We start from the raw sequence: 461,373 nt of genomic DNA on the forward strand, positions 1-461,373 counted from the left end.
GAATCTCTAGTCCTATTAAAAAATGATAAAGTGAATGGTAAACCGATTCTTTCTCAATTAAAGAAAATGGACAAAATATTTGTGGCAGGCAGAAGCGCTGATGATATCGGAAAGCAGTCGGGTGGCTGGACGATATCATGGCAAGGGAAATCAGGTGATACGACTGAAGGTACGACTATTCTAGAAGGATTAAAAGAAGTTGGTGGAAAACAAAAGAAAATCACTTATAACAAACATGGAAGAGGAGCAAAAGGAAATGATGCTGCTATCGTTGTTGTAGGTGAAGAACCATATGCAGAAACTGATGGTGATGCCACTGATCTTCATTTAAATCGGATGGATCTATTAACATTGGAGAATGTCCGCAAGGCAGATCCGAATATTCCGATCGTTGTCGTATTAGTATCTGGCCGGCCGATGATCATTACGGATGAAATGAAGGATTGGTCAGGTCTGGTTGCAGCGTGGCTTCCTGGTACTGAGGGTGCAGGAGTTGCTGATGTCTTGCTCGGTGTTGAGGAATTTTCAGGTAAATTGCCAGTCAGTTGGCCTTTCTATTTGGAAGCCTATGGAAATAGGGAGGACAAAAAGGATTATTTTATGTTTAATTATGGATATGGTCTGACGAAGAAGCAGGCTACGCCAAAGCTGCCTGAAAAACCAGAGCTCCCTGAAAAGTCTGGCTTAAAAGTACCAGGGAAAATTGAAGCAGAGGATTTTGCCGCCCAATACGGATTGCAAACGGAAAATTCATCTGAAGGGTCATTAAATATGGGGTATGCGGATGGAAGAGATTGGTTGGAGTACGAAATAAATGTAGAACAGGATGGCCTTTATCAAGCCGATTTTCGTTATGCGGCGAATCTAAGTGGTCAAACCGGGATTAATATCGTTAGCGAAGAAAAGAAGCTGCTTGGTAAGTTACGAGTCGGATCCACTGGGGGATGGCAAAATTGGGACACATCTACAGTTGACGGCGTCATCTTGAAGAAGGGTAAACAAAAGATCAAATTTGAATATATCGAGGGATCATTGAACTTAAACTGGTTCGAATTCAAGCGGGTTGGCAATATTCCGGCAATACCTCCTCCGACTGAGGATGTACCCGCAGAAGTGATTAAGGCAAAGGCAGTTGAATCATGGATTACGAATGAACGGGAACCAAGTGATGTTGCTTGGTACTTTGATTCCAGGTATCAACGAGGTGATAAGAAGTTGTCTAAGCAGGAAAAAATGGATATCACCAAACCGGATGCATCAAATCTTACTACCATAAACATTGATCCGACCAAACAATACCAAAGCATATTGGGGATCGGTTCTTCAATGGATGAGTCGACCGTTCATAATTTGACGAAAATGTCTTCTGATAAGAGACAGGAAGTTCTCGATAAATTGATAGATCCGAATAAAGGCATAGGAATGAGCCTTATTCGAACAACGATAGGCACATCTGACTTCACGGCACAGAAATTTTATACGTATGACGACATGCCGCCAGGGAAAACGGATGTTAATCTGAAGCATTTTTCAATCCAAAAGGATATCGATTATAAGATTATTGAAACGTTAAAACAAATTAAGGAAATTAATCCGAATGTTACATTCTTTGCCTCACCATGGAGTCCTCCAGGCTGGATGAAAACGTCTGACAGCATGATCAAAGGACAGGTGAAAGACGAATACCTGCCAATCCTGGCCAAATATTATTTGAAATACTTTCAAGCATATAAGAAACAGGGAATCGATATAAGTGCAATGACCTTGCAAAATGAACCGATGCTGGAGATTGAGTACCCGAGTACCAATATGCCTTACAGTCAGGCAGCGGAATTAGCGACACTCCTAAGAAAAGAGCTCGATAACAACGGTTTCAAGCATGTAAAACTTTGGGGATTTGATCATAACCCAAGTGATACAGGAACATACGCGGAACAATTGTTAAAAGATAAGGGAGCATATGATGCTTTAGATGGTACGGCTTTCCACGATTACGGCGGATCCTTGTCTGAAATGACTAGATTACACAACTTATTTCCAGAGAAAAACGTGTATTTAACGGAGCGTGCAGTTTGGGGAACGTATGGTGCGGATCGAATTGCACAATATATGAGAAACTGGGCGAGGAGTTATAATTCCTGGGTGGTCATGCTGGATAGCGACATTCAAACGCATCAATGGGTGGGTCAGCCGGATCCTACACTATTGATTCAAGATTCAGCTGATAGGGATAATTACTGGTTGACTCCGGAATATTATTTAACTGGGCATTTCTCCAAGTTTGTTAAGCCAGGGTTCATCCGTGTTGAAAGTGATTATGGTTCTTCGGATACGGTTACAAATGTAACATTCTTAAGTCCTGACCAAAAGACACTTGTATCTATAGTTATCAATCAATCCTATGAACCTCAAAAATTCAAGTTCATTAGCGAGGATGAACAAATCAAGGGTGAGCTGCCGGCCAAATCCGTGGCTACTTACCAATGGCAAAGATAATGAACACCAAAATTGAAGGAAGGGGCCAATCAAAAAGATTGGCTTCTTTTGTTGCTGAATAAAAACGCATGAAATTATTTGAATAGATGGAATATAAGCGTTTACATTTATGAGTGTACGTTTTATACTATATTCATACCAATGAATTTGTACCAATAAATATAAATCATTCTTATGAAATGGAGGGGTATTTTAGATGCCTTATACTTCTGAAGAAGATGTACAGATGATCATATTTGGCTTGATTGCTGGAGCGGGAGATGCCAAATCCAACTTTTATCAAGCGATTTCCCTTGTGCGGGACCATAAATATGAAGAAGCAGAGGATTTGATACATCAAGGGGAAACAGCCTTACTAGAAGCACATAAAGCCCAAACTAGATTAATAACAAATGAGGCAAATGGAAACAAAACGGATATTGGCATCTTAATGATTCATGCTCAGGATCATTTAATGAATGCCATTCTAGTGAAAGAACTATTAAACAATCTAATTTCGATGCAAAAAGATATAAATGCATTAAAAGAAAAATTGGAGGGAAATGACAATGGTTAAAATCGGTTTGTTCTGTTCGGCAGGAATGTCAACAAGTATGTTAGTGACAAAAATGAAAAAAGAAGTTCAAGCAAATAGTTTGGAAGTAGAAATCAATGCATATCCAGAATCTGAATTGGAACAGATCGCAGATTCAATTGATGTGGCTCTATTAGGACCCCAAGTTAAGTTCCTTCTGTCTAAAGCAAAAGCCGTTTGCGAACCGAAATCGGTTCCTGTCGAGGTGATAAATACAATGGACTATGGCATGATGAACGGCAAGAAGGTTTTAGAAACAGCATTGAATCTAGTGAAAAAGCAATAGTGGGAGGTACAACATGAAATTTCCAAAAGACTTTTTATTCGGAGCTGCATCTGCATCATATCAAGTGGAGGGTGCCTGGAATGAAGATGGAAAAGGGCTGAGTAATTGGGACGTCTTTTCAAAGATTCCAGGTAAAACATTCGAAAATACAAATGGTGATGTAGCGATTGATCATTACCATAGATATAAAGAAGATATAAAACTAATGGCAGAAATGGGATTGGAGTCTTATAGATTTTCAGTTTCCTGGGCGCGCATCATCCCGGACGGTGACGGTGAAATAAACGAAAAAGGAATCGGATTTTACAATAATGTCATAGACGAATGTTTGAAATATGGAATCGTCCCGTTCGTTACACTATACCATTGGGATTTACCACAAAGTTTAGAAGCGGACGGGGGCTGGGTGAATAAAAGAACGATACGGGCATTCGCTAAATACGCCGAGGTTTGTTTCAGGGCTTTCGGTGACAGGGTGAAACATTGGATCACTTTTAATGAAACCGTTGTATTCTGCACATTAGGATATTTGAATGGAGCCCATCCACCAGGCCTTGTAAACGATCAAAAAAAATACTTTCAAGCTACTCATAATGTATTCGTGGCTCATGCTGAAGCCGTTCAAATCTATAAAAGCTTAAAGTACTACGGAGAAATTGGCATAACACATGTTTTTAACCCTGCTTTTAGCATTGATGGCAAAGAAGAAAATATTTTTGCCTCGATGCATGCGAATCACTATCAAACATTTTGGTATTATGATCCGATTTTAAAAGGGGAATATCCAAGTTATGTAGTGGATGCCTTAAAGGAAAAAGGCCTGACACCTGATTGGACAGAAGCAGAGTTGACTTTGTTGAAGGATACGGCTGATTACAATGATTTCATGGGCTTGAATTATTATCAGCCAGCAAGGGTGGCCAAAATTGATGGAGCGATTGAAAGCACGAAAATTGATCGTGATAAGTCGACCGGGAAACCTGGCAACCCATCATTCGACGGTGTATACAGAACGGTCATGATGGAGGATAAAGTATATACAAAATGGGGCTGGGAAATTTCTTCCGAGGGCTTCTTGGATGGCTTAAGGATGCTGAAGGAACGTTATGGCGATGTAAAACTTTATATCACTGAAAATGGTCTGGGCGACGAAGATCCGATCATAGATGGTGAAATTGTCGATGTCCCAAGAATCAAGTATATTGAGGAGCATTTAAAAGTGATTAAAAGTGCAATAAGTGAAGGAATTAACTTAAAAGGCTATTATGCTTGGTCAGTCATTGACTTATTAAGCTGGTTAAACGGCTATAAAAAACAATATGGTTTTATTTATGTGGATCATAAAAATAATTTGGAAAGAAAGAAGAAGTTATCGTTCCATTGGTATAAGCACATTATTGAAACAAGAGGAGAAGAGCTGTAACGCTTTCAGACATCATGAAAAAGACTGACCTAATCCATTTCCAGGATAAGGTCAGTCTTACTTAGTAAGTATCATTCACTTTTGACTAGGAGGGGTAGTTATGTCGCGTATTGAAAAACTATTCGAGAAAATGATGCCTGCATTCATGAAATTTTCAAATGCAAAAGCAACCGTAGCACTTAAGGATGGTTTCGTACTTACGATGCCGTTGACACTTATTGGCTCCATTTTCTTATTAATAGCAAATCTGCCGATCAAGAATTGGAATAAAATCATGGCTAATTTATTTGGTGCAGATTGGATGGTGCCATTGAATCAAGTTACAGGAGCCACCTTTGACATTCTTGCTCTCATAGCCGTTTTTGGAATCGCTTACTCCTATGTGAAAGCAAGCAATATTGAAGCCGTTCCAGCAGGGATAATCGGTATCATTTCATTTTTGATTCTCAGCAATTCATTTGTTGAAAGTCCTTCTGGGGAAGTGGTTGGCGGAGTCATTCCTAAAGCCTGGACAGGCGGACAAGGGATGATAACATCCATATTGGTAGGGTTGGCTGTCGGTGCGATTTACACATGGTTCATCAAAAAAAATATCAGGATCAAAATGCCGGAAAGCGTGCCATCTGGTGTTTCAAATGCCTTCTCGGCATTAGTTCCTGGATTTGTGATCATGTTATTATCGATGTTCATTTTCCTCATTTGTGATAAGATTCAAGGCGTATCAATGACTGAAATCATTTATAAAGTATTACAGATCCCCATGCAAAATCTATCAGATACATTACCTGGAATCATCATTATCATGGCACTAATATCCATTTTCTGGTGGTTTGGATTACACGGTCCGAATATCGTGATGGGAATCATGGCACCTATTTTAACTTCAAATGCCTTGGCGAATCAAGCTGTCATAGATGCCGGTAACACGCTGGCCGTAGGCGGAAATGCAAAAATCGTTACGGTTCAGCTAGTGGATATTTACGCGAAATTCGGTGGTGCGGGCATAACATTAGGTTTAATTGCAGCAGCGCTGCTTGTCGCTAAATCACAGCAAGTGAATCAGTTATCTAAAATGTCCCTGGTTCCAGGTTTATTCAATATTAATGAACCAATCATTTTCGGGCTTCCCATCATATTTAACCCTTTAATGATCGTTCCATTTGTTTTGGTTCCTGTCATTGCCGTATTGATGACGTATTTTTCAATTATTTTAGGGTTTATCCATCCATTTACAGCGGTACAGGTCCCGTGGACAACCCCGCCAATCATTTCAGGCTTTTTATTATCGGGATGGCAAGGGGCAGTCGTCCAACTAGCTATATTGGGTATGGCTACCGTGGTATATTTCCCATTCGTTAAAATGCTTGATAAAGTAGCACTGGAACAAGAAACCCCAATTGAAAAAGTTAGTTGATTTAAAAAGAAACAGTGGTTTCTTTACAATCGTTATGAAATAAACTATTGTAAAGAAAACCTCTCTTTTAGTCTAAACTATTGTTCGAAAACGTTCGAAATCATTATGTATAGAGGAAGGTATATGGAAATATGGGTGTAAAGTATAGAATGGTCGTAGAACAAATGGAGAAAGAAATATTAGATGGAAAATATACATTAAATACTAAGTTACCTACTGAAGAAGAGTTGATGAAGAAGTTCGATGTCAGCAGGAATACCATAAGAAAAGCAATCAATATATTGGTTGAACAGGGTTATATATATCAAGTTCAAGGTAGCGGCATATTCCTAAGGGAATTTTCCAGACCCGGCTGTATTTCTATGAAGGATATGAATGGCTTAACCAAAGAGTTTGCAAAGGATGAAATGACAAGTAAAGTGCTGAAGTTGGAATTAATAGAAGCTGATGAAAAATTGGCCGAACAAATGAAATGTAATGTGAATACCAAAATCTATAACCTCAAACGGGTTAGGTACTTAAATGGTGAACCCATTGTAATAGAAGAGTCCTTTTTCAATAAAGACATCATTCCCATTTTAAATAAAGAAATTGCAAATGGTTCCATTTATGAATATATAGTCGAGGATTTAAAGTTGAATATTGGTTTTGCAGATAAAATCATTTCGTGTGAGAAACTAAATGACGATGATGCAAAGCTTTTGGACTTGCAACCAGGAGATCCGACTTTAATTGTTGAAAATACGGTCTTCTTAAAAGCGGGAGTCGTTTTCGATTTTTCAATTGAGAAATATAATTATACTTCCGCCAAATTATTAACATTGACCACGAATTAATGGGCTTTCGGGATCTGAATGGAAGAGTCGAAACAAAAAAAGAGCGACTGCATTTCTTAGCAATTGCTCTTTTTTTTTATTTCTCGTTCTATAATGATTTTCAGCTGTGGAAATAGGGAGCTCAAAATGCTTCACGTTTTTGCAATAGGTCTAAGAAGATTCTAAAATAAATTAAGCATGAAAGTCAGGAAGATAAAAGTTTGGGTTGCTCCCTGGTATTTCGCATAGTTTGCTGCGCCTACCTCTGCAAATTCCCCAGCAATGACCACCAGCTTCGCGTGTAACATCTCTTTGTCGTACTGATAGATATGGATCCAGCTTCTACACGGTCACCGTTATAGGTACGGTTTTGGCAATGTCCCTGTCTTTGGTGGATTTGTTTAACTTTTTTCCTCTACTGAAATCACTCTCTTGTTTTTCTTAGATAAAGAATCCTGGCTCATAATGGGAAACAAAAATTATAAACAATAAGAGCGAAAAAACTAAGGATTCTGGAATGTTGAACTCAAAAAAACATATTAGGACTATTTAGGGAATAAAATGAATGGAATATTTTGAAGGAAAGTGGGGCAGTGCATGTGAAAATCCATGTGGTGAATAGGGGGGATTCGTTGTGGGGAATTTCCCAGCAATATGGTGTCAGTACCAACCGAATTGTTCGGATCAATGGCCTTGAAAATCCAGATAAGCTAGTGATTGGTCTAGCACTTTTGATTCCTGAACCTTATCTTCGATACAGGGTTCAGCAAGGGGATACTCTAAATAAAATCGCAAATAAGTTTGGAATTACGGTACAGGAAATCATGCAATCGAATCGCATCACAAATCCTTCTGCTATCTATCCAGGGCAGAGACTAACCATCCCGGTTATTTATCATACCGTAAGGGAACGAGATACCCTTTATGATATAGCAAGACGTTATGGAACGACAGTTCAAGCCATAATGCAGATGAACCGGATTACAGATCCGTCCAATATTTATATCGGACAGATAATAAGGATTCCCCAGAAACCAAAACCCATCATTGATGTAAATGGTTTTACAAACGTTTACGGGCAAGCCGGTGCGGAACAGGTACGTGAAGTGGCCTACGATTTGACCTACGTAAGTCCATTTGGTTATAGAATGAGGCAAGATGGCAGCTTAGAAGCCATAGATGACACCCCGACGATACGGGCGGCACAGTCAACTGGCGTAATACCCATGATGTGCATAACGAATTTTTCCGCGACGGAAGCGGGAACTCAGCTTGCACATACGATACTTTCCGATTTAAGTTTAGTGGAAAAATTATTAACGAACGTCATAAAAACGATGAAAGATAAAGGGTACCGTGGGTTGAATATCGATTTTGAAAGTGTAGCACCAGATGACCGTGATTTCTATAATCGCTTTCTCCAAAGAGCAGTGGATCGATTGCATCCTGAGGGCTACTTTGTGTCATCCTCCCTTGCCCCAAAAACTAGTGCCAATCAAAAGGGACCATTAGTTGAGGCACATGATTATCCAGTTCACGGACGGCTGCTAGACTTCGTGGTGCTGATGACATATGAATGGGGTTACCGAAAAGGGCCGCCACAGGCAATCTCTCCCATTAATGAAATAAAGCGTGTCCTTGACTATGCCGTAACGGCTATACCAACAAATAAAATCTTCATAGGATTTCAAATTTATGCACGGGACTGGCTTATTCCTCATGAAGAGGGGCAGGAAGCAGAGACTTTCGACATGCAGGAAGCCATCAGACGCGCCGTCCAATATAATGTAGAAATAAAATATGACGAGACAGCCCAATCACCTTATTATAGGTACAAAGATAATCAGGGACGCACACATGAAGTTTGGTTTGAGGACGCACGCAGTGCTAAAGCCAAATTCGACCTGGTGAAGATTTACAGGTCAAGGGGTCTCAGTTATTGGGTACTTGGTTATCCTTTTCCCCAGAATTGGGAACTGCTTGGGGATACATTTATTGTAAGGAAACGGTAGGGTGTTTTGTTACAGCAAGGTGGATGGGCAGCTTTTTTTATAAAGCTGTCTATTTTAGTGAAAACCCTTTAGGTTTCGAAATGGACTACAAGAATTCCGGATTTTTATAACAACGTTAACAATCGTTTGGAATCCGAGTCCATAAAGGGGCTTAATCGAGGACGCCATATTGAAACTGAAAAATATAGAATTCGAAAAGACCGCTATATGGTGATCTTTTTCATTTTATGAGATAAAGAGAACTCCTTAAAAACAGGTAAGGGTGATTACCATAAAGGAAATGTGTTCTTCATTGTGGAAATGTATTACGGACAATCCCATTTAAGGAGGCATTTTTTTGGAATTAACCATCATTAATACGTTTACAGATCAACCTTTTAAAGGAAATCCTGCGGCTGTCTGCCTGCTTACCGGGGAAAGTGGTAGCGAGTGGATGCAGCGAATAGCTAAAGAGATTAATATGCCTGTTACTGCGTTTATTCACCTTCATAAAGGCGAATGGCAGCTGCGTTGGTTCACACCTTCCGTTGAAATCCCGATTTGTGGACATGGGACGCTGGCAAGCTCTTTCTTTTTGTGGGGTAAAGGATACGTGCCAAGGGATAAACCAATTGCCTATCAGACGAAAAGCGGGATTCTCACTGCAAAATTCGTTGATGGAATGGTTCAGTTGGAATTTCCGTCATTAATCGAACAGGAGACCGCTGCACCTGAATTACTGATAAAAGCTCTAGGTGTTGTGCCTGTGTATGTTGGACAAAACAAATGGGATTATCTAGTCGAAGTTCAATCAGAAGAAATCGTAAGGAATTTAAAGCCGGATTTCAATTCCATTGCCCGAATGCAGATTCGGGGCGTCATTGTAACTAGTCTATCGGATAGCGGTGAATATGATTTCGTTTCCCGTTTCTTTTCCCCTGCCCAAGGCCTTGACGAAGATTATGTAACGGGCTCAGCCCATTGTTGTCTCGGACCCTATTGGAAAAACAAGCTGGACAAAAGTATCACCATAGCCTATCAGGCATCGGAAAGAGGAGGACTATTGAAGGTTGAAGTATCGGAAGACACAGTTAAACTTTCTGGCCATGCCGTGACAATATACGAAGGGAACTTAACCATTTAATGCAGGAGCCGTTTTTGATTTATCAATCGAGAAATATCATTACACTTCAGCCAAATTATTAACATTGACTTAAAGAGTGCAGGAAATTCTTAAATAAGATTTATTCGGTGTGAATGGGAGATATCGATTCACACCGTTTTTTCTTAAATCATTTCTCTTTTTCCCCAACGATCCCATAAAACAAAATCTTCATAATATCCTCAGTCAAAGGAAGGATGCTTTGATAAACCTCTTCCCGTTGGATATATTCATTCATCGCTTTTATATAAAATAAAATCGCTTCATTAGATAAGTCCGGATCAACATATCCTTGTTCCTTGCCCTGGTTAAACAGATCAATAAAGCGGGGCAGGGCCTTTTCTGTATATATTTTTTCCATATAATTGATTCCGGAAGTATATTCCCTCATTAAATATTGATAAAAATCTTCATGAATTTGTTTCGCAGTTTCGTTCTTCGTGAACATGAGTTGCTTTATTTTTTCAGGGAAAGCAATGTTGCTGGCAAGTATTTGTTCAAATTCATCCAATGCCTTATCTGTATAATAAACAAAAACCTCATGAATTAGATTATGTTTGCTTTCGAAGTAATTATATATCGTTACTTGAGATACATTTGCTTTTTTGGCTATTTCTCCAATCGAAATCTTTTGGACACCATACTCCATGAACAAAGCTAAGGCAGCCTCTAGTATATTCAATTTTTTTTGTTCCCTGCGTCGTTGAAATCCGTCCATTTGTTTCACCTCAATCTTAGTTTAATTAAAAATATGTAATAGAACAATAAAATAAGTTCATAAACTATTGTCAGGAATTATTATTTTATATATTATGAACTAAATCGATAAAAATATTTCATAATTTCTTTTCAGAGGAAGAGGTGGATGAGGAATGTCAGTATTGAAAACAACGAATTTAACGAAAAAGTTTGGAAAGTTTACCGCTTTAAATGGTGTGAACATTGAAGTGAATAAAGGTGAGGTATTTGGATTCATCGGTCCTAATGGTGCTGGAAAATCAACAACGATCCGTGTGCTGCTCGGGATTTTAAAAGCGACGGATGGAGAAGCGAAGATTTTTGGCATGGATGCATGGAAAGATGCCGTTGAAATTCACAAGCGGATCGCGTATGTTCCAGGAGATGTGAACCTATGGCCCAACTTAACAGGCGGGGAAGTTATTGATCTATTTGTTGAATTACGCGGGGCAAACAATAAAAGCAGACGCGAAGAACTTATAAAAAAATTCGATTTGGACCCTTCCAAGAAATGCGGGACATATTCAAAAGGGAACCGGCAAAAGGTTGCTTTGATTGCTGCTTTCTCATCTGATGCCGACCTTTATATATTGGATGAACCAACATCAGGTTTAGATCCATTGATGGAAAGAGTTTTCCAGGAGTGTGTGATGGATGCGAAAAATGAAGGAAAAAGCATATTACTTTCCAGTCACATTCTTTCTGAAGTGGAAAGGTTATGCGATAAAGTGGGCATCATTCGGCAAGGACAAATAATTGAAACGGGAACATTGGATGAGTTACGTCATTTAACGAGAACAAGCTTGCTTGTCGAAACGAAGCAGCCTATTCCTGCTTTAGGGAGTGTAAACGGAGTTCGGGATATCGTAATGAAAGACCAAGCACTTTCATTCCAAGTGGATACAGATGAATTGGATAATGTTATGAGGTATATAAGCCAATTTGGAAATGTGAAATTGGAAAGCGCGCCGCCTACATTGGAAGATTTATTCATGAGCCATTATGAAGGTGAAAGGAAGACTTCTGATTCTCGGGCGGGAGGTGCGTTATAATGGCGAATCAGTCCTACCAGAATACAGGAAGACTCTCCCGATTCATCGTACGGCAAGATCGGATTCGGATACCTGTTTGGATAATTTCCCTATCTGTCCTTACCTTTATGGTTGCAATGGCATTCACCGATCTGTACCCGACTGGGCTAGAAAGGCAAACTATTGCAGAAACGATGAAGAACCCTGCAATGACAGCGATGGTGGGGAAAGGTTACGGCCTGGATGACTATACAAACGGAGCGATGATGGCGCATCAAATGTTACTTTTAACCGCTATGGCAGTTGGGATAATGAGTATTTTACTTGTTACGCGCCATACACGCGCAGATGAAGAGGACGGCCGTATCGAAATGATCCGTTCTTTGCCGGCTGGCCGGTTGGCTAATTTATATGCAACCATTTCCGTATCGTTTGGTACGAATGCATTGATCGCGTTAATAACGGGTTTCGGATTATATGCTCTGGGAATTGAAAGCATGGATTTGGAAGGTTCCCTTATGTATGGAGCTGCGTTAGGGGCAACCGGTATTTTCTTCTCGGCGATAACGGCATTATTTGCCCAGATTACGGAGAGTGCGCGAGGTACGATTGGTTATTCCATCACTGTTTTGCTTCTTTCCTATCTTATTCGGGCGATAGGGGATGTCAGCAATGAAACACTTTCCTGGTTTTCACCATTGGGTTGGGTTTTAGGTTCAGAGGTATATGTGAATAATTATTGGTGGCCAATCATCATTACGATCAGTGCGGCAATCATTTTGGTTGTACTATCACTATATTTGAATGCCATCCGTGATTTGGAAGCTGGATTCATACCGGCTAAGCCTGGCAGAGAATATGCTTCATTGTTTTTAAAAAGTCCGCTTGGTCTCGCGCTAAGGCTTCAGCGTACAGGATTAATTGCGTGGGCAGCCGGGATGTTCATTTTAGGAGCTTCTTACGGTTCCGTTTTAGGTGATTTAGAATCCTTTTTTGCAAAAAATGAAATGATGGCCGAACTATTGACGCCAGTTGAAGGCTATTCGCTGACGGAACAATTCTTGACAATGTTGATGTCAGTCATCTCCATGATATGCACCATTCCGCCTTTAATGGCGATGTTAAAGCTTAAAGGGGAAGAAAAAAAGAATCTTACTGAACATTTACTGAGTCGCGCTGTATCCCGTACAAGGCTTATGGGCAGCTATCTTATCATCTCCGTTATTGGCGGTTTTCTTATGATTACGCTTGCTGCAATCGGTCTTTGGGCAGTCGGGAATTCAGTGATGGATGAAGGGATTGCTTTCGGCACTTTATACAGTGCAGCAATGGTCTACCTGCCTGCGATGTGGATCATGATTGGCATTGCCGTGCTGTTTATTGGCTTTGCACCAAAATTATCCGGCTTGACTTGGCTTTACTTGACATACTCAATCTTAGTCGTTTATTTAGGAGGAATGCTTCAATTCCCGGAATGGATGAATAAACTAACACCATTTGGCCATATTCCGAAACTTCCTGTTGAAGATATCGACTTCATGAAAGTATCCATGCTTACCATCATAGCCATAGTATTACTGGCTGTTGGTTTTATCGGATATAACAAACGGGATATCCGAGGTTGACGATTCAACTATGATTCTATTAGTCCTGAAAAAAGCCTGATTCCTCGTTGTTTCAATGAGAAATCAGGCTTTTGGTTATCAGTCATGGGTAATTAATAATAGTACACCTAGCGCAATGATGATAAAGAATAAATAGCTTTCGAATTTCTTCGCAGGAATTCGCTTATTCATGAAGATTCCAAGACCTGTCGCAAGTAATATGGCTGGAATGGAATAAGCGTAAAGAATAAGTGAATCGACGGTCCACAGTCCGCCAAGCGCATGACCCGTCACGACCAGGGTTCCGGATATAAGAAAATGGGCTTGCAATGTTCCGCGAAATCGATCTGGATTCCATCTTCGTAACGTTCCATAGACGACGACCGGCACTCCGTTAAAGTTATAGGCGCTGCCAAGGACTCCCGACGCAAAACCGAAAGGCCATACCCAGCCCTTCGAGTTGAGTAAGGGTTTATCCACAGCCTGAAAAAGTTTTTGCTTTACAAGAGAATATCCCCCATATGCAATCAAAAAAACACCGAGTGCAGAAGTGATGATCATAGAAGGTGCGTAATGCAGCAATGCGAGGCCGGCTGGTATGCCGATGAATGTTGAAGTCGCCAACCTGATTAAAACCGAGCGTTCGATATGCCGCCATCCGCTAACGACGGTAAGTGAAGCAACGGTAAGACCAGCCAATCCAATCAGGGAAACCGAAGTATTAAGCGGAATGTGAAGTAAGGCAAGCAGCGGCATGCTGACAATCGCTTCACCGAACCCGAACATCGTCCGCATCAAGGCGCCGATAAAGACTGCCGCCACCACCAATATGATGCTGCTGATCGTCATTTTTTTACCTCCTGAAGCAAAAATTAACCCTTCTGTAATTATACCATACCAAACTGGTATTTGATCGAGGTAACCATGATTTAAAACAGGTGATTTAAGGCCTTTATTACTCTTTATAATGCGTTTAGTTCACCTTTTAATGGAGAGGTACACGATGTAATTTCCGTCGCTTAGGAGTCTGGAATGAAGATGAAATGTGGGTGTGCATCTTGTGGTGTTGTGTGGTGATAAAGACTTAATTGAATTTGATGTGAAGGTTGTTTTGAAGATTAATAAAGATAACGAAGGGTGGTTTGTGGAAAATATGTTACGGCAATACTTTTTAGGGAGGCTTTTTCCATACAAGCAGATTTAAAGAAAGAGTCATAGCCTTTCATTGGATTTCTCACCAGGAAAGGCTATGAATGCGTTCACCTTTTATCAAGCTTAGCAGAAAGGTAATTTCCGGCGAATTGGACGGATTGAACAATGATGATAAGAAGGAATACGGTTGTTATCATGATGTCAGTCTGAAAACGGTAGTATCCATAACGAATGGCCAAGTCGCCAATTCCCCCGCCGCCCACGACCCCGGCAATAGCCGAGTAGGATATGAAAGAAACGGCAGTAACAGTGAGTCCCAACAGGAGACCGGAACGCGCTTCTAATAATAGTACTTTGAAAATGATCTGGAAGGGGGATCCACCCATAGCAACAGCTGCCTCAATTGTTCCCTTTGGCACCTCACGTAAAGATTGTTCAACAAGCCGAGCTAAAAAAGGAATGGCAGCTATCGATAATGGGATGGAGGCGGCCAGCGGACCTACAGATGTTCCCAATATCGTTCTTGTAAATGGGATAAGAGCAATGAGTAAAATGATGAATGGGAAGGAACGGACCGTGTTGATCATTGCGTTTAAAACGTTATTTAAGATAGTCTGTTCGAGTAATTGCTCCTTTGAAGTTAAAAATGTAATGAAACCAAGTGGGAGGCCCAATAAGATAGCTGCAAATATCGCTATTCCCACCATTAAAAATGTTTGGCCTGCACCTAAGTAAATTTCAGGAAGTAAGGAAATGATATTATCAAACACTTACCTTCACCTCCTCTTCAGATTCATGTTTTAATAGAATTTTACCGATTTTCGTTGTGGGTACGGTTCTATTATCCGCTAAGTTCAATTCCTCCATGATTCTCCCATTTTCCATGACCGCCACCCTATTTGCTAACCTTCGAATTACATCCATTTCATGAGTCACGATCAGGATGGTCACACCATAGGTTTCGTTTATTTTTTTTAGATAGGCCAGGATGGATTGAGTGGTTTGCGGATCAAGTGAAGAGGTTGGCTCGTCACATAGCAATACATTAGGTCTTGTGCTTATGGCACGGGCGATCGCGACTCTTTGCTTTTGTCCGCCAGAGAGCTGCGCTGGATAATGATTGGCTTTATCAGATAAATCGACGATTTGCAGGGATTCAGCTATAATTTTGGCTCGCTCATGTTTTGGTACATTGGCAAGTTCCAATGCCAGACTAACATTTCCTTGTACCGTTCGATTTGCCAAGAGGTTGAAATGCTGAAAAACCATCCCGATTTTGTTGCGTGCTTCTCGAAGCTGTTTGCCAGATAAATCACTAAGGATAGAATCATTTATTGCTATCGTACCTTCAGTAGGCTTTTCTAATAGGTTACCCATGCGCAGTAAAGTCGATTTACCTGCACCGCTAAAACCGATGATCCCATATATTTCATTCTCCTTAATATCCAGATTTACATTGGAAACGGCAGTGAATAATTCATTTTTTACAGTAAATGTCTTACCTACATTTTTAAATGTTATCATTCTGGAACCTCCCAATCTTAAAGCGTTTATATCCATTCATTTAAAATAATCAGGCCGGTGAAATCCTTCAAATTCTGTATTGCTTTCAATCGCTTTTTGAAATTCAGGGGATTGGTAGGCGTTAATGATTTCCTTCACGAATCGTTTTTTCTTATCTTCGGTTCTTACTGCTACAAAATTTTGATATTCAAATGGGGGATCCTCTAAATAAAGGGCAGAAGAAAGTTTCCGGTCGGATACCAAGATGGTATACCCATTGGCTACCGCATAATCTACATCAGGCAAGATTCGGGGAACTTGAGCCTGTTCCACCTCAACAAATGAAAAGTTCACTTTTTGATCGACGATATCTTTTTTGGAGACAGTCAAGGGATCGTATCCTTTTTTTAATTGAAGCCACCCTATTTGTTCAAGCATTCTTAATGCTCTTGCCACGTTAGCGGGATCATTCGGGATTGCCACTTTTTGCCCATCCTTCAATTCATCCTTGCTGCCATGCTTATCGGAATATAAGCCCATAGGTGCTGTGGGGACTTTGATGGTTTCGGTAAGCTCCAGTTTGTTTTCATTGATGAAATTCTTGAAAAAAGCAGTATGCTGAAATACATTTACATCGATGGAGCCTTCGGCCAAGGCAAAGTTTGGTTGGTTTGGGTCACTGATTTCCACGTATTTAACGGAGTATCCTTTATTTTTCAAATAAGGTTCTATGCCTTTTTTCACTTGGTCACTATAAGGACCTGGAGTGAAGCCGAAAATAATTTCTTTCTTAGCTTCACTCGCTGCTTTATCACTGCCGTTGCTGTTGCAAGCTGAAAGCAAAATGACGAATAATAGAGACATGATGATGAACAGAAATGAATTTCTCATGGTATTCCTCTTTTCTTTTTTTGTATAGGGTTCATTCTTTTTTTAGGAATAAAAAAAAGCATGAACAAGGTTTGTTCATGCCGCCGGTTATCCGGTAGGCTTGCATAGTATAGTTTTCCAATTGGAATAATTAAACTATAACAAGAGTATGGATAATTTATCAAGTGTTAATTTTTCTGGATATTTATGGGTTAAAATCAAAAACGCACTTGACCAATTGATTTTATCGGATTATGATAGTGAACATAAAAAAATAGCTTATCGGACAACCGAGAGCCCTTGTTAGGAGTCAGTTCCATACTCCTTCAAGGGCTTTTGTGTTATCCAGGGAGGAGTTGGGAACTTAATGAATAAGAGAAGCCGGCTTGCCGAAAGTTTGAAAGACGGAAGAAATGTTTGGCTTGATGGAAAGAAAATAGACGATCTATATGCCCATCAGGCTTTCACAGGCACTTTAAAGACTTTAACAAATTTGTTGGATATGCTGGATTCACCTGAAGAACAAAAGATTGTCGGATATGAAAGTCCAAAAACAAAGGAATATGTTCATAAATCTTTTCTCATTCCTAAAGATTTGGAAGAACTGATTTCAAGAAGAAAGGCTTTTGAGTTATGGTCGCGGAAAACTTACGGAGTGATGAGCCGATTATCCGACTATGCGAATTCGATGGTCACAGCATATTTCATTGATAGGGATTTCTTTAACCAGTATGATTCAGGATTTTCCGAAAAAATCACTGCATACTATGAACAGGCTAGGGATGAACGGCGTATTGTGATCCAGGCGATTCTTGATCCTCAGATAGATCGGTCAAAGCCGAGTGATGAACAGGAAGATGCTTTATTGAAAGTCATAAGGGAAACGGAAGAAGGAATCGTTGTTAGAGGTGCGAAAATGATTGCTACCGCTTCCCCGTATGCACATGATGTCATCATCATGCCGCATCAGAAGCTGACACCTGATAAAACGGAGCATGCCAATATGTGCATTATCCCTTTGAATCTTCCTGGCCTGCAAATTGTCTGTCGTGAATCATTCGCTTCAAAGGACCAAAAGAAACATCCCTTAAGTGCACAATTTGATGAAATGGACGCTGTATTAATTTTTGATGATGTGTTGATTCCGTGGGAACGTGTATTGATTAGGGGATCCGTAGAAGGAGTGTTTGAAGCTCAGCGGCACCAGCAATTGAACTGTCTCGCCCATCATCAGACGGTCGTCCGCTTGCTGACGAAACTTCAATTCGTTACAGGTGTGGCTACTGCCATCGCTCAATCGATCGGTGTTGATCAATTCTTACAAGTGAAGGAAAAGCTTGGTGAACTATATACCCAAATCGATAGTATAGAAGCGTTGCTTATTGCTTCAGAGGTTCAAGGTTCACTTAACGAAAAGGGCGTTTATCTGCCTGCTCTCGTACCTTTGCAAACGGCCCGAAATCTTGGAACCCGCCATTATCCAAGAGCGATCGAGATTTTAAAACAAATCGGGGCGGGCGGTTTTATCCAGCTCCCTTCTACAACGATAGAGGACAGCAACGACCTCATTCCACTATTGGAAAAGTATTTTAGAGGAGCGAATGTTGATGCCGTCACTAAAACTTCTTTATTTCAAATAGGATGGGAACTGATTGGAAGCACACTGGGATCGAGGCATGATCTGTATGAAAGGCTGTATACCGGGGATCCCATTCGAACCTTCGCTTTTCAGTATGAAACCTATGATAAAGAGCCATTAAAACGAAAACTCCACCGTTTTTTGGAGGGGGTAAATGGAAAGGGGAATCGTGATGATCGAAAACAATCGGTATCTTCAACGACTTAATGATGGCAGAAACATTTGGCTAGATGGGGATATCGTCAAAAACTTAGACGAACACCCTGCATTTAAGGGAACGGTCCATACGATACAATCATTGTTGGATTTACAAACAAAAGCAGACAGTAAATCGTTGCTGACATACAAAACGGAGGAAGGGCTTGATGCGAACCTGTCATTTCTCGTTCCAAGGACGCATAAGGATCTGGAAAAAAAACGTTTGGCGTATCAGCATTGGGCCGATCAGACTTTTGGAGTCATGAGCCGTCTATCTGAATATTCGCGTTCCATATTTACTGGTTGGTTTGCAAACCGTTCAGAGTATGAAGCTGCACATCCAGGTTTTTCTGAAAAAATAGAAAGCTATTACTATCAATCCCGTAATCTTAATTTATTGTCAACAGTTGCAGGGCATGATCCACAAAAGGATCGTTCAAAAACATTAGTGGAAAAGAAACCGGGGATTTTACATATCAGCCGTAAAGATAGCGAAGGGATCTATGTTCGCGGTGCGAAAATGATTGCGACAGCGGCTCCGTATGTCGATGAAATTTTAATCTTTTCCTATCACAAGAGAGGAGAAAATGAACGTGAATTTGCAAATGTTTTCTTTGTGCCTGTCAATGCGAATGGATTGCATATCGTTTGCAGGGAGTCATTTGCCGATAAACGGGAGGAGGATCACCCGTTAAGTGCACGTTTTGACGAAATGGATGCAGTCCTAATTTTTGATGATGTATTCATCCCTTGGGAGCGAGTACTGGTTCATGAGGATCCGGAATTTGCTTGGAAGCTTCGTTGTGATGCCCCTTCATCACTGCTTAGCCAGCATCAAACAGTAGTGAGACTTGTCAGCAAACTGGAAAGTGTCGTAGCAATCGGGAACGAATTAGCGGAAACGGCTGGGGCAACACAATTTCTGCATGTGAAAGAGAAGCTTGCAGAATTGATCATACAGTTAGAAACCATTAAAGCATTACTGCTCGCTTCGGAATATAAAGCAAAAATGTATAACGGCATACTGCTTCCTAATCAAGATTTCTTAGCGACAGCAAGGAATCTGGGAACTAGATTCTACCCAAGAGCGTTGGAAATCCTCCAGCAGATTGGGGCAGGGGGGCTATTGCAGGTCCCATCCAGCATAAAAGAATTGGAAGGTCCCATAGGTCCTTTGTTAAAAGAATATTACCAGGGTACAGAGACATCTGCAGAAGATAGGACACGATTAATTAAATTAACGTGGGATTTATTGGGGAGTCCTCTTGCATCAAGACATGAATTATATGAGAGATTTTATTCCGGCGATCCTGTCAGAACGTATGCAGCACAGTACAATAATTATAAAAATAAGCAGAAACTCGTTGATTATGCTTATGAGGTTTTAAAATAAGGGGGTCCTATAATGTCTGTGCATTTTTACTGGTATGTACCTACAAATGGTGATGGTGAATACTTAGGCCTAAACGAGCCGCAGAGGAAGCCTACCTTGGATTATATAATAAGTGTTGCAAAAGCAGCTGAAAAGGCCGGTTTTGAAGGGATATTAATTCCTACGGGCATACCTTACCTAGACTCATGGATAGTGGGTTCGGCCATCATTCATCATACGAGAACAATTAAGCCGTTAATCGCTTTTCGCCCAGGATTCATTGCTCCGACGGTTGCGGCTAAAATGGCCGCGACCCTTGATCAATTCTCAGAAGGGAGAATGCTTGTCAATGTAGTGACTGGAGGATCGGCAAAAGAATTGGGTCAGGATGGTGACTTCGTTGAGCACAATGAGCGATATGCCAGAACAGGTGAATTCCTTGAAGTCGTACAAAAATCATGGACTGAACAGAAGGTTAATCATATAGGAGAATATTTTACGATCAGTGATGGAGTATTGAATCCAAGCATTCATCAAAGTCCAAATATTCCGATTTATTTTGGAGGTTCATCTGATGCAGCAAAGGAAATTGCAGCGAAATCCGCCGATGTATATTTGCAATGGGGAGAACCAGCCCAGCAAATTGAACAACAAATCAATGACGTCAAACAAAGAGCGAAGAAGTATGGAAGGCAATTGGAATATGGTGTCAGGATTCATGTGGTCGTTCGGGATGAGGAGAGTGAAGCATGGGAGGCAGCCGCAAAAATAATAAGTAAGGCTGACAGGGAAACTCTGAGTAATATGAATCATTACTATGAAACGACGGATTCAGTGGCCCAAAAACGGATGAATGAATTAACGAGGAACAATGAGCGTTTTGGAAGATATGGCTGGTCGGGAATCGGGAAAATCAGGAAAGGAGCGGGTACAGCCATTGTAGGCACCCCTGAACAAGTAAGGGAAGGCCTGCAAGAATATAACGATATTGGCGTCAAGCATTTTATCCTATCCGGTTTTCCTCATTTAGAGGAGGCAGAAAGATTTGGCCAAGCAGTACGACCATTATTTGGAGAAAAGGTTTTATGAGCAGGAAGGTCCATAAAAATAAGGAGGGAAGGATATGAAATTTTCAATCTGGGGGGCTAATTTATCAGGTGGTTTCTTGCGGGCAAACGTAGAACAAAATACGGATGGAAGTATGGAGTATAATCGGAAACTCGCTAAAATTGCAGACCAGCTACAAGTGGATTCCATCCTTTATGCCATTCGCTATGTTGGCAGTATCGGAGGTAGCTCGACGGATAGAGGTCAACTTGATCCCTTATCAGTAATTACCGCTTTGGCAGGGTATACCGAAAGAGTTCATTTTATTGCTGCGGTTTTACCAGGCTTCATTCACCCTGCAACCCTCGCAAAAGTAAGTTCAAGCATCGACATTATCTCAAATGGGAGATTCCACATAAATTTGGTCAGCGGTTGGTTTAAAGAAGAGCAAGAAATGTTTGGGATAGAATGGATTAAGCATGAAGAGCGGTATAAACGTTCAAGGGAATACCTAGAAGTTTTAAAAGGATTGTGGACGACCGATAATTTTTCTTTTCAAGGGGACTATTATCAAATAAAGAATGCGATATTGGCACCGAAACCGATTCAAAAACCATATCCAGCAATCTATCAAGGCGGTAATTCCCAAGATTCCCAAGAGATGGCCGGGGAATTATCCGATTATTACTTTATGAATGGAGCCTCCATAGAAGAGTTGAAAGAACAAATGAATTATGTAAATGCTGTAGCACAAAATCATGGTCGTGAAGTTAAATTTGCCGTTAATGCTTTTGTCATTGCCAGAAAAACGGAAGAGGAGGCAAAAAGCGAATATCGGTATATCATCGAACAGGCAGATGATACGGCGATAGCACAGTTCAAAAACCGTAAAGATACGAAAGGCATGTGGAAAAATGCATCCTCTATTAGTGATTTTGTTGCTAATAATGAAGGATTCAGGACAGGGTTGATCGGCAGTTACGAATCAGTTGCAAGCAAAATTCAGGAACTTCAAGCAATTGGAATCGATAAGATCCTATTAACTTTTCGAAATGCACTTGAGGAATTACCGGATTTTTATAACAACGTTAACAATCGCTTACAATCAGAGTTCATTAAGAAATAAAAATGGACAAAAAATTCAGAAGCTTAATCGAGGATGCCATAATGAAACCTGGATGAATCGGAAAATATAGAATTCAAAAAGACCGCTATAAGTGGTCTTTTTGGGATTGGATTGAAGAAATTTGCGACACTCCTGCCGAATTACTGGCTAGCCGAGACCCCACAGGCACTTACTTTGATGAGGCTTGGCAGACACTCGCTTTCCGCGGGCAATCTTCTTAATGAAGGATCAAACCTTTACCTTTTTTAGTGTACAAGAATCGAAATGGCACTATACACTAATAACAAAGCCATGATTACATTAAACTGACTTCGATACTTTGATAAAAACGTTTGAAAAACAGAACCGAACATACTCCAGCAGAACGTACTCATAAAACCAACAAAAGCCAGAAATAATGAAAAGAATAGTAAGCTGAAATTTGAAGAGTGATAAGGTAGTATGAAGGTCGATATTGCCGTGATGCCATATAGGATGCCTTTTGGATTTATGAATTGTAAAAGCATGCCAGCTATAAAACTGTTGTTCCTGTCATCATTATCGTCCTTATCTTTATTTGAACTGGAAATGATTTTTATGGCCAGATACAGCATATAAATTGCACCTAGGATCGTCATGATAAATTCAATCTTTGGTATGAAATTTTCAAGCAAAACATTAAAATAACTGCACAATAACATTATTACAAAAAAACCGGCACCTACCCCGAAACAAAATTTAATCGTCTTTTTTAACCCGTACTTGTTCGCAAATAACATGGCCATGATGTTATTTGGACCTGGAGTGAAACTCGTAATAAAAACAAATAGCAAAAAAGATAGTAAAGGCATGGTTGACTCCCCTTTGTATGTTATAATGTCCAAAAGTGACATTATAACGACTTCCTTTTTATTGTACAATGCGGACGTTATATTGTAAATAAGGAGCATTTTTATGGAAGAGATAAATTTTATTATTGCTAACAATTTAAAAGCCATCAGGGAAAGTAAAAAATTAAGTCTTGAAAAGGTTGCAGAATTAACTGGAGTAAGCAAAACGATGATCGGACAAATAGAAAGGGGAGGATCGAGCCCTACGATTACAACAATTTGGAAAATAGCCAATGGATTAAAGATTTCATTTTCTTCATTGATAAATAGTCCGCAGCCGGATACAAAAATTGTTTTAAAAAGTGAAATTCAATCATTATCTGAAGATAACGGCAAATATCGAGTTTATCCCCACTTTCCCTTTGAGGATGAGAAGCGCTTTGAAGTATATTCAGTCGAGATAGAAAAAGGTGGATTCCTAAGTTCCGATTCGCATAGGGATGGAACGGAAGAGTACATAACTGTTTTTGAAGGGGAAGTGACTGTACGTGTAAATAACGAAGAATATACAGTAAGGAATGGTGATTCTATCAGGTTCAAGGCTGACAGACCGCATGCCTACCATAATTCAGGGGAAACATTGACTCGATTAAGCATGATCTTATATTATCCAGCTTAAAAAAGGGAGTAATGTAGTTCTGTTAATTATATCTTTGCAAAGTGAATATCCCCTATAGATTGCCTGTTGGTAAGGTCCGCCTGTTGGGGATACTGCTTCAACAAGTCAAAGGCCCAACGATTTGACTTGTTATCAAATTACTAGTAAACTGATGGTGCATCAAAGATGGGAGGTAGGCTTAACATGGATAGACGGGGATTTTCGGATGAGAACAAATTGAGTTTGCTGATTTGGCTGCGAATGGTTCGTTTTTATCAAAGAAGCAATCAGCTTTCGAATGAACACTTACAGCATTTCGGCGTAACCGCTGCACAATTCGATATGTTGGCACAAGTGCTTATCCATCAGCCTGTTTCACAAATCGAATTAGCGGAGCACCTAACGATAAGCCGTGGAGGCGTATCACATATGCTGACAAGGCTGGAAAAAGAGAACTTGATCGTCCGTAATCAACAATGGAAGGTTAAATATATTTCATTAACGGAAAAAGGGAAAGAGTTAATGGAAAAGGTCATGCCTATTCAATCCGATTTCCAAGCTTCATTATTCGATATATTGGATGATGAAGAAAAGAAGCGCATGCATGAGATGATGATAAAGATTCATAGACATAGTTTACAGATGGAAGTGCCTAATCCCAGCCAGGAGGAATCCTAAGACTGGATCAGGCAGCCATAATGATAGCATTCTTATCAGTTTACTAGTAACTTAAGGGAGGAATGGAGTAATGAAAAGTGAAAATCATTTTAAACGGGATATTGTCGAAGTGAAAGATGTGAAGCTTCAAAGGTATAGTCCGATTCATACGGCCGGACCAATCATAGAACCAGGAAACTGGGAAAAGAGTGATCCGTTCCTTTTAATGATGGAGGATAAATTTCAAAAGGGATCATTCGATATTCACCCGCACAGGGGAATCGAAACCGTTACATTCGTCATTGACGGAACGATCGAGCACTATGACAGTCATACCGGGGATGGAGGGATACTTGGACCTGGTGATGTCCAATGGATGACAGCGGGAAGCGGCGTCGTGCATAATGAGGTGCCTTCCGAAGGTGTGACTGCCCATTCCCTTCAACTTTGGGTCAACCTTCCCCGGAGTGAAAAGATGACGACACCAAGATATCAAAACTTAATGGCAAAAGATATGCCGGTCAGAAAAGAAGAAGGAGCACTGATCCGTGTCTTTTCCGGATCATCCAAGGATGTTATCTCGACAACGAAAAACCATGTTCCCGTGACGATGGTGGAGATGGTTCTGGAGCCAGGAGCATCGGTCACACAGAATTTACCAGGAAGCTTCAACGGATTCATCTATCTAATAGAAGGAAGCGGAATCTTCGGTAACAACGAAGTGAGAGCCTCAAAGGGACAGGTCTTATGGCTGGGTGCTTGTAAAGAATCAGGGGAAAGTGAAGTTGATATAACGGCAACTGAACCTTTAAGACTTGTTTTATATGCAGGAGAACCTTTAATGGAGCCTGTTGTTGCCCGCGGACCGTTTGTCATGAATACTGAAGAGGAAATCGATCAGGCATACTTTGAGTATCGGCAAGGGACTTTCTTGAAGCATTGATATGAAAATTTCGACAAGGGCATCGTAACTGATGCTCTTTTTTTTGAATCCTCCCATAAGAATAGGTAAATATTGATGGCAAAAGGGAGTGTATTTAATGCGTGGATCGGAAAAAATGCTCCGGAGTCCGAATAATGAGGTGAAGGTTGAAAAAATTCGTGAACGGTCGAATAAAGTACGGTGAAGGTCGAATAAAGTGCCGGAACGGTCGAATAAATTCGTGGAAGGTCGAATAAAGTGCAAACCTCTGAAATCAACTGGACTTTTTTTAAAAAAACTGGAGGCTAACTAGTCTTCTTCGTCATTGTCTGCAGTCTGGGAGAGATTTAAATCTCTCCCTTTTTTGATTTTTAGCAATTAGGTATAAAGACCAAGGGTTATTCCAAAAAAACTGATTCTATTTTACCACTAATTAATTTTCTTGATATATCATCAATTAGCCACTAGGTATTTTGGGGTGATTATAATGATAATATTCTGTTAATATTCCGTGATGTATTGTAAATTTGTTTTAAAATTGGATTATTTTGTTGTAATATAGGAGATACACGGATCTTTAGAGGAAAAAAGTAGGGTGGATTTGTGTATGGGTAAGTAAATTTGTCGGAATTAAATTTTTGGAAAAGCGTGTCAATTCTATGGATAAGTTAGCAGAATGTTATGTCAGTATAGAACTTATAGGGGGATTAACGATAATGGGGAAAAAGAAAATCGTAAAAATTGCATCCGCTACCATGATGGCTGCGACAGCGGTCGTAGCAGTAGCACCGGCACCTTCGGATGCTGCCACTAGCCTGAATAGTAAAATCAAAACGGCCAAGGCCGCCATCAAAAAACCATTCGACACCTATTTCTACACTTCTAAACTCGCTTCAGTGTCCACTGTTGAAAAACAAATCAAGTCTGCAAAACAAGCAAAAAAAGACATCAACTCTACCATTAAAAAATCAATGCTAAGCAAAAAAGAAAAAGATGCCAAATACAAAGAAATCGAAGCTTATGATAAGTACATCACTCGTTCTGAAGGTTATGTAAAAGGGTATAAAGCGGCTGAAAAAGCAAAAGCTGCCCATGATAAATCGATTAACGCCTTTACGAATTCCATCATCGCCAAAAAATCAAATGATATCAGGGATCAATATAATGCACTGGATAAAGCCGTGAAAAAGACAGACAAAGATATAAAAGATACGGTTTACGGTGCGAAAATCGAAAAGCTTCTATATAATAAATTCACTAAATCGACCAAAACAGCTTTGAACGGTGACCTGAAAGTTCCGTACTACTATGAAAAAGCTGCATACTGGGTGAAGAAGGGTGATTTAAAGACCGCGGACAACCGGATGAATACCGTTTCTTCGCAGTTGAAAAAGGTCAGCAAAACATCCAAACTTGGTAAAGCCATTCATGCTTATGTTAAAGAGGTGAAAGGTAAGTATGATGAAGCGGTATATGCAGAAAAGAAAAAAGAAGTGGCAAAACGGGTCAATGCCTATGTAGCTCTTGCCAATGGGGAACTTAAAACGAAAGAACAGATAAAAGCGGCTAAAAAGGCGAGAGCCGACATCCATTTAAATGGGATCAAGGAGTCGGACCGAAAGGAATTCGAAGCGAAAATAGCATTGGCGGATAAGAAAGTGGCAGCTGCTAAAGAAGCTTTGAAAAATCCGGCGAAGGCAATCACGCTTTCCTTGATGCATACGAATGACACGCATGCCCACTTGGACAATGTAGCCAAAAGGGTGACGGCTGTTAAAGAAGTGCGTAAGAGTAAACCGCAAGCTCTTTTGGTGGATGCTGGTGACGTATTCTCGGGAACGCTCTATTTTAATGAATTCAAAGGGCAAGCTGATCTTCGCTTCATGAATTTAATGAAATATGATGTCATGACATTTGGGAATCATGAGTTTGACTTGGGATCAAGCGCTGAAGGGCATCAAGCTTTGGCTGACTTCATTAAAGGGGCACAGTTCCCATTTGTCAGTTCGAATGTGGACTTCTCCAAAGATGATAAGTTCAAGGGACTATTCTCGGACATGATTTCAAGTAAGCCGGAGCAAGGGAAGATATACAATGGAATCGTAAAACAAGTGGATGGCCAAAAGGTAGGGTTCTTCGGGCTTACAACGGAAGAGACGAAAGATATTTCAAGTCCTGGAAGTATAGAATTCGAAAACTACCTTGAAGAAGCCGAAAAAGCGGTCAAGGCGTTCAAAGGCATGGGTGTCAATAAGATAGTTGCCGTATCCCATATTGGTTATGATGACAATGCAGCTTATGACAATGATTTAACATTAGCTGCCAAGGTCAAAGGCATCGACGTGATTGTGGGCGGACATAGCCATACGCAGTTAAACGCCCCCGTTATTGTTGACAAAGATGATAAAGGGAAAACCAAAGATCCGACAGTCATCGTTCAAGGGTATCAGTATAGCGACTTTTTAGGAACGATCGATGTGAAATTCGATAAGAAAGGCAAGATTGTCGGACAAGCCGGACAGCTGATTAAGCTTTCTGAAAAACAGGATGATCCTGAAGCGGCAAAAGTGCTCGAAACATACTCCTCGAAGATTAAGGAGCTGAAGGAAACGAAGACTGGGGCAACAGCTGTGAAGGCTTTGGACACACCGCGTGATGCAGGGGATGAAACGAAACCGAGTGTTCGTAAAAATGAAACCGAACTGGGTAATTTAATTACAGACGGAATGCTTAGTAAAGCAAAAGAATTCAATAAGGATGCGGTCATTGCTTTCCAAAATGGCGGGGGCATCCGCGCTAGTATTGATCAAGGTGAGATCACTTTAGGGGAAATACTGACTGTTTTACCGTTTGGGAATACGTTAGCGACGATGAAGCTTACGGGTGCAGAAATCAATGAAGCATTAGAGCATAGTGTAAGCCTCGCTCCTAAGGAAAATGGCGGCTTCCTGCATGTTTCCGGAATGAAATTCAGCTACGATAGTTCAAAGGAAGCAGGCAATCGTGTGACAAAGGCTGAAGTCCTTGGACAAGATGGAACATATTCCGAATTGGATGCAGCGAAGGAATATGTCGTGGCGACCAATGCTTTTACAGCCAAGGGCGGAGATGGATTCACCGTTTTCAAGAAAGCTTATGAAGAAGGAAGAGTGACGGATATCGGACTCGCTGATTGGGAGAATTTACGGGATTATGTAAGCGGGCTGAAAACTGTCGATCCAAGCATCGAAGGACGCATCAAGGATGTGGCCGGAAGCAATACAGACCCAACTGTGGTATTGGCCAAAGACTTTGGCGGAACGGCTGATGCGCCAAAAACACATGAAGGTAATGTAGTTGTTGATATTACTGATGTTGCTTCATTGGAAAATGCAGTGGTTAAAGGGAATCTTACATTAACAGGAACTCCTCCGGATGACTTTACTTTTTCACAGGTTACAGTCGAGGGTAATTTGGATTTATCGGGACTTAACGGTAAGACCGTGAGCATGAGCGGTGTCACGGTGAATGGCGAAACCATTCTTTAAGCGGTATTCAAATGATTGCTGAGCCTACGAAAAAAAGTTGGAGGGGTTGAGATTTTGAAGAAGAACGGGATAAGCAAGCTTTTATTTGCCATACTGATCGTGCTGTCAACGGTTTTGCCAAATGCAGCCGCTGCAAAAGCGGAAGGGACAATATCCGTAACAGAAGCGATTAATAATAACAGCGGAACGGCGACGGTGAAGGGATACATCGTGGGTACAGCTAAAAGCGGTACAAGCTATCAGCAAACATCGCCTTTTACGGAAAGTACGAACATAGGTATTGCGGATAGTCCGGATGAAACGGATGTAAAGAAAATCATGCCTGTTCAGCTTCCGGCCGGTAATATCCGTACGGCGTTGAATCTAGTCGAACATCCGGAATTATTTAAAGCGCAGTTGATGATTACGGGAAAGCTGGAAAAGTACTTTTCAGTACCCGGCCTGAAATCCGCAACGGATTACAAAATCATCACTGATGGAGGAACGACTCCTGGACAGCCTGATGTGAAGGTGCTGGACTCCATAGCCGAAGCACGCACGAATACTGAAGATGTCGTGCAGGTCGATGGGGTAGTCACGACGGGGCTTGGTTATTGGGGAGGAAAAGGCTTTTATATCCAAGATGAAACGGCAGGGCTATATGTTTATGGTTCTTCGTGGCCTGCGGAAGTAAAGCAAGGGGATAAGGTTAGATTAATCGGACAAGTATCCGCTTATAATAAGGAATTACAAATCCAACCAACTTCCCTTGAAGTCGTATCTTCTGATAATGAACTTCCTGATATCCAAAAAATTGATGCTTCAGGGGTCAATGAGGAAACACAAGGTGAGCTGGTCACCATTGATAAGGCGACCATTACAGAATTGGCAGCATCGGGAACATACGGAACATTCGAATTCAAGGCGGAAGATACTGAAGGGAAATCTGTTGTCGTTCGCCATGATAACCGGACCGGTTCGAGTTATGAAGATTTCGTGAAGAGCTTTAAAGCAGGGGATGTCATTTCCGTAACCGGAATCGGATCGAGGTTCAATGACACGTATCAGTTGAAGCCGCGTGGTCTTGAAGATTATGAACTCGTGAACAAACCAGCCGTATACACGGATATTTTCCCTGGTACGGTTAGTGAAAATACAAAGGTATCACTTGAATCTGGTTGGGAAGGAGCGAAAATCCATTATACGCTGGATGGATCCACACCGACGTCTTCAAGTGCTTTGTACACAGAACCTATCATTTTAACGAAAGATACTGTCATCAAGGCAATCGCAGTCAATGACAAGACATCGGAAGTTTTCACATTTGCCTATACCGTTAACAAAACCACTGAAGTGAAGATTCGTGACATACAGGGGATGAATCATTTTTCATCTTATGAAACTCAACTCGTCTCGGGTGTGGAAGGTGTCGTCACTTATGTAAAAGATGCGAATAACTTTTACATGCAAGATCCCAACCCGGATAAGGACTTAACGACATCCGAGGGAATACTTGTGTACAACAAAGCACATGGCCTGAAAGCGGGAGATCATGTCAAAGTGGCAGGTAAAGTTGCCGAATGGTATATCGAAGGATACGCTGAAATGAAAACGACGGATCTGCCGACAACTGAATTGACCAATACTACGATTGAAAAGCTTGGCACTGCAGCTATGCCAGAACCGATCATCATTGGAAAGGATGTCATTCCGCCGTCTGAGAACATCGATGATGATAGATTGACAGACTTTAACCCAAGTGAAGACGGCATTGATTTCTACGAGAGTTTGGAAGGAATGCTCGTAGAAGTATATAACCCGAAAGTGGTTGCTCCTCAAGACTATGGTGAATTGGTCGTGATTCCGGGGTATATGGAAACGACGACTGCAGTCGGAGGCGTCAAAATAACGGAAACGGATTTCAATCCTGAAAGAATTACCCTGGATATAAATGATGAATCATATACAGCTAAAACCGGTGATTTCTTTGAAGGCTCGGTTACAGGTGTCATCAGCTATGGATATAGCAACTATAGGGTACTGACGGATAAAGCTCAGCTGCCGGCATTAAAGGATGGCGGTACGGCTCGGGAAGTGACATCCTTAGAGAAGGATGCTGATAAGCTATCGATCGCTTCCTATAATATCGAGAATTTCTCGACTCAAACCGCTAATTCGAAAGTTGAAACGATCGCAACATCCATCATTACAAATCTAAAACAACCCGATATCATCGGCGTAACGGAAATGCAAGATAATGATGGGGCAACAGATAGCGGGACAACTGATTCTGCCCAAAGTGCCAAGAAGTTAACCGACAAAATAAAAGAGCTGGGCGGACCGCAATATCAATACATCGATATCGCACCGGAAGATAAACTTGATGGCGGGGCACCCGGCGGGAATATCCGGGTAGGCTTTTTATATAATGTCGACCGCGTCAAATTGACTGAAGGAACGAAAGGAACGGCAACACAGTCCGTGGCCTTCAAAGATGGAAAACTTACCTTGAACCCTGGACGAATCGAGCCTGCCGATCCCGCCTTCACTTCAAGCAGGAAGCCTCTAGCCGCTCAATTCGAATTTAAAGGTGAAAGCGTAGTGGTGGTAGCCAATCACTTTAATTCCAAGGGCGGTGACCAGCCGTTATTCGGCAAAAACCAGCCTCCTGTCCTTTCAAGTGAAACGCAAAGGCTTCAAATTGCCTCTATCGTCAATCGGTTTGTTAGTGATATCAAGTCACAGGATGCCAAAGCGAATATCGTCCTGCTTGGAGACTTTAATGATTTTGAATTTTCGGCTCCGCTTAAAACATTAAAGGGCAAAGACCTAACCAATATGATCGAGAAAGTTCCATTTGAAAAACGTTATTCTTACACATATCAAGGCAATTCACAAGTACTGGACCATATCCTTGTATCGAATAATATGGCCGCGGCCACAAAAGTCGATATTGTCCATATTAATTCATCCTTCATGGAAGTTCACGGAAGGGCAAGTGATCATGACCCTGTATTGATTTCAACCACTTTATCTGAATCAGGTGGAGTTGAAACGCCTGCTCCAGAAAAAACATATAATCTGACAAACGTTAAAACAAAAAAACTTACGATTGCTTCACCTAGTGCTTTGATCAATCTTGATGAAACATCCAGCATCGAAGAAGGTATCTGGTTAAAAGGTTCATATGCTGTACTCAAAGGCCTTGGGCTTAAGAATGCTGCTGTGTCGATAAAACCGGATAAGGAAGGCGCAATCATTGATTTTGGAGGCATGGCGGTGAAGGAAGTCATCATTGATAATGCCAATGTAAAAGAAATCAGGGGCGCTGAAAATGTTCAGAAATGGTCGGTCACAGAAGGTGTCGACACATCGAATATCAAGTTTGTCGATTCGAAAGGGGAAGCAATTGCTTCCCCTTTCGACCCTAAAGAAAACCATGCGCCCGTCGTAACGAAAAACATGGAAAATCTTGAAGTGAAAGCCGGTTCCAAGGTCACCATCGATTTGAGTGAGCACTTTTCAGATCCAGATGGAGATAAGCTGACCTTTTCATCCACTATCGGTACAGTCACAGACCAGACATTAACCCTTCCTGCAAATGAAGCTGGAACATACCTTGTCGCAGTCAAGGCCGAGGACCAGCTATCGGAAACGGTTGTCCGTTTCACGCTGACCGTTTCGAATGATAAGCCGCTCGAAGCTTATTACGAAACGGCGGCAGGAAAAACGGGAACGGAATTGAAATCGGTTCTGCACTCGATAATTAAGGGCCATACGATGTTATCTTATGATCAAGTGTGGAATGCCCTTAAAGAAACGGATGAAGATCCGGTGAACAAACAGAATGTCATCTTGCTTTACTCTGGAAAATCCATCTCGGAGAACGCGAATGGGGGCAATGCCGGACAATGGAACCGCGAACATGTTTGGGCAAAGTCCCACGGTGATTTTGGGACAAGCAAAGGTCCCGGGACAGACCTTCATCACCTCCGTCCCGCTGATGTGACAGTGAATGGTAAACGGGGCCACCTTGATTTCGACGAGGGAGGTCAAACGTATAGCGGATGTGAATGTAAGTTTGATTCAGATTCATGGGAGCCGCCAAATCATGTTAAAGGCGATATAGCACGGATGCTATTTTACATGGCCGTCCGTTATGAGGGAAGCGGCGAGTTGGATCTTGAATTATCCGATACAGTCAATACGTATCCGAAGCCCCTACATGGAAAGCTATCGACACTTCTGAAATGGAATGAACTCGATCCAGTCGACGATTTCGAGAGCCATCGCAATGATGTCATTTATGACTGGCAAAATAACCGCAATCCTTTCATTGACCATCCGGAATGGGCATCCGAAATTTGGGGTGCCGCTAAATCCATCAATGAGAAAAAAGCGAGTTAAATCGGAGTTGGAATGGGAAAGCAGCCTGATGGCTGCTTTTTAGTTTGTTTACACAAGGGGTTGAAAGTGCAAACATGATGTTAAGATGAGGGTTGGTTTAACTGGCTAGCGGAGACCCTGCTAAAATAACCGCGTGAACGGTCGAATCGAGTGTGTGGTAGGTCGAATAAAGTGAGTGACCGGTCGAATCGAGTGGGCGGTAGGTCGAATAAAGTGCGTGAACGGTCGAATCGAGTGTGTGGTAGGTCGAATAAAGTGCGTAAACGGTCGGAATCGAGTGGGAGGTAGACCGAATAACTGCGTGAACGGTCGAATCGAGTGGTGGTAGGTCGAATAAAGTGCGTGAACGGTCGAATTGAGTGTGTGGTAGGTCGAATAACTGCGTGACCGGTCGAATCGAGTGTGTGGTAGACCGAATAAAGTGCGTGAACGGTCGAATCGAGTGTGTGGTAGGTCGAATAAAGTGCGTGAACGGTCGAATCGAGTGGGAGGTAGGTCGAATAAAGTGCGTGAACGGTCGAATCGAGTGTGTGGTAGGTCGAATAAAGTGCGTGAACGGTCGAATCGAGTGTGTGGTAGGTCGAATAAAGTGCGTGAACGGTCGAATCGAGTGCGTGGTAGACCGAATAAAGTGCGTGAACGGTCGAGGGAATGGCCTTCTTATTCAATAAAGGCACCCTTTAATGGAGGAATTGAATAGCTATTATTAGCTGGTTTGCTTAAAAAGAAAAAATCGTGATCATGCAAGTGCTCACGACTTTTTGTCTACAAACTGAAAGTGCCACCAGGCTGCTTTTTTCATGCTTCACTACAAAGTTAATCATTTATGGTTAATTATCTTTAAATACTGAAAAATCAAACATTGACATCTCGTTAAATAATAAAAATTTTGGTAGGTATGTTATGTAATATATGTTAATATGGGATATGCAATGAAAGGGTTTTCATTGCAGAAAAGATAAAAATATTTTAATATAGTAATTATGCCGCTTTTTGATTTTCATTTACCCTTAAAAGACGGTTAAAAAATATACTGCCAGAAATGGGGCATTACGCGATGAAATACAGATCTGCATTTGATATAATCGGTCCCGTCATGATTGGACCTTCAAGCTCACATACAGCAGGAGCTGCCAGAATTGGCAGAGTAGCACGAACATTATTCGGAAAGCAACCGAAGAAAGCCATTATTTCTTTATATGGTTCTTTTGCAAAAACTTACAGGGGACACGGTACGGATGTTGCTGTCGTAGGTGGGATATTGGATTTCGATACGGATGATGAACGAATTCCTGCCTCTTTAACGATAGCGGAAGAAGCCGGTATGGACGTTTCCTTTACAATCGAGGATACTGTGATGGATCATCCTAATACAGTCAAAATCAGACTGTTCGACGAAGATAAAGAATTGGAACTTGTTGGGATCTCGATTGGTGGCGGAACGATAGAAATAACGGAGCTGAATACGTTCAAGCTTAAATTGTCGGGTGAAAACCCAGCCATTTTAGTTGTGCATAACGATGTGTTTGGAATCATATCTTCCGTTTCGACAGTATTGGCGAATCATGAAATTAACATTGGCCATATGGAAGTTTCACGGAAGGAAAAAGGTCAAATGGCCCTCATGGTGATTGAAGTCGATCAGAAAATCCAGAGCGATGTCATGAAGGAAATTGAAGGATTGGAAAATGTGTCGCAAGTCATAAGGATGGTTGAATGATCATCATTAAAAGTGTTGGCATAGATATGGAGGTACAAACATGTTCCGAAATGTAGCAGAGTTGGTTGAACTTGCTGAAAGTAAAAATGTAAAAATCGCGGAAATCATGATTTTACAAGAAATGGAGTTCTCGGGCCTGTCGAGAGAACAGATTATTGAAAAGATGGACAGGAATTTGACAGTGATGGAACAAGCGGTGGAAAGAGGTCTGAAAGGTGTGCAATCCGTGACAGGCCTAACGGGCGGAGATGCCGTTCTTTTGCAAGATTATATCAAGTCGGGCAAGGCACTGGCCGGTAATTTATTATTGGATGCCGTCAGTAAGGCTGTTGCAACGAATGAAGTGAATGCAGCAATGGGAATGATTTGTGCCACTCCGACTGCAGGTTCTGCTGGTGTTGTTCCCGGTACATTATTTGCCGTGAAAGAAAAATTAAACCCGACCCGGGCAGAGATGATTGAATTCCTTTTCACTTCCGCTGCTTTTGGATTCGTGGTTGCAAACAATGCTTCCATTTCCGGAGCGGCTGGTGGCTGCCAAGCAGAAGTGGGCTCGGCAAGTGGAATGGCCGCAGCTGCGATAGTGGAACTGGCCGGCGGTACACCAAGCCAAGCCGCAGAAGCGATGGCGATCACTTTGAAAAATATGCTTGGATTGGTTTGTGATCCAGTGGCTGGATTGGTTGAAGTTCCTTGCGTGAAACGTAACGCAATGGGTGCATCCAACGCGATAACGGCAGCTGATATGGCACTTGCAGGCATTACGAGCCGCATTCCATGTGACGAAGTTATCGATGCCATGTATAAAATAGGATTGACCATGCCGGTTGCACTTCGTGAAACGGCAGAGGGCGGCCTTGCGGCGACTCCTACTGGGCGTAGATTGGCAAAGGAAATTTTCGGTTCATATAAATAAACATTCAGTCCCATTAACAACAGGTTTGTTAATGGGATTTTTAATTTGTCTTAAAAAAACAACTCCAACTCCTCAATCTGCCCAAAAATAAGATTATTTTTTAGTGAGTGAAAAAAGGAAATTAGAGGAAAATGGAGGGATTTGGCGTTTATGGACACGGAGATGGAAACAGTCGTTAAAAAATCTGAATTATCAGTGAATATGGGGCCGTAGCAACTTTGTGAGTTATCACTTTCAATGATAAGATGAGTACGAAATTCACTATGGGAAGGATTGATTCTTCATTAATTTTCTCGAATTAACGTACACGTCGGCAATGGAAAAAGCGATGTTTCAGGCTCATGGAATCGGCTATGCACTATATGCTCAAAAACTGGAGCAACGCATGATGGTTGAACAAGAACGGGAACAGGATTATCTAAAAAGCAGGCGTATAACAGACGAGATGAGAGCCAATCTTTTTTTGGGGAGTTAATTTCGAAGATATCGAATAACATAAAACGAAAAAAATCATGAACAAGCGAAAGAGCAATCTTAAAGATTGCTCTTTTTGTCCTGCTCTAAAGGGTAATTTTCTATTTTAAAGGAGGAGACAACACTTTTAAATAGAATGTATGTTGATGAAGAGGAGGATTGATCTTAGTGGAGAGAAGAGCATTACTGGTATCTGCATTACCGGGATATGAAGAAGAAATTGGGCGGTGGCTATGGTGTTTGGAGGATGTTCGCCGTACGCTTATAACGAAATTGACTGGAATCAGCCAAAATATACTTGATACGAAAATCGATGAAAGGCAAACGATTGGCTCGATGTTATATCACATAGCTCTGATAGAGGCAGATTGGTTATACGAGGAGGTCCTTGTTTCGGAATGGGATTCGGAAATACGCGCGTTGTTTCCATTAGGATGCCGTGCCGAAGATGGCTCCCTAAACCACATTGAAGGACAAACATTAGAAGAACATTTCTACCGCCTCAATAAGGTGCGTGAAGTATTTCTTTCAAACTTTCGCACAATGGATTTAACGGATTGGCGCAAACCGAGGGTACTTGAACAATATGACGTTACGCCTGAATGGGTCGTTTACCATTTGGTTGAACATGAATCACATCATCGAGGACAGATTTTTCAGTTGTTGAAGAAATTACGGAATGAAATAGAAGTTAAAGAAATGTGATTCTTTAATGGCCAACTATCCATATCAGTTTGTCGACAAATCTGCCGAATAACTGCTTGGCAGGCGATCGGCGGATAGGGAGTGGATTTCTGAAACGTTTGTCAAAGAAAAAAACTGTAGGCAAACTCGCTTTTCTTCGAATTTGTCTACAGTCAATATTCCTGGTCTGATTTATATCATTAATCTATTTGGTGATTGAATTTCGACTTTAAGACGCTGCTGGCATACCCAATGAATCCTCCAACAATGGCAGGGATGACCCATCCTAGTCCTGCCTCATACATAGGAAGTATTGCAGTGAAGAAATCATTGATGAATGAAATGTGTACACCTGCTCCATTTAAACCATCAAATAAACTGACGATGAATGTTAAAAGTAAACTGCCTTGATAAACTTCAGGTCTTCCTTTAAATAAAGAATGAAGAAATGTTAGGAAAATCAAAACAATGGCCAATGGATAAATGGCTGTCATAACAGGTACAGAAATGGCAATTAACTCGGTTAGTCCAATATTGGCAATGATTGCACTGAATATGGATAAACTTATGGCAATCGTTTTGTAAGGCAGATTTGGGAAAAGCTTATGGAAGTATGTCGAGCAAGATGTAATGAGTCCTACGCTTGTCGTTATGCAAGCCACTGTGATCATTAATCCTAATAATAGCCCACCATATGCTCCAAAGTAGTAATCCGAGACTTTCGCCAAGACAATGCCTCCATTATCCAAGCGTCCAAGTTCCCCAACGCTTGAAGCACCCATATAAGAGAGAGCTGTATAAATGGTGGCAAGGATAACAGCCGCAATGGCAGTTGCTTTCCCGCAAACGATCATTATTTGTTTTTTTGTTTTAGCACCTTTTTCTTTGATGGCATTAATGATGATGATGCCAAAAACAAAAGATGCAAGAGTATCCATGGTTAAATAACCTTCTCTGAACCCATTGAAAAATGGTTGAACCATATAATGCTCTGCAGGTGCTTGAAAATCTCCAATTGGATTAACGAAGGCGACTACCACCAGGATTCCAATGAATGTCAACTTGATGGGTGTTAAAACTTTCCCCACAATTTCGACAATTTTCGCAGGATTGAGCGAAAGAAGGCACGAAACTGTAAAAAAGATGATGGTGAAAATAAGTAAAGGCAATGGACCTGAATCTTCAGGCAAAAATGGTTTTACACCGATCTCAAAAGAAACGTTTCCTGTTCTAGGCATTGCGAATAAAGGACCAATGGCTAAATAAAGGACGGTTGTGAATACAATACCAAAGACTGGATGGACACGGCTCGCTAATGATTGTAAGTCATCTTTTCCAGAAAAACCGAGTGCCAGCACACCAAGTAACGGTAATCCTACTCCTGTGACCAAAAACCCTGCATTTGCTGACCAGATATTCATACCTGCTGATTGACCAAGCATTGGCGGAAAAATTAAATTCCCTGCCCCAAAGAAAAGGGCAAACAACATGAACCCAATCACTACTATAAATGAAGATGGAACCTTATTAGACAAAATAAACCCTCCGAAAAAACCAAAATTTGCTATTTTAGAAAATTATTAAATTTTCTAAAAATTATATACACAGTAATACTAAGACCGTATCGTATTATAACTAAATTAAATTGATATTTCAATATATTTTTTGTTTTTTATTATTTAACTTGAATGATCAGTGGTCCGCCCTTACCTTATTTTGAACATCTAAGAGCTGCTCATACTAATGAAATTCATTTGAACAAATGAAATTTAAACGGAAATGAGGGTGCAAAAATTAATAAATTTCTTAGCTTTTTGTTGTTTATCGCAGTGTTTTCATGTATAGGTGCATGTAACAAGGAAGTGGTCAAAGAAAAAGGTGAAATTACAGAGAGGAGCCTTGTTAAAGAGGGAAATGTGGTCAAATTGGGAGAGGCAGAAAAGTTATTTAAAGGCTATTATACTGCACGATATACCATTAATGATCCAGCCAATCCTCCAACCTTTGATGAAATTGCAGGTAATATTAAAGGATATTTATCAGAAGATGAATATAATGCCCAAATTCTTAACCGTTTTTATTCAATGCCTGCACTGGTAGCCAAAGAAATCAATAAAAGCATTGAAGTGCAAAGTGTGAAGCTTGAAGAACAAAGCATAAATGAAGATGGCACAGTAGATTACACATACACAACTGTATTTAAGATTTATGACGAGAATTCATCCAAGACTTATGAGAAAGAAGGAGAGCTCACGATAACCATCATAGATAATGAATTAAAAGTCACCCGTGATTGGAGCAGAGGGATAAAAATTGACGGTTTAGATGGCGGACTTTAATTGAATTTTGCTGTAAATTTGGGGAGGGAACAGTGAAGGAGGTGTTTAAGAATGGGAGTATTTTTTGAAAAAATACTAGGATTGTTTTTTGAAAAACGGAAACAAAGCAAAAAAGATGTTTTGTTACTAATTTCCATATTCGCGCTTTCTATCTTGAATGTGGTGGAGTATATCACGGATATGGACTTATTTTGGTTATCTGGTGTTGTATTAATTGCAATCATTGTTCTATCGGCATCCCTATATTTTGAAGGAAAAAGAAACAGGGAAAATGAACATTAAAATTCGTTTTTTGTGAAGCGGACGTTAGGTTAAATGTTGTTGTTTAATCAAAAAAATAAAATGACGTTAAAATAACAATTATTACTTTTATTAGTGACAGGTACTTCAATAAGGGAGCTGCTTTGGCCGCTTGAGTTTGTAGACAAAAGGGGTTTATCTAAATTTCAAAACAAAGTGGATGGGAACGGAAGGTGCGAGACTCCTGCGGGAAAAGCCGTCGAGGGGAGACCCCGCAGGCGCAAGGCGCCGAGGAGGCTCCCGGACCGCCCGCGGAAAGCGAGTGCCTGGAGTGGAAATCAGCGTTCGGGGTTTTATAAACCAAATAAAAACTGAGAAAAACTTAATTTTCAAAGAGTTTGTCTACAGTCTGGGCTGCTTATGCAGCTCTTTTTTATGGAGCTATTGGGGCAGCTATACTCCCGGAATAAGGTGGAATTATTAGAAAGTAAATCGAAGCTCTAAGGTATCCTATCAACGGGAGTGAAAAATAACATGTACTCAGCAGGGTTTGTATATTCTTCTTCTGTCAATAATGGTTATGGAATCAGAATTTCTGCCGTTTGTATATAACTTACCGTTTTGTCGTGAAAGGAACTTATGAAAATGCTCGAGAAGGGTAAAATCGGAAGCCGTCAACTGACGATATTAGTGATTTTATATACGCTTGGAGATTCTATATTAGTCATTCCCTCCATTGTCGCTTCTGAAGCTAAACAAGATGGTTGGATTTCGGGTATTATAAGCGTGGCAATAGCACCGTTATTGGTTGTTTTTATATATGATGCTTTAAGGAAATGCTATCCTGATTTAACATTAGTGGAATACAGCCAAAAAATTCTGGGTAAGTGGCTGGGAATAGTAATTTCTCTTTTATTTATAAGCTACTTTTTTATAACCACAGCGACTTATTTGAGTGAAATTGGGGATTTTATGATAACTCATATTATGCCTGATACCCCAATTCAAGTGATCATGATTCTTTTTATGAGTGTCGTCCTCATGGCCGCACGTCTCGGTTTGGAACCCTTGGCCCGAAGCGCGGAAATATTTTTTCCTTTTGTTGTATTACTTGTATCAACATTGATGATTCTTCTACTTCCTGAGATTAAATTTCAAAATCTGCACCCCGTATGGGAGGGAGGATTGAAACCGGTTATAAGGGGATCTATACCATTTATTGTCTTTCCGTTTATTGAACCGGTTGCGGTTCTAATGATACTCCCGTTCGTGAGTCAAAAAAACAGAATAAGAAAAAGCCTTTTTGTCGGTCAATTGTTGGCTGGAAGTGTTTTGATCATTATAACCATGTTAGCCATTCTTGTACTTGGTACAGAGTTAACAGCGAGACAAAATTATCCAATCTATATGTTGGCTAAGAAAATAAATATCGCTGATTTCCTGACGCGGCTGGAAGCAATACTAGCCATAATATGGTTCATCACCATTTTTATTAGATTTAGTTTGTTTTTTTATGTGACCGTTTTAGGTCTGGCACAAACGTTAAAATTGCAGGATTATCGTCCTCTGGTTTTTCCGTTTGGTATCCTTTTGATTGCCTTTACATTGATTATGACACCTAATATCGTCCATTATAGTAAATTCATTTCAGAAATCTGGCCGTTTTATGCTATTACATTCGGGTTTCTGCTTCCATTGATATTACTAATAATCGCCAAAGTTAAGAAAAATGATCGACGTAACTAAGGTCGTGTCTTATTTGTTAAGATACCTGTGTATAATTCTATTAGAAACTCAGGTGTTATTCCATTAAAGGGCGCAATTCTTTAATAAAGCATGCCTTCCTTAATGAACTAATGGGTGCTTTTTTACTTCAATAAGGGAGCTGCTTATGCATCTCTCAGTTTGTCGACAAAAGGGGTTTACCTAAAATTTCAAAACAAAGTTGATTGGAACGGAAGGTGCGAGACTCCTGCGGGAAAAGCGAGTCGAGGAGGCTCCCGGACCGCCCGCGGAAAGCGAGTGCCTGTAGTGGAAATCGACGTTCGAGGTTTTATAAACCCACAAACAAACTTGATTTTCATTGAATTTGTCTACAGTCTAGGAGCTGCTTAGCAGCTTTTTTTCTTATGAAGCTATAGGGGCAGGTTGGTGTAACAAGAATAGTTGGCTTTAATTTAATAGAGGCAGGATTGAAAGATAAGGCTACTTTGATCAAAAAGTGGATTTGATAGACAATAAAAAATAGTTTGACTTTTTTAACAACTATGTTTATATTTGGTTTAATACTAACTACCGTTAGTTAATATGGTTCAAAAAGTAGGTGTTAGAAATAAAAAGTAATCTAATGAATTATTAGTTGTAAGCGATTACAATATGTGGTTGTAAAATTTGTATGAAATGATCTTTATTTAAAACCAGGAGATGATACTTATGAAATATCCACTTACACCAGATGTAAAGCCAGAGTTTTGTACAACAGGAACCTTTATGCGTTTACCTTCTCAAAAGCATGATGCAAAGCTGGCAATTGTGGGTATGCCTTTTGATACAGCTGCTTCTTTTAGGGTGGGAGCCAGGTTTGCTCCTCAAGCCATTCGCCAAGCATCCATGACCCTGTTTCCTTATCATCCTATTCATAAGGTATATCCTTTTGAACAATTGAATGCCATTGATATAGGGGATATCCCTGTTATTCCCCATAATATTCATCGAAGTTATGATCTAATGAAGGAATCCATTTTTGAATTGATGTCCAAAGGGGTCATACCTATTGGATTAGGGGGAGATCATTCTGTCACTTTAGCTAGTTTACGAGCTGCGGCAAAGGTATATGGCCCAGTAGCCATGATTCATTTTGATTCTCATACAGATACTTGGGATACATATTATGAGGAAAAATATTGGCATGGATCTCCATTTATTCGTGCACACGAAGAAGGTTTGCTGCAGGCAAATAAAGTATTTCAAGTAGGAATCCGAGGTACGCTAAACCACTCTGGAGATTTACAGGCAAGTCTTGATTTAGGTTATCGTTTGATTACAACTGGTGAACTTTCCAATCGCGGATTTGAAGATGTTTTGAAAGAGATTAGAAAAACCATAGGCAACACACCTTGTTTCTTGACATTTGATATAGATTTCGTTGATCCTTCTTTTGCTCCAGGTACAGGTACACCTGAAATAGGTGGTTTTAGCAGCTTTGAAACACTTAAAATGATTCGTGCCCTAACTGACTTTAACTTTATAGGATATGATGTGGTTGAAGTGCTGCCATCATATGATCCAAGTCAAATCACTTCACTTTTAGCAGCAACACTTGTACATGAGTTTGCCAGCCTTGCAGCATTAAGTACGAAAGAAGTCAATCAATAAAAAGTAGTCATTACATTTGATAAAGGAGGCAGCTCTTTGCGATGAAAGGATTACCCGAGCTTAAGCGTTCACTGAATACAAGATATGTTATTGTATTTGGACTTTCCTTTATGGCGCCTGTGACAGTCTTTAGCACATATGGTATCGCCATTGATCGTACCCAGGGAATGATTCCGACAGCATACATAATTGCTTTAATTGTCATGCTATTCACTTCATATAGTTACGCAAAAATGGTTCAGGTTTATCCCACTACCGGTTCAGCTTATACCTTTGTGCAGAAAGGAATTAATTCACACCTTGGTTTTCTCGTAGGATGGGTAATTTTATTGGATTATCTTTTCAGTCCTATGATCAGTGCATTACTTTTTGGGATTATGGTGAATGCTTACTTCCCTGGTATTCCTATCATTGCCGTTATCATTTCTTTTATTATAGGTGTGACTACCATTAATATTTTTGGGATTAAGGTTGCTGCAAATGTGAATACCTTTTTGGTAATATTTCAATTTCTTTTTATTATTATCTTCAGCCTGCTTTGCATAAATGGGCTTTTAGCAGGAAAAGGTACCGGGGAGTTGTTTTCTAAGGATCCTTTTTTTAGTCCTGACGTAAATTTTAATAATCTGCTCTCGATTGTACCTCTATTATGTTTTAGTTTTCTTGGGTTTGATGCGGTTACTACATTAGCTGAAGAAACCAAAAATCCGAAAAAAACACTTCCTAAAGCTATTTATGCTACGACATTGATCGGGGGGATATTATTTGTTGCATCTACCTATTTTGCACAATCCATTTTCCCGAACTTCAATGCTTTTAAGAAACCGGATACAGCTATAGTCGATATCATGATTTATACCGGGGGTAATTTTCTGAATAGTTTGTTTATTTCAGTTGTAGTGACATCTGCTACTGCTTCTGCAATAGCTTCAGGAGGCAGCGGAGCCAGGATTTTATATGCAATGGGGAGAGATAATGTTCTGCCTAAGAGGATATTCGGATATGTTTCTCCAAAATTTCAAACGCCCATATTCAATATCCTACTCATTGCTTGTGTTGCAATGAGTGCCGTGTTTTTGGATATCGCAACAGCTACTTCTTTCATTAATTTTGGAGCACTGTTTGCTTTTACATTCGTTAATCTTTCAGTGTTTATCCATTATTTTGTGAGGCAGAAGCAGAGATCGCCTAAAAGTATCGTTTTATATTTACTTCTTCCCTTAATAGGCACCGGTATAACCATATTGTTCATGACAAAGTTAGATATCCATTCTTTAGTATTAGGGATTACTTGGATGGCAGTAGGATTCATATATTTATTGTACTTAACAAAAATGTTTAAGGAACGTCCTCCTGAACTGAATTTTGCAGAGCAAAAAGAAGAACTCGATGTAAAACTAGTGCAATGATCAGTTACTGTTTTATTATTTTAAATGAAAAGAGGTAAACTCCATGACTATTAAAAAAGCAGATATTGTTCTTTCCAGTGATGCTATTTTTACAGGGCTTGCACATGAGCCGACATCTGGTGCAATTGCTATCTTAGGTGACAAAATTATGAGTGTAGGATCAAAAGCGGAGATTGAATCTTTTATAGGAAGTGAGACAAAAGTATTTAACTATGGAAATCAATTAATTTTGCCTGGATTTCATGATTTTCATCTCCATATCATGTTTAGTGCACTAAGTTTAAATAGTGTTAATTTATTTGAAGCCAGGTCAGCTCAAGATGTAGCTGCAAAAGTACTGGGATTTTCTAAAGATTGTTCTGAGGAAGAATGGATTATTGGCATGCAATGGGACGCAGGTTATTGGCATGATAAACAAGAGCCCCATTATAAAATTCTTGACGCTGTCATTCCAGATCGTCCTGTCGTTCTTTTTCATGCTGAAGGTCATTATACATGGGTGAACAGTAAGGCCATGGAATTAGCAGGAGTTACTGAGGATATACGTAATCCGGATTTTGGTCGCTATGAAAGAGATAAGAATGGTTTACTTACTGGAATTTTATATGAAGACGCCCAGCAAATCGTCTTAAAAGAGGCATTGCGATTAACACAAAATAAAAAAGAAAAGATATTAAAGGAGTTTTTACGATTATTATCCCGATATGGAATTACTTCTGTAAACGATTTGTTTGCGCCAATAGATTACTTCCTTCAAGACTATGACCTTTTTGAGAAATTGGATAAGCAAGGAGGATTAACGACTAGATTTCATATCACTCCTGAATTGGATGGCAATTTGGACAAAGCTCAAATACTGAGAAATAAATATGAATCAAAGAAACTACAATTCTCAGGATTAAAGCAATTTGTTGATGGAACAGTCACGGGTCATACCGCTTACTTCCTGAAACCTTACTCCGATCAATTGGATATCTGTGGTCATCCAGCTCTAGATCCAGAAGTATTGATTGATCGAGTTGTTAAAGCGGATGAACTTGGATTTAGAATCAGGTTTCACGCTATTGGAGATGCGGCAATTCGTTTAGCTTTAGACGCTTTTGAAGAAGCTGTACGCAAGAATGGAAAAAGAGACTCAAGGCATACAATAGAACATATTGAAGTAATCGATTCGGATGACATTGAACGTTTTTCAAAACTGGGGGTCATTGTCTCCATGCAGCCTGATCACATGGCTGCTTCATCAAGAGAGGTATATTCTTCAATAATAGGTTCTGAAAGGGAAAAAAATGTTTTCCTGACGAAGTCGCTTTTAAATTCAGGTGCGTCTTTAGCTTTAGGAACAGATTTTCCGGTTTCCATCTCATTAAATCCAATGCGGCAAATATATACTGCCATTACAAGAATTGATAGCAGCGGAGATCCACAAAACACATGGCATCCTGAACAAAAGCTCACTTTGGCAGAGGCATTGCAAGCATATACATACGGCTCAGCCTATGGATGTTTCAGGGAGCACGAGCTAGGTACAATAGAAGAGGGGAAACTTGCTGATCTTGTGGTTTTAGACAGAAATCTATTTGATATTCCAGAAAGTGAAGTGCTCAAAACTAAAGTGGTACTTACAATAAACGATGGGGAAGTTGTGTATAAAAGCGAAGAAACTTCTTTATCAAGCATATTCTAATTCTTATCTTTTAGAGAAAAGAACTATGTTCCAAGGTGTCAAATATTTAGTTTAAAAAAGGAAATGAGTTTATAATGAAATTAACTAACGTTGGATAGTTTGGAGGCTCATTATGAAAAAAAATGAAATTAAAAACATTTCCTTAACACTTTTTACTAAGTACGGATACGAGGGAACTGCTTTATCGGAAATTGCCAAGAGGGTAGGTATACAAAAACCCTCAATATATAACCATTTTAAAAATAAGGATGATCTTTTCTTGTGTCTGTTTGAAGAAATTCTGGAAGAGCATATACAACAGGTCGAACAATTTGTCGAAGAAATAAATACACTCTCTTCTGAAGAAAAGTTAAAGCATATCCTTCTTGATACTTGCAACTATTATAAAAACCATGAAGATAAAGCAACTTTTTTAAAGAGGGCCATGATCTTTCCGCCGGAACATTTGAAGCACATCTTAAATGAAAGTTTCCTTAGATCCGAAGAATCATTTTCCGCTATCTTACATGATATCTTTGTCGAAGGAATCGACAAAAAAGAAATACGCCAAGGGAAAATCGAGAACTTAATCATGTCCTACTTTTGTTTGATTGATGGGATATTCATGGAATTTTCTTATTATGGTAAAGAGAATATGGAACCTAGAATTCAGTATATATGGGAAAATTTTTGGTATGGACTAAGTGGATGATACATTCAAACAGTTCATGCTCTAAAAACTATCAAATAGGTGTACTTGCTCATACACAGTCTCCCTTGGATTCGCGTTTCCCGCAGGAGTCTCGCGCCTTCCGTTCCAATCAAATTTGTTTTAAAAGATAGAACTCCTTTTGTCTACAATTTTTTTGAGTCGGTGTAAAAATTAGATTTCCACTCCAGGCACTCGCTTTCCGCGGGCGGTCCGGGAGCCTCCTCGGCGCTTTTGCGCCTGTGGGGTCTCCCTTGGATTCGCGTTTCCCGCAGGAGTCTCGCGCCTAATAATCGAAGTCTCTTCCAATACCCTGAAATTGGTAAATTCCCATCAAACATCTAAAAGATAACTTTACGATTACCAAAATGGTCAGTTGTTCTTTCTCAGTTAACACAACTTATGATAAACTAATATTATCAGAATTTTCCAAATAACAGAACGTTCATTGTTCCGTTAAAGGGCCAGTTTAATTGAACAAGGAATTGGCATGACACCTTGGTTAGTTAGTTATCTAAAACACGTCGAAAATGAATGTTGACCAAAGGGATTATCTATCAAAGGGATTAAATTGGAGGGAATAGAAAATGGAAGTAAAGACCCTTTTGTTACAACAATGGGCAAGCTGCTTAGATGAAGAAGACTGGTTTCCACCACTTGAAAAAGTGCTAGAGGATATTACTTTTGAACAGGCAATTTGGAAACCAGCTGATGGGGCAATGAATTCCATTTGGGAATTAGTTTGTCATTTACTCTTCTATGAAAAGAGATTTCTGATGCGGTTTCTTGGTGAAACAGAGAATGAACCACAGGCAGAAAATAATACATCTACATTTCGATTACCAACTGAGACGTTAGAAAATTGGAAAGAAACAAAACAAGAATACTTTTATGTTCATCGTGAACTTGGAAAAATACTAGCAAAATCAGAACATGAAGATTTGTATAGACAGGTCCCGGGAGAAGATAATTCATTAGTGCTTGAACTGAAGAGTTTAGCCATGCACGACGCATATCATATTGGGCAAATCGTATTCCTTAGTAAAATGCAAGGAGCTTGGCCAGGGAAACGCAGCTTTTAAAAATGCTTCATTAGCTTTACAGTTATTCCATTATAGGGAGCTTTAATGGAATAAGAAAGGGAACGTCCAAATCGGACGTTCCCATATTTTATACCTAAAAAGAAGCCCTCATTGGATGAAGAAATTTGCGACACTCCTGCTGAATAACTGGCTAGTCGAACCCCCACAGACGCTTGGCAGGCAATCGGCGGAAAGGGAGCGGATTTCTGAAATCAACTCGAAATTGTCTACAGAAAAGCTATGTGAATATAAGATTCCACATAGCTTTTATTTTTGGTTATGCGCTTGTGCTAATTTCTGTGCATTCGGCGTAGTACTTCCATCTACTCTTTTAATCTAAAGTTTGGAACGCCTGTCAAAAAGTAAACTCACAATTCCTTTGTCTTAATCCTTTTGATTAACTCTTCAAACCAAGATATTGTGTGATCTGTTCTGGTCGAAAAATAACCAGCCAAAAATTCACGAATATTCTCGTTGCCTTTAGGTTCTGGCTCGAAATTCCCAAGCTGCTCCCAAATAGCCATGATGGACTTTATTTTTCTTTCTAATATATCTACTACTTTATCCCGGTCCACATACTTGATGTTGGCTAAACCTACAATCATATCCTTGATTTCATCCGCATTTTCAAATAATTTATAGATTTTTTTTGGTAGTTCTTCGCGACCCTTATCCGTAATCGCAAATACTTGTTTATCAGGCCGATGTTCTTCTTTTATCACTTCAACTGGCTCGACTAAACCTTGTTTCACCAATGATTCAAAATGGTAGTACAGTTTACTTTCCGTTAATCCGCCCAGGCGATCCAATGGAATGGGTTCTGAAAGCTGCTTTTTTAATTTATAAGGATAATTTTTATCCTCCATCAGCTTGCTCAATATAAAAATTTGAATAGACATTTTCTACGCTCCTTTAAGAAGTATTATCTCCTTATTGTAGCAAAACCTAAGCTGTGATTTCTGCCGCTTTCTTTTCAACTTCTGTTTCAGAAACCTGTTCTGGCATTGGTTTTTGTAAAAACGCGACAATAGCCATATTAATTAACATCGCAACGGCACCAACCGCAGCCATCGACCAAATATACGGACTTGGACTGATGCTGCCAAATAGGTTTGCAAAGTACGCTTGCACCGAGTAATACATCGGTGAAATGTGGCTCATCCATTCATATGGTAAATGCATCATATCACGTGTGATAGTGGCACCATTCGCTATTGTTTGCATTAATAAAATCGGTAAGTTTAAAATCATGCCGCCTTCACCAAATAAGAAGATTAAAATCGCGGTGAAATTAAAACATACCATATAGTTTAGTATTTGTTGACCTACTATACCGAAGAATAGGTCACCGCTCGGCTTGTCAATTAAATATGCTACACCTACAGCGATGATTGATGAAACCACTGCAATCAATAAGGCAGCCATTTGCACATAAGTGAATAACCGTGTTTTGCTTGCTTTTCCCCGGCTGGCTCTAAATGCACCTACTAATTGCATCGCTCCGATCATCGCCCCTACATAACCGGCCATTGTTAAGAACATAGGCAGCATATTATGATTCATGCCATCCGGTATTTCGTTGATTGTAACCACATTTCCTACATAGGATTTCTCAATCTTTTCGGCTAATTCAGCGGCTTGCTTTTCTGGTACATTAAAGTTCATCAATACGCCCTGAGCTGTTTGCTGGGAGAATTGTGTGCTTAACTGACTGTTAATTTCAGTTACGATCGCATTCATGGTAGAAGAAACGACTGTTGCCCCTGCCTCATTGATTGTAAAGTCGATGCTTGATGACGCTTCACCTTTTTGCATATTTTCAGAGAAGGTTTTTGGGATGTGAACGACTAATGCTAAATCATTGTGCTCCAAATCTTTTAAGGCTTGTTTATTTGTTATATCCGTCTTGATTTCTTTAAAGGGTAAATTTTCTTGTAAATTTTCGGCGATCATCGCCCCATTTTTACCAGCATCATCATTGATGATGGCGATAGGTAATTTATCGACATTTCCTGGAATGGCTGTATAACCGGGCAAGAAGATGCCTAGCATGGCAACTGCATAGAAAATCCCCATAAAGATTGCCGCAGTTGCACCTCTTGTTTTTAAGAATGCAGTAAATTTCATATGTTGAATCCATCCTTTTGATTTAATTTCAGTATATCACTCAATTCAAAGTACTCAAATTAGAGTAGTTTAAAGGGAGTACTTTGAATTTTATTTTATTTTTTTCATAAAGTCAATCGAAAAATTTTATGTATATGAAAAAACTCCCAACAAAGCAGAACGTCAAAACATCTGCTTTGTTGGAAGTAACTAATAGGGAGGGGGTTCATTTGGATTCCTTCGGCACTTCTCTGGCTATCAAAATGACCACGATTTAGATACTCATTTTCTCAGTGTCATTAAACCTGTTTAATACAACTTCAACAAAAGCCTCTACTGCTGGAGACAGCCATTTCTTCTTTTTTATCAGCATATAGGAATAAATGGGATCGAGATTTTCTGAATGACTAAGGATTTTAAGCTTGCCGCTCTCCACTTCAGCTTTCACTGTAATATAAGGCAAAACCGAAAACCCAAGTCCGCTCATGACAATCTGTTTGATTGCTTCAATACTCCATAACTCCATTATCCATTTCATGCTTTAATAAATATTTTTCAAACATGGTCCGATAACTGCAGCCTTCTTCATTTGTGATGAAGAAATGGTTGGTGTTCGTGCCGATATTTTTATATGCATCAAAATGATCAGGACCGTCAGGACTGCTCACAAGAACGATTTTCTCCTCAATCAAAGAATAATGAATGCATTTTTTCGGTTTTATTTTCGGATATACCATTAAAGCGACATCAACCCGCCCGCTTATTAAGTCAATTTGGTTTTGGCTACATGGACCGTTGGTTAATATGATTTTGACATCAGGATATTTCAAGGAAAAATCCCTTATTATTGGACCTAACCTGGAGATTGTTAAAGACTCCGGTGCAGCCACTTTTAAAACACCTTTAACTTCGTTCGTGCAACGCATGTTCTTAATCTGTTCGTGAGTGGAAAGTAAATCTTCCGCTAACGGTATTAAGTCTCTGCCTAGAGCAGTAAGCTGCACATTTCTATTTGCATAAGTGAAAATTTCCCCGCCAATCTCATGTTCGAGCGCCTGAATATGTGAAGTTATCGTGGATTGAGTATAGCCCAACTTCGAAGCAGCCCTTGTATAACTTCCTATTTCGACAATAGTCTGAAATGTTTTAAGGTGTCTAATTTCCATATCGTTCTCCTTAAGTTGGATGATGTATCGAAAAAAATGATAATGAATTTTTTATTTTCAATTTTATTTATAGTTATAGTCATCTTACAATAAAGACTGTTCGTTAGGAAATTGTGAATGAAGGTGAGATTATGAGTATAATAGCGTTTCTTTCATATGTGATGATTACATCGATTACACCTGGTCCAAGTAACATCTTATTGATGAATGAAGCAAGGAGGTTTGGCTTTTTTTGGTCATGGAGGTTCACTAGCGGCATTTTGGCAGGATTTGCAGTATTAGGGATCATGAGCGGAGTATTTACAACAAGCCTCTACAGTTGGATTCCTATCGTGGAGCCATATTTTAAAATTGCCGGTGCCGCATATCTTCTTTACTTAGCTTGGCAGATTAGTATGCACAAAGGTTCAAAGAAGGAATCCAGAGATGTGCAGTCTTCTTTTTTATCAGGCTTCATTCTTCAAATCATCAATGTAAAAAGCATTTTGTTCTATTTAACCGTGTTGAGTGCGTTTATTTTACCGTTTAATGAGTCGCTTAAATTCGTTGCTATATATTTAGCTTTAACGATTTTTCTGGGATGGCTGGCATTGCTTCTATGGTCAGGATTCGGCTCGCTTTTCAAAGATTTTTTTGCTAAACATGACAAGTCATTTCGGTTAATTATGTGCCTATTATTGATTTACTCTGCCGGTACAATTTTTCTGTGAGTACTCAAAAAGTAGCTGTCTATAAGTTCTTATCTTACTAAAAACGGTAAGCTTTAAAAATTAAGCAGTCTTAATTTATGAACAATGACATTAATGAAGTCTTTTTTTCATACGATATTTTTGGGGTGAAAAAATGGCAAGAGTAAGTTATCGAAGTTCAGACGTTGACTTAATGGCAAGGATGATGAGAGCAGAAGCCGAAGGTGAAGGAAAACAAGGGATGTTATATGTTGGAAATGTAATTGTTAATCGTCTTAAAGCGAATTGTATAGATTTTATAGATTTAAGAACAATTCCACAGGTCATTTATCAAGTACAAGGAGGAAATTATTCTTTTGAAGCAGTTCAAAAAGGTAATGTATTTTATCAAAGAGCAAGATCTGCTGAAAAAAGATTAGCAAAACAGAATTTGGATTATTGGAGAGAACACCCAGGTAAATATGCCCTTTGGTATTTTAATCCATATGCCCCGTGCCCGCCAACATGGTACGATCAACCTTTTGCTGGTCAATTTAAAAATCATTGTTATTATGAACCAAAACCTGGAACATGTGCAAGTGTTTATACCGGAGGTTGACTGGGAGTTATTATTTCATTTCAAGGAGCTGATCAGCAGCTCCTTTTTTTATATGCAACAATCGGGCATTTCAAAAAGGAGATTTGTGGTAAAATATAGTAAAAAATGGATTGCTTTATGGGGGATTTTTAGTGGAGGTTATTATATTTCTTGTTTATTTTACTATTGGGTCATTCATTCTCTATATAGTTATTGAAACAGCAGTAAGAAAAGGAATTGACAATTCAATTATCGGTCAATTTCTTGAAAAAAAGTATGGAGTTAAAGAAGATAAAAAGTCTTTTCTTGATGATGATTTAGATAATGAAAATAAAACGGATCATTAAAATAAGGGAGGTTGCTGCGGCAACCTTTTTTTAGTGGGGATTTTTTAAAAAATAAATTCAAAGACAACAATTGTCTTAGTCAAACAGGCGCCAGTTTGTGGAACAGCACACCTATTCAGCGTCTTTCCGAGGGCGACGAAATTCTCCGTAGTAGACCTTCCGCTTTTCTGGTTCGGATTCAATATTTTCAATGAAAGCTGTTTTGGCTTCCTCCATTAACATCGCCTTTAAATTCCCAAGCTTTATTGGTCCCACTCCTGGCAACTTATCAGGTATAAGAACTTCGAAATCACCCTGCCGTTTATAAAAACGAATGCTGCCAAGACCCGTTCTTTCGACTTTCCCCAAGGTATATGCGAATTCAAATCGTTGCTGAATGAATGAGGATAACTCAGGCAGCCCTAAACCTTCATAGAGGGGAGGGAATTCATGATAAACTGGAGGTTCTTTGAATGATATTGAAGAGATCTTCAAATGCATACTCCTCCTTTGGTGGAATAAAGTCAGACAGACGTTGCCTATATTATTGTGCTATGGGGCGTTTTTTTAAACATCCTTACAGTGATCGTGCTTTCCTGTAACCAGGAACAGTGTAGTTTTTATTAGGTCCGCATCGGCACTTTCCTTATACTACAATATCAACTATACAATCAATATTCCTAAGCTCGCCGAATATTATATAAATCAAGATAGTTATAAATCTATTAAATTTGGGTGCTAAAGTTCCATATGTAATAGCAATAAATCTTTAGCAAACGTGCGCGATTCTTAATAGGATCGCTTTTTTTATTGAACTAACGGGACACCTCAATAAGAAGTCTATGGTATGGTGAAACTGAAGAAGTGAAAAATGCTCTAGCTGCACAGCATATGCGGGAAAAGCTTATCCAACCGAAGCAAGTAGCTAGCGTAGTTACGTTCTTGTTTAGTGAAGGGGCAAGTGCAATTAATGGTCAAACAATTCCTGTTGACGATGGTTTCCTAAGCTTCAAATCTAAGTAAGAATTCTTAAAAAAAGACTTAACGGTGTGAATTTTTTACACCGTATTTTTATGTGAATGATAGTGAATTAGCTTTCAATTGAGACGCATACCTAAGATTTTTAGATCTTAGAAGAGAAGGTTAATGGTTGTGATTTGATACGAATTCTATTTAGGAATGTAATCTTCCTGCAGTTGTTGTTGAAATCCTAATAATTTTAGAGCAGTCGCGAGATTGTGATTAGTGTACTTAACGTTTATATTTTTTTGAATAAATTAATCCTGTAAAAGCCAGATTATTAACATAGGAAATACGAGTGATGTAAATGAGGGTCCTGTATGAACCAAGCTGGTGTGAATGAAAAGTATAAGGTATCGCCATTTTATGTGTTATTTTTAGTGCACTCCATGCAAATAGGATTAGGCGTGTTGAGCTTTCAAAGAGAATTAGCTAAGGCGACGGGAACGGATGGTTGGATTTCGATAATCCTAGCCGGACTGATCGTTCATATATTAATTTGGGTGATATATAAGATTTTTAGCTTTGTTCCTGGTGATATCATTTCTGCTAATAATCTTGCATTGGGTAAATGGATAGGGAATTTCTTCAGTCTCTTATTCATTCTTTATTTTTTTATCCTTGGAATGACGATCATTATCGGCTATATAAATGTCATTCATGTTTGGATGTTTGAAGAGGTACCTTCTTGGGCGTTAGCTTTGGTTTTCCTGATCCTGATTTATTATATAAATACGGGGGGGTTCCGAACCATTACGGGTATTGCCTTTTTAACTGTAATCGTTTCATACTGGCTTTTATTTGTACCATTATATGGTTTTAAATACGCTGAGTTCACCGGTTTTCTTCCCATTTTCGATCATACGTTAATGGAAATAATGAAAGGAACTAGAAGTACATCATTATCAATGCTAGGTTTTGAAATGATCCTGATGTATTATCCGTTCATCAAAAATCCTGAAACATCACAAAAATATGCTCATGGAGGAGCCTTGGCAACTACGTTATTGATCTTATTGATTTATTTTGTTTCGACAGTCTTTTATTCACAGAAACAGTTGGTCCTTACCCTATGGCCAACACTGACAATGACCAGTACTATTGAATTGCCATTTATTCAACGGTTCGAATACATAACTGTTTCTTGGTGGTACATCGTTATCATACCTAACATGGTCATTCCTTTGTGGGCTGCCAGCAGGGGTGTCAAGCGCTTATTCAATGTCCAGCAAAAGTATCCCTTATGGGCAATGTCCATAATCATACTGCTTGTCAGTATATTTTTTTTCGATATTGATTCCTTATATGTATTAAATAAAATAATCAATCCATACAGCGTGGGCTTCCTTGTTTTATACTTACCTCTTCTTTTTGTTTTATTAAGCATAAAAAAAGCGAGGAAACATTTATGACAAATTATCATTTATATAAATATATTACTCAGACTGTAGACAAACTTGAAGAAAAGAGAGTTTGCCTGCAGTTTTTCATATTAAAAAACGTTCCAGCTGATTTCAGAAATCCGCTCCCTTTCCGCCTACTGTCTGCAAAGCCTCACCAAAGCAAGCGTCTATTTTTAAATGAGCTATTACAGAACTTCAATCATCTTAGTTTAGGTCAAATTCACAATAAGTCTTATGGAGGTAACGGGGCAGGTTAGTTGAATTAGAGGTATAATTTTATAAAAGCTCACAGGTGGTGGGAAGATGACTTTAAAAGAGTTTATTGAGTTCCAAGAAGGTATAGCAATCGGCGAAGAATATTCATTTACATATCAAAATGAAGAATATTGGATAAGCCAAAATCCAGGTGCATATTACCTTACACGAGTCAGAGGTTCCTATACTCAAGTGTTTGGAGCATCTGAGGCTCTTTTTAAAAATGGAACAATCGAAGGAAGACTTCTTTCAGAAATTTATATGGATATTGAGTGGTAATATAAATCGTTAATATGTTCTTGTTGAACTAACGGGTGCGTTAGCTGAAAATCGGAGCTGTCTTTAAGGCAGCTTTTTCTTATGGAACTATCGGGGCAGGTTAGTTGCATAAGATGATACAATGTTATTTAGCAGATGTTGCAGCAAGAGCGATAGTATTTTTCATACTCTAAATAATTTGGAAGTGAGTAAAAGATGTATTTATTTTTTTTGATATTGGTGGTTATTACTGGAATTGTCTCAATTGTTGATATTGTTTTGGGATTAAAAGATATTAACGAAGGAATAAAACTGTTAGTGAATTTGTCTAATGTTTTATTTTTTGTTTCTTTGCTATTTTTTGTGATTAAAAGTGGAAAAAGCTATAAGCATAAAAATAGACCCCTTTGAGGAACGGCAATTAGGTGGGTCTATCTTACTTTTAAGCCAACCTTTAGGGGTTGGCTATTTATAACTTCAATAAGAGAGTTGCTTTGACAGCACTTTTTCTTATGGAACTAAAGGGGCAGGATAGTTCCATAACACAAACTGGAAATATATGTGGTAATATGGGAAGAAATATATTAAAGTAGGTAATTTGTTTTGGAACTCTTAACAGAAAAATTAATTCTTATATCTCTATTTATATTTATTATCCATTCTATCGAAACACTTGCATATGCAGTCAGATTATCTGGTGCAAGAGTAAGATTGTTAGCTTCAGCTCTATCCTTATTTAACTTGATGGTTATGATTTCTCGAATAGCGAATATGATGCAGCAACCATTTACAGGGAGCCTGGTTGATAATGCTCCTAAAGTAAATACACTAGAGTTTGTTGAAAATCAATACAGGATCATTATTGGTTCATCAACATTAGGAACAATAATAGGTATTCTTTTACTTCCTACTTTTATTGCTATTTTTTCAAGGGCTATTGTTCATTTATCTGAAGAAAGAGGCTCTATACCATCTTTGATTAAAAAGGGGTTAACTTTCGAATACATTAAGCGTGGGATAAAACACATTCATTTACCAAAGTTTTCTTACTTAAAGGATATTAGATTTAAAAATATTCCAATAAGATTGTTTTTAATTAATATGGTAATAACTGCAATCTATACAATTGGAGTGTTATCTGCGTTATATGCTGCTTTAATAGCTCCAGAAAGGGCAACAACTGCTATTATGGCATCGGGTCTTATAAATGGAATAGCTACAATTTTACTTATAATTTTTATTGACCCTAAAATATCTATTCTTGCTGATGACGTAATAAATCAAAAGGGAAGTTACCTTAATCTCAAGGGTGTATCTCTTATGATGGTTACTTCTCGGTTATTAGGAACGATTCTAGCCCAAGTGTTTTTTATTCCAGGGGCAGGATATATTGCGTGGTTTACTAAATTTATTGTCTAATAAATATCTGATTTCTAAACAACTAACGGGTGCGTTAGCTAAAGATCGGAGCTGTCTTTAAGGCAGCTTTTTCTTATGGAACTAAAGGGGCAGTTTAGTTCAAGAAGAATTCACACTTATTTCCGGAAATTATTGTTATAATAATACAGTTATGTTAAATAAAGGGGTGTTGAATTGATTGGTTGGTTAATTATTTTCTGTGAGATTGGATTTTGGGTGTTTGTTTTAGCAGGATTATTAGTTAGATATATTTTAAAGAAAAAGAAGCTTGGTACATTGTTGCTTATTTGTACGCCTATCGTCGATATCATTTTACTCATTGCTACTGTTTTAGATTTAAAAAATGGGGAAATTGCAACAACCGTACATGGACTTTCTGCCATTTATATAGGGGTAAGTGTAGCGTTTGGGCATCAGATGATCAAATGGGCGGATGCGCATTTCGCTTATAAATATGGAAATGGTGAAAAACCTATAAAAAAGAAAAGATTCGGAAGGGAACATGCTAGACAGGAGCGTATAGGATGGTTCCGGCATTTTGTTTCTTGGTTAATAGGAGGAGCTGTTTTAGCAGTGATGATCTTTTCGATTAATAATTCTTCTCAGACTCAAGCATTGCTTAATACTTTAAAATTATGGACATTGATCTTGGTTATTGATTTTATTATCAGTTTTAGTTATACCTTGTTTCCAAAAAAAGAAAGGTAAAGTTTTCTTTCCATCTTGAAAATAGTTGAAACGAATATGGTAAGAGGACTAGAAGATAAAAGAGTAAAGTCTCTTTTTTTAAGTAATGGAGGAGGTTAAGTGGAAGATGAAATATTGTCTTTATCCTGTTTCATATACACCTTGATGTAAATACAGTAGAGGAGGAATTGAATTTTAAAAAAGATTAGCATGCTTCCATTATTAATCAATTAAAAAAAAGCCAAAAAGTCACTCCAAAAACTGAAGCTCCTTTTTCAACTAAAAGGTGCTTTACTTCAATAAGTAAGGTTGCTGAGGCAGCCTTTTTCTTTATGGAACTATCGGGGCAGGTTAGTTAATTAAGGAACAACCTGTTTTTTTGAAGGAATACCTTGCATTATAAGGTAATGTAAAATATATTTATACCAAGAGGTGGTAAAATTGGAAATTAATAAGGAAGTCTTGAAAGGCCATATAGACACTCTCATCCTTTCTCTTTTACATAGGAGGGATATGTACGGCTATGAATTAGCCAAAATCGTTCGAGAAAAGAGTGATGACCAATTTGAATTAAAAGAAGGTACGCTTTATCTATCTTTAAAGAGATTAGAAAAGAATGAATGGGTTTCTTCTTACTGGGGGGATGAACAAGGACCAGGAGGAAGAAGAAAATATTACAAGCTTACAGCCATGGGTGAAGAAGAATTTGAAAAAAAGCGTTCGGAATGGAAATTTGTAAAAAAATTAATCGATACGTTTTTGGAAGGGGAAGAAAAGAGTGAAGCAAATTGAAGAGTATGTTAATTCTGTTTATCGAAATGTTGATGGTGATAAAAATGAAATTGACGAATTAAAAGAGGAAATGCAATCGCATTTATTAGAGGCTGCCTATGAGTTAAAAGAAAAGGGAGTATCGGAAGAAGAAGCGAGCAGAATGGCTATTGAAAACTTCGGAGATAAAAAACACATGATTAAAGGATTATCAGAATTTTTTAGTGTACAAAAGAGATTTGCTCGTTATATCTTATTATTTTCATTGGTTTCACTTGTGCTAGGAGCTATCATTTTTGTAAATACCTCCTTAGAAATATATAATTTCAAGGAAGAAAGAAGCATCATCATGAACGATGTGTTAACCATTGTAGGTGATGATGATGTGATTTCTGACTCCAAAAAAGAGGATATTCAAACTCTTTTCGACGAACATAAGGATCATTTGAATTATCTTGCAATATTTAACACAGAAGAGAACGCTCAATTAAAAGATTGGTTGAAAGAATTTAATATAACACAAAAACCTTCTACCACTTACCCCATTGAATATCAGTATGCAACATTTATGATTGAAGATCCGTATGAAATTTTTAATAAAGAAGGAATTGTTAGCGATAATTATGATTTAGGAACAGTGGCGAGTACAAAGGATAATTGGATTGTTCAATATGAATATAAGGATACCTACCAGAATGTTATTGAAGCAAATAATTCATGGGCATTAGGAGATTACATGGATATTTTTCAGCTGCCGATTTTGTTCTTTGTAGTGTTTGGGGTTCTAATTATTGTTTGGGGATTCTTAAAAAAATATCATAAAACATATTTAAAAGGACTTATAAACTGAATTTCTTAATGAACTAACGGGTGGTTTAGTTCAATAAGGGAGGTTGCTGAAGCAACCTTTTTTTATGCAACTAAAGGGGCAGGATAGTTCAATAAGGAAATGGAAACATAACCCAATATATCGGTCTTTATGCTATAGTTAAATAGACATATAGAGTATAGTGATGAAAAAAGCCGTTATTATATTTTATTAATTCAATAATGAAAAGGTGGTGAGACAAATGATGGTTTTTGTACCAGGAGTCTTAACAGTTATAGCTGCTATTATTCTATTTTACAATGGTTTCGTAAACATAAGGGGATTAGAATTTCAATTTGTTTTGCGATTTTATCGTTAATTATGGCAAAAAGGCCATCAAAGGCACGATAAAAAGAGCTTATTATTTCTTGAACTACCAGGTGCTTAGTGCAATAAGGATTATCAAAAATAATCAATACCCATCACATTAAATAAGAGCATGTTTTGATCAATCGTATATTTGGATTACATTAAGCAGAAAGGAATTAAAGGAATTAGATGAAAAATATAAAGAAATTAATAAAATATATCGGAGTAATTATTATAATAGTACTAATCATAGCACTTTTTTCCCCTACATGGACTCCGCATATAAAAGGTGATAACAGTATAAGTGCATTAGAACAAGTAGAGATAAATGGAAGTAGTCATGAAATTATGATACGTGGCAATGATAAGGATAATCCAGTTATTATTTTTGTACATGGAGGACCCGGATGTCCGGAAATACCATATGCCGATAAATACCAAGACTTATTGGAAACCAATTTTACGGTTGTTAATTACGACCAAAGAGCAAGTGGAAAATCATATCATTTTTTGGAGGACTATTCTAATCTTTCATCAGACTTACTGGTAGAGGACTTATTGGCTATGACCGATTATATATCAGAACGTCTTGGCAAAGAAAAGGTAATACTAATTGGTCATTCTTATGGTACATATATTGCAATGCAAGCTGCCTATAAAGCCCATGAAAAATATGAAGCATATATTGGTATTGGACAGATGAGTGATACAACAGAAAGCGAGATTGACAGTTTGAACTACAGTATTAATCAGGCTCAAAATGTTGGTAATACGGATGATGTTTTATATTTACAAGGGTTAACTGAAAAAATCAAAAATGGCGATACGTTTACCCCACGAAATTATGTTATGAAATATGGTGGGGCTTCAAGACTTATTGATAACCCCGATGGTGATAACATAGGTATTTTATTCAGTAGTGAGTATAACTTATTAGATGTAATCCGTTATAACTATGGGTTATCCTATTCTCAAAAGACTTTGTTAAAGGAAGTATTAAAAAATCCATTACCTACTATAGTAACGAAACTTAAATTACCGTGCTATTTTATCATGGGTAAATATGACTACATGACTTCATCTAATGCAGCAAAAAAATATTTTGATATGATTGAAGCAAATAAAAAAGAATTTATTACTTTTGAACAATCAGCTCATTATCCACAATTTGAAGAGAAGGAAAAATTTTATGAATGGATGTGCGATACATTTATAAAATAAATATAAATAAATAGGGTAGCTTTTTACTTACCTTGAAAGAGAGATTGTGAAGGATTGTACTTAAACTAACGGGTGCGTTAGCTGAAGATCGGAGCTGTCTTTAAGACAGCTTTTTCTTATGGAACTATCGGGGCAGGTTAGTTGAAGAACATTATTTCTAATAAATCCATTATTTGTTAATATAGAGGTAACTAATGATTTGCTTTTGAAATAAAAATGAGGGGTAATACAATGAAACGAATGCCATTCGAACAACCAACCGACCATTATGATGAAAAGGTTTTTTCAATAGATGAACAACTTTGTGCATTATTAAAACACCGTAAGGAAATTTCAAATAATGATCCAGGTTTTCCACCTCATAAAAATATCTCAAATTGGGCAAAAAGGTTCGGACTGTACGAGGATTTGTTAAATTCGGTATTCGGTACATTGAGAAATGATGAAGAATTTAGACCACGTGTTGAACCAAAAGATTTTAGACGGCATTTACCCATCTTAAAATCAGTTGATAAAGGTGAATATTTATATACCGTAACTTTTATTCGGCAATACCAGAATGCAAGCGTGGTTCATCTTAATATCGATTGGGATTCGACGAAGGAGTCACCATACGACGGGCATCAACACAATTTTTTCGAATTGTTTTTAGGAGAACAATATGATTGTCGATGGGATACTGGAAGTGGTTCAACAGGACAATTCGTATATAGTTTTATCGTGTCTCCGCCGTTACCTGACGATATTTCAGGACTTGATTTAGTTTTTAGAGAATATAGCGTGCCTTTTGGGGACAAACCCACAGGTCTAGAGATTTCAATGCATTTGTAATAATTTCGCTAAAGAGTGATTTACTTCAAAGATGTTGGAAGCCTCCCTTTCTTAATTGTGCGTTTGCTGAAGATCGGAGCTGTCTTTAAGGCAGCTTTTTTTATAGAACTAAAGGGGGAGGTTAGTTGAATGAGGTAATATTTGGATTAAGATAGATATAAGTAGAAAAGTTAAGAATAAGGGGTGATTTTTTGGAGAAAAATATTGGGGATGTAGATTTTTTTAAACAAGTAGTAAAAAGACTTTGCAAAAAAAAAGAAACCTTAATTGAAATCATCGAGAACGTAATGGTTATTAGCATTAAGAATCATTTAAAAGATGGAGTAGACTTAGATTGTTTTAATATTTTAAACCTTATTTACCGAACAATTGGACCTTTAGAAGAGAGCTGAACAAACAAGAAATAGAATTATTGAGGCTTATGCAGAGTGCATTTTCAATGAAATGAACCATTTGGCGATGAATTATTTACTAAGTTTTTAATGTTTTTACTGATATATGCAAAGTTACCAGTACACTAATAAAGTAATAAGGTTTACTTCAGTAAAATAAGGTATATTATATTTGTTGAATAGATTCTCTTTAAAGACAAGAAAAGTAGGTGAACAAAGTGGGAAAATATCAATTGGATACCAAAGGTAAGGTAGCTGTGACAAAGTTTCATGAAAAACAGAAGCCTGCCAAATTTGATAAAAAGCAGCAACTTGAAAAAATACGTGCGGAGTATTTGAAAAAGAAGCAAAAACAAACAGATAAATAATATGAATGAAAACATAGGAAGACTAAAATCTCCCTATGTTTTTCTTATTCGAAGTTCTTTTAGAGTTTATTATTCCCATGAATTTCAGATTCGGTGACAAAAAACTCGTCATCAGATATCCATTCCTCACTAAAAATTTCAGTAGCAGAATCAATGGACCAGCCGTTATTTTGGATACACCAGTAATCTCCAGCAGAAATTTTTAAAACATTTGGATACTCACTTGGCTTAGGTAGCTGAATAAAAAGATAAGTCTCGATCTCTTCAGCAAGATACTTTCTCAACACCCCACACTCAAAGAAAGTCAGGGAATACCAATGCGCTGAATTTACTTCTAATAACTTAAAGGTAAACCAATGAGTAAACCTATAAAAAACCTACTATATCAACGTTTATAGGTTAAAAGGTTTACAGGTTTATGCAATTGTGGAATTCTTTATATAAAAAAATAGATAGATGATGAGTTAGAGTTAGCCTTAGACAAAATTAGCTTATCAATCATCATTAGAAAGTTTGAAAATCGCTAGAATGGTTTTCTGAACACACAAAGCTGATTAATAAGCATAGATGGAATGTAGCAAGCTACCAGCGTTTAGCTTAATAGCTTTTATATGCTGCTTTAATTCATACTTTCAATTTTACGCTTGACGAGTTTTTTATAAAAATGGCTACGGTTTTGGTTACGTTTCAAAATAGTCGTAAATCAATTCTAGTCAATTACGATAGTTAAGAAACATTGTATTCATCGTAAGAACTAATATAGAATAATTTAAAATAATTGGAAAAAATATACCTCGAATAAATAAACTGCAATCTATTAAATTGTTGATATATCAATGTTTCTAACGTGTTTTTTGATGAATTTATAAACTTAGTTACGTTTTTGATTACGTTTTTCCCAATTTTCTGTATATGGTGCAAACAAACACAAGAAAATAGGTAAGTTATTCATCGTTCAAATATATATAGGCTATTTTTTCAAACCTCTTACTTATGCAACTAACGCATGCTTTACTTCTTTATGGGGCTGGAAACAGCTCCATTTTCTAATGGAACTAACGGGGCAGGTTAGGTCATTAAGAACCTAATGAAATATATGGTATAATATGTAATAAATATACATAAGACCTAACAAGGGAGAGTTAATTAATGTTTCCAATATTAGAGACAGAAAGACTAATACTAAGAGAAATAAAAAAAGAGGATGCAGAAGGTATTTTCGCTTGTTTTTCTAACAACAATGTAACACGTTATTATGGGCAAGAAACATTACGGAGTATAGAACAAGCAGAGAAGTTCGTTGATTTCTTTTCAAAAAACTACGATGAACAAAGAGGCATACGCTGGGGGATTGAAAGAAAAGAGACCAAAGGTATAATTGGAACAATTGGCTTTAATGCTTGGTTGCCTAAACATAAAAGAGCAGAAATAGGGTATGAAATCCATCCAGAGCAGTGGAGAAAAGGATATACTTCAGAAGCAATAGCTAAAGTTCTTTCATATGGCTTTGATGTTATGGATTTAACTCGTATAGGTGCTGTTGTATTTATTGACAATGAAGCATCTAATAATTTACTAATTAAAATTGGTTTTCAAAAAGAGGGAGTTTTGAAGAAATATATGTATCAAAATGGTGAAGCACACGATACCTATGTCTATTCATTACTCGAAAGTAATAATTAATTAAAGTTCTTCAGCCAACAGGTGCGTTCGTTTAACAAAGGGTTGCTGCGGCAGCCTTTTTCTAATGGAACTAAAGGGACAGGTTAGTGGAATAACTGAAAACTAAAGGGACATTTGTTAATGTTATAGAAGTGAAAAGATAAAAATTGAGGTAATATATGGATGAAATTATAAAAACTCTTCGAGACAGAGTAAAGTTTTTAAAAAACGCCACTAAAATTGAAAAACTATCAAAAGGGTACTCTCCCGATAAAAAATATGTGGTTTATGTTGATGATAACAAATTTTTGTTACGGGTATATGATATGGTGGGGCATGAAAAGAAGAAGGCAGAGTTTCAAATATTGAACAAAATGAAACAGTTTAATGTTCAATCATCACAACCGATTGATATAGGTATTATTGAAGCGTTAAACTCCGGTTATAATATTTACTCTTATATAGATGGTATAGATGCAAAAGAGGCAATACATACACTTAAAGAAGAAGAACAATATAAAATTGGAATGGAAGCAGGTATACAACTATCGAGGATGCATTTATATGAAGCTCCTTCAACAGTTAAAAACTGGTATGACCGAGCGATGGATAAGCATTATAGATATCTAAATGCTTACAAATCTTGTGGTATAAAGATTAAAAATGAAGAAAAGATTATTGATTTTATTGAAAAGAATAAACATCATGTAAAAAATCGTTCCAATCACTTGCAGCATGATGATTTTCATCTGGAGAATATTATTGTGAATGATAAGCAGTATGCTGGTGTAATTGATTTTAATAATTTTGATTGGGGGGACCCATATCATGACTTTGTAAAAGTAGCATTATTTCAAAGGGAATTAAGCGTTCCATTTTCAATTGGACAAATTGAAGGATATTTTGTTGGTAGTGTTCCTGAAGATTTTTGGATGCTTTATTCTATCTATACGGGAATGGTTATCTTTTCATCAGTTGTATGGTCTTTACGATTTGCACCAGACAATTTAGATGCAATGATAACACGATTATACGTTGTGTTGGAAGACCACAAAGATTTTGAATTACTAAAACCTACATGGTATGAACCAAATAAGTTATTAAACTAACAGATGCTTTAATAAGGGAGGTTGCTGCGGCAGCCCTTTACTTATGGAACTAAAGGGGCAGTTTAGTTAATCAAGGAAAATAAAAGAGAATAGTAGATTAAGCTTTTACTATTTAATTGGGGGATACTTGTATGATAAAAAAGATTTATGTTGTTAGACATTGTGAAGCACAGGGCCAACCTTCTGAAGCACAATTAACAAAAAAAGGATTGAAACAAGCGAAATATTTATCTGAATTTTTCTCCAATACTAAAATTGACCGAATCATATCAAGTCCATTTTTACGTGCTATTCAATCAGCAGAACCAATAAGTAAGAAAAAAAACTTGAAAATAGAGATTGATGAACGTTTGTCAGAACGCACACTAAGTACAACGGACTTACCTGACTGGTTTGAAAAACTTAAAGCAACGTTCAATGATATGGAGTTGAAATTTGAAGGAGGAGAGTCGAGTCAAGAAGCAATGAACCGAATAGTAAACGTTGTAGGTGAAGTGTTTAAAAGTGAAACTGAAAACACAATAATCGTTACTCACGGAAATTTAATGTCTTTACTGCTAAAGAATTATAATAATAACTTTGATTTTGAATGTTGGAAGAATCTTAGTAATCCTGACGTCTTTCAATTAACTTTTACAAAAAATGATGTAAATATGGAACGTATATGGCAAGAAGAAACAATAATAAATATTTGATTAGGCGTATTATTTTGTTCAACTAACAAGGGCTTTACTCAATAAGGGAGTTGCATGGCAGCTCTTGTTCTTATATTTGTGAAGGCTTGTACTTAAACTAACGGGTGCATTAGCTGAAGATCATAGCTGTCTTTTAGGCAGCTTTTTCTTAGAGAACTAAAGGGCAGGATAGCGCAATATTTTGCTTGCAGTTATAATGTTCAAAAACGGATATTTACTGGCTCCAATTCATATGATGTTTACCAGTGACCTGTGTCGAAATATTCTAAAAAGGGAGGTAAGGTGTGTAATGAAGGATCCTAATAAGATTTACAACACTGCGGTAGAGGGAACTTTGGAGGTGATTGGAGGAAAGTGGAAACCAGTAATTCTCTTTCATCTAACATTTGGAAAGAAACGTAACAATGAATTGAAAAGCTTGATACCCGCAATTACTCAAAAAATGTTAACGCAGCAACTTCGGGAGCTTGAAGAGGAAGGCGTCATCTTGCGCATTTCTTACAATCAGGTTCCACCAAAAGTCGAATATGAGTTAACAGACTACGGCTGGAGTCTAAAGGAGATTCTTCATCTGATGTGTAGGTGGGGGGATTTGCATATAGAGAGAAAGTACGGGGGAAGGGCTACCGTTCTAGCCAATCCACAGCTTGAAGACGTACATGACATATAAGAAGCCGACCTAATTTACAAGGCCGGCTTTTCGTTTATGGGATAACTTTACGTTTGCGGAAGTCGTCGAAGATGTTCATAAACATCGCTTCGGTATCGACGTATTCGTGAAAACCTAAGCGACGGGCCTTAGTTCCGTCGGCGAAGAAATCGTAATCCCAAGAGAACACGAAATCACCGAATCGCCAGGAGGATACGTCTTTATAGGAATGCCGAGCAAGCCCATGATTCTTGACCATTTTGTTCCAAAGTTGCTCCTTGTCCGCCATGACAACGTCCAGTGACATCTGCAGCGGAGGCGCCGTCTCCAAGCCGAAGTAGTGAGCGATCTTCGGCCATAATTCATTCCAACGGAACAGATCGCCGTTCGTGATGTTGAATGCCTGATTAGCACAACGCTCGTCTGTCGCCGCCCATACTGTTGCCTTCGCGAGAAGCCCCGCATCTGTCATCTCCAAGAGGCTGTCATAAGCACCGGGTTTGCCCGGAAACCGTAGCGGAAGTCCAAGCTCCTTCGAAATTGAGGCGTAGATCGCAATAACCATGGCGAGGTTCATCGGATTTCCAAGCGAGAAACCGCAGACTACAGAAGGACGGAGCGCCGACCAAGTCCAAGCCTTACCTTTTTGCCTTTGTTCTAAGAAATCTTGCTGATCGATATTGAACTCGGGTGGCATATGGTTAGCGTCTGTCTCACGAGCAGGGGTCTTGAACGGGCCGAGATGTGCGCCGTATACCTTGTATCCCTGCATCAAACTGACATGTTCTAAACCCGACGCGATTGGTTCTATCGCCTCTACGGTATTCACTAGCATGGCGAGGTTGGGCGGAACAAGTTCGGCCCAAGTTGGACGGTCCTGATAGGCGGCATAGAAGATGTGTGTTACCTCAGTTAAACTGTTTAGCTTCTCGCGGGTGTCGTCTATATTGAGTAGATCTGCAGCCACATACCGGACACGGCCGACAGACTCTCCGCCTCGACGCGATACGCCGATCACGTCCCAGTCAGGGAGAGTAATGAGGTGATCAATAAGGTTGCGTCCGATAACACCATTTGCGCCTACGACCAAGGCGACTTTGCGTGTTGTTTGAGATTCATAATTCATTATGTTTCAGCTCCTTCTGTATTGTGCTTTGTTCACTGTTATTTTGCATCAAGAAACCACACTTGAGAAGTACGCACTTTGAAGTACCATAAGAACTTTTTTGTAATCCAGCAGTGCTCTTAAGACAAATATTTTGTATTAATAACATTAAAAAAGCCATCATTTTAAAATAATGCTAGTTTACTAAATTGTTATATAATCCTCTCACTTCTCTTATTCGTTCTTGCGCTAACGGGTACGTTAGTAGAATAACTTAAGCCATTTTTGAAGCTCTTTCATATTTTTCAATCTTCCGCAATCGGGCCATATAATTGAAAAGCACGTTTTAAAAAATCTTGAATAAGGTGAGATTGTGAAGAAATGTATTTAAACTATCGGGGCAGTTTAGTTCAATAGGCAGGGAAATATTGAAGGTGTAATGAAATAGAAATTAAATGAAATTAAGGAGAAAAGGATGACGAAAAAGAAGAAAACATTAAAAAAAACAAAGGGTAAAATAATACAAGGTAAGACAAATGAAGATAGATTTAAAGAAATACATGGAATGACTATTCAGGAATGGAACGCAAAGCAAGAAGAAGAATTTAAAGCTAAAACAGGAATGACTTACGATGAATGGTATGTAAATCAAGTAAAAACAACGACACCGATTGAATTTATTAAAGAACCCAAAGGTACTATTACAGAAGAAGATGTAAAGTTAATTAAGGATTTGCAAGAATTGGGACTGAAAGATGAAGTAATAATCGTTTTACTGCATTATGTTATAGTGGTCAGTAGAATCGGAATGGTACACTCCTTGGTTAAAGAATTGGGTAAAAGTTGGCACGAAAACAATCTAACTACTGTTGAAGAAGCTTTTGTCTTTGTTAGGGATGAACAGAAAAAATACAAAGAATCACCAGGGAAAAATTACTGATATGGTCGTAATTAGAAATTTATTCTTTAAGTAACGGTGCGTTAGCTTAAGATCGGAGCTGTCTTTAAGGGCAGCTTTTTCTTTATGGAACTATCGGGGTATGTTAGTTCCATAACGATTTGGATTTTTATGGTATAATTTTAAAGGTTGCAACGGATCCTGTATCATTCTCACCCTTCGGTCACCTTGCTCTATATCATTACCGAACAAGATACAAATAACGTATTGAAAATATTAGTGTTTTTCACTGAAGTTTTGTTTCATTCGTAGTGATCGTTATAAATTACAAAAAAGGACGATTTATTATGTCTAAAAAAATAGTAATTATTCTAGGAGCATTTATATTAACTCTACTTACTTTAAATAACCCTTTAACTGTTATGTGGGAAACCTCTGGAGTATTTGAAGTTTGGAGTTTTTGGATTATAGTTCTTGTTCTATTTTTCTATTTATGATTCTGTTCTACATCACCTTTTTGAGATCCGTGGGCTGCCATTTGGCCTTTTTTGCTTTAACGGGTGCGTTAGCTGAAGATCGTAGCTGTCTATAAGGCAGCTTTTTCTTATGGAACTAAAGGGACAGGATAGTTCAAGAGTGTATATGGAGTTGTTCAACAATTGGGCCACTTTATTGAAGATGGGTCTTGTTTAGAATGAGTATATTTGAAATAATTGGAGCTTGATAAAAAGAAAGAGTTTTTTTGTAGGTGGTGATTCGTTCGTGGAGAGTGTTTTCGTAAAGTTAATTTTAATGTTATCTGTTTTTGGACTTTTTCTCTTTTTCATTAATAAAGTTTTGAGAAAATGGCTTAATGTTGAAAAGAAAAAATTGTTTTCCTATGGCCATGTAAATGATAAACACAAAAAAATTGATTGGACAATTAGAATCATTTTTATTGTCTTTTTGTTTTTCGGTTTTTTCACTAACGTCAAACGTGATCCTTTAGAGCATATTTGGTTTTTGGAAACGCATATCCTTTTGTTTGTTTTTATAATTGCATCTGAAACAGTTAGAGTAATTATGGAGAAGAGATATGCAGAAAATAGAAATGATTATATTTTTTCAACTATTCAATTAGTGATAATATCAATATTTTTACTTTCAGTGTTTACGACTGATTTTTTTTGGTTGTTGAAATGGTAAAAAATCTATCTTCAGCAATCGTGCGCGATTCTTGAATAAGGTTCGCTTTTCTTATAGAACTAATGGGTGCGTTAGCTGAAGATCGGAGCTGTCTTTAAGGCAGCTCTTTTCTTATGGAACTATCGGGGCAGGATAGTTGGACAAACAGGAATTGGTTTACGGATATAGAAAGTCATAGTTGGGAGGAATATATAGATGTCAAACCATGAAAACGAAGAGATGCTAACAGGAGGGAATGTTTCTAATGTTTGCCATTCGGGAGATACAGTGCGACGGGAATTAAAGCCAGATAGTCCCAAAATTCATAAGCTATTAAAGCATTTGGAGAACAAAGGTTTCAGTTATGCACCAAAGTTTTTAGGTATTGATGAAAAAAGAAGAGAGATATTATCATTTATTGAAGGAGAAGCGGGTAATTATCCTTTAAAGGAATACATGTGGTCTGATGATGTCTTAATGGATATAGCGAAAATGCTCCGTCTTTATCATGATTCTGTCAGTGATTTTTCATTTGATGGTAGCTGGGAATCGATAGATAACACCCCCCAACAATTTGAGGTACTATGCCATAATGATTTTGCAATGTACAACATTATTTTTAATCATAAAAGACCAATAGGCATTATTGATTTTGATGTTGCTGGACCTGGTCCAAGACTTTGGGACATAGCTTATACTCTTTATACTTGCGTCCCCTTAAGCAGAGTTTATCTTTCTGAAACAGGTGAGAAAGTTTATTATAATTCATTACAGCATGCTAACCGTATAAAACGAAGAGTTAGATTGTTTTTTGAATCTTACGGTGAGGGAATAGAAGAAAATTATTTGGAAATGGTATTGCTGCGATTAGAAGGTTTATGTAAAACCATTACAAGAAGAGCCAGGGAAGGTGATATTGCTTTTCAAAAAATGATTGCTGAAGGGCATCTTAAACATTATCAAAATGATATCAATTTCATTCGACAACATGGAAAAGAGTGGATTTAAGGGTAGGTTTTTGTTGAACTAACCGGTGCTTTACTTCATTGACAGAAGCTGATCAGCAGCTCCTTTTTGCAACAAACGGGGCAGGTTAGCTTGAGGAGGGAAAAGCGAGTATTTGGGATGTTTTGATAATGGACAGTAAAAAAGGGGAGTGGAAAATGGAAAGTGAATCTTCGTTAGAAGAACATTTACGTCAACTGGAAGAGAAGTTGTTAAAACCAGAAATTCGTACATCTAAAAAAGAGCTTAATAATTTACTTGCAGACAATTTTTTTGAATTTGGAAGTTCTGGTAAAGTCTTGTACAAAGATGAGGGGATTGGTGAAGAAGGAATAGGTGAGGTAAAGATGACATTGAGTGATTTTGAAATACATCCATTGTCTGAAGGAATAGTGTTAACTACCTACCGAATATTTAACGAAGGTAAAAAACAACATTCATTGCGAAGTTCAATTTGGAAATTTAGAGATGGAAGGTGGAAAATGTTCTTTCACCAAGGTACAAAAACAACTCCTTCGCTTTAGTTTCTTAATGAACTAACGGGTGCGTAGCTTAAGATCGGAACTGTCTTTTAGGCAGTTTTTTCTTTATGGAGCTATCGTAATTGTACATCCTTCACAAAGTAAGAAAAAAAGCCAACCTCTACTGAAACTATGCTCCATTTTTCGAAAGTATAAAAAAGTGCCTATGCTGCTATTAGGCGGCCCCGGTATTGTACCGGGGCCATTTTCTTTAGTCCCCATTGATAACGACACTCATTGTATTCTTCTATAACTCAATTAACTTCTTCCTTCACATCCGTTAAATTAGTTTTTTACGTTTTCAGCCAATTAACATTAGTATGCCTGAAAATACCCGAATGTTAGATGTTATGAATATAAAACGAATGAATAAAAATATTCCCTTTTAAAAAAAATGGTTTACAACAATTCATTTTGTTGGTAACATTTGTTTTAATAAATAATTTGAAAAATTCAGTTATTTATCGTTTGGAAACAGAAACTATTAAAAACTAAAAAGGAGAGATAAATAAAATGGAGGCAACTGATTACAAATTAAAACCGAAAGTAAAAAAATTCTTGGAAGAATCTATAGGTCTATATATTAATGGAGAATACGTACCAGCGGTTGGTGGAGAAACATTCGATGTCATTAACCCTGCTACTGAAGAGGTAATTGCACAAGTTAGCGAAGCACAAACTGAAGACATCGATATTGCCGTGCGAGCTGCAAGAAAAGCATTCGATGAAGGTGAATGGCCGGAAATGAAAGCGGCTACACGTTCGCACCTTCTTTATAAGTTCGCAGATCTTTTGGAAGAAAACCGTGAAGAGCTTGCGCAACTCGAGTCCCTTGATAACGGTAAGCCATATAAAGTCGCATTAACAGATGATGTTGATGGTTCAATCCAACACTTCAGATATTATTCGGGTTTCGCAACGAAAATACAAGGAAAAACGACACAAGTATCGCCGGAATATGTGAATTACACTGTGCATGAACCTGTCGGGGTTGTAGGCCAGATTATCCCTTGGAACTTTCCTCTTTTGATGGCTGCTTGGAAGCTGGGATCGGCTCTGGCTGTTGGTTGTACAGTGGTTATTAAACCGGCAAGTGAAACACCACTTTCTCTACTCTATATAGCAAAACTGTTCAAAGAAGCTGGTTTTCCGGACGGCGTTGTTAACATCACTCCTGGCTCCGGTAGAGTTGCTGGAGAAGCAATTATCACTCATAAAATGGTGGACAAATTGTCGTTCACTGGATCAACAGCTGTCGGAAAAGAAGTCATGAAGAAAGCTGCAGATCAAATCAAAGGAGTCACGCTTGAGCTAGGTGGTAAATCACCTGCAATCATCCTGGAGGACGCCAACCTAGAAGAAGCGATTGAAGGGGCATTCAATGGCACGATGTACAACCATGGACAAAACTGTAGTGCTTGTACACGTATCTATGTTCATCGTAAACATTACGAACAGGTAGTGCAGGCATTGGCAGAACGTGTGAACATGTTGAAACTGGGCCCAGGAATGGATCCGGAAACAGATATGGGTCCCCTCGTCTCAGCAAAACAGCAACAAGCTGTTCTTGGCTACATCGAGCAAGGAAAAAGAGAAGGCGCACGTCTTGTTACGGGAGACGAAAATGCATTTAATAAAGGCTATTTTGTTCCACCAACGATTTTTGCGGATGTAGAAGATGACATGGCCATTGCGCGTGAAGAAATCTTTGGTCCAGTAATGTCGGTTTTGGTTTTTGATACGGTTGAAGAAGTCATTAAAAGAGCAAATGATAGCGATTATGGTTTAGCAGCTAGTGTTTGGACAGAAAATATAAAAACCGGTCACTATATTTCCCGAAAACTGCAAGCAGGGACAGTTTGGATCAATGACGTTGGTCTTGAGTGGGAGTCAATGCCCTTCGGAGGATACAAACAATCTGGTATTGGACGCGAAATGGGCGGAGAGTATGGCTTAGAGAACTACACGGAAGTGAAAAGTGTATATGTGAATCTTAAACAAAAGTAGACTGGGAAATTTTAAAATCATGCAAGTCCGTAAAAACTATACACCACCTATATAGATAGATGTAGCTTTTCCATGTGTTTTATCAAGGTTCAAGAAATCAATTGCTAGAAAATCTTTTTAACATGTATGAGGAGGAGAAATATATGTATAAACCATTTGGAATGATTCCAGCTTTACCAACACCTATGAATGAGGATAACAGTATTGATTATAAGGGGCTTGAACAAATAATAGAACATTTGATAAATGGAGGAATGAACTGTCTTTTAGTGGGAGGAAGTACTGGAGAATACTCACTAATGAGCATGGAAGAGCGAAAAGAAGTAATTAAATTTGTGTGTGAAACATCAAACGGTAGATTACCAGTTATGGCGGGTACAGGATGCCACCGAACAGAAGATACAATTGAACTTACTCAATACGCAGCTGAAGTTGGTGCAGATTGTGCCTTGGTCATTAATCCTTATTATATGACAACTAGTAGACAGGGAATTATTGATCATTACAAGGCAGTGGCGGAAAACTCCAGCATTGGGATTGTCATCTATCATTATCCAGATGCTACAGCTGTTGAACTTGATCCAGAATTAATTAATGAAATAAGTCAAATAGATGGAATCGTTGGCATTAAAAATACTGCTGATGGACAGCATACTTCTAAACTTATTGCATTGACAAAAGACAATCCTAACTTTGCGGTACTTACTGGATTTGAACATTTAATCTTACCTACATTAGCATTAGGGGGACATGGTGCTGTTGGATTAGTCCACAACCTGGCTCCGAAAAAAATAGCAAAACTATATGATTTGATCGTAAATGAAAACAACTTAAAAGAAGCAACTAAATTAAATCAGCAATTGCTGGATTTATATAATGTTATTGAAGAAGAAACGATTCCAGGAACATTAAAGGCAGGCTTGGAAGCACTAGGATTACCAGGAGGATCAAGTAGATTACCACTAGTGCCTGCTTCCGAAAAGTTCAAATCAAAGATTGAAACAATATTAAATGAATTAGGGGAACTAAGGTTGAAACAACATTAATTGAATTAGGAGAATGATAGACATACAAGGGATGGGAGGAAATCCAATGAAAGATGTAATTATCATAGGCGGCGGACTTGCTGGTTTGTCTGCTGCCTGGCGCCTTAAACACCATGATATTTTACTTTTAGAATCCGATGATCGTATTGGCGGGCGTGTACGATCTGAACGCCGAGGAGATTATTGGTTGAATTGGGGCGGACATCTATATGCTGGAGCTGGTTCAGCTACAGATGAATTATTTCAATCTGTAGGCATAACTGCATTACCTGTACCAGGAATTTTAACGGCAATGTCTTTGAATGGGAAGTTGCTTTTAGATGGTCCGGTTGAACTGTATCCATTTAGGGCCCCTATGGCATGGAAAGCTAGATTTGCTATGATACGTGCAGGTGCTAAAGTGCGTTCAGCTGTTATCAAGTATGGCAAAGTAGCAAAAAAACGTCCGGGAGAGGACTATAGAGTTCGACAACAACGAATTTTAGAATTTATGGGTGATCGAACCTTTGCCGAATTCACTGGTGAATTACCACCAGATGCAGATGCCATTTTTAGACCTACAGTTAGCCGTTCGACTGGCAGTCCTGAGACGATGACTGCAGGATCAGGTGTAGGATATTTCCACACTGTATGGAACAAAGATGATGGGTTAGGGAGAAATATTGTTGGGGGAGCATCAACGCTTACAAACACGATTGCAACAACATTAGGTGAGCGGGCTCAACTAAATGCAAAAGTTTCAGAAGTTCTTCAGAAAGAAGACTCTGTCGTCGTACACTATACTCAAAATGGCGTGAAGCATGTGGTGGAAGCACGTTATGCAGTCCTCGCGACTCCTGCCACAATTACAAAAAATATTGCGAAAAACATTGATCCGGAAATCGCAGACGCTCTTGGTAAGGTTAAATATGGTCCACATGTTAGTGCAGCATTTTTAACAAATGAAACAGGACCTCAAGTTTGGGATAACGTATATTCTTTTGCTACGCCTAAAAGGTCATTTGACATTATTCTTCATCAATCTAATCTAGTCCGTTCAATAGAAACTGAGAGACAGCCAGGTAGTAGTCTTATGACATTTTCACCGGGGGAAAGCGGGCGTCGGCTAATGGATAAATCTGATGAGGAAATTATTCAAATATATTTGAAAGATTTAAATGAAATATTTCCTGGTTTTAGTGATCATGTAGTGGAGGCCCACGTAGAAAAATTTCCATTCGGATCCGCTTATATTTTCCCAGGTCGTGCAGAAATACAACCAGTTTTAACAAAATCTGCGGGTCGATTGTTCTTGGCAGGTGATTATTTAGGCTCCTATTATACGGAAACAGCCATTCAAACAGGATTCACTGCAGCCCAGAGTATTAATAGCTTCCTGGATTTCGAGCTTCCCGCGTCCCAAAAAGAGAAGAAATTCAAGACTGTAGTTTCTAATTGATTACCATGGTTTTGTTGAGAGAATCAGTTAAACTCATGTACTTGTTAAACCGACAGCAAAATTGGTCCTTTTTTACAGTCCATGATGCAACTTTATGAGGGATTTCCCAGTTCCTTCAGTTGAGCAGATGTGCTGGATTCGTCCATTCGCCGGAGTTCCCTTTTCTTGTTCTTGAGACAGAAAAGGAGTCGTCCCGGTGAAGCCCCATCCTGTCTAAATTTTGTGACATACTTAGGAATTGTCAATTGAAGTTAACGCAGGAAGTACAATACTTAAGCAATAACCCTTTCTATAACTTTGATGAAGTATAATACATGCGCAAAATGGAAGCGTTATCTTTATAACCAAGGTGCTACTTCGCTATTAGGAGCAGATGAATCGAAATTAAAATTTTTTTAAAATAATGGGAGGGAATTTATGAATAAAGTCCGTACAATGGATGAGCTGCCTTTAAGTAGATTCCATTATAAAATGTTTGCCTACGCCAGTGGGAGTACATTCATTGATGGTTATATTATCGGAATTATTGCGGTAGCACTTTCTGTCATGCAGTCCCAATTCGATATGTCTTTGACCATTATGGGGTTGATTGGGATGGCAACTCTTGCGGGTATGTTTGTTGGTGGAATAATAGGGGGCTATCTTACAGATATTATCGGCCGGAAGAAGATGTTTCTCATCGATATGCTTATCATGGCTATTGTGTCAATCCTTCAGTTTTTTATCGAAGATCCCATTCAGTTAATAATTTTGCGATTTATTTTAGGTGTTGCAATAGGGGCAGATTACCCAATTGCAGGAGCGTTGATGGCGGAATTTTCTCCGAAAAAAAATCGGGGTTCCTTGCTTGGAGGGCTTAATGGACTCTGGTATGTCGGTTACGCCAGTTCCTATTTAGTCGGTTTCTTTTTGCTATCCATAGGTGATACGAGCTGGAGATGGATGCTTTTAAGCAGTGCGATTCCAGTGATCATCATGCTTGTCGCACGTTTAAATATGCCAGAATCCCCTCTTTGGCTGGCTAGCAAAGGAAGAGAAAAAGAAGCAAACGCCATTGTTCAGAAAATATTCGGGGATCATGTCATCATGTCAGACGAACCAGAGACCAAGGAGAAAACCGCCTTTCTCGATATGTTTCGAAATGGTTATGGAAAATGGATATTTTTCGTGTCTGCATTCTGGTCGCTTCAAGTTATCCCCACCTTTGGAATAGGAACCTATATCCCTGAGATCCTTGCACAATTTGGTTTCGCTAATGGAACGAGGGAATATCTGGGGTCGGCAGTCATTAATATCGTCTATCTTGTCGGCTTGCTTCCTGCTCTTTATTTAATTGAAAAATTTGGGAGAAGACCTACGCTTATTTTTCCGTTTTTGGTATCTGCCATCTCTTTATTCGTACTGGGAGCAACCTCTGGAATGAATACATCGTTTGTTTTTATCCTAGTCCTCTTTATAATATATGGAACGTTTAATACTGCGATGGGAGCTCATGATTGGATCTATCCTAACGAGCTTTTCCCCACTCATATTCGGGGCACGGCAATGGGCTTTATCACAGGAGTAACCCGTATCGCCTCCGCCATCGGAACGTTTTTCTTTCCGTTCATTTTGGAGAATTATGGTTTGGCAGCTACGTTGTATATTTGTGGGGCCTTGTTCTTCATTGGATTTTTAATCTCTCTCTTCATGGCCCCGGAAACAAAGAATATGAGTTTAACGCAAACCAGCTCCATCAACAAATCCAGAAATAAAAGACAAGACAGCTTCGCACCGAAAAAAAACATTAATTAGAAAAGAGAGAGCTTTTAACAAGATTTAGAGAAAAGTATTTTGTCTTCGTTTGGAAGGAACGGTGTTGATAGGAGGTGAAAACGAGGGAGAATTGCTGGAACCAATGAGATGCTGAATGTCTGGAGAGGGTTTGACCCGGCTAGTGGCAAAGTGATTGGCCGGCCTCATTCCCTTTATAGGAAAAGTCATGCCTTTGTGTGAAGGGATCCAGCAAGGGAAGTACCGTACTATTGGATGCAATCGTTACGGGAAATGCCCAGCCGGCTTACCTCTAAAACGAAATCCTAGCCTTGGGAGTGGTCGACTGTTAAAGAACTGAAACGTTTCCCTGGGGTATATTTTATGAGTGATGAACATAACACTTATCATGAACAAAAGGAGGCGGAGGAGCATGACTCATCATGACATTTGACTCTGCTTCCGTTCAAAAAAAATCTCTGCATGTTAATTTTATCAATATTTAGATTTAATAAAACCACTAGTCATCTTCCGCCTAGACGGATAGGTGGCTTTAAATTTGATGTTATAGTTATGGGGATTCATACTTAATGGAAGCTCAATATTTTGAAGATTGAAATTAACGTACAACTGAATAGGGGGTGAATGAAATGAAAAAATCATCGGGCCTGAGAGTTTACTTCATTACAATTGCTGGTGCGGTATGTTGGGGGCTTATTGGTTTATTTATTGCTCCACTGTATGCTCGCGGCTTCACGGCTTGGGATGTAGTTGCCATTCGAGGTATCTTTACCTTTGTAATCTTAATTCTACTTATGGCAGTTTTTTATCGTGATCAGTTACGTACCAGATTAAAAGATCATATTTTTTTCGCTGGTGCGGGAATCTTTAGTATCGCCTTATTTAATTTTTTTTACTTTGAAGTTTTTTCTCAATCGAGTTTATCCCTTGCAGTAACACTTTTATATACAGGTCCCTTGTTTGTAACCATCCTATCTCGGCTCTTTTTTAAAGAGCCCTTGACCATTCGTAAAGGCTGGGCACTTGCTCTTGCTATTACAGGTTGCGCATTTGTTGTAGGTTTACTGCCATTCGGCCAAGAAAGTATACCTTTGAATACCTTGTTAATGGGGATTCTATCTGGATTTTGTTATGCGTTGTACAGTATTTTCAGTAAACCTGTAACGAAACGTTATTCTGCATTGACAATTACCACGTACACATTTTTTTATACGAGTATTTTCATGTTATTGACAAGTGACATAATAAGAAAGACCGATAAATTTCAATATGCAGATGTTTGGATGTCAGCGGTGTTGTTAGCGTTAGTATCAACGGTTGCAGCTTTTGTTTTGTACACTTCAGGACTAAAGTATTTAGAAGCTAGTAAGGCTTCCATTTTAGCAACGATAGAACCAATCGTTGCAGTAGTAACTGGAGTACTTTTTCTTGGGGAGCATCTGCGGGGATGGCAGGTGTTAGGGATCGCATTGGTTTTGTATTCAGCAATTCTTGTCGCAGGCGGACGGTCTAAGAGTAAGAAAGCTGTTGATATACAATGATGGTCTGGATTGGAGCCCGATCTCCTATCACTTGAAGTGAACCCGAAAAGTTAGACACTTTATTTAATTAGCAGCCTTGAGGGAATGAACCCGGTAATCCACCGGGCTCATTCTTTTTAATTCTCTTTGATTCGTCTGTGTGATTATGAATATAATCTTCTAGTTCTTGTTTTAAATGCTCAAGCATCTTGAAGTTAAGGAATAAATAGGACGTGATTCGATATTGTTAGCAATAATCTCCCCATTAAATAAGTCAAGAATGGACATAAATACAATTTCAATAGAAGAAGTATGGACAAGATTCAAACAAGGATCGGGAGAAGACCAAGGAAGAGAATTTATTTAAAGCACGATCCTTTGTTATTACTAATCTAATAAACAAAATGTATCCTCCCCAAACTCCCGTGAGAACCCATTTGATTTTTCCGTATACACACCCATTCCTCCGGCTACCTTAACCTATAAATAATTGGCTAATCAGATGAAAGGATTCACCTTATAATACGAACCGGCGCCATTCAGAAGTGTCCTTTTTGATTCCGGCCATTTTCTTTTAATATAAGATATAATGAACCCAAGGTGGATCAATTTTGACGTATAATCTGCAAATTGAAGGTGAAAAGGGGATTGTAATGAGTTTATATAATCAAACAACAACCATTAATAAAATAGTTGATATTAAAGATTCTTTACCAAAAAAACAAAGACAGTTATGCGATTATATTCTAAAAAATTATCAGTCAATAGGATTAATAACAATTAAAGAGCTTGCCGATAATGCCGAAGTTGGAATTTCAACTGTGGTGCGTACGATAAATGCATTAGGGTATGAAAATTTTAATGACTTACGAAAAGATATCTATGATGAATCGGTGCCTTCTGTCTCAAAATGGACATTGAAGAAGTCTTTTACAGAAATACAAAATGAAGGAGGGAAGGTTCCAACCTTAGTGCAGGTTTGGAAAGAATCAGTTAATTTATTAAACAAATCATTAGATGATAATTTAATGGAAAATTTCGAAAATGCAATTGATTGCATTTTAAAATCAGGTTATATCAATGTTTTAGGTACTAGACCTTATAAAGCAACTGCATTATATTTCGAACTGTTGCTTCAAGAATTCTATCCCAAGATAAGGCAACTAGGCCATGATACGGAAGTGATTTATGACAGGATTTTGCAATTTGAAAAGGATGAAACTTTAGTAGTTTTTGCATTCGAACCCTACACTAATCGAATTATCGAAGCAGTAAAGCTGACCTATGAACTAGGCAATAGCATTATATTGATAACAGATCATATCTCATGTCCAATTATTTCATATGCGTCTGTAACGTTGAAAGTAGAGGTTAGTGAAGAACAATTTTCAGTAATACCTATTATGGCATTAATTGATGCATTGGTAATTGAAATTGGTAAACGGTCATCAGAAGAATCGATTAAAAAGTTGAAAAGACTTGAACAAACACTTATAGAAAAGAATATAACGTTTACTTATTAATACTAGAAAATGGGGATTGGTGTTGAGTTAGTAAGAGAATGAACGATATGGATTAGAAATTGTTCCTTAACGTATGACCATAAACATAAAAACTTTTATGAAACTTGTGGCTTTAATCCCTGTTCAGGAGGGGTGTGAAAAAAATTTTAATGAACTACCATGAAAATAGACTTCTGGAATTTAGGGGAAAAGGCAATACTTAAGAAGACGCAGCTCATTGTTTTTTTAAAAAGGGGAGAGCGCCTAATTTACTGATTTATTGTAGGTAAGTGGACTGAATTTAAGATGCTTCAGGTTCTTGTAACGTAACTGTGTATCCTAAACTTTCAAGTCTTCTTAGTGAGTGCCGAAAAATTGATTGTTGTCTCTGCTTATCAAAGTAGTCTTCGCCTAAGTCTACATACATTTCTTTTCGAGTTAAGAGATAATAGGAGATACGTAACATGGCATGAGCGACTACTATTCCTGCTCGTTTCTTACCTTTTCGTGATGCTGTACGCCTATACAGTGCTCCGAGATAGTTTTTAGATCCTCTTACAGAATGAGCTGCTTCTGTTAATGCTGATCTCAAATACTTGTTTCCTTTTTTTGTTTTAGCCGATTTTCTTTTTCCCGCACTTTCGTTATGCCCAGGAACTAGTCCTGCCCAAGAACACATATGAGCTGCACTTGGAAACTGTTTCTTAATATCAGTCCCAATTTCAGATAAAATTTGCTCAGCCATTCTTGTAGCTATGCCAGGAATAGAGTCTAATCGTTCCACATCTTCTTGATAGGAGCTTACTCTTTCCTCGACCTCTTGGTCGAGCATCTCGATTTGCTCTGTTAAAAAATCAATATGCTTTAAAATGGTTTTTAACATGAGGCGTTGATGCGAATTGATATAACCTTTAAGGGCGAGTTCTAGTTCATCTTTCTTCTTTTTCATTGTGCGTCGAGCAAAGTTTGCTAGTTTTTCAGGGTCTTCTTCACCTTCGGCAATTGCGTTAAGCATGTCACGAGCCGAAACACCCATAACGTCTGAAACCACTGAGCCTAGCTTAATATTTGCGCCCTCTAACACTTTTTGGATGCGATTATGTTGTCTAGCACGTTCTTCAATGATACTTCTACGGTACCGAACTAGTTCACGTAGTTCCCGTTGATTTCGATCTGGAATGTAACTAGCTTTTAGAAGTCCATGACGAAGAAGTTTGGCAATCCATTCTGCATCTTTAACATCTGTTTTACGCCCTGGCACTGCTTTCATATGTTGAGCATTCACAACTAAAAACTCAATCTCTTCAGCTTCTAATAAATTAACAATAGGTTTCCAATATACACTGGTACTCTCCATGGCAACATGAGTACAGTTATTCTGTTTAATCCAATCCACTAACTGAATTAGAAAAACAGTTTTTGTTGAAAACGTTTGAATCTCCTTTCCTTCTGGTGTCATAATACATGCAGTAATATTGTCCTTATGGACATCCATACCACATGCTCTTTCAATGACTACTTCCATTGAAAACATCCTTTCTACGGCTCTCAATATAATTGGAGGCTGGTGCAAAAACCAGAATAGGATTAATCTACCATGTGTGCTTCCCGTAAGGGAGCGACAGTCAGTGGTGCACCTTGGTCGTTGGAGTCAGACTAACGGATGGGCTCTAACGCACCATAGTTCATCGACCTTCCTCTCCCAGCCGTAGAATCAGTATTGACCGTTCTGAACCATTTTCATTCTCTGTGGTGAAGCGCTGATTTTTGCGCTTCATGGATGGCTAACGGGTTCTTTACTTCATTACCAGGATTCGATCAGCATCTTTTTCTTATGGAACTAGGCAGGATAATTCAACAAGGATAATGGTCATTGGTGTTAAAATAGTTCAGGAAGGAATAACTAGGAGTGAGTGGAAATGAGTTTGGCTTCCTATATTGGGTGTAATAAAGAAATTCCGATTAATGATGATGAATATTCAGATGCACTTTTTTATATTGGCTGTTGTTTTGCCAGTGAGTTTGACTTGCTGAATGTAAAGAAATATCAGTTTACTACTCCTTACGTTTATGAGGTATCAAGTCATTGGGGAATTGAGATTTCAGAATATATGAACCCCAAAACGTGTGCCGAATCAAAAATGAAGCTAATCGAATTATGTGAAGTTATGGACAGTTACCTTGGTAAAGGTGATTTTTTTGAATTGTATAGTTGTTGGATAGGAGAAGAAGCTGAAAAGCGAGATGGTGAGATTACCCTCCAAATCAATAACTTTGATATTGACCAAATAGAAATTCCCGAAAAAACATTAGTTAGATTTAAAAAATGAATTTTTCTTCAACTAACAGCTGCTAGTTCAATCAGAAATTAAATTAGGACTACACATTTTAGATATGACTAATATGTGTAGTCCTTTTCATATCTACTGCTATGCTAATCTAACCTAAATATAAAAAAGTGTTTTTTTTTGAAGGTGATTCATTTATTTTGTTGTATTTTTAATAATTGGTAGATCAATTAAAAATATAGAAAAAAATGGAGGTAAAATCACATGTATAACCATTGGAAAAAAGCACTGATGGCTGGTGTGATCAGCTTATCCTTGCTAGGTACTGGTTACGTCGGTCACGACCTGATCTCCTCGCAAAACGTCTCGGCTGAACTGGCATCTGAAAAAGCACCAGGGCATTTGAAAAAAGTTGACTCTTCTCAGCTTGATGAAATAATCAAACGTGGGTACATCCGGGTAGGAATGACCGGGGACTACAAACCATTTACCTATTTGAACCCTGAAACAAATGAGTATGAAGGCTTTGACGTGGACGCTGCCAAAGAGCTTGGCAAAGACCTTGGTGTGGAGGTGAAATTTGTCGCTACCACATGGCCTGCGATGATGAAAGACCTGCAAGCGGACAAATTTGATATCGCTGTGGGAGGTGTGACTCGCAACACAGCCAGACAAAAAAGCGCTTATGTATCCCAAGGTTACCTTTCATTCGGTAAGGTGCCTTTGATTCGCAAGGAAGATAAAGACAAGTATCTTACCATTGAAGATATCAACAAGCCTTCTGTACGCATTGGCGTAAATCCAGGCGGAACAAACGAAGAATTTGTTCGTCAGTATCTAAGCAATGCTAAAGTAACGGTTGTAGAAAACAATCTTGATATCCCACATCTTGTTGCAGAAGGTACGTATGATGTAATGATCACTGACACAGTAGAAGCAATGCTGTATGCAAAAGCTGATTCCAGACTGTATGCGGCTCAAACTGACAAGCCTTTCACAAATAGTGAAAAAGGTTATATGATCCCAAGAGGTGATTTCATTTATGCAAGCTACTTGGAAATGTGGATGGATGAAATGAAGCTTCAAGGGAAATTTGAAGCCCTCTACAAAAAGTGGATGGAATAGAATAAGGAGATGCTCCCAAAAGCTACTCTAAATACTGCCGTGTAGGGAAGCATTTTTTCGCTAACAGGTGCTTTGATAGTATTAGAATGCCACAGTGAATTTAAAAAAAGAATATAGTTTTGAGTTAGATGAAAGCAAAAACCGGGGGTGACAAATGAAACAAAATATATGGGAGAAGGAATATAGAAATGTGGATAGTTTATGGGGTTTCAATCCTAATGGCATCTTATCTCAATACGTTGAAATGCTTCCTGAAAACGGAGAGGTTTTAGACATAGGTATTGGAGAAGGAAGAAATGCCCTTTTTTTCGCTGAACAGGGATTTGCTGTTGAGGGTATTGATATTTCGGAAACAGCAGTAGAGCGATGTTTGGAACTTTCAAAAAAGCACAATTTGAATGTTAACGCTAAAGTTCAAGATATTAATTCTTTTGAGATTGAACCAAATAAATACTCTTTAATCATACTTTCGAATGTACTTAATTTTTTTCCTGATAATGAAATTAAAAATATTATCGACAAGGTGAAAATTGGGTTGCAAAAAAATGGGTTTGTATATATTAATGTCTTTGATGATAAAGAACCAGGTAGAAAGAAAGCACCAGAGAGGTATGAACAGTTAGCAGAGCATACGTTTTATAATGAAAATTCAAATATGTTTCTTCATTATTTTACAAGAAGTGAATTAGAAGGCTTTTTTACGGATTATAAAACCATATGCTTGTCTCAGTCTTACTCTTTGGACATTACGCACGGTCAACCTCATTTCCATAGTACATTAGAAATAATGTCACAAAAGTCTTAAATAGGTTAACATTCTTTATTTAACCACCTGTGTTAGTACCTTAAATTAGGCCATCATTTGATGGCCTATTAAATGTGAAAAAATATCCTTAATTAACTAAAGGGGCAGGCTAGCTAGAAAAATAAAAACCCACTCAGAGTGTTTTTTAATCGCGCATTGCTCCTGCCTCTCGGGAAGTCATTGCACCTTGTCCTTCGCTTACATCTTTTTGAATTTCTTGTTTTACTTTTTGTGCATCAGTTCCGGCAAATTCTGGTTTCATAACAGAACCCAAATTCTCTTTAGCTTGTTGATTCTGTTGCATACAAAGTCCTCCTCAATTCATTGTTTAACAATCTTATTATTTACAAAAAAGTTCAAGAGTACTATTTGAACTTTGTTCAACAATTGGGCCAGAATGTTGAAGAAACAGAAGCAAATTGCTTTTGCAAAAAATAGCCCTAAAACCAGTAACACCTCTCGGAAACTCAAGTGATACTCTACATACTTGATCATATTATTTTGTGGGAATTGAGGGGAATAGATGTGTCGTAAAGAATATATATTGAAAAAAATTATATTGATGAGAGGGAATATATCATGATTAGTGAAAAGAGCAAAGAAATCATTGAAAATTATATTATGACCTACAATTCATTTGATATTTGAAAGTATCGTTAAACTCCTTCATAAAGAAATAATGTTTAGGAATTTCACGAATGGCGAAATGAACACAGAGACCAGAGGAATTTAGAGAACTGGCGGAAAAGTCGTCAAAGATTTTCTCCAGTCGCCGTCGGTACGGTTATTGACTATAGTGCTATAGATGATAAAGCAGAAGTGCAAATTGAATATGAAGCAATACTGGCTGTTGATTTGCCTAACGGATTAAAAAGTGGAGATAAGATTCAATTAAAAGGAAAGTCCATATTTGGACTTACTGAAGGGAAGATATCATTAATTGAGTGCATCTAACATTCTAACGGATTTCTTTATTGCAATAAACGCGTGAACAGGCTTCAAAAGCTTTTAATAATATTGTCGGTATTCAACAAAAGGGAGCGGTTCTTTAATAAGAAATGCTTAATGAATTAACAGATGCTTTACTTCATTATCAGGAGCTGATCAGCAGCTCCTTTTCTTATGCAGCTAACAGCTAAAGGGCCAGGATACTACAAACAATTAATATGCGAGGTTTTATTCAAAAAGGGTATTTTTTGTTGAAAAATAATACTTTTAGTGTAAAATTACACTAAAAAGGAGTATTTAGTATATATGGAAAAAGAAGAATTCATCAATTTAATATCAGAAAAAATGAAACTTGTCCGAACAGAACAAAGCTTTTCTCAAGATAAGATGTCTGAAATTCTAGGGATTTCAAAAAAAACACTAGTTCAAATTGAAAAAAGAAGAACAGAAGCCAATTGGACCACCGTTGTTGCCTTTTGTGCTTTGTTTAATCATAGCCAATTGTTGATATCATCAATTGGTGACAATCCTGTTGATTTTGTTCAGTTAATTGCTAGCAAAAATGGTGGGACGCCTAAAGAAAAAACAATGGGTGGTAAGATATGGTGGAAAGAAATCGAGTATAGAGGGGATTTTCGTTTGCAACAAAATTTGATTAGTAACCATTACCGTATATTGGATCAATATGATTATCGTTGGCATAGTTCTTTTGATAAAGAAGAGAGTTTAAGTCGTTTAAATGAATTACAGGATGTGGGGAATATCGAGATAGACAAAGGTATAGGGATATATGAAGAATAAGATTTTGCTTGTTCTAAGAAAAATAGTAATTGGTATTCTAATAGTCTGTTTATACTGTTTTCCTTTTGTTTATTTTTCAATGCACCAAGATTTTGCTAACCGTTCAATGCTTGGCTATTTAATTATGCTTGTAGTGACTTCACTTCTTGCTTTCTTCGGCAAACTCTTTAATAATTCAATCTCTCTTATTATTGGTAATATATTATCTGTAATAATTTCATTTTATTTTATAAGCGAGATGACAGGGAACGAACGATGGGGTGGCTATTTTAAGCCACTAACTCCATATCAATTATTAATCTTGGTGAGTTTTTTGAATTTGATTCCTCAGTTCTTGCTATGAAGTTAGCAAATAGAACCAAAAATAAAGTTAAAGATTAATTTGATTAAGAAGAGTAACTTCTTTGAAATAAAAATTAGTTCTTTTCTTCTGGAGCTAACAAGGCAGTTTAGGTGTTTTTAATTATCCCAATATATAATTGTTTGAATTTTATATCAAATTAATGCTTTGTTGAATTAAACCTGAAAAGCTACTCCTAAAGATTGGTATCTCTGGAGTAGCTCCTACTTTATAACTTTCTATACTTTTCTGGTACTCTGGAATCGAATATGGGAACATCTTTTCTTATTTGGGGTACTTTTTCTAAATCTAAAGTTGCCTTTAATTCACCAACTTCTTGATCTAATTCTTGAACAATGTCTCCCCATGGATCTACAATTTGTGAGCAACCTGCGAATTCCACTCCTAACTTTGTTCCCGTTACATTTGATGCAACAACATACATTTGGTTCTCAATTGCGCGCGCACGAAGTAACGTATTCCAATGTGTCTCCCTTGCGAGTGGCCATTCTGCTACGATATGTAGCACTTGAATACCTTGTAATGCTAAGTCACGAATAATTTCAGGGAATCGTAAATCGTAACAAATAATAATCCCCATTTTCACACCTTCAAGTTCAAATACTTCCACTTGATTATGACCGCCTGTTAAAAACTTGGGTTCATCTAACATCGGAACAAGGTGCATCTTGTCATATGTATGAACAATATCACCTATTCGATTGACAATAACTGCACGATTAAAGATATCTTTACCTTCTAGTACGGCAACCGAGCCACCCACCAAGTTTACATTAAACTTCTTAGCCAGTGATTGTAAAAATTCAATTGATTGATTACCATCCACTTTGCAGAGTTCTTTCAATTCTTCTAACGCATAACCCGTAGACCACATTTCAGGAAGTACTACAACGTCCAAATCATCACTGTAGTTAGCTTCTAACCAGCGTTCAATGATTTTCCTATTCTCTTCTGGATTCCCAACTTCTAATTCCATTTGAAATACCAAATAATTCACATTATTCACTCCTCAATATTATTTAGTAACGAAGTATCCGGTTTTACAAACAACCATAATATAGCTGCAATAAACACTGGGATTACAGTTACTCCTAATGTGATATTCCAACCAAAATTTTCTGCTAACCATCCACATAATAACGGTGAGACAAATGCTCCTAGATTTCCCCACAAGTTCATCCAACCTGAAACGGACCCTGAAAAGTTTCTGCCTAAGTCTGTAGCAGAAGCCCAAGAACAAACTACTGTGAATCCTAGTGACCCCAAGCATAATGATAACCATAAAACATTCATATAAGGCGATACTGTCATAACAGCCAGGTACATTGAAATAATAAATACTATTAAACCTGATATAGCTAACGAAGTTCTAGATATTTGTTTAGAAAAACCTTTACGTACTAAATAATCAGAAAGAATACCCCCAGTCATTACCGTTATTAGTATTGCTAACCATGGTAGGCTTGCAGCAAATCCCATTTTACTTAATGAGAATCCTCTATCTTCTAGTAGATAAGTAGGTAACCAAACTAAAAAGAAAGTAATAATATATAAAACAACAAAATACTGCATTCCTAACGCCCAAAATCTATAGCTTTTTAGAAAAGTATTCCATGGTGCTCTAACTTTAGCGGTTTCGACAAGTTCTCTGTCTTCAAGTATATATTCTTTTTCTTGTTCATTTACTAACTTGTGAATTTCAGGATAGTCTCTAGCTACAATGTACCATACACCTGCAATGATTATTCCAATTAATCCAAAAATATAAAATACAGCTTGCCAGCCAAAATATTGATATATATAAACTGTAACGATAGGGGCTATAACTGGTCCAAAATATGAACCTGCCAATAGAGCACTAGATGCTCTAGCCTTTTCATCTCTTCTAAACCAGTTTGTATTAAATACGGCGTTAGCTGGGAACATTGGTCCTTCACCGATCCCAAAGAAGAATCTCACCATATACAATAGACCGTGAGATTTAACTACACCCGTCAAACCCGTAAATACTGACCACCATACTAGAGCAAAAGTGATCATTTTTCTTGGGCCAAACTTTTCTGCCATAAGTCCTGCTGGAATTTGAACTAACGCGTAACCTAATGAGAATAATGATGCAAGCATACCAAACTGAACTTTATCTAAGCCTAAATCATCCATCATTGGTTTTGCTATTATTGAAATATTTGACCTATCCATGTAAGCGATTACACCGATGATAAAGAAAAAGAATGCTAGTCCCCATCTAACTTTTGTCGGTTTCTTTTTCAAAACAATCCCCCCTTAATAAACAATGGAATAATGATGTTTAATTTTTCTGTTTAATTTGGGGTGTTCAATTTCGTATTCAAATTTATCACCAAAAACAAATCCATTTTTTGTAGGCACGGTACCTGAAAAAATAACAGTATGTTCTAAATCTTTTTCCCCGAATTTGTCCAGCTTTTCCAATAAAACATCAACCTCTAAAAGAGCTTCTAGTGTGTCTTCTTGATATAAACTTTTTTCTCCATTTGAAGTAACATAAGAACGTAAAATAATATTATCCCAGTCTTCCTTTAAATCTGCTAATCTCCAAAAGTCAGTTGCAAGAGGTTTATCACATATTGATTTAGACTTTAAAATATCTTCTTTTTCTACTTCTCGATCTGTATGATCGCTTCCAAGGGTAACCAACCATTCTTTTCCGTCATGGAATAACACATATTCTGTTTCCCCAGAGGAGAATTTGCTTCCATGACATTCATTAGAAAAATTCAGTTGTTCTATTTTTTGTGGATAAATCATCGGTACATTAGGTGGAGGTGCAATTCCTAATTCTTTTAATTCATCTATGTGTTCTTGGATCTTTTCTATATTTCTTCCACCATACCCAACAACAATTACTTTATTAATATCAATTTCATGTTTTTTAACCTCTCCATTAGAAAGATGTAAATTAATTTCTTTTCTCATTTGAATTCCTCCTCAATTGATTAACAATTTCATTTTTTGTATTTTCGACATGGTTATTTGATGCTATCAGAAGTTGATTTATATCTTGTGATTTTAAAGCCTGTACAATTTCTTTATGTTCAGATATTGTTTCCTCAATACGCGACTTTTCAGTTATTGCTTTTAACCCAAACCATCTAATCTGATCGCCAATTTCCTCAAACCATTTTTCTAATCGCTGGTTTTTAGTTAATAATACAATTTCAGAATGAAACTCCTTATCTAATTCAATAAATCTTTGGTGATCTGTTTTATTTTTTTCTTGCTCCTCAATGAAACCTTCCAAAACTTTTATTTGTTCTTCCGTAATATTTCCACATATTTTCTCTAGTGAGAATCGGTCAAAAATCATTCGTATTTCCATGACTTCAATTACATTTTCTTCTGTAATTTCATTAATAAACGTACCAACTCGTGGCTTTGAAATTATCCATTTTTCTCTTTCTAATAACGATAGGGATTCTCTTACAGGAGTTCTACTTACACCTAATTTTTCACTGAGGTCTCTTTCATATATTGCTTGACCAGGTAGAAGTTCATAATTCAAAATTGATTTCTTAATTGCCTCAAAAGCTATATCTCTTAACGGTATAACTGTCTCTATTTTTTTCATTTTTCCTCCTCTTGGTATGTGGTATACCAACTGTATCACATGCCGAAAATTCAGTCAATTCAAATAATATGTTTTATTCGGTAGCCCTTTTCTTAATGAACTAAAGGGGCAGGATAGTTGCATAAGGAATGGAGAATATAAGCTATAAAAATTATGAATGCGGGTGATGTTTATTGAAATTTCCTAAAGGAGTAACTGGTTTTTATAATGTAAAACATAATAAGCCACCAACAATTGATAGGAAACAATTTAAACAGCAATGTTTTAGTATCATTAAAAGGAATAACGGAAAAGTGTTGGCATTCATCGAACCACAGTTTCCAACTAATTTTTTAAATGTCGAAGTTAAAGTTTTTAATAAACATTTGCATATATTGCTTAATGAACATTATCCTTTTTTAGCTTTTGCTTCTTTTGTTGATTTTGAAAATATTAAATTTATTGATGAACCCGAATTATTGAAACAGTTTAGTCCTTTTTATAGGGTTTTGAGTATGGAGGAACTTAACAAACCATTATACATTAAAGAGAGTACTGGAAAGATTATTTTAGAAAATGATAATGAATTGAACAGTGCTGAATTGGAACAAATAGCGTATTGGAAGCCAAAAAGTTCTGGAGAGGTAATCTTTAACTTTTGGGATTAGATCTAATAACGCTATTGAACAAACAGGTACGTTAGCTTAAGAAGAGCTATCTTTAAGGTAGCTCTTTCTTATGGCACTAAAGGGGCAGAATAGTTCAACAAGGATTTTTGGTAAAAACATAATAATATTTATATTATTCATAAAAAGAACACTTCTTAAGTTAGAATATAGAGATACTGTAAATAAAAATACTTTAAATATAAGTAGGTAAACAAATAAGAAAAAATGAGGGGAAATTATGAAAACTTATCCTTTAACAGAAAATGATTTTAAATTAATTGATGAAGCTAAAAGTAAAATTACTCATCTCTATGAAGATGATAGGCATCATGTAGGAGCAGCGTTAAAAACAAAGTCAGGAAATATTGTTTCTGCGGTACATATAGAAGCATACATTGGACGGATTACAGTATGTGCTGAAGCTATCGCGATTGGAAATGCAATTTCAAACGGAGAAAAATACTTTGATACAATTGTTGCCGTTAGACATCCTTATTCCGATGAAAAAAATAGAGAGTTAAGAGTAGTTAGTCCGTGTGGGATGTGTAGGGAACTAATCTCCGATTATTCACCAGATTGTTTTGTTGTTTTAGATATAGATGGCGAGTTACAGAAAACTAAAATTGGTGAACTAATTCCACTAAAATATAGTCGCGAATCATAAATGAAAAACCTTAATGAACTAACGGGTGCTTTAGCTGAAGATCGGAGCTGTCTTTAAGGCAGCTTTTTCTTATGGAACTAACGTGGCAGTTTAGTTGAATAAGCTTAGTGTATTCACAAAGCGCCATAACAACTGATGGAACCTTGCTAGGATTGGTTTTTTAGGGTGTTTCTATGATTAATCTTTAAAATATTTTACAGAGATTATTCCCTTTTCCGTTTAGGTAAATTTTGGTAATATAGGGGTAGGGGTGATATTTTGGAAAACCAAAAAGTTAATAAACAAGCAGCTATACCAATGATATTGACTGTAGTTTTAGTGATTGCTGCACTACTAGTTTTTTATATCGGCAGATTTTTCCCAAACTCGGATTTAAGGATACCCATTTTTTTATTTTTTATAATTGATATTGGATTTTTAGTAGCTCTGATTTTGGGAATCAAGACAAAGCAATTTGGTATAAGAGTAATCAGTGTTATATCGAATAGCATATTTTTTATCGCTTTAACTCTTTTTACTTTGGCCCTAACTTTAGCCTATGGGATTTCGGAACCATAAAAGGCATTATGAGAATAGGAGACAATAATAATGAGAAGAAATGTACTTAAACTAACGGGTGCGTTAGCTGAAGATCGGGGCTGTCTTTAAGGCAGCTTTTTCTTATGGAACTAAGGGCGCAGGTTAGTTTTATATGAAATATCTACTATAGATGAATCAAACAGAAAAAACTAGAGGCTGTCGAGGGTTTCTCGACAGCCTGAAGAGCTTTTCAGCTCCTTTTTATTTTTGCGATTATACTTCTTTTTTTACATATATTCTGTTAATTAATCCGACTATGCTAATAAAAATCATGGCAGCCACATTAGTAACTATATTAAATTGTTCATTATCACTAAAAACATTAACAACGCAAACTACGAAAAAAATAACTAATAAGATGTTTTTGTAGTTATTTGCAATAGTTTTGATAGTAAACATCCTTTCTTTATTATCATTATTCTATTATACATAGCGAAGATTGTGAAGAAATGCACTTAAACTAACGGGTGCGTTAGCTGAAGATCGGTGCTGTCTTTTAGATAGCTTTTTCTTGTGGAAATAAAGGGCAAAATATTGGGGGGTGTAAATTGTTATATAGTCCAAAATGGAGTAAAGCAAAAAAACGTTTATCGAGTTTTCTATGTGAGCCATTGCGTTCTAGAGTGGATTTTCAAGTTATCAATTACCGTAAAGCTCATGATCAATTAGGCAGAGCTATAATTACCGTTGATAAAGTGGAAATATTAAGTATGTGTACAATTACAGCTGAAAGAGAAGAGTTTTATAGAGAAAGTGACATACGAGCCAAATCTAATCAGTATAACGATGATGATGTAACTGAAAATCTAGCTTTACAAGATCAAGCTCATAAAATGCTTAAAGCAGATGGAATTTATGGTCAATATGATTTTTTCTTTGCAATAGAAAAATACTTTAACTCTCCAATTGAGGAATTAATAAAGTCTTCGGATACTTTGATTAGAATTCTTTGTCTATTAGATCGTCGTATAGGAAAAAGAACACTACTCAAGATGGAAGAAACAATTTTAAAAGAGCATGAACTTATTCAATATTTTTATAAACTACGTTGTGATGTAGAAAATATAAAAGTTATCATATAGTTCACTTATATAGGTGACAAGTACCATCCTTTGGGAAGTAGTTCAAGAATTTATGAGAGTAATAACCAAAAATCATTTTTGAGCTTAGCGATTTTTTATTAAACCAATGGCTTTTCTTAATGAACTATCGGGGCAGTTTAGTTCATTAAGATGATATAATAAAATTACAGGGATTAAATGTAAGTACCTTGTTCCACTAACAGCTTCAAGAGTTGAGGAATATATGATTAAATTGAACTTTATCACTTAAGGAATTATAGTTGAGGAGTCCAAAAGTAAATAGAATTATACCCCAAACGAACCGAAAAATATAAAAGGAAACAGCCTCCAGGTATTTTGTTTTTTTTTGGAAGTTGTTATCTATTAACTGAATTACTTCCTATCCAATATAGGAACATATGGACAACATTGGGTGTATCCCTGGGTATATCTCTTATTGTTATTATTACTCTTTTTGTAGTTATTGATAGAATAAAGGGCTGGTATTATACAAAGTGGATTGTGTTTATTCTTATTTTTATATTGGGTGTAGGTTTATATATCTTCAATGACATAAATGGGAATTGAAATACCACTATTCTAATTTAACTAACGGGTGCTTTAGGTTAGGATCGGAGCTGTCTTTAAAAGGCAGTTTTTTCTTTATGCAACTAACGGGGCAGTTTAGTTGAAGATGGAACCACCCATTTTTTAGCAATTCACTTAAATTCGATGGCCAACCGGGATACCGAAGATGGCGGGTGTAAACCAATTAGAACGTGATCTTATCCGTATGCGGCAGCGTGAAGGGATTGAACTGGCTAAGAAAGAAGGAAAGTTTAAAGGTCGGTTAAAGAAGTACCATAAAAATCATGCAGGAATGAATTATGCAGTAAAGCTTTATAAAGAGGGAGATATGACTGTAAATCAAATTTGTGAAATTACAAATGTGTCTAGGGCCTCATTATATAGAAAGCTATCGGAAAGGAACAGTTGATGAGTTATACCAAAAATCGGAAATATATAATAGAAAATAAATTCCATATAGAGGTGGAATTATATGCCTAAAATTGACAATATGTTAGCAATTCTATGGATGCTTCGTTCAGGTGAAAAAATTACTGCAAAACAAATTTCAGAAAAGTTAGAGATGAATATAAGGACTGTGTATCGTTATATTGATACAATTTCAACAAGTGGCGTACCTATAATTTCAGAACCAGGACATAACGGTGGATACACTTTATTGAACAATTTTATTGAGGCTCCTCTTTTTTTTGATTTTGAGGAGCAAACTTCACTATTTCACGCTGCTGTTTTTGCAGAAGAAGCCGGATATTATGGAAGTGAAGCACTAAATAGGGCCATTTCAAAACTAAGTAAATACTCAAATCAAGAGCAGGAAACAAAGATAAACCAACATTTAACTAGTCTTGAAGTAATAAGTCGATTAAGTTCAATCTCTATGGAACCTTTTTTGAAGGAGTTGGAGCAGGCCGTAGCTGACGGGTACTCAGTAAAAATTCTTTACCATAAAAGTGGCGAAAAGCAATTAAATTATAGATTGGTAGATCCGTACAGAATTATCTATTGGAATAATAAGTGGTATGTGATTGGATTTTGTCATCTTAGGGATGATATCCGTAGTTTTAGAGTAGATCGAATTGAAAGTCTAATGCTAACCGAAAATAAGTTTAACCGGCCAGAAAATTTTTCAGCACGTGACTTTTTTATGAAAAACCTCCTTCCAACTATAGAAGATAAGGGAGGGAATACTTCTTTAGTTATTAATGGGAATACAAGGACGTTGGGAGATATTTGCCAACATTGGTTTTTAGGACATTATTTACAAGAACGGACTTCAAATCAAGCAGTATTTCTTCTTGAAAAGGATATGATACATACATATGTACCTTATTTACTTTTACCGTACGGTAAATCTATTCAAGTTATTGAGCCAATAAGTCTAAAGAAAAGACTTATTGAAGTTCTGTCGGAATTAATAAAATTTCATCAAGTATGATAACTTCCCTGACGTTAGCTGTCAGGGAAGTTATATTATAATTGGCTATATCAATTGTGATTGGGAGTGTTATTGGATGCAAACAAAAAAAGTTTATCTATATGTATTTAACACAATGTCAGACTGGGAATATGGATATTTAATTGCCGAACTAAACACAGGAAGATATTTCAAAAAAGATATAGCACCTTTAAAAGTAGTTACAGTAGGAGCTAATAAAGAAATTATTACTACGATGGGGGGACTGAGCATAAAACCAGATATTCCCCTTGATGAGTGTACTCTTGAGAGTAAAGATCTTTTAGTTTTGCCTGGAGGGAATACTTGGGGAGAAGTTATTCATCAACCAATCATGAAAAAAATTGGCGAAGCTTTAAAGCTTGGCACTATTGTTGCTGCAATTTGTGGCGCAACTGAGGCCCTTGCGAATATGGGATACCTAGATTCTAGAAAGCATACAAGCAATAACTTAGAGTATATTAAAATGGTTTGTCCTAATTATAAAGGAGAAAAATTTTATGAGATGGGACCTGCGGTATCTGGTGAGAATTTGGTTACTGCATCAGGAGTAGCTCCTCTGGAATTTGCGATGGAAGTACTGAAAAAATTAGATGTATTTGCACCAGATACATTACATTCATGGTATAACCTAAATAAGACTCACAAACCTGAATACTTCTTCCAGTTAATGAATTCAATAAATAGATGAGCTAAAAAAATCAACTTAGCAGATTTATATTAGTTTAAATAATTACCATGCTTTAGACAATGTCAAAGCATGGTTTTTGAATATAACTTAAAAATGCTTATGGAGTAATGAAAAAAGCCCAATTTCTCTTAATTAACGATGAAGTTGGGCTTTTTAGTATTGAAAATTCCTTAACGTTGTAAATCCGCATTTTCCTGACGGTACCCCTAATTGTATTCCTTATGGAACTAACGGGTGCGTTAGCGCCATAAGAGTGCCGCCAATTGGCGGCCTTTTGAATGTGCGATCTTTAAAAAAATTATACATTCAGATTCAAAAAAAAATATATAAACAAAATAAAAAAAGTAAAGCCAAATACTCTAGATTTTCGTCTAATATTTGTAATAAGAGAAAAAGAAGGTGATGAAAATTGAAAGGTTAGTTAGAAAAGCACAAAAGGGTGATAAAAACGCTTTTGAAACATTATTTCAAAACTATAAAGAGGAAATATATCGAACTGCTTTTACTTATATGGGAACTCAAGAAGATTCTTTGGATATTGTACAAGAAGTAGCGTATAAAGCTTTTAAATCAATCAAATTCTTAAAAGAACCAAAGTACTTTAAAACATGGTTAATAAAGATTGTAATAACTTGCTCTATTGATATGTTAAGAAAGCATAAAAAAGTTTTTGCCTTAAAACCCGAACACATGGAATTAATAACTATTGATAAAAAAGAAGAAGATACCGCATTATCTTTGTATTTACAGACTTTAATTGGAGAGATTAGCGAAGTCGAAAAAAGTGTTATTCTTTTAAAATATTTTCATGATTACACTTTAAATGAAATCGCAATCACATTGGATATGCCTTTAGGTACAATAAAAACCACTTTGTATAGAGCATTAGAAAAGTTAAGAAAAAGATTAAATAAGGAGGATATCCTATGAAAAATAAGATAAAACAAGAACTCGAAAATATTGAAATACCCAAAGAGTTCGAACTGATGAGTCAAAAAGGAATTAACAAAGCCTATAGTGAAATGAATAACAATAGAAAAAAGTTAAAATGGTTAATTGGGTTTATTGCAAGTGCTGCAATTCTATTGCTTAGTATTGGATCATTGTCAACACCCGTTGTAAAGGCATCCATTCAAAACGCTCTTAACGTAATACTGGCTGATAAATTCGAAAAAATGGATAGTGGTAGCAAAATATCACCCGAAAAAATACTAGTAAGTGTTGAAGAAAACAGCAACGGCGAATTAATCACAACATATATTTCTGGTAATCAAGAACGAACTGAAAATGAAAACGGGGATTATTCTGTATCGGATGGTAAAACCATCGCTTCTTACACAAAAAATGATAATCAATTTTTAATTGAAACAAATGATAATCCAGGGCCATCTATTGAATCAAAGATATTTTCTGAATTTGAAAAAGAAAAAATTCAATCGTTAGGGACGAAAAAAATATTAGATAGGGATGCAGAAGTCTACAAAATAACAATATCAAACGAAGAAACACTTGAGCTTTGGTTTGATAAAAATACTGATGTGTTAGTAAGAGAGATACAGATTATTGATGGTAAAACTTATGAAGAAGGGAAACTAATTTCACTTAAAACAATAGAGAAGAAATCTAATTTGGACCTGTTTAAAGTCAAAGCGCCTAAAGAGGCCAATATAATTGACCATACAAAAAAGTAAGCTAGGAAAAATCCTAGCTTACTTTTTAATTTAATATGCTGCAAATGATAGATAATGATAAGTCTTTTTACCAACTTGTCCATCAACCGTTAATCCTCTTCTCTTTTGAAAAGCTTTAACGGCTGCTTCAGAACCATCACCATATATACCATCAACTGTACCTGTATAGTATCCTAAACATTTTAATGTAACCTGAATACCTTTTACATAACTAGCTTTGTTACCTGCATAACTTTTCTTTACTAAGTGGGAATAGCTAAAATCGATTGTTGTGTCATTTAGAACAACACCTAAAGTAACTCCACCACGGGCCGCATTTTGGACATATCCCTTAGTACCATTTGATTTAATCCAAGTATAACCAGCAGACTCAGTCCAAGGTTCATACGTTGTCGCCGTAGCAGCTTGACAACTAAATGACCTAGCATATTCTTTACCAACACTCAAAATTTGTCCATCATAATTTGCAGAAGGAATATCTTCTACCCCCTCTGCGTTCGCAACAGGGGCCGAAATAACACTAAAAACAAAAATCAAAGTAAATAAAATACCTAGAACCAATTTCCTCATAAAAACCCTCCTATAATTCCTTATATAAATGTAATATTCTACAAAAAAAACATGAAATTACTACCATATTTTACTTTTTTTATTAGTTTTTTGTCCTATCATTCAAATAAGGAGGAGGTACATGATCTTACCGAAGATTATAGCCATAGATAAAAAGGCCCTAACTTGGTGGACTTTTTAATGTACGATTCTTACACTTATCATACATTCAATCTAAAGTGAGAAAGTACCCTTAATTAACTAACGGGGCAGGTTAGTTCAAGAGTGCTGTTAGATCTTTGTTCAACAATTGGGCCAGATTGTGGAATAAGAACACCACTGCCCGCCTCCTTGATCTTCTTCATAAAAGGATTTTATAACGTAACTTATCTGACAATAGATTTATCTCTTCGTCGGTACATGACTCCAGAAAGGCATTGTCTCACTCATCCCCCTAGTTAAATCGCGTTGCTGCGGGAATGGGACTGTACAAGTGTGCAGCAGACTCGGTCATGAACTGTCCGTATCGTGGGAAGTTTGGTACGACGTTTACAATCACTTTACAACCACATGGGATACCCCTCCTTGGCTACAAAGCAGACTAGGACATGCACGATTTGTGACAACTTTGTCATTTCGACGCGTGATTTTGTTATATAAATCGATGGTTTCGGTAATTATTGCGCGCTATACTAAACGTTATTCAGAACATATAGCCTAAAATGGGGGGGACGACGTTGCTTAATCTGCTAGCAGCACGGTCATGCAAACGATTTACTTCCTTGTGGCAGCAATAGCTACATAAAAAACATAAATTTGACCAAGGGGAATGGGTAATGAAACCATCAGTAAGAATTTGTATGTTAATGATTGCTATGATTTTGGCGGTTAGTGGCTTCACACCCAAAATAGCTAACGCCGAATCAAGTAAAAAATTTCAAAAGATCGATAAGTTTGTTGAAAAGCAAAGAAGCATTAGTAAAATTCCAGGGTTATCGGTAGTTATTGTAGAAAAGGGGAAAACGGTATATCAAAAAGGCTTCGGGTACGCTGATGTAAAGGCGAAAACACCTGTGACCTCTAATACATTATTTGAAATCGGATCTACAACGAAAGCATTTACAGGTCTAGCCATTCTGCAATTGGAAAAGGAAGGGCTGTTAAAACGATCAGATGATGTCCGGAAGTATATCCCATGGTTAGAGTTAAAATATAATGGAGAGCCGCAGACGATTACTTTGAATCTGCTACTTTATCATACCAGTGGGATAGCTACTAATTCTATAACTCAAATTCCTGAAAGTAATGCGGATAACGCCCTTGAGTTGAATGTAAGAACATTGCTGAACCAGCAATTAGATCGGAAGCCAGGCAGCTCATATAAATACGCAACACTTAATTACGATGTATTAGGACTCGTTATCGAGAACGTAACGAAGCAGCCCTATGATGTATATATGAAAAAGCAGATATTAGAGCCGATTGGTATGAAAGACTCGTTCGTTGGGCTGCATCAAGTTCAGTCCACTGATATGGCTTCTGGTTATAAAATAGGATTTATGCAAGAGCAGTCTTACACACCGCCCATTTATCGGGGGAACATACCAGCTGGATATCTTATCAGCAATACGAATGACATAGCAAAATGGATGAAATTACAATTAGGAAACGATTCAAGCAATGCGATAGACAAGCAACTCATTCAAGAATCGCATATCCCTGATCAGTCAGTTGAGCCTTTCGATAAGGACACCTACTATGCCAGCGGATGGGGAGTTATGAAAAAAAACGAAAAACAATATATTCTTCATGCTGGACAGAACCCATCATTTAGCTCGTATTTCATCATGCAGCCCGATGAACAATTAGGGGTAGCAATTCTATCAAATATGAACACGAGCTTTACGACAGCCATAGGTAAAGGTGTGATGGATTTATGGGAGGGAAACGATGTTATCAATAATCATTCCGACAGCTATCAAAAGTTGGATAGATTCTTGACCATCCTGTGTATTGTATTCGGCTGTTTGGATTTATTTTTCATCCTATTATCTCTAAGAATAATGAGAAAACTTGTTAGAAAACAACGAATTAGGACATCATTAAACGTAAAGAGGATCTTGCTATTATCCATTCATACGTTGATTGTAGCTGCAATATTGACACTTACAATCATGTTCCCGAAAATTTCGGGATTGCCTTGGGCATTTGTTAAAGTATGGGCCCCAACGACGATTCCGGTATTTATTTATAGTATTATAACGGTAAGTATCGTTTATTATTTGTTTGGATTATTGCTTGTTTTCACCAAAAAAATGAAATTAAAGACGAAATAGATTTCGCCTAAACAGCTTCAGCAATAATGATATAATGAAAAACTCCCAATTTCTCAATGTGTTGCTTTTAAATAAAGTCACGGTGTTTATAAAAAAGACGCGATGTTTTGCTCCTTTGGATCTGTTTATCTAAAGGGGTGTTTTTATAGTGAAAAGAAGATCTGAACTGAAAGGCGGATTAAGGAACTGTTGAATAGCAATAAAGTTACTCCACTAAAGGGCCATATTGTTGAACAACACCTAGATGTCTAGGTTAAAGTTTAGGAGAGATTGTGAAACTTTATACTTAAAGTAACGGAGCAGGTTACTAAAAAAAGGATATGTAGTATAGTGTGGAAGTTAGAAGATGGAACATATCTAATAATAGCATGGGAGTTACGACTAAAGTCTTATATTTTATAAGTCTATCACTGTATTTACGACTTATTAATTCTTTGATACGCTTTTTATGGAAATAATTTCTTATTTAAAGGAGATATCAATGTGAAGAAAATATTATTTGCAGTAGCATCAGTCGTAATTATGGTAAGTATAGTCCTTAATTTTGGAATATCTGATAAATCAGAATATAAAATGTGTTTAGGGGCACAGGGAATTTCGAACACAATTGCCGAAGTATTTGGTGACGAACCAACTAACGCTTGTAATGAATAAAAAGAGGTTGAGAACCATTAACTAATAATAATTTTTCTTTATATGTCAACTATCAAAAATGGAGGTCTTAATATGAACAAAGCTATGGAAGTTGGTCAAAAGTTAGATATAGGTGGGGTAGAGTTATATTACGAATATTTTGGTGAAAGTAACAAAAATCCAACTCTTGTTTTTGATTCAGGATATGGGTTTACTTTAGCCAACTGGGATTCAATTAAAGATGAAGTTTCAAAGTTCACAAAAATGTTTGTATATGATAGAGCAGGTATTGGAGAAAGCGAAAAAGATGAGCGTCCCCGTCATAGTCAGCAAAGCGTTGAAAACCTTCGTCTATTATTAAAAAAAGCAGAAGTGAAACCTCCTTACATATTAGTTGGACACTCATTTGGAGGCGCAAATGTAAGATTATTTGCAAGTCTATATCCAGAAGAAGTAGTAGGTGTACTTCTTTTAGACTCATGCCATGAGGATCAAAATAAGATAATGGCTCCCCTGTTTTCAAAAGAAGTTCGTGAGGATTACTTCAATCAATTTGTTCTTGAAGGATCTTTTAATGAAGTTGAAGAAAGTCTAGAACAAATCCGTACTGCCAAGTCACTTGGAAACATTCCACTTACTGTAATAACGGGAGGTTTACAACCGCACCATACACCAGAGTCTATGGATGTTTGGATGAAATTTCAAAAGGAACTTTCAAGCTTGTCTACAAATAACAAACATATCATTGTTGAAGATGCTGGACATGTAATTCATGTTGACAGTCCACATGCTGTTATTGATGCTATTAAAGATATGTTAGATGTAATGGTGAGGAAATAGTTCTTACATAAAGTTTTTCTGAGACACAAGATACTACTTCATAAAGCAAAAATCCTTAATGAACTAACGGGTGCTTTACTTCAATAAAGTTAGGTTGCTGAGGCAGCCTTTTTCTTATGGCACTAACGGGGCAGGTTAGTTGACTAACAATAATTTACAAATGTATGTTCGGATGATAATCTGTAAATAAATTGAGGGGGAATAAGGTTATGGAAAAAGTTGATTACGTTGAGTTAAAACATTTTTCGAATGAATATTTAGATGTATTAATTTCTTTTGAACTTCCTGAAGAACAAGTGCAGTTCACTGCATTACCAAACAAGATTTTAGAGGCGACAGAAGGACAACATCGGATTGTTATTTTAAGTGAGAATGAACCTGTAGGTTTCTTTTTATTACATTCAACTGAACGAGTAAAGGAGTATTCAGATAATCCGAAAGCTATGTTGTTAACTGCATTATCTGTTAATCATGCGAAGCAAGGAAAAGGTTATGCTAAACAAGGTATGCTCTTACTAAGTGATTTTGTTAAATCTGAATTTCCTAACTGTGATGAAATCGTTTTAGTTGTAAATCATAAAAATCTTCCTGCCCAGCAACTGTATTTGAAAGTGGGTTTTCAAGATACTGGCAAGAGAAAAATAGGTCCAATTGGTGAACAGTTTATAATGAATTTATCGGTGTAAAATACATAGTGCTTAATGAACTAACGGGTGCGTTAGCTGAAAGATCTGAGCTGTCTTTAAGGCAGCTTTTTCTTATGGTACTAACGGGGCAGGTTAGTGGAATGAAAAATTTTCAATTGAAACTTAATAGAAAACCTTTAAATGGTAAAATTGAAAAGAAATGCAATTTTATCATTCGGGAGGAGTTAAAGTGAAGAAAATTTTTACTGTATTATTTTTAATGATGGTTTTAACAGCTTGTGGTTCCAACAGCTCTAACAAAGATTTTAATTCGGATACCACTAACTTGGAAACCACTAAAAAAGATACTAATTCGGAGGAAAAGACTGAACATAATTATCAATTTACAGGAGAAAGCGAACATTGGGAAGCTGTATATTCTTATGAAGTAACTGAATTCTGGGGAGAGAATGACGAACAAACCACTCATTCTAGCAAAGATAGCTATGAACTTGTATTAAAATATAAGGGGTCTTTGAATGAGTTATCTTCCATGAAAAACCTTGAATATACTTATGAAACAACCACTTCAAGCGGAACTAAAACTGAGGCATACAAAGAACCACCTAGCGAAAAAGTATTTACAATTCGAGGTGGATCAGAAAATGGAGCAATAATAGGTGAAGGCGAAGTTATAAAAGTAAATGTAAAATGGGATGGCTCTGAAGAGTCATTTGAACTGCATAATAAGGCTAAGTGATTTTGTTGAACTAACGGGTGCGTAAGCTGAAGATCAGAGCTGTCTTTAAGGCAGCTCTTTTCTTATGGAACTAAAGGGGCAGTTTAGTTGAAGAGAGGTTTTTAACTTGTGTTCAACAATCGGGCCATATTGTGGAGGATATTCCCTAAAGATAATTGGAGATTTTGTTAAAATAGATGGAGATTGTGAAGGAATGTACTTAAACTATAGGGGAAGGTTTGCTGAAGAAGGAAATAAAGAGTGGGAAAGAGAATAATAAATATGTAATCTTTGAAGCAAAAAAAGGATTAGGGATAATGAGGGTGGAAAATGGTAGAGTTATTTGGATTGATTCTTTTATGGGGAATCCCAGCACTATTATTATGGAGCGTTGTTTTAAGTATCATTCATATAGCAAAAGAGCCTATATCAGGACAATTCTTAGGGCGAACACTGACGTTTATTGGCGCCATATATACCTATACTGTCAGTTCGCTGGCTTCCTGGTTTGGTCTTATTTGTATAATTTTAGGAATCGTCGGTTTTGCAGAAGATGCGATTTTTGGCCCGATCATGTTCATATTATTCGGCGCATTTATGGTGTATAACTTTTTCCCGCGTTATAATATGCCAGAATGAATAGAAAAACAATCATCTTTCATTTTCAGCCAATAATAGCAAGGCATACAAGCTAAAGGCAACAATCATAATAATTATCTTGATCTTCAACAAAAGGGCGCTTTTCTTTAATAAGAAGGAGGCGCTTTTTGTATTGCACTAGATTCTGGAACAACACATTTTAGGGATTGGATTATGTTAAAATTTAGAAGAAATTGTGAAGGTTTCTACTTAAACTAAAGGGTGCTTTACTTCATTATCAGGAGCTGATCAGCAGCTCTTTCTTTATGCAACTATCGGGGCAGTTTAGTTTAATAAGAGAGAAGCCTATTTTATGTAGCTTTTAATCATCTAAATACCAGATAGTTCTACAGATAGATAAATATGATAAAGTTAAAAAGGATGTAAAAGAGACAGAATTTTGGACAAGGAGATATAAAGTGAAGAAATTAAAAAAACGTGTTTTTCTAGGGTTAGGTGTGCTCATGGCTGCGTATATACTTTTTGTAGTCTATGATTACTTAGACAATCAGAAAAAGGAAGAACAGAGCCGAGTATTCATGGAAGAAAGCAATAAGGTATTTAATGAATATGATATTATATCGCTCGGAGTCAATCCAAATAACAAAACGATTAAAGTCCATGTGCCGATAGAGGAAGAACAACGGAATGAACTGGCCTATTCTTTGGCTCAAATCGCCCAAAAGCATGGCATGAAGGATTATGAAGTCATAGTTAGAGCTATAAGAGATGGGTACCCAATTTCCAATTGAAAGCCTTGTGAAGGATTGTACTTAAACTAACGGGTGCGTTAGCTCCATAGGATGCACTTTAGAGACCACAATAAGTGGTCTCTTTTATTTGTTCTAAAAAATCAACATTAATGTTTAACAAAGCCAAAAAAAGATACTGCAGGTAGGTTATATAAAACTGGCGGCTATCTATTTAGGTCTCTGAATAATCATAGTGCTTTTCTAGTCCAATTAGATTAAGATGGATTAGTTAATCTTTACTATATGAGAGAAAATGGGGAAATTTTTAATGAAGAAGAATCTTATTTTAGCAGCAGGCGTTATCTCAATTGGATTGCTTGGTGCATGTATGCAAGAAGAAAAATATGTAGAAATAAAAACCTCGGCCGAGGTAGAACCGACAGAAGTTGAAGAACTTTCTTCAGAAGAAGTTACAGAAGAGCCAGAATTTGAAGAAGAAGAAATGTCTGAACTAGAAGCTTCAGGATCATTTGAAGGTCAGATTGGTTATTATGCCGATGCTTTTGGCGGCGGTGTGGAAAGAGACAACGCTGATGTAATAAAAGAAGATGGTCACCCAGCTGAATACTACTACTACGGAGAAGCAACAGCATTTATAAATGAGTTCGAAAATTCTCTTGATGTACGAGATAGTATGAAAGAAGACTTTAATAATCTTATGGCTCTATCTTTCATAATAGAAGTTGAGCAAGAGAAAGTGTTAGATGGCGTTACTTTACCTAAAGGAACAGATAAATGGGAAGCACATAAGTATTGGAATGAACCAACAGACAGACAGAAACAAGCTATCAAGTACATGAGCTTAGTGTTTAACGACCTTGATATTGCAGTAAATGAATTGCCAAAAGAACCGACTGGCTACACATACTTTTCTGAAGGCAAGAAAGTTGAAGAGATTGAAAAATTCATCAGTAGTAGTAGTAACTGAAGGAATACGGATTGTTCGACATCTTGTATAAGATGAATCATAGAAATGAGGAAATCAACATGAAGAAAAGTTTATTATTAGCAGCAGGCGTTATCTCAATAGGATTACTTGGTGCATGTATGCAAGAAGAAAAACCAGAAGGAAAAGTTAAAGCAACAGCATCAGCCGAAATACATAAGCCATCAACAGTTTCAGAACCAGAAGAAGTTTCGGAAGATAAAGTTTTAGAATCAGGAGAGCCTGATTTTTCTGAGGACTTTGAGAATACTGTTTCGCGAGAAGAAGCTATCACACCGGAAATGAAAGCAATGGTAAAAGATCAATTCGAATACTTTTCTAAACTTGTCGTTATATACGAAAATATGCCAGGAGAAATAGAAGATGATGCTTGGTTAACTGAAGAAATTAAATCAGAACTGGCAGAAAAAGCCAAGAGAATTGAAGCTTTTCTACCAACTAAAAACGCTAACCTTGAGAGAGATTTGCTAATGGCTTTGGGAGAAATTCAACAAGGACTCGATTACGAGTCTGGTGGAAGTATCTGGATGCCTTATAGAGTGTTTCTTGGATTGGATGCTGGTATGAATGGAACGAAGACTAAAGAAGAGCAAGCAGCAATTAATGAAGAAGGAAATTGGACAGCAACTTTTACTGATAAAGAAATAGGTTGGGAAGATCCGATGGAAGGTTTTTGATTTTATATAAAACAGATAAAAACCTTTACATATTTTCTATATACGATTTAAAGTTATACAGAGTCCATACAGGGCTCTTTTTTATTTTCTCTTAATATCCTATATGAACCTATCTGACTATTGGTGCGTTAGTTGAGATCCAGGGCTGCAATGTGTGGCCTTTTGCTTAATGAACTAACGGGGCAGGTTAGTTCAATAAGCGATTTTGTAGAATGAAGTGTAAACTCACAACACCTTTGAGTTGCAGAATACACTCAACAAATTCAAAAGCTATCAAAAAAAAAAGCAACAGTTTAAATAAGCAGAAATCGCAAAGTGGTTTCTGTTTATTTTGTTAAACTTAGGTTTTTATTTGCATGTTATGCTTTTTCTAAAAATACTTTAACTTTTTGAAACTTTTTCTGAAGATATATTCCACTAATAGTTGAAAGGAGTTGAGAGAGAGATGGAGTTTGAGAATGATAAGATGGTTAAAAAAGCAATCAGGGGCAATAAAAAAGCTTTTGAACAACTCATAAAGCAGCAGTATGAACGAATCTACCGGACTGCTTATCTTTATGTACATAACGAAGAAGATGCATTGGATGTCGTTCAAGAGACGACATATCAAGCTTATAAGAGTATTCACTCGTTAAAGCAACCAGATTACTTTATGACTTGGCTTACCAGGATCATTATCCGATGTGCTGGTCATATTCTCAAAAGAAGAAATAATATTGTGCCACTAACAGACGAAGTATTGTCTAATTTATCGGTAACCTATCATTCAGGTCATGACGAAGCAATAGATCTATTAAATGCGATCGGACAGTTAAAAGGGAATTATAGATCCGCCATTATTTTGTTTTACTACTATGATTATTCTATTAAAACCATTAGTGAAATCATGGAGATCCCCGAAGGGACTGTAAAAACTTATTTAAGCAGGGGGAAAGCCGAATTAAAAAAGTCCTATAAAGATGAGGAGGGCAAATGCAATGGATAACAAAGAAGTAAAAAGTGCTATTGAAAAAATAGTTGTACCAAAAGAAAAAGTGTTTGGCGCTATTGATAAAGGCTTAAAAATGTCAGGGCAAGGTAGGAAAATAAAGAAAAAGAAAGTTCTTGTAGGTTCAGCTGCTGCAGCTGCTCTTCTTGGAATCACCATTGCTTCTGGATTTGTTAATCCTACAATGAATAAAGTATTGGCTAATACCCCTATAATAGGCGGAATTTTTCAAGAATTCAATGATTCAATGGGCGTTGAACTTGCGAATCAAGATGCAGTTACAGAATTAAATCAATCCTTAACTAAAAATGGAGTGACTGTAAAACTCACTAGCGCTTATTTTGATGGCAATGTGGTATCAATTACAGGATTTGTAGATGAAGATGTTGAAAAAGGGCATAACGAAAAAGGGGAAGTAAGCTTTGATATGAATTTCGAACACAACAAAGGGGATAATGACCCTTGGTTGAATGGAAAGTCGACAGACATTAGAAAGGTCAAGGGGGGATACAATTTCCAATGGAAAATGGAATATCCATATAAATCATTTAAGGAGAATTCTACTCTCCCCATAACTATTCATAATATTAACGGGATAAAAGGTGAATGGAATTTTGATATCCCAATTCAGCAAGAAAAAAACAGTACACTTGTTATTGATCAGGAGCAAGGATACCCGGATGATGAGGTCAAAATCCGTATTAAAGAGATCCTAACCGCAAGGGTGTCATCTTCGCTTATTTATGAGACGGTGGAAAAATATAAAGATGATGAAATTTATATACTAAAAGCAATTGATAATAAAGGAAAGGTATATAGGTTTGGAAACGGAACATCTCTAGAGGGGGCAGCACAAGAGGATGGATATCATAGTACTGTTCGAACAAAAATGACCAAGCTAAAGTCAAATATTACCTCACTTACTTTTTATCCGCAGCTTACTGTGGCGGACCCAAAAGTACAACAGCTATTGGACAAAAAATCGTTTACATTAAAAAGTAAACGATTCAATTTAGGCCTTCAGGTAAATGATATAACTAAAAAGGGCAGTAAACTTGTAATCGATTATCAATTTACAGGGCTCCCCAAGGAATTGAGTAAGCATCAGCTTGAATTGTTTGAAAATAACTTGCAGTATGTATTACTGCTAGTAGATAAAGAATATATTGGTAAAATCGATCCTGAAAATCCAGTACCACCTAAAAATCATAGTATTCATCTGAATAAAGTGAAAACTATCGATAAAAAAGCAGCGCACTTCCAATCTACTTTTGACTTAAACGGAGAAGAAAGGATTGAGAATTTTAAGCTGGAAAATACAATGTTGCTATTTGATTTTTCAAGCTTGGTCCCAGCTAAGGAATTACAACCATTTACTGTTGTACTTCCAGTGGGGAATGAATAAACTATTAAAGTAGCTTATTTTAGGAACTATATAGTTGACGAGTGGGATTCTACTAGTGCATTGAATAATTAGTAATATCGGGGCGATGACTTATGTAAGTCACCGTCTTTTTTTATTAGTTTTAGAAGTTTGTGAAATATTGTACTTAAACTATAGGGTGCGTTAGCTGAAGATCAGAGCTGTCTTTAAGGCAGCTCTTTTCTTATGGCACTATCGAGGCAGGTTAGTTCATTAACCTTAGCGGAGTATAGTCGAACTGTGCGGTAAACATTAATACTCCTATAGAATGATAAAAAGTTAATTAATGTGGTATCCTACTAATTAGTAATATTATCCAGATAAGGAGTGTGTAAAAGAGTATGAGTGACAAACAATGCCCTAAATGTAATTCAAACAACATTAAGAAAGGTGTTCTAGGAACCGGGTTTAAATTTGTTCTAATGTTTTCCCATGATAATCCAAAGAATAAACCTTCGAAGATTATCTCTTATTATTGTTCAAATTGCGGCTACATACTTAGTTCTAATTTGGAAAACCCATCTAATTTAGATTAATAAACTAAATGTATAAAGTGGAGGCTTTTAACATGGGTGAATACACTGGTTTCTTCGTGATGATGGGACTTTTATTTATAGTTGTAATTTCCAATAAGTTTTTATTTTGGTGGGTTAAGCTCACAATAGTAGCTTACTATTTTGTAATTTCTTATATCTTTATCAAAGTTACAGCCAAAATAAATGAAGAATATGAAACTCCTCTTCCTGATGCCTATTGGGATAAAAATACAGGTTGGGTAGATACCATTGCAGGTTACATATTCTTTCCGTTGTCATTTATACTTCTTTTTATCTTTTACAAATGGTATTCAAGCCGGAAAGATCTGCAAGCTAACGGTTATGTTATAGCAATGTCTGTTCCTACAATTGCTATTGTCCTATTTTTCTTTTTGATGTTTAAGTTTGTATACGGGTACAGACCATAAGGGTTGTACTTTTTTATTGCACAGTTTGTGTCAACTCTACACTAATCCTTGATGAACTAATGGGTGTGTTAGCTGAAGAACTGAGCTGTCTTTAAGACAGCTTTTTCTTATGGAACTAAAGGGGCAGTTTGTTGGAGAAGGAACTATTTTGAACGATCTAGAAATAAAGACTATAAAGAAAAGATAATGAGGTGTTTGTATAGAAAAGATACCTGTTAAAACGATTAAGAAGATAGAAGAGGACATTGAAAAAAATGATTTAGGGAAAGCAAGGGATAGGCTACACGGGTTAATTTCGACCTATCCTAATGAGTTAGAACTCCGCAGAAAGTTGGGGGAGATCTATTTTGCATTGAAATACCCTTCAATGGCAGGTCGTTACTGGTATTTAGAAAAGAATAAGACATCAGAGATGGTAAAAGCTTGTATTTTGTTCGAAAAATCTATGGGAAACGATCCTTTCAGAATAGCACGAGCTCTGAAATTTAAAGGTGATAGTGAAATTTTAATAAGACTGGAATTGAATCAGGTAATTTCGCCTATACAAAATAAAGTGAAAGAGAGTCTACTGGAACAACCTGACGATCTATTGAAAGATAATTTGGTTAGTTTGGGTTGCTTCTCAATAATCATATTAACAATTCTCTTTGCATTAATCGGAGTTTACGCTCTTTTCAACTGGATTTTTTGATCCGTAATCTTGCTTTATAAGAGAGTTTTATAGTACTTGTTCTTTACCTAACGGGTGCGTACTTTTAAAATCTGGCTGCCATCGCTGGCAGTCTTTTTAGGGGCAGGTTAGTTGAGCAATAAAGATAAAAACCATTCTATAATGAATGGTTTTTATCTTTATCATAATTTGGTGATGTACTGGAATGTGTTAATATGCGGTCTATTACTTTTTCAGTAACTGGCATAAAGAAATTAAGTATTAGCCCCCCTAAACAAACGGTTAATAAAGTTCCAACGCCAATTGGTCCATTTGAAATCATTGCCAATATCAAGAATAGGAGGTAAATGGATGTTCTCGAAAGGAATATATTTGTTCTAGTTAATTCTTGTATGATTAATGTTAATCGGTCAACTGGAATCGGTGCAAAATTTGTGTGTAAATATGTTGCCGTTCCTAATCCTACAACAACCAAGCCGATTCCAAAACAAATAACTTTGCTGAACCATAGTTCAGGTGTTATCAAATTGTGCAATAAAAAAAGCCACATATCAATCCCGATACCCGTTATAAATGCTGTTAACAACCCCAAAACTTCTGGTCTTTGCCTTTTTAAAAATGAATTAAAACATATCAAGATCAAAGCTATTATTATTTCCCAACTTCCCACAGTAAGCCCCACATTTATGGAAAGTCCCACCAAAAGAGCATCAAAAGGTGAAGTTCCAAGGTCTGATTGTATAGTGAATGAAATACCAAGGGTTAATATTAAAATTCCCAATACATAAAAAACATATTTCACTTTACTTGACCCCTTTATCATATTTTTTGTTGCAAACGCAACAAAGTTGAGTTAAATTAAATATATGTCATTTTTATTGCATTTGCAACAAAAATACGTGCTAAGGAGTTAATTATGAAGGAAATTCTTCGTGAAATTGGAATGATAGCAAGGGCATTAGATTCCATAAGTAATATTGAATTTAAAGAATATGACCTTACAAAAGGGCAGTATTTGTACCTTGTCCGAATATGTGAAAACCCAGGAATCATTCAGGAAAAGTTAGCTGAGATGATAAAAGTAGATCGAACAACAGCAGCTCGTGCTATAAAAAAACTTGAAATCAATGGCTTTGTTGAAAAGAAAGAAGATAAACATAACAAAAAAATTAAAAAACTCTTTCCAACAGAGAAAGGGAATAATGTTTATCCTTTTATAAAAAGCGAAAATGATTATTCCAATATCGTTGCATTAGAGGGATTTTCCAAAAGAGAAGTAGAAACCATTTCCAATCTTCTTCAAAGAGTAAGGGAAAATGTGGAAAATGACTGGGAATTTGTAAAAAAGGGAAACAAGAGAAATTATTGATTATATAAAGGAGCGGCATATTTAAATGACTATTAAAAAGTGTACCCTAGACGATTCACGCATTCTTCAAGAAATTAGTTATGAAACATTTAATGAGACATTTAAGCATCAGAATTCACCCGAAAATATGAATGCCTATTTGGAAAGGGCATTTAACTTAAAACAATTAGAAAAAGAATTATCCAATATTTCTTCGCAATTCTTTTTTGTTTATTTTAATAATGAAGTCGCTGGATATTTAAAGGTCAATACCAATGGTGCTCAGACTGAAGAAATGGGTGATGAATCACTTGAAGTCGAGCGAATTTATATAAAGAACAAATTTCAAAAACATGGGCTTGGTAAATATCTGCTAAATAAAGCTATGGAAATTGCGATGGAACGTAATAAAAAGGAAATTTGGCTAGGCGTATGGGAAAAAAATGAAAATGCCATTGGTTTTTATAAGAAAATTGGGTTTGTTCAAACTGGAGCCCATTCTTTTTATATGGGTGATGAAGAACAAACGGACTTTATAATGACCAAAACACTTCTATAACTTATTTTGAAAGGTGGATCATTATGTAAATTCCAAAATATTTTAAGGTCACTAATGTTGACTGAAATTTGGGATATTGTTCAAAAAAACTCTTTTGGAACGATTGTCACAACAGAACAAGGAAAACCAATTGCGACTCATTTGCCTTTGGGGTTAAATAAAAAAGGTGATGATTACTATATTACTGGGCATCTGGCAAATGGAAATCCTCAGTGGAGAACATATGAAACCTGTGAAGATGTGCTAGTAATGTTTCAGGGACCGAACGCTTACATTTCTTCTTCTTGGTATGGGCATGAAGGAGTTCCAACATGGATTTATCAAGCCGTCCATGTATATGGTAAAGCAAGCGTTTTAGAGAAAGATGAATTAATCGAGGAATTAACAATAATGCTGGAAAAATATGAAGAAAATCGTGAAAACCCTGTTTTATGGGATAAACTTTCTCCTCAGCTCTTAGAAAGTGAACTGAAAGGTATAGTTGGATTTAGGATTAAGGTGGGAGAAATTCAGGCTGCATATAAATTAAGTCAGAACAGAAATGAAACGGATTATATTAACATCATTGATAAATTACAAAATGAAGGAAATCAAAATTCTAAACAAATGGCAGAACTGATGGAAAAGAGATTAAAAAATTACATATAAGCCCACTTTATTTTGATGGTACTGCACTAATGGTTTCGTTAGCTGAAATACGAATGGAAGAACTTATTATTCACTTTATTATTTACCCTAATTACATGACGGATTCATGTTACTATCGGTTTTTATTCGGGGTATATTTCTTCTTTCTGATCTCATACTAAAGATAAGAAGGAGGGGTTTACATGGCAAAACGAACAAAGAAAAATGATGCAGATCAAAAAAACAAACAAGGATTTGATTCAAGCAAAACTGATTCTGAATTCTCTAAGGAATTTGGCAGTGCAAATGCTAATCAAGCACATAAAAATAAAGCAAAAAAAGAAAAAGCATCTAAAAATCAAGGTGAGTGGAAAGGCATGCATTAAGCATTAATTAATAATTGCCAGACTCGAACTCATGATAAGTGATGCCTGCATCGAGTTCAAAGGGTGGAGGCTTATCGTGCTTCAAACTTTTTACTGAACTTTATGTAAAGGAGCTTATTTAGATGACTCAATCTAAGCGACAACAAGAACGCCAATGGAAAGATCGTAAACAATCGCAGAATCCACATGGTAAAGTCAATTCATTTGAACAATTAGCCGAAGATACGGGCAAAAATGAATCTGAAACTAAGTAAAACTGTTTAAGAATGAGGCCCAAGGGTGATGGCACCCACATAATAGTGAGTTCGCTCCCTTGGGTACCCTTTCTTTGTCGTTACCTAAAAGGCCGTAATTATCGGTAGTGATGATTATGGCCTTTTAGGTTTACATATACGAGCTGATTTTTTTATGGTAATAGTATGGACAATGATTCGTATGTCATCCCCTCAATTAGATACTGTAAAGACAAAAGACGAAGACTACATAAAAATACGGATTATTACAAAACCTTTTAGTAAGGAGTTTTTTGGAAGGGGGAAAAGATCAGATATATGTTTTCATTACGGGGAGATGCTCATAAAATTTATCTTCAATTAAAAAAAGCATCATACAAAGACCGATCTTTCAAAGGTATGAAGAAACTAATTGAAGTGGAAGAAATTCAAAATTTTTATAATTCCATTGATAGCGATACGTTAAAAAAAGTTTATTATTGTATGATAAAAGAGAAAAACGGATCGGGGATCATTCCTATTATAATATCCTCTGGACCTTGGCTTTTTCTTCTGTTTTCAAATCAATTGCAAGATTTCCTTTTTAGAGATGGGAGTTTGCTTTGGGTCGTCTTCAGTTTAATATATATTTCCATTCTTTCCATAAGTGTGTTTATTCACTTTCATGAAAGATCATGGTCTTTTGTTCATATTGAAATCATTCAAGAAATTTTACATGAACGAAAAGGGATAAGGGAAAAGGCCTGAGGTGAGAACCTATAAAGGAGTCCCTCAATGGGGAGTTGTGCGAGAAAAACATATACTTTCGCACTGTTTTCTTGTGTGTTTTTAGCACGAAATACTATAGCAAAAAGATGCATCGAAACCGATGCACATTTTATGAATAGTGATTATATTTCTACAAATGCAATCTTAATCCCATTTACTCTTTCATCCAATTCGTAAGTTCGGATGTTTTTTTTTATACAGTTTTTTAGGGGCTTGTACACTTTGAACGTTGATTTCCTCTCCAAGCACTCGCTCCAATCAACTTTGTTTTACTTTTAGATAGAACCCTTTTGTCTACAAACTCAGCGATTCTTTAAGAAGAATCGCTTTTCTTATTAAACTAACAGGGCAGGTTACTTTAACAAAAAGTAATGTAAAATATAATAAAAAGGTGTGTAGTAGAGGAGTCAGAAAATAATATGGAATGTTTTTGTGAACAAAAAGAAACAAATGAGTTAAAAGTTGAAGGTGATGTTGGGGCGGACCCTATATGGTGCAATCAATGTGGTTGTAATTTGGATATAGAGGACGTTCCGATTTCAAATACGTTAACAAATGAATTGATTGAATGGGTAAATATGTATGGTGAATGGATTGATTGGGATGAAGATAAATTGCTTCCTAATGGGATTGAACTTGAAGAGGAACACAATAAACAAGGATTAAATTTAACAGAAAAAATTAAGAAAGAACTTGAAGGGAAATATAGAATTAAATTTTCACCTTCGACAATGGCAAGAATGTATGCAAATAAAAATTATTAACCCTTTTACCACGGAGCTGTCTTTAAGGCAGCTTTTTCTTTATGCAACTAACAGGGCAGGTTAGTTCATGAAGGACAAATGAAAGTTTATATCGAAATTAATTAAGTAAGAGATTAATTAATTATAAAAGAGGTAGAACAATGACTGTTTCAATCAACCCCATTTCCGAAGATGAAAAGCATATTCTTCAGAATTTATATTCCCTTTATTTACATGACCTTTCGGAGTTTACCGAGGGTTTAGACATATCAACAGATGGTTCATTTGAATTTGATTCATTTGAATTAATTTGGAAGAAGGAAGGATTAACACCATATTTTTTGAAAAAAGATATGAAAATTGTTGGGTTTTTATTACTGTTAGAAAGGCCGTTTTTAAATAAGGACTATGATTACAGCATTAATGATATTTTCATTTTAAAAAAATATAGAAGAAAAGGTGCTGCAATTTCATTATTAAAGGAATTGTTTAAACAAAAAAAAGGTAGTTACTTTGTTGTTCAATTAGCTAAGAATATTCCTGCTGTTATATTTTGGAGAAAGATTTTTAGTGAGCTAAATATAGATTTTGAAGAAAAAAAGAAAATTGTCGATAATGAAGAATGTTTGGTTCAATCCTTTCAAATTTAAACAGATATTAAACAACGGGTGCGTTAGCTGAAAATCGGAGCTGTCATTAAGGCAGCTTTTCCTATGGATCTGTGGGCAGGTTAGTTCAATAAGGAATTGGTGTATTATGGTATAATTTTTAGGTGATTGTTTTCGATACTCAATGTTAGGGTGGTAATTTAATGGTTCGAAATTTACCTCAACTTGGAATTGGTCTGCAAGTAGTTTTCTTTATTTTATTCTTTGGAAATTTATTACCAAAAATAAATAATATGGTAGCCGCCTTCGTTAGTCTATTTATAGGTTTTTCAAGTTTAATTGTTGGTATATACTCTGTTATAAGGCAAAAAAACTTAATTTTATCTATGGCAGTCATCATTATTGCATTTCTTATTTTAGGCTTTACAATATTCGCATATTTTTTGGGCGAGGCGGGTTACCCACCACTAATAATGCAATGAAAATTTCAATCTGCATTATATTAACTGTGAAGATTGCAGATAAAGATATCACCTTTTCTTATGGAACTGAAAGGGTGCATTAGCTGAAGATCGGAGCTGTCATTAAGGCAGCTTTTTATTAATGCAACTATCGGGGCAGGTTAGAAGAAGCTTATCGAAGTGACGGGAATCAATTTAAAGCAAAAGAACAGGGAGGAGTTAAAATGAATCAAAATATTGGTACAGAAGAAGCGATTAAAAGGTGGGATAGTTTCGCGGATACATATTCTGCAAATCATGCCGAGCAAGGAGACCTTCATAAAGAAGTTTTTTTAAATCCAACTTTATTATCACTTATGGAAACATTAAGTAATAAAAAGGTTTTAGATGCCGGGTGTGGTGAGGGGTATTTAAGTCGAATTTTAGCGAGGTCTGAAGCGACTGTAACTGCTGTGGATTATTCATCACGGATGATAGAAATTGCTAAGGGAAGAACTCCAAATGATTTGTTGATTGATTATAGGCAGGGTAATTGTGAGGACTTGAATTGTTTAGAAGATAAAAGCTTCGATTTAATAGTATCCAATATGGTTATTCAAGATCTTGCAAATTACGAAAAAGCATTTCAAGAAATGTATCGTCTATTAGTAGATGGAGGCTGTTTTATATTTTCGATTTTACATCCTTGTTTTGTTACTCCAGAAAGTGGTTGGGAGAAAACAAAAGACGGTAAAAAGTTGCATTGGAACGTAGATAAATATTTTTATGAAGGTGTGTATGAACAAGGTATAGGAGATAAAGAAAAAATGCTATTCTTTCATAGAACATTAACAAGTTATATAAACACTTTAATCAAAACAGGTTTTATTTTAGAAAGCATAATAGAACCTAAGCCATCAAAAGAGATGTTGGAAAAATATCCTTCATTTGAAGAAGATTTCAGATGTGCTGATTTTATGGTTTTTAAACTTAAAAAGTAAAGGTGAATATTTCTTTTAGAAATCATTTGTTCAACTACCAGGTGTGTTAGTTGAGGATCCAAAGGTGTTAATGCTTTTCGTCTAGAGGAAGGTGTATATGAGAAATTTCAGAATGATAAATGAGGTCTTAACAAATGTCCAGTAAAAAATATCAAATGAACCAGAGTTATGTAGATTCCCAAGAAAAACAAAAAATGTTATACAAACGTACATTAATTATTATAAGTATTTCACAAATTTTTGGTGGTGCCGGGTTAGCAGCTGGAGTTACGGTGGGGGCACTTCTTGCACAACAAATGCTTGGCACAGACGCATTTGCTGGACTTCCTTCGGGTTTATTTACTTTAGGGTCTGCAGGGGCTGCTTTAATCGTAGGTAGACTTTCTCAACGTTACGGTCGTCGTACAGGTCTAACAGCTGGTTTTATGATAGGTGGACTTGGAGCAATAGGAGTCATAACCGCAGCCATCATAAATAGCGTTTTCCTTTTATTTGCTTCCCTGCTTATTTATGGTGCAGGAACAGCGACAAATTTACAAGCTCGTTACGCTGGTACGGACTTAGCAAACAATAAACAACGAGCTACTGCTATTAGTATTACTATGGTGTTTACAACATTTGGTGCAGTTGCAGGTCCGAATTTAGTGAATGTAATGGGGGATTTTGCACTTTCTATTGGCGTTCCATCACTTGCTGGTCCATTCATTTTATCAGCAGCAGCATTTATCTTAGCAGGTCTTGTACTTTTCGTTTTGCTTCGCCCAGACCCATTAGTAATAGCTAGAACAATAGAAGCGTCCAACCAGGAAAGTAATCGAATAGAATATTCGACTGATACTGAACAAATAGAAAACAAAAGAGGTATTATTGTTGGTGCGACAATTATGGTTCTTACTCAAATTGTAATGGTAGCTATTATGACAATGACACCAGTTCATATGAGACATCATGGACATGACTTGGGTGAAATAGGTCTCGTTATTGGATTTCATATAGCTGCAATGTATCTTCCTTCACTGGTTACAGGTGTCCTTGTTGATAAGTTTGGCCGTACTGCCATGGCTATTGCCTCTGGAGCTACGCTGCTTCTGGCAGGTTTAATATCAGCGATTGCACCAGGTGATTCTATGATTCTCCTAGTAATTGCTCTTTCTTTACTTGGATTAGGATGGAATTTTGGTTTAATAAGTGGGACTGCTCTTATTGTGGATTCAACTGACACTTCAAATCGGGCTAAAACTCAAGGTACAGTGGATGTTTTAATTGCATTATCAGGAGCTTCTGGTGGCGCCTTATCAGGAATGATTGTGGCCGGTTCAAGCTACACAACATTATCATTTATTGGAGGGTTATTATCTTTATTATTGATTCCAGTGGTTATCTGGTCTCGGGGAAGTAAAATAACCAATTTCTAAAGAATCCATACAATAAGAGAAAAAAGTCATTTCCTAACGTACAGGAAACGGCTTTTTTTGCTGCGATTTGCTTATCATACAAAAATGAGTGACTTCACCGTTAACAGTCATTCGACCAATTTAATGCAGCTCTTTCTTTATTTAACTAAAGGTTCAGGTTAGCGCAACCTGAACCAAAAATATTATTGAAGCGTATTTAGATTTTGTGCCCTTAAAAAGCTTACAACTACCTCTCCAATTTGTCTGCCTAACCTTAAGCCTTCATTGTTATCCACGTTAAAATGTACGCCAGCGTACAAACGAGATTGAGCACTTTCTTCCATTAGTTTTTTTATTTCGGAAGACTCTTGAGGGAAGATATAACTTAATACTGTCTCTGCACATCCCGCCACAGTTGCGTGTGCAGATGGGTAAGCTGGAAAACGAGGGGTAAACAACACAGTAGACAGATTTCTGCCATATTGATTTGGACGTGCAACATCCCATTGATATTTAAAAAACCACGTGATAACAAAGGTATCATTCATAGCAGCGTGGAAATAACTCTGAACCCTTGCAACACTCGGTGATCCCAGCATATACTTTTCAGCTAAATTGAAAATTAGAGTGGTAATTTTCGCGGTTAATTCACCTGTTCCCCAATATTGTGCGATGCGTATTTGCTGGGAAGTCAATGACTTTAATGTCTCTTCTACAATGAATAACTCTGTTTCCCAATCTATATCTAGAGGATTTTTAATTCGCCAAATGATTCGTTGATGAAAGGGGTCCAGGAAATCATTATCTCTTCCCCTTGAAATAAAAAACATTGGCCAATTTCCTGCCTCTGGAGAACCTTTAGGTGGGTTACTTTCCCCTGGGTAAGGAAATTCTGTCCATCTTCTATAACTTGTTCTCATAAAGACCACCCCCTAATAAATGTTCTCCTTGTTCCTTATGATTACGAGTAATGAAATATGACCATTTAACTTTTGGCTCCCTTATCAGAAAGATCAGGGGTTTTAGCCATTTTAAGCTTTTATAGCTGATTCCCCCAAACCTTTACAACATAAATTAACATTTCAAAGTTTTATTTGAAAAATTTCCAAATATTCAAAGGTATTCAAATGATCATGTCCTGAAATAATAAGAAAAACGCAGGAGAAACGCTATATGAACAGAAAAAAATGTTATAAAGAATTTATCGCTATTTTTATTTTTATATTCGTCTTAATGGTGAATCATTCGGTCTATGCAATTGATTGGGAAGATGAAGAAGTACCTATAAACTTTAAAATTGAGGTATTACCTTGGGAGATAGTAAACGACACTATTCCTAATAGAACAAATTTCACCATCATAGACATTGAAACCGGATTATCATTTAAGGTTCAACGAAGAGCAGGTAGTCATCATGCAGATGCTCAGCCACTAACCAAGGATGATACTCAGATTATGAAGGAAATTTATCATAATCAATGGAGTTGGAAAAGAAGAGCAATTATTGTATTAATTAATAATCAAATGATCGCTGCCTCTATGAATGGAATGCCTCATGGCGCAGGCTCCCTTCAAAATGGTTTTTCAGGTCACTTCTGTATTCATTTCTATGGAAGTTTAACACATCGTTTAAAAAACGAAGATTCCGCTCATAAATTGATGATATTGAAAGCGGCCGGTAAGCTTGATGATTATTTAGGCACGGTAAGTCCCTATGAACTTATCCATATTTTTACCATTTCCATAAATCAAGGAGATCGAAAATTATTATCAATGACCTTATCAAATCCGGATCATTCCAAACGTTTCATTAAACTTGCTGAAAATATTACATACTTTGGGGTTAAAGATTTTTCAAGACAACCACTTGAAGACGCAAACGGGTTAATATTCGTGGATCTACCGGTTCAAGTGAAGATTTATAAAGAGAGAAAAGGGAGTGAAAGCAAAATCATCCATTTTATGATCCGAAGGGAGAGTTTGACTGATCGTTGGTTCATTGATCAAGATGCGATCTATGAAGCCTTAAAATGAGATTTGTAAGATTCGGAAAAATAAATTCCAATCCATTGTGGGGGTGCATTTTATGCGATTATCATGGATTGCCGGACTTTTACTATTCGTTCAACCAGTGAATATTTCTGAAAGCATATCGGTAACCCACCAAGGACAAACGATTGCCAGTGTCAACCATGCTGATATTACTTTGCCCTTACTAGATGTTCCTATCATGGACGTGGATAAATACAATCAATTTGTCGAGAAAATAGATCGACAAGTGTACCAAAAACCTGTAAATGCCACAATAGACAAGCAAGGTAATATTCTTCCTGGGCGGGTAGGTTACAAGCTATACCATCAAGCATTTAAAGAGCAATTTTATTCCTTTTTGTACAGTAGTAAAGCATACAAACTAGAAGTACCTTTACTTGCTATTCATCCAAAAGTTGACAACGAATTACTTGCGGAGATTCGTGAAAAAAAGATAGGTGAATATAGAACTTATTTTAATGTGAACAACAAAAATCGTACAAATAATATCTCGCTTGCTACAGAAGCCATTAATAATTATGTCGTGTTTCCTGGAGAGGTGTTTTCTTTTAATCAAGCCGTTGGCAGAAGATCAGTAAATAAAGGATATATGCTCGCTCGAGTTATCGTTAAAGGAGAGTTTTCCGAAGGGATTGGTGGGGGGATATGTCAGGTGTCATCCACCCTGTTTAATGCTATCGACAATGCAGGGTTGCAAACTATTCAACGCTATTCCCATACTAGGAGCGTTCCGTATGTTCCATCTGGCCGCGATGCTACAGTAAGCTGGTATGGTCCTGATTTTAGTTTTAAAAACATGTACAATCAACCTATTCTAATCCGAGCTACAACCCAAGGAGGAATGGTAAGTATCATGGTTTACTCTTCAGATATGATAAATTATAAGACACGAAAAGTTCCCGCTGCTTCAAATCAGAAATCAAAAGAACAGATTTACCGTTCCTAAAAGTACACTTTTACGAACGGTTACTTTTTTATAAAATCATCTACTATAATATTTCTGATAAATTTCATTTTCAATCCAACAATATGGACGGAATACGCAATAGCCCCTCCGTTGTATAATTTCTGAGCCTTCCCTTGCACCTAATCTTCGGATCTATAAATGAATTTCACAACAATTAAATCCGGATACTAGCTATAGAATTGTTTCCTGGCTGCAGGAGTGACAAACTCCTTTATGCCGGCTGGCTTTCTCCGGTTATTAATGCATCGGTATATTGATAATTAATAACCTTAAGCCAATCATGTGATCGTTTTCCAATCTCTAAGGTAGATTATGTGAATGAAAAGCCGACACTATATTTTAATAGTGTCGGCTTATATTGTAGCTTCAATATAAAGTTAGATAATTTTAAACAGTATTTCGAGATTTTTTGTAGGTTTAATTTTATGTATCACAAGAAATATCAAATAAAAAAATTGATATCTCTTATAATTTTATTAAGGAGTGAGATAAATGAATGAACAGATACAGTTTATGATTGATTGGATTGAAGCCAATTTAAAAAATCAATTTTCATTAGATGAACTATCTAATTATATGGAATATTCCCCTTATTATTGTTCGTTTAAATTTCACCAAGTAACTGGTATAAGTATTAGGCGCTATGTTCTTCTTAGAAGATTGTATTTATCCACGGAAGATTTAGCAAATAACAGGAAGATAATTGACGTCGCCTTTGATTACGATTATTCTTCGCAAGAAGCATATAGCAGAGCCTTTAAAACTGTTTTTGGTATCAATCCTAGAGAATATCAACTTAACAGGTTGCCTGTCTAGTCAATTATTAAACTCAATATTAATAAGAACGGGGAATGGTGTAGAATGAATGTTTCTAGAAAAATTGAGGTTGAACAGTTACAAAATGAGAAGAGTGAATTGTTTTATAAAGACGTACTCAACATTTTGAATGGTCAAGTTATGTATGAGGAGTTTAAAGATAACAGACTAATGGGAGATTCTGATTACGCTCCATTTAATGAAGCGATGTGTGTAAACGCGACTACTAAACAAGTTTTTAATGAAGAATTTATAAACACACGAGCTTCTGGACATCATGAGTCAGTAGAGAATTATATCAAAAAGGTCATTGTTCCATTAGACAATCTTTTTAATAAAGAGTATAAATGTATCGTTTTATGGTTTGGTGAAGACATGTTTTGTCAAATGAACCTACTTACCATACTTTCCTATCTTGAACAGTCCGGATATGAAGGCAAAGTGTTCTTAAATTGCTTCAGAGAGGATGAATTTAAAATTAATCAAACTGAACTTAAATTAGGTAATTATTATTCTGTATACAAGGAAGTATTGGTCAATCATAATAAACCAACAAATGAACTACTTCCAGTCATGTATCAGGCAATAGACATATATTTAGATATGCTAAAAGAAGATAATGCAGTAGTAAAGTATATTTCCAAAAATAAAGATTTACCAACATCAGAATTAATTAATAGGTTATTTGCTCTGTTCCCAACAGTAGGCTATGGAGATTTACAATATAGAGAGCTTATTAATAAAATTTAAAATTGGAAGTGGAAACAAGAATTTTTAAAGACAATCATTGAAGGGGTTTCCAATACAGTGAAAAAAAACTAAACCTCTTTTTCCTCATCCGGGACTATTCTGAACGACTTGTCACATAAACTTTTGTTAAAATAATCATTCTTTTGGAACTAAAGGGGCAGGTTAGTTCAACAAGCGTGGCTAATTCGAACCGTGACTATTTACTATTTTTATAAAAATAACTAAAATTTAGTTAATGATATAATAGAACGATGTGAATTTGTTAAGTAGTATAAATATTCCAGGATTAATTCTATGTTCTCTTTTCGTAATATTAGGTTTGTTTTTGCTAAGAAAACTAGGTGCAAATTATTAGACGGTAAAACCGTCTTTTTTTATGTCACAAAACTCAACAAGTAGGTGATTATATGAAAACTTGGATGAAAATACTTATTGGTTTAGTATCAATTCTTATAATGGCTATGATAATTGGAATTTTAAGCTTTTATTCAATTTAACGTTAGTGAAATCGGAGCTGCCTTAGGGCGGTTTTTTCTTTATGCAACTAAAGGGGCAGGATAATTCCATAAGGAATACTGTTAAGTGACATTAAAGTCGTTTAAAAACGTCAGTCCTGTTATTCCATTAAAGGGCCGGATTGTGGAGGATTGGGAAATTTTGATTCTGCAAATAATTGGGGGATTGAAAAAAGGAAATCTATGTATAATTAGTGATGTAAGTTTATGCTTTTTATGTAATAATTATTTTGTAGAAATGTAAAGTTACAATTCATACATAGTGAAGGTGGGGAACATAATGGCAACGGGAACGCATACTGTAGTAGTTCCAGTAGATGTACAAGCAGTTTGGGATTATGTCAGTGATCTCGAAAAATGGGCAACGACAGTACCAGCCTATAAAGAGCATGAAATCATAAATGACAAGCAATCTATTTGGACATTTGAAGGTCGTGTGAAAGGTATTAAAAAAACAATACAAGCGCAGGTAGATATTACCGAATGGAATGAACCTTCAAATATTAAGTTTGAACTAAAAGGTTTATCAGATAATTTTACAGGAAGCGGTCACTTTACTGCAGAAGATGTTAATGGAAAAACAATAATGACTTGTACGGTGGAAATCCATGCAGGCGGATTATCTGGTGCGGTGTTAACACCAATTATTAAATGGGCTGTTCCAAAAGTAGCATCTCGTTTAACAGAATCTATCGCACGTAAAATTGCAGTATTCTCATAGTTTTCAAAGATTGAAAGCCAATTCATTTTGGAGATACCTTCACTGAAGTATAGATGGTAACATTCTGAAGTGACCAATATAATGATATCGAGCTCTACTAGAAATTTTATAATTAGCGGAAAGGGGGCTGTCCAAAAAGGATAGCCTCTTTTTTTCAATATTCCAGAATCGCTTTTCTTAATGAACTAACAGGTGTGTTAGCTGTAGATCTGAGCTGTCTTTAAGGCAGCTCTTTTCTTATGCAACTATCGGGACAGTTTAGTTGAAGAAAGAAAACACCCAAATCAAATTGTATAATCTAGACAAAGGGGTGATTTGATTGAAAAGTGTTCCGAAGGTAAGGGAAATATTGCTTGACGAAGAAATAGATGAACAGGAGTTTGTTGGTATAATCAATGGCATTTATAAGCAAGACTGTTATATCTATGCCGTTATTCCTGATTGGGAACTCTTTAACGAACTTTCAAATGATTTTATTATAATTAATAAATTTCCGTTCCCTCTAACACGCATTTTTCCAAGAACAATTAGGTTTTTAGGATATGTAAAGGATAGAAAAAAACAAAATATATATAAATTTTACTTACGACTGCACCCCAATTGTTAGACACAACTAACAATTGGAGGTGCAGTTCAAGATTGGAAATTGACTATGGGGAGAATTTTCCTTAGCGTTGTAAATCCGCATTTTCCTGACGCTACGCCTTATATAGCTATTCAGGAGTATATAGACTTCTACAATACCGATCGCTTCCAAGAAAAATTTACCGGCCTTTCCCCAATTGAATACCGAGAAAAGGCCGCAGCTTGAAATACTCTTTTTTTATTGTCTACTTGACAGGGTTATGTGCAGATCCTTTCGGTCTACCTCCTCTTATTAATCATGATATTCAGTAAAAGGTTTCAACACCCTTTCTGGATAACTGTAGCTGTATGTAAAAGGAACTAATCCTTTCTCATTTCTATCTTTAGGTTTAGATAGGCTTGAATCAAATTATTGATGTTGTAATATATTTAATTCTAAGGTCTTAAATTAGTATAGCCCCGTTCTGTTTTTAGGACGGAGAGTTGTTTAATTTTTGACGTAAAACACAATATTTAAGTACCTTGATATTAAAACAACTCATATTGGAACCGAAATCAAATAGGGCATAAACATTATACTAGATAACATATTTACTTCGTTTCTCTGATATCTTATATATGAAGATTGTGAAAATAGTTCCAATAAAAAATAATAAAGAGAAAACTAAAGTAGTTGAAACATCTTTCGGTTCAAATAATTTAAAATTCCCTGTGAAACTAAAAATTTTATGTGCTAACACAGCAATTAAATTTCTTAGGTCATATTCACCGAATACCGGTAAAATAAAATTATATGATATTAATAAAATAGTTGGAGCAATAATACCTTTAAAAAGAAGTCCTAGATAAAATCCCAAAGTAGAATAAATTATAGCAACGCTTAGGCTCAATAAAAATTGTAGAAACATATTATCATCAGGAGTTTGAATATTTAATTGGAATTCATTAATAGGAATTCTATCGGAAAGCATCTTTAGGAAAATACTTCCTGTTACATACGAAACCAATAGACTAGAACTTAATATTATTATAGCTGAAAGATACATTGAAAGTTGTTTACTAAATAAAAGCAAAAAGAAATTTTGTTGTACAGCTTTAATTTTAATTGTCTTATATTTCAAATCATATGTACCTATATATATACCAAATATTGCGAAGAAAAAGGGGAAAAATACAAAAGTTAACCATTCTAATGTTATACTCCCAATTCGCTCCATTTTTAAATTATTCACTGATGAGGCAACATTTTCATAGTCGTATCTTACGATATTACTTACAATTTCCCCATTAGTACTATCTTCTCCTTCCAAACTTTGAACATCTATTGGAGAATTTAAAGCCTCTTTTAAGGATTCATCAGTATTTGCATACTTATCTACACTATGTAAATATAACTCATAATTGTATTCTGCAGTTAATTTTTGAGAGTACAAGTTCCATATAGAGAATAACGAAATGGATATAAATAAAATTATTAATATTTTTGAGTAGTGCTGAAATTTTAATTCCTTTAAAGTGTTATTTGACAATTCTTTTATATATTTCACTTAACTCACCACTTTCTTTACTATAATCTGTAATGTGAGTTATTGAACTATCTTTTAAGAGAAATAACTCATCAATAATTGTAGAATAAAAATCAAATTGATGTCCTACTGTTAGGATAGTCATGTTTTTTGACCACTCTTGCAATTTTTCTTTTAAAAATTCCATAGTTTCAAAATCTAACCCATTTGATACTTCATCCAAAAATAAATATTTTGGTTCTGAAAGTGTTGCAATTATTAAACTAAGTTTTTTTCGTTGACCGTATGAGTATCCCTTAACTTTTGATTTTAAGATATCATCATTTAAGTAATGTGAAGCTACTTCTTTAACTCGATCAAGTGTAACTTTTTTATTTAATAGTAATGTAATATTTTTATATCCGGATAAGTGTAAATAAAATGGTGTGTCATCATATACAACGTAAATATCATTTTTTGCACTACTAAATTGATTTCCATCGAATAAAATTTCACCTTGGTAATTCTCTAAATTTAGTAAACATTTTATTAATGTTGTTTTTCCAACACCATTTTCACCCATAAGGAATGAAATTTTATTTTCGGGTATTTTAAAATTTAAATCTCCTAAAATGATTTTTTTTTTATAAGATTTTACCAAATTAGATATACTAATCATTTATTTTCACCTTTTTCTAGAAAATATTAAACCAGTATTAGATTTAAAAAATTCTAATACTGGTTTTAAAATACTTTTAAGATCTACTACCAGTACCGTTTTTATTAACTTTCATGATATCGACATATGTTCGGCTATAAAAGTCAATATCTCCCCACGGAGTAGGTATTCCATGTGATAAAGTTGTTGTCCCACGGTACTTATGATAAGAAGACATTTTTTCTGTACGTTTTATACCTTTTAATGAAACTTTATTCGGGAAGACCCAACCACTAGATTGCCACGCAGAACTGGAACTAACTTTTGATCCAGTATAATTCCATTCTACAATATTTTTAGACCATGCCAAGGCTCCACCGCGCTTAACTGTGAATCTTTTAGATTTACTACTAGAAGTACTGGCCATTATATCCATACTTTGTTCCAGTTGATTAATTTCAACTTTCTGATAATCTGAAAGTTGTTCATAAGTTGCAGCTGATGCGGGTGATGTAAAAACAGTAAAAGCTAAAGCAGCTGTTCCTAATATCCCTAAAATTTTCCCTTTTTTCATTACCAATATTAATACCTTCTTCCTATTTTTGGATTTACATTTTTCATTATATTACAAATATTTCATTTATCAACAATTTTATCCAATTTAGTTAAAAAAATTATTTTTTTTGTATAATTATAGGTGAATATACTTATTGGATGTTATTGGTAAAAGTCCACTTGTGAAAACCATATTAGGTAAAGCCTTCAGCTTTAAATTGTCATTCAAAACTCCCTTTGCCTTAATGTTGTGAAAGACAGTTATATTATCATTTCAATCAAAGAGCAAATAGAATAATTTTATTAATCCAAAATTAAAAAAATAACGAAAGAATTTCTATTGGTCGTAAGATGCGTTAAATTAAAATTGAAGTGAGTTACTTCGGTAACTCTTTTTTTCTTGTTGGACTTACTAACGGGTGCATTAGCTTAAGATCGGAGCTGTCTTTAAGGCAGCTTTTTCTTATGGAACTAAAGGGGCAGGTTAGCTCAATAACAATAAAGTTTTTACATTTAGAGTCTGAATATAAAATGTAATAATTGTTAAAGAAAAAAATAGGGGGGAATTATCATGGATAAAGGAAAAAATGCTTTAATTATAGTTGATGTACAAAAAGCTTTTGAGGATAAAAAATGGGGAGAACGAAACAATCTAAGTGCAGAAGAAAATATTAGAAAGATTCTAACATTATGGAGGGAAAAGTGCTGGCAAGTAATACATATTCAACACATGTCCGATAACCCTAGTTCTGTATTCCATCCAAAGAATGAAGGATTCGCTATAAAAGAATTGGTTGAGCCTCTTGGAGAAGAAGTAATTATAACAAAGAAAGTAAATAGTAGTTTTATCGGTACAAAATTAGAAGAGTTTTTAAAATTAAATGATATCACAACAGTAGTAATAACAGGTTTGACTACGCCCCACTGTGTGTCTACTACCACAAGAATGAGTGAGAATTTAGGTTTTAATACATACCTTATTTCAGATGCGACAGCAGCATTTGGCATAAAAGACCAAAATGATAACTATTATGATGCCGAGACTATACATAATATTTCTTTAGCTACCTTAAATGACGAGTTCGCAACTATACTTACAACAGAACAATTAATAAATGAAGTATTTTAAGTTTGTTAAACTAACACGGTGCTTTTACTTCAAAAAGGGAGATTGCTGCGGCAATCTTTTTTCTTAAGGAACTAAAGGGGCAGGGTAGTTGAACAAGCAATTCAATGTCATGCTACAATTATTACAAGCAAAGTTGGTGTTTGGGAGATTATGGGAAAAATAAAAATAGCTTTATTACACCTATTGCCAATCGCTGGTGATGTGGAGTATAACCAAAAACTAATTGAACAAGCCATTCATATAGCATCAAATAATAATGCCGAATGGATTATAACACCCGAACTATGTGTCAGCGGACTTCAATTCAATCATAAGATTGGGACTGGATGGATTAACCGGCAACCTGATGTCTGGATGAGTAATTTGAGCCGTAAACTAAAGAATTTGAAAAGCACTGTATTTTTGGGTTGCCCTGAAAAAGGCAGTAACGGAGAGTTGTATAATTCTGTGTTTGTCATAGATAAACAAGGTTATTTATTAGGCAAACAGAGAAAAATAAGTGTTATTGATGATTGGTCAGCATCAGGGGATGTAATAGAGCCAATAAAAACAGACAATGTTGAGGTTGGTATTATGATTTGTGCAGACGCCTATCCCAAAGATATTGCTTACAACTTATTTGAAAAAGGAGCAGAAATATTAATTGCACCGTCTTCCTGGGGTCCCGGATTACACGGTCCAGAGGGAGAATGGGAACAAAGGTCATTAGAAACAGGACTGCCCGTATTTGTCTGTAATCGTACTGGAGAAGACGAAACTGTCCGTTTTTGGGATGCAGAAAGCATGATCATAAAAAATGGAGTACGCCTTTTAACACATAAATCAAAACAATCAGCCATCCTTACTTTTGAATGGGATTTACAAAGCATGGAATTAATATCCCCTCATTTCGTTATTGATTACATATAATGAGTACATACTAATATACTACACTCTTGTTGAATTAAAGGGTGCGTTAGTTCTTTAGGGAGTTGCTTTGGCAGCTCTTTTTTCTTATGGAGCTAAAGGGGCAGGTTAGCTCTATAAGAAAAGTGGAAGTTAAATCCAATTAATAGTATAGTCATATGTACTAGATCCTTTTTGTAGTCTATTTCTTAATCTAAGAAAAATTCAGCTGAGGGGTATTGTACCAAATTATTTACATTACTTTTATTTTTCGAGAAAATAAAGGTACAATTAATACTTATATAGTTTATATGATAAAAGATAATGGGGTAGGAATAAAATGATTGCAAAAACAGAAGAAGATTTTAATGGTTTGAAGGAAATTGGCAGAATTATTGCCTCCATTAGAGATGAATTGGTACAAAGAACAATTCCTGGCATAACTACCAAAGAACTTGATGATATCGCCGGAGAACTTTTAGAAAAAGCAGGTGCAGTTTCAGCTCCAAAAGGTGAATATGATTTTCCTGGCTATACTTGCATTAGTCTTAATGAAGAAGTGGCACATGGTATTCCGGGTCATCGGATTATTCATGAAGGGGATCTAGTAAATATAGATGTATCTGCTTCAAAGAACGGTTATTTCGCAGATACAGGAATCTCTTTTGTAGTAGGAGAAGGAGAAGAAGTATTAACGAAAATATGTGACGTTGCTAAAAAGGCATTTGAAGCAGGTCTTAAGAAAGCAAAACCCGGTTCTAAAAAAAGTAGAATCGGAAAAGCAGTATTCGAAACAGCGAGACAGCATGGATTCACTGTTATCAAAAACCTTACAGGACATGGTGTGGGACGTAGAATACACGAAGCACCTGACCATATTTGTAATTATTATGATCCATGGGATAATGAAATATTAAAGGAAGGGATGGTTATCGCATTCGAACCATTTATCTCAACCTTTGAAGAAGATGTATTCCAAAAAGAAGACGGTTGGACCTATGCTACAGAAAAAAGCTATGTAGCCCAAATGGAACATACGATTATCCTTACTAAAAATGGTCCGATTATTGTCACGCTTTAATTCAAGCATAGACGGAAAAGACTCGTATTAATATAAGCAGTTCGCTTACCTTGTAGGAAACTTAAATGGAGTAACATATAAATTCGTAACAATTTTAAAAAATGTTACTCGCATCTAAAAAAAGAAGGATTCGATTGGTGTATCCCACATCAACCTACTCAAGTAAAGGAGTTGCTTTGGCAGCTCTTTTTCTTATGGAACTATCGGGGCAGTTTAGTTGAAGAAGGAATGAAGAAACAAAAAGAGAATAGGTACTGTTAGTTAAAATGATTTTATAGAAAGAAGGATTAAAATGGCATATTGCAAAGTTCGCCAAGCTGAAATATATTATAAGATTTAGGGGAAGGTATACCAATTTTAATGATACACGGTTATTCTCCGGACCATCGATTAATGAGTGGTTGTATGGAACCTATATTTACTAATAGGGAGGGGTGGCGACGTATTTATATTGACCTACCTGGAATGGGATTAACAAAAGAATATAACGAAATATGCAGTTCTGATGAAATGTTGAATGCTGTTTTAGATTTTATTCAAGCTGTAATTCCTAACCAAGAGTACGTAATTGCTGGGGAATCTTACGGTGGCTATATAGCTAGGGGCATTATTGAAAAGCATCAAGAACAAATACTCGGTGCAGCATTTATATGCCCTCTTATTATTCCTCTTCCAGAAAATAGAACAGTTGAGAAACATAAAATAATGAAAACGGATGAAAAATTTATTGGAAATTTATCAAAGGATGAATTAGAAGATTTTAGAAATAACAACATTGTACTTGATGAGTACACTTGGGTAAGGTACAACAAAGAAATTCTAAGTGGTTGTAAAATTGGAGATGAAAAGTTTCTAAATAAGGTTAAGAATAAATATGGGTTTTCTTTTAAGATTGACCAGTCTGATTTTATTAAACCCAGTGTATTCCTGTTAGGTAGACAAGATTCTTCGGTTGGATATAAAGATGCTCTTGACTTAGTAAACAAGTATCCGCGAGGAACATTTGCTGTGTTGGATATAGCAGGCCACAATTTACAAATTGAACAACCACAACTTTTTAGCAATCTATTAAATGAGTGGTTGGATAGAATTGAAGAGTTCCAAAACTAATACTTAACGTAGTAAGTGAAGTTTGTGAAATATTGGACTTAAACTAACGGGTGCTTTACTTCAATAAGGGAGTTGCTTTGGCAGCTCTTTTTTCTTATGCAACTAAAGGGGCAGGATAGTTCCATAAGGAATACTGTTAAGTGACATTAAAGTCGTTTAAAAACGTCAGTCCTGTTATTCCATTAAAGGGCCGGATTGTGGAGGATTGGAAGAAGGAAATATTTGTATAATTAGTGATGTAAGTTTATGCTTTTTATGTAATAATTATTTGTAGAAATGTAAAGTTACAATTCATACATAGTGAAGGTGGGGAACATAATGGCAACGGGAACGCATACTGTAGTAGTTCCAGTAGATGTACAAGCAGTTTGGGATTATGTCAGTGATCTCGAAAAATGGGCAACGACAGTACCAGCCTATAAAGAGCATGAAATCATAAATGACAAGCAATCTATTTGGACATTTGAAGGTCGTGTGAAAGGTATTAAAAAAACAATACAAGCGCAGGTAGATATTACCGAATGGAATGAACCTTCAAATATTAAGTTTGAACTAAAAGGTTTATCAGATAATTTTACAGGAAGCGGTCACTTTACTGCAGAAGATGTTAATGGAAAAACAATAATGACTTGTACGGTGGAAATCCATGCAGGCGGATTATCTGGTGCGGTGTTAACACCAATTATTAAATGGGCTGTTCCAAAAGTAGCATCTCGTTTAACAGAATCTATCGCACGTAAAATTGCAGTATTCTCATAGTTTTCAAAGATTGAAAGCCAATTCATTTTGGAGATACCTTCACTGAAGTATAGATGGTAACATTCTGAAGTGACCAATATAATGATATCGAGCTCTACTAGAAATTTTATAATTAGCGGAAAGGGGGCTGTCCAAAAAGGATAGCCTCTTTTTTGAATATTCCAGAATCGCTTTTCTTAATGAACTAACAGGTGTGTTAGCTGTAGATCTGAGCTGTCTTTAAGGCAGCTCTTTTCTTATGGCACTAACGGGGCAGGTTTGCTCAACAGGAAATAATAAAATAGGGTGTTGAAAGGTGTTGATGGTGAATGAATGTATTCCCGGAAGCAAACGACTTTCTTTCGTTGTTTAAGTGTGAACCTAGAAATATTTACCATTTTACTATAATAAAGCAACATATCAATTTTCCAATGGGGAGGAAGACTTTATTGTTACACTTTCTCCATCTTACGGTGAAGTAAAAATACAAGTAACCCAAATGAATTCAAATAAAGTTTTATCAATCTTGAATTTAAAACGAGTTAACAAGTTTGAGATTACAGCAGACAAAAGAGAACTTTCAAGTGTACTTTTAACGGTTCTGTATGACGATTCCCAACAAACAATAGAAATTGATTTTAAGCCAAAATATAAACTGATTATTAGAGAACATTATTTACGAGCTTAATAGAATATTTCAGAAAGATGCTTTTACTGACGGATCGATTATATAACTTATATGGCTAAAAACTGATTGACATTGATAATCATTATCATTATTATATAAAGTAATATTTGATATTGATAATCATTTTCATTTAATACTCTTAAAAGTTCCTGATTCCTGTCAATAAAAATTCAGGAAGAAAAATGAAAATAGGTCAACCTTACAGTCAACTGACTATGTTAGCGATAACAAATAAAATTCAATAAATACTGAAGATTAGTGGAGGAGGAACATCTGTGGATAAAAATTTTATAATATTAGAACAATTTTCAGCATCAAGTAAGCTGCTGCTGTCCTGGGCAAAAGCACCAACATATGATTGAATTCCTTCAAGGTGATGTTTGGACAATTACAAACGAGCGGAAGTATGTTGATTGTTTAGGATGGCACTTTTTAATAGATATCAACAACGAGTTTCAGTTTTTTATGCATGTGGAAGATATTGAGGAACTGTATTCCAAGGGAAGCATTTGCTCCATTTTGGATTTGAATCTAAAAATTAACCATTTAAGCTTTAAAATAAACGAAGCACTCGATGCACATGATAGGCAGTCGTTTTTTTCATTTGCAGATGAACTGAGTAACGTACAGAAAATAAAGAATAAAATTAACACTGGAGATTTACATGCTTTTTAGGAAAACACGACAAGTTTTTGAACATATTAAATAAAGATGCAATTGACTTTTATATTTCATGCCCTTTTTGTGGTGTGAGCGGACATGATTCCCGTGTAAGTTTGTTAATTAAAATAGGAAAAAACAAAAAACATCGATACCACCAAAGTTTAATTAAAGGTAATGCTGCTAAGTAGTTTGAATTTTTACTAATAATCATCAGTGTTGGAAGGGGAACTTATCATGTCTAAAATCGTTATGATTTTTGCCAGTATGAGTGGAAATACAGAAGAAATGGCGGATATCATTATAGAAGGAATCACAGAAATCAGTGATGTGAATATCGAAAAGATAGATATAATGGAAGGTCCTGAAGCCTCCATACTTGGAGAGTATGATGGTATCTTATTAGGCGCATATACGTGGGGAGACGGAGAATTACCGGATGATTTTTTAGACTTTTATGAGGAAATGGATCATATTGATCTAACTGGAAAGAAAGCTGCGGTGTTTGGTTCCTGCGATTCATCTTACTCACAATATGGTGCGGCCGTAGATATTTTGACTGAAAAATTAAGGGAACAGGGTGCTGATATCGTCCTAGAAGGGTTAAAAGTAGAATTAAATCCAGATGATGAGGATATCAAAAACTGCCAAAATTTCGGGAGGGATTTTATAAAGAAAAGTCTTGTCTCTTCAATATAGAATTAGCTATTTTATGAGGAAAGAGAGGTGAGGGGAATGATGGGTAAGGAACATCGGATTTCCATTGCTACTTTAACTGATTACCATTTACAAGATTTTATAAGATGTCCTTATCAATTTTACTTTCAACATATAGAAGGAAAAATCACAACTCAATTGGATTGGAGGAAGATGGTTCAAGCTGTGGTTAATCAAGTTGTAAGTCGCTATTACAAACTGCCTCCAATATGTCAGACAACTAAGAAAGTTATGGAGTTCATAGATGATCATTGGAGTGCCATTGATGTACGTCAGTTCGAGTCAAGGAGTCATTATTATATGGCTCTTGCTAATATAACTGACCATTTACTCCAATTTTTAACTTCCACGAAAATTCAATATCCCCCTTTATTTTTATATGAAAAGTTTAACATCAATATTGAGGAGTTGGGGACCGAACTCTCCTTGACTTTTGAAGTAGCAGAATGGTCAAGAAGCTCATACATCATAAAAAAATATGTAGTTGATACACACGAAGAAATGAACTTATTATTTACTAATATGATTTCGGTATTTTGTGAAAAGGCATTTGGTCAATTACCGGAAAGAATAGAGATATTCTCGCTTATGGAAGGTAAAATAGAAACTTATATTCCAACCATGAATGATGTTTCGAATGGATTGGAATACCTCAACATAATCAAGAATCTTTTACAAGAACCCAAAAAGTATTTGAAAACGAATTCTTTACTGGTTTGCAAAAGCTGCTCTTATCAAAATAGGTGTTATGACGGTAGTAAGATAAACCAAGAAACTGTTAATTTTCAATAATTTTGTATATGTTCAGAAAACCTCGATTTATAACAGGTTATGGAACAAAAGCATACATACAGATCAAGGTCGCTCCAATACTATTTCTTAGTATATAAAGGGTGCGTATGAGGATGGATTATAAGATTGGTGCCGAAGAAAATGATACAAGCACTCTTGTTAATGATGGTTTTCAAATAAAGCCAGAAAAAAGTTCACGAACAAGGAACAGGAAGAACACTTCGTCCATAGGGTCTTAAAAGCATAGAAATTATTCAACAGATAATTGATGCAAAAAGTAGAAGCTTAAATAAGATTCTAATTGAGCTTACAAAGGGAGGTTGCTAAGGCAGCCTTTTTCTTTTTTGATCTTTCTTGGCAGGATAGTTGAATAAAGATATCAAATATAAGTATTGGGGGGAGTTGAAAGAAAATGAATGACGAAAGTATCGTCTCGGCTAGCGGAGTAGTAATAGCTGTAAGTAAAAGTGATAAACACACATTCAGCAAGGAAAATTGTAATAGTATAAATCTGTTGAAGGGTTTGGGCGTTGAAGGAGATGCCCATTCAGGTAAAACCGTTAAGCATCGTTCACGTGTAGCGAAGAACCCAAATCAACCTAACCTGCGGCAAGTTCACCTTATCCACTCAGAATTATTAGATGAATTGAAAGACAGGTTTAATGTTACAGCTGGACAAATGGGTGAAAATATTACCACAAAAGGTATTGATCTGCTTGAATTACCGAAGGATTCGTTACTATTTATTGGGGAAACAGCAGTTATTAAAGTAACAGGTCTACGAAATCCATGTGCCCAGATTGATCAATTTAAATCAGGACTTATGAACGCTGTTTTGGATCGGGATCAGCATGGGAACTTGATACGTAAAGCAGGAATCATGAGCATAGTTTTGGAAAGTGGTGAGGTTCACCCTGGAGACCAGGTTAGAATTCAATTACCACCGTTACCTCATACACCACTAGAGAGGGTTTAATATTTTCAATTGAACTGTTTTTATTTTACATAAAACAAATAGGGGGTTGCTAAAGGAGGCAGCAGCCTTTTTATTATGGAACTATAGGGGCAGTTTAATTGAATAAATATATCCTTCACAGTAATGGCTCATTTCGTGTGTAACTCTACACTTGTTTTATTATTATATGACTAACAGGCGTAGTATTTACAGAGAATAAAGCTATTCCTTTTTAATCTAGTAAGAAAGTGATAATTACTTGAGAAATATGTCCCCCGCTATTTTGATTTCGACAGAAAAAAGCGATTTGGAAAAATTCCAAATCGACTTTTTTAATAGGATTACTTTTTGGGTTTTTTATTTAAAATAGTGCGCAGTTCATTGATATCATCATCAGATAGGGTATCTTCGTGAATGAATTGGACAAGCATGGATTTCATGGTCCCTCCATAGATACGTTTGATAAATGATTCGGTCTCGGCACGCTGGCACTCTTCCTGTGTATAGAGCGGGTAAAAGGTGTAAACTCTTAGATCTTTATTGACACCTACCACATCTTTTTGAACCAATCGATCGAGAAGGGTACGTATGGTTTTCGGTTTCCAATCGGTACTTTCCTGTAAGGAAAGTATGATGTCATTCGCTGTTTGAGGGGCTTTATCCCAAAGTACGTTCATGATTTCCCATTCTGATTCTGATATACTAGGAATGTTTTTCTCCATATTTCTCCCCTTCATTTTCATTATAGATTCCTAAATCTTTTAAAATTGATAAAGTGATTTCTCCCGCTTTGCTTCCAGATGAATCATCTTCATTTTGTATATTGGTAGCAAAGAAATAAGTATTGTTCTTCGTCTCTACATACCCGATAAACCAACCATTGATGTTTTTTCCATTCACTGCTCCTGTACCTGTTTTTCCTGATAGGCGAGCTTCTTCATGCTTTTCTAAGAGTAGTGCTTCCTTCACAGCTTGGATATGCCTTTCCTTATATCCAAATTGATTGTTATAAAAGGCTTGCAGCAGTTGGACTTGCTCGACTGGAGAAATTTTTAATGAGGACTCGTTCCAGAATTCACTAAATTCCCCAGATACATCGGAATTTCCATAGTTTATCTCTTGTAGATTGGATTGAATTGTTTCAAATCCTGTTCGACGATCTAATTCTTGGAAATACCAGTTTACAGATTTTTGTAAAGCAGATGAGACATCCTGATCCATATTCCAAGCTTCATAGGGTTGCTCCGTCCCATCCCATGAAAGTTTGGATTCTTCGGGTGATATCACATTTGATTCTAGAGCAAATAAGGCACTATAGATTTTGTATGTGGAATCAGGTGATACCCGCAAAGTGCTTTTCTCTTCATTATAAATGCGATATTGCTGTGCGTTATGATTATATAAAACAAAGCTTCCTTCATACCCTTTAAAGAATTGATGTAAATCCTCATAAACTACTCCGTCATTTTTAAAATGGTATCGGTCGTTTTCCGTCGCAAATGCGGAAACGAAAGGTAATTGGATTGTCAAAATGATACTGGCCAACACATAAATAAAGACGCTTTTTCTTAATGATTTTTTTGCGGAATGCTTAAAGGCAGAAATTTGTTCAATTCGTTTTTTGATTTGAAGCTTCGAACCGTTTAATTGTGTCACTAACTGTAGATTACTTGACCGTTTTGAAAGATCCAAAAAATTAATGATAGTATTTCCATATTCACTAATAGAATGATCATCTAGTAACTGTAAAACAGATGTATCACATGCGATTTCCCGATCCAATCTCATTTCTCTAAAAGCAAGCCAAACAAGGGGATTAAACCAATATATGATTTGATAGAACAATATCACGTAATTTGTCAGCAAATCCTTGTTTTTATAGTGATTCAGTTCATGAAGAAAGATATACTCGTAATTTTTCAAGCTAAGCCAGTTTTCATGCTGAGAAGGTAAGACGATATATGTTTGAAAAAGCCCGAATATCATTGGAGATTGGACTCTATTCGAAATAACAATCTCTATTGGTTTTTTTATCTGTAGTCTTTTCTTGCATTCTTCGAAAAGCACGAGAACTTCTTGATTGGAAAACGGAGAAGAATAATTCTTTATCCTTCTGATTGTGAGCCATCCACGGACCATAGTAAAGGTAAATAAAAGCATCCCTGACAACCATAAACCCATCACTCCCCTATTAAGTAAGGACAGGTCCGGCCGATTGACCGATACAGAAAAGTCTTGTATAAGGTGTAGGCCCTGCATCATATCAGTCCCAGTTTTTTTCATATTAGAGCTGGTTACATTAATCTGATTTATATCCCCGCTGCTAAAGAGAGAACTAAAATTATATAAATCAGTAGGTATGAATGGAAGTGCTAAAGCCATAAAAAGAAACATCCACAAATGATAGTGCCATTTTGCTGTTAATTGTCTTCCAAACCATTTTCGTATAAGTAGGATAACAGTAACGGAAAATGAAGACACCAATAGACCTATTATAAAGTAGGTTAAAAACATGTCCTTCAATACCACCTCTCTTGACTTTTAAATTTTAAAAAATAGGTATATAGCAAATTTATAGTGGCTTGATGGTAAAAAATAAAGAATTGACTTTGTTAGATTACATATGTAATACTATACTACAGATGTAATCAGACTACAAACGTAATCCGTTAAAACTCCTTGCATGAGGTTGTTTTTTCAATTCGTACATAAGAGTCTAATCAAATAATTAGGAGGTTTACATCATGAACAAAAGATGGTTTTATCAAATACTGGCACCAATAGGATTGGTGCTTATGGTTGCAGGCTGCTCTGATGAGGAAAAACAGGTTGTACAACAATCGGAAACAGAACAAACCGGGGGAACTAATCAAACATCAGAAAATATTACTGCAAAAGAAGCCACAATCAAGAAATTCGAACAACTTGAGAAGGAATATGATGCAAAGCTTGGGGTCTATGCCATTGATACAGGAACGAAAGAAACCGTGGAATTTCATGAGAACGAACGATTTGCGTTTACATCTACTCATAAGGCTCTGGCTGTAGGGGCACTTTTACAACAGAAATCAATAGAAGACCTTAATCAAAGAATTACCTATACCAGTGAGGATCTTGTTAATTATAATCCGATTACAGAAAAGCATGTTGATACGGGGATGACTCTTAAGGAGCTTTCTGATGCTTCTCTTCGATACAGTGACAATACTGCTGGAAACCTTATCCTTGAACAACTGGGGGGACCGGCTGGATTTAAAAAAGTACTGAAGGGAATTGGAGATAATGTTACCAACCCTGAGCGAATTGAGCCAGATATAAATGTAGTTAATCCTGGTGAAACGCATGATACGAGTACACCAATAGCACTTGCTACTAGTCTTCAGGCTTTTACATTGGGAGATACACTTCCAACTGAGAAACGTGAACTTTTAATAGATTGGATGAAAAGAAATACTACTGGAGATGCGTTAATTCGTGCTGGAGTGCCGAAAGGTTGGGTAGTGGCTGATAAGACTGGAGCAGGATCATATGGTACGCGAAATGACATTGCGATCATTTGGCCATCAAAAGGAGACCCTATTGTTCTTGCTGTACTTTCAAGTCGTGATAAAAAAGAGGCTGATTATAACGACGAGCTTATTGCTGAGGCAACAGAAGAAGTAATTAAGGCCCTTAAAGTCAAAGTTAAATAGAAAATGATTGTACTAAAAAGGGTTACGTTAAGTAGCCTTTTTTAGTAGATTAATTCCTATAATGATTGGCCTTCTTCAACTCCCTTTAATGAACGAAAGCCTTTCATCAACTGTATTAATATGAAGACATGTGCGATCCTTCAATAACGAAGCGTCGCTTTTTTTATAGAGCTAAAGGGACAGGATAGTGGAGGGAAATAATGGTATGATATGGTATGTAGACTAAGGAGGTTGTTATATGAGTTATAAGAACACACTTATTACCATTTCAGATGATTCAAAAGTTTCTTCAGCAAAGGTACCTGTCATCAAAAACGGTAAAACCACCATTGCTTATATCGAGCATGATTTAATTAACAATAACCCCTATAAATTTACACAAGAAGACGTCCAATTCAAAACATATTTAATTAAAAATCAAATGGAAGCGGAAAATGCAGCTGAACTTCGAGAACAGTTCTTTTCAAAATCCAAGGCTTGCTTCAGGGCTTCTCCTTTAGTGAAAAATTATGGTTGGGGAATTCATTATAATAATCAAGGGAAAATTGCCATATATGATGTTAACAGTGAAATGTATAACCAATTGCTTAAGCAAGATGACATTACAAAACTTAAAGGCATGCGCTCCAAAAGAAAATAAATGCAGGATAGTTCAACAAACGTAGTGACTAGAACTGTAAAACGATGAAGATGACGCAACCAAAACATGTTTAAAGCTAAGAAGGTATAGTCATTTTTAATCATTTTAATAATCAGTTTATTCTGATATTATAAAGTGGATAAAGATGGGAGGAGGAAATAACATAAAAAACTTATTTTCAATCTTAAGTATGTTTGTGTTAGTTCTGGTAGGTGGAATGGTATTCGGTAATTCTTCTGCACAAGCAAGTGTTCCTCAGTATTCTTTTCAAACAGAAGATGGAAAATGGGATGGTGAAATTGGAAATCCTAACAGAGGTAGTGACTTACAGGTAGAACTGGTTTCCCCAATCTATTTAAAGACCTCTTCTGGAAGTAAGTTATTGACTAATTATAGTAACATATGGTCCCGTCTATGCAATGCCAGTACTGGAAAGTGCACAGGCTATCATAGCTTAGCTGGTGGAAAGACATTATTCACAGATATGAAAATTGGTAAATTTTATGTAGATGTGAAAGATGGATACTCTTCTGGAAGAGTATCTGGAAAACTACAAATTGTTTTCAAATAACTTGTATTACTTGCTACCCACTTTTAATGGGTAGCTTTTTTATATGAAAAGTTTCTGACATAAATAAATATCTAATGGAAGACTTTTTGAGTATATAGCAGATTTGAATGGATTCACTTAAAAAACGGTGCTTTAGCTGAAGAGCGGAGCTGTCTTTAAGGCAGCTTTTTCTTATGGAACTAAAGGGGCAGGATAGTTGAAGAAGGTAATTGTCTTTTTCGTCTAGAATATATCTTTTGAGAACTGTGAAAAGGTGTAAAAAGCCCTGTTTTGCCAAAAGGGTAATTTATCAATGCAATTGCAGTATCAATCAATATTTTAGGAGGGTTCAAATGGATAAAAGAGTTCAATTTGACTTTGAAATAGAGTTTACTAATGGCGGTGGGCTACAAGGGCAGGAATTCCGCCTTGATATTGATGGAGATGCCATCACTGACCAAGAGTTAGCCAAGTATATTGTAGAGGATATGAGGTTACTAATGGTTGGAGAAGTTAAGATATTTAATAAAAAGATAATTAATGAAAAACATAAACGAAAACCTGTTGATGAGAACTCTAAAAAGTAATCGACTTCAGCTAACAAGTGCGTTAGCTGAGGATTGGAGCAAACAATATTTAAATGATTAAGGGAGGAAGAATTATGTCCATTAACGTAAGATCAAGAAGAATGATTTTAGATTTGGCAGTTACTTTAGATGGTTTTATAGAAGGGAAAAATGGGGAAGTTGATTGGTGCATCATGGACCCTGAGATGGGGTTTATTAATTTTTTAAATCAAATTGATACCATTTTATATGGAAGAAAAAGCTACGATTTATGGGGACAATACACTCCAGGAATTGAAGATGCCGATACAGAAAAAGAACTTTGGAAAATAGTTCATAGTAAAGAAAAATACGTGTTTTCCAGAACGCAAAAAGGGACTGATAATAAAGCAATATTTATAAATGATAATATTGTTGAAGAAGTAAATAAATTAAAGAATAAGCCTGGTAAAGACATCTGGCTATATGGCGGAGCAAGTCTTATTACAACATTTATCAATTTAGGGCTTGTAGATGAATTTAGATTATCTGTTCATCCTGTTATTTTGGGAGAAGGAAAACCTTTGTTTATTGATATTAAAAAGAGGTTGAATTTAAAATTGGTTAATACAAAAACGTTCTCCTCTGGTGTTGTGCAACTAATTTATCATTTGAATGAAAATTAATAATATTGTACATTCCAAGGATAAAATACAATAAATATCATTAAGAAATAATTGATAGTTATTGTTGTAAATTCTTCAACAATCGGGTGCTTTAATGGTACAAGCGATATTAGACATTCTAGATGATGAGAGGGAAAAATGGTTTTAGTATGCTATACAATTGCACCAACCAGAACAAAAATGGCTTAAGCAGGAGCTGTACAACAGCTCCTTTTTTTTATGCAACAAACGAGGCAGTTGAACAAATCTTCATATATATTGTTGCTGTGATTATTGAAAACGAAGAATTAAATTTAAAACCATAGAATAAGTATTAGATGTGAAAAGGGATTTCCTTAGTTATTTTTGTTTTCGTTTTATCTTCAACTTTCTTCCTTTTTATTATTAAGGGAAAAGACGATTTTATCAATCTCATGAACTTCTTTTAAATTTCTTTCCTGCTTATAATACTACTCTAAGGTGAGTGAACATGAAAAATAGAATGAAAACAAAAATGATAAAAATACTCAGCGGAAACAGGGAAACTAGATTAACGGTTCAAGTTGCAGATACTCAAAGAAAAAGAGATAAGGGCTTAATGTTTGTTGGGAATTTACCCGAAAACGAGGGGATGTTATTTGTGTATCCAGTTAAAATATATGGTGGCTTTTGGATGAAAAACACATTAATTCCTTTATCTATTGCTTTTCTTGATTGGGATGGGGAAATTCTAAAAATACTTCATATGGAGCCTTGTAAAGAAGATATATGTCCTACCTATGATCCAGAAATTCCTTATCAATATGCAGTTGAAGTGAACCTTGGATGGTTTGAAAAGAATCAAATTAAAGAAGGGGATTATGTAAGGTTTTATTGAATTGATCTCACCTCTAGTTTTTCTGGTGAGGTGATTTTTTAGTTCATATTACTAAAAAAATTGTGAAGAAATGTACTAAAACTTACGGGTGCGTTAGGTGAAGATCGGAGCTGTCTTAAAGGCAGCTCTTTCTTATGCAGCTATCGGGGCAGTTTACAGGAGTGCTGTTAAGTAACATGAGGGGGGATTTACTTTATATGGTATTGTATATGCAAGGACTTATTCAGCTAAAGAGCAGTTATTCCGAACGTTTAGCTGAAACGATTGAATTGTGCTTTCTTAAAGGGGGGATTAGCATAAATCACTCACGGACAAATATGTTTCTCTTATTTTTGGCAATCTTATTTTTCGCAGGTATTATTCTTTTTTCATTTAGGATGTTTGTTTGGGGATTATTGCCACTCATATTCTTGCTTATTCTCTACATTTCAACTAATAAATACCGTTCATCAGTTTCCTTGTTTATTTTCTTCTTATTAGGTACATTGGTGTATCAACTCGGAAGCATCTATATCAATGAATGGAACATATCCAAAGAAATGAAAATCATAATAAACAGATGTTTACTTATATTTATTATGATTGGAACAGTGATTTCACTAATGTTGTCTAAGCAGAAGATATTTTCCTATGCACGATTACCAGATTGGCACAGGCGTATCAAAATGCCGTTTCATACAATTAAATTACCGTATTTTTTACTTATTGGGCTAATGGTATCAAGCACAATACTTATACCATTATTTAGTCAAGAAATGAGCGATTTAAAAACAGTATTACTTTTCGGTATATTGTTTGCCATCATAAACGCTACACTTGAAGAAGTAATTTGGAGAGGTATTATGTTATCTAGTTTAAAAAGAAATGTTTCCACCTTTTATGCTGTCGTAATAACCAGTATCGGATTCGGGCTACTGCATATATCAATTGGAATTCCTGTAATAATAAGCTTACTTTTTTCTTTTGGGGGGCTTTTTTATGCAATCGTAGTTTTAAAGACCGATAGTATATATCCATCCATAGTTTTTCATATTGTTATCAACTTGGGTATGGTTTTCCATGGATGGATAATTTGATCTTATTCCATACAGGGTTTCTTAATGAACGAACGGGTGCTTTAGCTGAAAAATCGGAGCTGTCTTTAAGGCAGCTTTTTCTTTTTGCAACTTCGGGGCAGATTAAGATACATCCATCTGTTTAATTGAGTGCCAGCTCATGTTATAATGAATAACTTACGATAATTACTGTTTCTGAACGGATGCCAGAAAAGCCTCCGCATAGCGATAAAATATGGAGGTGTAAGAGAATGAATAAACAATGGACGATTGGTAAAATTAAAGAATTTGTTGAGAACAATTCGGAAAGTAAGTTGCTGACGACGGAATATCAAGGTTTTTCTCAAAAGTTACTATTTAAATGTACATGTGGCAGCAACTTTGAAAAAACATTCAAGAAATTTAAAAATAATAACCAACGTAAATGTGATGTGTGCCAACCGCCTAAAGCGGCACGATAACGTATAGTGAATAAACCGAAGTGCTAATTTCTATTAAAGAGAAGTTGGCACTATTTTTATTTTGGGAAATAAAAGTGGATTTCACTAAAGGGGAATTTAGAAGAATATTCCTTCTGGAACGAACGGGTGCTTTAACTGAAGATTGGAGCTGAAGCTTTTTCTTCATGCAACTAATTGCCCGGGAAAGTTGAGTAGCAGGTTACAATAAAAGACGGTCTGTGGAAAGCTTTCCTAATAATAATTTTAAAGAAGCGGGATCAGCTCATAGTGAGGTGCTGAATGAGTAGTTCGAAAAAGAGAAAAAAACAAACAGAAAAAATATTAAAGACCCTAAAGGTACCAATAAATAAACATTTACCCTTAACGGAAAATGAAGAAGAAGCTTCCCTTAGAACAAAGGAAGAGATTATAGATAGAATTATTTCATTAGCGATAGTCTCAGCGAAAGCCATGGAGGCTCCGCCAGAAAAATATTCACAGAAGAAGAACAAAAGTTTTTAAAGAAAAAACATCTTAATCACAATGAGCTGATCCAATACTCGTGGAAGTTAGAACGCATTTGGCTTCTGCTTTGGTCTGTAAATCTAATAGCCGATTTAGATGTTCCAGTCGATACTTGCAATGCTGAATATGTTTTTGAGACGGTTTTTTCTCTTCATTCTAAACAAGAGTTGCTTGATGAATCCACTTTAAAACCAACCAGTGATATATTAGATAGTCTTGATTTTATTTATAGGGCACATTGGGCGGTACGAGAAGCCCAAATAAATCATTTGGAAGTTCCATCATCTCTAGATGAAGGCGTTGTATATGAAAGGCACTACACCCTTAATTGGCTAGCAAATTATATGGATCAAGAATGGGAGGAAATAAGTACAGATACATAAAAGCTGCAATACATACTTTTATGCTCCTATATCAGGCTTAAATGTGAAGTTACCTACTTGATCTAACAGGCAGGAAGGTTGCTGGGGCAGCCTTTTTCTTATGGCACTAACAAGACAGGTTAGCTGAAAAGGGACGAATTACCAGTACAAAAGTTTTGATATTTTGAGATAATCAATAAGCACCAAGTCTTTGATTGTAATAGAATGGATTTGTGTAGAAAATATTATACAAGTTTGGGTGGTAAACATTTCATGGGGAATGTATTACTGGGACTACCAATCGGAATATTTATTGCAGCCTATATAAGGCAATACACAGATAAAATTATAAAAAAATTGTAGGTTCCATAAAATACATAGTTAAATAATTTCTTATTGAACTAAAGGTCGGTTTAGTTGAAGATGGAGTCGTGACGAGAGCTCTTTTTTCCCGTAAAAGAACAGGCATGTTATAGTATAGGAGAACCGGATTTTATTTTATCTGTGGTAATCTTAATCATCAAAGGAGTTTATTCATAATGCATGTGCTACAAAAAACACAAAAAATAGTTCGCTATCAGAATCAACAGGGCAAAATACATTACGGTATTGTTGAGGATGACATGATATTACAACTGTCTAGCAGTTTTGCTGAACTTGTCAACAAGGAAATAAAGTATGACGGGGTCGAGCTGAAATATAGTGACGTGAAAATCTTGGAACCTGTAAAACCTTCGAAAGTGGTTAATTTCGGCTGGACATATGCAGGTCATGCGAAGGAAACGGGTGGAGAGGCAAACCTTGTTGAACCATTCCTATTTTTAAAGCCATTATCTTCGCTTATTGCAGACAAGGAGAATATTATCCTTCCTCCAAACGAGCTATCCAACCAAGTGGAACTTGAAGGGGAAGTGGCCCTTGTCATTGGAAAGCGCGGAAAAAACATTAAAGAAGAAGATGCGCTTGATTATGTATTTGGCTGCACGATATTTAATGACGTCACAGCAAGAGATCTTACAAAAAAAGATCCACAGTTTACGCGGGGCAAAGGATTTGATACATTCGGACCTTTGGGACCATGCATCGTTACCGGGGTAGATCCTACAAACTTAAGGATTGTGACCACTTTAAACGGCCGCGTTGTCCAAGACGGAAATACCAATGAAATGTCTCTAAGTATTCCATTTTTAATCAGCTGGCTTTCACAGGTAATGACACTGGAGCCCGGTGATATTTTGGCCACGGGTTCACCATCTGGCAGCTGCACGATCAAGTCGGGGGATGAAGTCGTTGTTGAAGTCGAGAATATCGGTCGGTTATGTAATGGTGTCCAGTAAGATTTGCTGGAATTCTTAATACGTTAAAAAAGATCAGAGCTGCCTTTAAGGCAGCTTTTTCTTATGCATCGGGGCAAGGTTAGTTTAATAAAGAATGGATAAAGTATGTATGTAGATAAACATTTGGGGTGTGATTGAAACGAATAACAGGCTATTAGAAATATATATGTTGGATGGGAAGATACACTAGATAATGACGACTGGTATTTTGGTAATTCGAAAAGTCTATTATTTCGATGAAGAGTCAAGTAATCCTTCATGTTAGCGGAATGCTTGACCCTTCAGTTTCGTTTACCTGCAAGTCTCTTTTTGGAAAAGCAAAGAAGTCACGAGATTGTACTTATTTAGCATTGCGCGGGGGCTTATTAGTTGGATAAATTGCTTTTTCCAAGTCTTCTGCTGCAATCACTGGGTCTACTGTATTGCTTTTAGCCTTTCCCTTCTGACTATTGCCTTTATCACGCTTTTGGCTCATGCCTAGAACCTCCCTCCATGTAGCTTCATTTGTTAAGATGGACTATTAGATGGCGACTTATTCACCAAACAAGTGAAGGGCCTCGTTTTGATGTGAAAACATCCATATAGCATTTAATATGTAATGGTGTCAGCTATTGTTGATAGACGATAATTAATATTAAAGTCCATACTTTGTTATCTTTTTATAAAGAGTAACTCTTGAAAAGCCTAATTCTTTTGCTGCCAATGTCTTATTACCTTGCGTATTTTCTAACGCTTTTTTTATCCGTTCTTTTTCTATTAAGCTTATTTCATCTTGAAACGTGATAGGAGTATTTACAAACGTTGTTTTTTTAACCCTTTGTGGAAGCATATTCAATATATCACTGGCTTGTAATACAGCGTCATCAGTCATGACCACAAGTCTTTCTACGAAATTTCTTAATTCTCTAATGTTACCAGGCCAGTGATAAGAGGAAAATAACTCAATCATATCATTAGTTTGAAATTGTATTTCTTTTTGATATTTAATTGAGAATTCTTCTATAAATAAATTTACCAACTCTGGAACGTCTTCTAATCTTTCTCGTAGTGAAGGAATATGAAGGGGAACCACATTTAGACGATAATATAAGTCTTCTCTGAATTCCCCTTTTTCCACCATCTTCTCTAACATGCTGTTTGTAGCGGCTATTACCCTTATATCCACTTTGATTGCTTTTGTGCCACCTACTCTGTAAATTTCTCCTTCTTGAAGAGTTCTCAGGAATTTAACCTGGATGTCTAAAGGCATTGTTCCTAATTCATCTAAAAATAATGTACCGCCATGTGCTTCTTCCAATTTTCCCGCCTTCCCGCCTTTTTCAGCTCCTGTAAACGATCCTTTTTCATAGCCGAAGAATTCGCTTTCAAATAAAGGGGAAGGGATAGCGCCGCAATTAATAGGAACAAAGGGCTTTCTTTTTCTGGAACTTGACTCATGAATGGCCTGTGCAAAGAGTTCCTTTCCTACACCGCTTTCTCCTAATATCAACACTGTTGCGTCCGTTGTTGCTACTTTAGTAGCGGATGCCTTTATCTGATTAATAATTTTACTGCTGCCTTTTATGCTAGAGAACGGTAAGTTTTTAGCCTGATTAATGACTTGCTGTTTTAAATCTTGTAGTTTTGAGTTTGTAACGGAAAGTTTATCATTTAGTTTTACTGTAGCTGTAATATCACGATCTACCGATATAGCGCCAATCAGGTTGCCATCACTGTCAAAAACAGGAGAAGAACTGATTAAAATATGCTTATCAGGCCGAGGTTGATGATAAACATCAAATATTGGCTGTTTGTCTTTTAAAATTTCGTACAATTTAATATCCTTCATTTGAAAGTAATTCTCTATGTTTTTCCCTATTATTTCATTTGATTTAATTTGATAAGTATTTTCTGCTGCCTCATTCCAGTAAACAACCCTACCCGTTTTATCAACAGCTGTTACTGCATCTTTACTGGTCTTTAAAATAGCTTCTAAATAAAAAAGGATATTATCTCTACTAATCTTCCCTATTTTAATCCGCCTCCTTTTACAACTCTTTTGTGTAAGTTTACAAGTTTACAATATGTAAATAATATTTACACTATTTACAATATTATAAAAAGGAGTACTATTCAATATTGATAACTTTTTTTATTACTTTACCCCCACTCCATCTGTTTAGAATAAGGGCCATACTCGTTTTATAAAAGAGAATGACTTATTTTTTTGCGCGTATGAATGCTGAAAAAAGTTTTTGGCATGCGAATTGCATTATGTCTAATAGAACGCAAACTTTTGTGAGAAAAAGAGAAGGTGGTAAGTAATGATCAATTTTTCTAAGTTTATTGAAACAATCGATACCCACACAATGGGTCAGCCAACAAGAATTATTGTAAGTGGGGTTCCGAAAATTTCAGGAGATACCATGTTAGAAAAAAAAAATAATCTTAAAAAAGAAATACCTTGGCTAAGAAAATTATTAATGAACGAACCACGCGGTCATCAAGATATGTTTGGAGCTATTCTTTGTGAACCTTCTCAAGAAGGATGTGATGCTGGCTTAATATTTATGGACAGCGGCGATTACCTTAATATGTGCGGTCATGGCACAATCGGCACGATTACTGCAGGTATACAGTTTGGCTTGTTACCTCAAAAGGAAATGTTTTTTCTTGATACACCGTCAGGCAAGATAGAATGTACAGTTAAGTATAAAGATCAAAAAGTTAGTCAGGTGTCGTTTCGGAATGTGCCTTCTTTTGTACTTGAAAAAAATGTGAGTATTTTTATGGAAGGCTATGGAACTATCAAATTAGATATTGTTTTTGGCGGCAGCATATTTGCTATAGTTGATGCCTCACAATTTCATTTGAAATTAAATACAAACGAAACTCTTGTCTTATCTAAACTTGGTATGAGAATAAAACAAATACTTAATGAGCAATTTTATTTTGAGCATCCTCAAAACCCCAATATTTGTTCGGTGGATCTTGTTGAGTTCAGCTTGAAAAAGGGGAAGAACCATTATCGTAATGCTGTTGTTTTTGGGAATGGGCAAATTGACCGTTCCCCATGCGGCACAGGTACTTCAGCAAAATTAGCAACGCTGGATCTTCAAGTTGGTGAAAGTATTATTCAAGAAAGTATTATCGATTCCAGATTCATAGGTAAAGTAGTCGGAAAAACGACAGTATCGGGTTTTGGTGCTATTATTCCTGAGATTACAGGGTCAGCCTGGGTTACAGGATTACATCGATTTGCTTTAGAAGAAACCGATCCATACCAACAAGGCTTTACCTTAAATCAGCAGTCTTTATTGGAAAATGCTTAATGCACAGGCAGCCGTTGACAGCGGAATTTTCTATTTGGAAAGTACAGAAATTAACGAACTTATTATCTATAAAAGGAGAAAAAACTACATGACCATGATCACTACATTAAAAGAAAAATATAAGCACGAGCCATTCACTGATTTTATCATTGAAGGAAATAAACATGCATTTAATAAAGCATTAAATGTTGTTCAATCTGAGATGGGGAAAGGCTATCCCCTAATTATCGGGGGCGAGTCGATTACAACAGATGAACAAATTCTTTCGATTAATCCGGGGAACAAGGATGAAGTAATTGGTAGTGTTTCCAAGGCAAACAAAGAGTTGGCTGAAAAGGCGATGCAAGCTGCGCTAGTTGCTTTTGATACTTGGAAAAATGAAGATCCTGAAGTAAGGGCCAATATTTTATTTTGTGCAGCAGAGCTTCTCCGCGAACGAAAGCATGAATTTTCTGCTTATCTAGTAAAGGAAGCAGGAAAGCCATGGAAAGAAGCAGATGCAGACACAGCGGAAGCGATTGATTTTTTAATTTTTTATGGACGCCAAATGATGCAATTAAAAGAGGGGGCTCCAGTAGAAAGCCGGGAAGGTGAAGTAAACTCTTTTAATTATATTCCACTTGGTGTAGGGATCATTATTTCGCCTTTTAACTTTCCAATGGCGATTATGGCAGGAACTGCGGCAGCGGCAATCGTAGCAGGAAATACAATTCTTTTAAAACCGTCTAATAATACACCTGTAATAGCAGCTAAATTTGTGGAAATATTACAAGAAGCTGGTCTTCCTGAAGGAGTAATCAATTACATACCGGGAAGTGGCGCAGAAGTAGGCGATTACCTCGTAGATCATCCTAAAACCCGCTTTGTATCTTTCACTGGTTCACGTGAAGTCGGATGCCGCATTTATGAACGTGCCGCAAAAGTACAACCCGGTCAAATTTGGTTGAAGCGTGTAATTGCTGAGATGGGCGGAAAAGACACGGTTGTAGTTGATAAAGACGCAGATTTGGATTTGGCCGCATCCTCGATCGTGTACTCAGCATTTGGATTCTCAGGGCAAAAATGTTCAGCGGGTTCACGTGCGGTTGTACACCAAGATGTCTATGACGAAGTTTTGGAAAAAGCAGTCGCTTTAACAAACACGCTATCAATCGGTAATCCAGAAGACATGAATACCTACATGGGACCAGTAATTGATCAAGCTTCTTTTAACAAGATTACAAAATATATTGAAATTGGAAAAGAAGAAGGCAAGCTGGTAACAGGCGGTGAAGGGGATGACTCTAAAGGATACTTTATCCAGCCGACCATTTTTGCTGATGTTAATGAAAAAGCACGTATTATGCAAGAAGAAATTTTTGGTCCTGTGTTGGCTTTCTGTAAAGCGCGCGATTTTGATCACATGATGGAAATAGCGAACAATACGGATTATGGGCTAACTGGAGCGTTACTCTCAAATAATCCTGATCACATTAAGCGGGCAAAAGAAGAATTCCATGTAGGTAATCTTTATTTTAACCGTGGCTGCACAGGAGCAATTGTTGGCTACCAGCCATTTGGCGGTTTTAACATGTCAGGAACAGATTCCAAGGCAGGTGGCCCTGACTATCTCATGTTACACATGCAGGCAAAAACGATTAGTGAAACAGTTTAATTAAATAAGGCAGCAGCTTTTCTGCCTTTTATAAAATGGTCTTCGCTTTGGGGCTTCAGTAGAATTCGCTTCAACCAAACAAGAAGCATTAGAAGCAACAGATTACAATATTAGAACAGATAGCTAGAGCTGGTGTAGCTCTTCTAATTCCGCAGCCGGACATAGCTGATTCCTTCACGGTTCGTCCAACAGAATCGGTCTGTTTTGAATCACATGTGACATGGACAGGGATACTTTAGCGGTTTACATGGTTGGAACGTCAGCAGAGGCTTCTTGTTTCCGGGGCGGGACATATACTGTTTAATTTCGTCGTCTGCTATTGAAATAAGCAATTTGAAGTGGAGGAAATTTTAATGTGGATTATCACGATCCATTCCAATAAAAATGTCAAAATCTTTGAATTTGAAACTGAACAAGAAGCAAGATCAACTTTTGAAAAGGTACAGGGCTGTAAATTCCTAACTGAAGTAATTTACTTTAACGATTATCAGTTAGCTAAATCCTTATAATGGACCGTCACAATTTTGTGAATGAGCCCCTTTTCCTGATGACGCCAATTTTAAACAGGGTGTGCAAGCTCTGCCTGTGTTTGAAATCCAATAATGGTACCACAATACGAAACGCGGTCGTAATTTTTCTTCTGTGAATTGTTTTGTGGTGATTCAATTCTACAAGAAAAGGTCTTCCTTTTTCTGTTTACTCATTTTCACAAGATATACTACTCTCTCGATAAATTTTTATGTCGAATCTGAAAAATATTAAATTAGTTGCCTAGAAAAAGAATTGGAAGTAAAAGCGTTTTATGTTTGTTTTCAATAAGTTAAACCCTGAAATGAACACTTAATATAATTGAATGGTAAAAAGCCCATTTAAAAATGATGGAGGTCACTATTTTGACAATAACAAAAGATTTTTTTATTATGCTTTCACAAAATAAGGTGCTTAATAGCGGTGCAAAACGATGGGGGCTTAAACTTGGTGCCCAGTCTGTCGTAGCAGGAACGAATATTGAAGAAATGGTGAAGAGTGTTAAAGAATTGAATGCAAATGGAATCTCTGCAACAATCGATAACCTTGGTGAGTTTGTATTTGAAAAGAAAGAAGCCATTCAGGCGAAGAAAAAGATTCTTGCCGTTATCGAAGCTATTTATCAGCATCAATTAGATGCCCATATTTCCTTAAAGCCTACTCAGCTGGGACAGGATATTGATTATAATTTCTGCCTTGAAAATCTATCGGAAATTGTTGAAAACGCGTACAAACATAATGTATTTATCAATTTTGATATGGAGGATCATGGTCATCTTCAGTCATCATTTGATCTAATTGATGAACTCTCCAAAGACTATGATAATATTGGAACGGTTATTCAGGCTTACTTTTATAATGCGAAAGATGTGATTGCAAAATACAAAAATCACCGATTGAGAATCGTAAAAGGCGCATATAAAGAGTCTGAAGGTGTCGCTTATCAAGACAAAAAAGATATTGATCAAAATTTCATTGAGTTAATCGAGTACCATCTCCTGCATGGTAAATTTACATCCATTGCTACACATGATCACCAAATCATTAATCATGTAAAAAAGTTTGCCAAAAAGAATAACATACCAACAGAGAAATATGAATTCCAAATGCTTTACGGATTCAGAAAAGATATGCAGTTGAGTTTAGCAAAGGAAGGATACAATTTTTGTACTTACGTTCCGTTTGGAGTGGATTGGTATGGGTACTTTATGCGCCGTTTGGCGGAGCGTCCCCAAAACCTTAACTTAGTAGCCAAACAGACATTTAACAAAAAAACGAACACATTAATTGGTATTGGCGCTGGTGCGTTTTTATTAGGAAGAATTAGCAAGAAGAAATCAACTAAAGTATAAAAAATAGCAGCAAATTGTTCACAGGATATTTAGGAAGGGCTCTTTCAGCCGTTCCCGCAGCTTTAATAAGTATTAAGGGGGAATAACATTGGATAAGAAAGTGTCCTTTTCGCAAGTGCTGTCTATTGGTTTAATGCTCTTTGCCATGTTTTTAGGAGCGGGGAACGTTATATTTGCCCCGATGTTAGGTCAACAGGCAGGAACAAGCACCTGGCTCGCCATGGGAGGTTTTTTGATAACAGGCGTTGGGCTGGTTTTACTAGCAATCATAGCCTTAACTCGTGGAGGTGGTACTGTAGAAAAACTTGCAGGTAGGGTTCACCCACGCTTTGCTGCATTTTTTTCAATATTGCTTTTTCTCACACTGGGACCTATTTATGTTATTCCTAGAACAACTTCTGTTGTCTATGAAATTTCTTTAAAACCATTAATACAAAGTGAAGCAAATGAATGGTTGTATCTGTTTGTATTTTCCGTACTATTTATTCTATTGACGGTTTTCCTCTCTTGGGATACAAAAAAGTTTATTGATAATTTGGGTAAAATCATAACCCCTATTTTCTCAATTTTGCTAGGAGTATTGATTATAAAATCATTTATCACACCTATGGGCAAAATAGGTGATCCTCAAGAGGGTTACTTAAATGGCGTTTTCTTAAAAGGATTTACACAAGGTTACTATACAATGGACATACTTGCTGCTTTTATATTTGGGGGTATTTTCATTAAGACAATTAGTTCTTTAGGAATAAAATCTGAAAAAGAAGTTTCTAAGATATTTATTAAAGCAGGAATCATAACCATTATCGGATTAATCGCCTTACAAGTTTCAATGGCTTGGATTGGTGCTTCAAGTGTGGATGCAATTGGTTTAAAAGAAAATGGCGGGGAAGTGCTAGCGGAGAGTGCCATTGCTCTTTTTGGGAAATTTGGGGTTTACATCATTGGAACCGTTATTTTTCTGACGGGGATTACCACCAATGTTGCTTGCCTGGCAGCTGTTTCCGAATACTTTGAAAGAATTATGCCGTCTTTAACTTATAAAAAATGGTTAATAGTTTTTTCTATCTTAGGCTTAAGTATTACAAATTTTGGATTGAATGCTATTTTAACTTTAGCATCCCCTATATTACTTCTGCTTTACCCATTGGCAATTGCTTTGATTGCTTTAATATTTGCCAATAATTTGTTTAAGGGTTATCAGTCCGTATATGTGAGTACAGTTGTGGGAGTCGGATTGGTTGCTCTGCTTGATTCTTTAAAAGAGGCTCATATCTTAACACATGCAATTAACAATACATTTGGATTCATTCCATTATTCGAACATGGCGTTGGATGGATCAGCACAGGATTAGTGGGCTTTTTGATTGGGTTAATAGTCGCCAAAACTAAAAAAGAATCCAGCGTAATTATATCTGGACAAGTAAATGATAAAGTCTCGTAATACTCAATTAGTTGATGGGACAGAAATGGGGAAAAGTCAAAATTACCCCTTAGGGACCGGCCATTGAAACAGAACTAGATCCTTTTATTAATGGAAAGGAGAAGCAAAGCAGCGGAGCAGAGGAACAGATATGATGATTGTCCGGTTATGTATAATGATTTCATATCTTTCAAATGTAATGACACTGAAACCGAGATTTTATTTTGACAGAAAGCCCTTTTTATCCTGTAGAAGTCTACTATGGCAACCTGTCTTAAAGTTGCCAATTCCTATTACTATGTCCTATTGGTGCTTTACGGCAATTAAAAATAAAAGCAGACGGTACAGCGGGAATCTTAGAGATTTTCACTGTACCGTCTATTTTTAAATGAACATAAAGTTGTTAAAGTGCCTATTCATTACCAATCATTTTTTAAAACAATTTTACCTATCGCCTTGCCTGACTCCAAGTACTCATGGGCCTTTGAGACTTCATCAAACGTGAACATGTTTGAATCCACCAGCGGGCGCAGCTTACCTTCCTCAACCACCTTGGCAACCTTCTTTAAAATTTCTCCATATTGCTTATGCATGTCCTTATTTAATATCTTCAACAACATAAAGGTAACATGTAGAGAAAGTCCCTTTGAATGCACTGGGGAGAGGTCATGAGTCGAACGGGCAGCAATGGCTGCCACCGTTCCATGTACCGCAGCCGCCTCAAAAGAGCGATCAAGGTTTTCTCCCCCCACCGTGTCAAACACAACGTCAAATCCTTTTCCGTCTGTATATTTTTGTACATAGTCGTGAACGCTTTCTTCTCGATAATTGATCGTTACATCTGCCCCAAGGCGCGTGCCAATCTCCAGCTTCTCTTGCGAAGAGGCAGTTGTATAGACTGTCGCGCCTTTCCATTTGGCTAGCTGAATGCCAATGTGGCCTACACCGCCGGTTGCTGCATGGATCAGTATATCTTGTCCAGGGACAAGATTTGCCCGATTAAATAAAGCTTCCCATGCGGTAATGGCAACTAGTGGTAAAGCTGCGGCTTCTTCCATCGTCAAATTTTTCGGCTTGTGAGCAAGTAAATCAGCATCTGCCAGCATAAACTCCGCAATTGCACCGCCAGTCCCTTTAAAACCACCCGCGCATCCAAACACTTCATCGCCAACTTTAAACTCAGTCACTCCTTCACCCACTGCAGATACCAATCCTGCAACATCACCATGTAAAACGGCTGGAAACTCGGGGGCAACGGCTGGAACTGCACCAGCACGGACTTTCGTATCAATAGGATTTACACTTGAAGCCTTGACTTGAATAAGTACATGTCCAGGTTTTAGTTCGGGTTTTGAAACCTCTTCAAGCTGAAATACGGATGAATCACCAAAAGATTGAATAATTTGTGCTTTCACTTTAGTCACTCCTATTTATTTTTATGGGGAATGTCTCATTACCTATGCATGTTAAGGATCGTAGGCAATAGCATGAAAAGTAAGAATATTTAGTCTTTGCTTGTAAAATCAATGATACTTTATCTACTATAAAATTAAAAGTTAAGCACATTTTTTAAAGGGAATTTAAGAGAAGTCTCTTAAATCATTAAAATATTAATATGATTTTTATTACTAATATATCAGTGATGGTAGCGTGAAGGTTGGAGCAAATACTTAAGTGCAGTTTTAAGCAATATCTATATTAGTTGAAGAGTGAGCTGCCATATAGGCGGCTTTATTTTTATTGTTACAGAAGGTTTTTATCTTCATAAATAAGCTGGAATTCCGATATAAAAGGTGAGTGAATGTTAAAAATTTATAGCTTTTTAGGAGATGTAAACAATTGAAAATTAAAACGAGGTTGATAACTACAGTTTCCATTCTTATTGGAACTATTCTAATACTGGGGAGCTTTGCTGTTTATGTAATAGATGCATTATCCGAAAGAAATTCTATACTTCAGGATAAGATGGAAATTCAAAAGGCTGTTATTGGAATTCAATATCGCCTGGCAGGTTTATCAAATGATGAAAGGGCATTTATCATAACTGGGGATAAACAGTTTGCCGAAGGGATGGAAGAAAAAGCAAATGATGTACAAAAGAAAATCGAAAGAATTAAGGATCTTAATAATGAAAAGAATTACGGGGAGAAAATAAATAATCTAGAAGAAAACTTTAATGATATTTGGGAAATGAACCAGCAGGTAATTAACATTCATAAAGAAGATCCTGAAGGAGCTAAAAACTTGCACTTTGGAGAAGAAAGAACTCTTAGGAAAGAAGTGCTGGATCCATCAGTAGATGAATTGGTGGAATCTCTCAATGCCGATGTTACCAATATACAATCGTTAAATGACCGCAATTCTGATTTTAGTAGGGGAGCCTTTCTCTTCCTGGCAATTGCTTCATCGATAGTTGGACTCGCGTTATGTATTTTGCTATTAAGGTCAATTCTAATGCCACTTGGAAAGTTAAACCGCCAACTAGAGGAAATAGCCACAGGTGATGCTGATTTAACTAAGCATATGGAGGTTACAGGCAATAATGAATTTGGTCAACTGGCTAAATCGTTTAATATCTTCGTGGACTCGCTTAGACAAATGATTTCTCAAATTGGCATATCATCCGAACAAGTGGCAGCTGCTTCTGAAGAGCTTTCGGCCAGTACCGAACAGTCTATAGTAACATCGGATCACATCTCGGAAACGATGCAAGCGATAACTCATAGCAATATTGAACAAAGCCAGTTAACAGTTAACAGTCTAAAGGCGGTAACCGATTCACTAAACAGCATCATTTTGGTAGCTTCGAATACATCAAAGGTAGCAGAGGTTTCATCAAATATGAGAGGGCAAGCTGAAAGTGGTGAAAGCTCGGTAAAAGAAATGCTCGAGCAGATGAAATCCATCAATCTGTCTGTTGACATGGCGGATAAAGGAGTCACCTCATTAGTATTTAGCGCGACACAAATTAAAGAAATCTCCACTCTAATTACTGATATTTCAGGTCAGACGAATTTACTTGCATTAAACGCTGCAATTGAGGCTGCTAGAGCCGGGGAGCATGGCAAAGGATTCGCAGTTGTTGCAGAAGAGGTTAGGAAATTAGCCGATCAAACCAGTCAATCTGCAAATAATATCCATAAGCTTGTTTCAACCATCCAAAATGAATCAAACGAGACCGTTAATAATATTCAAATTGTAAGAGATAATGTGGACTCTGGAAGAAAGCTTTCAGAAGAAACGGTTACAAACTTTGAAGAAATTTTAATTTTAATTGAGCAGGTAACATCTCAGATTCAAGAAGTGGCAGCAGCTACCCAGTTTATAAAGAATGGCTTTGAAGAACTGCAGCAAACCATTGAAATAATTGCTGAAGGGTCGCAAGAAACATTAGCTGGCACTGAAACAGCTGCTGCTGCCAGTAAGCAGCAATTGGCCTCAATTGAGGAGGTATCGAATGCAACAATTTCCTTGACCGGATTGGCGGAGGAATTGCAGGAGATGATTTCTCGTTTCAAGGCTTAACGAAAAAAATGCCCCCAAGCGATTAGGTTTTGGGGCATTTTTTACATTTGAAACTATTTATCTGGTATTTGTCATGCTAAAAAAGTTAATCAGAATAGAGATACAGCATTATGGAACGGGTATGCGAGACTCCTTCGGGAAAAGCGCATCTAGCGGAGACACCGCGGGCGGACCGCCTGCTTGAAAGCGAGTGCCTGGAATGGAAATCCACATCCCAATTGTACAACCATAAAGAAACTGTCGACAAACTCAATTACTATCGAGTTTGTCTCAGTCTGGAGCTGTCTGGAAGGCAGCTCTTTTTTTATGCAGCTAAAGAGAAAGGTTGTTTGAATAAGATATAAATAATTTTGTGGTAAACTATATATAATGTAAATAAAAGGGGAAAATTTAATTGGGATTCTTAGTGTTCATTATGTTCTTTATCATTATTATTATTCTTGCTCTCTTTATAAATAAATTTCTAACGAAATGGCTTGGTGTAGAAAGGAAAGAAAAGTTATCAGAAACTCCTGGTAAGAATATTGACCGATGGGGAAGAGGTATAATCTTATTAATTTTTTTATGTACTCTTCCCTATGCAATAGAGAACAGAAATGTTATAAAGTGGTATTGGATATGCTTTTTAATTGTATCAATTGGTTTTCAGTCGTTTATGGAGTGGAAGTACCTGAAAACCTCAAAACAATATGTCATTACACTTACTTACATATTGTTAGCTCTAGTTATCATGTATTTTATAGATTATTTTATTTACTGAATCTATCTATTGTCAAAAAGGGGTTGCTGCGGCAAGCCTTTTTCTTATGGTCCTATAGGAACAGGTTAGTTCAACGAAGATAAGATATAATTTGGATTAATATACAAAATTTTAATGAAAATAGAAGGGAAGCGTGAATATGACAGAAATGGTACCACTGACATCGGAGAATTTGGAGCTATGTATCGAACTCTACATGAATGTTTTTAATCGTGAACCATGGAATGAAAGATGGACATATGAAACGGCTAAAGAGAGACTTTCCGACTTATTGAATACGCCTAAATTTCTTGGCTTTTTATTTCATGTTGATCACAATCCAGTTGGTTTTGTTGCTGGAAATAGTAAGGTGTCTTATCAAGGTTTAACTTATTATTTGGCAGAGCTTTGTGTGAATAATGAAATGCAAGGCAAAGGGCATGGCTCAAAAATGCTTCGATCTTTAGAAGCTGAACTGCAGAAGAGAGAGATTAAAAGTCTATATTTATTAACGGCTAATGACGGTCATGCAGAAGCATTTTATCTGAAAAATGATTATTTTGTAAATGAAGATAGGGTGGTTATGAAGAAAAATTTATTTTGAAAAGTAGTCAAGGGGGGATGGAATTGTCGAAATCTGTAAAGTTGTATCAATTAAGCCGAAAAATACATAAATGGACTGGATTGGTTTTATCCGTTTTTTTTATGTTCATTGCAGTCACAGGCCTCGTACTTGTTTATATGATGCCACTCGGAGTGGCTGATGAGTTAAGGACGGGGAAAGAAGCGAGTCCAGATCAAGCGATACCTATGGAGAAGGTCGTGTCCATTGCTACGTCTCAGGATCTTCCAGGTGCGGATTCGGTTGAAGATATATTTAGAATTGAATATAGACCAAGTGCAAATGTGTACCAGGTTCGCTTTCATAACGGTCAAGGTGTTCAAATAGATGTAAGTACGGGAAAAGTGTTATCCACAAATCCAGATTACTCGACTTTCCTGATTACTTTGCATGATGGATCCTTCTTTGGCGATTGGTATAGATACAGTATCCTCACAATGACCGGTTTATCCTTAATACTGCTGTCATTTTCCGGGTATTACATGTTCGGGTATCCTCTCTATAAGCGTCTAATGGCGAATAAAAGGCAATCTTAATCTGAGGTGGTAATGTGTCTATAAAAGGTTTGAATCACTTTTTATTTTCAGTTTCCGATTTAGAGAGTTCCATAGAATTTTATCAAAAGGTTTTTGATGCAAAATTATTAGTTAAGGGCAGAAATACAGCCTATTTTGATTTGAATGGAATGTGGATTGCCCTGAATGTTGAAAAAGATATTCCCCGTAATGAAATAAGCCATTCATACACACATATAGCATTTTCCATAGAAGAAGCTGACTTTATTAACATGTACGAGAAACTAATCGGATTGAATGTAAACATCCTGTCAGGACGTCCAAGAGATGAAAAAGATAAGAAGTCTATTTATTTCACTGATCCAGATGGTCATAAGTTTGAGTTTCATACAGGTACTTTACAAAATAGAATAGATTACTACAAACAAGAAAAAGCACATATGGAGTTTTTCGACTGATAAGTAAGCTATTTTCAAATGAAAAGGGGAATGTTCATGAAAACTATTGGCCTTATTGGCGGCATGAGCTGGGAGTCATCTTTAGAATATTATCGAATCATTAACGAAGAAGTAAAAGCCAAATTGGGAGGATTGCATTCAGCCAAGTGCATTTTATATAGCGTGGATTTTGAAGAAATCGAACGCTACCAAGCTGAAGGGGATTGGGAAAGCTCAGGCAAATTATTAGGCGATGCAGCTTTGTCTTTGGAAAAGGCAGGTGCCGAAATGATTCTTATTTGTACAAATACGATGCATAAAGTGGTCGGAAATATTGAAGAAAAAGTCAATTTACCGATTTTACACATTGCTGATTCAACGGCAAAACAAATTCAAAAGTCCAAAATCAGTACGATTGGTTTACTGGGCACTAAATATACGATGGAGCAAGACTTTTATAAAACACGAATAGAGTCTAATGGTATCAAGGTTTTGATACCAAATGATGAGGATAGAAAAGTCATCAATAAAGTAATTTATGAAGAATTATGTTTAGGGGAAATTCAACAATCATCAAGGGAATATTACAAAAACGTTATCAAGGGGTTAGTTGATGATGGAGCGGAAGGAATAATACTAGGCTGCACAGAAATTGGATTACTAGTAAAACCCGAGGATTCCGAAGTGCCATTATTCGATACAGCTGTAATACATGCCATTGAAGCCGTAAATATGGCATTGGAAAAATGATTTGATGACATTGTGCTTTAAAAAGGAAGGTTGCTGCGGCGGCCTTTTTTTGTGGAGTAAAAGGGGCAGGATAATTCAGGGAATTTTCAACCAAATAAATGGAATTATGTGTTAAAGTTTTACTATAAAATTTGGGACTCAAATTTAAAGGGAGAAAAAGATGAGAAATGTAATATATATATATATTTATTACTATTTTAATTTGGATCTTATCAGGAACTTTTTTGTGCATCCATAGTAAGGGTCTGATGAATGTTAATCCTTGGGGGATGCACAATTTTGAAAATATAACGATACAAATAGCAGTTATTCTATTACCGGTTATTGGACTATTTTTGTCAATTCTTATTAAGAAAAGAGTCATAAAGTACGTAATGATTTTAGGGTGCTTAATAAATATTTATTATCTCTCCATTCCATTTACCTTTGCTTGGTTACATTACTTTCAGGTCATTTAATACAGTAGAATACTTTTTGAAATTAGACTAACGGGAGCTTTTCTTCATGCTTAAGCTGTGCTTATGCAGCTAATTGATTAGAAATAAAATTTATATTGCAGTAAAGGAGAAGGTTGGACTTGATAAAGATAGATACAGTTTTTTCATATATTCTTCTAGGAGTGATCGTATTTTACGCCTTGGAGTGGTTAGCTGTTGGTTCAGGTTTCGGGGTACTTGTTGGCGGGAGTTTTGGTTTACTTTTATTTATAGCCAATCATATTAGTAAAAATCAAAAAAACATGGGTAATACGGAAGAACCTGATGACAAGCAATAAATATTAATATACTAGTCTAACGGGTGCTTTACATTAATAACAGGGTTGCTGTGGCAGCTCTATTCTTATGCAAAGGGGCAGGTTAGTTGAATAAGATATTTTGGATAAATGTATGTAAGAATTAGTAATATAAGGGGGGATTCTTATGATATATGATAATCTAAATAAAACAATTACCACTAAAAGGCTAGTACTAAGACTTTTTCAAATATCTGATGCAGTAGCTGTTACTAAACTTTGTAATAATTATAATATTTATAAAAATACATTGTACCTACCTTATCCATATACTATAGATGATGCTTTATCATGGATTGAGCATCATCTTAATAATTTTAATGCTAATAAATCATATGAATTTGCTATAACAGATAAGGAAAGTGGAGAATTATATGGAGCTATAGCGCTATCTAACAACCACAAGTTTAATCATGGTGAAATAGCCTATTGGATTGGTGAAAAATTTTGGGGAAATGGATATGCTACAGAGGCAGCGCAAGCTATATTACATTTTGCATTTGAAGAAAAGCAATACCATAAAGTATTTGCTCGTTACTTTAATTCAAATCCAGCTTCAGGAAGAGTAATGCAAAAATAAGGCATGAAAAAAGAAGGGGTATTAATTGACCATGTGAGGAAAGAAGACCGATTTGAAGATCTAGTATGTTATGGGATTATAAACTCAGTAGGATTATAGATTATACTGAGGGAGATATGCTAAATTATTAGCCAAATGGTGGACCGATGGTTTAATGGGTTCAACCAGATATATTTGGCTGAACTTCTTTTAGTAAAGGGTTCTTTACTTCAACTTATTGCTATTGTCATAAAAACATCCTGAAAACAAGAAATATAAAGATTATGATTATGAGCGTGAGGATGATTTTATAAATATAGATATGGAATATTTAATAAGTAGGATCACTATCTCGTTAATGTAGTACTAACGGAGGAGAAACAGACATATGCCAGAAAATAAAAATGATTCATTTCGTGATATGAATATAAAAGAAAAGATGGCAACAGTTGCCGGATTAGCATTTCTCATTATTCTGGTAGTGGGCTTTGTTATGGGGCTTTATTTCTTTGGACTGGCAGGGATTTTTGAACTGCTCGGCGTTCGGTATGAATCTATCTGGTCATTGGTTATTTTTGTTGTCAGTTTCTTTATTCTAGGCATCATTGTCGAATTGTTTTCCAAAGCAATTTTCAAGCTGTCTGTCCGAAATATAACAGGAAAAATAAAGGTGTTTTTTATCCGAATCGGTTTTGAAGGCACATCGAACTGGCTAGTACTGTTCGCAGTGGATGAGTTTATGAAAAGTATTACACTTTCCTTGAAAACCGAGATTATTATTGCATTGCTACTTGCCATAATAGAAATTGTTTTCGACGATGATAAGGAAATCCCCTAATAAAACAATTTACTTAAGTATAATTAGGGATTTCCTGTACCTCAGGTGTAGAATAATGGAGTTGGAAGTGAACTTAGCTCGTGATTTATATTATTTAAGGCAAAGACAGACTCAAAGGTAAGACAAATTAGCCCATGCTGAGATTTTTCCATATTCACCGTGCATTTTTGGTCCACCATTTATAAAAATCTTCTTTGAAAATTTGAATCAAGATATCCTAATAATGGGCTTCTGTATATCCGGTCACGTACGGACCTTATATGTTTAGAGGCCATCCTGGAATCTTAGGTAAAGGCGTATCAACAGGTAATGAACCAATTTTCGCTGCTTCTTTTAATAAAAGTTCTTTATTTTAAATCCCCATTCATTCCACGATTCTTCTAAACTCGGCTAATTCTTTCATGTGAATGACTCCTTCCTTGTTTATTCGAACTGTGCAACATTAAAACTCATATAATTTTCCACTATTTGGTTTATAATGATAGTAAGGAGTTGTTGTTTAATTGAATGTTACTAATATAAGTACATCCATTTCTGAAGATATTATAATTACTAATTTGACAGGTTTCATAACCCTTGCTGATGTAAACACCTGGTTTAATTCATTTGAGAAAACGTGCTATTCATTTATTAGACAAGGAAAAAAGTATAAGTTGTTAGTTAATCGTAAAGGTTATACTCCAGAACATTTTTCTGTACAAAAATTGTGGAAAGACAAATTTTTCTCTAATAATATATTAGAGAACACCATTGCAGTCGCTTTTTTATTAGAAGAAGGTGATATTCTAATTCACCTTGAACAGTCTAATACCAAAGACAATGCAATGTTCTCAAGTAATTATGACCAATTAATTGACTGGCTTACTAAATATAAATAACGGATTATTACTCCTAAGTTGCTGAAAGGTAACTTTTTTTAATGCACAGTTTGTGTCAACTCTGCAATAAGCTATAGAACTAACGGGTGCGTTAGCTGAAGATCGTAGCTGTCTTTAAGGCAGCTTTTTTCTTATGGAACTAACGGGGCAGGATAGTTGAAGAGTGCTGTTTGATCTTTATTCAACAATTGGGCCATTTAATGGAATAAGGCTTAATGAACGGTCAGTTGAAGAAAAAAGGTTATTTCGTTCTATTGTCGAATTTAGTCTATTTAAGAAGATTAGGATTTTCAAAGGAGAAAGAGTATGCAAAAAAAGGGACAATTAGAAGTTTTTAACCTACACGAATTAATAAAAGACCAAAAGGACTACACAAATTTTATCGTAAGTGAAGTAAATGACCACGCTCTTAGAATAGCTGTGATAAATGGAGAATTTCACTGGCATAAACACGACGATTGCGATGAATTATTTTATGTATTAGAAGGTGAACTTTTCATAGACCTAGAAAACAATGAAACAGTTTCTTTGAAACCAGGTGAAATATTTACTGTTCCTGCTAATACAATGCATCGTACTCGTTCAAACGAACGGACAGTTAATATATGTTTTGAAAAGGCGAGTATTGACGTAAAAGGAAGTAACAGTGAGTTGTAATTATCTATGGGGTTATTTCACTAAAGGGCGCATTTCATTAATATGAAATGCGTTATTTTTGTTTAACAATCATTTACAAAAAATTATTAATCAGTTAAACTGATAATATGATTAACTGATAATTGGAGGTGATTAATCTGTATTTAAATAATTCTTATGGTTTTTTGCTAGCAAAAATTGAGGAAGAGATGGAAGAACGCTTAATAAATAATCTTTCGCCACTAAAAATCAACGCAAGACAATTTGGCATCTTACAATTTATTGAAGATAATCCAGATTCCTCACAAATCACAGTTTCCAATGCACTATTTATTGACCGTACAACAATGGTGGCACATGCTGATCATTTAGAGGATTTAGGTTATATCAAAAGGATTAAAAACCCAAATGACAGAAGGTCATTTGTTCTAACCATAACGGATCAAGGTGAAGAAAAATTAAGGTTAGGAAGAAATTATCTTGAGGATACTGAATTAAGCGTTTTATCATCTCTAACTAAGGAAGAAAAAGAAAAATTAAAATCACTTTTGTTAAAAGTTTGGAGATCAATTCAAAAGGAGGAAAAGGATGAATCGTATTGAGTATTTTAAAGCAAGGTTAGAAGCTAACATGAGTCCAATGGAATATAGAAATGCAATAAAAGATTTCCCTGAAGGCTATGTTTTAATTGATGTAAGAGTGGGACCCAATGAAATGAAGAAAGAGAAGTTGCAAGGTGCTCTCGTTATGCCTTTAGATCAAATTCCGAATAGGATAGATGAATTACCAAAAGAAAAGACACTGGTTTTATATTGTTGGGATACTTGGTGTACACTTGCTGCAAAAGCAGCCATTCTTTTATTAGAGAATGGTTTTAATGCTAAAGAGCTTTACGGTGGATTAGCAGCTTGGAAGACATTGGGGCTTCCAACTGAAGAACTTGGAAGCAATCAAAACTCTTTAACAAGTTCTGTAAACTGTGAGTGTTAAATGAATTTAATATTAAAAGTAGGCTTATTCAAGAAAAGGGCGCGATTCTTGAATAAGTTTCGCTTTTCTTAATGAACTAACGGGTGCGTTAGTTCATTAAGGATCACAAAAATAATCAATCTTTTTATAAAGTAAACAAGAAGATTAAAAATATATGTTGTTCGAAAAAGGGGAGGGTATAGATATTCCTTCCCCTTTTTGTTTACAGTTAAATTTGTATGACTGTATTGTTTATAATGTACTCGATTTTGTATCTCAAAACAGTTTAGTGATTGAATTGGTGCGGTTTTGAGTGGATTAATAACTCTATGTACTCAAATCCATGTCCCCAATGTACTTATCTTTGTGTCTTCGTACAGCGACTAGGATGAATAGATCTAAAAACATTTTTCATCGTATTTTATTCTGGAGAAGATAGATTACTAAAAACATTTTTCATCGTATTTTATTCTGGAGAAGATAGATTAGATGATATATTATAAAAATGTATTAATTGAGATTTTTTGGAAATATTTTTCTCAGAAAGAAAAACAGGTTATTCCAATAAACTTGCTTTTTTTTACAAAAAGAATAGGAGAAGGAAGTGATCGCTTTGAAGAAACAGCAAGCAGCAGAAATAGCAAGAAAGTATGGTTTGAAAGTGAAAGAGGAGTCTCTTGTATTCAACCAATCAGGTTTGGACTTTCTAGTTGTCTATGCAGAAGATGATAAATGCGAGGAATGGGTGCTAAGGTTTCCGAGACGAGAAGATGTGATGCCTAGGACCTCAATCGAGAAGAAAGCATTGGATCTTGTCAACAAATATGTCACTTTTCAGACTCCAGTCTGGTCGGTTTATGAAGATGATCTGATAGCGTATAAAAAGTTAACTGGAGTACCAGCCGGCACGATCGATCCAGAGATTCAAAACTATGTGTGGGAGATGGATTATGAAAATGTTCCTGAACAGTTTCATCAGACATTAGCCAAAGCTCTGGCTTCGCTGCATACAGTGCCGAAAGCAGAAGCTCTTAAAGTAGGACTGATTGTCCATACAGCAGAGGAGGCAAGAAAATCAATGATCGAGCGTATGGAAAAGGTAAAAGCGGAATTTGGCGTAGGTGAATCCCTATGGAAACGTTGGCAGACCTGGGTGAAAAATGAGGAATTGTGGCCTCAGGAGACAGGTTTGATTCACGGAGATGTTCATGCTGGGCATACGATGATTGATAAGGATGCCAACGTAACCGGTTTAATCGACTGGACTGAAGCAAAAGTAACAGATGTATCAAATGATTTTGTTTTCCATTACCGCGTATTCGGGGAAACAGGCCTGGAGAAACTGATCGACTACTACAGGAAAGCAGGAGGGATTTACTGGCCTGCCATGAAGGAGCACATTATTGAACTTACTGCGGCATATTCTGTTGCAATTGCTGAGTTTGCAATCATCTCAGGCTTGGAAGAGTATAAGCAGATGGCAAGAGAAACATTGGAATTGGATGACCGTTAGCATTAAGCAAAAAATAAAGTAATTATGGGAAAATACAGTTCTTCTCAATGAATAATAACTGCTAAGTTTTTCTCTTGGATTACTTCAGTGGTGTGAATAAAGAATTCACAAGCCAAAACGCATGCGTTTTCACAGAGAAAATCTTAAACCTTTACACAGTACGACTAACTCACGACAAAAAAGGTCACGATGAAAGGCATAAAGTTTTTTTTGTAACTACACACCCAAAATTATAAATATGTAAAGATACATATTAGTTTAACGGGTGCTTAATTAGGGAGTTGCGTTAGCAACTCTTTTTCTTATGGAACTAACGGGGCAGGTTAATTGAAGAAGAAAATAGGATTTTAATGTTACTATTTAATGTTACTAATTGAAATTAATGTTAAAGTAAGTGTGGAAAAAATTTCAAAAAATAAATGAGGGTGTTTAATATGTTTAGGTTTAGTTTTTTGTTTCAGTTTGGTATAGCATCTATTTTACTTTTAATTTCTACTGTTTGTGCTTTATATGAAGGTAGTGCAATCGTAGATCATCCTAGCGAATGGAAGTACTCAACACCATTTTCCCAATTTTTATACGGTGAGGTAAATAGTAATAGCTATATATCACAACTTGACTACTTTATATACGCAGCTAAATTTCAACCAACTTTTCCTGCCATTATGGTAATAAGCAGTTTATATTTGTTAATTCGTATTGGATACCATTTATTAAAGCAACAGCATAAACGGTTTGCTTATTATTTATCTTTTTGGGGTGGAGTATTATTCTTACTTAGTTATTTTATTTTTAATTCTCCTACATTTGGTGGTCAAATTTTTTTCTATATTTGGTTAGTGAGTGGTGTATTGTGCATTGTAATTGCTGTAATAACTTATTTTCAGATTTTAAATCGTAACACAAACGAAATTACAAATTAAACTTATTGAACTAACGGGGCAGATTAGTTGTATAAAACATGTGTTTATCTATAATTGGTAATATATTCATAATTGTAGAGGGGTTGAGAACTTGATAGTAGGAATATTTGAAGCACATTTGCCTGTAAAAAACTTAGATGTTTCAATGGAGTTTTATAAAAAGCTGGGTTTGGAATTTGCATGGCGTGATGAAGAAACTGCTTTTTTTTGGGTTGAAAAAGGAAAAAGTTGGTTAGGTTTGTGGGAGGGAAATGAGTATCAAACGCCATACCATCCTTCCTTACGACATATTGCTTTTCGAGTTTCATATGAAAATTTAAAAGAATCTTTAAAATGGTTAGATTCTATTCAAGTTAAAGTCGTGCCATTTGGTAGTAGAAAATCTATTGAGCCATTTATTCGACCATATTCAGAAAATGCTTCCGTTTACTTTGAAGACCCTGATGGTAACAGTTTGGAAATGATGTGTTCTGTTGAAGTTCCTAATGCTTTAAAACATATTAATGATAAGCTGTCCTTTGAAGATTGGGAGGAATTAGCTAAAAGTAAATTAAAAAAAGAGAAGGCATAATTATTTATATTGCTTATTGAACTAACGAGTGCGTTAGCTGAAGATTGGAGCTGTCTTTAAGTTAGCTTTTTCTTTATGCAACTAACGGGGCAGGTTAGTTGCATAAGGATAATGGTTTTTTGTGGTAAAAATCAATAGGAAAAGGATAATAAGGGGGATGACTATGGAAGGGTTGGAAATATACGATTTTTTAAGATTAGTTTTTATTACTTTTATCATTAGTTTAATTGTTATTACCATTATTTTATTGGTTCAAAAGAAACGGAGCAACCTTGTTAATGGATTCACAGTTAGTATTACTTCAATAATTTCAATAATTGTTTCTGGTATTAATCTTATTATTATGGGATACATAGCTGATGAATTAAATTTAGGAGGAGATGTTATTTCCTCATATTTGTTTCTTATAATTTTAGGGTTAAGCATATTTAATTTGTTTATTTACTTTGAAAATAAAAACAGTATTATTAGTGCCTAATAAATAAATTTTGTTCTTAAAGGAGTTGTTAGGGCAACTCCTTTAACGGGTGCGTTAGCTGAAGATTGGAGCTGTCTTAAGGCAATTTTTCTTCTTTAACTAATAGGTGTTATTGTTTAATGAAAAATCTACTATTCTAGTATAATAGTTCTTCTTTTGTCTATACTGTCTATTAATATGGTATAGATTGGAGAGAAACAGATATGATCTTAACTGAAGTATGGGGTTTATATAAGGCAGATAATCAAATCCAATTTATCGAGAATAACGGGATAGTATATCCATTAGTTCTTGCTTGGCTGTTTCTACACTTTCTTTTTGGAAATGTTTGTATTGCACTCGGATCTTGGATTCATCCATTCCTGCTGCACTTTCCAAAAACCCAGAAAGTCCTCTTGCTTTTCTATCCACTTCGATGAATAAATCTACGGATTGAGCGTCCGCGACGAATCCGATTTCAACCTCATCAAGGCTTCTTTGGAATGGACCGCCCTTTGGCTTGTATTCGAATTCCTGAAAGACACCCGTTTTGCTACGTTTGAAGGGTATATTTTTCACTTTGTTCAAGTAAAACCCTAATGATTCGATTGCTTTTAGGAAGCTACTGACTGTTTCATTTTCAAATACGTTTATATAATCGTTATCTTTAGGGTCCAATGCGAACGTCACATCCATTTCCGTCTTCATCCACACAGACACGTCTCCTATCGTGATTGGCGTTTCGTACGGAAGTTGCAAGGAAAACGGAATCACCTTTTCTTCGCCTTTTTCAATGACGAATGCATCCGAAACCTTTATTTTGTAAAGGGTAACATCATCTAAATACTTACGGTCATCCTGTTCCCTCAAAACCTGTGTCATCACATGGATGTACAGCCCATTGATTTCCTGTTGGGTGTTTCCGCCAAGGACAAACACGTTCCCTTTTACCGTTTCTCCTTGTTTGTATGAATCTTTTTCTAATTTTGTATCCACTTTCGCCGCACCGATTCCGATGCTTGCTTTCATTTTATCAAAAAATGACATGTACATAATTCCCCCTTTGTAAGTCTATAAATAGCATAGCATAATAGGTTCATGAGCGCCTCTAGAAGTGTGGTTCAAAGTTTAATGGGCCATGAAAAAAGTGAAACCACAAAAATTTATGCATATCTAAGTGGTGCAATGCGGAGAGACTTGTATAGAAAGTATTTTTAAGGGACCAAGGGTCCTTTTTATTTTGTTCTTAATAAACTATCGGGGCAGGATAGTTTGATAATCATGGATAATTTTTCAATTTCAGTATAGTGTAGAAGGAAGAAATGGAGGGATGAAATTTGAGATTTTTCAAGATGTTTTCTTTTTGCACTTTAATGATAGTATTCTTAAATGCTTGTAGTTTAGAAACTACAAAAACGAAAAGTGAAATTTTAGAAATACCTAATATAGATGAATATACAACCTTATTAGTGCAAAGTGTTGATGAGAAAGGGGTATCTTCCAATTCAACTTCAAAGGTCATTACAGATATTAATGAAGTACAAGCTTTTATAGAGAAAGTGAACAAAATGGAAGTTGTGCAACCTCCTAATAAGGAGTTATTGGAGAAGAGTAAAGAATTAAATAAAAAAGGGAATTACTTTTTTGTATTATCCGATAAAGAAACCATGGATAACAAAGTGTACACTATGAATTTTTTTAGTGATGGAAGGATTATGTTTCAAGAACCGAACGGAAAGAAGCAAGAAGCAAATGGAGCAGAACAGAAAATGATGTATTTATCAAAAGAAAAACATACTGATGTTCTTCTTGAAATGAAAGAATTATTAAACATTAAGTTTTAATTAATCCTTAATCAACTAACTGGTGATTTAGCTGAAGATCGGAGCTGTCTTTAAGGCAGCTTTTTCTTATGGCACTAACGGGGCAGGTTAGCTTAATAAGAACAGGACAATCAATATACTATGTAGAATATAATAAGATGATATTGTTTAAAGATTTAGAAAAAACAGTATAAAAATTAGGAGTGTTTGTTATGGTTCATGCAAAAGATGTTTTATCGGATCAGTTGTTGTCAAATGCTAATGACCCAAGTTGGTACCTACCATTTTCAGATTCAATAGAAAGATTGTCTGAGGAACATGCATTTTGGAAGCCAAACGAAGAAAGTAATAGTATTGCTGAAATTGTGCAGCATCTACTATATTGGAATCAAACATGGCAAACAAGGTACCAAAAATCTCACGTTGATGCTGTGCCTTCAATAGGAAATAATAATAACAGCTTTATTATTCCTGAAAATCATACTTTTGCTGACTTAAAAAAACAACTATTAGAGGTGCTTTTACGTTGGCAAGAGTTATTATCTGAAGAAAAAGTTGAGAGAGAAGTTAATGGCTATCCTGGACACGTGAAATGGTGGGCAATACTCGGAAATGTGTCAACTCATAACGCATATCACATTGGTCAGATCATTTATATCCGGAAGTTGCAAAATAGCTGGAAAATAGATGCAGGAGTAGATAAATAAATAAAAGTTGCAACTAGTGCCTACTTGAACTATCGGGTGCTTAATTCAATAAGGAAGGTTGCTGAGGCAGCCTTTTTCTTATGGCACTAACGGGGCAGGTTAGTTCATTAAGTAATGTTAATTAGAGGTGGAAAATGAGAAAGCGATTAAAGAAAAAATTAGAAAATAGATATAATGCTTTAAATGAAGCCAAACGTCAAAGATTTAAACGAAAAGGCAATCGGTGTATAAGATATGAGTTTTTACCAATTGGAGAAAGGGATAAGTATGCTCTGAATAATGATGAAATAACACCTGAATACCCTTATGCTACACACTGGCTGATTGAGGCATTTGATTGGAAGCATTTTTCTCAAATAAGGATTTTTCCTTGTTCAAAAAATGGAGGTACTACAAGTAGCTCCCCAGTTCAAATGATTATATTTAGTGATGAGAATGTTAAACAGATTTTAAATACATTTAAAAAAGTAGTTGAAGATATGAAAAGTGATAGGTTTTGGCAAACCATTTATTAAACATACTTCAACGCTTAATTTGTTAATAAACTAACGGGTGCTTTACTTCAATAAGGGAGGTTGCTGAAGCAACCTTTTTGTTATGCAACTAAAGGGGCAGTTTAGTTCATTAAGCGTAGCTTAGTCGAACCATAATTATAGACTATTTTTATAAAAAAAACTAAAATTTGGATAACGATATTAATTGGGCGGTGTGTATTTGTTGAGTAATATAGGTATTCCAGGATTAATTCTATCTTCTCTTTTCGTAATATTAGTATTGTTTTTACTAAGAAAACTAGTGAAACCGAAAAAAGAGCTTCAACAAAAAATAGATAAACTGGAAGAAGAGGTTCGAATATTAAAAAATCATAAATAATAAAACTATGCTTTAATGTACTAACAGGTGCATTAGCTGAAGATCAGAGCTGTCTTTAAGGCAGCTCTTTCTTTATGCAACTGTCGGGGCAGGATAGGCTTAAGACCGATATTAATTTAGTGTAGATGTATAGTAATAATAATCAATAAATGTTAAAATTTTCTTAATTTAGTAAGTGATTGTATGAATTTTATTCTTTGAGGAGACAACAATTATGAAAAAAGTTTGTATGAAATTGATATTTGCTTTTAGCGTATCTATATTTTTATTCGGGTGTAGTATAGAAAAAGAAGATAAGAAAGACCCTGGGCTTGATAAATCCCAAAAGATAGAAGTATCGTCAGAAGAAAATCCAGAATTGGTTTTAAACGTTATAGATAATCAAGATGATGTAAATGAATTTGTTAATACACTAGAAGTTGATAAATGGAGTATTGTAGATATTCCTTCAAATTCAACTAAAGGGTATATTTATAAGATGTACCAAGAGGATACAGTCAAACTCGGAGAGCCTAATACAGATAAAAAGGAACTTATACAAATCGCTACAATTATTACATATAAAGATAGTCCTTATATCGAATTAAAAACCAAGAAACTAAATTTAAATTTTAAAGTTCCAAAAGATGTAGCAGAATACCTATCTAATAACGATAATTAAAACATTAACCATACAACAATTTCGTCAACAGGACGTTATTTCTTCTTATTGAATTAAACCAGCTGGTAGTTTGTGAAGAATAGTACTTAAACTAACGGGTGCGTTAGCTGAAGATCGGAGCTGTCTTTAGGGCAGCTTTTTCTTTATCCAACTATCGGGGCATTTTAATAGAAGAAGCTACTGTATAATATTTAGAACGAGAAAGAAATGAGAAGCTTGATGAATTAATTAAGGTCAATCAAGGTAAAAAAGATTAAATAACTTTATTTCAACAAACGGGCGTTAGCGCCATAAGAAGGCCGCCAATTGGCGGCCCTTCTTAATATATGGCTTTTACAATAATCATACTTTCAAATTTAATTAACTAACGGGGCAGCATTCCTGTAATAACTGAAAATGAAGTTTGAACGAAAAAAGACCTCTTGATAAGATGAATGTGTCCTAAGCTGGCCAGCTAAAAAAGGACAAAACATCTATTTGGAGGTCTCACAATGAATTATAACCAAAATCATAAAATCACTCAAATTACTTCTGAAACCTTAATTGTCGGAGTAGATATAGCCAAGCACAATCATGTCGCAAGAGCACAGGATTTTAGAGGATTGGAACTGGGTAAAACGTGTTTCTTTGAAAATACGAATGCAGGATTTCATTCGTTTCTAGATTGGATTAACCAACTTGTTAAAGAGTGTAAGTTAAATCAAGTGATTGTAGGCATGGAGCCAACCGGTCACTACTGGTTAAATCTAGCTCATCTTCTAAAAGAGAATAATATTAAGTTCGTATCTGTCAATCCACTACATGTTAAACGAAGTAAAGAATTAGACGATAATTCACCTACAAAGAATGACGTGAAAGATGCAAAAGTCATCGCACAATTAGTCAAAGACGGAAGATACGCCGAACCAACAATTCCACAAGGAATTTATGCAGAACTCCGAGTGGCCAAAAAACTTCGCGATCTTCTCAACGTTGACTTACAAGTCGTTCAGGGACAAGTTCATAACTGGCTTGATCGTTACTTTCCCGAATTTTTGACAGTGTTCAAAAGTTGGGAAGGCAAGGCAGCTATTCATTTTCTAAAGCTAGAAGCCTTGCCACATGAACTTGTAAATTATACGGAAGAAGAGCTCTTACTTTCCTTAAGACAAGTGGTAAAACGCAGTATAGGCTTAAAGAAGATACGAGCACTCAAAGAAGCAGCCAATCGTTCGATTGGTATTCGTCAAGGGGCAGCTATGGCGAAATTAGAGTTGAGAGCTTTACTAGAGAAGTATGATTTTATTCAAATGAAATTCGAAGAATTAGATTATCAATTAGATCAGTTATTAGACCATATCCCAGGTGTTACTCAGATGTTAGAGGTGTCAGGAATCGGTCGAGATACAGTAGCAGGGTTTTTCGCAGAGGTCGGCGACCTCAGAGACTATCAACATCCTCGCCAAATCGTAAAATTAGCAGGTTTAAGTTTAAAAGAAAACACATCCGGAAAGCACAAAGGTCAGACCAAGATTACCAAACGGGGACGAAAGAAATTGAGGGCTCTCTTATTCCGGGCAGCCATGATACTGGTGGCAAAGAACAAGGCTTTTAAAGCTCTCCATATATATTACACAACACGTGCTCAGAATCCATTAAAAAAAATGCAATCTCTGATAGCCTTGTGTAACAAGCTTATTCGAATTCTGTTTTCAATCGGTAAAAAACAATTTACGTTTCAAGAAGACAAGATGTTAATGGATATCCCTCATATGGCAACATTTATGGTGCATCAAACAGTCGCATAGTTCATCGAATTTAAGGTTACACGGTCATTTAATTAACACTCATTTAAAAGTGAAGCACGGATTAGTCGGCAAAGCAACTAACGTGAGGGCTTAGATCCTGTGGGGCAGCATGACCGACATCCACCTCATGGAAAGGTTGAACGAAGGAATGTAGGAGCATCGACTCTGTGAGACATGGGAGGGTTGACCTCCATGAGACAAGTGGATATCCTAAAGTGCGATTATAACATTGATTAAACCAATTTTTTCCTATAATTGGCTAGTTTAGCATACACTTTTTTCGATAAATCCCTACCCTTGAGGAGTGATGCCGAGCTTACATAAATAACTGTTAATGATATGACTATGAAATTCGAAGAATTCTAGAGCAATCGTGAGATTGTGTTTAGTTTATTGAGGGAGGTTAGTTCAATACAAGGGAACTTTTACCTTTTTCGTTCGTATTAAAAGTAGCAGGAAATAAAGTTGTCCTTTGGAGTAGGTGTATAAATGAAAAAAATGTTAATGATCTCAACGATGGCTGCATTAGTATTAGCTGCGTGTGGTGAAGAAAAAGCACCATCTTGGAAAGGTACGTGGAAAAAGAAGGATGGAGAAAAGAGTGTTTGTCGAGACTCCTTTACCTTTAAAGGGGAAAACAATTTTGAAATTCAAAATTCAAGAGTCCAGGGCGGAGAACAATCTTCTGGAACATATAAGCATATAGAGAATAATGATTATGAATTTGATTATGGTGGTGGTTTTGACAATTTTACTATTATAGTCGAAAAAAATACGATGAAAGTTCAATTATCAGGCAAAGATATCATTTGCGAATATAATAAAGTCGATAAAATTAGAAAAAAATACGAAAATCCTTGGGAGTAATGATTGGAAAGCTTTCATAAGGTCAGTCAGATTTTTACCCTTTTCATGAAACCAGCGATGTATCCAATCTGTAATTTCCTATTTTATGTATGGTTGGAGGTATAGCAGAACAAGAGATGTCAGCTGCCAGTTAAATCTGCTATTCATATTTCAATTATCCCTTTTTCTGAACATTTAGTGCATAGAGAACAGCCAGAATTGTATTCACTAACACTACATCCCTTTTTGAAGCCTCTTAAAGAACTAACAGGTGCTTTACTTCAATAACAGGGGTTGCTGCGGCAGCCTTTCTTGCGTGGCAAAATAACAGCTACTTGATGTTTCTGTTTCTTTTTTAAAAATTTGTAAAATTATAAATAGGGATAGTTCAATCACTATCCCTAACATTACATATGATTTCGATTAACGAGTTCTTCCGCCTAATTGTTGTTCAGCCATTTGCACTAAACGTTTTGTAATCTCTCCACCAACAGATCCGTTCGCACGAGATGTTGTATCAGCGCCAAGTGTAACACCGAATTCACTAGAGATTTCGTATTTCATTTGTTCTAGAGCTTGCTCTGCACCATTAACTACTAATTGATTACTGTTGTTATTTCTAGCCATGTTGTCAGCTCCTATTAATGTAATGTGTTACTAGTCATAGGTTTTGATATTGTTAAGAGTTATATACATAGAATTTAAAATAAATCAAGGCAGTGATTATGTGAAATTAAACTCATCTGTAGCTCTAGAAGGGAAGAGGGACAGGAAAACATTGAAGCGACCGGGTCGCAAGGTAAGGGTTTCAGAAGCTCCGAAAAGCAAATAATCTGATGTAGAGGTTTTCTCCTCCTATTGCACAGTTTGTGTCAACTATACAATAAGGCAGGTTGTTTAGGCTGCCTTTTTCTTATGGGACTAACGGGGAAGGATAGTTGAAGATAAGCTGGTACTATTATGTAATGTAAACTTCTGAATTTATGGAGGTGTATGATCAAAAAGATAATAAATTTCACTTCTCTTTTTGTCTTTATGGTGTTGGTCGGTTGTATTGGGGAAGAAAAAGGACAATTATCAAGAGTAGATGTTCAAAAAATTGATACAGAAGAAAATTACGAAGATGTCGTAATGATAACTGATAGCGAATCAATAGAGCTGCTAAGGCAGGCATTTGAACAAATCTAATGGGATGATAAAGTGGTTAAAATGGCTAGAAAACCCGACGTAGAAGCTAATTTGTTTTACACTTTTGGTGAAAATATACCTGAAAGACTTTATGAATATGAAATTTGGTTTAATGAAAGTGTAGGTACAGCAACAATTATTAGCAATAATGAAAACGAAAGTTAGGAGAGTTAGAAAAAGATAATGCACAAGCCCTAAAAATTTTTTTTCTTAAGTAACGGGTGCTTTAGCTGAAGATCGGAGCTGCCTTTAAGGCGTTTTTTCTTTATGGAACTATCGGGGCAGGTTAGTTCCATAAGCGTAGTGTATTCGTACTGTGTAGTTCGATATTTACACAAACACACTTATTTTTGTTAAAATTAGGTAGTGTTAAATTATCATTAAGGGCACAAATTTTTATAATCTAATTCATTAAGGGGAAATTGTTGTGCAAAAAATACCAGGACTTATATCCGTTCTAATCCCGTCTGTTTTAACATTATTGATCATTAACTTTTTATTTGATATCGTATCCTTGAAAATTCAAGGAATGCCACTCGTATTTCCGTTTATACTGTGTCCAATAGGAGCTATATTTGGATTCGTAGGCTATAAAATGAATCGCGATAAACTTTCGTTAGCTGGAATAATTTTCAACATCATTTTATTTGTGTTCCCAATCTTATATAACATCGTCGCTATACTTACACAAGGTCCATAATCTTTAGTACAAAGGGGTTGGATTTTTCCAATTAGAGATATATCGCACAGTTTGTGTCAACTCTGTGATAAGTCTTATAGAACTAACGGGTGTGTTAGCTGAAGATCGGGGCTGTCTTTAAGGCAGCTTTTTCTATATGCAACTATCGGGGCAGGATAGTAAAGGAGTTGTTCAACAATTGGGACAGATTGCGAAGGAAGAATTGCTGACTTTACAAAAAGGTAAATTAGTTAAGGATAAATAGTGGTGAACCGAAAAGAAGGCGTTTTTGAGTGGAGCTATTATTTGGAATTTAATGCTTAAGATTGGAACCAATGCCCATTTCAAACGTAAGTAATGTAAAAGACTTAAGGTTGGGAGGAATAAGTATGAGGCAGCTTTATATAAAGCAGAAGGTATTCAGTCTTAGCGGGAAATTTACAGTAAAGGATCAGCAGGAGAAGGATATATATTACGTGGAGGGAAGTTTTATGCAAGTTCCAAAGACTTTCTCCATTAGGAATACAGCAAGAGATGAAGTAGCACTCATTACGAAAAAGGTGTTCAGCTTTTTACCAAAGTTTTTGGTTGAGGTGAATGGCCGAGAGGTATTAACAATAAAGAAGGAATTTTCCTTCTTAAAAGCACGATATACAATTGATGCGGCAGGCATTGAAGTACATGGTAATTGGTGGGATATGGATTTTCAAGTTTTACAGCATGGTAAAATCGTAGGTAAAGTGGGCAAGGAGTGGTTCACTTGGGGCGATAGCTACAAGGTTCAAATAATAGATGAAGAGATGGAAACCATTATTATTGCACTCGTTGTTGCAATTGATTGTGTGAAGGCTGATCAAGCAGCTGCTTCCTCATCAGCGTCGATTTAACGTAGAAGTGTAAAATTAACAGGCTGACAGTTTTTAAAAAATCACGGCTTGAATAGGTGCGTTGAACGGTATCATAAATAAATGACAAGGCCATTTGGTACCAAATATTCGTTATTCAGTAATCGGACGCGATTCTTGAATAAGGTTCGCTTTTCTTATAGAACGAACAGGCTGAAGATCGGGGCTGTCTTTAAGGCAGCTTTTTCTATATGCAACTATCGGGGCATGTTAGTTGCATAAAGAAGTTTCCATTTTTTACACAAATGAAAAGGTGTCAAATGGTATGATTGAAACAGAAATTGTACAGAACTTAATTTTTAGGGGGAAATATATTCTTGAAAATGATTAGAATTATCTTAGCAATAATTGTTCTTGCTTTATCAGCCTATCAGCTAATTACTGAAAATTTTGAGTTGATGCCGTATTCTATGTTGTTCTTGGGGGCAATTATGTTAGTTACAGGATTATCCGAACTTCAAAAAGACAGAAAAGGCTTTTGGGGATATATGAGCATTGGTATCTCTTTATTTGTTTTCTTTGTTTCCATACAGGGTTTCTTAATGAACTAACAGGTGCGTTAGCTGAAGATCGGAGCTATCTTTAAGGTAGCTTTTTCTTATGGAACTAACGGGGCAGTTTAGTTTAGGAATAAAAGATATAATTTGTAATATTGATTTAATTGAAAGGAGGTTGCTTCATATGCCAATATGTCCACTGTGGCTATAAATGGGGTTGGATAGAGGCTTTTTTTAAAATGTTTACCTTTTAAAAAAAGTTAAGATGTCCATCCTGTGATTCATCCCAATACATTTCCAAGAAATCAAGAAAGCTATTAAGCCTATTTATATTTATATCTTTATTGTTTGTACCATTAGTATCATTTGGTGTACCTAAAAAGTTATGTCTTAGCTTTTGAAATAGTTGCATATGCTTTGGTTATTATTTTGATGCCATTTAATTTTCATGAACAGCAATTCTCCAATTACTTAGGAAACTTTATAAATAATAACACCACTAATCCTGAGATATATTAATAACAGCAATAATGCAACAATGCATATCGTTCCGATTGAAGCTAAAACATTAAGGATTTTATTTGCTTTTGTACTAAACAGCTTACAAAATACAATATAAACTCCAACTCCAATAATTCCACCTAATGTATTTCCCATAAAGTCAGTTATATCGCTAGCTCCTATAGCAAAGATGAATTGCAATACTTCAAATAACAAACTAACTCCTGCTATTACTGCAATCTTTTTCAAGAAAGACCAATTTGGTTTTAGCATACTGATATAAATTCCAAATGGGATAAATGCAAGTACATTATAGATTATTTCATTAAAATCTATTTGATTATTTACATTAGCTGAACCAGCAAAAGGGATTAAGTTGATTTCCCTAAAATCCGGCAAGCCTTGAAATGAAAATTGCATTTTAAAGACTATAATCCATGTTAATGCAAATAAATATACGGCCAACAAGCCAGCAGTAATTTTTTTTTGATTTTTCATATAAATCCTCAATTCCTAATTCTTTTTCAAATTTATAATTTAAGCTTTATCCTACTTTACACTATTGCTATCATCTTCCGAAAATTTTTCAGCTATTTCTTCTGATAATTTTATTTCACTATTAAGTAACTGGTATCAGGTTGTTAATTCTTTGTGTGTAAATAAATTTATGATATCCGATTTTATACCAGCTTGTTGAACAGCATATTCACTGTTAATCAAAAGCAGATTCCCTTGATAGATCTGCCCTTCTGTAATCTCAATCTTTTGGGGATTTTCAGTAGCTGTATTATCATTTTGTTCATATATTTGATCCTCTACTTTATCTTGGGATATCGGTAATATATTAAAAAAAAAACTAGAAATAATGCAAAAACCAATAAATATCCCCACTTTTTTTTAGTCTCCTCCTTGATGTAACTTGTTTATAGGATAGGAAAAACTTTTAAAATAAAAAGTGGGGTAAATATTAAATTTTTCTTAAATTTTTACTTGTATTTTATTATTAATCTGCTTAGGAATCCGCCATTGGTAATTGTGTCTTTAAAATAAAATTGCGATGTTTGTAAGAAAGATGCGAAGTTTTGAATAAAGTTGTGATACTTTATCTTTACAATCAAAGATTTCTAAATGAGCTTTGATTGAACTTTTTTGAAAACGGAGAGTCCATTCAAAATGGTTTCCTTTTATTAGCCATAGCTTGTGGGTTTACAGAAAATTTTAAATCAAACCTTATTCAAAACCAACACTAATAATTGATGGATTTTGACATACCGCCAGTGAAATATGAAATCACGTCGATAAAGTTGTTCCAATAAGAATCGCTTTTCTTAATGAACTAACGGGTGCTTTAGCTGAAGATCGGAGCTGTCTTTAAGCAGCTTTTTCTTATGCAACTAACGGGGCAGATTAGTGAAAGAATAAATTTTAAACAGGACTATTGATTAAGTACGTAGTATTTAAAAAGTGAATGTAAAAAGAGGGGGGGGAATCTTTTTGGAATTTTATAGATTTGACAAAGAAGTAGGAAAAAACGTTTCTCATTTTAATTCAAATTTCATTATGTCTCGAATTGTAAAAACAGAAAAACCTACACAAATTGGTTGTATGCATTTAGAAGCTAACGGAATTGTAGGTTTCCATCAAGCTGTTATCCCACAATTGCTCATTGTTGTAGATGGGGAAGGATGGGTTCGTGGTGATGATGAATTAAAAGTAAATATAAAAGCTAACGATGTGGTCTTTTGGGAAAAGGGTGAAGGACACGAAACAGCAACTGCCACTGGACTAACTGCAATTGTAATTGAATCTGAAGAATTAACCCCTTCTAATTTTATGCCAATTAAAGAACATAAATAAAAAAATCTTGTTGAACTAACGTATGCTTTACTTCAATGCTAAGAGCTGATCAGCAGCTCTTTTACTTATGGCACTAACGGGGCAGGTTAGCTCAATTGCATGTTATGATGGAAAAAAATAGATTTTCAGGAGGATTAAAATGGTTACATGCTATCTGAAATATGTTATTGACCCTTATAAAGTAAAGGAATTCGAGGAATACGGTAAGATATGGATCCGATTAGTTAATAAATTGGGCGGTACACATCAAGGTTATTTTCTTCCACATGAGGGCGCTAATAACATTGCTTATGCCTTATTCACTTTCCCAAGTTTAGCAGCATATGAAGAGTACCGAGTAAAAATGGCATTAGATGCAGAGTGTCAGGAAGCTTATAAATTAGCAGAAGAAACTAAATGTATTTTAAGTTATGAGAGAAGCTTTATGCGCCCTGTATTCGAGTGAGTGAACAGATAAAAACTTATACATATCTTGTTAAGCTAACGGGTGCGCTAGTTTAAGATCGGAGCTGTCTTTAAGGCAGCTTTTTCTTTATGCAATTAACGGGGCAGGTTAGTGAAGTATTAAGACTTAAACTTACTTTTGTAATGGAGGAATATCATAATGGTCCAATTAAAAGGGAAAATTGCAATTATTACGGGAGTAAGCCGTCTGAAAGGGATTGGAGCTGCTATTTGTAAGGAGTTAGCTGAAACGGGTTACCATATATTTTTTACTTATTGGACAGATTATGATAAAAAAATGCCTTGGAGTATTGAATTAGATGAGCCCATGAAATTAAAAGAAGAATTAATAAAAAAAGGTGTTAAGGTATCATGTATGGAGTTAGATTTAACTTCATATGATGCACCTGAACAACTTATAAATAAAGTTTCTGAACAACTTGGTTATCCTGATATCTTGATTAATAACGCAGCATACTCAACTAACAACGATTTTTCTAATTTAACTGCCGAAGAATTAGATAAACATTACAAGGTAAATGTTCGTGCAACGACACTATTAAGTAGTAAATTTGCTCAAAGGTTTGATAAGAAATCAGGTGGAAGAATAGTCAATATTACTTCAGGTCAGTTTCGAGGACCAATGCCTGGCGAATTAGCATATGCAACAACAAAAGGAGCAGTTGATGCTCTAACTATTACATTGTCGGCTGAACTAGCCCCTTTAGGAATAACGGTTAATGCATTAAATCCAGGTCCAACTGATACAGGGTGGATGACAGAGGAAATAAAAAATGAATTAAAACCGATGTTTCCTTTCGGTAGAATAGGAAAACCAAGAGATGTTGCAAAAACTATTAAATTTCTAGTGAGCGATGAAGCAGATTGGATTACAGGTCAGATTATTCATTCAGAAGGTGGATTTAAAAGGTAAATTAAACTAAAAAAGTCTTTGGTTCTAGAACCTTTTTGTTGTATTAAATTCCAAGGATAGATATCAATTTGTGAAGGATTGTACTTAAACTAACAGGTGCTTTACTTCATTATCAGGAGCTGATCAGCAGCTCCTTTTCTTATGCAACTATTGGGCAGGGTAGTTGTATAAAGAAAATTGAAATTTTGTGGTAAAATTAGATAATTATGTAGATTAGGGAGGATATTGAATAAATGAGTAATTGGTTATACATTCTTTATGCTGTAATTTTAGGAATAGTATCTACGTTTACTGGGGAAATAGTAACCTTTGTTATGTTGGGGGTTATTCTAATTGCATTGAATAATATAAATTCAACTCTTAAAAAGATTTATCTTCAAAATAATGAGAGAAGTAATAACGAAGATAAATAGATGTGAAAATAATTTGATTTAAAACTAACCGGTGCTTTATTTCAATAACAGGAGCTGATTAGAAGCTCTTTTTCTTATGGAACTAACGGGGCAGGTTTAACGGGTACTTAACTGAAATAAATTAGCGGGAGATTAAAAATGGATATAATCGTTGGAATTGCCATTGTACTTATTTTGTTTTTTTCTTCAAGCATAATTGAAAAAAGGTTGAAATCTATTGAGAAACAAAACAATCGTGTAATAGAAATCTTAGAAGAAATAAGAGATAAAAAATAATATGTTATTAAGTAACGAGGTAAGTCAGTTGAAAAAGGGAGTTTGTTAGCAAAAAAATCATCAATGCTTGAAGGTAGTTCAGAATTTAACGAATTAAGTGACAGACTAGAATAAAAGAAAAAAGGCTTAATGAACTAACGGGTGCTTTACTTCAATAAGGGAGGTTGCTGAGGCAGCTTTTTTCTTATAGCACTAAAGGGGTAGGTGGAATAGGTTAAATGATATTTACGGAAGAAGATATAACTTCAAATAAAAACATTCTAAATTTCACTTTAAATGGATATACACTATAAAAAAAGGAGGGCAATTCAGATTGGAATTCAAATTTGGGAACGGTGCTATTGTGCTACCCCCTTTACACATTACGATTATCGCAATAATTATTATTTTCTTTTTAGTAAGGTGGAGCAAGAAATTAGAAACACGACGATTTACGATTTTCTTTTACTTTCTGATAAGCACTTACATTGCTCCTGTTTTTTCCCGCAGTACAAAAGAAGGTGTCTTTCAGCTATGGATTCCGTTGGGTTTTATATTAGTTTTCTTTTACTTGTTTCGCAGTAAAAGAAACCATCCATCAAAAATGAAAGCGAGTATTTTAGGACTTTGCATAGCGTTATATCAGTTAATTCTTCAATATGTTAGGTAGTTTTTGGTATTAGAGCAATTGCTTATTTCAGTGTGTCAAACTATCAAAAAAAAGACCTTAAATAGTAGAGGTCATTTCATATTTTGTCTTATATTTTCTGGAATCATAACTACTTCTGTTTTTAAATCAACAGGTCTGAATGTTTCATCAATACATTCTTTCCAATACTCTAAATGCTTCTTATCTATCCAGTGGTCTGATTCCTGCACTTCTTGTCCGCCTTGACCCTGGACAGAGTACCAATATAAAAACTCATCACCATTTAGATATTCTCTAAATATAGTTTCAACATACATTTTTTCGGCTTCAAGGGTTATTAGCACATCATTCATATTTTCGTTTAGAAACTTTAACCATTCATCTACCCGTTCCGATTTACCTTCCTTAACTCTAAATCTTGTTAGTTCTACATTCATATTTCTCCCCCGTTTAATTGGTTATCTTGCTTACATTACATATTTTAGCAGGTTTTAACCTAACAGGTGCAATAAGGGAGTACTTTGGCACATCTTTTTCTTATGGAACTAAAGGAGCAGGAAATTTGTAAAGTGCTGTTTGATCTTTAATTGGGCAATATTCTGGAGTAACAGATTGTGTAAAAGATCAAAATTTGAAATAAATGTTCTTAAGCTAAATGGCAGGATTGTTGAAGGAGTAATGCTCTTATAAAAAAAGGAATGTTGATGGTGGATAAAAAAGGTAATATGAAGACTGCAAGTAACTCCATAGTTTTTTCCTCCACTAATGGGTTCCTTTCCGGAATATCCATGCTGCGTGAATGTTCCAGGGCAACGAGCATTCCGCACTCTACTAGTGAAAGTTTTTTAGAGAGTTTATGGATTTGAATTTGTTTCCATACAATTTTATAATTGTATGATTAATGATTGTATGAAAAAGGGTGAGGAATGTGCCGATTAATTCGTTTGAGGATTATCCAATGACATGGAAGCCGACAATAAATCGAGAAGACAGACCGATTTATCAGGCATTAGCTAAGCAGTTAGAACATGACATTATAGAGGGGCGCTTAGTGCCTGGCACGAAACTTCCACCACAAAGAGAGTTAGCGGATTACTTAGAGGTGAATCTAAGTACGATTTCGAAAGCATTTAAAGTATCCGAGTTAAAAGGACTGGTCAGTGCGACCATTGGTAGTGGCACCTATGTTTCGTATGATGCGATTTCGAACGCTTATTTGCTTGCAGAAGAAAAGCCAAAGCACTTAATTGAAATGGGAGCAATTTTACCAGATCGTGTGTCGTATGGACCTTTATTTGACTTATTGCAATCGATGTTACAAGAATCAGATTGTGCGAGATGGTTTGGATACAGTCGGCCAGGCGATGCAATTTGGCAAAAAGATGCAGGCGTCAAATTATTGAAATTTGCCGGTTTTGAAACGACTAGAGAACATATCTTACTTGCTACTGGCGGACAAAACGCCATCACGGCAACACTTGCAGGCCTTTGTCAGCATGGAGATCGAATTGGTGTAGATCACCATACATATCCAGGCTTAAAGACAGCAGCTGCGATGCTGGGGATTCAGCTTGTACCGATTCGTTCAGAATCTGATGAAATGAGTCCGGAAGCACTTCTTTATGCATGTAAAAATGAAAATATTAAAGGATTATATATTATCCCAGATTATCAGAATCCGATGACATATACGATGAGCGTTGAAACTCGTAAGGCTATTGCTGAGATAGCTGTAAAGTATAATTTATTTATTATTGAAGATGGAGCGTATCATTTAATCCAAGAAAAAGTGTTGCCGGCTGTAGCGACATATGCTCCTGAGCATACGATTTATATAGCGAGTTTATCGAAATCAATGGCACCTGGACTCCGTCTTGCTTATGTGGCAGTTCCTTTAAAATACCTGGATTCTACTCGAAAGGCTCTTTATAATTTAAATATTTCCGTATCGCCACTACTTGCAGAGTTAGCATCACGAGTAATTGTATCGAATCAGTTTGAAAACATTGTTGCATTTCATAAAGAGGAAACAAAAGCTCGCAATCAGTTGGTTAATCAATATTTAGGTAAAGAGAACTGTCTAGGTGAAGAAACAGGGATCTTTCATTGGTTACATCTGCCGAAACAGTATACAGGTGACCAATTTGAACAACTAGCTGCAGCACAAGGTGTACAGGTATATAGTGGAGGGCGATTTGCGGTAGGTAATGTCGCACCAGCAAATGCCGTACGTGTGGGGATTTGTGCTCCAGAAACGAGGGAGGAACTTGAAAAAGCTCTTATTATCCTTAGAAAAATAATTGAAATGTAAAATAAATATTGTTTGCCACACAATAATTATATTGTATGGCTTTTTTTTTACGTGTTATGATAATTCAAACTTAGTTGGGGGATGAAAGAAAATATTAATTTTGGTGTCATAGGCTTATCCCTTTATTTAAAAATCTGAATATTCCAATAAAATTAAAAGTAGTAGGTAAAAAAATTGAAATGTTAAAGGAAGGAATGTTTACAAATGGAAAATAAATTTGCTGAGAGGGCTCGTCTAGTTAATTCTTCCGAGACCCGTGAAATATTAAAAGTAACAGAAAGGCCAGAAGTCATTTCTTTTGCGGGAGGACTTCCAGCTCCGGAGCTGTTTCCTGTTGAAGCCCTTAAAGTTGCTTGCAATGTTGTATTGAATGAATCGGGCGCGGCTTCTCTTCAATATAGTACCACTGAAGGCTATGGTCCGTTGAGAGAAGCTATTTGCCAAAGGATGAAAGCCATAGGGATTAACTCTGTTATTAACAATGTACTTATCACTTCAGGGTCCCAGCAAGCAATAGATCTTACTGGAAGACTATTCATCAACGAAGGAGATACTATAATTTGTGAAAGCCCAACCTATCTTGCAGCAATTAATGCATTTAAATCATACAATGCAAACTTTGTGGAGGTAGCTATGGACAATGATGGGATGATAATGGAAGAGCTAGAGAGGAAACTGCAAGAGCATCCTAGCGCAAAATTCATCTATACTATTCCCGATTTCCAGAACCCTACAGGTCGCACATTAAAACTTCAAAGACGTAAAAGAATGATTGAACTTGCTAATCAATACGATGTACTGATTGTAGAAGATAATCCTTATGGAGCTATTAGGTTTGCTGGAGAGGGGATCCCGCCAGTGAAACATTTTGATACAGAGAACAGAGTAATTTATATGAGCACGTTCTCTAAAATTTTCACTCCAGGCATGCGAATTGGATGGATTTGTGCAGATCAATCGTTTATTGATAAGTACGTGGCTTTCAAGCAAACAGCTGATTTACATACCGACAGCTTTGCTCAAAGGATAACAGCTAAGTATATGGAACTTTACGATATGGAAGAGCATATTAAAAAAATAAAAGCAGTATATAAAGCAAGATGTACAACAATGTTAAAATGCATAAAAGAATTCTTTCCGGAAAATTTGTCTTACAGTAAGCCGGAAGGCGGGTTGTTTATTTGGGTTGAGCTCCCAGATGGGGTTGATTCCAAACATATATTTACAGAGTGCTTGAAAAATAATGTTGCTTGTGTTCCTGGTGTTCCATTCTTTCCAAATGGCATACAGAAGAACACTTTACGTTTAAATTACTCGAATATGCCTGAAGACCAAATCATTGAAGGCATGAAGCGTATGGGTAATGTATTACATCGTGAATTAAATAAAGAGACAATCTGTTTGTAACTAAAGGAAACAAAAAATAATTAAATCAAACACCACAACCATTAATAAATATATTTACCGTCTAAATGTTTAATGAAAGCACTATTCTTTAAAAATATCCAATTCAAAAAATAAGATTTTAATTGTATTATTAATAAATCTTACATTTGAATATTCAGGAGGCTTATTATGCCAATATCATTTATAAATCCATATATTACAAAGCCCGTTTCGACATCACCACCACCACCGTTTACTCCTTTATATACGCTTATATATAAAACAGATTAAGAATCTGCGAAATATATAAGCTGTTTCGCAGATTCGAAGGAGTAGACGATGAAATCTAAAATTCAGTTTATATTATCAATGATTATTTTCGGTACGATGGGTTTAGTTCTGAAATACATTGATTTATCTTCGAGTGAAACAGCTTTTCTAAGCAGTTCAATTGGGTGTCTCTTTTTAGTGTTTGTATTTTTCATTATGAAGAAATCCATTCCATGGAAATTAGTGAAAGTTAATGCTTCTACCCTTTGTCTTTCTGCGATTGCATTGGGAGGGAATTGGATTTTTCTTTATCAATCCTACGATCATACAACACTTGCTAATGCAACACTTGGGTATTATTTTGCGCCAGTGTTTGTCATGGTTCTCTCGCCATTTGTACTTAAGGAAATTTTACCAATTAAAAAAATTGTTTGTATTGGTGTAGCGATATTAGGAATGTTATTGATTATTGGAAACGGCATTAGCGCCTCTGGTAAAGATGATCTACTTGGAATCCTTTTTGGGTTAGTTGCGGCTGCATTTTACGCAGCCTTAATGTTATTAAATAAATTCATTCAAAACATGGGCATGTTAGAGATTACAATCATTCAACTTGGAACAACTGCTTTACTTCTCTTTCCCTATGTAATATTCACTGAGGGATTTGGTCTCTTGGAAGTATCAAGATCTTCCATTCCTTTTATTATACTCTTAGGGGTTGTTAACACTGGTATTGGCTTTTGGTTATTTTTTTCTGGTATGCTAAAGTTAAAGGGACAAAGCATCGCTATGCTAAGCTATGTTGATCCTTTTGTAGCTATACTGATTTCCGCTGTAATCTTACAGGAAAAAATGACAATTGTTCAAATCATAGGAGGCACACTCCTTTTAGGTTCAACTTTTATTAGTGAAAATAATACAATTAATTTTCGAAAACGACACACGAAGATTTTAACAAAATAAAGAAACGGGGCAGTGAGGGGAAATCCCTCACTGCTTTTTACTATATTCCAAGTGAAAAGTCTAAGTTTTGTTACACCCTACTGCCACTAAACTACTTCTTTATTTAACTGACGCAGAGTTTGTGTCACTCTACAATAAGAAGTACTTTTATATGATGTCGCAGCACACACTAAAAGAATTGTAAAGCTTTCAAGAAAAATAGAAAGCGGAAACCAAAAATGGTTTCCGTTTAATTTATTTTGAACTTAGGATTTTAATTGCATGATATGCTTTTCTTGGAAAATACTTAAACTTTTTGAAACTTTTCTTGTTTATAGATTCCACTAATTAGTAAAGGGGGTCAAATAAGATGGAAATAGAAAGCCACCGGCTGGTTAAAAAAGCAATCAAAGGTAATAAAAGCGCCTTTGAAAAGTTAGTTCAACAACATTATGAAAGAATCTACCGTACGGCCTATCTTTATGTACATAACGAAGAAGATGCGTTGGATGTTGTCCAAGAAGCAACCTATCAGGCCTTTACATCTATCCATTCGTTAAAAAATCCGGAGTATTTTATGACCTGGCTCACCAGGATTGTCATACGATGTTCGGGACATGTCCTAAAGAGAAAAAGCAATGTTGTTCCTTTGAGTGATGAGATATTGTCAAACCTGCCGGGTCAGGTAAATCCAAACATTGAAGAATCATTACTGCTGCTTAATGCAATTCAGGAGCTGAGAGAGAATTACCGTACTGTTATTATTCTATTTTACTATTATGATTACTCGATAAAAACGATTAGCAGTGTCATGGAAATTCCAGAGAATACTGTAAAAACTTATTTAAGCAGAGGGAAAGCGGAGTTAAAAAAGTCCTATAAAAATGAGGAGGAGGACAAATACCATGGATAACAAGGAACTCAAAGAAGCAATAGAACAAATAGCTGTACCGAAAGAAAAAGTATTTAGTGCCATTTCCAAAGGGATAAACAAGGAAGGCAATAGGGGAAAGGCAAAGAAAAAAAAGGTTCTTGCAGGTGTGGCGACTGCTGCTGCTCTTCTTGGAATCACCGTTGCCTCAGGATTTGTTAATCCTACAATGAATAGAGTATTAGCTAATACCCCTTTAATAGGCGGGATTTTTCAAGAATTTAATGATTCAACAGGCGTGGAATTAGCTAACCAGGATGCAGTTACAGAATTAAACCAATCAATTACAAAAAATGGGGTAACTGTAAAACTGACCAGCGCTTACTTTGATGGCAATGTAGTATCAATTACAGGATTTGTAGATGAAGATGTTGAAAAGGGGCATAACGAAAAAGGAGAAGTAAGCTTTGATGTAAACTTTGAACACAATAAAGGGGATCATGACCCTTGGCTAAATGGAAAGTCAAATGACATTAAGAAAGTGGAAAATGGATATAACTTTCAATGGAAAATGGTATATCCTTATAAATCATTTAAAGAGAATTCTACTCTTCCCATAACGATTCATAATATCAACGGGATAAAAGGTGAATGGAATTTTGATATTCCAATTCAACAAGAAAAAAATCGTACACTTGCTATTAACCAGGAGCAAGGATATCCGGAAGACAAGGTAAAAATCCGTATTAAAGAGATACTCACTGCAAAGGCATCATCTTCACTTATATATGAGACCGTTGAGAAATACAAAGGTGATGATATTTATATAAAAGCAGTTGATAATAAAGGAAAAGTGTATAGGTTTGGAGATGGAACTTTACTTGATGAGTCAGAACAAGAAGATGGATATCAAAGTACTATGAGAAGAGAAATGACCAAGCTCAATTCAGATATTACTTCACTTACCTTTTATCCTCAGTTATCTGCAGCAGATCCAAAAGTACAACAGCTTTTGAATAAAAAATCTTTCACCTTAAAAAGCACACGGTTCAATTTAGGCCTGCAGGTAAATGATGTTACTCAAAAAGGTGAGAAATTGGTAATAGATTATCAACTTAAAGGGCTTCCGAAGAATTTGAGTAAAGGTAAACTTGAAACAATTAACCATAATTTGAAATACCTTTTCTGGTTGGTTGATAAGGAATATTTAACTAAGATCGAACCGGAAAATCCATGGCCTCCTAAAAACCACGGTATTCCCTTTAATAAAGTAAAAATGATTGATAAGGCAACAGCACACTTCCAATCTACTTTTGACTTAAATGGAGAAGAAAGGATTGAGAATTTTAAGCTGGAAAATACAATGTTGCTATTTGATTTTTCAAGCTTTGTCCCAGCTAAGGAATTAAAACCATTTACTGTTGTACTTCCAGTGGGGAATGAATAAACAATTAAAGTAGCTCATTTTAGGGACCAGTTGACGAGTGGAATTCTATTAGTGCATTGAATAATTAGTAATATCGAGGCGATGACTTATGTAAGTCACCGTCTTTTTTTATTAGTTAGAAATTTGTGAAATATTGTACTTAAACTTTAGGGTGCGTTAGCCGAAGATTGGAGCTGTCTTTAAGGCAGCTTTTTCTTATGGAACTATAGGGGCAGGTCAGTTCAAGAAGGTATTAGTAAATCTTTTGACGAAAATATAAAGAGCTTAGTAAGAAGCGCTTAAAATATGAAAATAACTGCTAAAAACCTTAGGGGGGAAAATATTGAAACAAACATTACTGATAATCGATGCTCAACAGGAATTAATAGAAGGTAATAAAGAAAAACAAGGAGTCTTTGAGAAAGAAAAAATCGTTAATAACATTAATACTGTAATTGAAAAAGCGGTAAATGAAGATATCCCCGTTGTTTTTATAAGAGATTTAGATGTTTCAAATGGAGAAGGACCTGGATTCCAGATACACAGGGATATTAAAATACCATCAACTGCTATCATATTTGATAAAGCTGCCACAAATTCATTTTATGGAACTCCATTACATGAACATTTAAGTGAAAACAATGTAGATCATATTGTAATAATGGGATGTAAGACGGAACATTGTATTGATTCAGCTGTTAGAACAGCAACAATCAATCATTTTGATGTAACATTAGTTGGTGATGGACATTCTACTTCTGACTCAAAAAACTTATCTGCAAAACAAATAATCCTTCATCACAATGACACCCTTCACGGTCACTATAATGTAGACAATTTTTCACTTGTTAGAAATTCTAATGAAGAATTGTTTACACCCGTTCACAATAATTACCGATAATAATCATCTTCAATTAACGAGTGCGTTAGCTGAAGATCAGAGCTGTCTTTATGGCAGCTTTTTTCTTATGGCACTAACGGGGCAGGATAGTTCAAGAAGCTGATAATACTAATAAGCCAGCGAAAGCAACCGGTTTCACGTGGTAATATAATAAAAATAAACTATTCGAACCTTTTAAGAGAGGCGATTAAAATGAAGGTAGAAATAAGCTACTTCCCTCCCGAAAAAATAATAACTGTGCCGGTGGAAGAAGCCACTTATCCTTTTGAGATTAACGGTGAGTTCCAATATATCGTAGAGTTTTCTTGTTATACTGATAGTGATTATACATATACCCATGAAGAATTCTTTTGTAATTGGATGGATAGCCCAGATTATTACCCTATTTATTCACTTGCGGAAATCTATGATTTTCAACAAACAGAGTACGAAGAGCTGTTTAAGATGCAAAATATAGAGTTTAATTATATGAAGGGGAGTCGTAAAGACACGTTCTTTGTAAAGGCAATTATACGCAGCCCGCAGCAATTTAAAGAATATTATCCTTATTTGTACGGGAATGGAAGTATGTTGAACTTATCATTATGGTCCCTAAAACAGGATGTATTCAGACTAGAGGAAAGGGAATATGAGTCACCTTATCCTGTAAAAAAGACTAAAAAAAACCGAACCAGACTAGTTAAATTAAAGTGGATAGCCAATACCCCGATAGCAACTTTAACTGAAAGTTCCACTATGTTTTGGGTAGGGTATGATGGTGACTATATTACCGCGTTCTCAAATGATGAACATTTTTCAACAATAGACTCTCTTCAAAAAATAATACCAGAAAAGGTCGAGCTGGTAACTGATGATTATGAGTAGGAGTAGTGTTCTCCCATTCAATAACCTTGTTGAACTAAAAGGTGCTTTACTTCAATAAGAGGGTTGCTTTGGCAGCTCTTTGTCATATGGAACTATCGGGGCAGGTTTGTTGAAGAAGGATTGAAACTTTATTAATTTAGGAATCGTATAAAAGAGAGTAATACGGGTAGGAAACGATAACGATAAGGGATGATAAATAATGGAAACTTGTAGCAAATGCGGCAACGAACTTACTAGAGCCTATATTTCTGGAATTCAAGGAGAATTTCAGATAAACAAAGAACCAAGAGGTTTTTTCACGGATAGTCCGATTTACAGCAAAGTATCTCCTTATGTTTGTTCTAAATGTGGGTATTTAGAGTTCTATGTAGAACAACCTGACAAATTCAAATAATGAAAGGGATTTCTACTTCTTGTAAAAGACTCAAGGTTGCTGAGGCAGCCTTTTTCTTATGGCACTAACGGGGCAGGTTAGTTTAATTAACTGACATTATAATAGGGATGAAATAGAATATAAAACGAAACTTTCTTTATGTATATTCCGTAAGTATTGTAAAAAGGAGGAAGAAAGATGAAAAGAAATGTTGGGATTTTTATCGTTGTACTCATTTCAATAGGAATGGCTGATTTAATACAGGGAATTATTTTAACATCAATATATACACCAGATTCTTATTCAACAAATGGTCAAGAAATGGAAACCTTCCTACAATACATTATTTCAGCTATAACCGTAACCTTAGCTCTTTGGAGTGTTCACAAGGTAAAGCTTTTATTAAAAGCCTCTAAATCACCAAGGTTTTAATAATAGAGAACATATTGAAAAGACAGAACTTAATGAACTAACGGGTGCGTTAGCTGAAGATCGGAGCTGTCTTTAAGGTAGCTTTTTCTTATGGCCCTAACGGGGCAGGTTAGTTCCATAAGGAAATGGATTATTTTACACTAATGAATAATTACTCTTTATTGTTATTATTTTCTTAAAGGTTCAAATTATTTTATTTTGATATCGTTAATTCACCATTAAGGAATGTGATTTACTGTGAGAGCAATAAATAAAATTAACTTAGTTACAAAGTTATTAATTTTTTTAATTTTTGTCTCTTTTAATACATATATTTGTTTTTATGCAAAAGACAAAACAGAAGGTATAGTTACTGCGTGTATAGGTATCTTTCTAGTGATTTTGGTTGCAACTATGGGATTTCTTCTAGATAGAAGCAACCATATGTATGAAAGATAAAGAGGATGAAAAAGATGAAAAAGGAAAGGCAAAAAAGAAGGTTTTTCAAAGGGATAATGATTGAAATTCGTGATTCAATCTTATATGAATTCGTTTTTAACCTCTTAACTCTTATTCCAAGAATGATAGTTCGTTTAGTAAAAAGTTTATTTTAACTAATTGTGTCGGAAGTAATTCACTAACGGGTACGTTAGCTGAAGATCAGAGCTGTCTTTAAGGCAGCCTTTTTCTTATGGCACTAACGGGGCAGGATAGTTCCATAAGAAAAATTGGAAATATATGTGGTGATATAGAAAGAAATCTATTAAGTACATAAACCAAACGGTATACATATAAAAGCTGTTTTTATAATGAAGAGACTGAAGAGACTCAATTAGGGTAAGCAGTAAATATCATTTACCAGAGAGCTTATAGTTATTCCATTTAATTTTCTTTCGTTAATCGACTCATTCGGAATGAAGCAATGATGAGAACGATAATAAGAACAATTCCCATATAGCCAAAGATTGGATAGAGAGAGGAAACAAGTTTAGTAAAGCCAAAGAAACTTGCTATAAACCCTATTAACAGTGATGAAATAACGATTACTTTAAATTTTGTGGTCTGCGGATCGGAAAAGCGTGTTCCTAATGAGTAGAACATGCTGACTGCCGTATTGAAAATCATAGCGAAAAGAACGAGAGAGTAGAGAATACCTAAGAGAGGTGAAAAACTGTTGGCGATTCCCAACATTGGCATATCTAAATCCGCTACAGTATTAATATTTGAGAAAATAGTAAGGTGACTAATTATAACAAGTAGACCTAAAGCAATCCCTCCTGTAAGTCCTCCAATGGATGATATCCTTTCATCAGGTTCATTTCCACCCATAACAAGTGTCATTGAAGCCCCCATTGCAATGGTTATTGAAATATAGTTTATTGCAGATATAAGCCAATGTCCCGCAGCTGAATTTTGTTCCAGCGCATGTGGTTCAAGTGACGTAAAAGATGAATTCATTGTAAACATACTATAAATAAAAAGAAAAAGTACGACAAGAATCAGAAATGGTGTGACGGATGCAATTACCTTAATCACACGGTCAACTTTCAGCATAACTGTTATCATAACAAGAACGGTCATAAGAATTGTGCCGATAACGGAAGGTAATCCGAATTGCTGATCAAAGATCGAGCCTGACCCCGCAATCATGACAATTCCTACACCAAATAAGATGGCGTTCAGAACATAATCAATGATCCAGCCGAGAAAGCGACCACTAATCTTATAAATTACTTCCTGATGCGAATCTGTTTGTGTACGACTGCCAAGCTTCATCAGAATCATTCCAAGGTATGCAAAGATAGCGACTGAAATGATAGCTCCAATTGTTCCCAAGTGCCCGAAGCTTACAAAATACAGCATGGTTTCTTGTCCTGAGGCGAACCCGGCTCCGATAAGAATTCCGATAAAAGCGCTAGCAATCTTAAGGATTCTCTTCATGTTGTCCTCCGTTTTTCTTACGTTTATATTTTTTTCTTAACTAGTTGATAGGATTATTATTTGATAGCATCTTTTGATACATAATTTGCTAAGGAGGCTCCATGGTGGTATTTCTTGAAAGTATTAATTTAGACACCGTCCTCTCATGGTACTGAAGTTCCCCAGTACTCTCGGGGGAATAGTCGATTTCCTGTACGCTACTTCCATCTCTTCATTCAGCTCTTTCGAACGTTTCGCTGCATGATGAATCGCCTGTGAAATGGCTCTGCCGCCATTATTTTTCCGTAAAGCATCAAGTCCGGATGCTGTCGTTCCATTTGGTGAAGTCACTTTCTCTCTGAGACTTGCCGGTGCCTCGTCGTTCACCATAATCATCTTGGCTGCGCCTAAAATCGTTTGGGCGACAATCTCACGGACCATCGCTTCATCCATACCCTTTTTAACGCCAGCGTGTTCCATATGCTCCATTAAATAATAGAAGTAAGCAGGTCCGCTCCCTGCAATTCCTGTAAAAATATCCATTTGCTCTTCTTCAATTAAGAACACTTTTCCCATACAGCCAAACAGTTCTTTCACTGCTATCACATTGTCTATCGCTGTATGTTTTCCCGGACATAATGCAGTTGCCGACTCCCGGATCATGCTTGACGTATTCGGCATCAACCGCACAACCTGCTGTCCAAGCTGTAGATGATTTTCCATGAATTCAGTGGAAATGCCCGCTAATACAGAAATCACAACTTGATCCACTCTTATTTTATCTTTGAGTGCATCGAGAGCATCTGCTGCTCCCTGGGGCTTCATTGCCAAAATAAAGAAATCAACGTCTTCATATGGCAATGCATCCTGATGGACCGCATGAACTCCATACACGTGATTCATTTCCTCGAGTCGTAATTGATTGCTGCGATTTGTCACATAAATTCTCTCTGCTGGTATGCTCCCAATCTGCACAATTCCTGAAATCATCGACTCTGCCATCGAACCGGCTCCTAAAAATGCAACAGTTTTATCTCTCAACATTATGCCCCCTAAAAGTTCATTGTTCGTAATTCTGTTCGTATTTTTCAACCTTTTTATCGTAACATGCTGAGATTTAGATTCAAGGGAAGAGAGGACATTCACAAGGAAAAGGCCGAGATAGTGAAGGGAAGCGTTATCATTTGGTGCTAACATGCCAGTCAGGTCATTTAATCAGGGATAATCGGCTGTAATCGGGGTATTTGCGATATTTTAGGAAGAAAAACGAAATTAAACAATTCATGTCGTTACAGGTTTTGTCCGCATTTTTTGTCTGTAAAATGCCCTTTTAATAATCGCTCTCCCATTTTATCTAAGACTTGACCTTAATTTATTGAGGGGAGAAGCACAATTTTTGTCTTTTTATGAATAGTTACCTGACAATCTTTTAGCAGGCTTCTTTAAGGGGTTTAGCAAGAATATTAAAAATGGCATCCTTTCCGAAGCAATGTATTATGAGATAGGTTTTATAAAGACCCTGCAAACAAGTGAGGAAGGGCAACCGACGACTACTTTATTGGCCCAACTAACTTATAGCCCTTTATATATCATCACTGTAATAGTGGCTCTTGGAGTGCTTATTTTCTTAAGAAGTGAAAAAGGTTGCTTAATGTTTTTGATTAGAATTTGGGCTGTGGGTCATATAATTATTTACTTACTAGCTATTTACTTTAATTTAACAACCCTAATTAATGCACAGTTTGTGTCAACTCTGCATAAGTCTTAATGAACTAACGGGTGCGTTAGCACCATAGAAAGGCTGTCAATTGGCGGCCTTTTGAAAGTAAATCAAAGTCATTGTTTTTATTAAATCCTTGAAAATGTATTCTATTATAATGATAATGGGTTGGATGGCATGTGTGGCTGTCATAGTATCTGGCGTAGGCGGGGCCGATACTAGGAAGAGGGCTTAGGAAATGTCCTTTTTTATTTGTTAAAACTAGTTTTTTATGCGGTCAGAAGTCAAAATATTAATGCCCATCGGTGAATAATAACATACATAAACAATAAAAACGAAAGACATTAAACCCCTTGTGGCCTAAGGGGTTTTTAGCATGCTGCTTAATTACATCTTCCATAATTAGATAAATAAATATGAATTACAAGCTCTAGTGGTTAATCTAGGGGTTTTATTGGTCATCTAGCAAACCCACATCAAGGTTGTACAAAATCCTGTTAAACGATAAAACATGACTAAGAACCAAACCCTTGATACACATGGGTTTGGCTTTTGTTGCTACTTCCTAAAATTTACTTTATGTAAAATAGATTTGTATAACGTATTCATTCGATCCTTTGAGGTCTTCTTCAATGGGAGAGTTTATTTTCTTAATTTAATGGACAAATTATTATAAGTTGAAATTGTGCAATGGTACGTTACGTTAATTCAGAATTAGGTGTAAGTTTGTCAAAAAACATATAGAAGTTGGAGAGAAATGAATAGTAAAATAGAGAACTTTACAAAACGACTATCTGCTGCTCAAATAATTGTTTTTTATTACCTGGTGGCTGTAGTGGTTTCAACCATTTTATTGCTGCTTCCTATTACTCAAACGCAGAATGCAGAGCTCTCATTTATTGATGGAGTATTCATTTCTATTAGTGCGGTAACTGTAACGGGATTATCCACGGCAGATGTAAGCCAGCTGCTTAGTGTTCCCGGTACGTTTATTTTTGCCATCATCCTCCAGTTTGGTGGAATTGGGGTCATGGCTTTCGGAACCATACTATGGCTTGTATCAGGAAGGAAAATAGGACTCAGGGCAAGAATACTCATGACGACAGAACAAAACAGCCCCACGTTTTCCGGGATTGTTCGGTTCATACGAATGATCTTCTTTTTCTTTGTCATGATTGAGCTATTAGGGGCTATTGTCTTCGGTACATATTTTTTGAAGTATTTCCCAACATGGCAAGAGGCTTATTTGCAGGGTTTCTTCGCCTCTGTGTCTGCTACGACAAATGCCGGTTTTGATATCACAGGAAAATCACTGATTCCGTTTGCAGACGATTATTTTGTCCTGACCCTTAATATAGTACTCTTTATTATCGGATCCCTTGGGTTTCCTGTTTTAATGGAGGTAAGCCAGTGGATCAGGCATAAGGGAAAGATGCCATTCCGGTTTTCCTTGTTCACAAAAATTACAACCGCAACTTTTTTCATACTGATCGTAATTGGAGCCATTCTCATTTATCTGTTTGAGTACAGTCATTTCTATGTGGAAAAGACTTGGCATCAATCCTTTGTCCATTCTTTGTTTTATTCGACATCTTCAAGGACTGGCGGAATGGCGATCAGCGATGTCAATCAATTTTCAGTACCTACCATTTTGTTACTGAGTATTTTTATGTTCATTGGGGCATCCCCCAGCAGTGCTGGGGGTGGGATAAGAACCACCACGTTTGCTGTGATGCTGCTTACCATTTACAACTATGCGAAAGGGAACAGAACAATAAAAATATTCAAAAGGGAGATCGATGAGGAAGATATCATCAAGTCATTCATCGTTTTCACAACAGGTATGATCCTGTGCAGTGTGGCAGTTGTCATTCTTGAATGCATTGAATCTGCCTTTTCCCTAACGGAAATTTTATTCGAAGTCTCCTCTGCTTTTGGCACTGTAGGCCTTTCGCTTGGCATTACACCGGAATTGAGTACTGCCGGGAAGGTCGTAATCATGACTTTAATGTTTATAGGGAAAATAGGGATGTTTACCTTCTTATTCAGCATGGGAGGCAAACCAGTTAAACATCCGTATCATTATCCCAAAGAGCGCATCATTATAGGATGAAAACGTAATACTGCAAAGGTAATCCATTAATAAATGATAAAAAAAGGTAATCAACATGCAAAAGTGCAATACAATTTGTATTGAATATTCTTTTCATCTTCAACTATCCCCCACTTATATTATATAAGCAGCAAAAAGGATCTTTCAGTTTTGAAGGTCCTTTTTTTATACCGATAACATTTTATTATGTTAACCATCCCCTTACAAATAAGGTTTTAGTTACATTGATCGCAACCTTTTAGCCCGTGCTAAAAACCTCTGTTTTTCTCATAAGGATAAATAATTTTTTTTCAAATTTTTCATCGTACAAGAGACATATATAAATCAGACTCTCGAATATATCCCGTTTAAATTCTTCTAATAATGCGTTCCAAAAAAATCTGAAATCTACATTATTCAAACATAATCATTTTTATTATACATAATAATAAACATAATTAACTTTTGTTTGCAATATAACAAACACAATAATATAATGTTTGTTAATTGGCAGGAGTCGAGTGTGGTATTTAAAATATGAATTTCACCTGTCCTATATACATTTTGTTGATTATGGATTTCTAAGCAGAAATTCTGACGGAACATCGTATTGGGTGAAGGACTAAAACGAAAAAATAAAAAGGAGCAATGATATGAATAGAGATGGATATAGGTATAACTCAATTATCACTGTTGAAAATTACGACAAAGTAGATGGTAAGGCTGCCTATGGTAAAGGAATCGATTCGTTAAGCGCAGGAATGCTACAGGGAAAATCTCCTAGAACAGGAGATATCGTTGGAAAAATTGTAATGACTAATGATTCTGCTCAAGAAATTGAGTTATCTGCCACTAGAATTTTAGATTTAGCCATCCTTATTTTATCGGCCAACTTATATTTTAGAGATGCATATAAATTTGAAAAACTGTATGATCCTGAAAATCCAATCGTTACTGCTTTAGGTTTGCAGGGAAATAAGATGCAAATAGAAATTGACACAAAAAACGAAAATTTAGATAAAGATATTCAATATTTTTATGATATGTTGCAATCGGATGGCGAAATTTTGGGAGAAAGATTTAGAGTCATCAACGATATTATGAAAGATATGGGATATCGGTAAGGAGAGTTATAAAATGATAAGAGGATATGTCGTTTCAGATGGCAGGAAATTTACAGAAGAAGAAATACAAATGATTTGGAAAAAGCCTCCTAGTCATCAAGAAAGTGTGGAGGAAGTACGTGTTGCCGATACACTCAATAGGAATTGGCAAAATGGAGAACTGCGAGTCATCAATGTTCTGCTAGAGGGGGATGCTGGCTCAGGTAAAACACAACTTGCCAAAGCTCTCTCTCATGATCTTCAATTGCCATATACGAAAATTACCTGTTTTGCCGACATGGATAAATCAGATGTTTTCGGCTCACTTTTGCCTGTAATGGAAGAAGCACAAGTGGAAGATAAAAAAATAATTAAGTTTTTTGAACATAATAGCACGACGCAGCAGCTTTTAGAAAATTTGTCTTCCTATCTACAATTAAATATGACAGAAACGAAAGAATACTTGGCAAAACTTGAAAAGAAAATCAAAGACACCGGTAAGAATGTAACCTATAAGTATTATCCATCAGAAATCGTTCGTGCACTACAAGAAGGCTACTTGCTAGAGATACAGGAACCTACTGTCATTAGAGATGCATCGGTTTTAGTTGCATTGAATTCCGCTCTTGAAATTGATGGTATTTTAAATACTCCAACTGGAATGATCAAACGGCACCATGATGCTGTAGTGGTTATTACAACCAATAGAAATTATCAGGGGAATAGACCTCTTAATGAATCATTACGTGATCGAGTTCAACACACGGAACGAATGAATCTTCCTTCTAAGGAAGTGATGGTCAAACGGGGTTTCAGCAAAGTTGGTTTTGCAGATGAAGAGCTATTAGCAATGATGGCTGAAATCATTATTTTATTAGATGCTATCTCAAAAGCTAATGGAATCAAAGGTGTAGCAGGAATGAGAAGTTATTTCTATTGGGTGAATGCAGTGCATCAAGGAGAAAATATCTTTGATTCTATTTATCAAAAAGTTATCTATAAAATCACTACTGATGAAACGGAGATTGGAATACTAGAAAAAGAATTAGAAAGCAGTCAATTATTGGAGCGTATTCAATCTTATTTACTGAATCAAAAGAATCCAATGAACAAACCGCAAGCTCCTCTAGGGTCACCAATGGTAGATAAATATGAGGAACAACGAGACGGTGAGGATGAACTTCAAAAAGATACATCTTCCTTTGATTTTCCAAAAGATGAGGAGGAAATCCAAAATAGTGATTCCGCTTTGCCTCAACAAGAAAAAGGGAATCCATTAGAAATTTTTTCTGAAAAGAGATCAAAGGACATTGAAATCGATAGTAATAAAGGAAAAGAGCATGAGGAATCTCAAACAGGCATTTCTCAGCAACAAGTAAAACAGATGCCGGAAATACTAGAGAAGCATGAAGCAGAAAAGAAAAAAGAGTTGAATAAAGAAGCTCGAACGCTTATGAAAAACACGATTCATCAAAAAGAAGGGATCATTATCCACCGTCCTCATGCAACGAATGAAAGTATGAGTGAAGCAGAAAGTATTAAAAAGGAAATAACACCTCTTGTGGATAGTATGGCAAGAAAAATTCTTGCTGTATTAGAAAAAGAAGAGTCAGAAACATACACTCAAGGGAAGTTATACGGTACGCGATTTAATGCTTCTAAAGTTGTGATGGGAGATTATCGTTACTTTGATAAAAAAAATCCGCCAACTGAAAATCCCTCTCTAGCTGTAGCAATACGTATAGATGAATCTGGTTCCATGGTTCGGGCTCAACGAATGGAGAGTGCCAAAAAAGCAATAATCGCTTTAACAGAGTTTTGTAGAATGTTAAATGTTCCTTTGATGATTTATGGAGACACTGCAGATATTAGTCAAAGGGAAATGACTTCACTTTACTCGTACAAAGAGTTTGATGATGGGTACGAAGGTGTTATAGGAAAAATTGCGACAATGAAGCCTCGCCAAAATAATCGTGACGGTGTTAATATGCGAATATTAGCCGAAAAATTATCGAAACAAGTTGCTTCTACCAAGCTATTGATAAATATTAGTGATGGACAACCAAAAGCCATGCCTAATTATTCTGGAGATGCAGCGAGGGTGGATATCCAATCAGTTATTAGTGAATATGAAAGAAAAGACGTGCTATTCCTATCTGTGGCTATTGGAGAAGATAAAGAAAAGATTGCAGAATTACACGGAAGAGAGAGATTTCTCGATATGACAGACCTTAAATCGTTTCCTCAAAAATTAGTGGAAACAATCAGTCGCTTTTTATAGGAGAGATTTAAAAATGGATGAAAAACGCAAAAAGGCACTGGTACGGTATCAATAAAGATTTTTCCGTTTTTTTTAACCCCGTCCTAATTTAGAACGGGGTATGCTTGTTTGAGCTTTTAAAATTAAATAACTTTATTGTCTTTTTACAATTTCCTCGGTATTGTAAGCGAGACATTAGGCATTTTCTTCAAAATTCCAGTCCGTGGTCGTTAAATTATAGTCTAACCTTAACCTCAGTGCCGTCCTTAGCTTTGACATCTACTAGCACGATTCCCTTATAATTTTTCAGTTCCTTGACGATAGGCTTTAGCATATTTTTGTCTATTAACGGAAAGGTAAAGTCCAGTTTTTTTCTTTCGAAGTGCTCTTTTGTCCATTTGTTTACATTTTGCTGAAGAAATTTTGAAGACAAAATGGAAATAACAATATTTAAAATGGCATATGGAACTGGGATGGTAAACCGAACGCCTTTCGCTTTCACTTTTACATACATCATAAACAAATCACTAATCAATGATGACCGAAACGGTATCCCCGTTTGCCGATTTAATATCAACAATTTGGCCATCTAATTCGTTTTCGATTGCTTCAATAATAAGGCTTATGTCTATATCTTTAACGTATTTTTCCGATTGAGGAATACTCGCTGCGATGCTGTGTCCAGCCACTAATACTGCCTTGACCAGTTTTATAGGCAAATTGACCGTGACGTTATCATTTTCGGCGGATACAACACGAACTTTTAATGTTTTATCTAAATATTTAGTTGGTTTTTCAAGAAGCTTATTACCTGTCTCTTCTTTCTCTTTTAATATTTGAATCAATTCTGATCCCTTATCTGCATCAATCTTCCCTTCTTGAACCATTGTTAACACTCTTGTAATTTCCTCTTTCATGATAAATTCCTCCCTATTCCTCTTTTAAGAGCTTAATGGCTTCTTCTGGTGTTATTTCGCCATTTTCCAACATGGTGACAACTTTTTTCTCGTCCACTTCATTTTTCTTCTTCTGCACATATCCAAGGGATGAAATGATGTCAGTTAGCTTGCCTCGAACCGTTGGATACGAAATCCCCAGTTCCTTTTCAACTTCTTTGATATTCCCTCTGCATGTTAAAAATACTTCCACAAAATGAAGCTGATCCTTTGATAAGGATGCCAGCTTAGATATTTCAAACTCATTTTCAATCGTAGTGTGACAATGAGAGCACTGCAACTTTGTAATTTTCAATGTTTTACTGCAGACAGGACAATTTGTGATTAATTTATAAGCCATAATGAAATCCCTTCCTTTTATTAATTCGATTATAAAACAATAATTTAAAAATATAAATAATAAAATTTAAATTTTTAATAAAAATAATCAATAATATTAATTTGTCGTTTAATATTATTGATTATCCGTTTTTATTATTCATTCAAGTATTATATTACCATTAGGGTTGAAATTGTAGACATTCTTCTTGTGTAAAATACCCAGTTACATAATGAGCACGATTACTTAGTCTTAGAGATGCTGATTAATAATCCATGGATATTTGATATTAATATTCCAACTATGATGATTCAGCAGTCGTTGGCATTGATGTATGATTTAATGATTTAGAACTTGAAAATTATTAAGCTTACGGGTTGATTAATCTCCGATTATGCAGTTATTTGAGGACTTAGTCTTTATTAATGTGTGGAATTCCTTTTTCAGCTAAACTCCTCTGATGTCCACCAAAACAAGGGTGATTAGGAGTTTGAGATTTTCAAGTATTGTACTATGATAAATTTAAATTAATTGAGTTGGGAAGGTATGGTACAGTGACCTTACTCTTACAGAATTATCTAAGGAGTGGTGCGGCAGCCTTTTTTGTGGAGCTAAAGGGGCAGGTCAGCTCAACAAAGGAAGTAATGAATAGCTTATCAAATAAAGCCTCAGACCTTCTTACCAAGCTAATTTTAAAATTGCGGATAGTAAGACAGGGTTCTTTGATTTAAAGAATAGTGTATTAGAAACGGACCAATATAAAAAAGGGAGTCTAATAGCTTAGAATCCCTTTCGTTATGTTTATTTAACAGTTATTTTCCTCTTCACTACTGTTTTGTTTTTTGATTTATCAGTAACAGTGTAAGTTAATGTATAAGTACCTTTTTTCTTTGTATTAACAGAACCTGTTACGTTAATCTTATTTGTTAAATTGCCATCCAGATTGTCTTTTGCTGTTACACCTTTTTTGGAACTGAATGATGAATGTAATTCAATCGTTTTACTCTTAGCTCCTGAAATCACTGGTTTGGTGCTGTCAATCGTGATCTTTCTTGTAATCGTTGTTACGTTCTTTGAATTATCAGTAACGGTGTACTTCAATGTATAAGTACCCTTTTTCTTTGTATTAACGGTTCCGCTTACTTTAATTTTACTAGTCAAACTGCCGTCAACATTATCCTTCGCAGTCACACTTGTTTTAGCATTAAAAGTTGAGTTGATAGGAATGGATTTCTTTGTTGCACCTGAAATCACAGGTGCCGTTTTATCTTTGACCGTTTTCGAAGGAAGGGAGAGTGACTTCCCGTTTTCCTTTAATACCACTTGAACGATGGAATTTGCTTTTTGTTTACCGATATTTAATTTAAACATCGAGTCATTATTAAGCGTGAATTTCCCAATACTTTTCTTCGAGTTTGTTTTTATTTCTCCAGTTGTAGTCAATCCGTTAGAACTCAAACTTTTCTTCATCGAATTATTTGGAATGGGATTCGATTCCAAGAGATAGACTTCGGCCTCGTTCCCAAATGAACTTTGTCCAGTAATATAAGCATTGTTGTCTGAGAGTTCTTCAATATAGACTTCCTCTACAGAAGTATAACTATAATCATATTGATCCGTATTTGGCATTCTTGTTTCCACTTTTATTATTGTGTCAGGATCTAGTCCATTAACAGGTACGGCAAATCTTCCATTTTCATTAGTCGTACTTTCACCTAACTTGGTATTTTGTTCATCCAAAACGGTAATTAGACTATTTGCGGTTGCAGTTCCAGTTACTTCTTTTGAAATCTGTGAAACTGGGTCAATTTCTGGTTTCGGCGACGTTGTTAATCTTAAAGTTTCAACACTAATCACATTTTCAAATTCTTCTTCATATAAAGTTAATGGTTTCAAATCTTTTAATGTTGTATTTTCATCGAAAGATTGTTTAATTACTCCCGTTGCTCCAGTTGGAAGAACATCCTTGTTTTTATTAAATAGACCACTATATTTTAGATTCGGCGGAAGATAAACGCTGATTGAATCTGACCATGTCGTAATTTTTGAAGTGGAAATAGGATAGTCAACCATAAACCAATCATATATGTCATAGGATGTCGCCAATAATTCATAGGTTTTTATTACCTTTCCTTTTGAAACCCTTATCTTTACAAAATCTCCTAAATGTATTTCGGGACATTCAAGGGAACTATAACTCCCTCCTGCTAAAACACTTTTTACGATCTTGTCATCGACTATAACCTCAATTTTTGAACCTTGACTCGCTTTATAGTAAATTCCAGTCATAGGTCTTTTGGTCGGTGTTTGTCCAATTTCGCCTTGATCATCAATCATCATTTTACTGCCAAAAGAAATTGAAAAGTAAGCTTCAAGCGATGCTTTTAATACAAATACTTCATCAGAATCGATTAAATTTCCATTGGGATCATACGTATTAATCGTAAAAGTGGTATTTGCTTGATGCTTTCCTACATATATTTTAAAAATTCCATCTTTATTCGATACTGCACTGAAAACTCCGTATCTCTCATCGTAGTAGTTTTTGCCCACATATTTCACTCGTGTGTTTGGTGTTGTCGTACCAGAAACTACTTCGTCAGCAGAGTAAAAATGATTTACCTTTGTCACATCATCTTGAGCAGAAACTTTCCATATAGAAAAATTGAATGTGCTAAGAAATAGAAGTACTGACAAGAATAAAATAATAAAATTCCTTGTTTTTTTCATAAATCCCCCAAAATATTTATTTTTTCATTACCTTTTTTAGTATAGTTTATTTTTTTATAAAGTTGGGTTTTTTTCTCAAAATAACCATAGTTTTATATTCTTTTATATCATTTTTTGCTTAAACATCCTGCCCCTTTAGCTGCTTAAGAAAAAGAAAACCGCAGCACTCCTTATTACTGAGGTAAAGAAATTTAGTCATTATGTTATGAATAACAGTTATTAGTGAAAGGATCTTGGCAATCAATAGGGGGGATGTGTTGGTTGCTTTAATCCTAGTATTCAAACTATCGTAAACATAGGTGTTACTAAACTTATATCATCACTAAAATAGTTGATGATGTTATATAACTAACGGATGTGCTTTAGCTGATTATCGGGGCTGTCTTTATGGCAGCTTTTTCTATGCAACTGTCGGTGCATATTAGCTGAAGAGTGGTGACATAGAGGTATTGTCCTATTTACATAGAATATTTTAAGAGAATAGCATGTGAATAAATGGGGGGACATATATGGAAATTTGTTTAATTGGTGGCGGAAATCACACGAATAATGAATTAGGTGAAGTGTTCCTGGAACTTTCAAAAATGATTAAACCTTAAGCTAAGATTTTAATAATCCCTTTTGCAACCGACAATTCCAGATATGAAAGTTGGATGGCAAGTATTACACAAGCCTTTTCAATCATGGAGAATGTAAGTATTGAATTATTAAATGAAGACCTTTCAGACAAAGAAATGAAAAAGTCTATAATAGAACATGATATTCTCTATTTTATAGGTGGAAAGCCAGAAAGGTTAATCCATGTAATTGAAGAAAAAGGACTTACCCCAATTATCAAAAACTTTCAAGGTTTTATCATTGGATATAGTGCGGGTTCTTTAGCTTTCTGTAATGATTGCATAATAACAAAAGATAAAGACTATCCAGAAACGGTAGTGATCAAGGGGTTAGGTTTAGTTGGGTTTAGCGTTGAGGTCCATTACGAGGATAATATAGATGGAGAATTATTTCCCCTATCAAATGAACGAAAGATATATGCAATACCAAATGGAAGTGCAGTTTTCTCCAAGAACGGGGAACTATATAAAGGTATAAATGATATCTATTCGTTTCAAAATATGGAAAAGGAAATAGTGAATTCCAAAGTATTATAGAACTGGCAGGCGCTTTATCCCAATAAGCCGCGGCAGCATTTTTTATATGCAAGAGCAAGGTCGCAGGAAGCTAAGGATAGAGAAAAGGAGACTGCAATGAAAGTAAATTTAATGATCTTCATTACATCAATAAAAGAACAAGAAAAGAATAGGTTAATGATGAAAACATTTGAATCTGATATTCGTCCTGTTACAGGGGATATAATCGATGATCCTGGGTTCGATCCACGATTTCATAATGGATATGAAGTTGTAAAGGTTACCATAAATTATGCTTCGAATGAATGTTTTGTATCCCTGCACCCGCTTGCGATCGAAATCGAGGAAATCAGGATGGAAACTTATTTGGAGAAACTGGAAGCACACGGTTGGCGTGCTGTCTCAAAAGAAGAATTGAAAAGTATGTAAAAATGATAAGGAGTATGTAAATGGAAAAATACTCAACAACCACTTTAAAGATGATTAGAAATTTTGATGTAATGCCTGAAAGTGTATTTGATGCATGGTTGAACCCTGGGATGATGAGAAAATGGTTTTTTACATTTGAGGGGACAAATAAAGTGGCACAAAATGATCCTCAAGTGGGAGGTGCTTGGGAGATTATTGATCATCGCAATGGAAAAGATTATCGGGCGATAGGGGAGTACCTTGAAATGGACCGTCCCAATAAATTAGTGTTCACTTTTAAAATGCCTCAATTCAGTGAAGCGGCAGATACAATTACAGTTGAGCTGAAAGAACTTCAAAAGGGCTGTGAAATGACATTTTCACAAAACATCACCGTTCCTCATGAAGAAAATTGGACAGAATCCGATATCGAAAAAGCTCTCGGAGAGTATCACGATGGATCTGAACATGGCTGGAATTTAATGTTTATGGGATTGAAGGAATTGGTTGAAACTGGACAAGTTAGCTATAAAGGCTAATAGTCATTAGCCGCAGTTTGTAGACAAAAGGGAATTCGGAATGGCATCCCGAACCCTGAAGACTTGGAGATCGAAGAAATTTGCGACACTCCTGCCGAAAAACTGGCTAGCCGAGACCCACAGGCGCTTGTACCGAGGAGGCTTGGCAGACAGTCGGCGGAAAGGGAGCGGGTTTCTGAAAGCAGCTGGAATGTTTTCTTGAAAAAACTGTAGGCTGATCTCACACCGAATTATGTTTAAGACGAAGTTTTTTCCTGTAATCCTTATTGGATTGAAGAAATTTGCGACACTCCTGCCGAATAACTGGCTAGCCGAGACCCCACAGGCGTTTGCGCCGAGGAGGCTTGGCAGACAGTCGGCGGAAAGGGAGCGGGTTTCTGAAAGCAGCTGGAATGTTTTCTTGAAAAAACTGTAGGCTGATCTCACACCGAATTATGTTTAAGACGAAGTTTTTTCCTGTAATCCTTATTGGATTGAAGAAATTTGCGACACTCCTGCCGAATAACTGGCTAGCCGAGACCCCACAGGCGTTTGCGCCGAGGAGGCTTGGCAGACAGTCGGCGGAAAGGGAGCGGGTTTCTGAAAGCAGCTGGAATGTTTTCTTGAAAAAACTGTAGGCTGATCTCACACCGAATTATGTTTAAGACGAAGTTTTTTCCTGTAATCCTTATTGGATTGAAGAAATTTGCGACACTCCTGCCGAATAACTGGCTAGCCGAGACCCCACAGGCGTTTGCGCCGAGGAGGCTTGGCAGACAGTCGGCGGAAAGGGAGCGGATTTCTGAAAGCAGCAGGAATGTTTTCGAAACTCAATTACCGAGTTTGTGCTAATAGTCGTTTGCCAATGAAAAGCTCTTCAAATTAACTGGAGGGCTTTTCGGAATGTATTTTTATATATTGACAATTCCTTTTGAATTGGTAATATTTACTTTATTATTACATATGTGATTTTTAATAGAGGGCGGTTTAATTATGGATGGGAAAATCAGTTACGACGAGTTTAATAAACTGATAGAAAGTGGGCAATATCGCAAATTGGTCATTTTATTATGACTAACTTTATGTACATATTTTGTTTATTAGTATGGGGACTTAATTTTATTGCCGTTAAGATTCAAGGAACACCTGTGAGTTTAGAATTATCTTTAACATATCGTTTAGGTTTGACGGCAATCCTATTTTTCATTTTATTATGCATTCTTAGACCTAAAGGAAAACCCAAGAAAAAGGATGTTCCATTTATTATTGTGTTTGGGATTTTTAATTTTGCATTAAGCTATTTATGCCTTTATTACGCCACTATCTTAAGTTCAGCGGCAATGGTTACTTTAATATTTTCATTGAAAGTCATTTTAACACCCATTGCCCTTCGTGTTTTTTTGAAGGAACCATTACATCCACGTATCTTAATTGGTGGGATAATTGGTGTGCTGGCTGTTTGTATTGTTATTTATCCGAGTTTAGGTGATATTCATGGATTCAATGATATAAAGGGTATCATGATGGCTGTTCTTGGTACCATCCTTACTGCATTGGGCGATGCAAGCTCAGCTAGAAATGCCAGGAAGAAAGTAAACCCAATCTATGCTAATGTACTTGGATTTACTGCAGGAGCAATTCTTTTAGCGGCAATTGTGTTCATTCAAGGACAAGCCGTCACTTTACCGACATCCATTACATATTTATCTGCTTTGTTCTATTTAACTATATTCGCTTCCTTTGGAGCTTGGCTATTCTACCTCAAGCTTGTAGAAAAAATAGGTGGGGCGAAAAGTGGATACATGGTTGCCCTTTTTCCGGCAATTGGAGGTATAGCTTCAGTGATGATTGGCGAATCAGATCCATCCATTTTCTTGGGAGTTGGCTGCCTTTTCAGTTGTTTAGGTGCCGCTATTGCATTAGGTTTTGGCATGAATATTGGCAAAAGTAATTTGAAAGAAGAAATTTAATTCGATTTACAGAGAGGGATGGGACGATGGAAAGTAAATGGCCAAATGATATGAATGTAGCGCAAATGCGGGTTGCACGTCCTACTGATCAACTAAAAAAGGTTGTAAAATTCTATTGTGAAGGATTAGGTTTGAAAAAAATCGGTTCTTTCGAAGGGCACGAGGGATATGACGGTATCATGATCGGGCTTCCTGATTCCAGCTATCATCTGGAGTTTACCCAACATAAGGATGGCAGTCCTTGTCCTGCCCCATCAAAAGATAATCTGCTTGTCTTTTATATTCCTGAACGTAAAACCATTGAGGAAATAACGAATAGGTTGAAAGGTATGGGCTATGAACCGGTTTCTCCGGAAAATCCATATTGGGAAAAATCAGGTGTCACTATTGAAGACCCGGATGGTTGGAGAATTGTATTGATGAATTCGCCTGGCATAGGAAATTAAATTTCAAAATGAAACGACCGAAAAGCATCATGCTTTTCGGTCGTTTCGGGTTTATGAGGACATCGTGATCCCGCCATTGATGTGAATGCACTGTCCTGTTATATAAGCACCTTCATCAGATGCTAGCAGCACGTAGGCACCTGCATGATCTGCCGGCTGCCCAGGGCGGCCAAGCGGTGCTTCGGTACCAAATTCGGCAACGGATTGTTCGTCGAACGTCGCCGGGATGAGCGGAGTCCAAATCGGTCCTGGTGCAACCATATTGACCCGGATCCCTTTTTTAGCTACATTCTGTGCAAGGCTGCGTGTGAATCCGACGATTGCTCCTTTTGTCGCTGTATAATCCATCAAAGTTGCATGACCTCTGTAAGGATTGATCGATGTTGTGTTGATGACCGAGTTGCCTTGTTTCATATGAGGAACCGCGTGCTTGCTCATGTAAAATACTGAATAAATATTGGTGCGGAACGTTTTGTCCCATTGCTCGTCCGTGATATCCTCAATGTTTTCCGTCGGGAATTGCACCGCAGCATTATTGACGAGGATGTCCAGCTTTCCGAACTCGTCCAACGTCTTCGTAATCAATTCCTTACAATTCGCCTCCACGGAAACGTCACTTGGAAGTAGGAGGCAGCGAACGCCTTCCGCTTCAATCAGCTGCTTTGTTTCTTCGGCATCACCGTGCTCATCTAAATAATTCACAACCACATGGGCGCCTTCCTTTGCATAAGCAATGGCAACCGCACGTCCGATGCCGCTATCTCCGCCTGTAATCAAGGCCACGCGGTCCTTAAGCTTACCGCTTCCTATGTAATCCTTTGGCTGAATCGGAAGTGGATTCATCTCAGATTCAATGCCAGGCTGTCTGTCCTGTGTTTGTCCGGGCTGTCCATTTTTTTGCTGTTCATAAATATTCAAAGAAAATCCTCCTCTTAAACTATTGATCTAGTCATACTTTAGCCGTTAAAAAGTACGGCTAAACATCATCATTCCCACCGATTCCAGCTGTAAACGATTACAAAAATATAGTGAAGAAGGACTTACGGTGTTCAAAGTTGAATTACATTTAAATAAAACTTTCAGGGGTGTTAATGTGAATTCGATAGAAACAATACAAGAATTGACCACTAAAGAACAATGGTTAGAAGCCTTTCTAATCATGAATCAGTTGCGTACTGACCTTACTCAAAAAACATATCTGGAGTTACTTGAAGAAATGAGGAAAGACGGGTACTGTCTGTATGCTTTATATAAGGATAACCAGGTTGTATCCTTGGCTGGTTTAAGCTGGAGAGTTAACTTTTATAATAAACGTCATGTATTCATTTATGACCTTGTAACAGATTCTGCACACCGCTCATTTGGATATGGAGAGAAGTTATTAAGTTATATTCATAACTGGGCAAAAGAAAACGGAGCTGCATATGTTGCATTGGAATCTGGAATCCAGCGAAACGAAGCCCACCGTTTCTATGAAGAGAAATTAGATTATGATAAATGGTGCTACTCATTTAGAAAAACGCTGTGAAAAAGCTGAGCATTCAGCTTTTTTTTGTGCCATTGATGGTGTGAATGTAAGACACATTGTCCACTATGTGTATCGGATTATAAACATTTCTAGTAAGCAGAGATCAATATAAAATAAACTCACGAGTAAAAGCGTGAAATTCACGAGTAAATTGCCAAAACTCACGAGTAAATCGGCTGAATTCACGAGTAAATTGCCAAAACTTACGAGTAAATCGCTAAAACTCACGAGTAAATGGCTAAAACTCACGAGTAAACGCCGATTCGACAAATAAAAGCGTGAAAAATTCACGAGTATATGCCCCAATTCACGCATAATAGCCCCAAACTCACTGGAAATGCTCAAAAACATGGTTTGTTTCAATACAATTGGCTGTGTAAGGGTGTAAAGGATATTGAAGAAGGCAATAATTTTCCTTTTATAAGCAGTTATTGGTTCTGGTGGATTTTATTCATCGTAATCAGTTTATTCATCATGTTTACGACTGTAAATCCATTCTTTCGCTGAAAAACCCAAATTTTTGTAATGATTTATTTAGCCTTGGACATACTTAATTAAGATATCAAAAAGTAACATTTAATTAAGGAGGAAACCCAATGGCTAACGAAAATATACAAATGAAAATGGAACATATTTGGCAGGATACATGTGGAACATGGGAAAATTGTACGGAAACCACAATTCAGTCATTCTTGGCAAAATCCGAAGAAAGCAATATAGATCCGCAATATTGCATGAGCTGGGTGGAACAGCATAAAGCCCAAATACCTGAGTGGGATGCCGTTTCAAAAGTGTCGCTAGACTGGGTTAATCAACATACATCAACGGGGTCACCCATTTCAATCAAGGAAGATTATTAAAAGTTATACTTTTGCTGCTTATGAATGGTTCGAACTCCACTATGTTGAAGAGGTGAAGATAGTTGTCAAATAATGAGGAACAAAACGGTAAATCAAATCGTCGGGATCCAGATTACAGAGTTAATGCTTGGGATGAAATGAATGGTGAAGATAAATTTGTACAATCAGCCATCCAAGAGGAATTCAATAATCCAGTAATCGAAGAAACGATCTTGAAGTTCAATAAAATAGCGAATGAAGAAGAAAAGGAAACTTGATTTTGGACGCGCCCTATAGGGCGTTTTTTTTTTTGAAAAGGTAGAAGGAGCCGCTAATAACTTATTATGCAACAGCTTTACCTTTAAATTTTAAAAAAACAATAATATACAAATAAAGGGAAAAGACATCTTGGTATCGTATAAAGCATAGTATAAATCGTTTTTATTAATAAGTTAGCAATATCAATATTGGGAGTGAGAATCATGGAAGCAGCGGTAGAAAGGATTTTTTCTAATGAATTGGTGAAATTGGCTGGAGATTTTTTTCAAGTGAATGCGGGGAATCCGGTTAAACTTGGAGATGCAGAGAACTACGTATTTGAGGTTTACAGGGATGGAACGCCATACATCTTAAGAATGACACATCAATCACATCGTACAAAAGTTCAAGTGCTTGCAGAGTTAAAGTGGATTGAGTATTTACAAAATAATGGTAGTGAAATTCCTAAAGTTCTCTTTTCGAAAGATAATAACTTAGTTGAAATTGTAAAGGGCTCGGATGGTACGGAATTTTATTGTTGCCTGTTTGAAAAAGCTCCTGGTGTAAGAATGAAAGTCACCGATGAAAATTTCAACGAACCTTTATTTTTTGAATGGGGAAGAACCATTGGCCAAATGCATAAACAAACTAAAAGTTATAAGCCAGAAGCGAAATATAAAAGGCTGGATTGGTATGAAGAGGAATTATTGAATGTCCAGCTCTATCAATCCGATGTACCGGAGCAAGTGATCCGCCAACAAGAAGTAATCAAGCAGAAATTAAATGCCCTTCCCGTTCATCAAGCTAATTTTGGCTTGATTCATTCTGATATACATAACGGCAATTTCCATTATCATGAGGGGAGGATTCATGTTTTTGACTTTGATGACTGTTCTTATCACTGGTTTGCCAGCGATTTGGCGATCCCTCTGTACTATCTGATGTGGAGTTTGGAACGTGAAGGGATAAAAGGGCTCGATGAATATGCTGCCAAGTTCATGAGGGAATTCATAAAAGGGTATGAGACGGAAAATCTCCTGGCACCTGTGGAATACGAAACGATTCCTCTATTTTTAAAGCTAAGGGATTTAACGTTATATAACTTTTTTCATAAAAAGTATGATTTGAAGAATGCGGATCGTTCATTATCCAACACCGTTCAAAAAATCGAACAAAGAATCATGGAAGGCCGAACTATTGTTCACTTCAATCCGAACATGGTTCATTAAGGGGGATTGGCATGTCAGGTGCATATATGATCCGGACTGGTGTATTGGAAGATGCGGAAGCCGTTTTGGATGTACAGAATTCCGTCATTTCCGAAGGCGAGTATTTTATTACGGTATCGGAGGAGTTCAATAAAACACCAGAACAACAAAGAGATTGGATACGAAGGTTATTGGAAAATGAACGGGAAACCATCATCGTGGCCGATATGAATGATGAAGTGGTTGGATGGATAGCATTTCAAGCGGAAAATAGGAAGAGAATGTCCCACAAGGGCTCATTTGGGGTGATGATCAGAAAAAATTTCAGAGGGATGGGAATTGGAAAAGAGCTTATTGAAGCGTTATTGGATTGGGCAGAAGCCAATCCGTTGATTGAAAAGGTGAGTTTAGGAGTTTTTTCAACAAATCATCGGGCAATATCACTGTATAAAAGGCTGGGGTTTATTGAAGAGGGCCGTAAAATAAAGGAATTCAAGATGAGTGAAAATGAATACGTTGATGATATTATCATGTACAAGTTGGTTTGATCAGACCGAAAGAGCATGAATGGATTCAATACATGCTCTTTCGGTTTTGTTATGTATCTATTTTTATAGTAAAACGATATTTATGTCATGCATTATTTAATTACTCTTACCTTCACTTGCTTTCTTCCCCACGTTAAAGCATCCGCTTCTTTCGCGATGAAGACATCGATTCTGTTTCCTTTGATCGCACCGCCCGTGTCTGCAGCGATGGCTTGTCCATAGCCTTCGACTTCAACGATGGAGCCTAGCGGAATCACGTTCGGATCGACTGCAATCAGTTTGGCATCATCATATTTTTCTAAATCGACGCCCATTCTTGTAGTGCCTGAACATCCCTCGCAGCTCGCTGTATATGCTGTACTTGTTACCGTCAGTTCTTTAACGGCTGAGCTTGCCGAACTGGCTCTTTCTTCTAATTTACTTAAGGTCCGTGCACCGGCTATACCGTCAGCGGATAATCCCTTTTGCTTTTGAAAGTTGATAACGGCTTGCTTTGTACCTGATCCATAAATACCATCGACCGTTGATGAGTAAACATCCCAGGCTTTCAATAGCCTTTGCAGTTCAGCTACAGGTCTTCCCATATCCCCGCTTTTCAGGACCTGTATTTTCTGATTCGTTTGTGTTCCTGATATTCCATCGACTTTAAGCCCTGATTTTTCCTGAAACTTCTTTACGGATTCCTTTGTAATCGGTCCGTAGTAACCTGTTGCTTCATGATAGGGAAAAACCCCTTTTGTCAGTAATAATTCTTGTAATTCTTTAACATCACTATTACTCATTCCAAATGAAAGTGTGCGATCCTTCGCTGCGGCTTCGCCTTTAGTTGGCATGCAAACTCCTAGAATGAATACAGAAGCCGTTAGGATCGTTAATAAAATTTTCTTCATGTTTATCCTCCTCGTTGTTTCCTGCAATTAAACCATTCGTTAAACTATCACTCTTTTAGGCGCAGTTAAGTAAAAACACCGCGAAGGCACTAAGTAATTGTTAAAACATGTAACAGAAAGAAAAGAAATGAGGCGGAGATCGGGTTACCTTATCCTTATTAATTAGCGAATTCTGGAAAAGGGTCAGGCTTCATAGAAACGAACGGAACCGTTTGGTTGAACAGGGGCTTTCATTCATGTACGTTTAAGTTAATAGAAATTCTATTTTAAGATTAAAGGAGGAAATTATTTGATTAAGGCAGTTATTTTCGACTTTGATGGTTTGATTTTAGACACGGAAACGGCTTGGTATGAGGCTTATAAGGAAACGATGGCTTTTTATGAATCTGATTTGCCTCTCGAACATTTTGTTACATGTATCGGAACTGATAATACTGAACTTAATCAGTACTTCAAAGATCGGTTGGGGGAAGGGTGTAATATTGAAGAAATTGAATCCAGAGCAAAAAGCCTCCATGAAGTAAAGATGAAAACATCACAGGCACGTGAAGGTGTAAAGGATTATTTAGAAGAAGCAAAAAAAAATGGATATAAAATTGCCCTTGCTTCAAGCTCGACAAAAGAGTGGGTCACTCATCATTTGGGGGAACTCGGACTGTTACACTATTTTGAAGTTATTATCACAGGGGATGAAGTAGAAAAAGTAAAACCAGCGCCTGATTTGTATGTAAAGGCAATTGAAGTTCTGGGCATTCAGCAGACAGAAGCCGTAGCATTTGAAGATTCGTTAAATGGGCTTCAAGCGGCCCTGACTGCTGGTTTAAAATGTGTGATCGTTCCTAATCCCGTGACGGAAGCTTTAGCTTTTGAAAATCATCATTTACGCCTCCGTTCCATGGTGGATAAGAGCTTGTCTGACGTCATAAAACATATTGAACAATAAGCGTTCGAAGGAAAGTATAGTATGATAAAGGAATGAAACCGCGCCGAAGATGGCAGAGTCTTCGGTTTTTCTGGTTTTAAAAGTTATATTTTGGTGGGGAGGGTGAGTTTATGGGATTGCGTTTCAATGACGAAGGAGTCCGGCTGCGGAAGGTCAAGGAGAGTGATCTTCCTATCTTTTTCGAGCAGCAATTGGATCCTGCCGCAAACTATATGGCTGCTTTCACATCTAAAGATCCATCAGACAAGGCGGCTTTTTTGACACACTGGAAGAACATCTTATCGAACCAGGATATTCAAAAAATGACCATAATCCACAACGAATGTGTTGCGGGCAGCATTCTCAAGTTTGAACAGTTTGGTAACCCGGAAGTGAGTTATTGGATCGGGAAGCAATATTGGGGGAAAGGAATCGCTACAGATGCACTGCTCCATTTTTTGCCGAAACTAAAAGTCCGTCCTGTTTATGCCCGCGCAGCCAAGGATAATCTTGGTTCCCTCAGGGTGCTAGAGAAATGCGGATTTGAAAGATTCGATGAAGACAAAGGATATTCTCATGCAAGAGGCAAAGAGGTTGAAGAATTCATTTTGAAACTTGAAAGTTAAGATAATAATAACAATATCGTTTAGCCTATGAGGAAACGGGTGACATACAATGGGATATAAGATTTTTTCCATCATTTTTATTTTATGCGGTCTTTTTGTAATGTGGTTCGCCATTTTTGGCAAAAAGAAAGAGATCAAAGAGATAGGCATACCAACGAATTTCATCGATGTAATATTAATGATGATATATAAGCTTTTACCTTCCATTATTAGAAAAATCCTTCTTTTTGCATTGGGTCTTGCCATTTCTATCGGATTTACTTATATATTGTTTAAGTTATGAAAAATTTTACTTATTAGATAAAATAATCCTGAAACTTTATTCTTGCGGAATCGTATTAAATGGTAACGATATATAGGAGTTGTTGCTATTTCGAAGAAAAAAAAGTAATGGCGTGTTTATGATAATGGGAATTATGGGGGCGGGAAGTTGACGTCGACGCAGGACTTGATGTTATTTCAAAATAAGGTCAAGGACAGGAAAATATAAAATTCAACTCTATTGATTACAGCTGATTCAAGGGGTGTTTATATCCAAATAGAAGAATATCAGTATAGTAATAATATGCATAATATGGTAATGTTGAATTTGTGTTATTTTGGAAAATATAAAAAAAGGAAGGTATTATATGTCTGAATCGGTTCTTAAGGTTCAATCCTTAACTAAAAAAATTGGAAAAGCAACCATCGTAGACAATGTCAGCTTTGAAATAAAAAGCAATGAAATATTTGGTTTGCTTGGTCCGAATGGAGCTGGTAAGACCACGATCATCCGTATGATCACAGGTCTCATCAATCGTACGGGCGGTACTGTCATGATCAATGGCAGTGACCTCGATAATGATTTCGAAGGTGCAATGAATCAATTGGGGGCCATTGTTGAAAATCCGGAGTTTTATAAGTACATGACAGGCAGAAAGAATATCCTGCATTATGCCCGAATGTCATCCAATGACATATCCAATGAGAGAATAGAAGAGGTCATTAAGCTTGTCAAACTGGATCATGCCATCGATAAGAAGGTTAAAACATATTCATTAGGCATGCGTCAGCGCCTTGGAGTGGCACAGGCCATTTTACATAAACCGTCGTTATTGATTTTTGATGAACCGACGAATGGCTTGGATCCGCAAGGGATTCGCGAGTTTCGTGATTATTTGAAAGTACTGGCAAGTGAAGGCGTCGGGATATTGATTTCTTCACATTTACTATCGGAGATGCAATTGATGTGTGATAGTTTTGCCGTTATCGAAAAGGGAAAATTGATACATACGAAAGAACATATTGTTGATGAAAAAACCGAAACGATCAATGAAGTTTCATTCACTGTCAGTGATGGGAAGCTAGCTAAAACAATCCTTCAAGAACAGTTTGCGGATATTGCGATTCTCAAATATAATGCGAAGACAATCTCCGTATCGGCCACCCGAGAACAAACGGCCGAGATAAACAGGAGTTTTAATGTAAATGAACTGGATGTCTTTGAAATTGGCATTACGAGAAAATCGCTGGAAGATAAATTCTTTGAAATCACTGAGCAGGAAATGAGGGAGTCTGTATGATGTCCTTAGTGAAAAATGAATGGATGAAAATCTTTTCAAAAGTATCAACTTATATATTCATCGCTTTTCTATTATTGGCAGCATTAGGGGCTGCAGTCATCGATTATAAACTAAGTCCCGAAGAAACGAGTAAAGATTGGAAGCAAGAATTAAAGGCAGATATACAAGAACAGCAAAAGGCATTGGAATCCACTAAAATCAGTGAAGATGAAAAAGCCGTGATTATGGAAGAGATTAATCACAACAAGCAACTGTTGGCTGATAATATAAACCCTGACTTAAACACGAATTGGACCTATATGGCGGAATGGACTACATCATTAACATCATTTGTCACTTTATTCGTCGTCATTGTTTGCAGCTCGCTCGTTTCCTCGGAATTTTCGGATGGCACCATCAAACAACTGTTGATCAGGCCTTATAAACGTTGGAAGATCCTACTTTCCAAATATATTACTTCCCTGTTATTTGCAGCGTTACTACTTGCGAGCCTGCTTATATTCAGTTATCTAATCGGAATCATATTCTTTGGCAATGGCTCGTATTCAGACAAAATTCTAGATCCTGCATCTTTCGCTGAATTCAGTCCGGTTGTAGTTGGCGACTATTTCGTGGACATGATCGTTTACTGGATACCAGGATTCCTAGTCATCACGACCATCGCTTTCATGTTAAGCACATTATTTAAAAACCAAGCACTTGCAGTAGGTATATCCATTTTCATCCTATTTGCTTCCTCGACATTAAATATGGTTATTCAATCATTCATCGGAAAATACGAGTGGTTAAAGTTCGTCTTATTCCCTCATCTCGATTTAAGGGGCTATATTTCAGGAACCATAGAAATGTTCGATGGAGCTACACTTGGATTCTCGATGGGGGTACTCGGCATCTATTATCTTATCTTTTTAGCGCTAACTTTCTTCTTCTTCCAGAAAAAAGATATCACTAATTAAATAATCCTAACCGGAAAAACCGAAATCAGTGGCTGATTTCGGTTTTTCTTATGTAATAGGAATGTTGCTACTTAGAATCTGGCATAAAGTGAAACCTTTATCCAAAATTATCCGTATAAGATAATATGAGGATATTCAGTTGTGTAATAGTGGTGCAGAATGACTAGGGAAGCCCAATAATTCGGCCTACACACCGATAATTTCGACCTGCGCGAGAATAATCCAGACTACGTTGAATAATTCGACCTATGCGAAAATAAACCGATAGAGATGGAGCAGATTTAAAGATGGGGAAAATGCATTATAAACGAAAGTTAGTCATTGTACTTATTATTATTGGAACAGCATTAGGTTTCTATGTGTACTCGGCATTCTCTCAAAAATTGACAAAATCAACAGATTTGTCTGATGAATCCATCGGGGGATTTAAAGTGTTGGATAACATATCGAGTCCAGAATTCATTAGGGAATATGGAGAACCCATCGATCAAGATAATAATAATGCTTATGATTATTATTATTGGAAAGGCGGGTTAAAAACGGCCTCTATCAATACAGACGAGGATAAAGGGAAAATCATGAGGTTGATCATTTCAAGTACGGACGACGACACATTTGAAAACTCCCTTCAAACAAGCAAAGGCATTAAATTAGGAAGTAAGAAAGCGGAAGTCCTTTCGAAGTACGGAGATCATTATTATAAAAGTTATGAACAGGGAGCCGATATTATCGGTTACATTGACCATAAACGAAATATTACCTTAGAATTTTGGTGTGTTCCAGGTGGAAGGGTTGCAGAAATACGATTGGATGATGCAGATGTCATTTAATGATTTCAAAAACGGAAAACCTAAAGATGATATTGATTATACTAATCATGGGAATGCGAAGCAACATCCTAAAGTATCACATAGACATAAATTTACTAACGGAAAAAGAGGTAAATGGTATTGAAATTAAAATTAGGAAATGAAGATGAGGTGAGTAATAAATGACATTAGCTGAGCTAACAGAAAGATTATTAAATGGTGAAGAATTTGTTTTTAATTTCCAAGATAATGAATACTGGATAAGCCAAAATGAAGGTCTTTTTTTCCTAACCTTGGTTAGTGAGAGTTTTTCTCAAGAGTATAAAAGTGTATTTGATTTAATCGAAGAAGGCACATTAAATTCTATACCATTTAAAGTGGCGTTTAAAGATATAGACCTTTGATTACTCATATAAAATAAGAAGAAATATCATAATGCAGGATAAAACAGCCTGTCACTACTCTAGCTTTGTAAAATACTAATAGATTTGAAGAAATCTTTGTGGAATGGGATTTTCTACAGAGCTTTTCTTTTTTTGAGGAAGACAGTTTCTACCTGCGGAGGGACCAAATATATAATAATAAGAAAAACACCCCTTTTACATGGGGAGGTCCATATTAAAGAATTTGGCCGTTTAAGTAAATAAGAAAGCGATGCGATAAATAATATGTTCATAAAAAATTTCATCTATCATTACATCATTTATCCGATCATATTCGTTGGGGTATATGTTTTATTTGCTATTTTTAAGCTTGATGATACCCCCGTTCCTATAAGTGATGCTATGCATATGATTTTAATCTATTATTTTGCAATTAGTGTGTATAATGCTTTGCCTACCATAAAATCTAACCGTAATAAAAAAGGTAGCCAATAAAAACAGTACTCAATGGAATTTACATATTTTTGCATGAATTCCGAAACCATTTATCCAGGTTATCCGTATATGTAATTGTGTACGGTGCTGGGAAGCTCCGGTATTTATCAGCATTTATCATTTTAATAATTTGGGAGATGAAGGATCATGAGCGAAAAGGGATGTATGAAATGCGGAAGCAATGATGCGGCTAAGAAGGATGTAGCCATGACAGGAACAGGGTTGTCAAAAATGTTCGATGTCCAGAATAATCAATTTACTGTTGTGTATTGCAAGCAGTGCGGTTATTCGGAGTTTTATAATAAGCAATCATCTGCAGGCAGTAATCTGCTGGATTTATTCTTTGGATGATCACTGGCACGGAAAGAATCCCCTTTTTCATGAAAAGGGGATTCTTGTTTTTTTCGTAATGCCCATTACCAGATGAAGTGGTCTTGAACGACTTTTGTAAATTCCTTTGCTGCTGGTGATAGGTGTTTAGATGATTTCATGACCAATCCTATCTCCCGGGAAAGTTCCGGGTTCAAGGGCAGGCTTTTGATGCGTTCGGGTTTTTCCGGTAAAGCCAGGTCGGGCATAATCGTGATGCCTAATTTTCCTGCTACCATTGAGAGCACCGTTTGATTGTCTTTAATGTCGTATGAAATGTTTGGTTTTATCTTGGCTTCCAGGAATCTATCTTCTATAAGAGTTTCACAGCCGGATCGCAGCATGATGAATGGTTGACCAACGAAGTCTTCTAGGTTCAATGAGGTTTTCCCTGAAAGCGAATGGCCTTCGTATACGACAGCTGATAGAGGATCATTTAGCAGAGGGATGAATTCCACGTTCTTTACTGGTTTTGCTGCAAAGCCGATGTCCACTGTTCCTTCTTCGATCCATTTTAAGATTTCCTCATATCCACCTTCATGAATCAGCAAATCGATATTAGGGTATTTTTCTTTAAAGATAGAGAATAGCTGCGGTATGAATCTGGCAGTGAAGCTTGGAAAACTGCCGATCGTTATTTTACCGATTTCCATTCCATTCACAGCTGCAATCTTTTGTTCGATATGTGCAAGGTTGGCAGCGATGTCCCGCATATGTGGAATTACTTGTTCTCCCGCAGTCGTGAGAGTAATACCTTTTCGGTCACGCTTCAATAAAGTCACACCAAGTTCCGTTTCAAGTGCTGTAATGTTATGGCTCACGCCTGATTGAGTCAGTCCGATCCGGTCTCCCGCTTTCGTAAAACTTCCGTGTTCAACAACATGTAAAAAGACTTCCAGTTGAAAAAAATTCAAATGCCCCACACCCTTCTTCTAATGAATTATACATGAGAAACTCTAATCCAAGTAATGAAAAACATTCATTTTACTTATGATGTGGTCGAGAATACAATAAAATTACAAAAATAAAATACGAATGGGTGATGGGAAAATGATGAAACGAAAATACGGGCAAATTTTTTCACCGTACACGCTTTCTAATGGAACGGTTCTTAAAAACAGGATTGTAGTTGCCCCGATGACCACTTATTCAGGTCAAGAGGATGGCTTGGTTTCTGACGAGGAATTAGCTTACTATAAAAGAAGGGCAGATGGACCTGCGTTGTTCATTACTGCCGCTGCCGCCATTTCCCCTGTTGCGACAAGCTTTCCCCGGCAAATGAAAGTATATGATGAACAAAGCATAGCTGGACTCACAGAGCTTTCAAAAGCAATCAAATCCAAAGGTGCAAAAGCCATTCTCCAGCTTCATCATGGCGGAAGCGAGAGCCTTCCAAGCTGTACGGGCGGAGAAAAAATGGTTAGTCCGAGCGGAATCATTGCAAGCGTTTATAAAGAAAAGGGCGGGGAGTACATTCCAAGGTCAATGAGCCACACTGAGATTCTATACACTATTCAAGACTTTGGAAGAGCAACACGCCATGCCATTCGTTCAGGATTCGACGGCGTGGAAATCCATGGAGCGAATGGATATCTCATTCAGCAGTTTTTCTCACCCCACTCTAACAGACGGAGAGATCATTGGGGAGGGAGTTTGGAGAATAGAATGCATTTTCCACTTGCCGTCATCGCGGAGGTGAAGCGAATCCGTGATCTATACGCAGACAAGGAATTCGTTATTGGATATCGCTTCTCCCCCGAGGAACCGGAAGAAGGCGGATTGAAAATGGATGATACAGCTGCGTTGGTAGATAAATTGGCAACCCAAGGGCTTTCCTATTTACATCTTTCTGTTAAAAATGTCTGGTCCATGCCTAGAAGCGGATTGAACAAGGGGTTAACAAGGAGCGAAATTTTCCGCGATGTCATAGCTGGCAGGACCAGTTTCATATCTCTTGGATCGATTCATACTCCAGAGGAAGCAAATGCTGTGCTTGAGAAAAATATACCGCTTTTCGCATTAGGAAGAGAATTACTGATGGAACCGGACTGGGCCGCCAAAATACAGGAAGGCAGGGAAGACGAGATCATGACAGCCTTGCCGCGTGATAGCAGGTGTAAATTAAGTATTCCGGATCAAATGTGGTCAAATATCATTACTCGTGACGGCATGCCCGAGAAATGATAGTATGAATGTAAAAAATGGAAATTTTATGAGGGGAAATTAAATGAATAAAATAGCACTTCTTCAACTGTCTCTAGCAATGACAATCTTTGGTTCTGTCGGTTTCTTTTCAGAACTATCAGGACTACCCGCATTGGAACTGGTTTTTGTTCGCTGCATTTGTGCTGCCATATTCTTATGTGCAGCCTGGATGATTACCGGACATTTCAAGAACGAAATTTGGAATGGCAGGGAGGTAATGCTCATCATTTTCTGCGCGGTGGCCAACTTGTTAAACTGGATATTCCTCTTTAAATCTTTTGAGCTGATATCGGTGACAATCGCCATTTCGCTTTATCATTTAGCGCCGATCCTTGTACTCATTATAGGGAGCCTCATCTTTAGGGAGAAAATGAATGTATTCTCCATCTTGGCCATTTCCCTTTGCTTCATTGGCACATTACTCATTATGGGAACAGATGGATTTCGATCATCATCTCCTGAATGGGAAGGCATCATGTATGGAATCATTGCTGCCTTTTTCTATGCGGCAACCATGCTTTTAGGAAAGAGCATTACAAAGACCAGTGTATATGCGACCACATTTCTGCAAATGTTCATTGGATTTCTATTACTGATTCCTTTTGTCGATTATTCCGTATATACAACTTTAAATTCTTCCGAATGGTTTTATACGGTGCTTACCGGCATCATCCATACAGGCGTCGTGTATTTGCTGTTTTTTAATAGTATTCGCCATTTGCCTACAAATGTAGTATCTTTCATGATTTTTGTCGATCCGGCAGTTGCCATCCTTTTGGATATTCTGCTTTCAGGATTTAAACCGGACGGTATTCAAGTTCTCGGTATTTCCTTGATATTTATTGGGGTAGTCTATTCACTTAAGACGACTAGACCGACTGAAAATGAAGTCATGCAGAAAAGGCCGCACACAATGTGAGGCCTTTTTCCTTTATGCATTTACCTATTGATTAAAATGATAGACATCCCATATGTCAGGGGTTTCTGATCCAATGTACCAAGCAGCTGCACCGCCTAGATGATTTTGTTTTACCAGGTCAATACGGAGCTTCATCGATTTTTTATCCTCTATCCAAATTTGATGCTTTTTCCCTTTGGAAGTATACTCCACGTAATTTTGTTGAGTCTTTTTATCCCATACCTTTTTAAGTTTATGAGATGAAATGATATTGTTGACCTCAGCCATGGTACGGTCATGACTTTTCACTTTTTTGGTCGACAAATCGGTCACCCATTCTCTCGTATAAAATGGTACAGCCAATATGATCTTATGAGCAGGTACTTCTTTCATTAAAAGCTTGGTTCCTTCTTTGATCCAAGGTAACGAGGAAACGGACCCGGCTACTGGGCTCCCTCCCCAATGCTCGTCATAACCCATTATGATTATATAGTCCGCTATTTTGCCAAGTGCTTTCCTATCTAGGCTTTTTGACCAATAAGGGTCGTCATTTTCTCGGGTGACATCCACAGACACTTTAATTCCATGCGGTTTTAGTGCCTTTTTTAGTTCGCCAATGAAAAGTACAAAGTCCTTCTTATTTTTGGGGTCGATGTTTTCGAAATCTACATTTATTCCATCACTTTTCGTTTTAACAAGTGAATCGCGTAAAGCTGAAACTAATTTCTGGCGTTTTTTGGTATTGCCTAGTACTGAATCAGTTAAAACAGGGTCAAATTTATTCCCGATAAGCTGCCAAACTTGTTTTCCTTGTTTATGGGCAGCTTGGATGTATTTTGTATCTACAGAAACGGAAACGTAATTACCGGTATCCGTCAGCGTATAAGAACGGGGAGATACTACATTCAAATTGGGGTGTTTAAGTTGCTGGGTATAGCTTTCTTTTGATCCATTATGCTTCCAGCCCATGACGATACGGTTTTGCGCCTTTTTTTGAAGCTGGGATTTCTTTATCCAGCCCTTTTTTCCGCCAAGCAATTGAACCTGGTAGTAATAATCCGGAACCTTCAATTTTTGGCCAACTTTAAGGGTAACCGTATGTAAGTTATTTAATTTCGTCAAATCACTTGTTGTTACCTTGTATTTATTAGAGATCTTCCACAATGTATCTCCTGATACAACCTTATGGATCTTATATTTCTGGGGGATCTTCAGGTTTTGGCCAACAGTTATTTCGGAAGAGGTTAATTTATTTACTTTTTGCAGCTCACTTACTGAAACACCATATTGATTTGCCACTTTCCATAATGTGTTTCCAGGCTTCACTTTATGAATGATAGGACCTGCGGAATCCCCAACGGAAGAAGAAATGACGGGAAACGCCTCGCCCTTTTTTAAGGTCTTTAATAGGGTAGAACCTAATTTAGGAGAACTAAAAACTTTTGTATTGTCCACTTTAACAGAACCTATGGATTGGTTTTTACTTGAAGAATGACCACTGATTGGAAAGAGACACATACAAAGAAGGCTTAACATAATAAAACATCCAAAGAATTTTTTCACAATTATTTTATTCCCCTTTGTAAAATTTAACTTTACTAGTTTACTATGGAGAATAGCTTTAAAATAGAGGTACATTGTGGAAAGGCATTTCTAACCTTCGTGTGGGTTGAATTAATCCGTTCGTGGGTCGAATTATTTCACTGAAGGACGAATTAATCCGTTCATGGGTCGAATTATTTCACTGAAGGACGAATTAATCCGTTCATGGGTCGAATTATTTCACTGAAGGACGAATTAATCCGTTCGTGGGTCGAATTATTTCACTGAAGGACGAATTATTCCGTATGAAGGACAATTGATTCGTAAGTAGAAGGGGAGAGTTAATATGTCACATTTTGCATTACAGTTTTATGGTTTTAACGTATGGGCAAATAATCAGATTTTCAACCGCTTAAAAGAGATTCCAAAGGATGTTTACCATCAAGAAGTTCAAAGTGTGTTTTCATCGATATCGAGTGTGATGGCCCATGTGTATCTTTCCGATCTGGGTTGGGTGGAGGTTTTTTCCGGTAAAAGCATGAACCATGCGTTGGAGCTGGCAGAACAACTGAAGGAACAAACAGAGTCAAAGGAATTGGAGGAAATGGAGGCCATGTTTTTTGAGTTGTCCGGGCGGTACAAATCGCTGCTTAGCCAAAAAGAAAATTTAGATAAGCCTCTTATAATTGAGAATCCAGCTGGCGGTCAAATGAAAACAAGTGTTGCCGAATTGGTTCCGCATGTCGTGAATCATGGAACATATCATCGCGGCAATATCACAGCCATGTTGCGCCAAATGGGATATGCCTCTACTTCGACGGATTATGGTCTTTATTTGTTTTTAAAAGGGGAGTAACTGGATTTCAATTGCTAACTGCCGGGACTGTTAGCCTGACATTGAAAAATTGGCAGTCCTGTTCTTAAAGTGAGGCCACCTGTCATTTTGAAGATAATGAAATCCTATAAATGTGAACAGGTTAACCGGTTTTTACTGGTTGACCTTTTTTACGTTTGCAGCTGGAAATGACTTGTACATGACATTTGTCATCTTCTAGTCATGACACCTGGTACTAATAATTTCAGGTTGATTTCTTTATACTATGTAATAACGACAAATAAAAGGAAGTGCAATTGAATAATGACCTTGCAAAATACGAAATCCTTGAAAAAACAAATTGCTCCTTTTGAACAATCAACGACAAAGCAAAGTATATGGCAGATCATCAATACCTTGGGGCCATTCATTATTTTATGGTACCTGGCATATATAAGTCTTTCCGTTTCTTATTGGTTAGCTTTAATACCAGCTGTGATTGCTGCTGGCTTCTTGACAAGAATATTCATCATTTTTCATGATTGTACGCATCATTCGTTTTTCAAAAGCCGCCGTGCGAATAGAATAGTCGGGACTATCATGGGTGTTTTGACTTTATTCCCGTTTGATCAATGGGGACATGAGCATTCGGTGCATCACGCAACAAGCGGTAATTTGGATAAGCGGGGTACAGGGGATATTTGGACCCTTACTGTCGATGAGTATTTGGCTGCACCGTTTAAACTTCGTTTTGCCTATCGTTTTTATCGCAATCCATTGGTTATGTTTGGTTTGGGACCAATTTATGTATTCCTTCTTAAAAATAGATTTAACCGTAAAGGTGCTAGAAAGAAGGAAAAAAATAATACGTATTTGACGAATGCATTAATCGTCGTTTTAGCGGCATTGCTTTGCCTTGCAGTAGGCTGGCAGTCGTTCCTTCTGGTACAAGGTTCCATTTTCATGATTTCTGGTTCAGTCGGCATTTGGCTGTTTTACGTCCAGCATACATTTGAGGACTCTTATTTTGAAGAAAATGAGGAGTGGGAATATGTATTGGCAGCAGTGGAAGGAAGTTCTTTTTATAAGCTTCCAAAACTGATGCAGTTCCTTACTGGTAATATCGGTTACCATCATGTTCACCATTTAAGTCCAAGGGTACCTAACTATAAATTGGAAATGGCGCACAATAATACGCAGCCTTTAGAGAACGTTCCAACGATTACTCTTGCGACAAGCTTGCGCTCACTCCGTTTCCGTTTATGGGATGAGGAATCCAAGAATTTTGTCGGTTTCAAAGATATAAAATATTTAACGAAAAAAAGTGTTCCCGCTCAAGTGAAATCTGAACTGTAACGTTCATGTATCATTCCAGACTCCCTTAATAATCCTCGGATTTGGGGGAGTCTTTGCTTCATATAAGGAACTCGATAAAGGAGAGAACTTAAAATGATTCGAATTGTCATTGCAGAGAATCAGCAAATGCTGTTAGAGGCAATAAGTTCTCTACTCAATCTTGAAGAAGATATAGAAATTGTCGGGCAAGCGGGTAATGGAGAAGAAGCGGTGGCTCTTGTACACCAATTACAGCCTGATGTGTGTATCATGGATATGGAGATGCCTGTAATGAGCGGACTTGAGGCAGCAGAAGCATTAAGGTCAATTGAATGTAAAGTGGTCATTTTAACGACATTCCGAAGGACTGGTTATTTTCAACTCGCAATAAAGGCTAATGTAAGTGGTTATTTATTGAAGGATAGCCCGGGTGAAGAGTTAGCTTGCTCGATTCGCAGCATAATGGATGGCAAGCGAATATATTCCCCAGATCTTATAGATGAGTCTTCCAGCAATAATGGCCGGGATATGGGAGTGTTAGGTTTGTTAGCCGATGGTCAATCAAAAATTGAGCCGTCTAATCAGCAAAGCGGCACAATTGGGACAGTAAGGAAATATTTTTCCACCATCAAGGATAAAATGAAGTTACCGGCAGGTTAGATTTGTTACTTAATTCTGTTGACACGTTTTTTTAAATTGTGTACGATGGATTAAATTATAATATTGAAAATTCTGTGATGAAGAGAGTAGTTCATTTTGAAATGGAAAGCGAGTTAGGGATGGTGGGAGCCTAATGCAGGACGGATGAATGAAGCGCACTTTGGAGAAATTTCTTGAACCGTTTAGTAGGGAATATCGGGGAGTCACCTCGTTAACAATGGAAAGTGGTCACAATTTGTGGCAACTAGAGTGGTACCACGGGAATTCATGCTCTCGTCTCTTATTTAGAGGCGGGGGCTTTTTTGTTTAGGAGGGAAAATGACGATGAATAAACCAATTGCAGAATTGATTTCAACTGCTTTGAACAATGAAATGCCAGCAAGTGAAATAGAAAAATTAATGGAAAAGCCAAAATTGATGGATTTAGGTGATGTTGCCTTTCCATGCTTTACTCTTGCGAAAAAATTCAAAAAGTCGCCTCAGGTGATTGCGTCTGAAATAGCCCAACAATTAAATAGCAAGTTGATCCAAGAAGTGAACGTTGTGGGTGGTTATCTGAATATCTTCGTCAATCAACAGCTGGTGACGGAAAACGTGCTGCAAACGGTATTAAGTGAAAAGGATCAGTATGGTTCGATGCAGCCTGTACAGGAAAATGTCGTGATTGATTATTCCTCCCCGAATATTGCCAAACCTTTTTCCATGGGGCACTTACGCTCAACGGTCATAGGGAATGCACTGGCTAACATCGCCGAAAAAAATGGCTACAATGCCGTGCGTATTAATCATTTAGGAGATTGGGGCACGCAATTCGGCAAGTTGATTGTCGCGTATAAGCTGTGGGGCGACAAAGAGGCGATCGAAGCTTCGCCGATTCAGGAATTATTGAAGATCTATGTGAAGTTCCATGATAGAGCCGAAAGTGATGAATCGTTGAATGAACAAGCACGCGCAAGCTTCAAGTCGCTTGAAGATGGGGACGAGGAAGCACTGGCATTGTGGAAATGGTTCAGGGATGCGTCTCTAAAAGAGTTTGAGACGATTTATGATTTATTGGGCATCCGTTTTGATTCCTATGCCGGCGAAGCGTTTTACAATGACAAAATGGATGCGGTTGTCGGGGAACTAAAAGAAAAAGGCTTACTTACCCTATCCGAAGGTGCCTATGTCGTGCAATTGGAAGATATGCCGCCATGTTTGATTACGAAAACGGATGGTGCGACACTTTATGCCACGCGTGATTTAGCTGCCGCCATGTATCGTAAAAAACAGTATGAGGCGAAGAAAACATTTTATGTTGTCGGAAACGAACAATCCTTGCACTTTAAACAACTCTTTAACGTCATTGAAAAAATGGGGTATGAATGGGCAAAGGATTTGCAGCACGTAGCATTTGGCATGATGTTAAAAGACGGTAAGAAAATGTCGACACGTAAAGGGAAAGTCGTGCTCCTTGCGGATGTATTGGCAGAGGCGATCGAAACTGCGAAGCGCAATATTGAAGAAAAAAATCAAGCGCTTGAACAGAAAGAACTGGTTGCAAGACAGGTCGGTGTCGGAGCGGTAATTTTTAATGATTTAAAAAATAACCGCATGAACGATATTGATTTTTCATTAGAGCAAATGATGAATTTTGAGGGAGAAACGGGTCCATATGTACAGTACACTTATGCGCGAATTTCCTCATTGCTTGAAAAAGGTGAATTTAACGAGCAGGCCATCACTTTTGACGCTTTAGGTGAATATGCGTGGCCAGTCATCCAGCTGCTGGAGCAATATCCGAGCATTGTCCAAAAATCGTTTGAACAAGCCGACCCATCACAAATCGCGAAATTCAGCTTGCATTTATCGCGTGCATTCAATAAGTATTATGCACATACAAAGATCCTAGTTGAAGATGAATGGAAACAAATGAAACTCTCATTCGCTTTTTCCGTAGCGATTGTATTGAAGGATGCGCTAAGTTTATTGGGAATTTCCGCGCCGAAAAAAATGTAAAGGTAAAAGAAAGAATCCATTTTGAACTTTCAAAATGGATTCTTTAAAATCTTATTCGATGACATCGAACCATAAGGGAGATTTATCATCAATTTCACCGTTGTAATTGATCGTGATTTCTTCGCCAGCCTTTATGTCTTTATATGCATAAAAGTCTATCGTTAAATCATCTAAATTATTATCATACGTCGCATTCGGAGTGTATGAATGATTGAATAGCGATCCATTTCCCAATGCAATGGCCGTTTCATCGTCATCTCCCCAATAGAAACAGTGATGAAAGAGTGACGTTTTCTTTAAATATTTCCATTCGCTTTTCGGTGAAATGATGACAGGTGATGCCTCGATGAGTTCATCCTTTTTAATATCCCTTACCGCATATATTCCCCTGCCATATTTCCCCGTATTTTTAATACAGATTGGTGATACGGCCTCAATTGCTTTTTTCCAGTCCTGCTTGGCTTTCAGTTTTGTTTCGTCTAGGTCACCAAGATGCTTATTTAAGTAATCACTGCGATTGCGAATGAATTCGAAGATGAATTCTGGCTCCTTGTCAAATATATCCAATTTATTCTTTTTATATGGATCAAGAAGGATGTGAGGACGTATCGCCTGGTGCAGCGATAATACTTTATTTTCCATGTGATTCACAGTAAATGTGGTTTCCAATTGTTCAACCAAGAGGTCTTTGTAGAACTTACGGTATTCCGGAACCTGCAAGAGTAGATGACTAAGGTGATTTGTCCTTTTTCCTCCAATAGGGACATATGTGTGCTCCATGATCCCGCCACTGACCTTGCGTCCCCAAGTGGCATCATAATCCCAAGGAATGATTTCAAATAAGTTTGTTTCACTATTGCGATATAATGCATAGTTATGAGTGAAACCGTCGTTATTCATAGTACATACAGCTCCAGCCAGCCAGCGTAAGTATTTATGGATATCAAGATGCTGCGAGACTTCTTCAGGAAATTTGGCAAGCGGGGTGGTATTGATTTTTCTGATCAATTCAATAAGGTATTCATCATCGGACGGTTTTCCAAACGCTTGTTTATAGCCTGATACAAGGGATTCTTTTAGTTTCCCATCCCTTTCCAATGAAAAGTTGGCACTATTGTTGACTGCATAATAAATGGGACCGGCAGGAAGTCCTCTTTTTTCCAAAAAGAATTCATCAACGGACTCCAGTTGTAAATATACCCCTTTACAAGAGCCGTTACGGTATAAGTCAATATGCTGGCTATGGGGGGAAAGAATTCCAAGGTCTTGGAAGTAATCGAGTGAGAGTTTATTGCGAATGAGGGAAGGATCTTTGTATTCGGCATTGAGATGGATTTTGTGGGCGCCAAAGAATTTTTCTGGCTCGATGAAATCAATCCAATAGGATCTTTTCCTGAATTTTCGGGTATAAGAGCCCCGATAGGCAATATCGATATCATAAATGTCGTTTTCCACTTTCAAATAGGCGGGAATGGGGTCATTACTCCATACGTCCGCACGTAAATCTTCTAGATCTTCTTCTTCAATCATTAAGAAATAAGATGGAATATGATAAGGCATACACTCACCTTCCTTTCTTGAAGATGTATTATGGTCAAGCGCAAACATGTAATGTATGAAAAAATTCAACTTAATCAACCAGAGATTGATTAAGTTGAAGCATCTAAGAATTAACTACTATCTTCTTCTTTTTTTCTTTCCACATCCAGTGGAAGTACTTGAAGTAGTTGTGGTGCAAGTAGTTGTGGTGCCAGTAGTTGTGGTGCCAGTAGTTGTGGTGCAAGTAGTTGTGGTGCCAGTGGTTGTGGTGCCAGTAGATGTGCAGCCAGTGGACTTGCTACCAGTGGATTTGCTACCAGTGGACTTGCAGCCCTTGGACTTGCTTCCCTTGGACTTGCTTCCATTGGACTTGCTTCCAGTAGATGAGCTACAGCTGCTGCTGCCAGACGAACCGCCTTTTCCTTTTTTTCCTTTTTTTCCTTTCGCCATAAAGACCCCTCCTTTAATAAGGTTAATTACATGATATGCAGAATGGTACAAACTTGAACGTTGGTTAACGACAAACGGGCTAATAAAAATGGCGGAGAGTAAAATAGTAATGTAGAGTTATGGCAGGACAATTCAATTAGGGTGTCCGCCTTTTCTGAAATGAAAAATGCCCCTTACTCCCAAATGGGAATAAAGGGCATGTACCGTGAACATGTCACGGCGATCATGAATTAATAAGCCAAGCTGAATAGGGCTTTAATGTGTGATAGATAGCGAACATTACTTGCTTCTTTCATCAATGTAGCCGGAAGACCTTTAAGTGATGTGTTATTGGCCCCAACTGTTGCCACCGCATCCTTACGGCCAAGGCTCGCAAGTGTACCTGAGTTTACAGGTGAAAATGCTTCAAGTTTCTTGCCTTCAAAGGCTGCAAATAGGTTGTAACCAACAAGCTCACCCATTTGCCAAGCATTTTGAGCAGTAGGAGCGTATGGACGGCCGCCTTCTGGAGGGAAAGCAACGGCACTGTCCCCGACGACGAATACGTCTTTATGGGATTTGGATTGCAAGAACTCATTAACGGTTGCTTTGCCGCGGTCCACTTCAAGGCCTGATTCGCCTACGATAGGAAGGGCCGCAACTCCGCCTGTCCAAACAAGCGTATTGGCCGTTATCGTTTGTCCATCTTTCAATTCGATTTGATTGCCTTTAACACCCGTTACAGGCAGACCTGTCAAGAACTCAACGCCGCGTGCTTCCAAGCTTGTCATCGCACGTTCGATTAAGTGGTCAGGCAGGACCGGAAGGATTTTTGGACCAGCTTCCACAAGCTTGATTTTCAAGTCCTTGAAGTCCACTCCGAACTTTTTAGCGATTTTAGGGAAGTGATCCACGATTTCACCGATTAGCTCGACGCCCGTCAATCCGCCGCCGCCGATCACGATGGTTGCGTCCGCTTCATTATTTGTTTGTGCATATTCGCGAATGCGATCTTCGATATGTTTGTAGATCTTGTTTGCATCATTTACGGATTTCAAGACCATGCTGTTTTCCTCAAGTCCCGGAATGCCGAAGAATCCTGTTTGGCTTCCCAAAGCAACGACCAGGGCATCATAAGATAAAGTGGAACCATTGGCAAGTTTCACTTCTTTGTTATCGACTGAGAAAGACTCCACTTTGGAAATGACAAGGTCGATATCTTTTCCTTTGAAAAGCTTTTCCAACGGAATGGAAACGGCTTGTTCGGAAATGGATCCGCCTGCAAGACGGTGCAATTCGGTGATGATTTGGTGCGTTGGAAATTGGTTCACCACGGTAACCTGCACTTCATCTCTTTTGTAATATTCACGTACGGATAAGGCAGATAGCAATCCAGCGTAACCCGCACCTAAGATGACGATTTGTTTTGACATAGTTAATCCCCCGTCCTTACTGATTGAAAGTTTATCAAATTATTTTTGGTTTTTACGTTCTGAAGAGACTTCAAGAAAAGCTTGGGCGAAACGGAAAAGCTTTTGTGCTTGCGGATCTTTCATCATTCTTAACAGACCAAAAAGACCGATCACATCAGTATTCGCTTCTGCACGATCCTTAGCTTCAATGGCATTAGCCGCAAGCCCTTTCACTGAGCCCACTACAGGTGTAGCGATCTCCGAAATGGCGCTGACCGTATCATTTTTCAAAACATCATCAGTCGCAACCGATTGAGCGAAATCATAAGACTTTGTTAAAATATTCACTAACTCAGTCAGTTTTGGTAACTGCTCAACTAAAGTGTTCAATGATTCCTGAACCTCAGGCTTTAATAATTGGTCCAGTACATCTAATTGTTTTTGGCGGGCATTAAGTTGTTCAGTTTGTGATTGGGTAATCGTTTCTGACATATCCAATTCTCCTTTGCAATAAGCATTTTGTTGATGTAAATAGAAAAACTTGTAAAATATTACACAATGTGTGACAAGAAAAAATACTAACAAAAATGTAATAAATGCTATCCTATAGTATATCCCTTTAGTGGCTTGAAAACAGCTGATTTTTTAAAAAAGATTCATAAAATAATCTTTTCCTGCTTATTTTAAGTACAGATTCTAATGGGATATCCCAGTATTTACCTAAAATGAACTTTAAGAGGGTGTCTAACATCGAAGCCTGTCATACATATTTCCATCTTGATTTGCCATCCTAAATGATGGAGGTGAAAAAATGTGACTGATTCAGAATCTAAACTTACAGAAGAGAATAATGATAAGAAGCTTCATAAACTGGTTGGCAGTATGGAATATACAAAAGCACAACTATCGGAAGGTATGAATGGAATTTCTGAAGTTTACCTCAAAAACAGTGAGGAAGGCACATCGGAAACACCTGATAAATAATATTATTGTGTAAGCATAGCGAAACAGTTATGCTTACTTATTTTTGTAATAAATCCCACTCTTATTTCTCAAACTACAGTTGTTTAAATATTCTAAAAATAAACTTGACTTTATCATGAATTGACGTAAGATAAAGTATATAGCCATAGTGTAAACAAGTAGAAATTCTACTCTGCCATCGCCTAAAATGGACTCGGTGACTTAAAAGATGAATCTATAAATAACTGTCGAATCTAATAGACTTCGCTGCCCAGCGAAGCTAAACCTAGATCAAAAACCAGTTATATCAATTATTTCTTATTGATATGACTGGTTTTTTTTTTCATCATTCATCTTGTTCCGTTTTTGGCCTAAGAAAATCCAGCGGCTGGCTGATACTCTTTCACACATTTCTATTAATCGGTGCAATGGGCGCAAGGCAAAGTATTTTAAATCTTGTAGCAGGGGTGGGAGTTATATGATAGGTACGAAGCAAACTAGGCTGGCAATTGATGTAGGCGGAACTTTTACGGATGTGTTCGTTTTTGATGAAAGTACGAAGGAAATTTCAATTACGAAAACGTCGTCGACTCCTTTGAATCCAGAGATCGGTATTTTGGATGGAATTGCGAAAGCGGAAATAGATTGTGAAAATATTAAAGTTTTTTCCCATGGCACAACAGTGGGCACCAATGCCTTGATTGAAAGGAAATTGCCAAAGACAGCATTGATTACATCCGCTGGCTTTCGGGATGTATCGGAAATCCGCCGAGGAACCAAGCTTGAGTTATGGGATACATATGATGATGTAGCCAAACCGTATATCCAAAGAAGAGACCGTTTTGAAGTGGAAGAACGCATCGACTTTGCAGGGAATGTCTTGACGGAAATCAATGAAGAGGAAGTACGGTCACTGGCAAGGAAATTAAAAAGACGCGGTACCGAATCCATTGCGGTTTGCTTCATGAACGCATATGTAAATGGAAGCAATGAGGCGAAAGTGAAACGAATCATCCAGGAGGAACTCCCGGATGTTTATATATGCATTTCAAGTGAAGTCCTTCCTGAGATTTTTGAGCATGAGCGCATGAGTACGACGATCGTCAATGCGGTTTTAGGACCTACTGTCAGCAACTATATTAAAACCCTTGAAGGTGAAATGACTAAACGGGGATATGAAGATGACATATTAGTGCTTCACTCCGGCGGAGGGGTAATGACATCCCAAACCGTTCCCCGTTATGCAGCAAGACTTGCAAGCTCCGGCATCGCTGCAGGTGCGATTGCCAGTAAACATATCGCCCAGCTTTGCGGCTTTAATAATGCCATTGGGCTGGATATGGGGGGAACAAGCACCGATATTTCCTTGATGCATGAAGGTGATTTACGAATTACGAAAGATTGGTATATCGAGTATGGATATCCGATAGGGTTCCCAAGCATTGAAATCTTGACGATAGGAGCAGGAGGCGGAAGTTTAGCTTGGGTGGATGAAGGCGGTTCTTTACGCAATGGCCCTCAAAGTGCAGGGGCGGTTCCTGGACCTGCTTGCTATAGCAGGGGCGGAGTGGAACCGACCAATTCCGATGCCAATATTGTTCTTGGACGACTTGGCACCAAACTATTGGATGGACAAATGGAACTGGATAAACAAAAAGCGATTGAAGTCGTGGATAAGATCGCCAAGAAATTTGATTATACGATTGAAGAAGCGGCGAACGCCATCACACGGGTGGCCAATGCCAATATGTGTGATGCCCTAAGGCTGATTTCAGTCAGACGGGGATACGACCCGCGCGACTTTGCACTTGTGGCTTTCGGCGGGGCTGGGCCCTTGCATGGAGCGTACTTGGCCAAGGAAATGGAAATCCCGACCGTCATCATCCCGCCGCATCCGGGTGTAGCCGCCGCAATGGGATGCCTGTTGGTCGATGTTCGTCATGATATCTCCAAAACCTATGTCAAGAACGTCAAGGATGTATCGTTAAAGGATTTAGAGAAGGAATTCATCGGAATGGAAAAAGAGGCCGCGGAGTTATTGCAAGAAGAAGGGGTCGCTAAAGAAGCTTCCACATTGATGAGATATATTGACATGAGGTATATGGGACAGTGGCGTTCATTGGCGATAGAAGTCGATTGCCCGATTTCTTCTTTGGAAGAGACCCTTGACCGTTTCCATCAAGAGCATGAACGCGAATTTTCTTTCTCCGATAAAGAACAGACCGTGGAAATTTACGGACTGCTCGTTACGGCTATCGGAACTGTGCCAAAACCTGAATTCCCGACTTATGAACCTGGAGGCACACTTGCAGATGCCTTGAAGGAAACGCGTGATGTCTATTTTGAAGAAGAGGGATATGTAAATACGAACGTCTATAACCGGGAACTCATTCCGGCCTTTTCAGAAATCACGGGCCCTGCCATAGTGGATCAGCTTGATACAACGACTGTCATACCACCAAATTTCACGGCAAAAGTTGATAAATACAGAAACTTGATTCTTTCCCAAAATAAATAAAAAGAGGTGGATTTCATTGTCGAATAAACAGTTAGTTGGCCAATCTGGAGTTGGAACAGGCTTAGATCCGGTGACATTTGAAGTGATAAAAAATGGCTTCGTTAACCTTGTAGATCAGATGGCGGAACAAATCCTTCGGACATGCTATTCCTTCGTCATTTATAATCGGGATTTCAGCTGTGCTCTTTGTGATGCAGAAGGAAATACAGTCATGCAAGGGACGCAGGATATTTCGGTCCATGTAGGTACATTGCATCTAACGGCAAAGGCGGTAATAGAGGACTTCAAGGGTGATATCCATCCTGGGGACGTATTCTTGGTCAATGACCCGTATCGAGGCGGCACTCATTTCAATGACACACGGGTCCTCTTGCCTGTCTTCCATGAGAACAAGCTGATTGCGTTCATGCAGACGAATGGACACTGGGCCGACATGGGGGGATCGACACCTGGCTCCTTTGATATCAATGCCAAGGAACATTTCGGCGAGGGGGTAAGGATTCCGCCGCTTAGGATTTATAGTAAAGGAACATTTTTAAAAGATGTGGTCAATGTGCTCGCTTTGAACATGCGCGTCCCTGAAGAACGTGTCGGAGATTTGCGTGCTCAAGTGGAAGCGGCCAAAGTAGGGGAGCGCCAGTTGTTTGCCATCATCGAGAAGTATGGAATCGATACGACTTTGTCCGCCTTTTCGGAAGTGCAGAATTATGTGGAGCGCCTGGCCAGGGCCAAGGTTGCTGCTTTACCGAATGGAACCTGGGAGACCGTTGATTATATTGATATGGACCCGGAAGCCGGAGACGGTCTGATTCCAATCCGAGTTAAGATGACCATCACGGATGACGAGATCCTTTATGATCTTTCTGGATCGCATTCTTATATCGGCTGCTTTTTAAATGCCGGTTTCGGAGCATCTTTATCAGCGGCATACTCAGGAACCAAGACATTCTTTCCTGAAATACCCCTGAACTCCGGCTTTTACAGAGTGGTGAAAATCGAACTGCCGGAAAACTCCGTAGTCAATGCCCCGGCACCGATTGCCGTAACCGGTTTTTGTTCAGGGGCCTATGAAAAAATCATGAGTGCGTGCTTCGAACTCTGGTCCAACATCATGCCGGAAAGAGCGATCGCATGCTCATTTAACCTGGAGTATTTACTTATCGGCGGTTGGGATCAACGCCAGGAGCAGGATAAATACTTCATGTGGTACGACTGGATGGCAGGCGGTCATGGAGGCCGCTATGATCGGGACGGTGTGAACGCCACTTCGCCGACATTCGGTTTGGGACTCAGCGTACAGCCATGCGAAGGACAAGAGAGATTGTCGCCAGTCGTGACGATGAAGCATGAAATCATTACCGACTCTGCCGGACCGGGTAAATACCGCGGCGGTTGCGGTGTAGAAAAGGGCGGTACACTCACCAATGTCAAAAACACGGTCATGTCCTATTGCTGTGACCGTTCCCGTTCAATAACATGGGGGATTTTTGGAGGGCTTCCTTCTTCCCCTCATGGAGCATGGCTGAATCCGGGCAAGGAAGACGAACGATATTTAGGTGCGATTTTCTCAAATGTAAAAGTACAGCAAGGGGATTCCTTTGTGCGTCCATCCGCTGGGGGCGGGGGACTGGGAGATCCGCTTGAAAGAAGTCCCGAAGATGTTTTGGAAGATGTTATCGATGAGTATGTTTCAATTGAGCGAGCTAAAAAAGATTATGGAGTCGTGATCAAGGAAATCGATAAAGATCTCGATTTATTCGAAATAGATCTTGAAGCAACGAAACAAGCTAGGGCTTATATCAGAAACAACCGCAAACAATGGCTTGAGGAAAACATACAAAGCGTGGAAGATAAATTCGCCAAGGGCGAGCTGGATAGTCTCGATGTCATTCGCCAGTATGGTGTCATCATCGATTATGCAACGAATAAAGTCCTGCCAGAATCAACAAAACAGTTCCGTGAATCCATGAAAACCCGTTCATTGGCTTATTGGAAGTAACGTGAAAATCATTAGGGAACCTTAGACTGCAGACGAACTCGTCGAAAACGAGTTTGCCTGCAGTTTTTTCCTTTAAAAAAGGTTCAGTTGATTTCAGAAATCCGCTCCCTTTCCGCCGAATGCCTGCGGAAAGCGAGTGTCTGGAGCGGAAATCACCATCCAAATTGTATAGGTTCCGAAGACATTCTTAATGGAAACCCATCAATTCCTTTACATGTTTACAATTATCTTTTGAAGTGAGCATTTCCAAGAGCGTAAAGGCAACATCGAATGCTGTGGAAGGATTGTAGGATGTAATGATATTGTCCGTGACGACAATCGGTTCATTCACCACAATTGCACCATAATCTTTTAGCTGGCCCTGTCTCTTACTGGTTGGATGGTTGTACGTAGTGGCCTTTCTTCCGTTCAAAATCCCGCTTTTTCCTAGTGGGAGAGAACCTACACAAATGGTTGCTATGATTTTGTTCTTATTATGAAAATAATTGATTACATCAAGAAACCTTTGATCATAGGCATCCTCATAGAAACCGGCTTCTTCAAAACCTCCTGGAATGGCCAAAGCATCGAAGTCATCAAGGTTCACTTCATCGATGGTCAATTCGGGCTTCACGATGAAATTCCATGTGCATTTCAATTGTTCATGTAGTCCAACGGTAACCAGATCAGTGGTACCATCACCCTCTAATTTATTCCAGCCCAATACATCTGTAAACACACTCGCTTCAACCGCTTCGAATCCATTGGATAGCAGCAGCAATACTTTTTTCATAGCAGAAACCCCCTTATATATATTGTGTTAATTATATAAAAAGCAAATTTCCTGATACATACGATTAATTACGTAATCATTCCTTTTCTATTTATTTTATAATGTATTTGAAAGGAATCAGTTAATAATAAAAAGTAGGGGTGATTGAATTGGATCGAACGGATAAAAAAATACTTTCCTTACTGGAGAATAATGGTCGAATGTCCATGAAAGAACTGGCACATGAAGTTTCCTTAACGGCTCCAGCAACGAAAGAACGTGTGAATAAATTAGAGGAAAGCGGAGTGATAAAAGGTTATAAAACGGAAATATCCCTTGAAAAACTTGATAGAAGCATAACGGCATTCATATTATTCGAAACGGATCGATGCAAAGACTTTTATCAATTCAGCTTGAGCCATCCGGAAGTTTTGGAATGCCACCGGTTAGCCGGTCAATACAGTTATCTTATTAAAATAAGTACATTTTCCATGGAAACGCTGGAAGACTTCGTTGATGAAGCCATTAAATATGGGAAATCGTCCACCCATCTGATATTCTCTTCCGCATTGAAAAATGTTTTTTCAGGAGATGAGATGTAACCGGCTTAACCATTTACTTGCCACCTTTTTAATATATGATCAATTAGCAGGAAAAAACTCCACCAATATAGAAAGTAAATAGTAACAAAAATCACAGTTGGATATTCAAAAAGGGAGTGGAGAAGAGTGAGTTTTGTTTATGACGAAGATAAAATAATGGAATTCCTTTTGCAGAATAAAAGTGAGTTTGAAGAATATCTTTTATCAGCAGCAGTCAATGTCAGGGATAAAATCGAAGAAATTTTACTGATTGGAAATGTCGACCTTTTGAATAATGCACATAAGCTCATTCGATATATAGTGGAACAGAATGAAACGGATATGATTGCATTTGCCGAAAAAGAGGGAGTTACGTGGGCAACCCACTCCTTGACGCTTTCATTCAAGCTGGAATGGATTCAAGCCCTTCGCAGAACGCTTTGGACCTTTCTTTATAAGTTTGAACAAGATAAGAAAGCGTTTATTGAGGATTCCAAGGTCTTTTTTGAATTAGAGAAAAGAGTGAATGAAAGTGTTGATGTTTTTCTTAAATCCTTTTTCGTCAGTTACTCTGATTATAAAGACAAATTGATTCTCGCTCAGCAAAACTTGGTGGAAAATCTATCCGTCCCTATCATTCCCGTCACTTCCACCACCTGTGTCCTTCCGTTAATCGGGACAATCGATCATTCACGAATACAGATAATCGAAGAAAAAGTATTGATGGAGATAGGTAAACTGCGGATTCAGACATTGATCTTGGATTTGTCCGGTATCATCGAAATAGAAGTTGAAATGATCGATGATCTGATGAAAATCCTCGATGGAACGGCAATGATGGGGTGTAAAGCTGTGGTGACTGGATTACGCCCAGAGGTTGTTACGAAAATGATCCGTTCAGGGATTCAGCTCGATAATAAAGCAGAAACAAAGGGTACACTGCAACAGGCTTTGAAGGACTATCTTGTAGTTACCTAAATCGTGAAGTGGGAGTCGCCATGTTTTGGTGACTTTTTTTTGTAGGTAATTTGGAATATTAAGGAAGTTTATTTGCGGTTTTATCTTATTAAAATAAGTAAATGGAATGGGGAAAGGAAGCTCCGAACAGAACTGAATCTTGGTTCCGGAAATCAGCTCCCTTTCCGACGACTGCCGACAAGCCTCATCAAAGCAAGCATCAAGAGGGTCTCGTCTAGCCAGTTATCGGCAGCAGTGTCGATTTTTTTAATCATGGTTCGGAGTTAATCTATTCCGAACCCCCAATTGTTGATAAATTCAAGAAAATCCAGTTTTCCTACAGTTTTTTCTAAAAAAACATTCCATTTGATCTCCGCCGGAGACTTTATTCGACCTACCCGGCAGTATATTCGACCGCTGCCGGAGTTATTCGACCTATCCGGCAGTTTATTCGACCGCTGCCGGAGTTATTCGACCTACCCGGCAGTATATTCGACCGCTGCCGGAGTTATTCGACCTATCCGGCAGTTTATTCGACCGCTGCCGGAGTTATTCGACCTACCCGGCAGTATATTCGACCGCTGCCGGAGTTATTCGACCTGCCCGGCAGTTTATTCGACCGTTCACAAATTTATTCGACTCCACTTCATTTAGTCGGATTCCGGAGCATTTGTCTTGCGGTCCAAGCATTAAATCGCGCTCCCGATTGTTTGCAAAGCCCTCATCAAAGCAAGCATCAAGCGGGCTAGTCTAGCCAGTTATCGGAAGGGATTTTGCGAATTTCCTCAATGGAGGTTTTTTTGTTTCACTTCAGTAAGGAATAGACATATGTATCATGAGGGATACCGTTTTGGTAAATATAACTCCTTAATATTCCTTCCTGGATGAAGCCCTGCTTAAGAAAGAGCTCACTTGATGGCAGGTTTTCAAGAAAAACGACCGCGCCGATGCGGGTTGAATCAAGGTCGTTGAAACCGATTCCCCATCGTATCGCTCGTTTTTCACGGTGGTTTTTCGCAAAAGATGCTACAATATCCTTCGCCTGTTCGACATTTTCCAATGAGTCCTGGCCATAAAAGCGGGTGACTTCATCTTTTGATAAACATTGGAAAAGAGCTTCCGCATCACTTTCATGAATTTCCCGTAAGCATAACCTTTCCGTGTTCAATAAAGGAAACATTTTTTTCTCCTCCTATATCAGTTTTATATCCATTCGGGCTCCGCGAAGGTTTTTCCTTTATTATGAAGTGCCTATTTTTCCGGTAATTTCTGTGGTAATCGGACAAGCTAACATTAGATGCATTAAACAGTTCAACATGAAAAAAAGCATTAATGAAGGGGAGATAGATCATGGGAAAAAAACACCGCAACCGTATCGCTTCACCGAAAAAGAATAACCATATTCCGAAAGCGGATATCATAGCAGAACATGAAGCGCACGGTAAAGAATACTCTGCGAATAAACGAAAGAACGGTCCTGGCTCCAATACAGATTGATTAAACTTAGTGACCGCTCTAGCCTTTAAGGGCAGGGCGGTCATTTGTGTTTCTTGCCATCAAAGGGTTCATCCTATATCTTAAAGAATGAAGAACCATTGAAGGGAGTTAGGATGATGAAAGCACTTGTCTTTGATGATTTCGGCGGGCCGGAAGTTCTGTCTGTAAGGGAAATTGCAGAACCTGAACATTCAAAATCAGCCGTGATCGTTCGAATGAAAGCAATCGGATTGAATTTTGCTGATGTATATAGAAGGAAAGGAAATTATCATTTGGTGGGTGATCCCCCATTCATTCTAGGGTATGAGGGAGCAGGGGTCATCGAATATGTCGGGGAAGATGTCCATCATGTGAAAGCAGGAGATCGTGTCGGGTTCGCTGATGTTCCCCATGCAAACGCGGAGCTGGTTTCAGTTCCAGCTGATAAACTGTTACCGCTGCCTGAGGGCATTTCCTTTGAAACGGCCTCTTCCGTTTTACTTCAAGGATTGACTGCCCAATATTTAACTCATGACAGCCATCCGGTTAAACAAGGGGAAACCATTCTGGTCCATGCCGCTGCAGGTGGAGTCGGTCAATTACTGACACAGATGATTAGGATGAAGGGCGGTCAGGTCATTGGCTTGACCTCATCGAATGATAAAGCGGCTGTTGCCAAGCAAATGGGTGCGGATCATGTTTTCCTTTACGGATCGGACTGGGTGGATTCCATTAAGGATGTAACCGGCGGTAAAGGTGTTGATGTTGTTTATGAATCAGTGGGCCAAACCTTGATGGATAGTTTCAGTGCGACCAAGACTGGAGGAACTGTCGTATTTTTTGGGATGGCAGGCGGTGATCCAGAAAAAATCGACCCGAGAATGTTAATGGATACATCCAAGGCATTAATTGGTGGTGACCTTTGGAATGTCCTGACTACCCATGAAGAACGGACAAGAAGAACAGCAGAGCTATTCCAATGGATTCTGTCAGGGGAAATCCTCATCAAAGAACCGACTCTTTTTTCGTTTGAAAATGGGGCGGATGCACATCGACTTCTTGAAAGCCGGAAAAGTTCGGGGAAAATATTATTAATACCATAGCAAATCATGAGGGCTTTCCATTCTAAATGGGGGCCCATTTCTTTTGGTGGTCTGCCGAGATTCAACCCCTTATTCATACTGATGATCAGAACATTTTTCAGTTCCTTTATATAGACCCATTCTAAGACCCTTAGAATAACTCCATAATAAATACCCGTGCCCTTACACGGGTTATGGCCTGCTGTCAAAACAACTTGATGACCAAGTTGGCTTATCTACAAGATCCATATGCAACACACGAATTCAGAGGAGAAATCCACAATGGGCCAATCACCAAACAACAATCGTCATTCTTCAATTCACAGGCTTTCGTTACAAGCAAAAAAAAGAGAACGGATCCGTTCTCTCTTGGAAAACTTATGAATAGCCATATTAGGGAATGAAGAGAAGATCGAGACGCTCCTTTTGAATCGCGAAATAAGATTGGAGGGTTTCCTTTTTCTTTGTGAGAGGAAAGTTCCGGACAGCCGGGGCCACTGCATGATTGCCGAATTTAAGAACCAAGGTCAACAGCCTATCCAACTGGCCATATGTATCGTTTCTAATGCGAGCCATATATTCGGCAGCAACCTGCTTACAATCATCGGTACTTTTCCTTTTTCCTTCTGTCCGTAAATCTTCGGTCACTGTCTTTACACGGGAAATGAGCCATGTATCGCACCAGTCGTTCAGTACATTGCGGATGAAGTCTGCTTGCTGGTACTTATGGAGAATGGGCTCGATATGTTTTGCCATTTCCAAATCATTCACTACCCGGCGAAGAGCTTTCTCTGAGATGTTTCTATGAAAATGGACGCGTTCAAGCAGGCTTTTGATGGATTCTGCCTGGTGGGCATACTTGACCATCTGTTCCAATGTTTCATTGTACATGATCTTGCTTAAATAAGCAGAGGCTTGTTTTGGGGCAAGAAGCAACTGCTTATTGGCAGGAAGCGCCTGGCCAAATTTCTTAAGAGAATGAGAATAGACGAAACGGGCTAACTTCTGCAGTTCCTTTTGGATATCATTGGAGATGTTTGTCGCTTCTTGCAGAAAGGAACGGAAAATATATTTACCGACCCGTTCCAATTCCCTGCATACAGAATCATTGATATGCCCAAGGTAGCCAGAGTTAAAAATCGTTCTCCGCAATAATGCCCGTTCCGCCCTATTTTCCTTATAGTGCTCCAAGACGCCTTCGGTAAAGGTGAACACCAGAACTTCTTTCTTTGAAAAAGCTCTGCTCGCAAATGAAATCGTCACGATATGGCCTAAAGCGTCATGGATGGCATCGATTGCATCCAATAAGCGCTGCCTTGTGAATAGCGAGCTTGAATCAGGAATGATTTCATTATAATCGAATAGTACTTCTTCAGACTTCAAAACGGACATTCGGAAAGCACCCATAAGCAGAAGCCGTTTTCCATGAATCGTTAAGGTTTTGAAAGCATCGCTATATAAGAAACGGTATTTCTTGCAATAACGGTCCGTCTTCCTGTTATAGCCAAGATTACTTGCAGGACCAAGGTTAAACTTATATAAAACGTCTTCACCTTGATGAACGGGCACAAACACTTTTTTAAATGATCCTTGTGGTGCGGTGAATTTATTGACGATCTGCCTTAAGTATTTTTCTGTCGTTCCGACTCCTCTGGCCATCATATGAAGCGGGCTCTGGATGACCCCGTCCCAATCACTGTGGAGCAAGGCATACAAACACGTATCGAATTCAGTGGAAGATACATTCCTTAATAGGTATTGGTAAGTTTCTTCATAAATCATAAGGCTTCGTCCCCTTTGGCATCCATCCTTTTCTAGAGTCTATATAAACAATAAATCGGTAAAAGTAGCATCGTTGGTGTAAATTGTATTGGAAGTTTTTTGACGTTATTTAGATATATTTAAAAAATAGTAAATTAGTTGTACAAAAGTGATAAAATGGGTAAATGGGAACATACATGACAAGGAGAGATTTTTAAAACCATGATACTTTCACTACTCGGTTTCATCTTAAAAGGAATTTTAATGAAAATACCATTTGCCATACTGGGACTTTCCTTGATTCCGCAGAGATGGATAAACGCAATTACCAAAAAGGATATACCTTTTTTCATTGAACAAGTTCTGAGACTTTTAGTTTCTGCTGCCGTATTGTTTTTCGTTATCGATATCATGCTGCTGGATCTTACTGCCGCTGCATTCTTTTCGAGTTTTGCCATTATTCTAGGGCTCATTCTCATCATCGATTCAAGAATGTATATGTACAGTGCCAGTGAATCTTCAAGCACCAGACGGAATCGGAGGGGAAATGAAGGGGCAAAGCAGCAAAAAACACCTTGGAACGTACATTTTAACAGCTTGATAGGTGTCGTTTTGATTGCAGCATGGGTCATCATGCTGTTTTACCCGATCACTTTTGCCGCAGATCTGCATGGATTGGCGAAGGTCGATAAGAAAAAAGAGCTGGAAGAAGTTCAAGATATAAAAACCATGCCGCTCGTTACAGTGAAAATGGCTGACGCAAAAGGCGATGCAGCGATTAATAAAATAGAAAATGCATCATATTTCACTGAAGGCGAATACCGTCTGACCAATATCAATGATGAATTGGCTTATACATCACCCATTGAAATGGACGGGTTTTTAAAAGCCGGGAAAGCGGAATACACGCCAGGTTATAATCTGATTTCCGCCGTATCGACGGATAAAGGGGCAAGTACTGTCAAAGGGAAGATGCTGTATGCTCCATCACAGTACCTTGATCATGATTTGGAAAGGACCATCCGCAATGCATATCCGAATAAAATCATCCATGATTCATATTTGGAACCGAATGAAGATGGAAAGCCCTTCTTCGTAGCTTCAGTCGGACATTATTTGAAATACCGCAGCGGTCCCGTGGTGGACGGGGTGGTATTGGTCAATCCGGAAACGGGGGACACGAAATACTATCCAAAAGGAAAAGAACCTAAATGGGTAGATCGGACATTCACATTGGAAACAGCCCTGGAGTATTGGACTTACTGGGGAAAATATATACACGGGTGGAAAAACCAGTCCCTGATTGGGCCGAAGAAAGATGTCCTGATTCCTAATGAGGATAATATGCAAGTTACGTTTAACGAAAAAGGCGAATTGATTTATGTAGTGGACTTTACCCGGGCTAAATCAAAAGGCAACTCCAAAACCCTTGTAGGTTATGGTGTTTTCAATGCCAAAACAGGTGAAATGACGTACTATAAAGGCGTCACGTCCGTTCTGACTGGAAAGGAAGCAAAATCCAACGCCAATGCGAGTGAGTTTTTGTCTAAGTACCCAGGCTGGAAAGCCACTAATGGGATTTTCTATACGATTTACGGTGCTCCCACTTATGTGATTCCGGTTACAAAGGGCAGCAAGTTCCAAGGTGTGGCGATCGTTTACGCCAATAGCGATAATCCCCAAGTGGTCTTTGGGAAAACGAAAGACGAAGCTTTCCGTAATTATAAAAAGCTGATTGCCTCTTTAGGGAAAGTCAGCGGTGTGACGCCTCAAAAAGGTTTTGAGATGAAAGAAATAAAAGGGAAGGTATTAAGGATCAATGATGCCAATCTTTCAAATGGATACGTCTTCCATTTAATCGTCGAAGGCAATGCCAAGAGGTTCTCGGTGGATCCTGGTGTCAATGCGCTATCTGATATTGTGTTGACGAATGTAGGAGACAGGGTTGTGCTGAAGGTGATGGATATGGAAGAAGACATCGTTCCAGTCGATGAATTCACTAATCTGGATTTGCCAAAGAAATGATAATGGACCGTGGACATATAAACTGGCCATCTCCAATATAAGCATGAAAAAAAGCATTGTTATCCGCAATGCTTTTTTCATGTCTTTGAATGATTGTCATTATAAGTCCGATAGATTGAACGAAATGATGGATTCCATATAATATCCCTTTTGGATGACGGCTTTTATTGCAAAGTGCCCATTTATCCGTTTCCGCACCCGGTACAGAAGTGAAGCGATTTCCTCTGCCGTCACAATTTGCTCTGGATCACCGACTCTCTCTGGCCATACTTGCTGGACAATTTCTTCCTTTGAAATAAGGTTGTCCAAATTCTCATAAAGCAGCTTAAAGCAATTGAATTCCTTTGTCGGCATTTTAATGGGTGCTTCTTCATTGATGATCACGGTCTGAAGGTGCTCATTGATAGCGACGGTTTGCTGTAACTCGGGGTTCACCGGCGTGAAATCCATTGTTAAATCGTTGTCGATGGAGATCATGAATTCAATCAATCCATTGACTAAAGTAATCGAATCCCCCGGTTCAATGTGACAGGGATTGCCCGGTACGAGCGGCATCTGGTTCACGGAGGTACCATGTTTGCTTGCCAAATCCTCAATGAGGAGCTGTCCTTCCTCCATATAAATCCGGCAATGTTCCCTGGAAACAAAGTCATTGTAAAGCTTGAAATCAGCTTTGGAGTGCTGGCTGGCACGCCCGATCAGCAGGCTCTTCCCTTCGAATACATAGGCGAATTCCTCGGTTTGGCCTTTGTGCAAGGTTCTCAATACAACCTTGAAAGTTTTATGGAACATTCACTTCATCCCCCCTTTAAAAGTCAGAATTTTTAGATTATTGTCATGGATTTATCATTTTGGCTACATGGCTGTTTAGTGGGTTCAATTTTATAATTATAAATTATCAGACGCTTACTTACTAACGAAAAATGAAAAAAATACAAATTAGGCACACAGCCATTATAAGAAAGAGGATTGACGGATGAAGAAAGTAACTCTATTTTTGCTGATATTCGCTTTGATAGTGGGAGGATTTTTTCTATGGCGTTTCCTCAAAGCCGACAAGGCGACACCTGAAGAAGTATTCGATGACTATGTAAAACAATTCTCCGAGCAGGATTATGACGCGATGCTGCACGCCATTTCCGAAGGGGAACTCGAAGAATATGATTATGACAAACAAAGTTTTACTGATAAATATGATGCCATCTTTTCAGGGATGGAGGCTTCATCCATCACGGTTTTATCCAAGGAACTGCTCTACGATGAAGATATCGAAGCATATGAAGGCAGCTTTAAAGTGAAAATCCATACATTCCTTGGTGAAATCCTGGCCTCCTATCAGACTGCCTTCACTAAAGTGGATACGGAAGAAGGGGAGGCGTGGAAGGTGAAGTGGAATCCTTCCTTGATCTTACCGGGAATGGAGAAGGGCGATAAAGTCAGCGTGCAGACATATTTGCCGAAGCGAGGGGAAATCCGTGACCGGAATGGAAATCCGCTCGCTGTTAATGCAGATGTGTATGATATGGGAATCATCCCAGGTGAGCTGGGGAATTCCAAAGAAGCAAGCATCAAAAAGCTAAGCAGCGCTTTCGATATTCCTGAAGAAACCTTCAATAAGGCGCTTGATAAAAAATGGGTGACAAAAGACAGCTTCGTACCGATTGCCACCATGCCGGTAGATTTCAAACCGGAAAGCATCGCCGGCAAAGACCTTCCTGGAGTCACCTTCCAAACCGGAAAAACCAGGTACTATCCGGAAAAGGAAAGCAGTGCACATCTGATTGGTTATGTGAAGGAAGTGACGGGTGAGGATTTGGAAAAGGATACCGATCATGTATATAACGAAGGGGACTATATCGGGAAAGCCGGCCTGGAAGAAGTGTATGAGAAACGATTAAGAGGGAAAAAAGGCGGAATTATCCAAATAAAGAGCGAAACGGGCAAGCAGAAAAGCATCATCAAAGAAGTGGAAGCCGTTGATGGGGAAAATATCAATCTGACCATCGATTCGGCACTGCAAAGCGAAATTTATGAAACGATGAAAAAAGATGCCGGGGCAGTGACGGCCATGCATCCTTTGACTGGGGAAATGCTTGCATTGGTCAGCTATCCTTCCATCGACCCGAATTTGATGGTTGGCGGCATGACGGATGAGCAGTGGAAGTCGTACAGCGAAAATCCGAAGCTTCCCTTCTTAAACAGATTCTCAAGCCTGTATGCCCCGGGTTCGACCTTTAAGGCCATAACGGCTGCCGTCGGGCTGACTGTAGGCACGACGTTTCCTGAGAAGAAACGGGAAATTACCGGATTGCAGTGGAAGAAGGACAACAGCTGGGGCGGATACTACGTAACTCGCGTAAAGGATGCTCCTTCGGTTGATATGGTCGATGCCCTCGCCTATTCCGATAATATTTATTTCGCACAGGAAGCCTTGGAAATGGGTGCCGAAAAATTTGAAGAACATGCCATTGAATTTGGATTCAAGGAAGACTATAAGCTGCCTATATATTTGAAAAAGAGCCAGCTTTCCAATAAAGGGATCAACAATGAAGTGTTGCTTGCAGACTCCGCATATGGACAAGGGGAGGTCCTGATGTCCCCGGTTCATTTAGGAACGGCCTTCACGCCATTCGTAAACGACGGGAATATGGTGATGCCTGTATTGCTGGCAGATGAAAAAGCACAACCACGCAAATCCGTCATTTCAAGTGACGTTGCCAATACCGTAAAAGAGGCATTGATACAAGTGGTGGAGCGGGAAAGCGGAACCGCCCATAACCTTAAAACCACGAAAGCGGTCCTTGGCGCAAAGACAGGCACCGCCGAACTGAAAAGTAAAAAGGGTGAAGATGGATCAGAGAATGGTTTTGCCGTCATCTTTGATGCGGATTCCCCATCCATATTGCTTACAGCGATTGTCGAAGACGTAAAAAATCGCGGCGGAAGCCATTATGTGACAGACAAAATGAAGCCTGTCCTTGATGATTACCTTGCCGCTGAAAAGCAATAGAAAAAGGAGTTGACCATAGGTGAGTATGTGGAGAGATAAAATAAGTGCCTTCAGCATCCTGCTGATGATCATTAGTATGATAGTATATATTATTTTTCCCCATCCCTTTACACTCATTCTGTACTGTATATTTGGAATTGCCTTTATCAGCCTGACTTTATTGAATTAAGACTACCCTTGAATGGGTGGAGGACGGAACAGTAAGAAGAGATGAAAAAAAGCCTGCCGTATCAATGGCGGGCTTTTTTTGAGAATAATTTACGGTGAGCCTTAGCATTAGTGAATAAGTTTCTTTATTAATTTGTTCACACGTATAAATATGACTAAACTAATCCAATTTAAATAAAATAAGAAAAAAGAAGTAGGGTAAATTTCCCTACCTCTGAATCTTCAATATACCTTTTTGTAAATTTCCTATATTGTTAAATATCTATAGAATATTGATACGATTTATCATTTTCGGTTCTTATAGTCACTACTACCTTACTTTGATTTGCCCAAATACCAACCTTGAAATTAAGGGTCATACCCCAGCTAGAATAAGGAGCAATAGTAGTGTTAATCCCTGAATTTTCAAGTTTTTCTGCAGTGTATGTTGAATACAGAGAATCATTTTCAAAAATTTCGACCTTCTCTATAAACACACTTTCTTTTGACTCATAATTGTATATGTTAATTGATAAGCTCTTAATTAAATTGTTTATAGTAGCTGAGCCGGATTTATATAAATACAAGTTAGGACGATCCGATATTGTTAAAGTTTTAGAAGTGCTAACCCCGTCAACAGTTGCAGTGATAGTTACTGTCCCCTCCGATAAAGTTTTTAATACTCCATTTTCATCTATCGAAGCCACTGTTTCATCAGAGCTATGCCAACTTATTTGTTGATTAGTAGCATTCTTTGGGGAGATTATAGCCGCTACTTGTTGGCTCACTCCTGTTTTCATAGAAGTAGGAGCAGTGATTGAGACACCAGTTACAGCTATTTTTTGAACAGTGATTGTTCGACTTATCTCAGCAGTATTTCCAGCCGCGTCAGTTACTTTATATGTTACTAAGTAATTTCCTTCAGTCTCTGAATCTACTGAACCACTAGTTTCAATTTTAGCAGTTAGATCACCATCGTTATTATCTGAAGCAGAAACGTCATCTAATAAATTAAATTGTGAATGTAATCCTATCATTGTATCAGCAGCACCAATAATTATAGGTTTAATCGTATCAACAACTGTTACTACACGATTGGCGGTTACAGTATTTCCGGATTGATCGGTAACTGAATAGATTAAAACATAAGTTCCAGCTTTATTAACATTAACCGAACCATCAACTTTAATGGCAGAAGTAATATCTCCGTCACTATTGTCAGAAGCGGAAATATCATCTAGAGCGTTAAAGCTTTCCCCAAAATTAAGTTGAATGTCTTGAATGCCGGATAAAACAGGTTTAAGTGTATCAATCACTGTTACGGTACGATTGGTAGAAACAGTATTTCCTGATTTATCTGTCACCGAATACTTTAAAACATAGGATCCAGCTTTTTTGACATTAACTGAACCATCAACTTTAATGGCTGAAGTAATATCTCCGTCATTATTGTCAGAAGCAGAAATACCCTCTAAAGCAATAAATTTTTCACCTAATTTGATTTGAATATCTTTAATATTCGATAATTTCGGTTTGATATTATCTAGGATTGTAATCGTACGCGTAACAGTCTGTGTATTTTTAGCTTTGTCTGAAACAGTATAGATTAGTTTGTAGTTTCCAGCCTTTTTCATATTAACAGTGCCAGAAACTTTAATATTTTTCGTAATATTTCCGTCGACATTATCCTTCGCAGTAACACCGGATAAAGCGCTAAAAGAAGAATTGATATTTACTGTTTTATTAGAGGCGCCTGAAATAGAAGGTTTAACGGTATCTTTCTTCACAGTAATCGTACGGGTAACCGTGGTTTTATTTTTAGCCTTGTCCGAAACGGAATAAGAGAGCTTATAGTTTCCAGCCTTTTTCATATTAACAGTGCCAGAAACTTTAATATTTTTGCTGATATTCCCATCCACATTATCCTTTGCAGTAACACCGGATAAAGCGTTAAAAGAAGAATTAGTATACACCGTTTTATTTAATGCGCCTGAAATAGAAGGTTTAACGGTATCTTTCTTCACAGTAATCGTACGGGTAACCGTGGTTTTATTTTTAGCCTTGTCCGAAACGGAATAAGAGAGTTTATAGTTTCCAGCTTTTTTCGTATTAACAGTGCCAGAAACTTTAATATTTTTCGTGATATTCCCATCCACATTATCCTTCGCAGTAACGCCGGATAAAGTATTAAAAGAAGAATTAATATACACCGTTTTATTAGAGGCGCCTGAAATAGAAGGTTTAACGGTATCCTTTTTCACAGTAACGGTGCGGGTAACTGCGGTTTTATTTTTAGCTTTGTCCGAAACGGAATAAGAGAGTTTATAGTTTCCAGCTTTTTTCGTATTAACAGTGCCAGAAACTTTAATGTTTTTCGTGATATTTCCATCCACATTGTCCTTCGCAGTAACGCCGGATAAAGCGTTAAAAGAAGAATTGATATTTACCGTTTTATTAACAGCACCAGAAATGGCAGGTGCAACTGTATCCGAAGCTCCAAATGTTACACTAGGTACAGATAAACAAATTAATATTAAACAAATAGCAATGAAACAATTTTGTGTTTTTTCTTTCATATTTCTCTCTCCTAATCCAAATGTATTATATATCTACTGGTACTAATGAATTATAAACCTTCTAAATTATACCACCAATGTTAAATTAAGAGGTGATAAATTATATTAAAGAATTAAAAAATAATTAGTACTCCATAAATAGAAACTACACACCAAAAATCTAGGGGATATCCAAAATGAACGAGATATTCACCATACTTTAAAAGAGCCATTTTCTAGCAGAAACGGTATAATTAATTGTTAGAAGTAGACATTAAAATATGGACTGCAACTTAGTTTTATCGCGTGTTTTAACTGAATCTTGAGCGAAAGAACCTTTATACAAAAGTCAAAATAAGAAAAGGAGAAACCATGACTAATGAAACAGGATGGAATTTAGACAATAGCTATGCACGTCTACCGGAAAAGTTTTTCACGAGCACGAACCCGACTCCTGTACGTTCACCGGAGTTGATCATTCTCAATGAGAGTTTGGCTGGATCTCTTGGTTTGGACGTAAAGTCCCTGCAAAGCGAAGATGGTGTTGCGGTGTTTGCCGGAAACGAGATTCCTGAAGGTGCTTCGCCTCTTGCCCAAGCATATGCTGGCCATCAATTCGGTCATTTTAACATGTTAGGGGACGGCCGGGCGATATTGCTTGGCGAACAGGTCTTGCCCGAAGGCGAGAGGGTCGATATCCAGCTGAAAGGGCCAGGAAGAACGCCATACTCCCGCGGTGGCGATGGCCGGGCTGCACTTGGACCGATGCTGCGCGAATATATCATCAGCGAGGCGATGCACGGGCTCGGCATTCCTACCACCCGAAGTCTGGCAGTGGTGACGACCGGTGAAACGGTAATCCGTGAAACTGGGCTGCCTGGTGCCATCATGACCCGTGTGGCTTCGAGTCATCTTCGTGTCGGCACTTTTCAATTCGCTGCAAAATGGGGCACGATCGAGGAACTCCGGACACTTGCCGACTATGCCATTAAGCGTCATTTTCCAGACATTGAAGCCGATGAAAACCGTTATCTTTCGCTGCTGCAGGAAGTGGTAAAGCGTCAGGCTGAGCTCATTGCCCAATGGCAGCTGGTTGGCTTCATTCATGGGGTGATGAACACCGACAACATGACGATCAGCGGGGAAACCATCGATTATGGCCCTTGCGCCTTCATGGATGCCTATGACCCTGCAACGGTATTCAGTTCAATTGATAGACAAGGCCGTTATGCCTATGGTAACCAGCCGGTAATTGGGGGTTGGAACCTTGCGCGATTCGCTGAATCCCTATTGCCGCTGTTGCATGATGACCAAGATCAGGCCGTTACTTTGGCACAAGATAAGATTTCCGATTTTAATGATCTGTATCATGCTAATTGGTTAGCGGGAATGAGGGCGAAACTGGGGATATTCAACGAAGAGACTCAGGATGAAGCGCTTATTAATGGCATCCTCAGCATGATGAAAAAGCATGGTGCCGATTATACCAATACCTTCCGTGCCTTGACCTATGATAAAGTGGAGGATACGGTCCTTTTCGGGACACCGGAATTCGCTCAGTGGCAAGAGCTTTGGAAGGCGAGACTGGGAAGGCAGAAGGAATCGAAAGAATCTTCGGGTCAGTTGATGCAGAACAGCAATCCTGCAGTGATCCCACGGAACCACCGGGTGGAAGAAGCGTTGGAAGCGGCAGTGGAGCAAGGGGACTACAGCGTGATGGAACGGCTGTTGGATGTTCTTGCAAATCCTTATGCACACTGCGAGGAACAAGCTGAATACGCCGCACTGCCTGTGTCGACAAAACCTTACCGGACCTTTTGCGGCACCTGATTATAAAACATGTATGAAGCAGCTCCCGCGATTGAAGTCGATTCTTTTTCAACTTCAATTGCGGGAGCCATTTTTATGCCTTTAGTAAAAAAGTTTTGTTTGAAGAATGTCCAGGGCACGGTCAATTTCCGCTAAATCTTCCTTTGATGCATGTTGCAGCCGGCTTTGGAAACGGGATTCTACGATTGCAAAAGCCTCGTTCATCATTATTTCCCCCTCTTTGGAGAGGCGGATGTATTGTTTCCGCCTATCTTCCGAATCACTTATTTTTTCAATTAAATTCTTTTCGCTTAATTTTTTCAGTTCACGGCTCGTGTTAGGCATGGAGATATGCTGACAGTCACTGATTTCACTTGGTGTGACAGGCTGACTGACTGTTATATATTCAAGAATTTTATATTGTACCGGCGTGATGGCATCCGATTTGGCGTTTTGTGTCAATTCGTGTGTGACTTGATGTACGGAAGTTGTAAATGTGACCATTTTTTCAAAAAGAGCTTTTTTGTCCATAACTTTCACCTCTTACTGAAAAGATATCAAAAGTGTTATCAAAATACAATTATCATTTGACAACAAAAAAGATGGTGCTGTATTATTGTTATCAAATGATAGGTAAATGGGGGGGACGTCATGAACTTGCTGGTCATCTACACATATCCAAATCAAAAAAGCTTAAGCCATGCATTTTTAGAAAAAGTCATCAAAGGAAGTAAGGAGAACCCGAACATAAAGGGGCTGCAGGTCTTGGATTTATATGAAGAGGGCTTCAATCCGCTCTTGGAGTTCAATGAGCATAAACGAAGGCGTGATATGCATCGTGATCCTCAGCTTGAAAAATATAGAAATCAGATTACATGGGCCGACAAGATTGTCTTTGTCTATCCGATCTGGTGGGGGAGGCCTCCTGCCATGCTGATGGGATATATTGATCAATTATTTTCTGCGAATTTTGCCTACAGGGATAAAAAGGGATTGTTCCCGGAAGGCCTTCTGAAGGGAAAGTCGGTCGTATGTGTGTCCACGATGAAGGGACCTGCAAAGTATCCGCTTATCTGGTTGAATGATGCGCATAAAATATTGATGAAAAGAGCACTATTCAATTTTGTCGGAATCAAAAAAGTGAAGTTTTTCGAATTCGGTAATATGGAAAGTCCAAAGGGGAAGCAAACTCAAAAGCTAGAAAAGGTTTATCGGTATTTCAGAAAGGTGGCAAGCTAAGTTTTTACGAGATTAATAGTGGGATTCCAGGTGTAGACAAACTAGATAATAATTGATTTTGCCTACAGTTTTTTATTTTAAAAAAAGTTTCAGTTGATTTCAGAAATCCGCTCCCTTTCCGCCGACTGTCTGCCAAGCCTCCTCGCCGCAAGCGGCTGTGGGGTCTCGGCTAGCCAGTAATTCGGCAGGAGTGTCGCAAATTTCTTCAATCCAATAAGGATTACAGCAAAAAAACATTAAGGATAATCTAGTCTTGTATTAAATTCGTGGTAATAATTTCGGATACGGATAAGATCCTTTAAGATCCCCAGTTATAGCTTGTACAATTTGTAAGTTGATTGGAACGTAGGGCACTCGCTTTCCGCGGGCGGTCCGGGAGCCTCCTCGGCGCTTCTTGCGTCTGCGGGGTCTCCCTGGACGCGCTTTTCTAAGCAGGAGTCTTGCACACCCGCTCCAATTAACTTTGCTTTTTTCTACAAACTGTCTTGATCTATAAAGATTAGGCTTTTTTTATTTGTTGTGATATTGAGTCCTCTCAAGACCTGCGGAGCCAAATACACGCAGAGGTGATTACATAGTTTGTTATGTAACCACTTTGCCATCCGCCTTCTTAATCAATCCCGTTTTGTTTTCACGAGCCTCCATTTGTTCTTGATGAGGGTAAGGATCATACAAATCACCATGATCGTCAATGATGCCAGCCCGCTGAACCATATGCTTTGGAATTCACTTACATGAGGCTGGATGATGTATGAAGCCACAATGGCCAATACCGCGCTTATCGGTATGTAATCAGGGATTTTCCCTTTGCTGAATACGATAATCAGGATTGGAGCCAGCAATGCCGAGTATATATTGCCTGAATAAAATAAGAGCTCTAATAGGTTTGGGGAATAGAAGAGTGTAGCAACGAAAACAAATCCTCCAATACAGATCGAAAGCAGGCAGGCCATCCTTATTTTTTGCTGGTTGCTTTTTTTTGTTTGTAATGGTTCAAGAATATTGGCTACGATCAGGCTTACCAATGAATGCAGGCAGGCACCGAATGTTGAGGTGATTGCACTGAAAGCGCAGAGCACAAAAAGGATAAAAAAGAATGGTGTCGTTATTTTGTTTGCCAATCCAGCCAGAATCGAGTGGATATCAGTGAAGCCGCCCGTAAAGATAACCATGATGAACAGTGATGAAAAGGAGAGCGGGAATATGATCCATATAAGGCCGGATAAAGAGAATGTCAATCGAACCTTTTTCATTTCTATCATGAATAATCGCTGCCATGATGTCAGGTCAAAGAAAAACTGGCCGAACCCGACAAGAAGTCCAGCAAAAAGAAAACTCCATAGATCATACTTATTTATTACGAGCATGTATGGATGGTATAAACGGATCCCATCATAAACGGGCTGAATCCCTTCCTTGACGAAAAAGTATAAGGGAATCAAGATAACCGCGGCAAACATGAAGACAACTTGAAAAGCTGCGAAACCATGAATGAGCTTTAACCCGCCAAATCCAGCATAAAGGACACAGAAACCGAAAAAAAAGAACAGCCCGACATAGAGCGGGGTATCGAAAAGAAACTGACATAGGGTGGACGCAGCCATTCCCTGAATGAATAAAATGTGTAAGCTGGTTATGACCAGAATCACGATCAATATCCAATATCCGAGGGGATGAAGCCTGACTTTTAAATAGTCCCCGATGGTCAAGCCCACGGGGAAATCCTGCCGGACCCTCTTCCCGATGAAGCTGAACATGAACAGGGCGATCGCTCCCATCAAGGCGTATCCGATCCCTCCGAAAACTCCATACTTCACCATCGATTCGGGGGAAGATAATATCGTGGTTCCTGTCACCCAGCGTGCCAGGAGGGAGATGATCCCTAAACCCATCCCGATTTGAATGGGACCTTGTACGTATTCTTGAAATGTACGTGATCGCAATGTTCATTTTCCTTTCTCGCGGAACTCCTTGGGCGTGATTCCCTCTATCTTCCGGAATAAAGTGCTGAAATAATGCTGGCTATTGAAACCCGATTTTTCAGCGACGTCTGATATGCTCCAGCTGGTGTTATTGGTTAAGGCCCTTTTTGCGGCCTTTATTCTATAGTGCATTAAATATTCCGAAAAGGAAGTGCCAACTTCTTCATGGAATTTCCTGCTTAAATAAGTCGGGTTGGTATGCACTTCACGGGCGATGTCCGAAAGGGAGAGTTTTTCAGCATAATTTTCATGAATGAATGAAAGTGAATGGTGAATTAGGGTTGAATAGTTATGGGAAGATTCCCTTTTGTCATACTTGGCCAGGACTTTATGCAAATCACTTTCTATTACAGGTTTCGTTAAATAATCAACCACGCCTATCCTGATGGATTGCTGGGCATAATCGAAGCTTTGATGCGCGGTCACCATAATGATTTCGACTTCTTTGTTTAGCGCCCTTAAGTCTTCACCAAATTCAAGACCCGATCGCCCCGGCAGATTAATATCCAGGAAAGCGAGGTTGATTTTATGATTTTGGTTGAGGGTCAGTGCCTGACAGGCATCAGCAGCTTTATGAAACTTCCAAAAAGGGTATATGGACTGAATCATATATTCCATTTGTTCAAGGACCAATGGTTCGTCATCAACTAATAATACATTCATTCCGGCTCCGCCTCCTCCAATTTCTTATCAAAAACCAGTGGCCATGATACCTCTACCTTAGTTCCCGATTCAGTAGAAGCTATATTCAATTGTGCACGGTCATTGAAATACAAATATAAACGCTTTTGGATATTATCCAGGCCATGGCCGCCTTCGTCCGTAACGAAAGATTCCTTTCCCATTAACCCATTATCCGCCACTTCCAGATACACCATCTGCGATTCCAGATAAAACCGGATATGCAGCAGGGCTTCACCCACTTTTTTTTCCAAACCGTGTTTAAACGAATTCTCCACCAATGTCTGAAGAATGAAGGGGGGAACAAGTGCGATTGCTAATGGTTCCGGGCAATCCATATCAATCTTGAGCCGATCACCGAAGCGAAGGGTCTGGATGTCGAGATAATGCTGGGTATACTGAATTTCCTGGGAAAGGGGGATCAATGGTTCTGATGCTTTATATTTGAATTTCAGGAATTGCGAAAATGCCTCTAAGGCCCGTATCAATTCTGCCGTCCTGTTCAGGCGGGCCAAGCCCAGAATGACATTTAGTGTATTAAACAAAAAGTGTGGCTGGATTTGCTGGTTCAATTTATTATATTGTGCTTCTTGCAGTGCTTGCTCCAGGCGGATCTCTTTGTTTTTATTTTCAAGAAGGTCGATCCTTTTCTCGAATATGAATAGAAATAAAAGAGCGATAGCTCCCATGATGGGAGCTAAAATGAAGAGCATGATAATTAAGGTGAATCCCTCGTAACTTAGCATGGAGAACCTCTGCTGGTTATATTTTTAAATAACTTGAATTATTCTGTTTATTAGTATCATACTAAAGACCCCTCCGGAAATCTACAGCTTATGACACAATGTGACAAGCCACTTGATGGTTTTGTGCAGATAGTTTCAGTTCGGGTAGCTGTGTTTTGCAGATATCCTGTACAAAAGGGCACCGTGTATGGAAGCGGCAGCCGTTTGGAGGGTCGATGGGTGAGGGTACATCACCCGTCAATAGGATCCGTTCTCTTTCATGCACAGGATTCGGTACTGGGATGGCCGATAACAATGCCCTTGTATATGGATGCTGAGGCTGTTCGAAAATGGACTTTTTATCGGCTATCTCGACTATCTTTCCGAGATACATGACCATCACCCGATCCGAGATATGTCTGACCACACCTAAGTCATGTGATATGAAAAGAAAGGTAAGGTCGAACTGGCGCTGTAAGGATTTTAATAAATTCAGCACTTGCGCTTGAATGGAGACATCCAGTGCAGAAACAGCTTCGTCACATATGATCAATTTTGGATCCACTGCAAGAGCCCGCGCAATGCCGATCCGCTGTCTCTGGCCGCCGCTGAATTCATGCGGGTATCTTTCCATGGATTCAGGTCTCAGCCCGACATGTCCCAATAATTCTTCGATCCTGCTCTTTCGTTTTTCTTTAGGGACTACATTTTGTATCGCTAATGCTTCTCCGAGAATTTGGCCGATAGTCTGTCTAGGGTTAAGGGAGGCAAATGGATCTTGGAAAATAACTTGCAAATCCTTCCTGGTACGCCTCATTTCTTTTTTTCCTAAACTCAGTAAATCCTTATCCTGAAAGTGAATGCTCCCGCTTGTCGGTTCATCCAATCGAAGGATGGCCCTTCCGGTAGTCGATTTTCCGCAGCCGGATTCGCCGACTATGCTTAAGGTTTCACCCTGTTTGATATCGAAGGTAATGTCATCAACGGCTTTTACATGATTGATGGTTCTTCCGAAAAATCCTCCCTTGATCGGAAAATATTGCTTCAATTGATCCACTTTAAGCAGAACCTTTTTCTCTGCAGCTGGTACACCCATCATTATACCCCCACCTTCTCTTGAGTGTCATATTCCTTCTCCCATTGGGGGGTGAACATCCAGCAGCTGACCTCGGTGCTTGGGCCGATAGCCTGGAGATCGGGTACGGCTTGTTCACAAATGCTCTTCGCATGTGCACAGCGGGGAGCGAAGCTGCATCCCTTGGGCATGTTGTAAGGACTTGGAACGGTCCCGGGAATTGTGGTCAGTTCTTCCTGGTCCATGTCCAGACGGGGAAGGGAGTTCAATAAACCAATGGTGTAAGGATGTTTTGGGTTTGTGAATATTTCCTTGGCCAAGGTGTATTCAACGATTTTCCCTGCGTACATGACAGCGACCCGATCACAGGTTTCGTATACGACACCCAAATCATGTGTAATCAAAATGACAGCCGTCCCGAAATCCTTTTGCAGCGTCTTGATCAGTTCGAGGATTTGGGCTTGAATCGTCACATCCAGTGCTGTTGTAGGTTCATCCGCTATTAAAACTTCAGGGTGGCAGGCAAGTGCCATGGCAATCATGACCCTTTGCCTCATTCCGCCGCTTAGTTCATGCGGCTCCTGTTTTGCCCTTTTTTCAGGTGAGGGGATTCCCACGAGCCGAAGCATGTCGACCGCTTTATTCCATGCTTCCTTTTTTCCCAGCTTTTGATGGAGCCGGATCGCTTCCGCAATTTGCTCGCCCGCTGAATATACGGGATTCAATGATGTCATCGGCTCCTGAAAAATCATCGAAATTTCATTCCCGCGTATGGACCGCATCTGTTTTTCAGACTTCGTAAGCAGGTCCTCCCCTTTAAAAAGGATGCTGCCGCCGGCAATCTTGCCGGGTGGCGATGGAATGAGCCTTAATAATGATAGTGATGTTATGCTTTTTCCGCTTCCCGACTCCCCGACGATTCCAAGCGTTTCCCCTTTATTGAGGGAGAAACTGATTCCATTGACTGCTTTACTCGTTCCTTCATCAGTGAAAAAGTGGGTTTGCAGATTTTTTACCTCCAGTATTTTATCATCATCCTGTTTCATCATCATACCTCCTTAGTTCAAGTCTATTCTTTTGTTAAAGTATCGATAGAGGACATCCACCGCTAAATTCATGAATACGAAGATAACGGAAGCGATGAGGACCCCGCCTTGGACCATCGGCAAATCCCTCGTTCTGATTGCATCGACTATCAATCTCCCAAGTCCATTGATGGCAAAAACGGACTCTGTCAATACTGTGCCGCCAAGGAGTGCACCGAACTGGAGGCCAACGACGGTGATGACGGGGATAAGCGCATTTTTCAGCCCGTGTTTATAAATGATGATATATTCTTTTAATCCCTTGGCTCTTGCGGTCCGGATGTAGTCCTGGCGAACGACTTCAAGCATGCTCGACCTGGTCATCCTGGCAACGATGGCCGCTCCGCCGGCCCCAAGGGTTATGGCAGGGAGAATCATGTGGCTGAAGGTTCCCCAACCTGAAACCGGAAACAAATGAAGGTTCACGGAAAAGAAGTAGATAAGCATGAGGCCCAGCCAAAAACTAGGTAACGAGATTCCCAATAAAGCAACGATCATGATGGAAATGTCAGCTGCCGAGTATTGCTTGGTAGCCGAGATGATTCCTGCGATCATTCCAAGCACAACGGTTATGAATATGCTGGCAAGTGCCAGTTCAAGGGTGATGGGCAAGCGGACCATGATTTCGTCCAAAACAGGGCGGCTGCTGCGGAGTGATTCCCCAAAGTCACCTTGAACGGCATGAAGGACATAGTCAACGTATTGATAGAGGATTGGACGATCCAAGCCAAGCTCATGCCGCAGCGATTCAATCGTTTCTTTAGTCGCTCCTTCACCTGCAAGCAGTGTTGCCGGATCTCCCGGGACCATTTGCATGATGAGGAAAACAACAAGACTTACTCCCAGTAATACCGGTATCGTTTGAAGTACCCGTCGGATAATGAATACGAACATTTTCTCTCCTCCTTATTTTTTCATTCTTGGATCCAGGGCATCTCTAAGTCCGTCCCCGAAGATGTTGAAACCAAGTACCAGTGTTGATATCGCTATCCCCGGAAACAAAGCGATGTGGGGGGCACTGAACAAATAATCCCGTCCGCTGCTCAGCATCGCTCCCCATTCTGGAGAGGGCGGCTGGGCACCCAGTCCCAGGAATGATAATCCGGCTGCCGACAGAATGGCCGTTGCCAGACGTAATGTGGCCTGAACGATGACAGGTGATAGAATATTCGGAAAAATATGTTTGCATATGATCGTGAAGTCAGTCGCTCCCAATGCACGAATGGCATCGATATATTCCAGCTTCCTGACTGATAGTGTGGAACCCCGTACAATCCGGGCAAACATCGGTATCGAAAAGACGCCGACCGCTACCATTACATTGATTAAACTCGGACCAAGGGCACTAATGATGGCAAGAGCAAGCAGTATTCCCGGGAAAGCCAGCAGAACATCGACAATCCTCATAATGACGGTATCGATCCATTTTCCGTAATAACCAGCTGTTAACCCGAGGAGTATGCCAATGAACGCCCCGAAGAATACAGAGACAAATCCAACCGTTAATGAAAGCCGTGTTCCATATAATAATCTGCTTAAAATATCCCTTCCCTTATCATCCGTACCCATCCAATATTCGGCTGACGGAGGCTGGAGTTTGTTGACTAAATCAATTTCATAGGGATCCTGCGGTGAGATCAAAGGGGCAAAGATAGCCAATAAAATATAAAAAAGTACGATGTACCCGCCTACCAATGCCAATTTATTTCGCTTGAATTTTTTATAAAAGGCTTTCCAGTGTCTTAGTTTCGGAGATTTTCTTTCTTTTACATTCAATTCGGTATTATTGATGACGACCTCTGGCTTCATTGGATTTCCTCCTTTTCTTTCATTCAATTTATTCAAAAAAGGGATTGAAGTAAATATGATGCGGAAAAGCAGTAAAGATAATTAAAAAATGAGTAAAGATTCTGAAAATATAAAATTCGGTTTTTTTTTATAATTTACAGTAAGCCCGATGTACTCATAGCTGAAAGTTACTTGGAGAAACAAAGGCAGGTTGAAAAGGGAGGAAATAGAATGAGAAAAGGTATGATTGGGTTGCTTTTTGCTTCTTTATTAGGCATCTCATCCGTTTTATCAGGGTGTGCAACAGAAGAAACCGGCAGTAAGGAAACAGTAGAAAAAGCAAAGGAAGGAGGTACGCTGATCGTCGCGCGATTATCTGATGCGACCACCCTTGACCCTCACTTCATAACAGACATTCCATCTGCAAACGTCGTTTATGAAAAGGTTTATCAAACATTGGTCGTTCCTGACAAAAACATGGATCCTAAACCGCTGCTCGCGAAAGAGTGGAAACAACTGGATGATGTCACGTGGGAGTTTAAATTGCAGGAGGGAGTCAAATTCCATGATGGGGCCCCATTCAATGCCGAAGCGGTGAAAACCAATTTCGACAGGATACTGGATCCGGCAACAGCTTCTCCGCAGGCTGGTAAATTGGAAATGATCAAGGAAATTAAAGTCATTGACGAAACGACCGTACAATTCAAGCTGAAATATCCTTATGCTCCGCTGTTATCGATTTTAGTAAGTAATGAAGGAAGCATAATCAGCCCTAAAGCGATTAAGGAAAATAGTGACAAACTGGCTCAAAATCCAGTTGGGACAGGTCCATTCGTTTTTAAATCGTGGAAGCCTGGTGAAGAAATCGCCCTTTCGAAAAACAAGGACTATTGGGGGGATAAGCCTAAGATTGATGGGGTGGTATTCAAGGTTGTCCCTGAAGATGCCACGAGGATTGCAATGATAGAAACGGGTGAAGCACATGTGACCGATCAAGTGCCAGTGACGGAGATTGATAGGATCGAAGCGTCAGGCACGATGGATTTATATCGCACGGAGGGACTTGCCGTTGAATACTTAAGCTTCAATGTTAAGAAAAAACCTTTTGATGATGTACGGGTCCGTAAGGCGGTCGCTCATGCCATCGAAGTCGATTCCATTATCAAAGGGGTTTATAACGACGTCGGCACGAGGGCAAATTCAACAATGAGCCCGAAGGTGTTTGGTTATGATCCGGAAATAAAAGGCTACGACTATGATATTAATGAATCGAAGAAGCTCTTGAATGAAGCGGGGGTCAAGGATGGTTTGGAGTTTACACTGACGACGAGTGATCGTAAGGAAAGGATCAATATGGCCGAGGTGATTCAATCCCAGTTAAAAGGAATCGGTATTAAGGTCAAGATTCAAGTCCTTGAGTATGGGGCTTACATTGACGCGACAGCCAAGGGCGAGCACCAGGTAGCGATAGGCGGCTGGGGCAATGCTACCGGGGATGGAGATTATAATCAATTCAATCTTTTCAATACCAAATCCCAAGGTGCTGCGGGAAATAGTTCATTCTATAGCAATCCGGAAGTTGATAAATTGATTGAAAATGCACGTAAAGAATCGGATGGCGATAAACGTAAGGAACTATATTCGAAGGCACAAGCAATTGAAAGGGAAGAAGTTCCATATGTTCCTATCCGAAACTATGAACACTTGGCGGTATACGGTGGGACGGTTAAAGGACTGTGGCTGAATCCGGCAAATTATTTAATGCTTGATGACGTAACCGTGAAGTAGGAATTCATCACAAAAGGAAGGCAGCATAAGGATGTTATGCTGTCTTCTCAATTAGGAGGGGAAAATATGATAGATTTACTTCTAATCCATGGGACCGTCATTACCATGGATCAAAACAGGAGAATTCTGCAAGATGGCGCCGTCGCCATACATCAAGGAAGGATTTTAGCCGTAGATTCGACCGAAAAACTGAAATGGAAGTATGAGGCAGTAAAAGTCATCGATTGCAGCCATCAGTGCATATTGCCTGGATTGATAGATGTTCATGGGCATGGGGGACATTCCATGTTCAAAACGATTGCCATGGAGAATATTGATTTTTGGATGCCGATCATGACGAATGTGTACAAGCATTTTGTTACAGATGACTTTTGGTATTACGAAGGAAAGTTATCCGCCCTTGAGAGATTAAAGGCAGGCGTGACGACTGGGTTGAGCGTGTTAGGATCCATGCCGCGGTCCGATGAACCGATTTTCGCCATCAATCATGCAAAAGCATACGCCGAAGTGGGAATCAGGGAAGTGGTATGCACGGGTCCTTGCAATCCCCCATGGCCCCATTCATTCAGCCGGTGGATCGACGGAAAGAGAGTGGTAAAGGAAGTTTCATATGAAGAAGTATTACAGGGGGCGGAAGCTGTAATCGAGGCGCTGAACCATGCAAATGAGGACCGCACGAGGGCCTTCATTACACCATTTGTCATCGTTACATCAGTGGATCCCTCGAATCCCACCTCGCCGGACAGGCTTTATGGGCTGAATGACCATGACCTGTATCAAGCGAAGAAAATAAGGGAGATTGCCAGGAAATATAACACACGCATTCACTCAGATGCCTTTGGCGGGATGATTCATTTAGCGATACAGGATAAGGAAAACGCCCTATTGGGTCCAGATGTCCATTTACAGCATTGTCGGGGCATTTCCTTTGATGAGGCAAGAATACTGGCTGAAACAGGTACCAACGTCAGTGCATCACCTGGATTTGGCCAGGTTCATGCCCGTACCCCAATAACTGAATTATTGGAGATGGGGACAACTGTGGCAATCTCCACGGATGGGACTTCCCCTTCCACAAGCTTTGATATGTTTCAGGCAATGAGGAAAACACAGTTTGTTCACCAGGCAGCGCTTAGGGACTACTATTATTTACCTCCAGGCAAGCTACTGGAAATGATCACGATAGATGCTGCGAAATGCATTGGCTGGGATGATGAAATAGGCTCCCTTGAAATCGGGAAAAAAGCGGATGTCATTACGGTCAATCTGCATCAGCCGCATCTGACCCCTGAATTCATGCATGTTCACCGGCTTGTATTTCAAGCAGTGGCGAATGATGTGGAGCATGTAATCGTTGATGGGAAATTGATCATGGAAGGAAGGGAAGTACGGACGGTCCATGAAAGTACAGTGCTTGATGAAGCGAATGAAGAAGCCTTTTCAACGATAAAGCGTGCGGGGCTCGAAAAGTATATGCAGCCGACGAAATATTTCTGGGGCCATGCCAGGGCCTATGTAGATGAAAAGCGATATGACTAACGCGAAGATGCTGCCGCGATGGTGAAAGGGGAATAAGATGAAAACCAAACTTAAAGGAAGATATGTAATTGGATATGATGGGTGCGATCATGTCATTTTGGAAAACGCAGAGATCGTTTATGAAAACGACACGATTTTGTATGTCGGAAAAAATTATCCAGAAGAAGTGGACGAGATAATGGATGCCGGTAATGCGATTATCAGTCCCGGCTTCATAGATTTAAATGCATTAGGGGACATTGACCATGATATTTTACATTTTGAAGCAAGTGCCGGTAGACAGAAGAATCTTCTTTGGTCAGAGAAATATATAAAAAGCGGACATCCTGAATTAATGACCGAGGAAGAAGAAGCGTTTAAATCACTATATGCTTATTCACAGCTCATTCTTCATGGCGTGACGACGGCGATGCCCATTACTTCCGTTTTTTATAAAAGCTGGGCTGAATCCTATGATGAATTGGCAGCTGCCGCAGAACACGCCGCTGGATTGGGATTAAGGATTTACCTTGGCCCAAGTTTCCAATCAGGAATGAGAGTCGTCCAGCCTGACGGGAAAATTAAACTGCATTGGGATGAAAAAGCCGGGGAAGCGGGATTACGGAAAGCGGTCGAGTTTGTAAAAAAATTCGATGGAGCCCATGAAGGAATGGTCAGGGGGATGCTTGCTCCAGAACGTATAGAGTCTCAAACGGCAGAGCAATTAAAACAGATTAAATATTACAGCGAAAAATTGGATGTACCGATAAAGCTTCATGCTGCACAAGGAAGTTTTGAATTCAACACCATCTGGGAAGCCCATCATGTTACACCGATCAGATATTTGTACGACCTTGGCTTTCTCGGTCCAAGAACAGGGATCCCGCATGCCCACTTTGTTTCAGGATATAGTAAAGCGAAATATGGACAGGGCGATGACTTGAAGCTGCTTGCTGAAACGAATACAACGGTGATTCATTGCCCTCTGATTATCGGGAGGCATGGGGAGGCGTTAGAATCTTTTGCTAAATATAAACGGGCTGGGATCAATATAGCCCTCGGAACGGACACATTCCCTCCGGATATGTTCCAGAACGTCAGGGCAGGCAGCATGCTCTCACGGCTGGCGGAAGGAGAAACGGAAGGCTCTGTCTATGCCGATTTCTTTCGGTCAGCCACACTTGATGCGGCCGCCTTTCTTGGCAGGAACGATCTAGGACGCATCGCAGCGGGGGCCAAGGCGGATATCATCGCGATTGACTTGGACGGTTTCCATATGGGGGTAATCGGTGATCCGATTCGAACCATGTTCGTAAGCGGCTCTGGGAGGGACGTTAAATTATCGATCATCAATGGAAAGGTAGCCATGAAGGATCAAATAATCCCCGATCTTGATTTAACGGAAATCAAATATAAGGGGCAACAATACTTTAATAAGATGAGAAAAGGATATATGGAAAGGGATTATCAGGAGCTTCCCGAGAAAGAATTGTTCAAGCCATCATTCAAGGTAGTGGAAACGATAAGCGATCCAGAAGCGATTTTTATGGAAACAAGTAAAGAAAATGAAAAACATAGTAAAGATATTCGAAATAAATAGTCAGAATATTTCCTATAATTAGATAAATGTTCGAAAAATGAAATTGGGAGGTAGAAGACCATGGGGTTAAAACGTAGGGCAGGAAAGCTTTTTCTAGTCATGATCATGGCCATCATCATTACGGGCTGTTCTTCTAACAATGACGTAAGCAAAACAGAAAGTGATCCGAACAGAGCATCAAACGAAGGGGGTACATTGGTCATTGCCCGCCTATCCGACGCTGAGAATTTGGATCAGCAGTTCATGTCCACGATTAACGCCGCTAGCGTCACTCACCATAAAATCTATGAAGGCCTTGTACAACGGGATGAGAATAGTGAGATACAGCCAATGCTAGCAGAAAAATGGAAGCAAATAAATGACACGACCTGGGAATTCAAGCTTAGGGAAGATGTGAAATTTCATGATGGCACACCGTTTAATGCAGACGCAGTAAAAAAGACATTTGATCGACTATTAGATCCGATGGTCGCTTCTCCGAGGGCGGTAGTATTCGATATGGTAAAAGAGGTGAAACCGGTTGATGAATTTACCGTGCAATTCATTTTGAAGGAACCTTTTTCTCCTCTTCTTTCGATATTGGCGAATCATGAAGGCGGAATCATCAGTCCGAAAACGATTGAAAAGTATGGCAAAAAGATTATCCAGGAACCGAATGGAACCGGTCCTTTCGTTTTTGATTCATGGTCTCCAGGCCAGGAAATCATATTGACGAAAAACGACAGCTATTGGGGAGACGAGCCAAAAGTGGACAAGGTCCTCTTCAAGGTCGTCCCCGAAGACTCCACGAGGATATCGATGATAGAAACTGGTGAAGCGCATATCGCAGAGCCTCTTCCTGTAGCTGTCATGGACCAGGTGGAATCTTCACCGGCAATGGATGTTTACCGCAGTGAAGGGTATGGAACCGAATATTTAGGGTTCAATGTCAATAATGAACCGTTCAATGATGTAAAGGTACGTAAAGCCATCGCCCATGCCATTGAAATGGACTCGATTATCAAGGGGGTCTTTAATAATGTGGGAGTAAAGGCGAACTCCTTGATGGGCTCTAAGGTATTCGGGTACAACGAAGATCTCGAAGCCTATGATTACAACCTGAAGGAAGCAAAGAAACTGATGGCCGAAGCTGGATATTCTGAGGGCTTGGATGCAACCATCCTGACAATGGACAGTAAAGAAAGAGTTAACTTGGCCGAGGTCCTGCAATCCCAACTGAAAGGTATCGGCATTAATTTGAAGGTACAGGTAATGGAGTACGGTTCGTTCGTGGAACAAGTGAATAAAGGGCAATCGGAAATGTTCATCATCAGCTGGAGAAACGCGACCGGCGATGCTGATTATAATCAATATAATCTATTTCATACGGATTCACAGGGAGCGGCCGGCAATACATTCTTTTACAGCAATCAAAAGGTTGATCGTTTAATAGATGCCGCCAGGAAGGAAAAAGAAGAAGGGAAGCGCAAAGAACTATACGCAGAGGCACAGGAAATCGAGATGGGCGACACCCCGTATATTCCTGTAAGGGTCATAGAAAATGTTGCTGCAGTCGCGAAAGATGTTAAAGGATTTTCAATCAGCCCTTCAGGCTATTTGGAGATAAATGACGTAACGATAAAGTGATGCGCAGATAAGAACAAAGGGTTCATCCAGTTGATTGGAGTCCGAAAAGTGAGGTGAAGGTCGAAAAAAATTCGTGAACGGTCGAATACAGTGCCTCAACGGTCGAATAAAATGCTGGGTAGGTCGAATACTGTGCGTGAACGGCCGAATAAAGTGTGGTTTAGGTCGATAAACTGCGTCAACGGCCCATGACAGTGCAGCGGGTCGAATAAGGTGCTCCGGTCTTTATGTTTTTTCTGTAATCCTCATTGGATTGAAGAGATTTGCGACACTCCTGCCGAAATACTGGCTAGCCGAGACCCACAGGCGCTTGCTTTGATACGGCTTGGCAGACAGTCGGCGGAAAGGGATTTTAAAGCAAAGTTGATTGGAACGGAAGGTGCGAGACTCCTGCGGGAAAAGCGCGTCCAAGGGAGACCCCACAGGCGCAAAGACGCCGAGGAGGCTCCCGGACCGCCCGCGGAAAGCGAGTGCCTGGAGTGGAAATCAACGTCTGCAAAAAAAGGGAGCGGATCTCTGAAATCAATTGAACTTTTTAAATAAAAAACTGCAGGCAAACTGAGCTTTCATAGAGTTGTCTACAGTCTGAAAGGGTTCATCCTTTTTAGGGTGAGCCTTTTCTTTTGCACAATAAGTAAAAATAACATAAAAACGAGTAAAAATTCTGAAATTATTTGCTGAACTTTAAAACTATAATGAAAGTGATGCATGTTCAATCTGAATGGAAGGGTGAGTTTAATGTCTCAATCGTATTGGTTGACGAATGTACGCTTGGAAAATGGTTTTACTTATACTGAAAATGAAACGATTACCGGCACTGAAACCGGTCATTACCACATCAAGATTGAAAATGGGAAAATTTCTTCCATTTTATCGGCGAAGGAATCGATAACGGATCAGGATCCGCAGCATGATGTTCACGGTCTTCTGATGGTCCCCTCGTTTAAGGAAATGCATATCCACATTGATAAAACGTACTATGGCGGTCCGTGGAAGGCTTGCATGCCTGCCATTAATGGAGTGAAAACCCGGATAGAGGAAGAGCAGGTCTTACTGCCCCAATTATTGCCTACCGCTAAAGTTAGAGCAGAGAAAATGCTCGATTTATTATTGGACTTCGGATCTACCCATATACGCACACATTGCAACATTGACCCGGTGATAGGACTGAAAAACTTGGAAGCCACCATTCAGGCACTGGAAGGATATAGTGATAAATTGACGTATGAAATCGTCGCATTCCCGCAGCATGGACTATTACGGAGCAATTCCGCTGGTTTAGTAAGGGAGGCCATGAAGAATGGGGCGAATCTGGTAGGAGGCGTGGATCCCGCCACCATTGATGAAAACATAGAGCGGTCCCTTGAAACGATCATGGATATCGCGGTTGAATACAATTCCGATATCGATGTCCATTTACATGATCCGGATCACCTTGGTCTCTTCACCATGCAACGCCTTGCTTCACTGACGGAAGACGCAGGCTGGCAAGGAAGGGTAACGGTTAGCCACGCCAGCGGTTTGGCAGATCTTTCAGTCCCGGAGGCAACGGGCATTGCCGAAAGATTTTCGGAAACAGGCATATCGATTACATCCACAGTGCCCATCTTCAGAACGATCCCCATCCCTCTGCTTCATGAAAAAGGGGTGAAAGTGGAATTGGGTAATGACAGCATCACTGATCATTGGACACCCTTTGGCATCGGGGACAATCTGGAAAAGGCCGGTCGCCTTGCAGAGAGGTTTCGCATGATTGATGAACGTTCCTTAGCGAAAAGCCTGCAATTCATAACAGGAGGGAAGACTCCATTAAACCAAGACGGGGTCAAGGCATGGCCTAATGTCGGGGATGAGGCGAATATCGTTTTGCTTGAAGCCAGCTGTTCAGCGGAAGCGGTGGCTAGAAGGGCGAAGCGTGCTGCTGTCATCTTCAGGGGCAATGTTGTTAGCGGTTCTATTTCATCTTTTGAGACTACAGGTGTTTAATCTTCTTTTAAAGAGAGTGATTGGATGAATGAAGCATACTGGCTTACAAACGTTACGCTTGATAGTGGATTTGTTTTTGAGAATGAACGAATTGATCGGACGAAAACAGCTACATACAACATGTATATAAAAAATGGGATCATAGAGGATTTGCAATTGGCTTCAACTATGCCTTTGAAAACGGATGATCCTGTTCACGACGCGAGAAAGCTGCTTGCACTTCCTCCTTTTAAAGAGATGCATAACCATCTTGACAAGACGTATTTAGGACTGCCATGGAAATCATGCACTCCGGTTCCGAATTTAATCGAACGCTTAAAGTTAGAAGCAAAAGAGCTTGCTGAACTGGCTGAAACCGGGCGGCTCCGGGCTGAACGGATGCTTCAACTATTGTTAAGCGGCGGGGCAACGCATGTAAGGACGCATGTAAACATCGATCCATACATCGGTATGAAGAACTTGGAAGAAATTCAAAAGGCGCTAAGTAGTTTCAGAGGGAAAATGACATCCGAGATCGTGGCTTTCCCGCAGCATGGACTGCTAAGAACGAATTCAAAAGGGTTGATGAGACAAGCGATGAAAGAAGGGGCGTCATTGGTGGGCGGCCTGGATCCTGGCGGGGTGGATAAAAATATAGAAGCTTCCCTGTATGCAATGGTCGATTTGGCTGTTGAATTTGATGCAGATATTGATATTCATATACATGATCCCGGTCACCTTGGTTTATATACGATCAAGAAACTGGCTTCTTTGATCGATGAAGCAGGGTGGAAGAACAGAGCGGCCATCAGTCATGCTTTTGCACTTGGTGACGTTTCAATAGGAGAATCGAATGAACTGGCCAGTGAATTATCAAACCTGGGGATAGCGATTATGTCTACAGTTCCGATCAACCGGGTCATGCCCCCGATTGATTCCCTGCATGAGAAAGGTGTCCATGTTGCTCTCGGGTGCGATGGCTTTTACGACTCCTGGTCCCCATTCGGTACTGGAGATATGCTGGAAAAGGCAGGCCGATTGGCTGAGAGGTACAACTGGAAGGACGAGTATGCATTGTCTCAATCGCTCCAATTCATTACGGGCGGAGTCAAGACATTGGACCATGAAGGAAATCGTTTATGGCCGAAAGTGGGAAATGATGCAAGTATGGTTTTTGTGGATGCATCATGTGCTGCCGAGGCAGTTGCGAGGAGATCGACGCGGGCTGCGATCATGGTCGATGGAAATCTGGTTTACGGCGGACTTGATCGCGAATCTGCCTTGAAGTCGAATTGAAGATCTAGTTCAAGAAGGGATGAAGATCATGAATAGAATCTATTGGTTAAAGAATGTTCGTTTGGAATGTGGTTATCGGAAAGAGAATGAAAGAGTTACAGGAACGATCACGGGGCTATTTCATCTGTTGATGGAGGATGGCAGGATCACGAAGATTGTCAAAGATGGGGAAGCCATACGTGATGATTTACCAGTGGAAGATGCAAAAGGATTGCTGGCGTTACCATCCTTCATTGAAAAGCATGTCCATCTTGATAAGACACTGATGGGGGATGTTTGGAGAGCGTGCACTCCTTCTTCAAGTGTCATTGAACGCTTTGAAAATGAGAAGAGGGTTCTGCCTTCCATTGCAACAAGCGCATGTAAACGTGCAGAATCTTTACTGGAAATCCTGTTAGCTTCTGGCTCTGCACATATACGGACTCATGTTGATATCTATCCGGAAGCGGGCTTGGAAAACTTAGAGCAAGTTCAGCAGGCGCTTGCTGGCTATTCCAATCGACTCAGTTCAGAAATCGTCGCATTTGCGCAGCACGGTTTGTTGCGGTCCGGCTCTGTCAAGCTTGTCAGGGAGGCATTGCGAAACGGAGCAGGAATCGTCGGGGCAGTGGATCCAGCCACAGTCGATAACAATATTGAAGCATCGCTCGTACAATTGATGGATTTAGCAGTGGAAGCTAATGCTGATGTGGACTTGCATTTACATGATCCCGGCCATCTGGGCACGTTCACCATGAAACGTTTGGCAGCCCTGACCAAGCAAGCGGGCTGGGAAGGAAGGGTAGCATTAAGCCATGCGTTCGGCATCGGGGACGTATCCAGGGAAGAAGCCTATGAACTGGCTGACATTCTTAGGGAGGCGGGGATTTCCATCGTCACCAGTGTCCCGATCAACAGGCAAATGCCCCCTGTTGATTTATTACATGAAAGAGGGGTTGAAGTATCAGTAGGAAATGATAATATCTTTGATGTATGGTCACCTCTCGGGAATGGTGACATCTTGGAGAGGGCAGGAAGGCTCGCAGAACGTTTCAAATGGATTGATGAAGTCTCGCTTTCCCGGACACTCGGGTATATAACTGGCGGAAAAACCCCATTGGATGATAAGGGTAACCAGGTATGGCCGAAAGTTGGGGATGCCGGAAGTCTGGTGTTAATTGACGCAAGCTGTTCTGCAGAGGCAGTTGCCAGGCGTTCGGAACGTAAAGCGGTCATTTACAAGGGGAACTTAGTTTCCGGTTCACTATATAAACAAAAGCAGTCCATTGAACGGTAGGACTGAACCAAAAAAGGATTTCTGGATATTTCCGGATTTCCTTTTTCGTTTTGGATGGCTTCCGTGTACTTTTATTTACTTATGTTGCTGTGGAAGTGATTTTTTTGGCCTATATTGGTTAGCCCTCCCATGTCTTTATATAAATGTCCCGCTTTTGCTTGCCGGCCTTGCAACCTTAATCAAGCCAACAAATTAGCGGGGAGCCGCAGTCTTTGTTACTATTAATGGGAACGTTATCATTACTCATGCGCCTGCAAAGGTCCAGCGACATAAATTATGTGTCCAGCAATGCAGCAGCGGACCATCCGGGACTGCGTTTATTAACATGGTGATGTCCTATCGCCTTTTTCAAGGGAAGGACAAGTGAAATTCACCATGAGTTTGAAAAGTATCATGTTCAAAGGAGATGGAATCTATGAAAAGTTGGAGATCTTCTGTGACTCTATTTTCTTCTTTTCAATGGTTGTTTTTTATTTTTGCAAATACGGTAGTAGTGCCCATATCGATTGGCGCAGCTTTTGATCTTCCTCCCAATGTCACGGAAATGACCATGAGAAGCTCGCTCATTTTCACCGGGATCGCTTGCGTGTTTCAGGGGTGGAAGGGGCATAAGTATCCACTTATGGAAGGTCACTCCGGTCTATTGTGGGGAGTGATGTTGAATTTAGGATTATCTGCACCATCCATAGGGCTCGGTTATGCTGAGATAGGAGGGGGAATTGCTACTGGACTCATTGCCGCTGGTGTCGTGACTGTCATCATTTCTGCCTTCAACCTGATTTCTCATGTCCAGAAGATTTTCACTCCCATGGTCATGACGGTTTATTTATTCCTTCTGACGTTCCAGCTCATTTTTGTCTTTTTTAAGGGGATGCTGGGGATTACGGAGAATGGGGAAATTAACATCCCGGTCAGTTTCCTATCAGTGGGGATTGTACTTTTAGTAAGTATATTAAAGATAAAAGGTCCAAGGACCATAAGCAATTTCTCGATATTGATCGGAATTATGGTGGGATGGATTTTTTACGAGCTGCTATTTCCGGAGGCCGGAGGAGAAATGGGCTCGACGGGTGCTGCTTTTTCATTTTTCCCATTAGGTGCTCCAAACCTGGAATTCGGGATCATAGCGATTTCCTTTTTTGCAGGATTACTGAATTTGTGCAACACGTTCGCTTCGATTCAGGCTGCATCGGAATTAATCGGTGATGAAGCTGAACACAAGCAGTATCGAAATTCTTTATTCATGACTGGCGGCTTTACCATTTTCGCTCCGGTGCTTGGTCTTGTTCCGTATACACCTTTTACTTCATCCATCGGATTTTTGCAGAGCACTCAAATCTATGAGCGGAGGCCCTTCTTGCTTGGAGGCATGTTATTGACCATAATTGGGCTCATTCCTCCTTTCATCTCTTTCTTGGCCACCATGCCGATAACAGTCGGGAATGCAGTATTGTTCGTTGCTTACCTTCAGCTTTTCGGTACGGCTTTCAACAGCGTCAAGGGTCAGCATTTCACTTCAGACACGATATTCAGGCTTGCCGTACCAGTATTGATTGGAGTGAGTTTGATGAACATCCTGCCTAATGCATTTTCGAACGTTCCCACGCTCCTACAGCCCTTTTTGACGAACGGGCTCATAATGGGCGTATTGATATCAATCGTGCTGGAAAAATCGGTGAACTGGAATCGATATGAACAACTGCAGAACTAATTGGAAAGAGTGATGTGTGGAATTCTTATTAAGCACAAGAGGTAACTTCCTAATTAAAGATTCTATACAGCTTTCTTATATTTTAAAAGACATGGAGAAACGCTTGATTGGATACGGCAGTACATAAGTGATTCTCCCATCAACAAGGGTGGGGCAATCTTTATAATAAGGATTTTTTCATTGTAAATGACGAAGAAAAAAGATACTTGTAAGGCAATTAATATGAAAACCAGAAGGGTGTTGGGGACCTTCTGGTTTTTTTGATTGTGTTTAAGGTTTAACAATTTTATAGCATAAACTTGTTCGGTTTGAGACATCAAACTTTCTATAGAGATTTTGCAAATGTCTTTTTACTGTATTAACACTAATAAATAGTTCGCTGGCAATGGTGATATTGGTATGCCCTTTTAGAACCAGCTGTAATATTTCTGCTTCTTTTGATGTTAAATCTGGTTGTCTGAGATCTTGAGAACTAGCCAGAATCTTATTTTTCAAAGGATTAATGTTTTCTTTGGGATCGCTTACAGAAGGATAAGGGAAATCACTTGTTTTTTGCGATAAGAACCTAGAAATAACCTCTAAACACATAATATCGGATGTACTAAAAGGCTTCTCCTTTTTGGATCTAACGAAGTTCAGAACACCTTTAATGCTGTTTCTATCATATAAAAAAACACCCACATCATAATAAAATCCATATTTAAACATGAAATCATTATAGTATACACTTTTTTCATATAATTCAGGAGGAAGTAAATCAAGGTTTTTTATAACAGTTTGTTTACTTGCTTTTTGCCTATTATATTTTGGGGCTAGCAAATCTAATTGATAAAAGTTATTAAGATAATCATCCGTAACATATTTATCTATATTTAACGTAATAGGTTCGATCAAGTCATTATTATCATCACATAACCAAAAAACAGATTGGCAGTAACCAAATAAATTTTCAAAGGTCTGTAGTACTTTTTCACGGAAATTTACATTAGAAAAAGTAATTTCATCCATAAAAGATAAAATTTTTTTATAGCTGGGGTTAGACATATCCTTCATAGGCTTTCCTCCAAGTTAACTTTTTTTGATTATATAACATTTTAAAATAAAATGAATTACTTTTTGATATAAAATGACCCATTTGGGTAATAGTAAATTTTTTGATTTTTCTGGATAATATAAAATACTAACATGTAATAGTTCATAAATTAGAAAGACTTTTTAAAATAAACCTAAGGAGATGAAAGAAACGAAGTGTGTGAGGTAGGAAAATAAACATCTCCTTATCAAAACCGAATAAGTGAATGCATAGTACACTTTTGAGTTATTGAATTAAAGGTAATTGAAGGAGAGTAATGTTTATTTGTATAACGTTTTTGTAACGGTTGTTTAATTTTTGGGTATATTTATGTGTTTTTTAAAGTTGCTAAGTACTCTATCTCTTTTAAAAAATCAATAAAATAATGGAAGAGGTATGCTTTCTTGGACAATTCAGAAATTGAAACGCTAACTCGTGCTGAAATAGAAGCACTGTAAATGAGCAGATTTCAGACTACATTATGACATATCTATCTGAATATAGAGTTTATCGAATGAAGTTTAAAGAGCTAAGGATTACTCCTGATGACATTCAATTTTAATGGATGCCATTTATCAAAAAACAAGACTTAAGAGTTCATTATCCATGTTGAAAAATCATAATAATGTAATCGCTTTCAAATATGTGTGTAAACAAAGTTAGGGGCTTTTAGCTTATTCAAGATACGCATCACATAAGGAAACCTAGCTATCTATGTTTTTCAAAATTGTATGGTTAGTAATTTCGAAGTTTTATCAAAAAAATAGATAAGAGGTGGAGAAAATGAAAAAATATCAACTATTTATCGATGGAAAATGGACAGATTCACTCTCAGGAGAAACATTTGAAACGATTAATCCTGGAACAGGAGAAGTTCATGCCCTTGTTTCACAAGGGGGCGAGGAAGATTTAAACCATGCAGTTAAAGCAGCTCGAAAAGCGTTCGAATCCGGACCATGGGCTACTATGTCTCCTAGTGACCGAGGCAGACTTCTGTATAAAGCAGCTCAGAAAATGAGGGAGAATTCAGACTTTTTAGCGGAAGTAGAATCAAAAGATAATGGTTTACCAATCAATGAAACAAAGCATATAGCGCTTCCTTCTACCATAGATGTACTGGAGTTCTATGCAGGACTTGCAAACAAGGTTCAGGGTGATACATTAGCATCACCTCACAATCGTTTCAACTACACACTAAAAGAACCATTAGGTGTAATTGGCGCCATTGTCCCTTGGAACTTTCCTTTAATGCTGACGATGTGGAAATTAGCTCCTGCTTTAGCTGCTGGAAATACAATTGTTATTAAGCCAGCAAAAGAAACATCAACAAGTATTTTAGAGCTGGCTAAACTGTTCCAAGAAGTCGGTATTCCTGATGGGGTGATTAATATTGTACCCGGTCCAGGTTCAACTGTGGGATCTGCTTTAGCTTCTCATCCAGACGTCGATAAAATTGCCTTTACGGGGTCAACGGACACGGGTCGGTTAATTATGCAAGCAGCTACAAAAAACTTGAAACCAGTTTCGTTAGAACTGGGAGGGAAATCACCAAACATTGTATTTGACGATGCCACTCTTGAAGATGCAGTTAATGGAGCGATGTTTGGCATTTACTTTGCACAAGGTCAAGTTTGTGCTTCTGGTTCTCGTTTATTTGTCCAAGAAAGTATTTATGATAAATTTATGGATCTTTTTGCTAGTAAAGTACAATCAATACGGGTAGGAAATCCCCTTGAAGCGACAACACAGATGGGTCCACAAGTTTCCGCACAACAGTTAAAGACGATTGAAAAGTATGTAGCGGTTGGTCTTGAAGAAGGTGCGGAATTAGTGACAGGTGGCCAAAGAGGCAAGAAAAATGGATATTATTTCACACCTACCATCTTTGGAGATGTAACCAACGAAATGACAATTGCGCGTGAAGAGATATTTGGACCAGTTGTGTCGGTTATTCGCTTCAAAGATGAAGAGGATGCTCTACGACAAGCAAATGATACTATTTACGGTTTAGCTTCAGGGATATGGACCAATGACTTAAAAAGAGCTCATCGTATGGCGCGTGGTATCCAAGCAGGAACTGTCTATGTGAATACGTACAGTATGCTAGATAGTACAACTCCTTTTGGAGGAATGAAACAAAGTGGATTTGGTAGAGAATTAGGGGTACAAGCCATGGATATGTATACACACTCAAAGAGTGTGTGGATTGATTTAGGTGAAAAAGGCTTAAATTGGTACGGTGGCTAGGACTATTATTTAGCTAATGAAAGTTAAAAATAAATAATGAAAGGAAACATTCTATGAAAACAAAGCAAAGAACTTTCAAAGCAGCAATTATTGTAATGACTGCACTAACTTTCATATTCTCTCCTTATTCACTAATTCATAATAACAACGCTTCTGCTCATGGCGGTGAAATGGAATTAATTAAGCTAGAAACAGCTTTAGAAGGTACTGGTGCAACTGTTAAATCTGATTTTTGGAGTTTTTTTACAAAAAAAATCACCATCGAAAAAGATGATACGGTCATAAAAATAATACCTGATTCTGATAAAGCGTATATTAATGGAAAAGCGATTACACTTGAATCAAACGTGATAGAAAAAGATGAGAAAATCTACGTAACTGATCATTTTGTGAATGAAGTTCTCCCTGACATCAAGCAAACAGCTAAAATAAAAGAAGCTTATCATCCTTTAGATCCTTTAACTCCTAAAGAAATTAAAGCGGTGGTTAATGTGATCAAAGAGGCAGGGAAATATAAAGATACTCTTCGTTTTACAGAAATTACACTGAAGCTTCCCGAAAAAAAGAAAGTGTGGGAGTGGGAGTACGATAAAGAGAAAAAAGACGACGCATTTACAAGAAAAGCAGAGTTCATTGCATTGAATGGCAAACAAGTTATTGAGGGTGAAGTGAATATATCATCAAAAAAACTAGTTTCATGGAATGAAATGGACGGCGTTCATGGCATGTTAATTCTGGATGATTTTGCTACTGTCCAAGGAGCCATTGAAGCAAGTGAAGACTATGCAAAAGCGCTAAAAAAGCGGGGTATAGATGACCCTAAAAAGGTCGTTGCGACCCCTTTGACAGTAGGTTATTTCGATGGTGAAGATAAATTGGAGCATGATAAGCGTCTATTGAAAATAGTATCTTATTTGGATACAGGGGATGGGAATTTTTGGGCGCATCCTATTGAAAATTTGGTCGCTGTTGTAGATCTTGAAAAGAAAGCGGTTATTAAAGTAGAAGATGAAGGTGTCATTCCAATCCCGATGCAATTAAACGCATATGATGGTAGAGATTATGAGAAGAAATCCGATGTAAAACCGCTTAATATTACCGAGCCTGAAGGCAAGAACTATGAAATAAAAGGAAATACGATTAGCTGGCAAAACTGGGATTTCCACTTGCGATTGGATACTCGGGTAGGACCTGTGTTATCAACCGTTACTTATGATGACCATGGGAAAAAAAGAAAAATTATGTATGAAGGATCGCTGGGTGGGATGATAGTTCCTTACGGAGATCCTGACGTTGGCTGGTACTTCAAATCCTATTTGGATGCTGGTGAATATGGAATGGGCACATTAACTGCACCGCTGGAACTTGGAGCTGACGTACCAGAAAACGCCGTGCTGCTAGATGCAACAATTGCAGATAACTCGGGCAATCCTTACGTTATTAAAAATGCCATTGCAGTATTTGAACAATATGCGGGGCCAGAATATAAACATGCCGACCTTGCGACATTTAAAGAAGAAAATCAAAGCCGTGAACGCCGTGAATTAGTGGTTCGCTGGGTTAGTACAATAGGAAACTATGATTATATCTTTGATTGGAAGTTATCGCAAAATGGAGTAATTAATATTGATGTAGGAGCATCCGGTATTGAAGCAGTAAAAGGTGTTAAATCAAAAACAATGCATGATAAAACTGCAAAAGAAGATACAAAATATGGTACCTTGCTTGATAATAATATTGTCGGAACCACTCACCAGCACATTTACAATTTCAGGCTTGACCTAGATGTTGATGGCGAAAGTAATTCCCTAATGGAAATTAATCCAAAGGTAGAAAAAAATCAAGAGGGCGGTCCACGCAAAAGTGTTATGGTAACAGAAGAAAAAACAGTAAAGACGGAGCAAGAGTCGATTCAAAAATTTGATTCTTCCACTATTCGACTGTTCAGTAATCTTAATAAAGAGAATAAGGTAGGAAATCCAGTTTCCTATCAAATCATCCCTTTTGCAGGAGGCACTCACCCGATTGCCAAAGGAGCCTTATTTAGTGATGATGACTGGCTTTTTAAGCGAGTTAACTTTATGGACAAGCAGTTGTGGGTCACAAATTATGACCCGGATGAGCGATATCCGGAAGGTAAATATCCGAACCGCAGCAAAACAGATACAGGATTAGGACAATATTCGGCAGACAACGGTTCCATTGACAATACAGATAATGTGGTATGGATGACCACAGGTGCAACTCATGTAGCACGAGCTGAAGAATGGCCAATGATGCCAACAGAATGGGTGCACGCCATGTTAAAACCGTGGAATTTCTTTGATCGTACTCCAACATTAGACTTACCAAAAGAAAATTCAAAGTGATTAAATAAAGTCCTTGTATAAGTTAGTGCAAGGGCTTTATTTTTGTCCGAAGCAAGATTGAATTCATAAATTGATTATTTGGAGTAGCATCGTAATTCATAGATGAAAAGGATATTGAGGTTCTATGTTTCTAACTTGCTAAGCTCCTATTTAGGCTTGCCAACTTAGTTCCAGGTTCTTACAGCTTTGTTCGAAGTTTTTCATTTGTACCAAGCCACATAATTAATATAGTGATTATCCTATTTCCGTCTTGAACCGTTTTAAGGAGATTCAAGGAAATTAGGCGCTTTAATCAGTGGCAATACCCACTCCCCTGACATAATTTGTTGGAGGGATTACTTGACGTGGTGTTAAATTCCCTGACCATTTCGTTCAGGTTTCCTGTTCTAAGCACTATCTTATAAATAAAAAACGGAGGTATATAAAATGTATGAATTTCAAAATCAATTGCAAAATCTGAATGTCGATGATTTCCAGGTGACTCAGCCAGTTCCTTGGGAGCAAAACCAGTACAATTTGGATGATTCGTCTCGACAATTCATTGGTGTGGGCGGCTTTGGTTGTTTTGGCTGTTTCTTGTGCTTTGGCTGCTTTGGTTGCGGCGGTCGCTGTGGTGGATGCGGACGCTGTGGTGGATGCGGACGCTGCGGCGGTTGCGGCGGTCGTTGCGGACGTTGCGGACGTTGCGGGGGTTAAGTATCCAGGTTTTCTAAAGGAAGTCCCTGCATGTGCAGGGACTTTTCTTTATAGCATGAGACATAAGGGACAAATTGTCGTACATAGGATTAAAGTGAAGTGCTGTGCTAATAGCAGTACTTAGAATGCATCGGGTTAGGAGGAGCGGAATGGTGAATTTGACCCCTTCTATGCGTTTGAAAGTGAAAAGGGATACGTTTTTTCTTCCGGAACCGAACAGAGGTGTGTATTTCAGGAATAACATAAGTTCGTTCCGTATGGAGGGCAGCTCGATCGTACAGTGGATTGAAAAGCTATTACCGATGTTCAACGGGAACCATACATTAAGCGAGTTGACGGATGGATTGCCTGGCCCATACCGGAACCGGGTAATGGAAATTGCCGAGGTTCTGTACGGGAATGGGTTTGTTCGGGATGTAAGTCAGGACAGTCCCCATCAATTAAGGAATCAAGTACTTGAAAGGTATGCTTCGCAAATCGAGTTCCTGGAAAGTTGCGGCGATTCCGGGGCTCACCGTTTTGAAATTTATCGAAAGAAAAAGGCGTTGGCTATAGGTTCTGGCCCATTGTTCCTTTCATTGGTGTCCTCACTGATTGAATCGGGATTGCCTGCATTCCATATCTTAATTACGGACACGGTACAGACCAATAGAAAAAGATTGAATGAAATCGTGGCACATGCGCGTAAGACGGACGACGAGGTTGCGATAGAGGAGGTCGTGCTTGAAAAGGGAACAGAGATTGAATGGCAGGAGATCGTGCGGCCCTTTGACTCGATATTATATGTGTCACAGGAGGGTGATATAGAGGAATTAAGAGAACTTCATTCGGTTTGCAGGCAAGGGGAAAAGAGCCTGTTTCCTGCAATGATCATCAATCAAGTAGGCATGGCTGGTCCGCTTGTCCATCCAGATTCCAAGGGATGCTGGGAGTCAGCGTGGCATCGTTTGCATCAAGCTGAGCTGGAAAAGAATCAGGCATCTTCCTCCTTTTCCGCCACAGCCGGAGCGATGTTAGCCAATATTATGGTATTCGAATGGTTTAAAGACACTACAGGCGTTACGACAGCAGAACAAGCCAATCAATTTTATCTGTTGGATATGGATACATTGGAGGGAAAGTGGCATCCGTTCATTCCCCACCCTGTGGTGACGGGAAAAGGGACTGCAACATGGGTTGAAGATTTTAATCTGCGGCTCGAACAGAAATCGGACCCGGTTGAGCCGGGGAAGGTATTTATGTATTTCAGCCGGTTGACATCGTCGGAATCCGGGATCTTTCATCGTTGGGATGAGGGGGATTTAAAACAGCTGCCGTTGGCTCAATGCCGCGTTCAAGTCGTTGATCCGCTATCGTCCGGTCCGGCCGAACTCCTGCCTGAAATTATCCGTTCAGATCTGACTCATGAGGAAGCGAGAAGGGAATGCGGTCTTGCAGGAGTTGAAGCATATGCATCCCGAACACTCAGCCAGCTCGTTGCGACTCTTCCTCCGCTTCAGGGTGCAGACGAAATAAAGGAATCGATCGGTGTCGGAGCAGGGGAAACATTTGCTGAATGTGTTTGCCGTGGACTGCAAAGCAGTTTGGATACAGAGTTTTTAAATAAGCGGTTCAACCAGGAGAAACTTGTGACAGTGCAATTGGCTCAAGTGGAAGATGAGCGCTGCAGGTATTATCTACAAGCGCTGACCCGGCTGCAAGGAGATCCGATCATCGCCTTGGGTGAGGAAATGTCAGGTTTCCCGGTAGTTTGGGCAGGAACGAGCGATGGCTGGTCCGGCGCTGTCGGTTTGAATGTAACGATTGCATTACGGAACGCATTGCAAAAGGCCGTCATGAAAGTCCAAAACCAGACCGTTTGCTTAACAGCTCCAGGTTTAGTGGCATCGCCGGTTCTTGAGGAAGAAAAGGTGGATCTTGTGATTCCTTCATGCGGGGTGAAAGGGGATCCCGAACTGGTACAGTCCGCCATTCAAGTCTTGAAGAAGAACAGTAAGCGAATCCACGTTTTCGAAATGGATCTTGAACCTTTCATGAAGGAAGAAATTGCAGGTGTGTTCGGGGTGTTTTTGCGAGAGGAGGAATCAGGGTGAAAACTGACGTATTGGTTGTCGGGGAAGGAGTGTTGGCCGACCATGTTCATGGGGACCTGTCCGGCCAATATCAGGTGAATCGCCAAACCGATTTCGAGGCAGGAATCCCGCAAACGACGGCCATGGTCCTTCTGCTGCAAGATGCTTGGAATCCCGCTGTCCATGTAAAGGCCGAAGAGGTGATAGGGCAAGCGGGCATTCCATGGCTGAGGGGATTCGTATCATTTGGAGAGGGAATGATAGGTCCGCTGGTGCGCCCGGGTGTTCCTGGCTGTTCACAGTGCGCGGACCAAAGGTATCTCATGGCCGGCCGTGATCGAAAAGAAATGTGGGGAATCCGCCAACAGCTGCAGGAAAATGGGGGGATAGAGCGTGATGCGTCGGCATCCCGAACAGGCCTTTTACAGATGGCCCACTTGATTTGTGCAGAGGTAAGGAAGGTGATGAAAGGAGAACGCGCCCGGTCGGAAGGGCATGTATCATTAATCAGCCTGAAGACGCTGAATGGTTCGTGGCACTCTTTTTTACCAGATCCATTGTGTCAGGTTTGCTCAACATTACCTGATGACTCGAAGGAGCGTGCAAGGATTTCGTTGCAGCCAAGTCCAAAAATCAGTCCCGAAAGTTACCGTACCCGTTCGATGGTGGAGCTGAAAGAAGTTCTGGCCAAGGATTACTTGGACCACCGCACAGGATTCTTGAATAATAAAATGATAGACCTTGTACCGCCATTTGCCGATGTAAGTGTTAATTTGCCTTTGTTCATAGGAGATGAGGGGTCGGCAGGCCGGACTCTCTCATATGAAGTCAGTGAGATGACTGCCATATTGGAGGGATTGGAAAGGTATTGCGGAATGGAGCCCCGCGGCAAACGGACAGTCATTCATGACAGCTACAACAACCTGAAAGATTTTGCGCTCGATCCCATCAGGATAGGGGTACACTCGAAGGAAAATTATGCACAGCGGGATTTCCCGTTTCAACCGTTTAATCCTGACCGCTCGATAGATTGGGTATGGGGCCACTCATTTTTGCAAGAGCGGCCGATCTTGGTCCCGGAATTGCTTTCCTATTACAGCTTGGGCTGCGGTCATGGATTTGTCTATGAAACTTCCAATGGCTGTGCTCTAGGGGGAAGTTTGGAGGAGGCCATTTTCTACGGCATCATGGAAGTGGTCGAACGTGATTCGTTCCTGCTGACCTGGTATGCGCAGCTGCCCCTCACACGTCTTGATCCTTATTCTGCAAATGACAAAGAACTGGAGCTGATGATTGACAGGGCGAGGGCGGCAGCGGGATATGATATCCATTTGTTTAATGCGACTATGGAACATGGTATACCGAGCGTATGGGCGCTGGCAAAAAACAGGAAACAAAAAGGGTTGAATATCATATGTGCGGCAGGGGCCCATCTGGACCCGATCCGGGCGGTGAAAAGCGCGGTCTTCGAGCTGGCTGGCATGATGCTGACACTTGACGATAAATTGGAAGAGAACCAGGATGAGGTTGAGAAAATGCTGCATGATTCCTCACTGGTACGGAAAATGGATGATCATGGCATGCTGTACGGTTTACCGCAAGCCGAAGAGCGATTGCAGTTTCTGCTGGATGATGACCGCCCGATGCGAACATTCGCTGAAGAATACGGGGAAAAGGTGAACCATCCGGACTTGACGGAAGATTTGCAGGAAATCCTTCAGGAGTTTCGCCGCTTGCAACTCGAGGTGATTGTGGTGGATCAGACGACACCGGAAATTGCACGAAATGGATTACATTGCGTGAAAGTGCTGATCCCGGGGATGCTGCCGATGACATTTGGCCATCATCTTACCCGCATAACGGGGCTTGAGAGAATACTGAAGGTTCCGATGGAACTTGGATATGCAAAACGGCCGCTTGATTTCGAGCAGCTCAATCCGCATCCGCATCCTTTTCCATAAGCGGTGACTTAGGAGGTTGGAGGATGAGTCTAGAGGCATTTTTGCACAATTTGCATTTTGATATCGAAAAGGCAAGTCCGCCGGATTGGGAAGTGGATTGGGAAGATGCACCGCTAACGTATAAGCTTTACCGTGACTTGCCTGTTTTTCCACTCTCACTGGAGGTGCCGCTGACGCTCGAGGGGGGGAGCGGGCCTTCACGGCAGGACCTCGAAGGAATCGGTCATTTCCTCTGGTACGTATATGGCCTGACCCAAGTCAGCCAGGTTCCGAGATCCTCGGAATCTGAGGACCTCATGCAGTCATTCCGGCGTTTTCCGCCATCAGGGGGAGCTTTGTATCCAAGTGAATTGTACGTATACTTGAAGATGGAGGGATTACCTGCTGGCGTATACCATTATGATGCAGCACACCACCGGTTGGTTTTGGTGCGGGAAGGGAATTTTGATTCCTATTTAACAAAGGCTCTTGGTGAATCCTTTGATATGTCAGCATCCTTTGGCACGGTTTTCGTATCGACGATGTTTTGGAAAAACTTCTACAAATATAATAACTTTTCATACCGTCTGCAAGGTCTGGATGCGGGCGTGCTTCTTGGACAGTTGCTCGAAGTGGCGAAACGGTTTGGAATCGCCGCCGGGGTGTGCTTCCAATTTCTTGATCGGGCCATCAATCATCTGCTCGGGCTTTCGGAAGAGGAAGAGAGCACGTATGCGGTGATGCCCTTATCGACAGAACCTTCTTTTAGATTTAGAGAAGAAAGGAGTATGGACAGAAATGTCACCTCGACGGAATTATTGCTGGAATTGACGGAAATTCAGCCTGAACACTATGTTCGTTCGCAGAGGATCAGGGAATTTCCGATGCTAACTAAACTGAATGAAGCATCCATGATCGAATCCACCCAATCATTCCGGCGGATCCATCCAAAGAATGAGGCGGACTCTGAAGGGAAAATTGTAGCCCTTCCTATCGTGAAGCGGTTGTCCTATGACTTGGCATCAGTTTGCCGGAAGCGATTTTCACCTGAAATGGACTTCGTACTCGGGAAAGTCAGTCAATCGCAACTGGCCGCTCTCCTGCAGGAGGCAACCGCTTCATTCTCCTATCGAAATGACTTGGATGGAACAAACGAGAACAACGAAAATCGCGTTTCCCTCTATGCTTGCTTATATAATGTGGAAGACATACAAGATGGTGCATACCATTATGACAGCACGACACATTCATTACGACAGATACAACCAGGAGATCATCGGCTCCTATTGCAATACGGAATGTCCCTCGATATCATGAATTTTCAGCAAGTGCCGATCTGCATACATGTAGTTGGTGAGCGGGACCATTCCAAAACGCAACTTGGATATAGAGGATACCGCATCCAGCAAATGGAGGCGGGGATGCTCGTTCAGAAATTACTGCTGGCGTCGTCAGCCCTCGGAATGAACGGGCACCCGCTGCTCGGCTTTGATGTGAATATGTGTGATGAACTTTATAAGATAGACGGTCCGCAAAGGAAAACGAGCCTGATCCAAATCCCGATCGGACACTATCTGAATCGCCCTTGGCTGAAGGGGAGTCTGCATAGTTGAAGAAGATGAAACGAAAGCCTCCATTTCATTTGGATGGAGGCTTTCGTTTTTATTTTGTAGTATGGCAGAGTGCAATAATCTCTGCTGAAGATTATACTGAAATAAGAGGTTTTACTACTTTTGGGAATGAATAAGTATATGAAGTTATTAATGCAGTACGCTTTTAACTAAACATTTTAAAGGATGTAGCTTATGGAATGGAAAACGGACAGAAAATCCAAGAAGCCTTTATATAAACAAATAGCAGCTTACATCGAGAGTGGCATTGCTGATGGAACATTTTTATTGGATAAGCCGTTACCATCTGAACGCTTCTTGGCAAGTGAACTGGGAGTTAACAGAAGCACAGTTGTTGCGGCTTATGATGAATTGGAAGCAAATGGGCTGGTTGAACGAAAAAAAGGAAGCGGAACGATGATCAGCAAGGATATCTGGGGAATTACCCGAAAACGTATCCCTAGTTGGAATAGATATATCGAAGCGGGTTCTTTTTTGCCCAATATGCCAGTAACCCAAAGAATACGTAAAGAGACGGAAGGGCATAACCTTATTAACTTAGCTAGTGGGGAGCTTTCAGAAGACTTATTTCCAGTCCAATCCTTACGTGAAATCATTTCCAATAGGTCCTTCATTGGTAGCTTAGGTTATGATCACCCTCAAGGCAATGCGGTTTTAAGGGAAACGATAGCCAATCATGTTAAACAGTATAGGAGAATTAACACGGATCCATCTTCTATACTCATTACTTCTGGTGCACAGCAAGCCATCCATCTGGTGGTCCAATGCTTGTTAAAGCCAGGAGATGCCGTTGTATTGGAAGATCCATCATATAGTTACAACCTTCCCATCTTTCAATCCGCGGGCCTAAGAATTTTTCCTTTATCAGTTGATAAAGATGGCATCAACCCAGAGGATTTACTGGAACTCCATAAAAAACATCGGATAAGGATGATTTTTTTGAACCCTGTATTTCAAAATCCTACAGGAACTGTCCTTCATATCAACCGTCGTAAAAGGATTCTTGAACTTTCATCCGAATATGGAATACCGGTCATAGAAGACGATCCTTATAGTTTAACTTCCTTTGCCGGTGAAGAAATTTCCACTCTTAAATCGATGGACAACAACGGAAATGTTTTATATATAAGCTCTTTGTCAAAAATTGTTGCTTCCGGTTTAAGAATTGGGTGGATTATAGGACCGAAACCAGTTATTGAGAGACTATCCGATGCTAAGCAGCAGGTTGACTTCGGTCATGGCTCTTTCACTCAATGGATAGCAAACGATTTTTTGGATTCAGAGTATTTTCCTGCCCATCTTGCCTGCTTAAGGGGGCAACTGGAAAAAAGAAGGGATGCAATGGTTTCGAGCCTTCAACAATTCCTGCCAAAAAAAGTTGATTATTATTCGCCAAATGGTGGAATTCATTTGTGGTGTAAACTGAAAGTGCCATTGCACGAATTAAAGCTACTGGAGGAATCCATCAAAAGGGGAGTCATATATGTTCCGGGTTCAACACTAGGTACAGATGAGGGATACGTACGCTTTACTTTTGCAAGGGAAAATGAGGATTCCATTCACGAAGGCATCAAAAGGTTTGCAGAGGCTGTAAAAAGTTTATAATCATATGGATATTCACGAGAGAGAGTCATGAGGATTCCGTGATTCCAGACTGTAGACAAACTTGTTCGGTTTGCCTGCAGTTTTTTTGTACAATTTAGATGTTGATTTCCACTCCAGGCACTCGCTTTCCGCGGGCGGTCCGGGAGCCTCCTCGGCTTACGCCTGCGGGGTCTCCCGTAGACGCGCTTTTCCCGCAGGAGTCTCGCACCTTCCGTTCCAATCAACTTTGTGTTAACATCCCTTTCCGCCGACTGGCTTCCAAGCCGCATCAAAGCAAGCGCCTGTGGTGTCTCGGCTAGCCAGTAATTCAGCAGGAGTGTCGCAAATTTCTTCAATCCAATTAGGGTTACAGTAAAAAAATCATAAAGACCGGAGCTGTTTATCGACCCAAACCACACAATATTTCAAAGTTAAGGCACTATATTCGACCTTGGAGGCACTATATTCGACCTACCCAGCACTATATTCGACCGTTCACGAATTTTATTCGACCTTCACCTCACTTTTCGGACTTCAATCCTCATTTTGTCTAGAGGCTTATACAATTTAGATGTTGATTTCCACTCCAGGCACTCGCTTTCCGCGGGCGGTCCGGGAGCCTCCTCGGCTTACGCCTGCGGGGTCTCCGTAGACGCGCTTTCCCCACAGGAGTGTCGCAAATTTCTTCAATCCAATTAGGGTTACAGTAAAAAAATCATAAAGACCGGAGCTGTTTATCGACCCAAACCACACAATATTTCAAAGTTAAGGCACTATATTCGACCTTGGAGGCACTATATTCGACCTACCCAGCACTATATTCGACCGTTCACGAATTTTATTCGACCTTCACCTCACTTTTCGGACTTCAATCCTCATTTTGTCTAGAGGCTTATACAATTTAGATGTTGATTTCCACTCCAGGCACTCGCTTTCCGCGGGCGGTCCGGGAGCCTCCTCGGCTTACGCCTGCGGGGTCTCCCGTAGACGCGCTTTTCCCGCAGGAGGGCTCACACACCCATTCCAATCAACTTTGTGTTAACATCCCTTTCCGCCGACTGGCTTCCAAGCCGCATCAAAGCAAGCGCCTGTGGTGTCTCGGCTAGCCAGTAATTCGGCAGGAGTGTCGCAAATTTCTTCAATCCAAAAAATCATAAAGACCGGAGCTGTTTATCGACCCAAACCACACAATATTTCGGAGTTAAGGCACTATATTCGACCTAACCACACAATATTCGGCCGTTAAGGCACTATATTCGACCTACCCAGCACTATATTCGACCGTTCACGAATTTTATTCGACCTTCACCTCACTTTTCGGACTTCAATCCTCATTTTGTATAGAGGCTTATACAATTTAGATGTTGGTTTCCACTCCAGGCACTCGCTTTTCGCGGGCGGTCCGGGAGCCTCCTCGGCTTACGCCTGCGGGGTCTCCGTAGACGCGCTTTTCCCGCAGGAGGGCTCACACACCCATTCCAATCACTATTTATAGGCTTTAGATAGTGACGAAATCATGATCTTTTTCTGTCTTTTTTGTGGAAGCAAGTTAGGTCTGAGTTCCTGCAATACGTGGTATCTTAGCCATTTCTTCAGTGGCGCTTTGCACTTTTTTATGTATATTAACGAAAGAATTCAACAAGTGGATGGTGGAAATTTCACTTAATTGGATGGTCCTAAAATTGGTTGTTCTTTTATTATAGAGAAGTAGGCTTTTTCTAATATATTTACTCATTAAACGTGAAGCGCGATCTACAATGGGAATCGGAATGATTTGAAATGGTTCAAGGAAATAGATAATAATATTGGGAGGCGTTGTATTTGACGATAAGTGTAATATTAGTAGTAGCCATTAGTTTAGTTGCTCTGGTTGGCACCCTTTCATTAACGGGGAAGAGTGATAGTGATTATTCTGCAGCAACGAGAGGGAATTTGTTGAACCTTAGTTATATTTATATTGGTCTTGCCCTTGTATTAACTGTGGGCATCATCTACTTCGTAATAAAATCAGCCTAAGATACCGTGAATGATTATTATAATAGACTATCAAAATGCATAGAAATATTGGCTTAATCGTGATTCATAAGACATACTCTATTTGTGAAAAAATGTGAATTTGTTCACAAATGTGACGAAAATTTGAACGAAAAAAATCTGATAGATGGCTTTAAAAAAATGAAACGTTAATAGAACGGTCACATCAAAGAAAAACTGACCGCCTCTTAAAATAATAATGTAGCGGAGATGATCAAATATGACATGGCCTGTATTGATTTTGACAATTATCTTAAGTTTGCTCAAATTATTAGTTACCTGTCTTCCAACCGATGCAGTGAATTGGATTATGAGTAAATTTAAAATACATTCAGAAGTTAGTGACGCGAATTCAATCATAACCTTTGATGGAAAACGTTTGGAAGGTGAAGATAAAATTCAAGTGCTTAATTATTTTAACGAAGCTAGGTTTTTGAAAAAAAATCATATATTCCCCGGGAACGAGCAATTGTTTTTACATCCAGAGAACAGCGGGACTCCAATAATAATTGATGTAAAAAGAGGAAAAAACGATGTTAGATTATTTGTGTACATTTACAACGACCACGTGGACGTAGTCAAACAGTACAAGAATAAAGTAGTTGCGTATAGTCTTCTTTCCGAGAGCCTTCAAGAACGTTCCATGCCAGTAATAAGGAATTTAATTTAAAAGGAACAAAAGTGAACTGCACCCCAATTGCCAGTAACAGCTAACCAATTGGAGATGCAGTTTTTTTATGATGAATAACAAAGGACTTTCGCTCAGATTCAGCTAAACAAGCAAACTGATAACTTCAATGTACTTTTATTAACGGATCGGCCAAAAGTCAGTCGTTCTCGGTTAATACCTTTAAAGTTTTTTCCCTGATGCTAATCCTGTTTTTATAATCTTTAGCTACCAACTCTGTATATATTAAATCAAAAAGTAAAAGCAGCGGAAGCAATGGAGAGATGTTTTGTCCCATATGCATGCTGTTTTTACTTGTGACCAATAGTGATAGATCGCCAAGCTGTGAGAGCTCGGAATTCTTATCTCCAGTAAAGACCAAGATGCGTGCGCCTTGCTTCTTTGCGATTTTAACTGCAGAAATTACTTCTTTCGTCGTTCCGGAAATGGAAATGCCGATGACAACACTATTCTCGTTACTTAAAGCTGCATCCATCATGGACTGATGGGGGTCTGTAATGGTTTCGACAGTTAAGCCGATACGAAAAAACTTGGACTTGAACTCCTGGGCCGCTATACCTGAACTCCCTATTCCATATACATGAATTTTATTTGCCTTTGTAAGGAAAGATACAGCTTTTTGGATATTGTCATATGTCGTTATATGAAAGGTATTATCGATGATACCTAAGTGATTTTGATACAGTTTAGCGAAATAATCCACCTGCTTGATGTTCTTCATGTTTTTCGGCGTATTTCGGAGATCCACGAACCTTTTTAACTCATGCCTGAACTCATTAAACCCAGAAAAGGCTAATTTCTGGCAGAAACGCGTAATGGTTGCAGGTGAAATATGAAGCTTTTTAGCTATTTGACTGATGGTTAACTGACTTACTTCTTCAGGGCGCTGCAGAATATAATTGGCCAATTCTTCTTCTGTTTTGGTGAACTTGTCCATGCTGCACTCTATGCCATATATGAGGTTTTCTGCTAGATATTCCATGTGATCACCCATTTCGGATTTCTTATCTGTATTTATAGTTTAATGTATCCATTAGGGACGTCAATAACCGGAGGAACGTTTGCAGCAATTTGAATCGAAAAAAAGACCCAAACTATTGCCAGTCTGGGTCTTTTCATTACTATGTGCCATTTTCTATTCTTGAATAGCATCCACAAATCTTTTAGTGATTTGCTGCGGCCTGGTAATGGCACCGCCCACCACTACTGCATGGACGTTCATATCCAATACAGAGCGGGCGATTTCTGGTGTGATGACATTTCCTTCCGCGATCACTTTCGCTTTGTTCACTGCTTTTACAATTTCTTTGAGCACAGCATAGTCATCCTGATATATTTTCTGGCCGAGAGTTTCGTTCGTATACCCGTATAAAGTGGGCGCCACAATATCGAATCCTAAATCGTCAGCGTATTTGGCTTCCTCAATGGTGGATACATCCGCCATTAGTAGAACATCCGGATATTTTGCTCTTATTTCACTGTAAAACTGCTTTAGCGTTTTACCGTCCGGCCTTACCCGGGATGTAGCATCCGTCGCAATGATTTCGGCTTTGGTTTCCATCAATGCATCAATTTCGGCCATGGTGGGAGTGATATAGACATCGTTTTGTCCATACACCTGTTTAATGATCCCTATGACTGGAAGGTCCACATTTTTCTTGATTTCCATTATGTCAGCTACAGAGTTTGCGCGAATGCACTTCGCACCGCCTTCTTTGGCAGCAATGGCCATGCGTCCCATAATAAAAGGGCTGTGCAGCGGCTCATTCTCCAATGCCTGACATGATACAATTAAGCCTTTGTGAATTTTATCCAGCACTTGTTGCATGTTTAACACGTCCTTATCGTTATCTATGTTCTCAATGACCCAAGTATTCTTCCACTTCATTTTTGATGATCGTCACTTGGGGACCGTAAACTATTTGAATGCCATTTCCTTTTTTTACGACGCCTTTTGAACCGGTTTGTTTAATGACGTCTTCTTTCACCAATGATTCATCCTTTACCGTGACACGAAGACGGGTTGCACAGCAATCGACTATATCGATATTATCCTGTCCGCCTAATCCATTGACGATGGTCTGGGTTCTCTCTGATGCCGTTACTTGTGTAACAGCGGCCTGTTCATCATCTTCACGTCCGACCACTTTCAAATTCTTCTTCCTGATCAAGAATTTAAAAGTGAAGTAGTATAGGAAAAACCACGGAATGCCGACGAGAAGTACATACAACCAGTTTGTTTTACTGATGCCCTGGAGTATCCCGAATAAAGTAAAATCAATAAATCCTCCAGAAAAGGTTTGGCCGATCGTTATATTGAATATATCTGCCATCATGAAGGCAAGTCCGTCAAACAAGGCATGAAAAACATAAAGGATCGGTGCGACAAATAAGAAACTGAATTCAAGCGGTTCGGTGATGCCTGTTAAGAAAGAGGTCAAGGCAGCTGAAAGAAGCAAACCGGCCACGACTTTCTTATTTTTAGGTTTAGCGCAATGATAAATGGCCAATGCCGCGCCAGGCAGACCAAACATCATCGTGATGAACCGTCCCGACATGAACCGGGAAACACCCTCATAATACTTGACGGTAGTTGGGTCGGCCAATTGTGCAAAGAAGATATTCTGGGTCCCGCTGACAAGCTGCCCTTTAATCTCCATCGTTCCGCCTAAAGCTGTCTGCCAGAAGGGAAGGTAGAAAATATGGTGCAGCCCTAACGGCCCGAGCATCCGTAATATGAATCCGTAAAAGAAAGTCCCGATCGTACCTGTGCTCGTTACCAGCGCACCTAATTGGTTTATGAAAAGTTGGAAATAAGGCCATACGATAAAAAGCACGGCTCCAACCAAGATGGACGCGAAGGAAACGATGATCGGAATGAAACGTGAACCCCCGAAAAACCCTAACACTTGCGGAAGCTGAATTTTATTATATTTATTGTGCAAAAGTGCGGCAACGATACCTACTACGATACCGCCAAACACACCGGTCTCCAGAGTCTGGATCCCGACCGCCATTCCTTGTCCGGCACCTGCCAAATTCTCTTTGGCAAGTTCCCCGTTTATTTGAAGCAGTGCATTTATTGAACTGTTCATGACGAAGTAGCCGATCATGGCTGCCAATGCAGCGGTCCCTTTATCCGACCGTGCCAAGCCTACTGCAACACCTACGGCAAAAATAACCGGCAAGTTGCCGAATACGATGCTTCCTGCAGAACTCATGATCGTGAAAATGGCCTGCAGCCAAGCAAAGTCTAAAAATGGATAGGCCTCAACTGTATTTGGATTGGAAAGAGCACCGCCAATTCCCAGCAATAAACCGGCCGCTGGCAAAACGGCAATCGGGAGCATAAAAGATTTACCGAATTGCTGCGCTTTCTCGAAAGCTTTCTTCATAATGATTCCTCCCTCATTTAACGAGCCTTTGATACTCTTTATTTTTTATCGCTCTATACTAGCTATATTAAATCCACATGAGAGCGTTTTCAATGCGATGAAAGGTTATATCAACTGTTTTCAATCTTGTGCTTATTTCTCTGAAAAAGTTTTCATTAATAGAAGGTGCTGGATTGAATAAAAAGTTATATGAATATATTGAAATCTTTATTGCTTATTTTTATAATTCGTGTATTGGTGAGTAAACGTACTATTTAATAAGAAAAAACATTTTTTTTATCCAAAATCCGAATATTATCTTGTGCAATCAAGAAAAAGTATATATAATTACCTCAAACGATAGTTTGGCAGGTGATAGTCATCTTACCGATAAACGCTAACGAAACGAAGAAATTGCTTTCTCATATGTATAATGAGGTATCGAAGGAATTGTTCGGCTTTGGTACGACGCTGCTGAAGGTTACTGTTGAGCAGAATGTGATTACATTTCAGGCCAAACATCGACGTGCCCCGCGCTCTGAAGCTTTAGAAGGGGAAGTTCCCAGCCTGAAGCAGGAGGTTGACTTCCATATGTCCCTGCTTTATAAAAAGAAACTGAAACAAAAGCTGGAAACGCAAACGAATTGGGATATTGAAGCTGTCCTGAGGGATTATGACTCAGCGACGCAGCTGGCATTCACCAATATTGTATTGAAGGAAAAAATTATATAATCATATAAATGGATTTTCCTTCGGATTTATCTGGAGGGAACGCCGCTAGAGAACCAAATGATAAGTTTTATCTTTGTTTACAAAGAAAAGACAATCTTGGGTAGAATTTCAATTCTATTTAAGATTGTCTTTTTTTACATTTATATCAGTAAAAAGGAAATTTTAAACAATATGAACTTGGAGGTTTGGATGATGAAAAAAATATTGATGATGTTATCACTTTTCACATTAGTTTTAGCTGCATGCTCTTCAAAGGACAATGGAAAGGAAAAACCAGCGAAATTAGTCGTTTCCACTTGGGGATTCGCCGATGATTTCTTCCGTCCTGAAGTCTATGAGCCATTTGAAAAGAAGCATAATGTAGAGATTGTCGTTGATTCAGGAAATAATGCAGATCGATTGAACAAAGTACGCCAAGCGAATAGCGATGTGGATGTTATCTATTTATCCGACTACTATGCACAGCAGGGCATCGATGAAGGGTTATTTGAGAAAGTTGACTACAGCAAAATTCCGAATATTGATAATATATACGACAAAGCAAAGGCACCAAATGGCGAGGACTTTGGACCAGCCTATACCATTGCACAATTTGGCATTGCCTATAATCCCGATGAATTGAGTAAACCGATCACCACTTGGAAAGATCTTTGGAGCAAGGATTTGGCAGGGAAGATCACGATCCCATCCATCACTTCAACAACTGGACCGATGTTTTTGGATGCCGCTTCAAAAGTTAGCGGAAGTAAAGTGTTCAATGAAGATAAAGCCTTCGATCAAATGAAAAAGATCATGCCGAATGCGGTTAAGGAATATGGGCAAACATCAGAGTTCGTCAACATGTTCTCGCAAGGGGAAATCGCTGCAGGCCCGATCATGGAAATGTATTTTGGCGATTTACAGGAAGCCGTTCCTAATGCTAAGTTCATTTCCCCAGAAGAAGGCGGCTACGCAGTGATGAATACGGTGAATATTGTTAAAGCCAGCGATCAAAAAGAATTGGCCGGCGAATTCATGAATTACATCTTAAGCAAGGAAGTTCAGGAAAAATCAGCGAAAGCGAAAGTGGATTCTCCTGTCAATACGGAAGTCAAGCTCTCTAAAACGGAAGCGAAAGGCTTAACCTATGGAGATGACGTCATTGACAGCCTGCGTGTATTGGACATGAAGTATGTTAATGAAAACTCTAAACAATGGATCGATCGTTGGAATCGTGAGCTTACACACTAAGAAAGAAATGAGGTGTGCTTGATGAAGAAAAAAATGATTCTTGATGTGGATACTGGAATAGATGATGCGATCGGGATCATGCTTGCTGTTAAAAGCCGTCAATTCGACATATTGGCGGTCACTACAGTGAATGGGAATGTATCACTTGATACGGCCACATTGAATACATGCAAAATATTGGATTTATTGAATGAACAGGACATTTCAGTCATAAAGGGGGCAGATAGCCCAATTATCAGGAGCCCCTTTTTTGAACACCGGATCCATGGCGAAGACGGGATTGGCGGAGCCTTAAAGGATGTGCCGGTCAAAAAGCAGCCTGATGATGGATTTGCTTCTGATTTCATCATCAATTCCATTTTGAATTTTCCTGGTGAAGTGACGCTTGTCATGACGGGACCTCTTACGAATTTGGCATTGGCGGTGAAAAAATGTCCGCAAATCACCAAGCTTGTTAAAGAAGTCATTTTCATGGGCGGAGTTATCAAAGGGGTTGGAAATGTGACGCCAACCTCTGAATATAACACGTATGTCGATCCTGAAGCAGCCAAAATCGTATTACAGGCGGGATTCGCATCCATCACGCAAGTTGGTCTTGATGTCACGAGAAAGGTTCTTTTGGGTGAAGAGCATATCCAATTGATTCAAAACCATGAACTTGCTGACTATATAAGGCAAAGTACATCAGATTATCGGAAAAGGTATTTTGAACGTAACGGTATATGGGCATGTGCGATGCATGATCCATTAGCTGTAGCCATTGCTTTGCAAGAAGATCTTGTCACCAGAGAAGAATATTATGTGGATGTTGAAACAAAAAGTGAGCTTTGTGACGGACAGATGGTTTGCGACTTTCAAAATAGGCTGATGAAGCAGCCTAATGCGCATGTTTGTCTGGACGTCGATGCGGAAGCGTTTTTCGACCTGTTCATTCGCATAATCAATTCATAAATAATACGAACAGGGGGTTCCGAGGTGAAGAAACGCTATCTATACCTGTTGCTGTTACCAGGCGTTCTATTTTTAACGATTTTCATGATCATTCCGATCCTAATGACGATTGGCACAACCTTTTTTAATGAAAGCGGCGGTTTTTCCATACAAGGATATCTCGATTTTTTCCAAGACCGATACTTTATTGAAATTCTGCTGACGACACTTAGGGTGAGTCTGTTCACGACAATCATTTGCATTCTATTAGGATTTCCAGCAGCTTATTATATTTCAAAACTGAAACAACGAAAAAAAGCCATCATGCTTTTGCTGACGATCTTCCCGCTATTAACAAGTCCTGTTGTTCGTTCATTCAGCTGGATGGTGATCATCGGTAAAAACGGTGTGGTGAATAAATTGCTTATGGGCATGGGCTTGATTGAAAAGCCGCTTGATATATTGTACACGCCTACTGCCATCATCATCGGATTGGTCCATTTATTTCTGCCATTGATCATCGTGACGCTGGTGGGTGTGATGGAGAACATCGAGACTGACTTATTAAAAGCGGCGGAAAGCCTTGGCGCATCAAGATTGGCCGTATTCTCAAAAGTGATCATTCCGCTTTCGGTTCCAGGTTTGGTCATTGGCAGCATCCTTGTTTTTGTAGGAAGCTTCACGGCCTATACAACGCCTGCTTTATTAGGTGGGAAACAGCGGGTCATTTCGACATTTCTTTATCAAAACGCGATTACATTGAACGAATGGCAAGTGGCATCGATTGTCGCTACGATAATGATTGCCGTGACAGTTCTTATCATATCGATCATGAATGGTTTGGCAAAAAAATTAAATCCAAAGGGGTAGAGGTGTATGCAGGAAAAAAATCGAGGATTGGCCCTGTTTACTCTCCTGGTGTTCCTTTTTTTACTAGGGCCTTTGCTTATCATATCCGTTACGTCATTTGAAGGCGGAAATATTTTGAAGTTCCCGCCAGAAGAGTTTTCTTTAAGATGGTACGAAAATATTTTTAACGTGGAAATGTTTTTGGTCGCTTTTAAAACGTCCATCCTTGTTTCACTGGGAGGCAACCTATTGGCACTGTTACTGGGAGTGCCGGCTGCCTATGCATTAAGCCGGTTTGATTTCAAAGGGAAAAGCGTGATAAATGCCTTTTTCGTTTCTCCTATATTAATACCGGGAATTGTGCTTGGTTTTGCGTTTTTACGTTATATTGTGGGGACTTATCAGCTACCGATATATGCGGCCCTATTTGTGGGACATACTGTTATCATGCTGCCGTTCATCATCCGTGTGATTTCTTCAAGCTTATCAAACTTTGACTTTTCCATTGAAGAAGCGGCGGAGAGTCTCGGAGCCAGTAAATTGGGCACATTCTTTACAGTCGTCCTCCCGAACATAAAATCAGGAATTCTGGCGGCAGTCATGATCGCCTTCTTGGAATCCTTCAATAATGTCGACATTTCCGTTTATATGACAGGCCCTGGGGTAAGTACGTTTCCGATTCAGATGCTGACGTATGTGGAGAACTACTTCGATCCTACCATTTCGGCCATTTCCGTATTGCTCATGTTCATAACCGCTTTCTTCATGTTTATAGTAGAACGGCTCATGGGATTGTCTTATTTCACAAAACGATAAAGGAGGTAATGATGGATGGCTTTATTCACTTTACAAGATATATCTGTAGCATATAACAAACAGAATATATTAAAAGATTTCAATCTTGAGATTGAAAAAGGGAAACTGGTATCTCTTCTTGGCCCGAGCGGCTGTGGGAAAACGACGACCCTGCGTTTAATTGCCGGGTTTTTACAGGCGAACGAAGGGAAGTTTTTATTCAAGGAAAAGGACTATACGAAAGTGCCTGTCAACAAGCGGAATTTTGGCTTTGTGTTCCAAAACTATGCATTATTTCCGCATTTGTCGATATTCGATAATATTGCATTCGGTCTCCGTCTGAGAAAGAATTCAAAAAGTGAAATCGAAAAAAAAGTAATGAATGTGCTCGAAATCGTTAATTTGAAAGGTTTTGAAAAGCGATATCCCCAAGAGCTTTCCGGAGGGCAAAAGCAGCGGGTCGCGATTGCCAGGGCGCTGGTGATTGAGCCGGACATCCTCTTATTTGACGAGCCATTGAGTAATCTTGATGCCAACTTAAGGGTGAATATGAGAGTCGAGATTCGCCGTATCCAACAAGAGCTGGGGATTACGACGGTATATGTTTCGCATGACCAGGAAGAATGCTTTTCGATATCCGACCAGGTGGCGATCATGAATAAAGGGATCATCGAACAGCTTAGTGATCCTGCGACCATTTACAAATATCCTGAAACCAAGTTTGTCGCTGACTTCATCGGCTTCAAGAACTTCATTGACTTCGATAAGCGGACGGATCATGACGGTAAAATCGAACTGAACAAATCTGGATACTCATTTGTGCTGCACAAGGATCCGCAGATGACCAATTCAACGGGAAAAATAGGCGCCATCAGGCCGGATGATCTGTTGATCAGGGAAAAAGATAACACGGGAACTGTTCAGGAAAATAGTTTATCTGGCCGAGTCAAGGTAAGTACCTATCTTGGAAGAAGCTATCAATATGTCGTTGAAACGCCAATAGGGGATTTCACTGTGAACAAGGAAATGGCGGAATCCTATCGGACGGGTCAGGAAATCATCCTTGAAATTCCGAGAAACCAGATGGTGCTTGTTGACTAGCTTAGGAGGGTAAGTTATGCGAATGGATATGCTTGTAAGAGATATCAACGTGTTTAACAGCTATTTTAAAAGATTCATTAAAGGGAATGCAGCCATCAAGGATGGAAAGTTCTATTATATTGGAGATCGGGAATTGGATGCCTTCGAGCCGGATCGAATCGTCGATGGACAGGGGAAGTATATGGTTCCAGGTCTGATCGATATCCATCTCCACATTGAAAGTACGATGGTGACGCCTGCGACTTTTTCCTACGGATTAATCAAAAATGGCGTGACGACGATCGTGCCGGAACCGCATGAAATGGCCAATGTTTTCGGCATTTCCGGTGTGAAGGAAATGATCAAAGCAAGTCAAGATTGCGTAGCGGATATGTTTTATGCCATCCCGAGTTCCGTTCCTGCTACATCGATGGAAACAACAGGCGGTTCGATCGAAATAGATGATATAGACGAATTGATGCAAACCGAGGACATTATATGTCTCGGCGAGATCATGAATTACTATGAGGTCATAACCGACCCGGATTGCAAAACGAATAAGATCTTGTCCCATATCCGTTCCCGTTATCCAGATTTGATCATAGAGGGTCACGTTCCAAAGCTGCTCGACTTGGACCTGCAAACGATTATTAATGCCGGAGTGAATTCAGATCATACACACCAGACCGTGGAAGGGATGGATGCGAGGATCGCTGCCGGGATGTTCATTGAGATTCAAGAGAAATCAATGACTGAAGAAGTGATGAATTACTTGAAGGAAAATCAGGTGGATGAACATTTCTGCTTTGTCACCGATGATGTCATGACTGACTCTTTCCAAAACAGAGGACATCTGAACGTCCTTTTAAAGAAAGCCGTTCAAATGGGGATGACTCCGGAAAAAGCCATTTATGCATGCACCTATACACCTGCACAGCGGATGAGGATGTATGACCGCGGCGCCATTGCACCTGGAAAAACGGCAGACTTCGTGCTGCTATCGGACTTGGAAACATTTGAAATTGAACAAGTATACAAAAATGGTGAGCTAGTTTATGAATCTTCACGTCCATATGTACAAGAAGTGAAGGAAGAACAATTTCCTGGGCATTTCTATCAAAGTGTGAAGCTTGCGGAACTTACCGAAAACGATTTTAACATCACGATCCCGGATAGGCTTGAAAGCAGCATGTGCCGGATCATAAACGTGCAGAACGGTTCTACTTTCACGTCTGAAACCCATGATCTTATCAAAGGGAAGAATGGTCAATTAGGCTGGGAAGAAAGCCCTTATGGTTTAATCGCCACATTCGAACGATACGGGAAAAACGGTAATCGGGCGCACGGGTTGATCACCGGCGATGTATTGAAGCGTGGAGCTGTCGCCACAACCTATTCGCATGATAACCATAACCTTCTGGTGATTGGCCATAATAAGCAGGATATGATGATTGCCGCTAACGAAGTGATTAGGAAGCAAGGGGGAGTCTGCTGCGTTGAAGATGGCAAGGTCTTATCGATAATTCCTCTTCCGGTAGGAGGGATTCTTTCCGAAGAGCCGATGGACATCGTATCAAAGCAGGTTCAGCACCTGACAGATGCACTTAAATCGTTAGGCTACGAACATTATAATGTCATCATGTCATTAAGCACCTTATCGCTTCCTGTCAGCCCGGCTCTGAAAATAACCGACCATGGATTGATCAACGTGAACGAAGGGAAAACAGTCCCTCTCATAATTTAGTGATGAAGCTTAAACCGAAAAGGGGATCATCCATTGGATGATCCCCTTTTCTTAATGACTTACCTGGAGTCAAATGTTAGCTGGACTTGTTTATTTTCATATAATTACCATTAAGGTAAATATATGATAAAATAGAGGGACAACTGAGGATAGAGTGGTAGGTCACGCTTTGCTTTTCCATCTAATGATAGATTGGAAAGGAGGTGACCGCTTGATTCATTTCTTATTGAACTTGATTACAGATATGGGTAAAGAGATATTTGTTGCTGTAGCAACCAGTCTTATCCTGTCTATGTTCGCCAAGAAACGGAAAAAGAACCACTCATCCTCCCAAGATGGCAATGGTTCTTCTTCTGACGATTAATTAAGTTAGTTGTGACCAACCACTCTTGCTAGTTGTCAGCCTCATGTTAGCGCATGAGGCTGTTTTTAGTTTATGTCAATATAAGGATAACATACCCCGATTTTAAAGTAAATATTCAGACATTGAAAAGGGGAGTGCTATGGGCTTGGCTGCATTTTTTTTTGAATCTTTTAATAAAACTTTGGAAAACGGCAAAAATGAATTGACTCTTTCTTACTGATATGGTATGTTAATTCCAATCTAAGAAAAGGTGTGGTGTTTTATGTCGGGAGTAGGTATCAACTAATTTAGTTGAATAAGGTATTTAATCACTGATATGTCAGTGGATTAAGTATGCCTTTTTTCACAGTGCAATTCTGCATTGTGAATACCTACCTTAAGACTGCTTCCTTTTCCATAAATCGTGTAACATGCAGGTGTTACGGCGAAAAGCATGGTGGGATTTGTCCTATCATGCTTTTTTGTGTACGCAGGTCTATTCGAGCTGCCCAATTTGTTATCGATTTTAGGTACTTATCTATAGATAAGGCCGATGCCCGCAGGAGCTTTCTACTCAAATGGCTTGTTCATTTGTAAAGGTAGGGGGACCATTGCGGGCATTTTTTGGATTCGGGAATTTTAATCACTCACTCATTCAAGGAGGATCATTAGATGAATACAATGACTTATGAAAAATTACAATATATCCAACTCAAGGAAATGGTCAAAAACCATTGCGTAAGCGGTTTAGGAAAAGCGTTATTGGATCAGCTTAAGCCGAGCAGCAATTTGAAGGTCGTTAAAAATCGTTTGAACGAGACTACGGAGGCAAGGAATTTACTGAATGCGGAAAGCCATATTCCCTTAAAAGGCATTTCACATATTGGCCTCCATATCGACAAGCTGGAAAAAGGTATGATTTTGGAGCCGTCAGAGTTAGTGGCGATAGCGGACTTCTTAAGAGGCTGCAGGAATATCAAGAAATTCATGACCGATAAAGAGTTCTTTGCACCGACACTGCATTCCTACGCCCGCTCCATGACTGAATTCAGGAGCATTGAAGAAGAAATCCAATTCACCATCAAAGGAAATGCAGTTGTTTCCGAAGCAAGCAAGGACCTGAAACGGATTAGGAACCAAATCATCAAGACAGAAAGTAAAATAGAGGAACGGCTGAATAAGTTCTTGAAGAGCGGAGCCAATAAAGAGTTCATTCAGGAATTTTTCATCAGTAAAAAGGATGATCGCTACACCATCCCGATCAAAGCCTCCTATAAAAATCAAGTGGCCGGAACGATTGTGGAAGTATCCGCAAAAGGGGCTACCGTGTTCATCGAACCTGCCTCCGTAACGAAATTGAATGCAGAATTGGCAAGCTTAAAAGCGGAGGAATCGATGGAAGAGTATCAACTTTTGGCCACATTATCCGGAACGGTTTTCGAACAGCTGAAACCGATCAAGATAAACATCGAGTTGATCAGTCAATATGACATGATCTTCGCAAAAGCCAAGTTCAGTAAAAGCATGGATGCCATCGATCCGAAAATCAATGATCACGGTTATATTAAGTTAAAGAGCTGTAAACATCCCCTTTTGCCGCAAGACAGCGTACCTTTGGATTTTGAAATCGGTAATGACTATCGCAGTTTGATTATTACAGGCCCTAATGCCGGGGGTAAAACAGTCGTCCTGAAAACGATCGGAATCCTTACATTGGCCGTCATGTCAGGGCTGCATGTTGCAGGGAAAGAGGGAACGGAGCTTTCCGTCTTTGACCAGGTATTCGTCGATATCGGTGATAATCAAAGCATGGAAAACGCACTGAGCACGTTTTCATCGCATATGAAAAACATCTCGGAAATCATGGGGGCAATAACCAATAACTCCTTGCTGCTGTTCGATGAAATCGGGAGCGGAACGGAACCGAATGAAGGAGCCGCATTGGCGATTAGCATCCTTGAGGAATTTTATCAGAGGGGCTGCATAACCGTTGCGACGACCCATTATGGTGAAATCAAGCGCTATTCGGAAATACACAGTGATTTCATGAATGCAGCCATGCAATTCAATAGTGAAACACTTGAGCCAAAGTATAAGCTGTTGATCGGTCAATCCGGGGAAAGCAATGCCCTCTGGATAGCTAAAAAAATGAATGTTCGTGAAAAAGTTCTGCAAAAGGCAAAGCTCTATATCGAAAATAAAGACTACGACTTGGAGCGTGTCCAGGAAGGTAAAATCAAAAAAGCGAAGCCAGCAGCCGTTCCCAAAGAAGCATCTTATGAATATGAAGTCGGTGATAAAGTGAAGGTAAGCGAACTGAATGGATATGCGATCGTTTATAAGAAAAAGGATTCCTACAATAATGTCGTCGTCCTTTTCGAAGATACCTTCAAGGAGGTTCATGCCAATAAGCTCGAGCTTGAAATAAAGGCCGTCGATTTATATCCTGAAGGCTATGATCTCAATTCTTTATTTGTCAGCTACAAAGAACGGAAAATGAACCACGACTTAGAGCGGGGATCGAAAAAGGCGTTAAAGAATGTAGCAGCGGATATTCGGAAGAAGCTTGGTGAATAAACAGGGTTGGATTTTGAAAGGGAAAAACCAAATCCTGATAATTAATGAAATTGTAATAGCGGTTGTAATAACCGTGTTCCACCCAAAAAGTTAGACATCGGCAGGGTATGAGTTCTGTATTAGCAGGGCTCATACCCTTTTTTGATTACTTTCTCGTGTGGATAAACCCGTTCTAAAAAGGGATACATAATATGAGAGTACTGTTGTTTAAATAGTATTACAAGAAAAAATTTTAGCAGTATGATCATTGTTAGGTGAGGAAAAAAGTTTGCGGTTTTTTGCAGCTTGAGTTACAATCAATTACGGATATTAAAAGTCTGTAATAGTTTTAATTATGAGGTGCATCAATGAAGTATTCAAAGGCAACCAATTATGCACTACATACAATGGTGCATTTAACGATGGAACCAAAAGGTCAGACGGTAAGCGTGGATCAGCTGGCGTGTATGCAGGATTTGTCTCCGACGTACTTGTCGAAGATTTTGACGAAGCTTGTGAAGGCTGGATTAATTGAATCAGTGCCAGGGGCAAAAGGCGGCTACAGTATTTCACGCCGCGCGCAGGACATTTCGTTTCTGGATGTTATTGAAGCGGTGGAGGGTCAGTCGGTGCTGTTCAACTGTGCGTTTGACCATGAAGAAAGCGATTGTTTAATTGAGCGCGTGATGATCGAGGCGGAAGGCAACATGAAGAAAGAACTGGCTGGACGGACCATTCAGAGCATTGCGGAGCAGAGTAAGGAGACAAAAAAAGAAAAATAAATTTTTTTACACAAATTAAGGATATTAAGGGTCTATAATAGATTTTATAAAGAAGGAGTGTTTCATGTGTTGGATTGTGTAATTATTGGCGGAGGACCTGCTGGACTGAATGCCGCGTTGGTCATGGGGCGTGCTGGACGGAAAACAATTTTGTTTGATGAGGATAAACCCCGAAACCAGGTGACGCAGGAGTCGCACGGATTTATCACACAGGATGGGGTAAAGCCTTCAGAGTTCAAGAAGCGGGCAAGAACGGATGTCCAAAAATATCCGTCTGTCTCCATTAAGGAGGAGCGGGTGGAGATTATTGAAAAAGCCCGTGGTGTGTTCCGAATTCAAACGAAAGGCGGAACGGATTACATGGCGAAAAAAGTGCTTCTCGCAACAGGTCTTCGGGATGTTTTGCCGGAGATTCCAGGTATTCAGAGTGTGTACGGAACGAGTGTTTTTGGCTGTCCGTTTTGTGACGGCTGGGAAATGCGGGGCCAAGCATTGGCGGTGATTGCAGAAAATGAACGGGCTTTTCATATGGGAAAACTGCTGTCAAACTGGAGCAGTGATGTAATGGTGTTTACAAATGGCTATCACGTGCTTGATGAGGAGAAGGATATCTTGGCTAGGCAGCACGTAACAGTCGTGGAAGAAAAGGTTGAAAGTCTTAAATCGAAAGGAGGGAAGCTGACATCGATCCGGCTGCAAAGCGGACAGGAAATCAAAAGGGAAGCAGGGATTGTGGTGACAGACTTGGTGCAGTCTGCTCCTTTTGCGGAGCAGCTCGGCTGTGATATCACTCCAAACGGCGGGATTAAAGTGGATTCATTTGGACGAACAACTGTTGAAGGAGTATATGCATGCGGAGATACATCACTTAGCACGCCTTCCCAACTGGTGATTGCGGCGGCGGAGGGCAATAAAGCGGCGGCTGGAGTCATCATGGATTTAGTTGAAGCTGCATTTCTTTTGGAAGCATAAAATCCTTTTTTAAAGAAAGAGACCATTTGTAAAGGAGAATGAAGTATGACGGAAATCTGGGAATCAAGTTTTATAGACAATCAAATGATGTGGGGATTTGAACCTTCAGACTCCGCAATCTTGACAAAGGACTTTTTCCTTGAAAAGAAAGTTAAGGATATATTGATTCCAGGTATTGGATATGGAAGAAATGCCAAGGTTTTTACTGACAACGGAATACATGTAACAGGTATCGAAATTTCAAAAACAGCGATTGAATTGGCAAGTAAAAATGGGCTTAATCTTAATATTTTTCATGGTTCAGTAACCGATATGCCTTTTGATAATAAACTTTATGATGGGATATTTTGTTATGCTCTTATTCACTTATTGAATAATCGTGAGAGAGAGAAGTTTATTAAAGCTTGCTATAATCAGTTAAAGCCAAATGGATATATGATTTTTACTACTATTTCAAAAGAAGCCCCAATGTTCGGTAAGGGCAAACAACTGGGTAAAGACTATTTCGAGATAATGGAAGGGATGAAAATGTTTTTTTATGATCCTGACTCGATTAAACAAGAATTTGGAAAATATGGGCTGATAGAGTTTTCGGAAATTGTTGAGCCCCATAAGAATATGGAAAATAAACCTCCATTTAAATTTTTAATGGTAAAATGTCAAAAGTACTAGAATGGCTTTATCCATAAAAAGGGCATGTTTTGATCAAGCATTTTTTCAACACATGCTCTTTTCTATTTGCTCTCGATTCTTTATTTGTCGGCTACAAGGAAAGGAAATTGAACCATGACTTAGAACGGGGATCGAAAAAGGCGCTAAAGAACGTAGCAGCGGATATCCGGAAGAAGCTTGGTGAATAAACAAGGGTGGATTTTGAACGGAAAAACCAAATCCTGATGACTCATGAAATTGTAATAAAGCGGTTGTGAAAAAATGACATCGGCAGGGTATGAGTTCTGTTTTAACAGGGCTCATACCCTTAATTTTGTCTTAATTTCTCGTGTGGAGAAAGAGAATTAGGCTATAGACGCAGATATGAAAGGTATTAAACAATTAAAAAATGTAAAGAGGGAATTTTAAGTTTAATAACTATTAAATTTGAAAATATTCAACAAATGAAGAAACAACAAAATCAATTAGAGATGAACGATAAAATAATAAAGGGTACTAACAACATTTCGAAAAAGGTTGTTAGTATCACCAAAATATTTAGCTTCTTACATCTTTTGAATGATCAAACATCTTTAAAATAAAAATTGCACTTAGAAAAAGTACTGGAATTCCTACAACAAAGTAATAAATACCTTTGGGCATATACATATCAAAGAAATATAAAAATAATACTACCCAGAGAAATAGGACAATATATTTGATTGATTTTTTCATTTTTGATCAATCATCCTTTAAATTAATAAAAGTCTATCCAACCATTATTAGGCCTCTTATCTCTTTTATCAAGTGGTTTTGCCAACAATAAAAAATATCCTTTTTTCTACAATAAATATTTTTTTTAGTTGGTGGGTTCCAAAAATGAACAGTACAAATTCAGAATTGATACAGGCCATTGTTTTTCGAGATACCTTCAAGGAGGTTCATGCCAATAAGCTCGAGCTTGAAATAAAGGCCGTCGATTTATATCCTGAAGGCTATGATCTCAATTCTTTATTTGTCAGCTACAAAGATAAACCACGACTTAGAGCGGGGATCAAAAAAGGCGTTAAAGAATGTAGCAGCGGATATTCGGAAGAAGCTTGGTGAATAGTACGATCATCAAAAATGCAAAAAAGCCTCTCTAAAAGGTTTCAGTTATTAGATCTAAATTTAAAAAAGTAGATTGGAACGGAAGGTACGAGACTCCTGCGGGAAAAGCGCGTCCAAGGGAGACCCCGCAGGCGCAAAGGCGTCGAGGAGGCTCCCGGACCGCCCGCGGAAAGCGAGTGCCCTACGTTCCAATCAACGTTCAAGTTGTCTATGTCTACAGTTTGAAGCCTCTCTAAATGAGAGGCTTTTTTACATTGTATTGCCAAAATTCTCTTTTATTGAGTTCTTTTACTTCTTTCATGATATAGATTAATTAATTCTGCATTTTGCTCATTCATCTTTTTCACATTCTTATTAATCGTTGCCAATTCCCATAGTACAGCTAATCCAAAGATTAGTATAAGCGTTAATAAATCCATCGTTGCCCTCCTATTGATGTTTTGTACCTTTAATTAAATGATTCTTTTCAATTTCCTTGGATTCAATTTCTCAACTTGGGAAGGCAAGTTTTTTCTTTGATAATAATTGTTTTGAATCAATGCATATATGACTAAAAAAGTTCCTAGTAATTCGAATGATGATAGTGGTTTTCCTTGGATAAAAACGATGATCAACGTGGTTATTGGAACTAAATTGATAAATAGGATTCCATTGATCGGCGTTAAAAGTTTAATGCCTAAATTCCAGCTTAAAAGGGCTATGGCACCAGGGAAAATAATCATGAAAATCATCTCGCCATAAATGGATTGCATAACCTCTGCTGTAGGGACAGAAAGGCCCATTGCAGTTGCGAGGAATGTTATGATTGCTGATACTGCAGTTCCTAAGATGCACGTTAAAGTCGAATAGCGAAGTGTTGACCATCCATTAAATTGGTTGCCGCCCATCGTATAAATAACCCACCCTATAACCCCGATAAGAATGAAAAGGATAGGGATGAGGCTATCTTTCAATAAAAATACGAATGATATATTGCCATTGGTAATGACAAGAAAGGCCCCTATCAAGGCAATGAACATGCTGGCAATGGTATATTTCATGGGCCTGGCATTTTTGAAAACCCACAGAATTAAAATTGAAATCATGGGCATTAATGATTCCATGATGGAAGCAACAATTACCCCGTTATGTCCCAGTAAGTCTTGACCTGCGAAAATGAGAAAGTTGTATACAGTGAACGCCATCGTTCCAAAAAACAATAATTTCTTTCCTTTCCCTTCAAGGCTAAATGACTTCTTACCCTCTTTAATTAAAAGTAATATCCCTAAAATTACGCTAACAGCTAAATATCGCAAAAAAGAGAAATAAAAAGGATCAATATACATTAGTGCCCTTTCTGCAACTGGAAACATCGCTCCCCAAGAAATGCTGGCTGTCAAACATAAAAGTGCACCGATTAAAACTTGATTTTTTTTCATAAAAGCTTCCCCTCAAAAATAATGATTGATTAAATTCCTATACACACCTTATGATAAAGTCATTATCATGTAAAATGACTTAAAATGAATATAATCATCATTATTAATGATAGTTGAGAAAGGGGGTCACTTTTATGGAAATGCGGGATTTGCAAATATTCCAGTGCGTCGCTAAATATGGCAGCGTAAGTAAGGCGGCTGTTGAGTTGAATTACGTCCAATCCAATGTAACGGCGAGGATTAAGCATTTAGAGCAGGAGTTACGGACGCCTTTATTCAATAGGCATAAACGCGGCATGTCTTTAACTGCAGAGGCCAGAAAAATGCTGGAGTATGTAAACAAAATTTTGCTTGATGTGGAAGAACTCAAGCAAGTATTCCTGGATAGTGAAACACCTACAGGGATATTGAACATCGGTACAGTTGAAACGGTCAGCGATCTTCCCAAGATTCTGGCTTCTTATCATAAACAGTATCCAAATGTCGATTTATCCATAAAGGCGGGGTTAACAGAAGACCTGATTAAGGATGTCATTGAACACAGGCTGGATGGCGCTTTTGTTACAGGACCGATTAAACATCCGCTCATTCAGCCATACGATGTATGTACAGAAAAACTTGTATTAGTTACAAGAAATGAAACATTTAACCTTGAAGAAATCATAACAGAACCATTTTTAGTATTCAGTCAGGGCTGTGGCTATCGCTCTAAACTGGAACAATGGCTGAGGGAAGAAGAAGTGATGCCCAAAAGGATCATGGAGTTCAATGTATTGGAAACGATCTTAACTAGCGTAACACTCGGCCTTGGCATTACCCTCGTTCCACAATCAGCGGTAAATCACCTAACAGCCAATGAAAAAGTGTACGTGCATGCAATTCCGGAAGAATACCGCAATATCTCGACTGTCTTCATCCACCGTAAAGATGCTTATATGACAAACTCGATGCAAAGCTTCTTGCAAACGATTGAAGCTCATCATGAAAGCCGATCTAAGCAAAATCCTGGAACTACTCCTGAGCTGATATGAAGGAAGGGGGAGCAGCATATCGCTTTATATAGAATGATAGAGGATCGCTGAAACCGTCGATTATTAGGCTGCGAAACTATTCATAAAAAGTAAAACATGGGGATACTGGGACAGCGATATAGCATAGTAGGGTATTTATTATTGCTTCGGTTTCCTTATGCTTGTCGTTTATTTTCTAACGTTAACTTGGAAAAGTATTTGTGAATTATTTAGACAAAAGCCAACGATTTCGTTGGCTTTTTGTCTGTACGATCATTTCAATTTTCATACATTCAAATAACCTTCTTAAACTAAACTGGTAGTTTAGCTATAGAAAAATTGTATTACTTTTCATCAATTGGGAAAAAATATAAATAATAACAAGAAGGAGGGAACAGAGATGGAAGTAAATATGAGTGTTGAAGAAGTCGTGAATCAAATTTCTGCATTGGTAGAAAAAGAAGGGAAGACACCTCGAAAGAAAGAGGTAAAGAAGTCAGATCCGGAGTTAATGAAAAATGCATTGTATTATTTTCCTAATTGGGATACTGCAGTAGAACATAGCGTTGGATCTTAACCAAACATATATTTTTCAATTAGTACATATAAGGCAAGGGAAGTTATGAAGGCCGCCAATTGGCGGCCTTTTGAACGTGCGATTCTTTACATTATCATACATTCAAATTGGTTTTAAAAAGTACTCCTTATTCAAACTATCTATCGAGAAGTTTAGTTGAATAAAGATATGGGCGCATCAAAGGATTCTTGGTCTCAATTAGGGAAGATTATTTCCGGCAAGCCCGTATTAATGTCGATGCCTTACGGATGCGTGAAGCGTTAACTGGTGAAAACGATGTATTAGAACAATTTTTTGATGTTGAACATGTTTTTGATTCCACACGATCAACAGCTAAATTACTTATTCCTTAAGGAGTAACTGTACAATTCGAATTTAGGGATAGAAACAATTGTGTTCACTACCTTATTGGGCAATGCAAATTAAATCAACTAACTTTGCATATTTTGATTACTCCTTTATCGGGCGCTTTTCCTGAACTGGAAAGCGTCTTTGTTATAGATTTTAAGTCTATAAAGTCTGATACTTCAATGAAGCACAGTGTAACTTTTTTACATATGGGACCGTATAATAATTTGTTAAAACACATGAAAAGAGGGTTCCAATGAAAAAGATATTGTTGATTTTGGCAGCCGTTTTTTTGGTAACAGGACTTAGTGCTTGTAAAGAAGTCCAGGAGGGAAATGAGGAATCTCCGCCAATTTCAGAAAAGCCAAATGATAATCCTAAGCAAACCGACGGGCAAGATGAAGATACTCCAGGTGAATCGGTCGATGATCCGGCAAAAGATCGGCCAAATACGAAAACAGATATGATCATATTAGAAGGTATGGAAGAATCATTCCAATTCACGCTTCATCATAGTCAGGCATTGGGATTCTCAACCTACATCGTGGATGACATGGTCGTTGAAGAGGCTAGTTCTGGTGAAGGAGATGCAATGATTGTTTTTGCAAATTTTGCAGGCAAGAGAAATGAGGATGCCAAAGTTCAAATATTTTCTAAAAGTGAGGGTGCAAATGCGACAATAGAAGACCAGTCGGAGTTTGCGAGGGAAGCTGTGATAAGCAACGGCTTTGAGATTAAACAGCGATCTGATAATACCCCTAACCGATTTGATTGGTCTGAGGTCGAATTTGACATTAGTAAGAAGTGCAGTAATTATTCAATATTGGGTACAGTGTCGGTTTTTCAACATGGCGACCGCGTTTACTATGCGATAATTCAATACCCGGAAGATTATGAAGAAGGCTTCATACCGCGGGTTGTAAAAATGTTTGATGATATCGTATGGTATGAAGCACCTTGATAAATGAGTTTCCAAAAATGGGTACACCATTTGACAGATGATGGTCATATATTTGTCTAAAAAGTGGGCATAAAAAGGAATCCTGTTGAACGGTAGGTAGCTAGTTTGTCTACAGTCTGAGAGCAGCTCTTTTGCTGCTCTTTTTTCTATGATAGGATTGTCTGCTTTATTCAGATTAAGAAGGATAAATGATTGGGTTAGAGAATAATTAGTGATAGGATTTCGAAAACGAATTTGATAGAAAATAGGTGAAGCAAGTGGAGTTGGATACATTATATAAGACATATCGACCTTTTCTTTTTTCCATCGCATACCGGATGCTCGGATCGGTTACCGACGCAGAAGATATCGTTCATGATTTATTCCTGCAGCTTAAGCTTGATACCGACGAAATTAAGGACATGAAAGCATATCTTGCGAAAATCACGACAAATCGCTGTTTGAATTTTTTAAAGTCAGCCCGTAAGAGAAGAGAGGTTTACACAGGTCCTTGGTTGCCAGAACCTCGGGTAAACGAAAAAGATCAGCCTCTAGATAAGGTCGTAACGGATGAAACGGTTGCATATGCCTTCCTCGTTTTGCTGGAACAGCTTTCACCTGTTGAAAGAGCGGTTTTCGTGCTTAGGGAAGCATTCACTTACAGCTATGAAGATATCGCCGAGATGCTGGAAAAGAATGAAGTGAACTGCAGAAAGATCTACAGCCGTGCTAAGCGGAAATTACAGAATGATAGGCCCGTCCATCCTGAGGATACGAAACATGTTGATCTTTTGGCAAAAAAATTCATAAAAGCATCTGCGACAGGAAACTTTGAGGAGTTTTTGGATCTCCTTACAGAAGATGTCGTGCTTGTTACTGACGGCGGAGGAAAAGTGCTTTCTGCATTAAATCCAATTGTAAACAAACAGCGCGTATCCTCCTTTCTTAAAGGAGTTTCTGCTAAAGGAGGCTTCATAGGAGAGCTCCTTCCGGTGATGGTCAATGGTCAGGAAGGAATTTTGCAAATGAAAGAAGGAAAGCCTATCAAAGTCATCTGCTTTGAATTAGATCCAAAACAAAAAAATATCCGCAAAATCTTTATTGTCACCAATCCCGATAAATTAAATCATATTCCTGTGATAGATTGAGGGCTCTTTTTTGGATGTCACAAATCAAATCGCTATTTTGTCTTATAAGTGGAACCTAAAAAGATTATGGAGGAGATAGACATGGAACAACGGATTAACTACATGAAGACAAATCGTGAAGTGGTCAAATTAATGATGGGTTTGGAGGAGTACAAGAAAACAACGGAAATCGATAGCACATTAATCGAATTGATTAAAATTCGCGCGTCTCAAATCAATGGCTGTGCGTACTGCTTGGATATGCATACAAAGGATGCCCGGGCGATGGGTGAAACGGAACAAAGAATTTACTGTTTGAGTGCTTGGCGTGAAACACCATTCTATTCTGATTCGGAAAGGGCAGCGCTGGAATTGACGGAAGCGGTCACGGCCATTTCTGCAAACGGTGTACCTGATGAACTGTATGAGAGGGTCCGCCTTCATTTTGATGAAAAACAATATATCGATCTCGTTACCATAATCATCACGATCAATGGCTGGAACCGATTGGCCATTTCAGCCCAAAACATACCAGGGCACTATAAGCCTGTAATGGAAAAATGATTTTTTTATTAAAACCCCTTGTATGGTTACGAGGGGTTTTGCTTTTTATTCAGACCTAAAGTTACTATAATAAACGGTTTTCAATCTTTATTTCATTAAGAATTTCATACAATTTATTTTCATAGTACAAGCTGATTAATTGTGATCTGGAGGTAACATCTAGTTCTTCAAACATTTTATTTACATAGTTACGAACTGTAGAAACACTTATATTCAGATTATCAGCTATTTCTTTATCTTTGAGACCTTGTGTTATATTTTTTATTATTCGCAATTCAACTTCATGTTGTTGTTCCCTGGTGATTATAGATGATGTATTTGTTTTTATTATCTCTTCTATTGATAATTTCTCACGATACACATGTAACTCGTAGGAGATTTGATTAGCGAGCATTTCAGAAATCATTTCGAAATTCCCATTATCATCCTTTGTGATTATACCTATATACCCTTGCAATTCCTTATTTTTAATTTCAAGAATCGGGGAAGATATAACACTAAAATCTTCACCGGAGATTAGGTTTTTGGTTTTTACGGTAGTATTTTGCAATGAACTTAAAACAAATGCATTATTTTCAACAGATTCTTTTATAACCAAATTACATATATCTTTATGTTCAAAATTACTCTTAGAGTATAAAACATTTAGCTCTTTATCAAAGATAAATATAGTAGTTTCAAAATTAAACTTGAAATTCTTAATACTATTCAATACTTTTTTACTGATATAAATGATTTGATTTTTCAATTCCATATTCATACCTCATACTTGTCCCTAAAATGATATACCCTGTTTACTCTCCTCTTTTCACAATAAACTATTTTACCTTATGATTGGTTCCAAAAATGACGATTGCTATTTCAGATATGATACGGCACGTCGGGTTTGGATTTTATTCAATTGCTAACTTATTTACACAGAGTATTGATGAAATTCTAAAAATAATGCTTATACACCCATCTCCTAACCTAAAACAAAATTCGACAAGGATTTCATGGCTGGTGTAAGATGAATGAAAAAGCCAGAAAAGGGGTGAATGCTTTGGTTGATTTATTACCGTCGCTGTTTGAAAAAGTGGGGATCATCGTTATTGCTGCATTCCTGCTTTCTTATATGAAACCCTTTCGGCAAATGATAGGCCATGAACATGAAATGTCGAAGAAAATCATGTTTATCGCGCTTTTTGGAACATTCGGCATCATAAGTAACTATACAGGAATTGAAATCGGGAACCATGCCATGCCAGAGGGTGATTGGCATGCTGAGATTGCTCCCGATAACGCGATTGCCAATACAAGGATCATGGGCGTGGCAATCGGCGGTTTGCTGGGGGGACCATTTGTTGGGTTGGGAGTAGGTTTGATTGCAGGGCTTCACCGTTATTTTCTTGGGGGTTTTACGGCGGGGGCTTGTGCGGTCGCTGCGATTTTGGCTGGAGTCTTATCGGGTTTTTTGGGAAAAAGGCGCCGAAAGCATGGGACGATCACCCCTTGGTTTGCGCTGCCCATTTGCATGGCATTGGAAGCGATCCAAATGGGCATCATCCTGGTGACTACGAAACCATTTGAAAGGGCGTGGGAGCTCGTACAAGTAATCGGCCTTCCCATGATCATCATCAACGGGTTCGGGACTTTATTATTCATGCTCATCATTCAGTCGATCACAAGGGAAGAAGCACGGACGCGGGCCGTACAAACGAATCTTGCGTTTTTGATTGCAGATCAAACATTGCCCTTTTTCAGGCAAGGTCTTAATCAAACTTCTTGCAAGAGAATAGCCGAAATCATCTTGGGGCTGACTGAAGCCGATGCCGTGGCCATTACCAATGAACATAGCGTGCTTGCCCATGTTGGCGCTGCGTCAGATCACCATGTCCCTAAGGTGGGAATAGCGACAGGTTTAACGAAAAAAGCCCTTGAACAAGGGAAAATAATCGTGGCCAAAACAAAAAGGGACATTTATTGTTTTCATGATCAATGCCCATTGCAAGCGGCCGTAGTCCTGCCGTTGCAGGTCCGACAGAAAACGGTCGGGACTTTGAAGATGTATTTCAAGCATCCGGATAAATTAAGCCAAGTGGAACAAGAGTTAGCTGAAGGCTTGGCAAAACTATTTTCCACTCAATTGGAACTCGCTAAAGCGGAAATGCAAACGAAATTATTAAAAGATGCTGAAATTAAAGCATTGCAGGCACAGGTCCATCCTCATTTTTTATTCAATGCAATCAATACGATATCCGTTCTATGCCGGACGGATGTCGAGAAGGCAAGAAGTTTATTGCAGGAGCTCAGTGCCTTCTTTCGCTCTAATTTACAAGGAGCCCGACAAATACTGGTGCCGCTAGAAAAGGAATTAGAGCATGTTAACGCATATTTATCGCTGGAGCAGGCGCGTTTTCCAGATAAATATCATATCGACTATCGCATTGAGCCAAGGCTTAAGGAAGTTCTCATCCCTCCATTCACATTGCAGCCACTTGTTGAGAATGCGGTACACCATGCATTTCCACATGTGAAAAACAAAGGTCAAATCATCATCCACGCATACTTTAAAGACGATGCGATGCGCATTGTTGTGGAGGATAACGGAAAAGGGATTCCGAGCGGGAGAATAGATGAATTGGGCAAGCATGCTGTAGAATCGGCTAAGGGTACCGGAACGGCCCTTCATAATATCAGTGAACGGCTGGAAGGGATTTATAAAGGTCAGGCCAGCCTTTCGATCGAAAGTGAAGCGGGACACGGAACAAAAGTGAAAATATCAATACCACTCAACGAAAAAGGAGCATATGGCAACGATGATGAAAGCATTTATCGTAGAGGATGAACCACTGGCAAGAGATGAATTGAAATATCTATTGAAGAGAAGCAGGCAAGTTGAAGTCGTGGGAGAGGCCGAGGGGATAGAAGATGCCATGAGGGATATCTCCCGACTTAAACCTGAACTTGTCTTTTTGGACATTGAGCTTGCAGATGGCAATGGCTTGCATTTGGCTAAGCAATTAGCGGAACTTGACCCCGCACCATCGCTCATTTTTGCGACCGCTTATGATGAGTTTGCCCTCCAAGCCTTTGAGTTATATGCATTTGATTATCTATTAAAGCCATTTAATGAAAAAAGGATACGGCAAACATTGGATAAGCTCATGAAGCAGCGTCAAATCGGGAAAGACGAATCCGGGACAGCAGCTCCCGCCAGCCGAACCGCGGTGGAACAGACAGGTAAATTGGCTGTAGTGATAGATGATCGGATCGTTTTGATCGACCGGGATCATATTTTGTTCATAGGACTCATGGAAGGAAAGACGATCATTAAAACCAGGGAAAATGAATATAAAATCGGCGACCCTCTCATCGTGCTTGAAAGGAAGCTCGATAAACGCTCATTTTTACGGGTGCATCGCAGTTTTATCGTGAATGTCATCCATATATCCGAAATACAGCCTTGGTTCAACTCGACTTATAATCTCATTATGAGTGACGGATCAAACATCCCGGTAAGCCGGACGTATGTGAAGGAGCTAAAGCAGCTTATCGGTTTTTAAAAATTTTCATAATTCTGCATTTTAGCTTCTTCATAATGCAGTCCATCCGTCGATATCTGCATTATAACTTGAAAACCCATTGAATTCGCTTTCATTGTGATATCATTTTTTTACGATGTAAGTAATAGAGGGGGTTCAAATATGAATGCGGTTACAATTGTCATAGGCTCCATTTGTATATTAATGATTGCCTACCGTTTATACGGGACATTCATAGCACTAAAAGTATTAAAACTCGATGATTCCAAGCCGACTCCGGCCCATAAATTAGAAGATGGAAAAGATTATGTTCCAACAAATAAATGGGTGGCATTCGGCCACCATTTTGCAGCCATTGCAGCGGCTGGTCCTTTGGTGGGGCCGATCCTTGCTGCACAATTCGGGTATTTGCCAAGTTTATTATGGCTTCTGATCGGGGCTGTAATCGGGGGAGCCGTCCATGACGCCGTCGTGCTTTTCGCGTCGATGCGTAAAGACGGCAAATCCCTTTCGGAAGTTGCGAAAGAAGAACTTGGACCTGTTGCAGGCTTCTGTACAGGACTCGCTATGCTTTTTATCATCACGATCACGATGGCAGGGCTTTCAATGGTCGTTCTGCATGCTTTGGAAAACAATCCATGGGGGACGTTCGCTGTCGGGATCACCATTCCGATCGCCATGGGTGTAGGGCTTTATCATAAAAAAACCGGCAACCTGAAAGGGGCGACAATCGTCGGGTTCGGGCTCATCATGGCCGCAATTTTACTTGGGCCGAACATTCAAGGTACGGCACTTGGCGACTTATTGACACTTGAGGCGAGCACCCTTGCCATCATTTTGCCGATTTATGCTTTCTTCGCTGCCGCATTGCCTGTTTGGCTGCTGCTGGCACCTCGTGATTACTTGAGTACTTTTATGAAAATCGGTGTATTTGCCGCATTGATTATCGGTGTTTTCGTAGTGAATCCAGAAATCCAGTTTCCTGCGTTTACCGAATTCATTAATGGCGGGGGCCCGATTGTAGCCGGTCCTGTTTGGCCATTCATTTCAATAACCATCGCCTGTGGGGCGATTTCAGGATTCCATGCATTTGTCGGATCAGGAACAACTCCAAAAATGTTAAACCGTTGGAGTGATATCAAATCCGTTGGTTTCGGAGCGATGCTTGTGGAATGTGTCGTTGCCATCATGGCATTGATTGCTGCGGTTTCGCTGCAGCCAGGAGATTATTTTGCGATTAACTCCACACCTGAAGTATTTCAAACATTAGGCATGGAAACCGTACACCTTGACGAACTCAGTGAAGAAATCGGCATTAATCTGGAGGGACGGACAGGCGGGGCAGTTACACTTGCTGTCGGCATGACCTATATTTTTACCGAAATACCCTTCTTTGACAAACTGGCTTCGTTTTTCTTCCAATTCGTCATCATGTTCGAGGCAGTGTTCATATTAACCGCAATCGATTCAGGGACACGTGTTGCCCGTTACTTAATCCAGGACTTCTTCGGAGAGTTCTATAAACCATTAAAACGAGTCGACTGGTTGCCGGGGAACATCTTCGCCAGTGCGTTAGCCTGCTTTATCTGGGGATATCTGCTCTACTCTGGGGACATCGGTTCGATCTGGGCACTCTTTGGCGTATCCAACCAGCTCATGGCTTCGATTGGACTCATCATCGGTGCGACCGTCGTACTGAAAATCGCAGACAAACGCTGGTATATATGGACATGCCTCGTACCCCTTGCCTACTTATATGTAACGGTTAATGTAGCAGGGTACTGGATGGTGAAAAACGTATACCTGAACCCGGACTCTGCAGGATTCAGCATCTTGAACGGAATATTATCGATCACCATGTTAATCCTAGGCTTGATCATTCTGGTTGCCGCCTTGAAAAAATGGCGGGAGCTTTGGAAAATCCCTCAAGCAGAACTATTGAAAAGATCAGCATGAGCATAAAAAAAATCCGGGCGGAAACTGCCCGGATTTTTGTTCGTTGCAATGCCCTCAATTAAATTAAGACACCAAAACCTGAAAAAGGAAAGTATCAATAACCCCAACTTTGTTAATGATAGCAAATGAGGAGGTGTGATAAGATGGCAAAAGATGTACTATGTGAAGTGAATAATTGTAAATACTGGGATTCTGGAAACAAATGCAGTGCAGATGCTATTTATGTTGTCAGCCATAAAGGGAACCAAGCATCAAATAGCAAAGAAACGGATTGCAAAACATTTGATCCAGAAATTTAAATCATCCGGGGTAACCATCAACTGGTTACCCTTCTTTCATATTTATTATTGATAATAAAAATCATTTTCATTCAAGATTATAGAAATTCATATTATTTTTTCTTCATGAAAAGGATATTTGGGCGATATATACGTGAGTTTGATGGATATAAACGTGAGATTGAGCGATATATACTTGAGATTGAACGATAAATCGAGAATTTGATCGATATATACGAGAATTTGAACGATATTCTCAAGAATTCGGACTATACTCGTGAGTTTGGCTGTTTTACTCGTGAATTTGCTCGATTTACTCGTGAATTTGAGCAGTTTACTCGTGAATTAAGCAGTTTTACTCGTGAATTCACACATTACTCGAGAATCGCACTTTACACGAGAGTTTGCAGATTACTCGTGGGTTTGGCTGTTTTACTCGTGAGTTTGCGCGATTACTTTTGAAATGGTCAGCCCATCACCGATTGGAATTAGCATTGATTCCAATTGAGGGTGATTGGCCACCTTTTCATTGAATGCCTTCATAAATGCAGTGTAATGTTTAGGTTCAGCATCCGGATCTGCGACACTGCCCCTCGCAAGTACGTTATCCATGACGATTAAAGCACCCGGTTCTGCCAGTTTAATGCAATATTGCAGGTAATTTTCATAATTGTCCTTGTCAGCATCTATAAAGAAAAAATCAAATTTCCTGCTATCATGAGCGAGTTTTTCAAGGCTTTGCAATGCTGCTCCGGTCATATATGATACTTGATTGCCAAATCCAGCTTTGGATAGATTGCGATAAGCTAACTTTGCGTATTCCTCCTTTAATTCAAGGGAAGTTAATTTTCCTTCGCTGCCGAATCCCCTGGCAAGGCAGATCCCGCTATAGCCCCCAAGAGCGCCTATTTCCAAAACATTTTTAGCTCCTGAAATGGATATAAGCATGGTAAGAAGTTTTCCGGATGAGGGGGATACCGATATGGACGGCATTCCGTTTTCTTGTATGGACGAAATGACTTCTTCCAAAAGGGCATCTCCGGTATAAAACACTGAGTCGATATAACTGTTAATTTGCTTCATTCGTTTCCATTCCTTTCTCATTGGAAGTTTCCTTTTCTTCACTTTTCTTATCGGCTGCTTCATTTTCTTGTATTTCAAATAATTGTATGAACTCGTTGATTAATATATCAATTGCTTTCAATTCACCGACTAAGATTTGATTGATGGATTGAAACTCTGGTTTATCTAACTGTTCCATAATGGTTGAACGTTTAAGATTCATCATCTCTAAAAAAGCAATTGCCCTTCCGCGGCGAAAAGTTTTGGGGCCACGATGGTGTGAACCATGGTCTTTATGCCTACCACCGTGATGTCCATCTTTTTTGAATTTTTCATCTCTCATTTTATGACCTCTTTCTGTGTATACGTTTGTATACATTTTTTATCTTGTGTTAAATGTATACATATGTATACTCAATGTCAACTGATAATCGAATAGAAAAATTAAAATAAAAGTTTGTCTAAGTTGTGAAATCGTTATTTAGAGAGGCAAAAAAAACTCACATTTGCAAATAGACCGGTTTGTATAATCAGGGGCATCGGGATAGCGGTCATGGTTTCGCTATTCTCTGCGAAGCAAAATGGCTACTTGACTGATATGGCAAATGATTTACCGGCAGCTGCTGCCTCTGGTTCATCACTTGTATTTAAAATTAGTTTGATTTTCGCCATCGTGAATGTGGTGCTTTCATTGTTCATGAAAAAACCGAAGTAACTAAAATAAAAAAACAGATCACCTTTCAAACGGGTGATCTGTTTTTATTATGTTTGAACTTTACTAAGTAAATCTAAAAGCTGCTGTTTTTCCGTCGCATTCAAGTTGGCAAACTGTGATGCCTGAAAATGCTCTTGTTTTGGAACGACTTCATGAAAAAACTCTTTTCCTTCCTCAGTCAATGAAAGGTATTTTGTCTTCCATTCCTGTTCCCGTTTAATCAATCCCAACTCTTCCATTTTCCTTAGTAGTTGAGTGATATTGCCTTTCGTCACAAAAAGCTTGTTTGCCAGTTCTTGCTGAGACAATCGTTCATTGGAACCCACTTGAACCAAGATATCGAATTGGGCTGCCGATAGATTCCATTTCTTTAAATGTTGATTGGATTCCCGGATACTCTGGTTATATATCCGTGTGATCCGGAACCATAACATTAAACCTAGTCTTTCCTCATTATTAGATGTGGAGGGATGCATGAATGTCACCTCATACTTTCTTTGTTCCAATCAGTTTATGAATAAACCAATTGTGTGTCAAATGCAAAAATTTCCAGCTTTCAAATGAAGAAACCAGTATTATCGTTTGATACTGGTTTCTTTGATCCCTTTATTATGTAGTCGTTAGTTTAGCGTAGATGATAAAGAACAATGTTAATTCGGCTATTATCACAATATTCGGTACCCCGACAAACAAATTAAAAATAAAAAAGACGGCTAAAATCCCTAAAAATAACCCTAAATGATATATTTGCAACCGCTGATGCTTATGTCTATATTGGTGGAAAACAAATGTGGCTGACATGAAATAAAGCAATACGGAACCGAAAACAAAATAGAGGATAAATGAATAATGGACTTCATGTAAAAACAATAATCTGATGGCTGCTGCAATCATGCTTATAGACATTAAAATAAACAGGTGACCGTAAATGATGATTTGGCCGGAAGATTGTACAGACTTGTCGACTTTTTTATCCATGTTATCGAAATATTGCCACCACATAGCTATTATCAGGGCAAATGAAATGATGGAAAAGGCTATCGAATCCCAATTTCCTTGTTTAGGTTGAATTACCGCAAGCGTGCTGACAAGAGCTTCCCCAAAGAGAATGATGGTAAATAGACCAAAGCGCTCCAACAAGTGGGCCGTATTTGTAGGAACCTTTTCTAAGCACTTTCTCCCAAGGATCGGGACAATGATATCGATGAGGATGCCCAAATACAACACAGCATACCGAAGCCAAGAATCAAAAAGGACGGAGAATAATGAAATGACGATTCCAATCCAAAAATACTTTCCCAAAAAGAGTGCTGCCTTTTTTCGAAATCCCTCTTCTATCCGCTGTACAACAAGATATTGGATGGCAGTCACGGCTCTCAATCCAATATAACCAATTAAAAAAGAAAGATAATAAGGATCAAAATCAGCAGATAAGCTTGATGTCATGATTAGGACAAAAAACATTTGCAATATCAAAAATAGCCGTTGATGAAATACATCCTTTCCAAACCGGTTAATAAATATGGTTTGCCCTACCCAAGCCCACCAGATAGGAATAAAAATCAACACGAACTTTAATAAATACTCTGGATGGATATATCCATCTTCAACATGCAGTAAAACATGAGTTGCGCCCGCAACGGCCGCCACAAATAACAAATCATAAAAGAGCTCTAACCATGTAACTTTCTTTTCATCCATTTCCGCACTCCTCCCAACGCCTTATAGGTTATAGTATGTTTGAAATATTCAGAAAATGGAAGGGGTCCAATATAACTTTGAGGTAAGATATGAATTTCTTTTAACCCAATATTAAGTTAAGCCAAATTTAGTAAATACAAGCGTGTAATTAGGAATAACGTCACTATTTTAGTTTTGGTATATTATGGTACTATAGGAGACAAACAGGGAGGGAAGTAGATGACCAGAACCATCGGCCTTATTTGCGGCAGTTTACGGGAAAATTCTTATAATCGAATCATTGCTCAATCATTGACAGATATGGTTGATTCGTATCAATTTCGCTGGATCGAAATTAATGATCTTCCGTTGTTTAACGAAGACTTAGAAATAAGTGGGCTTCCTGAAACAGTGACATCATTTAAATCAGCGATCCAGGAAGTCGACGGTATCATTATCGTAAGTCCAGAGTACAATTCTGGAATGCCAGGCGTATTAAAAAATGCATTGGACTGGGCATCAAGACCTCGGGAGTCCGCTGTTCTTACCAAAAAGCCAGTTGGCCTGATTGGAGCTACTCCTGGAGGAATGGGTACTGCATTTGCTCAAATGCAAATCAGGCAAGTACTAGAAGCCATGCAAGTTCATGTTCTTCCATTTCAAAAAATGCTGATTTCGCAAGTACATAAAAAGATTGATTCAGATCGGAAAGTGCTTACTGACGATCAAACAAAACGTTATCTTGAGCGTTATTTACAACAATTCATTCATTGGATCGATCACACTCCAATTATAGATTAATCAATAAAACTTATTATATATATGATTGACAGGTTATAAGTTTTATAGATAAACTTATAGCAACAGTCAGTTAAGTTATAAACTGACTGGAACCAATGAAGGAGTTGGGGGGATTTTCCCTACATATGAACTTTCTTCGATAGCTTTTAATAAAAGGAGGACTTTAAAAATGTCTGATCTCTATTCCCGTCTTTCCAAAGATGATGCTGCCGTTCTTCTGGTGGATCATCAAACCGGTCTTATTTCCGGGCTAGTGCGTGATTATGGTGTTGATGAATTCAAGAACAATGTTATGGCCCTTGCCAACACCGCTAAGTTTTTTGATTTGCCAGTCATTTTAACGACGAGCTTTGAAAACGGACCAAACGGACCGCTCATGCAAGAATTGGAAGAACTTTTTCCTCATGCACCAAAAATAGCTCGGCCTGGACAAATTAACGCATGGGATAATGAAGATTTTGTTAAAGCAATCGAAGAAACTGGAAAAAAACAACTCATCATCGCGGGCGTGGTTACAGATGTCTGTGTTGCTTTCCCGGCACTTTCCGCTTTGAACGCTGGTTATGAAGTATTTGCCGTAACTGATGCTTCTGGAACAGTCAGCAAACAGGTAGCTGATGCGGCTCTAGCGCGTATGGCCCATGGCGGTGTGCAGCTTATGAACTGGTTTAGCGTAGCGTGCGAATTACAACGTGATTGGCGCAACGATGTCGAAGGTTTTGGTGCTTTACTTTCCAGCCAGCTTCCTGGTTATCAAAATATCATCGGAAGCTATAGGGGAGCTCAGCGCGACTTCAGCAAGCAGATTTAGAGATGACGCACCGATTGAATAAAGAGGGGATATTTGTTCCCTCTCGGACTGTAGGCAAGCTCGATGAAAATCGGGTTTGCCTACAGTTTTTAGTATGAGCACAATTTGTCCGTCCAGGCACTCGCTTTCCGCGGGCGGGGTCTCCCCTAAATACACTCCTGTTCCAATCTTTTAAAACAAAATTTGGTTATCCTTCATGATTTTTTTATTGTTTTATATGGGACGAAACCATATTGGATTGAAGAAATTTGCGACACTCCTGCCGAATAACTGGCTAGCCGAGACCCCACAGACGCTTGCGTCGAGGAGGCTTGGCAGACAGTCGGCGGAAAGGGAGCGGATTTCTGAAATCAAGCTACTTCTTCTTGAGGTTTTGTAAAAATATGAACGTTGATTTCCCTTTCATTTTGATTAGATGAAAGCTAGGTTTAGCCCTTTAAAACGGCTCATTTCAATCCCTCAGCTTCATCTCCGATTCCCTTTTATACCTCGGCCTCATGACCTCACTCGCCTCCAAACTGTATAAGTACACATCTTCCAAATATATCCTGTACTGAAAACTGATTACCTGCCGTATTGTGCACAAATGTTTAAAGAGTATATTATTGTGCAGTACCTATGACAACATTCGGACTGAGAAACGCTACATTTTTAATAAGAAGTGAGATATCGTAGAAGCAGGGAGAGGGATTGAGAATGTTTTTAGATGAAAGAAGCGCCAATTTACTAAAACTATTACAGCATTCGCCCATTTCAAAAATGAAAGAACTTGAAGCCCAAACAGGTCTGACGAGAAGGCAAATTCAATATGGATTGAGCAAAGCGAATGACTGGCTCCAATTTCATGGATATCAACCGATTCAATATAATCGTGAAATGGGCTACTCCTTTTCTGAAACAATCAGGGATGAAGAATTGAATGTAAAACTGACAAAACGCAATTATATATTTTCAGAGACAGATAGGGAAAAGGTTTTTTACCTCATGATCCTGTTAAGCCAAGAAGAATTGTCCGTCTATCATTTCCAGACGATCACCGGGGTTTCGCGAAATACGGTGCTGAAGGATTTAAAAAGACTTAAAGAGAAAAACAGGGACGTATCGCTCAAGATCCAGTATTCCAAACAAGATGGCTACGTGTTGATAGGGGAAAGCCGAACAAAGAGATATATCATTGAACGTCTCGTGCATGATGTACTGAACAGTCCCAATAGTGAATGGATCATGGAGTGCATATGGAGAAATCATGAAAAGCAAATCAGTTCGATCCGGTTACAGCTTGAAAGGGTCGAAAGTAAATTGGGCATCACCTTTACGGATGAACGGCTTCATGAACTGAGCTATTTATTTCTATGTGCAGATCAGCTCATAGGAAAAGGGGAAGAGTTACAGGCCGACGAGAGCTGGGCGCCGTTTGTTGCGACAAAAGAATACAAACTGGTTGAGGAAATGACCAGAACGAATGCGTTTCAATCAGTATGGAGCGAAACGGAAAACTTATACGCAACCCTACATTTACTGAGCATGAATCGAACGAAGGATATTTCCCCTCTTAAGGATGATGAAGTCATTCAACACCTTTTGCAGGAAATCGTGGAAGAGTTCGAGAGGCTGGCATTTGTTCACCTGAAAGACAAAGAGCAGCTATGCCAACAATTATATGTTCATTTTAAACCGGCATATCATCGCCTGCGGTATGGTCTCCCGCAAATGAATCCGATGACGGGACGGGTGCAGAAGGTCTATCCCGAACTGCATCATTTGACAAAAAAATCCCTGTGGGTGTTGGAGAAAGAGATTGGCTGTCCAGTATCAGAAGAAGAAGTGGCCTATTTCACGATCTATTTTGGAGGATGGCTGCGCAGGCAAGGGACCACATTGGATGATCGAAAACGGGCGATTGTCGTATGCCCGAATGGTATTGGCATCAGCAATATCCTCATTTATACATTGAGGGAATTATTTCCTGATATTTTGTTCCTGGATGTTTTGTCCGTTAGAAATGCGGCTGATTACCCATTGTCGTACGATCTTGTTTTCTCGACAGTGCATATGAGAACAAAAGCGGCATTATTCGTTGTACCGCCCATTTTGGAAATGCAGGACAAACATACATTGCGCCAGCAGGTCATGCAGGAATTGTATGGCTATACGACGGAAAGTGTGGATGTTGCAGCTTTATTAAAGATCATTTCCAAGTATGCAACCATCCATGAACAGGATCAGCTTGAAAAGGCTTTGAAGTCGAATGTGTATACCCACAAACCAAAAATAAACCAATTTTCTTTAAAGGAGGCAGAGAAGCCTGTGTTAGAAGAACTGCTCAATATGCAAACCATTCAATTACAGCAGCAAGTTTCCGATTGGAAAGAAGCCATTCAAGTCGCGGCCAAGCCACTCGTTGACTTAGGTACCGTTGAAGAACGATATGTGGATGCCATGATCGAGGCCATAGAAACGAATGGACCATATGTAGTGATAACGCCTGGAGTGGCAATTCCCCATGCACGTCCGGAGCAGGGGGTCAGGTCTTTATCCATGAGTTTGCTGAAATTGGATGAAGCCGTGGACTTTGCGCCGGATAAACCGGTTCGCCTGATTATCATTTTGGCGGCCGTAGATAACGATTCGCATCTGCGGGCATTGATCCAGCTCACTCAATTATTGAATGAACCAGCCAATATAGAAGAAATCTTAAGCACTTCAGATAAATCGGTCCTTATGGAGTACGTTCATAAATATTCGAAGGAGGAAGCGGAATGAAAATCATGGTTGTATGCGGGAACGGATTGGGAAGCAGCTTCATCATGGAGATGAATGTGAAGAAAGCATTGACGGAAATGGGGAAGACGGCCGAGGTGGATCATACGGATCTGGCATCCGCAAAGACGGTTCAGGCTGATATTTTCCTGGGAGCGGCGGATATTGTCGGTCAGCTGGATGATGGAACCCGGACGATCGTCACACTGGAGAACATGATGAGCATCCCTGAAATCAAATCTAAATTGGAAATGCATGTAGGATAAAAAAAGGAGAGATTGATATGAAGAAAATCATGGTAGTGTGCGGAAACGGATTGGGAAGCAGCTTCATCATGGAGATGAATGTGAAGAAAGCGTTGACGGAAATGGGTAAGACAGCCGAGGTGGATCATACGGATCTGGCATCCGCAAAAACGGTTCAGGCTGATATTTTCCTGGGAGCGGCGGATATTGTCGGTCAGCTGGATGATGGAACCCGGACGATCGTCACACTGGAAAACATGATGAGCATTCCTGAAATCACATCGAAATTGGCTTCACATCTATAAGAAGAAAACATAAAGAAGAGGGGGAGAGGCAATGCTGGAACTTATCATGAATGACATCTTGGGTACACCTTCCATACTTGTGGGGCTGTTTGCGCTCATTGGACTGCTGTTACAGCGGAAATCCAGTGCTGATGTCGTATCTGGAACACTAAAAACCGTCATGGGCTTCATTATCATTGGAGCGGGAGCGGCAGTGCTCATTGGCGCCCTTGATATATTCAGTAAAATGTTCGATCATGCATTCAATGTACAAGGCGTCATACCGAATAACGAAGCCATTGTCGCAGCCGCCCAAAGTGATTTTGGGACTTCGACTGCACTAATCATGGTTTTTGGTATGGTTGTCAATGTTTTGCTAGCTCGTTTCACGCCATTTAAATATATATTTTTAACGGGACACCATACCTTATTCATGGCTTGTTTACTTGCAGTCACCCTATCGGTCGGCGGGCTCAGCGGATTTCCGCTTATCTTGGTCGGTTCCATTCTATTGGGAGTATGCATGGTGATGTTCCCAGCCCTCCTTCAGCCATACGTACGGAAGATTACCGGAAGCGATGATTTTGCCATCGGCCATTTCGGGACAATCGGATATTTTGTATCCGCGACTGTTGGAAAATGGTTTGGAAATAAGGAAAAAACGACAGAGCAAATCAAGGTTCCTAAATCTTTAGGATTCCTGAGGGACACATCAGTCGCTGTATCGCTTACGATGACGATATTCTTCGTGATCGTCGCATTGTTTGCCGGACAGAACTATATTGAAACGGAATTATCCGGCGGTTCGAACTTCATCGTATTTTCTTTCATCCAGGCGATAACATTTGCTGCAGGAGTCTACATCATCCTTGCGGGGGTACGGATGTTAATTGCTGAAATCGTCCCTGCATTCAAAGGGATTGCCGATAAAGTGGCGCCGAATACAAAGCCTGCATTGGACTGTCCGACCATCTTTCCATTCGCTCCAAATGCAGTGATCATCGGGTTCCTATTCAGTTTCCTGGCGGGATTATTATCCATGTTCCTCCTTCCGGTACTAGGACTGAAAGTAATCGTTCCGGGGCTCGTACCGCATTTCTTCACCGGAGCTGCAGCAGGTGTATTTGGAAATGCCACAGGAGGCAGACGCGGAGCGATGCTCGGTTCCTTTGCAAACGGACTCATCATCAGTTTCCTGCCGGCGATACTCCTGGTCTTCTTGGGGGATGTAGGGTTTGAAGGCACCACATTTGGTGATTCGGACTTCGGTGTGGTCGGTCTCTTGATATTAAGCGTCATGAAACTTTTAGGATTATCCTAAACTGTTATACTGATAAGGTACAGAAACAAAATAAATGAATGATACCAGCAGCCTAAGATCTTCTAGATAATAGGCTGTTGGCATTTTCATCATCATTCGGATTTTTGAGGTGATTGGCATGACCAACAAGGCAATTGTGCTCGATTTGGATGGCACGACATTGAACGAAAGAAACACTGTGAATGAGACGCTGGAACAATACATAGGCGAACTTAGGAAAAGCGGAAAGCTGATTTTCATTGCAACAGGAAGAACGCTGGAAGAGGTAAGGGACGTTTTGCCGTCCGGCATGGAGGCCGATGGAATGGTGACCGCCAATGGAATGTCCGTATTCATCGGAAAGAAACAGATTGTCGAACACGCCCTGTCGACGGAACTTGTCGAAGAATTGGTCGCCAAAGCAGGAGCGGAAGAGATTTTTTACGAAGTTCATCCGAACGAAGGAACACGGATGGCATTACTTAAAGATAAAGACTATATGGTTAAACAAGGTTTGATACCAAAACCTGAGACTGTCGATGAAAATGAATGGCTATCAAGACAGGATGCAGTCGAAGACAAAATAAGATGGTCAGAACAACTGGATATAAGCAGCGTCGCCAAGATCTACTTTTTCAGCAATGAAATGAATACGATTCGAAAATGGAAAGCGGAGTTGGGGAAAATCAAGCAGTACAATGCCTTTACCACAGCTTCCTCCACCCATCATAATGTAGAAGTGACCGTGGAAGGCATCACAAAAGCAACAGGCGTTCAACTGCTGCTGAAACATTTCCAGCTAGCACCCGAAAATATCCTGGCAGTAGGCGATGGCGAAAATGACCTCCCGCTATTTAAACTCGCCGGACATTGCGTTGCCATGAAAAACGCCACTGACCTGGTCAAAGAACAAGCCGATGAAGTGACGGAGTATTCATATAGAGAAGATGGACTGTATCGCTTTTTGAAGGGTAAGTTTCACTAAAATAACCTGGAAGGGCAAAGAACTAGTCTTGGAAATTTGAACGGTGATTGGAAAGCGAGTGCCCTACGTTCCCAACAACGTTCAAGTTTTGACAACTAAACAAGATTCCTTAATGGTTTTTGACTGTTTTATGAAACCCTCAATGGATTTCTGAATTCAACTCCGAACGTTTTTTTTGAGGGGTGTAGAGTTTGACCAGAGATTAAACAATCTACGAATGGGCTTATTCCAAAGTTCATATTTTAGGACCCGTCCTAATTGGCATCTTGATTGAAGTGTTTTCAAGATCCACAGGTTACCTGATCATGGGGGCATTATCAATTGCGTCTACCATTGTTATTAAAACCTCCATAAAACGCTCAAAACAAGAAGCTTCACCTAATGAAGGATATCCTCTTGAAGAGATGCTGATTAATAGAAAATGATTCTTTGAAACAGGCAAGAGCAGACCTTAACGGGTTTGCTCTTGTTTATTTTGAGCTGGTGTCTATTATTATTGATACGTTCATTATTGTTAATCATTACTTTTTGATTTGGAGTATGTAGGAATTAAAAGAAAACCTATTCCAAATAAAGCATATGAAATCCATCGGACTATATCATACCATTCCATTTGTTTGAAAAAAGAAAGATTAATAATCATTGCAAGAGCACCTAAAATTACAAGTGTTTTTCCTAATACCTGTCTAGACAAAGGGGATTCCACTCCTTTTTGAATTGGTTTTACAAGATATTAACATTTTTTCTCAAAAATTACTTGTTTTGGACAATTATTTTAAAACTGAGTTTACCGATAATGATGACCTTATGGTGGGGTCTTTCTACCTCGATTTTTGGCAAGCTGAAATACGCATTTGCTTAAACTGTCTTTACTTTGCTTAATTCACGAATCAGATCGTAGCTGAAAACAATAAAATCCATGCAGGTCGTCTTAATGGCCATAATGATTTTTATTCACAAAATTTTATTAATATTGACGGTATCAATCTATGACTTTATCATAACAGCAGGATAATGATAATCATTTTCAATTATGAATGTATTCGTCGGATAAGAAGTTAAGTAGGTATAGATGACGGAAAGGGTGCAAAAAATGAGAGAATCTAGAAAAGTAAGAACATTTGGGGGAGGAGCATTCATCCTGTTATTTACGATTATGATGGTTTTATCAGGATGTAATAATTCTCAAAAAACAACGGAAGCAGAGAAGACAGCTTCCGAAACAAGTAATCAGGAAGTAAGGACGATTAAGCATGAAATGGGAGAAACGGAAATTAAAAACACTCCTAAAAAAATAGTTACGCTTGAGCTGTCTTTCGTTGATTCTTTAAATGCCCTAGGGATAAAACCTATCGGGATTTCAGATGACAACAAAAAAGATATGATTACAAAACTTGTTGGTCAAGAAATGGATTATACTTCTGTAGGAACTCGTGAGCAGCCTAATTTAGAGGTTATCAGTTCTTTACAGCCGGATTTAATCATTGCAGATGCTGAGCGGCATAAAGGGATTTATAAAGATTTACAGCAGATTGCTCCTACCGTTGTCTTAAAAAGTCGGGAATCTACATATCAAGAAAATCTGGATTCTTTTAAAACGATAGCAAAGGCAGTCAATCAGGAAGATGCTGCAGAAAAAAGATTGAGCGAGCATGAAAAAACGATTAAGGAACTTAAATCAAAACTTACTGTTGATTCAAATATGACGGTTTTACCTGCAGTTGTACGTGATACTTCATTCCAAGCCCATACTTCTTCTTCCTATGATGGAGAATTGCTTGAGCGCATGGGATTGAAAAATGCCATTCAGCAGGAACAGCCACATGCCGAGATGAATCTGGAGCAGCTTGTCGAAATTAATCCGGATGTGCTGCTTTTGGCGAACAATGAGGGTAAGTTACTTACTGATGAGTGGAAAGACAATCCTCTTTGGAAAGACTTGAAGGCTGTAAAAAACGGACAGGTGTATAGTGTTGATCGAGATTTATGGACGAGATACCGTGGTGTTGTATCCGCAGAGGCCATTGCTAAAGACACTTTAAAAATGCTTGGTGAAGAATAGAGGAACAAAAGCGAAGTAAGAGATCCCATTCTTACTTCGCTTTCCATTAGGTTTAAATTTTGTTAGGAAGTGTGTTGTATAGTCAATGGAAACTGTAGTTAGAAGTAAACTGAAAGTGTTATGTACAGCTATCGCTGGAATCGTTTTGTTAATTTTAGGCGTCCTGACGAGTATTTCTGTGGGAGCGGCAGATATTGATGCATCAATGGTTTTGAAGTCCTTTTTTGAGGTCGACTCGTCCAAGGAACAGACTATTATAAGGACTCTTCGTTTGCCCCGAGCTATAGTTGGAGCTTTGGTCGGTGCTAATTTAGCGGTAGCGGGTGCTCTCATGCAGGCTATTACCCGGAATTCATTAGCTTCACCACAAGTGTTTGGTGTTAATGCAGGTGCCTCATTTTTTATTGTGTCAGCTTTTGCTTTCTTTCCTAACCTATCTTCCGTCTCTCTAGTTTGCGTTGCATTCATTGGTGCAGCAGTGGGAGGGATGGCAGTCTATTCTTTTGCTTCGGGAGGAGGAATGACCCAAGTGAAGCTGGCATTGGCTGGAATGGCTGTTCACTTTTTTTTATCTTCCTTAACGCAAGGCATGATCATCTTTAATGAACAAGCGAAAGATGTGCTCTATTGGTTGGTCGGGTCTATTAATGGAAAGACATGGGCTCACGTAAACATGATCCTTCCCTGGTCTCTTATCGGGCTATTGGTTGCTGCCTTGTTCTCTCGATCTGTTTCCATCCTTGTCTTAGGAGAAAATATGGCGCAGGGTCTTGGGCAGCGGGTGTACCGAATCCGTATTTTAGCAGGAATATTGGTGATCATTTTGGCAGGATCTTCGGTTGCCGTCGCAGGTCCAGTGGGATTTGTGGGATTGATTATTCCTCATATCGTCAGAAGACTGGTGGGTGGGGACTATCGAAGAATCATCCCTTTCTCTGCATTATTCGGCGCTTTACTCTTAGTTTACGCAGATATTCTCGCACGGTTCATCGCTTATCCTTTTGAGTCGCCGGTAGGCATCGTAACAGCTATAATCGGTGCGCCATTCTTCCTTTATTTAGCGAAGAGAGGGAGGGATATTAAGCAATGAAACTAAAACGGACATTTGGGTTGAAATCAAATTTGCAGCCTTATTCTATTCTCCTGTTGCTGACGGTTACCATGCTGATTTTATCAATGGTGAGCCTGGGCTTAGGGGCCATATATATATCACCTTTAGAAATTCTCCAAAATTTCCTTGGAAATGGTATGCAAAGTCAGACATTCATTCTGCATAACTATCGCATACCACGCATTCTAATTGCCGTGATAGTGGGGGCAGGTTTGGCAACGGCTGGAGCCATTCTGCAAGGAGTCCTTCGAAATCCGTTGGCCTCTCCAGATGTGATTGGGGTAACAAAAGGGGCCGGTTTGGCAGCTGTTATCGTCATTGTTTTATTTCCGCAATCGCCCATTATCATACTGCCTCTTTCAGCTTTTATCGGAGCGGCGGTCATGGCGGCAATTTTGATGATATTTGTTTATAAAAAAGGAGCTCAGCCAAATACAATAGCTTTGGTCGGAATAGCTTTAGGGGCCATATGTCAAGCTGGCATAGAGTATTTCATGGTCAAGTTCCCGGATGATGTAAACACGACATTGCTGTGGTTGACCGGCAGCCTATGGGGAAGAGGATGGGATCAAGTATTCATTTTGCTTCCATGTCTTGTTCTTGTCCCGGTATTGATTGCATTGACGTCTAAAATGGATGTACTGAGTCTTGGAGACGATATAGCTACAGGTCTCGGTGAAAGATCAAAATTACTGCGTTATATATTGTTAAGCGTATCTGTCATATTAATCGGAGTCTGTGTAGCAGCGGTTGGTTCCATCGGGTTCATTGGTTTAATTGCCCCCCATATTGCCCGGAGAGTGGTAGGGTCAAAATTCAAGGTATTACTTCCTGCTTCAGCTCTTTTCGGTTCTATCTTTCTCCTCGTTGCCGATAGCCTTGGAAGAGGATTATTCCCTCCAATAGAAATACCCGCCGGAATCATCACTGCGGTGATTGGCGTGCCATATTTTTTATATCTATTACGCCGTGAACGAAAAATAACATAAGGAAGGCTGGCGACCATGACAACATTATCAGCAGAGCATCTTTCTCTCTCTTATGGATCAACTCAAATCATTGATAATATCGATTTGGAAATTCCTGAAGGTAAGATCAGTATAATCATTGGTTCCAATGGTTGTGGCAAATCCACCATTCTAAAGTCTCTAGCTAGATTACTAATGCCACAGCAAGGCACGATCCATTTAGATGGAAAGGCCATTCATCAGCAATCTTCCAAGGAAGTCGCAAAGAAATTGGCTATATTGCCCCAAGCTCCGGAAGCTCCTGAAGATATAACCGTTAAAGAACTATGCTATTATGGCAGGCATCCGCACAAAGGCTTATTTTCCAGACAAACCCCGGAAGATCATAGGATTGTCGACCGTGCATTATCAGCAACAAAAATGACGGAGTTTGCTGATCGGACATTGGATGCATTATCTGGAGGACAAAGGCAAAGAGCATGGATTTCGATGGCTTTAGTACAAGAAACCGACCTTTTACTGTTAGATGAACCGACAACCTATCTCGACTTAGCACACCAAATTGAAATATTGGAATTACTGCGCGATTTAAACGTAACATATGGACGCACGATCGTCATGGTTCTGCATGATTTGAATCAAGCGGCACAGTATGCCGATCATCTAATTAGCATCAAGAAGGGAAAAATCTATAAGGAGGGACCGCCTGAAACGGTATTCACAAAAGAGATGATCAAGGACGTCTTCAGACTGGAATGCTGTATTATTGAAAATCCAGTAGATCAAACGCCCCTATGCATTCCAATTGGTTTATCTCAAGATCATTAGAAGCAGTTTCTTCCCTATTAATATAGATCAAGACGTAGCGGTAGATTTTTATATTAATCCAACCAACATTAAATGGGGCATTCCTTCAAAAGGGGATGCCTTTTGTTTTTTCTCAATAGGCACAGTGACATACATTCGAAGCCTAAATCATAAGACTACAATAAAGGCTTATCCCTTTATAATGCCAAAAAGAGGTGCTTTTTGATGGAAAAACGAACTATTAATCAAGTGGACGGGTATGTGCCACAGCCTATCCGAAGTGATGGAGCCGGAGCGATTGACTCTGGGCCGCGAAATATTATGCGGGATCTTCAAAATCCAAATATGCTCGTCCCGCCTATCACAGATGCAGGCTTGCTTCCTAACTTGAAATTCTCGTTCTCGGACACTTCAATGACATTAAATCACGGGGGATGGTCAAGGGAGATCACCGCAAGGGAACTTCCGATTGCGACAACACTTGCGGGTGTAAATATGAGCTTAACGGCAGGAGGAGTACGTGAACTCCATTGGCATCAAGAAGCAGAGTGGTCTTATATGCTGTTAGGACGGGCACGCATAACCTCGGTTGACCAAGAAGGACGAAATTTCATTGCCGACGTCGGCCCGGGCGATCTTTGGTACTTTCCCCCAGGAATCCCACATTTGATTCAAGGGTTGGAACATTGCGAGTTTTTGCTTGTCTTCGATGACGGAAACTTTTCCGATCTTAACACCTTATCCATCTCAGATTGGTTTGCACACACTCCAAAAGATGTTCTGTCGGCCAATTTCGGCGTTCCAGAGAGTGCCTTTAACTCCATTCCTTCAGATCAGGTCTATATCTATCAGGGAAAGGTACCCGGTTCACTGGAAAGTCAGGAAGTCCAGTCACCTTACGGAGAAGTTCCTTTAACCTTTAAGCACGAGCTGTTGAAACAAACACCAATCAAGACCCCTGGTGGAAGCGTGCGAATTGTGGACTCTTCTAACTTCCCTATTTCAAAAACAATCGCAGCAGCACTCGTTGAGATTGAGCCGGGTGGAATGAGAGAACTTCATTGGCACCCTAATAACGACGAGTGGCAGTATTACCTTACTGGACAAGGGCGCATGACAGTATTTACTGGAAACGGTACAGCTCGTACACTTGATTATAGAGCAGGTGATGTCGGATATGTACCCTTTGCTACTGGGCACTATATTCAGAACACCGGTACCGAAACGTTATGGTTTTTAGAAATGTTCAAAAGCAATCGCTTTGTAGACGTATCTCTAAACCAGTGGATGGCACTGACTCCTAAAGAACTAGTTCAAAGCAACTTGAATGTTGGATCAGAATTGCTCGATTCACTACGCAAGGAGAAATGGCCTGTTGTGAAATATCCCGGGTTTCCTACTAAAATGCCGGATTAAACTGATAGGGGTATTTATATTAGAAAAGTTATGATTAGGTTCTTATTTAACAAAAGAATTTTTTACTTCAAAACCTGGGTTGCTGCGGCAACCTTTTTTTTGTGGAACGAAGGGGCAGGTCAATTGAAGGTGAAAAGGGATTATAATAATAAAACGGAATGCTTAATTAGAAGTGATTAAAACGTGGAAAACAATAATACATTAAATCCAGAGTTAACAGCTCTTTAAGTTTTTTAGAATACTCGCCAGGTTCAGTTTAAATGATAAAATGGAAAGACTTATATATTAAAGGAGACTTATTATCTTGGAAGCCAAATGTATTAAATTCTATGAATTTGGGAATCCGCAAAACGTTTTAAAAGTTGAAAATAAATGTATTCAAAGACCTTTCGAGGGGGAAGTCCTCGTTCGGATGACCACACGTCCCATTAACCCGTCTGACTTGCTGCCCATTCGCGGTGCCTATTCTCACCGAATTCCCTTGCCTTCCATACCTGGTTATGAAGGGGTCGGCATTGTCGAAGAGGTGGGTCCATCGGTTTCGAAAGAGATGATAGGCAAGCGTGTTTTGCCTTTGCGCGGTGAAGGGACCTGGCAGGATTATGTTAAAACATCTGCGGAGCTGGCCATCGTCATTCCGGATTCGATTGAGGACCATATAGCAGCGCAATTATATATAAACCCGATAACCGCATGGCTAATAATCACAGAAGTATTAACTTTGAAACCTGATGATGTTTTACTCGTAAATGCTTGCGGATCTTCGATTGGCCGCATCTTTGCCCAGTTATCCAGGATTCTTGGATTTAAGCTGATTGCTGTAACGAGAAACAATAAGTATACGGAAGAACTGCTTAAACTTGGTGCTTCATATGTGATCGATACGTCCCGATCATCATTGCATGATACAGTAATGGAAATGACGAAGGGGCGCGGAGCGAAAGCGGCCATAGATTCAGTAGGCGGCATCGATGGCTCAGAACTCGCTTTTTGTGTTCGGCCTAATGGCATCTTATTAACGATTGGCCTTTTATCAGGACAGTCTGTGAATTGGGCGAAAATTTCACAAAGGACAAAAGTGGATGTTAAAATGTTTCATCTTCGGCATTGGAATCAGCAGGCTTCCGTTCAAACCTGGCATGAAACGTTTAATCTTTTGATGGGGTTCATCGCTGATAAAAGGTTGAAATTCATGATGCCGGATTCCTACTATGGTCTTCAAGATGTGCAAGAAGCCATGGTTGTCACGGGCAATAGAGGGAAGATTTTTTTAAGCAATTGATTTTGCAATAGACATCCACTATGTGGTAATTGAAGGACGCATTCATCTTGGAGCACTTCCAATAGGTTCCTAAGGTAAATGGAAATGGCCCCTGATAATATGGAATTACTTGATTACCTGTAAGGTGCTAGTTTAGAATGCGGAATAGAACATGTTGATACATGAGACAACTTTGGAGGAAATACTTATGAAAACAATATATGTGAATGCTACATTTTTTACGATGGACAAGGAAAACCAAATCATTGAAAACGGCATGATGATTGTGCAGGATCATACCATATCCTACATCGGCCAGCATGATGAACAGCAATTGGCAGATGCAGATCATGTGGTCAACCTTGGCGGGAAATGGATCATGCCAGGCCTTGTGAATGCCCACTCGCATATTGTAATGACCCTTTTACGCGGTATCGGGGACGATATGCTGCTGAAGCCATGGCTTGAAACGAAAATATGGCCGATCGAAAGCCAGTTTACAACGGAAATCGCCGCTGTAAGTTCACAGCTAGGCATTATGGAAATGATGAAATCAGGAACCACGACATTTTCGGATATGTTCAATCCTAATGGAATAGATGCCGGTGCTGTCATGGAGACGATAGGCGAAACAGGAATGCGCGGAGCCTTTTCCTATACGATCTTCAGCTTGGGTACCGAAAAAGACCAAAAAGTGAACCTCATGGGGGCTGAGCAGTTTTCAAAAAACTATAAAGCATTTGCTGATGGCCGCCTGACTACCATGGTCGCACCACATAGCCCATATGCCTGCACACCTGAAGCGATCATGGAAAGTGCACGAATTGCAAAAGAGAATGATTTGATGGTGCACATCCACGTATCGGAAACGGACTTTGAAATCCTCGACATTGAAAAACGTTACGGATCCCGTCCTGTCGAGCACCTTCGCCGTCTAGGGCTGTTCGATCAGCCCACCGTCATGGCACATGGTGTGGTCCTTAATGATGAAGAACGGGCGATCCTAAAACAGCATGATGTTCGCGTTGCCCATAATCCAATCAGTAACCTGAAGCTCGGATCTGGGATAGCAGATGTCGTCAGCCTTCTTGATGCAGGCATTAAAGTGGGAGTGGCAACAGATGGCGTCGCCTCCAATAACAACTTCGATATGTTCGAAGAAATGAGGACAGCCGCATTGCTGCAAAAAGGAATGTATAAGGATGCCACAAAATTCCCTGCCCAAACAGCACTCGCCATGGCCACAAGAATGGGCGCCGAAGCGATAGGCATGGGTCACACAGGATCACTGGAAGCTGGTAAAAAAGCGGATTTCATCACCATTTACCCATATAACAAAGAACACCTGCAGCCACTAAGTGAAGCCTATTCGCACCTGCTTTATGCAGCACGCGGAAATGACGTATGTGATGTATACATCGATGGCAAAAACGTCGTGAAAGATGGCCGCTGCTTAACGATCGATGAAGAAAAAGTAATCGCCGAAACAAATCGTCTGCAAGGTACCTTATCACGATAATGCAGATGTGAGAACAAAAGAAGGAGCTGCCATTTGGAGCTCCTTTTTTTATGGATTAAGTTAAGGGACGAAAATTGGTTGTAGGTCGAATCTGGTTGCAGATCGGAATAAATTGGGCCGTTTTAGTAAGGGGTAATTCGTATCAAATGGCATTCAAAAAAATTACCGCTTGTATTGTAGAATAAATAGATCTTAACACTTAGAAGCCCGACGTGAGTCAAGTTTCTTGGAAATATGGAAACAAAGGAAGCCGGTAAAAAATATTAATAAGAAAATAGGTATGGCAAAAACGGTAAAAAACGAAAAGACGAAAAAAATGCTGCTGACTGCAAATATTAACCAACTGGTAATCAGCAAGCAGCTGGATAAAAAATCTTTGACAGCATGAATCATGAATTTCACCACCGTATGAAGATCTATGTATTGATTATACACTATTTTCCAATGGTGTTGTTTCAACGGGTCACCCTTCATTCACATCACGATGGAAATGCCTTTCCATGATATAGCCAAAAAAGGAGGCAAGCATTTGTTGAAACAGCATGCCAAGTACAACGGGTACCGCGACGGCAGCAGGGAAATAGGTGGTTGCAAGAACGGCTCCAGCACTGATGTTTCGCATGCCGCCTGTAAATGTCAAGGTGATGATATCCGCCTTATCCCATCTTAAATATGCACCGACCATCCAAGAAATGGCATACCCAGAAGCAGCTATGAACAAAACCAAGAAGGACATGATCAGTAATTTCTTATCGAAATGTGTTAAGTAAGGCGCGATTTTTGAACTGTTCAATATGACTACGATTCCAACGCATATCTTGGAAAATGGGGCTAAGCGGGGGGATAGTGTATATTGTATCTTCCCTTTTGTAGCTTGATTCAAGAACATGGCAAGCATGGAGGGAAGAACGACCATACCGATTAATCCTTTCACCATCGAACCCATATCCATTTCGATCGAACCGCCTCCAAAAAGGGATACACTGTAAGGAACGATGAATGGCGAGAGTAGGGTGTCGATCAAGATGATGGTTAGGGCAAGTACGGCATTCCCATTATAAATGGATACCCAGATCATACTGGTGACACCGGTTGGAATCACTACAGCCAGGACTAGGCCGGTAATCGTGAAAGCATCACCATGGAACACTAAATGGCCGAGTCCAAAAGCCCAAACAGGCATAAGCATATGAAGGATGATCAATACGATGAAAACAGGTAAAGGGTGGGTGACTGCCTGTTTAAGAGATTTAAAGTTAGAGCCTAAACTTCCGGAAAAGGTAATGAAGGCAAATATCCATGGGACAAGAAAGGTGTAATCCATTAGATGTTCGGCCAATAATACCCCAATAGCCACGCTTATCGGCGTGATAAGGGGCATAATTTTATCCATTTGTTCATTAATTGTTTTCAGCATGATTCATCCACTTCCTGAGCAAAGTAAATTCTATTAAATAAGTTTACCATATTCCTAAAAATATAATTTGTAAGACAAGAAATTTGTCTATATATTTTTTTCTGGATTATTAAAAATGGATTACTATCACTGCCCTGGAACTCGCATCGTTCCAAAAAGGGTTTAAAGCTTTCCCCGACGACCGAGGGTTTAAGTTTTTAGGCAGGATTGTTCGATGCATCGTTGTATATTCATTGAAAAATAGTTTAAAGTAGAGAGAGAGGTGAAAGAAATGTCAGAAAAGGTATCCAGTATTATGTGGTTTAGTCTTGCCGTACAAGCCCTGCTTGTTCTTGCTGATCATGATGGATTATGTAATAGTAATAAATTGGCCGATAAGCTTGATTCGGAGTCAGGTTTTCTTAGAAAAATATTAAGTAATTTAGTGAAGGCAGGGCTGATTCAAGCGAAGGAGGGCAGGGATGGGGGATATTCACTTGCCAAAAATCCCGAACAAATCATTCTTGCAGATATATACTCTGCAATTAAATCAGAACCTTTTTCAAAAGGCTTTCTTGATGTGAATGATAAAAAATGCTTTCATCCATCTTCTAGAGAAGCGTTATGCGGTTTGAAAAACGAGATGGAGAGCTGGATTATACAAGGCTTGGAACAAAAGACGATCGCTGACTTACTATCAAAATCTTAATGTGAAAAACGAAACTGACAGGGTTTCGTTTTTCTTAAACTGTATTTGACAAAAGAACAGTATGCGTTATATACTGTTCCTGTATTAAATACAGTTAAATGGAGGTCATTATAAATGACAAAAAATATAATGAGTAAAGAAGAGTACCTAAATAAATCGAAAGAATTGAATGTACCGGTTGAAAAACCCAAAGTCCTTAATGATACGGATTTCATTACGGTAGCAAAAGAACGGAGATCTGTTCGCCAGTACGATGCTGAATACGTGATGACTGAAGAAGAAATTCGTGAAATCCTGGATATTGCGATTCAAGCACCATCTTCTTCCAACTTGCAGCCATGGAGATTCCTTGTGATTCAAGATAAGCAAACCCAGCAAGAATTGCTTCCCATCGCAAATAACCAACAACAAATCGTCGATGCATCTGCTGTCATTGCCGTTTTAGCTGATATAGAAGGTTACAAAAATGCAGAGCGGATTTATGGTGAATTAGTCAATAAAGGGATCATGAAGAATGAAATCAAAGAGCCATATGTAGCCTCTATTCTGCATAATTACGGTAATTTTTCTGCTGAAAAGGCTTTAAGTGTAGCCATGATTGACGGTGGCTTGGTTTCCATGCAGATCATGTTGGCTGCAAAAGCAAAAGGATACGATACAGTCCCAATGGGAGGGTTTGATGAAGCCAAATTTGTCGATGCATTCAATGTACCGGAAAACTTCAAGCCTGTCATGTTAATTTCCATTGGAAAAGGAACTAAAGCAGGGTTTGAAAAAGTCCGTTTGCCACTCGATACTATATTGACTTGGAATAAATACTGAGGAAAAAACGTAGTAAAAGGATAGCTAAAATTCGCTATCCTTTTTTTCATGGTTTGAGATTGGCATAGAAAATGATTTAATCTCGCAAGCGATAAATGGATATGTTACAATTTTTCCAGATATTTCTTTGGAATGTCTCCTCAAAAGTCCCCTACGCAAAAGGATATTTTAGGGGATAAACAGAGCTAAAGAATTGCGCTGCAAGCCAATAATTGGTTTAGCCGTTCACAATGGATGGGAGGGAGTCCTTATGAAGAATATGAGAAGTGAAGTGTTTTCGTGGTTGAAAGCCATCTTATTCGCTTTAATGATCGTGTTCATTTGCCAACAGTTTTTATTTACGCCAGTCACAGTAAAAGGTGAATCAATGGAGCCGACGTATGAGAATGATGACCGGATCGTGGTAGCTAAAATCGGAAAGCCGGATCGCTTCGATATGGTCGTATTTTATGCTCCGGACGCGGAAGAGAATTATATAAAAAGAGTGATCGGTCTACCAGGTGACAGTGTCGAAATGAAAGATGATGTCTTATATATCAATGGGAAAAAATATACGGAACCATATTTGAAAACAAAAAAAGGGGAAATTCCGCCTGAAGAAAATCTGACGGAGAATTTCACCCTGAGTGATTTACTTGGGAAATCCAAGGTACCTGCGGGTCATTTATTTGTCATGGGGGATAATCGGAGAAACAGTTGGGATGGAAGAAGATTTGGTTTTATTTCTGAAGAATCACTTGTGGGCAAAGTGAAATTTCGTATCTACCCACTAAATGAAATGGGAGTGCCGAAGTGAATGGATCACAGTGAGTACAAGTGAAAGCTTAGAGGATAATTATGTGGACTAAGTTGTATTTATAGCAGATGATGGATAAGAACCTTTTCCTGTGGTTAAGGTTTTTCATTTTGGTTTGTGGGGGGTATTAATATGACGAATGGGTTGGCTGCCATCTCCATCCCGATGCTGGATGAAGAAATGGGACGGCAGGTTAAAGGACATGTCGATTCGCTGACGGTTCCTCAGGGAAGCCTAGGACGGCTTGAAGAATGGATAATCGAACTGGCGAAGATGACAGGAGAGGCATTTCCGGACATTTCGAAACCGGGGGTGATTGTGTTTGCGGCCGACCATGGAATTACGGAGGAAGGGGTTTCGGCTTATCCAAAAGAAGTGACGGAACAAATGGCTCTCAACTTCCTGAATGACGGTGCTGCCATCAATGTATTAAGCCGGGCGATAGACGCTTACTTGGACATTGTCGATATAGGGATCGATGCAGATATCGAGGCAGCGGGGTTAACTTCGAGAAAAGTCCGCAATGGAACTAGAAACTTTTATAAGGAAGAGGCGATGACAAAGGAAGAAGTAATTCAAGCGCTTGACATTGGATATGACCGTGCAGAGAAAATGATTGCCCGTGGAGCGAACTGCCTGATTCTTGGTGAAATGGGAATCGGAAATACGACTTCCAGTACCGCCATCATCTCCATCGTAAGCGGGAAAAGCGTCGAATCACTAGTGGGGCAGGGAACAGGATTGAAGTCAGAAGGCATTTTACATAAGCAAAGGATAATTGAAGAAGCGATTTCATTAAGAAATCCTAATCCTGATGATCCAATCAATATTTTGATGAATATCGGTGGATTCGAAATTGCAGGTATGGCAGGGGCCATGCTAGCTGCAGCGAATAACCGTATACCGATTCTTGTTGATGGTTTCATTACAACCACGGCTGCTGTATTGGCAAACCTGATTTCCGGACGTGCAGCCGATTATATGTTTGTTGGACATCGATCTGCAGAACCTGGTCATAGAACGGCCATAGAACTGCTTGGCAAGGAGCCGATCCTCGATGTGGGAATGAGAATCGGGGAAGGAACAGGGGCAGCCCTGGCATACCCCATCCTTAAGGCAGCGACATTGGTCATTAAAGAAATGGCAACATTTGAATCTGCAGGCGTGTCAAATAAGTAAGAAACAGGAGACCTTCGATACGCTGGTCTCCTATTTATACAGGTTAAAAAAAGGTGGATACTGCATTGAAACATTCTTTCATCCCACTTTACTTAATGGGCAGGTGATCTTTATATTTCTTCATTTTCCTGACGACGGAAGGCTGGCTGATACCTAAGAATTTAGCCATTTCATATGTGGACTTGCATTGTTTACTCGCTTTCATCATCATCCATTTTTCGACTTGTTCGAGGGCGGTATTGAGATCACTATCATCAACCATCATAGTGTCGATCATTAGGGTATCATCTATTTTCTCCAAAGATTCTTGTCCATGGAAATGGGAGGGGAGAAAGCCTGGGAAAATGATAGAGTCTTCCGAGGTCAAAATGAGCCGTTCAATCAGGTTTTCCAATTCACGCACGTTTCCTGACCATTTATGCTGAATCAGTATTTCGTAAGTCGAGGGGTGCAACTTCTTATCTGTCTTGTATTTCTTGTTGATGATTTCGAGATTATGATTGATTAAGATGGCAATGTCTTCTTTTCTTTCGCGTAATGGCGGTATTTGAATCGGAATCACATTTAAGCGGTAATACAAATCCAGCCTGAATGTTCCCTTTTCCACCATTTCCTCAAGGTTTTGATTGGTTGCCGTCACAAGCCGAAAATCTATCTTATGCTCTTTTTTTCCGCCCACTCTTTTAAAGGTCTTCTCTTGCAGGACATTTAATAACTTCACTTGCATATCCAGGGGAAGCTCCCCGATTTCATCCAGAAATAAGGTTCCGTTATCAGCTTGTTCCACCAGCCCTTGCTTCCCCTGCTTCTGCGCACCGGTAAAGGATCCCGCTTCGTAACCAAACATTTCGGATTCGAAGAGACTTTCTGGGATGGTACTGCAGTTGACTTCGATGAATGGCTCCTTGCTGCGGTAACTCTGATTATGCAGCCGGCGGGCGAAGACGCTCTTTCCCACACCGGATTCCCCAAGTAGCATGACCGTGGCATCCGTTTTGGAAACACGGTGTATCGTTTTCGCGATTTGCCGCATTTCCTTGCTGCGATAGATCAGCTCCTCCTGTTCCCTAAGCTCCTCGACCTCCGATTGGTATTCCTGTATCTTTTTCTCCAATTGACCGTACTGATCCTGGAGGTTCCTGATTTCAGTTTGATCTTGGGCATAGCTAACGACACGAATCAATTCACCATTATCATCAAAGATGGGATAAGCAGTCGACATGACTATTTTTCCTGTCTTCGTTTGCTGCATGATCTGGACAGGTGTTTTCTCTTTCAATACCATGGCGGAAATCGACGGTGAAAGGATTCCTTCCGTTTCGAGCTGGTAAACGGATTTCCCAAGATAATGTTCTGGTTCGATTCCATATATCCACCAATGGTTAGGATTCGTGAATAAAATGAATCCTTTTTCATCGGTCACGGTAATATTGTTATTGGATGTGTTGATGATGCATTCCAAAACCCTTTTGACATTGTTATCACTCATCACTTTCCCCCTTATCCTCTTTTCCGGTGATTCAAATATAAATCAAAAACAGAGGTGAATCAAGAATTTTCAGATATTTTGATTTGGAATTGAATCATTTATGACAGTATGCCTGCGATAATCTCACTCACTTCAATACATCAAGGCTAAAACTAGAGTAATAGAGTAGCGAACTACCTTACTTACGGTTAACCTACTTATGTTTGGGTATAAATAAAATAAAGAGTAATCGATTGAAGGAGTGATTGAATTGGCTGAAAATACAACCTTGGGACAATATTTATACGACTGCTTAAAAGCAGAAGGCATTACAGAGATTTTTGGTGTGCCAGGAGACTATAATTTCTCATTGTTAGATACTTTGGAAGATTACGATGGGATTGAGTTTATTAATGGACGAAATGAACTCAATGCTGGATACGCAGCGGACGCTTATGCCCGGGTGAAGGGCTTGTCGGCACTGATCACCACCTTTGGTGTCGGTGAAATGAGCGCATGTAATGCAATCGCTGGAGCGTACAGTGAAAATGTGCCGCTCATCCATATTGTCGGCTCGCCAAAGTCCATGATGCAACAGGAGAAGGAGCTTGCCCATCATACGTTAATGGACGGAGATTTTGATGTTTTCCGTAAGATTTATGAGCATATCACCAGTTATACGGCGATTCTTACACCAGAAAACGCGGCTAGGGAGATACCGGCTGCAATCAGAATCGCGAAAGAAAAGAAAAAGCCCGTTTATTTGGTAGTAGCTATCGATCTCGTTGAAAAACCGTTGATTTCCCACAGTGAGGTTTCTGAAAATGTGGCCAAAACAAATGTCGATGCGTTGCAGTCAGCAGTGAAGCATATAAAAGGTATGCTAGAACATGTAAATAAAGCGGTTCTGCTTGTCGACGTAAAAACACTTCGCTATAACTTGCAGAAACCCGTTTTGAAGCTCGCTGAGAGGTTAAATGTTCCGGTTGCTTCGTTAATGCAGGGAAAAAGCGGGTTTGATGAGAGCCATCCTCAGTATATTGGTGTATACGGCGGAGCTTTCGGAAGTAAGGATGTAACTCAAACTGTTGAAGAAGCGGATTTCATCATAGCTGTTGGTGCAGTTTGGTCAGACGTCAATACTTCCAAAGGTACAGCAAAGCTTGACCCGTTGAAAATGGTGGAAATTCAACCTGACACATTAAAAGTGGGGGCAGCCAGTTATATGAATGTCAGGGCGGAGGAAATTCTAAGTGCGCTCCAGGACATTGGCTACCGGCAGAACGAATCTGTCGGAACCATCTCGTTTCCGTATGACACAATGGTGGAAGACCCATCAGCACCTCTGGAAGCGGCTTCCTATTATCCACGGATTCAGCAAATGTTGAAGGAAAATGACATTGTGGTCACGGAAACAGGAACATTCTCTTATGGCATGTCACAGGTCAGATTGCCGAAAGGGGCAACCTATATTGCACAGGGAGGCTGGCAAAGCATCGGTTATGCTACCCCCGCAGCTTTCGGAGCTTGTATAGCGGATAGAAACCGGCGTGTTCTTTTGTTTACCGGGGACGGCTCGATACAGCTGACAGCACAGGAAATAAGCTCGATGCTGGAGAACGGCTGTAAGCCCATCGTGTTTATCCTCAACAATAACGGCTATACGATAGAAAAATTCTTAAATGTAAAAGTCGATATAGAAAAACAGAAATACAACGAGATACCAGAGTGGAATTATACAAAACTGGCTGAAGCGTTTGGTCAAGAGGCATTCACAGCACGAGTCGAGACGAATGGTGAACTGGATGATGCCATTGCAAATGCCCAGGACATGAACGCCGATAAACTTTGCCTTATAGAATTGGTCGTGAAAGATCAAATGGATGCACCGGATTATTTGAAAAAAATGAGGCAGTATCTTGAAAAGCAAGAGAAACTAAAGTAATGCCATGTTCGAAATGCACTCACCCCTGATTAAAACACTGGATTGAAGAAATATGCGACACTCCTGCCGAATAACTGGCTAGCCGAGACCCCACAGGCGCTTGCTTTGAGTTGGCTGGGCAGAAAGCCGGCGGAAAGGGAGCGGATTTCTGAAATCGACTGGAACGTTTTTTAGTAAAAACTGTAGGCGAACTTTTCATCGAGTGTGGCGACAAAATGTGGTTCGGAGTCCGAATAATGAGGTGAAAGTCGAAAAAAATTCGTGAACGGTCGAATAAAGTGCCTCAACGGTCGAATAAAGTGCGGGATAGGTCGAATAAAGTGCCTCAACGGTCGAATACTGTCCGGGATAGGTTGAATACAGTGCGTGAACGACCGAATACAGTGAGGCTTAGGTCGATAAACTGTGTCAACGGCCCAAGACAGTGCAGCTGTTCGAATACTATGCTCCGGCCTTGATGGTTTTTACTGTAATCGTTACTGGATTGAAGAAATATGCGACACTCCTGCCGAATAACTGGTAGCCGAGACACCACAGGCGTTTGCTTTGAGGTGGCTGGGCAGAAAGCCGGAGGAAAGGAAACGGATTTCTGAAATCGACTGGAACGTTTTTGAAAGAAAAAAGCTCAGGCAAACTTACTCTTCTTATTAGTATACTTTCTGAAAAGGTCTTCTGTGATGAAGGCCTTTTTTTGTTGGTAATCTAGATACTGCACGGCCCGATCAAGGACAAGAATGACAATACCAATATTGGTAACTGTCATTTCAAAATTGAAACCAAGAATTTTTAAAATAAGAGTATTATGAAAATATCATGAAGTAATAGGAAAAATATTTTTCCTTAGCAGAGAAAACCATTCTTTTTCCGGCTAGCAATTTCTGTAGAGAAGGAGGCCAAAAAATGCGTAAAAATGTATCATTAGCGCGGTTAATAGAGTCGAATAAAGAAAATCTCAACAATAATCAGCTGTTCATAGATCTTATAGAAGAAAAAGTCCATAGAAAGCAAATGGAAATGCAGGAAAGACATTTAACAAAACAGGCAGGTGAAGAGAATGTTATTAAGAAGAGCCTGGTTATTACAACAAACGGTGGTCTATCATAGAAAAAAGAAGGATGAAATAGCCCAACGAAAGGAATTATCGAGCTTGGAAGGAGTCCGTATCAATAAACAACTTAATTATGCGATTATGGAGATGCAAAGGTTAATGCGCCAGGTATGAGGAAAGAGAGGATAATGGAATAAATACAATAGGACGGATCTTCGGAGCCCCAATAAAACTGCAGAAGCTTGTTATCCGGCATATCAATGTATGTCTAAATCAATTTTGCCAACAAATCACAAATTGTATTTTAGTAATAAGAATAGATCAAAAGGATTATTAGTCGGTTCATTAGCAATAGGAGCTGCTGGTTTGATTCCTGGAATGAGTGTTACATCATTTTTAGCTGGCTCTGCATTTGGAATAAAGGAATATACAAAGGGCTATATGTCATACAAGGTATATATCAAAAGAAGTTCAAAATCTAATAAAAAAGGACAACTTAAATTTGTATATTATAAAGAGAAGAATTTTAAGGGGGCAACTAAAACTACCTATTCAGATTTTTAAATTGAAAAGTGGTGTTGATAATGAGTAAGTATTGGTCTTATAAAATCTTTTTAACTGGTGTGTTTATTATTGCTACTATTATCTTTTACAAATTTGGGTTTACTAGTGAAGGTTTAGTTTACTTTGTATGTTTTGCAATACTTTTAAGTGTTTTGAGTATTTTTAATCGTAAAATCAACTATAAGAAAAAGACTTAATACTTTAACAAATTAAAAATAAATTTCCAGTTATAAATAATAAACCACAATTGAATTATTGCGCTTTTATGCGATTGTGGAGATGTAAAGGTTAATGCGGAAGAAATGAGTCAAAAAGATAATGATGTGGGAACATTTGTAGGTAACGGTGTAAAACGCTTTTTAATTTTTTGAATATTATATCAATTTATATTAAGAGAGTCTTGGAGCCATTAACCCTACCCCTTGTTTTGCCTTGAGAAAGGTAACTGCTCTGAAGTCACGCCAGATAATATAAATGATAATTGTTGGATAGGAGCCAGGATACTATTTTGTCAGGTGTGTAATTGGCGGAATCGATAGTGACTAAAAGTATTTATGCTACAATTTTCAATCATTGCGGGTAATCCAGCAAAAGTGATGAAAATGTTACTTACTAAAGAGACTAATAGAACTGAAAAAAAATATATATTTTTGATGAAAATATGACCACTATCTTACAATGGAAGGACTCCTTAGGAGATAATCTGAAATGGAAGCTTGTTTTCCTCCATTACAAAGGAAATTGTAATATGGAACCTGCTAGTGCATTTGTATCGTAACACGAGTTGGCGGCTATTTTACATTATGATACGCAAAAAAGCGTGTATGATATTTTATCAAAACACGCTTTTTGCTCTTAATCGTGTACTGCCATCACATTTAGTTAAGAACTCGGACTGCCTTCACAAAGCTAGGTCCCCAGTAAGAATTGTTAATGTTAGCGTAGGAAACACCTTTAGATGTCGAAGCATTCAGCATTTGACCGTTACCGGCATAAATTCCTACATGATTGATTACTCCATCATTATTGGTATCGAAAAATACTAAATCCCCTTTTTGCAGGGCTTTCGAGGATACAGCTGTACCAACGTGTGATTGTGCCACTGAATTTCGAGGCAAGGAAATACCTGCACTTTGGAATGCCCTTAATGTGAAAGAAGAGCAATCAAATACGTCAGTGCGTGAAGTGCTCGCACCGTAAACATACTTGGCTCCCATGTATTTGGCTCCAGCTGCCAAAACTTGATCCGCTTTGGTCGATTTGGACGGTTTATTAATTGCAGATGCCGAGGCCTTCCCTGAAACACGGATGGTTTGGCCGATACGAATACGATCTGAATTAGAAATATTAGGGTTTATTTTAAGTAAGGCACTAAGGGAAAGGTTATATCTTTTAGCGATTGTTGATAAGGAATCCCCTAATTTAACGACATAAACGTCTGTTGTATTTTTACTTTTATCCGGATTGCTGGTAATGGCATTAACCTTCAAGACCTGGCCGGGAAAAATGAGAGTGCTAGTCAAATGGTTTATAGACTTTAATTGTTGGACAGTCATATTATTGACTCTGGCAATTTTGCCCAGTGTATCCCCGGATTTGACTTTATATGTAGCATTTGAACTGTTTTTAGCCGGAGAGCTGGACCCAGAGGCTTGTCCGGAAACCCGGATGGTTTGGCCAATATATATCCGGTCCGAATTAGAAATGTCAGTGTTTAATTTAAGCAGGGCACTAAGGGAAAGGTTATATTTATTCGCAATTTTTGATAAAGAATCCCCAAGTTTAACCACATATTTTTCGGTTTTATCTTTATTTTTATCTGTACGGTTGTTAAGAGTATTAAATTTCAAGACTTGGCCGGGAAAAATAAGGTTACTAGTCAAATGGTTTTGAGATTTTAAGTGCTGGACAGTTGTATTATTGGCTTTAGAGATTTTATCTAGGGTGTCCCCTGATTTAACTTGATAAGAACCAGCATAAGCAGAAGTGCCGGCGATTAGGGTACCTATAATGGTCCCCGCAAGAATGAAAGAGTTTTTAGAATTGTTCATTTAGGAAAGTTCCTCCTGATGTGGTAAAAAAATATCTAGCATTTATATTATAAAGGTATGGAATATAAAAAACATGGCACATATCAATAAAATTCAACTTTTTCATCATTTTTCGGGTTATTCTGTTACAGGAAAATGGGAGTCTGTTACATCGGGCGGGTTCATTGGAGTATAAGGGGACCAAATCTTGGAATTTCGCATAAATGGATAGCTAGTAAACTCAAAAGAGCATTTCATAAAATGGAAGTTTGAGTTACGGTAATTAAAAGAAAGGTAAGAATAACATATCCTTACCTTTCCGTGATTAATTTTTTAATATTGTCTATAAATGTAGAGATCATCAGGTTCAGCGATTTTACTATGTGATGATACTTTGAATAGGGGAATGTTTTCTTGATTTTATAGTGATATATGGAATACATACAAACATTTAGATGATTCCAGATATAAGGACAACGTATCCTTCGTTCCTTTTGGGCTAGTGTCTGATGCTTCATTCACGACTTTTTGAGATTTCGAGATGCTTATGGACATTGTAAAATCCCCTCAAGTTGTGTAACATCCACAGAATTTACACTGTTCACTTAGAGGGGATAAAATCATGGTTTATTTTTCGGTACAGCTTTATTAATTAGGTTTTTACGCGATATAAACGGATTGTCGGTAACCCAGAAACGCCAAGGGTAATCTTTTGCTACCCCGGAGTTGTCGATTCCGACGCGCGGGCCGCTGGATATGTGTTCAGGCTTTTTTCCGGCAGCTAGATATAGCGGGGGATCTGTAAAAGATCGACCATAATCATCCATGGTGATGCCCAGTGCCTTTGTTAGCTTCCCTGGTCCATCGGTCCATTTACGAATATCGGCAATTCCTCGTCTTTCACGCATTAACTCGAGCCCTGAATAGGGTTCAACCGCCCGGATTAAAATGGCTTCCGGATTTTCAGGCCCTCCGCTTACGACATTGACCAGTGTATGTGTGTGCATGACGTATGTATAGATCAAACCGGAATTTCCGAACATCACTTCCGTCCGTTTTGTCCTTCTATTTCCAAAACTATGTGCGGCCCTGTCACCAGGTCCAATATAGGCCTCTGTTTCAACAATGAATCCAGAAGCGGTTCCATCCGCTGTTTCTTTTACAATCAGGCAGCCAAGAAGGGATTTTGCCAGTTCAAGGGTGGGCTGCTGATAAAAATCCGCAGGTAAAATTGAATCGTTTATCTTGTTCATGATATCACTCCATTTAGTCTCATATAGGTAAAATTCCCTTATCAATGAAAAAGAAACATGAAGGGAAAAAAAAGGCCGGCTGATTATATCAGCCGGTCCCGAGCATTTTTTAGCCTAATTCCTTTTCCGTTTCTTGATCTTTTTTGATTCGGCCCGAACCCACGGAAAGTGCCACTAATATCCCCGCGGAAACAAAAAAGATACCGGTGATGAAAACACTGGAGAATGCATCGATCCAAGCATTTTCAATCGTTTTTACAAGGATAGTGCTGACTTCTGCGGGCATTTTAAGGTTTTCAGGATAAAGCATGATGTTGAATAACGCATCCGTTTTATCGGCTAATGCTTTCAGTGCCTCATGCAATATAGGGTCCTTTTGACTTACGACCGCATCATCCATATTTTGCTGGAGATTGTGATTCATGACAGCATTCAAAATCGTGATGCCCATCGTTCCTCCTATTGATCGGAAGAATGTCGAAGCCGCTGTAACCGACCCTAGCTGCGATTTTGGAAATTCGTTTTGAACGGCAATCATCAATGTCGGCATGACAAGACCCATACCTATCCCAAGGATGGCCATGTATGAGTACGCAGTGAATATAGTCGTACTGCCGTCCATCATGCTCATTAGGAAAAAGCCAAGCGTCGCAAAGGCCATTCCAAAGGTGAGCACGGTACGAAAACGGAATTTCAAAAGTAACCGCCCGCCAATGATGCTGGAAAGAATCATACCGATCATCATCGGAGTCATGGTCGACCCCGCTTTTGTTGGTGAAACTCCCAAAACGCCTTGCATGAACAGCGGGACGAACATGATTGCCCCGAACATGCCAAGGCCAAGCAGGAATCCCAAAATATTCGTGGTGGAAAAAACTCTATTTTTAAAAAGGGATAAATCAAGGATCGGTTCGACCGCTCTTCTTTCAAAAAAGATGAATAGGGCAATGAAGACAATGGTGCTGCCGAAAATCAAGATAGATTCTAATGATAACCATTCGAATTTATCACCACCGAAGGTCAAGCCAAGCAATAACAGGACAATACCAGGAATCAAGGTGAAAATCCCTAGATAATCGATATTCACTTTCTCTGTTTTCCTTATCGCTTCATGTTTCAATCCTACATAAATCAAAATGGCAGATAGTAAGCCCGTCGGTACATTGATCAAAAAGATCCAATGCCAGCTGATATGGTCAACGATCAGGCCGCCCAGAAAAGGGCCGATGACAGAACTTAAACCAAAAAGGGCTCCGAATACTCCCTGCCATTTGGCTCTTTGTTCCGCAGAGAATATATCGCCGATGATTGTTTGGGATAAAGGCATGATCATTCCGCCGCCGATTCCCTGCAGACCCCTGTAGATGATCAATTGTTCCATCGAAGTGGCTGTGGCACATAAAAACGAACCGATCGTAAATATGATTGTGCCAAGCAGATAAAGGGAACGCCTGCCATATAAATCAGATAGCTTTCCAACAATGGGTACAACAGTCGTTGAGGCTATTAAATAGGCAGTCGTTACCCATGCAAAGATGGTGAAACCATTCAATTGCCCGATAATTGTCGGCATGGCGGTACCGACGATCGTCTGTTCCAATGAACTGAAAAACATTCCTATGATCAATCCTGTTAAGACAAGCTTGGTATTGACCGCTTTTTTTTCCATTTGCATAGCATTTCTCCATTCCTATAACTGTATTCCTTATTCATTTGTGACTAATAGGTCAAAATTATAAATCTCTAATGACCATTTAGTCAACATCTTTTTTATTTAATTGCTTGACTATATTGCGTAAAGGTGGATTTAAAAATACATCCATATCACTTAAGTAATTCGACCAGAAACCACCAAATCCTTCCTTATTAATATCTCCAACGTGTTTCCATTTATCATATCCGATATAATAAGAAAGAATATAGATGAACTTATGATTGGAAGTGTAAGATATGAATAAAAAAATCGGGTTTATTGGATGCGGCAAAATGGGTGAGGCAATGCTTGAGGGCATGCTGCTTGCAGAGGTCATTTCACCTGAAGGGATCATGGTCAGTACTGCGAGTGTGGAGACCAAAACTAAAATCACCACGAAATATAAGGTTAAAGGTACTTTGGATAATAAAGAGGTTGCCGGTTTTGCCGATTTTCTCTTTCTAGGAATCCAGCCTGCCATGCATAAGCAAGTGCTTGAAGAAGTGAAGAATCATGTTAAAGAAGACGCTGTGATCATTACTATGGCAGCAGGGATCACTGTATCACTAGTTGAGAACAGCTTCGTAAAAAGAGTGAAGGTTGTCCGGACGATGCCAAACACTCCTTCGCTTGTTGGTGAAGGCATGACTGCCATGAGCATTAATGATCAAATTACCGATGCTGATATAGAGGGTGTGACTGCACTGCTGAATAGTTTCGGTAAAACGGAAATCCTGCATGAAGATTTGATGGACGCAGTACCGGCCATCAGCGGTTCGTCGCCTGCTTATGTATATATGTTCATCGAGGCGCTGGCTGATGGAGGGGTCCGTGACGGCATTCCACGAAAACAAGCATACCGAATGGCAGCACAAGCTGTAATGGGAGCTGCTAAAATGGTACTGGAAACGGAAAGACATCCTGCTGCTTTAAAGGATGATGTCTGCACGCCGGGCGGTTCAACGATAGCTGCCGTAGCGACTTTAGAAGAAAATCAGCTAAGATCCAGCATTCTGCAAGCAATGAAGGCATGCACGGATAAAACGAAAGGTTTCAGTAAATGAAGAAAGATGGATTGCCTATTAGCGGGCAATCTCGTCCATTTTACATTTTCAGAATGTTTGGTGAAAAAGAGGAGGCTGCATAATGACTGGTTATATAGAAGAATTAAGGAAGATTCTGACGGAAGAACAGGTAACGGTGAATGAAACATTATTGGAGCAGCACAGCCATGATGAATCATATCACACTCCGCACCTTCCGGATATGGTCATATATCCAAGGGATACTGCGGAAGTAAGCGCAGTCATGCGTTATGCGAATGAGCATGAAATACCGGTCATTCCTTTTGGATTAGGTTCAAGTTTGGAGGGGCATGTCGTTCCAGTCAAAGGGGGAATTTCCTTGGATTTGTCTTTGATGAATCGAATATTGGAAATCAGGGAAAATGATTTCCTTGTGAAGGTCCAGCCAGGTGTGACTAGGACGCAGCTCAATAAAGAATTAAAAAAATACGGTTTGTTCTTTTCCGTCGACCCTGGTGCCGATGCTACATTGGGAGGGATGGCAGCTACGAATGCAAGTGGGACGACCTCGGTCAAATATGGGATTATGCGCGATCAAGTCAGGGATTTGGAAATAGTTTTAGCAAACGGTCAAGTGATTCATTCCGGAAGTTTAGCGACAAAATCATCTTCAGGCATTCATTTGAATGGCTTGTTTGTCGGTTCTGAAGGTACGCTGGGAGTATTTACTGAACTGACATTAAAGGTGTATGGCATTCCTGAAGTCACAATGGCTGGGAGAGCATCATTTCCAACCGTCGAACAGGCAGTATCTGCGGTTAATGGGATCATGCTTGCTGGTATTCCGATTGCACGAATTGAATTGGTTGATGCCGAGTCCATAAAAAAAGTTAATCAATTCATGGACAAATCCTATGAAGTCAAACCAACTTTATTCCTCGAGTTTCATGGGAATTTTGCCGGACTGGAACAGGACGTCAAATTTGCCAAGGAAATCGTAAGTGATTTTGGCTGTGGGGATATCCAGTTTGAAACCGATTCAAAAGCACGGAATGCCTTATGGGAAGCGCGCCATAATCTCGCGTACGCATTCATTCACAGCGCCCCGGGGAAGAAACTGATGGTGACCGACGTAAGTGTGCCCCTTCATGAATTATCGAATGCCATACTGGATACAAGGAAGAAAGTCGAACAATCCAAAGTGGAGGGGGCGATTGTAGGACATGTAGGTGACGGGAATTATCACGTATTGTTCATGATCGATCTGAAAAATCCTGAAGAAGTTAAAGAAGCGAAAAGGTTAAATGAAGAAATCGTCGAGTATGCATTAACCAGAGGCGGTACATGTACGGGTGAACATGGGGTGGGCCTTGGAAAATCGAAGTATCAGCGAAGGGAGCATGGAGCAGCTTACGAAGTGATGAAAACGATCAAACAGGCTTTGGATCCAAAAGGAATAATGAATCCCGGGAAGATCTTCATAGATTAAGAGGAATATTCTATTTTGTTAGATTAGTAATAACATCAACCGGGGAAAGGGCAGAGTAGTGGCCTATCCGGAAAAATCGCCCGTCCGAAAATCCGACCTAACTCTGGATAATTCGACCGATCGAGCAGAAAATCGAGCCTAACTCTGGATAATTCGACCGATCGAGGAGAAAATCCGACCTAACTCTGGATAATTCGACCAATCGAGCAGAAAATCCGACCTATACCCAAATTATTCGACCGTTGTGCAAGTTAATTCGACCGTTGTGTGAGATAATCCGGCCTAATCCAGATATCGTATGGAGACGTACTGCTTCATCGAGGTTCTCGTCCAAAAAAAATAAGACTCCAGACAAGATTCTGGAGTCTTTTTTTATTAAGCGTTAATGTTATTTGGGTTTAAGGCGTTTTCAACACTTACGTAGTTGTAGCCAAGGTCTGTGGCAACTGCTTCGAACGTGATTTCACCGTTCGCCACATTGACGCCTTTTGCAAGGGCATCATTTTCAAGGATTGCTTTGATGGCACCTTTGTTTGCAATTTGAAGTGCAAATGGTACTGTTACGTTAGTTAAAGCAACTGTAGAAGTTTGAGGCACTGCTCCTGGCATATTCGCCACTGCATAATGCACTACTCCATGTTTAACATAAGTAGGGTTATCATGTGTTGTTATGTGGTCAACCGTTTCAAAGATACCGCCTTGGTCGATTGCAACATCGACAATGACTGAACCTGGAGACATCGATTTAACCATTTCTTCAGTAACGAGCTTAGGAGCTTTAGCACCTGGAATCAATACAGCACCGATAACCAAATCGGCATCTTTGACTGCTTCTGCAATATTATAAGGGTTGGAGATGAGTGTAGTCAGTTCATTTCCGAAAATATCATCAAGTTGACGAAGGCGGTCTGGGCTTAAGTCAAGAATGGTAACATCTGCGCCTAATCCAATAGCGATTTTAGCAGCATTCGTTCCAACCATGCCTCCACCGATAACAGCGACTTTACCGCGTTTAACTCCAGGAACTCCGCTTAAGAGTATTCCTTTACCGCCGTTATTTTTTTCAAGGAACTGAGCACCGATTTGTGCAGCCATGCGTCCTGCAACTTCACTCATTGGTGTCAATAAAGGAAGGGTGCGGTTTACTGCAACCGTTTCATAAGCAATGGCCAAGACACCGCTTTCTTTTAGGGCCTGAGCTAGTGCCGGTTCTGCCGCAAGATGTAAATATGTGAAAAGGATTAAATCTTTTCGGAAATATTTATATTCAGATGAGATAGGTTCTTTTACTTTCATGATCATTTCTGTGCTTGCCCAAACGCTAGCAGCGTCCTCGACTATAACAGCACCAGCTTCTTGATATGCTTCATTTGTAAAACTGCTTCCTAGACCTGCGTTCATTTCGATTAATACTTCATGTCCTGCATTGACTAATGCTACGACCCCAGCTGGAGTGATAGCTACACGATTTTCATTGTTTTTAATCTCTTTTGGAATTCCTATTCTCATCTTAATCCCTCCAATAATATGTTTTACTATTTGTATCACAAGTATAGTTGGAAAAAGAAACAGTTAGTATGTGGAAATCAGAAAAATGAAAAAGGTGTATTTGTGGAATTCCACAAACGCAGTTTCAAAAAACATGGACTTGCCAGGATCAAAACCCAATTAAAGCTGAATTCAATTCTTTGCAATTGGTTCTTGAATGCGCTCTAGAATCCTTCTTTTCTTATAAAGCATGATTCCCGTATCGGCTATATCGGCAATCATCGAACGATTTGTCAGGGCGCCAAATATTATTCCGGCAACAGGAACCATTTGCAAAAGCTTTTTCCAGCCAAACTGATCACGGTATGTATAAACGACTTCTCGCCATCCTTGCAGTTCTGATGCTATTTCCCTTTTTGATTGGGAATCAGTCTGGGTCATTTTCGACAATTCATTTAATAGAGCCTTTTTGCCGACAACATCCGATGCTGTGAATTGCAGGCATTTGACGATGAATATACGTTCTTGGCGGTCCCTAGGATTGAAGCCATATGTGATGGCGATATCCTGAAGGGTTTTGATCGACATGCCGAGAAGAAGGGGGATGTCGATTGCCAAGGTGAAGATTCCGCCAATCCCGGTAGTGGCCCCTTGAACCGTTGCCAATTTGCTGCCTGAATTTTTAATATCCTGACTCACGCTATCCATGATATGGAGGGGTATGCTTGAAACATCCTCCACGGCAGTAATATTCAACTCGGGATTCTTGGCTTGCAGCTGATTTAGAATATGAGCTTCTTTCGTTAAATATTTTCCGCCATTCTGAATGTAGCTTCCGATTTCATCAAGCATGACACCCAATTTTTTCTGAATGAAATCCGGTGTCAACTTATCCAATAGCTTGAAGGGAATCCGCCCAATCCGTTCCCAAAACCATAGTCCTTTTTGATCCTTCTCCCATTTTTCTATGATTGCTAATTCTTTTTCAAGTTCTTCTTTTGTTTCAAATTTCATAAGATCAACCTTTCCACACTTCTAGTATTCCATATCAGGGAATATATCATTAATTTTTCTTGGAGAATTCATCATATTGATTAAGTTTAATGTTAAGAAAGAGGGACATTTTTTGTATCGGGTCTTTTAACCGGATATTTCCCACTTCCGAGATCCTTTTTAATCGATAATTCAATGTATTCACATGGATATGAAGGTTTCTTGAAGCCTCGTTTGGGTTGCAGTCTTTCTCTAGATAGACGGTGAGTGTTTGCAGCAATTCCGTCTGGTTTTTCATATCGTATGCTTTAAGTTTAAGGATGGAAGGATGAACACGACGCTGTTTGTTGCTTGCGAGTGATTCAATCATTTGAAACATGCCAAGTTCTTCATAATGTAAAATGAGTTTCATGTCATCAGGGAATATATTCTTCATTTTTAGAGTGTATAGAGCTTCTTCGTAACTTGATTTAACATCCATTAAGTTTTTATACATATTGCCAGCCGTTCCAAGGATATGCTCAACACCGAAACGCCGTTTCATCTCCAGAATGAAAAAAGGAATGAACTCATAAATCGATGAAGTGAAAGAAGGGCTGTTTTCCTGGTTGGCTCCTGCGAAAAGAATGAGCTTGTTATGGTCAATGGCAAATAAGGAACTGTTTATCTTTTGAGTGGTCGTTAACATGTATGAAATGTAGCGCTCCACTTCGCGATTGATCTCTTTAGGAAATTCGAATACCAATATGGAAAAAACCACTGGAACATGGATCGAGAATTTCTTATAATTTTCAATTATTTCCGATTCTTCTTGGTAGTGCCCGGTCAACATGCGCCAAAGGAACTCTTGATGACCTGCTTCTTTCCTTTTCTTTTTCAATTGCAATTGCTGTAACTGGTTCTTCGCCTCCTTGGCAGCGAATTGCAGAAATTGCATATCTTCTTCGGTGAATGGTTCATTTACTTCCAAAGCCCAAATGAATCCAAGTACTTCATTATTTTTCCGGATGGAAACCGCAACCCTGTTACCGAGACCGACATCATTGATGGCCCCGATTTTAATAGGGGCATCTTCTTTCAATAACGCGGGTATGAAGCCATCTTTCCATAAACTGTTGATGACCTTTTCAGGGACACGTCTTCCGATTATGGTCATGATACGAGCCTGATCCGTCGTATCATCGTGAGTGCTATAAGCAAGTAAGCGATGGTTACCGTCCTCGATTGTAATGGGGCAGCCTAAAACAGAACTGATTCTATCGGCAAACTCCATCATATCTCCATAAAGGTCTTTAAAAATATCTCTATTTTTTTCGAATTCCTTCATTGTTATTTTGCCCCTCGCTAAAAAAAATTCCTTCTCCTTGAATTTTAAACGATTTCCTATTAATTAGCATAGATAAATCCTATGTCAAAACAGAAAATCCCTACCGATGGAAACCGGAAGGGATTTTATTTTAGAATAAGAAGTTAATTAAAAGATAAAGCAAACCAGCTAATGTTGCAGAGATGGGAATGGTAATGAACCAAGTGATGATCATTCTTTTTGCCGTTCCCCATTTTACGCCCTTGACACGATGCGCAGATCCAACACCAAGGATTGAAGACGAAATAACATGTGTTGTACTGACCGGCATGTGTATTACAGTCGCGCCGAAAATGATAAAGGCTCCGGTTAAGTCCGCTGCAACACCATTGACCGGGCGGATTTTCATGATTTTGCCGCCAACGGTTTTAATGATTTTCCATCCGCCGACGGAAGTTCCAAGTCCCATTGCCAGCGCACAGGAGAACTGAACCCAGAAGGCGATATCGGTACTTGATGCATAACCATTTGCAATAAGGGCCATCGTGATGATACCCATCGCTTTTTGAGCGTCGTTCGTTCCGTGGGTATACGATTGAAGTGCTGCAGTAGCAATCTGTATAGTCCGGAATTTTTGGTTTGTTTTTGTCAGGTTATTGTTTTTAAAGACAACTTTAAAGATGCTGTATACGATAAACCCGATTACAAAAGCAATTAACGGGGAGAAAATCAAAGCTTGAAGAATTTTCATGAAACCTTCCCATTTAATTCCAGCGAATCCCGCTGCAGCAATGGCTGCACCAGCAATCGAACCAATCAATGCATGGGAGGAACTGCTTGGTATTCCGTAATACCAGGTTAGAAGGTTCCATATGATAGCGGCAAGTAGAGCAGCCATAATTACATATGAACCATTCGGAAGCGTGAACGGATCCACGATATCCTTCGTTATGGTCTTCGCCACTCCAGTAAATGTCATGGCTCCGACGAAATTCATGACGGCTGCCAAGATGATGGCATGCCTAGGCTTCAAGGCCTTTGTTGAAACAGCAGTCGCTATTGCATTGGCTGTATCATGAAAACCATTGATGAAGTCAAATGCTAAAGCAAAGAAAACGATTAATATTGTTATAATTAATAAAGTATCCATTTATTGGGGTACTCCTTAGGCGTTTTTCATTATGATTGTTTCAAGTGTATTGGCCACCGCTTGACAGTGATCGGCGATCTCTTCAAGGCTTTCGTAAATTTCTTTATATTGAATGATCCTGATTGGATCTTTTTCTACTGTAAACAAGTTTTTGATTGATTGACGTTGGATTCCGTCACAAACGGATTCAAGATCTTTAATTTTTATTGCATGTTCACGAATCATTGGCAATTTTTTAGTGGATAGTGTATCGACAGCATTTTCAATCTCATACGTACACTGTTTGATTGCATCCACAAACTTAAGCATATACTCATCTGCATTGACAATTGAGTACATTTCGAATAATGCCGCACAGTGTTCCAAACCGTCTATGACATCATCCATTCTCATGGTTAATTCAAGGATATCCTCCCGTTCGATAGGAGTGATGAAAGCATTGTTCAGCTCTTTGATCACATTATGAACCATTGAATCGCCTTTATGCTCAAAGTCTTTCATCGTATCTGAAAATACTTTGAGATCGGAGATGTTCTTGAGTTTATAATCCGCGAAATAGTCAGCACCTTCTTTTAGGTTTTGAGCGATGTTAAAAAGCATTACAGCGAATTTGTCTTTTTTTGATTTAAAAGCCATGTTAAAGCCTCCCAATTAGTCATGCAAATTTACGCACTTTAGTCGTACGCTTAGTATTAACAAATTGATTGTAACGAATTCATGTAGTATCCGGGAAGGTTTTTCGACGAAAATTTACAAAATCTTAATAAAACTTTACATAAAAAAACAAGGAAAATTAAAAAAAGGGAAAAAGCCTGCATTTATAAGGGGGAATTGTAAAAAAAAAGCCTTTCCGATATGGAAAGGCGAAAGGTTCTATAAAAATAAAGCAATCAAATAGTAAATGATTCCAGCTAAAGAAGCAGAAATTGGCAATGTAATGAACCAAGTGACCAACATGTTTTTGGCGGTTCCCCATTTTACCCCTTTGATGCGGTGTGCAGAACCGACCCCAAGTATTGAAGAAGAAATGACATGAGTCGTGCTGACAGGCATATGGAGGAAGGTTGCGCCGAAAATGATCGATGCACCAGTCATATCGGCAGCAACTCCATTAACCGGACGGATTTTCATGATTTTACCGCCAACTGTTTTGATGATCTTCCAACCTCCGATAGATGTACCAAGCGCCATGGCAATTGCGCAGGATAATTGTACCCAGAAAGGAACCTCAGAGGTAGAGGCATATCCGTTAGCGATCAAAGCCATCGTGATGATACCCATGGATTTTTGAGCATCATTCGTTCCATGTGTATAAGACTGGATGGCCGCTGTGAGAATTTGTATTCTCCTGAATCGCTTATTGGTTTTTCCTAAATTATTATTTTTGAATACTACCTTGAAAATACTGTATACAATGAAACCAAGCGTAAAGGCAAGGATGGGAGATAGAATCAATGCTTGTACAATTTTAGTGAATCCACTCCATTTAATCGCATCGAATCCACTAGCCACGATGGCAGCTCCCGCTATTGAACCAATGATCGCATGGGAGGAACTGCTTGGAATGCCAAAATACCAGGTGATTAAATTCCATATTATGGCCGAAATTAGAGCAGCAAGGATTACATAAGAACCATTGTTCAATGTGAAAGGATCAACGATATCCTTCGTAATGGTATGCGCAACACCGGTAAAGGTCAGTGCTCCTAGTAAATTCATGACCGCAGCCAGGATGATTGCATGACGTGGTTTAAGCGCCTTGGTTGATACTGCTGTAGCGATGGCGTTAGCCGTATCATGGAAACCATTGATAAAGTCAAAGACCAAAGCAAAAATAATAATTAGCACTGTTAAGATGAGTATGCTATTCATACATGGAGGACTCCCTTGATTTCAAGTGTAAAGTGTATATGGATTTTGGCCAATGAATGGGCGCAAAACAGTTTGCAACTCCTCAATATTTAGAATGGGAGTTTTACGTTTGATTATTCTTTAAAAGCTGACACCTTCTTTTTTACTTGGTTTTAAATCGAACTATTCAATTGTAACGAATTTCATACCTATAAGGATAGATGTTTCGTCATTTTTTTACAAAATATTTAACTTGGTGAATGATTAAAAAGATAAAATGTTTCCTCTTATATATATAAACGGGTGCGTTTCGTTTAAGGAACTCTATAAATCCCGAGGCTTATGGTTAGAAATAGAAGGTGGAGGGATGTATAATTGGTAAATAAAAGTAAGGGGGAATGATGGAATGATTTCAAACATTGGGGAAACGATCACCTTACATAATGGAGTTAAAATGCCACAGTTAGGTTTTGGTGTATTTAAAGTGAAAAACGGCAATGAAACGGTTGAGTCTGTCAAGAAAGCGATCGAAGTTGGATATCGTGCGATCGATACTGCGGCCATTTATGAAAATGAAGAAGGTGTTGGCCAGGCGATTCGTGAATGCGGCGTGCCTCGTGAAGAATTGTTCATTACATCTAAAGTGTGGAATACAGAGCAAGGATACGAAACGACGCTCCAGGCATTTGATGATAGTTTAAATCGCCTTGGCTTGGAATACTTGGATTTATACTTGATCCACTGGCCGGGAAAAGATAAATATCTGGAAACCTGGAGGGCTTTGGAAAAGCTTTATAAGGATGGCAAGGTGAAATCAATCGGTGTAAGTAATTTCCATGTTCATCATTTGGAAAATTTACTTGCAAACAGTGAAGTGAAGCCGGTCGTCAATCAAATTGAATTACACCCACTTTTGACACAAGTAGAAATTCGTGATTACTGTGCAAAACATGAAATAAAGGTAGAATCTTGGAGCCCGCTAGGAAGAGGGAACCTATTGGAAGAGCCGACAATTAATCATATAGCGAAGAAGCATGGGAAAAGTTCAGCGCAAGTGTTGATTAGATGGCATCTGCAACATGATCTAGTTGTAATACCTAAATCGATTACGCCGTCCCGTATCGAGGAAAATGCACAGGTATTTGACTTTTCATTAAGCCTGAATGAAATGAATCAAATAGATGCCTTGAACAAAAATGAACGGTTCGGCAGCAATCCCGATGAACTTTTGTTCTAAGAATGCTGCAAATAATAGAAGGGTGTCCCGATAATTGGGGCATCCTTTTTCTTTTTCCTTTATGAACATAATTGAGACAGTTACTGCTTATACTAACAATGTGACAAAGTTAAAGCCTATGGTATACCCGTTTAATATGTCTGATAATCCTGTTTTCGTTACCAAATATTTTTTAAAAAAATTAGGTTTTAGATTATTAAAACGGGGAAAATAATGAGTACAGCGGCAAACAAAAAGAAAAAAATCACTAACATGGATTGTCCAATCAGTTACTCAAGGGCTATAGCTAGCTAACTCTACCCAATAACTAAAGCATTCACATTCATTAGATATCGTGCTAATCGGCATCATACCATTTTGAATGTAAAAGTTAAAATAACTGAAAAATGGCATGACAATATGGAAGTGATTTGATTTCTTGGAGTCTGCTGCAGAAATGAAAAAATAACTAATTTGAAGGAGGAAATATATTATGGGATTTTTATGGTCATTAATTATCGGAGGTATCATTGGTTGGTTAGCAGGTATGATCGTTGGACGTGACGTACCATTTGGAATTATCGGTAACATTATCGCTGGTTTTGTTGGTGCATGGTTAGGTTCATTAATTCTTGGGAACTGGGGACCTTCAGTTGCAGATTTCGCGATAATTCCAGCATTGATTGGTGCAATCGTATTTGTCTTCATCTTAAGCCTTATCTTAAAAGGCATGAGAAAAGCTTCATAAATACAAAAAATAAAGCTGGCCCAAGTGGCCAGCTATTTTTTTATGCCAAAAGAACGGATTTCGTCCCGACATGCGTATATTTCGGTTGACCTAACATGCAGAGAATCAGTCCGCTGAAAAAAATATGAGCGACAATTCGGATAATATTAATGAAGAAATAAGTACACCGTCCGAAAAGGAATGGTGTTTCAGACTGTTACAAATTCGAAATTAATTGAGTTTGCAAATAAGTGTTGATTTCCTCTCCAGGCACTCGCTTTCCGCGGGCGGTCCGGGAAGCCTCCTCGCCTGCGGGGTCTTCCCTGGACACGTTTTCCGGCAGGAGTCTCGTACCTTACGCTCCAATCAACTATGTTTTACCTTTTAGATAGGGCCCCATTTGTCTACAAACTCGATAATAATTGATTTTTCCTACAGTACTTTTGAGTGTTTATAGAATTGAAACGTTGATTTCCTCTCCAGGCACTCGCTTTCCGCGGGCGGTCCGGGAAGCCTCCTCGCCTGCGGGGTCTTCCCTGGACACGTTTTCCGGCAGGAGTCTCGTACCTTACGCTCCAATCAACTTTGTTTTACCTTTTAGATAGGGCCCCATTAGTTTGCAAACTCGATAATAATTTTTCCTACAGTATTTTTTGAGTGTTTATAGAATTGAAACGTTGATTTCCTCTCCAGGCACTCGCTTCCCGGGGGCGGTCCGGGAAGCCTCCTCGGCGCCTTGCGCCTGTGGGGTCTCCCTTGGACTCGCTATTCCCGCAGGAGTTTCGCACACCCGCTCCAATCAACTATGTTTAAAAATTTAGATAGAACTCCTTTTGTCTACAAAAAAAACACCGTCCGGTATGGAACGGTGTTTTTTTGTTTAAATGGTGAAATCGAATATTTCAGGTTTATCAATGAAAGGAGCTTCAACGATCATTTTTTCTTCTGAAATGGGGTGGATGAATTCAATTTTTCTTGCATGAAGGGCTTGACGTGGAAATGTCCTTTTTCCGCCATATAAGGAATCTCCGGCCAAGGGGTGGTTCAAATGACTGAAATGCACCCTGATCTGATGGGTTCGGCCGCTTTCCAGGGTGCAGCTGACGAGTGTCAAGTTTTTCTTGGGATAGCGGTTGAGCACCCGATAGTGGGTGACTGCCGTCTGGCCTGTAGGGGAAACCCTTCTTCTCGTGGCATGGTGGCGGTCGCGGCCAATTTTTTCTTTGATTTCGCCTTCATCCTTTTTAATGTTTCCTTGTACTAAAGCTAGGTAAGTCCGCTTGATTTCCCTTTCTTCCAACATTCTATCCAGCATGGACCCAATGAGGCGGTTTTTGGCAAAAAGGACGGCACCGGTGGTATCTTTATCAAGCCTATGAATATGCTTGATCATACAGGTTTGGCCGTTTTTTTGAAGATGGTGTGCAACTCCATTGAGGAGGGAGTGTGCTTCACCCGGCTGAGAAGGGTGGGTATCCATTCCAGCCGGTTTATTGGCTATCAACAACACATCATCTTCATATAAGATGGAAATTCCTAAGTCTGCCGCTTGTACTGTTTCATTTTCAGCGTGATCCAATAAGGGGATTCTGATCGTATCTCCTTCATTAAGGATTGTTGACCATGTTACGGAATACCCGTTCACTGTCACTTCTTTACTCATTCTCCATTCATGCACTAATTTCTTTGGGGCCTTCCAACGCTCCCTAAAAAGCTTTTCCAATGTTAATCCATTCCAAGTTTGGAGAACATCTATTATTAAATGTTGGTTAGTTATTCTGAAATTTTCCAATAAAAACTCCTACTTTCGACTGCTTTGGTTTTTGATTAAATGAAAAAAATATATAATAATCAAGAATTAGTCATGAAAAAGTAACTTTGGACCTATTGCTGAAATTTTCGTGGTGGAAATTACCACATATTTTTTACAATATTTATGTTATTCTAGTGGGGAAGAAATCGCTTGTCCTAGAATATACATATAATAGATAGGTCTAACGGATCTGAAAAAAGGTGGTTTTTTTAGTGAAGACGGTCTTTTCTTCAACGGAAGAACAAGAGCAAGAAATAGCGAGTCTCGTTTCTCGTTTCTACAAATCTGTATTTCCAAAATACTTTACGGAAAGTGAAATCCTTCATTTTCGCGAGATTGGCGTTTTAGAGCCCAATCAAAGTTCTGTTACTTACTTGGCAACATTAAGAGACGCATTTCAAGTAATGACATGTCTTCAAGTCCTTATGTCGATATTAGACAAACAAAAGAGAGAAGAGTTTATAGTGATGGAACCTGAATCTGAAGAATTGTTCCAACATAACATCACTCTATTGAATGAATGCGGAATATTCTTCCCCTTTTATTATGACCATTTTTCAAGTATAAACCAAGAATCGAATAATGAGATTCAGATGATGGACATCCAGGTGGCGAATCAATATTTAGTATAAGGCAAAAAAAATGAGCCGGCTATAACGGGAGAAGCATTTCCGTTAGGGCCGGCTCATTTTTTCCATCCTTAATTAATATCGTGGTCCTTGAACCATTTCTCGAACGTTTCCTCATCATTATAGCCAACGATCCGTTCTTGTTCTTTGCCATTATTATAGTGAACGATGGTCGGGGTCTTTTTGATGCCATAATCGCTCCATCCTTGTTCAAACTCCAAAAGATTATATTGAACTAGATCGATTCCCAACTTTTCTGCCAAAGGAGCCACGATTGGCGTGGTTTTTAGACAATGCGGGCACTCAGGACTATAGAAGTAAACGGTCACATCTTCATTATCCTGGAGGTCCTGCTCCAATTCTTCCGGCAGGATCAAGTTTTGATAATTGGGGTCATCCAGCTGATCGACAGTAGCGGGTTTAAGCTTATCCTTGCCGTATGGATTTCCTTTTGATTTTTCTTCTTTTTTCAAGTTTGTAAAAACGCCCAGCAGGACAAATATCGCGACGATTATCACTAAAAATATAGCCATTTTCTTCATTAAGCTGCAACCTCCTTGGATCTTGTCCATATGATGTAACTGCATATGAAAATAATGATGAATGCAGTCAAGGCTAGGAACGGGATGGTGATGAAACCAAATACGTTTATATATTGACCTGTACATGGAACCCTTCCGCATGCAAGGGTGTGGTCAGAAAAGAATGAAACCTTTTGTATCAAGTAATGGTACGTGGAAATGAATGCACCGATAGCGGATAATATCATCGTATAAAAGCTGATCCAATAATCTTTTCGAATGATTGCAATTCCTAAAATGATCGTAAAAGGATACATGATGATCCGCTGATACCAACAGAGCACACAAGGTTCATATTGCTTGATTTCAGAAAAATATAAGCTTCCAAACATAGCAATGATGGAAGCAGCCCAGGCTGCAAATAATAAGTTTTCCACACTGCGTTTTGTATTGTTCATGGTTCCTCTTCCCCATCTCTTTATACTCTCATGAAAAGTATAGTATGTAAGGACCGCGTATGTAAAATATATATTCTTTTAACGGACAATCAGAATGTTTTTATTTGAAATCCATGGGTAGGTTCAGTTGTTTTAATTTTTGAATAAGGGGTATAATTCTTATGGAAGAGAATAAAGGAGTCTGAGGAAAATGCCTAATTTGGACCTGCATAAATATGAAAAAATAATGGAAATACGTAATATGAGGCTAGGAGACATAGATGAAATAATTGCTTTGCAGTCGAGTTGCTTTCCTGGAATGGTTCCCTGGAAGCGAGATCAGCTTGAGAGCCATCTGGCAATTTTTCCAGAGGGGCAGTTTGTGGCTGAATATGATGGAAAAGTGATTGGCTCATGTTCCAGCCTCATTATTAATTTTGACGAATATGATGACCGCCATACATGGGATGATGTAACCGATAATGGATACATCACGAATCATAATCCGGACGGTTATAATTTATATGGAATCGAGGTCATGGTCCATCCTGAATTCCGCAGGATGAAAATTGGCCAAAGACTATATGATTCAAGGAAAGAACTTGTTGCCCATTTGAACTTAAAAAGCATCATTATCGGGGGCAGGATCCCCAATTACCATAAACATGCGGATGAATTGTTACCAAGGGAATATGTGAAAGAAGTGCAATTGCATAAAATATATGATCCGGTTCTTTCATTCCAGCTTTTAAATGGGTTCACGCTTATGAGGATCAATCCGAATTACTTGCCGGATGATCTGCAATCGAATAAGTATGCTACGCTCATGGAGTGGAATAACGTCGATTATCAGCCAAAAACAAAACGTTATTATAAAACATCGGAACCGGTACGTATCTGCGTCGTGCAATACATGCTGCGTAAAATCGATTCATTCGAAGATTTCGCTAACCAAGTCGAATATTTCACCGATGTTGCTTCGGATGCCAATGCGGATTTCGCCGTGTTCCCGGAATTGTTCACAACCCAGCTGATGTCTTTCTTGAATGAAAGATCACCAAGCTTGGCTGTCCGGAAACTGTCGGATTTCACGGAGCAATACATTGAATTGTTTACCACTTTAGCTGTAAGGTATAACGTCAATATCATCGGCGGTTCCCATTTCGTTAAAGAAGATGATGACAATATCTATAATATCGCTTATTTATTCCGTCGCGATGGGACGATTGAAAAGCAATATAAAATTCATATCACACCGAATGAAAGAAAATGGTGGGGTATTAACGCAGGTGACCGCGTTCGTGTCTTTGATACGGATTGTGGAAAAATCGCGATACAAATTTGTTATGATATTGAGTTTCCGGAACTCGCCCGGATTGCTACCGACATGGGAGCCAAAATCATATTCACTCCATTTTGTACAGAAGACAGGCAAGGCTATCTGCGGGTTCGTTATTGTGCCCAGGCCCGTGCCGTGGAAAACCAAATTTACACCGTCATTTCCGGAACGGTCGGAAATCTTCCGCAAACGGAAAATATGGATATCCAATATGCCCAATCGGGAATCTTCTCTCCATCGGATTTCGAATTTGCGCGTGATGGCATAGTCGGGGAAACAAGCCCGAACCTTGAGATGGTCCTGATTGGCGATGTCGATTTGGAAATCTTAAGGCGGGAGCGTCAATCTGGTACTGTAAAGCAATTGAAAGATCGCCGCCATGATATTTACCATCTGCATTACAAAGATGGCCAAAAATAAAGAGGTAAACGAGCTCGTGATGTGAAGAATGCTGGATTCGGTTCTTTTCATTACGAGCCTTTACTTCATTTATTGGAATAAATATGATAATTTTGTATATGTAAGGCAGATACATAATAAGCAAATATGAGGCGTTTGGGAGGAGATGTTGGAGATGGACTGGAAATCTTTATACACCACTTGGGCAGGGTACCAGAATTTAAATGGGGAATTACGTGTCCTCCTTGAGGAAATGCAGCGGGATGAAGCACAACTCGAAGATGCCTTTTATAAAAATTTAGAATTTGGAACAGGCGGAATGCGCGGGGAAATCGGGGCAGGAACGAACCGGATGAATCTTTATACTGTAAGGAAGGCAACGGTGGGGTTGGCTCAATATATCTCTTCGTTTGGGGAAGAAGCAAAAGGAAGAGGGGCTGTGATCGCTTATGATTCAAGACATAAGTCCCCGGAATTTGCACTCGAAGCAGCTAAGACCTTGGCAACATTTGGGGTGAAGGCTTATTTATTCGATGAATTGCGTCCAACTCCAGAATTGTCATTTGCGGTTCGCGAGCTGAATGCTTTTGCTGGAATCGTCATCACGGCAAGCCACAATCCGCCTGAATATAATGGTTACAAGGTTTATGGGACAGATGGGGCACAATTGCCACCGGAAGCGGCTGATCAAGTGATCAGCTACGTGAATGCCATTGAAAACGAGCTTGAAATTCAGGTTGAAGAAGCTGAAATCCTTAAAGGGCAGGGCCTCATCGTAATGGTTGGGGAGGAAGTGGATGCAGCGTATAATCGTGCGTTGCTTACAGTTCCCGAGAACCCGCAGCTTGCCGAGGAAATAGATGTGTCAATCGTCTTTACACCGCTTCATGGAACGGCAAATAAATCCGTCAGGCGGGCACTGCAAAGCTTAGGGTATCAAAATTTGCATATCGTTAAGGAGCAGGAATTGCCAGATCCGGATTTTTCGACAGTTCAGTCTCCAAATCCGGAGGAACCAGCTGCATTTGAAATGGCCATCGAGCTTGGTAACAAGGTGGAGGCGGACCTATTGATAGCAACGGACCCAGATGCCGACCGGCTTGGAATTGCCGTGAGAGACGAGAGGGGCCAATATGTTGTCCTGACTGGAAATCAAACAGGTGCTCTTTTCCTGGATTATTTACTGTCCCAGAAGAAAGAAAAAGGGAAGATTCCCCAAAATGGAATCGTCTTAAAAACGATCGTCACTTCAGAAATCGGCCGGACGATTGCTGAGTCATATGGCTTGAAGACGGTTGATGTACTTACCGGGTTTAAGTTCATCGCCGAGAAAATAAATCAGTATCATGAAAGCGGAGAAAGCAGCTTTTTGTTCGGATATGAAGAAAGCTACGGTTATCTGATTAAAGACTTTGCACGTGATAAGGATGCCATTCAAGCTGCAGTGCTTGCTGTCGAGGTCTGTGCCCATTATAAAAAGCAGGGATTGACCCTATATGAAGGGTTGCTGAATGTGTTTGAAAAGTACGGCTTTTACTTGGAAGGTTTGCGTTCATTGACTTTAAAGGGCATTGAGGGAGCGAAACAGATTTCTGGAATATTGAATCAATTCCGTCAAAATCCTCCTTCCCGAATTGCTGGCATTCAGGTAGTCGCTGAAGAAGATTACCAAAGCAGCAAGAAGCGTACATTACTTTCAAATGATGAAGAATTGATCGAGCTTCCGAAATCAAATGTATTGAAGTATTTCCTTGAGGATGGTACATGGGTTTGCCTGCGTCCTTCAGGCACTGAACCGAAAATTAAATTCTATTTCGGTGTCCAAGGTAAATCAATGCAAGAAGCTGAGTCCAAGTTATCGGGAGTCATGGAAGATTTCATGAGCAAGATTGAAGCATTGGTTTAAATGTATGAAAGCTAGACGAAAGACTGTAGGCAAACTCGATGAAAAATCAGTTTGCCTGCAGTTTTTTATTTAGAAAAGTTCATTTGATTTCAGAAATCCGCTCCCTTTCCGCCCGACTGTCTGCCAAGCCGCATCAAAGTAAGCGCCTCTTGGGTCTCGGCTAGCCAGTAGTGTCGCAAATTTTCTTTAATCCAATGAGGATAACAGTAAAAAACCATAAAGACCGGAGCACTTTATTCGACTCGCTGCACTGTCTTGGGCCGTTGACGCAGTTTATTGACCCAAGCCTCACTGTATTCGGTCGTTCACGCACTGTATTCAACCTATCCAGGACAGTATTCGACCTACCTCGCACATTATTCGACCGTTGAGGCATTATATTCGACCGTTCACGAATTTTTTTCGACCCTCACCTCGGATTGGGACTCCGAATCCCATTTTGTCGTTAAAGTTAAACGAAAGACTTCTTCGGTCTTTCGTTTTTTTATGCTTTTTAGTTGCATGAAAAATCAAAATTCTAGGAAATTCCGTTTCGGTTTTGGTATACTGTATTGGCGACTGATCTCGGAAAACATCGGGAATAATGGAGGTTTAATTCATGAAATTAGTAATCATTAATGGTTCACCACGTAAACAAGGGCGTACGGGGATTGCCTCACGCTACATATCCAAGAAATACGGAGCGGAACTTATTGATTTAAGCAATAGCGAAATCCCTTTATATTCAGGTGAAGGTGAGCAATATCAACTGGAAGTGATCCAAGGTCTTCGGAAAAGCATCGAGGAAGCTGATGGCGTAATTCTGACAACTCCGGAATATCATGGTTCCATGAGCGGGGCCTTGAAAAATGCCTTGGATTTTCTAAGCAGCGAACAATTCACGCATAAACCAGTAGCTTTATTGGCTGTCTCCGGCGGAGGAAAAGGCGGGATCAATGCCTTGAATTCCATGAGAACAGTGGGTCGAAGCCTTTATGCAAATGTGATCGCCAAACAATTGGTTCTGGATCCGCATTGCTTCGATTACGAAAATGATGGTTTATTTGAAGAATCTGCGGTACTTGTAGAAGGTATGATTGAAGAACTTAAAATGTATGCAAACGCATATGCTGCAATGAAAAAATGATGAAATGAGGGTCAGGTATTTACATACCTGACCCTTCCTTGTTTTTATAGGGTTTCACCAGCCAAAGTTATATCCCCGAACATTAATCCTCTTCTTGTATAATTTTTCCCGTTTTGCAAAAACTATAGTTGATTTTAGCTTGGAAGTTCACTTAAATAATCACTTGTTTTTTCTGCCGCATGATCCAGATATCGAAGCAGTGCATATAGCTGGGATTGAACGATTTGATAATCATGCTCAAACCTGTAAGCGTGCAAAAAATGTTCTATTTTTTTTGAAAGAAAGTGATCTTTCGTTCGAACCATCAATACTAACAAGCTGTCCCAATCAGAACGGTGTGTGTGAAACAATGCTTGATCATAATCAGCGATCCTCATGTTCTTCTCCCCCTTATTAAGGAGCTATTTGTATTTTGTTCAGATACGACAGAACATTTCCTTACAATAAGTGGCGATGTATATGGACCGCGGTTGTTGCTTTTTACCTGAATAAAAATAAAAGGTGAGTACATGAGAAAAATAATGGTAATTGGAATACTAGTGCTTCTTTTTTTCCCTGAACCATCGCTGGCGGCAGAAGTGTATTCCCCTGAACAGATGGAAATGGATCTTCAAGGAATCCAAAAGCAGTATGAATTGGATGTTCAAATAATCGGGCAAACTGAAAAGGGAAAAAATATAAAGGCAGTCAAGTTAGGAAAAGGAAAAAGATCGATTTTGCTGGTGGGATCACATCATGGACGGGAATGGCTCAGCTCCAAACTTTTAATGCGCATGCTTGAAGAATATGCAGCCGCCTATCGAGCGGGCAAACCTGTTGGAGAATACCGGACGGAAACATTGGATGAGGTGAGCATCTGGTTCATCCCGATGCTGAATCCAGATGGCGTCAGCATCCAGCAAGGAGATTTATCCAACTTAAATATTCTTGAAAAGGCTGCGGTATGGAAAATGAACCGATATAGCAGGAATTGGTCCCGGTGGAAAGCCAACGCTAAAGGCATTGATTTAAATAGGCAGTATCCGGCTGGATGGAAAGAAGTCATGAGTCATGAAACAAAACCGACGTATCAATTTTATAAGGGCCGACAACCACTTGAAGCAGCTGAAGTAATAGCGCTTACGGATTTCACGAAAATGATCGATCCCCTTATTGCCGTTTCCTATCATACCTCAGGAAGGGAAATCTTTTGGCATTATAATAATAAACGGAAAAATATGGCGAGGGATTATGGCATTGCCAAAAAGACTGCCGAATTGACTGGATATGAACTGACCTTTCCGGAAAAAGAAGCGGTAGGAAGCGGATATACGGATTGGTTCATAACTGAATTCCGCCGCCCGGGAATGACGATTGAACTTAGTTATTTAGTGGATGAAACCAATCCGCCATTGACTGTGTTTCCTGAGGAGTGGGAGAGGAATCGATTAGTTGGAATCATGCTTGTAAAAGAAGCGAAGCAGCTGCATAACAACTGAACAATTTTACATAATAATACTAACCGGAAAGTATGAGGAGGAAAAGATTTTGAAAAAAGTCATCGTGATGCTAATGGGGATTTTTTTGATTATGCAAGCAGGGGACATTTCAGCACAAGCCCAAAAACCCGATTACGAAAAATACGGAAAGATTGCGATTACAATAGTGCAGGCAGATTATCCTGAAGTTGAGATTACCGATTACGAATATAAGGGCAGAAAAACGGTAGCGAAAAATCTAGTCGAAGACGATTTCAGATTTTTGGTCGAGAATAAAGGTCAGGAGTTCAATGTCATCGTGACTGTACAACATGATTTGAAAAATGAAAAATTACTTAGTTTGAAGGTCACAGAACAAAAAGGAAAGTGAGATCGCGGAACAAACGGAAAACTTAAGGGATGCATTACAGAACATCTTCATCTCGAGAAGATGTTTTTTTCTGATTTCGTTTAAAGGCTGTCCAGAAATGGTTGATATCGGATTAGGTGCCAATGGGAAGTGATGCCAGCCGTTCAGCTTCCATGAAGTTTTCATTGCATTTATGAGCAGCTAACAAGTATAGTTAGTATCAGATTGAAACAATAAGCTTGAATGTAGGGGTATTAGAAAATGAGAAAGTTTAAGAAAGTTTATGTGGAAATTACGAATATATGTAATTTGAAGTGTAATTTTTGTCCAAGCTCCAGCTTGCAAAGGACCCTGAAATTCATGGATCCTGAAGGGTTTACGGAGGTTATCAAGAAAATCAAACCACACACCGATCATATTTATTTTCATCTGATGGGTGAACCGTTTTTAAATAAAAATTTGGGTACATTCCTGGATATCAGTGCTGAAAATGACCTGAAGGTTAATATTACAACGAACGGTACTTTGATTCAAAAGGTCAAAGACAAGCTGCTCTCCAAAAAAGCCCTTCGGCAGGTGAATATTTCACTTCATAGCTTTGAGGCAAACGATACGAGCAATAGTCTTGACTCTTATGTCAGTAATATTGCCGATTTCATAAATGAAGCAAATGAAAAAAGCGAAGTGATTTGTGCCATTCGTTTATGGAATATGGATACGGATGAATTAAAAGCGAGTAATGGCCTGAACGACGATATTCTGAGCATGCTGGAGGAGAAGCTTTCATTGGACATTCGCTTAAGTGAAGCTCTTCAGCAAAAGAATAATATAAAGTTGAGGGACCGGGTTTATATAAACATGGCGGAAAAATTCGAGTGGCCGGAATTGGACCGTGACATTATCGATGAAAATATTTTCTGCTATGCTCTTAGAGATCAATTAGGCATCTTGGTGGATGGTACAGTCGTACCTTGTTGCTTGGATAGTGAAGGCAAAATACCGCTGGGAAATATATTCGAAACATCACTTGAAGACATTTTAAATGGTGAACGGGCGAAAAATATGTATGATGGTTTTTCAAGAAGATGTGCAGTTGAAGAATTATGCAAACGATGTGGCTATGCAAAGCGTCATAAAAAATAAAGGAAGGAAAACCACGAAGTCCATCTCCGGGGTTTCAGGCTGTAGGCAAACTCGATGAAAACTCAGTTTGCCTGCAGTTTTTTATTTGAAAAGTTCAGTTGATTTCAGAAATCCGCTCCCTTTCCGCCGACTGTCTTGGGCCGTTAACGCAGTTTATCGACCTAAACCACACAGTATTCGACCGTTGAGGCACAGTATTCGACCTACCCCGCACTGTATTCGGCCGTTCACGACTTTTTTTCGACCTTCACCTCACTATTAACCCCATTTTGCCGCCAAAACCACGGAGTCCATCTCCGTGGTTTTTTCTGTTCTTGAAGCATTTCCTTCTTTTTTATTAAAAATTCAGAATATTATTGTTTTATTAAACGTCCCGTGATAAAATACTCTCTATTATTGTTGAAGTTAAAACTTCATATTGTCATATAAAAAGTTATGGATTCATATCTTGTTTCAGAGGGGATGTTTTATGGATTTACAGCAAAAAGTTAAAGAAGTATTCCCTGGTTTATCTACTGGTCAAAAAAAGGTAGCAAAATACTTGTTAGTGCATTCACATACATTTGCAGTCACTTCAGCTCAAAAGCTCGGAAAGGATATTGGGGTGAGTGAAACGACCATCATCCGCTTTTGCTATTCATTAGGGTTAAGTGGATATGCTGAGCTTCAAAAGCTTATTCGTAATCAGTTGATATACGAGAGCAGCAGTTTGAATGAATATCATTCTTCAAAACTTGAAGCCGCGAGTCAGCCAAACTTCATGGCTCAAGTGATGGGGCAGGATATCACCAGCATCGAAAAGACAATGAAAAATTTATCAAATGAAGATTTCGCCACAACAGTCGATAAATTGGCGGCAGCTGACAATGTTTTGATATCCGGACACCGTTTATCATTTTCGGCAGCACATTGGTTAACCTTTACACTTAGGCTTGTCAGGGAAGAGATTCATTTATATCGGCCTGATACTGATGATATATTTTTACTGTTGAATAAAATGACTGAAAATTCCGTTTTTGTAGCCATTTCATTTCACCGCTATGTTAAAGAGACTGTGAAAATAACGGAAATGGCCAAAAAAGCGGGTGCATTTGTAATTGGGGTTACGGATTCCGAACTGGCTCCGATTGCTGAATACACTGACATTTTATTGCCCATTTCAACACCAAGGACTTCCACGATCGATACAGCACCGGTTTTATTCTCATTATTGAATAGTTTAGTAGCTGGAGTATCGATTAAGGACGAACAGGGTTTCAAAGAAAGAAAAGCGATATATGATGCGTTCAATCAAGACGATTATTTCTTTTGAGGTAAAACTTCCACCAGTTTGGGGAACAAGCCGATTAAACCGGGATACAAGGGGGAGACAGAAATGGATATCACAAATTCTATCGAAAAATTAAGGCCGCGAATACTCGATATTTTTGACCATTTACACGCAAATCCTGAAACGAGTTGGAATGAAGTGAATACGACAGCTTTCATTTCAAATATTTTAACGGAGAATCAGTGTACGGTGAAAACATTCGGGGACTGTACAGGAGTGATTGGGGAAATCGGGGATGGGGATTTCACGGTCGGGTTACGATCGGATATCGATGCACTTTGGCAGGAGGTGCATGGGACGTTTCAAGCCAATCATTCCTGTGGACACGATGGTCATATGACCTTGGCACTTGGAGTATTCCTGGTATTGAGGGAAATGGACTTTCGTCCTAGGGGGAAGCTGAAGTTCATTTTTCAACCTGCTGAAGAAAAAGGTACGGGCGCCTTAAAGATGATTGAAGAAAAAGTATTGGATGATGTCGATTACCTTTATGGAGTGCACTTAAGACCGGTTGAGGAAGTGAAGGATGGGCAAGCGGCGCCAGCCATTATGCATGGAGCCGCTCAGTTCATTAAAGGTGAAATAGCGGGAACTGATGCGCATGGAGCCAGACCGCATCAAGGGCAAAATGCCATCGAGATAGGAGCGGCTTTCATCACTTTGCTAAATGGTATCCATCTCAATCCATCCATCCCTTATTCCGTAAAAATGACGCAGTTTTTTGCTGGCGGCGAAAGTTCCAATATCATCCCGGGGAGAGCCACTTTTTCATTGGATTTACGGGCACAGGATAATGCAGTGATGGAAGAGCTCACCAAAAAGGTGGAAAAGGTTGCAGAATCTTTGGCCATTGTCCATGGAGTCGAAGTGAAACTCGAACCGGGAACCTGTGTTGCTGCTGCAACCGTGAACGATCAAGCCCAGGAAATAATGTCTGAAGCGATAGCCGATACACTCGGGGAAGAAAATCTGGTAGCCCCTGTCATTACAACCGGAGGAGAGGATTTTCATTTTTATACGTTGAAAAGACCTGAACTCAAGGCGACGATGCTTGGATTGGGCTGTGATTTGGCACCAGGGCTCCATCATCCGAACATGACGTTCAACAAAGATGCATTGTTATCGGGAATTGAAATCCTGGCCAAAGCCATCATACTGACTTTCGAGAAATATGGAGATGGGGGCCACTTACATGACTGAAGAATTAATCATTAAATCCCTATCCACACTAGAGGATTTACAAGAAGTGCAGCGACTGGAAGCCGTCGTATGGGGCATGGATTGCGTTCCCATCCATCAGACGATTACTGCAGTCAAAAACGGCGGGCTTGTTTTAGGCGGCTATATCAATGGCCAGTTAGTAGGGTTTCAATACAGTTTCCCGGGATTCAAGGACGGAAGGGTATATCTTTGTTCACATATGCTAGCCATCCATCCGGACCATCAAAAGAAGGGCTACGGCAGATTACTTAAACTTGCACAAAAAGAAGAAGCACTTAAAAAAGGCTACGACTTGATCACATGGACGTATGATCCATTGGAAAGTGTGAATGCAAACTTGAATATCGGTAAGCTAAAAGCTGTTTGCTCTACATATATGGAAGATTGTTATGGAAATATGAAGGATACCCTCAATGAAGGACTGTCAACCGATCGTTTCATGGTGGAATGGAATATACGGCAGGAAGCAAAGGAAGAGACTCCGCTTCCTGATAAAGCGATACACATCGTAACGACAGCAATGAATGACCAAGGCTTTCCTTACATCAAGGATTATCATTTCGAAACCAATGCCGAGGTGATCGCCATACCCATTCCGACAGATATTCAACACATCAAAAAAGCTGATCTTCGCCTTGCGATTGATTGGCGGTTAAAAACCGGTGAATTATTCAAAGCCTTTTTTGCCAAAGGCTATGTTGCAGCGGGGATCGAACGGGAAAAAGGTGAAAACATTCAAAACTATTTATTAAAAATACCAGAATAAGAGGGGAATCGCGATGAAAATAACAGAAGTGCGTTTACGTCATTTAAATATGGATTTGGTAGCTCCCTTTACAACAAGCTTTGGAACGTTTGTGGATAAGGAGTTCATTCTTGTGGAAGTGAAAAATGGAGAAGGGCTTTCGGGCTGGGCTGAATCTGTGGCGTTTTCAGCACCTTGGTATAACGAAGAAACCATAAAAACCAATTGGACGATGCTGGAGGATTTCCTGATTCCGCTTGTATTGGATAAAGAAATAGAGCATCCTCGTGATGTATCGGAAATGTTCTCGCATATTCGTAAAAATAATATGGCAAAATCGGCAATCGAGGGAGCCATCTGGGATTTATATGCGAAAGAAAAGAATATTACATTAAGTATGGCTTTAGGCGGAAAACTGGAAAAAATCGATGTTGGAATCAGTATCGGCATCCAAAAAACGGTACCTGAATTACTGGCGAAAATAGAAGCTGGATTGAAGGATGGGTATAAAAGAATCAAAATGAAAATACAACCAGGTTGGGATGTAGATGTAATCAGGGAAGTACGTAATCGATATCCTGATGTCCCGATCATGGCAGATGCAAACTCCGCCTACCGGCTGAAAGACATCGAATTACTGAAACAACTTGATCAATTTGATTTAATGATGATCGAGCAGCCCTTGTCATCAGATGATATTGTCGATCATGCTACATTACAAGCGGAAATCAAAACACCGATTTGCTTGGATGAAAGTATACATTCCGTCGAAGATGCAAGAAAAGCCCTTGAATTGGGGAGCTGTAAAATCATTAATATTAAGATCGGCAGGGTTGGCGGTTTAACGGAAGCAATGAAAATACATGAATTATGTAAAGAAAGGAATGTACCGGTTTGGTGCGGAGGCATGTTGGAATCTGGTGTCGGGCGTGCCCATAATATCGCATTGACAACACTTGATAACTTCACGATGCCTGGTGATACGGCAGCATCCGCGAATTATTGGCATAAAGACATCATCCAACCAGAGGTTACAGTGGAAGATGGGGTCATAACCGTTCCAAAGGCGGCAGGCATTGGCTATGAAGTCGATTATGCTGCGATCGATGAATTCACTTCCTATAGTAAAAGATATACAAATAAATAAGAATTGGAATAAAAGAAACTCCCAGCTTTATGGACATCAGCCCGTTAACTTGAAGCTGGGAGGCTATTAAAGAACAGGATCATGATGAAAGGGAAGATATTTCTTTTAACTTAAATTGTCAGAATAATCATATAATTAGGGTGGTATTTGATATGAAAAACAGTATAAATCTTGCAGGAGCATATATTGGAATCATCATTGGAGCAGGTTTCGCTTCAGGACAAGAAGTATTACAGTTCTTCACGAGTTTTGGAATCTACAGTGTATTGGGAATTGTGGTGGCGACAGCTTTATTCGCGTTTTTAGGCATGCAAGTTACCCAGTTGGGGAGCACTCTCCAAACACGCTCCCATAAAAGCATCATCGATCATATTTGTGGCCGCTATATAGGCAGGGTGGTCGATATTATCATTACATTTTTCTTGTTTGGCGTTACAGTCATCATGATTGCCGGTTCCGGAACGATTTTTGAGGAACAATTCGGGATTCCAAGTATAGTCGGTGCAATCGTCATGACGGTGCTCACGATTGGTACGCTTTTACTTAATGTAAATAAAATAATGTCCATCATTAGTGCCATCACACCGTTTTTATTCGTTATCATGATCATTATTTCAGGTTATTCATTTTTCACATCCGAACTAAGTTTCAATCAACTCATTTCATCTTCAAGTAAAGGAACGGCTGCAACCGGGAATTGGATGATGGGTTCATTACTTTATGTTTCATATAATATGACTGCCGGAATTGCCATGCTAGCCGTAATGGGAGGGACCTTCAAGAATAAGAAAGAGGCTGGTATGGGAGGAATTCTAGGAGGTATCGGTTTGGGGATCCTGCTATTCTTGATCAATTTGGGGATGATGTCCGACTTGAAGGGCATAGAAGGTTCAGGAATGCCTACCCTTCATTTAGCGAATCAGATTTCTCCATGGTTGGGATATATCCTATCAATCATCCTTTTAGGAATGATTTATAATACCGCTGTCGGGATGCTGTATGCATTCACCGCCAGGCTGGTGCCTGCCGAAACGAAACGCTTTAAAATATCCGTGATTATGGTCGGGATACTTGCTTTTCTTGCAAGTTTCGTTGGCTTTATTAAATTGGTTGGGACGGTATATCCAGTCACAGGATACTTAGGTTTTGTCATCATTGCAGCGCTCATCATTTCCTGGCTCCGTTCCAAAACGAAAAAAGAGGCTGTGAATACGGAATTAGCGAAATTTTAATTTCAAGGGATTGAGTGCAGAACTGCACGAAACCTTTGGCCAGACATCTTCTTCGTGGAGGTGTTTTTTTTCTGTTATCGAGGACCTTTCTCATGATCACGGCATTTTTCCTCCTTTTTTTCATACATTAGTTTAAAGGCGGAAGACAAGGGGGATATCGGATGAATGAAGCGGAGCAAAAGGCTCTGGAATATGCCATTAGTGAAATTACCGAAATAGCAACAGGGTTCGGGTTGGATTTTTACCCGATGCGTTATGAAATTTGCCCTTCAGAAATCATTTATACATTTGGTGCCTATGGGATGCCTACCCGTTTTTCTCATTGGAGCTTTGGGAAGCAATTTCATAAAATGAAGCTGCAGTACGACTTTGGATTAAGTAAGATCTATGAACTGGTCATTAACTCTGATCCTTGTTACGCTTTTCTGCTGGACTCCAATTCACTTGTACAAAATAAATTGATTGTTGCCCACGTTTTGGCGCATTGTGATTTCTTTAAGAATAATATACGTTTCAATAATACTAAGAGGGATATGGTAGAAAGTATGTCGGCAACGGCAGAAAGAATCCGTGAATATGAAATCCTGCATGGCAAAAAGGAAGTGGAAACCTTCCTTGATGCACTTTTAGCCATTGAAGAACATATCGATCCGTCGCTGATGAGGCCAAAGCTTGCCTGGACGATGGAGGATGAGGAAGAAGAAGAGGAAATAAAACCGACAGCCACACAATACGATGATTTATGGAACCTTGATAATAAGGATAAACCAAAGAAATCCAACATTAAAAAAAGAAAAAAATTCCCGCCAAGGCCTGAAAAGGATATTATGCTTTTCATAGAACAGTACAGCAGGGATTTAACCGATTGGCAACGGGATATCATGACGATGATCAGGGAAGAGATGCTGTATTTCTGGCCGCAGCTGGAAACGAAAATCATGAACGAAGGCTGGGCATCCTACTGGCATCAGCGCATAATCCGTGAATTGGATCTATCCTCAGGGGAAGCCATTGAATTCGCGAAACTGAACGCAGGCGTCGTTCAGCCATCACGGACCAGCATCAATCCTTATTATCTCGGCTTGAAAGTGCTTGAAGATATTGAAGAACGCTATGATAATCCAACCGAAGAAATGCTCAGGCTGGGCGTCAAGCCTGGATCTGGCCGCGAAAAGATGTTCGAAGTCAGGGAAATCGAATCGGATATTTCCTTTCTCCGCAATTATTTGACGAAAGATCTGGTCATGCGGGAGGATATGTACTTATTCCAAAAGCAGGGCAAGGATTATAAAATCGTCGATAAATCATGGGAACATGTTCGTGATCAACTCGTCAGTATGAGGGTTAACGGCGGTTTCCCCTATATCACAGTAAATGATGGGGACTTCATGCGCAATGGGGAACTTTATTTAAAACATTGGTATGAAGATATTGAACTGGATCTGAAATATCTCGAAAAAGTCATGCCATATATCTATCAGCTCTGGGGCCGCCCCGTGCATATGGAATCAGTCATGGAAGGAAAAGAAGTCCTGTTTTCCTATGATGGAAAAGGTATTCACCGGAAATATTTATAAAGCTGAAAAAAACTGCCGGTCACTCGGCAGTTTTCTTGTTTCAAGCTCTAATATTCGTTAAGAGCTACTTTGCATAAAAATCTATAATACTTGTAATTTGCAACTATTAATGTTATAAATCAACTATAGAATCTTGAAAAATTCATGCGGCAAACGAAAGGGGAAAGATATGATCATTCGTGAAGCGATCGACACAGACATGGGTTCGGTCAAAGAAATTTACAATCAAGGGATTGAGGATAGAATTGCCACGTTAGAAACGGAACTGAAGGATCAAGCCTACATGGAGGAGTGGTTCGCCAAACACAGCGGTCGATATAAGGTAATTGTCGCTGAACAAGAAGGGGAAATCGTTGGATGGGCTTCCTTGAATCAATATAACAATCGTAGTGCTTATAATGGGGTTGCCGATTTATCCGTTTATATCTCAAGAGATCATCGAGGGAAAGGGATTGGCGATTTATTGCTGCAATCAATCGAAAAGCTCGCAAAAGAAAATGACTTCAATAAAATTGTGTTATTCACTTTTCCCTTTAACCAGATTGGTCAAGGATTGTACAAAAAACGGGGGTACCGCGAAGTGGGAGTGTTTAAGAACCAGGGAATTTTAGACGGGGAATTTGTCGATGTGATGGCTATGGAGAAATTACTTTAAACAATTAGGGGGTAGGAGGATTATGACAGTAAACCATTCAAGCGTATTGTCTGTTGGTTATTTTGATGCTTATTTCAAGCTGGTTTTAGCTTCTCGTGAACCTATGGTGGAAAAGGCAAAAGAATTCATTGAAACAAACTTTTTTAAAGGTGAAGCGTGTTATTATGGCGAGCAAACTCACCGAAATTTCATGGCAGCTTTTAATAAGCTAAAAGGATAAATGAAAAAATAGTTGAATCAAATAGTTGTAAATTGCAAATAATTAGCGTATAAATAAAGTGAGGTGACAGTAATGGAAAATGAAAACCTTAGAGGTCTCTTCCAACTCTTGACTAGGCGGTTTGGATTATTGAATAAAAATTGCTGCAGTGCAGGTGGAATTGAAATTTCACTCGTTCAAAGCCATATCCTGTATGAAATAAACCGACAAAACAACTCTTCCATCCAGCAAATTGCAGAAACACTGGGAACGGACATTACGACCTTCAGCCGACAAATCCAATCCTTAATAAAAATGAATTTGGTCACAAAAACACAAGATGCTGAAGATCGGAGAATTTCTATTCTTTCTCTGACCGATGAAGGAATGAAGGTCAATCAATTAATCGATCAGCAAATGAATGATTATTTGAATGAAATCTTCAAGACAATGAATGAGTTTGAAAAGGAATCCGTCGTGCGTTCCCTGAAATTGCTTAATGATAAAATGCTGAAGTCTTCCGTATGCTGTACTACTCCTTGGGGGTAGTATGATTTTTCGGAAATACTTGCAAATTACAACTTTTTTAAATGAAATATAGGAGGGAATAATGATGGTTCAATTTGATAAAAGTGCTTTACCCGTAGCAATTATAGGCGGGGGTCCTGTAGGGCTTGCCGCTGCCGCTCATTTACTGAAAAAAGGGGAGAAGTTTATCGTACTGGAAGCGGGAGATTCGGTTGGTTCCAGCATGCTGGAGTGGGGCCATGTCAGAATGTTTTCCCCATGGCAGTATAACATCGATCAAACAGCAAAGGAGTTACTTGAGAAGTCTGGGTGGACTTCACCCAACCAAGAAGCTTTGCCAACAGGTCGCGAACTGGTAGAAGAATACCTTCTGCCGCTAAGTAACCTTCCGGAAATTAATGAAAACATCTTATTACAAGCAAAAGTAGTCGGTGTTGCCAAAAAGGCTCACGATAAATTGAAAACCGGAAAACGGGTCACCGTTCCCTTTCAACTGTATGTAGAAGTGGATGGTGACACAAAAGTGGTTGAAGCGAAGGCTGTTATTGATTCATCAGGTACTTGGACCAATCCAAACCCGATCCTTTCCAATGGTATCTGGACGAATGCCGAGAGAAAATTACTCAATCAAATTCACTATGGCATTCCAAACGTCGTCCAATTGGAAAATAGATATCAAAATAAATCGATCATGGTGATCGGGAGCGGTCATTCTGCAATAAATGCCCTATTGGATCTCGCGTCATTACAGCAAAAGTTTACGGATACCAAGATCTACTGGGTTCTTCGTAAAAAACAGATCAATGAAGTGTACGGCGGGCAAGAAAACGACGGCTTGGCAGCTCGTGGAGAGTTGGGCATAAGAATTCAGCAATTAGTGGAGTCTGGACGAATCAATATCCTCACTCCCTTTCATATTAACGGCGTGTATCCAGCAAACGGTAAAATCACTGTTGTGGGGGAACTTGACGGAGAAGAAACCACAATCGGTGAGATCGATGAGATCGTTGTGAGTACGGGTTTCAGACCTGATACATCCTTTTTAAATGAAATAAGGATAAACCTTGATTCAGCTGTGGAAAGCATAGAAGCGCTTGCTCCGCTTATTGACCCCAATATCCATAGCTGCGGAACTGTGCGGCCGCATGGTGAACAGGAATTACGGCACCCTGAGAAGAACTTCTATATTGTTGGCATGAAGAGTTATGGAAGAGCGCCTACATTCTTACTGGCAACAGGCTACGAACAAATCCGTTCCGTGGTGGCTTATCTGACAGGGGATGTCGAGGGGGCAAAAGAAGTGCGCTTGCAACTTCCTGAAACAGGAGTTTGCAGTGTGAATCTGACATCTAGTTCCTGCGATTCTGATATTCCTGCAACTGAAACAAACGATAGTTCTTGCTGTGGCAGTCCGGTTCCAGTGAGATTGGAAATAAAACCTAATTCCTGTTGTGAATGAACTAGAAGACCAGTCTGAAGTCAGGCTGGTCTTTTTATATGATCCTTTTTATTTCGAGATGCACAATTAAATTATTTTCGGATAGTCGGACCACTTATTGTGTCTTCTTTGGCATATGGAACTCGCACCCGTTATCTCAATAGAAAATGAATAATAACTCGTTATTTCTCCCAAAGCTCGACCAGTCGACCTTCAGGATCTTCAATCCAAATAAACTTTCCAAATTCACTAATCTCTTTTTTCTTTGCAAGAGGTACACCAATATGTTCAAGATGCTTAATAGTCTCGTTTAGATTATGTACTTGGAAATTTATCATCACTTGTTGTTCTGTTGGAAAATAACTGTCATTCTCGGTAAAGAAAGAAAAGATAGTCTCATTTCCTAATTGGGGTTTTATCACAGTCCCATTCCAATTTTCTATTTCAATCTTCAACACTTCACTGTACCATTTTTTTACAACTTCGAGATTCTTAGTTCTCCAAAATATTCCTCCGAAACCTTTTAACATCGTATCTAACTCCTGTCTGTCATCAAATTTTTTGCTATCCGATTACATTAGCTATTCGAGATTTAAATTTAAGTTCCTTCTTCAACTAACCTGCCCGGTTAGTTGCATAAAGAAAAAGCTGCCTTACAGAGCTCCGATCTTCAGCTAACCCAACTGTTAGCATAACAAATCACTTGATTAATCAAAAAAGGGTGCAGTTCGAAAATAGTTACCAGCAGATGAGTTTGAAAGTTACGCTTTTACTATATTCATCATTTTACGATACTCAAGAATTTCCTCATCAGTGAACACGTTGGCTGCCAATCGTTTAACTTTATCCCAGTATTCTTTGAATTTATCATATTTAAAATCTTGCTCCTCTATAAAGTCAACCAGGCTGCCACCAGTAAAGATAAGATGAGTTTTTGGATAATATGTATCCCAGTAAATATTTGCTCGAAGATTTAATTCATTTCCAGTTTCTTTAACTTGAAGGGTAATTGAAACAGCACATCAAGTCTTGGCACTCCGCGATCGTGCCCTTCCCCCTTTTTATTTATTACCATAATAGTGACATACTGCTCATTTTCAAAAATCATTTCTTTTTCGCTAATCATTAATTCCCCCGGTTTTTCACGAAATTTGTCGGCTAACTTACACCGAATTCACCCCTGTCTTAATATTATTAACTACTCAACTTTTGTATAACAAGATTACCAGCAGAGACTATCAAATACAAAAGAATGAGGATTAATCTTTTCATATGTTTTACAACCTTTTTAGTGGGTAATATCCTCAATCCTTTTTCTAATAACCTGCCCAGTTAGTTCATCAAGAAAATCAACAACACCCTTTTTGAATTTAAGCAGACTAAATTTAAAAATTATATCGTTGAATATTTAATGCTTGATTAAATAAGAATATGCTTATACAATGTTGTTGAATAATCACATAAGCATATACTTATTTACTTTGTGCTAGGAGGGATGAAAAGCTATGAATGAAGCGTTGGATTTGGAAACCACGGCAAACATTCTTAAATTACTAGGTGATAAAACCCGTTTGACCATGATTAAGATCATGGCTGAGCATGAATGCTGTGTCTGTGAATTTGTGGACCTATTCGAGATGAGCCAGCCAGCTATCAGCCAGCATTTACGAAAGTTGAAAGATAGCGGGCTCGTGAATGAAGCGAGGAGGGGACAATGGGTTTTTTACTCGTTAAATCCGTCTTCTTCCCATTACACATTTATTCAGACGGTCATCAAGGACTTGCCAAGTCAAAACTTTAAATTAGAAAACTTAACAGCACAAGGAAAACGGATTTGTTGTGACTAACTAGGAGGTACTACTTCAGTGGGATCAGTTATTTTGGCAGTTATCATCTTTTTATTAACACTCATTCTCGTCATCTGGCAGCCGAAGGGATTGTCAATCGGATGGTCAGCTTGTGGCGGTGCGGTTTTGGCCTTACTTGTTGGAGTGGTGGACTTTACTGATGTCATGGACGTGACATCGATAGTCTGGAACGCAACACTCGCCTTCATCGCGATCATCATCATCTCGCTTATTTTGGACGAGATAGGATTTTTTGAATGGGCAGCACTGCATATGGCGAGAGCCGCCAAGGGAAATGGAGTAAGGATGTTTGTCTATGTAAGTATCCTCGGTGCTCTTGTGGCTGCTTTTTTTGCGAATGACGGAGCGGCACTTATCCTTACACCAATCGTATTAGCAATGGTTCGGGCCTTGAAATTTAGTGATAAAATGATTTTCCCTTTTATCATCGCCAGTGGGTTCATTGCCGATACCACTTCACTTCCTTTGGTGGTGAGTAATCTTGTAAATATTGTATCCGCAGACTTTTTCAATATCAGTTTTGCCGAGTTTGCCTCAAGAATGATCGTACCGGACATCTTTGCACTTGTAGCAAGCATCTTGGTTTTATATCTATTTTTCCGTAAAAGCATACCGAAAAATTACGATGTATCACAGCTTAAAAAACCAGTGGAAGCCATCCAAGACCACAGGATGTTTAGGCTGTCCTGGATCGTATTAGGAATATTGCTGGTTGGTTATTTTGCCAGTGAATTCATTGGGGTTCCTGTATCCATCATTGCAGGCATTGTCGCCATCTTCTTCCTCATGATGGCTAGAAGGAGTCCAGCGGTCAACACGAAAACCGTTATCAAAGGCGCACCATGGGCAATCGTCTTTTTCTCAATTGGGATGTATGTAGTGGTGTACAGCCTAAGAAATGTTGGCTTGACGAATGTATTAACGGATTTAATCCAAGTTACCGCCGATCAAGGATTATTTGTGGCAACGATTGGGATGGGCTTCATCGCAGCCATTCTGTCATCACTTATGAATAACATGCCAACCGTCATGATTGATGCCCTTGCCATTTCCGACACCCATACAACAGGCGCAATCAGGGAGGCCCTTATTTATGCAAATGTCATCGGTTCGGACTTGGGCCCGAAAATCACTCCTATCGGTTCTTTGGCTACGTTATTGTGGCTGCATGTCCTTTCATTAAAAGGCGTGAAAATCTCATGGGGAACTTATTTTAAAACGGGAATCATCTTAACCATCCCAACATTGTTCATCACATTGGCCGGCTTATATATATGGTTGCAAATCATTCATTAAACACTTACTTACAAACAAAGGAGAGAAACAGCATGGCTAAAAAAACACTTTACTTCTTATGTACAGGGAACTCTTGCAGAAGCCAAATGGCAGAGGCATGGGGGAAGAAATATTTAGGTAACGAATGGCAAGTGCTTAGCGCAGGAATCGAGGCCCATGGGTTAAATCCAAAAGCTGTAAAAGCAATGAATGAAGTTGGATTGGACATCTCCAATCAAACATCGGATATCATCGACCCTGACATATTGAATAATGCCGATTTTGTCGTTACATTATGTGGTGATGCGGCTGACAAATGTCCAATGACGCCACCGCATGTTAAACGTGAACATTGGGGCTTTGATGACCCGGCAAAAGCGGTAGGAACAGATGAAGAGAAATGGGCAACCTTCCAACTTGTACGTGATGAAATAGGTGAAAGAATTGCACGTTTCTCTAAAACCGGTGAATAAATGAAATTGAAAAGCCGTGGGTGTGTAGGTTTACCAAAGACCATAAAGAAAGAGCTGCCAAAATCGGCAGCTCTTTTCATCATTAAATCTTAATATCGACCTTAGCATTTTTCTGAAGTTCTTCGACATGCTTCACAAGCTTTTCTTGTTTCTTTTGCAGCTCTAGTTGTTCCTTGATTTGCGGCTTCATTTCTTCGAGTTTCTGTACCTTCTGTCCGCTTGTTTTAGCTTGCTCCGCAACCTGGTCGTAATACTTTTGGATTTCTTCATCAGTTGGTTCTTCCACTTTAATCTCTTTTTCAACATACTTCGTATATGGGATGTTCTCTGCAATCTGGGCATTAAGCATTTCCGAATTCAGACCTGCTTGCTTCATCGCTTCCTTGAATTTCTCTTCATTCTCATATGGCTTTTTGATTTCGGCAAGTTGCTCTTCAATTTCGGCCTTGGAAGCTGTGTAGCCCTTTTTATCAGCTGCTTGAAGCAGCAATGTTTGCCCCACTAAAGAGTTGAGCGTTTGCTCTTTAATTTGTTTGGCGCCCTCCTTGGATGTTGGGTCTTGTCCGAATTGCTGCATCTGCATTTGTGTGGTGGACAACACGGTATTATATTCCGCACCTGAAATTTTTTCGTCATTGACGATGGCTACCGTTTTCTTTTCATCCACCTTTTGCTTGTCTAGTTTCTTTTGCATTTCTTCCATCTGTTTTTGCTGTTCCTCAGTTGCTTTAGCCGTTTCTTTCTCAGTTGTTTTAGTCTCTTTCTCGTCATTTTTCTTATCCGCTTCATCGTTCGAACCACAAGCCGTCAGAACAACTGCCAATAATCCAATGATGATTGGGTACAATAGTTTCTTCATATTTCAGTCTCCTCTCATATTCAATGCTAAAAAATCATCTAATGCGCATTATAAAGGAATTTCCCATTAAAACACAATAAATTCATTCTTTTTTCCAGAAAACAGGAAGATAGTATAGGCATCATCTCATTATATAAGTGTAACATTCGCGGAAATGAACCCATTTACCCTTCAACATGCAAAATTCTTAATGGGAATGCGAAGGCTTGATACCTGGTGGGCAGTCAGAAACTTGTAATCAATCTCTTAATCACAAAACGATGCTTAGTAACTATTGTATATAAAACTTGTATGGTATTATATACCTTATCATCCGAATATAGTTCATTTAGCCTATCTAATGAAATTATCAAATCATGAACGGAAAGAGCCGTGACACTATGAGACAGAATTGGAAATCCGGCAGGTTATTGGAGGTATAGATTTTGAAAGGGAAATCAAGGCTGCCATGCGAATTGGCAGGGTATTTAAAGTTGGGGGATGCCGTCATCATTACGGATCAAGATCATCGCATACTTGATATTAATCCATATTATGAAAGGACGACAGGGTATTCAAGGAACAGTATCATTGGGTTCAAAGCTGGATTCTTGAAGTCTGGGTTAACACCTTTATGTACATACACATCCCTGAAAAATGAGTTAAGGAAGGGGAATCCTTGGTCAGGGGTTTTCACCAATCGAAAGAAATCGGGTGAGATTTGGCATTCCTCGATTACGATTACCCATATTCATCTAGGGGATCAGTGGTATTTTGTAGGGATTTTCCGTGAACTGGAACAATTGAAAGAAGGGATCTACCTTTCGGAAAAGAAAAGGGCAGAGACTCAAAGGGAATTGTTAAAGGTACTCGCCATTTCATGCGAAATCCGTGATCCAGGCATTGAAGCGCATTTATTGAGAGTTCAAAATCTAACCGAGGAGCTAGTTATCGTTCATAATCGAAGATGCCAGCTGGAAATATCTAAAAGCTATATGAATCATATCGTCCATTCAAGTATTCTACATGATATCGGGAAAGCGGAGATTCCTGAGGGGATATTATACAAACCTGGCCCGTTATCTCCTTATGAACGAAAAATCATCGAAATGCATCCGTTAATGGGATCCGATATTTTGAATAAGATTTCAAGGGAAATAAACAATGATGTGATCAGCAGCCTGGAAGTGGCTGAAAACATCATCCTCCATCATCATGAAAAATGGGATGGAACTGGATATCCACATCGATTGAAAGGTGAGGACATCCCATTGGAAGCTAGAATCGTTGCCATTGTGGATGTATTCGATGCATTGACCAGCAGAAGGCCGTATAAAGATTCCTGGTCAGTGGAGCGGGCATTATCTTTCATAAACGAACAAAAAGGAAAGCATTTCGATCCATCCATCGTGGTGTCCTTCTTTTGCTATTTTAATGAAAAGGCTTCAAAGCCGTTCCCGGCACAGTGATATAAATCAAAGAACTCGTCGAATATATTTTCCCGATATAATGGGGTCATGCCTCATCCGCTTTCTGGAACTGGTAGTAACCCTTGGAGACCAAGGGTTACTGATTCTTGAAAGGGAGGATTTTTACTACATTCCTTTTTTCTTATTTCTATTAAAGTAATAAACGACTGCGATTACCAGAATCAACAGTACCAAAACAATCCTTACATCGTCCGATGCCTTCAATACTTGTGTCACCGAATACGCCTCGACAAGGAGGGCAGGCAGTTTTCCAATGGATGTGGCGAGGAAGAAAATCATCATTCCCGTCTTGCTTAATGCTGCTGTAAGGTTGATTACGCCGGATGGTATAAAAGGAAGGAGCCTAAGCATCAGGATCATCCAAAATGCATGAAACCCTTGAGACTTTTGCAGCTTCATGACCCACCGGTTCTTCATGAACTTGGGTTGGAATGTTTGAAAGCCCTTTCGATATAACCAAAAGCTGACCACTGCACCGGCAATTTCCCCCATGTACGAAAGGATCAATCCCTTTTCAAATCCAAATACGGTGATATTGGCTGCCGTGATGAATACGCTTGGAACAAAACCAAGCACGCTAATCAATATATTGAATACTAAACTTACAGCAATGGAAAAAGGGCCGCTGGATAGTAATGCCTCAGAAATGAAATTCATATCAATCCACAGAACTCCATTTATATCCGATGCCCCAGACCGTTTTCAAGTGTTGATCTGCTGGAAAACCGGCATGACGTAATTTCTCTCTAATATTTCGAATGTGGGAATCGATTGTCCGATCTTCCGTATCCGTTTTAAATCCCCATATGGTCGAAAGCAGGTGGTCTCTGGAATAAACTTGATCTGGTGATTTTAAAAACAAGCACAACAGTGAGAACTCTTTTGGTGTCAATGGGATTGTTTTGGTATCATAATGTGCTTCATAAGCGGATTCCCTTAATTTTAGCCCTCTAAATATCACATTATCATCCTGATTATGCACTCGCCGCGTCACTGCTTCGATTCTGGCAAGTAAAACATCTTCATTAAATGGTTTCGTAATATAATCGTCTGCGCCTTTTTTCAACCCTTTCACCATTTCTTGTGCAGCATCCCGGGCGGTGAGCATGATTATGGGAATGTTGGTAAACGCACGGATCCTTTCACAAGTTTCCCACCCATCCATCTCAGGCATCATTACATCAAGAAGTACTATGTCCGCATGTTTATGCGCTAGGAACTGTAAGGCTTCATGTCCAGATTTCATCTTCATGCATGTATATCCGTGAGGTTTAATGTATAGCTCTAATAGATCAAGCATTCTCTGTTCATCATCAACCAGAACTATTGTCTTCATTTGTTATCTCCTTAAATGTGATAGTGAAGCACGTTCCTTGCTCCAATTTGCTTTTAACCGAAATGGTTCCTCCTTGTATCTCCACTAATTGCTTGACGATGGAGAGCCCCAATCCGAATCCACCGGTATCTCTGGCGCGTGATTTCTCGACACGATATAAACGATCAAAGATATGGGGGATATCTTCAGGGGGAATGCCAACCCCTTGATCGATTATGGAGATGGAAATCCTGCCAAGGCATTCAGTGGCTTTGATGGTGGTGACTGTATATTCGTTCGAGTACTTCAGCGCATTATCGAGCAGGTTAAGAATGACTTGCTCAAACCGTGAGGGATCTATATCTATAAATAAATCATCCTTACATACCAGATTCAATTGAATTCTTTCATTTGTAAAAGCCGGCAGCACTTTTTCATGAATGTTTTGCAGGAATGAAGAGAGCTGGACGGTTTCTTTTGATATGGTGAATGTATTTACATCCATTCTAGCCATATTGAATAGTTCGTCCAATAATCTGTTTAATCGTTCGGATTCATCATGGATGATCTCTAAGTATCGTGTTCGTTCGGCAGCATTCAAGTCTTTCCGGCGGGCAATATCAGAGTATCCCTTGATATAAGTTAGCGGCGTGCGCAGTTCATGAGAGATACTTGCCAAAAATTCATTGCGTTCCTTCTTTAAATAGTTCAATTCATTAGCCAAGCTTTGAATGGATTGGGCAAGCTCCCCGAGTTCATCATGAGATCGTACTGGCACAGCCACTGAAAAATTCCCTTTGCTGAGTTTGGTTGTCGCTTCCTTCATCGAAATCAGAGGTCTAGTCAAAGCTTTTGATAGAAAATAAATGGTGATAAGCATGAAGAAAAGGAGCAATGCAGTCGCAAAAAGGAAATGCCTATTCAATTGTGCAATCAAATCCTCAACATCCCTAGTATCTTTGAACATATAAACATAGCCTTTTTTTTCTTTATCACTGATAAATGGCGTAACGGTCGCTATATATCTTTCATCCTTCCAACTTGATTGGATGACCAGACCATTTCGGGGTAGTTGCGGGATGTTTTTTGCCAAGATTTTTTTCATTCCCCCATTTACCTTTGCGGAAGATATCAGAATATCTCCTCTTGTGTTCGTAATCACGACATCTGTATCGGTATGGTACTCCATCAGGCCGATATGCTGAAGGGTAGAGTCGGAATACGTGATTTCCAACACATCACGATGACTATTGCCACGGGCCTTCAGTGATTCCAATTCTTGATTGATACGGGAATGGATCACTTTATTATGCAAGTAAATCATCGAAACGGTCTCCATCAAAAAAATGCAAACAAATATAGATAGTCCGAGCTTAAAGGAGATTTTCATGAGCATTCACCCTCTTATGGAATAAAGTCAGTTTAGCGAAAAAGTATGAAGAAAGTATGCAGTATTTTCAATTTCTTCGCATCTCTTAAACAACGATAATCCGAATGATGACTTGTTGCAAGAAGGACGATATTTTTAATGGACCCAAACTGCATTTTTTCAGTCTTGTATATGGAAATGGGGGAGGCGGTTTTTCCGTGCAATAACACTTTTGGAAGTGGTTATTTAAAAAATAGATGATGATCATTCATACTTGGTGGTTTGTAGACTGCTCTTATTTTGATTACACCTAAATAAATTGAAACTGCCGGGAAAATGGGCAGTTTTTGTATTTAGTCTATTCAAAATATTTTGTATTAAGGAAACATTTTGTCGTAAATGAATACTATGTAAAAAAGGAGCTGATCCATATGAATTGTACAAACCGTACGCAGAAAAAAATAATGGCTTATTCCGCATTATTCAAAAAAATGGGCATTCTCAATGATGAGGAATACAAAAATATCGCAAAGACCTTTCAAACAAAGGATTGAGGAAGTGTCCATTGGAAATTCATAAACTTTTATCCTGCATTGAACGGGCTGTAAAACCCCCTCCTTCCAACCTCAAAGTAGGGGGGGACTTGCAGTCTGGAACTTAAGGGGGTGTCGGCGGTGCCGTCAATTTGTCTGGCCCTTAGTCTATCGCCTTCCATCTTTTTGGCGGCTGCACTCAGTTGGATGAAATGCTGCATCTTAAGTTTGAAAAACTACATATTTGATGGAGATTCATATGCAGAGGGGGAAAATTAGGGATGCCCAAAAATTTCTGCCTTTATTAGAAGTGAAAAGGAAGATTGTTGTGATCCGGTGGTGTTCTCTGCGATAATGGAATAAAGATATCGAAAAGGAGTTACGTAGGATGGCAGAGGACTTTAAGATTCCCAGCTTGAAAGTTGATGAAATCGATAAGAAAATCATATCGGTTTTACATGAAGATGCACGAATTTCATATACCGACTTAGCGAAGAAAGTGGAGCTTTCCAGAGTGGCGGTTCAGATGAGAATTAATCATCTTGTGGAAAACGGGGTGATCGAGAGGTTTACTGCGGTCATAAATCCAGCTAAGGTCGGCATCCATGTCTCGGCATTCTTTAACGTTGAGGTTGAGCCAAAATATCTGGAATCGGTCGCGCAGCAATTAGAAAGTGAACCGGCTGTAACGAGTTTATATCATATGACCGGTCCGAGTAAACTCCATATGCACGGAATCTTTACTGATAATCAAGAGATGGAACGTTTTCTCAATGAGAAGCTGTATGCGGTCGTCGGTGTGGTCAGCGTTGATTGCCAAATTCTCATTAAACGCTATAAAAGCCGGATGGGCATGAAGCTTTAATAAAAAATCCCCCTATATAGGAGGATTTTTTATTATTATTATGTGTGCGGGATGATAAAGCCGCCGTACATAAAGGCAAGAATGATTACGAATGCAGGGTGGATCTTGAATTTACCTAAAGCCAAGAAGGCCAATCCAGCGATGACGATTGAATGGATGTAGCCGATGGATCCGACCGCATCCGCGGCCATATTCCAGGTGAGCAATAACATCATGATCGCAATTACGGGCTGTACAAGCAGTGACATGCCTTTTACAATAGGCGATTGCTTGTATTTTCGCAGGATTTTTAATAAATATATCAAAGCCACGGCTGAAGGGATGATCGTGCCTGCCAATGCAGCTAGAAATCCTGGCCAGCCATATACATCATATCCGACATATGCAGCTATTTTCGTGGCGATAGGTCCTGGGAGTGAATTTCCTAACGCAAGCATTTGAGAGAACTCGGTATTATCAAGCCAGCCATAACGGGTGACGATTTGATCATACATTAGCGGAATCGAGGCTGGACCTCCGCCGTAACCAAGCATATTGGCTATGAAAAACGCCAGAAAAACAGCAACTCCTATTGGGATAATAAGACCCATTAAGCGGATTCCTCCTTCCTATCCTTCTTTTTGTTTTTCAATCTATCCTTTAATTTAAAATGAAACGCTCCATATATAAGAAAAATCATGATGACGATACCCGGATGCAGGGAAATGACTTGCAGAAGCAAAAAGGAAATCGCAAAAAAGGTGATTCCGAGCACCTTTCCTAACCCTTTTACCGCCTTTTCGCCAAACTCATAAGCCATTTGACCAAGCATGACAGCAACCACCGGCATTACAGCAGCGATCATATTACTGATCATTGCGGAATTACTTAGAACATTAATGAACGCAATCAAGAAAACCATCGCAATGCATGAAGGTAAAACGTGAGCGGCCACACTTACGATGGCTCCCGGCCAGCCTTTTAGTTTATAACCAAGATATGCTGCCATCTTCGTGGCAATCGGTCCTGGGAGTGTATTGGCAATCGCCAAAGTGTCCCCGAATTCATCATCGTCGAGCCAGTGATAACGGGAAACTGCTTCGTGGCGGATGAGAGGGATGACTGATGGTCCGCCGCCGAAACCTAATATCCCCGTTCTCATCATCCCAATCGTCAATTCCGTATATGGTTTTTTCAAGAACGATTCCTCCTTTGTTATAAAATTTAGCATTCATTTCCAAAAGATTATGAATTAATGATAACAAAAATTATTTCGAAATGTACATAAAGTAACAATAATAATTACGTAATGAATGTATGTTTAAGATTTTTCAATATAATCGGCTGAAAAAAATAAAATAATACAACTTTTTGTCTTAAGAATCAAGAAACCGTTGGGACGGTCCGCCTTATTATTAACATAAAGGGGGATTAGTAAGGATAAATTACAAATAAAAAACAACGTTTCTGCAATCCCCTTTTTTAAACCAAAAAAGAACCCTATAGGCAGCCTTTTTTAAAGAGACCGCTCTATAGGGTACATTTTAATGTGGGTTATTCTTCCCGAATGACTAATAACACACCGATAAAAATTAATATTGTGCCGATCCAAAAAGACAAGCCGATTTGTTCCCCTAGTATTAACCAACCTAAAAAAGTACCGACTATAGGCTGTAAAAAGAAAAATAATCCACCGCTTGAAGCGGTAAGCATTTGCAGTCCGCGATTCCACAGTAAAAAGGCACATGCTGTGGAAATAACGCCCAAGTATAATAGGCCGCCCCATATGGATGGATGCATGATTGCTTGAAAATCAAGCTCATCCAATCGACTGATCGTAACAGGTGTTAAAAAGACAATTGCCACAAGCACTGCATAGGTCGTTATAACAATTTGTGAATATTGCCCAGGGACACGTTTAATCAGAACAGACATAAGCGCCCAAGTTAAGGCAGCAATAAGCAGTGATAGGCCCCCAAGTTGGTGAGATGAGCCGATATGGGCATTCCCGACAATGATACCGACACCGATTGTCGCTAAAATTACGGAAATTGATTTCTTGATGGTGATCTTTTCTTTTAAAACGATACGTGCAAATATCACCATAAATGCAGGTGTTGTGGAAGTAATGATAGCTCCCATTTGTGCAGTGGATAGCAGTGTACCGACTTCCTGGGTTACGATGGAAATTGTGTTTCCAACAAGTCCTATAATGAAAACCAAAAGCCAGTCTCGTTTTTCAATCCGCCAAGATTGTTTTGTTATAAAACCAATTGTCAGCAATGCTAAAATCGCAATTACATATCGTAATAATACTAATTCAAGTGGCGGAACAACGTCTACCACAACTTTTACCACAACATACATCCCGCCCCAAATGCTAGCAGCGAGTGATAAATATAAAGAACCTAATATAGTGTTTTTCATTTTGTACCCTCCGTTTTAACTAAACATTTCCAGTCCTTAACGGAGATGCAATTTTTCTGCCGTTAAGGGAGAATAACTGCAGGTACATCATTTTCGAATAGTGGTGACCACATCATCAGCTTTCAACTCACTTTCAAAAAAATATTTATTTTCAATGTTTTTAGCTAACATCAGTAAGTTATAAAATATACTCATTTAAATATACAAGATTTTAGATTGATAAAACAACAAATAATAGTATTGAAGCTAGCGAACCTTTAAGATGATCCGTCAATCAAGATAGTATACTGAAACTTGAAACACATGAAAAAACCCCACATGATCTATTAACAACTGGTGGGGTTTCTATTTGGCTTAATGGATTCTAGTTGGGATAGAAAGAGGGATTTAAAGGGAAGGGAAGCAAATGGTACAGTAATAATGCTGGTCAAATTGTCGGTAGCTAATAATGTAAGTGATAAAGCTGGAAAGAAAAGGTGGATTAGGATTAAAGAGCTCCCTTAAAGAGTTTAATCCTAATCCACCGTTAAGTTAAATTTGGTGCATGACTTTTCCGGAAGCATCACAATCCGTTATATTTTCTTTCAATTTTCCTGAACTCGTCTGATAGTTCAAATAGGGTGTGTAATACGGCTGTTTGAATATATAGATTCATATAATTATCATTGCTCTTCTTTTGAAAAGATAAATCATGTTTTTCATTAATTTTACGAGTTATACATGCATTAATTTCGCTCCACATTTCTTTCGTTCCTTCTTTAACTTTAGTCTCCATAATCTCCCACTCCTTTTTTATTAGTTTATCCAATCTATTACATTCTTATACTTATTTTTTGGGCAATCTGGTAACTTTTTTATCTTAAAATTAATTCTTTGCATAGGAAAAGGAGAGTGAAGCGAATAGTGTTAGCCATAATGTTTTTTTCAGCAATTAATAACGACTAATGGGTAATGACTTATCCTATTTTTCGAATTAGCACTCAAACAGAAGGATACCCAAAAGGGGGAGGCAGGGTGTCACTATCGCATCTCTTCTCTATAGTTTGTTTGATTGGGTCATATTCTTGAGTGACGTATTGTATAAATGACAGGAGTTTGGAATAATTAGCATTATGATATTGAAGAGAATTTAAAACCTTTATCGATTCAGTCCATGAATAGGAGATTGTTATGTTTAAAATTATGATAGTTGAAGATGATGAAAAAATTAGAAAAATAGTGGCTGATACGCTAACAAAGTGGAAATATGACGTTGTGGGGATTATGGAGTTTGACCACATTTTAGATGATTTTGAGAAATTCCAGCCTGATTTGGTACTATTGGATATAAACTTGCCAACCTTTGATGGCTTTTATTGGTGTCAGCAGATCCGTGCAATCTCAAGTGTGCCCATACTGTTCCTTTCCTCTAGAAACCAAAACATGGACATCATCATGGCCATTAATATGGGAGGGGATGATTTTATCCAGAAGCCATTTGATTTAGATGTTCTTGTAGCAAAAATCAGTGCATTGTTACGGAGGAATTATACTTATCAAAATGGACATAACTTAAAATTAACGCACCGGAACTTGTCTTTGCATGTAACAAACTCGACTATCCAATATGAGGAACAGTCCATTGAACTTTCACGTAATGAGTTCATCATTTTGCAATTGATGATGCGCAGAATAGGTAAAATTGTATCAAGAGATGACTTGATGCAAGCTCTTTGGAATGATGAACAGTTTGTCGATGATAATACACTGACTGTTAATGTAAATCGATTAAGGCGTAAGATCTCTGGAATTGGATTAGAAGACTTTATTGTGACACGTAAAGGAATGGGGTATCTGATTGAATGAGGTTCATACAATTTTTAAAACATGAGAAGCCTTATATCTTTTTACTGGTTTTTGTCTTTTGTATGGTTTCTGCAGTCTATCACACTGACCCCAATATGACATGGAACTGGAACACCTTTCTATATGCTGGGGCATTAACTCTTTTCGTATTGATTATTTTCTTTTTGTACCGGTATCAGCAAAATTTGCGCGCAATCCGAGCCATGGGTGACGAAGATCATGAGAACCTTTCTTTAGAGGCAGCCTCGTTACAGCAGTTGATTGAAGAGAAGGAAAGGGAACAAATAAGGTCTCTCAATCTGATTCATGAGAAACAAAGCGAGTATTACGATTTTATTGTATCGTGGTTTCATGAAATTAAGACACCCATCTCGGTGCTGCGATTGATGGAGCAGACAGAGATCGATGCCAAGAGCTTTCATGATGAGGTGTCAAGGATAGAGCATTATGTGGATCAAGCACTTTATTATGCAAAGTTGGATAGCTTCAATCAAGACTATGACATCAAGAATTGTGATTTGGACCAATTGGTTAAAGAGGTCATAAAAACTCATTCCAAAACATTTATTTCCAAGAAAATCCGCCTGCAGTTACAGATAGAACCAACCACGATCCAAAGTGACCCCAAGTGGCTGCAATTTATCCTTAATCAATTAATTTCAAATTGCTTGAAGTATACGGAAGAAGAAGGGGAAATAAAGATTGAGACAGGTTTCGATTTAAAAGAAAAGCAGCTGATCATTAGAGATAATGGAATTGGTATAGAAAAAACGGATTTACCACGGATATTCAATAGGGGTTTTACAGGATCCAACGGGCGTACCTACACAAAATCCACAGGGATGGGGTTATATTTAGCACAGCAGTTATCCAACAAACTTGGCCACTATATCACATGCACCTCTGAAACAGGTTTGTATACGGAATTTGTCATGCACTTTCCCAAAAATGTCGATCCCTATTTCATTATGCAAAAAAACGCAATGAGACCTTGATGAGGCCATTGCGTTTTTTTATTAATATTTCTGATTTACGATTTTGTAGTAGAGATTCGCAGAAGACAGATAAAACAAAACATAAATCACAAAGTATATTGCAAAGATGAACCAGAGCATCGAAGTAAGCTGCGGAAAATCTTGTACAGAATCCAGAATATAGTATTTTAAAATGAGCCAGCTGTGCAAAATGCCTAAAACTAGCGGAGGGAAGAAAACAAAGAGAAGTTGTTTACGAATCACACTTTTCAATTCACTGTCTGCGGTTCCTATCTTTCGCAGGATGGAATACTGTCTCTGTTCTTCCGTTGCTTCCCTCAATTGTTTAAAGTAAATGACGCTGGCCAATGCAAACAGGGCAATGACAGCAAGGAAAGCAGCTGCAAATAACATTAAAGATGAACCTTCTATTTGCTTTGAATACACATCGGCAAATGAAGAATAGTACGTGTCGGGCTTCTTCGTAACAATGGCATGTATATCACTTGATAAAGATTCAGCCTGCTTCTCATTTTCAATTTCATAAATTTCAAAAGGAATCGTTTTGGCTTTGCTTTTTAAGTTTTGATAAGCCTCATCTGAAATAATCAGGACTGCGGGCTTTAATAACATGGATTGAACAGGGTCGCTGGCCCAGCCTAATAATGCGTAATCTTTCTTCTCTATTAGTTTTAGAGTGATATCTTCATTTACATTCACTTTAAAACGTGGCAGCTGATCGGAGGGAAAGGATTTTGGGGAATCTGTTCCTTGTGACAGAGTTACAGCTTCCATATCTTCTAAATGGATTTCCTCCTGATTTCCACGCAATGAGATGATTTCGTTATATGCTTTTTCTGGAAAAAGAAAAACGTCCTTTGAAAAATACTCAGGGTTCTCAAAAGCAAGGTCCATGTTTGTATTTGGCTTTCCTACTAAAGCTTCCAAAGTTTTGTGATACTCTATCGAGTGGTCCGAATTTTTTATTCTAGCATCAATTTTCTCGTTAGTTTCCTTATCCAATGACTGAAACGCAATATCATTCGGTAAATTCCTGCCGACAGCTTCAAATTGGACCGCATAATTGATCGAAACGAATCCAATCAAGAAAATAATGGTCGCACTGAACAAAGAGATGAAGGTAAGGTTTAACGTATTCGACCTTATTTGGAAGCGCAATGAGGAAATCCACAATACCCGATTGCCTTCATGGAAATTATACTTCTGGCGAATCTTATGCAGCAGCCAGCCGGAGAACTGACGGAAGAACAAATACGTTCCGCCGATCATGCCGACTGTGACAGCAATCATGGCAAAAGTTACGTGTTCTTTCCATATGCTTGATTCTTTGCCCTGGCTTATCAGAAAAAATTCCGTTGCTAATAACACTAATGACAAAGCTGCCATAATGAACGAAGACGGTATCGGTTTTTCCATTTTTTCTTTGGCATGAAACAACTCCACGAGTTGTACGCGACTGATCATGAAGAAACTTTGGATACTTGCAATGATCGCTAACAAGAGAAACAGGATGATTGTCGAGCCGATCGCTTGATAAGGAAAATTCAGCGTAATGACATTGTCGTATTGCATTAAGTTCATTAATGCCATACCGAAAAACTTGGACAGCAGACCGCCAAGAAGTATTCCAATTACAAGCGAGAATGATCCAATGAGCAAATTTTCAAAGAAAACCATTCGTGTAATCTGGCTTTCTTTCATACCTAGAAGCAAATAGAGTCCAAATTCCTTTTTTCTTTGCTTCATAAAGAAAGAGTTAGCATAAAGAATAAAGAAAATGATAAAGAGGAAGATGACCACTGAGGCAATCGACACACCCGTTTGAAAACTCTCCTTATTATTGAGTACATCCAATATATCCTGGTTATACATTAGTGATGAGAAGGTGAAATGGACCATCACACCAGTAATCATGGCAAACAGATAAATCGTATAAACACGGAAATTGCGCTGAACGTTCCGGAACGTCATATTCAGTAAGTTCACCTTTGATTCCCTCCCATGGCACTCTGGATGTGAAGGATTCGATCAAAGAAGTCACTTTGACTTTGGTCACCTTTATAAAGCTCGTTTACGATTCCTCCATCACGCAAGAAGATAACTCGTTTACAGAAGCTTGCTGCATAGGAGTCGTGTGTAATCATAAGAATAGTCGTTTGAAACGTTTCATTTAAGCTCGATAACTGTTCCAATAATTGTGTTGCTGATCTCGAATCAAGAGCGCCTGTAGGTTCATCTGCAAAGACAATCGCAGGGTTTGTAATAATGGCGCGCGCAGATGAGGCCCGTTGTTTCTGACCGCCTGAAACTTCTGTAGGGTATTTATCCTGGATTTCTTCAATATTCAATGCCTGAATGACTGGTCTCAGCCGTCTTTCCATCTCATCCGTAGAAAATTTCCTTAATGAAAGGGGCAGGAGAATGTTCTCTTTAATCGTTAAAGTATCAAGCAAATTGTAATCTTGAAAGATGAACCCCATTCGTTCTTGACGAAATGTACGCAATGCTTTTTTGTTTAAATCCAACAGGGCCTGTTCTTCAAGCCAGACCTCCCCGCCAGAAAATTTATCAATTGTCGAGAGCACATTCATCAGCGTCGTTTTTCCTGAACCGGATGGCCCCATAATAGCCGTAAATTCACCTGAAGTAATGGTAAGGTCAATATTTTTTAAAACCTGTGCCTTTCCATAGGATTTAGATAAGTTTTTAGTTTGTAATACTTTTTTCAACGTAAATCTCCTCCTCATGTTACATACTATAAAATTCATCCCTTTTCCCACCATAGATGTAACAGGAAGCAAGATTACAATTTTGTCACATTACAATTTGAATATGTAAAATAAAAGTGTGAACAGTGAATGTAATAAATGGAATTCCCTAAATCAATTATGCATTTTCAGCAACTTGGTAGCAACAAGTTGAAATAAAGAGGGATAAGTGGATATCAGCAAAAGGGGATTAAAATGAAAGATAAGGAATAAAAACAAATTTTCTACAGAGAATACTTCTATTAATTACAAGTAAGGAGTGTATATATGGAACAAACACTTTATGAAAAAGTCGGCGGGGAAGAAGCGATAGCAAAAGTTGTGGACTATTTTTACTCCGAATTGGTTCTTAAGGATGAGACAGTTAATCATTTTTTTGAAAAAACGGATATGGAAAAGCAACGCCGTCATCAAACAAAGTTCATTAGTTTTGCATTAGGCGGTCCAAAACAATATTCTGGACAATCCATGGCAAAAGCTCACCAAGGATTGAATCTGCAACCAGACCATTTCAATGCCATTGTAAAACATCTTAACGATGCACTAGCTCACTTTGGAGTGAATGAAGCTGACATAGATACAGCTTTAACTAAAGTTGCTACACTAAGAGACGATATCTTGTATAAATGATTGTTATTGAGCTAGCAGCTCCTTTGCAACCAAATTAATAGTAATAATATTTTATGGATTAGAAAAAAATAGTGTTAGGGAAGGAGGGATTGCGAATGTCTGTGAAAAAGCGGGTAACAGGATTGGTCGTTGTGCTTGCAATGTTTGTAGTTGTGACAACTCTAGGCTCACTCGGCGTATATGCCGAATCCGGTGTTGTAGCTCAGCCTACGGTGAAATCGATTGAGGTCGAGTTGAACGATGATTACTTTAATCCGGAAGTCATCACTATTCCGAATGGAACAGTCACTACGTTGATATTGAAAAACAAAGGTACAAAAGAACACACCTTCACAGTGGAAAAGCTCGGAATTGACGTCGAGGTCCAGCCAGGTAAAGAAAAAACCATTACCGTGCAACCGAAACAGCCCGGTACATATGAACTGACATGCCGGTACCATTTCCAGGAAGGAATGGTTGGGAAAGTAATGGTCAAATAAAAAGCAGGGCCAATAAGGCCTTGTTTTTTTAATAGGCGATTAAGTTTTAGAGAGATTTTTTATTAAGCTATTTTTCATTACACAGGAAATTGATGTTTAGATTACTAATAATTGTTCCAACTCCAATAAATGGAAATATAATGTATCGTAACGTATAAACCATTTAGAATGAGGTGGAAAAGTGTATTTTTTTAAACCTATTTCTGATGAGGTTCGTTTATTTCAAATAATATTCAATAAACATAACAAAACGATGAAGCTCATTTTAGGGTCCATTTTTGCCTGTATTGCTGCTATTCTACAGGCTGCTGCTGGCTTTTTACCAGGTATCGGATATTTTATAAGTCCGCTAGCCACTGCACCTATTCTGTTATGTTCCATGTTTTCCATTCCTTTTGGAGTGATGACCTACCTTCTGACAATTATGTTGTTATTCATCCTACAGCCAACTGAACTGTTTGTATTTCCTTTTACAACAGGATTGTTAGGACTTGGCATAGGGGCATCCTTTTCCTTTTTTAGGAAGAGATTAAGTGTTATTGCTGCTGGTGCAATTCTATTAATGTCAGGAATTATGAGTCTACTATTTATTTTTCACTTTCCGGTTTTAGGTCCAGCCGTCTCAGTTTCCTTTTCATTTCTTATAACTGGCTTTATATTTACTTTCATTTATAGCTGGTTATGGGTTGAAATTGCTTTAATCATTTTTAAAAGATTAAAAATGATTATAATTTAGTGATTCTCCATCACTTAGTTTTAATTTCGATTCATAACAGGAATTTTATAGTTATGATTCATGGAACAATTTCAAAAACAGTACCTTGGTTGAAATCAGTCACTTTCATAGAGCCATAAACCCCTAAATATAATCTGCTTTGATCCAGGTTCGTTCCCAAATTAACATAATAAGCTGATTGAGACCCAAAATCATAATCGGTTTGTATCACACTAAAATCATTTTGTTGACCATTTGGTCTTACGGTGGTATAAGCTAAAGCCCCTCTTATCTTAGGTTGAGATTCTTTCCGGGCAAGATCGGTAAACACGACGCTTCCTGTTAAACCAGGGATGCTTTTCCCCATATATGCTTGTACTCCTGTAATTGCAGTTCCTCCAAACTTATCGGGTCTGGTATCTTCATGAAAATAACTTGTTAAAGGCTGAAGACGGCTCCCTGAAAGTGATACTGCTTCATTGTAATAAACAATTGTTTTTTCATCCAAATTCCGATTTTCAGTGCAGCCTTTAATAATCGAAGCAGGAAAAGTACCTTCCCAACCTCTCCAGCCAAAGTTAATAAATCCTTCTTTGTCAGGTTCAGAATTCATGGAATAAGCTTGAATAAGCTGAGTAACCGGTATTGGTTTATACTGAACGAATGAAAAAATCGACTCGACCAAACGCTGGCCGACATTTCCCGCATATTTAATATACTGATTATAAAATCTTTGAAATGAAATGCCTGGTATATTGCGCACCCCTTTTGCCATTACCATGAGCGTTTCCTGAATGGGTGTGGGAAGTTCATTGAAACGTGTGACAATGGGTGGATCATTGACGTACATATTCTTACCTACATCAATTTCAATTATTTTACCGGCGATTTCCAGATCATCCTGACTTAAGTTAAATGGATCATAGCGTGATCCGCCATCCCCGGTTGTTAAAACAAGTTTTCCTGTTTCAGGTGAAAAGTTCAAACTATTGAACCCATTATGAGTTGAAAATGGTCGTCTTAAGTTAAGTAATGTCCGTCGTTTTTGGGGTTGACCATTCGATTGTAAAATCCATTCTTCAATTGTATCAATATGATCATATTTAGTTTCTCTATTCATCCACCTTAGGTTTAAAGTTTTGGGATCACACGGGTCAGGCTTAAAAGATTCAGAAAGAGCACCTGGTCCTTGTGTTCCAGCTACTGAATAATGAAGATAAAACAGACCGTTATAATAAAATTCGGGATGAAACGCTAGGCCTAGCAATCCCCGTTCATCATATCCGCCACCAGATGCACCTAGTTTCAGGATTCGCGGGCGAATATCTAAAAAAGTCCTTATATCTCCGTTTCCTATGTAAAAGATCTCTCCTACCTGGGTTGCAATAAATAATCTTTCAATGGAGTCACCTGGAAGTATGGTTGTTTTCAAAACAGTAGGTAAATTTATTTTACTTACAATGGGCCGTAAACCAACCTTAACTTTTATCAACTGACTTTGCACCCCTTCTTATTGTTTTCTTTTTATAAGAATATGATTAGAGCCGTCCATTAGTACCAAATTAGGCCGGGGAATCTGAACTAAAGGAGTGCGTTAATTGAACTAAAATAAGTGAAATTTTTAAGAATAGGATAAATTCAAGTACTATCGGTTTAATGGGTAGAAAAATTAGAGCCTTTTTAAATAAAACTGTATTTTTTGCTAATCAAAATCTTAACAGATTTCTAAATGTTAAGCCGTATGAGTATTTTAAAAAGATATGCATGTACTTGGTTAACTTAACAATTATTATATGAAATATAACAAAAAATCACGGTCCCTTTATACGGATATAAAATTCAAGAGTTATTCTTGATTTACATCTAGAGGGAGGGATCGGAAATTGTCAAAATTTCAGGCCATATCTTCTTTATTCATCTTGGTATTTATCATCATTTTCGTAACTTATAAAATCACAGCATTCTCATCCAATCATTCCACAACGGATCATTCCACATCCAACCGCTACATCCAACTACAATTATTAGGCGTTAATGATTTTCACGGCCAACTAAACAAATATCAAATGGTTTCAGGAACCATGGCGGGCGGTGCTGAATACTTGGCTGCCTATTTAAAAAAATATAAACAAGAAAAACCAAATACATTACTCGTTCATGCTGGTGATATGGTAGGAGGAAGTCCTCCAATCTCTTCTCAATTTCAAGACGAACCCACGATTGAATTTTTAAACCTCCTGCACTTTGATGTCGGGACACCTGGAAATCATGAATTGGACGAAGGCGTATATGAAATGAAACGTCTCATTCATGGAGGATTCAATAAAAAAACAGGTTATTTTCAAGGTGCCAATACTGCTTACAGTTCTGCAAATATCATCGACAGAAAGTCGGGTACTCCTTTGTTACCACCGTATGTTATTAAACAAATTGACGGAATTAATATTGGATTTATCGGTGTGGTCACAAAAGAGACCAACCTGTATGTGGCACCTGAAAATCGAAAAGAAGTAGAAATTACGGATGAAGTTTCAGCTATTAACCGAACCGTTAAGCTTTTAAAGGAAAAAGGGATCAAAGTGATTGTTGTACTGGCACATGATTCAGCTAAATCAGATAAGGCAGGAGCAAATTCCAGTGGAGCTTTAGTGGAGATGGCTCCAAAAATCGATGATGAGGTCGATGTCATTTTTGCGGGTCACAGCCATGAATATGCCAATACCATTGCAGCGGGTAAACTGATCGTTCAAGCTTATTCTAACGGGAAAGCCTTTTCTCAAGTAAATCTTGAAATTGACCCACATACTAAAATTATTGTTAAGAAACAAGCAAAGATAGTTGCCACTTCACATCTTCATATAAAACCGGATGAAGAAACGGTTGCTCTTCTAAATAAATATAGAAAAAGATTGGGGAGCAATTTTAATCAGGTAATAGGGGAAATGCCGGAAGAAATCAGACGAAATCAAGGTGCAAACGGTGAATCCCCATTAGCGAAAATGATTGCAGAATCTGAGCGGGAAGCCATGGGGGTAGATATAGCTTTTGTCCATCAGGGCGAAATGCGAAAAAGTTTAAAAAAAGGGAAAATCACTGTAGAAGACCTTTATACAAACGTGCCTATGGGTCATAATGTCAGTAAGTTAATTTTAACAGGAGAGCAGATAAAACTTGCTTTAGAACAGCAGTGGACGAAAGATTATGAAAATAGGTTACAAACGGTTGGTTTAACGTATAATTGGGACCCCGATTCTCCAATTGGCAACCGCATTGTTGCGCTGAAAGATATGAAGGGTCAAGAGATTCAGGCAAGCAACGAATATGAAGTAGCGGTTAGTAATTATTTGGCTTCAGGCGGTGATAACTTCACTGCATTTGAACAAGGTAGACTCGTAGAATCCGGTCCGCAAGTCGTCACTGCACTAATACGCTATATCCAACAGAAGTATCCTCCCCATTCATTGAAAGAATGAAGGGGAAAATACAAGGATTTGCATAAGTAAGTGAACCCAAAAAGTTAGACACTTTATTTACTTAGGCAGCCTTGAGGGCATGAACCCGGTAATCTACCGGGCTCATGCCTTTTAATTTTACCTTGATTCGTTGATGAGGGGTTTTTGAGCAAAGGGGTAACGTGTCATACGACATAGATATATGAATAGAACATCACTAAATTAAATAATATGATAACGGGGAGAAATGAGGTGATTGCCTGTTAGAAAGACTTAGAAAAATTGATATGAAAACAGCTGTATTTATGGGGATTAGCTTTTACTCTTTGACTATCTTAATCCATGTTCTTATTATTAACGGCATTATCCCATTGACATGGGTTAATGGTGGAAGGTCTGAATCTCTGGCTACTCAGCTACCAATTTCTATTATGAATACCATTATTTCTATAATTGGAGGTTTTTTCACCCTGTTTGTTGGAAGAAATATATTATATAAAGGAATAACCGTGATATGTTGGTTTTTTGTTGTGCTTTGGTCATTTGGGTTTATCCTGCAATTATTTGGAACAGCTTTTGAAAAAATGGTTTGTTCGTTAATATTGCTTCTTGGAGTCATCTCGAACTTGCGTATGGCAATTGAAACAAGATAGCACTAACACTTAAATCTTTATATGTACAGACTGTACACAAATGGTCTCATCCAAAACCTTGATTAAGACTGTTTAACCTTTATTTTTCACAGTAATCCTTAATGGATTGAAGAAATTTGCGACACACCTGCCGAATAACTGGCTGGCGGAGACCCCACAGACGCGTTGAGGAGGCTTGGCAGACAGTCGGCGGAAAGGGAGCGGATTTCAGAAATCAAGCTGGAACTTTTAAAAGGAAAAAAATGCAGGGAAACTTTCCAACCGCCTTTTTGTCAACAAACGGAACGTGAAAAATGCATTTAAATAAGTGGTGCATTAGCTTAAGATCGGAACTGTCTTTAAAGAAGTTTTAGAGAAACTTTTTATAAAATCTACAAATATTTTCGACTATTGTTAATTTACTCTTTCAAAGGAGTTGCTTTGGCAGCTCTTTTTCTTATGGAATAAAAAGGTGCATTCAAGAAGTAGTCGAACTGGTATTAACTTCCGTCACTGACGACTAATTATGCAATATTAAATAATTGATGTAGAATTGCATAAGCCTATTAATTCATTAAATAATCTGTATATTGCAATTGTTGGCAAAATACCATTATTCCCCACTTGGTATGGTATTTGCATATAAGTTAATTAATCACGAATAAGGGTGGAGTGATACATGGAGAATGCAAAATTAAGACGTTCGTTAACGGTATTTCCTTTAGTGCTATTTGGATTGGCTTATATGGCACCTACAACAGTTTTTTCTACTTATGGGGTTGTTGCGGAAATAACGAAAGGGATGGTACCTGCTGCTTATATCATAGCTTTGGCTGGTATGCTGTTTACAGCCTATAGTTATGGTCAAATGGTTAAGGCCTACCCTGTTGCCGGTTCTGCATATACATTTACTCAAAAGGCTCTTAATCCTCACCTTGGGTTCTTAGTGGGCTGGGTTATCCTATTGGACTATTTATTTTTGCCAATGATCAATGGATTACTGATCGCTATTTACTTAAACGCATATTTTCCATCCGTTCCTTTTTCCTTCTGGTTAATTGCCTTTGTCATTTTAATCACCACTGTAAATATAATTGGAGTGAAAATAGCAACAAAAATAAATGTTTTATTAGTTGCCTGTCAATTTCTAATAATAGTTATATTTACATTCCTCTCGATTAAAGGGTTGCTTAACGGAATGGGTTCAGGAACATTATTCATGAGTTCTCCATTTGTGAATGGAGATATACCACTATCTTTAGTACTAGCAGGATCTTCTGTTTTATGTTTATCTTTTTTAGGATTTGATGCTGTTACCACATTTTCAGAGGAGACCATTAATCCGAAAAAAATAATACCAAAAGCCATTTTCCTCGTCGCATTAATAGGGGGAGGTCTGTTTGTCACCATCTCATACATCAGTCACCTTGTTTACCCAAATTTCCAAGCTTTTAAAGATCCAGATTCCGCTTCCTTGGAAATCGCCATGTACATAGGGGGTAATTTATTTCAATCTATTTTTCTAGCAGGATATATTACCGGGGGGCTGGCATCTGGTTTATCAGCTCATGCAAGTGTTTCGCGACTTTTGTATGCGATGGGGAGAGATGGAGTTCTTCCAAAGAAAATATTTGGTCATATTCATCCAAAATTCCAAACTCCAACACACAACATCATCTTAGTGGGTATTTTTGCTTTATCTGCTTTATTTGTTGATTTAGTGACAGCATCATCCTTTATTAACTTTGGGGCGCTTGTTGCCTTTACCTTTGTTAACCTTTCAGTTATTTCCCATTATTTTATTAGAGAAAACCAGCGAAACGGAATGAACACACTAAAATACCTAATATTGCCTCTGATTGGTACTGGTTTCACAATTTGGTTATGGACCAGTCTTGATTCAAAGGCACTTTTACTCGGACTGGGATGGTTAGGAATTGGTTTCATCATGCTGCTTTCAAATACGAAAATGTTTAGTAAGCGGCCGCCAGAGCTTTCTATTGATAGTGCGATTGAAAAAGAAATTCAGGCATAAAACTATATTCATCAAGGAGGATAAAAATGGTAAGTGCAGACATCATTCTTTCAGGTCAACATGTTTTTACTGGGTTACAAGATGAGCCAATAAAAGCAGCTATCGCCATTAAAGATAATAAAATTATTAAAATCGGTTCTAAAGAAGATATAATGTCATTCCTTGGAGATCAAACAAAAGTGTATGACATGGAAGAGGGACTAATTATACCGGGATTTCATGATTTTCATATGCACATTATGATGGGAAGCATTTTACAGAAGGATAGTGCCAAATTATTTGATGCAGCTTCAGAAGAAGAGGCAGCCAAAATAGTAGGTGAATTTGCAGAAACGAGACCAAATGATGAGTGGATATTTGGTGTTGGCTGGGATCATACCAATTGGAAGAACAAAGTGCTGCCACATAGAACAACACTAGATAAATATATTTGTGATCGTCCTGTTTTATTATTCAATGCAGAAGTGCATTACGCATGGATCAATAGTAAAGCAATGGAAATGATTCAATTAACGAAGGATACACCAGATCCGGAATATGGAGAAATTGGAAAAGATGAAAATGGGGAACTGACAGGCCTTTTATTTGAACAGGCAATTGGGTATGCATCAGAACATGCATACAAATTACCGAAAGAAAAACGTGTAAACCTATTCCAAGGTTTTCTTAATGAAACAAAAAGATTGGGAATCACATCCGTTAATGATTTATACGGAGCTAAAATTGCGCCAAATCCATTAGACGACCTTGAAATTTTTAAGGAATTTGAGAGAGAAGGGTTACTTACAACCAGAATTCACTTTTCGCCTGAGTTAAAAATGGATTTAGCTGCCGCGAAGGAATTACAAAAAAATTATCAGTCAGACAAGCTTACCTTTTCTGGATTAAAACAATTTATAGATGGTGTTGTGACAAGTCATACTGCTTTTTTATTGGATCATTACAAAGACCGTCCAGATACAAAAGGCGGAACAACTTATCCAGCTGAAACAATTAAACAATTAGTAAAAAAGGCAGATAAGGAAAATTTTCAAATTCGTTTCCATGCTATTGGTAACGGTGCTGTCCGCTTAGCATTGGATGCATTTGAAGAAGCGAGAAACGTAAATGGACAAAGAGATGCTAGACATGTCATTGAACATGTGGAGGTATTGCACCCGGATGATGTTCATCGCTTTAAGGAATTAGATGTAATCGCTTCCTTTCAACCTAAACATATTGAATTAATGGAAAGTGAGGCATATACAGCTAGAATCAGTGAAAAACAACAACCTCTCTATTATCCTATCAAAACACTAGTGGATACTGGTGCTAAAATTGCCTTTGGTACAGATTTTCCTGTAGTGCCCCTAAATCCCATGATGGGTATTTATCAGGCAATCACGAGAAAAGATTTAACCGGGAAGGCGTGGCAAGAGTCAGAAGGAGTAACATTGGCACAAGCGTTAAAATATTACACGGCTACACCGGCATTCGGGTCTTTCAGAGATAAAGAATTAGGCACATTGGAAGCAGGGAAGATAGCGGATATCGCAGTATTAAATAAAAATTTATTTAGCATATCAACAGAGGAAATTCTTGAAACAGAAGTGAAGATGACGATTATGGATGGAAAGATCGTATATGAAAACCAGGTCGTCCAAAAGGTATAAGATAAAAGAATATTAAAAGGTAGGTAGTGAGAAAATGTCAAAAGTAAAAGTTGGCCTTATTCAAATTCATTGCGGAGAATTCATTGAGCAAAATATTCAAAAAACGATAGAGAAAATAAAAGAAACAGTAAATAAAGGGGCACAAATCGTTTGCCTACAGGAATTATTTTCTTCGCAGTATTTTCCGCAAACGGTCAGTGTGAAAAATTATGATTTAGCTGAAGATGTAGATAGCGGTACATTAGCCAAAATGGGTGAATTAGCAAAGGAATTAGCAATTGTCTTGATTGTCCCTTTTTACGAAAGAGCAGGTGCTGGAATTTATTTTAATAGTGCAGCTGTATTTGATGCTGATGGAGAATGTTTAGGGATTACAAGAAAAAATCATATTCCGGATGGTCCCCAATATCATGAAAAATATTATTTCGTTCCAGGCAATACTGGGTATCCTGTCTATGAAACGGCTTATGGAAAAATAGGAGTCGGGATTTGTTGGGACGAGTGGTATCCAGAAGTTGCCCGAATTTTGAGCTTACAAGGTGCAGAGATATTATTCTATCCTTCCGCTATTGGTTCAGAGCCAGATCATCCCGAGATATCGACAAGATCATCCTGGGAAAAGGCAATTTCCGCTCATGGCATTTCTAATGGTGTATTCGTTGCTGCGACAAATCGAGTGGGCCAGGAAAAGGACATGAATTTTTACGGCGGTTCATTCATTAGTGATACCTTCGGGAATATTCTAGCTTCACTTGATGATGAAGAAGGAATTATTGTGCAAGAAATTGATTTAAAAGAAATAGAAGAGACTAGAAAAATTCTGCAATTCTTTAGAGACCGCCGTGTCGATACATACGGCCCTATATTACAAAAAGAAATACTCCCAACCCCATCCCCTTCAAAAAAGGGAACAAACAAAGCGCTGTTTAGTTAATCATCAAAGAAATGGCAGGTAGTATTACCTGCTCAGACTGTTTTGGACGCGCTAAATTTTAGGTAGTACAACTGAAAACACAGGTGTGAACTGTTGTGCTTGAAGCAGTTACAAATAATTACTGACTGCATTGCTTAGATAATCTATAGTTCAAAAGAAAAAAACCAATTTTCCTTTATGGAGAGTTGGTTTTTTACGCTATTCAAATGGTCGTTAATGTAACAGGCATTTTATTTCTTGCCTTAAAGAAAAAACGGGTAAATTAGCTTTTGAACGGAGCTGTCGCTAAGGCGGCTTTTTCTTTATACGACGGTTAGCGAAGAACAATATGGGAAATACTAAGAGAATGAAAATCTTACCGAATTTTCAGAAAAATACATTGACGGGAAAATACAGTTGTTATATATTATTAATAAGTTAAATTTATTGTTATATAACAGAAGGAGGAGTCAAAATGATGAATATTCATGATAAAGCCTATGAAAGTTATTTAAAGATTTGTGAAAGGTATGAAATCGAGTCGATAAACTTCGACCACTTCATCAAAAATCTAACCAAAGACCAGTTGGATGAATACAGTAAATTAGCCGTTTAAATGAAAGGGCGTGATTGCACAAGATGGACCTCCCGGTTGATGTAGATGTAGAAGCCAGTTAAAAACCCCACCAGGTGCTATGGGAACAGGTGGGGTTTTGTTATGTGTTTAGCTTATTTCATTTAGTTGCACGCCGCTATTTGGTAAGGATATTATAGCCCCTCTTACTAGTCTTAACTGACCTTTTCTGTGCTTCTAATACCACCACTATGTGAACAAACCCACAGTTTAAGATAAATAGCTCCTATATTTAAAATATCCCATTATTTTAAAGAGCATTGTAGTAATTCGGCGTCCCGATAAAAAAGCATTGCAACGATAATTCAAACTGGTGCTTGTCTAAAATGTAGTGACATAGAAGACCGCAGAACAATAGCGTTTTTGTTTAGTGCAGCTGCTTTATAAAACTTAATTTCCTGTTGTGAAGCTAGACCTTTGATATACAATATATGTAAGGGGGGGCGGTGATTAATGTATCAGGGTTGAATATCTAGAATAAGGGTCAGACGATGGAGGTTCGCAGTGAAAAAAATCGGGGTTTTATTTGGAGTAATTGTTATTATAGGTATTGCACTTTATGTTATACTTGCTCAACCAAATCTTGAAGCGGATTTATTAGGAACAGGAGAAGATAAAAAGGTCATATTAGTAACTTTAGAGAATACGGGATTTCGTGATATTCAATTACTTGATATCCACGTTAACGGTACTGAAAAACCCGATATAGTTAAGCTACAAGTAAATAAAACAGGTAAAGGATTTGCTATTACAGATACTTTCGATGATCCGGGATATGAGTTTATGGATTATGACTCAATAGAAATTGAGCCTGAAAAAGAAGTGAATAAGAATAAAGAAGATATTGTTTCTGTCTATGCGCTGTCCATAAAACATAGTGTCGAAGTTCATTCATTATCTGTGAGTTATAAATATTTAGGTAAGGAATTTGAAGAAATTGCCAGTTTTGATTAGTTCGCATTTGCTATATAGTTTCCTCATCTTCTTTTGAAATCAAGAATCAGTATAAAGACTCGCTATCCACCTTTACTGATGCTTTTCATTTGTACACATTTAGGTTGCTTATCCAGCTAACTATCCTGACTGTAATCGATCAAACAAGAAACTGCCGGAGAAGGTCTTCTCCGGCAGTTTCTTTTAACTTCCCCGATACACTTGATAGCCCCATGGGGAAACGAGCAGTGGCACATGATAATGAGAGGATGGGGAAGATAGTCCGAAACGGACGGGTACCTGGTCCAAAAAGGGCGGATCAGGAAGCTCGATGGACTTATTCCGGAAGTAATCCCCGATATGAAAAATGATTTCGTAGTTTCCCATTTTAGTGTTTTCTGCGTTTAGCAGCGGGGCATCGAGCCTCCCGTCTGTATTTGTGACCGCTGATTGGAGCAGCTGCCAGTCAGCGGTGGATGATTCGGAAAAATATAATTCAATCGTCACGTTTTCGGCAGGTTGGCCATGCATTAAATCCAATATATGTGTTGTTATACCAGGCATAAATACTCCTTAACCGATGTTTTCTTCAGCAGCAGCCAGGATTTTGTTATTTTCGAGATTTTCTTTTTTAACGGTGAAGACCTGAAAGCCATATGGCGGGCGCGGCTCTGTATATACTTTTCCTTTGAATGCCGGGATTTCGGAAACGACTGTATCCCATGTGTGGTTTTGTGATTCGAATGTAACTTCAAGAAGCTGAGGGAATCTGGTTAAAATACGGCAGCCGATTTCATAAATCAGATTTTGGATCGAAGGAGTCTCCATTTCATGGAAAACGGATGTAGCAATATCGATTATCTGTTCAGCAGCCACGTATTTAGAAGGATCCACGCCGAATGCATCCTTTTGATCCTCATAGACCCAGTGGAGATTCAAATAGATGAAAAGCGGCCGATTTCCATCTTCGGGAAGCGTCGTATACTCATCACGGACAAAACCGACAAAAGAGTTCCCGCTTACTTTTATTAATTGAAGGTCAAGGATGGAACTGCTTTGCTGAACGATTTCGCTGCCGTTTTCCCCGCGGATGATTTCGACGGCTGCCTTGGCCCGTTCGTTGCGGGACTTTTTGAATACAAGGTCACTCGGTTTCAATTGAAGATCCGTCGCTTCAGTCACAGTTTCGAAAGGGATATCCTCGGCAATCAATTTAACCGTATCGATTTGAGGATATTTGTTCAGGAAGGCTTCTGACACATATGAAGCAAATCCTTCTAATGTTGCTCCTTTGAATGTGGCTAAATGACGTTGGATGAAGTTTTTCATCGAATCTGTCGCGACGACCATGGAATTGTCTCCTTCTGTGAAGGAGGGAAGAAAAGAGGAGCCGCCAATGGAAACTTTTACATTGGTGCCAAAAATGATATGATCTCTGCCTGAAAAAGTGGATTCTGGTATTTGTTTGATTCCGGTTAAAGGCTTTGAATAGGTCCTATAGGCAAAAACATTTCCTTTTCCATAACTTAGTGTTTGTGCGGCTGATTTATTTTTCATTGAATTCTCTCCTTCGATTTTTATTTTATCCTGTAAACGAAATAGGGCAATTTTATGAATTTCAGATAGGGCCTTATCGAACTCTATTGTTTCTGAATGGTGAATCCTTGTTTTCATCGATTGATATATGTCATTTTTATCTTTACCGCGTACAGCCAGGATAAATGGAAAGCCGAATTTATTCATATATTGCCGGTTCAATGATATGAAACTTTCATATTCATCGGCAGTAAGGTCCTTTAAACCGGCGCCATGCTGTTCCTTAGTCGAATCATCACTCATTTCAACTTTGTCCCCTAGGTTCGGGTGCTTCCTGATTAATGTTAACTTTTCTTCCTTTGACGAATTGCTTACAATGTCCACCATGCATCGATGCAGATTGATGATAGATGAAAATGGTCTATTGGCTGCCGCCTTTTCTGCAATCCAAGGTGAATGTTCGAAAGTATCACCAAGGAACATCGTGAACTCCTTTTCGCTAATTGCATTTAGTGACTTAATAGTAATCATTCTAAGGGCTCCTTTTTAAATGCTTTTTGCCATGAACTGATCTGTTTCCGCGATGGTTCTATCTGCCGCCTTTTTCCTTCGAGGAGTCAAGATCACATTCAGGATGATGGCTGTCAGGCTTCCTGTGATGATTCCATCACCGACAACGATACGGATTGTTTCCGGCAGGCTTGAGAATAACTCGGGAACGACGGTGGCGCCCAGTCCGAGTGAGACTGAACAAGCAATGACCAATAAATTAGCATTATCCGAGAAATCGACGTCATTCAACATTTTAATTCCTGATGAAACGACCATTCCGAACATGACGACGGTAGCACCCCCGAGAACGGCAGTAGGAATCAGGGTAGCGAGTGCTGCGATTTTCGGTACAAGTCCAAGCCCGATTAAAATGAAGCCGGCTACAATGGTGATTGTTCTTTTTTTCACACCGGATAATTGAACGAGGCCTACATTCTGGGCGAATGTACTATAAGGAAAGGCATTGAAAATCCCGCCTAAAGTGAAGGCAAGGCCTTCTGCCCGGTAGCCCTTGACAATATCTTTTTCACTCAATTCCCTGCCGGTTATTTTTCCGAGAGCAAGGAATGCGCCAGTGGATTCGACAAGGATGACTGTGCCAACCAACATCATCGTAAGTATGGGTGCTATTTCAAAGCTGGGTGTACCGAAGTACAAAGGAGCGGGAATATGGAACCAAGAAGCCTCGGCAACGGTGGAAAAGTCCATATTCCCAAAAAACGTTGAAGCGATCGTTCCTGCTATGATGCCAATCAGAACGGAAATGGAGCGAATGAATCCAGTGAAGCAGCGATTGATTAACAGAATAACGGCGAGGACTCCTAAAGAAAGCATCAAGTTCTCGGCTGAGCCAAAGTCTTTGCTGCCGGAACCGCCAGCCATATTCTTTATGCCGGTGGGCACTAAGGATAATCCAATGATGATGACGACGGTACCGGTCACGACAGGCGGGAATAATTTAAGCAGTTTACCAAATATGTTGGAGAAAAAAATGATGAATAATCCAGCGGCGATGATTGATCCATAGATAGCGGAAATGCCATAATTGCTGCCGATGGATATCATGGGGGTGACTGCGACGAAAGAAGTTCCCAAAACTATCGGGAGGCCAATGCCAAAATATTTATTTTTCCAAGATTGCAATAATGTAGCGATCCCGCAGGTCAATAGATCAATGGCAATAAGGTAGGCTAACTGTTGAGAATTGAATCCCAATGCCCCGCCGACGATGATCGGCACCAATATGGCACCAGCATACATGGCAAGAACGTGCTGAAGACCTAACGAGAAGGCCTTGGACTTGTTAATTCTGTCATTCATAAAAAAACTCCCTTCTGCAATAGCATGTCATTTTATATCACGTGATTCTGTTATGATTAATATCATAATAAAAAATCAGAAAATTGTCATTAGTTAGATTAGACAATTTTTGGTTGTGGATATAGACAACTTGCATAAAGTGATGGGAGGCTTTTGTTTTATATTTTAAGTAAGGTTTTAATGCGAAGGGCAAGCCGTATCTGGAGTGTGGTCTCCGAATCTTTCAGGCTCTTGCCGAGCAGCTCTTCGCATTTCTCGAGTCTGTATACAACTGTGTTTCGATGTACGAATAACCTTTTGGCAGTTTCAGATATTTGACAATGAGTTTCGAGATAGACGGATAATGTCTGTAATAAAGATTGCTCCTCCTCGGTGAAAACCTTTGAAAATCCCTGTAGTGCATAATGGTGAAAATTCATGAGGTCTTCTTCGGGGATGATCCTCAATAATTCCATAATATCCTTCGTTCGGAATATTTGGATGTATTCGGTCCTTTTCGAAAGACCTCCTTCGAGAAGGGAGTCGTTCGCTTCTTTGAAAGAGTTCTTGGTCTGTAAAAAACTCTGGCTCAAATGGCTCACTCCGAAAGAAATCGTGCAGCCGAACTGGCTGGCTGTTATCCTTTGCAATGATTTTAGCGAGGTTTCGACAGTCTGGAGAACGTCGGCAGAGACTTCATTCACTTCATATAAAAGAATGCATTTCTTGCCTTTGGTAAAGAGGTGAATGGGATTGGGTGATAGGCAAAGTTCATCTTCCAAAAACTCGTATATCGAATCAGCCCTTCGTTGCAGCTGTGTGTAACTTATGTCCGAATCGGATTCATCGATCTTTCCGACTGCGCATATATAGGTTTGTTCATTGGGTAAGGAAAACTCCTTTGCCCGATTTATGATTTCCTCTTGTGAGGAGAAACTGCCATCAAGAAAATGAAGGAAGAAATCATTTCGGATATTCCGATCATGCTGTTTAAGGGCGTGTTCTTTCATCAAGGCAAAAGAAATGACATTGGTTGCCTGTTCTATCGTCAATGTTATGAGGTTATCGCTAGTCTTGATTTCTCCCGATATCGTCAAATAACCAAATTTTTCTTCATTCATAAAGATGGGGAAGACGGTATAGGGCTGTTTATTGGAAAGGGACGAAAATGAAAAGAAAGACGTTTTGGTTTTGTGGAATCGGAATCCCTCTTCGCTCATTTTTTTGATTATTGGAATAATTCCGGATGTAGAGATTGGTTGGAATATCGGTTTTAGGTACTGGTCAACTAATAAGATGGGGTATCCAATCATATCCGATAAATGATCAAGCAGCTTTTGAATCCCTTTGCCGCGCATGATTAAGTTTGTGAATTGCTTATGTGTTTCCATGGCAAAGGTCAATTCCGCTGCACGTTGATCCAAAATCCCCCGTAATGTATGGTTGATGATTTCTCCGAGTGACAATTCGGCCGGGAGTTCAATGATTGGAAAGGATAAATCATTGGCAAGAACCAGTGCCTCCTCAGGTATTTCCTTTATGTACCTCCTTGTCTTTATTCCTAGGGCTGCGCAGCCTTGGCTTGCCATCGCTTCGACAAGTGATGACAAGAGATGCGGCTTGTCCTTTATGTGATAAGCCGTCGTTACAAGGAATTCATTTGGTTTTAAAAAGTTGATGATATCCGGAGCGTCCATCATATTGACTGTGCGGACTTCCCGTTCGATCCCTGTTCCTCCGGCAATTAAATGCATGCCGGTTAATGCTGGCAATGTTAAAAGTTCGGCTACCTTCATCTGAAACACCTCATTTTGGAAAATTAGAGTATTGAGTGTAAGTTTATAAATACAGGGGAAATGAATCTGTTTTAAAATAGTGCATGTTACTGATATTAGTCGTTTACTAACGTGTTTTGCGGATTTTCATTATCATATCATACAAACCCTTTGGCATATCCTGCAAATTTCATTGTATGGATTGCTGGATAAATAAAAAAGTATTTGCATGTTAGGTTTTATAACATTGTTAGTGACATATTATCTCGATTTTGTTAATATTTATAAAAAATTAACGTGAGGATAAGGGAGACGATAAAATGAGTGAAGGCATAGTTGCTTCCGGTAAGAAAAAAAGAGTAACGCCGTTTCCGAAAGAATGCACATTCAGCAAAGGGGACTGGGATGTATTATCGCAATATTGGTTTCCTGTGGCTGCAGTCGAGGAAGTATCGGAAAAACCGATAGGCATTAAACTTCTGGATGTGCACCTTGTCCTTTATCGGGCCAATGGGAAGATTATCGTTGCGAGGGACCTTTGTCTGCATCGCGGTGTGCCATTAAGCATGGGGTGGGTGGATGGTGATGATATCGTATGCCCTTACCACGGTTTTAGATATGGTCCGGAAGGGAATTGTACGGGGATACCTGCGCATCCCAACGCTAAAATATCCCCGCGTCTTTGCATTAATATTTATCCCGCGATAGAGCGCTACGGCTTAGTTTGGACTTCGATTGCGAGCGATAAAGAGGATATTCCGAAGTTACCGGCCTGGGATGATGAGGAATATTTGAACATCCTGCCGCCATCCATAGACATTGCCGGTTCAGCCGGTCGGCAGATGGAAGGTTTTTTGGATGTGTCCCACTTTGCTTGGGTTCATTCGGAAAGCTTCGCTGATCGTAACAATCCTATCGTTCCTAGTTATAAGGTGGAAAAAACGGAGTATGGCCTGCATGTGGAATACTTAAGTTCCGTCAGTAATTACGGAAAAGGCATGCGGCATTTAGAACCTGACAACTTTGAGTGGCTGCGTGTTTTTGATATCTATCCACCGCTGGCGGCCAGGCTTACTGTCCATTTCCCGGAGGATGGAAAACTTCACATCCTGAACTGTGCCAGTCCGGTTTCGGCACGAAAGACAAGAATGTTTTCGCCGATGGCCCGTAACTTTGATATAGATGCCCCGGTTGAAGATACTTATGAATTCAATTTGCAGATTTTCAATGAAGATAAGGAAATGGTGGAAAATCAAAAGCCGGAGGAGCTGCCTCTCGATTTGCAAGCGGAAGCGCATATCGCGGCAGATAAGACGTCGATCGCTTATCGTCAGCTATTGAGGGAATTGGGCTTAGGTTCAAATTATACAAGTTGATAAAAAGAGGGTGTCCGGTTTAATGGGCGCTCTCTTCTTTTATTGGCTTACTTTCAGTTGGTTATTTTGCACAAAAAAACACCGAAATACTAACAGAATTGTCAATGAAGTTAAATGCGAAAGCAAGTAAAATAATAGATAACATAAATTTGTGAATATTCATAACATGAATGGATATTGAGAAGGGAAGCGATGTGATGGGCATTCAAATCGAAAAATTCATAGATGAAAAGGATGATGTTGCGTCGATGATAGAATGGTTGGCATCTTTCGGGGCAACGGAGAATAATGGGGTGACCCGGTTATTATATTCCAAGGAATGGATGAGCGCTCAGCAGGCAATGAAAGCTGAGATGGAAAAAGAAAAGCTCAGTACATATTTTGATAGTGTAGGCAACTTGTTTGGCAGGCTTGAGGGAGCGGATCTCTCCGGTGGAATCATTCTGACTGGTTCTCATATAGACACGGTCAAGGATGGGGGGAAATATGACGGCGCATATGGGGTCATCGCTAGTTTCCTGGCAGTTAAGAGGTTGTATAAGGCCTATGGGGCGCCGCGAAAGACGATTGAAGTCGTTTCCTTTTGTGAGGAGGAAGGAAGCAGATTTCCCTTAACGTTTTGGGGGTCGAGGAATATTAAAGGAATCTATGGTCTTGAGCATGTCAGGGATTTAAAAGATACAGAAGGAATTCCTTTTTTGGAAGCCATGAAAAAGTCAGGGTTTGAACCTGAAGCCTATAAAACCCCGGTCCGCGATGATATTGAACGGTTCGTCGAAATTCATATAGAACAGGGGATGGTGCTTGAAAAGAATGAGAATGCAATTGGGGTCGTCAGCCATATTGTCGGGCAGCGCCGTTATACGGTTAAAATCATGGGTGAGAGTGATCATGCGGGCACCACTCCCATGTCATACAGGAAGGATGCTGTCGGTTTTGCTTCGGAATTCATTTCTTTTTTAACGAAAAAAGCGAAGGGGATGGACCCGGGTTTAGTTGCGACGGTTGGCAGAATGGATGTTAAGCCTAATGTTCCGAATGTCATTGCTGGTGAAGTGGAGCTCAGTCTCGATATCAGGCATCACGAGGAAGAGGTTCTTGAAAGGTTTTGTAAGGAAATCTTTTCGACTTTCGATTCCTTGGCAAAGGAGGCTGAAATGAAGTTGGAGGTTTCACAATGGATGGATGTCAAACCTGTTGCGATGGATCGGGAAATGAATCGCCTTGTCCGAAAGATAACTGAAGATAAAAATATACCATACCAAGATATGGTCAGCGGAGCCGGCCATGATGCACAGGTATTTGGTTCGTTTTGTCCGACTTGCTTGCTGTTCGTTCCAAGTAAGGGGGGGATCAGCCATTCGCCTAAGGAGTTTACGAGTGTTGCGGATATGGAAAAGGGAATCGACGTTTTAAGTGAAATACTATATAAATTAGCCTATTAAAGGAGTTGGGGAAAATGGCATATTCAGAATTGAATGCACCGATGAGAACGATCATGACACCAGGACCGGTCGAAGTGGACCCGCGTGTTTTAAGGGCGATGAGCACACCGATATTAGGGCAATTCGATCCTGCATTCACTACAATCATGAATGAAGTGATGGAAATGCTGCGTTTGGTTTTTCAAACGAAAAATAAATGGGCATTCCCGATCGATGGCACCTCAAGATCGGGTAATGAAGCGATTTTATGCAGCATCATTGAGCCGGGAGATAAGGTTCTGGTTCCCATATTCGGTAGATTCGGTCATTTGTTGGTCGAAATCTGTGAGCGATACGGAGCTGAAGTCCATACGATGGAATGTCCTTGGGGAGAGGTGTTCGAACCGCAAGCTGTCATCGCGGAAATCAAGAAAGTCTCCCCTAAAATAACAGCAATCGTTCATGGGGAAACTTCCACTGGTTGTATGCAGCCTTTGAAGGAAATCGGGTTGGCCTGCCGTGAATTGGGTGTCCTGCTTGTGGTGGATGCGGTTGCCTCCATCGGGGGCACCGATGTTAAGGTGGATGAATGGTGTATTGATGGGTTGATAGGAGGGACGCAAAAATGCTTGTCCGTTCCTTCAGGTATGGCACCGATTACGTATAATGAGAGAATAGAAGAAATCATCCAGTCCCGCAAAAAGGTGGAACGTGGTATTGCGACGGATGAAGACAACCAAAAGGTTTCGCTCCGCCGTCCGATCACCAGTAATTATTTCGATTTAAGCATGCTGCAGGATTATTGGGGACCGCGCCGCTTGAATCACCATACAGAAGCTACTTCCATGATTTATGCGTTACGTGAAGGGTTGCGCCTTGTGCTTGAAGAAGGTCTGGAAACGCGCTTTGCCCGTCATGAACTCCACGAAGCTGCTCTCGTTGGAGGGATCAAGGCAATGGGGCTAACGTTATTCGGGGATGGGAAAAACAAACTTCCGTGTGTAACTTGCATCGAAATTCCAAAAGGAATCGACGGTGAGGCTGTAAGAGTCATGCTGTTGAATGAATTTGGCATCGAAATCGCTTCCTCGTTTGGTCCGCTTCACGGGAAAATCTGGAGGATCGGGACCATGGGATTCAGTTGCAGGAAAGAAAACATCCTCTTTGTATTGGCTTCCTTGGAAGCTGTCCTTTTGCGCCAGGGGTTCCAAGTTAATCGGGGAGAGGCTTTGCAGGCTGCACTGGATGTGTATGTGGGAAAGACGGAGAAAGTGTCTGCATCAAGGGGTTCTCTTTGATTATAAAACTATTTTGGAGGAGTGGTCCGTATGTCAATATATGATCTTATTATCCGCAATGGATATGTAGTTTTTCCTGATGGAGTGAAGAAAGCTGATCTCGCCATCCAGGATGGGGTGATTGTTAAGATTGGGGATATCCTGGATGGTAAAGGTGATGCAGAGTATGAAGCGGATGGCCAGCATATCTTTCCTGGTATGATTGATGTCCATGTGCATTTTAGCGAACCTGGCCGCGCTCATTGGGAGGGCTTTGAAACAGGATCGCAAATGATGGCGGCGGGAGGCTGCACCACATATTTCGATATGCCATTGAATGGAATCCCTTCAACGATTGATCGAAAGGCTTTCCTTGAAAAGGGCAAGCTCGGTGAGATGAAGTCGGTTGTAGACTTTGGATTATGGGGAGGACTGGTCCCGGGAAATATCGATGATTTAGAGGATCTCGCCAAATCCGGAGTCATCGGATTTAAGGCCTTTCTTTCAGCGACGGGAAATGAGGAGTTTGAACGGGCAGATGATTTCACCCTTTTACATGGAATGAAGAAAATAGCGGAATTGGGAAAGGTCTTGGCCCTTCATGCGGAAAGTGATCCGATCACTCAGTGGTTCAAGCGGGAAAAAGAGAAGGATGGACTATTCAGTGCGAATGATTATGCAGCTACAAGACCTGTGCAAGCGGAAGCGGAGGCTGTGGAACGTGCCATTACATATGCAGAGTTAACGGGCTGTCCGCTGCACTTTGTCCATATTAGCAGTAGTTTGGCCATCGAAAAAATTGAATCGGCCAAACAAAAGGGGCTGGATGTGACGGTCGAGACGTGTCCGCATTATTTATTATTCAATCAGGATGATTTAATAGAAAAAGGCGCGGTTGCAAAATGTGCTCCCCCGCTAAGGGAAAGAGAAGAACAAGAAAGATTGATTACCCGTTTAATGGAAGGGAAATTCGATATGATTTCTTCTGACCACTCACCATGCCCTTTTGAGCTGAAAGATCCTGCCATACATAATATTTTTGAAGCGTGGGGCGGAATAAGCGGGGGGCAATTTTCGCTGATGTCGATGATAGAATTGGCAGTTTTACATGGTATCCCGCTTCATAAAATCGCTGAGTGGACAGCTTCAGCCCCGGCAAAAAGGTTCGGTCTTTCCTCTAGAAAAGGACAAATTAAGGTAGGGAAGGATGCAGACCTTGCCATCGTTTCACTTAATGGTACGCATGAAGTTTCGGAAACGAATTTCTTCGCGAAACATAAGCAAAGCGTTTATATGGGCCATACCTTTCCTTGCCAAATCACGGCTACCATTAATAGAGGGAAAATAGTTTACGAGTCTGATGTAATCAGTGAAAGGGAGCGTGGGGAGTGGCTAAAAGTGATAGATTCCAGTATTGCGGTCAATAGCTAGGAAGAAGGGTTATAAAATAAGGGAGGGGGATTCCAAATCGGGGATCCCCTTTTTATTAGCTCTGCGTATGTATCATGGGCAAATCAAGGGGAAAAGAAACCGGACAAGATGATTGCTTGTCCGGTTTCAAGCGTTACTTATTCAACTTGGTCGACGAAATATTGATTTTTCCTGTATACCATCGCTTCCATGGTTGCAATCAATTCCCTTTCATTTAACACGTCTATTTTATACCATGCCAGTTTATGGTTTTTCTTTATCTCTTCCGCTCTGGCAGTTAAAGTCTCACCCCGTTTGCCAGCTGATAAGAAGTTGATGTTGTTTGAAACGCCAACCGCAATTTTGCCATATGAATTGCTGGCTGCGGCGAACGCGTAATCAGCAAGTGAAAAGATAATCGCACCATGAACTGTTCCGTGGCTATTTAGCATGCGGTCACTAGGAATCAATTCAGCTTCCGCTGTGCCGGGACCGAGTTTCGTCAACTTCATTCCGAGAAAAGAGGCATATGGTTCGTCCACCAGCACTTGCTTGATTTTATCGTAATGCAATTCATGAATATCCTGATCTAATTGAATGGTCATTTGAAACCTTCCCTTCCTTTAATGGTCTTTTGCAGAACTTATTCCATATCCTGTGTTAGATTTGAAGAGTACTTCCGAAAACTTGTTCTCCTCATCTTTTGGCTTTGACAAGACTGTGCCTAAATAGGCTCCGATAAAGCCAAGAGGCACGGTGAAAATAGTCGGGTTGCTCATCGTGAAGAGGGGATCTCCTGTGAAAATACCCATTCCAGGCTCAGGATTCCATACATTAGGACTGAGCATGACAAGTATAAGGGAGCTGATTAAACCGAATAGCATTCCGGTGATTGCTCCGGTTGAGTTGAATCGTTTCCAATATATTGTACATAGGATGATCGGTAAATTGGCACTGGCAGCTATTCCTAGTGCAAGAACAGAAAGGAAAGCGACATTCAAAGATTGTGCAAATAAAGCGAGTAAAATCGAAATGACCGCTACGCTTATCGAGGCCATACGGGCAACAAGAATTTGCTGTTTTTCCGTAATGTTTCCGTCTTTGATGATTTCGCCATATATGTCATGTGCAAAAGCGGATGCCGACGTTAAAACAAGACCCGATACAACCGCTAAAATCGTCGCAAATGCCACAGCAGAAACGAAGGCGAATAAGAACTCCCCGCCCACTGTTAATGCAAGAAGTGGAGCGGCCATGTTCCCGGCCGAGTTTGCTTCAACAATTCTATCAAAACCGACGAAAGCAGCAGCCCCGAAACCAAGGAAAATCGTCATGATGAAAAATATTCCAATAAACCAAGTGGAATATACCACGGATTTCCTGGCAGTAGCTGCGTCCTTCACTGTAAAAAAGCGAACGAGTAAATGTGGAAGGCCGGCTGCCCCAAGGACAAGCGACATATTAAATGAAATCATGTCGAGTCCATCGGTGTATTTATTTCCTGGATTCAAAAATTCATTTCCAAGCGGTGTTGCAGTTTTGACATGATGGAACATCTCTGAAATGTTGAAATTAAAACGCGAAAATACGATGAACGTCAACACAGCAGAACCGCATAGTAAAAGAACAGCTTTGGTGATCTGCACCCAGCTTGTCGCTCTCATTCCACCGAAAATTACATAAATCGTCATCAATACACCAACTAGAAGGACGGATAGCCAATAATCGATGCCGAGCAAGAGTTTAATTAAACCTCCTGCACCGACAAGTTGTGCAATCATGTAAAAGATTGAAATGACAAGTGTGTTAGCCGCAGCTATCCCACGGACTTTTTTTGATTTGAAGCGTGCTGAAATCATGTCTGCCAGCGTAAACTTACCTAGATTGCGAAGTGGTTCCGACACAAGATACAATAAGACAAGAAAGGCAACAAGGTTCCCGATGCTCATGTAAAAGCCATCGAAACCAATCAGTGCGATTGCACCCGTAATTCCCAGGAAAGAAGCGGCTGACATAAAGTCACCGGCCACGGCCAATCCATTCTGCCATGCTGTCAATCCGCCGCCGGCCGTATAAAAATCACTGGCATTTTTCGTCTTCTTAGAAGAGTAATAGGTTATTGTAAGCGTTAACAAAATGATTCCTAAAAAAAGCGTAAGGGATAACATGCTCATTTGCCAAGCTCCTCCTGATATTTATTCAAAATGTTTTTAGCCATTGTGTCATATTTCGCCGATTTTTTTATATATACAATTCCCCCGATCCAAACGACAGCAAATTGGAGTAGTGCGTATACCCATGCCCAAGTTATATTGAAAAAAGCTTCACCTTTCAATACATCCGTATAAGCAGCTAAAATTGGCAGAATAAAATAAAAAGCAAGAAAGAATAGAGTAACAGGTACAATGAAAGCTTTTTTCTTTTGAAGTAAATCCTTGAACTCATCTGTTTCAATTAATTGACGATACTTAGTTTCGTTGTCACGATTTTCTGCTAAATGACCCATTTTAATCGGTTGTTCCATAATAAGCCCCCTTTTTAATTATAGTACGATTTTAAAACGAGTAACTAATAATATGATATACCATTATTAAATTAACATAGTCAGAAAATTATGTAAATTAAAAAAGTTTTGTGAAATTATACAAAACATGATTGACATCGTTAAAATGACGTATTAATCTTAAAATGAAGCATAACAATAAATTCAAATTCCGTTTTAATATCGTTATGAATGAGAAGTCGGATGGAACACTAGCTAATTTGAGGGGGCTGAAACAATGTACAATCCTGAAGTTGAAACGGCAAGCCGCGCTGAGATGGAAAGTCTTCAAACGGCACGACTAAAAAAAACGATTAGCCATGTATACGAAAATGTACCTTATTACAGAGAAAAGTTTGAAGAAATGGGCATTGATCCAGAGGATATTCAAACTTTAAGCGATGTGTCAAAGCTTCCATTTACAAAAAAACAGACTCTTCGTGACCAGTATCCGTTCGGTTTATTTGCCGTTCCAATGGAAGAGGTAACACGCATTCATGGTTCATCCGGAACAAGCGGGAAGCCTACCATTGTCGGGTATACGAAAAATGATTTGGAAAACTGGGCAACGATCGTCGCACGTGGAATCGTGGCTGCAGGAGGACGCAAGTCAGATATATTCCATAACGCATATGGATATGGTCTGTTTACAGGTGGACTGGGCCTCCATTGCGGTGCAGAAAAGTTAGGGGTTGCCACAGTTCCTATTTCAGGGGGGAATACCGATCGCCAGATTACGATCATCAATGATTTTAAACCGCGTGGGATTTGTGGAACCCCTTCTTATATATTGAATATTGCAGAAAAGATGGAAGAGATGGGGCTTGACCCAGCCAACAATGGGCTTGAGTATGGGATTTTCGGAGCTGAGCCGTGGTCAGAGGAAATGAGGGCTACCCTAGAGAAGAAACTTAATTTGAAAGCAGTCGATATTTATGGCTTAAGTGAAATCATGGGGCCAGGAGTTGCAATAGAATGCCATGAAGCACAGGATGGACTGCATATCGCAGAAGACCATTTCCTTGTTGAAGTCATTAATCCGGATACACTTGAACCGGTTGAGGACGGCGAGGATGGGGAACTTGTCTTTACAAGCCTTACAAAGGAAGCGCTTCCAATCATTCGTTATCGTACAGGCGATATTGCCTCCATTACCCATGAACCATGTAAATGCGGACGCACCACAACAAGAATGTCCCGTGTAAAAGGAAGAACGGATGATATGATCATAGTCAGGGGAGTGAATGTATTTCCATCTGAAATTGAGCGTGTGTTATTCCAAATGGAGGGTATTGTTCCTCATTACCAGATTCACCTCGTTAAGAAGGGGAATATGGATAGTGTTGAACTGCATATAGAAATTGAAAGCGGTTTCTACAAAGAGATTGAAGAAGACTTAGCGCATATAAAAGTAGAGAAATTAAAGAAAACGATTCAACATCATATGAAATCCACATGTCTTGTAACGATGGATATTGTTGTTAACATTCCAAAAGGCATTCCGCGTTCAGAAGGAAAAGCCATTCGTGTCGTGGATAAACGGAATGATGAAATCATTAGCGTATGAATGGGGCAGTGGGTAAAAGGGTGTATGAATAAGAAAACTGCAGTGACGTTACGATAATTGGACGGTAGGGAAAGCAGAAAGAATTAATGAAATTGAGATAAGGAGGAAGGCATCATGGCTAAATATGCAATTGTGGATCAAGAAACTTGCATTGCTTGCGGTGCATGCGGTGCCGCTGCGCCGGAAATCTTTGATTACAATGATGAGGGAGTCGCATTCGTCATCCTGGATGAAAATGAAGGCACCGCAGAAGTCGAAGAAGATTTATTTGATGACTTGGATGATGCACTGGAGGGCTGCCCAACAGAGTCCATCAAGGTGGAATCGTCGCCGTTTAACGTATTAGTTGAATAAAAGTCTGGTCCAATTCCGATAATTTCCTTTTATTCAGTAAAAAGACAGAATAGTGTTGCATTTAATATAACAATAAAATATAATAACGTTATATAAACGTTATATATTATCGAATAAGAGGTGTTTTGGATGAACGTTCTTTTAAATGATATGGCAGAACAAGAAAAGCTAAATCAATTTATTGCCAGAATCGAGGCTGGAGAAAAGATAGAAGCGGATGATTGGATGCCTGAAGATTACCGAGGCACCCTCATCAAATTAATTTCAATGCATGGCATAAGTGAAATCATGGGGGCGCTTCCAGAAAAGGAATGGGTACCTAAAGCCCCGACCTTAAATAGAAAACTTGGAATCATGGCAAAGGTGCAGGATGAAATGGGGCATGGGCAATTATTGCTTCGTGTCGCCGAGGATTTGCTAAAGCCTTACAGTAAAAAACGGGATGACCTAATGCAAGATTTGTTTAAAGGAGATTTAAAGTTTCATAATGTTTTCCATATGGAAGCAAAAACTTGGGGAGATGCAGGATTGATTGGCTGGTTGGTTGATGGGGCAGCGATCATTTCCCAAACGAACATGCTTGGCGCTTCATACGGACCTTATGCCCGTGCGCTGCAAAGGATTTGCGCGGAAGAAGTTTTTCACGCTCAGCATGGTGAAGCAATCATCATGGCTTTGGCTGAAGGAACGGAAGAACAAAGGAAATTGGTTCAAGACTCCATTAATTATTGGTGGGAATCCTTGTTACTCTTCTTTGGACCTCCGAGTAAGAAAGAAGTGGGCTCATCCAAACAGGATATAACGATTAAGTACAGAATCAGAACAAGTACCAATGAAGAGCTTCGCCAAGCTTTCTTTTCTAAATATGTGAAGCGGATTCTTTCACTCGGCTATACCATTCCCGATGAAACACTTCGATTTGATAAAGAATCGGAAACCTGGATTTACCAACAACCCGACTGGGGGAAATTGAAGGTGTACGCAAGAAATGAAGGGCCCCGTTCACAGGATCGCTTAAGTCTTCGAAGAATTTCTTATGAAAATAATAAATGGGTGCGCGAAGCATTAGCGCCGAAAGTCATCTAAGGGAGGGGGAAGGACTATATGGAAACTAGACAAAAAACTTACTTTGAAGAATTTGAAGTATTTAGCCGAAAAACACAAACCTCACCCGTTCAATATCATTTTAGCCTGTTGGCCCCCAATGAGGATATCGCCATCATGATGGCACAAGAAAATTTCATGAGACGTGAAGCTGTAGATGATATCTGGGTTGTCAAAAGACAGAATATACGGAAAATGACGGCCGAGGAAAAGAAAACGCTTCAACGTATCGATAATAAAGATTACAGGACTACAAAAGGCTATGGATACCTAAAGAAAAAATGGCGGAAGTACGAGCAGGAAATGCTCGATGAAAAAGAGATAATGTCTTGGGCTGGAGGCGTGAAAAATGGGGAATGAATCATTGAAGGACATCGCAATCAAGGAATTGCTGCTTCAACTGGCGGACGATGACTTCATCCATTCATACCGTGGAGCAGAATGGTTGGGACTCGCACCGCATATCGAAGAAGATGTTGCATCCGCTTCGATATCTCAAGACACGATGGGGCATGCAGCCATATATTATAAATTACTTGAAGAACTCGGTGAAGGGGATGCTGATAAGCTGGCTCACGACCGTCCCGCCAAGGAACGGCGCAATGCGATCATTCTCGAATTGGTCAATGGACCTGGTTACTATTTGAAAGACCCGGATTATGATTGGGCGTTTGCGGTAGTGCGGAATTATTTTTATACCCAAGCCAAAGCGATTAAGGTTCAATCCCTTCATTCATGTTCATATGAACCGCTTGCTGAAGTGGCACAAAAGGTACAGATGGAACTTTACTATCATTTGATGCACTGGAAAACATGGTTCGTCCAATTGCTGGGATCTGGTCACTTGGAAGCGGTTTCGAGAATGAAAGCGGCGATCGGGAAAACAATGCCCGATTTTGCTGGCGTATTTTCACTTGGACAATATGGAGAGGAAATGGTTGAGCTCGGCTTGATAGAGGGCGAAGCTGTCTTACAGAAAAAATGGATTGAGGCCATCACACCAATTTTTGAAAGTGTCGGCTTGGCATCAACGATTCAAATAGGGATGGCAAGAGGTGATGGTCGTAATGGCCAGCATACGGAAGATTTGGAAAAGGCGCTAGAAACGCTAAGTGAAGTATACGCAAGCGATAAAGCAGCTTCATGGTGAATCAATAGAAAGGGGAGGGGTACCATGGCGACCGTACAGTTAAACACAGAAGAAATATATAAGCTCCTGGAAGACGTTAAAGATCCCGAAATCGATACAGTAAGTATTCTGGATTTAGGGATGGTTGAAGACGTGACGGTTTCGGGCCAGGACGTTTCGGTGAAAATGCTGCCAACTTTTCTTGGGTGCCCGGCATTGTCGATCATTCAAAAAAATGTGGAAACAGCCCTTCGACAGCTGCCTGCCGTAAAAAATGTAAGTGTGGAATTTTTACGTTCCCCTTCATGGACATCCGATCGAATTACGGAAAAGGGGAAAGCTGGATTGAAGGTTTTCGGAATCTCCCCTCCTCCTCGACAAATGAAAAGTGATGGATCATGGCATGTGGATTGCCCATATTGTGAATCGACATATGTCACGATGGAAAATATCTTCGGTCCAACTGCCTGCCGCAGCATTTTATATTGTAAGGCATGCAAAAATCCGTTCGAAGCGATGAAACCGATGATAAAAATAATCTAATAAAATGGAGGTTTTATAAAATGGTAAAGTTAATCGCCCTATACAAACAACCTGAAAACAAGGAAGAGTTCGATGAGCACTATTTCAATGTACATGGTCCGATAACGGAAAAAATTCCTGGACTTCAAAAAATGGAGGTCACTAAAATTGTAGGGACCCCAATGGGCAAAGACTCTGAGTATTACATCCTTTGTGAAATGTATTATGAAGACCACGATGCATTGCAACAAGGAATGCGTTCCCCGGAAGGAAAGGCATCAGGGAAAGACCTAATGGGCTTTGCCGGGAAACTTGTAACGATGATGATCGGCGAAGAAATAAAATGAATGCGCTTCAATTCATTGAAACGTCAATCGCGGATGGCATTGGTTATATCACTTTAAATCGGCCGAAGCAACTGAATGCCCTTAACAGGAAAATGGTGAGGGAAATAGTTTTAACCATGGAAGAGTTCGACCGGGACCCGCAAGTGAAGGTGATCTTGCTATCGGGCAATGGAAAAGCATTTTCCGCTGGAGCTGATATTGACGAGATGGTGAACGACAATCCAATCAGTATGGAGTTAACGAACCAATTTGCCGATTGGGACCGAATAAGCCTAGTCAAGAAGCCTGTGATTGGTGCGGTGAAAAGTTTTGTATTCGGCGGTGGTTTTGAACTTGCTTTATCCTGTGATTTCCTGATTGCCGCCAGCGATACCCAGTTTTCCTTCCCGGAAGTGACACTAGGGGTCATGCCTGGTGCGGGAGGAACCCAAAGGTTGACGAAATTGGTGGGCAAGACAAAGGCACTTGAATGGATGTTGACGGCTGAAAGGATAAAGGCAAAGACAGCTCTGCAATATGGTTTCATTAATAAGATCGTGGCACCTGAATTGTTAATGGAAGAAACGGTTGATTTTGCCAGGAAGATAGCAAAGCAACCCCCGTTAGCTGTAAGGCTGATTAAAGAATCCGTCAATAAAGCCGTTGATTACCCCTTATATGAGGGCATGCAATTTGAACGGAAGAACTTCTATATTCTTTTTGCATCAGAGGACCAAAAAGAAGGAATGAAAGCATTTGTAGAAAAAAGAGAGCCGGATTTTACAGGCGGATAAGGGGTGCTCTATGTACGAAACCATCAAATATAGGGTTGAAAATGGAGTGGCATGGCTTACTTTGAACCGTCCTGATAAACTTAATGCCTTTACGTCCCAAATGAATAAGGAAATACAGAAAGCGATAAAAATATCTGCGGGGTCAGATGAAGTGCGGGCCATTATCATTACTGGGGAAGGCAGGGCCTTTTGTTCGGGGCAGGATTTATCGGATGTTGATGAGGGCTTGAATTTAGGCCAGAAGCTGCGCGAAGACTACGGTCCGATGATGCAGCAAATAGCAAACTGTGAAAAACCGATCATTGCCGCAGTCAATGGAGTGGCTGCAGGTGCTGGCTTCAGTCTGGCGCTGGCATGCGATTTCCGGCTTGTTTCTGAAAAAGCCAGTTTTTTAAATGCTTTTGTCAATATCGGGTTGATTCCTGATTCGGGGAATCTGTATTACCTTTCGCGGATCGTTGGTCATGCGAAAGCCTTGGAATTATCTTTATTGGGGGAAAAGGTTACGGCTAGCGAGGCGAAAAATATCGGACTCGCTACAAAAGTGATAGTTTTGGAGGAATGGAACGAGGAATTGAAAGCCTTTGCAGAGAATATCGCAAACAAACCAACGAAAGCGATCGGTTTAATCAAAAGATACTTAGAGGCGTCCTATCACCTTTCATTGGAAGAATACTTAAAAGAAGAAGCGGAGGGTCAGCGAATTGCTGGCTTAACGAAGGATTATGCAGAAGGTGTGGCAGCATTCACCGAAAAAAGGAAAGCTCAATTCATAGGCAAGTAATATAGAAAAGGGAGTGGGATTACATGGTTAGAGTACAAGAGGCAGCATTTGAAAAAGCGGAAATGAAGCGTGATTATTATCATCTGATCATTAATGGAGAAAGAGTGGAAAGCTCGGATGGTTCCACGATTGATGCGTATAATCCTGCAACTGGTGAAATCATTGCCAAGGTTGCAAAGGCGACCAAGGAAGATGCAGAAAAGGCTGTTCAAGCTGCACGTGAAGCATTTGATAACGGGAAATGGAAGAGGACTCCGATTAACAAACGGTCTCGTGTTTTGAACAAAATTGCAGCGATCATGCGTTCACGCTTTAATGAATTGGTAGAATTGGAGGTCCTGAACAGTGGCAAATCCATCTCTGCAGCGCAAGGCCAAGTCATGCAGGCAATTGAAGATTTCGAGTTTTATGCAGGCGCTTTAGTTGCACACCGCGGATCTGTCAATAATGTTCCTGGTCAATTCCATAACTATACGGAAAAAGAGCCAGTAGGTGTTTGTGCTCAAATCATCCCTTGGAATTACCCTATGATGATGGCTGCGTGGAAGATTGCACCTGCAATTGCAGTCGGCTGTTCGGTCATTGTCAAGCCAGCTTCGTTAACTCCGCTGACTGCCATTGTATTAGGGGAAATCTGTTTAGAAGCTGGTGTTCCTTCCGGCGTGGTCAATATCATTCCAGGACCTGGATCTGACGTAGGGAATTACCTTGTCGAACATCCGAAAGTGAATAAGGTGGCCTTCACGGGTTCTACGCCAATCGGCAGGGATCTCATGGGCAAAGCTTCACAGACATTAAAAAGGGTGACATTGGAGCTTGGCGGTAAGTCCCCTAATATTGTTTTTGAGGATGCAGACCTTGAAGCGGCTATCGATGGATCATTATATGGCATTTTCTACAATACTGGGCAGTCTTGCGAAGCTAGATCCCGATTATACGTTCACGAAGACATATATGATGAGTTCGTTGCCAGATTCGTAGAAAAAACGAAAAAATTGAAATTGGGCAATCCGCTCGATAAAGAAACACACGTCGGTGCAGTCATAGATCAAGGGCAATTGGATGTCATCGACAATTATGTACAATCTGCCATTACTGATGGAGCGAAAATCCTCACAGGAGGAAAGCCAGCGGTCATCGAAGGTTTCGAAAACGGTTATTGGTATGAGCCGACGGTCATAGCGAATGTCAATCATGATATGGATGTTGTGAAAGAGGAAATATTCGGGCCGGTCGTTGTCATAATGAAATTCAAAGATGAAAAAGAAGCCGTGAGACTCGCGAATGATACGGAATTCGGTTTGGGTTCAGCCCTCTGGACAAAAGACGGCGGGCGTGCGACTAGAGTGGCCAATCAAATAGAAGCGGGAATCGTCATGGTGAATTGCCCATTCTCCGCATTTCCTGGAACACCTTTCGGAGGGTATAAGCAATCAGGATTCGGCAGGGAACTTTGTATTGAGACACTTGATCTTTATACAGAAACGAAAAGCATCATTTCCTATCATGGAAGCCGTCCCTTAAATCCCTTTGGAATTTAATAAAACATAAAATAGGCGGCTGGCTGAACGGTATGTCGGAAAAGTAATTCAAGTATGAATGAATGCTGATCTGATTCATCCGCAGCCAGCTCTATTTATTTTTGAAGGAGGAATGAACGAATGATTAGAAATCTAGTGATTGTCGGATCTGGTGTCATGGGCAGGGGAATAGCTTATGTAGGAGCAACAGGAGGCTTTAATGTAGTACTGGTGGATGTGAATCAGGATGCTTTGGAAAGTGCAAGAAACGAGATAGATGCCATATTCGAGAAGGGTGTGCGCTACCAAAAAATCACCCAGGAAGAAGCGGCAGCTGCAAAAAGCAGATTTTCCTATTCTTCCAATTTGAAAGAATCAGCAGCATATGCCGACTTGATCATAGAGGCAGTTCCGGAAAAGGCGGAAATAAAGAGGGCAGTCTTCGAAACGATTGAAGTCCATGCAAAAGAAGACTGTTATTTTGCAACCAATACGTCCACGATGAGCCCGACGGAAATTGGTTCTTATGGAAAACGTCCCGAAAAAACGATTGCCATGCATTTTTTCAATCCTGTACAAAAGATGCCGCTCGTTGAAATTGTACGTGGTCTTGAAACCAGCGATGAAACGGCCGCCGTAATAAAAGAGGTAGCCGGAAAAATGGGAAAAGAAACAGTGGTCATAAATGAATTCCCTGGGTTTGTTACCAGCAGGATCAGCTGTTTGGTAGGAAATGAAGCGTTCTTTATGCTTCAAGAAGGTTTAGGCACACCAGAGGAAATCGATAAGGCAATAAAGTTAGGGCTGAATTACCCAATGGGACCATTTGAGCTAGGTGATTTGGTGGGACTGGATGCCCGTTTGAATAATTTAAAATACTTACATAGTAAGCTTGGTGAGAAATACCGCCCGGCTCCCCTCCTTGAACAGTATGTTAAAGCTGGCAGGCTCGGCCGTAAGTCAGGTAAAGGTGTGTACGATTATACAAAAGACGGCGAGCTGGTGAGGAAATGAAGGATGTTGTGATCATTGATGCTGTGAGAACACCAATCGGAAGATATAAAGGCGCTTTGAAAAGCGTTCGCCCGGATGACCTCGGTGCAATTGTAATCAAGGCGCTGACCGATCGCAATCCAGAGCTGCCGCCAGATCAAATTGAGGATGTCATTTTCGGGAATGCAAATCAAGCTGGGGAGGATAATCGCGATGTGGCCCGGATGTCCGCCCTTTTAGCTGGTCTTCCGGTAAATGTAGGTGGAACGACAATAAATCGTTTATGTGGCTCCGGATTGGATGCCGTCATGTACGCTGCACGCTCCATTGCAGTTGGTGAAGGCGATATTTATATCGCAGGCGGTACTGAAAGCATGACAAGGGCGCCGTACGTCATGGCCAAACCTGAGAGTGAATTTCCGCGGGGTTCAATGGAGCTTCAGGATACAACGATTGGATGGCGTTTCACGAATGAGAAACTTAAAGAAATGTATGGTGCGGATTCCATGCCTCAAACGGCTGAAAACGTCGCCCTGCGTTTTTCGGTTTCAAGGGAGGACCAAGATCAATTCGCGTATCAAAGCCAGCAAAGAGCGAAAAAAGCAGTGGAAAATGAGCGTTTCATTAATGAAATCGTACCTGTTCGATATACGGATCGTAAAGGGAATGAGGTCATTATCGAGAAGGATGAACACCCTCGTCCTGACACGACCATCGAAAAGTTGGAAAAACTCAAACCGATCTTTAAAGGCGGCACTGTAACGGCCGGTAATGCTTCAGGTGTAAATGATGGAGCCTCGGCATTACTTTTGATGAGTGCAGAAAAAGCACGGGAGCTTGGATTGAAGCCACTGGCCAAATATGTTGTAGGGGCGGTAGCGGGTTTGGAACCGTCCATTATGGGCCTTGGTCCGATCCATGCCACTAAAAAGGCATTGGAGAGGGCAAGCTTGGCGATTGAAGACATCGGGCTAGTGGAATTGAATGAAGCATTCGCTTCCCAATCCTTGGAGTGCATCCGCCAGTTGAAATTGGATCAGGGGAAAGTGAATGTCAACGGCGGAGCAATAGCGTTTGGCCATCCGCTCGGTGCAAGCGGGGCGCGTATTTTAACAACACTTGTCCACGAAATGAAAAAGCGGAAAGTACGCTATGGTCTTGCGACGATGTGTGTAGGCGTTGGCCAAGGCATATCCGCCATTATAGAAAATATCGAAACAAATTAAGGGGAGGAGACTCATGTCCAAGGTTATTTATGAAGTGATAAATCAAATCGGTTATATAACAGTGAATCGGCCCGACGTATTGAACTGCTTCGACTATGAGACACTTTGTGAACTTCAGGAAGTCATCGATGCAGTTTTTTATGACGGCGATATCCGTGTCGTCATTTTCACCGGTGCTGGGGAAAAAGCATTCAGCGCGGGAGCGGATTTGAAAGAAAGAAAGTCTTTGAATGATGCGGAAGTAAGAAGGAACGTTAAAGCGATTCGTGATGTTTTTAATAGTATCGCAGGGCTTCCGCAGCCAACCATAGCTGCCGTCAATGGATATGCATTGGGGGGAGGATTTGAATGGCTGCTTTCATGTGACTTTGCAATTGCTGCCGAAGGTGTTTCTTTGGGGCTCACTGAAACAAGCTGGGCCATTATTCCTGGGGCAGGCGGTACACAGCGGCTGCCGAGATTGATTGGAGAAATGAAAGCGAAGGAATTGATCTTCACCGCTAAAAAATTGACTGCAGAAGAGGCATATCAATTAGGGATCCTTTTGAAGGTCGTGCCAAGGGATCAACTAATGTCAGCTTGTGGAGAATTGGCAGCCAATATCATGAAAAACGGGCCGATTGCAGTCAAACAAGCCAAATATGCGATTGACCAAGGAATGAATACGGACTTGCAAACCGGAATGGCCATAGAAGGAAAAGCCTATGAATTGACCATCCCGACTCAAGACAGATCGGAAGCGCTCCTGGCATTTAGTGAACGGAGAAAAGCACGATTTACTGGTGAATAATATTGCGCTTTCATTTAAAAAAGATATAATAATTATTATGTCTTCCGTGTGAAAATAGTAACAATGTCAGGACGAGGTGAGAAAGATAGGTACTAATACACAATCCATGATTTTTACGATATACGGCGATTATATCCGTAACTATGGAAGTAAAATCTGGATAGGCAGTTTAATTCGTTTGTTAAAGGAATTCGGCCATAATGAGCAGGGCGTTCGTGTAGCCGTTTCACGAATGGTCAAGCAAGGTTGGATTCAATCAGAGAAGCAGGGAAATAAAAGCTATTACTTTTTGACTGATCGCGGTGTGCAGAGAATGGATGAAGCGGCCAACCGCATATATAAGATGAAACCGAATGAATGGGACGGTAAATGGCGTATCTTAATGTACACGATCCCTGAAGATAAGCGGCAATTACGGGATGATCTCCGTAAAGAATTATTATGGAGCGGGTTTGGCAGTTTTTCAAGTGGTTGCTGGATTTCCCCTAATGATTTGGAGAAACAAATCAATCGCTTGATCGAGAAATATGACATAGATGAATATGTTGATTTTTTCATTTCGGAGTACAAAGGTCCAAAGGAAAACCAATCGCTTGTCGAGAAGAGCTGGCATTTAGAAGAGATTGAAAGTAAATATGAAGAATTCATCGAGAAATACAGCAAACAATTCATCGTTCATCAAAGCATCATTAGCAGGGGCGAAATGTCCGATGCTGATTGTTTTGTGGAACGAACGAATTTGGTGCATGAATACCGTAAATTTTTATTTATCGATCCGGGCCTGCCAAAGGAACTTCTGCCTTCAAAGTGGAATGGGAATCATGCTGCTCTTTTATTTAGCCAGTATTATCAAGTCTTGGCTGAACCAGCAAGCCGTTTCTTTGAAAGCGTATTTCAGGAAAACAATGATTTATGCCGGAAAGACGAAACCTATGATGCCAAGGACCATCCACTGATCATTAAGTGAAAAAGAGCTTCAGCCAGTCGCTAATGACGACTTGCCGAGGCTCTTTTCACATTATCATTTTCGACTCTTGCTTTTACTTAATCAAGTATCCCTTTGAAGTCTTTTCCTTTTTGAACATATGTATCGATTGAAAGTTGGATCAATTCAAGATCTTTATCATTCAATCTGCGAACCACTTTCCCCGGGGAACCAATAACCAGTGAACGTGGGGGGATGATTTTGCCAGAGGAAATCAATGTGTTCGCTCCGACGATGCATTCTTCGCCGATCTCTACATTATCCAATATCGTTGATCCCATACCGATAATGGAGCGTTTGCCTATTTTACAGCCATGCAGGATGACATTGTGACCAACCGTCACTTCGTCTTCAATGACAACTGGGCATCCTTCAAATAAATGAATGGTTGAATTATCTTGAATACTGCATTTTTCTCCTATTGTAATTGAATCTTCATCACCACGCAGTACGGAATTAAACCAAATGGTCGAGTCTTTCCCTATCGAAATATCACCGATTAAATGAGCGCCGGGTGCCACGAAAACAGTATCATCAATGGATGGTTTTTTATTATTGTAAGGAATAATCATAATCTCGCTCCTTTTTGAAAAGTCAGAATTGTTTTTCTAATGAATATAGTATAACATTAAATTGACAGGGAGGGATGAAAGTGAAATATATTTGTGAACTTTTTGCGATAAAATATCCCATTATACAAGGCGGCATGGGGAATATAAGCAATGCAAGTCTTGCGGCTGCAGTATCCAATGCAGGAGGATTGGGGACAATAGGGTGCGGTACCATGAATCCTGAACAGGTGGAAGCCATCATTCTCGAAACCAAAGATAAAACCAATAACAATTTCGCGTTGAACATTCCAATAAATGTTAGTCCATATACAGATGAGTTAGTGAGTCTTGTCCTGAAGCATGAAATACCTGTAGTTTCCTTATCTGCAGGAAATCCTGCCCCTTTCATTCCGCTATTGCAAAAAAAGAATATAAAAGTGATTGCCATCGTTGCGTCGGTCAAGCACGCACAAAAAGCGCAAGCTGCAGGGGCTGATGTGTTGGTCGCAGAAGGGTTTGAAGCGGCCGGGATCAATTCGAACCTGGAAATGACGACCTTTACACTCATTCCGCAAATCAGCAAGCATGTGACGATTCCAGTTTTGGCGGCTGGCGGAATAGGTAATGGACGGGGTTTGGCAGCGGCATTGATCCTGGGGGCTTCAGGAGTCCAATTGGGAACCAGGCTGATCGCTACACAAGAGGCACCGTTCCATCCGTCATATAAACAGAAACTGATCGAAGCTATGGGCAATGATACGGTAATTTTGGGCAGAACGTTTGGCCAGGTCAGAAGGGTATTGAAGGACCCATATACCGAGAAAGTCCTGGATTTGGAAAAACAGGGGCTGTCTCCTGTGAATTATCGTGAAATGACCTCTGAGGTCCATCATATTAATGGGGCGATGAACGGGGATGTTAACAATGGTTTTATGAACAGCGGCCAGGTTGCCGGATTGATTGACGATATACCCACGGTAAAAGAATTACTTGATGGCATGATGAAAGATGCAAAAAAACAAATGGAAGATGGATTGAGGAGGCTCTCTGCCCCTTTTATGATTTGAGAGCGGGGTACCGAACTTGTCATGTGTACATCTCTACCCATTTAGGGGCTATTCACTTGGTTAACTATATCGAATGCTTGAGGTCAATTCGTCCTCAAGTTTTTTTCGTTTCTGGACCATCTGATATTCTATTATCGTTCTTCTTACAAGCATAGTTCTATAGTAAATAGCCCGATAACAAAACATGACTCCATAAGAACATTGTTTTAGGAGAACATTAAGGAAAAATGCGGGTTAACTTGTGATACAATGGACAATGTCCTTTTTGACATCATGGGTGCCCGGATTCATCTTGGAGCACCCCTTTTTATATGTAATAAAAGTTAGAAAAGGGGAAACCTCATTGGAAACTTTAATAATGAATATGATTGAAGCGTTTAAATCTTTATCTTATTTCGGTGTTTTGCTAGCTTTGACTTTTGAATTCATTCCTGCTGAAATAGTTTTGCCACTGGCAGGATACTGGGTTTATCAAGGTGATATGAATTTATACTTGACTATCCTTGCTGGTTCGCTTGGTGGGGTAACGGGACCATTGACGCTTTATGCCTTAGGTAAGTATGGCGGGAGACCGCTTGTATTAAAGTTCGGAAAATACTTTTTGATCAAAGATGAGCAGTTGAACAAAGCTGACCGCTTCTTTGAAAGGTATGGTGGGGGAATTGCCTTCTTTGGACGGTTTGTACCAGGTATTCGTACCGCCGTGTCGCTGCCATGCGGAATATTGAAAATGAATATTTGGAAATTCATATTATATACCTATATGGCGATGCTTCCTGTTACAAGCGTTTATGTTTATTTAGGGTTTAAGTTAGGACCTAGATGGGAGCAAGCAGGAGCTATCTTTTCACAATATGCGAATTTCTTGCTTATCCCCATTGCACTTATAGTCATTTGGTTCATTATGAAGACTCGAAAACAAAAGCAAAGAGAAAAAATAAAAGTCAATTCATAACAAAGAAGGCGCCATGATCAGGCGCCTTTTTGATTTATATCATTATTAGCAGCATCCACCGAAGCCGCCGCCGAATCCCCAACTGCATCCAATGATGATCAACAAGATGAATAATACGATCAGCAATGCGAATCCGTTATCGAAACCGCCGTGGCTGCCTCCACAACATTCGTTACCATTTCCACCCATTTGATTTCCTCCTCATACATATTATGAATTACATACCTAGCAAAACATCTTTACCGGGAATACTTCATACTATGTATTCTAGGCCGAAGTGTTTGCTTATTCATAAAAAATGGGCGTAGGCAAAATCAAGGGAATAAGCCCGAATATTTTTTTGATTTTGTTTTAAATGTTATAATATACCATGTGGATTGTGGGGGAAGGGAGCTGAACTAACTCATGAAAGTTGCCATTATAACGGATGTGCATGGTAATGCTTCAGCGTTGAAAGCCGTTCTTAGGGATATTGATCAAAGGGAAGATATAGATCGTCTCTATTGTTTGGGAGATATGGTGGGGATTGGCCCGGATACTAATGAAGTCCTTGAACTTTTATTTTCAAGAAATGATTTATCAATGATAACTGGAAATCATGATGAAGCTGTCCTGGCCATCGTTAACGGGGAGCCGCATCCGGACGGTCATATTCATGTTAAGGAGCATCATGAATGGATAGCTGAAAGGATGCATTGGAAATTCATAAATGAATTGGAAAAATTGCCTCGAACCATACATCATATCATTAATGATCACTCCGTTTACTTCACCCATTATCACATGGAATCGAAGAAATTGGATGAGCACATAAGCCAAAATCCATTTAGTAAAATCGTTGAACCGAGTTTAAATAACTTAGAAACGCTTTTCAAAGATCAGCATCACGATTTAATAGGATTTGGACATCATCATCCTATCCACCTTTTTAAAAATGACCGAACGATATTCCTGAACCCTGGTTCTCTTGGCTGTAATGGTGAACCAGTTGCTCCTTATGCGATTGTTGCTATTGAAAATACCGGTATTCAGGTAAAGCTTGAAAAAGTCGCCTATGATAATACATCGTTCCTGTCATCGTATCAAAGCTTACAAGTCCCAGAGCATGAATTCATTATACGTGCCTTCCATGGCGGCCAGCAGGTCTAGGACGTTTAAAAAAGATGAAGTATGGGGAAATGTTGAGCATAAAGGTACATGCCTGTGGATACGATAATAGGCAAACTCAACGAAGGTGGAGGTAGGTCATGAAGGAAAAGGAACAGGTGGTAAACCAAGAGCAGGAAGAGATGGAACGGCACAGTTTTGTCTGTAATGATGAATTGTTCAATAAGGATCTGTACGCCATTGTCGATGATACGATGCAAGAGGAAGGATAAACGGGAAAACGCTGCAGGTAATGTCTGTAGCGTTTATTTTTACGTTGAAATGGCTGAAGCCAGAATTTTGGATTTCCGTAAAAGATCACGTCCTCCTGATTCCATCACTCTTTTTACAGCCAGTGAATCCCGGAAGTGAATCATTTGAAACCATTCTGGATTTATCCCATACTATATATAAGTTTCAAATCCGAGAGGAGGGATGGCATGGGACATCATCATGGTCACTCCCATGATCATGGGCACGGACACCACCATTCTAATAATAAAAAAGCCTTGCTGGCATCTTTCTTATTAATCTCCACATTCATGATCGTCGAGGTCATTGGCGGATTCTTGACAAATAGTCTGGCTTTACTGTCAGATGCAGGTCACATGCTTAGCGATGCTGCAGCTTTAGGGCTTAGTTATACAGCGATAAGGTTGGGGGAAAGGAAAGCGACATCGTCCAAATCGTTTGGATATAAACGGTTTGAAATCATTGCTGCTTGTTTGAATGGATTGACCTTGATCGTCATATCCGTATTCATTTTCGTAGAGGCAATTAAGAGGTTCCTGGATCCCCCTGAGGTGCAAAGCTTGGGAATGCTAATGATTTCAATCATCGGCTTACTTGTTAATATCATTGCGGCCTGGATTTTAATGAGCGGAGATAAGGAAGACAATCTGAATGTACGGAGTGCTTTTTTACATGTTATTGGTGATATGCTTGGATCTGTGGGTGCCATTGCGGCCGCACTTTTGATTTACTTTTTCGATTGGGGAATTGCAGATCCGATTGCGAGCGTCATAGTCGCGATTTTAATCATTATCAGCGGTTTTAGGGTAGTGAGGGATTCTTTCCATATCTTGATGGAGGGCACACCAGACCAAGTCGATATGGATGAAGTGAAAGCATCCTTGATGGAATTGGATGGTGTATCCGATGTACATGATCTCCATATCTGGACGATCACCTCTGGCTTTTTGACAATGAGCTGCCATGTTGTCATAGATGAGAGCGGTAATCACGATTCAGTTTTAGCAGAAGCGCAAAAACTACTTCATGATCAGTTTGGGATTGAACATAGCACGATCCAAGTGGAAAGACAGGAAGCGGGATGTCCGAATCCACACGAGACATGTAATTGAAAAGGGCTGGCTCAGTTTAGAGCCAGCCTCAGACTGTAGACAAACTCAATGTAGAACAAGTTAGTCTCAATTTTATTTAGGTTTATAAAACCTGGAACGTCGATTTCCACTCCAGGCACTCGCTTTCCGCGGGCGGTCCGGGAGCCTCCTCGGAGCTTTTGCGCCTGTGGGGTCTCCCCTTGACGCGCTTTTCCCGCAGGAGTCTCGCACCTTCCGTTCCAATCAACTCTGTTTTGAAATTTAGATAAAAACCCTTTTGTCTACAAACTCGGGCTGGCTCAGTTTAGAGCCAGCCTCTTAAGAGTGTATAAGGGGATCATAGTTTTTTTCTGGATGATTTTTACGACCATGCAGAAGCATTCCTGTTAAAATGAATCGAGATCACTTACACAACAAGGTTACTATGTGAAAACATCGGTTAATTTTACTGCGAACATAATCCTGACACATAAAAATGGTAGGATTGAGGGAAAATGCTTGGTCTTTTTAATAGTTAGCATATATAAAATGATTCCACTATAATTCAGGAAGGAGGAATCCGTCAATGAAGAAAATTCTTGTCGTAGAAGATGAAATCGCCATATCGATGGTATTGAAAGCATATTTGGAGCGGGAAGGTTTTGATGTAGTCCAAGTTTACGATGGGCTAAAGGCCATTCCGGTGTTTGAAGAAACGAAGCCAGACCTTGTCCTGCTTGATGTCATGCTGCCTGGTAAGGAAGGCTGGGATATACTGAAGGAAATTCGGGAGGACGATACATGTCCGGTTATCATGTTGACTGCACTGACAGATGTCGATTACAGATTATCGGGATTTAAGTCAGGTGCGGATGATTACATCTCCAAACCCTTTGTTGCCGAAGAAGTCGTGGCCCGGGTGCATGCCGTTTTAAGAAGATCATCATCGGTTGTTACGGAAGATGGTCATGTACATCAATTTGGAAGTTTAACCATCGATGATCTGTCTTATATGGTTCATTTAAATGGGGAAGAGATAAACTTGACGCCGCGTGATTTGTCGCTGCTCGTTTTTTTCGCTAAGCACCCTAATCAAATTTTCACGAGAGAACAGCTGCTTGACCAAGTGTGGGGCATAGATTATGACGGCAGTGACCGTGCGGTGGACCTGGCGATCAAACGAATCAGGAAGGCGATAGATGCATGGCCTGTAACTGAGGGGGAAATAAAAACATTGCGTGGATTGGGGTATCAATTGAGTGTCTATGAAAACTAAAAAAAGAACCACTTTACAACGCTATTGGACAAAGAGGTACGTATTGACCTTGATTTCCGGTTTGATATTATTGTCTGTTTTTTCCTTATGGTGGATGGAAAAAACGGCTTTGGAATATAGGCTCAGCCTTCTTAAATACTTAGCTGATGAAACATCCGATCGCGCGATTAAGGAAAATGGCCAGATTGTCGTTGGCCCGATCCTTTCGGAAATTGTTGAGGAAAGGGAGAAAATCCTCCATCTGAACCAACAGCCAATCATCTATATCGTCGATCCCGATGCCACCATCATATATACGATGCCACAATTGTATATCGATCCGGATGAAAATAAACTCCCGGACGTCATCATGAAAAATACGGAGTTAGTCCAGAAGGTCAAGATTTCCGACAACAAAGTATATGTTGTCAAATCCCCCATTACGTTTAACGATGAGACGAGAGGCTGGGTGGTCATTGCCCAGGAAGAAGGGGCATTGAAGGAAATCAACCAAGATCATGGCTTGTTGGCGATCATGATTGGAGGACTTCTGATTCTGGGAACGGGAGTCATTTATTTTCTTTCCAGGCAGATTTCGCGCCCCATCCAAGACGTAGCTAACGCCGCTGTCCAGGTTCGTGAAGGCAACTATGATATCCATTTCAAAGAGGAAGAGGAAATCAAGGAAGTAGAAATTTATGAACTGATAGAATCATTTAAGGAAATGACCAATCGATTGAAGGTCATGGAGAAGCTGCGGGCGGAATTGCTTGCAGGCGTAACCCATGATTTGAAAACGCCAGTCACTTCCATTAGCGGACTGATACAAGCGGTTAAGGATGATGTCGTTAAGGGAGAGCAAAGTAAGGAATTCCTCGATATTTCCTTAAAGGAAACTCAGCGTTTACAAGGTATGATAGAGGATTTACTCAATTATAATGCCATATCGGCAGGCGCTTTTAAAATCCGGGTGCAAAAAGAGAATATCAATATATTCATCAAGGAAATCGCCTATCGCTGGCAGGTGACCCAGGATGATGATCAAGCGTTCGCTTTTGAGATAAAAGTTCCTGATGAACCGGTCTTTGGTCAAATTGATTCATTGCGGATGCAGCAAATCGTCATTAACCTTTTGAATAATGCCAGACATGCACTTGACGGCAAAGGGAAAATAGCGATTCACCTTTATGAAAAGGATGAAGAACGGATCTGCATTGATGTACTTGACAGCGGGCGAGGGATTCCGAAACATGAACAGCAATATGTGTTCGAACCATTTTATCGAGGTGAAAACAAAAAGCTGAAGGTACGTGGGTTAGGTTTGGGACTGCCATTCAGTAAGATGCTCGCAAAAGCGCAAAAGGGAGATCTTGTGCTTAAGGATAGCGATGAACAAGGCACCACCTTCACGATTATCATAGAGAAAGCGGATAAGATATAAAAAAGGGTTGTCCGATGTAATGGACAACCCTCTTATTATGCAGAATGTTAACTGATTAAGCCAATTGGCTGATTGCACGCCATAATTGTACATGACGGACCTTCCTTGGAAGGAAGCGTCCCATTTCTTCTTCATTATATCCTGCATGCAAGTTCTTATGGTCGAAAATGATTGGCCGGCGAAGTAAATCCGGGTTATCTTGAATAAGCTTGCAAAGATCATTAAGTGGTGTATTATTTATATCGATATTCAGGCTTTTGAATTTTTTGGAACGGGTTGAGATGATTTCATCTGTCCCGCCTTCAGTTTTACGTAAAATCTCTTTTATTTCTTCTATAGAAAGAGGTTGGGAATATAGGTTACGTTCATTAAAGGAAATTTCGTTCTTCTTAAGCCAAGCTTTTGCTTTACGACAGGCTAAACTGCTTGGGGTAGTATAAATTGTTACCATTAAAATCGACTCCTTCAAAGTTTTCAAGTTTATTGGAATGAAATTATTTTTATATTTGTGATACTCTTACTTTAACGTTCCTTTGTGTCAGCAAGATGTCAAGAAAAATAAACTTAAATGTTATTTTAAAAAGAAAGGGAGAAAATGAAATGGAATCTGCCTTTAATGAAAAAGAAACGGTTTTGGTAATGATGCCGAAAAAGGACCTGCATAGACCGTTATTTAACAGTGATGTGCGGATGGTATCATGACAGGGGATTTTTGGTCACCAGTCAGGCTATCGATACAAGTAGCGGGACTATCGGGTATCCTTGTTTTCATTTTAGGAATTATCCTAGCGCGAATGATGGCTAAAAAGAAATTCAGGGGAAGAGTCCTGTTGGAAACAGCGTTTTTATTGCCGCTTGTTTTGCCGCCTTCCGTCGTGGGGTTTTTATTGATTGTGATTTTTGGCAAGAGTGGAATGCCGGGACAATTCATTGAAAGGGTTTTTGATCAGCCCCTAATGTTCACGTGGTGGGCGGCGGTCATTGCATCTACCGTGGTAGCGTTTCCGCTTATGTACCAATCCGCTAAAACGGGCTTTGAAGGTATCGATGAAGAAATCGAAAATGCAGCAAGGGTTGACGGGGCCGGCGAGTGGAGATTATTCCTGAATGTATCCCTTCCATTGGCGGTCAAATCCATCGTCACAGGTGCCATCTTGAGTTCTGCGCGTGCATTGGGGGAATTCGGGGCAACGCTCATGTTTGCCGGAAACATTCCCGGACAGACACAAACCATACCGACCGCGATTTATATCGCCATGGACTCCGGGAATATGACATTAGCCTGGCTATGGGTTGCGGTAATCATTGTAATTTCATTCATTATGCTTTTTATCGTGACATACATAAAATGAATGCTGTTTCTCGAATATGCTTATGAAAAAGAGAGGTGCGGCTTCTACGTCCTCTTTATGGGTGAATCCGTTTTTTTCGTAAAGGTTCCGTGCAGGCAGGTTCATTTTACCGGTCGAAACGGATATCTTTTCCCAGTCGCCGTGTAATTGAAGAGCATGCAGCAGTGCATCCGCGATACCCTGCCGAAAATAGTCAGGATGGACGACCATCCGGCAAATCAGTATTTGACCATTTTCTTTTGTATAAGATATTGCACCCGCTAAGGCATCACCCTTTAAAAAGCATAAAAACGTTTCATGACAATGAATGAATTGTTCATATGTTTCCAATAATGGAGGGATATCGGCAAAGCCGATCATATCCGCTTCCACCTTATAGGCTTCTTTCTGAAGTTTAAAAAGCTGCAGGCCATAATCGGTGTCCAGGTCCCGAATTGTCATGATCAATCAAATCACTCCCTTTCCTTACATTATAATGGAAGAGGGAAATTATTGTTTCTAATCAGTCTATGTTATAATCGACAAACAATATGAACTAATGAAATGAGGAAGAAATTTGTTAACATTTGAAGAAAAATTGAGCATCATTGAAACTTTTCCGGAATTACAGCGAAAAGACGTTTCATTGGGACGTGTGAACTTCCATTATCCAGATAGCGTCCAGGAGAAAAAAATCGTCGTTCAGCACTTGCATCCCAATGGAAATGGATTCGTTTACGCAGGGCATATGAGAAAAAAAGACACTGACCGTAAAGGGTTTATCAATATACGTGACTATAATGAAGCGGAATTGAAAGAATTGATCCAAAAAAGCGTGGATTACCTATCAAAACCTCCGGTTGAAGTCGAAGAAGAGGAAAACGAGTTCGCTAGGTTGGAAGGGGCATGGATTGGCCCTGAAAAGCAAGAGCTTACACTTGAAAGGGAAGACCTGCTTTGGAATGTTTATTCAGGGTCGAATCTTGAGGAATGTTTCGAGAGTCCGATAGAGGCGGAGCGCTACTTATTGGACGAAGGCTTCCGACAAAGCAAGAAGAGGAATATGTAGAATTTTAGGATAATTTGTCGGTTGATTTACTGCGATATTCTTGTTTTTTTTGGATTTCCCATGATATAATATGAGTAATTATTTTTGTTCGGAAAAGTTTGATAGAAGGATTTACTGTAATAGGATTCCTCTTGAAACATTATCCAGAACCAAAAATAGTAATAAAATGGATTTTTCCAAACACAGGAGGAACTATCATGGTACAAGGTAAAGTAAAATGGTTTAACGCAGAAAAAGGTTTCGGTTTCATCGAAGTTGAAGGCCAAGACGATGTATTCGTACATTTCTCAGCTATCCAAGGAGAAGGCTTCAAAACGCTTGAAGAAGGCCAAGAAGTTTCTTTCGAAATCGAGCAAGGCGCTCGTGGACCACAAGCAGCTAACGTTCAAAAATAATTGAACGCATATAAAAAAAAGACTCCGATTTTGGAGTCTTTTTATTTTGCTTTTATTTCGGCGATTTCCTTTAATGCTTTGTCCAATTTTTCTTCGATCCGTTTAGAACGATTAAAATGCCTTGACAGGAAAAACACGATGAATATAACGAATACGACAAGCACTAGCATAAAAAGGATAGGAAGGAACTGGGTTATATTTTCAGTCATTGGATATTATCTCCTTTTTTCTTTCATTATACTTCATGCTTACGGCTGCTATGATGGAGGGAGCCAAGTTTTTTAAAAAAACACTGAAAGGGGATATGCGAACATGCATATCCCCTTTCAGTCAGTTCTGGAATCGCGAGGCGAACTTTTGAAGTCTGGGCAAGTCTGATTCTTGATACATCTGTTCTATCTTCAATGTCACCAATAACTGGCTCTTGGCAAATAACATGTCCCGGAAATGATCGACCGCCCCACAAAAATGATTATAGTTGGTTTCACCAGTGCCGAAGACTCCCGTTTTCAGATGAGCAATAGGCAATTGTTCCAGTTCTTTATAAAGGGCTGCTGATTTAGCGGGAAGCTCCCCATTGCCCCATGTATAGGTGCCGACGATCAATGCATCGTAATCCGGCAATGTACGTAAATCGAATTCATCCATTCGAAATAGTCCAGCTTCAGGTATAAGGGAAGCGAGGGCTTCAGCAAGCGCTTTTGTATTGCCGCCGGCAGAATGATAGACAATGGCAACTTTACAGCTCATCGAACCCATTGCTGGCATTTACTTGACTGTATGTCCTTGATTTCTGTTCAAAGAAATCGGTTTTGGTAAGTCCGATGGATTCATCATCGAACGTTTTGATCCATGGCATCGGGTTCTCGCCATACTCTTTATACAAATTTTCAAGGCCTAGCATACGTAACCGTTTGTTGGCGATATATTCGATGTACTCATTGAATTCTTCCAAATCAAGATCGGCTTTGGTTTGGATATCTTCGAGCATATATTCAGACCATTCCTTTTCGAGTTCGACTGCTTTTTCAATCGTTGTATAGATGAACTTCGTGTTTTCTTCATTATTTAACTCAGGATATTCATACATCAAGATTTGAATGAGCATTCCAATGAAATCGAAATGGACCATTTCATCGCGGTGAATATAGGATATCATCGTAGCGGAACCGGTCATTAGATTTTGGCGACCTAAATTATAATAAAAGGCGAAAGCCAGATAGAAATAAATCCCTTCAAGGTTCGTTGAATGGATCAATGCCTCGAATAAATGCTGTGGGCTGGGATCGTCCACGAACGTTTGATAAGCATCAACGATCGGTTGGTTACGCTTAATCACTTCAGGATGTTCTTTGATGCGGTCGAAAAGCTGTTTTTGCTTGCCTACCGGAATCAAGGAAGCAAGGATATAGGAATAAGATTCATTATGGATCGATTCCTGCTGGGCCATGTTGGCCAGGATAGCTTTTGCCGCCGGATCTTTGATGTACCGAAGGATTTCTACTAATGTGGGCGTTTGAAGACTGTCCATTCCAGCAATCATCGTAAGGATATCGAGAAAAGCATCCTGGATATCTTCGTCCAATTCGCCCCACTGCTTTTTATCCTGAATCATGTTCACGCTCGAAGGCTTCCAAAAGTTATTGATGAGCTGTGTATAGGTATCATAGAATTTTTCATACTGAATATCGTTCCAAAGGAGGAAGCCTGAAGCTTCTCCTTTGAAAACACCGGTTGCCTTGGTTGGATGCGTCGGTTCAAGCATCCGAATTTTTTTGATATGATTGGTCATTCGTGAAAACTCCTTTAAGAATAGATTACTGGGTCATGATTGTCATTAACTTGAACAGCTTTCGCAGGCATTGTCATATTCGGAAGAAGTCGAACGAACATAATACGTTGATTTCAACCCGCTTTCCCATGCAGTTAAATGGATATCCAACAGGACCTTCGCTTTGATTGTATTGTGTACATACAGATTAAAGCTGATTGCTTGGTCAATATGGCGTTGTCGGGCTGCATTTTGCCTGATGCTTTCCAGTTGGTCCAAATTGAATCGCGTCTTTTTATAATATTCATACGTAATTGGCGTCAAGCCTGGTGCGGTCACCTTGAATTTGAAGTTTTTCTTTTCTTCGTAAAATTCAATTTCATACAAAGGGTCGATGCCATCCGTGGAATTACCGATTTTGGCTGTCGATGAATTGGGGGCAATCGCCATTAAATATCCATTACGGGTCCCGTGTTCCTGCACGTCTGCTTTTAAATCCATCCATTTTTGATCTGTATAGTCACGCAGTTCGAAATAGTCCCCTGTATGCCAATCAGATCCTTCAAAATATGGGTATGATCCTTTTTCCTTGGCCAATTCGTTGGATGCCTTGATTGTTAAGTAAGCGATCTTTTCGTATAAAGCATCGGCATATTGAACAGCCTCATCGGATTCCCAATAAATATTCTGTGTGGCAAGTAAATGATGCCATCCAAACGTTCCTAAACCAATTGCCCGGTAACGTTTGTTCGAGATGGATGCTTGTTTGACAGGAAGATTATTCACATCAATGACATTGTCCAGCATACGGATCTGAATGGGAATCAATCTTTCCAAAACATCGCTGCCCACCGCTCGTGGCAAGTTAATGGATGAAAGGTTGCAGACAACGAAATCGCCGCTTTTACGAACCACAACAACATCTCCATCTTCTGTTTCATATTCATCCGTGATCGTCGAAGGGCTTAGGTTTTGGGCAATCTCCGTACAAAGGTTAGAACAATAAATCATACCTTTATGTTTATTGGGATTCTTCCGATTAACTTCATCGCGGTAGAACATATACGGTACGCCTTCTTCTAATTGAGAAATCATGATGCTTTTCATGATGTCCATCGCATTGATTTTTTCAAAGCTATAGTTTGGAAGCGTGCCATTTTCTGCGGCCTCGACAGCAAGTGCATAATGATTCCTGAAGCTTCCTT

General features: G+C 39.0%; 448 protein-coding genes, 11 pseudogenes and 1 other annotated feature (2 of these 460 running past the window's edge). Of the genes and pseudogenes, 340 read left to right on the forward strand and 119 right to left on the reverse strand.

What is annotated here, in order from left to right:
- From OSJ91_RS03630 to OSJ91_RS03665, 8 genes are all read left to right on the forward strand, one after another.
- Positions 1 to 2,496: the 3' portion of a glycoside hydrolase family 3 N-terminal domain-containing protein gene (locus OSJ91_RS03630; RefSeq protein WP_485891009.1), read on the forward strand. It extends 1,248 nt beyond the left edge of the window; 2,496 of the gene's 3,744 nt are visible here — the last part of the coding sequence; its start codon lies off the left edge, out of view; it ends in the stop codon at positions 2,494 to 2,496.
- A gap of 196 nt (positions 2,497 to 2,692) precedes the next feature.
- Positions 2,693 to 3,052 carry a PTS lactose/cellobiose transporter subunit IIA gene (locus OSJ91_RS03635; RefSeq protein ID WP_350301245.1) on the forward strand — a complete coding sequence of 120 codons (360 nt, stop codon included), beginning with the start codon at positions 2,693 to 2,695 and terminating at the stop codon, positions 3,050 to 3,052.
- Positions 3,045 to 3,356: a PTS sugar transporter subunit IIB gene (locus OSJ91_RS03640; protein WP_350301246.1), complete on the forward strand. Its 312-nt coding sequence runs from the start codon at positions 3,045 to 3,047 to the stop codon at positions 3,354 to 3,356. Before OSJ91_RS03635 ends, OSJ91_RS03640 begins: the two co-directional genes overlap by 8 nt.
- A 13-nt stretch (positions 3,357 to 3,369) precedes the next feature.
- Positions 3,370 to 4,779 carry a glycoside hydrolase family 1 protein gene (locus tag OSJ91_RS03645; protein ID WP_413015470.1) on the forward strand — a complete coding sequence of 470 codons (1,410 nt, stop codon included), beginning with the start codon at positions 3,370 to 3,372 and terminating at the stop codon, positions 4,777 to 4,779.
- A gap of 100 nt (positions 4,780 to 4,879) precedes the next feature.
- Complete coding sequence (locus OSJ91_RS03650) at positions 4,880 to 6,193, forward strand: PTS sugar transporter subunit IIC (protein WP_413015472.1); 1,314 nt, start codon at positions 4,880 to 4,882, stop codon at positions 6,191 to 6,193.
- Between the two features lie 131 nt (positions 6,194 to 6,324).
- Positions 6,325 to 7,029 (forward strand): GntR family transcriptional regulator, encoded by a 705-nt coding sequence (locus OSJ91_RS03655; protein WP_350301249.1) that lies wholly within the window; start codon positions 6,325 to 6,327, stop codon positions 7,027 to 7,029.
- Between the two features lie 578 nt (positions 7,030 to 7,607).
- Positions 7,608 to 9,020 (forward strand): glycoside hydrolase family 18 protein, encoded by a 1,413-nt coding sequence (locus OSJ91_RS03660; RefSeq protein WP_485891010.1) that lies wholly within the window; start codon positions 7,608 to 7,610, stop codon positions 9,018 to 9,020.
- Positions 9,021 to 9,357: 337 nt separating this feature from the next.
- A complete protein-coding gene (locus OSJ91_RS03665) occupies positions 9,358 to 10,143 on the forward strand; it encodes a PhzF family phenazine biosynthesis protein (protein ID WP_413015476.1) in 786 nt (261 codons plus the stop codon).
- Between the two features lie 148 nt (positions 10,144 to 10,291).
- Here OSJ91_RS03665 and OSJ91_RS03670 read toward each other — a convergent pair whose 3' ends face one another.
- Positions 10,292 to 10,879 (reverse strand): TetR/AcrR family transcriptional regulator, encoded by a 588-nt coding sequence (locus OSJ91_RS03670; protein WP_402906157.1) that lies wholly within the window; start codon positions 10,877 to 10,879, stop codon positions 10,292 to 10,294.
- Between the two features lie 154 nt (positions 10,880 to 11,033).
- Between OSJ91_RS03670 and OSJ91_RS03675 the strand changes: the two genes are divergently transcribed.
- Positions 11,034 to 11,951: an ABC transporter ATP-binding protein gene (locus OSJ91_RS03675; protein WP_485891011.1), complete on the forward strand. Its 918-nt coding sequence runs from the start codon at positions 11,034 to 11,036 to the stop codon at positions 11,949 to 11,951.
- Positions 11,951 to 13,555 (forward strand): ABC transporter permease, encoded by a 1,605-nt coding sequence (locus OSJ91_RS03680; RefSeq protein ID WP_485891012.1) that lies wholly within the window; start codon positions 11,951 to 11,953, stop codon positions 13,553 to 13,555. The genes OSJ91_RS03675 and OSJ91_RS03680 overlap by 1 nt, the downstream gene beginning before the upstream one ends.
- 78 nt (positions 13,556 to 13,633) lie before the next feature.
- Here OSJ91_RS03680 and OSJ91_RS03685 read toward each other — a convergent pair whose 3' ends face one another.
- From OSJ91_RS03685 to OSJ91_RS03700, 4 genes are all read right to left on the reverse strand, one after another.
- Positions 13,634 to 14,383: a sulfite exporter TauE/SafE family protein gene (locus OSJ91_RS03685; RefSeq protein WP_485891013.1), complete on the reverse strand. Its 750-nt coding sequence runs from the start codon at positions 14,381 to 14,383 to the stop codon at positions 13,634 to 13,636.
- Positions 14,384 to 14,793: 410 nt separating this feature from the next.
- Entirely contained in the window at positions 14,794 to 15,456 is a 663-nt protein-coding gene (locus tag OSJ91_RS03690; RefSeq protein WP_350301257.1) for a methionine ABC transporter permease, read from the reverse strand.
- A complete protein-coding gene (locus tag OSJ91_RS03695) occupies positions 15,449 to 16,210 on the reverse strand; it encodes a methionine ABC transporter ATP-binding protein (RefSeq protein WP_413015489.1) in 762 nt (253 codons plus the stop codon). The genes OSJ91_RS03690 and OSJ91_RS03695 overlap by 8 nt, the downstream gene beginning before the upstream one ends.
- Before the next feature lie 36 nt (positions 16,211 to 16,246).
- A complete protein-coding gene (locus OSJ91_RS03700) occupies positions 16,247 to 17,080 on the reverse strand; it encodes a MetQ/NlpA family ABC transporter substrate-binding protein (protein WP_485891014.1) in 834 nt (277 codons plus the stop codon).
- Positions 17,081 to 17,426: 346 nt separating this feature from the next.
- Between OSJ91_RS03700 and OSJ91_RS03705 the strand changes: the two genes are divergently transcribed.
- Genes OSJ91_RS03705 through OSJ91_RS03720 form a run of 4 tightly spaced genes read left to right on the forward strand, consistent with a single transcriptional unit; the run spans position 17,427 to position 22,441 of the window.
- A complete protein-coding gene (locus tag OSJ91_RS03705) occupies positions 17,427 to 18,905 on the forward strand; it encodes a 4-hydroxyphenylacetate 3-hydroxylase family protein (RefSeq protein WP_485891015.1) in 1,479 nt (492 codons plus the stop codon).
- The gene (locus tag OSJ91_RS03710) at positions 18,853 to 20,289 is read left to right on the forward strand and encodes a 4-hydroxyphenylacetate 3-hydroxylase family protein (protein ID WP_350301261.1); all 1,437 of its coding nucleotides are present in this window, start codon (positions 18,853 to 18,855) and stop codon (positions 20,287 to 20,289) included. Before OSJ91_RS03705 ends, OSJ91_RS03710 begins: the two co-directional genes overlap by 53 nt.
- A gap of 12 nt (positions 20,290 to 20,301) precedes the next feature.
- Positions 20,302 to 21,357, forward strand: coding sequence for an LLM class flavin-dependent oxidoreductase (locus OSJ91_RS03715; protein ID WP_485891016.1), 1,056 nt, complete (start codon positions 20,302 to 20,304; stop codon positions 21,355 to 21,357).
- A gap of 34 nt (positions 21,358 to 21,391) precedes the next feature.
- Positions 21,392 to 22,441 carry an LLM class flavin-dependent oxidoreductase gene (locus OSJ91_RS03720; RefSeq protein ID WP_485891017.1) on the forward strand — a complete coding sequence of 350 codons (1,050 nt, stop codon included), beginning with the start codon at positions 21,392 to 21,394 and terminating at the stop codon, positions 22,439 to 22,441.
- Between the two features lie 245 nt (positions 22,442 to 22,686).
- On the opposite strand, the gene OSJ91_RS03725 is transcribed toward OSJ91_RS03720, so the two are convergent.
- Positions 22,687 to 23,271, reverse strand: a complete 585-nt coding sequence (locus OSJ91_RS03725) for a LysE family transporter (RefSeq protein ID WP_485891018.1) — start codon at positions 23,269 to 23,271, stop codon at positions 22,687 to 22,689.
- Between the two features lie 103 nt (positions 23,272 to 23,374).
- Between OSJ91_RS03725 and OSJ91_RS03730 the strand changes: the two genes are divergently transcribed.
- The 9 genes from OSJ91_RS03730 to OSJ91_RS03770 all read left to right on the forward strand — a co-directional run bounded on the left by OSJ91_RS03730 (position 23,375) and on the right by OSJ91_RS03770 (position 37,215).
- A complete protein-coding gene (locus OSJ91_RS03730; RefSeq protein WP_350301265.1) occupies positions 23,375 to 23,929 on the forward strand; it encodes a helix-turn-helix domain-containing protein in 555 nt (184 codons plus the stop codon).
- 183 nt (positions 23,930 to 24,112) lie between these two features.
- Positions 24,113 to 24,586 carry a MarR family winged helix-turn-helix transcriptional regulator gene (locus tag OSJ91_RS03735; RefSeq protein WP_350301266.1) on the forward strand — a complete coding sequence of 158 codons (474 nt, stop codon included), beginning with the start codon at positions 24,113 to 24,115 and terminating at the stop codon, positions 24,584 to 24,586.
- Positions 24,587 to 24,656: 70 nt separating this feature from the next.
- Positions 24,657 to 25,508: a pirin family protein gene (locus OSJ91_RS03740; protein ID WP_485891019.1), complete on the forward strand. Its 852-nt coding sequence runs from the start codon at positions 24,657 to 24,659 to the stop codon at positions 25,506 to 25,508.
- Positions 25,509 to 26,203: 695 nt separating this feature from the next.
- Positions 26,204 to 29,014, forward strand: coding sequence for a bifunctional metallophosphatase/5'-nucleotidase (locus OSJ91_RS03745; protein ID WP_485891020.1), 2,811 nt, complete (start codon positions 26,204 to 26,206; stop codon positions 29,012 to 29,014).
- 54 nt (positions 29,015 to 29,068) lie between these two features.
- Positions 29,069 to 33,400 (forward strand): endonuclease, encoded by a 4,332-nt coding sequence (locus OSJ91_RS03750; RefSeq protein ID WP_485891021.1) that lies wholly within the window; start codon positions 29,069 to 29,071, stop codon positions 33,398 to 33,400.
- 1,057 nt (positions 33,401 to 34,457) lie between these two features.
- The gene (sdaAB, locus tag OSJ91_RS03755; protein ID WP_054399153.1) at positions 34,458 to 35,120 is read left to right on the forward strand and encodes an L-serine ammonia-lyase, iron-sulfur-dependent subunit beta; all 663 of its coding nucleotides are present in this window, start codon (positions 34,458 to 34,460) and stop codon (positions 35,118 to 35,120) included.
- Positions 35,121 to 35,160: 40 nt separating this feature from the next.
- A complete protein-coding gene (sdaAA, locus tag OSJ91_RS03760; RefSeq protein ID WP_485891022.1) occupies positions 35,161 to 36,036 on the forward strand; it encodes an L-serine ammonia-lyase, iron-sulfur-dependent, subunit alpha in 876 nt (291 codons plus the stop codon).
- Between the two features lie 328 nt (positions 36,037 to 36,364).
- Entirely contained in the window at positions 36,365 to 36,511 is a 147-nt protein-coding gene (locus tag OSJ91_RS03765; RefSeq protein ID WP_485891023.1) for a YuzK family famiily protein, read from the forward strand.
- A 167-nt stretch (positions 36,512 to 36,678) separates the two neighbouring features.
- Complete coding sequence (locus tag OSJ91_RS03770) at positions 36,679 to 37,215, forward strand: DinB family protein (RefSeq protein WP_350301270.1); 537 nt, start codon at positions 36,679 to 36,681, stop codon at positions 37,213 to 37,215.
- A 179-nt stretch (positions 37,216 to 37,394) separates the two neighbouring features.
- Here OSJ91_RS03770 and brnQ (OSJ91_RS03775) read toward each other — a convergent pair whose 3' ends face one another.
- Positions 37,395 to 38,729 carry a branched-chain amino acid transport system II carrier protein gene (brnQ, locus tag OSJ91_RS03775; protein ID WP_101224771.1) on the reverse strand — a complete coding sequence of 445 codons (1,335 nt, stop codon included), beginning with the start codon at positions 38,727 to 38,729 and terminating at the stop codon, positions 37,395 to 37,397.
- 327 nt (positions 38,730 to 39,056) lie between these two features.
- On the opposite strand from brnQ (OSJ91_RS03775), the gene OSJ91_RS03780 reads away from it, so the two are divergent.
- The 8 genes from OSJ91_RS03780 (at position 39,057) to OSJ91_RS03815 (ending at position 48,014) form a co-directional block, all read left to right on the forward strand.
- Positions 39,057 to 39,533, forward strand: coding sequence for a hypothetical protein (locus OSJ91_RS03780; RefSeq protein ID WP_485891024.1), 477 nt, complete (start codon positions 39,057 to 39,059; stop codon positions 39,531 to 39,533).
- A gap of 51 nt (positions 39,534 to 39,584) precedes the next feature.
- Positions 39,585 to 39,815, forward strand: coding sequence for a hypothetical protein (locus OSJ91_RS03785; protein WP_350301272.1), 231 nt, complete (start codon positions 39,585 to 39,587; stop codon positions 39,813 to 39,815).
- Positions 39,816 to 40,418: 603 nt separating this feature from the next.
- Positions 40,419 to 41,519, forward strand: a complete 1,101-nt coding sequence (locus tag OSJ91_RS03790; RefSeq protein ID WP_350301273.1) for a GerAB/ArcD/ProY family transporter — start codon at positions 40,419 to 40,421, stop codon at positions 41,517 to 41,519.
- A gap of 687 nt (positions 41,520 to 42,206) precedes the next feature.
- On the forward strand, positions 42,207 to 43,148 hold the full coding sequence (speB, locus tag OSJ91_RS03795) for an agmatinase (protein WP_350301274.1): 942 nt from the start codon (positions 42,207 to 42,209) through the stop codon (positions 43,146 to 43,148).
- 41 nt (positions 43,149 to 43,189) lie between these two features.
- The gene (locus OSJ91_RS03800) at positions 43,190 to 44,557 is read left to right on the forward strand and encodes an APC family permease (protein ID WP_485891025.1); all 1,368 of its coding nucleotides are present in this window, start codon (positions 43,190 to 43,192) and stop codon (positions 44,555 to 44,557) included.
- A gap of 43 nt (positions 44,558 to 44,600) precedes the next feature.
- Positions 44,601 to 46,244, forward strand: a complete 1,644-nt coding sequence (locus OSJ91_RS03805; protein ID WP_350301276.1) for an amidohydrolase — start codon at positions 44,601 to 44,603, stop codon at positions 46,242 to 46,244.
- Positions 46,245 to 46,356: 112 nt separating this feature from the next.
- Entirely contained in the window at positions 46,357 to 46,935 is a 579-nt protein-coding gene (locus OSJ91_RS03810; protein ID WP_485891026.1) for a TetR/AcrR family transcriptional regulator, read from the forward strand.
- 584 nt (positions 46,936 to 47,519) lie between these two features.
- On the forward strand, positions 47,520 to 48,014 hold the full coding sequence (locus OSJ91_RS03815; protein WP_350301278.1) for a DinB family protein: 495 nt from the start codon (positions 47,520 to 47,522) through the stop codon (positions 48,012 to 48,014).
- Positions 48,015 to 48,382: 368 nt separating this feature from the next.
- Here the strand turns inward: OSJ91_RS03815 and OSJ91_RS03820 are convergent, their stop codons facing one another.
- The 3 genes and pseudogenes from OSJ91_RS03820 to OSJ91_RS03830 form a co-directional block, all read right to left on the reverse strand.
- A complete protein-coding gene (locus OSJ91_RS03820; RefSeq protein WP_485891027.1) occupies positions 48,383 to 48,913 on the reverse strand; it encodes a PadR family transcriptional regulator in 531 nt (176 codons plus the stop codon).
- Positions 48,914 to 48,959: 46 nt separating this feature from the next.
- On the reverse strand, positions 48,960 to 50,141 hold the full coding sequence (locus OSJ91_RS03825; RefSeq protein WP_485891028.1) for a YhgE/Pip domain-containing protein: 1,182 nt from the start codon (positions 50,139 to 50,141) through the stop codon (positions 48,960 to 48,962).
- A gap of 253 nt (positions 50,142 to 50,394) precedes the next feature.
- Positions 50,395 to 51,286 (reverse strand): annotated as a pseudogene (locus OSJ91_RS03830) (LysR family transcriptional regulator).
- A gap of 131 nt (positions 51,287 to 51,417) precedes the next feature.
- Here OSJ91_RS03830 and OSJ91_RS03835 point away from each other — a divergent pair.
- From OSJ91_RS03835 to OSJ91_RS03845, 3 genes are all read left to right on the forward strand, one after another.
- Positions 51,418 to 51,996, forward strand: a complete 579-nt coding sequence (locus OSJ91_RS03835; RefSeq protein ID WP_485891029.1) for a LysE family translocator — start codon at positions 51,418 to 51,420, stop codon at positions 51,994 to 51,996.
- A 133-nt stretch (positions 51,997 to 52,129) separates the two neighbouring features.
- Complete coding sequence (locus tag OSJ91_RS03840) at positions 52,130 to 52,573, forward strand: cell wall hydrolase (RefSeq protein WP_137018548.1); 444 nt, start codon at positions 52,130 to 52,132, stop codon at positions 52,571 to 52,573.
- Between the two features lie 131 nt (positions 52,574 to 52,704).
- A complete protein-coding gene (locus tag OSJ91_RS03845) occupies positions 52,705 to 52,899 on the forward strand; it encodes a hypothetical protein (protein WP_350301282.1) in 195 nt (64 codons plus the stop codon).
- A 111-nt stretch (positions 52,900 to 53,010) separates the two neighbouring features.
- Here OSJ91_RS03845 and OSJ91_RS03850 read toward each other — a convergent pair whose 3' ends face one another.
- The gene (locus OSJ91_RS03850; RefSeq protein ID WP_350301283.1) at positions 53,011 to 53,373 is read right to left on the reverse strand and encodes a hypothetical protein; all 363 of its coding nucleotides are present in this window, start codon (positions 53,371 to 53,373) and stop codon (positions 53,011 to 53,013) included.
- Between the two features lie 369 nt (positions 53,374 to 53,742).
- On the opposite strand from OSJ91_RS03850, the gene OSJ91_RS03855 reads away from it, so the two are divergent.
- The 11 genes from OSJ91_RS03855 (at position 53,743) to OSJ91_RS03905 (ending at position 62,680) form a co-directional block, all read left to right on the forward strand.
- On the forward strand, positions 53,743 to 53,901 hold the full coding sequence (locus OSJ91_RS03855) for an SDR family oxidoreductase (RefSeq protein WP_350301284.1): 159 nt from the start codon (positions 53,743 to 53,745) through the stop codon (positions 53,899 to 53,901).
- Between the two features lie 317 nt (positions 53,902 to 54,218).
- Positions 54,219 to 55,310: a GerAB/ArcD/ProY family transporter gene (locus tag OSJ91_RS03860; protein WP_485891030.1), complete on the forward strand. Its 1,092-nt coding sequence runs from the start codon at positions 54,219 to 54,221 to the stop codon at positions 55,308 to 55,310.
- Between the two features lie 294 nt (positions 55,311 to 55,604).
- Positions 55,605 to 55,835, forward strand: a complete 231-nt coding sequence (locus OSJ91_RS03865; RefSeq protein ID WP_350301287.1) for a hypothetical protein — start codon at positions 55,605 to 55,607, stop codon at positions 55,833 to 55,835.
- A gap of 582 nt (positions 55,836 to 56,417) precedes the next feature.
- Positions 56,418 to 57,233: a lipid II flippase Amj family protein gene (locus OSJ91_RS03870; RefSeq protein WP_350301288.1), complete on the forward strand. Its 816-nt coding sequence runs from the start codon at positions 56,418 to 56,420 to the stop codon at positions 57,231 to 57,233.
- A gap of 174 nt (positions 57,234 to 57,407) precedes the next feature.
- Entirely contained in the window at positions 57,408 to 57,941 is a 534-nt protein-coding gene (locus OSJ91_RS03875; RefSeq protein WP_485891031.1) for a hypothetical protein, read from the forward strand.
- A gap of 420 nt (positions 57,942 to 58,361) precedes the next feature.
- The gene (locus OSJ91_RS03880; protein WP_485891032.1) at positions 58,362 to 58,712 is read left to right on the forward strand and encodes a PadR family transcriptional regulator; all 351 of its coding nucleotides are present in this window, start codon (positions 58,362 to 58,364) and stop codon (positions 58,710 to 58,712) included.
- Positions 58,699 to 59,541 (forward strand): permease prefix domain 1-containing protein, encoded by an 843-nt coding sequence (locus OSJ91_RS03885; RefSeq protein WP_350301291.1) that lies wholly within the window; start codon positions 58,699 to 58,701, stop codon positions 59,539 to 59,541. The genes OSJ91_RS03880 and OSJ91_RS03885 overlap by 14 nt, the downstream gene beginning before the upstream one ends.
- 516 nt (positions 59,542 to 60,057) lie before the next feature.
- A complete protein-coding gene (locus OSJ91_RS03890) occupies positions 60,058 to 61,089 on the forward strand; it encodes an alpha/beta hydrolase (RefSeq protein WP_485891033.1) in 1,032 nt (343 codons plus the stop codon).
- Between the two features lie 231 nt (positions 61,090 to 61,320).
- Positions 61,321 to 61,920, forward strand: coding sequence for a hypothetical protein (locus OSJ91_RS03895; RefSeq protein WP_485891034.1), 600 nt, complete (start codon positions 61,321 to 61,323; stop codon positions 61,918 to 61,920).
- 191 nt (positions 61,921 to 62,111) lie between these two features.
- On the forward strand, positions 62,112 to 62,312 hold the full coding sequence (locus OSJ91_RS03900; RefSeq protein ID WP_485891035.1) for a hypothetical protein: 201 nt from the start codon (positions 62,112 to 62,114) through the stop codon (positions 62,310 to 62,312).
- Positions 62,313 to 62,530: 218 nt separating this feature from the next.
- Positions 62,531 to 62,680 carry a hypothetical protein gene (locus tag OSJ91_RS03905; protein WP_048680414.1) on the forward strand — a complete coding sequence of 50 codons (150 nt, stop codon included), beginning with the start codon at positions 62,531 to 62,533 and terminating at the stop codon, positions 62,678 to 62,680.
- A 59-nt stretch (positions 62,681 to 62,739) separates the two neighbouring features.
- Here OSJ91_RS03905 and OSJ91_RS03910 read toward each other — a convergent pair whose 3' ends face one another.
- Positions 62,740 to 62,964: a hypothetical protein gene (locus OSJ91_RS03910; protein ID WP_485891036.1), complete on the reverse strand. Its 225-nt coding sequence runs from the start codon at positions 62,962 to 62,964 to the stop codon at positions 62,740 to 62,742.
- Between the two features lie 865 nt (positions 62,965 to 63,829).
- Between OSJ91_RS03910 and OSJ91_RS03915 the strand changes: the two genes are divergently transcribed.
- From OSJ91_RS03915 to OSJ91_RS03930, 4 genes are all read left to right on the forward strand, one after another.
- Positions 63,830 to 64,363, forward strand: a complete 534-nt coding sequence (locus tag OSJ91_RS03915) for a GNAT family N-acetyltransferase (protein ID WP_350301296.1) — start codon at positions 63,830 to 63,832, stop codon at positions 64,361 to 64,363.
- A gap of 158 nt (positions 64,364 to 64,521) precedes the next feature.
- On the forward strand, positions 64,522 to 65,451 hold the full coding sequence (locus OSJ91_RS03920) for an aminoglycoside phosphotransferase family protein (protein ID WP_485891037.1): 930 nt from the start codon (positions 64,522 to 64,524) through the stop codon (positions 65,449 to 65,451).
- A gap of 134 nt (positions 65,452 to 65,585) precedes the next feature.
- A complete protein-coding gene (locus OSJ91_RS03925) occupies positions 65,586 to 66,146 on the forward strand; it encodes a histidine phosphatase family protein (protein WP_485891842.1) in 561 nt (186 codons plus the stop codon).
- A 289-nt stretch (positions 66,147 to 66,435) separates the two neighbouring features.
- The gene (locus OSJ91_RS03930) at positions 66,436 to 66,816 is read left to right on the forward strand and encodes a winged helix-turn-helix transcriptional regulator (RefSeq protein ID WP_350301298.1); all 381 of its coding nucleotides are present in this window, start codon (positions 66,436 to 66,438) and stop codon (positions 66,814 to 66,816) included.
- 34 nt (positions 66,817 to 66,850) lie between these two features.
- Here OSJ91_RS03930 and OSJ91_RS03935 read toward each other — a convergent pair whose 3' ends face one another.
- Entirely contained in the window at positions 66,851 to 67,921 is a 1,071-nt protein-coding gene (locus tag OSJ91_RS03935) for an SDR family oxidoreductase (RefSeq protein WP_485891038.1), read from the reverse strand.
- 454 nt (positions 67,922 to 68,375) lie between these two features.
- On the opposite strand from OSJ91_RS03935, the gene OSJ91_RS03940 reads away from it, so the two are divergent.
- From OSJ91_RS03940 to OSJ91_RS03985, 10 genes are all read left to right on the forward strand, one after another.
- A complete protein-coding gene (locus tag OSJ91_RS03940; RefSeq protein ID WP_485891039.1) occupies positions 68,376 to 68,840 on the forward strand; it encodes a DnaD domain protein in 465 nt (154 codons plus the stop codon).
- A 720-nt stretch (positions 68,841 to 69,560) separates the two neighbouring features.
- The gene (locus OSJ91_RS03945; RefSeq protein ID WP_485891040.1) at positions 69,561 to 69,983 is read left to right on the forward strand and encodes a DUF4181 domain-containing protein; all 423 of its coding nucleotides are present in this window, start codon (positions 69,561 to 69,563) and stop codon (positions 69,981 to 69,983) included.
- Positions 69,984 to 70,178: 195 nt separating this feature from the next.
- Positions 70,179 to 70,970 carry a phosphotransferase gene (locus tag OSJ91_RS03950; RefSeq protein ID WP_485891041.1) on the forward strand — a complete coding sequence of 264 codons (792 nt, stop codon included), beginning with the start codon at positions 70,179 to 70,181 and terminating at the stop codon, positions 70,968 to 70,970.
- Between the two features lie 155 nt (positions 70,971 to 71,125).
- On the forward strand, positions 71,126 to 71,491 hold the full coding sequence (locus OSJ91_RS03955; RefSeq protein WP_485891843.1) for a nuclear transport factor 2 family protein: 366 nt from the start codon (positions 71,126 to 71,128) through the stop codon (positions 71,489 to 71,491).
- 510 nt (positions 71,492 to 72,001) lie between these two features.
- Entirely contained in the window at positions 72,002 to 73,495 is a 1,494-nt protein-coding gene (locus tag OSJ91_RS03960; protein WP_485891042.1) for an aldehyde dehydrogenase family protein, read from the forward strand.
- A 143-nt stretch (positions 73,496 to 73,638) separates the two neighbouring features.
- Positions 73,639 to 74,541 carry a 4-hydroxy-tetrahydrodipicolinate synthase gene (gene dapA / locus OSJ91_RS03965; protein WP_485891043.1) on the forward strand — a complete coding sequence of 301 codons (903 nt, stop codon included), beginning with the start codon at positions 73,639 to 73,641 and terminating at the stop codon, positions 74,539 to 74,541.
- A 46-nt stretch (positions 74,542 to 74,587) separates the two neighbouring features.
- A complete protein-coding gene (locus tag OSJ91_RS03970; RefSeq protein WP_485891044.1) occupies positions 74,588 to 75,979 on the forward strand; it encodes a flavin monoamine oxidase family protein in 1,392 nt (463 codons plus the stop codon).
- A 417-nt stretch (positions 75,980 to 76,396) separates the two neighbouring features.
- Positions 76,397 to 77,773 (forward strand): MFS transporter, encoded by a 1,377-nt coding sequence (locus OSJ91_RS03975; protein WP_485891045.1) that lies wholly within the window; start codon positions 76,397 to 76,399, stop codon positions 77,771 to 77,773.
- Positions 77,774 to 78,381: 608 nt separating this feature from the next.
- The gene (locus OSJ91_RS03980; protein ID WP_485891046.1) at positions 78,382 to 79,293 is read left to right on the forward strand and encodes a DMT family transporter; all 912 of its coding nucleotides are present in this window, start codon (positions 78,382 to 78,384) and stop codon (positions 79,291 to 79,293) included.
- A gap of 590 nt (positions 79,294 to 79,883) precedes the next feature.
- On the forward strand, positions 79,884 to 80,795 hold the full coding sequence (locus OSJ91_RS03985) for a MurR/RpiR family transcriptional regulator (protein WP_485891047.1): 912 nt from the start codon (positions 79,884 to 79,886) through the stop codon (positions 80,793 to 80,795).
- Positions 80,796 to 81,075: 280 nt separating this feature from the next.
- Here the strand turns inward: OSJ91_RS03985 and OSJ91_RS03990 are convergent, their stop codons facing one another.
- Positions 81,076 to 82,299: an IS110 family RNA-guided transposase gene (locus OSJ91_RS03990; protein WP_350299195.1), complete on the reverse strand. Its 1,224-nt coding sequence runs from the start codon at positions 82,297 to 82,299 to the stop codon at positions 81,076 to 81,078.
- Positions 82,300 to 82,693: 394 nt separating this feature from the next.
- On the opposite strand from OSJ91_RS03990, the gene OSJ91_RS03995 reads away from it, so the two are divergent.
- The 3 genes from OSJ91_RS03995 (at position 82,694) to OSJ91_RS04005 (ending at position 84,992) form a co-directional block, all read left to right on the forward strand.
- Positions 82,694 to 83,104, forward strand: a complete 411-nt coding sequence (locus OSJ91_RS03995; RefSeq protein WP_485891048.1) for a hypothetical protein — start codon at positions 82,694 to 82,696, stop codon at positions 83,102 to 83,104.
- Between the two features lie 222 nt (positions 83,105 to 83,326).
- Positions 83,327 to 84,187 (forward strand): transporter substrate-binding domain-containing protein, encoded by an 861-nt coding sequence (locus OSJ91_RS04000; RefSeq protein WP_485891050.1) that lies wholly within the window; start codon positions 83,327 to 83,329, stop codon positions 84,185 to 84,187.
- A 154-nt stretch (positions 84,188 to 84,341) separates the two neighbouring features.
- On the forward strand, positions 84,342 to 84,992 hold the full coding sequence (locus OSJ91_RS04005) for a class I SAM-dependent methyltransferase (RefSeq protein ID WP_485891051.1): 651 nt from the start codon (positions 84,342 to 84,344) through the stop codon (positions 84,990 to 84,992).
- A gap of 145 nt (positions 84,993 to 85,137) precedes the next feature.
- Here OSJ91_RS04005 and OSJ91_RS04010 read toward each other — a convergent pair whose 3' ends face one another.
- Positions 85,138 to 85,296, reverse strand: a complete 159-nt coding sequence (locus OSJ91_RS04010) for a hypothetical protein (RefSeq protein WP_413015602.1) — start codon at positions 85,294 to 85,296, stop codon at positions 85,138 to 85,140.
- Positions 85,297 to 86,246: 950 nt separating this feature from the next.
- On the opposite strand from OSJ91_RS04010, the gene OSJ91_RS04015 reads away from it, so the two are divergent.
- Positions 86,247 to 86,741, forward strand: a complete 495-nt coding sequence (locus OSJ91_RS04015) for a helix-turn-helix transcriptional regulator (RefSeq protein WP_350301312.1) — start codon at positions 86,247 to 86,249, stop codon at positions 86,739 to 86,741.
- A gap of 569 nt (positions 86,742 to 87,310) precedes the next feature.
- Here the strand turns inward: OSJ91_RS04015 and OSJ91_RS04020 are convergent.
- Genes OSJ91_RS04020 through OSJ91_RS04035 form a run of 4 tightly spaced genes read right to left on the reverse strand, consistent with a single transcriptional unit; the run spans position 87,311 to position 90,709 of the window.
- Positions 87,311 to 88,099: a carbon-nitrogen family hydrolase gene (locus tag OSJ91_RS04020; RefSeq protein WP_485891052.1), complete on the reverse strand. Its 789-nt coding sequence runs from the start codon at positions 88,097 to 88,099 to the stop codon at positions 87,311 to 87,313.
- A 5-nt stretch (positions 88,100 to 88,104) separates the two neighbouring features.
- Positions 88,105 to 89,373 carry an MFS transporter gene (locus OSJ91_RS04025; protein ID WP_350301315.1) on the reverse strand — a complete coding sequence of 423 codons (1,269 nt, stop codon included), beginning with the start codon at positions 89,371 to 89,373 and terminating at the stop codon, positions 88,105 to 88,107.
- Between the two features lie 12 nt (positions 89,374 to 89,385).
- Entirely contained in the window at positions 89,386 to 90,057 is a 672-nt protein-coding gene (locus OSJ91_RS04030; protein WP_350301316.1) for a DUF2848 family protein, read from the reverse strand.
- A complete protein-coding gene (locus OSJ91_RS04035; protein WP_485891053.1) occupies positions 90,041 to 90,709 on the reverse strand; it encodes a GntR family transcriptional regulator in 669 nt (222 codons plus the stop codon). The genes OSJ91_RS04030 and OSJ91_RS04035 overlap by 17 nt, the downstream gene beginning before the upstream one ends.
- A gap of 173 nt (positions 90,710 to 90,882) precedes the next feature.
- On the opposite strand from OSJ91_RS04035, the gene OSJ91_RS04040 reads away from it, so the two are divergent.
- The 9 genes and pseudogenes from OSJ91_RS04040 to OSJ91_RS04080 all read left to right on the forward strand — a co-directional run bounded on the left by OSJ91_RS04040 (position 90,883) and on the right by OSJ91_RS04080 (position 98,083).
- Positions 90,883 to 91,356, forward strand: a complete 474-nt coding sequence (locus OSJ91_RS04040) for a hypothetical protein (protein ID WP_350301318.1) — start codon at positions 90,883 to 90,885, stop codon at positions 91,354 to 91,356.
- A gap of 238 nt (positions 91,357 to 91,594) precedes the next feature.
- Positions 91,595 to 92,020: a cytidine deaminase gene (locus OSJ91_RS04045; protein ID WP_048684121.1), complete on the forward strand. Its 426-nt coding sequence runs from the start codon at positions 91,595 to 91,597 to the stop codon at positions 92,018 to 92,020.
- Positions 92,021 to 92,278: 258 nt separating this feature from the next.
- The gene (locus OSJ91_RS04050) at positions 92,279 to 92,578 is read left to right on the forward strand and encodes a hypothetical protein (protein ID WP_350301319.1); all 300 of its coding nucleotides are present in this window, start codon (positions 92,279 to 92,281) and stop codon (positions 92,576 to 92,578) included.
- 569 nt (positions 92,579 to 93,147) lie between these two features.
- A complete protein-coding gene (locus tag OSJ91_RS04055; RefSeq protein WP_350301320.1) occupies positions 93,148 to 93,681 on the forward strand; it encodes an SF0329 family protein in 534 nt (177 codons plus the stop codon).
- A gap of 724 nt (positions 93,682 to 94,405) precedes the next feature.
- Positions 94,406 to 94,657, forward strand: a pseudogene (locus tag OSJ91_RS04060) (helix-turn-helix domain-containing protein); the annotation flags it as partial.
- A gap of 63 nt (positions 94,658 to 94,720) precedes the next feature.
- Positions 94,721 to 95,683, forward strand: a complete 963-nt coding sequence (locus tag OSJ91_RS04065; protein ID WP_054396776.1) for a helix-turn-helix transcriptional regulator — start codon at positions 94,721 to 94,723, stop codon at positions 95,681 to 95,683.
- A gap of 76 nt (positions 95,684 to 95,759) precedes the next feature.
- Positions 95,760 to 96,392 carry a type 1 glutamine amidotransferase family protein gene (locus tag OSJ91_RS04070; protein WP_054396774.1) on the forward strand — a complete coding sequence of 211 codons (633 nt, stop codon included), beginning with the start codon at positions 95,760 to 95,762 and terminating at the stop codon, positions 96,390 to 96,392.
- A 402-nt stretch (positions 96,393 to 96,794) separates the two neighbouring features.
- Positions 96,795 to 97,322 carry a sigma-70 family RNA polymerase sigma factor gene (locus OSJ91_RS04075; RefSeq protein WP_350302787.1) on the forward strand — a complete coding sequence of 176 codons (528 nt, stop codon included), beginning with the start codon at positions 96,795 to 96,797 and terminating at the stop codon, positions 97,320 to 97,322.
- Positions 97,319 to 98,083, forward strand: coding sequence for a LolA family protein (locus tag OSJ91_RS04080; RefSeq protein ID WP_485891054.1), 765 nt, complete (start codon positions 97,319 to 97,321; stop codon positions 98,081 to 98,083). The genes OSJ91_RS04075 and OSJ91_RS04080 overlap by 4 nt, the downstream gene beginning before the upstream one ends.
- Positions 98,084 to 98,113: 30 nt before the next feature.
- On the opposite strand, the gene OSJ91_RS04085 is transcribed toward OSJ91_RS04080, so the two are convergent.
- Positions 98,114 to 98,653, reverse strand: coding sequence for a peptidoglycan-binding domain-containing protein (locus OSJ91_RS04085; RefSeq protein WP_485891055.1), 540 nt, complete (start codon positions 98,651 to 98,653; stop codon positions 98,114 to 98,116).
- 815 nt (positions 98,654 to 99,468) lie between these two features.
- Here OSJ91_RS04085 and OSJ91_RS04090 point away from each other — a divergent pair.
- The 14 genes from OSJ91_RS04090 to OSJ91_RS04155 all read left to right on the forward strand — a co-directional run bounded on the left by OSJ91_RS04090 (position 99,469) and on the right by OSJ91_RS04155 (position 110,886).
- Positions 99,469 to 100,968: a serine hydrolase domain-containing protein gene (locus OSJ91_RS04090; RefSeq protein ID WP_485891056.1), complete on the forward strand. Its 1,500-nt coding sequence runs from the start codon at positions 99,469 to 99,471 to the stop codon at positions 100,966 to 100,968.
- Positions 100,969 to 101,451: 483 nt separating this feature from the next.
- Positions 101,452 to 101,622: a hypothetical protein gene (locus OSJ91_RS04095; protein WP_485891057.1), complete on the forward strand. Its 171-nt coding sequence runs from the start codon at positions 101,452 to 101,454 to the stop codon at positions 101,620 to 101,622.
- A gap of 72 nt (positions 101,623 to 101,694) precedes the next feature.
- Positions 101,695 to 102,441: an alpha/beta fold hydrolase gene (locus OSJ91_RS04100; protein WP_485891058.1), complete on the forward strand. Its 747-nt coding sequence runs from the start codon at positions 101,695 to 101,697 to the stop codon at positions 102,439 to 102,441.
- A 209-nt stretch (positions 102,442 to 102,650) separates the two neighbouring features.
- Positions 102,651 to 103,127, forward strand: a complete 477-nt coding sequence (locus OSJ91_RS04105) for a GNAT family N-acetyltransferase (RefSeq protein WP_485891059.1) — start codon at positions 102,651 to 102,653, stop codon at positions 103,125 to 103,127.
- A 190-nt stretch (positions 103,128 to 103,317) separates the two neighbouring features.
- Positions 103,318 to 103,827 carry a hypothetical protein gene (locus OSJ91_RS04110; RefSeq protein WP_485891060.1) on the forward strand — a complete coding sequence of 170 codons (510 nt, stop codon included), beginning with the start codon at positions 103,318 to 103,320 and terminating at the stop codon, positions 103,825 to 103,827.
- 106 nt (positions 103,828 to 103,933) lie between these two features.
- Entirely contained in the window at positions 103,934 to 104,083 is a 150-nt protein-coding gene (locus OSJ91_RS04115) for a hypothetical protein (protein WP_350301326.1), read from the forward strand.
- 53 nt (positions 104,084 to 104,136) lie between these two features.
- Positions 104,137 to 104,445: a hypothetical protein gene (locus OSJ91_RS04120; RefSeq protein ID WP_485891061.1), complete on the forward strand. Its 309-nt coding sequence runs from the start codon at positions 104,137 to 104,139 to the stop codon at positions 104,443 to 104,445.
- 419 nt (positions 104,446 to 104,864) lie between these two features.
- Entirely contained in the window at positions 104,865 to 105,197 is a 333-nt protein-coding gene (locus OSJ91_RS04125; protein WP_350301329.1) for a YolC/YozM family protein, read from the forward strand.
- 268 nt (positions 105,198 to 105,465) lie between these two features.
- The gene (locus OSJ91_RS04130) at positions 105,466 to 106,125 is read left to right on the forward strand and encodes a hypothetical protein (RefSeq protein WP_485891062.1); all 660 of its coding nucleotides are present in this window, start codon (positions 105,466 to 105,468) and stop codon (positions 106,123 to 106,125) included.
- Positions 106,126 to 106,184: 59 nt separating this feature from the next.
- Positions 106,185 to 106,820 carry a hypothetical protein gene (locus tag OSJ91_RS04135; RefSeq protein WP_485891063.1) on the forward strand — a complete coding sequence of 212 codons (636 nt, stop codon included), beginning with the start codon at positions 106,185 to 106,187 and terminating at the stop codon, positions 106,818 to 106,820.
- A 445-nt stretch (positions 106,821 to 107,265) separates the two neighbouring features.
- Positions 107,266 to 107,805 carry a sigma-70 family RNA polymerase sigma factor gene (locus OSJ91_RS04140; protein ID WP_485891064.1) on the forward strand — a complete coding sequence of 180 codons (540 nt, stop codon included), beginning with the start codon at positions 107,266 to 107,268 and terminating at the stop codon, positions 107,803 to 107,805.
- Positions 107,798 to 109,213 (forward strand): DUF4179 domain-containing protein, encoded by a 1,416-nt coding sequence (locus OSJ91_RS04145; RefSeq protein WP_485891065.1) that lies wholly within the window; start codon positions 107,798 to 107,800, stop codon positions 109,211 to 109,213. The genes OSJ91_RS04140 and OSJ91_RS04145 overlap by 8 nt, the downstream gene beginning before the upstream one ends.
- 586 nt (positions 109,214 to 109,799) lie before the next feature.
- Entirely contained in the window at positions 109,800 to 110,195 is a 396-nt protein-coding gene (locus OSJ91_RS04150; RefSeq protein WP_350301332.1) for a hypothetical protein, read from the forward strand.
- Positions 110,196 to 110,394: 199 nt separating this feature from the next.
- Positions 110,395 to 110,886, forward strand: coding sequence for a DUF6584 family protein (locus OSJ91_RS04155; protein ID WP_350302789.1), 492 nt, complete (start codon positions 110,395 to 110,397; stop codon positions 110,884 to 110,886).
- Between the two features lie 136 nt (positions 110,887 to 111,022).
- Here the strand turns inward: OSJ91_RS04155 and OSJ91_RS04160 are convergent, their stop codons facing one another.
- On the reverse strand, positions 111,023 to 111,667 hold the full coding sequence (locus OSJ91_RS04160; protein ID WP_350301333.1) for a YczE/YyaS/YitT family protein: 645 nt from the start codon (positions 111,665 to 111,667) through the stop codon (positions 111,023 to 111,025).
- Between the two features lie 114 nt (positions 111,668 to 111,781).
- Here OSJ91_RS04160 and OSJ91_RS04165 point away from each other — a divergent pair, with 114 nt between their 5' ends.
- From OSJ91_RS04165 to OSJ91_RS04215, 11 genes and pseudogenes are all read left to right on the forward strand, one after another.
- The gene (locus OSJ91_RS04165) at positions 111,782 to 112,234 is read left to right on the forward strand and encodes a MarR family winged helix-turn-helix transcriptional regulator (protein WP_485891066.1); all 453 of its coding nucleotides are present in this window, start codon (positions 111,782 to 111,784) and stop codon (positions 112,232 to 112,234) included.
- Positions 112,235 to 112,259: 25 nt separating this feature from the next.
- Positions 112,260 to 112,772: a spermidine/spermine N(1)-acetyltransferase gene (gene paiA / locus OSJ91_RS04170; RefSeq protein ID WP_350301335.1), complete on the forward strand. Its 513-nt coding sequence runs from the start codon at positions 112,260 to 112,262 to the stop codon at positions 112,770 to 112,772.
- A gap of 29 nt (positions 112,773 to 112,801) precedes the next feature.
- Positions 112,802 to 113,420 (forward strand): annotated as a pseudogene (locus tag OSJ91_RS04175) (FMN-binding negative transcriptional regulator).
- A gap of 182 nt (positions 113,421 to 113,602) precedes the next feature.
- Positions 113,603 to 113,785: a hypothetical protein gene (locus OSJ91_RS04180; protein ID WP_034310968.1), complete on the forward strand. Its 183-nt coding sequence runs from the start codon at positions 113,603 to 113,605 to the stop codon at positions 113,783 to 113,785.
- 122 nt (positions 113,786 to 113,907) lie between these two features.
- Positions 113,908 to 114,039 (forward strand): DUF6254 family protein, encoded by a 132-nt coding sequence (locus OSJ91_RS04185; protein ID WP_350301337.1) that lies wholly within the window; start codon positions 113,908 to 113,910, stop codon positions 114,037 to 114,039.
- A gap of 297 nt (positions 114,040 to 114,336) precedes the next feature.
- Positions 114,337 to 114,765, forward strand: coding sequence for a hypothetical protein (locus OSJ91_RS04190; protein WP_485891067.1), 429 nt, complete (start codon positions 114,337 to 114,339; stop codon positions 114,763 to 114,765).
- A 440-nt stretch (positions 114,766 to 115,205) separates the two neighbouring features.
- On the forward strand, positions 115,206 to 115,550 hold the full coding sequence (locus OSJ91_RS04195; protein ID WP_413015628.1) for a hypothetical protein: 345 nt from the start codon (positions 115,206 to 115,208) through the stop codon (positions 115,548 to 115,550).
- A gap of 140 nt (positions 115,551 to 115,690) precedes the next feature.
- Complete coding sequence (locus tag OSJ91_RS04200; protein WP_485891068.1) at positions 115,691 to 116,179, forward strand: GNAT family N-acetyltransferase; 489 nt, start codon at positions 115,691 to 115,693, stop codon at positions 116,177 to 116,179.
- Between the two features lie 161 nt (positions 116,180 to 116,340).
- Positions 116,341 to 116,619, forward strand: a complete 279-nt coding sequence (locus tag OSJ91_RS04205; protein ID WP_485891069.1) for a hypothetical protein — start codon at positions 116,341 to 116,343, stop codon at positions 116,617 to 116,619.
- 203 nt (positions 116,620 to 116,822) lie between these two features.
- On the forward strand, positions 116,823 to 117,578 hold the full coding sequence (locus OSJ91_RS04210; RefSeq protein ID WP_485891070.1) for a class I SAM-dependent methyltransferase: 756 nt from the start codon (positions 116,823 to 116,825) through the stop codon (positions 117,576 to 117,578).
- 134 nt (positions 117,579 to 117,712) lie between these two features.
- The gene (locus tag OSJ91_RS04215; protein ID WP_350301342.1) at positions 117,713 to 118,993 is read left to right on the forward strand and encodes an MFS transporter; all 1,281 of its coding nucleotides are present in this window, start codon (positions 117,713 to 117,715) and stop codon (positions 118,991 to 118,993) included.
- A 182-nt stretch (positions 118,994 to 119,175) separates the two neighbouring features.
- Here OSJ91_RS04215 and OSJ91_RS04220 read toward each other — a convergent pair whose 3' ends face one another.
- The gene (locus OSJ91_RS04220) at positions 119,176 to 119,892 is read right to left on the reverse strand and encodes a vanadium-dependent haloperoxidase (RefSeq protein ID WP_350301343.1); all 717 of its coding nucleotides are present in this window, start codon (positions 119,890 to 119,892) and stop codon (positions 119,176 to 119,178) included.
- A gap of 253 nt (positions 119,893 to 120,145) precedes the next feature.
- Between OSJ91_RS04220 and OSJ91_RS04225 the strand changes: the two genes are divergently transcribed.
- Positions 120,146 to 121,006, forward strand: a complete 861-nt coding sequence (locus OSJ91_RS04225) for a hypothetical protein (RefSeq protein ID WP_485891071.1) — start codon at positions 120,146 to 120,148, stop codon at positions 121,004 to 121,006.
- 52 nt (positions 121,007 to 121,058) lie between these two features.
- On the forward strand, positions 121,059 to 121,970 hold the full coding sequence (locus tag OSJ91_RS04230; RefSeq protein WP_350301345.1) for a VanW family protein: 912 nt from the start codon (positions 121,059 to 121,061) through the stop codon (positions 121,968 to 121,970).
- A 250-nt stretch (positions 121,971 to 122,220) separates the two neighbouring features.
- Here the strand turns inward: OSJ91_RS04230 and OSJ91_RS04235 are convergent.
- Positions 122,221 to 122,301, reverse strand: a pseudogene (locus tag OSJ91_RS04235) (ATP-dependent DNA ligase); the annotation flags it as partial.
- Positions 122,302 to 122,483: 182 nt separating this feature from the next.
- On the opposite strand from OSJ91_RS04235, the pseudogene OSJ91_RS04240 reads away from it, so the two are divergent.
- The 4 genes and pseudogenes from OSJ91_RS04240 to OSJ91_RS04255 form a co-directional block, all read left to right on the forward strand.
- A pseudogene (locus tag OSJ91_RS04240) lies at positions 122,484 to 123,557 on the forward strand (helix-turn-helix domain-containing protein).
- Positions 123,558 to 124,352: 795 nt separating this feature from the next.
- Positions 124,353 to 124,793 carry an SRPBCC family protein gene (locus OSJ91_RS04245; protein ID WP_350301346.1) on the forward strand — a complete coding sequence of 147 codons (441 nt, stop codon included), beginning with the start codon at positions 124,353 to 124,355 and terminating at the stop codon, positions 124,791 to 124,793.
- Between the two features lie 319 nt (positions 124,794 to 125,112).
- Positions 125,113 to 125,400 carry a hypothetical protein gene (locus tag OSJ91_RS04250; protein ID WP_350301347.1) on the forward strand — a complete coding sequence of 96 codons (288 nt, stop codon included), beginning with the start codon at positions 125,113 to 125,115 and terminating at the stop codon, positions 125,398 to 125,400.
- A gap of 99 nt (positions 125,401 to 125,499) precedes the next feature.
- Positions 125,500 to 125,604: pseudogene (locus tag OSJ91_RS04255) on the forward strand (IS3 family transposase); the annotation flags it as partial.
- 352 nt (positions 125,605 to 125,956) lie between these two features.
- On the opposite strand, the gene OSJ91_RS04260 reads toward OSJ91_RS04255, so the two are convergent.
- The 3 genes from OSJ91_RS04260 to OSJ91_RS04270 all read right to left on the reverse strand — a co-directional run bounded on the left by OSJ91_RS04260 (position 125,957) and on the right by OSJ91_RS04270 (position 128,121).
- Positions 125,957 to 126,925, reverse strand: a complete 969-nt coding sequence (locus OSJ91_RS04260) for a hypothetical protein (protein WP_350301348.1) — start codon at positions 126,923 to 126,925, stop codon at positions 125,957 to 125,959.
- Positions 126,897 to 127,562 carry an ATP-binding cassette domain-containing protein gene (locus OSJ91_RS04265; RefSeq protein WP_350301349.1) on the reverse strand — a complete coding sequence of 222 codons (666 nt, stop codon included), beginning with the start codon at positions 127,560 to 127,562 and terminating at the stop codon, positions 126,897 to 126,899. Before OSJ91_RS04265 ends, OSJ91_RS04260 begins: the two co-directional genes overlap by 29 nt.
- A 76-nt stretch (positions 127,563 to 127,638) precedes the next feature.
- A complete protein-coding gene (locus OSJ91_RS04270; RefSeq protein ID WP_485891072.1) occupies positions 127,639 to 128,121 on the reverse strand; it encodes a hypothetical protein in 483 nt (160 codons plus the stop codon).
- Between the two features lie 546 nt (positions 128,122 to 128,667).
- Here OSJ91_RS04270 and OSJ91_RS04275 point away from each other — a divergent pair.
- The 10 genes and pseudogenes from OSJ91_RS04275 (at position 128,668) to OSJ91_RS04320 (ending at position 136,872) form a co-directional block, all read left to right on the forward strand.
- Positions 128,668 to 129,225, forward strand: a complete 558-nt coding sequence (locus tag OSJ91_RS04275) for a cysteine hydrolase family protein (protein ID WP_350301351.1) — start codon at positions 128,668 to 128,670, stop codon at positions 129,223 to 129,225.
- A gap of 150 nt (positions 129,226 to 129,375) precedes the next feature.
- On the forward strand, positions 129,376 to 130,134 hold the full coding sequence (locus OSJ91_RS04280; RefSeq protein ID WP_485891073.1) for a carbon-nitrogen hydrolase family protein: 759 nt from the start codon (positions 129,376 to 129,378) through the stop codon (positions 130,132 to 130,134).
- A gap of 316 nt (positions 130,135 to 130,450) precedes the next feature.
- Positions 130,451 to 131,191 carry a type I methionyl aminopeptidase gene (gene map / locus OSJ91_RS04285; protein WP_485891074.1) on the forward strand — a complete coding sequence of 247 codons (741 nt, stop codon included), beginning with the start codon at positions 130,451 to 130,453 and terminating at the stop codon, positions 131,189 to 131,191.
- Positions 131,192 to 131,483: 292 nt separating this feature from the next.
- Positions 131,484 to 132,301 (forward strand): annotated as a pseudogene (locus tag OSJ91_RS04290) (alpha/beta fold hydrolase).
- A gap of 318 nt (positions 132,302 to 132,619) precedes the next feature.
- Complete coding sequence (locus tag OSJ91_RS04295) at positions 132,620 to 133,060, forward strand: SRPBCC family protein (RefSeq protein WP_350301346.1); 441 nt, start codon at positions 132,620 to 132,622, stop codon at positions 133,058 to 133,060.
- Positions 133,061 to 134,192: 1,132 nt separating this feature from the next.
- The gene (locus tag OSJ91_RS04300; protein WP_485891844.1) at positions 134,193 to 134,402 is read left to right on the forward strand and encodes an IDEAL domain-containing protein; all 210 of its coding nucleotides are present in this window, start codon (positions 134,193 to 134,195) and stop codon (positions 134,400 to 134,402) included.
- A 222-nt stretch (positions 134,403 to 134,624) separates the two neighbouring features.
- A complete protein-coding gene (locus OSJ91_RS04305) occupies positions 134,625 to 135,086 on the forward strand; it encodes a flavodoxin (RefSeq protein ID WP_350301356.1) in 462 nt (153 codons plus the stop codon).
- Positions 135,087 to 135,122: 36 nt separating this feature from the next.
- Positions 135,123 to 135,896, forward strand: a complete 774-nt coding sequence (locus tag OSJ91_RS04310) for a hypothetical protein (RefSeq protein WP_350301357.1) — start codon at positions 135,123 to 135,125, stop codon at positions 135,894 to 135,896.
- A gap of 113 nt (positions 135,897 to 136,009) precedes the next feature.
- Positions 136,010 to 136,135, forward strand: coding sequence for a hypothetical protein (locus OSJ91_RS04315; protein WP_350301358.1), 126 nt, complete (start codon positions 136,010 to 136,012; stop codon positions 136,133 to 136,135).
- Between the two features lie 173 nt (positions 136,136 to 136,308).
- Entirely contained in the window at positions 136,309 to 136,872 is a 564-nt protein-coding gene (locus tag OSJ91_RS04320; protein WP_350301359.1) for an MOSC domain-containing protein, read from the forward strand.
- A 320-nt stretch (positions 136,873 to 137,192) separates the two neighbouring features.
- On the opposite strand, the gene blaI is transcribed toward OSJ91_RS04320, so the two are convergent.
- The gene (gene blaI, locus OSJ91_RS04325; protein ID WP_350301360.1) at positions 137,193 to 137,573 is read right to left on the reverse strand and encodes a penicillinase repressor BlaI; all 381 of its coding nucleotides are present in this window, start codon (positions 137,571 to 137,573) and stop codon (positions 137,193 to 137,195) included.
- Entirely contained in the window at positions 137,554 to 139,365 is a 1,812-nt protein-coding gene (locus OSJ91_RS04330; RefSeq protein ID WP_485891075.1) for a BlaR1 family beta-lactam sensor/signal transducer, read from the reverse strand. Before OSJ91_RS04330 ends, blaI begins: the two co-directional genes overlap by 20 nt.
- A gap of 230 nt (positions 139,366 to 139,595) precedes the next feature.
- Here OSJ91_RS04330 and bla point away from each other — a divergent pair, with 230 nt between their 5' ends.
- The 11 genes from bla to OSJ91_RS04385 all read left to right on the forward strand — a co-directional run bounded on the left by bla (position 139,596) and on the right by OSJ91_RS04385 (position 147,539).
- A complete protein-coding gene (gene bla / locus OSJ91_RS04335) occupies positions 139,596 to 140,543 on the forward strand; it encodes a class A beta-lactamase (protein ID WP_485891076.1) in 948 nt (315 codons plus the stop codon).
- A 238-nt stretch (positions 140,544 to 140,781) separates the two neighbouring features.
- Entirely contained in the window at positions 140,782 to 141,183 is a 402-nt protein-coding gene (locus OSJ91_RS04340; protein ID WP_350301362.1) for a DUF6157 family protein, read from the forward strand.
- A gap of 145 nt (positions 141,184 to 141,328) precedes the next feature.
- Complete coding sequence (locus tag OSJ91_RS04345) at positions 141,329 to 141,754, forward strand: hypothetical protein (RefSeq protein ID WP_350301363.1); 426 nt, start codon at positions 141,329 to 141,331, stop codon at positions 141,752 to 141,754.
- A 332-nt stretch (positions 141,755 to 142,086) separates the two neighbouring features.
- Positions 142,087 to 142,320, forward strand: a complete 234-nt coding sequence (locus OSJ91_RS04350; protein WP_350301364.1) for a cyclase — start codon at positions 142,087 to 142,089, stop codon at positions 142,318 to 142,320.
- Between the two features lie 74 nt (positions 142,321 to 142,394).
- Positions 142,395 to 142,964, forward strand: a complete 570-nt coding sequence (locus OSJ91_RS04355) for a dihydrofolate reductase family protein (protein ID WP_350301365.1) — start codon at positions 142,395 to 142,397, stop codon at positions 142,962 to 142,964.
- Between the two features lie 469 nt (positions 142,965 to 143,433).
- Positions 143,434 to 143,820, forward strand: a complete 387-nt coding sequence (locus OSJ91_RS04360) for a DUF192 domain-containing protein (protein WP_413015673.1) — start codon at positions 143,434 to 143,436, stop codon at positions 143,818 to 143,820.
- 197 nt (positions 143,821 to 144,017) lie between these two features.
- The gene (locus OSJ91_RS04365; RefSeq protein WP_485891078.1) at positions 144,018 to 144,896 is read left to right on the forward strand and encodes a CPBP family intramembrane glutamic endopeptidase; all 879 of its coding nucleotides are present in this window, start codon (positions 144,018 to 144,020) and stop codon (positions 144,894 to 144,896) included.
- Positions 144,897 to 145,126: 230 nt separating this feature from the next.
- Positions 145,127 to 145,336 carry a hypothetical protein gene (locus OSJ91_RS04370; protein WP_485891079.1) on the forward strand — a complete coding sequence of 70 codons (210 nt, stop codon included), beginning with the start codon at positions 145,127 to 145,129 and terminating at the stop codon, positions 145,334 to 145,336.
- Between the two features lie 279 nt (positions 145,337 to 145,615).
- Positions 145,616 to 145,837 (forward strand): DUF4272 domain-containing protein, encoded by a 222-nt coding sequence (locus OSJ91_RS04375; protein WP_485891080.1) that lies wholly within the window; start codon positions 145,616 to 145,618, stop codon positions 145,835 to 145,837.
- Positions 145,807 to 146,223 (forward strand): DUF4272 domain-containing protein, encoded by a 417-nt coding sequence (locus OSJ91_RS04380; RefSeq protein WP_485891845.1) that lies wholly within the window; start codon positions 145,807 to 145,809, stop codon positions 146,221 to 146,223. The genes OSJ91_RS04375 and OSJ91_RS04380 overlap by 31 nt, the downstream gene beginning before the upstream one ends.
- Positions 146,224 to 146,741: 518 nt before the next feature.
- Entirely contained in the window at positions 146,742 to 147,539 is a 798-nt protein-coding gene (locus tag OSJ91_RS04385) for a fumarylacetoacetate hydrolase family protein (RefSeq protein WP_101226022.1), read from the forward strand.
- Positions 147,540 to 147,879: 340 nt separating this feature from the next.
- Here the strand turns inward: OSJ91_RS04385 and OSJ91_RS04390 are convergent, their stop codons facing one another.
- Both OSJ91_RS04390 and OSJ91_RS04395 read right to left on the reverse strand, forming a co-directional pair.
- On the reverse strand, positions 147,880 to 148,014 hold the full coding sequence (locus OSJ91_RS04390) for a hypothetical protein (protein ID WP_258832098.1): 135 nt from the start codon (positions 148,012 to 148,014) through the stop codon (positions 147,880 to 147,882).
- Between the two features lie 159 nt (positions 148,015 to 148,173).
- Entirely contained in the window at positions 148,174 to 149,550 is a 1,377-nt protein-coding gene (locus tag OSJ91_RS04395) for a sigma-54 interaction domain-containing protein (RefSeq protein ID WP_485891846.1), read from the reverse strand.
- A 292-nt stretch (positions 149,551 to 149,842) separates the two neighbouring features.
- Here OSJ91_RS04395 and OSJ91_RS04400 point away from each other — a divergent pair, with 292 nt between their 5' ends.
- The 5 genes from OSJ91_RS04400 to brnQ (OSJ91_RS04420) all read left to right on the forward strand — a co-directional run bounded on the left by OSJ91_RS04400 (position 149,843) and on the right by brnQ (OSJ91_RS04420) (position 155,828).
- Positions 149,843 to 150,850 (forward strand): proline racemase family protein, encoded by a 1,008-nt coding sequence (locus OSJ91_RS04400; protein ID WP_485891081.1) that lies wholly within the window; start codon positions 149,843 to 149,845, stop codon positions 150,848 to 150,850.
- A gap of 94 nt (positions 150,851 to 150,944) precedes the next feature.
- Entirely contained in the window at positions 150,945 to 152,504 is a 1,560-nt protein-coding gene (pruA, locus tag OSJ91_RS04405; protein WP_485891847.1) for an L-glutamate gamma-semialdehyde dehydrogenase, read from the forward strand.
- Positions 152,505 to 152,857: 353 nt separating this feature from the next.
- Positions 152,858 to 153,013, forward strand: coding sequence for a hypothetical protein (locus tag OSJ91_RS04410; RefSeq protein WP_192824877.1), 156 nt, complete (start codon positions 152,858 to 152,860; stop codon positions 153,011 to 153,013).
- Between the two features lie 411 nt (positions 153,014 to 153,424).
- Positions 153,425 to 154,384 (forward strand): proline dehydrogenase family protein, encoded by a 960-nt coding sequence (locus OSJ91_RS04415; protein ID WP_485891848.1) that lies wholly within the window; start codon positions 153,425 to 153,427, stop codon positions 154,382 to 154,384.
- An 88-nt stretch (positions 154,385 to 154,472) separates the two neighbouring features.
- Complete coding sequence (gene brnQ, locus OSJ91_RS04420) at positions 154,473 to 155,828, forward strand: branched-chain amino acid transport system II carrier protein (protein WP_485891082.1); 1,356 nt, start codon at positions 154,473 to 154,475, stop codon at positions 155,826 to 155,828.
- A gap of 398 nt (positions 155,829 to 156,226) precedes the next feature.
- Here brnQ (OSJ91_RS04420) and OSJ91_RS04425 read toward each other — a convergent pair whose 3' ends face one another.
- A complete protein-coding gene (locus OSJ91_RS04425; protein ID WP_485891083.1) occupies positions 156,227 to 157,222 on the reverse strand; it encodes a zinc-dependent alcohol dehydrogenase family protein in 996 nt (331 codons plus the stop codon).
- Positions 157,223 to 157,646: 424 nt separating this feature from the next.
- On the opposite strand from OSJ91_RS04425, the gene OSJ91_RS04430 reads away from it, so the two are divergent.
- From OSJ91_RS04430 to OSJ91_RS04510, 17 genes and pseudogenes are all read left to right on the forward strand, one after another.
- Positions 157,647 to 159,332, forward strand: coding sequence for a methyl-accepting chemotaxis protein (locus tag OSJ91_RS04430; RefSeq protein WP_485891084.1), 1,686 nt, complete (start codon positions 157,647 to 157,649; stop codon positions 159,330 to 159,332).
- 415 nt (positions 159,333 to 159,747) lie between these two features.
- On the forward strand, positions 159,748 to 160,092 hold the full coding sequence (locus OSJ91_RS04435) for a DUF4181 domain-containing protein (RefSeq protein WP_350302792.1): 345 nt from the start codon (positions 159,748 to 159,750) through the stop codon (positions 160,090 to 160,092).
- Positions 160,093 to 160,231: 139 nt separating this feature from the next.
- Entirely contained in the window at positions 160,232 to 160,675 is a 444-nt protein-coding gene (locus OSJ91_RS04440; protein ID WP_485891085.1) for a GNAT family N-acetyltransferase, read from the forward strand.
- 23 nt (positions 160,676 to 160,698) lie between these two features.
- Positions 160,699 to 161,229, forward strand: a complete 531-nt coding sequence (locus tag OSJ91_RS04445; protein ID WP_350301373.1) for a PepSY domain-containing protein — start codon at positions 160,699 to 160,701, stop codon at positions 161,227 to 161,229.
- A gap of 14 nt (positions 161,230 to 161,243) precedes the next feature.
- Complete coding sequence (fosM, locus tag OSJ91_RS04450; protein WP_485891086.1) at positions 161,244 to 161,666, forward strand: FosM family fosfomycin resistance protein; 423 nt, start codon at positions 161,244 to 161,246, stop codon at positions 161,664 to 161,666.
- A gap of 36 nt (positions 161,667 to 161,702) precedes the next feature.
- A complete protein-coding gene (locus OSJ91_RS04455) occupies positions 161,703 to 162,395 on the forward strand; it encodes an aspartate/glutamate racemase family protein (RefSeq protein WP_485891087.1) in 693 nt (230 codons plus the stop codon).
- A gap of 577 nt (positions 162,396 to 162,972) precedes the next feature.
- Positions 162,973 to 163,170: a hypothetical protein gene (locus tag OSJ91_RS04460; protein ID WP_350301376.1), complete on the forward strand. Its 198-nt coding sequence runs from the start codon at positions 162,973 to 162,975 to the stop codon at positions 163,168 to 163,170.
- A gap of 145 nt (positions 163,171 to 163,315) precedes the next feature.
- Positions 163,316 to 163,867, forward strand: a pseudogene (locus tag OSJ91_RS04465) (GNAT family N-acetyltransferase).
- 268 nt (positions 163,868 to 164,135) lie between these two features.
- Positions 164,136 to 164,585 (forward strand): YrvL family regulatory protein, encoded by a 450-nt coding sequence (locus OSJ91_RS04470; protein WP_350301378.1) that lies wholly within the window; start codon positions 164,136 to 164,138, stop codon positions 164,583 to 164,585.
- Positions 164,586 to 165,088: 503 nt separating this feature from the next.
- Positions 165,089 to 165,463, forward strand: a complete 375-nt coding sequence (locus OSJ91_RS04475; protein ID WP_485891088.1) for an STAS/SEC14 domain-containing protein — start codon at positions 165,089 to 165,091, stop codon at positions 165,461 to 165,463.
- Between the two features lie 306 nt (positions 165,464 to 165,769).
- On the forward strand, positions 165,770 to 166,120 hold the full coding sequence (locus OSJ91_RS04480) for a cupin domain-containing protein (protein WP_350301380.1): 351 nt from the start codon (positions 165,770 to 165,772) through the stop codon (positions 166,118 to 166,120).
- 128 nt (positions 166,121 to 166,248) lie between these two features.
- Positions 166,249 to 166,701, forward strand: coding sequence for a MarR family winged helix-turn-helix transcriptional regulator (locus OSJ91_RS04485; RefSeq protein ID WP_485891849.1), 453 nt, complete (start codon positions 166,249 to 166,251; stop codon positions 166,699 to 166,701).
- Positions 166,688 to 167,089: a rhodanese-like domain-containing protein gene (locus OSJ91_RS04490; RefSeq protein ID WP_350301382.1), complete on the forward strand. Its 402-nt coding sequence runs from the start codon at positions 166,688 to 166,690 to the stop codon at positions 167,087 to 167,089. Before OSJ91_RS04485 ends, OSJ91_RS04490 begins: the two co-directional genes overlap by 14 nt.
- Before the next feature lie 586 nt (positions 167,090 to 167,675).
- On the forward strand, positions 167,676 to 168,581 hold the full coding sequence (gene mphM, locus OSJ91_RS04495) for a macrolide 2'-phosphotransferase MphM (RefSeq protein ID WP_350302793.1): 906 nt from the start codon (positions 167,676 to 167,678) through the stop codon (positions 168,579 to 168,581).
- A gap of 434 nt (positions 168,582 to 169,015) precedes the next feature.
- Positions 169,016 to 169,504: a YjdJ family protein gene (locus OSJ91_RS04500; protein WP_350301383.1), complete on the forward strand. Its 489-nt coding sequence runs from the start codon at positions 169,016 to 169,018 to the stop codon at positions 169,502 to 169,504.
- 91 nt (positions 169,505 to 169,595) lie between these two features.
- Positions 169,596 to 170,075, forward strand: a complete 480-nt coding sequence (locus tag OSJ91_RS04505; RefSeq protein WP_350301384.1) for a VOC family protein — start codon at positions 169,596 to 169,598, stop codon at positions 170,073 to 170,075.
- Between the two features lie 163 nt (positions 170,076 to 170,238).
- On the forward strand, positions 170,239 to 170,553 hold the full coding sequence (locus OSJ91_RS04510) for a hypothetical protein (RefSeq protein ID WP_350301385.1): 315 nt from the start codon (positions 170,239 to 170,241) through the stop codon (positions 170,551 to 170,553).
- A 255-nt stretch (positions 170,554 to 170,808) separates the two neighbouring features.
- Here OSJ91_RS04510 and OSJ91_RS04515 read toward each other — a convergent pair whose 3' ends face one another.
- Complete coding sequence (locus tag OSJ91_RS04515; protein ID WP_350301386.1) at positions 170,809 to 171,579, reverse strand: sporulation protein; 771 nt, start codon at positions 171,577 to 171,579, stop codon at positions 170,809 to 170,811.
- Positions 171,580 to 171,636: 57 nt separating this feature from the next.
- Here OSJ91_RS04515 and OSJ91_RS04520 point away from each other — a divergent pair.
- From OSJ91_RS04520 to OSJ91_RS04550, 7 genes and pseudogenes are all read left to right on the forward strand, one after another.
- Positions 171,637 to 171,750 (forward strand): annotated as a pseudogene (locus tag OSJ91_RS04520) (integrase); the annotation flags it as partial.
- A 119-nt stretch (positions 171,751 to 171,869) separates the two neighbouring features.
- The gene (locus OSJ91_RS04525; RefSeq protein ID WP_350301387.1) at positions 171,870 to 172,376 is read left to right on the forward strand and encodes a hypothetical protein; all 507 of its coding nucleotides are present in this window, start codon (positions 171,870 to 171,872) and stop codon (positions 172,374 to 172,376) included.
- A gap of 191 nt (positions 172,377 to 172,567) precedes the next feature.
- Entirely contained in the window at positions 172,568 to 173,062 is a 495-nt protein-coding gene (locus OSJ91_RS04530; RefSeq protein ID WP_350301388.1) for a DinB family protein, read from the forward strand.
- Between the two features lie 134 nt (positions 173,063 to 173,196).
- On the forward strand, positions 173,197 to 173,577 hold the full coding sequence (locus OSJ91_RS04535) for a hypothetical protein (RefSeq protein WP_056529874.1): 381 nt from the start codon (positions 173,197 to 173,199) through the stop codon (positions 173,575 to 173,577).
- A gap of 572 nt (positions 173,578 to 174,149) precedes the next feature.
- Positions 174,150 to 174,596 (forward strand): hypothetical protein, encoded by a 447-nt coding sequence (locus tag OSJ91_RS04540; protein WP_350301389.1) that lies wholly within the window; start codon positions 174,150 to 174,152, stop codon positions 174,594 to 174,596.
- Positions 174,597 to 175,087: 491 nt separating this feature from the next.
- Entirely contained in the window at positions 175,088 to 176,383 is a 1,296-nt protein-coding gene (locus OSJ91_RS04545; protein WP_485890017.1) for an IS110 family RNA-guided transposase, read from the forward strand.
- Between the two features lie 489 nt (positions 176,384 to 176,872).
- Positions 176,873 to 177,250: a hypothetical protein gene (locus OSJ91_RS04550; protein ID WP_350301390.1), complete on the forward strand. Its 378-nt coding sequence runs from the start codon at positions 176,873 to 176,875 to the stop codon at positions 177,248 to 177,250.
- A gap of 402 nt (positions 177,251 to 177,652) precedes the next feature.
- Here OSJ91_RS04550 and OSJ91_RS04555 read toward each other — a convergent pair whose 3' ends face one another.
- The gene (locus OSJ91_RS04555; protein WP_214750194.1) at positions 177,653 to 177,856 is read right to left on the reverse strand and encodes an alpha/beta-type small acid-soluble spore protein; all 204 of its coding nucleotides are present in this window, start codon (positions 177,854 to 177,856) and stop codon (positions 177,653 to 177,655) included.
- Between the two features lie 366 nt (positions 177,857 to 178,222).
- Here OSJ91_RS04555 and OSJ91_RS04560 point away from each other — a divergent pair, with 366 nt between their 5' ends.
- The 4 genes from OSJ91_RS04560 to OSJ91_RS04575 all read left to right on the forward strand — a co-directional run bounded on the left by OSJ91_RS04560 (position 178,223) and on the right by OSJ91_RS04575 (position 180,552).
- Complete coding sequence (locus tag OSJ91_RS04560) at positions 178,223 to 178,417, forward strand: hypothetical protein (RefSeq protein ID WP_350301391.1); 195 nt, start codon at positions 178,223 to 178,225, stop codon at positions 178,415 to 178,417.
- Positions 178,418 to 178,844: 427 nt separating this feature from the next.
- Positions 178,845 to 179,117: a hypothetical protein gene (locus OSJ91_RS04565; protein ID WP_413015710.1), complete on the forward strand. Its 273-nt coding sequence runs from the start codon at positions 178,845 to 178,847 to the stop codon at positions 179,115 to 179,117.
- Between the two features lie 368 nt (positions 179,118 to 179,485).
- On the forward strand, positions 179,486 to 179,983 hold the full coding sequence (locus OSJ91_RS04570; RefSeq protein WP_350301394.1) for an LURP-one-related/scramblase family protein: 498 nt from the start codon (positions 179,486 to 179,488) through the stop codon (positions 179,981 to 179,983).
- Positions 179,984 to 180,324: 341 nt separating this feature from the next.
- The gene (locus OSJ91_RS04575; RefSeq protein ID WP_350302794.1) at positions 180,325 to 180,552 is read left to right on the forward strand and encodes a DUF3953 domain-containing protein; all 228 of its coding nucleotides are present in this window, start codon (positions 180,325 to 180,327) and stop codon (positions 180,550 to 180,552) included.
- 417 nt (positions 180,553 to 180,969) lie between these two features.
- On the opposite strand, the gene OSJ91_RS04580 is transcribed toward OSJ91_RS04575, so the two are convergent.
- On the reverse strand, positions 180,970 to 181,497 hold the full coding sequence (locus OSJ91_RS04580) for a VanZ family protein (RefSeq protein ID WP_350301395.1): 528 nt from the start codon (positions 181,495 to 181,497) through the stop codon (positions 180,970 to 180,972).
- A gap of 75 nt (positions 181,498 to 181,572) precedes the next feature.
- Positions 181,573 to 181,913, reverse strand: a pseudogene (locus tag OSJ91_RS04585) (D-Ala-D-Ala carboxypeptidase VanY); the annotation flags it as partial.
- Positions 181,914 to 182,493: 580 nt separating this feature from the next.
- Between OSJ91_RS04585 and OSJ91_RS04590 the strand changes: the two are divergent.
- From OSJ91_RS04590 to OSJ91_RS04610, 5 genes are all read left to right on the forward strand, one after another.
- Positions 182,494 to 182,856: a cupin domain-containing protein gene (locus tag OSJ91_RS04590; RefSeq protein ID WP_241638044.1), complete on the forward strand. Its 363-nt coding sequence runs from the start codon at positions 182,494 to 182,496 to the stop codon at positions 182,854 to 182,856.
- 139 nt (positions 182,857 to 182,995) lie between these two features.
- Positions 182,996 to 183,301 (forward strand): NIPSNAP family protein, encoded by a 306-nt coding sequence (locus tag OSJ91_RS04595; RefSeq protein WP_241637982.1) that lies wholly within the window; start codon positions 182,996 to 182,998, stop codon positions 183,299 to 183,301.
- Between the two features lie 159 nt (positions 183,302 to 183,460).
- Positions 183,461 to 184,234: an SDR family oxidoreductase gene (locus tag OSJ91_RS04600; RefSeq protein ID WP_485891089.1), complete on the forward strand. Its 774-nt coding sequence runs from the start codon at positions 183,461 to 183,463 to the stop codon at positions 184,232 to 184,234.
- A gap of 233 nt (positions 184,235 to 184,467) precedes the next feature.
- Positions 184,468 to 184,647: a hypothetical protein gene (locus OSJ91_RS04605; protein WP_350301398.1), complete on the forward strand. Its 180-nt coding sequence runs from the start codon at positions 184,468 to 184,470 to the stop codon at positions 184,645 to 184,647.
- A gap of 138 nt (positions 184,648 to 184,785) precedes the next feature.
- Positions 184,786 to 184,923, forward strand: a complete 138-nt coding sequence (locus tag OSJ91_RS04610) for a hypothetical protein (RefSeq protein WP_350301399.1) — start codon at positions 184,786 to 184,788, stop codon at positions 184,921 to 184,923.
- 720 nt (positions 184,924 to 185,643) lie between these two features.
- Here OSJ91_RS04610 and OSJ91_RS04615 read toward each other — a convergent pair.
- Positions 185,644 to 185,988 (reverse strand): DUF6176 family protein, encoded by a 345-nt coding sequence (locus tag OSJ91_RS04615; protein WP_350301400.1) that lies wholly within the window; start codon positions 185,986 to 185,988, stop codon positions 185,644 to 185,646.
- Between the two features lie 491 nt (positions 185,989 to 186,479).
- Between OSJ91_RS04615 and OSJ91_RS04620 the strand changes: the two genes are divergently transcribed.
- The 8 genes from OSJ91_RS04620 (at position 186,480) to OSJ91_RS04655 (ending at position 195,327) form a co-directional block, all read left to right on the forward strand.
- Positions 186,480 to 187,862, forward strand: a complete 1,383-nt coding sequence (locus OSJ91_RS04620; RefSeq protein ID WP_485891090.1) for an aminotransferase-like domain-containing protein — start codon at positions 186,480 to 186,482, stop codon at positions 187,860 to 187,862.
- Positions 187,863 to 188,066: 204 nt separating this feature from the next.
- A complete protein-coding gene (locus OSJ91_RS04625; RefSeq protein ID WP_485891091.1) occupies positions 188,067 to 189,269 on the forward strand; it encodes an aminotransferase-like domain-containing protein in 1,203 nt (400 codons plus the stop codon).
- A gap of 318 nt (positions 189,270 to 189,587) precedes the next feature.
- Entirely contained in the window at positions 189,588 to 190,481 is an 894-nt protein-coding gene (locus OSJ91_RS04630) for a DMT family transporter (RefSeq protein ID WP_485891092.1), read from the forward strand.
- A gap of 349 nt (positions 190,482 to 190,830) precedes the next feature.
- Positions 190,831 to 191,373 carry a sigma-70 family RNA polymerase sigma factor gene (locus tag OSJ91_RS04635; protein WP_485891093.1) on the forward strand — a complete coding sequence of 181 codons (543 nt, stop codon included), beginning with the start codon at positions 190,831 to 190,833 and terminating at the stop codon, positions 191,371 to 191,373.
- A complete protein-coding gene (locus OSJ91_RS04640) occupies positions 191,366 to 192,778 on the forward strand; it encodes a DUF4179 domain-containing protein (protein WP_485891094.1) in 1,413 nt (470 codons plus the stop codon). Before OSJ91_RS04635 ends, OSJ91_RS04640 begins: the two co-directional genes overlap by 8 nt.
- 322 nt (positions 192,779 to 193,100) lie before the next feature.
- On the forward strand, positions 193,101 to 193,658 hold the full coding sequence (locus OSJ91_RS04645; RefSeq protein WP_485891095.1) for a cysteine hydrolase family protein: 558 nt from the start codon (positions 193,101 to 193,103) through the stop codon (positions 193,656 to 193,658).
- Positions 193,659 to 193,850: 192 nt separating this feature from the next.
- Positions 193,851 to 194,522, forward strand: coding sequence for a hypothetical protein (locus OSJ91_RS04650; protein ID WP_485891096.1), 672 nt, complete (start codon positions 193,851 to 193,853; stop codon positions 194,520 to 194,522).
- A gap of 571 nt (positions 194,523 to 195,093) precedes the next feature.
- Positions 195,094 to 195,327: a hypothetical protein gene (locus OSJ91_RS04655; protein ID WP_485891097.1), complete on the forward strand. Its 234-nt coding sequence runs from the start codon at positions 195,094 to 195,096 to the stop codon at positions 195,325 to 195,327.
- A gap of 861 nt (positions 195,328 to 196,188) precedes the next feature.
- Here the strand turns inward: OSJ91_RS04655 and OSJ91_RS04660 are convergent.
- Entirely contained in the window at positions 196,189 to 197,247 is a 1,059-nt protein-coding gene (locus OSJ91_RS04660) for a YkvI family membrane protein (protein WP_485891098.1), read from the reverse strand.
- A 123-nt stretch (positions 197,248 to 197,370) separates the two neighbouring features.
- Complete coding sequence (gene proC / locus OSJ91_RS04665; RefSeq protein WP_485891099.1) at positions 197,371 to 198,270, reverse strand: pyrroline-5-carboxylate reductase; 900 nt, start codon at positions 198,268 to 198,270, stop codon at positions 197,371 to 197,373.
- A gap of 1,433 nt (positions 198,271 to 199,703) precedes the next feature.
- On the opposite strand from proC (OSJ91_RS04665), the gene OSJ91_RS04670 reads away from it, so the two are divergent.
- The 3 genes from OSJ91_RS04670 (at position 199,704) to OSJ91_RS04680 (ending at position 204,422) form a co-directional block, all read left to right on the forward strand.
- Positions 199,704 to 201,059, forward strand: coding sequence for a TrkH family potassium uptake protein (locus OSJ91_RS04670; protein WP_350301410.1), 1,356 nt, complete (start codon positions 199,704 to 199,706; stop codon positions 201,057 to 201,059).
- Positions 201,060 to 201,691: 632 nt separating this feature from the next.
- Positions 201,692 to 202,162: a DUF6530 family protein gene (locus OSJ91_RS04675; RefSeq protein ID WP_485891100.1), complete on the forward strand. Its 471-nt coding sequence runs from the start codon at positions 201,692 to 201,694 to the stop codon at positions 202,160 to 202,162.
- 13 nt (positions 202,163 to 202,175) lie between these two features.
- Positions 202,176 to 204,422, forward strand: coding sequence for an AAA family ATPase (locus OSJ91_RS04680; RefSeq protein WP_485891101.1), 2,247 nt, complete (start codon positions 202,176 to 202,178; stop codon positions 204,420 to 204,422).
- A gap of 214 nt (positions 204,423 to 204,636) precedes the next feature.
- On the opposite strand, the gene OSJ91_RS04685 is transcribed toward OSJ91_RS04680, so the two are convergent.
- From OSJ91_RS04685 to OSJ91_RS04700, 4 genes are all read right to left on the reverse strand, one after another.
- On the reverse strand, positions 204,637 to 204,918 hold the full coding sequence (locus tag OSJ91_RS04685) for a hypothetical protein (protein WP_485891102.1): 282 nt from the start codon (positions 204,916 to 204,918) through the stop codon (positions 204,637 to 204,639).
- 10 nt (positions 204,919 to 204,928) lie between these two features.
- Positions 204,929 to 205,318 carry an SHOCT-like domain-containing protein gene (locus OSJ91_RS04690; protein WP_063236560.1) on the reverse strand — a complete coding sequence of 130 codons (390 nt, stop codon included), beginning with the start codon at positions 205,316 to 205,318 and terminating at the stop codon, positions 204,929 to 204,931.
- 13 nt (positions 205,319 to 205,331) lie between these two features.
- Entirely contained in the window at positions 205,332 to 205,697 is a 366-nt protein-coding gene (locus OSJ91_RS04695; protein ID WP_350301414.1) for a DUF2089 domain-containing protein, read from the reverse strand.
- Positions 205,698 to 206,477: 780 nt separating this feature from the next.
- The gene (locus OSJ91_RS04700; RefSeq protein ID WP_485891103.1) at positions 206,478 to 208,406 is read right to left on the reverse strand and encodes an immunoglobulin-like domain-containing protein; all 1,929 of its coding nucleotides are present in this window, start codon (positions 208,404 to 208,406) and stop codon (positions 206,478 to 206,480) included.
- A 614-nt stretch (positions 208,407 to 209,020) separates the two neighbouring features.
- Here OSJ91_RS04700 and OSJ91_RS04705 point away from each other — a divergent pair.
- The 5 genes from OSJ91_RS04705 to OSJ91_RS04725 all read left to right on the forward strand — a co-directional run bounded on the left by OSJ91_RS04705 (position 209,021) and on the right by OSJ91_RS04725 (position 212,881).
- Positions 209,021 to 209,560 (forward strand): Type 1 glutamine amidotransferase-like domain-containing protein, encoded by a 540-nt coding sequence (locus tag OSJ91_RS04705; RefSeq protein ID WP_485891850.1) that lies wholly within the window; start codon positions 209,021 to 209,023, stop codon positions 209,558 to 209,560.
- 96 nt (positions 209,561 to 209,656) lie between these two features.
- Positions 209,657 to 209,968, forward strand: a complete 312-nt coding sequence (locus OSJ91_RS04710; RefSeq protein ID WP_350301417.1) for a hypothetical protein — start codon at positions 209,657 to 209,659, stop codon at positions 209,966 to 209,968.
- A 20-nt stretch (positions 209,969 to 209,988) separates the two neighbouring features.
- On the forward strand, positions 209,989 to 210,486 hold the full coding sequence (locus OSJ91_RS04715; protein ID WP_485891104.1) for an SRPBCC family protein: 498 nt from the start codon (positions 209,989 to 209,991) through the stop codon (positions 210,484 to 210,486).
- A gap of 1,049 nt (positions 210,487 to 211,535) precedes the next feature.
- Positions 211,536 to 212,435 carry a DMT family transporter gene (locus OSJ91_RS04720; RefSeq protein WP_485891105.1) on the forward strand — a complete coding sequence of 300 codons (900 nt, stop codon included), beginning with the start codon at positions 211,536 to 211,538 and terminating at the stop codon, positions 212,433 to 212,435.
- 26 nt (positions 212,436 to 212,461) lie between these two features.
- Positions 212,462 to 212,881, forward strand: a complete 420-nt coding sequence (locus OSJ91_RS04725; RefSeq protein ID WP_485891106.1) for a VOC family protein — start codon at positions 212,462 to 212,464, stop codon at positions 212,879 to 212,881.
- A gap of 51 nt (positions 212,882 to 212,932) precedes the next feature.
- Here the strand turns inward: OSJ91_RS04725 and OSJ91_RS04730 are convergent, their stop codons facing one another.
- Entirely contained in the window at positions 212,933 to 213,799 is an 867-nt protein-coding gene (locus OSJ91_RS04730; RefSeq protein WP_350301422.1) for an SDR family oxidoreductase, read from the reverse strand.
- 175 nt (positions 213,800 to 213,974) lie between these two features.
- On the opposite strand from OSJ91_RS04730, the gene OSJ91_RS04735 reads away from it, so the two are divergent.
- The 5 genes from OSJ91_RS04735 to OSJ91_RS04755 all read left to right on the forward strand — a co-directional run bounded on the left by OSJ91_RS04735 (position 213,975) and on the right by OSJ91_RS04755 (position 217,262).
- Positions 213,975 to 214,409, forward strand: coding sequence for a GNAT family N-acetyltransferase (locus tag OSJ91_RS04735; RefSeq protein WP_485891107.1), 435 nt, complete (start codon positions 213,975 to 213,977; stop codon positions 214,407 to 214,409).
- A gap of 596 nt (positions 214,410 to 215,005) precedes the next feature.
- Positions 215,006 to 215,269: a hypothetical protein gene (locus tag OSJ91_RS04740; RefSeq protein ID WP_350301424.1), complete on the forward strand. Its 264-nt coding sequence runs from the start codon at positions 215,006 to 215,008 to the stop codon at positions 215,267 to 215,269.
- Between the two features lie 62 nt (positions 215,270 to 215,331).
- Positions 215,332 to 215,526, forward strand: coding sequence for a hypothetical protein (locus tag OSJ91_RS04745; protein WP_350301425.1), 195 nt, complete (start codon positions 215,332 to 215,334; stop codon positions 215,524 to 215,526).
- Positions 215,527 to 215,730: 204 nt separating this feature from the next.
- Positions 215,731 to 216,735 (forward strand): phosphotransferase enzyme family protein, encoded by a 1,005-nt coding sequence (locus OSJ91_RS04750; RefSeq protein WP_485891108.1) that lies wholly within the window; start codon positions 215,731 to 215,733, stop codon positions 216,733 to 216,735.
- Between the two features lie 11 nt (positions 216,736 to 216,746).
- Complete coding sequence (locus OSJ91_RS04755) at positions 216,747 to 217,262, forward strand: GNAT family N-acetyltransferase (protein WP_485891109.1); 516 nt, start codon at positions 216,747 to 216,749, stop codon at positions 217,260 to 217,262.
- 92 nt (positions 217,263 to 217,354) lie between these two features.
- Here the strand turns inward: OSJ91_RS04755 and OSJ91_RS04760 are convergent, their stop codons facing one another.
- The gene (locus OSJ91_RS04760; protein ID WP_350301428.1) at positions 217,355 to 218,152 is read right to left on the reverse strand and encodes a peptidoglycan-binding protein; all 798 of its coding nucleotides are present in this window, start codon (positions 218,150 to 218,152) and stop codon (positions 217,355 to 217,357) included.
- Positions 218,153 to 218,444: 292 nt separating this feature from the next.
- On the opposite strand from OSJ91_RS04760, the gene OSJ91_RS04765 reads away from it, so the two are divergent.
- The 8 genes from OSJ91_RS04765 (at position 218,445) to OSJ91_RS04800 (ending at position 224,256) form a co-directional block, all read left to right on the forward strand.
- On the forward strand, positions 218,445 to 219,095 hold the full coding sequence (locus OSJ91_RS04765; RefSeq protein WP_350302797.1) for an HAD family hydrolase: 651 nt from the start codon (positions 218,445 to 218,447) through the stop codon (positions 219,093 to 219,095).
- A gap of 110 nt (positions 219,096 to 219,205) precedes the next feature.
- Positions 219,206 to 219,700, forward strand: a complete 495-nt coding sequence (locus tag OSJ91_RS04770; protein ID WP_350301429.1) for a GNAT family N-acetyltransferase — start codon at positions 219,206 to 219,208, stop codon at positions 219,698 to 219,700.
- A gap of 49 nt (positions 219,701 to 219,749) precedes the next feature.
- A complete protein-coding gene (locus OSJ91_RS04775; RefSeq protein WP_413015766.1) occupies positions 219,750 to 219,983 on the forward strand; it encodes a hypothetical protein in 234 nt (77 codons plus the stop codon).
- A gap of 346 nt (positions 219,984 to 220,329) precedes the next feature.
- Positions 220,330 to 221,262: an ABC transporter ATP-binding protein gene (locus OSJ91_RS04780; RefSeq protein WP_485891110.1), complete on the forward strand. Its 933-nt coding sequence runs from the start codon at positions 220,330 to 220,332 to the stop codon at positions 221,260 to 221,262.
- Positions 221,259 to 222,218 carry an ABC transporter permease gene (locus OSJ91_RS04785; protein WP_350301432.1) on the forward strand — a complete coding sequence of 320 codons (960 nt, stop codon included), beginning with the start codon at positions 221,259 to 221,261 and terminating at the stop codon, positions 222,216 to 222,218. The genes OSJ91_RS04780 and OSJ91_RS04785 overlap by 4 nt, the downstream gene beginning before the upstream one ends.
- A gap of 287 nt (positions 222,219 to 222,505) precedes the next feature.
- Positions 222,506 to 223,048, forward strand: a complete 543-nt coding sequence (locus OSJ91_RS04790; RefSeq protein ID WP_485891111.1) for a hypothetical protein — start codon at positions 222,506 to 222,508, stop codon at positions 223,046 to 223,048.
- A 161-nt stretch (positions 223,049 to 223,209) separates the two neighbouring features.
- A complete protein-coding gene (locus OSJ91_RS04795) occupies positions 223,210 to 223,431 on the forward strand; it encodes a hypothetical protein (RefSeq protein ID WP_350301434.1) in 222 nt (73 codons plus the stop codon).
- A gap of 621 nt (positions 223,432 to 224,052) precedes the next feature.
- Positions 224,053 to 224,256, forward strand: coding sequence for a zinc ribbon domain-containing protein (locus OSJ91_RS04800; protein ID WP_063235873.1), 204 nt, complete (start codon positions 224,053 to 224,055; stop codon positions 224,254 to 224,256).
- A 65-nt stretch (positions 224,257 to 224,321) separates the two neighbouring features.
- On the opposite strand, the gene OSJ91_RS04805 is transcribed toward OSJ91_RS04800, so the two are convergent.
- The gene (locus OSJ91_RS04805; protein WP_350301435.1) at positions 224,322 to 225,188 is read right to left on the reverse strand and encodes a LysR family transcriptional regulator; all 867 of its coding nucleotides are present in this window, start codon (positions 225,186 to 225,188) and stop codon (positions 224,322 to 224,324) included.
- A 136-nt stretch (positions 225,189 to 225,324) separates the two neighbouring features.
- Here OSJ91_RS04805 and OSJ91_RS04810 point away from each other — a divergent pair, with 136 nt between their 5' ends.
- Both OSJ91_RS04810 and OSJ91_RS04815 read left to right on the forward strand, forming a co-directional pair.
- A complete protein-coding gene (locus tag OSJ91_RS04810; protein WP_485891112.1) occupies positions 225,325 to 226,458 on the forward strand; it encodes an NADH-dependent flavin oxidoreductase in 1,134 nt (377 codons plus the stop codon).
- Between the two features lie 43 nt (positions 226,459 to 226,501).
- Positions 226,502 to 227,398 carry a DMT family transporter gene (locus OSJ91_RS04815; protein ID WP_350301437.1) on the forward strand — a complete coding sequence of 299 codons (897 nt, stop codon included), beginning with the start codon at positions 226,502 to 226,504 and terminating at the stop codon, positions 227,396 to 227,398.
- A gap of 24 nt (positions 227,399 to 227,422) precedes the next feature.
- On the opposite strand, the gene OSJ91_RS04820 is transcribed toward OSJ91_RS04815, so the two are convergent.
- The gene (locus tag OSJ91_RS04820; RefSeq protein ID WP_350301438.1) at positions 227,423 to 228,913 is read right to left on the reverse strand and encodes a LysM peptidoglycan-binding domain-containing protein; all 1,491 of its coding nucleotides are present in this window, start codon (positions 228,911 to 228,913) and stop codon (positions 227,423 to 227,425) included.
- Between the two features lie 352 nt (positions 228,914 to 229,265).
- Here OSJ91_RS04820 and OSJ91_RS04825 point away from each other — a divergent pair, with 352 nt between their 5' ends.
- The 4 genes from OSJ91_RS04825 (at position 229,266) to argS (ending at position 233,726) form a co-directional block, all read left to right on the forward strand.
- Positions 229,266 to 229,775, forward strand: coding sequence for a DinB family protein (locus tag OSJ91_RS04825; protein ID WP_350301439.1), 510 nt, complete (start codon positions 229,266 to 229,268; stop codon positions 229,773 to 229,775).
- Positions 229,776 to 230,057: 282 nt separating this feature from the next.
- Entirely contained in the window at positions 230,058 to 231,089 is a 1,032-nt protein-coding gene (desA, locus tag OSJ91_RS04830) for a Delta(5) desaturase DesA (protein WP_350301440.1), read from the forward strand.
- A gap of 93 nt (positions 231,090 to 231,182) precedes the next feature.
- A complete protein-coding gene (locus tag OSJ91_RS04835; RefSeq protein WP_350301441.1) occupies positions 231,183 to 231,728 on the forward strand; it encodes a response regulator in 546 nt (181 codons plus the stop codon).
- Positions 231,729 to 231,793: 65 nt separating this feature from the next.
- Positions 231,794 to 232,012: a binding site (T-box leader), on the forward strand.
- 34 nt (positions 232,013 to 232,046) lie between these two features.
- Positions 232,047 to 233,726: an arginine--tRNA ligase gene (argS, locus tag OSJ91_RS04840; RefSeq protein WP_485891113.1), complete on the forward strand. Its 1,680-nt coding sequence runs from the start codon at positions 232,047 to 232,049 to the stop codon at positions 233,724 to 233,726.
- 51 nt (positions 233,727 to 233,777) lie between these two features.
- Here the strand turns inward: argS and OSJ91_RS04845 are convergent, their stop codons facing one another.
- Together OSJ91_RS04845 and OSJ91_RS04850 are read right to left on the reverse strand one after the other, a co-directional pair.
- Positions 233,778 to 234,194: an SET domain-containing protein gene (locus tag OSJ91_RS04845; protein WP_434547784.1), complete on the reverse strand. Its 417-nt coding sequence runs from the start codon at positions 234,192 to 234,194 to the stop codon at positions 233,778 to 233,780.
- 12 nt (positions 234,195 to 234,206) lie between these two features.
- Positions 234,207 to 235,286, reverse strand: a pseudogene (locus OSJ91_RS04850) (CotH kinase family protein); the annotation flags it as partial.
- 55 nt (positions 235,287 to 235,341) lie between these two features.
- On the opposite strand from OSJ91_RS04850, the gene OSJ91_RS04855 reads away from it, so the two are divergent.
- The gene (locus OSJ91_RS04855) at positions 235,342 to 235,749 is read left to right on the forward strand and encodes a hypothetical protein (protein ID WP_485891114.1); all 408 of its coding nucleotides are present in this window, start codon (positions 235,342 to 235,344) and stop codon (positions 235,747 to 235,749) included.
- 196 nt (positions 235,750 to 235,945) lie between these two features.
- Here the strand turns inward: OSJ91_RS04855 and OSJ91_RS04860 are convergent, their stop codons facing one another.
- Positions 235,946 to 237,127 carry an NAD(P)/FAD-dependent oxidoreductase gene (locus tag OSJ91_RS04860; protein WP_413016721.1) on the reverse strand — a complete coding sequence of 394 codons (1,182 nt, stop codon included), beginning with the start codon at positions 237,125 to 237,127 and terminating at the stop codon, positions 235,946 to 235,948.
- Between the two features lie 39 nt (positions 237,128 to 237,166).
- On the reverse strand, positions 237,167 to 237,598 hold the full coding sequence (locus tag OSJ91_RS04865) for a helical membrane plugin domain-containing protein (protein ID WP_101224421.1): 432 nt from the start codon (positions 237,596 to 237,598) through the stop codon (positions 237,167 to 237,169).
- A gap of 321 nt (positions 237,599 to 237,919) precedes the next feature.
- Between OSJ91_RS04865 and OSJ91_RS04870 the strand changes: the two genes are divergently transcribed.
- From OSJ91_RS04870 to OSJ91_RS04880, 3 genes are all read left to right on the forward strand, one after another.
- Positions 237,920 to 238,090 carry a hypothetical protein gene (locus tag OSJ91_RS04870; protein WP_170971679.1) on the forward strand — a complete coding sequence of 57 codons (171 nt, stop codon included), beginning with the start codon at positions 237,920 to 237,922 and terminating at the stop codon, positions 238,088 to 238,090.
- 457 nt (positions 238,091 to 238,547) lie between these two features.
- Positions 238,548 to 240,587 carry a hydantoinase/oxoprolinase family protein gene (locus OSJ91_RS04875; RefSeq protein WP_350301445.1) on the forward strand — a complete coding sequence of 680 codons (2,040 nt, stop codon included), beginning with the start codon at positions 238,548 to 238,550 and terminating at the stop codon, positions 240,585 to 240,587.
- A gap of 16 nt (positions 240,588 to 240,603) precedes the next feature.
- On the forward strand, positions 240,604 to 242,586 hold the full coding sequence (locus OSJ91_RS04880; RefSeq protein ID WP_350301446.1) for a hydantoinase B/oxoprolinase family protein: 1,983 nt from the start codon (positions 240,604 to 240,606) through the stop codon (positions 242,584 to 242,586).
- A 187-nt stretch (positions 242,587 to 242,773) separates the two neighbouring features.
- On the opposite strand, the gene OSJ91_RS04885 is transcribed toward OSJ91_RS04880, so the two are convergent.
- A complete protein-coding gene (locus OSJ91_RS04885; RefSeq protein ID WP_350301447.1) occupies positions 242,774 to 243,358 on the reverse strand; it encodes a DJ-1/PfpI family protein in 585 nt (194 codons plus the stop codon).
- Positions 243,359 to 243,507: 149 nt separating this feature from the next.
- Between OSJ91_RS04885 and OSJ91_RS04890 the strand changes: the two genes are divergently transcribed.
- Both OSJ91_RS04890 and OSJ91_RS04895 read left to right on the forward strand, forming a co-directional pair.
- Positions 243,508 to 243,939: an Lrp/AsnC family transcriptional regulator gene (locus tag OSJ91_RS04890; RefSeq protein WP_350301448.1), complete on the forward strand. Its 432-nt coding sequence runs from the start codon at positions 243,508 to 243,510 to the stop codon at positions 243,937 to 243,939.
- A gap of 126 nt (positions 243,940 to 244,065) precedes the next feature.
- Entirely contained in the window at positions 244,066 to 244,896 is an 831-nt protein-coding gene (locus tag OSJ91_RS04895; protein ID WP_485891116.1) for an STAS domain-containing protein, read from the forward strand.
- 784 nt (positions 244,897 to 245,680) lie between these two features.
- Here the strand turns inward: OSJ91_RS04895 and OSJ91_RS04900 are convergent.
- Entirely contained in the window at positions 245,681 to 246,055 is a 375-nt protein-coding gene (locus OSJ91_RS04900; RefSeq protein WP_485891117.1) for a GNAT family N-acetyltransferase, read from the reverse strand.
- A 170-nt stretch (positions 246,056 to 246,225) separates the two neighbouring features.
- On the opposite strand from OSJ91_RS04900, the gene OSJ91_RS04905 reads away from it, so the two are divergent.
- Positions 246,226 to 246,372 carry a hypothetical protein gene (locus OSJ91_RS04905; protein ID WP_100298038.1) on the forward strand — a complete coding sequence of 49 codons (147 nt, stop codon included), beginning with the start codon at positions 246,226 to 246,228 and terminating at the stop codon, positions 246,370 to 246,372.
- Positions 246,373 to 246,488: 116 nt separating this feature from the next.
- Entirely contained in the window at positions 246,489 to 247,454 is a 966-nt protein-coding gene (locus tag OSJ91_RS04910) for a quinone oxidoreductase family protein (RefSeq protein WP_485891851.1), read from the forward strand.
- Between the two features lie 372 nt (positions 247,455 to 247,826).
- Here OSJ91_RS04910 and OSJ91_RS04915 read toward each other — a convergent pair whose 3' ends face one another.
- Entirely contained in the window at positions 247,827 to 249,215 is a 1,389-nt protein-coding gene (locus tag OSJ91_RS04915) for a hypothetical protein (RefSeq protein WP_485891118.1), read from the reverse strand.
- 201 nt (positions 249,216 to 249,416) lie between these two features.
- Between OSJ91_RS04915 and OSJ91_RS04920 the strand changes: the two genes are divergently transcribed.
- On the forward strand, positions 249,417 to 251,219 hold the full coding sequence (locus tag OSJ91_RS04920; RefSeq protein WP_485891119.1) for a hypothetical protein: 1,803 nt from the start codon (positions 249,417 to 249,419) through the stop codon (positions 251,217 to 251,219).
- A 99-nt stretch (positions 251,220 to 251,318) separates the two neighbouring features.
- Here the strand turns inward: OSJ91_RS04920 and OSJ91_RS04925 are convergent, their stop codons facing one another.
- Entirely contained in the window at positions 251,319 to 252,011 is a 693-nt protein-coding gene (locus tag OSJ91_RS04925) for an FHA domain-containing protein (protein ID WP_350301453.1), read from the reverse strand.
- Between the two features lie 184 nt (positions 252,012 to 252,195).
- On the opposite strand from OSJ91_RS04925, the gene pbp4 reads away from it, so the two are divergent.
- A complete protein-coding gene (pbp4, locus tag OSJ91_RS04930; RefSeq protein ID WP_485891120.1) occupies positions 252,196 to 254,229 on the forward strand; it encodes a penicillin-binding protein PBP4(5) in 2,034 nt (677 codons plus the stop codon).
- 422 nt (positions 254,230 to 254,651) lie between these two features.
- Here pbp4 and OSJ91_RS04935 read toward each other — a convergent pair whose 3' ends face one another.
- A complete protein-coding gene (locus OSJ91_RS04935; RefSeq protein ID WP_485891121.1) occupies positions 254,652 to 256,952 on the reverse strand; it encodes an immunoglobulin-like domain-containing protein in 2,301 nt (766 codons plus the stop codon).
- Positions 256,953 to 257,303: 351 nt separating this feature from the next.
- Between OSJ91_RS04935 and OSJ91_RS04940 the strand changes: the two genes are divergently transcribed.
- On the forward strand, positions 257,304 to 258,761 hold the full coding sequence (locus OSJ91_RS04940; protein WP_485891122.1) for a protein adenylyltransferase SelO: 1,458 nt from the start codon (positions 257,304 to 257,306) through the stop codon (positions 258,759 to 258,761).
- Between the two features lie 81 nt (positions 258,762 to 258,842).
- Here the strand turns inward: OSJ91_RS04940 and OSJ91_RS04945 are convergent, their stop codons facing one another.
- On the reverse strand, positions 258,843 to 259,271 hold the full coding sequence (locus OSJ91_RS04945; protein ID WP_350301457.1) for a MarR family winged helix-turn-helix transcriptional regulator: 429 nt from the start codon (positions 259,269 to 259,271) through the stop codon (positions 258,843 to 258,845).
- A 120-nt stretch (positions 259,272 to 259,391) separates the two neighbouring features.
- On the opposite strand from OSJ91_RS04945, the gene OSJ91_RS04950 reads away from it, so the two are divergent.
- Entirely contained in the window at positions 259,392 to 259,979 is a 588-nt protein-coding gene (locus tag OSJ91_RS04950) for an NAD(P)H-dependent oxidoreductase (protein ID WP_350301458.1), read from the forward strand.
- 614 nt (positions 259,980 to 260,593) lie between these two features.
- Here OSJ91_RS04950 and OSJ91_RS04955 read toward each other — a convergent pair.
- The 7 genes from OSJ91_RS04955 to nikC all read right to left on the reverse strand — a co-directional run bounded on the left by OSJ91_RS04955 (position 260,594) and on the right by nikC (position 267,336).
- Positions 260,594 to 261,922 carry a sodium:solute symporter family transporter gene (locus OSJ91_RS04955; protein ID WP_485891123.1) on the reverse strand — a complete coding sequence of 443 codons (1,329 nt, stop codon included), beginning with the start codon at positions 261,920 to 261,922 and terminating at the stop codon, positions 260,594 to 260,596.
- 3 nt (positions 261,923 to 261,925) lie between these two features.
- Positions 261,926 to 262,624 carry a response regulator transcription factor gene (locus tag OSJ91_RS04960; RefSeq protein ID WP_057278356.1) on the reverse strand — a complete coding sequence of 233 codons (699 nt, stop codon included), beginning with the start codon at positions 262,622 to 262,624 and terminating at the stop codon, positions 261,926 to 261,928.
- Complete coding sequence (locus OSJ91_RS04965; protein ID WP_137017448.1) at positions 262,621 to 263,388, reverse strand: sensor histidine kinase; 768 nt, start codon at positions 263,386 to 263,388, stop codon at positions 262,621 to 262,623. Before OSJ91_RS04965 ends, OSJ91_RS04960 begins: the two co-directional genes overlap by 4 nt.
- A gap of 88 nt (positions 263,389 to 263,476) precedes the next feature.
- On the reverse strand, positions 263,477 to 264,466 hold the full coding sequence (locus tag OSJ91_RS04970) for an ABC transporter ATP-binding protein (protein WP_485891124.1): 990 nt from the start codon (positions 264,464 to 264,466) through the stop codon (positions 263,477 to 263,479).
- Positions 264,466 to 265,488, reverse strand: a complete 1,023-nt coding sequence (locus OSJ91_RS04975; RefSeq protein WP_485891852.1) for an ABC transporter ATP-binding protein — start codon at positions 265,486 to 265,488, stop codon at positions 264,466 to 264,468. The genes OSJ91_RS04970 and OSJ91_RS04975 overlap by 1 nt, the downstream gene beginning before the upstream one ends.
- Positions 265,489 to 265,500: 12 nt before the next feature.
- Positions 265,501 to 266,421, reverse strand: coding sequence for a nickel ABC transporter permease (nikB, locus tag OSJ91_RS04980; protein ID WP_034304259.1), 921 nt, complete (start codon positions 266,419 to 266,421; stop codon positions 265,501 to 265,503).
- 12 nt (positions 266,422 to 266,433) lie between these two features.
- On the reverse strand, positions 266,434 to 267,336 hold the full coding sequence (gene nikC / locus OSJ91_RS04985; RefSeq protein WP_485891125.1) for a nickel transporter permease: 903 nt from the start codon (positions 267,334 to 267,336) through the stop codon (positions 266,434 to 266,436).
- A 210-nt stretch (positions 267,337 to 267,546) separates the two neighbouring features.
- Between nikC and OSJ91_RS04990 the strand changes: the two genes are divergently transcribed.
- The 8 genes from OSJ91_RS04990 to OSJ91_RS05025 all read left to right on the forward strand — a co-directional run bounded on the left by OSJ91_RS04990 (position 267,547) and on the right by OSJ91_RS05025 (position 280,095).
- Positions 267,547 to 269,103, forward strand: coding sequence for a glutathione ABC transporter substrate-binding protein (locus OSJ91_RS04990; protein WP_485891126.1), 1,557 nt, complete (start codon positions 267,547 to 267,549; stop codon positions 269,101 to 269,103).
- Positions 269,104 to 269,169: 66 nt separating this feature from the next.
- Positions 269,170 to 270,642 carry an amidohydrolase family protein gene (locus OSJ91_RS04995; protein ID WP_485891127.1) on the forward strand — a complete coding sequence of 491 codons (1,473 nt, stop codon included), beginning with the start codon at positions 269,170 to 269,172 and terminating at the stop codon, positions 270,640 to 270,642.
- A 37-nt stretch (positions 270,643 to 270,679) separates the two neighbouring features.
- Complete coding sequence (locus OSJ91_RS05000; RefSeq protein ID WP_485891128.1) at positions 270,680 to 272,221, forward strand: chlorohydrolase family protein; 1,542 nt, start codon at positions 270,680 to 270,682, stop codon at positions 272,219 to 272,221.
- Between the two features lie 60 nt (positions 272,222 to 272,281).
- A complete protein-coding gene (locus OSJ91_RS05005; RefSeq protein WP_485891129.1) occupies positions 272,282 to 273,847 on the forward strand; it encodes a glutathione ABC transporter substrate-binding protein in 1,566 nt (521 codons plus the stop codon).
- Between the two features lie 738 nt (positions 273,848 to 274,585).
- Positions 274,586 to 275,833, forward strand: coding sequence for an amidohydrolase family protein (locus tag OSJ91_RS05010; protein WP_485891130.1), 1,248 nt, complete (start codon positions 274,586 to 274,588; stop codon positions 275,831 to 275,833).
- A gap of 24 nt (positions 275,834 to 275,857) precedes the next feature.
- Positions 275,858 to 277,108 carry an amidohydrolase gene (locus tag OSJ91_RS05015; protein WP_485891131.1) on the forward strand — a complete coding sequence of 417 codons (1,251 nt, stop codon included), beginning with the start codon at positions 275,858 to 275,860 and terminating at the stop codon, positions 277,106 to 277,108.
- A 28-nt stretch (positions 277,109 to 277,136) separates the two neighbouring features.
- A complete protein-coding gene (locus tag OSJ91_RS05020) occupies positions 277,137 to 278,384 on the forward strand; it encodes an amidohydrolase (RefSeq protein WP_413015834.1) in 1,248 nt (415 codons plus the stop codon).
- Positions 278,385 to 278,799: 415 nt separating this feature from the next.
- The gene (locus OSJ91_RS05025; protein WP_485891132.1) at positions 278,800 to 280,095 is read left to right on the forward strand and encodes a uracil/xanthine transporter; all 1,296 of its coding nucleotides are present in this window, start codon (positions 278,800 to 278,802) and stop codon (positions 280,093 to 280,095) included.
- A gap of 270 nt (positions 280,096 to 280,365) precedes the next feature.
- Here the strand turns inward: OSJ91_RS05025 and OSJ91_RS05030 are convergent, their stop codons facing one another.
- The gene (locus tag OSJ91_RS05030) at positions 280,366 to 281,148 is read right to left on the reverse strand and encodes a response regulator transcription factor (protein ID WP_350301471.1); all 783 of its coding nucleotides are present in this window, start codon (positions 281,146 to 281,148) and stop codon (positions 280,366 to 280,368) included.
- Between the two features lie 802 nt (positions 281,149 to 281,950).
- Between OSJ91_RS05030 and OSJ91_RS05035 the strand changes: the two genes are divergently transcribed.
- The 7 genes from OSJ91_RS05035 to pdxR all read left to right on the forward strand — a co-directional run bounded on the left by OSJ91_RS05035 (position 281,951) and on the right by pdxR (position 293,727).
- Positions 281,951 to 283,414, forward strand: coding sequence for an aldehyde dehydrogenase family protein (locus OSJ91_RS05035; RefSeq protein ID WP_485891133.1), 1,464 nt, complete (start codon positions 281,951 to 281,953; stop codon positions 283,412 to 283,414).
- Positions 283,415 to 283,467: 53 nt separating this feature from the next.
- Entirely contained in the window at positions 283,468 to 285,783 is a 2,316-nt protein-coding gene (locus OSJ91_RS05040) for a copper amine oxidase (protein WP_485891134.1), read from the forward strand.
- Positions 285,784 to 286,348: 565 nt separating this feature from the next.
- Positions 286,349 to 286,603 carry a hypothetical protein gene (locus OSJ91_RS05045; RefSeq protein ID WP_434547764.1) on the forward strand — a complete coding sequence of 85 codons (255 nt, stop codon included), beginning with the start codon at positions 286,349 to 286,351 and terminating at the stop codon, positions 286,601 to 286,603.
- 25 nt (positions 286,604 to 286,628) lie between these two features.
- Positions 286,629 to 288,572: a putative thiazole-containing bacteriocin maturation protein gene (locus OSJ91_RS05050; protein WP_485891135.1), complete on the forward strand. Its 1,944-nt coding sequence runs from the start codon at positions 286,629 to 286,631 to the stop codon at positions 288,570 to 288,572.
- Positions 288,569 to 290,512, forward strand: coding sequence for a TOMM precursor leader peptide-binding protein (locus tag OSJ91_RS05055; protein ID WP_485891136.1), 1,944 nt, complete (start codon positions 288,569 to 288,571; stop codon positions 290,510 to 290,512). Before OSJ91_RS05050 ends, OSJ91_RS05055 begins: the two co-directional genes overlap by 4 nt.
- A gap of 23 nt (positions 290,513 to 290,535) precedes the next feature.
- Complete coding sequence (locus OSJ91_RS05060; RefSeq protein ID WP_485891137.1) at positions 290,536 to 292,104, forward strand: SagB family peptide dehydrogenase; 1,569 nt, start codon at positions 290,536 to 290,538, stop codon at positions 292,102 to 292,104.
- A gap of 192 nt (positions 292,105 to 292,296) precedes the next feature.
- Positions 292,297 to 293,727, forward strand: coding sequence for a MocR-like pyridoxine biosynthesis transcription factor PdxR (gene pdxR, locus OSJ91_RS05065; protein WP_485891138.1), 1,431 nt, complete (start codon positions 292,297 to 292,299; stop codon positions 293,725 to 293,727).
- Between the two features lie 989 nt (positions 293,728 to 294,716).
- Here pdxR and OSJ91_RS05070 read toward each other — a convergent pair.
- A complete protein-coding gene (locus OSJ91_RS05070; RefSeq protein WP_485891139.1) occupies positions 294,717 to 294,848 on the reverse strand; it encodes a hypothetical protein in 132 nt (43 codons plus the stop codon).
- 679 nt (positions 294,849 to 295,527) lie between these two features.
- Here OSJ91_RS05070 and OSJ91_RS05075 point away from each other — a divergent pair.
- Positions 295,528 to 295,722: a hypothetical protein gene (locus OSJ91_RS05075; RefSeq protein ID WP_350301479.1), complete on the forward strand. Its 195-nt coding sequence runs from the start codon at positions 295,528 to 295,530 to the stop codon at positions 295,720 to 295,722.
- 238 nt (positions 295,723 to 295,960) lie between these two features.
- A complete protein-coding gene (locus OSJ91_RS05080; RefSeq protein WP_350301480.1) occupies positions 295,961 to 296,410 on the forward strand; it encodes a YfmQ family protein in 450 nt (149 codons plus the stop codon).
- Positions 296,411 to 296,567: 157 nt separating this feature from the next.
- Here OSJ91_RS05080 and OSJ91_RS05085 read toward each other — a convergent pair whose 3' ends face one another.
- The 3 genes from OSJ91_RS05085 to OSJ91_RS05095 all read right to left on the reverse strand — a co-directional run bounded on the left by OSJ91_RS05085 (position 296,568) and on the right by OSJ91_RS05095 (position 299,823).
- A complete protein-coding gene (locus OSJ91_RS05085; RefSeq protein ID WP_485891140.1) occupies positions 296,568 to 297,410 on the reverse strand; it encodes a MurR/RpiR family transcriptional regulator in 843 nt (280 codons plus the stop codon).
- 153 nt (positions 297,411 to 297,563) lie between these two features.
- Positions 297,564 to 298,256: an N-acetylmannosamine-6-phosphate 2-epimerase gene (locus tag OSJ91_RS05090; RefSeq protein ID WP_350301482.1), complete on the reverse strand. Its 693-nt coding sequence runs from the start codon at positions 298,254 to 298,256 to the stop codon at positions 297,564 to 297,566.
- A gap of 31 nt (positions 298,257 to 298,287) precedes the next feature.
- On the reverse strand, positions 298,288 to 299,823 hold the full coding sequence (locus OSJ91_RS05095) for a maltose/glucose-specific PTS transporter subunit IIC (RefSeq protein ID WP_350301483.1): 1,536 nt from the start codon (positions 299,821 to 299,823) through the stop codon (positions 298,288 to 298,290).
- Positions 299,824 to 300,183: 360 nt separating this feature from the next.
- Between OSJ91_RS05095 and OSJ91_RS05100 the strand changes: the two genes are divergently transcribed.
- The 14 genes from OSJ91_RS05100 to OSJ91_RS05165 all read left to right on the forward strand — a co-directional run bounded on the left by OSJ91_RS05100 (position 300,184) and on the right by OSJ91_RS05165 (position 313,573).
- A complete protein-coding gene (locus OSJ91_RS05100) occupies positions 300,184 to 300,534 on the forward strand; it encodes a DUF2294 domain-containing protein (RefSeq protein ID WP_095679093.1) in 351 nt (116 codons plus the stop codon).
- A 192-nt stretch (positions 300,535 to 300,726) separates the two neighbouring features.
- The gene (locus OSJ91_RS05105) at positions 300,727 to 301,764 is read left to right on the forward strand and encodes an ABC transporter substrate-binding protein (protein WP_485891853.1); all 1,038 of its coding nucleotides are present in this window, start codon (positions 300,727 to 300,729) and stop codon (positions 301,762 to 301,764) included.
- Positions 301,765 to 301,785: 21 nt separating this feature from the next.
- Positions 301,786 to 302,715, forward strand: coding sequence for a nucleoside hydrolase (locus OSJ91_RS05110; RefSeq protein ID WP_485891142.1), 930 nt, complete (start codon positions 301,786 to 301,788; stop codon positions 302,713 to 302,715).
- Between the two features lie 24 nt (positions 302,716 to 302,739).
- Positions 302,740 to 303,564, forward strand: a complete 825-nt coding sequence (locus OSJ91_RS05115; protein ID WP_101224383.1) for an ABC transporter permease — start codon at positions 302,740 to 302,742, stop codon at positions 303,562 to 303,564.
- A gap of 6 nt (positions 303,565 to 303,570) precedes the next feature.
- Positions 303,571 to 304,359 (forward strand): ABC transporter permease, encoded by a 789-nt coding sequence (locus OSJ91_RS05120; protein ID WP_063235123.1) that lies wholly within the window; start codon positions 303,571 to 303,573, stop codon positions 304,357 to 304,359.
- 15 nt (positions 304,360 to 304,374) lie between these two features.
- Positions 304,375 to 305,439, forward strand: a complete 1,065-nt coding sequence (locus tag OSJ91_RS05125) for an ABC transporter ATP-binding protein (protein WP_350301486.1) — start codon at positions 304,375 to 304,377, stop codon at positions 305,437 to 305,439.
- A 16-nt stretch (positions 305,440 to 305,455) separates the two neighbouring features.
- The gene (locus OSJ91_RS05130; RefSeq protein ID WP_485891143.1) at positions 305,456 to 307,162 is read left to right on the forward strand and encodes an adenine deaminase C-terminal domain-containing protein; all 1,707 of its coding nucleotides are present in this window, start codon (positions 305,456 to 305,458) and stop codon (positions 307,160 to 307,162) included.
- A gap of 211 nt (positions 307,163 to 307,373) precedes the next feature.
- A complete protein-coding gene (locus OSJ91_RS05135) occupies positions 307,374 to 307,526 on the forward strand; it encodes a hypothetical protein (RefSeq protein ID WP_153246156.1) in 153 nt (50 codons plus the stop codon).
- 651 nt (positions 307,527 to 308,177) lie between these two features.
- Complete coding sequence (locus OSJ91_RS05140) at positions 308,178 to 310,082, forward strand: endonuclease MutS2 (protein WP_485891144.1); 1,905 nt, start codon at positions 308,178 to 308,180, stop codon at positions 310,080 to 310,082.
- A gap of 347 nt (positions 310,083 to 310,429) precedes the next feature.
- On the forward strand, positions 310,430 to 310,843 hold the full coding sequence (locus tag OSJ91_RS05145; RefSeq protein ID WP_348963479.1) for an RrF2 family transcriptional regulator: 414 nt from the start codon (positions 310,430 to 310,432) through the stop codon (positions 310,841 to 310,843).
- A gap of 66 nt (positions 310,844 to 310,909) precedes the next feature.
- A complete protein-coding gene (locus OSJ91_RS05150; protein ID WP_350301489.1) occupies positions 310,910 to 311,815 on the forward strand; it encodes an NAD(P)/FAD-dependent oxidoreductase in 906 nt (301 codons plus the stop codon).
- A 45-nt stretch (positions 311,816 to 311,860) separates the two neighbouring features.
- On the forward strand, positions 311,861 to 312,487 hold the full coding sequence (locus OSJ91_RS05155; protein ID WP_485891145.1) for a class I SAM-dependent methyltransferase: 627 nt from the start codon (positions 311,861 to 311,863) through the stop codon (positions 312,485 to 312,487).
- A gap of 29 nt (positions 312,488 to 312,516) precedes the next feature.
- A complete protein-coding gene (locus OSJ91_RS05160) occupies positions 312,517 to 312,675 on the forward strand; it encodes a hypothetical protein (RefSeq protein WP_350301491.1) in 159 nt (52 codons plus the stop codon).
- 670 nt (positions 312,676 to 313,345) lie between these two features.
- On the forward strand, positions 313,346 to 313,573 hold the full coding sequence (locus tag OSJ91_RS05165) for a hypothetical protein (RefSeq protein WP_485891146.1): 228 nt from the start codon (positions 313,346 to 313,348) through the stop codon (positions 313,571 to 313,573).
- A gap of 278 nt (positions 313,574 to 313,851) precedes the next feature.
- Here OSJ91_RS05165 and OSJ91_RS05170 read toward each other — a convergent pair whose 3' ends face one another.
- Positions 313,852 to 313,995, reverse strand: a complete 144-nt coding sequence (locus tag OSJ91_RS05170) for a YrzO family protein (RefSeq protein ID WP_350301493.1) — start codon at positions 313,993 to 313,995, stop codon at positions 313,852 to 313,854.
- A gap of 33 nt (positions 313,996 to 314,028) precedes the next feature.
- Positions 314,029 to 314,994, reverse strand: coding sequence for a DMT family transporter (locus OSJ91_RS05175; protein WP_350301494.1), 966 nt, complete (start codon positions 314,992 to 314,994; stop codon positions 314,029 to 314,031).
- A 134-nt stretch (positions 314,995 to 315,128) separates the two neighbouring features.
- Between OSJ91_RS05175 and OSJ91_RS05180 the strand changes: the two genes are divergently transcribed.
- The 5 genes from OSJ91_RS05180 (at position 315,129) to OSJ91_RS05200 (ending at position 319,560) form a co-directional block, all read left to right on the forward strand.
- A complete protein-coding gene (locus OSJ91_RS05180; RefSeq protein ID WP_485891147.1) occupies positions 315,129 to 316,025 on the forward strand; it encodes a LysR family transcriptional regulator in 897 nt (298 codons plus the stop codon).
- Between the two features lie 379 nt (positions 316,026 to 316,404).
- Positions 316,405 to 316,581, forward strand: coding sequence for a hypothetical protein (locus OSJ91_RS05185; protein WP_202312058.1), 177 nt, complete (start codon positions 316,405 to 316,407; stop codon positions 316,579 to 316,581).
- Between the two features lie 604 nt (positions 316,582 to 317,185).
- Positions 317,186 to 317,890, forward strand: coding sequence for a hypothetical protein (locus OSJ91_RS05190; protein ID WP_485891148.1), 705 nt, complete (start codon positions 317,186 to 317,188; stop codon positions 317,888 to 317,890).
- A 257-nt stretch (positions 317,891 to 318,147) separates the two neighbouring features.
- Positions 318,148 to 319,017: an RNA polymerase sigma-70 factor gene (locus OSJ91_RS05195; RefSeq protein ID WP_350301497.1), complete on the forward strand. Its 870-nt coding sequence runs from the start codon at positions 318,148 to 318,150 to the stop codon at positions 319,015 to 319,017.
- 81 nt (positions 319,018 to 319,098) lie between these two features.
- Positions 319,099 to 319,560: a carboxymuconolactone decarboxylase family protein gene (locus OSJ91_RS05200; RefSeq protein ID WP_063235135.1), complete on the forward strand. Its 462-nt coding sequence runs from the start codon at positions 319,099 to 319,101 to the stop codon at positions 319,558 to 319,560.
- A gap of 64 nt (positions 319,561 to 319,624) precedes the next feature.
- On the opposite strand, the gene OSJ91_RS05205 is transcribed toward OSJ91_RS05200, so the two are convergent.
- Complete coding sequence (locus tag OSJ91_RS05205) at positions 319,625 to 320,314, reverse strand: response regulator transcription factor (RefSeq protein WP_485891149.1); 690 nt, start codon at positions 320,312 to 320,314, stop codon at positions 319,625 to 319,627.
- Between the two features lie 288 nt (positions 320,315 to 320,602).
- On the opposite strand from OSJ91_RS05205, the gene OSJ91_RS05210 reads away from it, so the two are divergent.
- The 4 genes from OSJ91_RS05210 (at position 320,603) to OSJ91_RS05225 (ending at position 325,339) form a co-directional block, all read left to right on the forward strand.
- The gene (locus OSJ91_RS05210; protein ID WP_485891150.1) at positions 320,603 to 322,387 is read left to right on the forward strand and encodes a LytS/YhcK type 5TM receptor domain-containing protein; all 1,785 of its coding nucleotides are present in this window, start codon (positions 320,603 to 320,605) and stop codon (positions 322,385 to 322,387) included.
- The gene (locus OSJ91_RS05215; RefSeq protein ID WP_413015882.1) at positions 322,359 to 323,105 is read left to right on the forward strand and encodes a LytR/AlgR family response regulator transcription factor; all 747 of its coding nucleotides are present in this window, start codon (positions 322,359 to 322,361) and stop codon (positions 323,103 to 323,105) included. Before OSJ91_RS05210 ends, OSJ91_RS05215 begins: the two co-directional genes overlap by 29 nt.
- A 141-nt stretch (positions 323,106 to 323,246) precedes the next feature.
- Entirely contained in the window at positions 323,247 to 325,040 is a 1,794-nt protein-coding gene (cstA, locus tag OSJ91_RS05220) for a carbon starvation protein CstA (RefSeq protein WP_063575196.1), read from the forward strand.
- 143 nt (positions 325,041 to 325,183) lie between these two features.
- On the forward strand, positions 325,184 to 325,339 hold the full coding sequence (locus tag OSJ91_RS05225; RefSeq protein WP_065310844.1) for a DUF1540 domain-containing protein: 156 nt from the start codon (positions 325,184 to 325,186) through the stop codon (positions 325,337 to 325,339).
- 411 nt (positions 325,340 to 325,750) lie between these two features.
- Here the strand turns inward: OSJ91_RS05225 and OSJ91_RS05230 are convergent, their stop codons facing one another.
- Positions 325,751 to 326,401, reverse strand: coding sequence for an O-methyltransferase (locus tag OSJ91_RS05230; protein ID WP_350301502.1), 651 nt, complete (start codon positions 326,399 to 326,401; stop codon positions 325,751 to 325,753).
- Positions 326,388 to 326,723 carry a hypothetical protein gene (locus OSJ91_RS05235; protein WP_350301503.1) on the reverse strand — a complete coding sequence of 112 codons (336 nt, stop codon included), beginning with the start codon at positions 326,721 to 326,723 and terminating at the stop codon, positions 326,388 to 326,390. The genes OSJ91_RS05230 and OSJ91_RS05235 overlap by 14 nt, the downstream gene beginning before the upstream one ends.
- 210 nt (positions 326,724 to 326,933) lie before the next feature.
- Between OSJ91_RS05235 and OSJ91_RS05240 the strand changes: the two genes are divergently transcribed.
- Entirely contained in the window at positions 326,934 to 327,095 is a 162-nt protein-coding gene (locus tag OSJ91_RS05240) for a hypothetical protein (RefSeq protein ID WP_350301504.1), read from the forward strand.
- 47 nt (positions 327,096 to 327,142) lie between these two features.
- Here OSJ91_RS05240 and OSJ91_RS05245 read toward each other — a convergent pair whose 3' ends face one another.
- Together OSJ91_RS05245 and OSJ91_RS05250 are read right to left on the reverse strand one after the other, a co-directional pair.
- Positions 327,143 to 327,571, reverse strand: a complete 429-nt coding sequence (locus OSJ91_RS05245; protein ID WP_350301505.1) for a MarR family winged helix-turn-helix transcriptional regulator — start codon at positions 327,569 to 327,571, stop codon at positions 327,143 to 327,145.
- Between the two features lie 133 nt (positions 327,572 to 327,704).
- On the reverse strand, positions 327,705 to 328,796 hold the full coding sequence (locus OSJ91_RS05250) for a low temperature requirement protein A (protein ID WP_350301506.1): 1,092 nt from the start codon (positions 328,794 to 328,796) through the stop codon (positions 327,705 to 327,707).
- Between the two features lie 219 nt (positions 328,797 to 329,015).
- On the opposite strand from OSJ91_RS05250, the gene OSJ91_RS05255 reads away from it, so the two are divergent.
- The 8 genes from OSJ91_RS05255 (at position 329,016) to OSJ91_RS05290 (ending at position 335,961) form a co-directional block, all read left to right on the forward strand.
- Positions 329,016 to 329,576: an NADPH-dependent FMN reductase gene (locus tag OSJ91_RS05255; protein WP_350301507.1), complete on the forward strand. Its 561-nt coding sequence runs from the start codon at positions 329,016 to 329,018 to the stop codon at positions 329,574 to 329,576.
- Positions 329,577 to 329,745: 169 nt separating this feature from the next.
- Positions 329,746 to 330,387 carry an isochorismate family cysteine hydrolase YcaC gene (ycaC, locus tag OSJ91_RS05260; protein WP_048681500.1) on the forward strand — a complete coding sequence of 214 codons (642 nt, stop codon included), beginning with the start codon at positions 329,746 to 329,748 and terminating at the stop codon, positions 330,385 to 330,387.
- Positions 330,388 to 330,583: 196 nt separating this feature from the next.
- Complete coding sequence (locus OSJ91_RS05265) at positions 330,584 to 330,766, forward strand: hypothetical protein (RefSeq protein ID WP_251542330.1); 183 nt, start codon at positions 330,584 to 330,586, stop codon at positions 330,764 to 330,766.
- Positions 330,767 to 331,083: 317 nt separating this feature from the next.
- Positions 331,084 to 333,150: a BglG family transcription antiterminator gene (locus OSJ91_RS05270; protein WP_485891151.1), complete on the forward strand. Its 2,067-nt coding sequence runs from the start codon at positions 331,084 to 331,086 to the stop codon at positions 333,148 to 333,150.
- Positions 333,147 to 333,413, forward strand: coding sequence for a PTS sugar transporter subunit IIB (locus OSJ91_RS05275; protein ID WP_048883162.1), 267 nt, complete (start codon positions 333,147 to 333,149; stop codon positions 333,411 to 333,413). The genes OSJ91_RS05270 and OSJ91_RS05275 overlap by 4 nt, the downstream gene beginning before the upstream one ends.
- 17 nt (positions 333,414 to 333,430) lie before the next feature.
- A complete protein-coding gene (locus OSJ91_RS05280; RefSeq protein ID WP_048883161.1) occupies positions 333,431 to 333,697 on the forward strand; it encodes a PTS sugar transporter subunit IIB in 267 nt (88 codons plus the stop codon).
- A 31-nt stretch (positions 333,698 to 333,728) separates the two neighbouring features.
- Positions 333,729 to 334,997, forward strand: a complete 1,269-nt coding sequence (ulaA, locus tag OSJ91_RS05285; protein ID WP_350301509.1) for a PTS ascorbate transporter subunit IIC — start codon at positions 333,729 to 333,731, stop codon at positions 334,995 to 334,997.
- A gap of 118 nt (positions 334,998 to 335,115) precedes the next feature.
- Positions 335,116 to 335,961, forward strand: coding sequence for an HAD family hydrolase (locus OSJ91_RS05290; RefSeq protein ID WP_413015896.1), 846 nt, complete (start codon positions 335,116 to 335,118; stop codon positions 335,959 to 335,961).
- A 514-nt stretch (positions 335,962 to 336,475) separates the two neighbouring features.
- Here the strand turns inward: OSJ91_RS05290 and OSJ91_RS05295 are convergent.
- Complete coding sequence (locus tag OSJ91_RS05295) at positions 336,476 to 336,655, reverse strand: hypothetical protein (RefSeq protein WP_342602925.1); 180 nt, start codon at positions 336,653 to 336,655, stop codon at positions 336,476 to 336,478.
- 399 nt (positions 336,656 to 337,054) lie between these two features.
- On the opposite strand from OSJ91_RS05295, the gene OSJ91_RS05300 reads away from it, so the two are divergent.
- From OSJ91_RS05300 to OSJ91_RS05335, 8 genes are all read left to right on the forward strand, one after another.
- Positions 337,055 to 338,023, forward strand: a complete 969-nt coding sequence (locus OSJ91_RS05300) for an ABC transporter substrate-binding protein (RefSeq protein ID WP_485891152.1) — start codon at positions 337,055 to 337,057, stop codon at positions 338,021 to 338,023.
- 85 nt (positions 338,024 to 338,108) lie between these two features.
- Entirely contained in the window at positions 338,109 to 339,113 is a 1,005-nt protein-coding gene (locus OSJ91_RS05305; RefSeq protein ID WP_485891153.1) for a FecCD family ABC transporter permease, read from the forward strand.
- On the forward strand, positions 339,110 to 340,123 hold the full coding sequence (locus OSJ91_RS05310) for a FecCD family ABC transporter permease (RefSeq protein WP_350301513.1): 1,014 nt from the start codon (positions 339,110 to 339,112) through the stop codon (positions 340,121 to 340,123). Before OSJ91_RS05305 ends, OSJ91_RS05310 begins: the two co-directional genes overlap by 4 nt.
- Before the next feature lie 15 nt (positions 340,124 to 340,138).
- Complete coding sequence (locus OSJ91_RS05315) at positions 340,139 to 340,930, forward strand: ABC transporter ATP-binding protein (RefSeq protein WP_350301514.1); 792 nt, start codon at positions 340,139 to 340,141, stop codon at positions 340,928 to 340,930.
- A gap of 204 nt (positions 340,931 to 341,134) precedes the next feature.
- Positions 341,135 to 342,325 carry an oxalate decarboxylase family bicupin gene (locus OSJ91_RS05320; RefSeq protein ID WP_485891154.1) on the forward strand — a complete coding sequence of 397 codons (1,191 nt, stop codon included), beginning with the start codon at positions 341,135 to 341,137 and terminating at the stop codon, positions 342,323 to 342,325.
- Between the two features lie 304 nt (positions 342,326 to 342,629).
- Entirely contained in the window at positions 342,630 to 343,607 is a 978-nt protein-coding gene (locus OSJ91_RS05325) for a zinc-dependent alcohol dehydrogenase family protein (RefSeq protein ID WP_485891155.1), read from the forward strand.
- A 187-nt stretch (positions 343,608 to 343,794) separates the two neighbouring features.
- Positions 343,795 to 345,105 carry an amidohydrolase family protein gene (locus OSJ91_RS05330; protein ID WP_485891156.1) on the forward strand — a complete coding sequence of 437 codons (1,311 nt, stop codon included), beginning with the start codon at positions 343,795 to 343,797 and terminating at the stop codon, positions 345,103 to 345,105.
- A gap of 226 nt (positions 345,106 to 345,331) precedes the next feature.
- Positions 345,332 to 345,493 (forward strand): hypothetical protein, encoded by a 162-nt coding sequence (locus OSJ91_RS05335; protein ID WP_485891157.1) that lies wholly within the window; start codon positions 345,332 to 345,334, stop codon positions 345,491 to 345,493.
- Between the two features lie 75 nt (positions 345,494 to 345,568).
- Here the strand turns inward: OSJ91_RS05335 and OSJ91_RS05340 are convergent, their stop codons facing one another.
- Positions 345,569 to 346,522 carry a bile acid:sodium symporter family protein gene (locus OSJ91_RS05340; RefSeq protein ID WP_485891158.1) on the reverse strand — a complete coding sequence of 318 codons (954 nt, stop codon included), beginning with the start codon at positions 346,520 to 346,522 and terminating at the stop codon, positions 345,569 to 345,571.
- 271 nt (positions 346,523 to 346,793) lie between these two features.
- On the opposite strand from OSJ91_RS05340, the gene OSJ91_RS05345 reads away from it, so the two are divergent.
- The 4 genes from OSJ91_RS05345 (at position 346,794) to cobT (ending at position 350,007) form a co-directional block, all read left to right on the forward strand.
- Positions 346,794 to 347,210: an RrF2 family transcriptional regulator gene (locus OSJ91_RS05345; protein WP_241591505.1), complete on the forward strand. Its 417-nt coding sequence runs from the start codon at positions 346,794 to 346,796 to the stop codon at positions 347,208 to 347,210.
- Between the two features lie 114 nt (positions 347,211 to 347,324).
- Positions 347,325 to 348,032, forward strand: coding sequence for a nitroreductase family protein (locus tag OSJ91_RS05350; protein ID WP_350301520.1), 708 nt, complete (start codon positions 347,325 to 347,327; stop codon positions 348,030 to 348,032).
- 250 nt (positions 348,033 to 348,282) lie between these two features.
- Positions 348,283 to 348,828 carry a signal peptidase I gene (gene lepB / locus OSJ91_RS05355; RefSeq protein ID WP_485891159.1) on the forward strand — a complete coding sequence of 182 codons (546 nt, stop codon included), beginning with the start codon at positions 348,283 to 348,285 and terminating at the stop codon, positions 348,826 to 348,828.
- Positions 348,829 to 348,960: 132 nt separating this feature from the next.
- Positions 348,961 to 350,007 carry a nicotinate-nucleotide--dimethylbenzimidazole phosphoribosyltransferase gene (gene cobT / locus OSJ91_RS05360; protein ID WP_485891160.1) on the forward strand — a complete coding sequence of 349 codons (1,047 nt, stop codon included), beginning with the start codon at positions 348,961 to 348,963 and terminating at the stop codon, positions 350,005 to 350,007.
- Positions 350,008 to 350,095: 88 nt separating this feature from the next.
- Here cobT and OSJ91_RS05365 read toward each other — a convergent pair whose 3' ends face one another.
- Complete coding sequence (locus tag OSJ91_RS05365; RefSeq protein ID WP_434547765.1) at positions 350,096 to 351,496, reverse strand: sigma-54 interaction domain-containing protein; 1,401 nt, start codon at positions 351,494 to 351,496, stop codon at positions 350,096 to 350,098.
- A gap of 250 nt (positions 351,497 to 351,746) precedes the next feature.
- On the opposite strand from OSJ91_RS05365, the gene OSJ91_RS05370 reads away from it, so the two are divergent.
- From OSJ91_RS05370 to OSJ91_RS05380, 3 genes are all read left to right on the forward strand, one after another.
- Positions 351,747 to 353,420: an alpha-keto acid decarboxylase family protein gene (locus OSJ91_RS05370; protein ID WP_485891161.1), complete on the forward strand. Its 1,674-nt coding sequence runs from the start codon at positions 351,747 to 351,749 to the stop codon at positions 353,418 to 353,420.
- Positions 353,421 to 354,320: 900 nt separating this feature from the next.
- Positions 354,321 to 354,524, forward strand: coding sequence for a hypothetical protein (locus OSJ91_RS05375; protein WP_485891162.1), 204 nt, complete (start codon positions 354,321 to 354,323; stop codon positions 354,522 to 354,524).
- A gap of 208 nt (positions 354,525 to 354,732) precedes the next feature.
- A complete protein-coding gene (locus OSJ91_RS05380) occupies positions 354,733 to 355,032 on the forward strand; it encodes a hypothetical protein (protein ID WP_485891163.1) in 300 nt (99 codons plus the stop codon).
- Positions 355,033 to 355,910: 878 nt separating this feature from the next.
- Here OSJ91_RS05380 and OSJ91_RS05385 read toward each other — a convergent pair.
- From OSJ91_RS05385 to OSJ91_RS05395, 3 genes are all read right to left on the reverse strand, one after another.
- On the reverse strand, positions 355,911 to 357,083 hold the full coding sequence (locus OSJ91_RS05385; RefSeq protein ID WP_485891164.1) for a C40 family peptidase: 1,173 nt from the start codon (positions 357,081 to 357,083) through the stop codon (positions 355,911 to 355,913).
- A gap of 599 nt (positions 357,084 to 357,682) precedes the next feature.
- Complete coding sequence (locus tag OSJ91_RS05390) at positions 357,683 to 358,315, reverse strand: DNA-3-methyladenine glycosylase (protein ID WP_485891165.1); 633 nt, start codon at positions 358,313 to 358,315, stop codon at positions 357,683 to 357,685.
- Between the two features lie 109 nt (positions 358,316 to 358,424).
- Positions 358,425 to 359,990 (reverse strand): MDR family MFS transporter, encoded by a 1,566-nt coding sequence (locus tag OSJ91_RS05395; RefSeq protein ID WP_350301529.1) that lies wholly within the window; start codon positions 359,988 to 359,990, stop codon positions 358,425 to 358,427.
- 275 nt (positions 359,991 to 360,265) lie between these two features.
- Here OSJ91_RS05395 and proC (OSJ91_RS05400) point away from each other — a divergent pair, with 275 nt between their 5' ends.
- Both proC (OSJ91_RS05400) and OSJ91_RS05405 read left to right on the forward strand, forming a co-directional pair.
- Positions 360,266 to 361,072 (forward strand): pyrroline-5-carboxylate reductase, encoded by an 807-nt coding sequence (gene proC / locus OSJ91_RS05400; RefSeq protein ID WP_485891166.1) that lies wholly within the window; start codon positions 360,266 to 360,268, stop codon positions 361,070 to 361,072.
- Positions 361,073 to 361,154: 82 nt separating this feature from the next.
- On the forward strand, positions 361,155 to 362,522 hold the full coding sequence (locus OSJ91_RS05405; RefSeq protein WP_413015927.1) for an FAD-binding oxidoreductase: 1,368 nt from the start codon (positions 361,155 to 361,157) through the stop codon (positions 362,520 to 362,522).
- 375 nt (positions 362,523 to 362,897) lie between these two features.
- Here OSJ91_RS05405 and ald read toward each other — a convergent pair whose 3' ends face one another.
- The 6 genes from ald to OSJ91_RS05435 form a co-directional block, all read right to left on the reverse strand.
- Positions 362,898 to 364,031, reverse strand: coding sequence for an alanine dehydrogenase (gene ald, locus OSJ91_RS05410; RefSeq protein ID WP_053533925.1), 1,134 nt, complete (start codon positions 364,029 to 364,031; stop codon positions 362,898 to 362,900).
- 171 nt (positions 364,032 to 364,202) lie between these two features.
- Positions 364,203 to 365,024, reverse strand: coding sequence for an EcsC family protein (locus tag OSJ91_RS05415; protein WP_350301532.1), 822 nt, complete (start codon positions 365,022 to 365,024; stop codon positions 364,203 to 364,205).
- Positions 365,025 to 365,073: 49 nt separating this feature from the next.
- The gene (locus OSJ91_RS05420) at positions 365,074 to 366,330 is read right to left on the reverse strand and encodes a PucR family transcriptional regulator (protein ID WP_350301533.1); all 1,257 of its coding nucleotides are present in this window, start codon (positions 366,328 to 366,330) and stop codon (positions 365,074 to 365,076) included.
- A 130-nt stretch (positions 366,331 to 366,460) separates the two neighbouring features.
- Positions 366,461 to 367,459: an inorganic phosphate transporter gene (locus OSJ91_RS05425; RefSeq protein WP_350301534.1), complete on the reverse strand. Its 999-nt coding sequence runs from the start codon at positions 367,457 to 367,459 to the stop codon at positions 366,461 to 366,463.
- A 15-nt stretch (positions 367,460 to 367,474) separates the two neighbouring features.
- Positions 367,475 to 368,095, reverse strand: coding sequence for a DUF47 domain-containing protein (locus OSJ91_RS05430; RefSeq protein WP_350301535.1), 621 nt, complete (start codon positions 368,093 to 368,095; stop codon positions 367,475 to 367,477).
- A gap of 237 nt (positions 368,096 to 368,332) precedes the next feature.
- On the reverse strand, positions 368,333 to 369,331 hold the full coding sequence (locus OSJ91_RS05435; protein WP_350301536.1) for an inorganic phosphate transporter: 999 nt from the start codon (positions 369,329 to 369,331) through the stop codon (positions 368,333 to 368,335).
- Between the two features lie 385 nt (positions 369,332 to 369,716).
- Between OSJ91_RS05435 and OSJ91_RS05440 the strand changes: the two genes are divergently transcribed.
- Together OSJ91_RS05440 and OSJ91_RS05445 are read left to right on the forward strand one after the other, a co-directional pair.
- Positions 369,717 to 370,547 (forward strand): aldo/keto reductase, encoded by an 831-nt coding sequence (locus OSJ91_RS05440; RefSeq protein ID WP_350301537.1) that lies wholly within the window; start codon positions 369,717 to 369,719, stop codon positions 370,545 to 370,547.
- A gap of 472 nt (positions 370,548 to 371,019) precedes the next feature.
- Positions 371,020 to 371,274 carry a GlsB/YeaQ/YmgE family stress response membrane protein gene (locus tag OSJ91_RS05445; RefSeq protein WP_170946860.1) on the forward strand — a complete coding sequence of 85 codons (255 nt, stop codon included), beginning with the start codon at positions 371,020 to 371,022 and terminating at the stop codon, positions 371,272 to 371,274.
- 859 nt (positions 371,275 to 372,133) lie between these two features.
- Here the strand turns inward: OSJ91_RS05445 and OSJ91_RS05450 are convergent.
- Positions 372,134 to 373,045 (reverse strand): RluA family pseudouridine synthase, encoded by a 912-nt coding sequence (locus tag OSJ91_RS05450; protein ID WP_485891167.1) that lies wholly within the window; start codon positions 373,043 to 373,045, stop codon positions 372,134 to 372,136.
- Positions 373,046 to 373,278: 233 nt separating this feature from the next.
- Between OSJ91_RS05450 and OSJ91_RS05455 the strand changes: the two genes are divergently transcribed.
- Positions 373,279 to 373,698 (forward strand): DUF5365 family protein, encoded by a 420-nt coding sequence (locus OSJ91_RS05455; protein WP_485891168.1) that lies wholly within the window; start codon positions 373,279 to 373,281, stop codon positions 373,696 to 373,698.
- A gap of 68 nt (positions 373,699 to 373,766) precedes the next feature.
- On the opposite strand, the gene OSJ91_RS05460 is transcribed toward OSJ91_RS05455, so the two are convergent.
- Positions 373,767 to 374,237 carry a thioredoxin family protein gene (locus tag OSJ91_RS05460; protein WP_350301540.1) on the reverse strand — a complete coding sequence of 157 codons (471 nt, stop codon included), beginning with the start codon at positions 374,235 to 374,237 and terminating at the stop codon, positions 373,767 to 373,769.
- The gene (locus OSJ91_RS05465; RefSeq protein WP_350301541.1) at positions 374,237 to 374,674 is read right to left on the reverse strand and encodes a disulfide oxidoreductase; all 438 of its coding nucleotides are present in this window, start codon (positions 374,672 to 374,674) and stop codon (positions 374,237 to 374,239) included. Before OSJ91_RS05465 ends, OSJ91_RS05460 begins: the two co-directional genes overlap by 1 nt.
- A 190-nt stretch (positions 374,675 to 374,864) precedes the next feature.
- On the opposite strand from OSJ91_RS05465, the gene OSJ91_RS05470 reads away from it, so the two are divergent.
- The 3 genes from OSJ91_RS05470 (at position 374,865) to OSJ91_RS05480 (ending at position 379,423) form a co-directional block, all read left to right on the forward strand.
- A complete protein-coding gene (locus OSJ91_RS05470; protein WP_350301542.1) occupies positions 374,865 to 376,412 on the forward strand; it encodes a GNAT family N-acetyltransferase in 1,548 nt (515 codons plus the stop codon).
- 154 nt (positions 376,413 to 376,566) lie between these two features.
- Positions 376,567 to 378,297, forward strand: coding sequence for a phospho-sugar mutase (locus OSJ91_RS05475; RefSeq protein ID WP_485891169.1), 1,731 nt, complete (start codon positions 376,567 to 376,569; stop codon positions 378,295 to 378,297).
- A 598-nt stretch (positions 378,298 to 378,895) separates the two neighbouring features.
- The gene (locus OSJ91_RS05480) at positions 378,896 to 379,423 is read left to right on the forward strand and encodes an NADPH-dependent FMN reductase (RefSeq protein ID WP_350301544.1); all 528 of its coding nucleotides are present in this window, start codon (positions 378,896 to 378,898) and stop codon (positions 379,421 to 379,423) included.
- Positions 379,424 to 379,557: 134 nt separating this feature from the next.
- On the opposite strand, the gene OSJ91_RS05485 is transcribed toward OSJ91_RS05480, so the two are convergent.
- Entirely contained in the window at positions 379,558 to 379,800 is a 243-nt protein-coding gene (locus OSJ91_RS05485; protein ID WP_048689737.1) for a YhdB family protein, read from the reverse strand.
- Between the two features lie 132 nt (positions 379,801 to 379,932).
- Here OSJ91_RS05485 and OSJ91_RS05490 point away from each other — a divergent pair, with 132 nt between their 5' ends.
- The 13 genes from OSJ91_RS05490 (at position 379,933) to OSJ91_RS05550 (ending at position 392,486) form a co-directional block, all read left to right on the forward strand.
- A complete protein-coding gene (locus tag OSJ91_RS05490) occupies positions 379,933 to 380,901 on the forward strand; it encodes a M14 family zinc carboxypeptidase (RefSeq protein WP_485891170.1) in 969 nt (322 codons plus the stop codon).
- 49 nt (positions 380,902 to 380,950) lie between these two features.
- A complete protein-coding gene (locus OSJ91_RS05495; protein ID WP_350301546.1) occupies positions 380,951 to 381,271 on the forward strand; it encodes a DUF3889 domain-containing protein in 321 nt (106 codons plus the stop codon).
- Positions 381,272 to 381,511: 240 nt separating this feature from the next.
- Positions 381,512 to 382,393, forward strand: coding sequence for a radical SAM/SPASM domain-containing protein (locus OSJ91_RS05500; RefSeq protein ID WP_214743366.1), 882 nt, complete (start codon positions 381,512 to 381,514; stop codon positions 382,391 to 382,393).
- A 469-nt stretch (positions 382,394 to 382,862) separates the two neighbouring features.
- On the forward strand, positions 382,863 to 383,705 hold the full coding sequence (locus tag OSJ91_RS05505; RefSeq protein ID WP_485891171.1) for a MurR/RpiR family transcriptional regulator: 843 nt from the start codon (positions 382,863 to 382,865) through the stop codon (positions 383,703 to 383,705).
- 63 nt (positions 383,706 to 383,768) lie between these two features.
- Positions 383,769 to 384,923 carry a M20 peptidase aminoacylase family protein gene (locus tag OSJ91_RS05510; protein ID WP_485891172.1) on the forward strand — a complete coding sequence of 385 codons (1,155 nt, stop codon included), beginning with the start codon at positions 383,769 to 383,771 and terminating at the stop codon, positions 384,921 to 384,923.
- A complete protein-coding gene (locus OSJ91_RS05515; RefSeq protein ID WP_350301549.1) occupies positions 384,916 to 385,710 on the forward strand; it encodes a GNAT family N-acetyltransferase in 795 nt (264 codons plus the stop codon). Before OSJ91_RS05510 ends, OSJ91_RS05515 begins: the two co-directional genes overlap by 8 nt.
- 13 nt (positions 385,711 to 385,723) lie before the next feature.
- On the forward strand, positions 385,724 to 386,836 hold the full coding sequence (menC, locus tag OSJ91_RS05520; RefSeq protein ID WP_485891173.1) for an o-succinylbenzoate synthase: 1,113 nt from the start codon (positions 385,724 to 385,726) through the stop codon (positions 386,834 to 386,836).
- Positions 386,837 to 386,988: 152 nt separating this feature from the next.
- Positions 386,989 to 388,068: a YkvI family membrane protein gene (locus OSJ91_RS05525; protein WP_485891174.1), complete on the forward strand. Its 1,080-nt coding sequence runs from the start codon at positions 386,989 to 386,991 to the stop codon at positions 388,066 to 388,068.
- 161 nt (positions 388,069 to 388,229) lie between these two features.
- Complete coding sequence (locus tag OSJ91_RS05530; RefSeq protein ID WP_350301552.1) at positions 388,230 to 389,645, forward strand: SpoVR family protein; 1,416 nt, start codon at positions 388,230 to 388,232, stop codon at positions 389,643 to 389,645.
- A 169-nt stretch (positions 389,646 to 389,814) separates the two neighbouring features.
- Positions 389,815 to 390,300, forward strand: coding sequence for an arsinothricin resistance N-acetyltransferase ArsN1 family A (locus OSJ91_RS05535; RefSeq protein ID WP_350301553.1), 486 nt, complete (start codon positions 389,815 to 389,817; stop codon positions 390,298 to 390,300).
- Positions 390,301 to 390,322: 22 nt separating this feature from the next.
- Positions 390,323 to 390,520: a hypothetical protein gene (locus OSJ91_RS05540; RefSeq protein ID WP_137018068.1), complete on the forward strand. Its 198-nt coding sequence runs from the start codon at positions 390,323 to 390,325 to the stop codon at positions 390,518 to 390,520.
- Positions 390,521 to 390,592: 72 nt separating this feature from the next.
- Positions 390,593 to 391,048 (forward strand): MarR family winged helix-turn-helix transcriptional regulator, encoded by a 456-nt coding sequence (locus OSJ91_RS05545; RefSeq protein WP_350301554.1) that lies wholly within the window; start codon positions 390,593 to 390,595, stop codon positions 391,046 to 391,048.
- Positions 391,049 to 391,109: 61 nt separating this feature from the next.
- Positions 391,110 to 392,486 carry an FAD-dependent oxidoreductase gene (locus tag OSJ91_RS05550; protein WP_485891175.1) on the forward strand — a complete coding sequence of 459 codons (1,377 nt, stop codon included), beginning with the start codon at positions 391,110 to 391,112 and terminating at the stop codon, positions 392,484 to 392,486.
- Positions 392,487 to 392,647: 161 nt separating this feature from the next.
- On the opposite strand, the gene OSJ91_RS05555 is transcribed toward OSJ91_RS05550, so the two are convergent.
- Both OSJ91_RS05555 and OSJ91_RS05560 read right to left on the reverse strand, forming a co-directional pair.
- A complete protein-coding gene (locus tag OSJ91_RS05555; RefSeq protein ID WP_485891176.1) occupies positions 392,648 to 392,995 on the reverse strand; it encodes a VOC family protein in 348 nt (115 codons plus the stop codon).
- A gap of 443 nt (positions 392,996 to 393,438) precedes the next feature.
- Positions 393,439 to 393,591, reverse strand: a complete 153-nt coding sequence (locus tag OSJ91_RS05560) for a hypothetical protein (protein WP_350301557.1) — start codon at positions 393,589 to 393,591, stop codon at positions 393,439 to 393,441.
- A gap of 379 nt (positions 393,592 to 393,970) precedes the next feature.
- On the opposite strand from OSJ91_RS05560, the gene OSJ91_RS05565 reads away from it, so the two are divergent.
- The 3 genes from OSJ91_RS05565 to arsC are packed head-to-tail and all read left to right on the forward strand — an operon-like array spanning position 393,971 to position 396,081.
- Positions 393,971 to 394,312 carry an ArsR/SmtB family transcription factor gene (locus OSJ91_RS05565; RefSeq protein WP_350301558.1) on the forward strand — a complete coding sequence of 114 codons (342 nt, stop codon included), beginning with the start codon at positions 393,971 to 393,973 and terminating at the stop codon, positions 394,310 to 394,312.
- Between the two features lie 18 nt (positions 394,313 to 394,330).
- Positions 394,331 to 395,629: an arsenic transporter gene (locus OSJ91_RS05570; RefSeq protein ID WP_350301559.1), complete on the forward strand. Its 1,299-nt coding sequence runs from the start codon at positions 394,331 to 394,333 to the stop codon at positions 395,627 to 395,629.
- Between the two features lie 32 nt (positions 395,630 to 395,661).
- Positions 395,662 to 396,081 (forward strand): arsenate reductase (thioredoxin), encoded by a 420-nt coding sequence (gene arsC / locus OSJ91_RS05575; RefSeq protein ID WP_485891177.1) that lies wholly within the window; start codon positions 395,662 to 395,664, stop codon positions 396,079 to 396,081.
- 82 nt (positions 396,082 to 396,163) lie between these two features.
- Here the strand turns inward: arsC and OSJ91_RS05580 are convergent, their stop codons facing one another.
- On the reverse strand, positions 396,164 to 396,940 hold the full coding sequence (locus tag OSJ91_RS05580; protein WP_485891178.1) for a SurA N-terminal domain-containing protein: 777 nt from the start codon (positions 396,938 to 396,940) through the stop codon (positions 396,164 to 396,166).
- Positions 396,941 to 397,365: 425 nt separating this feature from the next.
- Here OSJ91_RS05580 and OSJ91_RS05585 point away from each other — a divergent pair, with 425 nt between their 5' ends.
- On the forward strand, positions 397,366 to 398,388 hold the full coding sequence (locus OSJ91_RS05585) for an HD domain-containing phosphohydrolase (RefSeq protein WP_485891179.1): 1,023 nt from the start codon (positions 397,366 to 397,368) through the stop codon (positions 398,386 to 398,388).
- Positions 398,389 to 398,514: 126 nt separating this feature from the next.
- Here OSJ91_RS05585 and OSJ91_RS05590 read toward each other — a convergent pair whose 3' ends face one another.
- Genes OSJ91_RS05590 through OSJ91_RS05600 form a run of 3 tightly spaced genes read right to left on the reverse strand, consistent with a single transcriptional unit; the run spans position 398,515 to position 401,114 of the window.
- Entirely contained in the window at positions 398,515 to 399,066 is a 552-nt protein-coding gene (locus OSJ91_RS05590; RefSeq protein ID WP_485891180.1) for a TVP38/TMEM64 family protein, read from the reverse strand.
- Position 399,067: 1 nt separating this feature from the next.
- Positions 399,068 to 399,745 (reverse strand): response regulator transcription factor, encoded by a 678-nt coding sequence (locus OSJ91_RS05595; protein WP_485891181.1) that lies wholly within the window; start codon positions 399,743 to 399,745, stop codon positions 399,068 to 399,070.
- The gene (locus OSJ91_RS05600; RefSeq protein ID WP_485891182.1) at positions 399,723 to 401,114 is read right to left on the reverse strand and encodes a HAMP domain-containing sensor histidine kinase; all 1,392 of its coding nucleotides are present in this window, start codon (positions 401,112 to 401,114) and stop codon (positions 399,723 to 399,725) included. Before OSJ91_RS05600 ends, OSJ91_RS05595 begins: the two co-directional genes overlap by 23 nt.
- Before the next feature lie 653 nt (positions 401,115 to 401,767).
- On the opposite strand from OSJ91_RS05600, the gene OSJ91_RS05605 reads away from it, so the two are divergent.
- Both OSJ91_RS05605 and chrS read left to right on the forward strand, forming a co-directional pair.
- Positions 401,768 to 401,905, forward strand: a complete 138-nt coding sequence (locus tag OSJ91_RS05605) for a hypothetical protein (protein WP_350301566.1) — start codon at positions 401,768 to 401,770, stop codon at positions 401,903 to 401,905.
- Positions 401,906 to 402,014: 109 nt separating this feature from the next.
- Entirely contained in the window at positions 402,015 to 402,491 is a 477-nt protein-coding gene (chrS, locus tag OSJ91_RS05610; RefSeq protein ID WP_034315019.1) for a chromate efflux transcriptional regulator ChrS, read from the forward strand.
- Positions 402,492 to 402,529: 38 nt separating this feature from the next.
- Here the strand turns inward: chrS and chrA are convergent, their stop codons facing one another.
- The 4 genes from chrA to OSJ91_RS05630 all read right to left on the reverse strand — a co-directional run bounded on the left by chrA (position 402,530) and on the right by OSJ91_RS05630 (position 405,672).
- Positions 402,530 to 403,081, reverse strand: a complete 552-nt coding sequence (chrA, locus tag OSJ91_RS05615) for a chromate efflux transporter ChrA (RefSeq protein ID WP_350301567.1) — start codon at positions 403,079 to 403,081, stop codon at positions 402,530 to 402,532.
- Positions 403,081 to 403,701 carry a chromate efflux transporter ChrB gene (gene chrB / locus OSJ91_RS05620; protein ID WP_413015981.1) on the reverse strand — a complete coding sequence of 207 codons (621 nt, stop codon included), beginning with the start codon at positions 403,699 to 403,701 and terminating at the stop codon, positions 403,081 to 403,083. The genes chrA and chrB overlap by 1 nt, the downstream gene beginning before the upstream one ends.
- A 323-nt stretch (positions 403,702 to 404,024) precedes the next feature.
- Positions 404,025 to 404,897, reverse strand: a complete 873-nt coding sequence (locus OSJ91_RS05625) for a DMT family transporter (RefSeq protein ID WP_485891183.1) — start codon at positions 404,895 to 404,897, stop codon at positions 404,025 to 404,027.
- A 562-nt stretch (positions 404,898 to 405,459) separates the two neighbouring features.
- Positions 405,460 to 405,672 (reverse strand): hypothetical protein, encoded by a 213-nt coding sequence (locus OSJ91_RS05630; RefSeq protein ID WP_350301569.1) that lies wholly within the window; start codon positions 405,670 to 405,672, stop codon positions 405,460 to 405,462.
- Between the two features lie 395 nt (positions 405,673 to 406,067).
- Between OSJ91_RS05630 and OSJ91_RS05635 the strand changes: the two genes are divergently transcribed.
- Entirely contained in the window at positions 406,068 to 406,742 is a 675-nt protein-coding gene (locus OSJ91_RS05635) for a response regulator transcription factor (protein ID WP_350301570.1), read from the forward strand.
- Positions 406,739 to 407,737 (forward strand): sensor histidine kinase, encoded by a 999-nt coding sequence (locus OSJ91_RS05640; RefSeq protein ID WP_350301571.1) that lies wholly within the window; start codon positions 406,739 to 406,741, stop codon positions 407,735 to 407,737. Before OSJ91_RS05635 ends, OSJ91_RS05640 begins: the two co-directional genes overlap by 4 nt.
- Positions 407,738 to 407,758: 21 nt before the next feature.
- On the opposite strand, the gene OSJ91_RS05645 is transcribed toward OSJ91_RS05640, so the two are convergent.
- Both OSJ91_RS05645 and OSJ91_RS05650 read right to left on the reverse strand, forming a co-directional pair.
- On the reverse strand, positions 407,759 to 409,723 hold the full coding sequence (locus OSJ91_RS05645; RefSeq protein ID WP_485891184.1) for an ABC transporter permease: 1,965 nt from the start codon (positions 409,721 to 409,723) through the stop codon (positions 407,759 to 407,761).
- Positions 409,720 to 410,466 (reverse strand): ABC transporter ATP-binding protein, encoded by a 747-nt coding sequence (locus tag OSJ91_RS05650; protein WP_350301573.1) that lies wholly within the window; start codon positions 410,464 to 410,466, stop codon positions 409,720 to 409,722. Before OSJ91_RS05650 ends, OSJ91_RS05645 begins: the two co-directional genes overlap by 4 nt.
- 306 nt (positions 410,467 to 410,772) lie before the next feature.
- Between OSJ91_RS05650 and OSJ91_RS05655 the strand changes: the two genes are divergently transcribed.
- The 3 genes from OSJ91_RS05655 to OSJ91_RS05665 all read left to right on the forward strand — a co-directional run bounded on the left by OSJ91_RS05655 (position 410,773) and on the right by OSJ91_RS05665 (position 412,350).
- Entirely contained in the window at positions 410,773 to 411,135 is a 363-nt protein-coding gene (locus tag OSJ91_RS05655; RefSeq protein ID WP_241593607.1) for a group I truncated hemoglobin, read from the forward strand.
- 95 nt (positions 411,136 to 411,230) lie between these two features.
- The gene (locus OSJ91_RS05660; protein ID WP_485891185.1) at positions 411,231 to 411,614 is read left to right on the forward strand and encodes a cupredoxin domain-containing protein; all 384 of its coding nucleotides are present in this window, start codon (positions 411,231 to 411,233) and stop codon (positions 411,612 to 411,614) included.
- A gap of 181 nt (positions 411,615 to 411,795) precedes the next feature.
- On the forward strand, positions 411,796 to 412,350 hold the full coding sequence (locus OSJ91_RS05665; protein WP_413015986.1) for a hypothetical protein: 555 nt from the start codon (positions 411,796 to 411,798) through the stop codon (positions 412,348 to 412,350).
- A gap of 58 nt (positions 412,351 to 412,408) precedes the next feature.
- Here the strand turns inward: OSJ91_RS05665 and OSJ91_RS05670 are convergent, their stop codons facing one another.
- Positions 412,409 to 413,821 (reverse strand): PQQ-dependent sugar dehydrogenase, encoded by a 1,413-nt coding sequence (locus OSJ91_RS05670; protein WP_485891186.1) that lies wholly within the window; start codon positions 413,819 to 413,821, stop codon positions 412,409 to 412,411.
- 391 nt (positions 413,822 to 414,212) lie between these two features.
- Between OSJ91_RS05670 and OSJ91_RS05675 the strand changes: the two genes are divergently transcribed.
- The 7 genes from OSJ91_RS05675 to OSJ91_RS05705 all read left to right on the forward strand — a co-directional run bounded on the left by OSJ91_RS05675 (position 414,213) and on the right by OSJ91_RS05705 (position 422,601).
- Complete coding sequence (locus OSJ91_RS05675; protein ID WP_485891187.1) at positions 414,213 to 415,802, forward strand: bifunctional metallophosphatase/5'-nucleotidase; 1,590 nt, start codon at positions 414,213 to 414,215, stop codon at positions 415,800 to 415,802.
- Between the two features lie 266 nt (positions 415,803 to 416,068).
- Complete coding sequence (locus OSJ91_RS05680; protein ID WP_413015990.1) at positions 416,069 to 416,434, forward strand: hypothetical protein; 366 nt, start codon at positions 416,069 to 416,071, stop codon at positions 416,432 to 416,434.
- Between the two features lie 658 nt (positions 416,435 to 417,092).
- Positions 417,093 to 418,448 carry an APC family permease gene (locus tag OSJ91_RS05685; protein WP_350301580.1) on the forward strand — a complete coding sequence of 452 codons (1,356 nt, stop codon included), beginning with the start codon at positions 417,093 to 417,095 and terminating at the stop codon, positions 418,446 to 418,448.
- A 26-nt stretch (positions 418,449 to 418,474) separates the two neighbouring features.
- Positions 418,475 to 420,100, forward strand: coding sequence for an amidohydrolase (locus tag OSJ91_RS05690; protein WP_485891188.1), 1,626 nt, complete (start codon positions 418,475 to 418,477; stop codon positions 420,098 to 420,100).
- 34 nt (positions 420,101 to 420,134) lie between these two features.
- Entirely contained in the window at positions 420,135 to 421,034 is a 900-nt protein-coding gene (locus tag OSJ91_RS05695; RefSeq protein ID WP_485891189.1) for a carbon-nitrogen hydrolase, read from the forward strand.
- Between the two features lie 454 nt (positions 421,035 to 421,488).
- Positions 421,489 to 421,629, forward strand: a complete 141-nt coding sequence (locus OSJ91_RS05700) for a hypothetical protein (protein ID WP_342604408.1) — start codon at positions 421,489 to 421,491, stop codon at positions 421,627 to 421,629.
- A gap of 522 nt (positions 421,630 to 422,151) precedes the next feature.
- Entirely contained in the window at positions 422,152 to 422,601 is a 450-nt protein-coding gene (locus tag OSJ91_RS05705) for a hypothetical protein (protein WP_350301583.1), read from the forward strand.
- A gap of 183 nt (positions 422,602 to 422,784) precedes the next feature.
- On the opposite strand, the gene uraH is transcribed toward OSJ91_RS05705, so the two are convergent.
- From uraH to OSJ91_RS05725, 4 genes are all read right to left on the reverse strand, one after another.
- A complete protein-coding gene (gene uraH, locus OSJ91_RS05710; RefSeq protein WP_350301584.1) occupies positions 422,785 to 423,144 on the reverse strand; it encodes a hydroxyisourate hydrolase in 360 nt (119 codons plus the stop codon).
- 9 nt (positions 423,145 to 423,153) lie between these two features.
- On the reverse strand, positions 423,154 to 424,647 hold the full coding sequence (gene pucL, locus OSJ91_RS05715; protein WP_350301585.1) for a factor-independent urate hydroxylase: 1,494 nt from the start codon (positions 424,645 to 424,647) through the stop codon (positions 423,154 to 423,156).
- A gap of 15 nt (positions 424,648 to 424,662) precedes the next feature.
- The gene (locus OSJ91_RS05720; RefSeq protein ID WP_485891190.1) at positions 424,663 to 425,988 is read right to left on the reverse strand and encodes a nucleobase:cation symporter-2 family protein; all 1,326 of its coding nucleotides are present in this window, start codon (positions 425,986 to 425,988) and stop codon (positions 424,663 to 424,665) included.
- Between the two features lie 158 nt (positions 425,989 to 426,146).
- Positions 426,147 to 427,763 carry a PucR family transcriptional regulator gene (locus OSJ91_RS05725; RefSeq protein WP_485891191.1) on the reverse strand — a complete coding sequence of 539 codons (1,617 nt, stop codon included), beginning with the start codon at positions 427,761 to 427,763 and terminating at the stop codon, positions 426,147 to 426,149.
- A 299-nt stretch (positions 427,764 to 428,062) separates the two neighbouring features.
- On the opposite strand from OSJ91_RS05725, the gene OSJ91_RS05730 reads away from it, so the two are divergent.
- From OSJ91_RS05730 to OSJ91_RS05745, 4 genes are all read left to right on the forward strand, one after another.
- Positions 428,063 to 429,118 (forward strand): Rieske 2Fe-2S domain-containing protein, encoded by a 1,056-nt coding sequence (locus tag OSJ91_RS05730; protein WP_485891192.1) that lies wholly within the window; start codon positions 428,063 to 428,065, stop codon positions 429,116 to 429,118.
- A gap of 197 nt (positions 429,119 to 429,315) precedes the next feature.
- The gene (allC, locus tag OSJ91_RS05735) at positions 429,316 to 430,563 is read left to right on the forward strand and encodes an allantoate deiminase (RefSeq protein WP_485891193.1); all 1,248 of its coding nucleotides are present in this window, start codon (positions 429,316 to 429,318) and stop codon (positions 430,561 to 430,563) included.
- 14 nt (positions 430,564 to 430,577) lie between these two features.
- Entirely contained in the window at positions 430,578 to 431,840 is a 1,263-nt protein-coding gene (locus OSJ91_RS05740; protein ID WP_485891194.1) for a pyridoxal-phosphate-dependent aminotransferase family protein, read from the forward strand.
- Positions 431,841 to 431,870: 30 nt separating this feature from the next.
- On the forward strand, positions 431,871 to 433,250 hold the full coding sequence (locus OSJ91_RS05745) for an allantoinase (RefSeq protein WP_485891195.1): 1,380 nt from the start codon (positions 431,871 to 431,873) through the stop codon (positions 433,248 to 433,250).
- A 137-nt stretch (positions 433,251 to 433,387) separates the two neighbouring features.
- Here OSJ91_RS05745 and OSJ91_RS05750 read toward each other — a convergent pair whose 3' ends face one another.
- Genes OSJ91_RS05750 through OSJ91_RS05760 form a run of 3 tightly spaced genes read right to left on the reverse strand, consistent with a single transcriptional unit; the run spans position 433,388 to position 435,753 of the window.
- On the reverse strand, positions 433,388 to 433,834 hold the full coding sequence (locus tag OSJ91_RS05750) for a PaaI family thioesterase (RefSeq protein ID WP_485891196.1): 447 nt from the start codon (positions 433,832 to 433,834) through the stop codon (positions 433,388 to 433,390).
- An 18-nt stretch (positions 433,835 to 433,852) separates the two neighbouring features.
- Entirely contained in the window at positions 433,853 to 435,403 is a 1,551-nt protein-coding gene (locus tag OSJ91_RS05755) for a solute symporter family protein (RefSeq protein WP_485891197.1), read from the reverse strand.
- Positions 435,400 to 435,753 carry a DUF485 domain-containing protein gene (locus OSJ91_RS05760; RefSeq protein WP_485891198.1) on the reverse strand — a complete coding sequence of 118 codons (354 nt, stop codon included), beginning with the start codon at positions 435,751 to 435,753 and terminating at the stop codon, positions 435,400 to 435,402. Before OSJ91_RS05760 ends, OSJ91_RS05755 begins: the two co-directional genes overlap by 4 nt.
- Positions 435,754 to 436,009: 256 nt before the next feature.
- Here OSJ91_RS05760 and paaK point away from each other — a divergent pair, with 256 nt between their 5' ends.
- The 14 genes from paaK (at position 436,010) to paaX (ending at position 447,847) form a co-directional block, all read left to right on the forward strand.
- A complete protein-coding gene (paaK, locus tag OSJ91_RS05765; protein ID WP_350301593.1) occupies positions 436,010 to 437,338 on the forward strand; it encodes a phenylacetate--CoA ligase PaaK in 1,329 nt (442 codons plus the stop codon).
- A gap of 114 nt (positions 437,339 to 437,452) precedes the next feature.
- A complete protein-coding gene (locus tag OSJ91_RS05770; protein WP_133349024.1) occupies positions 437,453 to 437,692 on the forward strand; it encodes a ferredoxin in 240 nt (79 codons plus the stop codon).
- A 129-nt stretch (positions 437,693 to 437,821) separates the two neighbouring features.
- Positions 437,822 to 438,778 (forward strand): 1,2-phenylacetyl-CoA epoxidase subunit PaaA, encoded by a 957-nt coding sequence (gene paaA / locus OSJ91_RS05775; RefSeq protein ID WP_485891199.1) that lies wholly within the window; start codon positions 437,822 to 437,824, stop codon positions 438,776 to 438,778.
- 18 nt (positions 438,779 to 438,796) lie between these two features.
- Positions 438,797 to 439,156, forward strand: coding sequence for a 1,2-phenylacetyl-CoA epoxidase subunit PaaB (paaB, locus tag OSJ91_RS05780; RefSeq protein WP_485891200.1), 360 nt, complete (start codon positions 438,797 to 438,799; stop codon positions 439,154 to 439,156).
- Positions 439,146 to 439,946: a 1,2-phenylacetyl-CoA epoxidase subunit PaaC gene (gene paaC / locus OSJ91_RS05785; protein ID WP_485891201.1), complete on the forward strand. Its 801-nt coding sequence runs from the start codon at positions 439,146 to 439,148 to the stop codon at positions 439,944 to 439,946. The genes paaB and paaC overlap by 11 nt, the downstream gene beginning before the upstream one ends.
- Before the next feature lie 24 nt (positions 439,947 to 439,970).
- Positions 439,971 to 440,468, forward strand: a complete 498-nt coding sequence (gene paaD, locus OSJ91_RS05790; RefSeq protein WP_252280041.1) for a 1,2-phenylacetyl-CoA epoxidase subunit PaaD — start codon at positions 439,971 to 439,973, stop codon at positions 440,466 to 440,468.
- 20 nt (positions 440,469 to 440,488) lie between these two features.
- On the forward strand, positions 440,489 to 440,794 hold the full coding sequence (locus OSJ91_RS05795) for an EthD family reductase (protein ID WP_034314904.1): 306 nt from the start codon (positions 440,489 to 440,491) through the stop codon (positions 440,792 to 440,794).
- Positions 440,791 to 441,567: an enoyl-CoA hydratase/isomerase family protein gene (locus OSJ91_RS05800; protein ID WP_485891202.1), complete on the forward strand. Its 777-nt coding sequence runs from the start codon at positions 440,791 to 440,793 to the stop codon at positions 441,565 to 441,567. The genes OSJ91_RS05795 and OSJ91_RS05800 overlap by 4 nt, the downstream gene beginning before the upstream one ends.
- 10 nt (positions 441,568 to 441,577) lie before the next feature.
- A complete protein-coding gene (locus tag OSJ91_RS05805) occupies positions 441,578 to 442,351 on the forward strand; it encodes an enoyl-CoA hydratase-related protein (RefSeq protein ID WP_350301598.1) in 774 nt (257 codons plus the stop codon).
- A gap of 23 nt (positions 442,352 to 442,374) precedes the next feature.
- Positions 442,375 to 443,892, forward strand: a complete 1,518-nt coding sequence (locus OSJ91_RS05810; protein WP_230177277.1) for an aldehyde dehydrogenase family protein — start codon at positions 442,375 to 442,377, stop codon at positions 443,890 to 443,892.
- Positions 443,893 to 444,012: 120 nt separating this feature from the next.
- Positions 444,013 to 444,885: a 3-hydroxyacyl-CoA dehydrogenase gene (locus OSJ91_RS05815; RefSeq protein ID WP_230177278.1), complete on the forward strand. Its 873-nt coding sequence runs from the start codon at positions 444,013 to 444,015 to the stop codon at positions 444,883 to 444,885.
- Complete coding sequence (locus tag OSJ91_RS05820) at positions 444,882 to 446,090, forward strand: acetyl-CoA C-acyltransferase (RefSeq protein WP_350301599.1); 1,209 nt, start codon at positions 444,882 to 444,884, stop codon at positions 446,088 to 446,090. Before OSJ91_RS05815 ends, OSJ91_RS05820 begins: the two co-directional genes overlap by 4 nt.
- A 13-nt stretch (positions 446,091 to 446,103) precedes the next feature.
- Complete coding sequence (locus tag OSJ91_RS05825) at positions 446,104 to 446,880, forward strand: enoyl-CoA hydratase-related protein (protein WP_350301600.1); 777 nt, start codon at positions 446,104 to 446,106, stop codon at positions 446,878 to 446,880.
- Positions 446,881 to 446,965: 85 nt separating this feature from the next.
- Complete coding sequence (gene paaX, locus OSJ91_RS05830) at positions 446,966 to 447,847, forward strand: phenylacetic acid degradation operon negative regulatory protein PaaX (protein ID WP_485891854.1); 882 nt, start codon at positions 446,966 to 446,968, stop codon at positions 447,845 to 447,847.
- A 77-nt stretch (positions 447,848 to 447,924) separates the two neighbouring features.
- Here paaX and OSJ91_RS05835 read toward each other — a convergent pair whose 3' ends face one another.
- Complete coding sequence (locus tag OSJ91_RS05835; protein ID WP_241593642.1) at positions 447,925 to 448,437, reverse strand: gamma carbonic anhydrase family protein; 513 nt, start codon at positions 448,435 to 448,437, stop codon at positions 447,925 to 447,927.
- Positions 448,438 to 448,517: 80 nt separating this feature from the next.
- Between OSJ91_RS05835 and OSJ91_RS05840 the strand changes: the two genes are divergently transcribed.
- Together OSJ91_RS05840 and OSJ91_RS05845 are read left to right on the forward strand one after the other, a co-directional pair.
- Positions 448,518 to 449,483, forward strand: a complete 966-nt coding sequence (locus tag OSJ91_RS05840) for an NAD(P)H-dependent flavin oxidoreductase (RefSeq protein WP_485891203.1) — start codon at positions 448,518 to 448,520, stop codon at positions 449,481 to 449,483.
- A gap of 343 nt (positions 449,484 to 449,826) precedes the next feature.
- Positions 449,827 to 450,438, forward strand: a complete 612-nt coding sequence (locus OSJ91_RS05845; RefSeq protein ID WP_485891205.1) for a DedA family protein — start codon at positions 449,827 to 449,829, stop codon at positions 450,436 to 450,438.
- 45 nt (positions 450,439 to 450,483) lie between these two features.
- Here OSJ91_RS05845 and OSJ91_RS05850 read toward each other — a convergent pair whose 3' ends face one another.
- Positions 450,484 to 450,627 (reverse strand): YjcZ family sporulation protein, encoded by a 144-nt coding sequence (locus OSJ91_RS05850; protein ID WP_350301603.1) that lies wholly within the window; start codon positions 450,625 to 450,627, stop codon positions 450,484 to 450,486.
- A 216-nt stretch (positions 450,628 to 450,843) separates the two neighbouring features.
- On the opposite strand from OSJ91_RS05850, the gene OSJ91_RS05855 reads away from it, so the two are divergent.
- The 5 genes from OSJ91_RS05855 to OSJ91_RS05875 all read left to right on the forward strand — a co-directional run bounded on the left by OSJ91_RS05855 (position 450,844) and on the right by OSJ91_RS05875 (position 455,602).
- Complete coding sequence (locus OSJ91_RS05855; protein ID WP_485891206.1) at positions 450,844 to 451,587, forward strand: metallophosphoesterase family protein; 744 nt, start codon at positions 450,844 to 450,846, stop codon at positions 451,585 to 451,587.
- A 98-nt stretch (positions 451,588 to 451,685) separates the two neighbouring features.
- Positions 451,686 to 451,817, forward strand: coding sequence for a hypothetical protein (locus OSJ91_RS05860; protein WP_272492837.1), 132 nt, complete (start codon positions 451,686 to 451,688; stop codon positions 451,815 to 451,817).
- Positions 451,818 to 452,024: 207 nt separating this feature from the next.
- Positions 452,025 to 452,948: a cation diffusion facilitator family transporter gene (locus tag OSJ91_RS05865; protein ID WP_485891207.1), complete on the forward strand. Its 924-nt coding sequence runs from the start codon at positions 452,025 to 452,027 to the stop codon at positions 452,946 to 452,948.
- 544 nt (positions 452,949 to 453,492) lie between these two features.
- Positions 453,493 to 454,182, forward strand: a complete 690-nt coding sequence (locus tag OSJ91_RS05870; RefSeq protein WP_350301606.1) for a response regulator transcription factor — start codon at positions 453,493 to 453,495, stop codon at positions 454,180 to 454,182.
- Positions 454,172 to 455,602, forward strand: coding sequence for a HAMP domain-containing sensor histidine kinase (locus tag OSJ91_RS05875; protein WP_485891855.1), 1,431 nt, complete (start codon positions 454,172 to 454,174; stop codon positions 455,600 to 455,602). The genes OSJ91_RS05870 and OSJ91_RS05875 overlap by 11 nt, the downstream gene beginning before the upstream one ends.
- Before the next feature lie 55 nt (positions 455,603 to 455,657).
- Here the strand turns inward: OSJ91_RS05875 and spx are convergent, their stop codons facing one another.
- Positions 455,658 to 456,053, reverse strand: a complete 396-nt coding sequence (spx, locus tag OSJ91_RS05880; RefSeq protein WP_034314875.1) for a transcriptional regulator Spx — start codon at positions 456,051 to 456,053, stop codon at positions 455,658 to 455,660.
- Positions 456,054 to 456,300: 247 nt separating this feature from the next.
- Between spx and modB the strand changes: the two genes are divergently transcribed.
- Positions 456,301 to 456,954, forward strand: coding sequence for a molybdate ABC transporter permease subunit (gene modB, locus OSJ91_RS05885; RefSeq protein WP_350301607.1), 654 nt, complete (start codon positions 456,301 to 456,303; stop codon positions 456,952 to 456,954).
- On the opposite strand, the gene OSJ91_RS05890 is transcribed toward modB, so the two are convergent.
- Positions 456,916 to 457,395 (reverse strand): GNAT family N-acetyltransferase, encoded by a 480-nt coding sequence (locus tag OSJ91_RS05890; RefSeq protein ID WP_413020265.1) that lies wholly within the window; start codon positions 457,393 to 457,395, stop codon positions 456,916 to 456,918. The two genes, modB and OSJ91_RS05890, sit on opposite strands and share 39 nt — an antisense overlap.
- A 115-nt stretch (positions 457,396 to 457,510) precedes the next feature.
- Between OSJ91_RS05890 and OSJ91_RS05895 the strand changes: the two genes are divergently transcribed.
- The gene (locus tag OSJ91_RS05895) at positions 457,511 to 458,002 is read left to right on the forward strand and encodes a hypothetical protein (protein ID WP_350301608.1); all 492 of its coding nucleotides are present in this window, start codon (positions 457,511 to 457,513) and stop codon (positions 458,000 to 458,002) included.
- Between the two features lie 197 nt (positions 458,003 to 458,199).
- Positions 458,200 to 458,397, forward strand: coding sequence for a cold-shock protein (locus OSJ91_RS05900; protein WP_028393295.1), 198 nt, complete (start codon positions 458,200 to 458,202; stop codon positions 458,395 to 458,397).
- 41 nt (positions 458,398 to 458,438) lie between these two features.
- Here the strand turns inward: OSJ91_RS05900 and OSJ91_RS05905 are convergent, their stop codons facing one another.
- From OSJ91_RS05905 to OSJ91_RS05920, 4 genes are all read right to left on the reverse strand, one after another.
- Positions 458,439 to 458,606, reverse strand: coding sequence for a hypothetical protein (locus tag OSJ91_RS05905; protein WP_350301609.1), 168 nt, complete (start codon positions 458,604 to 458,606; stop codon positions 458,439 to 458,441).
- Positions 458,607 to 458,727: 121 nt separating this feature from the next.
- Positions 458,728 to 459,165 (reverse strand): flavodoxin domain-containing protein, encoded by a 438-nt coding sequence (locus tag OSJ91_RS05910; protein ID WP_350301610.1) that lies wholly within the window; start codon positions 459,163 to 459,165, stop codon positions 458,728 to 458,730.
- Positions 459,137 to 460,189 (reverse strand): ribonucleotide-diphosphate reductase subunit beta, encoded by a 1,053-nt coding sequence (locus OSJ91_RS05915; protein WP_137023613.1) that lies wholly within the window; start codon positions 460,187 to 460,189, stop codon positions 459,137 to 459,139. Before OSJ91_RS05915 ends, OSJ91_RS05910 begins: the two co-directional genes overlap by 29 nt.
- 45 nt (positions 460,190 to 460,234) lie before the next feature.
- Positions 460,235 to 461,373, reverse strand: partial view of a ribonucleoside-diphosphate reductase subunit alpha gene (locus OSJ91_RS05920; RefSeq protein ID WP_485891208.1) — the final stretch only. 1,159 nt of this gene lie beyond the right edge of the window; only the last 1,139 of its 2,298 coding nucleotides appear in the window; its start codon lies off the right edge, out of view; it ends in the stop codon at positions 460,235 to 460,237.

It is taken from the genome of Bacillus sp. T-10(2022) (assembly GCF_056502895.1).

Bases quoted from the DNA above. Each gene is read 5' to 3' on its own strand.
- OSJ91_RS03635 (WP_350301245.1), top strand. From the start codon at position 2,693: ATGCCTTATACTTCTGAAGAAGATGTACAGATGATCATATTTGGCTTG.
- OSJ91_RS03640 (WP_350301246.1), top strand. From the start codon at position 3,045: ATGGTTAAAATCGGTTTGTTCTGTTCGGCAGGAATGTCAACAAGTATG.
- OSJ91_RS03645 (WP_413015470.1), top strand. From the start codon at position 3,370: ATGAAATTTCCAAAAGACTTTTTATTCGGAGCTGCATCTGCATCATAT.
- OSJ91_RS03650 (WP_413015472.1), top strand. From the start codon at position 4,880: ATGTCGCGTATTGAAAAACTATTCGAGAAAATGATGCCTGCATTCATG.
- OSJ91_RS03655 (WP_350301249.1), top strand. From the start codon at position 6,325: ATGGGTGTAAAGTATAGAATGGTCGTAGAACAAATGGAGAAAGAAATA.
- OSJ91_RS03670 (WP_402906157.1), bottom strand. From the start codon at position 10,879: ATGGACGGATTTCAACGACGCAGGGAACAAAAAAAATTGAATATACTA.
- OSJ91_RS03675 (WP_485891011.1), top strand. From the start codon at position 11,034: ATGTCAGTATTGAAAACAACGAATTTAACGAAAAAGTTTGGAAAGTTT.
- OSJ91_RS03680 (WP_485891012.1), top strand. From the start codon at position 11,951: ATGGCGAATCAGTCCTACCAGAATACAGGAAGACTCTCCCGATTCATC.
- OSJ91_RS03685 (WP_485891013.1), bottom strand. From the start codon at position 14,383: ATGACGATCAGCAGCATCATATTGGTGGTGGCGGCAGTCTTTATCGGC.
- OSJ91_RS03695 (WP_413015489.1), bottom strand. From the start codon at position 16,210: ATGATAACATTTAAAAATGTAGGTAAGACATTTACTGTAAAAAATGAA.
- OSJ91_RS03700 (WP_485891014.1), bottom strand. From the start codon at position 17,080: ATGAGAAATTCATTTCTGTTCATCATCATGTCTCTATTATTCGTCATT.
- OSJ91_RS03705 (WP_485891015.1), top strand. From the start codon at position 17,427: ATGAATAAGAGAAGCCGGCTTGCCGAAAGTTTGAAAGACGGAAGAAAT.
- OSJ91_RS03710 (WP_350301261.1), top strand. From the start codon at position 18,853: ATGGAAAGGGGAATCGTGATGATCGAAAACAATCGGTATCTTCAACGA.
- OSJ91_RS03715 (WP_485891016.1), top strand. From the start codon at position 20,302: ATGTCTGTGCATTTTTACTGGTATGTACCTACAAATGGTGATGGTGAA.
- OSJ91_RS03720 (WP_485891017.1), top strand. From the start codon at position 21,392: ATGAAATTTTCAATCTGGGGGGCTAATTTATCAGGTGGTTTCTTGCGG.
- OSJ91_RS03725 (WP_485891018.1), bottom strand. From the start codon at position 23,271: ATGCCTTTACTATCTTTTTTGCTATTTGTTTTTATTACGAGTTTCACT.
- OSJ91_RS03730 (WP_350301265.1), top strand. From the start codon at position 23,375: ATGGAAGAGATAAATTTTATTATTGCTAACAATTTAAAAGCCATCAGG.
- OSJ91_RS03735 (WP_350301266.1), top strand. From the start codon at position 24,113: ATGGATAGACGGGGATTTTCGGATGAGAACAAATTGAGTTTGCTGATT.
- OSJ91_RS03740 (WP_485891019.1), top strand. From the start codon at position 24,657: ATGAAAAGTGAAAATCATTTTAAACGGGATATTGTCGAAGTGAAAGAT.
- OSJ91_RS03745 (WP_485891020.1), top strand. From the start codon at position 26,204: ATGGGGAAAAAGAAAATCGTAAAAATTGCATCCGCTACCATGATGGCT.
- sdaAB (WP_054399153.1), top strand. From the start codon at position 34,458: ATGAAATACAGATCTGCATTTGATATAATCGGTCCCGTCATGATTGGA.
- sdaAA (WP_485891022.1), top strand. From the start codon at position 35,161: ATGTTCCGAAATGTAGCAGAGTTGGTTGAACTTGCTGAAAGTAAAAAT.
- OSJ91_RS03765 (WP_485891023.1), top strand. From the start codon at position 36,365: ATGTTTCAGGCTCATGGAATCGGCTATGCACTATATGCTCAAAAACTG.
- OSJ91_RS03785 (WP_350301272.1), top strand. From the start codon at position 39,585: ATGGGAGTATTTTTTGAAAAAATACTAGGATTGTTTTTTGAAAAACGG.
- OSJ91_RS03790 (WP_350301273.1), top strand. From the start codon at position 40,419: ATGCTCGAGAAGGGTAAAATCGGAAGCCGTCAACTGACGATATTAGTG.
- speB (WP_350301274.1), top strand. From the start codon at position 42,207: ATGAAATATCCACTTACACCAGATGTAAAGCCAGAGTTTTGTACAACA.
- OSJ91_RS03800 (WP_485891025.1), top strand. From the start codon at position 43,190: ATGAAAGGATTACCCGAGCTTAAGCGTTCACTGAATACAAGATATGTT.
- OSJ91_RS03805 (WP_350301276.1), top strand. From the start codon at position 44,601: ATGACTATTAAAAAAGCAGATATTGTTCTTTCCAGTGATGCTATTTTT.
- OSJ91_RS03810 (WP_485891026.1), top strand. From the start codon at position 46,357: ATGAAAAAAAATGAAATTAAAAACATTTCCTTAACACTTTTTACTAAG.
- OSJ91_RS03815 (WP_350301278.1), top strand. From the start codon at position 47,520: ATGGAAGTAAAGACCCTTTTGTTACAACAATGGGCAAGCTGCTTAGAT.
- OSJ91_RS03820 (WP_485891027.1), bottom strand. From the start codon at position 48,913: ATGTCTATTCAAATTTTTATATTGAGCAAGCTGATGGAGGATAAAAAT.
- OSJ91_RS03825 (WP_485891028.1), bottom strand. From the start codon at position 50,141: ATGAAATTTACTGCATTCTTAAAAACAAGAGGTGCAACTGCGGCAATC.
- OSJ91_RS03835 (WP_485891029.1), top strand. From the start codon at position 51,418: ATGAGTATAATAGCGTTTCTTTCATATGTGATGATTACATCGATTACA.
- OSJ91_RS03840 (WP_137018548.1), top strand. From the start codon at position 52,130: ATGGCAAGAGTAAGTTATCGAAGTTCAGACGTTGACTTAATGGCAAGG.
- OSJ91_RS03860 (WP_485891030.1), top strand. From the start codon at position 54,219: ATGAACCAAGCTGGTGTGAATGAAAAGTATAAGGTATCGCCATTTTAT.
- OSJ91_RS03865 (WP_350301287.1), top strand. From the start codon at position 55,605: ATGACTTTAAAAGAGTTTATTGAGTTCCAAGAAGGTATAGCAATCGGC.
- OSJ91_RS03890 (WP_485891033.1), top strand. From the start codon at position 60,058: ATGAAAAATATAAAGAAATTAATAAAATATATCGGAGTAATTATTATA.
- OSJ91_RS03895 (WP_485891034.1), top strand. From the start codon at position 61,321: ATGAAACGAATGCCATTCGAACAACCAACCGACCATTATGATGAAAAG.
- OSJ91_RS03915 (WP_350301296.1), top strand. From the start codon at position 63,830: ATGTTTCCAATATTAGAGACAGAAAGACTAATACTAAGAGAAATAAAA.
- OSJ91_RS03920 (WP_485891037.1), top strand. From the start codon at position 64,522: ATGGATGAAATTATAAAAACTCTTCGAGACAGAGTAAAGTTTTTAAAA.
- OSJ91_RS03930 (WP_350301298.1), top strand. From the start codon at position 66,436: ATGAAGGATCCTAATAAGATTTACAACACTGCGGTAGAGGGAACTTTG.
- OSJ91_RS03935 (WP_485891038.1), bottom strand. From the start codon at position 67,921: ATGAATTATGAATCTCAAACAACACGCAAAGTCGCCTTGGTCGTAGGC.
- OSJ91_RS03940 (WP_485891039.1), top strand. From the start codon at position 68,376: ATGACGAAAAAGAAGAAAACATTAAAAAAAACAAAGGGTAAAATAATA.
- OSJ91_RS03950 (WP_485891041.1), top strand. From the start codon at position 70,179: ATGTCAAACCATGAAAACGAAGAGATGCTAACAGGAGGGAATGTTTCT.
- OSJ91_RS03955 (WP_485891843.1), top strand. From the start codon at position 71,126: ATGGAAAGTGAATCTTCGTTAGAAGAACATTTACGTCAACTGGAAGAG.
- OSJ91_RS03960 (WP_485891042.1), top strand. From the start codon at position 72,002: ATGGAGGCAACTGATTACAAATTAAAACCGAAAGTAAAAAAATTCTTG.
- dapA (WP_485891043.1), top strand. From the start codon at position 73,639: ATGTATAAACCATTTGGAATGATTCCAGCTTTACCAACACCTATGAAT.
- OSJ91_RS03970 (WP_485891044.1), top strand. From the start codon at position 74,588: ATGAAAGATGTAATTATCATAGGCGGCGGACTTGCTGGTTTGTCTGCT.
- OSJ91_RS03975 (WP_485891045.1), top strand. From the start codon at position 76,397: ATGAATAAAGTCCGTACAATGGATGAGCTGCCTTTAAGTAGATTCCAT.
- OSJ91_RS03980 (WP_485891046.1), top strand. From the start codon at position 78,382: ATGAAAAAATCATCGGGCCTGAGAGTTTACTTCATTACAATTGCTGGT.
- OSJ91_RS03990 (WP_350299195.1), bottom strand. From the start codon at position 82,299: ATGGAAGTAGTCATTGAAAGAGCATGTGGTATGGATGTCCATAAGGAC.
- OSJ91_RS03995 (WP_485891048.1), top strand. From the start codon at position 82,694: ATGAGTTTGGCTTCCTATATTGGGTGTAATAAAGAAATTCCGATTAAT.
- OSJ91_RS04000 (WP_485891050.1), top strand. From the start codon at position 83,327: ATGTATAACCATTGGAAAAAAGCACTGATGGCTGGTGTGATCAGCTTA.
- OSJ91_RS04005 (WP_485891051.1), top strand. From the start codon at position 84,342: ATGAAACAAAATATATGGGAGAAGGAATATAGAAATGTGGATAGTTTA.
- OSJ91_RS04010 (WP_413015602.1), bottom strand. From the start codon at position 85,296: ATGCAACAGAATCAACAAGCTAAAGAGAATTTGGGTTCTGTTATGAAA.
- OSJ91_RS04015 (WP_350301312.1), top strand. From the start codon at position 86,247: ATGGAAAAAGAAGAATTCATCAATTTAATATCAGAAAAAATGAAACTT.
- OSJ91_RS04030 (WP_350301316.1), bottom strand. From the start codon at position 90,057: ATGAGAAAAGAAATTAATTTACATCTTTCTAATGGAGAGGTTAAAAAA.
- OSJ91_RS04035 (WP_485891053.1), bottom strand. From the start codon at position 90,709: ATGAAAAAAATAGAGACAGTTATACCGTTAAGAGATATAGCTTTTGAG.
- OSJ91_RS04045 (WP_048684121.1), top strand. From the start codon at position 91,595: ATGAAAACTTATCCTTTAACAGAAAATGATTTTAAATTAATTGATGAA.
- OSJ91_RS04065 (WP_054396776.1), top strand. From the start codon at position 94,721: ATGCCTAAAATTGACAATATGTTAGCAATTCTATGGATGCTTCGTTCA.
- OSJ91_RS04070 (WP_054396774.1), top strand. From the start codon at position 95,760: ATGCAAACAAAAAAAGTTTATCTATATGTATTTAACACAATGTCAGAC.
- OSJ91_RS04075 (WP_350302787.1), top strand. From the start codon at position 96,795: ATGAAAATTGAAAGGTTAGTTAGAAAAGCACAAAAGGGTGATAAAAAC.
- OSJ91_RS04080 (WP_485891054.1), top strand. From the start codon at position 97,319: ATGAAAAATAAGATAAAACAAGAACTCGAAAATATTGAAATACCCAAA.
- OSJ91_RS04085 (WP_485891055.1), bottom strand. From the start codon at position 98,653: ATGAGGAAATTGGTTCTAGGTATTTTATTTACTTTGATTTTTGTTTTT.
- OSJ91_RS04090 (WP_485891056.1), top strand. From the start codon at position 99,469: ATGAAACCATCAGTAAGAATTTGTATGTTAATGATTGCTATGATTTTG.
- OSJ91_RS04100 (WP_485891058.1), top strand. From the start codon at position 101,695: ATGAACAAAGCTATGGAAGTTGGTCAAAAGTTAGATATAGGTGGGGTA.
- OSJ91_RS04105 (WP_485891059.1), top strand. From the start codon at position 102,651: ATGGAAAAAGTTGATTACGTTGAGTTAAAACATTTTTCGAATGAATAT.
- OSJ91_RS04120 (WP_485891061.1), top strand. From the start codon at position 104,137: ATGGTAGAGTTATTTGGATTGATTCTTTTATGGGGAATCCCAGCACTA.
- OSJ91_RS04130 (WP_485891062.1), top strand. From the start codon at position 105,466: ATGAAGAAGAATCTTATTTTAGCAGCAGGCGTTATCTCAATTGGATTG.
- OSJ91_RS04135 (WP_485891063.1), top strand. From the start codon at position 106,185: ATGAAGAAAAGTTTATTATTAGCAGCAGGCGTTATCTCAATAGGATTA.
- OSJ91_RS04140 (WP_485891064.1), top strand. From the start codon at position 107,266: ATGGAGTTTGAGAATGATAAGATGGTTAAAAAAGCAATCAGGGGCAAT.
- OSJ91_RS04145 (WP_485891065.1), top strand. From the start codon at position 107,798: ATGGATAACAAAGAAGTAAAAAGTGCTATTGAAAAAATAGTTGTACCA.
- OSJ91_RS04150 (WP_350301332.1), top strand. From the start codon at position 109,800: ATGGGTGAATACACTGGTTTCTTCGTGATGATGGGACTTTTATTTATA.
- OSJ91_RS04165 (WP_485891066.1), top strand. From the start codon at position 111,782: ATGAAGGAAATTCTTCGTGAAATTGGAATGATAGCAAGGGCATTAGAT.
- paiA (WP_350301335.1), top strand. From the start codon at position 112,260: ATGACTATTAAAAAGTGTACCCTAGACGATTCACGCATTCTTCAAGAA.
- OSJ91_RS04180 (WP_034310968.1), top strand. From the start codon at position 113,603: ATGGCAAAACGAACAAAGAAAAATGATGCAGATCAAAAAAACAAACAA.
- OSJ91_RS04185 (WP_350301337.1), top strand. From the start codon at position 113,908: ATGACTCAATCTAAGCGACAACAAGAACGCCAATGGAAAGATCGTAAA.
- OSJ91_RS04190 (WP_485891067.1), top strand. From the start codon at position 114,337: ATGTTTTCATTACGGGGAGATGCTCATAAAATTTATCTTCAATTAAAA.
- OSJ91_RS04195 (WP_413015628.1), top strand. From the start codon at position 115,206: ATGGAATGTTTTTGTGAACAAAAAGAAACAAATGAGTTAAAAGTTGAA.
- OSJ91_RS04200 (WP_485891068.1), top strand. From the start codon at position 115,691: ATGACTGTTTCAATCAACCCCATTTCCGAAGATGAAAAGCATATTCTT.
- OSJ91_RS04205 (WP_485891069.1), top strand. From the start codon at position 116,341: ATGGTTCGAAATTTACCTCAACTTGGAATTGGTCTGCAAGTAGTTTTC.
- OSJ91_RS04210 (WP_485891070.1), top strand. From the start codon at position 116,823: ATGAATCAAAATATTGGTACAGAAGAAGCGATTAAAAGGTGGGATAGT.
- OSJ91_RS04215 (WP_350301342.1), top strand. From the start codon at position 117,713: ATGTCCAGTAAAAAATATCAAATGAACCAGAGTTATGTAGATTCCCAA.
- OSJ91_RS04220 (WP_350301343.1), bottom strand. From the start codon at position 119,892: ATGAGAACAAGTTATAGAAGATGGACAGAATTTCCTTACCCAGGGGAA.
- OSJ91_RS04225 (WP_485891071.1), top strand. From the start codon at position 120,146: ATGAACAGAAAAAAATGTTATAAAGAATTTATCGCTATTTTTATTTTT.
- OSJ91_RS04230 (WP_350301345.1), top strand. From the start codon at position 121,059: ATGCGATTATCATGGATTGCCGGACTTTTACTATTCGTTCAACCAGTG.
- OSJ91_RS04245 (WP_350301346.1), top strand. From the start codon at position 124,353: ATGGCAACGGGAACGCATACTGTAGTAGTTCCAGTAGATGTACAAGCA.
- OSJ91_RS04265 (WP_350301349.1), bottom strand. From the start codon at position 127,562: ATGATTAGTATATCTAATTTGGTAAAATCTTATAAAAAAAAAATCATT.
- OSJ91_RS04275 (WP_350301351.1), top strand. From the start codon at position 128,668: ATGGATAAAGGAAAAAATGCTTTAATTATAGTTGATGTACAAAAAGCT.
- OSJ91_RS04280 (WP_485891073.1), top strand. From the start codon at position 129,376: ATGGGAAAAATAAAAATAGCTTTATTACACCTATTGCCAATCGCTGGT.
- map (WP_485891074.1), top strand. From the start codon at position 130,451: ATGATTGCAAAAACAGAAGAAGATTTTAATGGTTTGAAGGAAATTGGC.
- OSJ91_RS04295 (WP_350301346.1), top strand. From the start codon at position 132,620: ATGGCAACGGGAACGCATACTGTAGTAGTTCCAGTAGATGTACAAGCA.
- OSJ91_RS04300 (WP_485891844.1), top strand. From the start codon at position 134,193: ATGCATGTGGAAGATATTGAGGAACTGTATTCCAAGGGAAGCATTTGC.
- OSJ91_RS04305 (WP_350301356.1), top strand. From the start codon at position 134,625: ATGTCTAAAATCGTTATGATTTTTGCCAGTATGAGTGGAAATACAGAA.
- OSJ91_RS04310 (WP_350301357.1), top strand. From the start codon at position 135,123: ATGATGGGTAAGGAACATCGGATTTCCATTGCTACTTTAACTGATTAC.
- OSJ91_RS04315 (WP_350301358.1), top strand. From the start codon at position 136,010: ATGGATTATAAGATTGGTGCCGAAGAAAATGATACAAGCACTCTTGTT.
- OSJ91_RS04320 (WP_350301359.1), top strand. From the start codon at position 136,309: ATGAATGACGAAAGTATCGTCTCGGCTAGCGGAGTAGTAATAGCTGTA.
- blaI (WP_350301360.1), bottom strand. From the start codon at position 137,573: ATGGAGAAAAACATTCCTAGTATATCAGAATCAGAATGGGAAATCATG.
- OSJ91_RS04330 (WP_485891075.1), bottom strand. From the start codon at position 139,365: ATGTTTTTAACCTACTTTATAATAGGTCTATTGGTGTCTTCATTTTCC.
- bla (WP_485891076.1), top strand. From the start codon at position 139,596: ATGAACAAAAGATGGTTTTATCAAATACTGGCACCAATAGGATTGGTG.
- OSJ91_RS04340 (WP_350301362.1), top strand. From the start codon at position 140,782: ATGAGTTATAAGAACACACTTATTACCATTTCAGATGATTCAAAAGTT.
- OSJ91_RS04345 (WP_350301363.1), top strand. From the start codon at position 141,329: ATGGGAGGAGGAAATAACATAAAAAACTTATTTTCAATCTTAAGTATG.
- OSJ91_RS04350 (WP_350301364.1), top strand. From the start codon at position 142,087: ATGGATAAAAGAGTTCAATTTGACTTTGAAATAGAGTTTACTAATGGC.
- OSJ91_RS04355 (WP_350301365.1), top strand. From the start codon at position 142,395: ATGTCCATTAACGTAAGATCAAGAAGAATGATTTTAGATTTGGCAGTT.
- OSJ91_RS04360 (WP_413015673.1), top strand. From the start codon at position 143,434: ATGAAAAATAGAATGAAAACAAAAATGATAAAAATACTCAGCGGAAAC.
- OSJ91_RS04365 (WP_485891078.1), top strand. From the start codon at position 144,018: ATGGTATTGTATATGCAAGGACTTATTCAGCTAAAGAGCAGTTATTCC.
- OSJ91_RS04370 (WP_485891079.1), top strand. From the start codon at position 145,127: ATGAATAAACAATGGACGATTGGTAAAATTAAAGAATTTGTTGAGAAC.
- OSJ91_RS04375 (WP_485891080.1), top strand. From the start codon at position 145,616: ATGAGTAGTTCGAAAAAGAGAAAAAAACAAACAGAAAAAATATTAAAG.
- OSJ91_RS04385 (WP_101226022.1), top strand. From the start codon at position 146,742: ATGCATGTGCTACAAAAAACACAAAAAATAGTTCGCTATCAGAATCAA.
- OSJ91_RS04390 (WP_258832098.1), bottom strand. From the start codon at position 148,014: ATGAGCCAAAAGCGTGATAAAGGCAATAGTCAGAAGGGAAAGGCTAAA.
- OSJ91_RS04400 (WP_485891081.1), top strand. From the start codon at position 149,843: ATGATCAATTTTTCTAAGTTTATTGAAACAATCGATACCCACACAATG.
- pruA (WP_485891847.1), top strand. From the start codon at position 150,945: ATGATCACTACATTAAAAGAAAAATATAAGCACGAGCCATTCACTGAT.
- OSJ91_RS04410 (WP_192824877.1), top strand. From the start codon at position 152,858: ATGTGGATTATCACGATCCATTCCAATAAAAATGTCAAAATCTTTGAA.
- OSJ91_RS04415 (WP_485891848.1), top strand. From the start codon at position 153,425: ATGCTTTCACAAAATAAGGTGCTTAATAGCGGTGCAAAACGATGGGGG.
- OSJ91_RS04435 (WP_350302792.1), top strand. From the start codon at position 159,748: ATGTTCTTTATCATTATTATTATTCTTGCTCTCTTTATAAATAAATTT.
- OSJ91_RS04440 (WP_485891085.1), top strand. From the start codon at position 160,232: ATGACAGAAATGGTACCACTGACATCGGAGAATTTGGAGCTATGTATC.
- OSJ91_RS04455 (WP_485891087.1), top strand. From the start codon at position 161,703: ATGAAAACTATTGGCCTTATTGGCGGCATGAGCTGGGAGTCATCTTTA.
- OSJ91_RS04470 (WP_350301378.1), top strand. From the start codon at position 164,136: ATGCCAGAAAATAAAAATGATTCATTTCGTGATATGAATATAAAAGAA.
- OSJ91_RS04480 (WP_350301380.1), top strand. From the start codon at position 165,770: ATGCAAAAAAAGGGACAATTAGAAGTTTTTAACCTACACGAATTAATA.
- OSJ91_RS04490 (WP_350301382.1), top strand. From the start codon at position 166,688: ATGAATCGTATTGAGTATTTTAAAGCAAGGTTAGAAGCTAACATGAGT.
- OSJ91_RS04500 (WP_350301383.1), top strand. From the start codon at position 169,016: ATGTTTAGGTTTAGTTTTTTGTTTCAGTTTGGTATAGCATCTATTTTA.
- OSJ91_RS04510 (WP_350301385.1), top strand. From the start codon at position 170,239: ATGGAAGGGTTGGAAATATACGATTTTTTAAGATTAGTTTTTATTACT.
- OSJ91_RS04515 (WP_350301386.1), bottom strand. From the start codon at position 171,579: ATGTCATTTTTTGATAAAATGAAAGCAAGCATCGGAATCGGTGCGGCG.
- OSJ91_RS04530 (WP_350301388.1), top strand. From the start codon at position 172,568: ATGGTTCATGCAAAAGATGTTTTATCGGATCAGTTGTTGTCAAATGCT.
- OSJ91_RS04535 (WP_056529874.1), top strand. From the start codon at position 173,197: ATGAGAAAGCGATTAAAGAAAAAATTAGAAAATAGATATAATGCTTTA.
- OSJ91_RS04540 (WP_350301389.1), top strand. From the start codon at position 174,150: ATGAAAAAAGTTTGTATGAAATTGATATTTGCTTTTAGCGTATCTATA.
- OSJ91_RS04545 (WP_485890017.1), top strand. From the start codon at position 175,088: ATGAATTATAACCAAAATCATAAAATCACTCAAATTACTTCTGAAACC.
- OSJ91_RS04550 (WP_350301390.1), top strand. From the start codon at position 176,873: ATGAAAAAAATGTTAATGATCTCAACGATGGCTGCATTAGTATTAGCT.
- OSJ91_RS04555 (WP_214750194.1), bottom strand. From the start codon at position 177,856: ATGGCTAGAAATAACAACAGTAATCAATTAGTAGTTAATGGTGCAGAG.
- OSJ91_RS04560 (WP_350301391.1), top strand. From the start codon at position 178,223: ATGATCAAAAAGATAATAAATTTCACTTCTCTTTTTGTCTTTATGGTG.
- OSJ91_RS04570 (WP_350301394.1), top strand. From the start codon at position 179,486: ATGAGGCAGCTTTATATAAAGCAGAAGGTATTCAGTCTTAGCGGGAAA.
- OSJ91_RS04575 (WP_350302794.1), top strand. From the start codon at position 180,325: ATGATTAGAATTATCTTAGCAATAATTGTTCTTGCTTTATCAGCCTAT.
- OSJ91_RS04580 (WP_350301395.1), bottom strand. From the start codon at position 181,497: ATGAAAAATCAAAAAAAAATTACTGCTGGCTTGTTGGCCGTATATTTA.
- OSJ91_RS04595 (WP_241637982.1), top strand. From the start codon at position 182,996: ATGGTTACATGCTATCTGAAATATGTTATTGACCCTTATAAAGTAAAG.
- OSJ91_RS04600 (WP_485891089.1), top strand. From the start codon at position 183,461: ATGGTCCAATTAAAAGGGAAAATTGCAATTATTACGGGAGTAAGCCGT.
- OSJ91_RS04605 (WP_350301398.1), top strand. From the start codon at position 184,468: ATGAGTAATTGGTTATACATTCTTTATGCTGTAATTTTAGGAATAGTA.
- OSJ91_RS04610 (WP_350301399.1), top strand. From the start codon at position 184,786: ATGGATATAATCGTTGGAATTGCCATTGTACTTATTTTGTTTTTTTCT.
- OSJ91_RS04615 (WP_350301400.1), bottom strand. From the start codon at position 185,988: ATGAATGTAGAACTAACAAGATTTAGAGTTAAGGAAGGTAAATCGGAA.
- OSJ91_RS04625 (WP_485891091.1), top strand. From the start codon at position 188,067: ATGGAAAATAAATTTGCTGAGAGGGCTCGTCTAGTTAATTCTTCCGAG.
- OSJ91_RS04630 (WP_485891092.1), top strand. From the start codon at position 189,588: ATGAAATCTAAAATTCAGTTTATATTATCAATGATTATTTTCGGTACG.
- OSJ91_RS04635 (WP_485891093.1), top strand. From the start codon at position 190,831: ATGGAAATAGAAAGCCACCGGCTGGTTAAAAAAGCAATCAAAGGTAAT.
- OSJ91_RS04640 (WP_485891094.1), top strand. From the start codon at position 191,366: ATGGATAACAAGGAACTCAAAGAAGCAATAGAACAAATAGCTGTACCG.
- OSJ91_RS04650 (WP_485891096.1), top strand. From the start codon at position 193,851: ATGAAGGTAGAAATAAGCTACTTCCCTCCCGAAAAAATAATAACTGTG.
- OSJ91_RS04655 (WP_485891097.1), top strand. From the start codon at position 195,094: ATGAAAAGAAATGTTGGGATTTTTATCGTTGTACTCATTTCAATAGGA.
- OSJ91_RS04660 (WP_485891098.1), bottom strand. From the start codon at position 197,247: ATGAAGAGAATCCTTAAGATTGCTAGCGCTTTTATCGGAATTCTTATC.
- proC (WP_485891099.1), bottom strand. From the start codon at position 198,270: ATGTTGAGAGATAAAACTGTTGCATTTTTAGGAGCCGGTTCGATGGCA.
- OSJ91_RS04670 (WP_350301410.1), top strand. From the start codon at position 199,704: ATGAATAGTAAAATAGAGAACTTTACAAAACGACTATCTGCTGCTCAA.
- OSJ91_RS04675 (WP_485891100.1), top strand. From the start codon at position 201,692: ATGAATAGAGATGGATATAGGTATAACTCAATTATCACTGTTGAAAAT.
- OSJ91_RS04680 (WP_485891101.1), top strand. From the start codon at position 202,176: ATGATAAGAGGATATGTCGTTTCAGATGGCAGGAAATTTACAGAAGAA.
- OSJ91_RS04685 (WP_485891102.1), bottom strand. From the start codon at position 204,918: ATGATGTATGTAAAAGTGAAAGCGAAAGGCGTTCGGTTTACCATCCCA.
- OSJ91_RS04690 (WP_063236560.1), bottom strand. From the start codon at position 205,318: ATGAAAGAGGAAATTACAAGAGTGTTAACAATGGTTCAAGAAGGGAAG.
- OSJ91_RS04695 (WP_350301414.1), bottom strand. From the start codon at position 205,697: ATGGCTTATAAATTAATCACAAATTGTCCTGTCTGCAGTAAAACATTG.
- OSJ91_RS04700 (WP_485891103.1), bottom strand. From the start codon at position 208,406: ATGAAAAAAACAAGGAATTTTATTATTTTATTCTTGTCAGTACTTCTA.
- OSJ91_RS04710 (WP_350301417.1), top strand. From the start codon at position 209,657: ATGAAAGTAAATTTAATGATCTTCATTACATCAATAAAAGAACAAGAA.
- OSJ91_RS04715 (WP_485891104.1), top strand. From the start codon at position 209,989: ATGGAAAAATACTCAACAACCACTTTAAAGATGATTAGAAATTTTGAT.
- OSJ91_RS04720 (WP_485891105.1), top strand. From the start codon at position 211,536: ATGACTAACTTTATGTACATATTTTGTTTATTAGTATGGGGACTTAAT.
- OSJ91_RS04725 (WP_485891106.1), top strand. From the start codon at position 212,462: ATGGAAAGTAAATGGCCAAATGATATGAATGTAGCGCAAATGCGGGTT.
- OSJ91_RS04740 (WP_350301424.1), top strand. From the start codon at position 215,006: ATGGCTAACGAAAATATACAAATGAAAATGGAACATATTTGGCAGGAT.
- OSJ91_RS04750 (WP_485891108.1), top strand. From the start codon at position 215,731: ATGGAAGCAGCGGTAGAAAGGATTTTTTCTAATGAATTGGTGAAATTG.
- OSJ91_RS04755 (WP_485891109.1), top strand. From the start codon at position 216,747: ATGTCAGGTGCATATATGATCCGGACTGGTGTATTGGAAGATGCGGAA.
- OSJ91_RS04760 (WP_350301428.1), bottom strand. From the start codon at position 218,152: ATGAAGAAAATTTTATTAACGATCCTAACGGCTTCTGTATTCATTCTA.
- OSJ91_RS04770 (WP_350301429.1), top strand. From the start codon at position 219,206: ATGGGATTGCGTTTCAATGACGAAGGAGTCCGGCTGCGGAAGGTCAAG.
- OSJ91_RS04775 (WP_413015766.1), top strand. From the start codon at position 219,750: ATGGGATATAAGATTTTTTCCATCATTTTTATTTTATGCGGTCTTTTT.
- OSJ91_RS04780 (WP_485891110.1), top strand. From the start codon at position 220,330: ATGTCTGAATCGGTTCTTAAGGTTCAATCCTTAACTAAAAAAATTGGA.
- OSJ91_RS04785 (WP_350301432.1), top strand. From the start codon at position 221,259: ATGATGTCCTTAGTGAAAAATGAATGGATGAAAATCTTTTCAAAAGTA.
- OSJ91_RS04790 (WP_485891111.1), top strand. From the start codon at position 222,506: ATGGGGAAAATGCATTATAAACGAAAGTTAGTCATTGTACTTATTATT.
- OSJ91_RS04795 (WP_350301434.1), top strand. From the start codon at position 223,210: ATGACATTAGCTGAGCTAACAGAAAGATTATTAAATGGTGAAGAATTT.
- OSJ91_RS04800 (WP_063235873.1), top strand. From the start codon at position 224,053: ATGAGCGAAAAGGGATGTATGAAATGCGGAAGCAATGATGCGGCTAAG.
- OSJ91_RS04810 (WP_485891112.1), top strand. From the start codon at position 225,325: ATGATGAAACGAAAATACGGGCAAATTTTTTCACCGTACACGCTTTCT.
- OSJ91_RS04815 (WP_350301437.1), top strand. From the start codon at position 226,502: ATGAATAAAATAGCACTTCTTCAACTGTCTCTAGCAATGACAATCTTT.
- OSJ91_RS04820 (WP_350301438.1), bottom strand. From the start codon at position 228,913: ATGTTAAGCCTTCTTTGTATGTGTCTCTTTCCAATCAGTGGTCATTCT.
- OSJ91_RS04825 (WP_350301439.1), top strand. From the start codon at position 229,266: ATGTCACATTTTGCATTACAGTTTTATGGTTTTAACGTATGGGCAAAT.
- desA (WP_350301440.1), top strand. From the start codon at position 230,058: ATGACCTTGCAAAATACGAAATCCTTGAAAAAACAAATTGCTCCTTTT.
- OSJ91_RS04835 (WP_350301441.1), top strand. From the start codon at position 231,183: ATGATTCGAATTGTCATTGCAGAGAATCAGCAAATGCTGTTAGAGGCA.
- argS (WP_485891113.1), top strand. From the start codon at position 232,047: ATGACGATGAATAAACCAATTGCAGAATTGATTTCAACTGCTTTGAAC.
- OSJ91_RS04855 (WP_485891114.1), top strand. From the start codon at position 235,342: ATGAAAAAATTCAACTTAATCAACCAGAGATTGATTAAGTTGAAGCAT.
- OSJ91_RS04860 (WP_413016721.1), bottom strand. From the start codon at position 237,127: ATGTCAAAACAAATCGTCATCTTAGGTGCGGGTTACGCTGGATTGCTA.
- OSJ91_RS04865 (WP_101224421.1), bottom strand. From the start codon at position 237,598: ATGTCAGAAACGATTACCCAATCACAAACTGAACAACTTAATGCCCGC.
- OSJ91_RS04875 (WP_350301445.1), top strand. From the start codon at position 238,548: ATGATAGGTACGAAGCAAACTAGGCTGGCAATTGATGTAGGCGGAACT.
- OSJ91_RS04885 (WP_350301447.1), bottom strand. From the start codon at position 243,358: ATGAAAAAAGTATTGCTGCTGCTATCCAATGGATTCGAAGCGGTTGAA.
- OSJ91_RS04900 (WP_485891117.1), bottom strand. From the start codon at position 246,055: ATGTTTCCTTTATTGAACACGGAAAGGTTATGCTTACGGGAAATTCAT.
- OSJ91_RS04905 (WP_100298038.1), top strand. From the start codon at position 246,226: ATGGGAAAAAAACACCGCAACCGTATCGCTTCACCGAAAAAGAATAAC.
- OSJ91_RS04910 (WP_485891851.1), top strand. From the start codon at position 246,489: ATGAAAGCACTTGTCTTTGATGATTTCGGCGGGCCGGAAGTTCTGTCT.
- OSJ91_RS04915 (WP_485891118.1), bottom strand. From the start codon at position 249,215: ATGATTTATGAAGAAACTTACCAATACCTATTAAGGAATGTATCTTCC.
- OSJ91_RS04920 (WP_485891119.1), top strand. From the start codon at position 249,417: ATGATACTTTCACTACTCGGTTTCATCTTAAAAGGAATTTTAATGAAA.
- OSJ91_RS04925 (WP_350301453.1), bottom strand. From the start codon at position 252,011: ATGTTCCATAAAACTTTCAAGGTTGTATTGAGAACCTTGCACAAAGGC.
- pbp4 (WP_485891120.1), top strand. From the start codon at position 252,196: ATGAAGAAAGTAACTCTATTTTTGCTGATATTCGCTTTGATAGTGGGA.
- OSJ91_RS04935 (WP_485891121.1), bottom strand. From the start codon at position 256,952: ATGAAAGAAAAAACACAAAATTGTTTCATTGCTATTTGTTTAATATTA.
- OSJ91_RS04940 (WP_485891122.1), top strand. From the start codon at position 257,304: ATGACTAATGAAACAGGATGGAATTTAGACAATAGCTATGCACGTCTA.
- OSJ91_RS04945 (WP_350301457.1), bottom strand. From the start codon at position 259,271: ATGGACAAAAAAGCTCTTTTTGAAAAAATGGTCACATTTACAACTTCC.
- OSJ91_RS04950 (WP_350301458.1), top strand. From the start codon at position 259,392: ATGAACTTGCTGGTCATCTACACATATCCAAATCAAAAAAGCTTAAGC.
- OSJ91_RS04960 (WP_057278356.1), bottom strand. From the start codon at position 262,624: ATGAATGTATTATTAGTTGATGACGAACCATTGGTCCTTGAACAAATG.
- OSJ91_RS04965 (WP_137017448.1), bottom strand. From the start codon at position 263,388: ATGCTAAGTTACGAGGGATTCACCTTAATTATCATGCTCTTCATTTTA.
- OSJ91_RS04970 (WP_485891124.1), bottom strand. From the start codon at position 264,466: ATGATGGGTGTACCAGCTGCAGAGAAAAAGGTTCTGCTTAAAGTGGAT.
- OSJ91_RS04975 (WP_485891852.1), bottom strand. From the start codon at position 265,488: ATGAAACAGGATGATGATAAAATACTGGAGGTAAAAAATCTGCAAACC.
- nikB (WP_034304259.1), bottom strand. From the start codon at position 266,421: ATGTTCGTATTCATTATCCGACGGGTACTTCAAACGATACCGGTATTA.
- nikC (WP_485891125.1), bottom strand. From the start codon at position 267,336: ATGAAGCCAGAGGTCGTCATCAATAATACCGAATTGAATGTAAAAGAA.
- OSJ91_RS04990 (WP_485891126.1), top strand. From the start codon at position 267,547: ATGAGAAAAGGTATGATTGGGTTGCTTTTTGCTTCTTTATTAGGCATC.
- OSJ91_RS04995 (WP_485891127.1), top strand. From the start codon at position 269,170: ATGATAGATTTACTTCTAATCCATGGGACCGTCATTACCATGGATCAA.
- OSJ91_RS05000 (WP_485891128.1), top strand. From the start codon at position 270,680: ATGAAAACCAAACTTAAAGGAAGATATGTAATTGGATATGATGGGTGC.
- OSJ91_RS05005 (WP_485891129.1), top strand. From the start codon at position 272,282: ATGGGGTTAAAACGTAGGGCAGGAAAGCTTTTTCTAGTCATGATCATG.
- OSJ91_RS05010 (WP_485891130.1), top strand. From the start codon at position 274,586: ATGTCTCAATCGTATTGGTTGACGAATGTACGCTTGGAAAATGGTTTT.
- OSJ91_RS05015 (WP_485891131.1), top strand. From the start codon at position 275,858: ATGAATGAAGCATACTGGCTTACAAACGTTACGCTTGATAGTGGATTT.
- OSJ91_RS05020 (WP_413015834.1), top strand. From the start codon at position 277,137: ATGAATAGAATCTATTGGTTAAAGAATGTTCGTTTGGAATGTGGTTAT.
- OSJ91_RS05025 (WP_485891132.1), top strand. From the start codon at position 278,800: ATGAAAAGTTGGAGATCTTCTGTGACTCTATTTTCTTCTTTTCAATGG.
- OSJ91_RS05030 (WP_350301471.1), bottom strand. From the start codon at position 281,148: ATGAAGGATATGTCTAACCCCAGCTATAAAAAAATTTTATCTTTTATG.
- OSJ91_RS05035 (WP_485891133.1), top strand. From the start codon at position 281,951: ATGAAAAAATATCAACTATTTATCGATGGAAAATGGACAGATTCACTC.
- OSJ91_RS05040 (WP_485891134.1), top strand. From the start codon at position 283,468: ATGAAAACAAAGCAAAGAACTTTCAAAGCAGCAATTATTGTAATGACT.
- OSJ91_RS05050 (WP_485891135.1), top strand. From the start codon at position 286,629: ATGGTGAATTTGACCCCTTCTATGCGTTTGAAAGTGAAAAGGGATACG.
- OSJ91_RS05060 (WP_485891137.1), top strand. From the start codon at position 290,536: ATGAGTCTAGAGGCATTTTTGCACAATTTGCATTTTGATATCGAAAAG.
- pdxR (WP_485891138.1), top strand. From the start codon at position 292,297: ATGGAATGGAAAACGGACAGAAAATCCAAGAAGCCTTTATATAAACAA.
- OSJ91_RS05080 (WP_350301480.1), top strand. From the start codon at position 295,961: ATGACATGGCCTGTATTGATTTTGACAATTATCTTAAGTTTGCTCAAA.
- OSJ91_RS05085 (WP_485891140.1), bottom strand. From the start codon at position 297,410: ATGGAATATCTAGCAGAAAACCTCATATATGGCATAGAGTGCAGCATG.
- OSJ91_RS05090 (WP_350301482.1), bottom strand. From the start codon at position 298,256: ATGCAACAAGTGCTGGATAAAATTCACAAAGGCTTAATTGTATCATGT.
- OSJ91_RS05095 (WP_350301483.1), bottom strand. From the start codon at position 299,823: ATGAAGAAAGCTTTCGAGAAAGCGCAGCAATTCGGTAAATCTTTTATG.
- OSJ91_RS05105 (WP_485891853.1), top strand. From the start codon at position 300,727: ATGAAAAAAATATTGATGATGTTATCACTTTTCACATTAGTTTTAGCT.
- OSJ91_RS05110 (WP_485891142.1), top strand. From the start codon at position 301,786: ATGAAGAAAAAAATGATTCTTGATGTGGATACTGGAATAGATGATGCG.
- OSJ91_RS05120 (WP_063235123.1), top strand. From the start codon at position 303,571: ATGCAGGAAAAAAATCGAGGATTGGCCCTGTTTACTCTCCTGGTGTTC.
- OSJ91_RS05125 (WP_350301486.1), top strand. From the start codon at position 304,375: ATGGCTTTATTCACTTTACAAGATATATCTGTAGCATATAACAAACAG.
- OSJ91_RS05130 (WP_485891143.1), top strand. From the start codon at position 305,456: ATGCGAATGGATATGCTTGTAAGAGATATCAACGTGTTTAACAGCTAT.
- OSJ91_RS05140 (WP_485891144.1), top strand. From the start codon at position 308,178: ATGAATACAATGACTTATGAAAAATTACAATATATCCAACTCAAGGAA.
- OSJ91_RS05145 (WP_348963479.1), top strand. From the start codon at position 310,430: ATGAAGTATTCAAAGGCAACCAATTATGCACTACATACAATGGTGCAT.
- OSJ91_RS05155 (WP_485891145.1), top strand. From the start codon at position 311,861: ATGACGGAAATCTGGGAATCAAGTTTTATAGACAATCAAATGATGTGG.
- OSJ91_RS05165 (WP_485891146.1), top strand. From the start codon at position 313,346: ATGAACAGTACAAATTCAGAATTGATACAGGCCATTGTTTTTCGAGAT.
- OSJ91_RS05170 (WP_350301493.1), bottom strand. From the start codon at position 313,995: ATGGATTTATTAACGCTTATACTAATCTTTGGATTAGCTGTACTATGG.
- OSJ91_RS05175 (WP_350301494.1), bottom strand. From the start codon at position 314,994: ATGAAAAAAAATCAAGTTTTAATCGGTGCACTTTTATGTTTGACAGCC.
- OSJ91_RS05180 (WP_485891147.1), top strand. From the start codon at position 315,129: ATGGAAATGCGGGATTTGCAAATATTCCAGTGCGTCGCTAAATATGGC.
- OSJ91_RS05185 (WP_202312058.1), top strand. From the start codon at position 316,405: ATGGAAGTAAATATGAGTGTTGAAGAAGTCGTGAATCAAATTTCTGCA.
- OSJ91_RS05190 (WP_485891148.1), top strand. From the start codon at position 317,186: ATGAAAAAGATATTGTTGATTTTGGCAGCCGTTTTTTTGGTAACAGGA.
- OSJ91_RS05200 (WP_063235135.1), top strand. From the start codon at position 319,099: ATGGAACAACGGATTAACTACATGAAGACAAATCGTGAAGTGGTCAAA.
- OSJ91_RS05205 (WP_485891149.1), bottom strand. From the start codon at position 320,314: ATGGAATTGAAAAATCAAATCATTTATATCAGTAAAAAAGTATTGAAT.
- OSJ91_RS05215 (WP_413015882.1), top strand. From the start codon at position 322,359: ATGATGAAAGCATTTATCGTAGAGGATGAACCACTGGCAAGAGATGAA.
- cstA (WP_063575196.1), top strand. From the start codon at position 323,247: ATGAATGCGGTTACAATTGTCATAGGCTCCATTTGTATATTAATGATT.
- OSJ91_RS05225 (WP_065310844.1), top strand. From the start codon at position 325,184: ATGGCAAAAGATGTACTATGTGAAGTGAATAATTGTAAATACTGGGAT.
- OSJ91_RS05230 (WP_350301502.1), bottom strand. From the start codon at position 326,401: ATGAAGCAAATTAACAGTTATATCGACTCAGTGTTTTATACCGGAGAT.
- OSJ91_RS05235 (WP_350301503.1), bottom strand. From the start codon at position 326,723: ATGAGAGATGAAAAATTCAAAAAAGATGGACATCACGGTGGTAGGCAT.
- OSJ91_RS05240 (WP_350301504.1), top strand. From the start codon at position 326,934: ATGGTTTCGCTATTCTCTGCGAAGCAAAATGGCTACTTGACTGATATG.
- OSJ91_RS05245 (WP_350301505.1), bottom strand. From the start codon at position 327,571: ATGCATCCCTCCACATCTAATAATGAGGAAAGACTAGGTTTAATGTTA.
- OSJ91_RS05250 (WP_350301506.1), bottom strand. From the start codon at position 328,796: ATGGATGAAAAGAAAGTTACATGGTTAGAGCTCTTTTATGATTTGTTA.
- OSJ91_RS05255 (WP_350301507.1), top strand. From the start codon at position 329,016: ATGACCAGAACCATCGGCCTTATTTGCGGCAGTTTACGGGAAAATTCT.
- ycaC (WP_048681500.1), top strand. From the start codon at position 329,746: ATGTCTGATCTCTATTCCCGTCTTTCCAAAGATGATGCTGCCGTTCTT.
- OSJ91_RS05265 (WP_251542330.1), top strand. From the start codon at position 330,584: ATGATTTTTTTATTGTTTTATATGGGACGAAACCATATTGGATTGAAG.
- OSJ91_RS05270 (WP_485891151.1), top strand. From the start codon at position 331,084: ATGTTTTTAGATGAAAGAAGCGCCAATTTACTAAAACTATTACAGCAT.
- OSJ91_RS05275 (WP_048883162.1), top strand. From the start codon at position 333,147: ATGAAAATCATGGTTGTATGCGGGAACGGATTGGGAAGCAGCTTCATC.
- OSJ91_RS05280 (WP_048883161.1), top strand. From the start codon at position 333,431: ATGAAGAAAATCATGGTAGTGTGCGGAAACGGATTGGGAAGCAGCTTC.
- ulaA (WP_350301509.1), top strand. From the start codon at position 333,729: ATGCTGGAACTTATCATGAATGACATCTTGGGTACACCTTCCATACTT.
- OSJ91_RS05290 (WP_413015896.1), top strand. From the start codon at position 335,116: ATGACCAACAAGGCAATTGTGCTCGATTTGGATGGCACGACATTGAAC.
- OSJ91_RS05300 (WP_485891152.1), top strand. From the start codon at position 337,055: ATGAGAGAATCTAGAAAAGTAAGAACATTTGGGGGAGGAGCATTCATC.
- OSJ91_RS05305 (WP_485891153.1), top strand. From the start codon at position 338,109: ATGGAAACTGTAGTTAGAAGTAAACTGAAAGTGTTATGTACAGCTATC.
- OSJ91_RS05310 (WP_350301513.1), top strand. From the start codon at position 339,110: ATGAAACTAAAACGGACATTTGGGTTGAAATCAAATTTGCAGCCTTAT.
- OSJ91_RS05315 (WP_350301514.1), top strand. From the start codon at position 340,139: ATGACAACATTATCAGCAGAGCATCTTTCTCTCTCTTATGGATCAACT.
- OSJ91_RS05320 (WP_485891154.1), top strand. From the start codon at position 341,135: ATGGAAAAACGAACTATTAATCAAGTGGACGGGTATGTGCCACAGCCT.
- OSJ91_RS05330 (WP_485891156.1), top strand. From the start codon at position 343,795: ATGAAAACAATATATGTGAATGCTACATTTTTTACGATGGACAAGGAA.
- OSJ91_RS05340 (WP_485891158.1), bottom strand. From the start codon at position 346,522: ATGCTGAAAACAATTAATGAACAAATGGATAAAATTATGCCCCTTATC.
- OSJ91_RS05345 (WP_241591505.1), top strand. From the start codon at position 346,794: ATGTCAGAAAAGGTATCCAGTATTATGTGGTTTAGTCTTGCCGTACAA.
- OSJ91_RS05350 (WP_350301520.1), top strand. From the start codon at position 347,325: ATGACAAAAAATATAATGAGTAAAGAAGAGTACCTAAATAAATCGAAA.
- lepB (WP_485891159.1), top strand. From the start codon at position 348,283: ATGAAGAATATGAGAAGTGAAGTGTTTTCGTGGTTGAAAGCCATCTTA.
- cobT (WP_485891160.1), top strand. From the start codon at position 348,961: ATGACGAATGGGTTGGCTGCCATCTCCATCCCGATGCTGGATGAAGAA.
- OSJ91_RS05365 (WP_434547765.1), bottom strand. From the start codon at position 351,496: ATGAGTGATAACAATGTCAAAAGGGTTTTGGAATGCATCATCAACACA.
- OSJ91_RS05375 (WP_485891162.1), top strand. From the start codon at position 354,321: ATGCGTAAAAATGTATCATTAGCGCGGTTAATAGAGTCGAATAAAGAA.
- OSJ91_RS05380 (WP_485891163.1), top strand. From the start codon at position 354,733: ATGTCTAAATCAATTTTGCCAACAAATCACAAATTGTATTTTAGTAAT.
- OSJ91_RS05385 (WP_485891164.1), bottom strand. From the start codon at position 357,083: ATGAACAATTCTAAAAACTCTTTCATTCTTGCGGGGACCATTATAGGT.
- OSJ91_RS05390 (WP_485891165.1), bottom strand. From the start codon at position 358,315: ATGAACAAGATAAACGATTCAATTTTACCTGCGGATTTTTATCAGCAG.
- OSJ91_RS05395 (WP_350301529.1), bottom strand. From the start codon at position 359,990: ATGCAAATGGAAAAAAAAGCGGTCAATACCAAGCTTGTCTTAACAGGA.
- proC (WP_485891166.1), top strand. From the start codon at position 360,266: ATGAATAAAAAAATCGGGTTTATTGGATGCGGCAAAATGGGTGAGGCA.
- OSJ91_RS05405 (WP_413015927.1), top strand. From the start codon at position 361,155: ATGACTGGTTATATAGAAGAATTAAGGAAGATTCTGACGGAAGAACAG.
- ald (WP_053533925.1), bottom strand. From the start codon at position 364,031: ATGAGAATAGGAATTCCAAAAGAGATTAAAAACAATGAAAATCGTGTA.
- OSJ91_RS05415 (WP_350301532.1), bottom strand. From the start codon at position 365,024: ATGAAATTTGAAACAAAAGAAGAACTTGAAAAAGAATTAGCAATCATA.
- OSJ91_RS05420 (WP_350301533.1), bottom strand. From the start codon at position 366,330: ATGAAGGAATTCGAAAAAAATAGAGATATTTTTAAAGACCTTTATGGA.
- OSJ91_RS05425 (WP_350301534.1), bottom strand. From the start codon at position 367,459: ATGGATACTTTATTAATTATAACAATATTAATCGTTTTCTTTGCTTTA.
- OSJ91_RS05430 (WP_350301535.1), bottom strand. From the start codon at position 368,095: ATGGCTTTTAAATCAAAAAAAGACAAATTCGCTGTAATGCTTTTTAAC.
- OSJ91_RS05435 (WP_350301536.1), bottom strand. From the start codon at position 369,331: ATGAATAGCATACTCATCTTAACAGTGCTAATTATTATTTTTGCTTTG.
- OSJ91_RS05440 (WP_350301537.1), top strand. From the start codon at position 369,717: ATGATTTCAAACATTGGGGAAACGATCACCTTACATAATGGAGTTAAA.
- OSJ91_RS05445 (WP_170946860.1), top strand. From the start codon at position 371,020: ATGGGATTTTTATGGTCATTAATTATCGGAGGTATCATTGGTTGGTTA.
- OSJ91_RS05460 (WP_350301540.1), bottom strand. From the start codon at position 374,237: ATGAAGAAAATGGCTATATTTTTAGTGATAATCGTCGCGATATTTGTC.
- OSJ91_RS05465 (WP_350301541.1), bottom strand. From the start codon at position 374,674: ATGAACAATACAAAACGCAGTGTGGAAAACTTATTATTTGCAGCCTGG.
- OSJ91_RS05470 (WP_350301542.1), top strand. From the start codon at position 374,865: ATGCCTAATTTGGACCTGCATAAATATGAAAAAATAATGGAAATACGT.
- OSJ91_RS05475 (WP_485891169.1), top strand. From the start codon at position 376,567: ATGGACTGGAAATCTTTATACACCACTTGGGCAGGGTACCAGAATTTA.
- OSJ91_RS05480 (WP_350301544.1), top strand. From the start codon at position 378,896: ATGAAATTAGTAATCATTAATGGTTCACCACGTAAACAAGGGCGTACG.
- OSJ91_RS05485 (WP_048689737.1), bottom strand. From the start codon at position 379,800: ATGAGGATCGCTGATTATGATCAAGCATTGTTTCACACACACCGTTCT.
- OSJ91_RS05490 (WP_485891170.1), top strand. From the start codon at position 379,933: ATGAGAAAAATAATGGTAATTGGAATACTAGTGCTTCTTTTTTTCCCT.
- OSJ91_RS05500 (WP_214743366.1), top strand. From the start codon at position 381,512: ATGAGAAAGTTTAAGAAAGTTTATGTGGAAATTACGAATATATGTAAT.
- OSJ91_RS05505 (WP_485891171.1), top strand. From the start codon at position 382,863: ATGGATTTACAGCAAAAAGTTAAAGAAGTATTCCCTGGTTTATCTACT.
- OSJ91_RS05510 (WP_485891172.1), top strand. From the start codon at position 383,769: ATGGATATCACAAATTCTATCGAAAAATTAAGGCCGCGAATACTCGAT.
- OSJ91_RS05515 (WP_350301549.1), top strand. From the start codon at position 384,916: ATGACTGAAGAATTAATCATTAAATCCCTATCCACACTAGAGGATTTA.
- menC (WP_485891173.1), top strand. From the start codon at position 385,724: ATGAAAATAACAGAAGTGCGTTTACGTCATTTAAATATGGATTTGGTA.
- OSJ91_RS05525 (WP_485891174.1), top strand. From the start codon at position 386,989: ATGAAAAACAGTATAAATCTTGCAGGAGCATATATTGGAATCATCATT.
- OSJ91_RS05530 (WP_350301552.1), top strand. From the start codon at position 388,230: ATGAATGAAGCGGAGCAAAAGGCTCTGGAATATGCCATTAGTGAAATT.
- OSJ91_RS05535 (WP_350301553.1), top strand. From the start codon at position 389,815: ATGATCATTCGTGAAGCGATCGACACAGACATGGGTTCGGTCAAAGAA.
- OSJ91_RS05540 (WP_137018068.1), top strand. From the start codon at position 390,323: ATGACAGTAAACCATTCAAGCGTATTGTCTGTTGGTTATTTTGATGCT.
- OSJ91_RS05545 (WP_350301554.1), top strand. From the start codon at position 390,593: ATGGAAAATGAAAACCTTAGAGGTCTCTTCCAACTCTTGACTAGGCGG.
- OSJ91_RS05550 (WP_485891175.1), top strand. From the start codon at position 391,110: ATGATGGTTCAATTTGATAAAAGTGCTTTACCCGTAGCAATTATAGGC.
- OSJ91_RS05555 (WP_485891176.1), bottom strand. From the start codon at position 392,995: ATGTTAAAAGGTTTCGGAGGAATATTTTGGAGAACTAAGAATCTCGAA.
- OSJ91_RS05560 (WP_350301557.1), bottom strand. From the start codon at position 393,591: ATGATTAGCGAAAAAGAAATGATTTTTGAAAATGAGCAGTATGTCACT.
- OSJ91_RS05565 (WP_350301558.1), top strand. From the start codon at position 393,971: ATGAATGAAGCGTTGGATTTGGAAACCACGGCAAACATTCTTAAATTA.
- arsC (WP_485891177.1), top strand. From the start codon at position 395,662: ATGGCTAAAAAAACACTTTACTTCTTATGTACAGGGAACTCTTGCAGA.
- OSJ91_RS05580 (WP_485891178.1), bottom strand. From the start codon at position 396,940: ATGAAGAAACTATTGTACCCAATCATCATTGGATTATTGGCAGTTGTT.
- OSJ91_RS05590 (WP_485891180.1), bottom strand. From the start codon at position 399,066: ATGAATTTCATTTCTGAGGCATTACTATCCAGCGGCCCTTTTTCCATT.
- OSJ91_RS05595 (WP_485891181.1), bottom strand. From the start codon at position 399,745: ATGAAGACAATAGTTCTGGTTGATGATGAACAGAGAATGCTTGATCTA.
- OSJ91_RS05600 (WP_485891182.1), bottom strand. From the start codon at position 401,114: ATGAAAATCTCCTTTAAGCTCGGACTATCTATATTTGTTTGCATTTTT.
- chrS (WP_034315019.1), top strand. From the start codon at position 402,015: ATGGCAGAGGACTTTAAGATTCCCAGCTTGAAAGTTGATGAAATCGAT.
- chrA (WP_350301567.1), bottom strand. From the start codon at position 403,081: ATGGGTCTTATTATCCCAATAGGAGTTGCTGTTTTTCTGGCGTTTTTC.
- chrB (WP_413015981.1), bottom strand. From the start codon at position 403,701: ATGCTAAATTTTATAACAAAGGAGGAATCGTTCTTGAAAAAACCATAT.
- OSJ91_RS05625 (WP_485891183.1), bottom strand. From the start codon at position 404,897: ATGAAAAACACTATATTAGGTTCTTTATATTTATCACTCGCTGCTAGC.
- OSJ91_RS05630 (WP_350301569.1), bottom strand. From the start codon at position 405,672: ATGGAGACTAAAGTTAAAGAAGGAACGAAAGAAATGTGGAGCGAAATT.
- OSJ91_RS05635 (WP_350301570.1), top strand. From the start codon at position 406,068: ATGTTTAAAATTATGATAGTTGAAGATGATGAAAAAATTAGAAAAATA.
- OSJ91_RS05640 (WP_350301571.1), top strand. From the start codon at position 406,739: ATGAGGTTCATACAATTTTTAAAACATGAGAAGCCTTATATCTTTTTA.
- OSJ91_RS05655 (WP_241593607.1), top strand. From the start codon at position 410,773: ATGGAACAAACACTTTATGAAAAAGTCGGCGGGGAAGAAGCGATAGCA.
- OSJ91_RS05660 (WP_485891185.1), top strand. From the start codon at position 411,231: ATGTCTGTGAAAAAGCGGGTAACAGGATTGGTCGTTGTGCTTGCAATG.
- OSJ91_RS05680 (WP_413015990.1), top strand. From the start codon at position 416,069: ATGAAAACAGCTGTATTTATGGGGATTAGCTTTTACTCTTTGACTATC.
- OSJ91_RS05685 (WP_350301580.1), top strand. From the start codon at position 417,093: ATGGAGAATGCAAAATTAAGACGTTCGTTAACGGTATTTCCTTTAGTG.
- OSJ91_RS05690 (WP_485891188.1), top strand. From the start codon at position 418,475: ATGGTAAGTGCAGACATCATTCTTTCAGGTCAACATGTTTTTACTGGG.
- OSJ91_RS05695 (WP_485891189.1), top strand. From the start codon at position 420,135: ATGTCAAAAGTAAAAGTTGGCCTTATTCAAATTCATTGCGGAGAATTC.
- OSJ91_RS05700 (WP_342604408.1), top strand. From the start codon at position 421,489: ATGATGAATATTCATGATAAAGCCTATGAAAGTTATTTAAAGATTTGT.
- uraH (WP_350301584.1), bottom strand. From the start codon at position 423,144: ATGCCTGGTATAACAACACATATATTGGATTTAATGCATGGCCAACCT.
- pucL (WP_350301585.1), bottom strand. From the start codon at position 424,647: ATGATTACTATTAAGTCACTAAATGCAATTAGCGAAAAGGAGTTCACG.
- OSJ91_RS05720 (WP_485891190.1), bottom strand. From the start codon at position 425,988: ATGAATGACAGAATTAACAAGTCCAAGGCCTTCTCGTTAGGTCTTCAG.
- OSJ91_RS05725 (WP_485891191.1), bottom strand. From the start codon at position 427,763: ATGAAGGTAGCCGAACTTTTAACATTGCCAGCATTAACCGGCATGCAT.
- OSJ91_RS05730 (WP_485891192.1), top strand. From the start codon at position 428,063: ATGAGTGAAGGCATAGTTGCTTCCGGTAAGAAAAAAAGAGTAACGCCG.
- allC (WP_485891193.1), top strand. From the start codon at position 429,316: ATGGGCATTCAAATCGAAAAATTCATAGATGAAAAGGATGATGTTGCG.
- OSJ91_RS05740 (WP_485891194.1), top strand. From the start codon at position 430,578: ATGGCATATTCAGAATTGAATGCACCGATGAGAACGATCATGACACCA.
- OSJ91_RS05745 (WP_485891195.1), top strand. From the start codon at position 431,871: ATGTCAATATATGATCTTATTATCCGCAATGGATATGTAGTTTTTCCT.
- OSJ91_RS05750 (WP_485891196.1), bottom strand. From the start codon at position 433,834: ATGACCATTCAATTAGATCAGGATATTCATGAATTGCATTACGATAAA.
- OSJ91_RS05755 (WP_485891197.1), bottom strand. From the start codon at position 435,403: ATGAGCATGTTATCCCTTACGCTTTTTTTAGGAATCATTTTGTTAACG.
- OSJ91_RS05760 (WP_485891198.1), bottom strand. From the start codon at position 435,753: ATGGAACAACCGATTAAAATGGGTCATTTAGCAGAAAATCGTGACAAC.
- paaK (WP_350301593.1), top strand. From the start codon at position 436,010: ATGTACAATCCTGAAGTTGAAACGGCAAGCCGCGCTGAGATGGAAAGT.
- OSJ91_RS05770 (WP_133349024.1), top strand. From the start codon at position 437,453: ATGGCTAAATATGCAATTGTGGATCAAGAAACTTGCATTGCTTGCGGT.
- paaA (WP_485891199.1), top strand. From the start codon at position 437,822: ATGAACGTTCTTTTAAATGATATGGCAGAACAAGAAAAGCTAAATCAA.
- paaB (WP_485891200.1), top strand. From the start codon at position 438,797: ATGGAAACTAGACAAAAAACTTACTTTGAAGAATTTGAAGTATTTAGC.
- paaC (WP_485891201.1), top strand. From the start codon at position 439,146: ATGGGGAATGAATCATTGAAGGACATCGCAATCAAGGAATTGCTGCTT.
- paaD (WP_252280041.1), top strand. From the start codon at position 439,971: ATGGCGACCGTACAGTTAAACACAGAAGAAATATATAAGCTCCTGGAA.
- OSJ91_RS05795 (WP_034314904.1), top strand. From the start codon at position 440,489: ATGGTAAAGTTAATCGCCCTATACAAACAACCTGAAAACAAGGAAGAG.
- OSJ91_RS05800 (WP_485891202.1), top strand. From the start codon at position 440,791: ATGAATGCGCTTCAATTCATTGAAACGTCAATCGCGGATGGCATTGGT.
- OSJ91_RS05805 (WP_350301598.1), top strand. From the start codon at position 441,578: ATGTACGAAACCATCAAATATAGGGTTGAAAATGGAGTGGCATGGCTT.
- OSJ91_RS05810 (WP_230177277.1), top strand. From the start codon at position 442,375: ATGGTTAGAGTACAAGAGGCAGCATTTGAAAAAGCGGAAATGAAGCGT.
- OSJ91_RS05815 (WP_230177278.1), top strand. From the start codon at position 444,013: ATGATTAGAAATCTAGTGATTGTCGGATCTGGTGTCATGGGCAGGGGA.
- OSJ91_RS05820 (WP_350301599.1), top strand. From the start codon at position 444,882: ATGAAGGATGTTGTGATCATTGATGCTGTGAGAACACCAATCGGAAGA.
- OSJ91_RS05825 (WP_350301600.1), top strand. From the start codon at position 446,104: ATGTCCAAGGTTATTTATGAAGTGATAAATCAAATCGGTTATATAACA.
- OSJ91_RS05835 (WP_241593642.1), bottom strand. From the start codon at position 448,437: ATGATTATTCCTTACAATAATAAAAAACCATCCATTGATGATACTGTT.
- OSJ91_RS05850 (WP_350301603.1), bottom strand. From the start codon at position 450,627: ATGGGTGGAAATGGTAACGAATGTTGTGGAGGCAGCCACGGCGGTTTC.
- OSJ91_RS05855 (WP_485891206.1), top strand. From the start codon at position 450,844: ATGAAAGTTGCCATTATAACGGATGTGCATGGTAATGCTTCAGCGTTG.
- OSJ91_RS05860 (WP_272492837.1), top strand. From the start codon at position 451,686: ATGAAGGAAAAGGAACAGGTGGTAAACCAAGAGCAGGAAGAGATGGAA.
- OSJ91_RS05865 (WP_485891207.1), top strand. From the start codon at position 452,025: ATGGGACATCATCATGGTCACTCCCATGATCATGGGCACGGACACCAC.
- OSJ91_RS05870 (WP_350301606.1), top strand. From the start codon at position 453,493: ATGAAGAAAATTCTTGTCGTAGAAGATGAAATCGCCATATCGATGGTA.
- OSJ91_RS05875 (WP_485891855.1), top strand. From the start codon at position 454,172: ATGAAAACTAAAAAAAGAACCACTTTACAACGCTATTGGACAAAGAGG.
- spx (WP_034314875.1), bottom strand. From the start codon at position 456,053: ATGGTAACAATTTATACTACCCCAAGCAGTTTAGCCTGTCGTAAAGCA.
- modB (WP_350301607.1), top strand. From the start codon at position 456,301: ATGACAGGGGATTTTTGGTCACCAGTCAGGCTATCGATACAAGTAGCG.
- OSJ91_RS05890 (WP_413020265.1), bottom strand. From the start codon at position 457,395: ATGACAATTCGGGACCTGGACACCGATTATGGCCTGCAGCTTTTTAAA.
- OSJ91_RS05900 (WP_028393295.1), top strand. From the start codon at position 458,200: ATGGTACAAGGTAAAGTAAAATGGTTTAACGCAGAAAAAGGTTTCGGT.
- OSJ91_RS05905 (WP_350301609.1), bottom strand. From the start codon at position 458,606: ATGACTGAAAATATAACCCAGTTCCTTCCTATCCTTTTTATGCTAGTG.
- OSJ91_RS05910 (WP_350301610.1), bottom strand. From the start codon at position 459,165: ATGCCAGCAATGGGTTCGATGAGCTGTAAAGTTGCCATTGTCTATCAT.
- OSJ91_RS05915 (WP_137023613.1), bottom strand. From the start codon at position 460,189: ATGACCAATCATATCAAAAAAATTCGGATGCTTGAACCGACGCATCCA.